The 461,373-nt window shown below is 39.9% G+C and carries 421 protein-coding genes, 50 tRNA genes, 12 rRNA genes, 29 pseudogenes, 1 riboswitch and 2 other annotated features (2 of these 515 cut by a window edge); of the genes and pseudogenes, 137 read left to right on the top strand and 375 right to left on the bottom strand.

What is annotated here, in order from left to right:
- The 19 genes and pseudogenes from AT689_RS04985 to AT689_RS12480 all read right to left on the bottom strand — a co-directional run.
- Nucleotides 1-92: the start of an aminodeoxychorismate/anthranilate synthase component II gene (locus tag AT689_RS04985; protein WP_000601920.1), read on the bottom strand. Its footprint begins 475 nt before the window's first position; the window shows 92 of its 567 coding nt (coding positions 1-92); it begins with the start codon at nucleotides 90-92; its stop codon lies beyond the left edge, outside the window.
- Nucleotides 89-1,450, bottom strand: a complete 1,362-nt coding sequence (trpE, locus tag AT689_RS04980; RefSeq protein WP_000439604.1) for an anthranilate synthase component I — start codon at nucleotides 1,448-1,450, stop codon at nucleotides 89-91. The genes AT689_RS04985 and trpE overlap by 4 nt, the downstream gene beginning before the upstream one ends.
- Before the next feature lie 71 nt (nucleotides 1,451-1,521).
- Nucleotides 1,522-1,747, bottom strand: a binding site (T-box leader).
- Nucleotides 1,748-1,821: 74 nt separating this feature from the next.
- On the bottom strand, nucleotides 1,822-2,010 hold the full coding sequence (locus tag AT689_RS12970; RefSeq protein WP_033684682.1) for a hypothetical protein: 189 nt from the start codon (nucleotides 2,008-2,010) through the stop codon (nucleotides 1,822-1,824).
- A gap of 229 nt (nucleotides 2,011-2,239) precedes the next feature.
- Nucleotides 2,240-2,469: a binding site (T-box leader), on the bottom strand.
- A gap of 211 nt (nucleotides 2,470-2,680) precedes the next feature.
- On the bottom strand, nucleotides 2,681-3,682 hold the full coding sequence (locus tag AT689_RS04965) for a LacI family DNA-binding transcriptional regulator (RefSeq protein WP_000789949.1): 1,002 nt from the start codon (nucleotides 3,680-3,682) through the stop codon (nucleotides 2,681-2,683).
- 107 nt (nucleotides 3,683-3,789) lie between these two features.
- A complete protein-coding gene (locus tag AT689_RS04960) occupies nucleotides 3,790-4,158 on the bottom strand; it encodes a hypothetical protein (protein WP_000656285.1) in 369 nt (122 codons plus the stop codon).
- Nucleotides 4,159-4,253: 95 nt separating this feature from the next.
- Nucleotides 4,254-4,964: an MgtC/SapB family protein gene (locus tag AT689_RS04955; RefSeq protein WP_000127552.1), complete on the bottom strand. Its 711-nt coding sequence runs from the start codon at nucleotides 4,962-4,964 to the stop codon at nucleotides 4,254-4,256.
- A 2-nt stretch (nucleotides 4,965-4,966) separates the two neighbouring features.
- Complete coding sequence (locus AT689_RS04950; protein ID WP_001216185.1) at nucleotides 4,967-6,658, bottom strand: ABC transporter permease; 1,692 nt, start codon at nucleotides 6,656-6,658, stop codon at nucleotides 4,967-4,969.
- Between the two features lie 11 nt (nucleotides 6,659-6,669).
- Complete coding sequence (locus tag AT689_RS04945) at nucleotides 6,670-7,680, bottom strand: ABC transporter ATP-binding protein (RefSeq protein WP_000589142.1); 1,011 nt, start codon at nucleotides 7,678-7,680, stop codon at nucleotides 6,670-6,672.
- A gap of 103 nt (nucleotides 7,681-7,783) precedes the next feature.
- Entirely contained in the window at nucleotides 7,784-8,851 is a 1,068-nt protein-coding gene (locus AT689_RS04940) for an extracellular solute-binding protein (protein WP_000738361.1), read from the bottom strand.
- A 24-nt stretch (nucleotides 8,852-8,875) separates the two neighbouring features.
- The gene (locus AT689_RS04935) at nucleotides 8,876-9,535 is read right to left on the bottom strand and encodes a DUF1868 domain-containing protein (protein WP_000793805.1); all 660 of its coding nucleotides are present in this window, start codon (nucleotides 9,533-9,535) and stop codon (nucleotides 8,876-8,878) included.
- Between the two features lie 163 nt (nucleotides 9,536-9,698).
- Nucleotides 9,699-10,013 (bottom strand): annotated as a pseudogene (locus AT689_RS11620) (GDP-mannose 4,6-dehydratase); the annotation flags it as partial.
- A 235-nt stretch (nucleotides 10,014-10,248) separates the two neighbouring features.
- Nucleotides 10,249-10,545 (bottom strand): hypothetical protein, encoded by a 297-nt coding sequence (locus AT689_RS04930; protein ID WP_000239024.1) that lies wholly within the window; start codon nucleotides 10,543-10,545, stop codon nucleotides 10,249-10,251.
- Nucleotides 10,529-12,688 (bottom strand): multi-ligand-binding adhesin PfbA, encoded by a 2,160-nt coding sequence (gene pfbA, locus AT689_RS04925; RefSeq protein WP_078368591.1) that lies wholly within the window; start codon nucleotides 12,686-12,688, stop codon nucleotides 10,529-10,531. Before pfbA ends, AT689_RS04930 begins: the two co-directional genes overlap by 17 nt.
- A 1,129-nt stretch (nucleotides 12,689-13,817) precedes the next feature.
- A complete protein-coding gene (locus AT689_RS04910; RefSeq protein WP_001134481.1) occupies nucleotides 13,818-15,044 on the bottom strand; it encodes a DegT/DnrJ/EryC1/StrS family aminotransferase in 1,227 nt (408 codons plus the stop codon).
- Between the two features lie 42 nt (nucleotides 15,045-15,086).
- Nucleotides 15,087-15,779: a sugar transferase gene (locus AT689_RS04905; protein ID WP_000922199.1), complete on the bottom strand. Its 693-nt coding sequence runs from the start codon at nucleotides 15,777-15,779 to the stop codon at nucleotides 15,087-15,089.
- 172 nt (nucleotides 15,780-15,951) lie between these two features.
- Nucleotides 15,952-17,703, bottom strand: coding sequence for an ABC transporter ATP-binding protein (locus tag AT689_RS04900; protein ID WP_001180151.1), 1,752 nt, complete (start codon nucleotides 17,701-17,703; stop codon nucleotides 15,952-15,954).
- Nucleotides 17,693-19,438, bottom strand: coding sequence for an ABC transporter ATP-binding protein (locus tag AT689_RS04895; RefSeq protein ID WP_000022559.1), 1,746 nt, complete (start codon nucleotides 19,436-19,438; stop codon nucleotides 17,693-17,695). The genes AT689_RS04900 and AT689_RS04895 overlap by 11 nt, the downstream gene beginning before the upstream one ends.
- Before the next feature lie 205 nt (nucleotides 19,439-19,643).
- Entirely contained in the window at nucleotides 19,644-19,940 is a 297-nt protein-coding gene (locus tag AT689_RS04885; RefSeq protein ID WP_001276342.1) for a DUF421 domain-containing protein, read from the bottom strand.
- Between the two features lie 152 nt (nucleotides 19,941-20,092).
- A pseudogene (locus AT689_RS12480) lies at nucleotides 20,093-20,549 on the bottom strand (DUF3290 family protein).
- A gap of 133 nt (nucleotides 20,550-20,682) precedes the next feature.
- On the opposite strand from AT689_RS12480, the gene AT689_RS04870 reads away from it, so the two are divergent.
- The 5 genes from AT689_RS04870 to AT689_RS04855 all read left to right on the top strand — a co-directional run bounded on the left by AT689_RS04870 (nucleotide 20,683) and on the right by AT689_RS04855 (nucleotide 24,626).
- Nucleotides 20,683-21,510, top strand: coding sequence for an exodeoxyribonuclease III (locus tag AT689_RS04870; protein ID WP_000767472.1), 828 nt, complete (start codon nucleotides 20,683-20,685; stop codon nucleotides 21,508-21,510).
- Nucleotides 21,511-21,521: 11 nt separating this feature from the next.
- Nucleotides 21,522-21,665: a VOC family protein gene (locus AT689_RS11610; RefSeq protein WP_001809023.1), complete on the top strand. Its 144-nt coding sequence runs from the start codon at nucleotides 21,522-21,524 to the stop codon at nucleotides 21,663-21,665.
- Entirely contained in the window at nucleotides 21,665-21,904 is a 240-nt protein-coding gene (locus AT689_RS04865) for a VOC family protein (protein ID WP_001818935.1), read from the top strand. Before AT689_RS11610 ends, AT689_RS04865 begins: the two co-directional genes overlap by 1 nt.
- Nucleotides 21,905-22,287: 383 nt before the next feature.
- A riboswitch (purine riboswitch) is annotated at nucleotides 22,288-22,383 on the top strand.
- Between the two features lie 399 nt (nucleotides 22,384-22,782).
- Nucleotides 22,783-23,364, top strand: coding sequence for a xanthine phosphoribosyltransferase (locus tag AT689_RS04860; protein ID WP_000770405.1), 582 nt, complete (start codon nucleotides 22,783-22,785; stop codon nucleotides 23,362-23,364).
- Entirely contained in the window at nucleotides 23,364-24,626 is a 1,263-nt protein-coding gene (locus AT689_RS04855; protein ID WP_001194502.1) for a nucleobase:cation symporter-2 family protein, read from the top strand. Before AT689_RS04860 ends, AT689_RS04855 begins: the two co-directional genes overlap by 1 nt.
- 86 nt (nucleotides 24,627-24,712) lie before the next feature.
- Here AT689_RS04855 and AT689_RS04850 read toward each other — a convergent pair whose 3' ends face one another.
- The 6 genes from AT689_RS04850 to AT689_RS04825 all read right to left on the bottom strand — a co-directional run bounded on the left by AT689_RS04850 (nucleotide 24,713) and on the right by AT689_RS04825 (nucleotide 30,525).
- On the bottom strand, nucleotides 24,713-25,579 hold the full coding sequence (locus AT689_RS04850) for a type II restriction endonuclease (RefSeq protein WP_000815110.1): 867 nt from the start codon (nucleotides 25,577-25,579) through the stop codon (nucleotides 24,713-24,715).
- Nucleotides 25,566-26,372, bottom strand: coding sequence for a site-specific DNA-methyltransferase (locus tag AT689_RS04845; RefSeq protein ID WP_000794287.1), 807 nt, complete (start codon nucleotides 26,370-26,372; stop codon nucleotides 25,566-25,568). The genes AT689_RS04850 and AT689_RS04845 overlap by 14 nt, the downstream gene beginning before the upstream one ends.
- Nucleotides 26,362-27,216, bottom strand: coding sequence for a DNA adenine methylase (locus tag AT689_RS04840; protein WP_000692848.1), 855 nt, complete (start codon nucleotides 27,214-27,216; stop codon nucleotides 26,362-26,364). The genes AT689_RS04845 and AT689_RS04840 overlap by 11 nt, the downstream gene beginning before the upstream one ends.
- Nucleotides 27,217-27,372: 156 nt before the next feature.
- Complete coding sequence (locus tag AT689_RS04835) at nucleotides 27,373-27,777, bottom strand: PaaI family thioesterase (protein ID WP_000651213.1); 405 nt, start codon at nucleotides 27,775-27,777, stop codon at nucleotides 27,373-27,375.
- 69 nt (nucleotides 27,778-27,846) lie between these two features.
- Complete coding sequence (locus AT689_RS04830; RefSeq protein WP_000176987.1) at nucleotides 27,847-29,328, bottom strand: UDP-glucose--hexose-1-phosphate uridylyltransferase; 1,482 nt, start codon at nucleotides 29,326-29,328, stop codon at nucleotides 27,847-27,849.
- 18 nt (nucleotides 29,329-29,346) lie between these two features.
- The gene (locus AT689_RS04825; protein ID WP_000057003.1) at nucleotides 29,347-30,525 is read right to left on the bottom strand and encodes a galactokinase; all 1,179 of its coding nucleotides are present in this window, start codon (nucleotides 30,523-30,525) and stop codon (nucleotides 29,347-29,349) included.
- A 164-nt stretch (nucleotides 30,526-30,689) separates the two neighbouring features.
- Here AT689_RS04825 and galR point away from each other — a divergent pair, with 164 nt between their 5' ends.
- Nucleotides 30,690-31,697: a DNA-binding transcriptional regulator GalR gene (gene galR / locus AT689_RS04820; protein ID WP_000212522.1), complete on the top strand. Its 1,008-nt coding sequence runs from the start codon at nucleotides 30,690-30,692 to the stop codon at nucleotides 31,695-31,697.
- Nucleotides 31,698-31,743: 46 nt separating this feature from the next.
- Here the strand turns inward: galR and AT689_RS04815 are convergent, their stop codons facing one another.
- The 3 genes from AT689_RS04815 to czcD form a co-directional block, all read right to left on the bottom strand.
- Nucleotides 31,744-32,781: a zinc-binding dehydrogenase gene (locus tag AT689_RS04815; RefSeq protein ID WP_000833745.1), complete on the bottom strand. Its 1,038-nt coding sequence runs from the start codon at nucleotides 32,779-32,781 to the stop codon at nucleotides 31,744-31,746.
- On the bottom strand, nucleotides 32,782-33,135 hold the full coding sequence (gene nmlR, locus AT689_RS04810; RefSeq protein ID WP_001022629.1) for a stress response transcriptional regulator NmlR: 354 nt from the start codon (nucleotides 33,133-33,135) through the stop codon (nucleotides 32,782-32,784).
- A 243-nt stretch (nucleotides 33,136-33,378) separates the two neighbouring features.
- Nucleotides 33,379-34,269: a cation diffusion facilitator family transporter CzcD gene (czcD, locus tag AT689_RS04805; protein WP_000645097.1), complete on the bottom strand. Its 891-nt coding sequence runs from the start codon at nucleotides 34,267-34,269 to the stop codon at nucleotides 33,379-33,381.
- 132 nt (nucleotides 34,270-34,401) lie between these two features.
- Here czcD and sczA point away from each other — a divergent pair, with 132 nt between their 5' ends.
- The gene (gene sczA / locus AT689_RS04800; RefSeq protein ID WP_000181696.1) at nucleotides 34,402-34,938 is read left to right on the top strand and encodes a TetR/AcrR family transcriptional regulator SczA; all 537 of its coding nucleotides are present in this window, start codon (nucleotides 34,402-34,404) and stop codon (nucleotides 34,936-34,938) included.
- 166 nt (nucleotides 34,939-35,104) lie between these two features.
- Here the strand turns inward: sczA and pnuC are convergent, their stop codons facing one another.
- The 7 genes from pnuC to pepA all read right to left on the bottom strand — a co-directional run bounded on the left by pnuC (nucleotide 35,105) and on the right by pepA (nucleotide 41,787).
- The gene (gene pnuC / locus AT689_RS04795; protein WP_000557772.1) at nucleotides 35,105-35,911 is read right to left on the bottom strand and encodes a nicotinamide riboside transporter PnuC; all 807 of its coding nucleotides are present in this window, start codon (nucleotides 35,909-35,911) and stop codon (nucleotides 35,105-35,107) included.
- 344 nt (nucleotides 35,912-36,255) lie between these two features.
- Nucleotides 36,256-37,776 carry an ABC transporter permease/substrate-binding protein gene (locus AT689_RS04790; protein ID WP_000182960.1) on the bottom strand — a complete coding sequence of 507 codons (1,521 nt, stop codon included), beginning with the start codon at nucleotides 37,774-37,776 and terminating at the stop codon, nucleotides 36,256-36,258.
- Nucleotides 37,769-38,497 carry an ATP-binding cassette domain-containing protein gene (locus AT689_RS04785; RefSeq protein WP_000575209.1) on the bottom strand — a complete coding sequence of 243 codons (729 nt, stop codon included), beginning with the start codon at nucleotides 38,495-38,497 and terminating at the stop codon, nucleotides 37,769-37,771. Before AT689_RS04785 ends, AT689_RS04790 begins: the two co-directional genes overlap by 8 nt.
- 14 nt (nucleotides 38,498-38,511) lie before the next feature.
- Nucleotides 38,512-39,276, bottom strand: a complete 765-nt coding sequence (locus AT689_RS04780) for a nuclear transport factor 2 family protein (protein ID WP_000082874.1) — start codon at nucleotides 39,274-39,276, stop codon at nucleotides 38,512-38,514.
- Between the two features lie 3 nt (nucleotides 39,277-39,279).
- Nucleotides 39,280-39,723 (bottom strand): MarR family winged helix-turn-helix transcriptional regulator, encoded by a 444-nt coding sequence (locus AT689_RS04775; protein WP_000655202.1) that lies wholly within the window; start codon nucleotides 39,721-39,723, stop codon nucleotides 39,280-39,282.
- Nucleotides 39,724-40,404: 681 nt separating this feature from the next.
- Nucleotides 40,405-40,701, bottom strand: a complete 297-nt coding sequence (locus AT689_RS04770) for a bacteriocin immunity protein (protein WP_000230151.1) — start codon at nucleotides 40,699-40,701, stop codon at nucleotides 40,405-40,407.
- Between the two features lie 21 nt (nucleotides 40,702-40,722).
- Complete coding sequence (gene pepA / locus AT689_RS04765) at nucleotides 40,723-41,787, bottom strand: glutamyl aminopeptidase (protein ID WP_000209207.1); 1,065 nt, start codon at nucleotides 41,785-41,787, stop codon at nucleotides 40,723-40,725.
- Between the two features lie 400 nt (nucleotides 41,788-42,187).
- Here pepA and galE point away from each other — a divergent pair, with 400 nt between their 5' ends.
- The 6 genes from galE to AT689_RS04735 all read left to right on the top strand — a co-directional run bounded on the left by galE (nucleotide 42,188) and on the right by AT689_RS04735 (nucleotide 47,027).
- Nucleotides 42,188-42,889, top strand: coding sequence for a UDP-glucose 4-epimerase GalE (gene galE, locus AT689_RS04760; RefSeq protein WP_000167817.1), 702 nt, complete (start codon nucleotides 42,188-42,190; stop codon nucleotides 42,887-42,889).
- A 15-nt stretch (nucleotides 42,890-42,904) separates the two neighbouring features.
- The gene (locus AT689_RS13665; RefSeq protein WP_001108391.1) at nucleotides 42,905-43,015 is read left to right on the top strand and encodes a hypothetical protein; all 111 of its coding nucleotides are present in this window, start codon (nucleotides 42,905-42,907) and stop codon (nucleotides 43,013-43,015) included.
- Between the two features lie 296 nt (nucleotides 43,016-43,311).
- Complete coding sequence (locus tag AT689_RS04750) at nucleotides 43,312-44,271, top strand: ABC transporter permease (RefSeq protein ID WP_000777252.1); 960 nt, start codon at nucleotides 43,312-43,314, stop codon at nucleotides 44,269-44,271.
- Nucleotides 44,261-45,217 carry an iron chelate uptake ABC transporter family permease subunit gene (locus AT689_RS04745; protein ID WP_001193669.1) on the top strand — a complete coding sequence of 319 codons (957 nt, stop codon included), beginning with the start codon at nucleotides 44,261-44,263 and terminating at the stop codon, nucleotides 45,215-45,217. The genes AT689_RS04750 and AT689_RS04745 overlap by 11 nt, the downstream gene beginning before the upstream one ends.
- Nucleotides 45,214-45,966: an iron ABC transporter ATP-binding protein gene (locus AT689_RS04740; RefSeq protein WP_000764310.1), complete on the top strand. Its 753-nt coding sequence runs from the start codon at nucleotides 45,214-45,216 to the stop codon at nucleotides 45,964-45,966. The genes AT689_RS04745 and AT689_RS04740 overlap by 4 nt, the downstream gene beginning before the upstream one ends.
- A gap of 95 nt (nucleotides 45,967-46,061) precedes the next feature.
- A complete protein-coding gene (locus AT689_RS04735) occupies nucleotides 46,062-47,027 on the top strand; it encodes a siderophore ABC transporter substrate-binding protein (protein ID WP_000858242.1) in 966 nt (321 codons plus the stop codon).
- A 224-nt stretch (nucleotides 47,028-47,251) separates the two neighbouring features.
- Here the strand turns inward: AT689_RS04735 and yidD are convergent, their stop codons facing one another.
- The 12 genes from yidD to treP form a co-directional block, all read right to left on the bottom strand.
- Complete coding sequence (yidD, locus tag AT689_RS04730) at nucleotides 47,252-47,494, bottom strand: membrane protein insertion efficiency factor YidD (RefSeq protein ID WP_000821640.1); 243 nt, start codon at nucleotides 47,492-47,494, stop codon at nucleotides 47,252-47,254.
- Nucleotides 47,494-48,216: a pseudouridine synthase gene (locus tag AT689_RS04725; protein WP_001222228.1), complete on the bottom strand. Its 723-nt coding sequence runs from the start codon at nucleotides 48,214-48,216 to the stop codon at nucleotides 47,494-47,496. The genes yidD and AT689_RS04725 overlap by 1 nt, the downstream gene beginning before the upstream one ends.
- Nucleotides 48,203-48,772, bottom strand: coding sequence for an SMC-Scp complex subunit ScpB (gene scpB / locus AT689_RS04720; RefSeq protein ID WP_000105314.1), 570 nt, complete (start codon nucleotides 48,770-48,772; stop codon nucleotides 48,203-48,205). The genes AT689_RS04725 and scpB overlap by 14 nt, the downstream gene beginning before the upstream one ends.
- A gap of 18 nt (nucleotides 48,773-48,790) precedes the next feature.
- Nucleotides 48,791-49,519: a segregation/condensation protein A gene (locus AT689_RS04715; protein ID WP_000351904.1), complete on the bottom strand. Its 729-nt coding sequence runs from the start codon at nucleotides 49,517-49,519 to the stop codon at nucleotides 48,791-48,793.
- The gene (gene xerD, locus AT689_RS04710; protein WP_001808689.1) at nucleotides 49,519-50,253 is read right to left on the bottom strand and encodes a site-specific tyrosine recombinase XerD; all 735 of its coding nucleotides are present in this window, start codon (nucleotides 50,251-50,253) and stop codon (nucleotides 49,519-49,521) included. The genes AT689_RS04715 and xerD overlap by 1 nt, the downstream gene beginning before the upstream one ends.
- Nucleotides 50,250-50,711: a cyclic-di-AMP-binding protein CbpB gene (gene cbpB / locus AT689_RS04705; protein WP_000560725.1), complete on the bottom strand. Its 462-nt coding sequence runs from the start codon at nucleotides 50,709-50,711 to the stop codon at nucleotides 50,250-50,252. Before cbpB ends, xerD begins: the two co-directional genes overlap by 4 nt.
- On the bottom strand, nucleotides 50,708-51,229 hold the full coding sequence (locus AT689_RS04700; protein WP_001118962.1) for a metallophosphoesterase: 522 nt from the start codon (nucleotides 51,227-51,229) through the stop codon (nucleotides 50,708-50,710). Before AT689_RS04700 ends, cbpB begins: the two co-directional genes overlap by 4 nt.
- Nucleotides 51,205-52,176: a nucleoside-triphosphate diphosphatase gene (locus AT689_RS04695; protein ID WP_000182413.1), complete on the bottom strand. Its 972-nt coding sequence runs from the start codon at nucleotides 52,174-52,176 to the stop codon at nucleotides 51,205-51,207. The genes AT689_RS04700 and AT689_RS04695 overlap by 25 nt, the downstream gene beginning before the upstream one ends.
- Nucleotides 52,173-52,967: a glutamate racemase gene (gene racE, locus AT689_RS04690; protein WP_000370377.1), complete on the bottom strand. Its 795-nt coding sequence runs from the start codon at nucleotides 52,965-52,967 to the stop codon at nucleotides 52,173-52,175. Before racE ends, AT689_RS04695 begins: the two co-directional genes overlap by 4 nt.
- Nucleotides 52,968-53,173: 206 nt before the next feature.
- On the bottom strand, nucleotides 53,174-53,422 hold the full coding sequence (locus tag AT689_RS04685) for a YneF family protein (RefSeq protein ID WP_000364990.1): 249 nt from the start codon (nucleotides 53,420-53,422) through the stop codon (nucleotides 53,174-53,176).
- Between the two features lie 141 nt (nucleotides 53,423-53,563).
- Nucleotides 53,564-55,189, bottom strand: a complete 1,626-nt coding sequence (treC, locus tag AT689_RS04680) for an alpha,alpha-phosphotrehalase (RefSeq protein ID WP_000171203.1) — start codon at nucleotides 55,187-55,189, stop codon at nucleotides 53,564-53,566.
- Nucleotides 55,190-55,366: 177 nt separating this feature from the next.
- A complete protein-coding gene (gene treP, locus AT689_RS04675) occupies nucleotides 55,367-57,334 on the bottom strand; it encodes a PTS system trehalose-specific EIIBC component (protein WP_000514352.1) in 1,968 nt (655 codons plus the stop codon).
- A gap of 184 nt (nucleotides 57,335-57,518) precedes the next feature.
- On the opposite strand from treP, the gene treR reads away from it, so the two are divergent.
- The gene (treR, locus tag AT689_RS04670; protein WP_000760673.1) at nucleotides 57,519-58,229 is read left to right on the top strand and encodes a trehalose operon repressor; all 711 of its coding nucleotides are present in this window, start codon (nucleotides 57,519-57,521) and stop codon (nucleotides 58,227-58,229) included.
- Nucleotides 58,230-58,261: 32 nt separating this feature from the next.
- Here the strand turns inward: treR and AT689_RS04665 are convergent, their stop codons facing one another.
- The 14 genes and pseudogenes from AT689_RS04665 to AT689_RS04600 form a co-directional block, all read right to left on the bottom strand.
- Nucleotides 58,262-59,065, bottom strand: a complete 804-nt coding sequence (locus AT689_RS04665; protein WP_000157659.1) for an ABC transporter ATP-binding protein — start codon at nucleotides 59,063-59,065, stop codon at nucleotides 58,262-58,264.
- 12 nt (nucleotides 59,066-59,077) lie between these two features.
- Nucleotides 59,078-59,955 (bottom strand): annotated as a pseudogene (locus AT689_RS13410) (ABC transporter permease).
- 44 nt (nucleotides 59,956-59,999) lie between these two features.
- A pseudogene (locus AT689_RS12470) lies at nucleotides 60,000-60,776 on the bottom strand (ABC transporter substrate-binding protein).
- Nucleotides 60,777-61,394: 618 nt separating this feature from the next.
- Nucleotides 61,395-62,321 carry an ATP-binding cassette domain-containing protein gene (locus AT689_RS04650; protein WP_001291295.1) on the bottom strand — a complete coding sequence of 309 codons (927 nt, stop codon included), beginning with the start codon at nucleotides 62,319-62,321 and terminating at the stop codon, nucleotides 61,395-61,397.
- A gap of 10 nt (nucleotides 62,322-62,331) precedes the next feature.
- Complete coding sequence (locus tag AT689_RS04645) at nucleotides 62,332-63,399, bottom strand: ABC transporter ATP-binding protein (protein ID WP_000159554.1); 1,068 nt, start codon at nucleotides 63,397-63,399, stop codon at nucleotides 62,332-62,334.
- A gap of 8 nt (nucleotides 63,400-63,407) precedes the next feature.
- Nucleotides 63,408-64,334, bottom strand: coding sequence for an oligopeptide ABC transporter permease OppC (oppC, locus tag AT689_RS04640; protein WP_000103698.1), 927 nt, complete (start codon nucleotides 64,332-64,334; stop codon nucleotides 63,408-63,410).
- Nucleotides 64,334-65,830: an ABC transporter permease gene (locus tag AT689_RS04635; protein ID WP_000759902.1), complete on the bottom strand. Its 1,497-nt coding sequence runs from the start codon at nucleotides 65,828-65,830 to the stop codon at nucleotides 64,334-64,336. The genes oppC and AT689_RS04635 overlap by 1 nt, the downstream gene beginning before the upstream one ends.
- 66 nt (nucleotides 65,831-65,896) lie before the next feature.
- Entirely contained in the window at nucleotides 65,897-67,876 is a 1,980-nt protein-coding gene (locus tag AT689_RS04630) for a peptide ABC transporter substrate-binding protein (protein ID WP_000742229.1), read from the bottom strand.
- A 686-nt stretch (nucleotides 67,877-68,562) separates the two neighbouring features.
- Complete coding sequence (locus tag AT689_RS04625; protein WP_000835622.1) at nucleotides 68,563-69,756, bottom strand: O-antigen ligase family protein; 1,194 nt, start codon at nucleotides 69,754-69,756, stop codon at nucleotides 68,563-68,565.
- A gap of 137 nt (nucleotides 69,757-69,893) precedes the next feature.
- The gene (gene gtfA / locus AT689_RS04620; protein WP_001122331.1) at nucleotides 69,894-71,336 is read right to left on the bottom strand and encodes a sucrose phosphorylase; all 1,443 of its coding nucleotides are present in this window, start codon (nucleotides 71,334-71,336) and stop codon (nucleotides 69,894-69,896) included.
- Between the two features lie 310 nt (nucleotides 71,337-71,646).
- Nucleotides 71,647-72,480 (bottom strand): carbohydrate ABC transporter permease, encoded by an 834-nt coding sequence (locus tag AT689_RS04615; RefSeq protein WP_000806561.1) that lies wholly within the window; start codon nucleotides 72,478-72,480, stop codon nucleotides 71,647-71,649.
- A 13-nt stretch (nucleotides 72,481-72,493) separates the two neighbouring features.
- Nucleotides 72,494-73,360 carry a carbohydrate ABC transporter permease gene (locus tag AT689_RS04610; protein WP_000757161.1) on the bottom strand — a complete coding sequence of 289 codons (867 nt, stop codon included), beginning with the start codon at nucleotides 73,358-73,360 and terminating at the stop codon, nucleotides 72,494-72,496.
- A 13-nt stretch (nucleotides 73,361-73,373) separates the two neighbouring features.
- Nucleotides 73,374-74,633: an extracellular solute-binding protein gene (locus AT689_RS04605; RefSeq protein WP_000455428.1), complete on the bottom strand. Its 1,260-nt coding sequence runs from the start codon at nucleotides 74,631-74,633 to the stop codon at nucleotides 73,374-73,376.
- A 34-nt stretch (nucleotides 74,634-74,667) separates the two neighbouring features.
- Nucleotides 74,668-76,830, bottom strand: coding sequence for an alpha-galactosidase (locus AT689_RS04600; protein ID WP_000538918.1), 2,163 nt, complete (start codon nucleotides 76,828-76,830; stop codon nucleotides 74,668-74,670).
- Between the two features lie 107 nt (nucleotides 76,831-76,937).
- On the opposite strand from AT689_RS04600, the gene AT689_RS04595 reads away from it, so the two are divergent.
- The 3 genes and pseudogenes from AT689_RS04595 to AT689_RS13405 form a co-directional block, all read left to right on the top strand.
- Nucleotides 76,938-77,798 carry an AraC family transcriptional regulator gene (locus AT689_RS04595; RefSeq protein WP_000959957.1) on the top strand — a complete coding sequence of 287 codons (861 nt, stop codon included), beginning with the start codon at nucleotides 76,938-76,940 and terminating at the stop codon, nucleotides 77,796-77,798.
- A complete protein-coding gene (birA, locus tag AT689_RS04590; protein WP_000844505.1) occupies nucleotides 77,795-78,730 on the top strand; it encodes a bifunctional biotin--[acetyl-CoA-carboxylase] ligase/biotin operon repressor BirA in 936 nt (311 codons plus the stop codon). The genes AT689_RS04595 and birA overlap by 4 nt, the downstream gene beginning before the upstream one ends.
- A gap of 400 nt (nucleotides 78,731-79,130) precedes the next feature.
- Nucleotides 79,131-79,418, top strand: a pseudogene (locus AT689_RS13405) (ISL3 family transposase); the annotation flags it as partial.
- A gap of 133 nt (nucleotides 79,419-79,551) precedes the next feature.
- Here the strand turns inward: AT689_RS13405 and AT689_RS04580 are convergent.
- From AT689_RS04580 to rlmD, 23 genes are all read right to left on the bottom strand, one after another.
- A tRNA-Ser gene (locus tag AT689_RS04580) sits at nucleotides 79,552-79,639 on the bottom strand.
- A 6-nt stretch (nucleotides 79,640-79,645) separates the two neighbouring features.
- Nucleotides 79,646-79,719 (bottom strand) — tRNA-Ile (locus AT689_RS04575).
- 35 nt (nucleotides 79,720-79,754) lie between these two features.
- Nucleotides 79,755-79,825 (bottom strand) — tRNA-Gly (locus AT689_RS04570).
- A 19-nt stretch (nucleotides 79,826-79,844) separates the two neighbouring features.
- Nucleotides 79,845-79,917: transfer RNA gene (locus AT689_RS04565), tRNA-Phe, on the bottom strand.
- Between the two features lie 3 nt (nucleotides 79,918-79,920).
- A tRNA-Met gene (locus AT689_RS04560) sits at nucleotides 79,921-79,994 on the bottom strand.
- A gap of 13 nt (nucleotides 79,995-80,007) precedes the next feature.
- Nucleotides 80,008-80,097, bottom strand: a tRNA-Ser gene (locus AT689_RS04555).
- Nucleotides 80,098-80,107: 10 nt separating this feature from the next.
- Nucleotides 80,108-80,181: transfer RNA gene (locus AT689_RS04550), tRNA-Ile, on the bottom strand.
- Between the two features lie 13 nt (nucleotides 80,182-80,194).
- Nucleotides 80,195-80,268, bottom strand: a tRNA-Met gene (locus tag AT689_RS04545).
- 5 nt (nucleotides 80,269-80,273) lie between these two features.
- Nucleotides 80,274-80,347, bottom strand: a tRNA-Pro gene (locus tag AT689_RS04540).
- 15 nt (nucleotides 80,348-80,362) lie between these two features.
- Nucleotides 80,363-80,436, bottom strand: a tRNA-Arg gene (locus AT689_RS04535).
- A 9-nt stretch (nucleotides 80,437-80,445) separates the two neighbouring features.
- Nucleotides 80,446-80,531, bottom strand: a tRNA-Leu gene (locus tag AT689_RS04530).
- A gap of 7 nt (nucleotides 80,532-80,538) precedes the next feature.
- A tRNA-Gly gene (locus AT689_RS04525) sits at nucleotides 80,539-80,610 on the bottom strand.
- A gap of 22 nt (nucleotides 80,611-80,632) precedes the next feature.
- Nucleotides 80,633-80,705, bottom strand: a tRNA-Thr gene (locus AT689_RS04520).
- Between the two features lie 18 nt (nucleotides 80,706-80,723).
- Nucleotides 80,724-80,805 (bottom strand) — tRNA-Leu (locus tag AT689_RS04515).
- Between the two features lie 5 nt (nucleotides 80,806-80,810).
- A tRNA-Lys gene (locus tag AT689_RS04510) sits at nucleotides 80,811-80,883 on the bottom strand.
- Between the two features lie 24 nt (nucleotides 80,884-80,907).
- Nucleotides 80,908-80,980 (bottom strand) — tRNA-Asp (locus tag AT689_RS04505).
- Between the two features lie 2 nt (nucleotides 80,981-80,982).
- Nucleotides 80,983-81,055 (bottom strand) — tRNA-Val (locus AT689_RS04500).
- A gap of 4 nt (nucleotides 81,056-81,059) precedes the next feature.
- A 5S ribosomal RNA gene (rrf, locus tag AT689_RS04495) occupies nucleotides 81,060-81,175 on the bottom strand.
- Nucleotides 81,176-81,251: 76 nt separating this feature from the next.
- Nucleotides 81,252-84,153: ribosomal RNA gene (locus AT689_RS04490) — 23S ribosomal RNA — on the bottom strand.
- A 124-nt stretch (nucleotides 84,154-84,277) separates the two neighbouring features.
- A tRNA-Ala gene (locus AT689_RS04485) sits at nucleotides 84,278-84,350 on the bottom strand.
- A gap of 51 nt (nucleotides 84,351-84,401) precedes the next feature.
- Nucleotides 84,402-85,947 (bottom strand): 16S ribosomal RNA (locus AT689_RS04480).
- 252 nt (nucleotides 85,948-86,199) lie between these two features.
- A tRNA-Glu gene (locus AT689_RS04475) sits at nucleotides 86,200-86,271 on the bottom strand.
- A 61-nt stretch (nucleotides 86,272-86,332) separates the two neighbouring features.
- Complete coding sequence (gene rlmD, locus AT689_RS04470; RefSeq protein WP_001050309.1) at nucleotides 86,333-87,688, bottom strand: 23S rRNA (uracil(1939)-C(5))-methyltransferase RlmD; 1,356 nt, start codon at nucleotides 87,686-87,688, stop codon at nucleotides 86,333-86,335.
- A 37-nt stretch (nucleotides 87,689-87,725) separates the two neighbouring features.
- Between rlmD and recX the strand changes: the two genes are divergently transcribed.
- Together recX and ntdP are read left to right on the top strand one after the other, a co-directional pair.
- The gene (gene recX, locus AT689_RS04465) at nucleotides 87,726-88,502 is read left to right on the top strand and encodes a recombination regulator RecX (protein WP_000705093.1); all 777 of its coding nucleotides are present in this window, start codon (nucleotides 87,726-87,728) and stop codon (nucleotides 88,500-88,502) included.
- A gap of 88 nt (nucleotides 88,503-88,590) precedes the next feature.
- Nucleotides 88,591-89,124: a nucleoside tri-diphosphate phosphatase gene (ntdP, locus tag AT689_RS04460; RefSeq protein WP_000775321.1), complete on the top strand. Its 534-nt coding sequence runs from the start codon at nucleotides 88,591-88,593 to the stop codon at nucleotides 89,122-89,124.
- Between the two features lie 439 nt (nucleotides 89,125-89,563).
- On the opposite strand, the pseudogene AT689_RS12965 reads toward ntdP, so the two are convergent.
- The 22 genes and pseudogenes from AT689_RS12965 to AT689_RS04355 all read right to left on the bottom strand — a co-directional run bounded on the left by AT689_RS12965 (nucleotide 89,564) and on the right by AT689_RS04355 (nucleotide 104,940).
- Nucleotides 89,564-90,319: pseudogene (locus AT689_RS12965) on the bottom strand (epoxyqueuosine reductase QueH).
- A 137-nt stretch (nucleotides 90,320-90,456) separates the two neighbouring features.
- Nucleotides 90,457-92,079 (bottom strand): chaperonin GroEL, encoded by a 1,623-nt coding sequence (gene groL, locus AT689_RS04450; protein WP_000031573.1) that lies wholly within the window; start codon nucleotides 92,077-92,079, stop codon nucleotides 90,457-90,459.
- A gap of 15 nt (nucleotides 92,080-92,094) precedes the next feature.
- Nucleotides 92,095-92,379 (bottom strand): co-chaperone GroES, encoded by a 285-nt coding sequence (groES, locus tag AT689_RS04445; protein WP_000917330.1) that lies wholly within the window; start codon nucleotides 92,377-92,379, stop codon nucleotides 92,095-92,097.
- A 269-nt stretch (nucleotides 92,380-92,648) separates the two neighbouring features.
- Complete coding sequence (locus AT689_RS04440; RefSeq protein ID WP_000282467.1) at nucleotides 92,649-93,044, bottom strand: single-stranded DNA-binding protein; 396 nt, start codon at nucleotides 93,042-93,044, stop codon at nucleotides 92,649-92,651.
- Between the two features lie 77 nt (nucleotides 93,045-93,121).
- Nucleotides 93,122-93,883: an SDR family oxidoreductase gene (locus tag AT689_RS04435; protein WP_001107757.1), complete on the bottom strand. Its 762-nt coding sequence runs from the start codon at nucleotides 93,881-93,883 to the stop codon at nucleotides 93,122-93,124.
- A gap of 32 nt (nucleotides 93,884-93,915) precedes the next feature.
- On the bottom strand, nucleotides 93,916-94,542 hold the full coding sequence (gene ytpR, locus AT689_RS04430) for a YtpR family tRNA-binding protein (RefSeq protein ID WP_000578316.1): 627 nt from the start codon (nucleotides 94,540-94,542) through the stop codon (nucleotides 93,916-93,918).
- 15 nt (nucleotides 94,543-94,557) lie between these two features.
- A complete protein-coding gene (locus AT689_RS04425; RefSeq protein ID WP_000615767.1) occupies nucleotides 94,558-94,875 on the bottom strand; it encodes a thioredoxin family protein in 318 nt (105 codons plus the stop codon).
- A complete protein-coding gene (locus AT689_RS04420) occupies nucleotides 94,872-95,171 on the bottom strand; it encodes a DUF4651 domain-containing protein (RefSeq protein ID WP_001013974.1) in 300 nt (99 codons plus the stop codon). Before AT689_RS04420 ends, AT689_RS04425 begins: the two co-directional genes overlap by 4 nt.
- Before the next feature lie 197 nt (nucleotides 95,172-95,368).
- On the bottom strand, nucleotides 95,369-95,431 hold the full coding sequence (locus AT689_RS13080) for a hypothetical protein (protein WP_219300018.1): 63 nt from the start codon (nucleotides 95,429-95,431) through the stop codon (nucleotides 95,369-95,371).
- A 24-nt stretch (nucleotides 95,432-95,455) separates the two neighbouring features.
- Nucleotides 95,456-95,647: a cell wall-binding repeat protein gene (locus tag AT689_RS04415; RefSeq protein WP_001843938.1), complete on the bottom strand. Its 192-nt coding sequence runs from the start codon at nucleotides 95,645-95,647 to the stop codon at nucleotides 95,456-95,458.
- A gap of 160 nt (nucleotides 95,648-95,807) precedes the next feature.
- Nucleotides 95,808-96,482, bottom strand: a complete 675-nt coding sequence (locus AT689_RS04410; protein WP_000725748.1) for a LiaF transmembrane domain-containing protein — start codon at nucleotides 96,480-96,482, stop codon at nucleotides 95,808-95,810.
- 5 nt (nucleotides 96,483-96,487) lie between these two features.
- Entirely contained in the window at nucleotides 96,488-96,934 is a 447-nt protein-coding gene (locus AT689_RS04405; RefSeq protein WP_000776589.1) for a LytTR family DNA-binding domain-containing protein, read from the bottom strand.
- Nucleotides 96,935-97,047: 113 nt separating this feature from the next.
- Nucleotides 97,048-97,551 carry a phosphatase PAP2 family protein gene (locus tag AT689_RS04400; RefSeq protein WP_000800942.1) on the bottom strand — a complete coding sequence of 168 codons (504 nt, stop codon included), beginning with the start codon at nucleotides 97,549-97,551 and terminating at the stop codon, nucleotides 97,048-97,050.
- Nucleotides 97,548-97,910: a DUF2200 domain-containing protein gene (locus AT689_RS04395; protein WP_000078805.1), complete on the bottom strand. Its 363-nt coding sequence runs from the start codon at nucleotides 97,908-97,910 to the stop codon at nucleotides 97,548-97,550. The genes AT689_RS04400 and AT689_RS04395 overlap by 4 nt, the downstream gene beginning before the upstream one ends.
- A 65-nt stretch (nucleotides 97,911-97,975) precedes the next feature.
- Nucleotides 97,976-98,959, bottom strand: a complete 984-nt coding sequence (locus AT689_RS04390) for an ABC transporter ATP-binding protein (protein ID WP_223200646.1) — start codon at nucleotides 98,957-98,959, stop codon at nucleotides 97,976-97,978.
- A 54-nt stretch (nucleotides 98,960-99,013) separates the two neighbouring features.
- On the bottom strand, nucleotides 99,014-99,823 hold the full coding sequence (locus AT689_RS11550; protein WP_000601686.1) for an ABC transporter permease: 810 nt from the start codon (nucleotides 99,821-99,823) through the stop codon (nucleotides 99,014-99,016).
- A gap of 16 nt (nucleotides 99,824-99,839) precedes the next feature.
- Nucleotides 99,840-100,311: pseudogene (locus AT689_RS13400) on the bottom strand (MarR family winged helix-turn-helix transcriptional regulator).
- Nucleotides 100,312-100,434: 123 nt separating this feature from the next.
- A pseudogene (locus tag AT689_RS04375) lies at nucleotides 100,435-101,151 on the bottom strand (YebC/PmpR family DNA-binding transcriptional regulator).
- Nucleotides 101,152-102,031: 880 nt separating this feature from the next.
- On the bottom strand, nucleotides 102,032-103,447 hold the full coding sequence (gene ply / locus AT689_RS04370; protein WP_001284361.1) for a cholesterol-dependent cytolysin pneumolysin: 1,416 nt from the start codon (nucleotides 103,445-103,447) through the stop codon (nucleotides 102,032-102,034).
- A 10-nt stretch (nucleotides 103,448-103,457) separates the two neighbouring features.
- The gene (locus AT689_RS04365) at nucleotides 103,458-103,868 is read right to left on the bottom strand and encodes a hypothetical protein (RefSeq protein ID WP_000595758.1); all 411 of its coding nucleotides are present in this window, start codon (nucleotides 103,866-103,868) and stop codon (nucleotides 103,458-103,460) included.
- Entirely contained in the window at nucleotides 103,861-104,469 is a 609-nt protein-coding gene (locus tag AT689_RS04360; RefSeq protein ID WP_000083614.1) for a hypothetical protein, read from the bottom strand. The genes AT689_RS04365 and AT689_RS04360 overlap by 8 nt, the downstream gene beginning before the upstream one ends.
- Nucleotides 104,470-104,481: 12 nt before the next feature.
- Entirely contained in the window at nucleotides 104,482-104,940 is a 459-nt protein-coding gene (locus tag AT689_RS04355; protein ID WP_000186955.1) for a DUF4231 domain-containing protein, read from the bottom strand.
- Between the two features lie 124 nt (nucleotides 104,941-105,064).
- Between AT689_RS04355 and AT689_RS13795 the strand changes: the two genes are divergently transcribed.
- Together AT689_RS13795 and AT689_RS04350 are read left to right on the top strand one after the other, a co-directional pair.
- Nucleotides 105,065-105,196, top strand: coding sequence for a hypothetical protein (locus tag AT689_RS13795; protein WP_001105198.1), 132 nt, complete (start codon nucleotides 105,065-105,067; stop codon nucleotides 105,194-105,196).
- Nucleotides 105,174-105,461 (top strand): annotated as a pseudogene (locus AT689_RS04350) (transposase family protein); the annotation flags it as partial. The gene AT689_RS13795 and the pseudogene AT689_RS04350, both read left to right, overlap by 23 nt.
- Before the next feature lie 740 nt (nucleotides 105,462-106,201).
- Here AT689_RS04350 and AT689_RS04345 read toward each other — a convergent pair.
- From AT689_RS04345 to AT689_RS04265, 17 genes are all read right to left on the bottom strand, one after another.
- On the bottom strand, nucleotides 106,202-106,462 hold the full coding sequence (locus tag AT689_RS04345; RefSeq protein WP_001209202.1) for a hypothetical protein: 261 nt from the start codon (nucleotides 106,460-106,462) through the stop codon (nucleotides 106,202-106,204).
- Nucleotides 106,463-106,520: 58 nt separating this feature from the next.
- Entirely contained in the window at nucleotides 106,521-107,072 is a 552-nt protein-coding gene (locus AT689_RS04340) for a hypothetical protein (RefSeq protein WP_001111265.1), read from the bottom strand.
- Nucleotides 107,062-107,259: a hypothetical protein gene (locus tag AT689_RS04335; RefSeq protein ID WP_000890144.1), complete on the bottom strand. Its 198-nt coding sequence runs from the start codon at nucleotides 107,257-107,259 to the stop codon at nucleotides 107,062-107,064. Before AT689_RS04335 ends, AT689_RS04340 begins: the two co-directional genes overlap by 11 nt.
- Before the next feature lie 3 nt (nucleotides 107,260-107,262).
- Nucleotides 107,263-108,057, bottom strand: coding sequence for a hypothetical protein (locus tag AT689_RS04330; RefSeq protein ID WP_001101196.1), 795 nt, complete (start codon nucleotides 108,055-108,057; stop codon nucleotides 107,263-107,265).
- A 407-nt stretch (nucleotides 108,058-108,464) separates the two neighbouring features.
- Nucleotides 108,465-108,890, bottom strand: coding sequence for a hypothetical protein (locus AT689_RS04325; protein WP_000204067.1), 426 nt, complete (start codon nucleotides 108,888-108,890; stop codon nucleotides 108,465-108,467).
- 100 nt (nucleotides 108,891-108,990) lie between these two features.
- Nucleotides 108,991-109,377 carry an ImmA/IrrE family metallo-endopeptidase gene (locus AT689_RS04320; protein WP_025173807.1) on the bottom strand — a complete coding sequence of 129 codons (387 nt, stop codon included), beginning with the start codon at nucleotides 109,375-109,377 and terminating at the stop codon, nucleotides 108,991-108,993.
- A 45-nt stretch (nucleotides 109,378-109,422) separates the two neighbouring features.
- Nucleotides 109,423-109,629: a hypothetical protein gene (locus AT689_RS04315; RefSeq protein WP_000366085.1), complete on the bottom strand. Its 207-nt coding sequence runs from the start codon at nucleotides 109,627-109,629 to the stop codon at nucleotides 109,423-109,425.
- Nucleotides 109,616-109,777, bottom strand: coding sequence for a helix-turn-helix domain-containing protein (locus AT689_RS04310; protein ID WP_000289348.1), 162 nt, complete (start codon nucleotides 109,775-109,777; stop codon nucleotides 109,616-109,618). Before AT689_RS04310 ends, AT689_RS04315 begins: the two co-directional genes overlap by 14 nt.
- 358 nt (nucleotides 109,778-110,135) lie before the next feature.
- Nucleotides 110,136-111,092, bottom strand: coding sequence for an N-acetylmuramoyl-L-alanine amidase LytA (lytA, locus tag AT689_RS04305; protein WP_000405234.1), 957 nt, complete (start codon nucleotides 111,090-111,092; stop codon nucleotides 110,136-110,138).
- Between the two features lie 375 nt (nucleotides 111,093-111,467).
- Entirely contained in the window at nucleotides 111,468-112,838 is a 1,371-nt protein-coding gene (locus AT689_RS04300) for an MATE family efflux transporter (RefSeq protein ID WP_001036295.1), read from the bottom strand.
- 306 nt (nucleotides 112,839-113,144) lie between these two features.
- Complete coding sequence (recA, locus tag AT689_RS04295; RefSeq protein WP_001085462.1) at nucleotides 113,145-114,311, bottom strand: recombinase RecA; 1,167 nt, start codon at nucleotides 114,309-114,311, stop codon at nucleotides 113,145-113,147.
- 54 nt (nucleotides 114,312-114,365) lie between these two features.
- Nucleotides 114,366-115,622: a competence/damage-inducible protein A gene (locus AT689_RS04290; protein ID WP_000642707.1), complete on the bottom strand. Its 1,257-nt coding sequence runs from the start codon at nucleotides 115,620-115,622 to the stop codon at nucleotides 114,366-114,368.
- An 84-nt stretch (nucleotides 115,623-115,706) separates the two neighbouring features.
- On the bottom strand, nucleotides 115,707-116,723 hold the full coding sequence (gene lytR / locus AT689_RS04285; protein ID WP_000239278.1) for a glycopolymer--peptidoglycan transferase LytR: 1,017 nt from the start codon (nucleotides 116,721-116,723) through the stop codon (nucleotides 115,707-115,709).
- A 7-nt stretch (nucleotides 116,724-116,730) separates the two neighbouring features.
- A complete protein-coding gene (locus AT689_RS04280) occupies nucleotides 116,731-117,249 on the bottom strand; it encodes a GNAT family N-acetyltransferase (protein ID WP_000455536.1) in 519 nt (172 codons plus the stop codon).
- The gene (gene tsaE, locus AT689_RS04275; RefSeq protein WP_000288232.1) at nucleotides 117,239-117,682 is read right to left on the bottom strand and encodes a tRNA (adenosine(37)-N6)-threonylcarbamoyltransferase complex ATPase subunit type 1 TsaE; all 444 of its coding nucleotides are present in this window, start codon (nucleotides 117,680-117,682) and stop codon (nucleotides 117,239-117,241) included. Before tsaE ends, AT689_RS04280 begins: the two co-directional genes overlap by 11 nt.
- 85 nt (nucleotides 117,683-117,767) lie before the next feature.
- Entirely contained in the window at nucleotides 117,768-118,388 is a 621-nt protein-coding gene (locus AT689_RS04270) for a hypothetical protein (RefSeq protein WP_000839908.1), read from the bottom strand.
- Nucleotides 118,389-118,770: 382 nt separating this feature from the next.
- Nucleotides 118,771-119,634 (bottom strand): helix-turn-helix domain-containing protein, encoded by an 864-nt coding sequence (locus AT689_RS04265; protein ID WP_000105296.1) that lies wholly within the window; start codon nucleotides 119,632-119,634, stop codon nucleotides 118,771-118,773.
- A 188-nt stretch (nucleotides 119,635-119,822) separates the two neighbouring features.
- Here AT689_RS04265 and AT689_RS04260 point away from each other — a divergent pair, with 188 nt between their 5' ends.
- From AT689_RS04260 to AT689_RS13660, 5 genes and pseudogenes are all read left to right on the top strand, one after another.
- Nucleotides 119,823-119,993 carry a PhrA family quorum-sensing system peptide gene (locus AT689_RS04260; protein ID WP_000742180.1) on the top strand — a complete coding sequence of 57 codons (171 nt, stop codon included), beginning with the start codon at nucleotides 119,823-119,825 and terminating at the stop codon, nucleotides 119,991-119,993.
- A 314-nt stretch (nucleotides 119,994-120,307) separates the two neighbouring features.
- Nucleotides 120,308-120,604, top strand: a pseudogene (locus AT689_RS04255) (lactococcin 972 family bacteriocin).
- A gap of 102 nt (nucleotides 120,605-120,706) precedes the next feature.
- Nucleotides 120,707-122,722 (top strand): DUF1430 domain-containing protein, encoded by a 2,016-nt coding sequence (locus AT689_RS04250; RefSeq protein ID WP_000732390.1) that lies wholly within the window; start codon nucleotides 120,707-120,709, stop codon nucleotides 122,720-122,722.
- A 1-nt stretch (nucleotide 122,723) separates the two neighbouring features.
- Nucleotides 122,724-123,356, top strand: coding sequence for an ABC transporter ATP-binding protein (locus AT689_RS04245; protein WP_000571420.1), 633 nt, complete (start codon nucleotides 122,724-122,726; stop codon nucleotides 123,354-123,356).
- Nucleotides 123,357-123,496: 140 nt separating this feature from the next.
- Nucleotides 123,497-123,775, top strand: coding sequence for a hypothetical protein (locus AT689_RS13660; protein WP_000712971.1), 279 nt, complete (start codon nucleotides 123,497-123,499; stop codon nucleotides 123,773-123,775).
- Nucleotides 123,776-124,283: 508 nt separating this feature from the next.
- Here the strand turns inward: AT689_RS13660 and ndk are convergent.
- The 3 genes from ndk to rpoB form a co-directional block, all read right to left on the bottom strand.
- Nucleotides 124,284-124,697 carry a nucleoside-diphosphate kinase gene (gene ndk, locus AT689_RS04235; protein WP_000438290.1) on the bottom strand — a complete coding sequence of 138 codons (414 nt, stop codon included), beginning with the start codon at nucleotides 124,695-124,697 and terminating at the stop codon, nucleotides 124,284-124,286.
- 110 nt (nucleotides 124,698-124,807) lie between these two features.
- The gene (gene rpoC, locus AT689_RS04230; protein ID WP_000228788.1) at nucleotides 124,808-128,485 is read right to left on the bottom strand and encodes a DNA-directed RNA polymerase subunit beta'; all 3,678 of its coding nucleotides are present in this window, start codon (nucleotides 128,483-128,485) and stop codon (nucleotides 124,808-124,810) included.
- A 32-nt stretch (nucleotides 128,486-128,517) separates the two neighbouring features.
- Nucleotides 128,518-132,129, bottom strand: a complete 3,612-nt coding sequence (gene rpoB, locus AT689_RS04225; protein WP_000907145.1) for a DNA-directed RNA polymerase subunit beta — start codon at nucleotides 132,127-132,129, stop codon at nucleotides 128,518-128,520.
- A gap of 415 nt (nucleotides 132,130-132,544) precedes the next feature.
- Here rpoB and AT689_RS04220 point away from each other — a divergent pair.
- A tRNA-Cys gene (locus AT689_RS04220) sits at nucleotides 132,545-132,615 on the top strand.
- Between the two features lie 197 nt (nucleotides 132,616-132,812).
- On the opposite strand, the gene AT689_RS04215 is transcribed toward AT689_RS04220, so the two are convergent.
- From AT689_RS04215 to AT689_RS04165, 10 genes are all read right to left on the bottom strand, one after another.
- Nucleotides 132,813-134,144, bottom strand: a complete 1,332-nt coding sequence (locus tag AT689_RS04215) for a hemolysin family protein (RefSeq protein WP_000390039.1) — start codon at nucleotides 134,142-134,144, stop codon at nucleotides 132,813-132,815.
- Nucleotides 134,145-134,434: 290 nt separating this feature from the next.
- Nucleotides 134,435-135,259, bottom strand: a complete 825-nt coding sequence (gene endA, locus AT689_RS04210) for a DNA-entry nuclease EndA (protein WP_001036790.1) — start codon at nucleotides 135,257-135,259, stop codon at nucleotides 134,435-134,437.
- 38 nt (nucleotides 135,260-135,297) lie between these two features.
- A complete protein-coding gene (locus tag AT689_RS04205) occupies nucleotides 135,298-135,486 on the bottom strand; it encodes a DNA-directed RNA polymerase subunit beta (protein WP_001818955.1) in 189 nt (62 codons plus the stop codon).
- Nucleotides 135,479-136,762 (bottom strand): UDP-N-acetylglucosamine 1-carboxyvinyltransferase, encoded by a 1,284-nt coding sequence (gene murA / locus AT689_RS04200; RefSeq protein WP_000358028.1) that lies wholly within the window; start codon nucleotides 136,760-136,762, stop codon nucleotides 135,479-135,481. The genes AT689_RS04205 and murA overlap by 8 nt, the downstream gene beginning before the upstream one ends.
- A 23-nt stretch (nucleotides 136,763-136,785) precedes the next feature.
- Entirely contained in the window at nucleotides 136,786-137,016 is a 231-nt protein-coding gene (locus AT689_RS04195) for a DUF1146 family protein (RefSeq protein WP_000250393.1), read from the bottom strand.
- Nucleotides 137,017-137,073: 57 nt separating this feature from the next.
- Nucleotides 137,074-138,582, bottom strand: a complete 1,509-nt coding sequence (locus tag AT689_RS04190) for a SepM family pheromone-processing serine protease (protein ID WP_001280730.1) — start codon at nucleotides 138,580-138,582, stop codon at nucleotides 137,074-137,076.
- Nucleotides 138,572-139,111, bottom strand: coding sequence for a 16S rRNA (guanine(966)-N(2))-methyltransferase RsmD (gene rsmD / locus AT689_RS04180; protein ID WP_000706967.1), 540 nt, complete (start codon nucleotides 139,109-139,111; stop codon nucleotides 138,572-138,574). The genes AT689_RS04190 and rsmD overlap by 11 nt, the downstream gene beginning before the upstream one ends.
- A gap of 64 nt (nucleotides 139,112-139,175) precedes the next feature.
- Complete coding sequence (gene asnA / locus AT689_RS04175) at nucleotides 139,176-140,168, bottom strand: aspartate--ammonia ligase (protein WP_000747993.1); 993 nt, start codon at nucleotides 140,166-140,168, stop codon at nucleotides 139,176-139,178.
- A 110-nt stretch (nucleotides 140,169-140,278) separates the two neighbouring features.
- Nucleotides 140,279-140,962 carry a Bax inhibitor-1/YccA family protein gene (locus AT689_RS04170; protein ID WP_001016917.1) on the bottom strand — a complete coding sequence of 228 codons (684 nt, stop codon included), beginning with the start codon at nucleotides 140,960-140,962 and terminating at the stop codon, nucleotides 140,279-140,281.
- A 55-nt stretch (nucleotides 140,963-141,017) separates the two neighbouring features.
- Entirely contained in the window at nucleotides 141,018-141,758 is a 741-nt protein-coding gene (locus AT689_RS04165) for a TrmH family RNA methyltransferase (protein WP_000152700.1), read from the bottom strand.
- Between the two features lie 33 nt (nucleotides 141,759-141,791).
- Here AT689_RS04165 and AT689_RS04160 point away from each other — a divergent pair, with 33 nt between their 5' ends.
- Both AT689_RS04160 and yidC read left to right on the top strand, forming a co-directional pair.
- Nucleotides 141,792-142,070, top strand: a complete 279-nt coding sequence (locus tag AT689_RS04160; RefSeq protein ID WP_001174613.1) for an acylphosphatase — start codon at nucleotides 141,792-141,794, stop codon at nucleotides 142,068-142,070.
- 77 nt (nucleotides 142,071-142,147) lie between these two features.
- Nucleotides 142,148-143,074, top strand: a complete 927-nt coding sequence (gene yidC / locus AT689_RS04155) for a membrane protein insertase YidC (RefSeq protein ID WP_000835941.1) — start codon at nucleotides 142,148-142,150, stop codon at nucleotides 143,072-143,074.
- Nucleotides 143,075-143,148: 74 nt separating this feature from the next.
- Here yidC and pflA read toward each other — a convergent pair whose 3' ends face one another.
- The 20 genes and pseudogenes from pflA to AT689_RS04045 form a co-directional block, all read right to left on the bottom strand.
- Nucleotides 143,149-143,943 carry a pyruvate formate-lyase-activating protein gene (pflA, locus tag AT689_RS04150; protein WP_001288288.1) on the bottom strand — a complete coding sequence of 265 codons (795 nt, stop codon included), beginning with the start codon at nucleotides 143,941-143,943 and terminating at the stop codon, nucleotides 143,149-143,151.
- Between the two features lie 125 nt (nucleotides 143,944-144,068).
- On the bottom strand, nucleotides 144,069-145,319 hold the full coding sequence (locus AT689_RS13390; protein WP_000856522.1) for a diaminopimelate decarboxylase: 1,251 nt from the start codon (nucleotides 145,317-145,319) through the stop codon (nucleotides 144,069-144,071).
- A 141-nt stretch (nucleotides 145,320-145,460) separates the two neighbouring features.
- Nucleotides 145,461-146,189, bottom strand: a pseudogene (gene purR, locus AT689_RS13385) (pur operon repressor); the annotation flags it as partial.
- Between the two features lie 290 nt (nucleotides 146,190-146,479).
- A complete protein-coding gene (locus tag AT689_RS04135) occupies nucleotides 146,480-147,421 on the bottom strand; it encodes a 3'-5' exoribonuclease YhaM family protein (protein WP_000703184.1) in 942 nt (313 codons plus the stop codon).
- Nucleotides 147,411-148,667, bottom strand: coding sequence for a DNA recombination protein RmuC (gene rmuC / locus AT689_RS04130; RefSeq protein WP_000444686.1), 1,257 nt, complete (start codon nucleotides 148,665-148,667; stop codon nucleotides 147,411-147,413). The genes AT689_RS04135 and rmuC overlap by 11 nt, the downstream gene beginning before the upstream one ends.
- A 1-nt stretch (nucleotide 148,668) precedes the next feature.
- Nucleotides 148,669-149,331, bottom strand: a complete 663-nt coding sequence (locus AT689_RS04125; RefSeq protein WP_000006129.1) for a thiamine diphosphokinase — start codon at nucleotides 149,329-149,331, stop codon at nucleotides 148,669-148,671.
- Nucleotides 149,294-149,950 (bottom strand): ribulose-phosphate 3-epimerase, encoded by a 657-nt coding sequence (gene rpe, locus AT689_RS04120; protein ID WP_000085004.1) that lies wholly within the window; start codon nucleotides 149,948-149,950, stop codon nucleotides 149,294-149,296. Before rpe ends, AT689_RS04125 begins: the two co-directional genes overlap by 38 nt.
- Nucleotides 149,951-149,960: 10 nt before the next feature.
- Entirely contained in the window at nucleotides 149,961-150,839 is an 879-nt protein-coding gene (gene rsgA / locus AT689_RS04115; protein ID WP_001161968.1) for a ribosome small subunit-dependent GTPase A, read from the bottom strand.
- 592 nt (nucleotides 150,840-151,431) lie between these two features.
- Nucleotides 151,432-152,205 (bottom strand): hypothetical protein, encoded by a 774-nt coding sequence (locus tag AT689_RS04105; protein ID WP_001227792.1) that lies wholly within the window; start codon nucleotides 152,203-152,205, stop codon nucleotides 151,432-151,434.
- A gap of 689 nt (nucleotides 152,206-152,894) precedes the next feature.
- Nucleotides 152,895-153,767, bottom strand: a complete 873-nt coding sequence (gene rsmA, locus AT689_RS04100; RefSeq protein ID WP_001216845.1) for a 16S rRNA (adenine(1518)-N(6)/adenine(1519)-N(6))-dimethyltransferase RsmA — start codon at nucleotides 153,765-153,767, stop codon at nucleotides 152,895-152,897.
- Between the two features lie 250 nt (nucleotides 153,768-154,017).
- Nucleotides 154,018-154,311: pseudogene (locus AT689_RS04095) on the bottom strand (hypothetical protein).
- Nucleotides 154,304-154,945, bottom strand: a complete 642-nt coding sequence (locus AT689_RS04090) for an ABC transporter ATP-binding protein (protein ID WP_000565531.1) — start codon at nucleotides 154,943-154,945, stop codon at nucleotides 154,304-154,306. The pseudogene AT689_RS04095 and the gene AT689_RS04090 overlap by 8 nt, the downstream one beginning before the upstream one ends.
- Nucleotide 154,946: 1 nt before the next feature.
- Nucleotides 154,947-156,976, bottom strand: a pseudogene (locus AT689_RS04080) (bacteriocin-associated integral membrane family protein).
- A 268-nt stretch (nucleotides 156,977-157,244) separates the two neighbouring features.
- Nucleotides 157,245-158,144, bottom strand: coding sequence for a helix-turn-helix transcriptional regulator (locus AT689_RS04075; protein WP_000904849.1), 900 nt, complete (start codon nucleotides 158,142-158,144; stop codon nucleotides 157,245-157,247).
- Nucleotides 158,145-158,215: 71 nt separating this feature from the next.
- Nucleotides 158,216-158,776: a ribonuclease M5 gene (gene rnmV / locus AT689_RS04070; protein ID WP_000660013.1), complete on the bottom strand. Its 561-nt coding sequence runs from the start codon at nucleotides 158,774-158,776 to the stop codon at nucleotides 158,216-158,218.
- The gene (locus AT689_RS04065; protein ID WP_000575636.1) at nucleotides 158,776-159,549 is read right to left on the bottom strand and encodes a TatD family hydrolase; all 774 of its coding nucleotides are present in this window, start codon (nucleotides 159,547-159,549) and stop codon (nucleotides 158,776-158,778) included. The genes rnmV and AT689_RS04065 overlap by 1 nt, the downstream gene beginning before the upstream one ends.
- A 304-nt stretch (nucleotides 159,550-159,853) precedes the next feature.
- Nucleotides 159,854-160,825 (bottom strand): annotated as a pseudogene (locus AT689_RS04060) (DUF1542 domain-containing protein); the annotation flags it as partial.
- 205 nt (nucleotides 160,826-161,030) lie between these two features.
- Entirely contained in the window at nucleotides 161,031-161,165 is a 135-nt protein-coding gene (rpmH, locus tag AT689_RS04055) for a 50S ribosomal protein L34 (RefSeq protein ID WP_000831905.1), read from the bottom strand.
- A gap of 144 nt (nucleotides 161,166-161,309) precedes the next feature.
- The gene (locus AT689_RS04050; protein WP_000666471.1) at nucleotides 161,310-162,524 is read right to left on the bottom strand and encodes a pyridoxal phosphate-dependent aminotransferase; all 1,215 of its coding nucleotides are present in this window, start codon (nucleotides 162,522-162,524) and stop codon (nucleotides 161,310-161,312) included.
- 155 nt (nucleotides 162,525-162,679) lie between these two features.
- Nucleotides 162,680-162,973, bottom strand: coding sequence for a hypothetical protein (locus tag AT689_RS04045; protein WP_000977367.1), 294 nt, complete (start codon nucleotides 162,971-162,973; stop codon nucleotides 162,680-162,682).
- A 161-nt stretch (nucleotides 162,974-163,134) separates the two neighbouring features.
- On the opposite strand from AT689_RS04045, the gene AT689_RS04040 reads away from it, so the two are divergent.
- Entirely contained in the window at nucleotides 163,135-163,587 is a 453-nt protein-coding gene (locus AT689_RS04040) for a universal stress protein (protein WP_000079154.1), read from the top strand.
- 34 nt (nucleotides 163,588-163,621) lie between these two features.
- On the opposite strand, the gene AT689_RS04035 is transcribed toward AT689_RS04040, so the two are convergent.
- Complete coding sequence (locus tag AT689_RS04035) at nucleotides 163,622-165,010, bottom strand: Cof-type HAD-IIB family hydrolase (protein WP_000453139.1); 1,389 nt, start codon at nucleotides 165,008-165,010, stop codon at nucleotides 163,622-163,624.
- 65 nt (nucleotides 165,011-165,075) lie between these two features.
- Here AT689_RS04035 and AT689_RS04030 point away from each other — a divergent pair, with 65 nt between their 5' ends.
- Nucleotides 165,076-166,038 carry an asparaginase gene (locus AT689_RS04030; RefSeq protein ID WP_001124781.1) on the top strand — a complete coding sequence of 321 codons (963 nt, stop codon included), beginning with the start codon at nucleotides 165,076-165,078 and terminating at the stop codon, nucleotides 166,036-166,038.
- On the opposite strand, the gene AT689_RS04025 is transcribed toward AT689_RS04030, so the two are convergent.
- From AT689_RS04025 to pbp2a, 27 genes are all read right to left on the bottom strand, one after another.
- On the bottom strand, nucleotides 166,035-166,406 hold the full coding sequence (locus AT689_RS04025) for a hypothetical protein (protein WP_001092050.1): 372 nt from the start codon (nucleotides 166,404-166,406) through the stop codon (nucleotides 166,035-166,037). The two genes, AT689_RS04030 and AT689_RS04025, sit on opposite strands and share 4 nt — an antisense overlap.
- A gap of 63 nt (nucleotides 166,407-166,469) precedes the next feature.
- Nucleotides 166,470-167,480 (bottom strand): catabolite control protein A, encoded by a 1,011-nt coding sequence (gene ccpA, locus AT689_RS04020; RefSeq protein WP_000990607.1) that lies wholly within the window; start codon nucleotides 167,478-167,480, stop codon nucleotides 166,470-166,472.
- A gap of 424 nt (nucleotides 167,481-167,904) precedes the next feature.
- Nucleotides 167,905-168,504, bottom strand: coding sequence for a response regulator transcription factor (locus AT689_RS04015; RefSeq protein WP_000866729.1), 600 nt, complete (start codon nucleotides 168,502-168,504; stop codon nucleotides 167,905-167,907).
- Between the two features lies 1 nt (nucleotide 168,505).
- On the bottom strand, nucleotides 168,506-169,603 hold the full coding sequence (locus tag AT689_RS04010) for a sensor histidine kinase (protein WP_000893532.1): 1,098 nt from the start codon (nucleotides 169,601-169,603) through the stop codon (nucleotides 168,506-168,508).
- Nucleotides 169,603-170,340 carry an ABC transporter permease gene (locus AT689_RS04005; RefSeq protein WP_000832837.1) on the bottom strand — a complete coding sequence of 246 codons (738 nt, stop codon included), beginning with the start codon at nucleotides 170,338-170,340 and terminating at the stop codon, nucleotides 169,603-169,605. Before AT689_RS04005 ends, AT689_RS04010 begins: the two co-directional genes overlap by 1 nt.
- Nucleotide 170,341: 1 nt before the next feature.
- Complete coding sequence (locus AT689_RS04000) at nucleotides 170,342-171,226, bottom strand: ABC transporter ATP-binding protein (protein WP_000219356.1); 885 nt, start codon at nucleotides 171,224-171,226, stop codon at nucleotides 170,342-170,344.
- Nucleotides 171,213-171,407 carry a hypothetical protein gene (locus AT689_RS03995; RefSeq protein WP_000820179.1) on the bottom strand — a complete coding sequence of 65 codons (195 nt, stop codon included), beginning with the start codon at nucleotides 171,405-171,407 and terminating at the stop codon, nucleotides 171,213-171,215. The genes AT689_RS04000 and AT689_RS03995 overlap by 14 nt, the downstream gene beginning before the upstream one ends.
- The gene (locus AT689_RS03990; RefSeq protein ID WP_000503437.1) at nucleotides 171,404-171,610 is read right to left on the bottom strand and encodes a hypothetical protein; all 207 of its coding nucleotides are present in this window, start codon (nucleotides 171,608-171,610) and stop codon (nucleotides 171,404-171,406) included. The genes AT689_RS03995 and AT689_RS03990 overlap by 4 nt, the downstream gene beginning before the upstream one ends.
- 588 nt (nucleotides 171,611-172,198) lie before the next feature.
- Nucleotides 172,199-172,272 (bottom strand) — tRNA-Pro (locus tag AT689_RS03985).
- Nucleotides 172,273-172,287: 15 nt separating this feature from the next.
- Nucleotides 172,288-172,361: transfer RNA gene (locus AT689_RS03980), tRNA-Arg, on the bottom strand.
- Nucleotides 172,362-172,370: 9 nt separating this feature from the next.
- Nucleotides 172,371-172,456: transfer RNA gene (locus AT689_RS03975), tRNA-Leu, on the bottom strand.
- Between the two features lie 7 nt (nucleotides 172,457-172,463).
- A tRNA-Gly gene (locus AT689_RS03970) sits at nucleotides 172,464-172,535 on the bottom strand.
- Nucleotides 172,536-172,557: 22 nt separating this feature from the next.
- Nucleotides 172,558-172,630 (bottom strand) — tRNA-Thr (locus AT689_RS03965).
- A gap of 18 nt (nucleotides 172,631-172,648) precedes the next feature.
- Nucleotides 172,649-172,730, bottom strand: a tRNA-Leu gene (locus AT689_RS03960).
- A gap of 5 nt (nucleotides 172,731-172,735) precedes the next feature.
- Nucleotides 172,736-172,808 (bottom strand) — tRNA-Lys (locus tag AT689_RS03955).
- Nucleotides 172,809-172,832: 24 nt separating this feature from the next.
- Nucleotides 172,833-172,905, bottom strand: a tRNA-Asp gene (locus AT689_RS03950).
- A gap of 2 nt (nucleotides 172,906-172,907) precedes the next feature.
- Nucleotides 172,908-172,980: transfer RNA gene (locus AT689_RS03945), tRNA-Val, on the bottom strand.
- Between the two features lie 4 nt (nucleotides 172,981-172,984).
- A 5S ribosomal RNA gene (gene rrf / locus AT689_RS03940) occupies nucleotides 172,985-173,100 on the bottom strand.
- A gap of 76 nt (nucleotides 173,101-173,176) precedes the next feature.
- A 23S ribosomal RNA gene (locus AT689_RS03935) occupies nucleotides 173,177-176,078 on the bottom strand.
- A gap of 124 nt (nucleotides 176,079-176,202) precedes the next feature.
- A tRNA-Ala gene (locus AT689_RS03930) sits at nucleotides 176,203-176,275 on the bottom strand.
- Nucleotides 176,276-176,326: 51 nt separating this feature from the next.
- Nucleotides 176,327-177,872, bottom strand: a 16S ribosomal RNA gene (locus AT689_RS03925).
- A gap of 252 nt (nucleotides 177,873-178,124) precedes the next feature.
- Nucleotides 178,125-178,196: transfer RNA gene (locus AT689_RS03920), tRNA-Glu, on the bottom strand.
- A 94-nt stretch (nucleotides 178,197-178,290) separates the two neighbouring features.
- The gene (locus AT689_RS03915; RefSeq protein WP_000588897.1) at nucleotides 178,291-178,770 is read right to left on the bottom strand and encodes a sigma-70 RNA polymerase sigma factor region 4 domain-containing protein; all 480 of its coding nucleotides are present in this window, start codon (nucleotides 178,768-178,770) and stop codon (nucleotides 178,291-178,293) included.
- Nucleotides 178,771-178,891: 121 nt separating this feature from the next.
- Nucleotides 178,892-179,428 carry a transcription termination/antitermination protein NusG gene (gene nusG, locus AT689_RS03910; RefSeq protein WP_000376736.1) on the bottom strand — a complete coding sequence of 179 codons (537 nt, stop codon included), beginning with the start codon at nucleotides 179,426-179,428 and terminating at the stop codon, nucleotides 178,892-178,894.
- Between the two features lie 54 nt (nucleotides 179,429-179,482).
- Nucleotides 179,483-179,659 carry a preprotein translocase subunit SecE gene (secE, locus tag AT689_RS03905; RefSeq protein ID WP_001210991.1) on the bottom strand — a complete coding sequence of 59 codons (177 nt, stop codon included), beginning with the start codon at nucleotides 179,657-179,659 and terminating at the stop codon, nucleotides 179,483-179,485.
- Nucleotides 179,660-179,668: 9 nt separating this feature from the next.
- Nucleotides 179,669-179,821 (bottom strand): 50S ribosomal protein L33, encoded by a 153-nt coding sequence (gene rpmG, locus AT689_RS03900; RefSeq protein WP_001809375.1) that lies wholly within the window; start codon nucleotides 179,819-179,821, stop codon nucleotides 179,669-179,671.
- Nucleotides 179,822-179,873: 52 nt separating this feature from the next.
- Nucleotides 179,874-182,069, bottom strand: coding sequence for a penicillin-binding protein PBP2A (gene pbp2a / locus AT689_RS03895; RefSeq protein WP_000762631.1), 2,196 nt, complete (start codon nucleotides 182,067-182,069; stop codon nucleotides 179,874-179,876).
- Nucleotides 182,070-182,155: 86 nt separating this feature from the next.
- On the opposite strand from pbp2a, the gene AT689_RS03890 reads away from it, so the two are divergent.
- On the top strand, nucleotides 182,156-183,031 hold the full coding sequence (locus tag AT689_RS03890; protein WP_001809376.1) for an RluA family pseudouridine synthase: 876 nt from the start codon (nucleotides 182,156-182,158) through the stop codon (nucleotides 183,029-183,031).
- A 67-nt stretch (nucleotides 183,032-183,098) separates the two neighbouring features.
- Here AT689_RS03890 and gap read toward each other — a convergent pair whose 3' ends face one another.
- The 4 genes and pseudogenes from gap to nadC form a co-directional block, all read right to left on the bottom strand.
- Nucleotides 183,099-184,106 carry a type I glyceraldehyde-3-phosphate dehydrogenase gene (gene gap, locus AT689_RS03885; protein ID WP_000260665.1) on the bottom strand — a complete coding sequence of 336 codons (1,008 nt, stop codon included), beginning with the start codon at nucleotides 184,104-184,106 and terminating at the stop codon, nucleotides 183,099-183,101.
- Between the two features lie 176 nt (nucleotides 184,107-184,282).
- The gene (locus AT689_RS03880) at nucleotides 184,283-185,245 is read right to left on the bottom strand and encodes an ABC transporter permease (protein WP_001057327.1); all 963 of its coding nucleotides are present in this window, start codon (nucleotides 185,243-185,245) and stop codon (nucleotides 184,283-184,285) included.
- Between the two features lie 60 nt (nucleotides 185,246-185,305).
- Nucleotides 185,306-186,153 (bottom strand): annotated as a pseudogene (locus AT689_RS11495) (IS630 family transposase).
- Between the two features lie 130 nt (nucleotides 186,154-186,283).
- A complete protein-coding gene (gene nadC / locus AT689_RS03860; RefSeq protein WP_000022748.1) occupies nucleotides 186,284-187,156 on the bottom strand; it encodes a carboxylating nicotinate-nucleotide diphosphorylase in 873 nt (290 codons plus the stop codon).
- A 235-nt stretch (nucleotides 187,157-187,391) separates the two neighbouring features.
- Between nadC and AT689_RS03855 the strand changes: the two genes are divergently transcribed.
- Nucleotides 187,392-188,702, top strand: a complete 1,311-nt coding sequence (locus tag AT689_RS03855; protein WP_000581530.1) for an SLC13 family permease — start codon at nucleotides 187,392-187,394, stop codon at nucleotides 188,700-188,702.
- Nucleotides 188,703-189,066: 364 nt separating this feature from the next.
- Here the strand turns inward: AT689_RS03855 and AT689_RS03850 are convergent, their stop codons facing one another.
- On the bottom strand, nucleotides 189,067-189,261 hold the full coding sequence (locus AT689_RS03850; RefSeq protein ID WP_000676514.1) for an ATP-binding cassette domain-containing protein: 195 nt from the start codon (nucleotides 189,259-189,261) through the stop codon (nucleotides 189,067-189,069).
- A gap of 458 nt (nucleotides 189,262-189,719) precedes the next feature.
- Nucleotides 189,720-190,448, bottom strand: a complete 729-nt coding sequence (locus AT689_RS03845) for a GntR family transcriptional regulator (RefSeq protein WP_000105270.1) — start codon at nucleotides 190,446-190,448, stop codon at nucleotides 189,720-189,722.
- 157 nt (nucleotides 190,449-190,605) lie between these two features.
- Between AT689_RS03845 and AT689_RS03840 the strand changes: the two genes are divergently transcribed.
- From AT689_RS03840 to AT689_RS03825, 4 genes are read left to right on the top strand one after another with little or no spacing between them, the layout of a single operon-like run.
- Nucleotides 190,606-192,015, top strand: a complete 1,410-nt coding sequence (locus AT689_RS03840; RefSeq protein WP_000728314.1) for a glycoside hydrolase family 1 protein — start codon at nucleotides 190,606-190,608, stop codon at nucleotides 192,013-192,015.
- A 17-nt stretch (nucleotides 192,016-192,032) separates the two neighbouring features.
- The gene (locus AT689_RS03835) at nucleotides 192,033-193,328 is read left to right on the top strand and encodes a PTS sugar transporter subunit IIC (protein ID WP_000798140.1); all 1,296 of its coding nucleotides are present in this window, start codon (nucleotides 192,033-192,035) and stop codon (nucleotides 193,326-193,328) included.
- A 4-nt stretch (nucleotides 193,329-193,332) separates the two neighbouring features.
- The gene (locus tag AT689_RS03830; protein WP_000809626.1) at nucleotides 193,333-193,641 is read left to right on the top strand and encodes a PTS sugar transporter subunit IIB; all 309 of its coding nucleotides are present in this window, start codon (nucleotides 193,333-193,335) and stop codon (nucleotides 193,639-193,641) included.
- Nucleotides 193,638-193,946 carry a PTS lactose/cellobiose transporter subunit IIA gene (locus AT689_RS03825; protein WP_000134124.1) on the top strand — a complete coding sequence of 103 codons (309 nt, stop codon included), beginning with the start codon at nucleotides 193,638-193,640 and terminating at the stop codon, nucleotides 193,944-193,946. Before AT689_RS03830 ends, AT689_RS03825 begins: the two co-directional genes overlap by 4 nt.
- Before the next feature lie 907 nt (nucleotides 193,947-194,853).
- Here the strand turns inward: AT689_RS03825 and adhE are convergent.
- The 33 genes and pseudogenes from adhE to tgt all read right to left on the bottom strand — a co-directional run bounded on the left by adhE (nucleotide 194,854) and on the right by tgt (nucleotide 224,832).
- Nucleotides 194,854-197,505, bottom strand: coding sequence for a bifunctional acetaldehyde-CoA/alcohol dehydrogenase (adhE, locus tag AT689_RS03820; RefSeq protein ID WP_000763961.1), 2,652 nt, complete (start codon nucleotides 197,503-197,505; stop codon nucleotides 194,854-194,856).
- A 299-nt stretch (nucleotides 197,506-197,804) separates the two neighbouring features.
- The gene (locus AT689_RS03815; RefSeq protein ID WP_000429499.1) at nucleotides 197,805-198,215 is read right to left on the bottom strand and encodes an MORN repeat-containing protein; all 411 of its coding nucleotides are present in this window, start codon (nucleotides 198,213-198,215) and stop codon (nucleotides 197,805-197,807) included.
- Nucleotide 198,216: 1 nt separating this feature from the next.
- The gene (locus AT689_RS03810) at nucleotides 198,217-198,645 is read right to left on the bottom strand and encodes a low molecular weight protein-tyrosine-phosphatase (RefSeq protein WP_000737440.1); all 429 of its coding nucleotides are present in this window, start codon (nucleotides 198,643-198,645) and stop codon (nucleotides 198,217-198,219) included.
- Between the two features lie 45 nt (nucleotides 198,646-198,690).
- A complete protein-coding gene (gene yajC / locus AT689_RS03805; RefSeq protein WP_001069051.1) occupies nucleotides 198,691-198,990 on the bottom strand; it encodes a preprotein translocase subunit YajC in 300 nt (99 codons plus the stop codon).
- Nucleotides 198,991-199,106: 116 nt separating this feature from the next.
- Nucleotides 199,107-201,083, bottom strand: a complete 1,977-nt coding sequence (gene tkt, locus AT689_RS03800; protein ID WP_000067860.1) for a transketolase — start codon at nucleotides 201,081-201,083, stop codon at nucleotides 199,107-199,109.
- A 113-nt stretch (nucleotides 201,084-201,196) separates the two neighbouring features.
- The gene (gene ulaG / locus AT689_RS03795) at nucleotides 201,197-202,288 is read right to left on the bottom strand and encodes an L-ascorbate 6-phosphate lactonase (protein ID WP_001134220.1); all 1,092 of its coding nucleotides are present in this window, start codon (nucleotides 202,286-202,288) and stop codon (nucleotides 201,197-201,199) included.
- A gap of 111 nt (nucleotides 202,289-202,399) precedes the next feature.
- On the bottom strand, nucleotides 202,400-204,073 hold the full coding sequence (locus tag AT689_RS03790; RefSeq protein WP_000242098.1) for a BglG family transcription antiterminator: 1,674 nt from the start codon (nucleotides 204,071-204,073) through the stop codon (nucleotides 202,400-202,402).
- A gap of 178 nt (nucleotides 204,074-204,251) precedes the next feature.
- Nucleotides 204,252-204,956 carry an L-ribulose-5-phosphate 4-epimerase gene (locus tag AT689_RS03785; RefSeq protein WP_001077556.1) on the bottom strand — a complete coding sequence of 235 codons (705 nt, stop codon included), beginning with the start codon at nucleotides 204,954-204,956 and terminating at the stop codon, nucleotides 204,252-204,254.
- Between the two features lies 1 nt (nucleotide 204,957).
- On the bottom strand, nucleotides 204,958-205,821 hold the full coding sequence (locus AT689_RS03780) for an L-ribulose-5-phosphate 3-epimerase (RefSeq protein ID WP_000252139.1): 864 nt from the start codon (nucleotides 205,819-205,821) through the stop codon (nucleotides 204,958-204,960).
- A gap of 3 nt (nucleotides 205,822-205,824) precedes the next feature.
- The gene (locus AT689_RS03775; protein WP_000166727.1) at nucleotides 205,825-206,490 is read right to left on the bottom strand and encodes a 3-keto-L-gulonate-6-phosphate decarboxylase UlaD; all 666 of its coding nucleotides are present in this window, start codon (nucleotides 206,488-206,490) and stop codon (nucleotides 205,825-205,827) included.
- Nucleotides 206,491-206,506: 16 nt separating this feature from the next.
- Entirely contained in the window at nucleotides 206,507-206,992 is a 486-nt protein-coding gene (locus AT689_RS03770) for a PTS sugar transporter subunit IIA (RefSeq protein ID WP_001049932.1), read from the bottom strand.
- Nucleotides 206,993-207,068: 76 nt separating this feature from the next.
- Nucleotides 207,069-207,350: a PTS sugar transporter subunit IIB gene (locus AT689_RS03765; RefSeq protein ID WP_000241469.1), complete on the bottom strand. Its 282-nt coding sequence runs from the start codon at nucleotides 207,348-207,350 to the stop codon at nucleotides 207,069-207,071.
- Between the two features lie 22 nt (nucleotides 207,351-207,372).
- On the bottom strand, nucleotides 207,373-208,830 hold the full coding sequence (locus AT689_RS03760) for a PTS ascorbate transporter subunit IIC (protein ID WP_000454432.1): 1,458 nt from the start codon (nucleotides 208,828-208,830) through the stop codon (nucleotides 207,373-207,375).
- 130 nt (nucleotides 208,831-208,960) lie between these two features.
- Nucleotides 208,961-209,584: a hypothetical protein gene (locus AT689_RS03755; protein ID WP_000932635.1), complete on the bottom strand. Its 624-nt coding sequence runs from the start codon at nucleotides 209,582-209,584 to the stop codon at nucleotides 208,961-208,963.
- Nucleotides 209,585-209,613: 29 nt separating this feature from the next.
- Nucleotides 209,614-210,621, bottom strand: coding sequence for an RNA-binding cell elongation regulator Jag/EloR (jag, locus tag AT689_RS03750; protein ID WP_000260016.1), 1,008 nt, complete (start codon nucleotides 210,619-210,621; stop codon nucleotides 209,614-209,616).
- Between the two features lie 18 nt (nucleotides 210,622-210,639).
- Nucleotides 210,640-211,464 carry a membrane protein insertase YidC gene (locus tag AT689_RS03745; RefSeq protein WP_000727904.1) on the bottom strand — a complete coding sequence of 275 codons (825 nt, stop codon included), beginning with the start codon at nucleotides 211,462-211,464 and terminating at the stop codon, nucleotides 210,640-210,642.
- The gene (rnpA, locus tag AT689_RS03740; RefSeq protein ID WP_000739246.1) at nucleotides 211,439-211,810 is read right to left on the bottom strand and encodes a ribonuclease P protein component; all 372 of its coding nucleotides are present in this window, start codon (nucleotides 211,808-211,810) and stop codon (nucleotides 211,439-211,441) included. The genes AT689_RS03745 and rnpA overlap by 26 nt, the downstream gene beginning before the upstream one ends.
- A 16-nt stretch (nucleotides 211,811-211,826) precedes the next feature.
- Nucleotides 211,827-211,958: a hypothetical protein gene (locus AT689_RS13375; protein WP_000768904.1), complete on the bottom strand. Its 132-nt coding sequence runs from the start codon at nucleotides 211,956-211,958 to the stop codon at nucleotides 211,827-211,829.
- A complete protein-coding gene (locus AT689_RS03735) occupies nucleotides 211,959-213,149 on the bottom strand; it encodes an acetate kinase (protein ID WP_000167766.1) in 1,191 nt (396 codons plus the stop codon).
- Between the two features lie 50 nt (nucleotides 213,150-213,199).
- Entirely contained in the window at nucleotides 213,200-214,153 is a 954-nt protein-coding gene (locus tag AT689_RS03730; protein ID WP_000345130.1) for a class I SAM-dependent methyltransferase, read from the bottom strand.
- Between the two features lie 60 nt (nucleotides 214,154-214,213).
- A pseudogene (locus tag AT689_RS12440) lies at nucleotides 214,214-214,808 on the bottom strand (class I SAM-dependent methyltransferase).
- A 136-nt stretch (nucleotides 214,809-214,944) separates the two neighbouring features.
- Complete coding sequence (gene comGG, locus AT689_RS03715; protein WP_000265631.1) at nucleotides 214,945-215,358, bottom strand: competence type IV pilus minor pilin ComGG; 414 nt, start codon at nucleotides 215,356-215,358, stop codon at nucleotides 214,945-214,947.
- Nucleotides 215,336-215,797 carry a competence type IV pilus minor pilin ComGF gene (gene comGF / locus AT689_RS03710; protein ID WP_000250531.1) on the bottom strand — a complete coding sequence of 154 codons (462 nt, stop codon included), beginning with the start codon at nucleotides 215,795-215,797 and terminating at the stop codon, nucleotides 215,336-215,338. The genes comGG and comGF overlap by 23 nt, the downstream gene beginning before the upstream one ends.
- Nucleotides 215,760-216,062 carry a competence type IV pilus minor pilin ComGE gene (gene comGE, locus AT689_RS03705; RefSeq protein WP_000413382.1) on the bottom strand — a complete coding sequence of 101 codons (303 nt, stop codon included), beginning with the start codon at nucleotides 216,060-216,062 and terminating at the stop codon, nucleotides 215,760-215,762. The genes comGF and comGE overlap by 38 nt, the downstream gene beginning before the upstream one ends.
- Nucleotides 216,025-216,429, bottom strand: a complete 405-nt coding sequence (comGD, locus tag AT689_RS03700) for a competence type IV pilus minor pilin ComGD (RefSeq protein ID WP_000588020.1) — start codon at nucleotides 216,427-216,429, stop codon at nucleotides 216,025-216,027. The genes comGE and comGD overlap by 38 nt, the downstream gene beginning before the upstream one ends.
- Nucleotides 216,422-216,748, bottom strand: a complete 327-nt coding sequence (gene comGC / locus AT689_RS03695) for a comG operon protein ComGC (protein ID WP_000738633.1) — start codon at nucleotides 216,746-216,748, stop codon at nucleotides 216,422-216,424. The genes comGD and comGC overlap by 8 nt, the downstream gene beginning before the upstream one ends.
- Nucleotide 216,749: 1 nt before the next feature.
- The gene (gene comGB / locus AT689_RS03690) at nucleotides 216,750-217,766 is read right to left on the bottom strand and encodes a competence type IV pilus assembly protein ComGB (protein ID WP_001844679.1); all 1,017 of its coding nucleotides are present in this window, start codon (nucleotides 217,764-217,766) and stop codon (nucleotides 216,750-216,752) included.
- Nucleotides 217,714-218,655 (bottom strand): competence type IV pilus ATPase ComGA, encoded by a 942-nt coding sequence (comGA, locus tag AT689_RS03685; protein WP_000249571.1) that lies wholly within the window; start codon nucleotides 218,653-218,655, stop codon nucleotides 217,714-217,716. Before comGA ends, comGB begins: the two co-directional genes overlap by 53 nt.
- Nucleotides 218,656-218,730: 75 nt before the next feature.
- Nucleotides 218,731-219,096 carry a DUF1033 family protein gene (locus tag AT689_RS03680; protein ID WP_000286415.1) on the bottom strand — a complete coding sequence of 122 codons (366 nt, stop codon included), beginning with the start codon at nucleotides 219,094-219,096 and terminating at the stop codon, nucleotides 218,731-218,733.
- 150 nt (nucleotides 219,097-219,246) lie between these two features.
- Nucleotides 219,247-220,305 (bottom strand): zinc-dependent alcohol dehydrogenase family protein, encoded by a 1,059-nt coding sequence (locus AT689_RS03675; protein WP_000649471.1) that lies wholly within the window; start codon nucleotides 220,303-220,305, stop codon nucleotides 219,247-219,249.
- 162 nt (nucleotides 220,306-220,467) lie between these two features.
- Nucleotides 220,468-221,619, bottom strand: coding sequence for an N-acetylglucosamine-6-phosphate deacetylase (nagA, locus tag AT689_RS03670; protein ID WP_001134457.1), 1,152 nt, complete (start codon nucleotides 221,617-221,619; stop codon nucleotides 220,468-220,470).
- Between the two features lie 152 nt (nucleotides 221,620-221,771).
- A complete protein-coding gene (locus AT689_RS03665) occupies nucleotides 221,772-223,589 on the bottom strand; it encodes an acyltransferase family protein (protein WP_001220841.1) in 1,818 nt (605 codons plus the stop codon).
- A gap of 100 nt (nucleotides 223,590-223,689) precedes the next feature.
- A complete protein-coding gene (gene tgt / locus AT689_RS03660; RefSeq protein WP_001285255.1) occupies nucleotides 223,690-224,832 on the bottom strand; it encodes a tRNA guanosine(34) transglycosylase Tgt in 1,143 nt (380 codons plus the stop codon).
- Nucleotides 224,833-224,961: 129 nt separating this feature from the next.
- On the opposite strand from tgt, the gene AT689_RS03655 reads away from it, so the two are divergent.
- On the top strand, nucleotides 224,962-225,819 hold the full coding sequence (locus tag AT689_RS03655; RefSeq protein WP_001108852.1) for a DUF975 family protein: 858 nt from the start codon (nucleotides 224,962-224,964) through the stop codon (nucleotides 225,817-225,819).
- Nucleotides 225,820-225,846: 27 nt separating this feature from the next.
- On the opposite strand, the gene pcp is transcribed toward AT689_RS03655, so the two are convergent.
- From pcp to argR, 33 genes are all read right to left on the bottom strand, one after another.
- The gene (gene pcp, locus AT689_RS03650) at nucleotides 225,847-226,491 is read right to left on the bottom strand and encodes a pyroglutamyl-peptidase I (protein WP_000866916.1); all 645 of its coding nucleotides are present in this window, start codon (nucleotides 226,489-226,491) and stop codon (nucleotides 225,847-225,849) included.
- A 106-nt stretch (nucleotides 226,492-226,597) separates the two neighbouring features.
- Nucleotides 226,598-226,966, bottom strand: a complete 369-nt coding sequence (locus tag AT689_RS03645) for a DUF1304 domain-containing protein (protein ID WP_000022865.1) — start codon at nucleotides 226,964-226,966, stop codon at nucleotides 226,598-226,600.
- 10 nt (nucleotides 226,967-226,976) lie between these two features.
- On the bottom strand, nucleotides 226,977-227,402 hold the full coding sequence (locus tag AT689_RS03640; protein ID WP_000570115.1) for a MarR family winged helix-turn-helix transcriptional regulator: 426 nt from the start codon (nucleotides 227,400-227,402) through the stop codon (nucleotides 226,977-226,979).
- A 424-nt stretch (nucleotides 227,403-227,826) separates the two neighbouring features.
- Entirely contained in the window at nucleotides 227,827-228,969 is a 1,143-nt protein-coding gene (locus AT689_RS03635) for a LysM peptidoglycan-binding domain-containing protein (protein WP_000746997.1), read from the bottom strand.
- Nucleotides 228,970-229,134: 165 nt separating this feature from the next.
- Nucleotides 229,135-229,755 carry an HAD family hydrolase gene (locus AT689_RS03630; protein ID WP_001172827.1) on the bottom strand — a complete coding sequence of 207 codons (621 nt, stop codon included), beginning with the start codon at nucleotides 229,753-229,755 and terminating at the stop codon, nucleotides 229,135-229,137.
- A gap of 3 nt (nucleotides 229,756-229,758) precedes the next feature.
- Nucleotides 229,759-231,039 (bottom strand): MATE family efflux transporter, encoded by a 1,281-nt coding sequence (locus AT689_RS03625; protein ID WP_000473956.1) that lies wholly within the window; start codon nucleotides 231,037-231,039, stop codon nucleotides 229,759-229,761.
- Nucleotides 231,040-231,099: 60 nt separating this feature from the next.
- Nucleotides 231,100-232,584, bottom strand: a complete 1,485-nt coding sequence (thrC, locus tag AT689_RS03620) for a threonine synthase (protein WP_000177154.1) — start codon at nucleotides 232,582-232,584, stop codon at nucleotides 231,100-231,102.
- Between the two features lie 75 nt (nucleotides 232,585-232,659).
- Nucleotides 232,660-233,937 (bottom strand): glutamyl-tRNA synthetase, encoded by a 1,278-nt coding sequence (locus AT689_RS03615; protein WP_001277925.1) that lies wholly within the window; start codon nucleotides 233,935-233,937, stop codon nucleotides 232,660-232,662.
- A gap of 106 nt (nucleotides 233,938-234,043) precedes the next feature.
- Nucleotides 234,044-234,127, bottom strand: a tRNA-Leu gene (locus tag AT689_RS03610).
- Nucleotides 234,128-234,136: 9 nt separating this feature from the next.
- Nucleotides 234,137-234,208 (bottom strand) — tRNA-Gln (locus AT689_RS03605).
- A 13-nt stretch (nucleotides 234,209-234,221) separates the two neighbouring features.
- Nucleotides 234,222-234,294, bottom strand: a tRNA-His gene (locus tag AT689_RS03600).
- A gap of 14 nt (nucleotides 234,295-234,308) precedes the next feature.
- Nucleotides 234,309-234,379, bottom strand: a tRNA-Trp gene (locus AT689_RS03595).
- A 4-nt stretch (nucleotides 234,380-234,383) separates the two neighbouring features.
- Nucleotides 234,384-234,464: transfer RNA gene (locus tag AT689_RS03590), tRNA-Tyr, on the bottom strand.
- A 12-nt stretch (nucleotides 234,465-234,476) separates the two neighbouring features.
- A tRNA-Phe gene (locus tag AT689_RS03585) sits at nucleotides 234,477-234,549 on the bottom strand.
- A 3-nt stretch (nucleotides 234,550-234,552) separates the two neighbouring features.
- Nucleotides 234,553-234,626: transfer RNA gene (locus AT689_RS03580), tRNA-Met, on the bottom strand.
- A 13-nt stretch (nucleotides 234,627-234,639) separates the two neighbouring features.
- Nucleotides 234,640-234,729, bottom strand: a tRNA-Ser gene (locus AT689_RS03575).
- Nucleotides 234,730-234,811: 82 nt separating this feature from the next.
- Nucleotides 234,812-234,885 (bottom strand) — tRNA-Ile (locus tag AT689_RS03570).
- Nucleotides 234,886-234,919: 34 nt separating this feature from the next.
- A tRNA-Gly gene (locus tag AT689_RS03565) sits at nucleotides 234,920-234,990 on the bottom strand.
- Nucleotides 234,991-234,995: 5 nt separating this feature from the next.
- A tRNA-Val gene (locus AT689_RS03560) sits at nucleotides 234,996-235,068 on the bottom strand.
- Between the two features lie 4 nt (nucleotides 235,069-235,072).
- Nucleotides 235,073-235,188, bottom strand: a 5S ribosomal RNA gene (rrf, locus tag AT689_RS03555).
- A 76-nt stretch (nucleotides 235,189-235,264) separates the two neighbouring features.
- Nucleotides 235,265-238,166, bottom strand: a 23S ribosomal RNA gene (locus tag AT689_RS03550).
- A 124-nt stretch (nucleotides 238,167-238,290) separates the two neighbouring features.
- A tRNA-Ala gene (locus AT689_RS03545) sits at nucleotides 238,291-238,363 on the bottom strand.
- A 51-nt stretch (nucleotides 238,364-238,414) separates the two neighbouring features.
- A 16S ribosomal RNA gene (locus AT689_RS03540) occupies nucleotides 238,415-239,960 on the bottom strand.
- A 252-nt stretch (nucleotides 239,961-240,212) separates the two neighbouring features.
- Nucleotides 240,213-240,284 (bottom strand) — tRNA-Glu (locus AT689_RS03535).
- Nucleotides 240,285-240,405: 121 nt separating this feature from the next.
- Nucleotides 240,406-240,840 carry a cytidine deaminase family protein gene (locus tag AT689_RS03530; RefSeq protein WP_000355907.1) on the bottom strand — a complete coding sequence of 145 codons (435 nt, stop codon included), beginning with the start codon at nucleotides 240,838-240,840 and terminating at the stop codon, nucleotides 240,406-240,408.
- 13 nt (nucleotides 240,841-240,853) lie between these two features.
- A complete protein-coding gene (gltX, locus tag AT689_RS03525; RefSeq protein WP_000031086.1) occupies nucleotides 240,854-242,314 on the bottom strand; it encodes a glutamate--tRNA ligase in 1,461 nt (486 codons plus the stop codon).
- A 123-nt stretch (nucleotides 242,315-242,437) separates the two neighbouring features.
- The gene (locus AT689_RS03520) at nucleotides 242,438-243,787 is read right to left on the bottom strand and encodes a glucose-6-phosphate isomerase (RefSeq protein ID WP_000018260.1); all 1,350 of its coding nucleotides are present in this window, start codon (nucleotides 243,785-243,787) and stop codon (nucleotides 242,438-242,440) included.
- Complete coding sequence (locus tag AT689_RS03515; protein WP_000400702.1) at nucleotides 243,774-243,953, bottom strand: hypothetical protein; 180 nt, start codon at nucleotides 243,951-243,953, stop codon at nucleotides 243,774-243,776. The genes AT689_RS03520 and AT689_RS03515 overlap by 14 nt, the downstream gene beginning before the upstream one ends.
- A gap of 3 nt (nucleotides 243,954-243,956) precedes the next feature.
- Nucleotides 243,957-244,646 (bottom strand): gamma-glutamyl-gamma-aminobutyrate hydrolase family protein, encoded by a 690-nt coding sequence (locus tag AT689_RS03510; RefSeq protein ID WP_000124772.1) that lies wholly within the window; start codon nucleotides 244,644-244,646, stop codon nucleotides 243,957-243,959.
- A 138-nt stretch (nucleotides 244,647-244,784) separates the two neighbouring features.
- Nucleotides 244,785-246,551, bottom strand: a complete 1,767-nt coding sequence (patB, locus tag AT689_RS03505) for a multidrug efflux ABC transporter subunit PatB (RefSeq protein ID WP_000859864.1) — start codon at nucleotides 246,549-246,551, stop codon at nucleotides 244,785-244,787.
- 649 nt (nucleotides 246,552-247,200) lie between these two features.
- Nucleotides 247,201-248,895, bottom strand: a complete 1,695-nt coding sequence (patA, locus tag AT689_RS03500; protein WP_000908153.1) for a multidrug efflux ABC transporter subunit PatA — start codon at nucleotides 248,893-248,895, stop codon at nucleotides 247,201-247,203.
- A gap of 146 nt (nucleotides 248,896-249,041) precedes the next feature.
- The gene (mutS, locus tag AT689_RS03495; protein ID WP_000963665.1) at nucleotides 249,042-251,576 is read right to left on the bottom strand and encodes a DNA mismatch repair protein MutS; all 2,535 of its coding nucleotides are present in this window, start codon (nucleotides 251,574-251,576) and stop codon (nucleotides 249,042-249,044) included.
- A 50-nt stretch (nucleotides 251,577-251,626) separates the two neighbouring features.
- A complete protein-coding gene (gene argR / locus AT689_RS03490; protein WP_001231472.1) occupies nucleotides 251,627-252,073 on the bottom strand; it encodes an arginine repressor in 447 nt (148 codons plus the stop codon).
- Between the two features lie 135 nt (nucleotides 252,074-252,208).
- Between argR and argS the strand changes: the two genes are divergently transcribed.
- A complete protein-coding gene (argS, locus tag AT689_RS03485; protein ID WP_001092741.1) occupies nucleotides 252,209-253,900 on the top strand; it encodes an arginine--tRNA ligase in 1,692 nt (563 codons plus the stop codon).
- A gap of 314 nt (nucleotides 253,901-254,214) precedes the next feature.
- Here argS and AT689_RS03480 read toward each other — a convergent pair.
- A pseudogene (locus AT689_RS03480) lies at nucleotides 254,215-254,772 on the bottom strand (transposase family protein); the annotation flags it as partial.
- Between AT689_RS03480 and AT689_RS13365 the strand changes: the two are divergent.
- The 9 genes and pseudogenes from AT689_RS13365 to AT689_RS03435 all read left to right on the top strand — a co-directional run.
- Nucleotides 254,758-255,244, top strand: a pseudogene (locus AT689_RS13365) (cupin domain-containing protein). The pseudogenes AT689_RS03480 and AT689_RS13365 sit on opposite strands and share 15 nt — an antisense overlap.
- An 83-nt stretch (nucleotides 255,245-255,327) precedes the next feature.
- Nucleotides 255,328-256,035, top strand: a complete 708-nt coding sequence (locus tag AT689_RS03470) for a response regulator transcription factor (RefSeq protein ID WP_000166475.1) — start codon at nucleotides 255,328-255,330, stop codon at nucleotides 256,033-256,035.
- The gene (pnpS, locus tag AT689_RS03465) at nucleotides 256,036-257,367 is read left to right on the top strand and encodes a two-component system histidine kinase PnpS (RefSeq protein WP_000833268.1); all 1,332 of its coding nucleotides are present in this window, start codon (nucleotides 256,036-256,038) and stop codon (nucleotides 257,365-257,367) included.
- 166 nt (nucleotides 257,368-257,533) lie between these two features.
- A complete protein-coding gene (locus AT689_RS03460; protein ID WP_000669493.1) occupies nucleotides 257,534-258,409 on the top strand; it encodes a substrate-binding domain-containing protein in 876 nt (291 codons plus the stop codon).
- A gap of 117 nt (nucleotides 258,410-258,526) precedes the next feature.
- Entirely contained in the window at nucleotides 258,527-259,390 is an 864-nt protein-coding gene (pstC, locus tag AT689_RS03455) for a phosphate ABC transporter permease subunit PstC (RefSeq protein ID WP_000165887.1), read from the top strand.
- Nucleotides 259,383-260,198, top strand: a complete 816-nt coding sequence (pstA, locus tag AT689_RS03450; RefSeq protein ID WP_000049768.1) for a phosphate ABC transporter permease PstA — start codon at nucleotides 259,383-259,385, stop codon at nucleotides 260,196-260,198. Before pstC ends, pstA begins: the two co-directional genes overlap by 8 nt.
- 1 nt (nucleotide 260,199) lies before the next feature.
- Nucleotides 260,200-260,952, top strand: coding sequence for a phosphate ABC transporter ATP-binding protein PstB (gene pstB, locus AT689_RS03445; RefSeq protein ID WP_000536447.1), 753 nt, complete (start codon nucleotides 260,200-260,202; stop codon nucleotides 260,950-260,952).
- Nucleotides 260,953-260,966: 14 nt separating this feature from the next.
- Nucleotides 260,967-261,617 (top strand): phosphate signaling complex protein PhoU, encoded by a 651-nt coding sequence (phoU, locus tag AT689_RS03440; RefSeq protein WP_001245781.1) that lies wholly within the window; start codon nucleotides 260,967-260,969, stop codon nucleotides 261,615-261,617.
- 40 nt (nucleotides 261,618-261,657) lie between these two features.
- Nucleotides 261,658-262,110, top strand: a pseudogene (locus tag AT689_RS03435) (transposase); the annotation flags it as partial.
- A 114-nt stretch (nucleotides 262,111-262,224) separates the two neighbouring features.
- On the opposite strand, the gene AT689_RS13360 reads toward AT689_RS03435, so the two are convergent.
- Complete coding sequence (locus tag AT689_RS13360; RefSeq protein ID WP_223200643.1) at nucleotides 262,225-262,359, bottom strand: hypothetical protein; 135 nt, start codon at nucleotides 262,357-262,359, stop codon at nucleotides 262,225-262,227.
- Between the two features lie 188 nt (nucleotides 262,360-262,547).
- Nucleotides 262,548-262,706 (bottom strand): annotated as a pseudogene (locus AT689_RS13355) (hypothetical protein); the annotation flags it as partial.
- Between the two features lie 169 nt (nucleotides 262,707-262,875).
- Between AT689_RS13355 and AT689_RS03420 the strand changes: the two are divergent.
- The 3 genes from AT689_RS03420 (at nucleotide 262,876) to AT689_RS03410 (ending at nucleotide 266,160) form a co-directional block, all read left to right on the top strand.
- The gene (locus AT689_RS03420) at nucleotides 262,876-263,892 is read left to right on the top strand and encodes an NAD(P)H-dependent glycerol-3-phosphate dehydrogenase (protein ID WP_000415102.1); all 1,017 of its coding nucleotides are present in this window, start codon (nucleotides 262,876-262,878) and stop codon (nucleotides 263,890-263,892) included.
- Nucleotides 263,893-263,913: 21 nt separating this feature from the next.
- Entirely contained in the window at nucleotides 263,914-264,813 is a 900-nt protein-coding gene (gene galU / locus AT689_RS03415) for a UTP--glucose-1-phosphate uridylyltransferase GalU (protein ID WP_000202225.1), read from the top strand.
- Nucleotides 264,814-265,230: 417 nt separating this feature from the next.
- Nucleotides 265,231-266,160: a hypothetical protein gene (locus tag AT689_RS03410; protein WP_000428157.1), complete on the top strand. Its 930-nt coding sequence runs from the start codon at nucleotides 265,231-265,233 to the stop codon at nucleotides 266,158-266,160.
- 101 nt (nucleotides 266,161-266,261) lie between these two features.
- Here the strand turns inward: AT689_RS03410 and AT689_RS13350 are convergent, their stop codons facing one another.
- The 7 genes from AT689_RS13350 to pbp1b form a co-directional block, all read right to left on the bottom strand.
- A complete protein-coding gene (locus AT689_RS13350; protein ID WP_000693100.1) occupies nucleotides 266,262-266,447 on the bottom strand; it encodes a hypothetical protein in 186 nt (61 codons plus the stop codon).
- Nucleotides 266,448-266,460: 13 nt separating this feature from the next.
- Nucleotides 266,461-267,138, bottom strand: coding sequence for a rhomboid family intramembrane serine protease (locus AT689_RS03400; protein WP_000658498.1), 678 nt, complete (start codon nucleotides 267,136-267,138; stop codon nucleotides 266,461-266,463).
- On the bottom strand, nucleotides 267,122-267,661 hold the full coding sequence (locus AT689_RS03395; RefSeq protein ID WP_000834302.1) for a 5-formyltetrahydrofolate cyclo-ligase: 540 nt from the start codon (nucleotides 267,659-267,661) through the stop codon (nucleotides 267,122-267,124). Before AT689_RS03395 ends, AT689_RS03400 begins: the two co-directional genes overlap by 17 nt.
- Nucleotides 267,662-267,672: 11 nt before the next feature.
- Entirely contained in the window at nucleotides 267,673-268,803 is a 1,131-nt protein-coding gene (locus AT689_RS03390) for an N-acetyldiaminopimelate deacetylase (RefSeq protein ID WP_000885100.1), read from the bottom strand.
- Nucleotides 268,804-268,870: 67 nt separating this feature from the next.
- Nucleotides 268,871-269,569: a 2,3,4,5-tetrahydropyridine-2,6-dicarboxylate N-acetyltransferase gene (gene dapD, locus AT689_RS03385; protein ID WP_000127472.1), complete on the bottom strand. Its 699-nt coding sequence runs from the start codon at nucleotides 269,567-269,569 to the stop codon at nucleotides 268,871-268,873.
- 229 nt (nucleotides 269,570-269,798) lie between these two features.
- Entirely contained in the window at nucleotides 269,799-270,710 is a 912-nt protein-coding gene (locus tag AT689_RS03380; protein ID WP_001820821.1) for a DMT family transporter, read from the bottom strand.
- A 64-nt stretch (nucleotides 270,711-270,774) separates the two neighbouring features.
- On the bottom strand, nucleotides 270,775-273,240 hold the full coding sequence (gene pbp1b, locus AT689_RS03375) for a penicillin-binding protein PBP1B (protein WP_001180975.1): 2,466 nt from the start codon (nucleotides 273,238-273,240) through the stop codon (nucleotides 270,775-270,777).
- Nucleotides 273,241-273,381: 141 nt separating this feature from the next.
- Between pbp1b and tyrS the strand changes: the two genes are divergently transcribed.
- Nucleotides 273,382-274,638 carry a tyrosine--tRNA ligase gene (tyrS, locus tag AT689_RS03370; RefSeq protein WP_000546881.1) on the top strand — a complete coding sequence of 419 codons (1,257 nt, stop codon included), beginning with the start codon at nucleotides 273,382-273,384 and terminating at the stop codon, nucleotides 274,636-274,638.
- 77 nt (nucleotides 274,639-274,715) lie between these two features.
- Here the strand turns inward: tyrS and AT689_RS03365 are convergent, their stop codons facing one another.
- Both AT689_RS03365 and AT689_RS03360 read right to left on the bottom strand, forming a co-directional pair.
- On the bottom strand, nucleotides 274,716-276,779 hold the full coding sequence (locus AT689_RS03365; protein WP_000008803.1) for a heavy metal translocating P-type ATPase: 2,064 nt from the start codon (nucleotides 276,777-276,779) through the stop codon (nucleotides 274,716-274,718).
- 1 nt (nucleotide 276,780) lies between these two features.
- Nucleotides 276,781-277,059: a DUF6110 family protein gene (locus tag AT689_RS03360; protein WP_000910909.1), complete on the bottom strand. Its 279-nt coding sequence runs from the start codon at nucleotides 277,057-277,059 to the stop codon at nucleotides 276,781-276,783.
- A gap of 151 nt (nucleotides 277,060-277,210) precedes the next feature.
- Between AT689_RS03360 and AT689_RS03355 the strand changes: the two genes are divergently transcribed.
- Nucleotides 277,211-278,059 (top strand): putative RNA methyltransferase, encoded by an 849-nt coding sequence (locus AT689_RS03355; RefSeq protein WP_001095511.1) that lies wholly within the window; start codon nucleotides 277,211-277,213, stop codon nucleotides 278,057-278,059.
- A gap of 515 nt (nucleotides 278,060-278,574) precedes the next feature.
- Here the strand turns inward: AT689_RS03355 and AT689_RS13345 are convergent.
- Nucleotides 278,575-278,781, bottom strand: a complete 207-nt coding sequence (locus AT689_RS13345) for a hypothetical protein (protein WP_000915304.1) — start codon at nucleotides 278,779-278,781, stop codon at nucleotides 278,575-278,577.
- Between the two features lie 76 nt (nucleotides 278,782-278,857).
- Here AT689_RS13345 and AT689_RS03340 point away from each other — a divergent pair, with 76 nt between their 5' ends.
- Nucleotides 278,858-279,430 carry a hypothetical protein gene (locus tag AT689_RS03340; protein WP_001037917.1) on the top strand — a complete coding sequence of 191 codons (573 nt, stop codon included), beginning with the start codon at nucleotides 278,858-278,860 and terminating at the stop codon, nucleotides 279,428-279,430.
- A 1,043-nt stretch (nucleotides 279,431-280,473) separates the two neighbouring features.
- On the opposite strand, the gene glgP is transcribed toward AT689_RS03340, so the two are convergent.
- Both glgP and malQ read right to left on the bottom strand, forming a co-directional pair.
- Nucleotides 280,474-282,732: a glycogen/starch/alpha-glucan family phosphorylase gene (gene glgP, locus AT689_RS03335; RefSeq protein ID WP_000950144.1), complete on the bottom strand. Its 2,259-nt coding sequence runs from the start codon at nucleotides 282,730-282,732 to the stop codon at nucleotides 280,474-280,476.
- A 25-nt stretch (nucleotides 282,733-282,757) separates the two neighbouring features.
- The gene (malQ, locus tag AT689_RS03330) at nucleotides 282,758-284,275 is read right to left on the bottom strand and encodes a 4-alpha-glucanotransferase (RefSeq protein WP_000747287.1); all 1,518 of its coding nucleotides are present in this window, start codon (nucleotides 284,273-284,275) and stop codon (nucleotides 282,758-282,760) included.
- Nucleotides 284,276-284,812: 537 nt separating this feature from the next.
- On the opposite strand from malQ, the gene AT689_RS03325 reads away from it, so the two are divergent.
- The 6 genes from AT689_RS03325 (at nucleotide 284,813) to AT689_RS13340 (ending at nucleotide 290,793) form a co-directional block, all read left to right on the top strand.
- Complete coding sequence (locus AT689_RS03325) at nucleotides 284,813-286,066, top strand: maltodextrin ABC transporter substrate-binding protein (RefSeq protein ID WP_282955783.1); 1,254 nt, start codon at nucleotides 284,813-284,815, stop codon at nucleotides 286,064-286,066.
- A 110-nt stretch (nucleotides 286,067-286,176) separates the two neighbouring features.
- Nucleotides 286,177-287,469 carry a carbohydrate ABC transporter permease gene (locus AT689_RS03320; protein ID WP_000414968.1) on the top strand — a complete coding sequence of 431 codons (1,293 nt, stop codon included), beginning with the start codon at nucleotides 286,177-286,179 and terminating at the stop codon, nucleotides 287,467-287,469.
- 1 nt (nucleotide 287,470) lies between these two features.
- Nucleotides 287,471-288,313 carry a sugar ABC transporter permease gene (locus tag AT689_RS03315; RefSeq protein ID WP_001065636.1) on the top strand — a complete coding sequence of 281 codons (843 nt, stop codon included), beginning with the start codon at nucleotides 287,471-287,473 and terminating at the stop codon, nucleotides 288,311-288,313.
- Nucleotides 288,314-288,573: 260 nt separating this feature from the next.
- Nucleotides 288,574-289,374 (top strand): DUF1189 domain-containing protein, encoded by an 801-nt coding sequence (locus AT689_RS03310; protein WP_000938210.1) that lies wholly within the window; start codon nucleotides 288,574-288,576, stop codon nucleotides 289,372-289,374.
- A 9-nt stretch (nucleotides 289,375-289,383) separates the two neighbouring features.
- Nucleotides 289,384-290,370 (top strand): LacI family DNA-binding transcriptional regulator, encoded by a 987-nt coding sequence (locus AT689_RS03305; protein ID WP_001145439.1) that lies wholly within the window; start codon nucleotides 289,384-289,386, stop codon nucleotides 290,368-290,370.
- 141 nt (nucleotides 290,371-290,511) lie between these two features.
- On the top strand, nucleotides 290,512-290,793 hold the full coding sequence (locus AT689_RS13340; RefSeq protein WP_025173809.1) for a hypothetical protein: 282 nt from the start codon (nucleotides 290,512-290,514) through the stop codon (nucleotides 290,791-290,793).
- 3 nt (nucleotides 290,794-290,796) lie between these two features.
- Here the strand turns inward: AT689_RS13340 and AT689_RS03295 are convergent, their stop codons facing one another.
- From AT689_RS03295 to rgg, 12 genes and pseudogenes are all read right to left on the bottom strand, one after another.
- Entirely contained in the window at nucleotides 290,797-291,738 is a 942-nt protein-coding gene (locus AT689_RS03295; protein WP_000814945.1) for a YitT family protein, read from the bottom strand.
- A complete protein-coding gene (gene aspS / locus AT689_RS03290) occupies nucleotides 291,716-293,479 on the bottom strand; it encodes an aspartate--tRNA ligase (RefSeq protein ID WP_000830864.1) in 1,764 nt (587 codons plus the stop codon). The genes AT689_RS03295 and aspS overlap by 23 nt, the downstream gene beginning before the upstream one ends.
- A 118-nt stretch (nucleotides 293,480-293,597) precedes the next feature.
- Entirely contained in the window at nucleotides 293,598-293,789 is a 192-nt protein-coding gene (locus AT689_RS13335) for a hypothetical protein (protein WP_000693524.1), read from the bottom strand.
- A gap of 41 nt (nucleotides 293,790-293,830) precedes the next feature.
- The gene (locus AT689_RS03280) at nucleotides 293,831-294,061 is read right to left on the bottom strand and encodes a hypothetical protein (RefSeq protein WP_000832180.1); all 231 of its coding nucleotides are present in this window, start codon (nucleotides 294,059-294,061) and stop codon (nucleotides 293,831-293,833) included.
- Nucleotides 294,062-294,078: 17 nt separating this feature from the next.
- Entirely contained in the window at nucleotides 294,079-294,720 is a 642-nt protein-coding gene (locus AT689_RS03275; protein WP_000771215.1) for a CPBP family intramembrane glutamic endopeptidase, read from the bottom strand.
- An 11-nt stretch (nucleotides 294,721-294,731) separates the two neighbouring features.
- Complete coding sequence (locus AT689_RS03270) at nucleotides 294,732-295,466, bottom strand: DUF3169 family protein (protein ID WP_000730272.1); 735 nt, start codon at nucleotides 295,464-295,466, stop codon at nucleotides 294,732-294,734.
- A gap of 2 nt (nucleotides 295,467-295,468) precedes the next feature.
- Nucleotides 295,469-295,666 carry a hypothetical protein gene (locus tag AT689_RS03265; protein WP_001046144.1) on the bottom strand — a complete coding sequence of 66 codons (198 nt, stop codon included), beginning with the start codon at nucleotides 295,664-295,666 and terminating at the stop codon, nucleotides 295,469-295,471.
- Nucleotides 295,666-295,872, bottom strand: coding sequence for a helix-turn-helix transcriptional regulator (locus tag AT689_RS03260; protein ID WP_001176227.1), 207 nt, complete (start codon nucleotides 295,870-295,872; stop codon nucleotides 295,666-295,668). The genes AT689_RS03265 and AT689_RS03260 overlap by 1 nt, the downstream gene beginning before the upstream one ends.
- 9 nt (nucleotides 295,873-295,881) lie before the next feature.
- On the bottom strand, nucleotides 295,882-296,346 hold the full coding sequence (locus AT689_RS03255) for a hypothetical protein (RefSeq protein WP_000566059.1): 465 nt from the start codon (nucleotides 296,344-296,346) through the stop codon (nucleotides 295,882-295,884).
- 104 nt (nucleotides 296,347-296,450) lie between these two features.
- The gene (gene hisS, locus AT689_RS03250) at nucleotides 296,451-297,740 is read right to left on the bottom strand and encodes a histidine--tRNA ligase (protein ID WP_000775831.1); all 1,290 of its coding nucleotides are present in this window, start codon (nucleotides 297,738-297,740) and stop codon (nucleotides 296,451-296,453) included.
- Nucleotides 297,741-297,817: 77 nt separating this feature from the next.
- Nucleotides 297,818-299,066: pseudogene (locus AT689_RS03245) on the bottom strand (transporter).
- Between the two features lie 192 nt (nucleotides 299,067-299,258).
- The gene (gene rgg, locus AT689_RS03240) at nucleotides 299,259-300,110 is read right to left on the bottom strand and encodes a quorum-sensing system transcriptional regulator Rgg (protein WP_000434962.1); all 852 of its coding nucleotides are present in this window, start codon (nucleotides 300,108-300,110) and stop codon (nucleotides 299,259-299,261) included.
- A 123-nt stretch (nucleotides 300,111-300,233) separates the two neighbouring features.
- Here rgg and AT689_RS03235 point away from each other — a divergent pair, with 123 nt between their 5' ends.
- Both AT689_RS03235 and AT689_RS13330 read left to right on the top strand, forming a co-directional pair.
- Nucleotides 300,234-300,575, top strand: coding sequence for a metal-sulfur cluster assembly factor (locus tag AT689_RS03235; protein ID WP_001204054.1), 342 nt, complete (start codon nucleotides 300,234-300,236; stop codon nucleotides 300,573-300,575).
- Between the two features lie 63 nt (nucleotides 300,576-300,638).
- Entirely contained in the window at nucleotides 300,639-301,433 is a 795-nt protein-coding gene (locus tag AT689_RS13330) for a hypothetical protein (protein ID WP_079099134.1), read from the top strand.
- 25 nt (nucleotides 301,434-301,458) lie between these two features.
- On the opposite strand, the gene ilvD is transcribed toward AT689_RS13330, so the two are convergent.
- The 6 genes from ilvD to AT689_RS03195 all read right to left on the bottom strand — a co-directional run bounded on the left by ilvD (nucleotide 301,459) and on the right by AT689_RS03195 (nucleotide 308,862).
- Nucleotides 301,459-303,162, bottom strand: coding sequence for a dihydroxy-acid dehydratase (ilvD, locus tag AT689_RS03220; RefSeq protein WP_000137351.1), 1,704 nt, complete (start codon nucleotides 303,160-303,162; stop codon nucleotides 301,459-301,461).
- A gap of 232 nt (nucleotides 303,163-303,394) precedes the next feature.
- On the bottom strand, nucleotides 303,395-304,327 hold the full coding sequence (locus tag AT689_RS03215) for a transketolase family protein (protein ID WP_000986377.1): 933 nt from the start codon (nucleotides 304,325-304,327) through the stop codon (nucleotides 303,395-303,397).
- Nucleotides 304,324-305,181 (bottom strand): transketolase, encoded by an 858-nt coding sequence (locus AT689_RS03210; RefSeq protein ID WP_000603790.1) that lies wholly within the window; start codon nucleotides 305,179-305,181, stop codon nucleotides 304,324-304,326. Before AT689_RS03210 ends, AT689_RS03215 begins: the two co-directional genes overlap by 4 nt.
- 3 nt (nucleotides 305,182-305,184) lie before the next feature.
- Entirely contained in the window at nucleotides 305,185-306,531 is a 1,347-nt protein-coding gene (locus AT689_RS03205; RefSeq protein ID WP_000975299.1) for a PTS ascorbate transporter subunit IIC, read from the bottom strand.
- A gap of 12 nt (nucleotides 306,532-306,543) precedes the next feature.
- Entirely contained in the window at nucleotides 306,544-306,828 is a 285-nt protein-coding gene (locus tag AT689_RS03200; protein WP_000912476.1) for a PTS sugar transporter subunit IIB, read from the bottom strand.
- Nucleotides 306,829-306,831: 3 nt separating this feature from the next.
- The gene (locus AT689_RS03195) at nucleotides 306,832-308,862 is read right to left on the bottom strand and encodes a BglG family transcription antiterminator (RefSeq protein ID WP_000460921.1); all 2,031 of its coding nucleotides are present in this window, start codon (nucleotides 308,860-308,862) and stop codon (nucleotides 306,832-306,834) included.
- 190 nt (nucleotides 308,863-309,052) lie between these two features.
- On the opposite strand from AT689_RS03195, the gene AT689_RS03190 reads away from it, so the two are divergent.
- The 4 genes from AT689_RS03190 to rpmG (AT689_RS03175) all read left to right on the top strand — a co-directional run bounded on the left by AT689_RS03190 (nucleotide 309,053) and on the right by rpmG (AT689_RS03175) (nucleotide 310,762).
- Nucleotides 309,053-310,060, top strand: a complete 1,008-nt coding sequence (locus AT689_RS03190; protein WP_000136824.1) for an SPFH domain-containing protein — start codon at nucleotides 309,053-309,055, stop codon at nucleotides 310,058-310,060.
- Nucleotides 310,061-310,062: 2 nt separating this feature from the next.
- The gene (locus AT689_RS03185; RefSeq protein WP_000796544.1) at nucleotides 310,063-310,263 is read left to right on the top strand and encodes a PTS ascorbate transporter subunit IIC; all 201 of its coding nucleotides are present in this window, start codon (nucleotides 310,063-310,065) and stop codon (nucleotides 310,261-310,263) included.
- A 151-nt stretch (nucleotides 310,264-310,414) separates the two neighbouring features.
- On the top strand, nucleotides 310,415-310,597 hold the full coding sequence (gene rpmF / locus AT689_RS03180; protein WP_000290420.1) for a 50S ribosomal protein L32: 183 nt from the start codon (nucleotides 310,415-310,417) through the stop codon (nucleotides 310,595-310,597).
- A 15-nt stretch (nucleotides 310,598-310,612) separates the two neighbouring features.
- On the top strand, nucleotides 310,613-310,762 hold the full coding sequence (gene rpmG / locus AT689_RS03175) for a 50S ribosomal protein L33 (RefSeq protein WP_001265622.1): 150 nt from the start codon (nucleotides 310,613-310,615) through the stop codon (nucleotides 310,760-310,762).
- 421 nt (nucleotides 310,763-311,183) lie between these two features.
- On the opposite strand, the gene AT689_RS03170 is transcribed toward rpmG (AT689_RS03175), so the two are convergent.
- The 4 genes from AT689_RS03170 to AT689_RS03155 all read right to left on the bottom strand — a co-directional run bounded on the left by AT689_RS03170 (nucleotide 311,184) and on the right by AT689_RS03155 (nucleotide 318,027).
- Complete coding sequence (locus tag AT689_RS03170; RefSeq protein ID WP_000251394.1) at nucleotides 311,184-313,064, bottom strand: beta-N-acetylhexosaminidase; 1,881 nt, start codon at nucleotides 313,062-313,064, stop codon at nucleotides 311,184-311,186.
- Entirely contained in the window at nucleotides 313,058-313,927 is an 870-nt protein-coding gene (locus AT689_RS03165; protein ID WP_000150739.1) for an ROK family protein, read from the bottom strand. Before AT689_RS03165 ends, AT689_RS03170 begins: the two co-directional genes overlap by 7 nt.
- Before the next feature lie 83 nt (nucleotides 313,928-314,010).
- A complete protein-coding gene (locus AT689_RS03160; protein WP_000432756.1) occupies nucleotides 314,011-316,656 on the bottom strand; it encodes an alpha-mannosidase in 2,646 nt (881 codons plus the stop codon).
- A gap of 90 nt (nucleotides 316,657-316,746) precedes the next feature.
- Nucleotides 316,747-318,027 carry a glycoside hydrolase family 125 protein gene (locus tag AT689_RS03155; protein ID WP_000640546.1) on the bottom strand — a complete coding sequence of 427 codons (1,281 nt, stop codon included), beginning with the start codon at nucleotides 318,025-318,027 and terminating at the stop codon, nucleotides 316,747-316,749.
- Nucleotides 318,028-318,197: 170 nt separating this feature from the next.
- Here AT689_RS03155 and AT689_RS03150 point away from each other — a divergent pair, with 170 nt between their 5' ends.
- A complete protein-coding gene (locus AT689_RS03150; protein WP_000803400.1) occupies nucleotides 318,198-320,282 on the top strand; it encodes a GH92 family glycosyl hydrolase in 2,085 nt (694 codons plus the stop codon).
- A 39-nt stretch (nucleotides 320,283-320,321) separates the two neighbouring features.
- Here the strand turns inward: AT689_RS03150 and AT689_RS03145 are convergent, their stop codons facing one another.
- Nucleotides 320,322-322,001: an alpha-L-fucosidase gene (locus AT689_RS03145; RefSeq protein ID WP_000721481.1), complete on the bottom strand. Its 1,680-nt coding sequence runs from the start codon at nucleotides 321,999-322,001 to the stop codon at nucleotides 320,322-320,324.
- A gap of 754 nt (nucleotides 322,002-322,755) precedes the next feature.
- On the opposite strand from AT689_RS03145, the gene arcA reads away from it, so the two are divergent.
- The 5 genes from arcA to AT689_RS03120 all read left to right on the top strand — a co-directional run bounded on the left by arcA (nucleotide 322,756) and on the right by AT689_RS03120 (nucleotide 329,246).
- On the top strand, nucleotides 322,756-323,985 hold the full coding sequence (gene arcA, locus AT689_RS03140) for an arginine deiminase (protein WP_000094616.1): 1,230 nt from the start codon (nucleotides 322,756-322,758) through the stop codon (nucleotides 323,983-323,985).
- Between the two features lie 57 nt (nucleotides 323,986-324,042).
- Nucleotides 324,043-325,059: an ornithine carbamoyltransferase gene (argF, locus tag AT689_RS03135; RefSeq protein ID WP_000185360.1), complete on the top strand. Its 1,017-nt coding sequence runs from the start codon at nucleotides 324,043-324,045 to the stop codon at nucleotides 325,057-325,059.
- Nucleotides 325,060-325,223: 164 nt separating this feature from the next.
- Entirely contained in the window at nucleotides 325,224-326,171 is a 948-nt protein-coding gene (gene arcC / locus AT689_RS03130; protein WP_000013426.1) for a carbamate kinase, read from the top strand.
- 210 nt (nucleotides 326,172-326,381) lie between these two features.
- Nucleotides 326,382-327,893, top strand: coding sequence for a YfcC family protein (locus AT689_RS03125; RefSeq protein WP_001290372.1), 1,512 nt, complete (start codon nucleotides 326,382-326,384; stop codon nucleotides 327,891-327,893).
- A 21-nt stretch (nucleotides 327,894-327,914) separates the two neighbouring features.
- Nucleotides 327,915-329,246: a dipeptidase gene (locus AT689_RS03120; RefSeq protein WP_000686956.1), complete on the top strand. Its 1,332-nt coding sequence runs from the start codon at nucleotides 327,915-327,917 to the stop codon at nucleotides 329,244-329,246.
- A gap of 479 nt (nucleotides 329,247-329,725) precedes the next feature.
- On the opposite strand, the gene AT689_RS03115 is transcribed toward AT689_RS03120, so the two are convergent.
- Nucleotides 329,726-329,941 (bottom strand): ZmpA/ZmpB/ZmpC family metallo-endopeptidase, encoded by a 216-nt coding sequence (locus tag AT689_RS03115; protein ID WP_000501059.1) that lies wholly within the window; start codon nucleotides 329,939-329,941, stop codon nucleotides 329,726-329,728.
- Complete coding sequence (locus tag AT689_RS03110; protein WP_000657758.1) at nucleotides 329,929-330,180, bottom strand: YSIRK-type signal peptide-containing protein; 252 nt, start codon at nucleotides 330,178-330,180, stop codon at nucleotides 329,929-329,931. The genes AT689_RS03115 and AT689_RS03110 overlap by 13 nt, the downstream gene beginning before the upstream one ends.
- A gap of 203 nt (nucleotides 330,181-330,383) precedes the next feature.
- Here AT689_RS03110 and AT689_RS13325 point away from each other — a divergent pair, with 203 nt between their 5' ends.
- Nucleotides 330,384-330,722 (top strand): hypothetical protein, encoded by a 339-nt coding sequence (locus AT689_RS13325; protein ID WP_000693415.1) that lies wholly within the window; start codon nucleotides 330,384-330,386, stop codon nucleotides 330,720-330,722.
- Nucleotides 330,723-330,758: 36 nt separating this feature from the next.
- Here AT689_RS13325 and AT689_RS03100 read toward each other — a convergent pair whose 3' ends face one another.
- The 12 genes from AT689_RS03100 to AT689_RS03045 form a co-directional block, all read right to left on the bottom strand.
- Nucleotides 330,759-331,643: an SPFH domain-containing protein gene (locus AT689_RS03100; RefSeq protein ID WP_001808444.1), complete on the bottom strand. Its 885-nt coding sequence runs from the start codon at nucleotides 331,641-331,643 to the stop codon at nucleotides 330,759-330,761.
- A 144-nt stretch (nucleotides 331,644-331,787) separates the two neighbouring features.
- Nucleotides 331,788-332,939, bottom strand: a complete 1,152-nt coding sequence (locus tag AT689_RS03095; RefSeq protein ID WP_000190409.1) for an iron-containing alcohol dehydrogenase — start codon at nucleotides 332,937-332,939, stop codon at nucleotides 331,788-331,790.
- Between the two features lie 145 nt (nucleotides 332,940-333,084).
- Nucleotides 333,085-334,851, bottom strand: a complete 1,767-nt coding sequence (locus AT689_RS03090; RefSeq protein WP_000614274.1) for an L-fucose isomerase — start codon at nucleotides 334,849-334,851, stop codon at nucleotides 333,085-333,087.
- 12 nt (nucleotides 334,852-334,863) lie between these two features.
- Nucleotides 334,864-335,592: a class II aldolase/adducin family protein gene (locus AT689_RS03085; protein WP_000076093.1), complete on the bottom strand. Its 729-nt coding sequence runs from the start codon at nucleotides 335,590-335,592 to the stop codon at nucleotides 334,864-334,866.
- 14 nt (nucleotides 335,593-335,606) lie between these two features.
- The gene (locus tag AT689_RS03080) at nucleotides 335,607-338,624 is read right to left on the bottom strand and encodes a glycoside hydrolase family 98 domain-containing protein (protein ID WP_001841832.1); all 3,018 of its coding nucleotides are present in this window, start codon (nucleotides 338,622-338,624) and stop codon (nucleotides 335,607-335,609) included.
- 10 nt (nucleotides 338,625-338,634) lie between these two features.
- The gene (locus AT689_RS03075) at nucleotides 338,635-340,851 is read right to left on the bottom strand and encodes an alpha-galactosidase (protein ID WP_000158268.1); all 2,217 of its coding nucleotides are present in this window, start codon (nucleotides 340,849-340,851) and stop codon (nucleotides 338,635-338,637) included.
- 21 nt (nucleotides 340,852-340,872) lie between these two features.
- Nucleotides 340,873-342,744, bottom strand: coding sequence for an alpha-galactosidase (locus AT689_RS03070; protein WP_000687803.1), 1,872 nt, complete (start codon nucleotides 342,742-342,744; stop codon nucleotides 340,873-340,875).
- A gap of 5 nt (nucleotides 342,745-342,749) precedes the next feature.
- A complete protein-coding gene (locus AT689_RS03065; RefSeq protein WP_000683273.1) occupies nucleotides 342,750-344,069 on the bottom strand; it encodes an alpha-L-fucosidase in 1,320 nt (439 codons plus the stop codon).
- Nucleotides 344,066-344,905 (bottom strand): carbohydrate ABC transporter permease, encoded by an 840-nt coding sequence (locus AT689_RS03060; RefSeq protein WP_001812774.1) that lies wholly within the window; start codon nucleotides 344,903-344,905, stop codon nucleotides 344,066-344,068. Before AT689_RS03060 ends, AT689_RS03065 begins: the two co-directional genes overlap by 4 nt.
- Nucleotides 344,906-344,907: 2 nt before the next feature.
- On the bottom strand, nucleotides 344,908-345,837 hold the full coding sequence (locus tag AT689_RS03055; protein ID WP_000057516.1) for a carbohydrate ABC transporter permease: 930 nt from the start codon (nucleotides 345,835-345,837) through the stop codon (nucleotides 344,908-344,910).
- Between the two features lie 86 nt (nucleotides 345,838-345,923).
- Complete coding sequence (locus AT689_RS03050) at nucleotides 345,924-347,216, bottom strand: ABC transporter substrate-binding protein (RefSeq protein WP_001036443.1); 1,293 nt, start codon at nucleotides 347,214-347,216, stop codon at nucleotides 345,924-345,926.
- 28 nt (nucleotides 347,217-347,244) lie between these two features.
- A complete protein-coding gene (locus AT689_RS03045) occupies nucleotides 347,245-348,648 on the bottom strand; it encodes a rhamnulokinase (protein WP_000388545.1) in 1,404 nt (467 codons plus the stop codon).
- 175 nt (nucleotides 348,649-348,823) lie between these two features.
- Here AT689_RS03045 and AT689_RS03040 point away from each other — a divergent pair, with 175 nt between their 5' ends.
- Entirely contained in the window at nucleotides 348,824-349,597 is a 774-nt protein-coding gene (locus AT689_RS03040; RefSeq protein WP_000588555.1) for a DeoR/GlpR family DNA-binding transcription regulator, read from the top strand.
- A 1,119-nt stretch (nucleotides 349,598-350,716) separates the two neighbouring features.
- Here the strand turns inward: AT689_RS03040 and adcA are convergent.
- The 12 genes from adcA to AT689_RS13655 all read right to left on the bottom strand — a co-directional run bounded on the left by adcA (nucleotide 350,717) and on the right by AT689_RS13655 (nucleotide 362,972).
- Complete coding sequence (gene adcA, locus AT689_RS03035; RefSeq protein ID WP_000724085.1) at nucleotides 350,717-352,222, bottom strand: zinc ABC transporter substrate-binding lipoprotein AdcA; 1,506 nt, start codon at nucleotides 352,220-352,222, stop codon at nucleotides 350,717-350,719.
- A 9-nt stretch (nucleotides 352,223-352,231) separates the two neighbouring features.
- A complete protein-coding gene (locus AT689_RS03030) occupies nucleotides 352,232-353,038 on the bottom strand; it encodes a metal ABC transporter permease (protein WP_000950018.1) in 807 nt (268 codons plus the stop codon).
- Entirely contained in the window at nucleotides 353,031-353,735 is a 705-nt protein-coding gene (locus AT689_RS03025; RefSeq protein ID WP_001269488.1) for a metal ABC transporter ATP-binding protein, read from the bottom strand. Before AT689_RS03025 ends, AT689_RS03030 begins: the two co-directional genes overlap by 8 nt.
- On the bottom strand, nucleotides 353,735-354,175 hold the full coding sequence (adcR, locus tag AT689_RS03020; RefSeq protein ID WP_001249319.1) for a zinc-dependent transcriptional regulator AdcR: 441 nt from the start codon (nucleotides 354,173-354,175) through the stop codon (nucleotides 353,735-353,737). The genes AT689_RS03025 and adcR overlap by 1 nt, the downstream gene beginning before the upstream one ends.
- A 154-nt stretch (nucleotides 354,176-354,329) precedes the next feature.
- Nucleotides 354,330-355,598, bottom strand: coding sequence for a D-alanyl-lipoteichoic acid biosynthesis protein DltD (gene dltD / locus AT689_RS03015; protein ID WP_000919860.1), 1,269 nt, complete (start codon nucleotides 355,596-355,598; stop codon nucleotides 354,330-354,332).
- Nucleotides 355,591-355,830, bottom strand: coding sequence for a D-alanine--poly(phosphoribitol) ligase subunit DltC (gene dltC, locus AT689_RS03010; protein WP_000351967.1), 240 nt, complete (start codon nucleotides 355,828-355,830; stop codon nucleotides 355,591-355,593). Before dltC ends, dltD begins: the two co-directional genes overlap by 8 nt.
- Before the next feature lie 13 nt (nucleotides 355,831-355,843).
- Complete coding sequence (gene dltB, locus AT689_RS03005; RefSeq protein WP_000969751.1) at nucleotides 355,844-357,088, bottom strand: D-alanyl-lipoteichoic acid biosynthesis protein DltB; 1,245 nt, start codon at nucleotides 357,086-357,088, stop codon at nucleotides 355,844-355,846.
- The gene (gene dltA, locus AT689_RS03000; protein ID WP_025173805.1) at nucleotides 357,085-358,635 is read right to left on the bottom strand and encodes a D-alanine--poly(phosphoribitol) ligase subunit DltA; all 1,551 of its coding nucleotides are present in this window, start codon (nucleotides 358,633-358,635) and stop codon (nucleotides 357,085-357,087) included. Before dltA ends, dltB begins: the two co-directional genes overlap by 4 nt.
- A 20-nt stretch (nucleotides 358,636-358,655) precedes the next feature.
- Entirely contained in the window at nucleotides 358,656-358,787 is a 132-nt protein-coding gene (locus AT689_RS02995; protein WP_000813667.1) for a teichoic acid D-Ala incorporation-associated protein DltX, read from the bottom strand.
- 313 nt (nucleotides 358,788-359,100) lie between these two features.
- A complete protein-coding gene (locus AT689_RS02990; RefSeq protein ID WP_000071455.1) occupies nucleotides 359,101-360,279 on the bottom strand; it encodes a ryptide export MFS transporter in 1,179 nt (392 codons plus the stop codon).
- Nucleotides 360,280-360,735: 456 nt separating this feature from the next.
- On the bottom strand, nucleotides 360,736-362,013 hold the full coding sequence (gene ltrA / locus AT689_RS02985) for a group II intron reverse transcriptase/maturase (protein WP_000040348.1): 1,278 nt from the start codon (nucleotides 362,011-362,013) through the stop codon (nucleotides 360,736-360,738).
- Nucleotides 362,014-362,774: 761 nt separating this feature from the next.
- Nucleotides 362,775-362,972: a hypothetical protein gene (locus AT689_RS13655; protein WP_000930581.1), complete on the bottom strand. Its 198-nt coding sequence runs from the start codon at nucleotides 362,970-362,972 to the stop codon at nucleotides 362,775-362,777.
- Nucleotides 362,973-363,103: 131 nt separating this feature from the next.
- Between AT689_RS13655 and AT689_RS02975 the strand changes: the two genes are divergently transcribed.
- Nucleotides 363,104-363,712: a hypothetical protein gene (locus AT689_RS02975; RefSeq protein ID WP_001844696.1), complete on the top strand. Its 609-nt coding sequence runs from the start codon at nucleotides 363,104-363,106 to the stop codon at nucleotides 363,710-363,712.
- Between the two features lie 86 nt (nucleotides 363,713-363,798).
- Here the strand turns inward: AT689_RS02975 and AT689_RS13320 are convergent.
- The 5 genes and pseudogenes from AT689_RS13320 to AT689_RS02955 form a co-directional block, all read right to left on the bottom strand.
- A pseudogene (locus AT689_RS13320) lies at nucleotides 363,799-364,009 on the bottom strand (hypothetical protein).
- A 190-nt stretch (nucleotides 364,010-364,199) separates the two neighbouring features.
- Complete coding sequence (locus AT689_RS02970) at nucleotides 364,200-364,904, bottom strand: MIP/aquaporin family protein (protein WP_000980827.1); 705 nt, start codon at nucleotides 364,902-364,904, stop codon at nucleotides 364,200-364,202.
- 69 nt (nucleotides 364,905-364,973) lie between these two features.
- Nucleotides 364,974-366,800, bottom strand: a complete 1,827-nt coding sequence (gene glpO / locus AT689_RS02965) for a type 1 glycerol-3-phosphate oxidase (protein ID WP_000395924.1) — start codon at nucleotides 366,798-366,800, stop codon at nucleotides 364,974-364,976.
- Between the two features lie 41 nt (nucleotides 366,801-366,841).
- Nucleotides 366,842-368,350: a glycerol kinase GlpK gene (gene glpK / locus AT689_RS02960; protein WP_000076782.1), complete on the bottom strand. Its 1,509-nt coding sequence runs from the start codon at nucleotides 368,348-368,350 to the stop codon at nucleotides 366,842-366,844.
- Between the two features lie 158 nt (nucleotides 368,351-368,508).
- The gene (locus tag AT689_RS02955; protein WP_000280548.1) at nucleotides 368,509-369,936 is read right to left on the bottom strand and encodes a helix-turn-helix domain-containing protein; all 1,428 of its coding nucleotides are present in this window, start codon (nucleotides 369,934-369,936) and stop codon (nucleotides 368,509-368,511) included.
- A 164-nt stretch (nucleotides 369,937-370,100) separates the two neighbouring features.
- On the opposite strand from AT689_RS02955, the gene hslO reads away from it, so the two are divergent.
- Nucleotides 370,101-370,973: an Hsp33 family molecular chaperone HslO gene (gene hslO / locus AT689_RS02950; RefSeq protein ID WP_000357845.1), complete on the top strand. Its 873-nt coding sequence runs from the start codon at nucleotides 370,101-370,103 to the stop codon at nucleotides 370,971-370,973.
- Nucleotides 370,960-371,940: a tRNA dihydrouridine synthase DusB gene (dusB, locus tag AT689_RS02945; RefSeq protein WP_001867624.1), complete on the top strand. Its 981-nt coding sequence runs from the start codon at nucleotides 370,960-370,962 to the stop codon at nucleotides 371,938-371,940. Before hslO ends, dusB begins: the two co-directional genes overlap by 14 nt.
- A gap of 229 nt (nucleotides 371,941-372,169) precedes the next feature.
- Here the strand turns inward: dusB and pspC are convergent, their stop codons facing one another.
- From pspC to AT689_RS02850, 18 genes are all read right to left on the bottom strand, one after another.
- A complete protein-coding gene (gene pspC / locus AT689_RS02940) occupies nucleotides 372,170-373,741 on the bottom strand; it encodes a pneumococcal surface protein PspC, choline-binding form (protein WP_000458177.1) in 1,572 nt (523 codons plus the stop codon).
- A 78-nt stretch (nucleotides 373,742-373,819) separates the two neighbouring features.
- A complete protein-coding gene (locus tag AT689_RS02935; protein ID WP_000241918.1) occupies nucleotides 373,820-374,347 on the bottom strand; it encodes an isoprenylcysteine carboxyl methyltransferase family protein in 528 nt (175 codons plus the stop codon).
- Between the two features lie 82 nt (nucleotides 374,348-374,429).
- Nucleotides 374,430-375,761 (bottom strand): two-component system sensor histidine kinase HK06, encoded by a 1,332-nt coding sequence (gene hk06 / locus AT689_RS02930; RefSeq protein ID WP_000594650.1) that lies wholly within the window; start codon nucleotides 375,759-375,761, stop codon nucleotides 374,430-374,432.
- Nucleotides 375,758-376,411, bottom strand: coding sequence for a two-component system response regulator RR06 (rr06, locus tag AT689_RS02925; protein WP_001024075.1), 654 nt, complete (start codon nucleotides 376,409-376,411; stop codon nucleotides 375,758-375,760). The genes hk06 and rr06 overlap by 4 nt, the downstream gene beginning before the upstream one ends.
- Nucleotides 376,412-377,052: 641 nt before the next feature.
- Nucleotides 377,053-379,485, bottom strand: a complete 2,433-nt coding sequence (locus AT689_RS02915) for an ATP-dependent Clp protease ATP-binding subunit (RefSeq protein WP_001109654.1) — start codon at nucleotides 379,483-379,485, stop codon at nucleotides 377,053-377,055.
- Nucleotide 379,486: 1 nt separating this feature from the next.
- Complete coding sequence (locus tag AT689_RS02910; RefSeq protein ID WP_001211273.1) at nucleotides 379,487-379,945, bottom strand: CtsR family transcriptional regulator; 459 nt, start codon at nucleotides 379,943-379,945, stop codon at nucleotides 379,487-379,489.
- Nucleotides 379,946-380,063: 118 nt separating this feature from the next.
- The gene (locus tag AT689_RS02905; RefSeq protein WP_000136224.1) at nucleotides 380,064-380,792 is read right to left on the bottom strand and encodes an ABC transporter ATP-binding protein; all 729 of its coding nucleotides are present in this window, start codon (nucleotides 380,790-380,792) and stop codon (nucleotides 380,064-380,066) included.
- Entirely contained in the window at nucleotides 380,792-381,799 is a 1,008-nt protein-coding gene (locus AT689_RS02900; protein ID WP_000754546.1) for an ABC transporter substrate-binding protein, read from the bottom strand. Before AT689_RS02900 ends, AT689_RS02905 begins: the two co-directional genes overlap by 1 nt.
- 37 nt (nucleotides 381,800-381,836) lie before the next feature.
- Nucleotides 381,837-382,595 carry an ABC transporter permease gene (locus AT689_RS02895; RefSeq protein WP_001245132.1) on the bottom strand — a complete coding sequence of 253 codons (759 nt, stop codon included), beginning with the start codon at nucleotides 382,593-382,595 and terminating at the stop codon, nucleotides 381,837-381,839.
- Nucleotides 382,558-382,848, bottom strand: a complete 291-nt coding sequence (locus AT689_RS02890; RefSeq protein ID WP_000647664.1) for a thiamine-binding protein — start codon at nucleotides 382,846-382,848, stop codon at nucleotides 382,558-382,560. Before AT689_RS02890 ends, AT689_RS02895 begins: the two co-directional genes overlap by 38 nt.
- A gap of 255 nt (nucleotides 382,849-383,103) precedes the next feature.
- Nucleotides 383,104-384,450, bottom strand: a complete 1,347-nt coding sequence (cbpD, locus tag AT689_RS02885) for a choline binding-anchored murein hydrolase CbpD (protein WP_000698574.1) — start codon at nucleotides 384,448-384,450, stop codon at nucleotides 383,104-383,106.
- Nucleotides 384,451-384,538: 88 nt separating this feature from the next.
- On the bottom strand, nucleotides 384,539-384,805 hold the full coding sequence (locus AT689_RS02880) for a Veg family protein (protein ID WP_001278167.1): 267 nt from the start codon (nucleotides 384,803-384,805) through the stop codon (nucleotides 384,539-384,541).
- A 1-nt stretch (nucleotide 384,806) separates the two neighbouring features.
- Nucleotides 384,807-386,159 (bottom strand): replicative DNA helicase, encoded by a 1,353-nt coding sequence (gene dnaB, locus AT689_RS02875; RefSeq protein WP_000852486.1) that lies wholly within the window; start codon nucleotides 386,157-386,159, stop codon nucleotides 384,807-384,809.
- Between the two features lie 43 nt (nucleotides 386,160-386,202).
- Nucleotides 386,203-386,655 carry a 50S ribosomal protein L9 gene (gene rplI, locus AT689_RS02870; protein WP_000864220.1) on the bottom strand — a complete coding sequence of 151 codons (453 nt, stop codon included), beginning with the start codon at nucleotides 386,653-386,655 and terminating at the stop codon, nucleotides 386,203-386,205.
- Entirely contained in the window at nucleotides 386,652-388,625 is a 1,974-nt protein-coding gene (locus AT689_RS02865; protein ID WP_000715109.1) for a DHH family phosphoesterase, read from the bottom strand. The genes rplI and AT689_RS02865 overlap by 4 nt, the downstream gene beginning before the upstream one ends.
- Before the next feature lie 135 nt (nucleotides 388,626-388,760).
- Entirely contained in the window at nucleotides 388,761-389,309 is a 549-nt protein-coding gene (gene hpf / locus AT689_RS02860) for a ribosome hibernation-promoting factor, HPF/YfiA family (RefSeq protein WP_000599104.1), read from the bottom strand.
- A 79-nt stretch (nucleotides 389,310-389,388) separates the two neighbouring features.
- On the bottom strand, nucleotides 389,389-390,051 hold the full coding sequence (locus AT689_RS02855) for a ComF family protein (protein ID WP_000649975.1): 663 nt from the start codon (nucleotides 390,049-390,051) through the stop codon (nucleotides 389,389-389,391).
- A complete protein-coding gene (locus AT689_RS02850) occupies nucleotides 390,048-391,346 on the bottom strand; it encodes a DEAD/DEAH box helicase (protein WP_000867601.1) in 1,299 nt (432 codons plus the stop codon). The genes AT689_RS02855 and AT689_RS02850 overlap by 4 nt, the downstream gene beginning before the upstream one ends.
- A gap of 55 nt (nucleotides 391,347-391,401) precedes the next feature.
- On the opposite strand from AT689_RS02850, the gene AT689_RS02845 reads away from it, so the two are divergent.
- Together AT689_RS02845 and cysK are read left to right on the top strand one after the other, a co-directional pair.
- Complete coding sequence (locus AT689_RS02845; RefSeq protein WP_000395739.1) at nucleotides 391,402-392,037, top strand: YigZ family protein; 636 nt, start codon at nucleotides 391,402-391,404, stop codon at nucleotides 392,035-392,037.
- Nucleotides 392,038-392,321: 284 nt separating this feature from the next.
- Nucleotides 392,322-393,242 carry a cysteine synthase A gene (gene cysK / locus AT689_RS02840; protein ID WP_000029860.1) on the top strand — a complete coding sequence of 307 codons (921 nt, stop codon included), beginning with the start codon at nucleotides 392,322-392,324 and terminating at the stop codon, nucleotides 393,240-393,242.
- Between the two features lie 238 nt (nucleotides 393,243-393,480).
- Here the strand turns inward: cysK and AT689_RS02835 are convergent.
- A pseudogene (locus AT689_RS02835) lies at nucleotides 393,481-393,831 on the bottom strand (IS66 family transposase); the annotation flags it as partial.
- Between AT689_RS02835 and AT689_RS12380 the strand changes: the two are divergent.
- A pseudogene (locus AT689_RS12380) lies at nucleotides 393,831-394,102 on the top strand (transposase); the annotation flags it as partial. The pseudogenes AT689_RS02835 and AT689_RS12380 sit on opposite strands and share 1 nt — an antisense overlap.
- A gap of 190 nt (nucleotides 394,103-394,292) precedes the next feature.
- Here the strand turns inward: AT689_RS12380 and tnpB are convergent.
- The 13 genes from tnpB to yfmF form a co-directional block, all read right to left on the bottom strand.
- Entirely contained in the window at nucleotides 394,293-394,580 is a 288-nt protein-coding gene (gene tnpB / locus AT689_RS02825) for an IS66 family insertion sequence element accessory protein TnpB (RefSeq protein WP_000973412.1), read from the bottom strand.
- 245 nt (nucleotides 394,581-394,825) lie between these two features.
- Nucleotides 394,826-395,866, bottom strand: a complete 1,041-nt coding sequence (gene tsf / locus AT689_RS02820) for a translation elongation factor Ts (RefSeq protein ID WP_000808063.1) — start codon at nucleotides 395,864-395,866, stop codon at nucleotides 394,826-394,828.
- Nucleotides 395,867-395,944: 78 nt separating this feature from the next.
- The gene (gene rpsB / locus AT689_RS02815) at nucleotides 395,945-396,724 is read right to left on the bottom strand and encodes a 30S ribosomal protein S2 (protein WP_000268466.1); all 780 of its coding nucleotides are present in this window, start codon (nucleotides 396,722-396,724) and stop codon (nucleotides 395,945-395,947) included.
- A 223-nt stretch (nucleotides 396,725-396,947) separates the two neighbouring features.
- On the bottom strand, nucleotides 396,948-398,126 hold the full coding sequence (gene pcsB, locus AT689_RS02810) for a peptidoglycan hydrolase PcsB (RefSeq protein ID WP_000727012.1): 1,179 nt from the start codon (nucleotides 398,124-398,126) through the stop codon (nucleotides 396,948-396,950).
- Nucleotides 398,127-398,219: 93 nt separating this feature from the next.
- Nucleotides 398,220-398,714: a rod shape-determining protein MreD gene (mreD, locus tag AT689_RS02805; protein ID WP_001249454.1), complete on the bottom strand. Its 495-nt coding sequence runs from the start codon at nucleotides 398,712-398,714 to the stop codon at nucleotides 398,220-398,222.
- Nucleotides 398,714-399,532, bottom strand: coding sequence for a rod shape-determining protein MreC (mreC, locus tag AT689_RS02800; RefSeq protein WP_001078983.1), 819 nt, complete (start codon nucleotides 399,530-399,532; stop codon nucleotides 398,714-398,716). The genes mreD and mreC overlap by 1 nt, the downstream gene beginning before the upstream one ends.
- Before the next feature lie 58 nt (nucleotides 399,533-399,590).
- The gene (locus tag AT689_RS02795) at nucleotides 399,591-400,385 is read right to left on the bottom strand and encodes an energy-coupling factor transporter transmembrane component T family protein (protein WP_000377893.1); all 795 of its coding nucleotides are present in this window, start codon (nucleotides 400,383-400,385) and stop codon (nucleotides 399,591-399,593) included.
- Nucleotides 400,378-401,217 (bottom strand): energy-coupling factor transporter ATPase, encoded by an 840-nt coding sequence (locus tag AT689_RS02790; protein WP_000510406.1) that lies wholly within the window; start codon nucleotides 401,215-401,217, stop codon nucleotides 400,378-400,380. The genes AT689_RS02795 and AT689_RS02790 overlap by 8 nt, the downstream gene beginning before the upstream one ends.
- On the bottom strand, nucleotides 401,202-402,029 hold the full coding sequence (locus AT689_RS02785) for an energy-coupling factor ABC transporter ATP-binding protein (RefSeq protein WP_000835715.1): 828 nt from the start codon (nucleotides 402,027-402,029) through the stop codon (nucleotides 401,202-401,204). The genes AT689_RS02790 and AT689_RS02785 overlap by 16 nt, the downstream gene beginning before the upstream one ends.
- Entirely contained in the window at nucleotides 402,026-402,571 is a 546-nt protein-coding gene (pgsA, locus tag AT689_RS02780) for a CDP-diacylglycerol--glycerol-3-phosphate 3-phosphatidyltransferase (RefSeq protein ID WP_000712132.1), read from the bottom strand. Before pgsA ends, AT689_RS02785 begins: the two co-directional genes overlap by 4 nt.
- A 10-nt stretch (nucleotides 402,572-402,581) precedes the next feature.
- Nucleotides 402,582-403,403, bottom strand: a complete 822-nt coding sequence (rodZ, locus tag AT689_RS02775; protein WP_001227958.1) for a cytoskeleton protein RodZ — start codon at nucleotides 403,401-403,403, stop codon at nucleotides 402,582-402,584.
- Nucleotides 403,404-403,444: 41 nt separating this feature from the next.
- Entirely contained in the window at nucleotides 403,445-404,728 is a 1,284-nt protein-coding gene (yfmH, locus tag AT689_RS02770) for an EF-P 5-aminopentanol modification-associated protein YfmH (RefSeq protein ID WP_000170194.1), read from the bottom strand.
- Complete coding sequence (gene yfmF / locus AT689_RS02765) at nucleotides 404,725-405,975, bottom strand: EF-P 5-aminopentanol modification-associated protein YfmF (protein ID WP_000424262.1); 1,251 nt, start codon at nucleotides 405,973-405,975, stop codon at nucleotides 404,725-404,727. Before yfmF ends, yfmH begins: the two co-directional genes overlap by 4 nt.
- 158 nt (nucleotides 405,976-406,133) lie before the next feature.
- Between yfmF and yaaA the strand changes: the two genes are divergently transcribed.
- A complete protein-coding gene (gene yaaA, locus AT689_RS02760) occupies nucleotides 406,134-406,502 on the top strand; it encodes a S4 domain-containing protein YaaA (RefSeq protein ID WP_000455903.1) in 369 nt (122 codons plus the stop codon).
- Between the two features lie 2 nt (nucleotides 406,503-406,504).
- Nucleotides 406,505-407,602, top strand: a complete 1,098-nt coding sequence (gene recF, locus AT689_RS02755; RefSeq protein WP_000266657.1) for a DNA replication/repair protein RecF — start codon at nucleotides 406,505-406,507, stop codon at nucleotides 407,600-407,602.
- A gap of 50 nt (nucleotides 407,603-407,652) precedes the next feature.
- Here recF and guaB read toward each other — a convergent pair whose 3' ends face one another.
- Nucleotides 407,653-409,131 carry an IMP dehydrogenase gene (guaB, locus tag AT689_RS02750; protein WP_000073427.1) on the bottom strand — a complete coding sequence of 493 codons (1,479 nt, stop codon included), beginning with the start codon at nucleotides 409,129-409,131 and terminating at the stop codon, nucleotides 407,653-407,655.
- Nucleotides 409,132-409,282: 151 nt separating this feature from the next.
- On the bottom strand, nucleotides 409,283-410,308 hold the full coding sequence (trpS, locus tag AT689_RS02745) for a tryptophan--tRNA ligase (RefSeq protein ID WP_000165444.1): 1,026 nt from the start codon (nucleotides 410,306-410,308) through the stop codon (nucleotides 409,283-409,285).
- A gap of 205 nt (nucleotides 410,309-410,513) precedes the next feature.
- Between trpS and AT689_RS02740 the strand changes: the two genes are divergently transcribed.
- The gene (locus AT689_RS02740; RefSeq protein ID WP_000958770.1) at nucleotides 410,514-412,136 is read left to right on the top strand and encodes an ATP-binding cassette domain-containing protein; all 1,623 of its coding nucleotides are present in this window, start codon (nucleotides 410,514-410,516) and stop codon (nucleotides 412,134-412,136) included.
- A gap of 61 nt (nucleotides 412,137-412,197) precedes the next feature.
- Nucleotides 412,198-414,750, top strand: coding sequence for a YfhO family protein (locus tag AT689_RS02735; RefSeq protein ID WP_000834690.1), 2,553 nt, complete (start codon nucleotides 412,198-412,200; stop codon nucleotides 414,748-414,750).
- A gap of 29 nt (nucleotides 414,751-414,779) precedes the next feature.
- Here the strand turns inward: AT689_RS02735 and AT689_RS13650 are convergent.
- Nucleotides 414,780-416,383 (bottom strand): annotated as a pseudogene (locus tag AT689_RS13650) (YhgE/Pip family protein).
- 178 nt (nucleotides 416,384-416,561) lie between these two features.
- Between AT689_RS13650 and AT689_RS02715 the strand changes: the two are divergent.
- The gene (locus tag AT689_RS02715; RefSeq protein WP_001158266.1) at nucleotides 416,562-417,104 is read left to right on the top strand and encodes a TetR/AcrR family transcriptional regulator; all 543 of its coding nucleotides are present in this window, start codon (nucleotides 416,562-416,564) and stop codon (nucleotides 417,102-417,104) included.
- 40 nt (nucleotides 417,105-417,144) lie between these two features.
- On the opposite strand, the gene AT689_RS02710 is transcribed toward AT689_RS02715, so the two are convergent.
- The 7 genes from AT689_RS02710 to rlmH form a co-directional block, all read right to left on the bottom strand.
- Nucleotides 417,145-417,218, bottom strand: a tRNA-Asn gene (locus AT689_RS02710).
- A 5-nt stretch (nucleotides 417,219-417,223) separates the two neighbouring features.
- Nucleotides 417,224-417,295, bottom strand: a tRNA-Glu gene (locus tag AT689_RS02705).
- A 51-nt stretch (nucleotides 417,296-417,346) separates the two neighbouring features.
- On the bottom strand, nucleotides 417,347-418,099 hold the full coding sequence (comE, locus tag AT689_RS02700) for a competence system response regulator transcription factor ComE (RefSeq protein ID WP_000866065.1): 753 nt from the start codon (nucleotides 418,097-418,099) through the stop codon (nucleotides 417,347-417,349).
- A complete protein-coding gene (gene comD, locus AT689_RS02695) occupies nucleotides 418,096-419,421 on the bottom strand; it encodes a competence system sensor histidine kinase ComD (RefSeq protein WP_000362880.1) in 1,326 nt (441 codons plus the stop codon). The genes comE and comD overlap by 4 nt, the downstream gene beginning before the upstream one ends.
- Nucleotides 419,422-419,441: 20 nt before the next feature.
- Nucleotides 419,442-419,567: a competence-stimulating peptide ComC gene (gene comC, locus AT689_RS02690; RefSeq protein ID WP_000799689.1), complete on the bottom strand. Its 126-nt coding sequence runs from the start codon at nucleotides 419,565-419,567 to the stop codon at nucleotides 419,442-419,444.
- Between the two features lie 164 nt (nucleotides 419,568-419,731).
- Nucleotides 419,732-419,805, bottom strand: a tRNA-Arg gene (locus AT689_RS02685).
- Between the two features lie 43 nt (nucleotides 419,806-419,848).
- Nucleotides 419,849-420,328 carry a 23S rRNA (pseudouridine(1915)-N(3))-methyltransferase RlmH gene (gene rlmH, locus AT689_RS02680; RefSeq protein WP_000695929.1) on the bottom strand — a complete coding sequence of 160 codons (480 nt, stop codon included), beginning with the start codon at nucleotides 420,326-420,328 and terminating at the stop codon, nucleotides 419,849-419,851.
- Nucleotides 420,329-420,510: 182 nt separating this feature from the next.
- On the opposite strand from rlmH, the gene AT689_RS02675 reads away from it, so the two are divergent.
- The 23 genes and pseudogenes from AT689_RS02675 (at nucleotide 420,511) to AT689_RS11415 (ending at nucleotide 443,792) form a co-directional block, all read left to right on the top strand.
- Nucleotides 420,511-421,692, top strand: a complete 1,182-nt coding sequence (locus AT689_RS02675) for a S1C family serine protease (protein ID WP_000681597.1) — start codon at nucleotides 420,511-420,513, stop codon at nucleotides 421,690-421,692.
- Between the two features lie 57 nt (nucleotides 421,693-421,749).
- Complete coding sequence (locus AT689_RS02670) at nucleotides 421,750-422,508, top strand: ParB/RepB/Spo0J family partition protein (RefSeq protein ID WP_000410378.1); 759 nt, start codon at nucleotides 421,750-421,752, stop codon at nucleotides 422,506-422,508.
- A 212-nt stretch (nucleotides 422,509-422,720) separates the two neighbouring features.
- Complete coding sequence (gene dnaA, locus AT689_RS02665) at nucleotides 422,721-424,082, top strand: chromosomal replication initiator protein DnaA (RefSeq protein WP_000660615.1); 1,362 nt, start codon at nucleotides 422,721-422,723, stop codon at nucleotides 424,080-424,082.
- Nucleotides 424,083-424,240: 158 nt separating this feature from the next.
- Nucleotides 424,241-425,377 (top strand): DNA polymerase III subunit beta, encoded by a 1,137-nt coding sequence (gene dnaN / locus AT689_RS02660; protein ID WP_000581157.1) that lies wholly within the window; start codon nucleotides 424,241-424,243, stop codon nucleotides 425,375-425,377.
- Between the two features lie 64 nt (nucleotides 425,378-425,441).
- Entirely contained in the window at nucleotides 425,442-425,636 is a 195-nt protein-coding gene (locus AT689_RS02655; RefSeq protein WP_000285191.1) for a DUF951 domain-containing protein, read from the top strand.
- Nucleotides 425,637-425,719: 83 nt separating this feature from the next.
- Complete coding sequence (gene ychF, locus AT689_RS02650; RefSeq protein ID WP_001218707.1) at nucleotides 425,720-426,835, top strand: redox-regulated ATPase YchF; 1,116 nt, start codon at nucleotides 425,720-425,722, stop codon at nucleotides 426,833-426,835.
- A gap of 70 nt (nucleotides 426,836-426,905) precedes the next feature.
- Complete coding sequence (pth, locus tag AT689_RS02645; protein ID WP_000163932.1) at nucleotides 426,906-427,475, top strand: aminoacyl-tRNA hydrolase; 570 nt, start codon at nucleotides 426,906-426,908, stop codon at nucleotides 427,473-427,475.
- Nucleotides 427,476-430,985, top strand: a complete 3,510-nt coding sequence (gene mfd / locus AT689_RS02640; RefSeq protein ID WP_000258090.1) for a transcription-repair coupling factor — start codon at nucleotides 427,476-427,478, stop codon at nucleotides 430,983-430,985.
- A 57-nt stretch (nucleotides 430,986-431,042) separates the two neighbouring features.
- A complete protein-coding gene (locus tag AT689_RS02635) occupies nucleotides 431,043-431,309 on the top strand; it encodes an RNA-binding S4 domain-containing protein (RefSeq protein WP_001234978.1) in 267 nt (88 codons plus the stop codon).
- Nucleotides 431,302-431,670 carry a septum formation initiator family protein gene (locus tag AT689_RS02630; protein WP_000041909.1) on the top strand — a complete coding sequence of 123 codons (369 nt, stop codon included), beginning with the start codon at nucleotides 431,302-431,304 and terminating at the stop codon, nucleotides 431,668-431,670. Before AT689_RS02635 ends, AT689_RS02630 begins: the two co-directional genes overlap by 8 nt.
- Nucleotides 431,671-431,674: 4 nt before the next feature.
- Nucleotides 431,675-431,797: an SP_0009 family protein gene (locus AT689_RS13315; RefSeq protein ID WP_000429334.1), complete on the top strand. Its 123-nt coding sequence runs from the start codon at nucleotides 431,675-431,677 to the stop codon at nucleotides 431,795-431,797.
- Nucleotides 431,790-433,058 (top strand): serine hydrolase, encoded by a 1,269-nt coding sequence (locus AT689_RS02620; RefSeq protein ID WP_001224756.1) that lies wholly within the window; start codon nucleotides 431,790-431,792, stop codon nucleotides 433,056-433,058. The genes AT689_RS13315 and AT689_RS02620 overlap by 8 nt, the downstream gene beginning before the upstream one ends.
- Nucleotides 433,055-434,332 (top strand): tRNA lysidine(34) synthetase TilS, encoded by a 1,278-nt coding sequence (tilS, locus tag AT689_RS02615; protein ID WP_001208983.1) that lies wholly within the window; start codon nucleotides 433,055-433,057, stop codon nucleotides 434,330-434,332. The genes AT689_RS02620 and tilS overlap by 4 nt, the downstream gene beginning before the upstream one ends.
- Nucleotides 434,333-434,335: 3 nt before the next feature.
- Nucleotides 434,336-434,878 carry a hypoxanthine phosphoribosyltransferase gene (hpt, locus tag AT689_RS02610; protein WP_000892184.1) on the top strand — a complete coding sequence of 181 codons (543 nt, stop codon included), beginning with the start codon at nucleotides 434,336-434,338 and terminating at the stop codon, nucleotides 434,876-434,878.
- 15 nt (nucleotides 434,879-434,893) lie between these two features.
- Complete coding sequence (gene ftsH / locus AT689_RS02605) at nucleotides 434,894-436,852, top strand: ATP-dependent zinc metalloprotease FtsH (protein ID WP_000744537.1); 1,959 nt, start codon at nucleotides 434,894-434,896, stop codon at nucleotides 436,850-436,852.
- A gap of 121 nt (nucleotides 436,853-436,973) precedes the next feature.
- Entirely contained in the window at nucleotides 436,974-437,453 is a 480-nt protein-coding gene (locus AT689_RS02600; protein ID WP_000588897.1) for a sigma-70 RNA polymerase sigma factor region 4 domain-containing protein, read from the top strand.
- A 94-nt stretch (nucleotides 437,454-437,547) separates the two neighbouring features.
- Nucleotides 437,548-437,619, top strand: a tRNA-Glu gene (locus tag AT689_RS02595).
- A gap of 252 nt (nucleotides 437,620-437,871) precedes the next feature.
- A 16S ribosomal RNA gene (locus AT689_RS02590) occupies nucleotides 437,872-439,417 on the top strand.
- A 51-nt stretch (nucleotides 439,418-439,468) separates the two neighbouring features.
- A tRNA-Ala gene (locus AT689_RS02585) sits at nucleotides 439,469-439,541 on the top strand.
- 124 nt (nucleotides 439,542-439,665) lie between these two features.
- Nucleotides 439,666-442,567: ribosomal RNA gene (locus AT689_RS02580) — 23S ribosomal RNA — on the top strand.
- Between the two features lie 76 nt (nucleotides 442,568-442,643).
- Nucleotides 442,644-442,759, top strand: a 5S ribosomal RNA gene (gene rrf / locus AT689_RS02575).
- A gap of 5 nt (nucleotides 442,760-442,764) precedes the next feature.
- Nucleotides 442,765-442,838, top strand: a tRNA-Asn gene (locus AT689_RS02570).
- Between the two features lie 107 nt (nucleotides 442,839-442,945).
- A pseudogene (locus AT689_RS11415) lies at nucleotides 442,946-443,792 on the top strand (IS630 family transposase).
- 34 nt (nucleotides 443,793-443,826) lie between these two features.
- On the opposite strand, the pseudogene AT689_RS11410 reads toward AT689_RS11415, so the two are convergent.
- A pseudogene (locus tag AT689_RS11410) lies at nucleotides 443,827-444,624 on the bottom strand (transposase); the annotation flags it as partial.
- Between the two features lie 264 nt (nucleotides 444,625-444,888).
- On the opposite strand from AT689_RS11410, the gene comW reads away from it, so the two are divergent.
- Nucleotides 444,889-445,125, top strand: coding sequence for a sigma(X)-activator ComW (gene comW, locus AT689_RS02540; protein ID WP_000939546.1), 237 nt, complete (start codon nucleotides 444,889-444,891; stop codon nucleotides 445,123-445,125).
- 230 nt (nucleotides 445,126-445,355) lie between these two features.
- Complete coding sequence (locus AT689_RS02535) at nucleotides 445,356-446,642, top strand: adenylosuccinate synthase (RefSeq protein ID WP_000205044.1); 1,287 nt, start codon at nucleotides 445,356-445,358, stop codon at nucleotides 446,640-446,642.
- A 231-nt stretch (nucleotides 446,643-446,873) separates the two neighbouring features.
- Here AT689_RS02535 and AT689_RS02530 read toward each other — a convergent pair whose 3' ends face one another.
- From AT689_RS02530 to AT689_RS02505, 6 genes and pseudogenes are all read right to left on the bottom strand, one after another.
- Nucleotides 446,874-448,022 carry a tyrosine-type recombinase/integrase gene (locus tag AT689_RS02530; protein ID WP_000876726.1) on the bottom strand — a complete coding sequence of 383 codons (1,149 nt, stop codon included), beginning with the start codon at nucleotides 448,020-448,022 and terminating at the stop codon, nucleotides 446,874-446,876.
- A gap of 174 nt (nucleotides 448,023-448,196) precedes the next feature.
- Nucleotides 448,197-449,009 (bottom strand): HIRAN domain-containing protein, encoded by an 813-nt coding sequence (locus tag AT689_RS02525; RefSeq protein WP_001174227.1) that lies wholly within the window; start codon nucleotides 449,007-449,009, stop codon nucleotides 448,197-448,199.
- Nucleotides 449,010-449,046: 37 nt separating this feature from the next.
- A pseudogene (locus AT689_RS12370) lies at nucleotides 449,047-449,427 on the bottom strand (ImmA/IrrE family metallo-endopeptidase).
- A 12-nt stretch (nucleotides 449,428-449,439) separates the two neighbouring features.
- On the bottom strand, nucleotides 449,440-449,703 hold the full coding sequence (locus AT689_RS02515) for a type II toxin-antitoxin system RelE family toxin (protein ID WP_000285962.1): 264 nt from the start codon (nucleotides 449,701-449,703) through the stop codon (nucleotides 449,440-449,442).
- Nucleotides 449,703-449,936 (bottom strand): hypothetical protein, encoded by a 234-nt coding sequence (locus tag AT689_RS02510; protein WP_000156422.1) that lies wholly within the window; start codon nucleotides 449,934-449,936, stop codon nucleotides 449,703-449,705. The genes AT689_RS02515 and AT689_RS02510 overlap by 1 nt, the downstream gene beginning before the upstream one ends.
- A complete protein-coding gene (locus AT689_RS02505; protein WP_000495824.1) occupies nucleotides 449,936-450,304 on the bottom strand; it encodes a helix-turn-helix domain-containing protein in 369 nt (122 codons plus the stop codon). The genes AT689_RS02510 and AT689_RS02505 overlap by 1 nt, the downstream gene beginning before the upstream one ends.
- Nucleotides 450,305-450,588: 284 nt before the next feature.
- Between AT689_RS02505 and AT689_RS12810 the strand changes: the two genes are divergently transcribed.
- From AT689_RS12810 to AT689_RS12805, 5 genes are read left to right on the top strand one after another with little or no spacing between them, the layout of a single operon-like run.
- The gene (locus AT689_RS12810; RefSeq protein ID WP_001001334.1) at nucleotides 450,589-450,735 is read left to right on the top strand and encodes a hypothetical protein; all 147 of its coding nucleotides are present in this window, start codon (nucleotides 450,589-450,591) and stop codon (nucleotides 450,733-450,735) included.
- Between the two features lie 43 nt (nucleotides 450,736-450,778).
- Complete coding sequence (locus tag AT689_RS02500; RefSeq protein ID WP_000573356.1) at nucleotides 450,779-451,153, top strand: hypothetical protein; 375 nt, start codon at nucleotides 450,779-450,781, stop codon at nucleotides 451,151-451,153.
- Nucleotides 451,146-451,349: a hypothetical protein gene (locus tag AT689_RS02495; protein ID WP_000032100.1), complete on the top strand. Its 204-nt coding sequence runs from the start codon at nucleotides 451,146-451,148 to the stop codon at nucleotides 451,347-451,349. Before AT689_RS02500 ends, AT689_RS02495 begins: the two co-directional genes overlap by 8 nt.
- A 16-nt stretch (nucleotides 451,350-451,365) precedes the next feature.
- Nucleotides 451,366-451,563 (top strand): hypothetical protein, encoded by a 198-nt coding sequence (locus AT689_RS02490; RefSeq protein WP_001057654.1) that lies wholly within the window; start codon nucleotides 451,366-451,368, stop codon nucleotides 451,561-451,563.
- A gap of 10 nt (nucleotides 451,564-451,573) precedes the next feature.
- Nucleotides 451,574-451,735 (top strand): hypothetical protein, encoded by a 162-nt coding sequence (locus tag AT689_RS12805; RefSeq protein WP_001004503.1) that lies wholly within the window; start codon nucleotides 451,574-451,576, stop codon nucleotides 451,733-451,735.
- On the opposite strand, the gene AT689_RS02485 is transcribed toward AT689_RS12805, so the two are convergent.
- On the bottom strand, nucleotides 451,730-452,155 hold the full coding sequence (locus tag AT689_RS02485; protein ID WP_000456433.1) for a hypothetical protein: 426 nt from the start codon (nucleotides 452,153-452,155) through the stop codon (nucleotides 451,730-451,732). The genes AT689_RS12805 and AT689_RS02485 overlap by 6 nt on opposite strands.
- Nucleotides 452,156-452,208: 53 nt before the next feature.
- Between AT689_RS02485 and AT689_RS02480 the strand changes: the two genes are divergently transcribed.
- From AT689_RS02480 to AT689_RS02385, 22 genes and pseudogenes are all read left to right on the top strand, one after another.
- Nucleotides 452,209-452,922, top strand: coding sequence for an ORF6C domain-containing protein (locus AT689_RS02480; RefSeq protein WP_001002346.1), 714 nt, complete (start codon nucleotides 452,209-452,211; stop codon nucleotides 452,920-452,922).
- 12 nt (nucleotides 452,923-452,934) lie between these two features.
- The gene (locus AT689_RS02475; protein ID WP_000370958.1) at nucleotides 452,935-453,192 is read left to right on the top strand and encodes a hypothetical protein; all 258 of its coding nucleotides are present in this window, start codon (nucleotides 452,935-452,937) and stop codon (nucleotides 453,190-453,192) included.
- Between the two features lie 85 nt (nucleotides 453,193-453,277).
- Nucleotides 453,278-453,598, top strand: a complete 321-nt coding sequence (locus tag AT689_RS02470) for a hypothetical protein (protein WP_000462827.1) — start codon at nucleotides 453,278-453,280, stop codon at nucleotides 453,596-453,598.
- A 15-nt stretch (nucleotides 453,599-453,613) separates the two neighbouring features.
- Nucleotides 453,614-453,910: a hypothetical protein gene (locus AT689_RS02465; protein WP_001156934.1), complete on the top strand. Its 297-nt coding sequence runs from the start codon at nucleotides 453,614-453,616 to the stop codon at nucleotides 453,908-453,910.
- Nucleotides 453,903-454,730 carry a phage replisome organizer N-terminal domain-containing protein gene (locus AT689_RS02460; RefSeq protein ID WP_001289767.1) on the top strand — a complete coding sequence of 276 codons (828 nt, stop codon included), beginning with the start codon at nucleotides 453,903-453,905 and terminating at the stop codon, nucleotides 454,728-454,730. The genes AT689_RS02465 and AT689_RS02460 overlap by 8 nt, the downstream gene beginning before the upstream one ends.
- A gap of 139 nt (nucleotides 454,731-454,869) precedes the next feature.
- Nucleotides 454,870-455,640 (top strand): ATP-binding protein, encoded by a 771-nt coding sequence (locus tag AT689_RS02455; protein WP_000228214.1) that lies wholly within the window; start codon nucleotides 454,870-454,872, stop codon nucleotides 455,638-455,640.
- Nucleotides 455,641-455,654: 14 nt separating this feature from the next.
- On the top strand, nucleotides 455,655-455,849 hold the full coding sequence (locus AT689_RS02450) for a hypothetical protein (RefSeq protein ID WP_000470303.1): 195 nt from the start codon (nucleotides 455,655-455,657) through the stop codon (nucleotides 455,847-455,849).
- Entirely contained in the window at nucleotides 455,849-456,076 is a 228-nt protein-coding gene (locus AT689_RS02445; RefSeq protein WP_000891963.1) for a hypothetical protein, read from the top strand. Before AT689_RS02450 ends, AT689_RS02445 begins: the two co-directional genes overlap by 1 nt.
- A gap of 126 nt (nucleotides 456,077-456,202) precedes the next feature.
- Nucleotides 456,203-456,370 (top strand): hypothetical protein, encoded by a 168-nt coding sequence (locus AT689_RS11405; protein WP_000233203.1) that lies wholly within the window; start codon nucleotides 456,203-456,205, stop codon nucleotides 456,368-456,370.
- Nucleotides 456,357-456,566: a hypothetical protein gene (locus tag AT689_RS12800; protein WP_000872730.1), complete on the top strand. Its 210-nt coding sequence runs from the start codon at nucleotides 456,357-456,359 to the stop codon at nucleotides 456,564-456,566. Before AT689_RS11405 ends, AT689_RS12800 begins: the two co-directional genes overlap by 14 nt.
- The gene (locus AT689_RS02435; protein ID WP_000969678.1) at nucleotides 456,538-456,867 is read left to right on the top strand and encodes a hypothetical protein; all 330 of its coding nucleotides are present in this window, start codon (nucleotides 456,538-456,540) and stop codon (nucleotides 456,865-456,867) included. The genes AT689_RS12800 and AT689_RS02435 overlap by 29 nt, the downstream gene beginning before the upstream one ends.
- The gene (locus AT689_RS02430; RefSeq protein ID WP_000772905.1) at nucleotides 456,857-457,282 is read left to right on the top strand and encodes a DUF1642 domain-containing protein; all 426 of its coding nucleotides are present in this window, start codon (nucleotides 456,857-456,859) and stop codon (nucleotides 457,280-457,282) included. Before AT689_RS02435 ends, AT689_RS02430 begins: the two co-directional genes overlap by 11 nt.
- Nucleotides 457,282-457,796: pseudogene (locus AT689_RS02425) on the top strand (class I SAM-dependent methyltransferase). Before AT689_RS02430 ends, AT689_RS02425 begins: the two are co-directional and overlap by 1 nt.
- Nucleotides 457,793-458,182: a YopX family protein gene (locus AT689_RS02420; RefSeq protein ID WP_000612387.1), complete on the top strand. Its 390-nt coding sequence runs from the start codon at nucleotides 457,793-457,795 to the stop codon at nucleotides 458,180-458,182. The pseudogene AT689_RS02425 and the gene AT689_RS02420 overlap by 4 nt, the downstream one beginning before the upstream one ends.
- The gene (locus tag AT689_RS02415) at nucleotides 458,182-458,418 is read left to right on the top strand and encodes a DUF3310 domain-containing protein (RefSeq protein ID WP_001067627.1); all 237 of its coding nucleotides are present in this window, start codon (nucleotides 458,182-458,184) and stop codon (nucleotides 458,416-458,418) included. The genes AT689_RS02420 and AT689_RS02415 overlap by 1 nt, the downstream gene beginning before the upstream one ends.
- Nucleotides 458,415-458,573 (top strand): hypothetical protein, encoded by a 159-nt coding sequence (locus AT689_RS12795; RefSeq protein ID WP_153231720.1) that lies wholly within the window; start codon nucleotides 458,415-458,417, stop codon nucleotides 458,571-458,573. The genes AT689_RS02415 and AT689_RS12795 overlap by 4 nt, the downstream gene beginning before the upstream one ends.
- A gap of 211 nt (nucleotides 458,574-458,784) precedes the next feature.
- Nucleotides 458,785-459,186: a transcriptional activator gene (locus AT689_RS02410; RefSeq protein WP_000736391.1), complete on the top strand. Its 402-nt coding sequence runs from the start codon at nucleotides 458,785-458,787 to the stop codon at nucleotides 459,184-459,186.
- 188 nt (nucleotides 459,187-459,374) lie between these two features.
- Nucleotides 459,375-459,917 (top strand): site-specific integrase, encoded by a 543-nt coding sequence (locus tag AT689_RS02405; protein WP_000397552.1) that lies wholly within the window; start codon nucleotides 459,375-459,377, stop codon nucleotides 459,915-459,917.
- A 163-nt stretch (nucleotides 459,918-460,080) separates the two neighbouring features.
- Nucleotides 460,081-460,272, top strand: coding sequence for a hypothetical protein (locus AT689_RS02400; protein WP_000238198.1), 192 nt, complete (start codon nucleotides 460,081-460,083; stop codon nucleotides 460,270-460,272).
- Nucleotides 460,273-460,391: 119 nt separating this feature from the next.
- The gene (locus AT689_RS02395) at nucleotides 460,392-460,697 is read left to right on the top strand and encodes an endonuclease (RefSeq protein ID WP_025173811.1); all 306 of its coding nucleotides are present in this window, start codon (nucleotides 460,392-460,394) and stop codon (nucleotides 460,695-460,697) included.
- A 144-nt stretch (nucleotides 460,698-460,841) separates the two neighbouring features.
- Nucleotides 460,842-461,234 (top strand): P27 family phage terminase small subunit, encoded by a 393-nt coding sequence (locus AT689_RS02390; RefSeq protein ID WP_001118282.1) that lies wholly within the window; start codon nucleotides 460,842-460,844, stop codon nucleotides 461,232-461,234.
- Nucleotides 461,227-461,373: the start of a terminase large subunit gene (locus tag AT689_RS02385; protein ID WP_000527303.1), read on the top strand. Its footprint extends 1,584 nt past the window's final position; the window shows 147 of its 1,731 coding nt (coding positions 1-147); the start codon lies at nucleotides 461,227-461,229; the stop codon falls past the right edge of the window. Before AT689_RS02390 ends, AT689_RS02385 begins: the two co-directional genes overlap by 8 nt.

The following is a 461,373-nucleotide window of genomic DNA, read 5'->3' as shown; positions in this document are numbered from 1 at the left end:
TCATTTCTCAGAACCTGAACTTCTGCAAAATTCCCAATGTATTGGGCCAAGTTATAGGTAAAAGAATCATAGTTGTCAATCAATAAAATCATGGTCTTAGTTCTCCAATTCTAGTCATAGATTTTGCTTTGTTAATGGTTTCTTGGTATTCGTTTTGGGCGATAGAGTCGTAGACAATCCCTGCCCCAGCCTGCACATAGGCTCTTTGATTTTTGAGAATCATGGTTCGGATGGCGATGGCCAAATCCATATCACCCGTCGCAGACAAGTAGCCGATTGCTCCTGCATATACGCCCCGTTTTTCCGTTTCCAGTTCATAGATGCGTCTCATAGCTCGAATTTTTGGTGCTCCAGAAACGGTTCCAGCAGGAAGCGTTGCTTTCAAGGCATCCATAGCAGTGAGTTCTGCAAGCAAACGTCCCTTGACCACACTGGTCAAATGCATGACGTAGCGGAAGAGCTCCACCTCCATATACTTAGTAACTTGGACACTGGCCGTTTCAGAGATGCGGCCAATATCGTTACGCCCCAAGTCTACCAACATTCGATGTTCTGCTGTTTCCTTCTCATCAGAGAGGAGGTCAGTCGCCAAGGTCTTGTCTTCTTCATCCGTAGCCCCTCTTGGTCGCGTCCCTGCAATCGGATTGGTTGTCACGATGCCATTTTTGACAGAAACCAAACTTTCTGGACTGGCACCGATGATTTGATAATCCCCAAAGTCATAGAAATAAAGGTAATTAGATGGATTGGTCACGCGGAGATTTCTGTAGAAGTCAAATGGATTTCCAGTAACCTCTGCTGAAAAGCGCTGGCTGAGTACGCATTGGAACATATCACCATTACGAATCAAGTCACGAGCTGTTTCCACCATTTCCTCAAACTTCTGAGGAGCGATATGAGGTTTGAAGTCTAACGGAGATAGATCCAAGTCTTCAAATTCATTTGGAGCAGGAATGCGTAATTCCTCAAGCACTTGGTTCAAGGATTTTTCCAAGGCCTCTTGACTGCGCTCACTATAAAGTGCATCCTCTATGACATGTATCTTCTCCTTCTTGTGGTCAAAGACCATATAGCTCTCATAGACAAAGAAATGCATGTCTGGCGTCCCAATTGTATCCTCAGGGATTTGACCAATTTCTTCATAAAGTGAAATCATATCGTAACCCACAAAACCAACGGCTCCACCACCAAAAGGTAGCTCTGAGTGGTGCTGACTCTTATGAATCACTTCATAAAGGAAATCCAAGGGATCCCGATCAATCACTTGACCATTTTGATAGAGAACTCCATTTTCAAACTTAATCTCAAAAATTGGATTATAGGCTAGGATAGAAAAACGAGCTGTTTCCTTGTCTCTCGGAATACTCTCTAAGATAACCTTGTGTTGCCCCTTTAAGCGCATATAAGCCAAGATTGGTGATAAGACATCTCCATGAATGATTCGTTCCATTGTAATTTTCCTTTCAGTTCTAATTCTAGTTCGTAGCGACTGTATGAAAAATCCCCACGCAAAATAACTTGCGTGAGGACGAAATTCGCGGTGCCACCTCAATTATAGGATTTCTCCTATCTCTCATTCCTGTCTCAGATATCTCCTGTAACAGGCTGTGCGATAAAGGGCACTCCCTTGAGAATGATGTTTTCTTCTCTCGTTTCAGATGAACCCAACTTTACAGCTTTCTCTGCTTGTTTTCAGCAACCACAAGCTCTCTGTGAGAGAAAGAACTGTAATTTTTCCATCTATTATTTTTTAGCTTCTAGTAGTCTGCAATCGCAGCTAGGTCCTTGCCTCCACGACCAGAGACATTGATGAAGAGATGTTCATCTCGGTACACCTTTATACTCTTCGAAAAACTCTTCAAACCGCGTCAACGTCGCCTTGCCGTAGGTATGGTTACTGACTTCGTCAGTTCTATCTGCAACCTCAAAACAGTGTTTTGAGCTGACTTCGTCAGTTCTATCCACAACCTCAAAACAGTATTTTGAGCTGACTTCGTCAGTTCTATCCACAACCTCAAAACAGTGTTTTGAGCAACCTGCGGCTAGTTTCCTAGTTTACTCTTTGATTTTCATTGAGTATTACTAGCTTTTTTCGTATTAGTCCAGCCTTTTTGTTTGCTTTTAGTAGTAGGCAAGGAGCTGTAGATAGAACTCAAGTTCATCAAAGCGACTTAAGGCCCTAATAAAAGATAAACCAAACGACGGATAGAAAAAAGCCCACACACAGAATATACTTCCGTGTGAGGGCGTTGGTAACGCGGTGCCACCTCAATTATAAAGGGACTATCCCTTTACATCTCTGCCTTGTTTAACAACAAGCTGCACTGTAAGGTGTGCGCACCGAATTTTCATTGTTTCAAATTCATTTTCAAAATCAGCCCACTTTCACTACTTCCAACCACCTATTCACAACCACCACAGGCTCCCTGAAGATCAAAAATAGTTACTTTTCTGATTTATTGAACTTATTTTAATACTTTGTTTTTTCTTTGTCAAGACTTTTTTACGATTTTTTTGAAAATATCATTCGAATGTGACCATGTCTTCCTTAGATCGAACATGAACATGTCCCACTTGTTAGAAATTGGATCCAACTCAATAGAAACTGAATGGAGGCTAAACAGAACTTATTTTAGAACACTCCATCTTTTCCACTAGGATTTTCAAGAATTAAACAATACTAGAAACTCTGTCTCCTAACAAATTTAGGAGAAACTTCAACAGATGTGACACTTTCCCCTTTAATAATTGCTAAAACACCTTCTATCATTTCTTTAGCCAATTTAACATAATTGGGAGCAATTGTAGACAAAGCTGGAGTATAATACTGAGAAATAGGAATATTATCAAATCCAATGATAGAAATATCATCTGGAATAAGAATTCCTTTCTCATAGCACGCACGAATCAAGCCCTGAACCTTTTCATCTCCTGAAACAAAAATAATGTCCGGATAATTTTGGGTAGTCAAGTGCTGCATTGCATAAGAATAAACTGAATCAATTGTAGATAAGCCATAAATGACTTTTAAATCCATAAAGTAATTTTTATCATTCAGAAAAGAACGCACACCTCTTTCACGATCCTTATTAACATGGGATTCTCCTCCCATAAGCAACCACATATTTTTAAATTTTTCTTCAGTTACAGCTTTCATCATATCATAAGTAGCTTGAAAATTATTATTAGATACATAGACTACTCCAGACGTTTGAGATTCACCGAAAACAAGAAAAGGCATATGGTTCTTCTTTAAATACTGAATTCTGATATCATCTACACTTTCATAAAAAACAATAACACCATCTACTAGGCTACCTGTGCTTGATATAATTGAATTACTAATTGTATCCTCCTCTCCAAAGTACTCAACTATAGCATTAACACCAAATTCTTTACACGTCCGTAACACTTTATCTAACAGCGTATGAAACCAAATTAAAGGAAAAGAGTCGATTTTTTTTACAGAAATCAATATATTTATAGCTTCTTTTTTAGTTAAATTTTTTGCATACGCATTTGGAATATACGACAATTCCTCTATAACTTTTTGAATCGCTTGATAAGTTTCTTCTTTAACATTTACTCCGCCATTAATAACTCGTGAAACTGTTTTTGGAGAAAAACCTGATAAACGTGCAATATCATAAATAGTTACCTTTTTCCCATTTATATTTTTCATTTCAGTCCTCCATTACGAACATTCTAATATTACTATACAATATTTAATTTTTTTTAACAAGAGAATTTAGTAAATTATTTAAGATCCACAAATTCACAAAATTAATTTTACAAATATTCTTTCCCTTCAAAAAAGTTTAAATTGCATTTCACACCTTTATTTTTAAGAATGTTTCCAACTTCACGACAAATAAATTCATATGAGAAAAAACTGCCATGAAATTGTAGATTAACTTTTTCAGTAAAATGTGTAGGATTTATAAAAACATATAATAGCCTGTCAATGTAACATTTTAACATAGAGTTAATTTTTTCTTTAAAGATAACATTTGTTATCAACTCATCAGGAGGTAAATGAAAGGCAAACACCATTTCACAAATATCATAAAAAGAAATAAATTTGTATACTTGTATCAAACAATTATTATCAAAATATTCTATTTTACCTAAATCAAAATTGATTTTATAATCTTTCATAAAAACCTCTGAGCAAAAATCTACTCAAAAATTAGATGATTAAAACATCTAAAAAACAAAAGGACAAAAACATCTGTCCCTTTGTTTACTAAATTTCAGCTAATTTCTTCGACATAAATAACACCTACAATATTAGCAATTTCTTCCATCAGTCGAAGATGTTCAAATCTACCTGATAATTCCAGAGTAATAAATGACGCTATTTTTTTGTCCGGAACATCAAAGTATTCAATTCTGTCAGAATTAACATCTCCAAACGCTGTTCTTGAATCGGTCATTCTGATACCATTTTCTGCACAATAAACCAATACACGATTATAGGCTTCTGTAGATTTAACCACTATATACAATTCAATCATTTTAGAACGATTTTGCAGATATTTTTTTAGTGGTTGGAACATGGATATCACACCCCAAACAGAAATAGCTACTAAAAGAGCTCCCTCATAAAAACCTACTCCAATAGCTAATCCAATTCCTGCCGAAGCCCAAATGCCTGCTGCAGTTGTCAGACCTGTAATTTTCTTTTTATCTGTAATAAGAATCGTTCCAGCGCCTAGAAAACCCACACCTGATATAACTTGAGCTCCTAATCGTGTAGGATCTCCTGTCCCAAATTTATAAGATACGTATTCATTCGTCATCATAATCAAACATGCAGCTAGACAAACAATACTATAAGTTCGGATGCCTGCAGGCTGGGATTTGCTCCCTCTCTCTAAACCAATTATACTACCAATGACTACTGATAAAACAATCCTGACAACTATTTCAATATTTGATAACCCAAGACTAGTGGCTGTCATGATTATTTCCTTACTTTACGCCCCGGTCTTTGTGTGAAGTATAATACCGTTCCAGAAATAATCATCAGAACAATTGTATAAACAAATACCAGAGCTTGTGCATTAGATGTTGCTGTTTCATCACCTGCAGATCGAATCGTAATACCTAATGGTTGAGCTAGGGGATGGTAAAGGAATACAGATAAGTCGAAGTCAGTTAATAAAGAGTTAAAGTTTAAAGCAATAACAGAGAGAACAACCGGTAAAATAAATGGAATGATAACCTTCATCATAGTATAAAAAGGTGAAGCACCCATACTTCTTGCTGCATCTTCCATCTCATCATCAACACTAAATAAAATAGCACGTACCATTCTATAAGAAAATGGGATTTTTACAACTATATATGCAATAAGTAGAATTACCAAACTACCTACCAAAATCTGATTCAAGACAAGAAATTGTGGCTGATTAAAAGTAAATAATAAACTTACTGCTAAAAGTGTACTTGGTAGTAACCAAGGAAGTAGAGCACCATATTCAAATAAGAAATCAAAACGAGATTTATGTTTTCTGACAACACGAGCAAATACAACTGCGAGAATTGTTGCTGTTGTCGCAGCAATAATAGAATAAATAAAGCTGACCAAGAATGGAGAGAATGCCGCACTATTACTAAAGAATAAGCGATAATTTTCTAAAGTAAAGTTTGATAATGTTAAGTTACCTGTTTGAATTGCAACTGGATCTGTAAATGAGTATAATACTATAAAAATTAGTGGAAGCATGAAAACTGTGAACAATCCATATGCTACAATGTGAGCAATGATATTCCAAGGCTTAGACGCAATTTTTTGTTTTTTAAGAGGCGCTTTAGTCTTAGAGATAGAAATATAATTTCCACCTTTTTCTATCTTATTCATGATAGTAAGCAAAATTGTAGTTGCAATACCTAAAATAATTGCAAGTAAGGCAGCTAAATCACGAGAATTCCCCATCCCTGCAAATGTAATAATCATTGGATTTATAGTTTGAAATTCTTTACCACCAACAATCATGGGTGCTGCTACTGCAGATAAACCACTAAGAAAAACCATAATAGTAAGTGCAAATAGAGTTGGAATTAAGGTTGGTAACACTACTTTTCGGAAAACAGTAAATGGTTTTGCTCCCATATTTCGAGCAGCCTCAATAGTGTGATAGTCAACGCTTCGAATTGTATTTGTTAAAAACAATGTATGATTAGCAGTTCCTGAAAATGTCATAATGAATAAGACTGCACCATACCCAATAAACCAGTTAGAGTCTAAAGAAGGGATAACATTTTGTAAAAATTTTGTAATCAATCCATAAGGACCATAGACAAATTTATATCCAGTCGCTAAAACCACTCCTCCATAAATTAAAGAGGTCATATAACCTAATTTTAAAATTTTAGCACCTTTAATATCAAAGTACTCTGTAAATAGAACACAAAGAATACCTACGACATTAACTGTAATAATAAGTGAAAATGCTAACTTAAAACTGTTCATAATACTCTGAAGTGCCCTCTGAGATTTTAGAACACGATGTACAGCATCAAGGGAAAATTCTCCTCCTTTTACAAATACATTCACTACTAGATCAAAGTTTGGATAAATAATAAATGTTACTAAGAACCAGATTAACCCTAAACGAATAAGCCAATCTTTTAAATTTAATTTATGACGCATACTGCACCTCCTTAAAATTGCAGAACGTCTGATGGTGTGATAAATAATTCCACACTTTCTCCGACAGATCTAATAGCAGCCTGACTATCAATACTTGTTACATTAAGAATCTGACTTTCAGAAACTTTTATTGTATAGTGAATTGTAACTCCAGAAAACTCAACATCAATAATTGTCCCTTTTAGAATGAAATCTTGTTCAGTTTCACGATTGAATCGAACTTTCTCTAATCGAATGTATCCTTTTTTATCCTCTAAGAAAACGCTTGTATTTTTCAATAATACTTCGTGGACTGTTTCATCGGTCAAAACATTAATATCTCCAATAAAATCACATACAAATTCAGTTTGAGAATTATGATAAATCTCCACTGGTGTACCGACCTGTTCGATGTATCCATTGTTAAAGACTGCAATTCTATCAGATAAAGTCAAGGCTTCCTCTTGATCATGAGTAACATATAAAGTAGTAATACCTAACTCTTTTTGAAGTCTTTTCAACTCTTTTCTCAAATCTACACGTAATTTTGCGTCAAGGTTTGACAATGGTTCATCTAGACAAAGAATTTTAGGTTCAAGAACCAGAGCACGAGCCAATGCTACCCTTTGTTGTTGACCCCCAGATAATTCTGATACATTACGCTGTAACTGTTGATCAGAGATCTTAATTTTTGCTGCCACTGCTGATACTTTAGCTTTAATAACATCTGGAGCTACCTTCTTAACTTTTAAACCAAATGCAATATTATCAAAAACAGTCATAGTTGGAAATAGCGCATAAGATTGAAATACAATACCAATTCCACGCTTTTCAGGTTCCAAATGAGTGACATCTGTTCCATTAACTTCAATACTTCCTGATGATGGATCTAAAAAACCTACCAATGCTCTCAAAGTAGTTGATTTACCACATCCTGAAGGCCCAAGAAATGTAAAGAATTCCCCTTCATGTATATCTAAATTCAGATTATCAATTGCAACAAAATCACCATATTTAATTTGAATATTATCAAATTTAATCATCTCACTAACTCCCTCTATTACTAAAACCAAAAGCCTCTCTTTATTTCTTCCTTAAATTTAGAAATAATAGAGAGACTTGGACATAAAAAATAACTCTTATTTCTTATTTTACGTATTCTAATTCAGCTTTTTCTACCCATTCATCCAAATGCTTTCCAACAGCTTCCCAGTCAATATTTTGTGGTTTCACTTGATCAACAAATTTTTTCGTATCTTCAGGTAACTCTTTTAGGGCATCTTTATTTGCAGGAATAGATCCAAATTTTTTGCTATATTCTACTTGAATTTCTGATTGACCAAACCAATCAATAAATTCTTTAGCTAACGCTTGTTTTTTACTAGTGCTTAAAACCATAGTTTGTTCAGTTACAAATGGTACACCAATCTCAGGAGTCATAACTTTGAATTCAACATTTTGTTCTTTTTGTCCGACTAACGCTCCAGAACCCCACATCATACCGTATTGGATAGCGTTTTCTTTGTCTAATACTTTAACAACTGTGCTTTCACCTTTTTGTAGTGTATAGGCATTTGCAAAGTATTCTTTTGCAACTTCCCAGCCCTTTTCCGATACTCCTAAATCACCTTTTTCATCAAGATAACGAACTAGAATACTTGCGTAAATGGCGCGTCCAGTCCCACCAGTTAAGCCATAAATGGAATATTGTCCCTTATATTTACTAGCTAACTCTGTCCAGTCTTTTGGCATTTCTTTTGCATCAGGAGCTCCAATCAATACCAAGGGTTGAACAATAACTGGGTTATAATAATTATCTTTATCTGATAAAGATTGATCAATTTTATCTAACCATTTAGGCTTGTACTGTACTAGTAATTTTTGATCTCTAATTTTATTTGAGTCAACAGCACCAATTCCAAATACCATATCTGCAACTGCATTATTCTTCTCAGCAATAACACGGTCTGCTAATTGAGCGCCAGCAATATCAACCATTTTTATATTAAAACCAGCTTCTTTTGCTTTAGCAGTTAACCAATCACCACGACCATTTGAGACTGAGTTCGAATAGATTACTAATTCTTGACTTTTATCAGCTTTTTCTTCAGATGAAGAAGCAGTCGTAGAATTTGAACCTCCAGAGCAAGCAGCAAGTGTAGTAAGAGCAACTCCCGTTGCAAGTACAGTAGACCAAACTTTCATTTTTTTCATGATAAGTTCTCCTTTTTTATTATTTTATTTAAATTTTTCGTGATATGGAACAAATTGTCTCATATCTTCAAATACAGTATAGTCAATACGGTTTACAGTAATAGTTGGAATCTTCTCTAATAAAATTTCAGTTAATTTTGCTCTGACTTTAGTAAACTCTTCTTCCTCCTCTTCGGTTAGAGGAATCCGAAGATACCCAATTGAAATATGGAATTGATATCTATCATGATTAGGGAAACAAACACCTGCTTTTTCTGAGACATAAGTACGAATTTCTTCTAATCTCTTTGCAGAAGCTTCATCTGCAGGTTCAACTAGTATGTTTTGTTTTCCCATTTCAGTTATACACATATGAATTTCTTCATCCAACAATGGAAAAATTTCAAGTTGTTTAGCAAAGTAATCATGTATTTCCTGTAAAGGTGTATCTAGAGGAAGATTACTGCTCCAAAACTCCGTTTCACGATTTTCATGGCACAACAATTCAATTACAGTCATGTGAATAGAATTCCTTGGAGTTAAAGTAAACTTATCGATAAATGGTAATTCTCTATAACGTGATTGAATAATATCAACAACTTCCATCAAATCTTGTTTAGTATAAAGATTTGCTACAACTGTATTCCCAGGGAAATGATTAAATTCCCCATTTTCTTTGAACTTAATTTTTGTTAAGTTTTTCATATAAAGACCTTCTTTTTTATATTTGACATCGGTGTCATTGTGTTTACATTATACAATGAAACCGTTTCCTTTGTCAAGCGCTGTCAAACATTTTTTTTAATTTATCTTTCATTAAAAGGTTAAGTAATTTTTCCAAAATACAGCACTCATATAGACAGTATCATCAATTATAGCCATTGGGATTTTTTGATTGCCAATTCCATGTATCTCTACACATGTCTTCAATCGATTTTGTTGTCCTCCAATTTAATTCCTTATATGCTTTGTCTGCATTTGCATAATAAGTTGCAACGTCTCCTGAACGTCTTGGAACTATTTTATAAGGAATAGGGATCTTATTAACACTTTCAAATGTATTTACAAGTTGTAATACACTAGTGCCTTCTCCCGAGCCTAGGTTATAGATATAAACATCTGTTTTTTCAGATACTTTTTCTAAAGCTTTTATATGTCCTATTGCTAAATCTACTACTTGAATCTTTTATCTCATTTTTCCCTTTTTCAAATAAGTTATCTACTCTATGATCAGTTATTTCCATTTCGTTTACTAACATGACGCAGTCACCTAGCATCATATACTCCAACTTTTTTTCTGAAAGTTTAGCAAATATTGGTAAGCGATAATATAGTATATTGAAACTAGAATAGTACACCTCTACTTCTAAAACATTGTTAGAAATCGATTTGACTGTCCTGATTGATTTGTCCTATTATTATTTCATTTTACTATACTCTGTTAATTCATATGAGTTTAAACCGATTTCATCTTTAACCTCGAGTAAAGCAGTTTCAAATATTTGTTTAAGAGTTTTTGATTCTTTACAATTAACCGACAAACTTTCTGATAAAATATGTACAACTTCTGAGACTGAATAACCTATCTCCTCTTTAGAATTATATAAATCTGTAGCTCCACCAATAATCCAAAAATACTGATTTTGTGAACCTACAATATCCTCATTTTCTACGGAACTTCCTTGTATCGAACAAATTTTATTTATCTTTACCATAATACTTCAACCCTTTTAGTGTCAAAAGTAAACCAATTCCTGTCACTGTTAAGAATAGTTCCATAATCTTGTTCGAACCAGTCTTTGGTAATTTTTGTTTTACATCTACTATTTCTTTAGATTTATTAATATGATTTTCAGTTTCTCTGCCATCTCCAACTATTTTATAGTTTACTTCTTCTGTCTTATTATCTTGTTTATTGTCGATCTTGTCATTCATTTGTCTATTATCTTTACTTGAGTTAAACTCTCCGTTCTTCTGGTTACTATCAATTACATTATTTGAATTAGATTGTTTTTCCTCTTTGTTTTTTTCTTTTTCGTTTTTATCACTTAAATTATTTGTTACAATTTTGTAAAGCCCATTCTCCGTTACAATATTGAAATTACCATCGCTATCACGTATAACAGGTTCTTTCCCATTTGCATTAGATTTGATGAATGATATATACTTACTGGATAAATTATAAAATTGGTTATTTAAAACGGTTATTTTACCCTTTGAATCCTCAATAACAATTCCTTCTTTACCACCGAATATACTATTCTCTGAGACTACTAAATTATCACTAACTCGTAATAATTCAATATTTGGTTGTTCTGTTTCCTTAGAATTATTATTAATTACATTTTTTGTTACAGTAATATCTGATACTTTTCCTAAATATTCTGCACTATCTTTTGCAACTCGTATCACTTTTGTTTTAGGATCGGCAATATTAAATATATTTTCGGCGATAACCACCTGTTTATTTAAATCTAATAGGTCTTTAGTGTTTTTATAGCTATAAGCATTTACTAAAGCTGCTCCGCTTTCTCGATAATGTACACTCTCTCCTTTAACTTTCTTATCAAAGCGATTTCCTTTGATTAATACATCAGTGAATCCTGTAAAACGTACACCTGCATACATCATGTTATCAAAATGATTATTTAAAATTTTAATATTAGAGGGGTTCTGTGTCGACAATGTTTGATAGTGTGTGCCAATTGCTGTTACTAATTCCCCAGATTTATCACTTTTGCCAAAATAGGAATTTTGAATAGTCACATTTTCAGATTTTTTCCCATCATCATTCAAGGCATAAGGAAAACCTTTTCTAGTTAATGGTTCAATCTGAATGCTCTCCTTACTTATGATTTGCCCATCCTTCATCGTTTTGGGTAAGGCTTGCCCAAGAAAACGAGAATTATCAACTAATACATTTTTCGAACCTGCAATTTGAATAGCATGCCCTTGATAACTATCCTTGAATGTTACATTTTTTATAGTTACGTTATTTGAATTCCCAATAGCAAATGCACCTGAAGAATTTATAAGTGGTAGATTTTTTGCTTTAGTTCCTTCTTCATTCAAAGCACCGTTCATATCAATCGTACCACCAGAATAACTAATATCTTCTGTTGGGCCCCATTCTACTTGCGCACCATCATCCGTAAATAAACCTGTCATAAAAACAATGGAAGGGTGATTCTTAATATTTATACCATTTAGAATTGTAGCTTTCTCATTCAATTCTAAGTGTGTATGACTTTTTAAAAAAATAATTTCTTTTACTAAATAAGTTCCTTCAGGAAAATATACATTTCCTCCACCTAGCCCTTGAGCTGCAGCATCTATTGCATCTTGAATTGCTTGTCGATCATCATGAATCCCATCACCTACCGCACCATAATCTTTTACACTTAAAGCAGTATCTTCAAATTCTTTTTTGATAATTCTGTCACTTATAACATCTTCCTTATAACTCTTATTTTCATTAGTAGATGTTACTGTAGATTCAACTGTTCTGTTGTCTAATTGTGAATTGGAACGAATAGTACCATTAGAGCTGATACTATTAACACTTAACGAATTATCTAAACCATTAGTGGTTGAATTAGAGGCAATCATTTCAGCAGAACGATTCTGATTAACAGTTGGTGAATTATCTAAATCATTAGTAATTGCATTAGAAGACTCTTTTGTAGCCATCGGTGAAGAACTAGTAACAACTTCATCCGATAAAATACCTTGGCTTCCCAAAATTGAAATTGCCAATAGTACCGAGCAAGTCCCCACCTTTAATTTACGAATACTGAATACCTCATTAGGAACAAAATATTTCATCAGAACCTCCAATTTTTTTACTATTTTTAACAATTGATTATTACTTTTCTTAAAATAGATAGAATGACACCGCTGTCATTATCTTTATCATATATTTTCCAAATTGAATTGTCAAGGAATAACACAAGAAAATATTAAAATTTATACTCTTCGGAAATCTCTTCAAACTAGGTCAGTGCCGCCTTGCCCTAAGTCTAGGTTACTGACTTGGTCAGTTCTATAGTAGACTGAAACTATAATAGTACACCTCTACTTCTAAAACATTGTTAGAAATCGATTTGACTGTCCCGATCGATTTGTCCTATTCTTATTTCATTTTATTATATCTACAACCTCAAAGCAGGGTTTTGAGCTATCTATGGCCAACTTCCTAGTTTGCTCTTTAGCCTTCCATTCAAAAGTGATGCTATCTTTCTTAGCTTGAATATAAAATATCCCATTTACTATATTTAAATTTGTTGATATGTTGTAAATTATAAATGAAAGAACAAATATCTTGTCATACAAGCATTCGCCAGGGATATTTACATGAATATCGCTCATATGGCGGATTGAAACTAAAACACTACAATATATTTCTTAAATAGACCTTCTATAAAAGCTAGATTTAACCTCGATAAAAATAGATGCAGTGCTTCTAAAATACTGGAATAGGGCATATAGGTAATCGTAGACAAGTGTTTTATAGATTGTCTCGCGGGAGATCTAATGATGTATAGCAAGCATCACTAAACATATAGAATATTTGTATTATTATAATATCAATATGCTATAAATTCTATCATGCAAAAGAATGACTAGAACATGAAAGACAGGCACAAAACTTTGAACAATATTCTGAAAACAAAAAAAGACGCGAGTTTCCACAATCTCACTCATGGAAACTCACGTCTTTCAAAAAATAGGGTGAATTAAAAACTAGAACAAGACACTAGATTTTCTAAATGATGTCTAGTAAGGATTCTAAATGCTACACCAAATTGCTCACATCTTATTTCAAACCACGGGACTCCCACAAGAAAGGAAAATCCTATAAAAATTCTCTCTCTGAGGAGAGAGAGGCCTCAACTACAGGTGTAAACTATTATCAATTGAAAACAACAGTTTTTACACTCAATTAGACTTTTTAGGGACAGGATCACTTTCGCTTGACTGTAGTTTGTCATTTTTTTGATAAAGTTAGCACTTTTTCAGAAACTGTTTTGAAAGTCTCAATGATATAGTCTACTTCTTCATCGCTTAATTTAGTATGAAGAGGGAGGGTAATTTCATTCTCAAAGAAGGCATAGGCCTTAGGATAGTTCGTCATATCAAATCCAAGATTCTTATAGGCTGTCAAGAGAGGAAGCGGTTTGTAGTGAACATTACTTGCAATTCCTGCTTTAGCCAATTCTTGGATGATGAGGTTGCGTTCTTCTAGGCTTGCTCCTTCTACACGGGTGATGTAGAGGTGGCGTGAAGATTCGACAGTTTCAGTCTTGTGTGCCAAAGGATGGATGCGAGAACCTGCAAAACCACTATCATAGCGGTCCACAATATCCTTACGGCGTTGCAACAAACTTGGATAGCGGTCCAATTGTACCAAACCAAGTGAAGCCATGATATCGGTCATGTTGCACTTATAGGCTGGTGTAACGATATCGTATTCCCATGACCCCAGTTGCATCTTGGCAAGAGCATCCTTAGTTTGCCCGTGAAGGGAAAGGATTTGGAATTCCTTGTACATCTCTTCGTCATCAATCACTGGATTGGCTTTCCAAGTCGCACTTCCACCTTCTGCCGTTGTAAAGTTCTTAACGGCATGGAATGAGAAGGAAGTAAAGTCAGCGATAGAACCAGAAGGTTGTCCTTTATAAGTAGATCCCAAAGCGTGGGCACTATCAGAGACAATGACAATACGGTTAAAGGCCTTTTGCCACTTGCTTGAAGCGGTAAAGAAGTCACGTTTTTTCTCCACGACTTGGAACAAACGGTCATAATCGCAAACAATCCCTGCGAGCTCTACTGGGATAATCACCTTAGTTTTCTCAGTGATAGCTTGCTCAAGCAGGTCATAGTCCATCTCAAACGTATCTGCTTGGATATCCACCATGACAGGGGTTGCTCCCACGTGCGTAATGACACTACATGAAGCCGTATAGGTTATGGCTGGAACGATGACTTCATCACCAGGTCCCACTTCAAAAACGCGTAAAATCAACTCCAGAGCGGCTGTCGCAGAGTTGAGACAAACAGTCTTAGGTGTCTGTGTGTAAAGAGACAAGCGGCGCTCCAGTTCTTTTGTTTTAGGACCTGTTGTGATCCAACCAGAACGCAGGGTATCCGCTACTTCAGCAATTTCTGCTTCTGTGATATCAGGCGGTGAAAATGGAATATTGTAATTTGGCATTGATTTGCTCCTTTTATCTGTACTCATTCTCTTATGACTACTTTATTTTAGTACCTTAAACACGGTTTGAAACATGATTTTGATGTCCCCAAAGAAACTAAACTCTCGGAGATAGGCGAGGTTATAGCGCATCTTTTCAGGAAGAACATGCTCCACATAGGCCTGATCAACTGACAGACCTTTCTCTGTCATTTGACTGATGATGGTGTCCTCATCCTTGTAGTTGATGCTGGCTGGAGAGGTAATTCCTGCTTGCAAGAGCAAGGTTGCCATCATTTCAGTGCTATACTGCTCTGTATAACGTGGCACTTCAGGTCGTGTACCGACAAAGGACATCTCACCTTTAAGGACATTGACCAACTGAGGCAGTTCGTCCAAACGGACACGTCGGATGAAATTTCCAACCTTGGTAATACGGCTATCGTTAGCAGAAGTCACCAGATTTCCTTTTTTATCCGCATCCGTCACCATGGTACGGAACTTCCAAATCTTGAACCGACGGTTGTACTGGGTCACACGCTCTTGCTTGTAAATCACTGGCCCCTTGCTATCCAACTTGATCCAAATGCTCAAGATGAGAAAGATGGGAGAGGTCAGAACCAGTAAGACCAAGGCCAAAACCCAGTCCAAGCAACGCTTGAAAATCAGCGAACCCTTCCTTTTAGAGACAAGCTGGTAGTAAGACTCAACCTCGCTTGATTTCATTTCCACAGGCAAGTCTTCCCATTTCAGCATGCTGTTCTCCTTTGTTTTTATTATACTATTTGTCAACACTTTTCATTATACCACAAAATGGAAAAGGCGGTGAAAAAAATCTGTAATTTGAAGGATTTCCTTCTAGTACTCAATGAAAATCAAAGTACAGCTTTGAGATTGCAGATAAAGCTGACATGGTTTAAAGAGATTTTCAAAGAGTATAGGCCATGGCCCCTGCCTGCAAACTATACATCTTGTGATAGGTTCCTCCCAGAGCCAAGAGTTCCTCATGGGTTCCACTCTCGATAATGCGTCCCTTATCCAAGACATAGATGCAGTTGGCGTCTTGAATAGTAGAAAGGCGGTGAGCTATAGCAATAGTTGTTCGGCCCTGTCTCATCTTCGCCAGAGAAGCTTGAACCAAGCTTTCTGTTTCAGAGTCAATATTGGCTGTCGCTTCATCCAAAATCAGGATTTTAGGCTGGCTGGCGACTGTTCTAGCAAAGGCAAGAAGCTGGCGTTGCCCAGTAGAGAAGCTCGAACCACGCTCGGAAACAGGGGAGTCGTACCCCTGAGGAAGTTCTTGAATAAAGGAATCTGCATCCACAAAGGCTGCCGCAGCCTGAACCTGCTCATCACTGATTTCTTGGTACATGGCGATATTGGACTTAATAGTTCCATGATAGAGGAAGGGTTCCTGCAAGACCAAACCGATGTTTTTTCTCAGCTCTTCTTGACTGAAATCCCTGATATCCACATCATCCAAGAGAACTCTCCCTGACTGGAATTCATAAAAGCGCATGAGGACATTGATAATAGACGATTTCCCTGAACCTGTATGACCTACAAAGGCAATGGTTTCACCCTTATTAACAGAGAAAGAAATGTCATCCAGAATCGGATGTTTACCGTCATATGAGAAACACACATGTTCAAAGCGGATATTGCCTTCTTGGACTTTGGCTTGCCCATTTTCTTGAAGAGGTTCATAGGTCCTCTCGTCTACCAGGGCAAAGACACGACCTGCAGAAACCATAGACGTTTGCAGTGTTGAAAAGTTTTGCGTCACCTCAATCAAAGGGTCAAAGAGGCGGTTGATGTACTGGATAAAAGCATACATGGTCCCGGCCGTTATCCCGATAGAAAGACCACGATAGCCAAAATAGGCCATCAAGACAGCATAACCTAGAAGTTTCAACAAACTCATGGCAGGTCTCAAAAAGAGGGCATCCAAGGCTACAGAACGGTTGGCATAGACCAAGTGCTCTTGGTTGATTTCATCAAATTCTGCCTGCAGGCGCTTCTCTTGATTAAAGGCCTGGATTATTCTGATTCCCTCGATGTTTTCAGCCAGCTTGCTATTGATATCTGACAAGAGACTTCTGGTTTTCTCAATGATTTTCACTGATTTTTTCCGATAGAGATTGACCAAAAGGAAAATCAAGGGGAGAAAGAGCAAGACTAATGCTGTCAAACGAAAATCCAATACCAACATGGTATAAAGGGTTGTCAGAAAGATGAAAACTGCTGAGATAAAGCTAGATAAAATCCCAGAAAACATATCACTAATCGTCTCGGTATCGTTGGTCAAACGAGAAACGATAGAACCTGCTGGCGTCTTGTCAAAGTAAGACATGCCCAGTTTCTCCATATTGGCAAAGGCATCCCGACGAATATCCCTAACAATACTGTAAGACACGCGCGCAAAGAGAAGATTGCCGACATACTGAACTACAGTTTGTAGGATGTAGAGACCATAGTAGACCAGCAAAACGGTAACGGCTAGTTGGTTAAGATTGCTGAGATACTGGTCGATAAAGTGGGAAGCCACGAGGGGTATGACACTTTTAATGACCGTCGTCGCTAGGAGAAAACTGAGTGCCAAAAAGGTCAGGAGTCTATAAGGCTTGAGATAAGACATCAAGCGCTTCAATACAGCCCATTGTTCTTGTTTATTCTGCATCTTCTTCTCCTTTCATTTCTAACTGCTGAGACTGGTAGGTTTGGGCATACCAGCCATCCATCGCTAGCAAGTCTTCGTGCCTGCCTCGTTCGATAATTTGACCATTTTGTAGAACTAAAATAAAATCTGCATGGACAACAGCACTGAGGCGATGGGCAGTTATAATGGTTGTCTTGTCCTTTCGCGTCTCCTTGAGGTTGTCGATAATCGCATACTCTGTCTTGGCATCTACGGCGGATAAGGAATCATCCAAAATCAAGATATCAGGGTTTAAAATCATAGCCCGACTCATAGCCAACCGTTGCTTTTGACCACCAGAAAGACTGACTCCTTTTTCACCAATCAGCGTATCAAATCCTTGAGGCATGTCTACAATATCTTGGTAAACTCGGGCTAGCTTAGTAGCTTCCTCAACCTCTGAAAGGGGCAAGTTAGGATTGCCAAAGCGGATATTGTCTAGGATTGAAGTCGCAAAGAGAAACTGGTCCTGAGGAACATAGCCCATGAGACTGCGAAGTTCTGTCAAACGATAGTCCCGAATATCGTGACCGTTTAGATAAATGGCACCCTTATCCACATCGTATTCACGCAAGAGGAGCTTGATTAAGGACGTTTTCCCAGAGCCTGTCTGCCCAACCAAGCCCAGTGTTTGCCCTTTTGCCAAACTAAAGTGAATATCCGTCAGTGTTTCCTCATTTTCAAAAGCAAAGCTGTCAATGGCATACTCCAAACGCCCATTTTCAATACCATCCAGAGGAAACTCAGGGTCTTGTACAGGAGATTCCTGAGACAAAAGATTTTCAATCCGCTGGTAAGAAACCTTCCCTCGCTGAGTAGTATTAAAGAGGAAGCCGATGGCCATAAGAGGCCAGACCAGCATATCCAAATAGCTGATAAAGGTGACTAGATTACCAACTGTAATCTGCCCTTCCTGAACCATCAAGGAGCCAACCAAAAGCGTTAAAACATAGGACGAACCAACAAACAAGAGAACCATAGGGTCAAAGAGACTATCATATTTCATGGTTTGCAGGTTCTTTTGGAAGGTTAATTCATTGACTGCCTGAAAAGACTTCAACTCGTCTGCCTGATAACCGAAAGACTTGGTCACTTTGATACCTGATACGGACTCCTGTACCTTGTTATTGAGTTCAGAAAAAGCAGCTTGGGATTCGCCAAAGGCCTTATGAGTCTTTCTCCCTAGGCGACTAGTCGCATAGGCCATGAAAGGTAGGGGGAGAATGGCAACAAGAGTCATCTGCCATGAGATGCTAAAGAGCATGGTCAACAAAGTCACCAGAGCCGTGATAGAGGCATCCACCGCAGACATGACACCGCCACCTGCTAAACGAGTCAAGGCATTGATATCATTGGTTGCGTGTGCCATCAGATCACCCGTCCGATAGGTTTGATAAAAGGCTGGCGACATTTTTGTGAAATGCTTAAACAAGCGAGACCGCATGATCTGTCCCAAGCAATAAGAGGTCCCAAGGATATACATACGCCACACATAGCGCAAATAGTACATACCAAAGGCTGCAAGTAGCAAGTAAAATAGGCTAAGAAGGAGGTCCTGCTGGGTTAATTGCCCCGATGTGATGGCATCAATGACTCGCCCCATAACCATAGGAGGAATGAGATTGAGAACGGAAACCAAGACCAGGGCCACAATCCCGACTAGATAACGGTGTTTTTCTAACTTGAAAAACCACCAGAGTTTTTGAATAATGGACATAAAATCCCTTTCTGATTGCAAATGGAAACCTGAGGCCAATACTCAATGAAAATCAAAGAGCAAACTAGGAAACTAGCCGCAGGCTGCTCAAAGCACTGCTTTGAGGTTGTAGATAGAACTGACGAAGTCAGTAACCTACATACGGCAAGGCGACGTTGACGCGGTTTGAAGAGATTTTCGAAGAGTACAAGACCCCAGGTTTTTCTTATTCATAAGTTACGACTGTAACAGCACCCTTGTCATATTCAGCAATAAAGATATTGGCTACATTGTCATGCCCTTGTTTGCTGAGGTTATCAAGCAACCACTCTTCGCTACGACCAATCGATTCCAAGACGTCTACTTGAATCACACCGTCAGTCACAACTGGATACTTAGGATTTTCATCTCCCATTTGCACAACGATGAGTTGCCCATTTTGCTCTTGCACAGCTCGTTTGACTTGCTTCATCTGGAAAATCCCTTGGCTACGAAGTTTGAGGGCTACATCCGATGCAGACAAACCAACTGAACGACAGGCTTATGGGTCAATATTCCCATTTTTGATAAGGAGAGTTGGCTTACCATCAATCAAACGTTTCACAAAGTGAACATTGTTGTTGAGCTATTTGAGAGTCAAGATCAGTTTGATTAAAATTTCGATATAATTAAGTGTCATTTGTTCACATCCACCAGTTCAATTGCGTCTGTCTTATACAATTCGACTTTCTCTAACAGGTACTTGTCTGGCTCACTTCCGTTTAGGGCACGATAATAGCGATCTCCCACCTTGATAAGTGCGCCATCTGTGTTTGTGGAAGTATTAACATGGACTTCTGACTTGTCTACTCCCAAATCTTTGGAAACAACCTCGATGAAATGAAGTGAAGTTTGAAATTTATTGTTAGAAACTTGATTGTTTTGATAAGTCGTGATGCTGACCAAAAGCATAGCTAAATAAGGCCAGAGCTGAAATCATGACCAACTCACGAAATCTGGTTCCTTTTTTATCATGGTATGCCTTGAAAGCAAAAAAAACTGTCACAGCTAATAGAACAATCCCAAAGCCAACCATGATACCATTTTGCTGACCGATTTGGCTGAGTACATAGTCATAAGAGTAGAATTTCATGTATTTTCACTCCCTTTCATAAAATCATTCTTAATTATAAACGAAAGAGAGTAATTTTTCAAACCATACGTTGGGGAAATAGATCTTTTTTTGGTATAATAAAATCTATAATCTGAATGAAAAAGGTAACTTTATGAAACTTATCTCATGGAATATTGATTCCCTAAACGCTGCCCTAACTAGTGACTCAGCTCGTGCCAAATTGTCCCAAGAAGTCCTACAAACCTTGGTCGCTGAAAATGCTGATATCATTGCTATCCAAGAAACCAAGCTTTCTGCCAAAGGACCTACAAAGAAACACGTGGAAATTTTAGAAGAACTCTTCCCAGGCTACGAAAACACGTGGCGCTCTTCCCAAGAGCCTGCCCGTAAAGGCTATGCTGGAACCATGTTCCTTTATAAGAAAGAACTTACACCCACTGTCACTTTCCCAGAAATCGGTGCCCCTTCTACCATGGACTTGGAAGGCCGCATCATCACTCTAGAATTTGATGCATTTTTCGTGACCCAAGTTTACACACCAAATGCTGGCGATGGTCTTAAACGCTTGGAAGAACGCCAAGTCTGGGATGTCAAATATGCGGAGTATTTGGCTGAACTAGACAAAGAAAAACCAGTCCTTGCGACCGGTGACTACAACGTAGCCCACAATGAAATCGACCTTGCAAATCCTGCTAGCAACCGCCGTTCACCTGGATTTACTGACGAGGAACGTGCTGGATTTACCAACCTATTGGCAACTGGATTTACTGATACCTTCCGCCATGTTCATGGCGATGTTCCTGAACGCTACACTTGGTGGGCACAACGCAGCAAAACTTCTAAAATCAACAATACAGGCTGGAGAATCGACTACTGGCTCACAAGTAACCGTATCGCTGACAAGGTCACTAAATCTGATATGATTGACTCAGGTGCTCGCCAAGACCATACACCGATTGTCTTGGAAATTGACTTGTAAGGATTTTCTATATGGACTACAATGCGGTCATTCCCGAGTTTCTTGTATCGAATATCGAACAGTCCCGGTCCTTCTACTGTGGTTTACTGGGTTTTAGGATTGAATACCAACGTCCAGAAGAAAACTTTCTCTTTCTCTTGAAGAGTGTCAACTAATGTTAGAGGAGGGAACAAAGGATCAACTAGCTGAACTGACCTACCCCTTTGGTCGTGGAGTCAATCTCTCCTTTGGCATAAAGGATGTTCCAAAACTCTATCAAAAAGTGATGGAGGCAAACTATCCTATTTATCGTCCCTTGACCAAAAGAAAGTTTCGTGTCAGTGATCCCTATATCTATCCTCATAAATTTGCAGTTTTGGATCCAGATGGCTATTTTTTAAGATTTAGCGAGTAGAATAATAAAAATTGGGAAAAGTCTTTAAAAGTTAGAAAAAGGCATATTGTCAGGTGTCTAAAAACTTGATAGTATGTCTTTTATGATGGAAAAATCTTCTAATACTCTTCGAAAATCTCTTCAAGCCACGTCAACGTCGCCTTACCGTAGGTATATAATACTGACTCTGTCAATTCTATCCACAACCTCAAAACAGTGTTTTGAGGTTGTGGATAGCTTCCTAGTTTGCTCTTTGATTTTCATTTAGTATAAATGTTAGCTTACAATGGAGTTTTTGTTCACCCTCTCTTCTGTTTGTTCGTTTTTTAAACCAAAACACTAACAAAATAGTTGATTTCTAAAGTTATTTAGTGTAAAATAAAAACATTGGCTCAAGCCTATTTAAAATTGAATATCGTTTTACTTGTTTATGTCGTGAATTGGCACGACGTTTCTACAAGGTGCCGGAACACCTAACAATAAGTAAGTCAGCAGTGAGATATGGCCGTTTTTGCCATGCCTATTTGGGGGACTTACTTAGAGATTAAGTAGGTCTTTTTTGAATATTTTTAATATTTCCCTTAATTAGTGCGGACGGGAGGTGAAATTATCCTGTGAATAATTTCAGGAATCCAGGGAATTTCATCCCTAATTTTTGAGCCCCTAGCTCTTTCATTTCTAGGCTTAGGCTAAAATAGTTCCCCGAACTATTTTACTCTCAAAAATCCCGTCATAGACAATAACAAGATTATTGTCTATGATACCACTACAACGGGAAATATTTGATAAGACTCGCTTCGCTCGTAATAGTTTTATCAAATATATAGCATTAGCAAAAGGGATCACTATAGAAACATTTAAACAACAAGTAAATTAACTTTTAGACTTTAGGAGGTCTTATGAAATTATTAGAAGAGCGCATCCTCAAGGATGGGCATATCTTGGGTGATAACATCCTCAAGGTAGATTCCTTTTTAACCCACCAAGTTGACTTTAGCTTGATGCGAGAGATTGGTAAGGTTTTTGCGGAAAAATTTGCTGCTGCCGGCATTACCAAGGTCGTAACCATTGAAGCGTCGGGTATTGCCCCAGCCGTTTTTACAGCTGAAGCCTTAAACGTTCCCATGATTTTCGCCAAAAAAGCTAAGAACATCACCATGAACGAAGGCATCTTAACTGCTCAAGTCTACTCCTTTACCAAGCAGGTGACCAGCACCGTTTCTATCGCTGGAAAATTCCTCTCACCAGAGGACAAGGTTTTGATTATCGACGATTTCCTTGCTAATGGCCAAGCTGCTAAAGGCTTGATTCAAATCATCGAACAGGCCGGTGCCACAGTCCAAGCTATCGGTATCGTGATTGAGAAATCCTTCCAAGATGGCCGTGATTTGCTTGAAAAAGCAGGCTACCCTGTCCTATCACTTGCTCGTTTGGATCGTTTTGAAAATGGTCAGGTCGTATTTAAGGAGGCAGATCTCTAATGCAAACTCAAGAAAAACACTCGCAAGCAGCCGTTCTTGGCTTGCAGCACTTACTAGCCATGTACTCAGGATCTATCCTGGTTCCCATCATGATTGCGACAGCCCTTGGCTATTCAGCTGAGCAGTTGACCTACCTGATTTCTACAGATATCTTCATGTGTGGGGTGGCAACCTTCCTCCAACTCCAACTCAACAAATACTTTGGGATTGGACTCCCAGTCGTTCTTGGAGTTGCATTCCAGTCGGTCGCTCCCTTGATTATGATTGGGCAAAGCCATGGTAGTGGCGCTATGTTTGGTGCCCTTATCGCATCTGGGATTTACGTGGTTCTTGTTTCAGGCATCTTCTCAAAAGTGGCCAATCTCTTCCCCTCTATCGTAACAGGATCTGTTATTACCACGATTGGTTTAACCTTGATCCCTGTCGCTATTGGAAATATGGGAAATAACGTTCCAGAGCCAACTGGTCAAAGTCTCTTGCTTTCAGCTATTACTGTTCTGATTATCCTCTTGATCAACATCTTTACCAAAGGATTTATCAAGTCTATCTCTATTTTGATTGGTCTGGTTGTTGGAACTGCCATTGCTGCTACTATGGGCTTGGTGGACTTCTCTCCTGTTGCGGTAGCTCCACTTGTCCATGTCCCAACTCCACTCTACTTTGGGATGCCAACCTTTGAAATCTCATCTATTGTCATGATGTGTATCATCGCAACGGTGTCTATGGTTGAGTCAACTGGTGTTTATCTAGCCTTGTCTGATATCACAAAAGATCCAATCGACAGCACGCGCCTTCGCAACGGTTACCGCGCAGAAGGTTTGGCCGTACTTCTCGGAGGAATCTTTAACACCTTCCCTTACACCGGATTTTCACAAAACGTTGGTTTGGTTAAATTGTCAGGCATCAAAAAACGCCTGCCAATCTACTACGCAGCTGGTTTCCTGGTTCTCCTTGGACTGCTTCCTAAGTTTGGTGCCCTTGCCCAAATCATTCCAAGCTCCGTCCTCGGCGGTGCCATGCTGGTGATGTTTGGTTTTGTATCTATTCAAGGGATGCAAATCCTAGCCCGAGTTGACTTTGCTAACAATGAACACAACTTCCTTATCGCAGCTGTTTCAATCGCTGCAGGTGTCGGTCTCAACAACAGTAATCTCTTTGTCAGCATGCCGACAGCCTTCCAAATGTTCTTCTCAAACGGAATCGTCGTAGCCAGCCTACTCGCCATTGTCCTCAATGCCGTATTAAATCATAAAAAGAAATAAGAAAAAGAGGTGCGAGCCTCTTTTTTGTTTATCACAAATTGATTATAAATACAATCAATCCCAATTCCCATCTAATTGAATTGGACCTATTTCAAATTCTTTAAAATATTATGTTCCAAATCGTTAATATTATATAAGAATGGTAAAATATCAAATGTTTCTCGTAAATTATTCTTAGCCTTATACCAACCTTGTCCATCAGTAATCCACATAAACTCAACATTAGGAATAGCTTTAATTTCTTCAGCAATCATTTTGTAAGATCTAGCCGTCTCATTTAATTTTGAACCACTTCCTGAATAAAAATTAACCTCAATCAGATAAAGCACTTGTTCATTTTTTATGACAAAATCAAAACGTTTCACAGTATTCCCATCATTCGTAATAGCAGATAAATCGACAGAAAAAATTTCCTCTATTTCATTTTGTTCAATCTCTTTAAATAAATTCTCTCCTAAAATATACCCTTCAGCTTCAAGATAACTTTGAACAATATTTTCCATCGCATCTCCAGTCCGATTTTTGCGCCCATTAGTATCCATACCAACCTCAACACCTGTAACGTAGTCAACTAAATTTGATACTAAATGATTTTGCAATAAATCAAATATACCTGATTTTTCCAAAAACATAGTATATTCTTCAATACTATAGTTTCGTTTACTAAAATCAAAATAGAAATCTTTTATCGGATCCTTAACAATAATCGTATCTCTCAAACGTTTAGCAATAAGTAGAGGCACAACTTTCAAAATTTCTGGATAATTTTGATATAAGTCTAAAAAATCCTCTTGTATATTTTTACTACCAATAAGACTATTCATAATATTTAGAGCAACTTTTATACTAGATACATTTTTATAAACCTTGGGAAAATCTGTATAATAAGTCCAGTCAGCTACTGTGTCGGTCATCGTTGACAACCACTCATCAAAATTTCTAGTTTGTTTCATTTTCTGCCTCCAACCTCTTCCTTGCAATTTTTAAATATTCTTTTTCAGCATCGATACCTATAAATCTTCTATCTAACCGCTTCGCAACAACACCCGTAGTGCCACTACCAACAAATGGGTCTAGAATATAGTCACCCTCTTTAGTAGAGGCTAAAATAATGCGTTCTAACAAATACTCTGGTTTTTGAGTTGGATGTTTCCCAGCCCATTTTTCAACTTTCTTTGTTAAAGAACCCGTCCAGACATCTTTCATTTGTTTTCCATCATTCAATTCTTTCATTAAATCATAATTGTAGTAATGACGAGCTTTTTTATCATTTTTTCTGGCCCATAAAATGGTTTCAGTAGAATGGGTAAAATAACGACAAGATAAATTGGGGGCAGGGTTTGTTTTCTGCCAAGTAATATTATTCAGAATTTTAAAACCTTCTTGTTCTAATGCCATTCCAACTGAGTATATGTTGTGCAAACTACCTGAAATCCATACCGTCCCATTAGGCTTCAGAACTTCTTTTGCTAGGCGAATCCATTTACGATTAAACTCATGTTTTTCTTCGAATGAAGAAATTTTATCCCAATCTCCTTTATCAACAGAAACAACTTGTCCCCCAGAATTAGATATTCCACCATTACTTAAAAAATAAGGTGGATCAGCAAAAATCATATCCATACTTTCTGGTTTCATTTTTGATAAGAACTTGAACGTATCTGAATGAACAAGAATCATCTTATTTTTATTGTAGTATGGTTTTGTCATAAGAACACCTCCATACTTATATTCGTTATTTTTCATAATTTGTGACTATAATTTCAGAAATTTTTCCTCGACTTGAAGATTTTGCTCCATTAGTTCGGGTAGCTTCAACATAATGTATATTAAAATCCTTATACAACTCCTCTACTAAAGCACTAGAAGAATTTGATAACATAACATAAGCTCCTGTATCACTCAATCTCTTAAAGGCATCTCTTAATCTTACTTGATCTGCAAAAGAGAATCCCTCATGAGTATAAGACGTAAATGCACTCGTCTCAGACAATGGAATATATGGAGGGTCAAAATACACAAAATCTCCTGTTCGAACATCTACAATTGCCTTTTCAAAATCTCCCACTTTAATTTCTAGTTGATTGTTATTTAGATAAACTGAAATAGCAGATATCAATTCCTCATCAACAATTTTAGGATTCTTATAACGTCCATATGGAACATTAAATTGGTTCTTAGAATTCACACGATATAGACCATTAAAGTTCACTCTCAACATATATAGAATACGTGCAGCTCTTTGTACTTCGGACATCATATCTATTCTTTCATCACGATCTGCAGAACGTAAATCTAAATAATATTCTTTTGAATTATATTCCTGATGAACTTTCAAAATTTCAATCAATTCTTGAGGATTGTCCTTAATTTGTTGATAGCAATTTATTAGTTCAGCGTTAAAATCATTAATAACTGCATCTTTAGGAGCCAAATCAAAAAATAAAGCTCCACCTCCAACAAAAGGTTCGAAATACCTGTTATAGGTTTTAGGCATTAATTCTCTAATAACAGGCAATAATTGTCTTTTACCACCTGTCCATTTCGTGAACGGTTGTAAAGTAACTTTCTTTATTTCTTTTATCTTCATGCTTTTAATTATACCATAGAAATTAAAACACAACTCTTGTATTTTCTACCACATTACTAAATTTTCTATTTTAGAATTAAATCATATCAATATAAAAAAATGAGTAAGGCAAATCTTATAAATTCCAAAATTCACCTCACTCTATTAAATTACTCTTTATATCCTTACCCGTCTTTCCTCAGACCTTTGGCCTGTGACAAACATAGTAAAGGTTGCTTTGCAGACATTTCTGCCCTCTTGATTGGTGATATCCACATCCATCACACAGGTTGTACGACCTTGATGGACACATTCTCCTTTAATGGTCAATACATCGTCGAGTTTTCCTGCCTTAAGGTAGTTGATAGAGGATTGGAGTGTCACCCCATCAAGTCCCAGCGAGATAACCACCAAACCACTGATTTGGTCACATAGTGTGAATAGATAGCCACCATGGGCATTGCCATAGTAGTTGAGCGACGAGTTCACTACTTTGGTCGTCACCACAACGTGACCATCTCTCATTTTTTCAATTTCGTAATTTTCAAAGGCAGATATAGCGTCAAAATGAAAGTCTTTCATCGTTTCCTCCTGATATTTCAAATGACACTATGATACTACTTTTTATAGGACTGTGCAAGGAGAAAGCTCCTAGTCTAGTAAAATTCCGACATGTTCCACAAAGCGCATAAAGGCTGTCTGCCCTTGTTCTGTCTGCTTGTAGACTCCTGCATCCTCAAGTACACGCGCAAAGATAGCACCCACAGAGTCCTTGACGATTGCAAGGGCTTTTTCTTTATCCGTTAGGTCTGGATGTTGGGATTTGAGTTGGTCTGCCCACTCCTGATGATAATCGGCAACTGTAACAGCTTCTCCTACAAGATAGCTAGCGACTTGCTCTACTTCTTCTTTCAGACGTGGTGGCAAGATTGCCAAGCCCATGACCTCAATCAAGCCGATATTTTCCTTCTTGATATGTTGGACATCCTTGTGGGGATGATAGATGCCATCAGGATGCTCTGCTGAAGTCTGATTGTCTCGCAAGACCAAGTCCAACTCAAACTGTCCATCACGCTTACGCGCTATTGGTGTGATGGTGTGATGCGGTGTCCCGTCTGTCTCTGCTAAAATCTGCACACTAGAATCTGAATACTGACGCCATTCCTGGAAAATCTTATAAGCTAAGTTAATCAAATCCTCTTTGGAATCCGAAGTCAAGCGTAGGACAGACATTGGCCACTTGATAATTCCAGCCTTGACCTGCTCAAAACCAGCAAATCGGAAGGTCTTTTGCAAGGGAGCCAATTCCATAGGAAATACGTGACGGCCTCCCTGATAATGATCATGAGTTAGAATAGAGCCCCCCACAATCGGCAGGTCGGCATTAGATCCAGCAAAATATCCTGGAAACTGCTCTACGATAGCCAACAGACGTTCAAAACTCTGACGACTAATGGCCATGGGACGATGCTGGCCATCTAAAAAGATACAATGCTCATTAAAGTAAGCATAGGGCGAATACTGGAAACCCCATTCCTGACCAACCATTTCAAAACGGATAATCCGGTGGTTGCTGCGAGCTGGGTGGTTGACCCGACCATGGTAACCCTCATTCTCTAAACAAAGTTGACACTGAGGATAATTACTAGCTTGCACCAACTTGGCTGCCGCAATCTCTTTCGGATCCTTTTCAGGCTTAGAGAGATTGATGGTAATTTCAAGTTCTCCATAATCAGATGGAACACGATAAGCGATATTTTTAGCAATGGCCTTGAGTTTGATGTAGTCATTTTTCTGACTGAGTTGATAAAAATCCTCTATCGCTTGCTCAGGAGAGTAGGCATAGGCTTCCCAGAAGTCACGATTGACCTGACTCGGACAAGGAGTCACCAAGTCCATCAATTCAGTACCAAGGATTTCACGCGCAGTCTGACTATCCTCAATCGTCTCTAATCGAACGGCTTCCTCAACTAGCTGGTCCTTGAGGTCAATCAATTTATCCAGATTGGTCTCAACTTCCAAAACACCTTCTCCCACTCGTGCCAAAACACGATTGGTCAGGTAGATTCGATCCATTTCCTCAAATGAACTTTCAGAAATGACATGTGTTACAAATTTATCTACTAAGGTCACTATAGAGCCTCCTTTTGACTAGTCAAGGACGCGAGTGCCACCTGCAACTTCAGCGATATAGAAGCTTGGAGCGTATCCAACTACTTCCTCGTAGTGTTTGCCTACAGCTTCCTTAAAGGCCTCAACAGTATCTTTTTGAACCAAGGCAATGGCACAGCCACCAAAACCAGCCCCTGTCATACGAGCACCGAGAACTCCTTCTTGTGCCCAAGCTGTGTGAACAAGAGTATCCAATTCCAAACCAGTTACTTCATAATCACGCTCCAGAGAAACGTGTGACGCATTCATCAAACGACCAAATGTTTCCAAATCACCTGCTTGAAGGGCTGCTTGAGCTTTAAGGGTACGTTGGTTTTCAAGCACAGCATGGCGAGCACGTTTCAAACGATTTTCATCTTTAATCAGATAGCTATATTGGTCAACGGCCCACTCGTCCAATTCACCCAGGGTCTGAATATCCAAGGCAACTTGCAATTCTTCCACTGCTTTTTCACACTCAGCACGACGTTCATTGTATTTAGAGTCCGCCAATTCACGGCGTTTGTTGGTGTTCATGATAACAACGACATTGTCCTTCAAATCAAGTGGCACCAAGTCGTATTCTAAAGTATTGGTATCTAAGTAAATAGCACGTTGGTCAGCCCCCATACCAATAGCAAATTGGTCCATAATGCCAGAATTTACTCCGATAAAGTTATTTTCTGTTTGTTTTCCGATTTTAACCAAATCGAGACGCTCTAGTTTTAAATCAAAGAGATGCTCTGCCACGACTCCTGTCAAGAGCTCCAAGGATGCTGAAGAAGACAAACCAGCACCATTTGGGATATTCCCATAAACATAAAAATCAAAACCTTTGTCAATCACGTGCCCAGCTTCTTGCAAGAAATGAAGGACACCTTTTGGATAATTGGTCCAGTTGTGCTCTTTTTCAAACTTGAGGTCAGCGAGAGGCACTTCGATAATGCCCTTGTCCTCAAAGTTAGCTGAGTAGAAACGCAAGACTTGGTCGTCACGCTTACGAGCTGCACCGTAAGTTCCCAAGGAAATAGCAGCAGGAAAAACGTGCCCACCGTTGTAGTCTGTGTGTTCACCAATCAAATTAATGCGGCCTGGTGAAAAGAAGGTTTGGTCTGCTTCTTGACCAAAAACAGCAAGAAAGTCTTTGCGAAGGACTTCAGTAGTAAGATGTTGTGCCATATGAATTCTCCTTTGACTGTCCGTTAAGCCATCTTAACGTGTAATCGTTTTCTTTCTATTGTATCCAAGGAATTTCCCAAGGTCAATCCTTTTTACTAAAATTTTAGTAAACTATCAGTAAAAAGAAGAAAAATATGATATACTAACCTAATCAAGGAGGATTTATGGCTACCTTAAAAGACATTGCACAGCTAGCCTCTGTCTCTATCGCGACCGTATCCCGCGTCCTCAATCGCGACCAGAGCCTATCTGTTACAGAAGAAACCAGACACCGTATTTTAACCGTTGCTGAAGAGCTGGGCTACACCAAGCACCTCAAGACAGGCGAGTCCCACAAACCCAAGCAAAAGATTGCCATTATCCAATGGGTCAGCGAACAAGGGGAGCTAGACGACCTCTACTACTACCAGATTCGCCTAGGAATAGAAAAAAGAGCCCAAGAGTTGGACTACGATATCTTGCGCTATTTTAATGACCACCCTTTTACCCTAAGCGAGGAAGTGATTGGGATTCTCTGCATCGGAAAGTTTAGTCGAGCTCAGATTTCTGCCTTTGAAGAATACCAAAAGCCTCTTGTATTTCTAGACAGCGATACACTTTCCCTGGGACATACCTGTATTATCACGGATTTTTACACTGCTATGAAACAGGTTGTCGATTATTTCCTCAGTCAAGGGATGGACCGCATCGGGATTCTAACAGGGCTTGAGGAAACAACAGACCAAGAAGAAATCATTCAGGACAAGCGTCTAGAAAACTTCAAAAACTACAGTCAAGCGAGGGGAATCTATCATGATGAACTGGTCTTTCAAGGAAGATTTACTGCCCAGTCTGGCTATGACTTAATGAAGGAGGCCATTCAGAGCTTGGGAGACCAACTTCCGCCAGCATTTTTCGCAGCCAGCGATAGTTTAGCTATCGGTGCCCTCCGTGCCCTCCAAGAAGCTGGAATCAGCCTGCCAGATCGCGTCAGCCTCATTTCATTCAACGACACCAGTCTGACCAAACAGGTCTATCCTCCCCTCTCTAGTATTACAGTTTATACTGAAGAAATGGGGCGAGCAGGTATGGATATTCTTAACAAGGAAGTCCTCCACGGTCGGAAAATCCCTAGCCTGACCATGCTGGGAACCAGACTGACATTAAGAGAAAGTACCCTAAATCAAGAATAGGATAACATAAAAAACGAATAGGAGTTTTAGAACTCCTATTCGTTTTTTATTCGATTACAATCATAGACTTAATGGTCTTACGTTCATCCATATCTTTGTAGGCTTGGTCGATATCTTCCAGTTTATAACTTGAAGTAAAGACGCGACCTGGATTGATATCACCATCAAGGACGGCTTTTAGTAAAAATTGCTTATCGTATGTTGTAGCAGAAGCTGCCCCACCTGCTACAGAGATATTTTGCATAAATGTCGAACCAAGAGCACGATTATTATAGTGTGGGACTCCTACAAAGCCCATACGCCCTCCATTATGAAGAACACCTAGCGCCTGTTCTATAGCAGCCTCCGTACCAACACATTCAAGTGCTGCATCTGCTCCTCCACCGAGGATTTCACGCACCTTGGTAATTCCTTCTTGACCACGTTCTGCAACAACAGCTGTCGCACCTGACTCCATAGCCATCTTTTGACGGTCTTCATGACGGCTCATAAGGATAATTTGTGATGCTCCACGCATCTTAGCCGCGATGACAGCACATTGACCAACAGCCCCATCACCGATAACAACAACCTTGTCCCCTTTTTGAACATTTGCAACACGCGCCGCATGATAGCCTGTCGGCATGACATCTGCAAGAGTCAAAAGGGACTTGAGCATCCCTTCTGTATAGTCAGAAGGTTGACCAGGGATTTTAACCAGCGCCCAGTTTGCATAGTGGAAGCGAATATATTCTGCCTGAAAATCACCCCCCAAATTATTGCCAATATGATTGTCGCAAGAACCGTCAAATCCAGCAAGACAGGCATCACACTCACCACATCCATGTGTAAAAGGGACAATCACAAAATCACCTGGTTTCACCGTCGTAATGGCTTCCCCAGCTTCTTCAACAATCCCAATCGCTTCGTGTCCACTATTTTTGTGTCCAGCTTTCGTTTCTGGATTACGGTACCTCCATAAATCTGAACCACAAACGCACGAACGAACCACACGAATAATCACATCATCCGCTTCTATTATTTGCGGACGTTCAATGCTAGCAAGTCCAACCTGACCTGCCTTTGTATATACTGCTGATTTCATTTAAAATTTTCCTTCCTTATAAAGTTTAATTTTGAGATTTAAACGATTTAAAGCTGTCTGTAGCTGAGACAAGCGCTCCTCTAATTTTTGCTTTTCCTCTTCTAAAATACCAAGCCTCTCCTCTCTCGTTTCATCTCCCTTTTGGTAGAGCGACATATAGTCAACTAAACTATCTACAGAGACACCCGCCGAACGAAAACACTTAATAAATTCCAGCGCTTCGATATCCTGATCTTGAAAATCACGAATCCCAGTAGCAGTACGAGTAATCGGTGGCACAAGACCAACCCGTTCATAATACCGAATCGTATCCGCTGAAATTCCCAACAAATCACTGGCAGATTTAATATTCACACGCTAACCTCCTCTCATTTCATTCACTGAATTCACGCTATTCTAACTCACTTATCTTATTATATAACTTTGAGTTGACTCCAAGTCAAGCATTTTGTATCTAATCGAAAAATTTTTATCATTAACAATCATATATCTGGAGTTTATACAATGCTCTTCTCTTACCAATTTTTGAAATATTTAAATAATAAAGAAATTACTCTATTCCAAATAAGATAGTACCCAAGTATTTTTCACTTTTTTCTAATGTTGATGCTCATAACTCCGTTCCAAGTCACACACCTTTCGCTTATGGGTTTGGTGAGTTTCTAGGTCAGCATCAATTTCAATGGTAATATTTTGAAAACCACAATCTTTTAGGAAATTTCGAATAGACTCTTTACAAGTTTCCATATGTTCCATTTCTTTTAGACAAACATGGACAATGGCATTTTTTTCCAAAGCATCCATAGTCCAGAGATTAAGCTGATTAAGGCTGACCACATTGTCCAATCGCTCCAGGCCACTCTTTACTTGCTTGATATCAAGACCTTCTGGCACAGCATCCAAGAAAATCTTGAGTGTAGACCAAAAACGTGGAAGGGCTTTTGAAAGAATAAAGAAAGAAATGACAAGGGACAAAAGAGGATCTAGGATATACCAGTCCGTAAATCGAAGAACAATCGCCATCAGGATAACAGCTACCCACCCTAGCGTATCTTCCAGAAAATGCAGACTCAGAATAGACTCATTCTTTGTCTTTCCCTTACCAACCACCAGACTCGCTAACAGATTGATAGTAATCGCAATAATTCCTAACCAGAGAATCCCCTCATCATTGACTGGTTGCGGATGCAAAATCTTCGTGACATTTTCCAAAATGACTAGAACAGAGCCCGTTACGAGAATCACAGCTGTTACCAAGGCTCCTAGCAGGCTAAACCGCTTATAGCCCAAGGTGTACTGATTGTCTTCTTCACGATTGGAGATTGTTTCTAAAAAAGCTGATATTCCAATTGCAATCGCATCTCCCAAGTCATGCACAGAGTCAGCAAGAACAGCGCTAGAACCAAATATTCCACCTGCAATAAACTCAACAATGGCATAAGTCAAATTTAAGAAAAAAGCCACCCAAACAGCATATTTTGCCTTCATATTTCTCATTCCTTTGTTATAATAGATTTATGAACACCTTGTTCATTATCATTATCCACTAAAACTCAAAGAAAGGATAGAAGCAAAACGTCAGCTTTATTCAGTTCTGAACAATTTGCCTTAAGTGTCCATATGACTAACATTGACCGCCGTATCAGCAAAACCAAAAAAGCCATCTATCAAGCTTTTATACAACTTTTGAATGCTAAGGGCTACGAGGCCACTACTGTTCAGGATATCATTGATCTCGCAGATGTGGGACGATCCACCTTTTACTGTCACTATGAGAGTAAGGAGCTTCTTCTGGACCAGCTCTGCCGCTACCTCTTCCATCATCTTTTTGAAAGAGAGCAAGCCATTTCAACCGAGGACTACCTCGCCCACCTCTTTCTGCATTTTCATAAAAACCAAGACCATATCACCAGTCTGCTATTTTCCAAAAATGACTACTTCCTCCGTCAACTCCAGAGAGAGCTTGAGCACCACGTCTATTCCGTGCTAGCTGATAATTTAAAAGAAGCCCACCCTAATCTGCCTACTTCTTACCTCCAACACTTGGTCATGTCCAACTTTATCGAGACATTGACCTGGTGGCTCAAAAAAGGTCAAGATTTCACAGACCAGGAAGTTGTCCAATTTTATCTAGACCTTCTCATTCCTAAAAATTGAATATAGAGTAAAGCTTCAGTTGTCTTATTTCTAGGTTACTGAGTTTTTTATCTTTTCAACAACAAAAGAGGACCCGCCGATCCTCTTTTTCATACTATAAATCCTTGATTATCAACTATATCTGTTTTAATCGAAATCTCAAAACAGCACTTTCAAACATCTTTTCCTAGTTAAGTAAATCAGTATTCTGCTTAGCTGCCTTGCTCCATTGATACCAACCAACTAGACTGTTAATAAGATAAATTAGATATTTCCCTTGAATTTGCAGGCTTTCTCCCCACCAGAGATAGATTGAAAAAACATTGGTAGCCGCCCAGAATATCCACTGTTCACGGTAAACAGCTGTCATGAGGATTTGCCCTACCCCATTGGTTGCATCTGTGATTGAATCACGATAGGGACGATTGGCACCAATAGACTGATAAATGAAGCCAAAGGCCAACCACCAAAGCACACTAATGGAAAGATACTTTGTCCAGCCCTTGCCGTCCAGTTTACGCGCGACAAACTCCTGCTTTTCCTTCTTAAACTGTGCCTGATAAATCCAAACTAGAAGTCCAATTGGCTGCATGACTGTGAAGTAAAGTGTCGTCAGCACCTCACCATAAAAGCCTTTCTGTAGGGCCAAAATAAGGTAAATAACAGAGTTAATCAAGCCAAAAAGATAATTACTTGCTCGACCTTCCGATACAAAGATTACACAGATAATCCCTGTCAAGCTACAAATCATCCCAATCCAGTCAACAATACGATGTTCGTAAACCAACTCCAGCCAGAGAGGAAAACTTCCTAAAACCAGCAAATAAATCCACTGGGCAAAACTACGATGGGCAAAGAGGTCATCCCAGATAGCCTTCATAGTTTCTGAAAATCCTAAATCAGCCATAGCCGCAACCATACGACGGTAACCACCTGACATTTCACCTAGGGTTGTTTTGATATTTTCAATTTTCTTTTGCAAATAAGTATGCATCATTTCTCCTTTTGTTTTTAAAGAGCCGTGTCTGGATAGACTTTCGGACGCAACGCTCTATTAGATAATGAACTGCCTATACACAAGATTTCTAACCTTAGTCGACATGAGCTGAAACCTCTTATTTGTTAAGTAGTTCACAAAATATTATACACCTATTTTATGAATAGTCAACTGTCTTTACAGTAAAATTTTAGAAAATCATGAAAATTTTCTCTTTCTTTCCATTTTAAGTGACATTCAGTCATTCTCACATCAAAAAAGCCCAGACGAAATTGTCTGAGCATTCTTTTATCTAGTCGTTTAAGGAAGTTGAATTCAGTATGTTTAAAGTCTCTGTCCCATCATTTCTTCAACAAACCTTGTTCTTGGAGAAACTCCTTGGCTACTTGCTTTGCTGACTTGCCTTCAACACCGACTTGGTAGTTGAGCTGGCTCATCTGGCTTTCTGTAATCTTACCAGCCAATGTATTAAGAACTCTTTCCAACTCTGGGTGTTTCTTGAGAAGAGCTTCTTTCATGAGTGGAGCCCCTTGATAAGGTGGGAAGAGTTGCTTGTCATCTTCCAAGACCTGTAAATCATAACGCTCCAATTCCGCATCAGTCGAATAGGCATCCGTGATTTGAATATCCCCTGACTGAATTGCCTGATAACGAAGAGCTGGCTGCATAGTCGCCACATTGAGATTGAGACCATACATTGATTGCAAGCCCTTATTTCCATCTTCACGGTCGTTAAACTCAAGCGTAAAGCCTGCCTTCAGCTGCCCTTCCACTTTTTTCAAATCCGAAATGGTCTTCAAGCCATATTCTTGAGCAATCTTTTTCGGAACAGCTACAGCATAGGTATTTTGATAAGACATAGGTTTGAGATAGGCTAGATGATCCTGCTTGGCAATGCCATCACGCGCCACTTGATAAACCTGCTCTGGCTCATGACTCACCTTGGGTGATGGTTGAAGCAAACTTTCAGTCACCGTACCGGTAAATTCAGGATAAATGTCAATATCACCTTTTTTCAGAGCTTCATAAAGGAAACTTGTCGTCCCAAAATTCGGTTTAACAGTCGCAGTCATGCTGGTATTTTCTTCAATCAGCAACTTATACATATTAGCCAAAATTTCTGGTTCTGGGCCTATTTTCCCAGCAATAATCAAGTTTTCCTTCTCTTTTTGAGCCAAAAGAGCTGGACTATAAGACAGACCCAGTAATAAAGCCACCAAGGCAAAACCTGAGAAAATCGTCCGTAATTTTGCTTTTTCCATTACTTTTAGTAGGAAGTTAAAGGCGATAGCAAGCACTGCAGAAGAAAGTGCCCCAATCAAAATCAAACTGGCATTATTACGGTCAATTCCCAACAGGATAAAGGAACCCAGTCCCCCTGCTCCAATCAAGGCCGCCAAGGTTGCCGTACCGATAATCAAAACAGCTGCCGTCCGAATCCCAGACATGATAACAGGCATGGCGAGTGGAATTTCAAATTTCTTGAGACGTTCCCATCTGGTCATCCCAAAGGCAATCCCAGCCTCTTGCAGGTTCGGATCAATTCCCTTCAGCCCAGTGATAGTATTTTGCAAAATAGGGAAAATCGCATAAATCACTAGAGCTGTCAAAGCCGGCAAGGTCCCAATTCCCATCAAAGGGATAAAGAGCCCCAACAAGGCCAGAGACGGGATGGTCTGGAAAATACCTGCAATCTGCAAGACCCAGTCGGCCAGCTTCTCATGATAGCGAAGAAAAACAGCCAAGGGAATCGCAAGCAAAATAGCTAGTAACAAGGTCAAAAGTGACAACTGCAAATGTTGAGATAGAGCTGTCAACCAATCACTAAAACGATCCTGAAAAGTTGCAATTAAATTAGTCATGAACACTACCTCCAAACAAGTCTGCTACAAAGTCTGTTGCAGGCGCTTTTAAAATTGTCTCGGGATTCGCTACCTGGCGAATTTCTCCATCCTGCAAGACAGCAATACGGTCCGCCAACTTCAAGGCTTCATCCGTATCATGGGTTACAAAAATCGTTGTCATCCCAAACTCTTTATGCAATTCTTTTGTCAGAACCTGCAACTGTTTTCTCGAAATAGCATCCAAGGCCGAAAAGGGTTCATCCATGAGGAAAATCTTGGGCTGACCAATCATAGCTCGGACAATACCGACCCGTTGCTGTTCTCCACCAGATAATTCACTAGGTAAGCGATGCCCATACTCGGCTACTGGTAAACCAACCTTAGCCAAAAGCTCTTCTGTTTTCTTCGTAATTTCTTCCTTGCTCCACCCCTTCATTTCAGGAATGAGAGCAATATTTTCCGCAACTGTTAGATTTGGAAAAAGAGCAATAGCCTGTAAAACATAACCAGTAGAAAGACGAAGTTCACGCTCATCATAGTCTTTGATGCGCTTCCCATCCATATAAATATTTCCATCAGTTGGTTCCAAAAGACGGTTAATCATCTTGAGCATGGTCGTCTTACCTGACCCAGAAGGCCCTACTAAAACCATAAATTCCCCATCCTCAATCTGTAAGTTGACATCTCTCAAGACATCCTTTTCTGTGTAGCGCAGTGCTACATTTTTGTATTCAATCATTCTTTGTCCTCAATTTAAAACTTCCCTCGATTGGTCAAGTCTTCTACCTTAGGCATGACTTCCTTATTATCCCAATGCTCCACAATTTTCCCGTTCTCTAAACGGAAGATATCGTACTGGGCATAAGCAACGCCATCAATCTGAGTCTGACCATAGCTAACCACATAGTTTCCTTGTCCTAAGAGTTGGAAAACAAAGTCAAAAGTGACACTATATTCAGCCACATAGTTTTTATAAGCAGCACTTCCTTGTCCAATCTCATGATTATGCTGAATCAAATCGTCTGCCACATAATCACTCCACTGCTCTAGCTCCCCATTTTGGAAAATTTCTGTCAAGAAACGGCGAACCAGCTTTTTATTTTCTGCTTTCTTGTCCAAATCCTTGATTTCAAAATCTCCAAAAATTTGATCTAGTTGGTCATTTTCAGGTGTTCGATAGTAGTCAATGACATCCCAATGCTCAACAATACGACCATTCTCATCCGCACGGAAAGTATCCGTCGTCACCCATTGAGCTTCTCCACCATTCAGATATTGATGAACATGAACAAAGACCAGATTGCCATCCTCAATGATGCGGACAATCTTAATCTGACGCTCTGGATGACGCTCAAAGAAATCTGCAAAGAAGGCTGCAAATCCTTCTTTCCCGTCAGGAACACCTGTCGAATGTTGGATATAGGTATCCCCTACAGACTGGGCTTGAGCCTCAGCAACTCGTCCGTCTTGAATGGCATGGATGTATAGGTTGTGAGCATTTTTCACTTGTTGTGACATATTCTAAACCTCATTTCCCTTCTCTTTCAAATTCGCCAAAATTCTTTCTTGAAAACCTTCAAATTGGTGAATTTCTTCCTCTGAAAATCCTTTGTAAAAGATAGTATCCAATTTCTGACTGACACGATGCCCCACTTCTTTCTGGGACTTGCCTAACTCCGTTAAAACTAAATACTTCTTACGCTTGTCTTTTCCACACGGGCTAACAATTACAAGCTTTTGTTCCTCTAGCTTTTTTATCATAGTCGTCAGCGTATTATTCGCAAGCCCAGTCGCAAGCGCGATATCTGTCGCAGTTGCGCAGCCAGTTTCACTATTCCATAAAACCGCTAAAATCTTGCCCTGTTCACCCCTATAAAGAGCCTCAGGATCTTGACTCAGTAACTTTTGAAAAATCCGCCCATTCAACAAACGAATATGATGGGCTAGCAAATGACTATCTTTCATAACACCTCCAATTTATTTCGATGTCGAAATGAATAAAATAATTGTAACACTCATCGTTCTAACTGTCAACTATTTCGATTTGGAAATAATTTTTGATAATTATTCACACCACCATACTCCGGCTCAACTAACTTTTAACGAGAGTTTCTAAATTCCTTCGTCCTCCAGTCTACAAAAGCCTTCCATCCGTACTATCCTATTTTTTATGAGGGGACACATTTTTCCTATCAGATCATTTATTTTAAAGATAGAAGTAAATCATAATTGCTTCCATCTGTTCTTTTATAGTATATTGAAGTTGGACTAGGGCACTGTATCTTCTAAAACATTGATAGAAAGCGATTTGAATTTCCCAATCAATTTGTTCGTATTTATAGCATTTTGAAACTAGAATAGGACGCCATGACTGCTAAAAGATTTCTATAAATTCATTTGATTTTCCTAATCAATTTGTTCATATCTTATTTCATCCCGCTATAATTTCACCTTACCCTATCTTTTTCGTAGCACCCTTCAAACAGCCTATCCCCTACCGTTTGACGATTCCTCACTTAACTCCACTTCCATTACAGAAGTTTCTTCACTACTATGGTCTCGGCTGACTTCTCATGATTCCTTGTTACTACTATTTGAACGCTCACGAGATAGGTCTTATAAAAAATGCTTTGAGCCACAATGGAATCAAAGCATTTTAAAGAGTTCCTCATACATAAGCGCAGAAGTCGCAGTTCCTCTGTACTTGGCTTCTTCTCTTTTGATAAAGCTAGCCAAGTTGAGCAACTCAGGTGCTGGATGTTTGGGATTTAGGAGCAATTCACGATTGACCAGGCCTGAGAGACGAACTGCCTGCAATTGCTCATTTGTAGTAGGCAGTTTTTTAGTAGTCTCTAGGAGAGCAGCAACTAAATCTTCACTCAAATCATGTCGAGCATGATTGTAAAGATCTTTTATAAGGCTTTCTAGGTTTGGTTCTACCATCCCTACCACCTCCCTTATGGTTTAATAATGTTTAATCAAATCAACCGTTGAACGATCCAATTTCTTCACCAAGGCTTGTAAGAAAGCTTGCGCTTCTAGGAAGTCATCCATTGCATAGAGGGTTTGGTGAGAATGGATATAACGAGCGCAGACACCGATAGTTGTTGATGGGACACCACCATTTTTCAGATGAGCTGCACCTGCATCTGTTCCGCCTTTACCACAGTAGTATTGGTACTTGATACCAGCTTCTTCAGCCGTTGTCAAAAGGAAATCCTTCATCCCTGGGAGAAGCAAGTGACCTGGATCATAGAAACGAATCAAGGTTCCATCTCCAATCTTGCCTTGACCACCGTAGACATCACCTGCTGGTGAGCAATCAACTGCGAGGAAGACTTCTGGGTCAAACTTGGTTGTAGAGGTATGAGCGCCACGCAGACCAACTTCTTCTTGGACGTTAGAACCCAGATAGAGTTCATTGCCGAGTTTTTGACCTGATAAAGCTTCAACTAGCTCGCTTACCATGAGGACACCGTAGCGGTTATCCCAAGCTTTTGAGATGATATTTTTTTCATTGGCTGTCAAAATTGCAGAACTATCTGGTACGATGGTATCACCAGGACGGATGCCAAAACTTTCTGCCTCAGCCTTGTCCGCAAAACCACCATCAAAAACGATATCGGCAATGGCTGGCATGGCTGGTCCCCCCTTTCCACGAGTCAAATGCGGAGGAACAGAACCTGAAACCACAGGAATTTCATGACCATCACGAGTCAAGAGTTTGAAACGTTGGCTGCTAACCACCATGGGGTTCCAGCCACCGATTTCTACGACACGGAAGGTACCATCTGGCTTGATTTCGCTGACCATAAAACCAACTTCGTCCATATGAGAAGCGACCAAGACGCGCGGTGCATCCACAGCTTCTGAATGTTTGATACCAAAAATACCACCCAAGCCATCTGTCACCACTTCATCCACATGCGGTGTCAACTTTTCACGAAGATAAGCACGGACAGGCGCTTCATGACCTGAGACTGCAGCAAGTTCTGTTACTTCTTTAATTTTTGAAAATAATGTTGTCATTTCAGTTCCTTCTTTCTTTCATCCATTTTACCACTTTTTATAGGAGAAGGATAGTGGGAAGGTGGATTTCTAAGTTAGTATCTTAGTCCTGCTCTATCTTAGAAAAGGATAGTATTCTCTTGCATGTAGTGCAAAATCTAGTAAACATTCCAAAATTAACTCGAATATTTATTTCCAAACAAAAAAACAATACACCATCAAAGTTGTTTGGATTTTTCATAAAATTTACAGAAAATAGTTGACTTCCCTTTCTTCTTTCTTTAAATATATAGTTGGTTGAGTTTGGAATAGTACGCTGTAGCTGCTAAAACATTTCTAGAAATTAATTTGACTTTCCTAATAGAGTTGTTCATATCTTATTTCAATTTACTATAGTACAAAACTAGAAAAGGAAAAAATTATGACCAAAACAATTCTTGTTACAGGTGAGACTGGCTACATTGGCTCCCATACCGTTAAAGCTCTTTTAAATGCTGGCTATCAGGTGCATGTCCTCGATAATCTCTCCACAGGAAATCGAGCGGCTGTGGATAGTCGTGCTAGCTTTAAAGAACTGGATGTTTATGATGCTAGCGCCTTAAAGGCTTACTTAGAAGAAAATCAGATTGATGCTGTCCTCCATTGTGCAGGTGAAATTGTTGTGAGCGAAAGTATTGAAAATCCAAGTAAATACTTCACTGCCAACGTTGCTGGTATGAACCAAGTTCTCAAAGTCTTATCTGAAGTTGGCATTCAAAAAATCATGTTCTCTTCGACTGCTTCTCTCTATGGAAATAACTGTATTGACAAGCCGGTGACTGAAGATACCCTGCTCGACCCTGTCAACCCTTATGCAGAGACAAAACTGATGGGCGAACGAATGATTTACTGGATGGCCAATCGCTACGACTGGAAATATGTTATTTTCCGTTACTTTAATGCTGCTGGGGCTGAAATGGATGCTTCAAACGGTCTGCGTGTGAAAAATCCAACTCACATCATTCCAAATATCAACAAGACCGCATTGGGACAAAATGATAGCTTAAAAATATTTGGAGATGACTACGATACACGTGACGGTTCATGTATTCGAGATTACATTTATGTCTTGGACCTTGCATAGGCTCATGTTAAAGGAATGAACTACCTATTTCAAGAAGACAGTTCTTCTCAAATCTTTAACTTAGGAACTAAAAAAGGCTATACTATCAAAGAAATCTTTAAAACTGCTGAAGAATTACTAAATTAAAAAATCCCACACGAGATTGTTGCTCGACGTGCTAGTGACCCAGCCAGTGTCCTAGCAGATGCTTCAAAAGCTAAACAATATCTTGATTGGACGGCTAGCTACTCCCTCGAAGATATTATTTTATCAGATTAAGGTAAAAACATTTTAGAATAGGATAACAAAGGAGAAAGTCTTGTTGCTCTCTCCTTGTTGTATTTATTAAATTGTCAGAAATTTTATTGACAGATTAGAAAAATAATGTTACATTTATATCCGCAGATATCTTTCGATACCAAATCTACATGAAAGGACGGGGTATGAAACTTTCTCATTATTTAATTGGCTTACTTCTACTCCTAGTCTTTCTCTCTATTAGCATTGGGACCAGTGATTTTTCATGGGGAAAGCTATTTGATTTCGACCAGCAGACCTGGCTCCTCTTTCAAGAGTCCCGTCTCCCAAGAACTATCAGTATTCTCCTGACTGCCTCTAGTATGAGTATGGCAGGCCTTCTCATGCAGACTATTACCCAAAATCAGTTTGCTGCACCGAGTACAGTTGGAACGACTGAAGCCGCCAAACTGGGAATGGTGCTGAGCCTTTTTGTCTTTCCATCGGCTAGTCTGACCCAAAAGATGCTCTTCGCTTTTGTTTCATCCATCGTATTCACCCTCTTCTTCCTAGCCTTTATGACCATTTTTACTGTAAAGGAAAGGTGGATGTTGCCTCTGATTAGGATCATCTATAGCGGGATTATCGGCTCAGTCACAGAAGTTATCGCCTATCGTTTCAATCTGGTTCAGAGTATGACTGCCTGGACCCAGGGCTCCTTCTCCATGATTCAGACCCATCAGTATGAGTGGCTCTTCTTAGGCCTCATCATCCTGATAACCGTTTGGAAATTATCCCAAACCTTCACCATCATGAATCTGGGGAAAGAAACCAGCGAGAGTTTGGGGATTTCCTACTCCCTACTTGAAAAACTGGCCCTCTTTCTGGTGGCGCTAACGACAAGCGTCACCATGATTACCGTGGGTGGCTTACCATTTCTCGGAGTTATCGTTCCCAATCTTGTTCGCAAGCGCTATGGAGATAATCTAAGTCAAACCAAACTCATGGTCGCACTGGTTGGTGCCAATCTAGTTCTGGCTTGCGATATCCTATCCCGAGTTCTGATTAGGCCCTATGAGTTGTCTGTCAGTCTCTTGCTAGGAATCATCGGTAGTCTCGTCTTTATCCTACTTCTCTGGAGAGGGGGACGAAAAGATGCAGACTAAAAGCAAACATACCAAGCTCTTCTGGATTCTCATTATTCTTGCCATCGGAGCTTGTCTTCTCTACTTTTGGCCCATCACTCACTTGTCAGCCTTTGCTTGGAAGTTGCGTTCCCAAAAGATCATCGTTTATCTCTTGGTAGCCATCGCGACTGGGATTTCGACCATTAGTTTTCAAACCCTGACGGAAAATCGCTTCCTGACGCCTAGTATTTTGGGAATTGAATCCTTCTACGTCCTACTACAAACCCTACTACTGGTTTTTGAAAGCAAGTTTCTTCAACTTGGCAAATCCCCTATCTTAGAATTCCTAGTCTTACTTCTTGTCCAGTCCCTCTTCTTTCTCGCCTTACAAGGTTACTTGAAGACACTGATGAAGCAAGACCTGGTCTTCATCCTGCTGATCTGTCTAGCGCTCAGAAGTCTCTTTCGAAATATCAGCACCTTCCTTCAAGTCCTAATGGATCCAAACGAATACGATAAACTGCAAAATAGTCTTTTTGCCTCCTTTCAACATCTCAACACTTCCATCCTAGCCATCGGTTCTCTGATCATCCTCGCTTTGACAATCTTTTTCTTTCGAAAAGCAGTCGTTCTAGATGTCTTGCACCTGCAAAGAGAAACGGCTCAGATATTGGGACTCGATGTTGAAAAAGAACAGAAAGAACTCCTCTGGGGAATCGTGCTTTTGACCTCAACGGCCACTGCCTTGGTAGGACCTATGGCCTTCTTCGGCTTTATGCTGGCCAACCTCACCTACCTGATTGTCAAAGACTATCAGCACAAGTTACTCTTTATAGTGGCCATTCTGGTTGGATTTATTAGCTTAACCTTGGGGCAAGCCTTGATTGAACGAGTCTTTGCACTGGAAATTCGTATCAGTATGATCATTGAGAGTGTGGGTGGCTTCTTATTCTTTATCTTACTATATAGGAGGTCTCGTCAGTGAAACTGGAAAACATTGACAAATCCATTCAAAAACAGGATATTTTGCAAGGCATTTCGCTTGAAGTCAGTCCTCAAAAACTGACAGCCTTTATTGGTCCAAATGGTGCTGGAAAATCGACTCTCCTCTCCATCATGAGCAGACTAACCAAGAAAGATCGGGGAGTTCTCAGTATCAAAGGACGTGAAATCGAGAGCTGGAATTCGCAAGAACTGGCCCAAGAACTAACCATCCTAAAACAGAAAATCAATTACCAAGCCAAATTGACTGTTGAAGAACTGGTCAGTTTTGGACGTTTTCCCTACAGCCGAGGTCGACTTAGATCAGAAGACTGGGAAAAAATCCGAGAAACTCTGAACTATTTGGAACTGACCAACTTAAAAGACCGCTACATCAATAGCCTGTCAGGGGGGCAACTCCAGCGCGTCTTTATCGCTATGGTACTGGCCCAGGATACGGACTTTATCTTGCTGGACGAACCACTCAACAATCTCGATATCAAGCAAAGCGTCAGCATGATGCAGATTCTTCGACGACTGGTGGAGGAACTCGGCAAGACCATTATCATCGTCCTCCACGATATCAACATGGCCAGTCAGTATGCAGATGAAATTGTCGCCTTCAAGGACGGCCAGGTCTTTAGCAAGGGAAGAACCGATCAAATCATGCAGGCTGACCTGCTCAGTCAACTTTATGAGATTCCCATCACGCTAGCTGATATCAATGACAAAAAGATCTGTATCTATAGCTAGTAACATAAAAGCTCAAGTTAGAGAACCTTCAGTCTCTTAGTCAATAAGATTAAGAGACTCCCTAAATCGTTATCACATTTTAAAAAGGAGAAATTATGAAAACATCCCTTAAACTTTATTTCACTGCCCTAGTGGCCAGCTTCTTGCTCCTACTTGGTGCATGTAGTACAAACTCAAGCACTAGTCAGACAGAGACCAGTAGCTCTGCTCCAACAGAGATAACCATTAAAAGTTCACTGGACGAGGTCAAACTTTCCAAAGTTCCTGAAAAGATTGTGACCTTTGACCTCGGCGCTGCGGATACTATTCGCGCTTTAGGATTTGAAAAAAATATCGTCGGAATGCCTACAAAAACTGTTCCGACTTATCTAAAAGACCTAGTGGGAACTGTCAAAAATGTTGGTTCTATGAAAGAACCTGATTTAGAAGCTATCGCCGCCCTTGAGCCTGATTTGATTATCGCTTCACCACGTACACAAAAATTCGTAGACAAATTCAAAGAAATCGCCCCAACCGTTCTCTTCCAAGCAAGCAAGGACGACTACTGGACTTCTATCAAGGCTAATATCGAATCCTTAGCAAGTGCCTTCGGCGAAACTAGTACACAAAAAGCCAAGGAAGAATTGGCCAAGCTAGACAAGAGCATCCAAGAAGTCGCTACTAAAAATGAAAGCTCTGACAAAAAAGCCCTTGCGATCCTCCTTAATGAAGGAAAAATGGCAGCCTTTGGTGCCAAATCTCGTTTCTCTTTCTTGTACCAAACCTTGAAATTCAAACCAACTGATACAAAATTTGAAGACTCACGCCACGGACAAGAAGTCAGCTTTGAAAGTGTCAAAGAAATCAACCCTGCCATCCTCTTTGTCATCAACCGTACCCTTGCCATCGGTGGGGACAACTCTAGCAACGACGGTGTCCTAGAAAATGCCCTTATCGCTGAAACACCTGCTGCTAAAAATGGTAAGATTATCCAACTAACACCAGACCTCTGGTATCTAAGCGGAGGCGGACTTGAATCAACAAAACTCATGATTGAAGACATACAAAAAGCTTTGAAATAAGCCACTTCAAACTCAATTTAATACTCAATGAAAATCAAAGAGCAAACTAGGAAACTAGCCGCAGGTTGCTCAAAACACTGTTTTGAGGTTGCAGATGAAAGCTGACGCGGTTTGAAGGGATTTTCGAAGAGTATAAAATTTTGACATTCTAAAACGCATCCTATCAAGTTCACTCAAACCTGATAGGATGCGTTTTTATCATTTTGAAATCTATTTACCCCACCTCATTCCCCTTCTTGATTTCGTTTAAGGGAAAAGTGGTCTGGAACGGGGTCCTTACCTGTTTTCGACCAGGGATGACAACGTAAAATCCGAGCCAAGCCCATCAATACCCCCTTAAAACCATGTTTTTCAATAGCCTGAATCATGTAGTTGGAACAAGTCAGCTCAAAGCGACAAGAGGGTGGAAAGACTGGTGAGATAAAACGTTGGTAAAAGCGCACAGGCGCTATTAAAATTCGTTTCATTATTTCTTAGTTACAGCCATGGTGTGTAGTTGGCTGATTTCTTTTTTATTAAGACGACGGGATTCTCCTGGACGGAGTCCTGTCAAGTCTAGGTGTCCGAAACGAGTCCGAGACAACTTATCTACTTGGAGACCAACAGCTTCAAACATCTTTTTAACCTGATGGTTACGCCCTTCATGGATGGTCAACTGCACCACAGAGCGATTTTTGACTGGGTCCACTTTGAGAATTTCATAAACAGCTGGCTTGGTTTTCTTACCATCAATCTCAAGACCACGGGTCAAGGGGCGGAGATTGTCCTTATTGGCCACACCCTTAACACGCGCGACATAAACCTTGTCAATCTCATTACGAGGGTGAATCATCTCGTCTGTAAAGTCCCCATCATTGGTCAAAATCAAGACACCTGATGTATCCCAGTCCAAACGACCCACAGGGTAAATACGCTCTTTGACATTGGGCAAGAGGTCGACAACCGTCTTGCGACCCTTATCATCTGTCACACTGGAAATCACACCGCGTGGTTTGTTAAGCAGATAGTAGACCTTTTCTTCGTTGTAGATAGGTTGACCTTCAACTTCGACCTTGTCGCCTGACTTGATAGTGGTTGCTAGTTCACGCACCACTTGGCCGTTAACCGTCACCAAGCCTTGCTTAATCAGCTCTTCTGCTTTTCTCCTACTGGCCACACCTGCGTGGGCAATATACTTATTGATTCTCATCTTCTTCTATCCTTTCACCAAATAATTGGCTTTCTTGGGCTTGAATCTCAAGCTCATCAATCACTGGTAATTCTTCTAAATGGTTTATCCCCATGTAATCTAGGAAATAATCCGTAGTCACATAGAGGTTGGGGCGCCCCAATACTTCCTTTTTCCCGTCTTCCTTTATCAGGTCAAAAGCCTGCAACTTTGCCAAGGCTCCACTCGAGTTAACTCCACGGATGGCATCAATTTCTATCCGCGTAATCGGCTGTTTGTAGGCAATAATGGACAAGGTCTCAAGGGCAGCCCGAGACAAGCTCTGGTTGATAGGCGCCTTAGAGTATTCCTTCAAAATCTCTGCAAATTGAGACTTGGTCACCAATCTATAAGCACCACTTGTCTCAATCAAAGCCAAACTGGAATCTGGGTCCTTTTCATACTTCTGGGCTAATTTTCCTAAACTCTGCTGGATGCCTGTCGGTGGCAGAGAGAGGAGTTCAGCTAACTGGCGGACCCGAATCCCATCTTCACCCGCTACAAACAAGAGCGCTTCTATTTTTGCTAAAGTACTCATCTTTCCTCTCTATCAAGTCTAGCTTTGAGGCACTTGACTTTCTTCCTTCTTTTCCATGAGATAGATATCTCCAAAACTCTCCTCTTGCACGAGGATCAGCTCCTGGGTTTTGATTAACTCTAGGGTTGCCAAAAAGAGGGTGATGACCTCTTGGACATTCTGGGCTTCCTTGAACAAATCCTGCAAGCGCAATTGATCTCGTCCAATCAAGGACTCTTTCACGATAATCATCATGTCCTCAATCTTATACTCATCCCGCAAGATAGTCGTGTGATTTTGTGCAAACTCCTCTTTTTTCTTGGCTAGGATATTTGAAAAAGCCAAAAAGAGGTCAATGGTCGTCTTGTCATGCACAAGCTCCGCATCTTCGTAAATCAACTCTATCGGCGCTTTGGAATAATACTGGGCCCGTTCTTGGTGCTTGGCTTCCAAGTGCTCACCCAAGAGCTTGAACTTGCGATATTCTTCGATTTGAGAGAGGAGGTCCTGCTCCAGGTCATCCCCCAAGTCTGTCACTTCTGCTACCTTCGGAAGGAGTTTACGACTCTTAATCAGCATGAGCTGACTAGCCATGACCATGTACTCACCCGTCACTTCCAGACGCATGGCCTGCAGGGTTGAAACATAGGCTAGATACTGTTCGATGACTTCCGTAATGGGCACATCGTAGATATCCATCTGGTACTTAGAAACCAGATGCAAGAGCAAGTCCAGGGGGCCTTCAAAATCTTTTAATTTAATATCCATTATCTATATTTTTCTAAGGTCAGGACTGTTTTTAATCCTAATTTTTTTGCAATTTCGTACAAATCGACCTTGTTTTCTATTTGTCTTAGAATAAACTGTTCACGTAAGACTTGAGCTGATAAGGATGGAAAACCTTTCTCCTTGACAAAAGATTCTAACTGACGAAAGGCCCACTGACGAGAATAGGGTTTCTCTCCTCTTTCAAAAAGATAGGTCTGCCCCATCAAGGGTTCCAATTCTGAAAGCAAGGCCGTGGGAATGGTGACAATCCTCTGTTGGGAAGCCTTGCTGATTCGCAACACCTGAAAATCCAGATTGATGTCCGCAACCTTGATGGCTAAAATCTCACTGGGCAAGAGCCCCATTTCTAGGATTAAGAGCGCTAGCAAGCGGCCCTCTGGATGGTCGCTTTCCTGCCAAAAAGAGTCTAGGTATAGAATCTCTGGCTTTTCCGTCTTCTTTTCAGCTTGTTTGGCTAATTCCAAGCGGTAAAAGCTGTCCACCTCTCCTTTTTGATAGAGAAAGTATAGAAATTGGTTACAGGCCGAAATCTTTCGCTTCTGGGCGCTGATTTTTAGATTGGCTAGCTGGGCTTGGTAAATCTTGAGACTGGTCTCAGAAATCCGCTCACCTACCATGTCTAAAAATTGCTCCAAATCATACTTATAGGACTGCTTGGAATTGACAGACAAGCCCTGCTTTTCCTCTAAAAAGGCTGAAATCCTGTCTCTCATTGGCATCGAATCTCATATTCCTTACTAAAGTCATGCAAGAGGGCATTAACGGCCTTGAGGATGGACTTGCGCGTAATAATCCCTTGGAAAATACCCTCTGCATCCACAACCGGTAAGAAGGACTCATCTACTAGCTTGTGCAAGACCTCCGTAATGGTGAAATCAGGCGAAACAACCGCTACGTCCGTTTTTGTCATATGAACGATATCCGTATCCGCCATGATTTCTTGGCTCAAGTCATGCTCCATCTGATAAGCCATAATATCTCTGAGTCCAATCGTCCCAACAAACTGTTTTTCATCTGTCACAACGGGAACACGGGTATAGGTCATCTGACTGAGCAAGAGGGTCGCATGATCCGCATTGTGGGTATCAATCAACACAGCTAGATTTTTAGCAGGGGTCAAAAAAGTTTCCTCCTGCCCCAACAAGAAAGTCTCAAACTCCTTGGCAATCATCGGCTAAACTCCTTGGACAAACCTGGATACACCTCGTGATCTCGTGTCAAAAAGTCCACTTTGAAGTAACTATCATCAATCTCCACACGAGCATAGAGACATTCTCTGATGGTACCTCGTGGTTGACTGATAGAACCTGGATTTAGAAAGAGGATCTTGCCTTCCAACCAAGCACTTGGCACATGCAAGTGACCATAGAGGCAGATAGCGGCCTCTTCCTCCTGAGCCCAGTAGTCCAACTTTTGAAAGTTGAAATTGATGTCAAACAAGTGACCATGAGTTTGGATAATCTTGGTCGAACCAAGCTCAGTCACCAGACGTTCTGGGTAGCCGGCGTAGAAGTCCATGTTCCCTTTAACAACGCGGATGCCCTCCCAAAGTGGAGAATCCGGACGTAGTTCAGAATCGCCGTTATGAAAAACGGCATCGACTTTGCCCACATAGCGATCACGGACTTCTTCCACAATCAAGCTATCGCCATGGGAATCGCTCATTACAATGATGGTTTGCTTTGCCATGATGGAAATACCTCCAAAAGTTTCTTAACGGCTAAGGCACGGTGAGATTGACTATTTTTTTCTTCCAGGGTTAATTCAGCTGATGACTTACCTGTCTCTCCTACAAGGAAGAGGGGATCATAGCCAAAGCCATTTTCACCCTTAGGTTCAAAGTTAATATAACCTGACCAGTCTGCTTCAACAACTAAACTTTCCTTATTTGGGCTGGCTACGACTAGGGTTGTGTGGAACTGAGCCGAGCGGTCCTTGAGTTCAAAGACCATGGCCAATTCGTGCAAGAGTTTGGCATTATTTTCACGGTCAGTTGCTCCCACACCTGCGAAACGAGCTGACCAGACGCCTGGTAAGCCACCAAGGACATCGACTTTGAGACCAGAATCATCTGCCAAAACCATCTTGCCCGTTAATTGAGAAATGGTTTCTGCCTTAAGGCGGGCATTTTCTTCAAAGGTCATACCTGTTTCTGCTACTTCAGGCAGGTCAGGGTAGTCATTAAGATTTTCCACATCGTAGCCTAACTTATCAAAGATAGCTCGGAATTCCTTGGTTTTGCCTTCGTTACGAGTCGCAATCAACAAGGTTTCTCTGACCTTGCTTGTCTCAAAGAAATCATGAACATTGACCCCTTCTTTAGGCAATTCTACATACAAGAGTTGCCCATTTTCAACCAAGAGCAGGGCCCCATGACGTTGAATAACTTCCAAGTTTCGTCCCATTTCTTGATTAAGCATGTCTACCACAAAGGAGAACAAACGGTAGGTAGAACCATAGCGTAAAACAGTAACTGAAAGCGGGAAACCATACTCTTCATCTCCAAATATTTTGGAGAATTCAAACAGAGGAAAATCTGTCTTATAGTCGCTCAAACTGTTAACGCCACCAAAAATACTATAAGACCCAACATACCAATCCTGGTCATCCTTATATTCATAAATTTTATTTGTCATAATTCTACATGCTCCACATAAATCTCTTTTTCCAGCCATTCTTCACCAATTTGTGCAAAACTTTGGCTACTGGCTGTTGTGTAAAAACGGTGATGGAGTGGTCCAGCATCGCGACCACGATTGATTTCAAAATAATTGAGTAAGACTGAGATATCCCGTACGCACTCTGCCCCACTATCGATGAGCTGAACCTTTGGCCCCATGACATTTTGGATAATAGGGCGAAGGAGTGGATAATGAGTACAGCCCAAAATCAGGCTATCCACCTTTCCAACCAAGGGACGCAGGGTTTCATAGACCACCTTCTTGGTAACACTGGTTGACAGGGCACCTGACTCAACCAAGGGAGCAAACTTGGGACAGGCCAAGCTCTCCACCTGTAAGTCGGGATCCAGATCATGGATTTTCTGACGGTATATGTCTGATTGTACCGTCATGGGCGTTCCAATCACTCCGATTTTCCCACCTTGACTGGACTTGATGGCTGCCGAAGCTCCTGGCAAAATTACACCCAAGACAGGAATATCTAGTTGAGCCTTGATTTCTTCCCAGACGACCGCAGTCGCAGTGTTACAAGCAATGACAATCATTTTGACATCCTTGGTCAAGAGAAAGTTGACCAGCTGCCAAGTATATTCACGAATTTGCTCAGCTGGACGGGGGCCATAGGGCGCCCGCGCCGAATCTCCAATATAGACGATTTCTTCATGGGGAAGCTGGCGCATGAGCTCGCGCACAACGGTCAAGCCCCCGACACCCGAATCCAAAAAACCAATTGGTCGATTATCCATACAGTCTTCTTTCTAGTCTTTTTTCTGATTGATCGTTCATTATGATTCCTTGTACTGAACGAACTGACCGACAGCTTGATAGAATGTCAACTACCTCTCTCTTAATCATAATCAAATATCAATAGAATGCAAGGAAAAAGTCTCATCCCTAAACCATAACCAACATAGTGAGAAGTCTGGAACTTTCATCCCAGACTTTTCCTTATTTATTTTTTCTTTTTATTGTTAGCAAGGGCTGCCTTTTGTTGGCGGATGATTTGGTGGTAAACTTGTTGTACCTTAGCTTCGCTTGGTTTTTGACCATTTGCACTCAAAAGAGTACGAACTGCTTCAGCATTCAAACGTGGGTTGTCAGCAAATTCTTTTTCGATTTGCTTACGAACCAAGTACATTCCTCCAAGAGCTCCTCCTAGAAAAGCTAGCACAATCAATACAATTGCTAAAAGTAAATCCATCATTTTTCTCCTGTTTCTTTTTGAGTCCCTTTCATTATACCACAAACTAGCCACCCTGACCAGTTTGTTCTACACTTTCAGGGATGGAATAGACAGCAAAAAGAACCCTGCTTTTCTGAAAAAGAGGTCCCCTTGCTAAGTTTAATTTACATAAATAGCCAGTGTTTGATAGGGTTTTAGTAGAATTTTCTCAGACACTTCTGCATCTTCATAGTTTGAAATCAAAATCTGTCCATTTTGGTAGACTGCTGGCAAGTCGATTTCCACTTCTTTAGCATAAAAGTTATTGAGCACTAGTAACTTTTGATCCTCAAACTGGCGTTCAAAAGCGTAGACTTGTTTGCTATCTTCAAAGGCTGGTTTGTAACTTCCTTCTGAAATGATTGGCATTTCCTTACGCAGTCGAATCAAGTCTTGATAGAAGGTAAAAATCGGACCCTGGATTTCATTTTCTACATTGATGTCTTTATAGGATTTACCAGCTTTCAACCAAGGAGTGCCTGTTGAAAATCCTGCATTTTCCGAAGCATCCCACTGCATGGGAATGCGTGAATTATCACGCGACTTAGCTTGAATAATCTGGAAGGCTTCTTGCTGACTCTTTCCTTCTTCTAGGAGCATCTGATAGGCATTAAGCGATTCGACATCCACGTAATCAGCCATAGAATCATAGTCTGGGTCAATCATCCCGATTTCCTCACCCATGTAGATATAAGGTGTCCCACGTGACAGGTGAATGCTGGCTGCTAGCATGGTGGCTCCTTCCTTGCGGAAGTTTTGAATATCGACAAAACGGTTCAAGGCACGTGGTTGATCGTGATTGTTCCAAAAGAGGGCACTCCAACCGTCTTTATCACTCATTTCCTTACCCCAACTATGGTAAAGACTCTTCAACTCTTCAAAATCAAAAGGAGCCAAGGTCCACTTTTGTCCATCCTTATAGTCCACCTTGAGGTGATGAAAATTAAAGGTCATGGATAATTCCTGACGATCAGGCGACGAATAGAGGACACAGTTTTCCATGGTGGTAGAAGACATTTCCCCAACTGTCATAAAGCTATCGTCAGATCCAAAAGTGGCTTGGTTCATCATACGCAAATAGTTATGAACGATGGGTTTGTCTGTATAAGCTGGCTTCCCTTCATTTTCAGGACAGTCCACTGAAACCTCGTCCTTACCGATCAAATTGATCACATCAAATCGAAAACCTTTGACACCCTTGTCGCGCCAGAAATTAACAACCTTGAAAAGCTCCTTACGGACATTGGGATTGCGCCAGTTAAGGTCAGCCTGGGTCTCATCAAATAGGTGAAGATAGTATTTCCCAGTATCCCCGAAAGGCGCCCATGCAGAACCACCAAACTTAGACTGCCAATCTGTTGGTTGGTCTTGGATGAAGAAAAAGTCTTGATAATACTTATCACCAGCTAGGGCTTTCTGAAACCATTCATGCTCTGTCGAACAATGATTAAGTACCATGTCCAGCATAAAGTCAATCTTGTGCTCTTTACCGACACACACCATTTCCTCAAAATCAGCCATATCACCAAAAAGAGGATCCACTGCCATATAATCTGAAATATCGTAACCATTATCCCGTTGAGGGCTTGGATAGAATGGATTGAGCCAGACCATATCCACACCTAGTTTGGCTAAATAGGGAATTTTTTCGATAATCCCACGGAAATCCCCAATACCGTTTTCAGTGGTGTCTTTGTAAGATTTTGGATAGATTTGATAGACTACTTTTCCTTTATCAAGTGTCATCTGTTTCTCCTTTTCTGATAAAAGGGAGGAAGCAGTCTTCCGTCCCTATTTGTGCTATTTCAATTATACTCAATGAAAATCAAAGAACAAACTAGGAAGCTAGCCACAGGTTGCTCAAAACACTATTTTGAGGTTGCAGATAGAGCTGACGTGGTTTGAAGAGATTTTCGAAGAGTATTAGATTCGTGTAGCGACCATGAGAGATGCTCCAGCTTGGATCGTTGTCGGATAAGTTCCAGCAATAGTCGCTGTATAAGCATCTTGGTTGGTGATGATAACAGGAGTTTCTGTCACCAGACCTGCAGCCTTAATGACATCCATATCAAAACGAATCAGTTGCTGGCCAACTATAACGTGATCTCCTTGGACTACAAGACTTTCAAAACCTTTGCCATCAAGACCTACTGTATCCATACCGATGTGGATGAGCAATTCAACTCCCTCGTCAGAGACAATGCCGATGGCATGCTTGGTAGGGAAAAGAACCGTCACTGTTCCATTAACTGGAGAGGTCAACTCACCTTGGCTTGGTTCAATGACCAGACCTTGCCCCATGACACCTGATGCAAAAACAGGATCCGTCGCTTGACTCAATTCTTTCACTTGGCCAGTTAGTGGGCTGATAATTTCTACCGAAGTAAGTTCTACTGGTTCATGGCTCACAAATTCTGCTTCTTCTTGAGCAACGAATTCTGCCTGCAAGTTCGTATCGCCCTCTGTTTTTGTGAAGAGACCAGCCTTGCGAAAGAAGAAAGTCAAGAGCATTGGAACAACAATCGCAACTAGCATAGTTCCTGCAAATGGCAGCATGTATTGAGGTTGAATAGAGAGAATACCTGGCAAACCACCGATACCAATAGAAGCCGCAGTTACATTAAAAGTAACGGATAACATGCCTGCAAGGGCTGAACCAGTCATCCCAGCAACAAATGGATAAATATATTTTACGTTAACCCCAAAAAGAGCTGGTTCTGTAACACCGAGATAGGCTGAAATGGTTGCAGGAAGTGAAACCTGAGCCTCACGCTCATCATGGCGATGCATGAAATAATAGGCAAACACGGCTGAGCCTTGAGCAATATTAGAAAGAGCAATCATTGGCCATAGGGCAGTGCCACCAGCATCCGCAATCAATTGTGTATCAATGGCATTGGTCATATGGTGCAGACCTGTGATGACAAATGGAGCGTAGAGGGCACCAAAAATTGCACCGAAGAGCCATTTAACTGGACCAGTTAAACCTGCCAAGACAACTGATGAAAGTCCTTGTCCAATTGTCCAACCGATTGGTCCCAAAACAGTATGAGCCAAAATCAAGGCTGGAATCAATGACAAAAAAGGTACAAAAATCATGGAAATGACTTCTGGGATATGTTTGCGCCAGAAAATTTCAAGATAAGACAGACTCAAACCTGCAAGCAAGGCTGGGATAACTTGGGCTTGGTAACCAATACGATTAACAGTAAAATAACCAAAATTCCAAACCCAGTTTGCCGCGATATCAGCTGCTGGCGTTGAAGCAACCGCATAGGCATTGAGCAACTGAGGCGATACCAAACAGATTCCGAGAACAATTCCCAAAATTTGGCTGGTTCCCATCTTACGAGAAACAGACCAAGTAATCCCTACTGGTAAGAACTGGAAGATAGCTTCACCAGGCAACCAGAGGAAGTGATTAACCCCTGCCCAAAACTGAGAGGATTCTGTGATGGTCTTGCCATCCAACATCGACCAATGGACACCTTCCAAGACATTACGGAAACCGAGGATCAATCCTCCGACTATCAAGGCTGGAATAATCGGAGTAAAAATCTCCGCCAGAGTGGTCATAACACCTTGGACCACGTTTTGATTACTCTTAGCTGCAGACTTGGCTGCTTCTTTGGAAACACCCTCAATACCTGAAACGGCTGTAAAATCATTATAAAAGATGGGCACGTCATTTCCAATGATTACCTGAAATTGACCTGCATTTGTAAAAGTTCCTTTAACAGCTGGAATTGACTCGATAGCTTTAACATTAGCCTTCTTATCATCTCTTAAAACAAAGCGCATCCGTGTCGCACAGTGAGTTACGGCAGTCACATTTTCTTTGCCTCCAATTGCCTGAAGCAGATCTTTGGCTTCTTGTTCAAATTTTCCCATTTGATTCTCCTTATACTTGTCAAAGCAAGTTTGATTTGATAAGTATATTGTAAACGATCCCAAACTTGTCTACAACTTGTTTGGTATAAAAAGGGTGTTTTTTTGTAAATTTTCTAGCACTTGTATGGTAAAATAGATACAGGTGTTCATTAAACTAGACTAAAAACCTATTTAAGCAGGCAAAATGAAGAAATACCAACAATTATTTAAGCAAATCCAAGAAACCATTCAAAACGAGACTTACGCTGTCGGAGATTTCCTTCCTAGCGAGCACGACCTTATGGAGCAATATCAAGTGAGTCGTGATACCGTCCGAAAGGCCCTGTCTCTCCTCCAAGAGGAAGGATTGATCAAAAAGATAAGAGGGCAAGGTTCTCAAGTCGTCAAAGAAGAAACCGTCAATTTCCCTGTATCCAACCTAACCAGCTACCAAGAACTAGTTAAAGAACTTGGACTGCGCTCTAAAACCAACGTGGTCAGTCTGGACAAGATTATTATTGATAAAAAATCCTCACTGATAACCGGTTTCCCAGAGTTTCGGATGGTTTGGAAGGTGGTCCGCCAGCGTGTGGTGGATGATCTGGTATCCGTTCTGGATACGGACTATCTGGATATGGAACTCATCCCAAATCTCACTCGCCAAATTGCTGAGCAGTCTATCTATTCTTATATAGAAAATGGCCTCAAACTCCTTATTGATTATGCTCAGAAGGAAATCACCATTGACCACTCAAGCGACCGAGACAAGATTCTCATGGACATTGGCAAAGACCCTTATGTCGTTTCGATTAAATCAAAAGTCTATCTCCAAGACGGGCGCCAATTTCAGTTTACCGAAAGTCGCCATAAGTTAGAAAAATTTAGATTTGTAGATTTTGCAAAACGCAAGAAATAAAAGACTGAGACACCAGATCTCAGCCTTTTTCTTTATCCCAAAACTAATTCATCACTGACCAGACTTTGGCCACTATTTTTCTGGAAGAGATGCATAAGGTCTTCAACTGTCAGATGCTTTTTCTCTTCTCCCTTGACATCCACCACTATCTTGCCTTGATAGAGCATAATGAGACGATTGCCGTACTCAATCGCATGATTCATATCATGGGTAATCATCAAAGTCGTCCACTGATGGTACTCCACAATCTTTTGCGTCAAGTCCATCACCATTTGACTGGTTTTCGGGTCAAGTGCCGCAGTATGTTCATCCAAAAGCAAAAGTTTGAGTTTCACCAGAGCTGCCATGACTAGGGTCAAAGCCTGTCTTTGTCCTCCTGAGAGATATTGAGTATCTACTTTTAAGCGGTTTTCAAGACCAATATTCAACTCCTTCAAGGCCTCTTGGAACTGGATTCTATCCTTCTCCTTCACGCCCCAACCAAGCCCTCTCTTTTGCCCACGTCTCAAGGCAATAGCCATATTCTCCTCAATCGTCAAACGAGAAGCTGTTCCCATCTTAGGATCTTGAAAAACACGGGCAATATCCTTGGCTCTCTTTCTGACACTCAGATGTTTAATGGATTTCCCTGCCAGTAGAAGGTCCCCTTCGTCCACCGATAGATTACCAGCCAAGATATTCATCAAAGTGGATTTTCCTGCTCCATTTCCACCAATCACAGAGATAAAATCTCCCTCTTCAACCTCTAAATCTAATCCTTTGAGGACATGGTTCTCATTGACCGTCCCTGCTTCAAATGTCTTGTGAATATTTTCAAGTGTTAACAAACTTGCCATAACTTTCTCCTCCTATTCATTTCTCAATTTCAGACCACGAATCTTTAATCTCTTTTGCAATGCTGGTGCAAATAAAACCAAAGCGAGCAAGATTGCATTAAAGAGACGTACCAAGTTTTGATCTAGATTTGGAATTTCATAGATATTTAAAATAATCAAACGGTAAACAATAGCACCGATTCCGATGGATAATAAGCGGCCTCCAATGGTCAAGTCGTGTATCAAGACTTCCGAGCTCAAACCAACAACAATGGTTCCTGTCCCAGAAGTCACATCTGAAAATCCATCATTTTGGGCAAACAAGGAACCACATAGGGCAATCAAACCGGTTGAAATCATGTAACCAACAATCTTCATGGTGTTTACATTGACTCCATTGGCCTCACTCATCGGGATATTGTCCCCAGTCGAACGCAAGACCAAACCAATCTCTGTTTTCATCAAAAGGGTCAAAACCAAACAAGTAAGAGACAGACTAAACTAAGTGAGAAAACAGCTCCTTCATTTGTCAGACCCAAGCTCGCCAACTGTTTAAAGACGGTTGCAGAATCTCCCAAGGAAAGATTGGGTACACTGCCCATGATTTTAATATTGATTGAATAGAGCCCTGTCAAGGTCACAATCCCTGTCAAGAGAGCTGGGATTTTCATCTTGGTGTGGAGCATTCCTGATATAAGACCTGCTACCATACCTGCCAGCAAAGCAAGTAAAGTCGCAAGCCAAGGATTTGCCCCTGCCTGTATCTGTGATACAACGATTGCTGCCCCCATAGGAAAGGCTCCCTCAGCAGTCATATCCGCAATATCCAAAATACGGAAAGTCAAGTAGACCCCAATTGCCATAATCGACCACAACAAACCTTCTGATAAACTAGATAACACAAAATTCATCTTAATCCTCCTTATTCCTTGCCTTCTAACTTACTAATATCAATTCACAATGCATCTGCCATTTCTTGATTAGTATGCAATTCCAGTTTTTCAGGCAACTCAACTGCTATATTTTCTGGTTCCTCACCTTTTAAAACACGAATCAGCATGCGAGCTGTCTGTCTTCCCAATTCTTCATAATTGGTTCCGTAGTTATACAAGCCACCAACAGCAATCATTTCTGTTGAACCACCGAATACTGGAACCTTGTGTTTAATAGAAACCTGCTTAACTGTTTCCATGGTTGACGAAATGATATTATCAGTTGGGACAAAAACCATATCCACCTCTGCCATCAAACTCTCTGCTGCCGCCTTGACGTTATTACTGTCCAAGATTGTTTTTTCAACAACGGTAAAGCCTTTTTCTTTCAGAAATCGCTTAGCTTCATCCTTTTAAACAACCGAATTGGGCTCGCTCTGAGTATAGAGGATTCCAATCGTTTTAGCCTTTAGCAACACTTTCTTTATCAAATTGATTTGGGTTGAAATGGCATCTGATGACTGATCGCTTGTCCCAGTTACATTGCCCCCAGGATGTTCTCTTGACTCAACCAACTTGGCACTGACTGGGTCTGTTACAGCTGAAAAGATAACTGGTGTCGTTTGCGTCGTATTGGCCAAGCTCTGAGCAGAAGGCCTTGCGATGGCTAGAACGACATCGCTGGATTCTGCTAGTTGCTGGGAAATCGTTTTTAGATTTCTTTGTTCTCCCTGTGCATTTTGCAAATCAATCTCAATATTTTCCCCCTCAACATAGCCTTGTTTGGCCAGCTCATCCACAAATCCTTCTCTAGTAGCGTCTAAGGACTGGTGGGTAATAAACTGCGAAATACCGATACGAAAGACATCTCTTTTCTTATCTGCCTTCAACTGATGCAAACTGATCAGAGAAGTCAAGAGGATCCCCACTACCAAGAGGGGGCTAGTGATTTTCGAACAACTTTCATAATGAAACTCCTTCTCAGAAAAGATAAAACAAAAAACCGCCTAGATACTATCTAAACGGGTACTTGAAATAACCTAACAAGTTACAACTTAGCTGGTCCATTTAGATATTCATCTATATGGACCACAATCAAAAATCTTAGCCACATAGATACAAACAAATTGCTTGAACTGTTTGCATCCATGGTGACATGTCTACAAACACTATCTAAAGTAGCTAAAGTAAAAGTTTTGATTCATAGTTACGGCTTGTCTCTTATTCATTTCTTTTTCTGCTTTCTTTTTTGATCCTTCCTATCCTACCACCTTTTTCATCACCTGTCAATAATATTTCAAAATTTTTTAAAATTTTTCGAAAATTCTTTCAGGAAGCTTTCAAAGTTTTTCAAATCAGTCCAACAAAAAAGTTTTATAATTCCCATAAAAATTGACATGGAAATTATAAAACCATTATTAGTTTAGTCCTTTTTGATAACGTGCCAATTCGGCTTGGTTCGCCCAAACATAGTGACCTGGACGGATTTCTACCATAGATGGCTTATCAGTCTCATAGTCGTGTTGACTTGGGTCGTAAACCTTCAAGACCTTCTTACGTTCCAAGATTGGATCTGGGATTGGTACCGCTGAAAGCAAGGCTTGAGTATATGGGTGAATTGGATTGTTAAACAATTCTTCTGTTTCTGCAACCTCTACAATAACACCCTTGTAAATAACTGCGATACGATCTGAAATAAAGCGAACAACCGACAAGTCATGGGCGATGAAGAGATAGGTCAGGCCGAGCTCTTTTTGGAATTTTTTGAGCAAGTTCAAGACTTGGGCACGTACAGAAACGTCCAAGGCTGAAATTGGCTCATCTACAATAACAAAGTCTGGTTGCATGACCAAGGCACGGGCAATACCGATACGTTGACGTTGACCGCCTGAGAATTCATGAGGGTAACGAGTCAAGTGCTCAGCAAGAAGACCTACTTCACGGATAATATTTTGAACTTTCTCTTTACGTTCTTCTTCATCCTTAAATAAACGGTGATTGTAAAGACCTTCAGAAATAATATAATCAACAGTCGCACGTTCATTCAAACTTGCGGCAGGGTCTTGGAAAATCATCTGGATTCGACGAATCAATTCCGCAGCTTGTTCACGCGATTTCTTACCATTAATCTTTTGACCATCAAAAATGATATCTCCATTACTTGTATCATTTAGACCGATGATAGCACGACCAATAGTTGTTTTCCCACTACCGGACTCACCTACAAGCGAGAAAGTTTCTCCCTTGTTGATAAAGAAGTTAGCATTTTTAACCGCGACAAACTTCTTACTTCCTTCACCGAAGGAAATTTCTAAATCTTTGATTTCTACTAATTTTTCAGACATTTCCTTCCTCCTAGTCAGCCAGATGGGCAAATCCCATTTTTTCACGAATCTTATCATGGAGATTTGCAATCACAGCTGGTTTTTCTACTTTTGGAGCATCCTCATGAAGAAGCCAAGTTTTAGCCCAATGTGTCTCTGATACTGAGAATTGAGGAGCTTTTTGTTCGAAGTCAATCTGCATTGCGTAGTCAGAACGCAAGGCAAAAGCATCCCCTTTCAGGTCAGTATAAAGTGACGGAGGTGTTCCTGGGATTGAGTAAAGATCCCCTTTATCATCAGCAAGCTGAGGCAAGCTAGACAAGAGACTCCATGTATATGGATGGCGAGGGTCATAGAAGACTTCCTCAACCGTTCCATACTCAACGATTTCTCCTGCATACATAACCGCTACCTTATCCGCAATACTTGCCACCACACCAAGGTCGTGGGTAATAAAGATTGTTGTGAAATGATACTCGTTTTGTAAAGATTTTAGCAAATCAATAATCTGAGCTTGAATAGTTACATCCAAGGCAGTTGTTGGCTCATCACAGATCAAGACATCAGGTCGGCAGGCAAGGGCAATAGCAATAACGATACGTTGACGCATTCCTCCAGAATATTGGAATGGGTATTCATTAAAACGTCTATCTGCGTCTGGAATGCCAACCTTATTCATGTAGTCAATGGCCAATTCTTTCGCTTCTTTAGCTGTTTTTCCTTGGTGTTTTACAATAACTTCTGTAATCTGACTACCAATTGTTTTAATGGGGTCCAAACTAGTCATTGGGTCCTGGAAGATAGTCGCAATCTTAGCACCACGAATTTGTTCCCAATCCTTGTGAGAAGATAAAGCTGTCAAATCCTGACCACGGTAGTCAATACTACCTTGGGCAATGCGACCATTTTCTTCGAGCATACCTGTGAAGGTCTTTGTCAAAACAGATTTACCTGATCCTGACTCACCTACCAAGGCTAATACTTCTCCTTCAACTAGTTCAAGGGAAACGCCGCGAATGGCTGTCAATACTTTGTCACGAACGTCAAATTCCACGACAATATCGCGAGCAGTCAAAATTACATTTTTTTCTTTTGTCATTTCTACTCCTATCTATGTGTACGTGGATCACTAGCATCCGCTAAGTTTTGACCAACTACGAAAAGGGACAAGGATACCAAGACAAGGGTTGTCAATGGAATCCAGAACAAGTAAGCATTGGTTGTTACGTTTTGTGAATAATCCGAAATCAAACGACCCAAACTTGGCACTGTAATCGGTAATCCAAGACCGAAGAAAGACAAGAAGGCTTCGTATGAGATAAAGCTTGGAAGCATTTGAGTCATGGTTGTCACAATAACAGATACCAATTGAGGCATGATATTTTTGGCAACAATCTTCAAGGTTGGTGTTCCCAAAGTACGTGACGCCAAGTTGTATTCCAAGTCACGATAGCGCAAGATTTGCACACGGATCATGAAGGCGATACCAATCCATGTTGTTACGCTCATGGCAAAAATCAGATTCCAGAATCTAGCTCCGATTGAGTAAGTCAAGACAATAACAATCAAAAGAGGTGGGATGTTTGAGATGACGTTGTAAACTTCCATCATGACACGGTCAACTGATTTTGAAATACCCCAAATACCACCGACAAAAACACCGATAACCAAGTTAATCACTGTCGCAATCACAGAAATGAGGATGGAGTTACGAGCTCCGAACCAGACACCGTCAAAGAGCGATTTACCGTTACTGTCAGTACCGAACCAATGCTCCGCATTTGGCTTGATATAACGAATACTAAAGTCGTTTACCTTGCTGACATCATTGAAATCAAACTTAGAAAACATTGGGTAGATGAAACTTATCAAAATGATGGCTACCAAGATTCCCAACATGACTACAGTTGATTTTTTCTTCATAAATTGTTTAAACACTGATTTCCAGTAAGAATATGCTGGCGCATCAATAGTTTCAGAGGCAAAATCGTCACGTTTTACAAACTGAAATTTTTCTTTATCGATTGTAGACATTATTTGCCTCCTTTCTCAGTCAATTTAATACGTGGGTCAATAATAGTCATCCAAATATCTCCCAAAAGACGTGAGAAGATAGAAATACATGTAAAGATGAAGACAAGACCAACGACCATAGAGTTATTAGATGCTTTTACAGAGTCAATCAACATTTTACCCATACCTGGGAAGGCGAAGACTGTTTCAGTAAGGGTTGCACCACCGATAACCCCAATGATGGCACCAGGAATTCCTGAAACCAGCGGAACCATGGCATTTTTAAATATGTGTTTGTTTGAAATTTCTTTTTCAGACAAACCTTTTGCACGAGCGAAACGAACAAAGTCTTGAGATTGCAAGTCAATCATGTAACGACGAATCCAAATGGCTGTACCAGGAGCACCCAACAAACCAAGGATGACTGCTGGTAAAACGTAAGAACGCCAATCTCCAGCTCCCAAGATAGGGAATGAATCTGGAAGGGCAATAGATGATCCAATCAATCGAACGATGTAAACCAAGGCAATCGTTGGAAGAGCAAGCAAGAAGGTCAAAGCCCCTGTTGAGAGGCTATCAATCCAAGTGTTCTTGAAACGAGCCATGGCTGAACCAAGTGGCACGGCAAGAGCATAGGCAAGAACCAAACCAATCAAACCAGTAATAGCAGAGCTGACAATCATAGATGGATATTGGTAATTACTTTCAGTCGCTGTATAAGGATCATCTTTCCCATAGCTAGCTACTTCACGAGAGTCAGCCTGACTAGGTGACTTGTAGGTTCTTGAGTAAATATTTACAGAAGACGTTTTCTTACCTGTTGGGAACTGAACTTGGGCAGTTTTGGTTTGTCCTTGACCTTGAGTAATAACCTGAAGAACTGGTGTATTAGCATAGGTTGGGTAAGAGTCACCTAAATTCAAGTTCACAAAGTTTTGATGAACAAATGGGAACTGACTGTTAAAGTACAAGAGATATTTATGTTTAGTTCCTGAACCGACCAATGACCATCCGATAGCTGGATCATTTTCAAAACGAAGGTAGCGTTTCAAGTCTGGATTTTCAGGGTCTTGGATTTTATTTGTATGGTCAATGTCAATCAAGTTAGCATAGAAGTGAAAAACACGTTCAAAAATTGGAATTTCACGAGTAGCATAGAATTGACCACTTTCAGTAAATTCTCCCAAAGTCCAACCATGACCTAATTGATTGATGTACTTTTCATAAATAGCTTTATTGGTCGCATTTGCTTCTACTGTTACAGAAGAATCCATGCTACTTGCCTTTTCTTGCAACTCTTTAGTATCGTAATACTCAATGTAGCCCATACGCTCAAACACAGTATTTTCATAGTTATCACGTTTATCAGCCGTTGTCGCAATTTTATTATAGTTAGGATCCTGCTTGAAAATCAATTTTCGAGGAACCAAGGTATAGATAATCGTGTAGGTCAAAGTCGTTACTAAGAAAATCGAAACCAATGACCGCAAAACACGCATAAAAATATATTTTTTCATATTATTTCCTTTAAAAATCCCAAAAGAACCTTCTCCTCATGGAGAGAAAGTTCTATTAGAAATTATTTACTTCACATGACTTGCCAATTCTTTTTGAGCTTTCTCATTTGATTCAGCTTTTTCTTTCAACCATTTTTCACGAGCTTTTTCATACTCTTCCTTAGTCACCACTTTATCTTGTAATTTCAAATATTTGAAGTAAACATCTGACCCCTTAGAGCCTGTTTGCGCAGAAGCTCCAGTAAATGGAACAATTCGTGAAAGCACTGGTGCTGCACCAGAAGAAGCCATAGCAGGAATAAAGAGTGAACTATCTGTCAACCATGCTTGAGCCGCTGCATATTTTTCATAACGGACATTCAAGTCGCTTGTCTCTTTGGCAGCTTCATCAACTAATTTATCGTATTCTTTCAAACCAACTTGAACTACTGAAGGGCTATTTGGATTATCAAATCCTAAATATGTTTTTGTAGTTTCACTGCTAGTTGTTTTTAAAATATCCAGGTAAGTAGATGGGTCTTGATAGTCTGGCCCCCATGAAACTCCTCCCGATATATCCCAATCCTCAGATGAAGCATTGGCAGCATAGTAAGTAATATTAAGGAATTCATCACTTGTCATTTGTTGAATATCAACAACGACATTTTCAACACCAAGAACTGTTTCTACAGATTGTTTAAAGGACTGAATACGAGATATGTAGTTTTTTGATGCTTGGTCTACTGGAACGTCCAGATGAATAGGAAACTGAACGCCGTCTGCTTCTAAAGCTTTCTTAGCTTTCGCAAACTCTGCCTTGGCCTTGTCAGCATTGAATAAACCATCCTGCCCATCAGCTAAATTCACACCTTTCCACTCATCACCATAAGCAGGAAGTTGAGCAGCGACTAAATCACCAAAGGTCTTCTCACCAGCTGAAACAAAGTCTGGTTTTACAAATAAATTACGAACTGCTAAAGCTGCTCCATCTTTACCATTGATTTGAGCTGAGTAAGCTGAGCGATCAAGAGCAAAATTCAAGGCTTGACGGAAATCTTTGTTAAGCAATGCCTTCTTAGTAGCTACTTTCTCTGAATCTGTAGTTTTAGAAGTATAGTTGTAACTTTGGCGATCAATATTCACACCCAGACCAGCAATCCCAGAGCCTGATTGTGTGTAATAGATATTGTCCTTGTATTCTTCTGCAACCTTAGAATAGTTGGAGCTGGTAGGGTAAAGACGGGCATAACTATAAGCTCCACTAGTGAAGTTACGCTCTAGCGACTCCTGATCTGATCCATCATAGTAAGCTAGATTGATAGTATCTAGGTGGACATTTTCTTTATCCCAATATTGCTCATTTTTTACAAACTCTACAGAAGATTTTGCAGTCAACCCTTTCAACAAGAATGGACCATTATAAAGCAAGGATGTCGGATCTGTTGGTTTAGCAAAATCGCTTCCTTTTGATGTTTCGAATTCTTCATTCAGAGGCCAGAAAATAGAATAGGTCAACTTAGAGTTCCAGAACGGTTCAGGCTGGTTCAAAGTGTATTGTAACGTATAATCATCAACCGCCTTGACACCAACTGTTGAAAAATCTGTTGAAGTTCCTGATAGATAATCTGCCAAGCCTTTAACCGAATTTTCAGCTAAATACATAGCTTCTGATTTTTTATCTGCTGCGTGTTTTAAACCGTTCACGAAATCTTTAGCCGTCACCTCTGCATATTCTTCTCCATCAGAGGTAAACCATTTAACCCCTTTACGAATCTTATAAGTGTAGGTCAAACCATCCTTAGAGACTTCCCAATCCTCTGCAACTGCAGGAGCAAGATTACCGTAATTATCGTTAGTGAATAAACCATCAATCCCATTTGAAGTCACTACTGTTGTACTATTTTTACTTGAAATCAGGTAGTCCAAGGTTTCTGGGTCTGCTGTATAAACATAGCCATAAGCTTTAGGGGCTGATGAATCAGATGATTTTGAAGAACTGCATGCTGCAAGTACACCTGCTGCTAATAAAACAAGACCTGCTGTAGCAAATACACGATTTTTTTTCATTTTCTACTCCTCTGTTTATGTGAATTATAGATTGACAACCATTATATCACATTATCCATTAAAAATCAAACAAATTTTCAGAATATTTAGGCTTGTTGGCACAAATTTTTCATTTTTTTTTGAATATATGATTCAAATTGTCGTTCGAAGTGTCAAAGACTACAGTGAAAATAGGAAATTTGACGCAGAAACTTTGGAGTTTAGGAAGACATACAGTAAAATGAAATACGGACGAAACAATGTGATTTTGGAATTCAAATTAAATTATAACAATATTGTAGAAGTATCATTCTAGTATTCAAGATTCAGTTTACTATGTCTTTTCACACCAACCTTATTCCGAATTCAATTACTTTTGTGATTTACATATATAGATTAAGACTATCTTTTATACTTTAAAATTTCTCGCTACCTTATCCACTATATGCTCCTCGCTATCACGTTTCTATTCATAGCCTACGATTTCACTATTGCTTTCTCTGACAATTCTTATTTCCTGCGTCAGACTTAAAACGATCTATCCCCAGACCATTTTAATCCGCTACCTCACGATAGTCAGGCTTGGGGAGCGCTATTGTATTCACCGGTAGTGGATCCCTACAGAGGACTTACACCTCAGATGCACGACATGCCCATCGTATAAAAAAATCTCCTACCCAAGGTAGAAGATTTCAAACTTATAAAACTTAATCCGTCATGTCCGATACCAACATTCGATGCTCCAATGGAATACTGCACATAACTAGCAAGAAAATAAAGCCTGACTGAATCCAGAAGAGAGCCAAGTCAAAAATTCCGTGCACAGCAACCACTGTAAGGAAAGATAGATAAAGGCCGATAATCGGACGTTTCCCCGACTCCTGACTCATATCCATCATCAAGCGAACAGGAGCAACAGAAGACAAAACTAATAAAATGGTACCCACAATTCCGTAACTCAGAATCGTATCAATATAAAGACTGTGGGCATGTTCATGATAAGGAGCATGTATCCGAGGATAAGAGTGCATATAGGTCAATGGCCCTTCACCCCAAAAAGGATTTTGCTTAAACAAGGCCATCCCAGCATCCCAGATAGAAATGCGTTCTTCCATAGAAGAGTCTAAAGTACCCATTCGAACTCCCAAATCACTAGAAAAGAGGAAACTCAAACCAATCGCGAAGACCCCAATACTAAGCCAAAAGGCCTTCCAGTTTTTAATAGTCGTAAAGAGATAGATAATTGCTCCAGCGATAATAGCAGGAAAGGCAGTTCGATTTTGAGTAAAGTTCAAACCAAAGAGATTAACAAAGCCTGCAATCACACAGAATACTTTCAACCAATTCAACTTGGTCGTTGTAAACAGATAGAAAGCAATCATAATACAGAAACAACAAATAATTCCATAATAATTAGGATTAAAGAAGGTCACTTCTGCCCGGTTCTGATGCCACACCTGCATATTGGGTGAAAGAAAAGCATAGTTAAATTTCTTCACAATTTGGAAATGTTCTAAACTGGCAAAAGCAGCTGACAAGACACTACCAAACAAGACGAACTGCAAAATCAATCGAAAGAATTTATGGGATAAAATCGACTGATAGTGCAAAAAGAAAATAGTAAATAGAAACATTCCTACTGAAGCCACAAGACCCATCCAATTTTGTGCAAGAATGGATATAACAGTACTATAGCTAAGAAAAAGAAGCAGCATCGGATGCTCCCCCATTTTCTGAAGAATACTTTTCATGTCTCCTGTAAAAATCAAACTGATAATATATAAACAGAGTACAACTACAAAAAGATAAAAGGGTAAAAAGATACTTAGGATAATTCCCAATAAAATCAGCTCTTTACTAGACAACCCCTTCAGCTTTTCAATAAAGCCTATTGATTTCAAAATGAATCCTTTCTCTCCAAATCAGCTGATTCAGATAATAGTAAGCTGTCCTATATTGTACCACTTTTTTAGCAATTTGAAAACAAAGGAAACGTTTTCCAAAATAAAAACCCTATTTTATCCACCATATCAAGGCTTCAAAATGTTACTTCAACTCCATTCTCAATTACCCGATAAGTCTGATTTTGCAAATCAATTTCTGCTACTGCTGTTACGGACTTATCTTTATTTTGACGTTTGATTACAATGCTGTGAGCTGTTGGTGTCTCTATCTCAGTAGTCCCTTCTAGATCAAAGGCTTCTGAACGGTTACGGAAAGAAAATAGATTGAGAAGGGCCTTCACAACAGGTCGTTGCACTTCTTTTGCTATTTCCTCGTTGCTATAGTAATGACGATTAATATTTCGACCTTCTTTAGTTTCTTCTAATAATTTCAAGTCATTCTTGCCTGCTAATAGACCCACATAGTAAACCTGAGGAATACCTGGGGCAAAAGCTTGAATTAGACGAGCGAGAAAATACTTGACATCATCATCTCCAAGCGCTGAATAGTAGGTTGAATTGATTTGGTAGATATCTAAGTTGTTATACTCGGCACTAGAGTACTTACGTTTGACATTGGCTCCAACCTTATAGAGTTCATTTGAAGCATAGTCAATCTCCTCATCGGTCAGGATATCCTTGACATCTACTACTCCAATCCCATCATGGGTATCTAGCGTCGTAAATTGCTTCATCGGGCTCATCTTTAACCACTTAGCCAAACGCTCTGTTCTGGAACTGTAAAGAGTATAAAGTGTCACCATTGGAAGAGCAAAATCATAAACATAGTAATCATGGTCTGCTATTTTAAACTGAATCGAATAGTGTTCATGAATCTCAGGTAAAAGCTCTGTCCCATACTCAGCAGCGATATCTCGAACTTTGTCCAATAAATCCCAAATATCTGGTTCCACAAAGAAATCATTAGTATCCAATTTCTTCACTGCATAAGCAAAGGCATCTAGACGAATCAAATCACACCCATTACTTGCCAAGTGCTGAATGGTCTTACGGATAAATTCCATAGTTACTTCTTTGGTCACATCAAGATCAATCTGCTCCTCACCAAAGGTATTCCACAAATGTTCCACTGAACCATCTTCAAACACAATCTCTTGCTTTGGTGCACGATCCTTACGCTTGTAAATTAAATCTACATCAGACTGTGTCGGACGGTTTTCTGGCCAAAACTTATCCCAGTTTAAAAAGAGAGCTTTAAATTCACTGGCTTCATGTTTTTCTTGATAGTCCTTATAATACTTGGATTGACGAGAAATATGATTAATCATAAAATCAAACATAAGATAATATCTCTCACCTAAACGCTTAACATCCTCCCAATCACCAAAAGCTGAGTCCACTTCGTCGTAGTCAACTGGCGCAAATCCACGATCACCTGTTGATGGGAAAAATGGTAAAAGGTGAACTCCTCCAATAGCATCTCCAAAATGCTCTTCCAAATTATCATATAAGTCTTTAAGATTATTTCCAAGGCTATCAGAATAGGTAATCAACATGGTTTTATTTTGAATTGGCATCATTACTCTCCTTTTTCTAATTGAAGCCAAGTCTCATATGATCTGGCTTCATAAATAAAATTCATTTTAAATCTCTATTTATCATCAAACTCGTACTAATATAGACTGTGATAAACAAAGTACTACTTTCTTGTTTTCTACATAGAATTATCAACAAGCTGAACTCTTCCTCTGTGTCAAAGACTATAGATTCCATGAGCTCTTCTTATACTATTCGAAAATCTCTTCAAACCACGTCAGCTTCACCTTACCGTACTCAAGTACAGCCTGCGGCTAGCTTCCTAGTTTGCTCTTTGATTTTCATTGAGTATTACTTCACTGCCCCGTTGCTCATTCCTGAAATGATATGGCGTTGGAAGAAGAGATAGACAATGGTGATACTGATAATGCCGACCACGTAAGAGGCAAAGCTTGGTCCGTAGTCGTTGAAATATTGGCCTGCGTAGTTGTATTGGAACAAAGGCAGAGTCCACATTTTGGAATCCCGGTTCAAGACAAGGAGTGGCAACATGAAGTCATTCCAGAACCAAAGGGCATTGATGATCATGGTTGTCGCATGCATCGGTTTCATCATTGGGAAGATGATGCGGAAATAGGTTGTAAATTGATTAGCCCCATCGATCTCTGCTGCTTCATCCAGACTTTCTGGAATCGAGATTTTGATATAGCCAACATAGAGAAAGAGGGTCTGTGGAATCGCATAGGTCAAGTAGAGTAAGATCAAACCAAAGGTATTAGCCAAACCGAGTTTACTCATCATAACCGTAATCGGAATCATGATGACTTGGAAAGGTACGAAGATTCCGAGGATTAAGAGGGTATACATGATGGTAAAGGCTTTTCTTTTACTCATATTGCGAGCGATGGAGTAGGCTGCCATAGGGATAAAGATCATTACTGCAAGTAAAGACAAGACAGTGATGACGACAGAGTTCCAATAATAGCCTCCAATCCCATCAGCTAAGAGACGGCTAAAGTTGTCCCATGTGAAGTTGGTTGGAAAGCCAAAGAAATTATCTACAATATCCTTAGTGGGTTTGAAGGAACTAAAGAGGGTAGCAAGGAGCGGCACTAAAATCAGAACCGATCCTAGAATCAATAGAATGTATTTGCCAATCAGGGCTTTTCTTTCATCTTGTTTCATCATGCTTCTCCTCTTAAATTTCAAATTTCTTAGATACTCTCAATTGGATGATCGAAATCACTACAATTAAGAAGAACAAGATTACGGCAATGGCATTGGCATAACCGAATTGGTTGTTTTTAAAGGCATAGTTATAAACCAAGAGCCCAAGTGAGGTTGTGGCATTGTTTGGACCACCACCGGTCATGGCAAAGACTTGGTCAAAGGCAGTCAGCCCACCTTTTAGGGCTAGGATAAAGACCATAGAGACACTTGGTAGCAAGTAAGGCAATTCAATGTTCCAGAAAACTTGCTTGCTAGTCGCACCATCAATCCTTGCTGCCTCTGTAATCTCAGTTGGAATAGATTGCAAACCAGCTAGGAAGATGATGATGGGCATAGCCACCCCTTGCCAAAGAAGGACAAAGACAGCCGCAAAGATTGCTCCCCACTTAGTCCCTAAAAGACTGGTTTGGAGAAATTCAATATGAAGGGCATTCCCAATCGCTGGAAGACCGTAGTTGAAGACTTGCTTGAAGATCAAAGCCACTGTCAAACCAGATAAAACAGCTGGGAAGAAGAACCAAGCACGGAAGAAGGTTTGGCCTTTGATTTTAGAATTCAAGACACGCGCAATGAAGATCCCGAGTGCAATCTCACCAACCACCATGGCAATCGTAATGATTGCGGTAAAGCCAATCGCATTCATGAATTTTGGATCCATGAAGAGGAGCTTAAAATTGTTTAAGCCAACAAATTTGTAGTTATAAGTCAATCCTGTCCAGTTGGTAAAACTGTAAAAGGCTCCTTGAAACATCGGCACATAGAAGAAAATTGCTTGTAACAAGAGGGGGATGACCACAAAAGCCCATGCCCAATATTTTTGTAATACTTTTTTCATAGTCTCTCTACTCCTAATCCACATCCGCTTTCATCGGGTTAAAGAAGGCATTCAAATCATTGACCATGCCTTGTTTATCACCGGTCAAGACATAGTTCATGGTCAAGGTATGGAAGTCTGCTTCACTGGTCCAGTATTGTTGCAACCAGACCAAGTGACGATCCGTAAAGGCATATTCGGTCATACCAGCAAGCGGTGAATCTTCTCCTGCTTGTTTGACCCCTTCGATCGCTGTTGGAGATCCGTCCACATCGTAGTATTTTTGCATGACTTCTGGACGGGTCATATATTCCACAAAGGCATTGGCTTCTTTTGGATGTTTGGTGGTGGCTGAGATAGACCATGCCAAGTCTCCCGCACCAACGGTTAAGCTTTGTCCTTTTTCTTTTCCTGGAATCATGAAGGTCCCAATCTTAAAGTTCGGTTTTTGTTCATTAATCGCTGTGATCGCCCAAGACCCATTTGGTGTCATGAGGACATCCCCACGTGCGAAGGCTCCGATAACATCGGTATAGCCAGCACCTTCCCAGTTCTTTTGCTTAGAGCCATTGATGCGAAGGATGTCCATGACCTTGATATCATCTTTCATAATCGGATCCAACAATTTAATGGCATTTGGTTGAGAATAACGAAGGTATTGATTTGCTTCTTTTCCTCCACCTGTTGCTGTCGCAAAGGCTAATTGATTGTAACCATTGAGTGTCCAAGCATCTGCACCTGCAATTCCAAATGGTGTTTGTCCTTTAGCAACGATATCTTTGACTAACTGTTCAAATTCATCCCAGGTTTCAGGAACCTTCAAGCCCAGTTCTTCGAATTTATCTTTGTTGTAGTAAATTCCATAAGCATTAGCTGTAAAAGGAACGTTGTAAACTTTTTCGTTTACAGCATATTTTTCAGCGTAGCCATTTTTCACGCGTTTCAGGTAGTCTTTGTTGCTCAAATCTTCAAAGACACCTGCTTTTGCCCATTCTTGCAGTTCGATGGACTGTGGGTAAATATTGACCACATCAGGCACATCTCCTGCGAGAACGCGTGTCTTCAATACTTCACCAGCATTTGGTACATTGACGACTTTGACCTTGATCTTAGGGTTTTCCTTCTCAAAATCACGAGTGATTTCTTCCAAGGTTTTGGTCATTTCTTTTTTCTGGTTGAAATACTCGATGGTCACTGTGCCATCCGCAGATTTACCATAGTTGGAGCAAGCGCCGAGCCCAACCAAAGCTAAACCTGTAGTTGCAAGAAGTCCGATTTTTTTATACCATTCCATTAGAAAGCCTCCTTTATAAATTTATACACCCTTATCATAGTCTTCTAAAAATATACTGTCTACTCAAAAAATCTCCTTGGGATAAGATAACAGTTAGGCCCGCATACATTAGTTCTGCACCTGAGTAAACTTCGCCATTTTCCTGTAATTTATATAGTCCCTCTTCATCCAAATCTTTTAATTTTAAAGTTGTTTCCATGGTCTCTACAACAGATAAAACGCGAACGTAGGTTACAATCGTTTGATTTCCGTAATTAAATTGTACAGCTGCTTCATTGGATGCAGTATCAGGATTAATTAGTCTATACTGCTGTCCTAACTGAACTACTGGTCGTAATTCTTTATACAAGTTCACCTGATTAGCAATCGTAGCTTTCTCTTCATCTGATAAATTTGTCAAATCAAGCTCATAGCCCAAATTTCCCATCATTGCTACATGGCCACGTGTTTCTAATGGTGTCATTCGTCCCATCTGATGATTCGGTACTGCTGACACATGAGCCCCCATAGAAATGGTTGGATAGAGATAGGATGAACCGTATTGAATTGGTAAACGTGCAATGGCATCAGTATTATCACTAGCCCAGACTTGTGGGAAATAGCGCATCATACCAAGATCATTTCGTCCACCACCACCAGAGCAGGACTCAAAGAGAATATGGCTGTGCTTCTCTGTCAGATAAGAAACGAGTTCGTAAAGCCCCAGCATGTACTGATGAGATTGCATCTGTGTCTCTAGATAAGTTAATCCATTCCCTAGCTTAGTGATATTGCGGTTCATATCCCATTTAATGTAATCAATATCATGATAAGATAGGAGTTGATCTAAGACACTTTTCAAGTATTCTACTACCTGAGGATTGGCAAGATTAAGTACTAATTGATTCCGAGAATAAGTATGCTCATAGCCAGGAACCTGAATAGCCCAGTCAGGATGTTGACGATACAAATCACTATCTACAGAAATCATTTCGGGTTCTAACCAAAGTCCAAACTGCAAACCTCTTTCATGGATAGCTGAAATCAGACTTTCTAGACTTCCACCCAGTTTTTCCTCATTAACAACCCAATCACCTAAAGCACGATTATCATCAAAACGATTGCCAAACCAACCATCATCTAATACAAAAAGTTCAATGCCAACTTTCTTAGCTTCATCTGCTAACTCTAACAGTTTTTCTCTCTGAAAGTCAAAGTAAGTAGCTTCCCAGTTATTGATTAGAATTGGACGTTCTTTTTTAGAAAATTCACTTAGCATAATGTGCTTCAGTACAAAATTCTGACTTTCATGACTAATACCAGTTAATCCCTGATCTGAATGAGTCACTAAAGCTACCGGTGTTTCAAAGTATTCCTCAGGGGCTAACTTCCAAGAAAAGTTTTCTGGATTAATGCCAATAGCCACCCGAACTTCATTCAATTGATTTTTTTGAACAAAAGCTTCAAAGTTGCCACTATACATTAGTTGAATAGCAAACACATTCCCAGCATCCTCTGTGACTCCTTGTTCGCATAGTAGAAGAGCTGGTGTTTGAGCATGACCAGAAGCACCTCGGTTTGAACTAATCGAAAAGATTCCTTGTTCTACCTGTTGACGTCTAACAGTCTTTTCACGAGCATAAGCACCCTGCAGAGTTACTATTTCGTAATCTGCAGCTGGAAAATCAGCCATAAAAGAAAAATCTTTATGGATGACAACTTCCTGATTACTATTATTATCTAATTTACTGTAGCTAGCAATAGTCGCATCATTATTAAAAGTAGTATAATACAAAGTCAGACTAAGTTGAGCCTTAGAATCTTCTAACATTAAGACAAGAGTCTCTGTATCGTCCATGCTATGTGGAGAAGGTAAGCCCTGTGGACCATTCTGACCTTTTAAAATCTTTGCTTCTACAAATCGAAAGTCTGTTACTTCAGTTACATTATGCTGAACCTGTATGGTTGGTTTCCTAAAATCTCCTAAGCCATGTTGTCCAAAAATTTGACGTTGAGTATCTAAACTAAAGGTTCGATTAGTAGCTGTTGGATTTCCTGAAAAGGCATGGTCTCGTTCATAAACACTATTGGAACCTTTATAGTTCTTAATAGTCTTTCCTAAATGTTTCAAAAGTAAGTAGCCATTTCGATTTTCAATAATCAAACTTAGATTTTTACTCTCAACATAAAATAGATTATTCTCTATCCTAACTCCCATTTACTTCACCTCATCACTTTATTGACTCTATTTTATCACCTGAAATCGCTTTCCAAAATAGAAAAATGTCTCAAGAATATGGTAAAATGTTAGGTAGGAGGTAGCACATGTTAGTTTTTTCAGAATACCAGACTGGAACAATCGACCTTGCCCTAAGCTTTTATGGATATGAGGAATGCACACCTAATTACTCTTTTGGTCCAGCCATTCGTGATACATACGTCCTACATTACATTACTAAAGGACAAGGAAAATTTCATTACAAGGGTAAAATTGTTGATTTAAAAGAAGGAGATTTCTTTCTATTAAAACCAGAGGAACTAACCTTTTATCAAGCAGATAGTAAAGAACCTTGGGCCTACTACTGGTTAGGAATCACTGGAGGGAAAGCCCCTGATTATTTTGCTCTTTCCCAAATTTCTGATCAATCCTATCTCATCCAATCTGAAACTTGTCATACCCAGACTACTGCAAAACTCATCTCAGACATTGTCCGCTTCGCTCAGATTACAAAATCAAGTGAATTAGCTCAACTCCATATCATGGGACAACTTCATGAACTGATGTTTCATCTGGGAACTATTGCTCCCAATCAGAAAAAAAAGAATATTTCATCAACCCACCAACTCTATCTTGAATGCAAACGATTAATTGATAGCCACTATCCTCAATCACTTACAATTCAAGATTTAGCAAAAGAACTATCCGTTCACAGAAGCTACTTATCAAGCGTATTCAAAGAATTTAATACCTTATCACCCAAAGAATACCTACTCTACGTTCGAATGCACCGAGCTAGACAACTTCTCGAAAATACCCAAGAGTCCATCAAGGTAATTGCATACTCGGTAGGTTTTTCAGATCCACTCCATTTTTCGAAAGCTTATAAACAATACTTTAATCAGACTCCAAGTCATACAAGAAAAGAATACTCTCAATACCAACTAGTAAGAAAGGCAACATTATGAAATCCTACCAAGCTGTCTACCAAATCCTATCTAAAGAAACCGACTATATCAGCGGAGAAAAAATCGCAGAAAAACTATCCCTAAGCCGAACAGCAATTTGGAAAGCCATCAAGCGACTAGAACAAGAAGGCATTGAAATTGATAGTATCAAAAATAGAGGATATAAACTGATGAATGGTGACCTTATTCTTCCAGAGATTCTAGAAGAAAATCTTCCAATTAAAGTCAGCTTTAAACCCGAAACAAAATCAACACAACTAGATGCAAAAGAAGCAATTGATTTAGGCCATGAAGCAAATACCCTCTATCTAGCTTCCTATCAAACAGCAGGCCGAGGCCGTTTTCAACGTTCCTTCTACTCACCACAAGGTGGTATTTATATGACACTCCATCTTAAACCAAATCTCCCCTATGACAAATTACCATCCTACACACTACTTGTAGCTGGAGCTGTCTACAAAGCCATTAAGAACCTAACTTTAATAGATGTCGACATAAAATGGGTCAATGATATCTATCTAAACAATCATAAAATTGGAGGAATCCTTACTGAAGCAATGACCTCTGTAGAAACTGGCTTAGTCACAGATATCATTATTGGAGTAGGTATCAATTTCACTATTAAAGACTTCCCTCAGGAATTAAAAGAAAAAGCTGCCAGCTTATTTAAAGCTACAGCTCCTATAACAAGGAATGAATTGATCATAGAAATCTGGCGTGCTTTCTTCGAAACACCAGCAGAAGAGCTATTATACCTATACAAAAAACAGTCATTCATTCTAGGAAAAGAAGTCACTTTCACACTAGAGCAAAAAGACTACAAGGGACTTGCTAAAGACATCTCAGAAAATGGAAAACTTTTAGTTCAATGTGATAACGGAAAAGAAATCTGGCTAAATAGTGGCGAAATTTCTCTCAATAGTTGGAAGTAAAATAACACAATTATAATATAAACGATATAAAAATAACTTCAGATTAGTAATTCAATTAAGTTTTACGGATCTGAAGTTTTATTGTCTCTAAAAACAAAAAAGAGAGTTACAAACTCTCATTAAAACGGGCTCTATAATATTTGTAGTGGGTAAATTCCCTATGGATATTATGGAGCCTATTTTGTGTAGAAAAAAAGTCCCATATGACCTATAATGAAAAGCGACAAAACAACTCATTAGAAAGAATCATATGGAACAATTACATTTTATCACAAAATTACTAGACATTAAAGACCCAAACATCAAGATTCTAGATATCATCAATATGGATACCCACAAAGAAATTATCGCTAAGCTGGATTATGAGGCTCCATCTTGCCCTGATTGTGGAAGTCTAATGAAGAAAAAGGAACCAGAGAAATTTTTCGGACTTATTGAGGACAATCTTAAGCAGGTTCATCCTATTTTTCAGACTGTCTTTAAAATCTTCCTCAAAGATAAAGAAAAGATTGTCAACGCCCTTCAACTACACTATTCTAACGCCAAACTGGAAGCGACCAATAATCTCATCAAACTTATCAAGTGCAATGCCTTTGGTTTTCGAAACTTTGAAAACTTTAAAAAACGGATTTTTATCGCTTTGAACATCAAAAAAGAAAGGACGAAATTTGTCCTTTCTCGAGCTTAGCTTTTCTTCAACCCACTACAGTTGACAAAGAGCCATAAAAATAACTTCAGATTAGTAATTCAATTAAGTTTTACGGATCTGAAGCTTTATTGTCTCTAAAAATAAAAAAGAGAGTTACAAACTCTCATTAAAACGGAGAATAAGGGATTCGAACCCTTGCGCCAGTTACCCGACCTAACGATTTAGCAAACCGTCCTCTTCAGCCTCTTGAGTAATTCTCCAATTAATGGGCACGAGTGGACTCGAACCACCGACCTCACGCTTATCAGGCGTGCGCTCTAACCACCTGAGCTACGCGCCCAAGTTAAAAAACTTGGTAATTTGAACAAAGTTCAAAGCGGGTGACGAGAATCGAACTCGCGACAACAGCTTGGAAGGCTGTAGTTTTACCACTAAACTACACCCGCATAAATACTATCAATAAAATGGCGCGAGACGGAATCGAACCGCCGACACATGGAGCTTCAATCCATTGCTCTACCAACTGAGCTACCGAGCCTTATTGCGGGAGCAGGATTTGAACCTACGACCTTCGGGTTATGAGCCCGACGAGCTACCGAGCTGCTCCATCCCGCGTTAATAATATAAAAGGAGGATGTGGGATTCGAACCCACGCACGCTTTTACACGCCTGACGGTTTTCAAGACCGTTCCCTTCAGCCGGACTTGGGTAATCCTCCAATATTCAAATGGACCTTGTAGGACTTGAACCTACGACCACTCGGTTATGAGCCGAGAGCTCTAACCAGCTGAGCTAAAGGTCCGACAAGATCATTATAGCGGCGAAGGGGATCGAACCCCCGACCTCCCGGGTATGAACCGGACGCTCTAGCCAGCTGAGCTACACCGCCATGAATCGGGAAGACAGGATTCGAACCTGCGACACCTTGGTCCCAAACCAAGTACTCTACCAAGCTGAGCTACTTCCCGAGTTAAATAGAAAAATGCACCCTAGAGGAGTCGAACCTCTAACCGCCTGATTCGTAGTCAGGTACTCTATCCAGTTGAGCTAAGGGTGCTCCATATTATGCCGAGGACCGGAATCGAACCGGTACGATCGTTACCAATCGCAGGATTTTAAGTCCTGTGCGTCTGCCAGTTCCGCCACCCCGGCCTCTCTAAGCGAACGACGGGATTCGAACCCGCGACCCCCACCTTGGCAAGGTGGTGTTCTACCACTGAACTACGTTCGCACTGTTTTCTTCTATCTAAAAATGCCGGCTACATGACTTGAACACGCGACCCTCTGATTACAAATCAGATGCTCTACCAACTGAGCTAAGCCGGCTCATTTGTTATATCTTAATGCGGGTTAAGGGACTTGAACCCCCACGCCGTTAAGCGCCAGATCCTAAATCTGGTGCGTCTGCCAATTCCGCCAAACCCGCATATATGACCCGTACTGGGCTCGAACCAGTGACCCATTGATTAAAAGTCAATTGCTCTACCAACTGAGCTAACGAGTCTAAAATAACTTGCGTTACCTTAAACGGTCCCGACGGGAATCGAACCCGCGATCTTCGCCGTGACAGGGCGACGTGATAACCGCTACACTACGGGACCTTTGGGAGTTAACGGGATCGAACCGCTGACCCTCTGCTTGTAAGGCAGATGCTCTCCCAGCTGAGCTAAACTCCCTAGAGCTAAGCGACTTCCCTATCTCACAGGGGGCAACCCCCAACTACTTCCGGCGTTCTAGGGCTTAACTTCTGTGTTCGGTATGGGTACAGGTGTATCTCCTAGGCTATCGTCACTTAACTCTGAGTAATACCTACTCAAAATTGAATATCTATTCAATTCAAGAAAACCGTTCGCTTTCATATTCTCAGTTACTTTGGATAAGTCCTCGAGCTATTAGTATTAGTCCGCTACATGTGTCGCCACACTTCCACTTCTAACCTATCTACCTGATCATCTCTCAGGGCTCTTACTGATATATAATCATGGGAAATCTCATCTTGAGGTGGGTTTCACACTTAGATGCTTTCAGCGTTTATCCCTTCCCTACATAGCTACCCAGCGATGCCTTTGGCAAGACAACTGGTACACCAGCGGTAAGTCCACTCTGGTCCTCTCGTACTAGGAGCAGATCCTCTCAAATTTCCTACGCCCGCGACGGATAGGGACCGAACTGTCTCACGACGTTCTGAACCCAGCTCGCGTGCCGCTTTAATGGGCGAACAGCCCAACCCTTGGGACCGACTACAGCCCCAGGATGCGACGAGCCGACATCGAGGTGCCAAACCTCCCCGTCGATGTGAACTCTTGGGGGAGATAAGCCTGTTATCCCCAGGGTAGCTTTTATCCGTTGAGCGATGGCCCTTCCATACGGAACCACCGGATCACTAAGCCCGACTTTCGTCCCTGCTCGAGTTGTAGCTCTCGCAGTCAAGCTCCCTTATACCTTTACACTCTGCGAATGATTTCCAACCATTCTGAGGGAACCTTTGGGCGCCTCCGTTACCTTTTAGGAGGCGACCGCCCCAGTCAAACTGCCCGTCAGACACTGTCTCCGATAGGGATCACCTATCTGGGTTAGAGTGGCCATAACACAAGGGTAGTATCCCAACAGCGTCTCCTTCGAAACTGGCGTCCCGATCTCTTAGACTCCTACCTATCCTGTACATGTGGTACAGACACTCAATATCAAACTGCAGTAAAGCTCCATGGGGTCTTTCCGTCCTGTCGCGGGTAACCTGCATCTTCACAGGTACTAAAATTTCACCGAGTCTCTCGTTGAGACAGTGCCCAAATCATTACGCCTTTCGTGCGGGTCGGAACTTACCCGACAAGGAATTTCGCTACCTTAGGACCGTTATAGTTACGGCCGCCGTTTACTGGGGCTTCAATTCATACCTTCGCTTACGCTAAGCACTCCTCTTAACCTTCCAGCACCGGGCAGGCGTCACCCCCTATACATCATCTTACGATTTAGCAGAGAGCTGTGTTTTTGATAAACAGTTGCTTGGGCCTATTCACTGCGGCTGACTTTAAGTCAGCACCCCTTCTCCCGAAGTTACGGGGTCATTTTGCCGAGTTCCTTAACGAGAGTTCTCTCGCTCACCTGAGGCTACTCGCCTCGACTACCTGTGTCGGTTTGCGGTACGGGTAGAGTATGTTTAAACGCTAGAAGCTTTTCTTGGCAGTGTGACGTCACTAACTTCGCTACTAAACTTCGCTCCCCATCACAGCTCAATGTTATAGAATTAAGCATTTGACTCAATTCACACCTCACTGCTTAGACAGACTCTTCCAATCGTCTGCTTTAGTTAGCCTACTGCGTCCCTCCATCACTACATACTCTAGTACAGGAATATCAACCTGTTGTCCATCGGATACACCTTTCGGTCTCTCCTTAGGTCCCGACTAACCCAGGGCGGACGAGCCTTCCCCTGGAAACCTTAGTCTTACGGTGGACAGGATTCTCACCTGTCTTTCGCTACTCATACCGGCATTCTCACTTCTATGCGTTCCAGCACTCCTCACGGTATACCTTCATCACACATAGAACGCTCTCCTACCATACCTATAAAGGTATCCACAGCTTCGGTAAATTGTTTTAGCCCCGGTACATTTTCGGCGCAGGGTCACTCGACTAGTGAGCTATTACGCACTCTTTGAATGAATAGCTGCTTCTAAGCTAACATCCTAGTTGTCTGTGCAACCCCACATCCTTTTCCACTTAACAATTATTTTGGGACCTTAGCTGGTGGTCTGGGCTGTTTCCCTTTCGACTACGGATCTTAGCACTCGCAGTCTGACTGCCGACCATAATTCATTGGCATTCGGAGTTTATCTGAGATTGGTAATCCGGGATGGACCCCTCACCCAAACAGTGCTCTACCTCCAAGAATCTCTAATGTCGACGCTAGCCCTAAAGCTATTTCGGAGAGAACCAGCTATCTCCAAGTTCGTTTGGAATTTCTCCGCTACCCACAAGTCATCCAAGCACTTTTCAACGTGCCCTGGTTCGGTCCTCCAGTGCGTCTTACCGCACCTTCAACCTGCTCATGGGTAGGTCACATGGTTTCGGGTCTACGTCATGATACTAAGGCGCCCTATTCAGACTCGGTTTCCCTACGGCTCCGTCTCTTCAACTTAACCTCGCATCATAACGTAACTCGCCGGTTCATTCTACAAAAGGCACGCTCTCACCCATTAACGGGCTCGAACTTGTTGTAGGCACACGGTTTCAGGTTCTATTTCACTCCCCTCCCGGGGTGCTTTTCACCTTTCCCTCACGGTACTGGTTCACTATCGGTCACTAGGGAGTATTTAGGGTTGGGAGATGGTCCTCCCAGATTCCGACGGGATTTCACGTGTCCCGCCGTACTCAGGATACTGCTAGGTACAAAGACTATTTTAAATACGAGGCTATTACTCTCTTTGGCTGATCTTCCCAAATCATTCTTCTATAATCTTTGAGTCCACATTGCAGTCCTACAACCCCGAAGAGTAAACTCTTCGGTTTGCCCTTCTGCCGTTTCGCTCGCCGCTACTAAGGCAATCGCTTTTGCTTTCTCTTCCTGCAGCTACTTAGATGTTTCAGTTCACTGCGTCTTCCTCCTCACATCCTTAACAGATGTGGGTAACAGGTATTACCTGTTGGGTTCCCCCATTCGGAAATCCATGGATCATCGCTTACTTACAGCTACCCAAGGCATATCGTCGTTTGTCACGTCCTTCGTCGGCTCCTAGTGCCAAGGCATCCACCGTGCGCCCTTATTAACTTAACCTTATTTTCTGACCTTTCAGTCATAAACTCTTATTAATACTACAGCGTTTTCGGTTTATTTTCTTGTTACTATTTGATATAGATATTCAATTTTCAATGTGCATTACTTGGTGATCTCTCACCAATGGAGCCTAGCGGGATCGAACCGCTGACCTCCTGCGTGCAAAGCAGGCGCTCTCCCAGCTGAGCTAAGGCCCCACAAGACCTCTCAAGACTAAACAAGACCAATGCGCAGTTCCTTATCCTTAGAAAGGAGGTGATCCAGCCGCACCTTCCGATACGGCTACCTTGTTACGACTTCACCCCAATCATCTATCCCACCTTAGGCGGCTGGCTCCTTACGGTTACCTCACCGACTTCGGGTGTTACAAACTCTCGTGGTGTGACGGGCGGTGTGTACAAGGCCCGGGAACGTATTCACCGCGGCGTGCTGATCCGCGATTACTAGCGATTCCGACTTCATGTAGGCGAGTTGCAGCCTACAATCCGAACTGAGACTGGCTTTAAGAGATTAGCTTGCCGTCACCGGCTTGCGACTCGTTGTACCAGCCATTGTAGCACGTGTGTAGCCCAGGTCATAAGGGGCATGATGATTTGACGTCATCCCCACCTTCCTCCGGTTTATTACCGGCAGTCTCGCTAGAGTGCCCAACTAAATGATGGCAACTAACAATAGGGGTTGCGCTCGTTGCGGGACTTAACCCAACATCTCACGACACGAGCTGACGACAACCATGCACCACCTGTCACCTCTGTCCCGAAGGAAAACTCTATCTCTAGAGTCGTCAGAGGGATGTCAAGACCTGGTAAGGTTCTTCGCGTTGCTTCGAATTAAACCACATGCTCCACCGCTTGTGCGGGCCCCCGTCAATTCCTTTGAGTTTCAACCTTGCGGTCGTACTCCCCAGGCGGAGTGCTTAATGCGTTAGCTACGGCACTAAACCCCGGAAAGGGTCTAACACCTAGCACTCATCGTTTACAGCGTGGACTACCAGGGTATCTAATCCTGTTTGCTCCCCACGCTTTCGAGCCTCAGCGTCAGTTACAAGCCAGAGAGCCGCTTTCGCCACCGGTGTTCCTCCATATATCTACGCATTTCACCGCTACACATGGAATTCCACTCTCCCCTCTTGCACTCAAGTTAAACAGTTTCCAAAGCCTACTATGGTTAAGCCACAGCCTTTAACTTCAGACTTATCTAACCGCCTGCGCTCGCTTTACGCCCAATAAATCCGGACAACGCTCGGGACCTACGTATTACCGCGGCTGCTGGCACGTAGTTAGCCGTCCCTTTCTGGTAAGATACCGTCACAGTGTGAACTTTCCACTCTCACACTCGTTCTTCTCTTACAACAGAGCTTTACGATCCGAAAACCTTCTTCACTCACGCGGCGTTGCTCGGTCAGACTTCCGTCCATTGCCGAAGATTCCCTACTGCTGCCTCCCGTAGGAGTCTGGGCCGTGTCTCAGTCCCAGTGTGGCCGATCACCCTCTCAGGTCGGCTATGTATCGTCGCCTTGGTGAGCCGTTACCCCACCAACTAGCTAATACAACGCAGGTCCATCTGGTAGTGATGCAAGTGCACCTTTTAAGCAAATGTCATGCAACATCTACTCTTATGCGGTATTAGCTATCGTTTCCAATAGTTATCCCCCGCTACCAGGCAGGTTACCTACGCGTTACTCACCCGTTCGCAACTCATCCAGAGAAGCAAGCTCCTCCTTCAGCGTTCTACTTGCATGTATTAGGCACGCCGCCAGCGTTCGTCCTGAGCCAGGATCAAACTCTCATTAAAAGTTTGAGTTCTCACTCATTTCTGTCACTGACAGATTTATTGTTTTTTTCATTGTTCAGTACTACAACTTATGTTGTAGCGCCCTGCACATTGGTTCGTCTTGTTCAGTTTTCAAAGGTCTTTGTCACTCGCTTCTCTCAAGCGACAACTATATTAGTATATCACAGCCGCTTTCGCTTGTCAACACTTTTTTGAAGATTTTTAAGCTTTTTTAAACTTTTTTTCATCAAGTGTTCCAACCGCAACATACCATAGTCCGTACGGGATTCGAACCCGTGTTACCGCCGTGAAAAGGCGGTGTCTTAACCCCTTGACCAACGGACCTGAGTTGTTATTTTCAACTCTTACTATTATACAGTCTTTTTATGTTTTGTCAACACCTTTTTTAAACTTTTTTTATTAATTTTACAACAGCTTCAGTTCGAGCTGTATGTGGGAACATATCGACCGACTGGATATAATGAAGATCATAGACTTCTACTAAGCGTACCAAATCACGAGCCAAGGTCGAAACATTACAAGAAATATAAACCATTTTTTCTGGTACATAAGTAAGAATAGTATCTAATAACTTATCATCCAGACCTGTACGTGGTGGGTCAACAATCAAAGCATCTGCTCGGTAGCCTTCCTTGTACCAACGAGGAATAATCTCTTCTGCCGTTCCAGCTTCATAATGAGTATTGTCAAATCCCATTCTTTTAGCATTTCGCTTGGCATCTTCAATAGCTTCTGGAATAATATCCATACCTCTGAGTGTTTTTACTTTCTTTGCAAAGGCAAATCCAATCGTTCCAACTCCACAATAAGCGTCAATCAAATGGTCTTCTTTATCAACATCCAGCGCTTTTACTGCTTCGCTATAGAGGACTTCTGTTTGCTCAGGATTTAGTTGATAAAAAGCTCGAGGGGATAGTGAAAATTCATAATTGAGTACACCTTCTTGAATACTCTCTTGCCCCCAGATAATCTCTGTCTTTTCACCATATATCTCACTGGTTTTAGCTGTATTTGTATTAACAGCTACTGTCACAACTTCTGGGAAATCTTTAACCAACTCTTTTACCAATTGAGTTAAATTAAGCTGGCGGTTTGTAACAATAATAATCTGAACCTGTCCGGTCTTTCTCGCGCGTCGGACCATAATAGTACGGACACCTAGAACTTTTCTCTCATCCGTGATTGGAATCTGGTGATAAGTAAGTAATTCTGCTAAGCGATTAGCAATCACTTGGGTTTCCTTATCTTGTACCAGGCAGTCTTTCAACTCTACTAAATAGTGAGAGTTTTGTGCATATAAGCCCGCCTTGACCTGATTTTTAAATTTTCGAGTCTGAAATTGTAACTTAGCTCTGTAATATTTTGGTTCCTGCATTCCAATAGTTGGACGAATTTCATAATTTTCATATCCTGCAGGAGCAAATTTTTTCAGCGCTTGATGAAGTAAGTCCGTCTTGAACTCCAGCTGCTTATCATAATGCAGGTGCATGATTTGGCAGCCTCCGCATTCATTATAAATAGTACAAGATGGCACAATTCGAAATTTAGACTTCTTGTTGACCTTCAGTAATTTTGCTTCAACAAAGTTGCGTCTAATAGAAGTAATCTGACAATAGATATCTTCGCCTTTGAGAGCTCCTGGTACAAAGACTAATGTTTTTTGGTAAAAGCCGATTCCCTCACCGTTAATTCCCATGCGCTTGATTTTTAATGGTATTTTTTGTTTCACTTTCAGATTCATACCCCTATCTTATCACATTTTGAGTTATAATAGAGCTATGAAAATCACAAAACTTGAAAAGAAAAAAAGACTCTATCTGATGGAGCTTGATAATGGCGACAAATGCTATATCACCGAAGATACAATTGTTCGTTTTATGTTATCGAGAGATAAGGTGATAAGCGAAGAGGAATTGAAAGAGATTCAAGACTTTGCTCAATTTTCTTATGGTAAGAATCTGGCCCTCTACCACTTATCCTTTAAAGCACGCACTGAAAAAGAAGTCAGAGAATATCTGAAAAAATACGATATTGATAAAAACATCGTTTCTCAAGTTATTGCTAATCTTAAAGAAGATAAGTGGATTAATGATGGTCAGTACGCTTATGCTATCATCAATGCCAATCAACTTTCAGGAGACAAGGGACCTTATGTACTGACTCAGAAATTAGCACAAAAAGGAATTTCAAAATCTACTATAGAAGAAATCTTGAATGATTTTGATTTTTCGGAAGTTGCTCAACGTGTAGCCAATAAACTATTGAAAAAATATGAGGGAAAACTTCCAGCTCGTGCCCTGCAAGATAAGATTATCCAGAACTTGACTAACAAGGGCTTCTCTTATTTTGATGCTAAAATTGCCTTTGACGAATTGGATAGTCAAGTTGATGAAGAAACGACTCAGGAACTCATCTTCAAGGAACTTGATAAGCAATATACTAAGTATGCCCGAAAGTATGAAGGATACGAACTGAAGCAGCGTTTAACTCAAGTTTTAGCACGAAAGGGCTACGATTTTTCGGATATAGCAAGCGCTCTTAGAGAATATCTTTAATATTTCCAAGTGAAATTCACAGATTTTAGGTAATTTTATGGTACAATAGTAAATGATAAACTTATAAATTGTAGAAAGTTGGTTAGTTATGAAGCTTCCAAAAGAAGGCGACTTTATTACAATTCAAAGTTATAAGCATGATGGGAGTCTCCACCGAACTTGGCGGGACACCATGGTACTAAAAACAACAGAAAACGCCATTATTGGTGTCAACGATCATACACTTGTTACCGAAAGTGATGGTCGTCGTTGGGTCACTCGAGAACCGGCTATTGTTTACTTTCACAAGAAATATTGGTTTAATATCATTGCCATGATTCGTGATAATGGAACTTCTTACTATTGCAATATGGCTAGCCCCTACTATCTGGATGAAGAAGCACTGAAGTATATTGATTACGATTTGGATGTTAAAATTTTTACAGATGGGGAAAAACGTCTCTTGGACGTTGAAGAGTACGAGCGTCACAAACGCAAAATGAATTATTCTGATGACTTGGACTATATTTTAAAAGAACATGTCAAAATTCTTGTTGATTGGATTAACAATGGACGTGGTCCTTTCTCAGAAGCCTATGTAAACATTTGGTACAAGCGCTATGTAGAACTAAAGAATCGGTAAAGTTGTCAAAGGTCAGGAACAAAATCCTGACCTTGTTTTTTTGGTAGTATAAAATAAATTGTGTAAACACAAAAAGGAATAAATCCATTATAGCAGAGTTACAACACATTTCTATAAAGAAATTTATTCCTACGACTCAGTTTGGCATGCTTAACTTCCTAACTCAAAAACAAAGCATCGATTAATTTATCCGTTCTTCTTTTGAAACAGATTTGAACTGATAATTGCTCGTTTTAATTTAAGAAGCTCTTTTGAGCAAAACTTCATTTTTTTAAGAGTCCAACAATTTCTGTCTATCGCTTTTCTACTAGCAAAAAACCTACCTTGAGGCAAGTTTTCATTTATATATCTAATTTCGTAACAGTATAGTAAAATGAAATAAGGACAGTCAAATCGATTTCTAACAATGTTTTAGAAGTAGAGGTGTACTATTCTAGTTTCAATCTACTATAAATTTGATATGAGAATAGTCTTTCTCAACATCCTTATCCAACAAGCATGCTGTGGCGTCCTTCTTAACTTGAACCAGGTCAATATTCTGGGCTTGGGCTGCATAGACGCAGCCACAATAACATTGACGATAGATATCATACTCCTCACACATCTCTACTGAACGTTTGTAGCCTTGATTTTTCTTGAAATCGTTGGGAAGATAGTGGGTCGTGTAAATTTTTTGCACATCGATTCCGATGCTATTGATGGTTTGAGAATTCTTATGAGGACTGATGGTCAAGGCTGAACCAAAGTAGTCAAAGCCCAAGTCCATAGCCACTTGCGCTGTTTTATCCAGTCGGTAGTCAAAACAAACCTTGCAACGGTCGCCACCTTCGGGCTCCTCCTCTAGTCCCCTAACTAGTTTTCGGTATTAATTGGGTTCGTAGGGAGCTTCTAGGTACTGAACCGTATTTCCTGTCCGATCATTAAAATCACTAACAAATTTCTTGATGACATAGACCCGCTTATGGTATTCTACTTTGGGATGGATATTAGAATTGGCAAAATAGATGGTCACATCTGCATACTTGGTCAAATATTCTAGTGTATAGGTACTACAAGGGGCACAGCAAACATGCACGAGAATGGTTGGCCGCTGCTCATTTTTCTCCCATGCTTGTACCATTTTCTGCATGACACGGTCATAATTAATCTTCTGATTGGGGGGCATCTTGCACAGAATTTCTTCTACATCGATCATGTTCTTCTCCTTTTTCTAGTCTTATTTTATCATATAAGTTAGAAGAGCTCAAATCAATTTAGAAGTGAATATTATAAAAAGAAGGGTTAGTCATTCCCTCCTTTTGTGTTTTTTATAAGTTGTTTTCTATAGAAAGCTTACATCATCCCGCCCATCATACTTGGATCCATTGCTGGAGCTGGGGCTACTGGTTCTGGTTTATTGGCTACGACTGCTTCTGTTGTCAAAATCAAGCTGGCTACAGATGCTGCATTTTGTAGGGCTGAACGACTCACTTTAACTGGATCAATGATACCTTGATCAATCATGTTAACCCACTCGCCAGTTGCTGCGTTGAATCCTATACCAAGCTCAGCATTTTTCAAACGATCGATAACGATAGATCCTTCAAATCCTGCATTGTGAGCAATTTGACGAACGGGTTCTTCCAAAGCACGGAGAACAATATTACGTCCTGTTGCTTCATCTCCTGTCAATTCCAAGGTAGCAACAGCTGGAATCACATTTGCAAGAGCTGTTCCACCACCTGCAACAATACCTTCTTCAACAGCTGCACGAGTAGCGTTGAGGGCATCTTCAATGCGGAGTTTCATTTCTTTCAACTCAGTTTCAGTTGCGGCTCCGACCTTAATAACCGCTACACCACCTGACAATTTGGCCAAGCGTTCTTGCAATTTTTCACGGTCAAATTCAGAAGTTGTAGTTTCGATTTGAGACTTGATAACCGCAACACGGTGAGAAATCGCTTCAGGATTTCCTGCACCTTCTACAATAACCGTGCTATCTTTGTCCACGGTCACTCTCGCTGCTTGACCAAGAGCTTCAATTGTCGCATCTTTCAACTCAAGACCAAGGTCTTCTGTGATAACTGTTCCGCCTGTTAAGATGGCGATATCTTCAAGCATGGCTTTGCGACGGTCACCAAAACCAGGTGCCTTGACTGCTACTACGTTGAAGGTTCCACGAATCTTGTTCAAAACAAGAGTTGGAAGAGCCTCGCCATCCACATCATCCGCAATAATCAAGAGTGGACGATTGCTTTGGAGAATGCTTTCCAAAAGTGGCAAGATTTCTTGGATATTGGAAATTTTCTTGTCTGTAATCAAAATGTACGGATTTTCAAGGTCAGCCACCATTTTTTCGCTATCAGTCACCATGTACTGTGAAAGGTAACCACGGTCAAACTGCATTCCTTCTACGACTTCAAGCTCTGTTTCCATACCACGTGACTCTTCGATGGTGATGACACCGTCTTTGCCAACTTTTTCCATTGCTTCAGAGATGTACTCACCAACTTTTTCAGAACGAGAAGATACGGCTGCAACTTGAGCGATAGCTTCTTTATTGGCAACAGGGATGGCGTTGTTTTTCAAAGCTTCAACTGCTGCGGCAACTGCTGTTTCAATCCCACGACGAATACCGATTGGATTTGCACCTGCTGTGACGTTTTTGATTCCTTCACGGACGATTGCTTGGGTCAAAACAGTTGCAGTTGTAGTTCCATCACCTGCGATATCATTGGTTTTTGAAGCCACTTCTGATACCAATTTGGCACCCATATTTTCAAAATGGTCTTCTAATTCAATTTCTTTGGCAATAGTCACACCGTCATTGGTAATCAATGGTGAGCCAAATGATTTTTCAAGAACGACATTGCGACCTTTTGGTCCCAAGGTTACTTTAACAGTGTCTGCAAGGATATCGACACCACGGACCATAGCTGAACGGGCATCTGATGAAAATTTAATTTCTTTTGACATACTTACTTTCTCCTTCTATTCTTCAATGATTGCCAAGATGTTAGCTTCGCCTACGATGATGTACTTTTCATCGCCATCTTTGACATCAAGACCTGCGTGGGCTTCAACTAAGACACGGTCTCCAGTTTTAACACTTGGAGCAACCAAGTCACCGTTCAAGGTACGAACACCTTGTCCAGTAGCCACAACTTGGGCTGTTTTGGTTTTTTCTTGGGCTGAACCTGCGAGAACAAAGCCCCCAACGGTTTGTTCTTTTTCTTCTATTTTTAAGACCACACGGTCCCCTAATGGTTTCAACATCTGATTTCCTCCATAATGAGATAGATATTATTAGCACTCTTTATACCTGAGTGCTAATTCATAGTTCTATTGTATCACTTAGTCAGAAATAATCAAGAAAAAAGTCTGACTTTCTCAAGATAAAAAGCCTGAGACCAACTCAGACTTTTTAATGTTTATACTCAATGAAAATCAAAGAGCAAACTAGGAAGCTAGCCGCAAGCTGCTCAAAGCATTGCTTTGATGTTGTGGATAAAGCTAACGTGGTTTGAAGAGATTTTCGAAGAGTATTAAAATGGCAATTCTTCCTCTTCCAAGACTAAATCTGCCAAATCTTGGCCTGCATTATTTTCACGCATGGCACGTTGAGCACGACTTTCCAAGAGTTGGAATCCTGTTACAAGTACTTCGGTCACGTAGTTCATTTGGCCATTTTTCTCAAAGCGACGGGTACGCAATTCTCCATCAACGGAAATGAGACTACCTTTGGTTGCGTAGCTTGCCAAAGTTTCTGCTAGTCTGCCCCATAGGACCATATTGACAAAATCAGCTTCACGTTCACCGTTTTGGTCTTTGTAACGACGGTTCACAGCGATAGTTGCTCGCGCTACCGACTTGTCATTGTTGGTTTTGTGCAATTCTGGTGTAGACGTTAAACGCCCAATCATGATAACTTTATTATACATATTTTCTTCCTCCTACTTATCTATTCGTAGGAAATCAAAAAAAGTTACAGAAATTTGTAACTTTTCGAGGAAATTTCTTATTTTTTATGAATCATGAAACCTGTCGCCTGTTGATTGGCCATAATGGTCATATCTGTAATCTGAACACGGCGAGGCTGACTGGTCACATAGACTACTGTGTCTGCAATATCCTGAGCTTGCAAGGCTTCTATTCCTTGGTAAACGGACGCAGCTCGCTCTTTATCACCATGAAAACGAACAGTTGAGAAATCTGTTTCGACAATCCCAGGCTGAATGGTTGTCACCTTGATATCCGTTGCGATGGTATCAATTCGCAGTCCATCCGAAAAGGTCTTAACCGCAGCCTTGGTAGCTGAGTAAACAGCGGCACCAGCATAGGCGTAGATTCCTGCGGTTGACCCCATATTGATAATATGACCTTGATTGACTTTTATCATTGCTGGCAAGAAACAGCGAGTAACCGCCATCAGACCTTTAACATTGGTATCCAACATGGTCAACATATCCAACTCCTCATAGTCTTGATAGGGAGCCAAGTCAAGAGCCAGTCCGGCGTTGTTGACCAAGATATCAATCCTCCCTATCGTTTCTAGAATATCAGAGCAAACAGTCTTCACCATGACCATATCCGTCACATCTAGTGGAAAAGTCCAGACGGTTTGATTTGGAAAGCTTACTGCAAACTCCGACTTGAGGATTTCTAATCTGTCTATCCGTCGTCCTGTTAGAACGACATCCTCACCCTGCTCCAGATAAGCACGCGCAATCGCTTCACCGATTCCTGAGGTTGCTCCCGTAATCACTACATTTTTTGCCATCTTATTTCCTTCTATCAGATGCTGACAAGTTCCTAGGCAGTCCAGTGTTTCGCTGGGTCGAACGGTGTTCCGACAACTTGGTCTTCTGATAATTCAAGCACCCCACGTTTTTGCGGAGCATTTGGCAAATGCAATTCACGAGGACTACACATCATCCCAAAACTCTTTTCACCACGAAGTTCGCCTGGGAAAATGAAATTCCCTTTTGGCATCATGGCACCAGGAAGAGCCACAATGGTTTTCAACCCAACACGCGCATTAGGTGCTCCTGCAACGATTTGCACTATCTTGTCACTTGCGACTGCAACTTGGCAGATGTTGAGGTGGTCACTGTCTGGATGAGCTACCATCTCGACAATTTCACCAACAACAAACTTAGGTTCCTTATCATTAACAATTTCTTCTGTAAAACCTTCCGCCTGTAATTCTTGGTTCAAACGAGCGACTTGCTCATCTGATAAAAAGACTTGACCGCGCTCTGCAATTTCAAACAAGCTCGAAACCTCAAAAATGTTCCAAGCTACTGTTTCCCCATTTTCTTTGAGGAAAACACGGGCTACCTTGCCTTTGCGTTCCACATTCAGTTTGGCATCTCCGCTATTTTTCACGATGACCATAAGGACATCACTGACATGTTCTTTGTTATACGTAAAAATCATTGTTTCCTTTTTCTCCTATTTCAATCCTGCTAAAAAATCGTTAATTTGCTCCTTACTTTTACGGTCGCGATTGACAAAACGACCGATTTCCTTGTCCTTTTCTAGAACAACAAGGCTAGGAATTCCGTAAACATCCCAGAGTTTGGCCAAATCCATATACTGATCTCGGTCCATTCGAATAAAGGTGAACTCTGGATTGGTCTCTTCAATCTCTGGTAAGGCAGGATAAATATAACGACAATCGCCACACCAGTCTGCCACAAAAAGGAAGACCTTCTTGCCCGCTTTTTCCACTAAAGATGCTAATTCTTCTAAACTTGCTGGCTGTATCATAAGACTTCCTCCTCATAGACTAGGTCTTCATTTTCATAGACAAAGGTATAATGACGGCCATCCTCAAAAATGACGCCACCAACCAAGCTCTCCAGACTGCTTTCGTAAACTTGAACATAAAGGGTCGCAATTTCCCCCATGTCGGAAAAATGGTCTCGCACAATCTCTGTCAACTCTTCCTGAGTCTTCATGAGCTTACGGTCATCTGCAACTTTTTTCGTAGCAAGAGCAAGGCTTCCGATACCTAGCAGAGCCAAGCCTGCCATCCACATTTTTTTAGCTTTCATACCATTCATTTTAACACAAAAAAGGCTTCAGGACAAATGAGGAAGCAGCAGAAAAGCAAGTAAAAAGCCTCTTCCTTTAAGGAAAAGGACTTCTTATACTAAGAGCAAACTAGAAAGCTAGCCGCAGGCTGCTCAAAACACGGTTTTGAGGTTGTAGATAAGGCGACGTTGACGTGGTTTGAAGAGATTTTCAAAGAGTATTATTCTTATTGCCAGGCACCTAAGTTGCCAACGTAGTAACCATCAGGTGTGTAGGTATTGCGAAGCATCTTACCTGATGAAGCCAGATAATACTACTTGCCATTGTCTTTGACCCAATCATTCGCAATCATGGAACCAGAAGAACTTACATAATACCATTCTCCCTTGTCATAAACCCAAGTACTGACTTTCATGGTTCCTGAGCAATTAAAGGAAAAAAAACTGTCCAATATCATTCGTTTTTTAAAAGCATTCGACACTACATCATCTACGCTGTAGTACATAGATACATCAAACGTAAAAGCCAAAATATCGAAAAATATACAACTTTTAAAGGCAGCATTTCATTTTTTAAAGTCTAACAACCATAGAACTGAAATCAGAGCAAGGCATCAATTTCCTACTCTTAGTACGCCTATTTTGATGGTTGAAGTGAAGATTTTTTTATTTAGCGTAGACAATTTCCAACTTCCCAAAAGCCACATCTCCACGGATAATCAAGGTTTTGCTGGTTGGGGCTACAGGAGCGTCAGCCTTAGCTGCACCAAAGGAGGTTTCTACTTTCAAATCTACACGCCAGTGTTGTGGAACATAGACGGTTGCATTCCCGAAGGCCACTTCAATATTTAAAGTTGCAAAATCACCTAGCATCTCTGCATTATCATAGTAGATTTTAGCATCCCCAAAAGCGACTTCCACTTGGTCATCTACGAGATCTTGATCTTGCTTATAGAAGGTCCCGCTACCAAAAGCGACTTCCTTATCCGTGACGACTGTTTTTTTCCCATTGTACCACCATTTTTTTTCATTCCAGAACTTACTTGAATGCGTCAGATAACCAACACCAAGTACCACCAAGATGCTAGCCCAAATAAGAGAATGATTGGTAACTGGTAACAAGTCATAAGCGTAATTTGCAATGATGAGCGCCAGTAAACCTGTAAAAACTGCCGAAGTGAGATGACGTCTAAGGATGGACTCAATGGACTTATAAGCAAAAAAAACAATACCTAGTAAAGGCCATATTTTACCATCCAAAGAAGGAATTCCAAAATTCCCTTGCAGCAAGATCCAAGCTGCTAAAACCAATAAAACAATACCAAATGCTTTCTTTTTCATGTTTTTTACCTCATGTTTCTTAGATTTTCTTTTAGGAGGGATTGGTAATGCCGTGAGACATGAACCTCCTTGTGCGTCTGATAAAAGGAAATGGTGCCCGTTCCTGAAAAGGACTTGTCCACTGAGTAAATCTGACGGATGTTTGCGATCGTTGACTTGGAAACTCGATTAAAATAGCGAGGCAAGATAGACTCCAACTCATAGAGCTTGAGGCGAACCTCATAAGCTTCCTTCTGGTTATGAGCGTAGATCTTGCTCCCTTCTGTTTCAAAGAAGAGAATTTCTGACAGGTCTAGATAATATTCACCTGTCCCCTTGTAAAAAGTCAACCTCGGAGCCTTTGACTCTTGCAAGAGCCGTTGCAAGTCTGCAATTTCATCTGTCAAAGTGGGGGTCTTGATGACAATTTCAGTCTCCTCTAAATTGCCGTCAATCTCAATTCGTAACTTCATCACATCTCCTTTCTGACTCTACTATATCAAAGCTAAGTTAGGAATACAAGGGCAAAAAAGCAAGTGGTCAATTTGAAGCAGTAAGTGGTTGTAGGACTAGCTTAACTTACATGTCAGAATAGGAAGAAAAGGAATCCCCACACCAAACCACAAGCATAGCCAACCAAGACATCCTTGGGATAATGAACACCCCCTAAAACCCTCACCAACCCCAGCAAAGCTGAAAAGATCAAGCATACTAAGCCAATAGGTAGACTAGCATGCAGACAGGCCATGGAGATGATAGTTGCCGAAAAGACATGGCGACTGGGCATCGACCGTCCCGAACTATCCTTATCAAGAAGGGGACAGATATCCCAAGTTTCATAAGGTCTCGGGTGATTGATTTTCTTACGAAACAGGGACAAGGCCACAAAACCTGATGCAGGAATAAGCACATAAACCCCAACTTGCTGACCAAGTCCTAGTTGCAGGTAAGTGGTGACTAGCAAGATCAGATAGACCAGGGGCATGGCGACTGTCATCAAACGATTGAAACTGCGTAATAGGAATAAAAGAATTGGACGACTAGTTAGTCTGGAGCTGATATTTCGATACCATTCTTGATAATTTTTCATTTATGCTTCTCATACTTTTCTAGAACTTGTTGAGATGTTTTCCCCTTGGCAAGCCAATCCACTAGCTTGTCCAAGCGACGTATTTCCTGCATCAGAGGATCATCAATTTCCTCAATACGGACACCGCAAATCTTCCCTGTAATTGCAATTCGTTCAGGGACATAATATGGTGCTTGTCTAAAAAAATCTCCGTAAGTAACATCCCTATCCAGACAAGCAAGAACATCACTCACTTCATACCCTGTCAACCAACTGGTCACTTGGTGAACTGACTCTGCCTTTCCACCCTTTCGCTCAACTTTTGCAATCAAGGCTAAGTAGACAGCAGCAAATTTCATATTGTATAATTTCTGACTCATACTTCTCTCTTTCTATGTGTACTAGTATAAATAAGAAAAAGAAGGCCGTCAAGCCTTCTTTTGATTTATTCTTCTGCTTCATCTTCTGTAAATTGACTATTGTACAAGTCAGCGTAGAAGCCACCTTGCGCCATCAGTTCCTCATAGTTGCCTTGCTCGATGATATTTCCATCTTTCATGACCAAGATCAAGTCTGCATTTCGGATGGTTGACAAGCGGTGGGCAATGACAAAGGATGTGCGTCCTTCCATCAAACGGTCCATGGCTTTTTGGATCAATTCCTCTGTCCGTGTGTCAACAGAAGAAGTCGCCTCATCCAAAATCAAAAGCGGTGCATCCTTAAGAAGGGCACGAGCAATAGTCAATAGTTGTTTTTGTCCTACAGACAAGGTCACGGTGTCATCCAAGATGGTATCATAGCCATCTGGCAAGGTCATAATAAAGTGGTGAATTCCCACAGCCTTACTAGCTTCCATCATTCGTTCATCACTAATCCCTATTTGATTATAGATGAGATTGTCTCGAATAGTTCCTTCAAAGAGCCAGGTATCCTGCAAGACCATTGAAAAGGCATCATGCACTTCTGAACGCGTCATAGCCTTGGTATCCACACCATCAATGTGAATACTTCCCTTATCAATCTCATAGAATTTCATCAAAAGATTGACAATGGTTGTCTTACCAGTCCCAGTCGGCCCAACAATGGCAACCTTTTGACCAGCATGAGCTGTCGCAGAGAAGTCATAGTCTTGAACATTGACACCGTCCACCAGAATTTCTCCTGCTGACACGTCGTAGAAACGTGGAATCAGATTGACCAGAGTTGATTTACCAGAACCTGTTGACCCAATAAAGGCCACTGTTTGACCAGTTTCTGCTTTAAAGCTAACATGTTCAATAACTGCCTCCGAATTTGCCGCATAGCGGAAGGTCACATCCTTAAACTCGACCTGACCTTTGAAGTTTTCATCAGTCAGCTGCACTTGAACAGGGTTTTGGATAGAAGAATGCAAATATAAAACTTGATTAATCCGCTTAGCAGAGACCATAGTTCGGGGAAGAACGATGAAGAGTGCTCCCATGAGAAGGAAGCCCATGACAACCTACATGGCATAAGACATGAAACTAAAGAGAGGCAGACGCGCTATCGGAGCAGCGTCGTTAATCACATAGGCCCCAATCCAGTAAATCGCCACACTCAAACCACTTGAAATCCCCATCATGATAGGATTCAAAATAGCCATAAGACGGTTGACAAACAAATTCAAACGGGTCAATTCATCATTTACTGCTGCAAATTTTTCATTTTGATAATCCTCTGCATTGTAGGCACGAACGACACGAATACCTGTTAAACTCTCACGAGTGATACTGTTCAGTTTATCTGTCAGCCCCTGAATCAAGGACTGTTTTGGAAAGGCTAGCGTCATCAAAACGGTCGTCATCAGGACGTTGACAATCACTGCCACAAGTACGGCCCAGAGCCAGTATTCTGAATGACCTAAAATCTTCCCAATAGCCCAGATAGCCATAATTGGACCACGCGTTACCACTTGCAAGCCCATAGTAATCAACATTTGAACTTGAGTAATGTCATTGGTAGTACGCGTCAAGAGGCTAGGAATTGAAAATTTCTTAATCTCTGTCTGCGAGTAATCCAAAACTCGGTTAAAAATATCACTTCTCAGCCTACTAATATAAGAAGCCGCCACTCGGGATGCAAAAAATCCAACTGCAACTACGGACAAGAAGGCAAGAAAGGGCATTCCCATCATCATGCTTGCCGGCTGCCACAACTCATCTAAATTAGTTCCTTGACTACCTAGCAAATCCGTAATTTTCGAGATATAGGTCGGCACTTCCAACTCTAGATAGACCGAAAAGCAAGTAAAGAGAATGGCTAGTAAAATCATCCCCCATTCTTTTCTACTAATTCTTTTGGCTAATTTCTTTATTCTCTCCTCCTATTCCCTTGATATTTTGCCTGTAGTTGACCGAGAACTTTCTCAAAAATCAGTAATTCATCTTCATCAATGTCTTCCATCAACTGCTTGTCTATGCGTTCAAAAAAAGCCTTAACCTGTTGCATCTGAGAACGTGCTTTGTCCGTCAGACGAACAAACTTAGCCCGCTTATCAACAGGACTCGCCTCCAATTCCACCAAACCATTTTACACTATACGCTTAACCAGATTACTAGCAACAGACTTGGTAATTTTGAGTTCCTGCTCGATATCTTTAATCAAGACCAAGTCTTGGTTTTTCTCGCGATTATCCCAAAAACGCACAACCTGACCTTGCGGCCCACCCATAAATTCAATGCCGCAACGTTTGGCTTCCTTTTGCACCATCAGGTAAGTTTGATGACCAAAACGCTTAAAGACTAACATCGGTTTATCCATAATCTCCCCCTTCTAAATAAAAATAGTTCTCTGGAGAATAATTAAATTTCTATGAGAACTATTTTCTTGATTAAAAAAATCCCAAGTGATTTTCTCACTTAGGATCATGTTCTATAGGTTAAATTAAAACCCATCTACGTTCGTATAAATCTTTTGGACGTCTTCGTCGTCTTCAAGAACGCTGTAAAGTTTTTCAAAAGTTTCAAGGTCTTCGCCTGACAATTCCACTTCTGACTGAGGAATCATTTCCAATTCAGTCACTTGGAATTCTTCAATACCAGACTCACGGAGGGCAACGATAGCCTTGTGAAGGTCAGTTGGCGCTGTGTAAACTGTGATTGTACCTTCTTGTGCTTCTACGTCATCCACATCCACATCCGCTTCGAGCAATTGCTCAAAGACTGCGTCTGCATCTTCACCTCCAAATACAATAACACCTTTGTTGTCAAAGAGGTAAGAAACAGAACCTGAAGCGCCCATGTTTCCGCCGTTTTTACCAAAGGCTGCACGGACATTGGCTGCTGTACGGTTAACGTTAGAAGTCAAAGTATCCACAATTAGCATAGAGCCATTTGGCCCAAAACCTTCGTAACGTCCTTCTGTAAAGGTTTCGTCTGTGTTTCCTTTGGCTTTATCAATCGCTTTATCGATAACGTGTTTTGGCACTTGGGCTTGTTTAGCACGGTCGATAACGAATTTCAAAGCTGAGTTTCATTCTGGATCTGGATCACCTTTTTTAGCTGCTACATAGATTTCTACACCAAATTTTGCATATACTTTAGAGTTGGCTCCATCTTTAGCCGTTTTCTTGGCTACGATATTGGCCCATTTACGTCCCATTAGGAATCTCCTTTTTTCACATTTTAATCTTTCTTATTATAACACAAGTTTTTTTGATTTTCACTAGAGGAAATGGATTTTATTAGCAAATCAAGCTAGGATAGTACTTTACCTGCTAAGATGGTCTTGCCTTTCTATCTTTATCAACAGACACTCATCCACATTCAAAAAACAAACTAGACCATTATCTGCAAATAGAAAGTTTCAGCCAAGTTTAACAAAGTCAGCTCAAATTACTGTTTGAAGTTTGTAGATATAAGCGGCAAAAACAATCATACTGCACCTTTTGTTGACAGTCTACTCCAGACATATCATAGTTCCAGTAAATACTTTGCAATCCAACAGTTCTTATAGGCGCTATTGTATTCTAAGAAATTAATAGACGAGTTTCTAAGCAAACCTCTAATACTCAATAAAAATCAAAGAGCAAACTAGAAAGCTAGCCGCAGGTTGCTCAAAACACTGTTTTGAGGTTGCGGATAGGGCTGACCTGGTTTGAAGAGATTTTCGAAGAGTATAATTTACGTGTTCCCAAGATGGAGAAGTTAGACTAGTACACTGGCACTTCTAAACCATTGCTAGCAATTGATTTGTTCATATTTAATTTCATTTCTTCCATAAATGGGTATTAGATATAAACAGCAAAATATTTCCGATACGTGTCGTTCTTGAATTTCCAATCATCTAAAACAAGTAAAGGATAATCAATCCCCTGTATATCAAGGAATTGGCTACCCTTTTTACTTTTTTACACATTCTGTTTGATAGATTCATTTTAACATCACGAGCATACTCCAATGGAAATCGCTAGGCAAGAGATAAACTTTCAGATATCCGCAGAGAGATCATCGCCTCTTTTTGTCGCAAGCATTCTCCTCTCCTAGTCATTTTCTACCTTATCTTCTACCTGAGGATAGAGAGTTGTTCCCCAAATAGAAATCGTCCGCTTACGCACTAGTGGCAAATCGGTTTTTTCATAAACCGTACGCCACCATTCCCAGGCAAGCCCGGTACACTCTCTAATTTTGACAGAGAGATTACGAACATTCCCTTTTAAAGGAATACTAGTGGTAAAGTGAGCCGTTAAATCCTGCCCATTTCTGTCCCAAGCCTTAGGAGTCAAGACTTCCTTACCTTGATGATCATAGGATAATTCATTCCAAGTAATATAATATTGGGCAACATAGGCACCACTATGATCCAGCAGTAAATCTCCGTTTCTGTAAGCTGTAACCTTAGTCTCAACATAGTCTGTACTATTTTGAAAGGTCGCAACTACATTGTCACGTAAAAAAGAAGTTGTATAGGAAATCGGCAAGCCTGGATGATCTGCTGTAAAGCGACTGCCTTCTTGAATCAAGTCCTCTACCATATCCACCTTGCCTGTTACAACTCGGGCACCCGAACTTGGGTCGCCCCCTAAAATAACCGCCTTCACTTCTGTATTGTCCAAAATCTGCTTCCACTCTGTCTGAGGAGCTACCTTGACTCCTTTTATCAAAGCTTCAAAAGCAGCCTCTACTTCATCACTCTTACTCGTGGTTTCCAACTTGAGATAGACTTGGCGCCCATAAGCAACACTCGAAATATAGACCAAAGGACGCTCTGCAGAAATTCCTCTCTGTTTTAAATCCTCTACCGTTACAGTATCTTGAAACACATCTCCTGGATTTTTAACAGCGTCTACGCTGACTGTATAATAAATCTGCTTAAAATTAACAATCTGAATCTGCTTTTCGCCTGAATGGACAGAGTTAAAATCAATATCAAGAGAATTCCCTGTCTTTTCAAAGTCAGAACCAAACTTGACCTTGAGTTGTTCCATGCTGTGAGCCGTGATTTTTTCATACTGCATTCTAGCTGGGACATTATTGACCTGACCATAATCCTGATGCCACTTAGCCAACAAATCGTTTACCGCTCCGCGAACACTTGAATTGCTGGGGTCTTCCACTTGGAGAAAGCTATCGCTACTTGCCAAACCAGGCAAATCAATACTATAAGTCATCGGAGCACGATCGACCGCAAGAAGAGTGGGATTATTCTCTAACAAGGTCTCATCCACTACGAGAAGTGCTCCAGGATAGAGGCGACTGTCGTTGGTAGCTGTTACAGAAATATCACTTGTATTTGTCGACAAGCTCCGCTTCTTTCTTTCGATAACAACAAACTCATCGGGTAGCTGATTACCCTCTTTGATGAAACGATTTTCAATACTTTCTCCCTGATGGGTCAAGAGTTTCTTTTTATCGTAATTCATAGCTAGTATAAAGTCATTTACTGCTTTATTTGCCATCTTCTACCTCCTAATAAGTTCCTGGATTGAGTTGCATAAACTCAGACTTGTTCAGCGAAATCAGCCGTGGTTGGACTAAGTAATCCAAAATTTCCTCGTACAATTCTTCTGAGACATTGCGTCGCCGTCTGGCTAGATAAGAAGTCGGAATGACCGTATTATCCAACATAAATACCTTATCTAAGTCAATCAAGGTTGGTCTTGTAAAAGGATTACGAGCTAGATCTGGCTCTTCTATCATAAAGTTCTTGACCAAACGTCTGGTCAAGAGAGCTGGTTTGAAGGTCTGATTTTTAACCAACTCTTTGTTTTTAGTCATGCTGTTGTCAATACAGATATACATATGATTCTTCACAGCCAAATCGCTACTAATAGTCGGAAAAGGCAAATAAAGAGCTACAACATCTCCTCTCTTAATCAAGCAAGAGCACCCCCTTTTCTCCTAATGTAACATAGACAGGATTGACCAAGTCTTCTGATTGACTCAGAATTTCCAAAGTTTGAGTTTGGCGCGCTGTCAATTTAGTAGCATCTTGTCTCTTCAATACAAAATGCTTGTCGCCAATAACCTTGACAATATAATCCTTCTCCAAAGCTGACTGGTAAATCCACATCAGATGTTGTCTGTCCTGAGAACTCAAGAGAGAAGGATTTTCAAGCCTCCCGATAGTCTGATAAAAATCAAAAACAGGAGCTAACTCCTGCCAATCTGATTGGCTAGTTGTCAAGGCTAGAAAAAGGGCTTTGCGAGCTGATACTTCTTGGTTAGCCTTGAGAGTTACTTTCCCCTCCAAGTTTTTTAGAAATCGGGAAACTCCAGAAAGCAAATTTTTCTCTAACTGCGAGAAATAAAAACCTTTCGTTCCCAGACATAAGTCTTTCATGTCGCTTTCTCTAGCAAATAAGAGCTCAAACATTTGATAGTAAAAGAAAAATATCTGGCACTGGGTCGCGCTCATCTTTTCCTTATCGGCTTCTTTTTTTAACCAGAGCAAGGGCGACAGGTAGCTGGATTGAGACATTTCCTCTACCTCCTACTCTTTTTTAACTGGAGCATCTGCACTAGCTGCCACTTCTTTTGACTGGATACTTTCCCACTGGTTAATCTCCTCTGAGATAAGACCTTCGCATGTCTTGACAAATAGGGCAAAAGCCTTGGTCTTTCCTGCATATTTCTCCGTTTGGCATTGATAGAGGAATTTTTCTTTCTCCAGGAGTTGCGCAGTTTTTTGGTAAGAAATCCAATTTTCCTTTGCATTATACAAATTGATAATCCCCTCACACAGCAAGCCGAGACTGGATAAGGCAACCGAAATCAAACGGTAGCGATCACCTGGCATAGGAATAGCACAAAAGACAGCTATGAGGAAACCTGCCACGATTTCTGTTATTTTTAATACCTTATAGCGCCTACGATGTTGAACGCTTTTCTTTAAAAAATGAGCTATCTGTACGTCTAATCGCTCTGTCAGGTACATTTCTTCTGGCGTCATATTCGTAACTCCTTTCATTTACTTTGATAATCATAGTACAACATATTTGAATATCAAAGTATAGTAAAAACTGGACTATAACTTATTAGACTTCCTGCGAAACAAAATATGGTATAGTAGTTCTATGAATTATGAAGCAAGTAAACAATTAACTGATACACGATTTAAGCTCCTTGTTGGTGTTCAGCGTACCACTTTTAAAGAGATGTTAGCTGGATTAAAAACAGCTTATCAAAAAAGTCGGACAAGCTGGTAAAATCTTGGCTGACAGTGGTTATCAAGGGCTCATGAAGATATATCCTCAAGCACAAACTCCACGTAAATCCAGCAAACTCAAGTCGCTAACAGCTGAAGATAAAGCCTGTAACCATGCGCTATCTAAGGAGAGAAGCAAGGTTGAGAACATCTTTGCCAAAGTAAAAACGTTTAAAATGTTTTCAACAACCTATCGAAATCATCGTAAACGCTTCGGATTACGAATGAATTTGAGTGCTGGTATTATCAATCATGAACTAGGATTTTGGTTTCGCAGGAAGTCTATTATATATGCACAGACATATGAAATCTTTTTGAGACAGCAGTTATGATATATTTATCCATTCACAACATCTTCTGTACTAATACTACAATATTGGTACATTTTGATTACACAATCGTTTCAAAAAATATGATGGAAGCCTGAGTATTTTATAGTAATTCCCTTCCTATCAACTAGATCAACCAGTTGAGTGTTGAATGTTGAAACACCCTAGCCTCAGCAAAGGACTATGAGCAGCATTTCCTAGCCAATAGGACGCTCCAAATCACCTATTCTAAATCCATCACTAGCTTGGTCAGTAAGATACAGACTGCAAGGCAAGACTGACGTGGTTGATGAGATTTTGGAAGAGTATTACAATCATAGATTCACCAGTAGACTTGACCGCAGATTTAACTATAGTAGATTGAAACTAGAATAGTACACCTCTGCTTCTAAAACATTGTTAGAAATCGATTTGACTATCCTGATCAATTTGTCCTGTTCTCGTTTCATTTTACTATACTAAAAAACCACCTGAAACAAATCAAGTGACTAGAGGATAAAAACAAAGACTGGGCAAAAAGTTTTGAAAAGCAAAAAACGCATAATATCAGGTCTTGAAAAACCTTGATACTATACGTTTGATTGTGGGAAGATTGACTTCATTTTCTCCTGAAATTGAAGTTTTTTCTAGTTTCCAGATATAGACGAATTCAATATAGCCATCTCGCTACAATTATTTTAACCATCGAGAAAATTTTTCAGAATTTCAAAAATTTCATTTTGATCCAATGAAATGTCATCATTTTGAAGAATAGTTGACTTCACAGGCTCTAATTCTATCACAAAGCGGTGCATGTCTGCTTTTACCGCACTACTTGATGTTATAGCCGATAACTTTTCATCTCCTAGCAAGGAAGCTGTCAAACGGGTAATGTCATTCAAATGCTTTTTAATGGACTTACTTAAACCTTGAGCACCTGTAGCAGAGCGCTCTCTCATATCCAGCCAAGCTTTAGCCTTAAAAATAATTAATACTCAATGAAAATCAAAGAGCAAACTAGGAAGCTAGCTGCAGGCTGCTCAAAACACTGTTTTGAGGCTGTAGATGGAAGCTGACGTGGTTTGAAGAGATTTTCGAAGAGTATAGACCACAATTACTCAATACCGAATACCCCTGAATGGTTTCTTTTTCATGCACCAATATATTATAATAATCTTCATCCAATAATAAGGCTGATAAACTAGCATCTTGGTCAAAATGTAAGGGAATTTCTCGACCGTCCTTCTTTAATGTATATTCTGGTAAGATACTAAATAGTTCAATCATAGAAGGAAACTCAGGATTAGTTGTTGTAAATCGAAAAAGCTGCGCTTTCTCATCTTTCTGACTTCCTTGATACTCTCCCAATTCTAAAAAATGATTCAAGGTAGTATAAAATTCCTTATTTTTTACTTCATCAATGATGACCATATCATAATCTTTTGTTGTGCGACTTTTAAATCCTTGCGAATCCAATACGATAGAGGTAGCAGTTCCCCCAATCAGAACATAATAGTTCTGAAAATCCGCAAACGTTTCTTGAAAAATAACTTTCGTATTAGCTGGCATCATCTTCTCCCAGATACTGTAATATCATATTTTCTAGTGCTTCACTCTCTTCCTCTATACGTGGGTCATCATCATCTTTTAAGGTCAAATAAAGAGAAATCGGATCTACAAATTGTTTATCATGATTATTTTTAAAATCATTCCAAAACTCAGATACAAAAGGACGATATTTCCATATCTCTAGCATCTTTCATTTTAAAACATGCTGAGAAAGTGGCAAGGATAACTGATTGAATTTTCTCTGCCATATGACATAGCTAGTATTTTCATCCGTTTCAGCTAAAAAAGTTGAATGCGACAAAGCATAAGCACCACCATATAGAAGGTTAGAAACAGATTTTATCTGCTTTATATCGCCATCTGGCAATAAAATCCGTTTTTTGATGGGATTAAATAAATATGACACGGATTTTAAGAATAATTCTTTCTTTGACACCGTATATGTGTAAAGCTTATTTTGCTTGTTTAACCAATATAAAGCTTTAAAAGTCCTCAAACACCTATAAATTGTTGAGTTTGGAAGTCCAGTGACTTGTGAAAGCAAATCAACATCTACTACTTTTTGACCTTTTGTCAATAAAAAGGCAATCCACGTTAATTGTTCGCTAGGTGTTAATTCCTTAGGGACTTCAGTATCATTCGCATTCAGTACTAGTCCCAATGGAGGGAAGAAGAGGTTTCCCTTAAAGTCTACAAACGGAACTCTAGCTTGAAGTAATTGCTTTTTTTCACCGTCTGATAACTTCGAAAACACCAAAACAACATCCATATTGGCTTTTTCACCCATAGTGCGAGCCTGAGTAACAAATGAACTCAAACTCCCCCTTCTCTTTTCTTTAATCAATAAAAATGATTCCTTATGAAAAGTCATTTGAGTATACTCAAACCTTTTTACAAAACTGATTGGTAAAGTCAAAGTCAGTTCCTCAATACTGACATCAACATAAAAGGATTGAAAAATTGACATTATCTTTTTGACATTCATGTTTTTTCCTTATTCTATCATTTTTATTATATTTTATCATTCGGTATAATAAAATATAAGTTTTTTGATAAAATAACCAAAAACTACTCTCTATCCCCTCTCACATTACCCTACATATCGTTTGACATGCGACTGATAGTTCAGGAAAACTTCAAGGAGAACTTTTCTCTCATCCACTATGCAGGACTTACTATTTCACTTCTACTCCTATAGGCTCAATTTGACACTTTTCTTTTTCGAATTGCTCATATGCCTCCTGAATAGTGAGTTCGATTTATCCAAATTTATTTTTGTCTATTTTGATGAATACTTCCACGAAGATAGTCTGAAAATGAATTTGCACCAATTTTCCTTCTCTTTTTAAGCATATTATTCCAGATATGATTGCCCTCTTGTTCAGTAATAAATTACGCTTTAAACGCTTCAATCAGTATATCTCCTGTTGTCATATGTTCTAAAGAAAATTCTTCTACATATGATTTAACATCTCTTAGGTTATTACTTCCTAATATCCCATTATGCTTTTTCGCTAAGGAAATAGAAGCCGCTTCTCCCTTACCAATAATCTTGTTACTATCATGATTTCTTGTTAAATCTCTATATAATGCGTATTCTTCAGTTCCAATGTCTATGCTCACAATCTCAGCTGAACCCTTAGCTACCAACTGATCTATCCTAGATTTTAAATGGGGAATTGTAGGTATATTGATTTCATCATACACCTCTTGTGGAATAACAATTTTACCCGAATAGAGCTTTTCTAAAAGATGTTCAGTACCAACCCATAAAAATACTGAAATACAATCTGCATCAATAAATACACGACTAGTCAAACGACAACTCCCCCCTCTTCATATAGCCCATATACAATATCATATCTGAAAGCATCTAGTAACAGTTCCTCATACTTCCCTTGCGAAATTCTGTTATTTTCTAAAAGTTGTTCAGTTGAACTAATATATTATCATAATAACATTTCTTTTTACTTTCTGACAAAGGACGATATAAACTTGTATCATAGCCTAATCTTGAAGCTGTCTCTATAACACTAATATCCATATTTTTAATTTCTTCTGCATCAAGGTATCCATCATTCCTCAATCTATATAACATAGCTTTATGACTGATACCATAAAACTGACCCAATTTTATAATATCTTCTACTTCAAGATGAGTTCTATTGGCATTTTCTCTGATTTCCTCAACCATCCTATACAGTGAAGATGGGAAAATTAAAAAATAAGAAGCAAACTGATCCGCTTTTCTTTCAGTTTCATCTCCTTCACCAATCAAGATAAGACTGACTGAACTCTTCTTCACCTCATCATAATAAAGATGATACAGTTCATGTGCTAAAGAAAATCTTTACCTTCCTAATGACATGTCTGAATTGACTGCAATGAGACTGAACTGAGTTCCTTTATAACAGACTCCGATAATATTCTTTCCGAGTCCATAAAATACCAGCGTCAAATTTTCTATCTTTTGTACCAATTTAAAAATATCTATCGGCGATTCACCATCAGCTCCCAACTTTTTTCTAAGATTTGGAGCTTTATTACTTAAATCCATTCGTGATATTCCTTTCACCTTTTTCCATTTTGGCAATCATGCTTTGATTCAAAGACAAATACTCAGCAATCTTATCTTGAGTAAGATTTGAAGATATTCTAAGTTCTTTTATTCTTTTTCCAACATCACATACATTTATCACATACATTTATCATATTCATACACCTCTCATAAAAAGAATAGCACACTCTTGTCATAATTTTTTAAATAAAAAAATTATGACAAAACAAGGAAGCAATTTATTGATGCTGCTTAAAAATCTAAAATTGATGAGTTCCTATCAAAAATCGTATCTTCAACCTCAAAACAGTACTTAAAGCTATCCGACTCGGTTTACATTGTCAAATTTAGATTTTATTTGAGCATAACTTTCTAGTTTGCTTTCTGATTTTTGTTTAATATAGTAGCAAACATTGAAGGAAATATCTCCACAAAAAAACGCATACTATTAAGCTTTTTCAAGACCTAATAATATGCGCTGTTCTGATTTGAAAGACATTCCATTATTATTTTACTGTAATCAAGCCATCTGGCTCTACTGTGAATTCTGGCTTGTCTGCCAGTGTTCCGTCTGGTTTGAGGTAGTACCAGCCTGTTCCGTCCGCTGACTGGATAAAGGCATTTGATACCATGGCGCCTTCTTTAGCGTCTAAGTAGTACCAAGTGTCCTTGTACTTGACCCAGCCTGTCTTCATGGCACCTTCTTCGTTGAAATAGTACCACTTATCAGCGATTTTCTTCCAGCCTGTAGCCATTTCGCCTGAGTTGTCGAACCAGTACCAGTTGCCGTCTGTGTGCTTCCTCCAGCGGTCTGCAAGCATATAGCCTGAACTGTCAAAGTAGTACCAAGTGCCATTGATTTTCTCAAACTTGTCTTTTGGATAAGAGCCGTCTGAATGTACGTACCAGTAGCCAGTGTCATTCTTCTGCCAGCCTGTTTCAATCGTCAAGCCGTTCTCAATATCATGCTTAAACTGCTCACGGCTAATGCCCCATTTTGCCAAGTAAGGGTATGGATCCACATGGTCTGAGTGGTTGTTTGGTTGGTTATTCGTGCAATACTCGTGCGTTTTAATTCCAGCTAAACTCCCTGTATCAAGCGTTTTCGGCAAACCTGCTTCATCTGCTAGATTGCGTAAGAGTTCGATATAAAGGCGGTAGTCCGTCATGAACTCTTCTTTAGTTGAATGGCTTTCAATCAGTTCAACCGCTGCATAGGTCTCAGCATTCCAACCGCCCCCAACGTCCCAGGCACCATTATCAACAGGTCCTACCTGCATGATGCAACCGTTCCCAACAATGTGCGAGAAAAAACCTAATTCTGGGTCTTTCCGCCAGTGATAATCCGCTTCATTCTGTACGGTTGAATGCGGATTCCCAGTTGAGTGTGCGTGTACTTGCCTATATGGTTGCACGCCGACTTGAGGCAAATCTGTTCTTAATTTACTCACATTAATTTCCATATTCTACTCCTTATCAATTAAAACAACTCATTTTTTACAATCCAAAACCAGAAACTCCTTTATTTCTACCTTACAAAGAAGACAATCTTAGTCACGATTAGGCTTGTAGATAGAACCTCAAAACGCACTATTTTGACACTGTAAATAGGACTGACAAGGTCTGCATTCTATCTACAATAACACCCCAGACTAAAAAGCTTTTCAAAAGTATATTTTTACAGTCTCTATATGTCCTTTTCATAAATACTATACTTTATTATATCATATAAAAGAAGTCAAAAGTCTGTTAAACTATTTTCAACACCAAACTAAAGAAGAGAACACAAGTTTTTTCGATGTTCACTAGAGGAAATGGATTTTATTCAGTAAATCCAACTAGGATTGCACTTTGGTTGCCAAAATTGCCTTTCCTTCTTTTATCAAGGGATGACGGAATAGTGAGAAGTACAGTTGAACTGTCATGGCAACCCAGATAAGAGGTTCACAAAGGATAACACCCTTATATCCTGCCCAAGGAATAATCAAAACCACAAAAACGATTTTTCCGATTAGTTCAATAAAGCTAGAAACTAGAGGAAGGATCTTCTGCCCCAAGCCCTGCAAGCAATTGCGATAAATCAACAAGAGGCTCAAAATGGGATAAAAGGCTGAACTGATTTGCAGATAGAGACTTCCATTTTCTATCAAGTAACCATCTGTCGAACTAGCCAAGAAGGAAATCAAGGCTGGGCTGGCAAAAAAGAGGAAAATACAAACAAAAACTGCCCAGGATATGCTTAAACGACTGCCGATTCGAAGACCTTGAGCAATGCGGTCAGGTCGCTTAGCTCCTAGATTCTGAGAAGCAAAGGTCGTCATTGATGCAGAAATAGCGGTCATAGGAAGAAGGGCAAAGGTCATAATGCGTCGAGCTGCCGTCTGGGCACTAATAATCACTGCACCAAATGTATTAACAGAAGACTGTAAAATCACACTGCCGATAGATACAATTGAACTCATCAAGCCCATAGCCAAACCTTGCTCCAAGAGATCCGCGTACAAGCTTTTGTCCCATTTGAAATGTTTAAACTGTGGCAAGAGTTCTGGCACACTTTTACGAATATAATAAAAGCAGAGAACCGCTGATAAACCTTGTGAAATAATGGTAGCAAGTCCTGCGGATTGAACTCCCAGATGCAATTGCGTAATAAAATAGAGATCCAGAACCACATTAACCAAGGCAGAGAAAATCAGAAATCCCAGGGCTGCTAGACTGTCACCAATAGACCGCAACAAGCCTGCAAAAAGATTATAAGCAAAGCTGACACCTACACAGGTCACAATCATAGAAATATATTGATAAGATTGAAGAAGAATTTCTGCAGGAGTATCTAAGTATTGCAAGAGAGGATACAAGCCAAGAAAGCCCAGTAACATAACTAGAATGCTCAAAAGAGCACCTAAAATCCAGGTGGCTGCTACTGCTTCCTTGATTTTAGTGAAATTCCGAGCCCCATAATAACGAGCAATGACAATCCCCATGCCATTGCCAACACCAAGTGTAAAACCTACAATCAGGTCAAAAATTGCTGTCGTCGCTCCTACTGCAGCCAAGGATTCTTGATCAAGAAATCGTCCAACAATCAAGACATCAGCAGTGTTATAGAGCTGTTGAAAAATATTTGATAGCAAGATTGGAAAGGTGAAGCTTAAGAGCGAGGGAAGAATCGGACTATGTATCAGGTCCACTGTTCGTTTTTTATTCATAAAGCTATTATATCAGCTTTCCAGAGGAGCGACAAGAAACAGCAAACTTATATATAGCGGAATGAAATAAGGAAAGTCAAATCGATTTTTAACAATGTTTTAGAAGTAGATGTGTACTATTCTAGTTTCGATCTATTATAGTTGGTTGAGTTTGGAATAGTACGCTGTAGCTGCTAAAACATTTCTAGAAATTAATTTGACTTTCCTAATAGAGTTGTTCATATCTTATTTCAAGCTACTATATATAATCTAAAAACTTGAATCAAAAATCGAAAAAGTAGCGGATTTCTCCACTGCTTTAACAGCTTATTCTTCAATTTCGATTTCAAGTTCATCGCCTAAGTCAAGCGGAACTTCTTCATTCACTGCTTCTTCTTTCTTTGGCTCATCTTTTTTGTTTTCAGTATCTTGTTCTGAAACTTCTTCTCCATCAATCAAGCCAAATTTAGAACGGACTTGCTTATCAATTTCATCAAAGATTTCTGGGTGCTCTGCCAAGTATTTCTTAGCATTCTCAGAACCTTGCCCAATTTTTTCATCTTTGTAAGAATACCAAGCCCCTGCTTTTTTGATAATATCCAAATCGCTTGCAATCTTCAAAAGCTCACCAGTCTTAGAAATTCCTTCTCCGTACATAATTTCAACTACGGCTTCCTTAAACGGTGGAGCTACCTTATTTTTTACAACCTTAATCTTAGTTTCTTTACCGACATTGGTTTCTTTTTGGTCACCAGTTCCCTTAATTTGTGTATTACCACGAACATCCAAGCGGACTGAAGCATAGAATTTCAAAGCACGTCCGCCCGGTGTTGTTTCTGGATTTCCAAACATCACTCCAACTTTTTCACGCAATTGGTTGATAAAAATGGCAATTGTTTTGGTTTTATTGATAGAGGCGCCAAGTTTACGCATGGCCTGGCTCATCATACGAGCCTGCAAACCAACATGGCTATCTCCGATATCTCCATCAATTTCCGCACGAGGAACAAGGGCAGCAACTGAGTCGACTACGACAAGATCAACTGCACCTGAGTCAATCAATTTTCCCGCAATCTCAAGACCTTGCTCTCCTGAGTCTGGTTGAGACAAGAGCAATTCGTCAATATTGACACCAAGGGCCGCAGCATAAGCTGGATCAAGGGCATGTTCCGCATCGATAAAGGCAGCAATCCCACCTTCTTTTTGCGCTTGTGCAACTGCATGAAGGGCAACCGTTGTCTTACCAGATGACTCTGGGCCATAGATTTCGATGATACGTCCCTTAGGATAACCACCTGAGCCAAGGGCAATGTCAAGAGCTAAAGAACCTGAGCTCATCACTTGCACCTTTTGCTCCGCACGTTCACCCAAACGCATGATTGATCCTTTACCAAAGTCTTTCTCAATCAATTTAAGAGCGTCATTCAAGGCCTTTTCACGTTCTGCCCCAAATTTTTTTGAAATTTCTTCTAATTTTTTTGGTTTTTTCGCCATTCTATTCTCCTACATTCTAATGATCCTCAGACCTATCTACTATTATATCAAAAGTTAGTCACTTAATAAAGCCTTGCGAACTAGGTTAAAGGCATGCATAACCGCAATGTGACGTACATCTGCTCGGCTTCTGCCTCCAATATTAACCTTGATAACCTCAGTTCCTTGATCTTGCGCCAAGCCTATGAAGACTGTCCCAACTGGGTGTCCTTCTAGGCTATCTGGTCCTGCCACTCCAGTCAAACTAATTCCAAAATCAGACTGGGTCTTGCTTCGTGCCTGCTCAGCCATCTTCTGAGCTGTAAATTCAGACACCACACCATGTTCTTCCAAATTCTTGGCAGGAATATCCAACATCCTTGATTTTTCCTCCAAGCTATAGGTCACAAAACCACCCTTAAATATACTTGAAACTCCAGAAAAATTCGCCACGGTAGCTTGGAAAAGACCTGCCGTCAAACTCTCTGCAGCCGCGATGGTTTTCCCTTGCCTTTTCAGTTCTTCTACCACAATGCTGGCTAAACTAGTTTCTTCCCCATAACCATAGCAAAAGTCTCGTAAAGAAATTCCTTCGAAAGTCTGGCAGTCCAAGATTTGATTTTCCAAGATATCCAGCGCTTGATTCGCCTCTTCTTGACTGCTAGCCTTTGTTGACAGACGTAGAGTGACTTCTCCTGTCTTGGCATAAGGGGCCAAGGTAGGATCGATCTGATTATCAATTAAATCAGCCAAAATCGTAACCAGCTGGCTCTCGCCAATCCCAAAGAAACGAAGAACTCGGGAATACAGCTTGCTCCCTGTCATCAACTTGGGTAGAAGTTGGTTTAAGACCATGGGTTTCAATTCACTTGGCGGACCTGGAAGGACGACATAGGTCACTCCGTCTACTTCTAATTTTCCTCCAACAGCCAGTCCTGTTTCGTTTGGCAGTGGAATCGCTCCTTCTACAATTTGAGCTTGTCTTTCGTTATTCGGTGTTCGGGCATAGTCTGGTCGCAGGGCAAAAAAGATATCCAACTTCTCCTGAGCCTGAGGATCAAAGACTAATGCTTTCCCTAAAAATTTAGCTAGGGTTTGTTTGGTTAGGTCGTCCTCAGTTGGCCCCAAACCGCCTGTCAAAATCACCAGACTGCTACGTTGACTGGCAATCTCAAGCAAAGACAAGAGACGAACTTCATTGTCTCCTACAGCCGTCTGAAAATATACATCTACCCCAATCTCAGCTAGTTTTTCCGACAAAAACTGGGCATTGGTGTTGACAATCTGTCCTGTCAAAATCTCTGTTCCAACAGCAATGATTTCTGCTTTCATGTTTCCTCCTACCTATCTATTCGTATTTTTTTGAAAAAATCGCAGGAATTTTCCTACGATTGATTTTTTTATTTGTATCAAAAGTTAATTATCTTCATCACCAACAGGTGCTCTGCCAAATAAATCTTCAAATAAAACCGCATTGGTTTCAAGCTGAGTAACTTCTTCTTGTCCCAAAGAACGTCGGAGTATATTTTGCATTTCCAACATATGTGCTCTCGAAACAATCTGGTAAGAAACACCTTGAAGTATCTCTCCTTCACCCTGCAACTGCTGAGTTTCAATGGTTTTAAATGAATCTTTATAGCCTAGCAAGTTAGGGATACTTTTTGCAGACAAATCAATATTGGTCTGCATATTGTCACTCAAAGCTTTTAGAATCTCTTGATAATGACCAACGCTATTTAAACTGAGAGCTTTTTCCATGACTTTTTGAATAACTTCACGTTGACGTTTTTGACGACCATAATCCCCCTCAGGATCTTGGTAACGCATTCGTGCATAGACTAGGGCTTCTTCTCCCCCAATATGTTGCTCCCCAACACCGATAGAAATAGTATTAAATTCTTCTTGGTCACTGATAGAAATTGGGAAACCTAGGATATTATTGACTGTAATACCTCCTACTGCATCCACTAGTTTTTGCAACCCTCTCATATTGACCATCACATAGCGATCAATATGGATATTCATCATTTTTTGAATGGTTTCTATAGCAAGCTCTGCTCCACCATCTGCATATGCTGAGTTCAGTTTCGCTTCATGAGCCTGACCATTCCCTGATTCAATGCGCGTCAGAATATCCCGCTCTAAACTCATCATTGTTGTTTTTTTCGTTTTAGGATTCACTGTCATCAAGATCATGCTATCACTTCTACCGACCCAAGTTTCAGTTCGTTCAGCATTTCCGGTGTCCACTCCCATTAACAGAATGGTTAGAGGTTCAGTCGCTTCAATAACCTTGGTTTCTTCGCCGATTTTTTTATAGGTTTTAGCTAAGGTTTCTGTCCCTTGTTGATAAATAGTATAAGCAAAAACACCTACTCCTACTACAGTTACAGAAAGTAAAGCTAGCACCATTCCAATAATTTTTTTAACCATATTTCTACTAATCTATCAGTTTACCCATCAAGTAAACATCGATAAATTTCCCTTCTTCTATATATGCCCCACGCTCTTGGCTACCTTCAATGACAAAGCCATGCTTTTGATAAAGATGGACTGCTGCTTGATTACGAGTTTGGACAGTCAGTTGGAGACGACGCAGAATGCCACTTGCTTGTGCCCACTCTATCGCTTCTTCTAGCAACAAACTTCCCAAGCCATTATTCCAATATCTTTTTCCAATCACAATGAAGAGATCTCCAATATGACGGACTCTCTTACGCTGATCAGCTGTAATATTTACAATACCAGCAATTTTGCCATTTAAGAATGCAAGTAAGGTTATCTGATTGTCCGAACTAGCTTGCTTGTTGAGGAATATTTCCATCTCCTCACTAGTCAAGAGAATACCATCTCCGTCTAGGCTGGTAAAGTCTGTCTCCAAACTCACACGATTTAAAAAGGCCACTAATTCAGCTGCATCTTTGGGCTCTGCTTCCCTAATGAGCAATTCATACTCCATATTGAAGCTCCTCTAACAATTTCTCAGCACGCAAACCCTTTGCCTGAAAATTTAAACGGCGTCCATCTGCTTCTTTTAGAATTTCCAATTCTAAATAAGCATCTGGCAAGGCATCTCCTAAGAGATTTCCCCACTCAATAACAGTCACGCCGCCACCAAAGATAAACTCATCCAAGTCGATAGAATCAGCATCTCCTTCAATACGATAAACATCTAGGTGATAAAGTGGAAGTCGACCTTCATACTCTCTCACGATAGTATAGGTGGGACTTTTAATCATTTGAGAAATCTGTAATCCTTTTGCAAGTCCTTTAGTAAAGGTCGTTTTACCTGCACCCAGTTCTCCAGTTAAGATTAAAACATCATTCTTTGCTAATAGATGGCCCAAACGCTCCCCTAAGGCTTGCAACTCTTCTTCATTTTTTGTGTACATACTCTTATTATACCAAAAACTTTTCTTTTGTGTCTATTTTCCTACTGAACTTATCATCATAACATCCATAAAAAACAGGCTTTCTCTAAAAGAAAATGAGCGTAACAATGACCAATACAAGATCTCGGAAAATATGACCATAAAAGGAAACTTCCTTCTTAACCGAATTTGGGACAAGATAGGCTGCAAAAAACAAGCCCAGTCCAATATAAATCAGAAGTGAGACAATGGTCATTGGATTTCTTAAGAAAAGAAGTGTTGCTAAAATAGTCACCAACACTGTCTTTTTTCTGTCTAGCATAGCAAGAAAATCGCGCACGTATTTTTTCAAGGGTAAAAAAATCAGCAAATCTAGCCCAAATAGGAAAAAGAAGGATGGCAATAAAAAGTCAACTAATTCTTGCTGCAGCGTATTTTTGATGAACAAGTTATCTGACAAAACAAGAACAGCTCCTAACAAATTAATTAAGAGTAACATACTGTAAAAAAGCTTCACCGACTTCTTACTGGCTAGGACACTATGGACTTCTTGCTTACGGGTATAAAGATAATTTACTCCAGCACAGATTCCTGAAACGAAAACCATGCTTCCGATGAAAAAAGCTGTACTTTGTTTAAAAGACAAGATGCATTCCTTCCATAGGAAACAGCTACTCAAACTGATTTGAATTAAAGCTAACAAAAATAAGATTCTCATTGATTTCATCTTCTCTCTCCCTTCCTACCAATCATTATACTAGGAGAAAAGAGAGAGCTGTTTCTAATCTTCTCAAATGTCTCTTTAAGACGCTAAACAAACACTAGAGACTAATACTCAATGAAAATCAAAGAGCAAACTAGGTAGCTAGCCACAGGTTGCTCAAAACACTGTTTTGAGATTGCAGATAGAGCTGACGTGGTTTGAAGAGATTTTCGAAGAATATAAATTTGAAATCATGAAAATCCGTCAAACGGGTGGTTGTTTTGTCTCGCACCTCACGGAGCGAGACGGACTCAGAGTCACATAATTATAAGGCTGATAGTATTAATCTAACTATCAGCCTTACAGGTTATTTAACGTTTCAGAAAAACTATAATGTCAAGATTAACTAAACAGTATCTAGTTCCTTCAAATAATTTTCTATCTTCATCAACATTAAAGGATTGTTATAAATCTTACATAACTCTCTTGCTTCTATATAATAATTTTTGACTTGTTCTCTGTCTAGAAATTTGGCTCCAGCATTTCCTACAAGAATAAGTAGAGGAGCCAATTGGTAGCTTGTCTGTCTTTGTTTACAGAGTTCAATCGTTTCAAGAGCTTCTTGGATGGCTTCATTATATTTTTCCTTTGATACTAGGTAGTGAGCGTAGTTGTAACGAACTCTGATGTAGCCAAATAAAAACTCTTGATGGTCCAAATTTTTTGTCTGATACAACTCTATTAAATGAGAGTAGTTTGCCTCATATTCTTGTTCACGACCCACTAAGGAATAGAAATTAGATAGAGTATTCAACGCCTTTAAATAAATCAGAGTATTTGAAGAGACTTTTAATAATATATTTTCCAATGAAGAAATTGCCTCACACTTACTGTCATATTGACAGAAGTCAATAATAGCTTTAATCCATTCAAGGTAAGTTCGGTCTTCTAGTGTTAGAAAAGTACTTCGTTCAATCTCTATTCTATAAATATATTCCAAATCGTCATAATTTCTATCATCTAATAGGCGAGCAGACAATTGCTTGAAATTAGAGAGGTTAGATTTAATTTCAATTTGTTTATTAAAAAAATAATCTAATGGTACTTCAAGTCGTTGAGAGAGTTTGAACAAAAGGTCTGCGGAGGGAATGAAATGCCCTCTCTCAATTTTACTAATCTGGCTTTGTTCACAAATTCCTTCTGCAAGAGTTTGTTGGGAGAGTCTCAACTCTTTTCTTTTCAATCTGAATTTCTCTGCGAGTGTACTCATTAAAGATAATAAACCTTCCTATTTGCTTAATTGCATTATAAAATTTTTAGTTCAAAATAGCAAGTTAAAGGAATAAATAATTCTTTATGGTAATAAACTAAAAAAAGTCAAAAATTACATAAAAATGCTTGACCGAATAATATATATATATTAAAATAAAAACAAGGAAAAAGAAAAGGGTTTCACGAATGAAGAAAAATCGTGGAATTCAAAAATTAGCTATATTAGTATTACTAGGTGTTTTTATGTTTAGTAACACAATTCCTTACCAACAGTTTATTCAGAAGAATAGACAATTGGAGATTCGAGTGCAATCACAAAAGAAGTCCAATGGTCTTGATGTTGGGAAGGCTGATTGATTTCGTATTACTTTAAAATTCAACTATTTAGAGAAAGGTATTCTGATGAGAGCTTGTAACAATACCAGATAGATATAAGAATGGAGATGTTTGATAAAATGCTTTCATAGCTAACCAACTGTTGAAAATTATGAGTTACAAAATCTAAAGTATTTAAGATTGGTTTATAAAATTAGGTCTCTGCCTGTAGAAAGGAACGTGCAGTTAGAAAGGAGGAAAAAATAGGATACTATAATTCAGACTGAGATTTCTAATTAAAATATGTAGTTGCATTTCGCTCATTTTCATAATATTTCATTCAGAGGAGTAATAATATGTTAAAATTTAGAAAAGTAGTTGCATCATCCCTTGCCGTTTTGGCATTTAGTTTGGCTCTTCCTGTTTTGGCAGTTTCTCACCGTGGTGGCGAGTGGACCTAGGGAGGCCATCATGATCCAAATAATTGGGGAGCATTTTCGAATTATTATCATGGTTCACAGTATCACTGGGCCTATGTTGGAAGTAATGGACGTAACAATCAAAAAACAGTTTATGCAGGAGCACGTAGTGCGGCCTATGCGTTTGTTAATACAAATTTTGGGGAGCAAGTTACATTTGATGCGGGATGGTAAAGAATAATTGAAGAAGATTCTTTTATCAATAGTTCAGTAAGCTTGTTAGTTTATAGAGGGCAGGGGTATTTCTGCCCTCTGTTTTAGAATAAGGAATGCACTATGAAAAAATTATTTATACTCATATCCAACCTGCTTGCTAGTTTGTTCTTTGTTTGGGTATTTACCATTTGGACTGATACATATGTCTCCTATTATTACCCCAACGTTGTTGTACATGATTCTTCCCCTGAAACAACTTTTCAGCATGTTGCTACACGCTTGGAAAAACTAGCAGAAGAAACAGATAGCTTTATTGCGATTCAACACCAAGATCCTAACTCAGAAGGTACTACAGTTTTTTCTTATACGACCTTTGGGGACGGAAAGTTGCCTGATGGGCTTCAGGAAAAAAAACTAGAAGATGCTCAAAGTAGTAGTGTTGAAACAAACTATTTTGTATTCGATGGACACCTAGATATTCACTTGCTAAGGGAGGAGCTAAGTCAACTTGGCTTGACTAACATGAACCTGACAATTCCATCTAAACTATCTACGTTAATGGCTATCTTTAGTAACGGATTTCAGTTAATCAGTCTATTGATTTTCATCTTAACCTTTATAGCACTGACTTTAATTAGTCAAATTAGCCAATTACGGTCGTCGGGCATTCGCCTCATTTCAGGAGAGAAACGGTGGTCCATTTTCCTTAGACCAGTTGGTGAGGATTTGAAAGGGATAGCTGTTGGTTTCAGTTTAGCTGGCGTGCTCGCCATTCTTATGCAAAAAATTCTGTCGCTTCCAACGCAATCCCTAATGACCATAGGAGCAGGCTTGCTCAGTTATAATCTCATCTTGTTGTCGATCTCCCTGTTTTTCGCTCAACTCTTCGCAGTTGGGATAAAAAAGATACACCTGATGCAGATTATAAAAGGGCAAGTGCCTGTCAGAGGAATCATTAGTTTGATTTTAATCGGTCAACTATTAGCGATTATTATTGTAACGCTGGGAATAGGGAGTAGCTTAAAGTATTCCCAAGCCTGGCAACAGCATCGGATTGGACAAGAGGCTTGGAGTCAGGAAAGGCAACTGATTACCCTATCAATCAGCCGTGAAGGAACGAGTCCTGGTTTTGATGAACAAGCTCAAAGGAAACTCAGAACTTGGTATCAATTGATGGATCTGGCTGTTTCAGAACAAAAGGCTTTCTTATCTAGACACCAGTTAATTGACCGTACTTTGCAAAATGGCATGGCTTCCTCCAAAAACTTGATAACCTCTACAGAATGGCACGATTACAACCCGAATGGCAATGTCCTTATCGTCACACCGCAATACTTGGAGCGTCAAAACATTCCTGTAGATACAACTATTGAGCAAAAGATGAATCACCTTTATGTAGGGGAGTTTGTCTTATTGCTGCCTGAACACCTCCGTTCAGAGGAAGAACATTATAAATCTGTTTTTGAAGACGACTTAACCAGTCGCATGTCTAGTCAAGATGAACGACAGCAAATGACTGCTACGGTAGGTTATTTAGAATCAGGTCAGGATCGTTTTGTGTATAATACGACCCCTATTTCTTACCAGCAGTTTTTGAAAGATCCAATCATCATTGTTATAACACCCCAATCAACTGGTCCACAGTCCATTTTGTTTTGGATAGACGCAGTACAGAACTACGTTCTCTTTAATCAATTGTCTGATGCCCAGGAGCTTATCCAGAGACAAGGCATTGAAAATTGGGTCTCAGAAATGCAAACAGGTTACCACAACTACATCACATTATTGGATAATATTCAGAGGGAACGTTGGGTAATGCTAGCAGGAGCTGGGCTTGGGATTGCAACTTCAATCTTGTTGTTTAACACTATGAATAGGCTCTACTTTGAAGAATTTAGACGTGCCATTTTTATCAAACGCATTGCAGGTCTCAGGTTCTTAGAAATCCATCGCACTTATCTCTTTGCTCAACTGGGTGTGTTTTTACTGGGATTTGTTGCGAGTGTATTTCTTCAGGTAGAGATAGGAGTTGCTTTCTTAGTCTTGTTACTCTTTACTGGTCTATCTCTTTTACAGTTACATGTCCAAATGCAGAAAGAAAACAAGATGTCCATGCTTGTTTTGAAGGGAGGTTAATATGATTGAACTTAAACAGGTGAGTAAATCTTTTGGAGAACGAGAGTTATTTTCGAATCTTTCAATGACATTTGAGGCTGGAAAAGTCTATGCCTTAATTGGTTCAAGTGGTAGCGGAAAAACAACCTTGATGAACATGATTGGGAAATTAGAACCTTATGATGGGACGATTTTTTACCGAGGTAAAGACTTGGCCAATTATAAATCGAGTGATTTTTTCCGTCACGAATTGGGCTACCTCTTCCAGAACTTTGGCTTAATTGAAAACCAAAGTATTGAAGAAAACCTTAAGCTAGGTCTCATTGGTCAAAAGTTGAGTCGGTCGGAACAGCGGTTGAGGCAGAAGCAGGCTTTAGAACAGGTCGGCCTGACTTATCTTGACCTAGATAAGCGCATCTTTGAGTTATCGGGCGGAGAATCGCAACGGGTTGCCTTGGCAAAAGTTATCTTAAAGAATCCACCCTTTATTCTGGCAGATGAGCCAACAGCTTCAATAGACCCAGCAACTTCTCAGTTGATTATGGAGATTTTGCTATCTCTTCGAGATGATAATAGGCTAATCATTATCGCAACACATAATCCAGCAATTTGGGAGATGGCTGATGAAGTGTTCACGATGGATCGTCTGAAATAAAAATCCTTGTTTTTAATTGCACGATGAGTTACTGAAATATTATCATGAATCAATAATTGGAGTTAATTTAGAATTGTACTTTATTAATATTGAGGTAACTTTTTCTTGATAAAGGAAGAAATAGTGGAGAGGAAGTTAGAATGAAAAAATTCGACAATTATATTGTTGAGAAGCCTTGCGATTCTAATTCAGATAAACTGCAAAAAATCTTAATAATTGAAAATTTGGTAGATGATATTTTGCAATTTCCTCTCAGAATCAATAATAGTGTAGGAGAGATTTTCCTCCTACAACCGTTTCAAAAGAAAACTATCTTTATTCCATGTTATTTTGAGGAAGATATTGTGAAAGTCAAAGATGATGATAAAGTTGAGTGGAATTTGTTAGAATTTCAAAAATTTAGAGCATTTTTGGCTTAGTAATCTGTGTTGAAGGCTCAAAACCTATGGTAAAAAAGTCGCTTTGAAAACGTATTGCCTCCAAAGATTTAGTTAAATAATGATTTAACACAAAAAGAAATTATTGAAGTTCTGGAAAGATGTTGTTTCAGTATTGAGAAAAGGTGGGAAAAACTTGCGATTTTCACAGAGAAAGGAAGAAAAAGTATAGAAATATAGTCAATTGAAACAAGAACAGGACAAAAGAACCTTTTGTGCCATATTTTTCTCCTTTCGCTTTACAATTGGCTTGAACACCTTTATTGTATCGCGTTTGGAGTTTTTTTGGTATAACCTTCGACGCGCACCCGCATAGCGGGTGTTTTTTTGTCTCGCACCTAACGGAGCGAGACGAACTAATAGTCACTTAATCAAAAAACGCACCATATCAAAAACTAAAAAGTTTGATATCATGCGTCATGTCTTAAACTAATTGACTATACTTTCTATTCAAATGAGCTTTTAACCAATTGATTGAGCCAATCCACTCTTAAAACCAAAGAGCAATTTCTCGCTTAGCTGACTCTTCTGAATCTGAACCATGTACAACATTTTGGATAACCTCATTTTCTCCAGCAGCTTTTGCAAAATCACCTCGAATAGTGCCTGGTAAAGCTTCTTCTGGACGAGTTGCACCCATCATGGTCCGCCAAGTTTCGATTACTTTGGGACCAGAAATGACACCCACAAGAACTGGACCTGAAGTCATGAATTCACGAATCGGTGGGTAAAAACTCTGACCAACCAAGTCCTGATAGTGCTGGTCAATCAACTCTTCTGAAACTTGTGAACGAAACTCCAATTTTTCGATTGTAAATCCACGTTGTTCGATGCGCTTTAACACTTCACCCACTAGCCCTCTTTTTACACCATCTGGTTTGATGATAAAGAATGTTTGTTCCATACCCGTCTCCTTTGTCAGCTTCTTTCTTTTATTTTACCACATTTCGTGGAAAAATGGAGAAAGTTTTCAGAATAGAGAATGAGAGAACCCGAGGGTTCTCTCATTCTCTATTATTCTACTGTTTCTTCCACAGTTTCAACGGCAGTATCCACAACTACTTCTGTTGTTTCTTCATTTCCTTCTTCCTCTACTGGAGGATTAAGGTATTCTTCTTCGTTGACAGCATATGGTTCAAGGTTACGGTAACGGGCCATACCAGTACCAGCTGGGATGATCTTACCGATGATAACATTTTCTTTAAGTCCAAGGAGATGGTCTTTCTTACCACGGATAGCTGCGTCAGTAAGGACACGAGTTGTTTCCTGGAAGGAAGCCGCTGACAAGAAACTGTTTGTTTCAAGTGAGGCTTTGGTAATTCCCATAAGGACTGGGCGACCTGTCGCTGGAACTCCACCTGCGATAAGGACATCTTTGTTGGCATCTGTAAAGTCATTGATATCCATGAGGGTACCCATGAGAAGATCTGTATCACCTGGATCCATGACACGGACTTTACGGATCATTTGACGAACCATTACCTCGATGTGTTTGTCACCGATTTCTACCCCTTGGCTACGGTAAACTTTTTGTACTTCACCGAGAAGGTACGTTTCAACTGACAAGACATCACGAACTGCAAGGAGACGTTTTGGTTGGATAGAACCTTCTGTCAGAGCAGCACCACGCGCTACTTGGCCCCCAACTTCGACACGCATACGAGCTGTAAATGGAACGACATATTCACCTTCGCCAGTTTCACCCTTAACAAAGACTTTCTTGGTACGAGTTGATGCATCTTCTTCGATAGCAGTAACTTGTCCTTTAACCTCTGTGATAACCGCTTCCCCTTTAGGATTGCGGGCTTCAAAGATTTCTTGGACACGAGGAAGACCCTGAGTGATATCGGTATTTGAGGCAACCCCACCTGTGTGGAAGGTACGCATTGTAAGCTGTGTACCAGGTTCCCCGATAGATTGGGCAGCAATGGTACCAACTGCTTCACCAACTTCAACCGCATCACCAGTCGCCAAGTTGATACCGTAACAGTGACGGCAGACACCGTGACGAGTGTTACATGTAAATACAGAACGGATAGTCACTTCTTCCACACCAGCATTGACAATTTCACGCGCCTTGTCTTCTGTAATCAATTCATTTGGACCAATAATCACTGCACCAGTTTCTGGATGTTTAACAGTTTTCTTAGTGTAACGACCGTTGAGACGCTCTTCGAGAGACTCGATCATCTCTTTTCCTTCTGCGATAGAACGGATCAAGAGACCACGGTCAGTTCCACAGTCGTCCTCACGGATGATAACGTCTTGGGCAACGTCGACCAAACGACGAGTCAAGTAACCTGAGTCGGCTGTCTTAAGGGCCGTATCGGTCATACCTTTACGAGCACCGTGAGTTGAGAAGAACATTTCCAATACCGACAAACCTTCGCGGAAGTTTGAAAGGATTGGCAATTCCATGATACGTCCATTCGGAGCAGCCATCAGACCACGCATACCGGCAAGCTGTGAGAAGTTTGAGATGTTACCACGGGCTCCAGAGTCCATCATCATAACGATTGGGTTCTTAGGATCTTGGTTAGCAATCAAGCGTTTCTCAAGTTTTTCACGGGCAGCACGCCATTCAGCTGTAACAGCATTGTAACGCTCGTCGTCTGTGATCATACCACGACGGAATTGTTTGGTGATTTGTTCGACACGTTTGTGTGATTCTTCAATGATTTCAGTCTTGTCATCAACGACTGGGATATCGGCAATACCCACTGTCAATCCTGCAAGAGTTGAGTGGTGGTAACCGAGGTTCTTCATGCGGTCAAGTAGGGCAGAAGTTTCTGTCGTACGGAAACGTTTGAAGATTTCAGCGATGATATTTCCAAGGTTTTTCTTCTTGAATGGAGGGTTGAGCTCAAGATTGCTGATAGCTTCCTTGATATCTCCACCAAGTGGCAAGAAGTATTTAGCTGGAACACCTTCTGTCAAGTTGGCATTGTTTGGTTCTTGCAAGTATGGTAGCCCCTCTGGCATGATATCGTTGAAGAGAATTTTACCAACTGTTGTAAGCAAGACCTTATGTCTTTGCTCTTCTGTCCAAGGCTTGTTGAGGCTGTCTGTTGCGATACCAACACGTGAGTGGAGGTGAACATAACCATTGCGGTAAGCCATAACCGCTTCGTCACGGTCTTTGAAGACCATTCCTTCACCTTCGCGACCAGCTTCTTCCATGGTCAAGTAGTAGTTACCCAAAACCATGTCCTGAGATGGAGTAACTACCGGTTTCCCATCTTTCGGGTTCAAGATGTGCTCAGCAGCTAGCATGAGGATACGAGCTTCTGCTTGTGCTTCTTCTGAAAGTGGTACGTGGATGGCCATTTGGTCCCCGTCAAAGTCGGCATTGTAGGCTTCACAGACAAGTGGGTGCAAGCGAAGAGCCTTACCATCAATTAAGACTGGCTCGAAGGCTTGGATACCCAAACGGTGAAGGGTCGGTGCGCGGTTCAAAAGCACTGGGTGTTCTTTAATCACTTCTTCAAGGATATCCCAGATACGCTCATCTCCGCGTTCCACCAAGCGTTTAGCTGCTTTGACGTTTTGCACGATATCACGGGCAACGATTTCACGCATGACAAATGGTTTAAAGAGTTCAATCGCCATTTCACGTGGCACACCACATTGGTACATCTTAAGAGTTGGACCAACGGCGATAACGGAACGTCCTGAGAAGTCAACACGTTTACCGAGCAAGTTTTGACGGAAGCGTCCTTGTTTACCTTTAAGCATGTGGCTCAATGATTTCAATGGACGGCTACCTGGTCCTGTGATTGGACGACCACGACGACCATTGTCAATCAAAGCGTCAACTGCTTCTTGAAGCATACGTTTCTCATTTTGAACGATGATACCTGGTGCATTTAACTCAAGCAAACGAGCCAAACGGTTGTTACGGTTGATAACACGGCGGTAAAGGTCATTCAAGTCAGATGAGGCAAAACGGCCACCATCCAACTGCAACATTGGACGAAGATCTGGTGGGATAACCGGAAGGATGTTAAGAATCATCCATTCAGGTTTGTTTCCAGACTTGTAAAAGGCATCCAAAACATCCAAACGACGGATGGCTTTGACACGTTTTTGTCCAGTAGCTGTTTTCAATTCTTCTTTGAGTTCAGCAATTTCTTTTTCAAGATCTACTTGCTTCAAAAGGTCTTGGATGGCTTCCGCACCCATCTTGGCAACAAATGAACCATAACCATATTCGCGCAAGCGCTCTCGGTATTCGCGCTCTGTCATGATAGACTTGTGCTCAAGTGGTGTATCCTTAGGATCAATCACCACATAAGCCGCAAAGTAGATAACTTCCTCGAGGGCACGAGGGCTCATATCAAGGGTCAAGCCCATACGGCTTGGAATCCCCTTGAAGTACCAGATGTGAGATACAGGAGCTTTCAATTCGATATGTCCCATACGCTCACGACGAACTTTCGTACGCGTTACTTCAACCCCACAGCGGTCACAAACAATTCCTCTGTAACGAATGCGTTTGTACTTACCACAAGCACATTCCCAGTCTTTTGTAGGACCAAAGATCACTTCATCAAAGAGTCCTTCACGTTCTGGTTTCAAGGTACGATAATTGATTGTTTCAGTTTTTTTGACTTCTCCATAAGACCATGAACGGACTTTACTTGGAGAAGCTAGGGTGATTTGCATACTTTTAAAACGATTTACATCAACCACTATTTCTTCCCTTTCTATTCTAAGTGAACTGCTTATTCTTGTTCAGCAGCTTCTTCTGTTGCTTCCGCTTTTGTTGCTTTCTCAGCTTCTTCAGCTTCAAAGGCTGCTTTAGCCTCTTGGGCTGCTTTTTCGCGGGCTTTTTCAAGGTCATCTACGTGGATGACATCTTCGTCCATTCCTTCATCCAAGTCGCGAAGTTCCACTTCTTGGTCATCTTCGTCTAGGACACGCATGTCAAGACCAAGAGATTGCAATTCTTTGACAAGAACTCGGAAGGATTCTGGAACACCTGGTTTTGGAATTGGTTTGCCTTTTGTAATAGCTTCATAGGCTTTCAAACGTCCGTTGATATCGTCCGACTTGTAAGTCAAGATTTCTTGAAGGACATTTGACGCACCGTAGGCTTCAAGAGCCCAAACCTCCATCTCACCGAAACGTTGTCCACCAAACTGAGCCTTACCTCCGAGTGGTTGTTGGGTAACAGTTGAGTATGGTCCGACTGAACGCGCGTGCAATTTATCATCAACCATGTGGTGGAGTTTGATCATGTACATGACTCCGACAGAAACACGGTTATCAAACGGTTCACCAGTACGTCCATCGTAAAGGATCGTTTTGGCATCGCTATCCATACCTGCTTCTTTAACAGTTGACCAAAGATCTTCAGAACTTGCTCCATCAAAGACTGGTGTCGCGATGTGAATACCAAGAGTACGAGCTGCCATACCAAGGTGAAGCTCCATAACCTGACCGATATTCATACGTGATGGTACCCCAAGTGGGTTCAACATGATGTCGACTGGAGTTCCGTCTGGAAGGTAAGGCATGTCTTCTACAGGAACGATACGAGAGACAACCCCTTTGTTTCCGTGACGTCCGGCCATTTTATCTCCGACCTTAATCTTACGTTTTTGAGCGATGTAAACACGAACCAACATGTTAACACCTGATTGCAACTCATCTCCATTTACACGTGTAAAGATCTTAACATCACGAACGACACCATCGGCACCGTGTGGTACACGAAGAGAAGTATCACGCACTTCACGAGACTTGTCTCCAAAGATAGCGTGCAAGAGACGTTCTTCAGCTGAAAGATCTTTCTCACCCTTAGGTGTTACTTTACCTACAAGAATATCACCTTCTTTAACCTCAGCACCAATACGGATAATCCCCATTTCGTCAAGGTCTTTGAGGGCATCTTCACCAACGTTTGGAATTTCGCGAGTGATTTCTTCAGGCCCAAGCTTTGTATCGCGCGTTTCTGATTCGTATTCTTCAAGGTGAACAGATGTGTAGACATCGTCCTTCACCAAGCGTTCGCTCATGATAACGGCATCCTCGAAGTTGTAACCTTCCCAAGTCATGTAGGCAACGATTGGGTTTTGTCCAAGCGCCATTTCTCCATTTTCCATAGAAGGTCCGTCAGCGATGAAATCGCCTTTTTCAACGACATCACCAACTTTTACGAGAGTGCGTTGGTTGTAAGCAGTACCTGAGTTTGAACGACGGAATTTTTGGATGTGGTAAACATCCAATGAACCATCTTCACGACGAACTTCTACCTTGTCAGCATCTGCGTAAGTAACTTTACCATCATACTGAGCAATCACAGCCGCACCAGAATCGTGGGCTGCTTGGTATTCCATACCAGTACCAACGTAAGGTGCCTGAGGATTAATCAATGGCACAGCCTGACGTTGCATATTGGCTCCCATGAGGGCACGGTTGGAGTCATCGTTTTCCAAGAAAGGAATACATGCTGTCGCAACGGCAACTACCTGTTTTGGTGAAACGTCCATGTAGTCAACAATATTAGCTGGATACTCTTGGTTGACCCCTTGGTGACGTCCCATGACAATCTTCTCAGCAAAGGTTCCATCTTCATTCAGACGAGAGTTAGCCTGAGCTACAGTATATTCATCTTCTTCATCAGCTGTCAACCAAACAATTTCGTTCGTGACAACACCTGTTTCACGGTCAACCTTACGGTATGGTGTTTGAACAAAACCATATTTGTTCAAGTGTCCGTAAGATGACAAGTTATTGATCAAACCGATGTTAGGTCCTTCAGGTGTCTCGATTGGACACATACGACCATAGTGAGTGTAGTGCACGTCACGTACTTCATATCCGGCACGGTCACGAGTCAAACCACCAGGTCCTAAGGCTGACAAACGGCGTTTGTGAGACAACTCAGAAAGCGGGTTGTGTTGGTCCATGAACTGTGACAACTGTGATGAACCAAAGAATTCTTTAACTGCAGCTGTTACAGGACGGATATTGATAATTTGTTGTGGTGTCAAGACTTCATTGTCCTGAACAGACATACGTTCACGGACATTACGTTCCATACGAGAAAGTCCCAAACGTACTTGGTTGGCAAGCAATTCACCAACCGCACGGATACGACGATTTCCAAGGTGGTCGATATCATCTACACGGCCAAGTCCTTCAGCCAAGTTGAGGAAGTAGCTCATCTCAGCAAGGATATCTGCAGGAGTCACCGTACGAACCTTGTCATCTGGGTTAGCATTACCAATGATCGTTACGACGCGATCTGGATCAGTTGGAGCAACAACCTTGAATTTTTGAAGAACAACAGGCTCAGTCACAACGGCTGCATCGTTTGGGATGTAGACAATCTTGTTCAAGTCGCCATCCAAATGGCTTTCAATGCTTTCAATCACGCTACGAGTCATAATCGTACCAGCTTCTACCAAGATTTCTCCAGTTTCAGGGTCTACCAATGGCTCTGCAATGGTTTGGTTGAGCAAACGTGTTTTAACATTGAGTTTTTTATTGATTTTGTAACGACCAACTGCTGCCAAGTCATAGCGACGTGGGTCAAAGAAGCGAGCCACAAGCAAGCTACGTGAGCTTTCAGCCGTCTTAGGCTCACCTGGACGAAGGCGTTCGTAAATTTCTTTCAAGGCTTCGTCTGTACGAGAGTCCATTGGATTCTTGTGGATATCTTTTTCAACAGTGTTGCGAACCAATTCGCTGTCACCAAAAATATCAAAGATTTCATCATCACCTGAGAAACCAAGAGCACGAACCAAGGTTGTAAATGGAATCTTACGAGTACGGTCGATACGAGTGTAGGTGATATCTTTTGAGTCGCTTTCAAGTTCCAACCAAGCTCCACGGTTAGGGATAACAGTTGAACCATAGCCCACCTTACCATTTTTGTCTACTTTGTCGTTAAAGTAAACACCTGGTGAGCGGACCAACTGAGAAACGATAATACGTTCACCACCATTGATGATGAAAGTACCCATTTCTGTCATGATTGGGAAATCACCAAAGAAAACTTCTTGGGTCTTGATTTCGCCTGTTTCTTTATTGATCAAGCGGAAGGTTACAAAAATTGGTGCTGAGTAGCTAGCATCGTGAATACGAGCTTCTTCTAGCGTGTATTTTGGTTCCTTGATTTCATATCCAACAAATTCCAACTCCATTGTGTCTGTGAAGTTTGAAATTGGCAATACATCTTCAAACACTTCCTTAAGACCGTGGTCTAGGAAAGCTTTGAATGAGTCAGTTTGAATTTCAATCAAATTTGGTAAGTCAAGAACTTCTTTGATTCTTGAAAAACTACGACGGGTACGATGTTTCCCGTATTGAACGTCATGTCCTGCCAAGATGATTCTCCTTTGTAAATAAGTTCCAAGCCTTGTCAATCAGGCTTTTCTAATCGCCATATGGTTGTAAACCCCTTATCACCGTGTCCTCTTGACGAATTTTCAGAATCTTTAAGCCTCTGTTACAAATGCTCAAAATCTTGAAAAAAAGCACAAAAAGAGCAGCTAAATCTGACTTTTTCAGAAGATTTAACTGCTGTGAGCCTTGTCTGGACAATATTTCAGACAAAACCTACGACAAATGATTACCCATATTATACCCTATTTAGCTAGATTTTTCAAGGGGATTCAGTAGGTTTTTGGTAATTTTTTTCCCATAGAAAACTTGGCATCACATTCGAATCACGCTATGGTACAAAAAACTGAAAAAACTATTGACTGAAAATCATTTTCAAGGTATAATAATAAACGTTAAGGCGGTATAGCCAAGTGGTAAGGCACGGCTCTGCAAAAGCTTGATCGTCGGTTCAAATCCGTCTACCGCCTTCTATAACTTGATTTATCAGGTTTCAAATGAACAGAAAGCCCAATTTGAAGGGCTTTTTTTATTTTCCCTCGAATAAATACGTATAACTTTAAAAACTTTTGGAGCGAGTTTGTGGCAGAGTTCTTTCCATGGCATAATTCCCTTTTGAAATCAATTGAAAAAAGCTTCGTCACGCCTGGTGACAAAAGCCTCTAGTTTATTCTGTTTCTTCTTCTATTTCGACTTCTGTGATTTGGACTTTTACCTTGGTAACACGTCCATTCTTCACTTTATCATTGGTTAAGATAAACTGTTTGTTTTGGCTGACCAATTCATAGCTGAGTTTCTCAGTCGTTGGAATGGTTCCCACTCCTGTCAAATAATAACCAGCGATGGTATCAACGTCATCACTTTCCAGTTCAACATCAAAGTAATTATTGAAATCATTGAGGGTCATAGTTCCTTGAACAATGTAGGTATCCTCGCCAATCTGATGAACATCTATTGCTGCTTTGTCCGTTTCATCATCAATTTCACCAACAATTTCCTCTAAGAGGTCTTCCAAAGTCACCAAACCAGCCATACCACCGTATTCATCCAGCAAGATTGCCATTTGTCTTTGGGTATTTCGCAATTCTTTTAGCAAGTCATCCACAAAAATAGTTTCAGGTACAAAAAGTGGATCTTGTAAAATTCTCTTCCAAACAATATTGTCAAAACCGTCCACAAAGCCTGCCTTAAGGAGACTCTTGGTGTGAATGATTCCAATTACATTGTCCTTATCCCCATCATAAACCGGGATACGAGAATAATTTTGTTTTAAAATACTTTGGATAATGGCTTGACTATCATCCTGAATATCCACCATAAAGGCATCCGTTCGAGGAACCATAACCTCTCGTGCCATCAGTTCATCGAGCGAAAAGACACCTTGTAGCATCTCAATCTCATCAGCATCCAATGTTTCTTCACTATTTGTCAGCATATAGGCAATTTCATCACGGGTCATCTTTTCATCCGCATCATCGAATGACATAGGAGTCAAATGGCTCAAGAAATTGGTCGAAGCAGCTAAAAGCCAAACAAAAGGACTGACTAGTTTTCCGATCCCAATGATAATCGGCGCTGTACGAATTGCCAAGGCATCCTTTAGATTAAGAGCGATTCTCTTAGGATATAATTCCCCAAAAACGATGGAAATATAGGTCAAAAATGCCAAGGATAGAAAAGTTGCCACGGCTTGTGCTGTTTCGCCATTCCCAAGCCAAGAGGCAATCACACGTCCTAGAGTATCAGTTAAACTCGCCCCTGATAAGATTGTAATCAGGGTGATTCCTACCTGAATGGTTGATAAAAAGTGGTTAGGATTTTCTAGTACCTTCAGCAGGCGGATGTAGCGTCTGTCTCCTTCTTCCGCCTTTTGTTCAACTCGGGCACGATTAAGAGAAACCATGGCCATTTCTGTGGCTGAGAAAAAGGCATTTAATACCGTCAAGATAAACAATAAAACAAATTGTAGCAACAAATTCTGACTACTTGGGTCTTCCATAGTTCTTCTCCTAAAATAGTATCTTATCCTTTATTATATCACAAAATTTAATCCAATACATATTATTTTTTTCTTAGCGTAACTTCCATCTCTCTCCCAAAACTGGAAGTTAGTCTAAGACGGATTTCCACTGATTTCACGCGTTTTTCTCATACTAAAAGCTAGGTTGTGGGAAACTGGAAGTTAGTTTTAGAAGTTACTATTTTTTCTTAGTACCTGTTCTAGCCCTGCTTAAACTAGTAAAAAGAACTCCTACATCCATAAGTGACATAGGAGTTTAGGCTTATCTTTTACTGAGTTACAGTTACTTCTCCAGTTCGGTAATCCAGTTGAAGTCCCTTTTGAACATTGGGAACTAGAACATTGAATTCCAATTCTCCATCCGAAGACTTGGCTTCAATCTGTGAAGCTGAGGGAACTAAATCCTCGTTTGAAGCGTAGTAAAGGGTTACACGGTAACGGACACGCTTGTTTTGGTCCAAGGCTTTACGCACCTTGCTTTCATAGTAGTTTTGACCAGTCGAATACTCGGCTTGTGCCTGATTTGCCCAGGCTGTCTGAACAGCAATGTTTTTAGGATTGCTTGTTGAGGCATCAAAACCATCCAAACCACCGATTAAGGCATAGCCTAACAAATGACCTCTATCGACTGCATGGGTATAAGAGCCCTTTAGATTCTTGACCTGATGCCAACCTGGAGGAGTCCAAGAAGTTGAACCATTCCCAGTTTCTTTACGATTCTTATACTGACGAGTGGCCTTAGACAAGAGGGCATTAGCTACGGTTGGAACAGTTTCCTTACCCACTGTCTTTGTTTTATTGTCAGCGTAGGGCTTACTTGAAACCTTGGCATCTAGATTTGTTTTATTACCATTGACGATAAAAGCACCTGAGCCATTCCACTCCAGACTCCCCTTTATTTGACTCTTGACTGCGTCTGTTAAGACACTCTCTGCCAATGCTTGACTAGGAGCTTCAGGCGCTTGTTTTTTCTGACTAAGCTTGGTTTTAGGACTATTAGCTGTCGACTGCATCTGCTTGATATAATAGCTCCCTGTAGACAAAAGCAATAACACTAGCAGTCCGATTAGTGTCTGTCTTGTTTTTTTGTTCATATTTCTCCTTATCTTTAGAAAAAGGCTGGTTCTCCAGCCTAATTTCCTGTAAATTTATGAATCAATTCCTGCCATTTTGCTGGAGACAGGATAGCCCATGAATCTTGACCCTTGCCCAAGATTCCATAACCTACCATTAAACCGATTCCTAGAGCCAGAGTACCTAAAATCAGTACTATGATGACTAAAAGTAAACGCTTGACTACGTAGCTTGATTTCTTATTCATCTTCATCACTTGCCTCAATCCGCTGAATCTTAGCACCTAGCTGCGCCAACTTCTCATGGAAACCGTAGTAACCTCTATCCAAGTGAACCAATTTACCGACCACAGTTTCTCCCTGTGCTACCAAACCTGTCAAAATCAAAGCTGCACTGGCACGAAGGTCAGTTGAAAGAACTTCTGCTCCCTGCAAAGGCTGTCCACCAACAATACGAGCTGTATCACGGATAATCTCAGAATGCAAGCCCATGCGGCGCATCTCTTCTAGGTGTTGGAAACGATTTTCAAAAACTGTCTCCACCATGGTTGATTCGCCTTTTGCAACTGTCATCAAGGCTGTAAATTGAGCCTGCATATCTGTTGGAAATCCTGGGTGGGGCAAGGTTTTCACATGAACAGCTTTTAGATTTTCCAGTTGAGAACGAACACGAATTCCTTCGTCTTCTTCAATTACTTCAACACCCATTTCAAGTAACTTGGCAATCAAGGGACGGTTGTGCTCCCAGACAGCGTCTCGAATCAAGACATCACCACCAGTCATGGCAGCAGCTACCATAAAGGTTCCTGCTTCGATACGGTCCTGGACTACATTGTGAGTCGTACCATGAAGTTTCTCAACACCAGTAATGGTTATAGTCTCTGTACCAGCACCTTTGACCTTGGCTCCCATTTCATTAAGGAGAATGGCTAAGTCAACAATCTCAGGCTCACGCGCAGCATTCTCAATCACTGTCACCCCATCAGCCAGAGTCGCTGCCATCATCAAGTTCTGCGTTGCACCAACACTTGGAAAGTCCATATAGATATGAGCACCATGCAAGCGTTCTGCCTTTGCTTCGATGTAACCAGCTGTCTGACTAATCTTAACCCCCATAGCTTCCAGACCTTTCAAATGAAGATCAATAGGACGGCTACCAATCGTACAACCACCTGGCATGGATACCTTGGCATGACCCACACGGGCAAGGATTGGCCCTAATACAACGATGGAGGCGCGCATCTTACTGACATACTTGTAAGGGGCTTCCTCAGTGATGTCGCCAGTAGCATCCACCTTGACAAGATGAGCTTCCTCATCAAAGTCAACCTTGGCATTCAAACCACCAACTACCTGATTCATAATAAAGACATCCGACAAAATCGGAACATTCTGCAAGACGGTCTTTCCTTCACTTGCTAGAATAGTCGCTGCCAACAAGGGTAAGACTGCATTTTTTGCTCCCTCGATCGTCACGCTTCCTACCAGACGATTATCGCCACCTTGAACCACAATTTTATCCATACTCGTTTCCTTTACTCTTGATTTTATAATAATCCTCTAAGCGCTTCTTGCCACAAATGATACAGGCTAATAAAGAAAGAACTCAGGATGTAGCCTATGACAATGCTAAAAAAGGCTACTAATAAACGAACTTTTCTTGTATTCTCATCTGTCACTTTTAAAACCTTCTCCCATCTAACAAGATCCTTTAAAAGGTAAAAACTCACATAAATAAAGAGCATATGACTACTTAGAGTGAATAATAATTGAACCATTTGACTATTATACCATCTTCTCTGTTTGTGCGCTAGTTTGGAAACTTCACTCAAAAATTAGGGATTGTTTTTCAAGTAATCAATCGCATCTTGTAGGGTTTTAACGGGCACGATTTTCATATCCGTCTTGATTGTTTTAGCCGCTTCTAGGGCTGTTTGGTAGTTGTTTTTCGCGTCCGGATGCGCCTTTTGTTCTTCTTCGCTAACAGGGTTATCAGGAGCAAAGAAAATAGCAGCACCTGCCCTAGCCGAAGCTACAACCTTCTTATCAATACCTCCAATGTCTCCCACATTACCATCGCGGTCAATGGTACCTGTACCGGCAACAATACGACCATTACGAAGATCTGGGTGAGCTATTTGAGTATAGATAGCTAGACTAAACATGAGACCAGCACTTGGGCCGCCAATACCAGCTGTTGAAAAGCTAATTGGGACATTGCTGATTACCTCTGTACGATCAATCAAGCCGATTCCAATTCCATTTTTTCCATTTTCCAAGGTGATAATCTTTCCTTCTGCAGACTTGGTTTGCCCATCCTCTTCATAGGTGACCTTGACGGAGTCCCCTAATTTTTGAGAACTGACGTAATCAATCAAGTCTTTGGAACTATCAAAGGTCTGATCATTGACTGCTGTGACCGTATCAGAGATATTGAGAATCCCTTTAAAGGTTGAATTATCCGTCACATTCAAGACATAAACCCCAAAGTACTTGAGTTCGATATCCTTACCAGCTGTTTTTAGACCTTGATACTTGGCCATATTTTGTGATGTTTGCATGTAGAATTGATTGATTCGCATAAATTCAACATCGGAAGAACCACCTGTAGTCTCCTGAGCACTACGAATATCTGTAAAAGGTGTCAACCAAGCATAAATCATATGAGCTAAAGTGGCATGTTGAACACCAACCGTAACGAATTGATAGGCACCAGCTTCCTTATCTTCTGTGTCATTTACTTTAAGGACTTGGCGAATATCTTCCGAACCACCTGGAACCTCTATATAATAAGGCAAGGGCACTACAAATGCCAAGAAAGTCACAATCAAGGCCGCAATGACGTATAAGGGCCATCTAATCTTTTTTTCATTTCTTATTTCCTCCAAAATACTCTCGGGAACATAGCAGGCAATATCCTGACCAAACTTCAAAAGCTCTCTAACGCCTGATGAACTGATATAGAGATGTTCAGGTCGACTATGTAAATAAATAGTCTCTATATCAGAAGACAGCTGATGATTGTAGTAATCAAAACTGGCTTCATATTGCAAATCCGACGCATTCCTCAAACCACGCACTAGACAAGTAGCACCCAATCTTTTTGCAACATCGACCACCAATTCATCATGAGAAGCCACGACTTCAACATTTTCCAGATGTCCCAAAGCCTTTTCTAGCCCCCGTTTACGATTTTCGATAGGAAGAAATCCTTGTTTGTGGGGATTAAAAAAAATACCGACATAGAGCTTATCAAAGAGTCTGCTCGCCCGTTCAATGATATCCAGATGCCCATTTGTCATCGGATCAAATGAGCCTGTGAATAAGCCAATCTTATCTGACATAGACTGTCACCTTACTAATTCCATAAATCTTTTCCTTCCAGATACCCAGACAGGCAATTTCTTCTGGAAGTTCAACGGCCTTATCCGTCTCGCACACAACCATAACATCTTCAGAAAAAAGCTCTCTCTCAGCCATTTTTTCAATATCTGCTACGATTTGTTCCTTGGTATAGGGAGGGTCTAAGAAAACGAGGTCAAATTCCCCAGATACCTGTTCCAATGCCCTTTCTGCATCCATCTTGAGGAGTTGAAATTTTCCAACTTCCTTGGTCATCTGGATATTTTCAGCCACGATGGTCTGAGCCTTACGGTCTCGCTCCACCAAAACAGCACTGGACATGCCACGCGATACTGCTTCGATAGATAAACCACCACTACCTGCATAAAGGTCCAAGACTCGTCCCCCTTCAAAGTAGGGACCAATCATGTTAAAAATGGCTCCCCTAACCTTATCCGAAGTAGGTCTTGTTGTCTTGCCTTCTAGTGTCTTGAGGGGACGTCTCCCATAGATTCCTGATACGATTTTCATACTGTTTATTATACCAAATTATAGACAAAAAGAGAAAGAAAACCGAACCTTGCGGTTCGATTCTCTACAAAATATTTTCGTAAGTATCGCGGACTTCTTGAGGCCAAACACTTGTTTGCACTTCTCCGATGTGTCTCTTGCGAAGTAGGAACATGGCCATACGAGATTGTCCAATTCCTCCACCGATTGTCAATGGGAATAGGCCATTCAACAAAGACTTGTGCCATTCCAATTCCAAGCGGTCTTCATCACCTGTAATTTCCACCTGACGTCTAAGAGTTTCTTCATCTACACGAATTCCCATAGAAGACAACTCAAAGGCTCCACCTAAAGACTCATTCCAGACAAGAATATCACCATTTAGACCCTTGTAGCCATTCTCAGACTCGCTTGTCCAGTCATCATAGTCTGGTGCACGTCCATCGTGCGGTTTACCATCTGGCAACTCGCCACCGATACCAATCAAAAAGACGGCTCCAAATTCTTTACAAATCGCATTTTCACGTTCTTTCGGTGTCAAGTCTGGGTAGCGTTCTACCAATTCTTCTGTATGGATAAAGGTGATTTGCTTTGGCAAGATAGACTCGATGTCATAGCGAGCTTCAACAGCTAGCTCAGTCAGGCGAATAGCCTTATAAATCTTCTCAACTGTTTCTTTTAGATAAACGATGTTACGCTTACCATTTGGGATAACCTTCTCCCAGTCCCACTGGTCAACATAAACAGAGTGGGTTGCATCCAAGGAATCCTCATCTGGACGAAGGGCTTTCATGTGGACAAAGAGACCCTCTCCTTCACCAAAGCCAAAACGAGCCAAGGTGTGGCGTTTCCATTTAGCAAGTGAGTGCACCACTTCATAAGTAGCATCAGGGATTTGGAGAACCTTGACCGATACTGGATTTTCCACACCAGACAGGTTGTCCTGCATTCCGTCACCGACCTTACTCAAGATAGGACCTTGAACTTCGACAACTTCTAGCTTATCTTTCAAATACTGGGTAAAAGTGTTTTTGACAAAGGAAATTTCTTCTTGTTGATGGATAAAACTTTTCTTCATAGACAACTCCTCAAAAATTTAATAAACGTATTATACACCTATTTCCAAGAAAAGAAAAGAGAAAATTTAAAAAAATCAGTGTCACTCAAAACACTGATTTCATAGACCTTTTAGTCATTGCGACCAAAGATACGTAGAATACTTAGGAAAAGATTGATAAAATCAAGATAGATGCTGAGAGCCATTGACACCACCCAGCCTGTCGCTACACGACCTTGTGATTGTTCATAGGCGAGGCGAATCTTTTGGTTATCCCAAGCAATCAACCCTGAAAAAACCAAAACCATGGCTACGCTAATCATATAATCAAAGAAGCCACTAGCCAAGAAAATATTGACTACCATAGCAATCAGTAAACCAATGAGAGCTGCCATCATTGCTCGACCAATCCCACTCAAGTCTTTCTTGGTAAAGATACCAACTGCCGCCATGACAAAGAAGAGAAGGGCGCTCGATACAAAGGCAGATAAAACTGTACCCGGAGTATAGAAAGCCACCACAAAACTAAGGGTAAAGCCGTTTAAAACGGAGTAAAGTAAAAATACTGGAAGAGCAGCTGGACTATTTCTTGAAGCCATGCTACTGGCAACGAAAACCAAAGCCAACTCCGCAAAAGTAGCAATGGTCAACCAGAGACGCCCCTGCATCAACAAGTAAACCAACTGAGACTGAAAGACCGTCAACATAAGGCCTGATACCAAAGCAGATAGTCCGATTCCCAGACCAACAAAGGCATAAACCTTAGCGTAAAATTGATTGAGACCTGCACGGTCATGTATAATAGTGTGATTCATCCTTTTCTCCTTTTCTGTGAACATCTTTCCTTGATTATAACAAAAAAAGTTAAAATTAGCTTAAATGGAAGATTAAAATACCGGCTGCAACTGCAACATTCAAACTCTCGGCCTGCCCCTTCATGCTAATATGGACCAACTGGTCTGCACTTTCAGCCATAAGGGGACTAATTCCTTGACCCTCATTTCCCATAACTAGTACAAAATTTTCTATAGAAGGCAGTTCTCTGTAATCAACAGAATCTTTAGATAGGGTTGTTGCTAGCACTGGGATAGCTACCTTTTTAGTTTCGTCAAGAAGCGCTGGACTAGTCATCCGGTAAATGGGCAGATGGAAATGACTACCTTGCATGGAACGTAGGGTTTTGAGACTGTAGATGTCTGCCGACTTATCTGAAACAATCACTCCTGTAAAACCTGCTGCATCCGCAGTTCGAATGATAGTTCCTACATTACCGGGATCTTGCACATCTTCCAAAAACAAGAACTTGCCCTGACTCAAATCAGCTTGTCCTACTTCTTCTTTTTGAACCACCGCCACAATTCCCTGTGGAGTCTGAGAATCCGCCAAATCTAGCAAAATATCCTCTGACACCCAGACAGTTTGCGAAAAAGTAGCTAACTGATCTCGATAATTTTCTAGGGCAAAGATTTTCTCAATCGTCACTCCAGCTTGGACAGCTTCTTCAAACAAGTGCCAGCCTTCAATCAAATAGGCAGACTTGCGGTATTTTTTTTGGCGTAATTTCTTGGCATTTTTTACCACAGAATTGGCTTTTGAGGTTATAATAGTCATAGAAATATTATAACACAATCAAAGGGGGTTGGTATGCAAAAGGTTAGAATGATTGCCCAAGGTAGGGTACAGGGAGTCGGCTTTCGTTGGGGTGTTTACAGCTTGGCACTTGAAATTGGTGGCATCACAGGTCGAGTATGGAATAACGACGATGGCACAGTGGAAATCTTAGCCCAAGCAGACTCATCTGCTATCATGGCAAAATTTATCCAAGAAATCCGAAAAGGACCGACACCTTTTTCAAAAGTAAGCTACTTAGATGTCAAACTAAGCAACTTTCCTCCCTACTCTGACTTTAAAATCGCAAATTAGGTCTCCAGAACTATTGTATATTTTGTAAAAAAACAGTAGAATAGAAAGGTATAATTTTTAAAGAAGGAATAAAAACAGTGAAATCTATTAAACGTTTTGCATTCTCGGCTATGGGAGTGGCTATGTTGCTTGTCTTGACTGGCTGTGTCAATGTCGATAAAACCACAGGTCAGCCAACAGGATTTATTTGGAATACGATCGGAGCGCCTATGGCTGAAGCCATCAAGTACTTCGCTACTGATAAAGGTCTAGGCTTTGGTGTCGCTATCATTATCGTAACCATTATCGTACGCTTGATTATCTTACCACTTGGTATCTACCAATCATGGAAGGCAACGCTTCACTCTGAAAAGATGAACGCTCTCAAGCATGTCCTTGAGCCACACCAAACACGTCTCAAAGAAGCAACTACTCAAGAAGAAAAACTCGAAGCCCAACAAGCCCTCTTTGCCGCTCAAAAAGAGCACGGCATCAGCATGTTTGGTGGTGTAGGATGTTTCCCTATCCTCCTTCAAATGCCTTTCTTCTCTGCTATCTACTTTGCTGCCCAACATACTGAAGGGGTTGCTCAAGCAAGCTACCTAGGCATTCCTCTAGGTTCTCCAAGTATGATTTTGGTTGCCTGTGCTGGTGTCCTTTACTATCTTCAATCGCTCCTTTCACTTCACGGAGTAGAAGATGAAATGCAAAGAGAACAAATCAAGAAAATGATTTACATGAGCCCACTCATGATCGTCGTCTTCTCCCTCTTCTCACCAGCTAGTGTCACACTTTACTGGGTTGTCGGTGGTTTCATGATGATTCTCCAACAGTTTATCGTCAACTATATCGTTCGTCCAAAACTTCGCAAAAAAGTCCGTGAAGAACTAGCCAAGAACCCACCAAAAGCAAGTGCTTTCTCTAAACCAAGTGGACGAAAAGACGTTACCCCTGAACAACCAACTGCTATCACAAGCAAGAAAAAACACAAAAATCGCAACGCTGGAAAACAACGTTCGAGATAAGAAGAAAAAGGCTTAGCTGATTTGCTAAGTCTTTTTGCAAATCAAAAGCCCGATGTTTCCATCAGGCTTCTTTTCTATCCATGTACACGTTTCATATAATCTTGATAACTTTCGGTATCCATGAGTTTTTTAGCGTTCTTGACGCGATCTGCTGTTGGTGGTTTGACTCCTTCGAGGGAATATGGAATTCCAAGTTCACGCCACTTGAACTCACCCATGGTGTGATAAGGTAGAATTTCAAACTTATCAACATTTTTGAGGGTCTTGACGAACTTACCAAGTTCAATCAAGTCATCATCTCTGTCTGTCAATCCTGGAACTAGCACGTGGCGAATCCAGACAGGTTTTCCAATATCTGATAGATACTGGGCACAAGCCAAGATATTTTTATTAGTTTGGCTAGTGACAATCTTGTGCTGTTCTTCGTTGATTTCCTTGATATCCAAAAGAACCAAGTCAGTGACAGCCATGAGTTTGTCAAACTTCTCAAGGTAACGTGGTTTATTACGGAAAGGAAGAGCACAGGTATCCAAGGTACAGTGGATTCCTTGTTCCTTAGCCTTGGTGAAGAGAGCAATCAGGAAATCAATCTGCAAGAGAGCTTCTCCTCCACTGACTGTAATCCCACCCTTATTTCCCCAGAAACCACGGTAGCGCAAGGCCTCTGTCAAGACATCATCTACCGTCCGTTCACGTGACTTATTGGACTCCATAGCCCAAGTGTCTGGGTTGTGGCAATACTGGCAACGCATGTGACAGCCCTGCAAAAAGACAATAAAGCGAATACCAGGCCCATCTACTGACCCAAAGCTTTCTGTCGAATGCACCATTCCTGTCACTTGTCCATAATCAATTGTTTCTTCAGACATATCGTTACCTTCCTTGAAAACGTTTTATAGTTTTATTATATCACGACTTGAAGGAAAAACAAGATTTTTGCCTATTTTTTAGAAAGCAATCTGTTTTTCAATTTCATTTTCAATCTATTATCAGATTATTCTTCAAAATCGAAGCCATATAAGGTTGCAAAATAGTCCTCAGGGCGCTCTGCACGGCGGATTTGACGGGCTTTACCTTCTTCGGTATAGAGGATTTCCGCAGAACGTAATTTGGCATTATACTGGTAGCCCATTGAAAATCCGTGGGCACCTGTATCATGAATTACCAGCAAATCACCGATTTCTGTATGAGGCAGTTCGCGATTGACTGCAAATTTATCATTGTTTTCACAGAGTGAACCAACCACATCTACCGCTTCAGCTGGTCCATCTGGATGGGTCACGTTGCTAATATGATGGTAAGCTCCGTACATAGCTGGACGCATGAGGTTGACTGCTGAGGCATCCACACCTAGATAGGTACGGTAGGTTTCCTTCTTATGAGTCACTCTTGTGACTAGAGCACCGTGAGGTGCCAGCATAAAACGACCCAATTCGGTGAAAATCTTGACCTGACCAAGACCTGCTGACGTAAGAACTTCTTCATACACCTTACGAACTCCCTCACCAATCAAGGCGATATCGTTCGGCTCCTGGTCTGGACGATAATTAACACCAATACCGCCAGAAAGATTGATAAAGTCTAGCGAAATGCCCAACTTTTCCTTGATTTCAACAGCCAGTTCAAAGAGCTGACGAGCCAACTCTGGATAATAGAGATGGGTCACGGTATTGGACGCTAGGAAGGAGTGAATCCCAAAAGTCTTGGCTCCTTTTTCCTTCAAGATAGCAAAGGCTTCAAAGAGCTGGTCCTTGGTCATGCCAAACTTAGCCTCCCCAGGATTGTCCATAATGTCTGTCCCCAGTTCAAAAACGCCTCCAGGATTATAACGACAAGAGATGATTTCTGGAATGCCTGCTACTCTCTCCAGATGTTCAATATCTTCAAAGGCATCCAAGTTAATGGTCGCACCCAATTCACGTGCATAGGCGTATTCCTTGTCTGGCGTGTTGTTGGAAGAGAACATAATCTCAGAACCCAGAAAGTCCAGTTTATGGCTCATCAAAAGCTCTACATAACTAGAGCAGTCCACACCACAACCTTCTTCTTGGAGAATTTTCAAAATAGCTGGAGTTGGAGTAGCCTTAACTGCAAAATATTCCTTAAAGCCCTTGTTCCACGAAAAAGCTTGGTTGACGGCTCTTGCCTTCTCACGAATCCCCTTCTCATCATACAAGTGAAAGGGAGTCGGGAACTCGGCAACAATCGCTTCTAACTCTTCTCTATTGATAAATGGTGTTTTCATAAGCTTCCTTCTATTCTGTTTGCAAAGAAAGGCTGGGACAATCGTTCCAACCTTTAGTTCTATCTCTTCTTTATCTTCGTCAAAGATATTGCCAACCTCAACATCGATGGCTTGGTTCTTGACATCAATATTGGTTACCTTCAAGAGTGACTTGTAGTCAAACTGCTTTTCACGTTCTTCTTGGGCATTGTCCGCAAAGACCGCTACACCTGCCAGTTCTGAGTCGAACTCGCGCAAGAGACTAATCATACCATTGACCGTTCCGCCACCTTTCAAGAAGTCATCCACAATCAAGACACGGCTGCCTGCCTTAAGACTACGTTTTGAAAGGAACATTTTCTCGATACGGTCACCACTTGAACCTGAAACATAGTTGACGCTAACAGTTGAACCTTCGGTAATTTTCAGGTCACGGCGCACAATGACAAAAGAGACATTGAGGACATTGGCAACTGCATTTGCAAGTGGCACACCCTTAGTTGCTACGGTCATAACCGCGTCAATTTTTTGGTCCATAAAGCTTTTGGCAATAATACGACCAATATTTTTCAAGATGGCTGGTGTGCTAAGCAAATCAGACAGATAGATATAACCACCTGGCAAGATACGGTCACTTTCTGACAACTTGGTACGCAAGTCTTCAACCATTTCCTTAGCATCCTGACTCGAAATAGACGGTGTGAAGATGACACCTCCGCCAGCCCCAGTCACTGTCTGGATATGACCGATTTCAATTTCCTCAAAGGCGCGTTTGATAATGACGATATCTTCTGAGATGGATGATTTAGCAGACTCATACTTTTCAGCAAAAGTATTGAGACTAGTTAGTTTATAAGGATTATTAATCAAATAGTTGGAAATGACAACCATCCGATCACTTCTTCTTAATTTCATTTCTATTTCCTATTCCATTTTTATTCAAAAAATCAAAAAGCAAACTAGAAAGCTGGTCGCTGGTGGTTCAAAACACTGTTTTGAGATTGTCAATAGAACTGACAAACCCTGTAATATACCTGCATATATACATACGACAAGGCGATACTACCCTAGTTTGAAGAGATTTTCGAAGAGTATTCATTTTTGTCTTTTACTTATTATACCATATTCACATAAAAAAACGAACATTCTTATCCTAAAAAATGCTCATTTTTCTTAAATTATCAATCTAAATCTGGTTTATAGAAGGAACGATTATCCATAGCGAAGATTTTATTGGTCATCTCTCCTTTATCCACCAAAGCCAGAGCTGTTGACATCATCATCATGCTTGCATCCAGATTGTCAATCATATGGATAATCTCTGCCTCCATAATACGTGGACGGACTGGACTTCCATATTCAAGCAAGCCGTGGTGACTGAGGATGACATGACGAAGCAAAACGACTTCTTCCTTGGTATCATCGATGCCGAGTTCCATAACTGTCTTGGTAATTTCGCTATCAATGAGAGCGATATGTCCAAGAAGATTACCTCGCACTGTGTACTCTGTCTGGTCTGGCCCCGTCAACTCGATAACCTTAGCTAAGTCATGCAGCATAATCCCCGCATAGAGCAGGCTCTTATTGAGCTGAGGATAAACTTCGCTAATAGCGTCTGCCAAACGTACCATGGTCGCCGTATGATAAGCCAACCCCGTTTCAAAGGCATGGTGGTTGGTCTTGGCAGCTGGATAGGAGTAGAATTCCTTATCATACTTGGTGTAGAGATTTCGGACAATCCGTTGCCAGACAGGATTTTCAATTTTGAAAATCATTTGCGACATGTAGTCACGAATTTCCTTGACATCAACTGGTGACTTGACCTTGAAATCGGCTGGGTCATTGGGTTCACCAGCTTGAGGCAGGCGGAGAGTAATTTGATTGACTTGAGGGGTATTGTTATAAACTTCTCGGCGTCCTTTCATGTGGACAACCTTACCTGCGGTAAAGGCCTCAATGTTATGAGGTTGGGCATCCCAGAGCTTCCCATCAATCTCGCCACTATCATCTTGGAAGGTAAAGGCTAGGTAGTTTTTCCCAGCTCGAGTTTGCCTCAGGTCAGCTGATTTGATTAGGTAAAAGCCTTCAAATAGCTCATCTTTTTTCATGTGACTAATCTTCATATTCTTCCTCATTTTCTTGAAAATGGAGTAGATCAAGCGCAGGCTCACCTTCTGACAACTCAATGTGACGGAGCGTCCGCTCGATAGCTATGGTACGACGGTTTAATAATTCATCAATATTGCCAGAGGCATGTTGGAGATGTTTTTGTGCCTTGACCAGAATACCACCAAACTTGCCAAACTCGGTCTTGACACTGGCAAGAGTCTTGCTGATATGGTCGGCACTCTTTTGGATATTAAGGGTCTTGAAACCAACTGATAGAGAGTTAAGAAGGGCTGATAGGGTACTTGGTCCTGCAACAATAATCTGTTCTTCCCGTCTCAAATCATCAAAGAAGACCGGATTGCGCACAATCTCTGAATAAAGACCTTCTGTCGGAACAAACAAGATTCCAAAGTTGGTTGTCCGAGGTGGTGCTATGTACTTGTTCCTAATATCCCTAGCAAAGCGCTTGACGCTTGCTAGGAGTGACTTACGACAGCGTTCAATCTCATCCTTGTCACCTGTCTCATAGGCTTCTTCCAAGCGGTAATAATCTGCCAGTGGAAACTTAGAGTCAATTGGCAGATAGACGTATTCTTGGTCGCCTTGTCCGGGTAACTTGATGGCATACTCCACTCGTTCACTAGAGTTTTCAACCGTTGCGTATTCTCGTTCGTACTGGGCAGGTGTCATGATGTCTTCAATAATTTGCCCCAGTTGCAATTCTCCCAGAATCCCTCGCGTCTTGGTTCCAGAGAGAACCTTGTTAAGAGCTCCGACATCACGGGCAACTGTCTGCATTTCTCCAAGGCCACGATTGACAGACTCCAGTTGTTTAGAAACTGTCTCAAAGGAAGCCTGTAAGCGTGTCTGCAAGGTCTTTTCTAGTTTTTCCTCGACCGTCTGGCGCATTTGTTCCAAACGTTGCTCATTTGATTCCTGCAAGGCTTGGAGACGTTGGTCTGTCTTGTCTCTAGTTTGGAGGAGATTATCTGTCATTTCTTGACGGACTTGGGTCAGACCTTGGTGCAATTCAATCCGCACTTCTTGCAAACGGTCGCTGACAACCACTTCCAAATCTTTTTGGTCTAACTGGCTGGCTTGTCTGGCTTGGTCAAAGCGGTAATCCAACTGGTCTGACAAATGATCTGCCTGATCCTCCAAGCTCTTACTTAAGTGTTTCTCCTGCCTATCCTGCCTTTGCCAAATCAGAAAGAGACCAGCTAGATTGGCAATTAATAATAGAATAAGTAAACTTTCCATCCTACCTCCTGTCCTTGCTATGCAGTACGACCACATAACCATCTGGGCAAGTTACCGACACTTCCCTATCTATATATTCGTTAGAAGCGTACACTTTTTTAAAGAAAAAATTTTCCTCTGTCAACTCATACTTGGCTCCAAGAATAGTCAGCTGGCTATCCCGAACTGGCATAAAGGCTAGATAGTCGTAGTCTGAACGAGGTTCTAGCTGACTGATTCCTTCTGGACAATAAGTAATCAAGTTTTGCCCATCCTCAATTTCTATTTGATGCATATAGGGTGCCAACTTAGGATTGCTAGGCAGAAAGACATTGGCCAACATATGGTCAATACGGCCACCCAAGGCACCGAAAATAGTAACCTGAGCCTGAGGATTTTGCTTAAAGATGGTCAAGAGAGCCAATTCCAAATCAGTATCATCTTTTTCTGGCCGGGCTTGGACAAAATACTGGGCACGTTTTTGAATCACCTGTCGCTCTTCTTCCGTCACAGAATCAAAATCTCCGACTGCTAGAGCAAGAGGCAAATCTTCTTCCAAGATCCAGAGCGAGCCTCGATCCACACCAACAAAACCATCAAAGTCCGTCCGATAATGACCGCGGTCTCCGCCTGCAAAAACGGCAACCCTAGTCCAGTTGTTTTCTGAGAGTTTGTACTCGCTCATTGACATCTCCCTTAAAGACATAGGAACCTGCTACAAAAACGGTCGCACCAGCTTCTTTGGATTGAGCAATAGTTTGGTCATCAATCCCACCATCCACTTCAATCTCAAAGTTCAAACCTTTTTCATCACGAAGGGCAACCAGCTCACGAACCTTATCCATGGTTTCTGGCAGAAAGGCTTGACCACCAAATCCAGGGTTAACTGTCATGACTAGGACTTGGTCAACTAGATGAAGCACATGCTTAATCGCTTCAACTGGTGTACCAGGATTGATAACAACTGATGGCTTGACACCGAGTGAACGAATCTTTTGGAGGGCACCATGAATATGAGGCGTTGCTTCCACATGGATACTAATAATATCCGCACCTGCACGCACAAAGTCCTCTAAATGATGCTCAGGGTTTGACACCATCAAGTGGCAGTCGAAAACCATCTTACTATGAGGACGAAGAGCTTCGACCACACCCGCACCAAAACTGATTTGCGGCACAAAATGACCATCCATAATATCGATATGGGCATACTCTGCCCCAGTTGCTTCTAGGCGTTTAATTTCACGTTCAAAGTTGGCATAATCTGCTGCCAGAATTGACGGAGCAATCTTGTATTGAGACATAGGTTTCTCCTTATTTTGGAATTTTTTTGCTGACTTTTTTATAGGTTTCTCTGCGATTTTCAATTTCGCTGAGGAATTGCAGGTAGTTGTCAAAACGGAAGGGTGCAATGGTACCTTCTTCAACTGCTGGCTTGACAGCACAGGACGGCTCATGGGTATGGGTACAAGTACGGAATTTGCAGTCTCGACTGACAGTGGCAATCTCTGGAAAGGCCTGATTGAGGTCTTCAGCCGTTGATACTTCATAATCCAGTGATGAAAAGCCTGGTGTGTCTGCGATTTTACCCCCATTGAGGTTGTAAAAACTAACAGCTCGAGTGGTATGACGCCCGCGACCCAGACTGTCTGAAATTTCTCCCGTTTCAAGATTAAGATCTGGTGCGATTTTATTGAGAAGAGTTGATTTCCCAACACCCGTCTGCCCCATAAAGACCGTAACCTTGCCTGTTAACAAAGGCAGGAGTTCCTCTTTACTGGTCACAAAGTCATATCCGATGTCACCATAGGTCTGCTGGTAAAAATCCAGTTCTCCCCCGTCTTCCAACAAATCCATTTTAGAAATATAGACGATGGGATGAATACCCTTATGCTCCAAAAGAACCAAGAAACGATCCAGCAAATTGCTGTTAAAATCAGGTTCCTTGACAGACATGATTACTACAGCTTGGTCGATATTGACAATAGGCGGACGGACCAGACTGTTTTTCCGTTCGTGAATCTTGAGAATATAGCCTTCTGAATTTTCCTCGGCAGAGAAATCTACCCAGTCCCCAACGTAAGGGGTATGCCCTTTTTTACGGAAATTCCCACGCGCGCGTGTTTGATAGACTTGGCCATCACTCTCTACATAGTAGAACCCAGCCAAGGCTTTAATGATTTGTCCCTGCAAAATAACTCCTTTAAAATTGTTAGTTCCATTATAACAAAAAAAAGCTATTTTAGCTTAGCTTCTCTTTACAATTTCGATAAGTCTATTCTAAAAGAAAAAGATACACTCACGCTTTAGATACCAAGTTTTATACAAAAATAACGAATCTACCTCCTTATATAAAAACAGGCGAACAGAGAGCCTAAAACTCCCTGTTCGCTTTACTTTTTCTGTGTGTAATAGAAAAAACCTAATAAAGCAAGACAAAAAATATGAATATAAACTCCATACATCATGTGGGGAAAGACAGACTCTATAAAATAGCCTGGTAGATAGATGATTGGAAATTGATAGAAATCATAGGTCGTTAGAGATAGTAAACAAAGAACATACATAAATACTGCTACAATTAGAACCCATCCTTGCTTTCGCCATAGAAAAATCATCAATAAGAACAGACAAAGTAGATAGATTGACCAATTTCGCAACATAAATTGAAAACCATAAATCATACTTTCAGTCGTTTCTCCATCAATCACATCAACTACTTTATAGAAAGGTAAACAATAGCTCACTAAAAAAAGAAGGGGACTAATTATTTTTTTCATATTCTCTACCATGGATTATTTTGCAAGTAAGCTGACCATCTATCTCCATATCGAATCAAATTAACAGTATAATTAGTTACTACCCGATTTTCACCTGGTCCAACCTTAGAAAAACCTGTGCTATACTCCCAACTACTTCTTGCACCTGGATGAAACCATTTTTGCTGGGATGAATACCAACCACCTTGTCTAACTTCCACACTTGAAGATTCTATTTCGATATCCCTTTCATGGAAGTCAACTCCTCCACTTATTTTAGTAATATTTTTTTGTACACCTCCATCATAACTCACCCAGTGAACAACAGTATACAATTCCACACTATAAGTACTATCAAACTGACTTTGATGAGTAGTAATGTTTTGAGTATAAGCGTGCACTTTCTGTATACCAAAAATATGGTCTAATATATTCGTTGGTTTAGCAAGCTTATTGTAACCCTCTTCAACAAAAGTAGCCTTCTCTAAATCAGCGGTATAAACAGTTTTTCCTTGTACTACTTGATTGTTTATAGAAGTAATACGGCTATCCACAACAATGGGGGCCACCATATCTCCATCGCTAGTTTCTATTTTAGCTGCCTCTTTCACCTCATATACAACTCGATTTTCTTCAGACTGAATCACTTCTACCCCATTTTTTTCAGGTATAGATAATCTAGTTTGCCCATTAGAAACCGTTATATTTGGACCAATATTCTTCTCATTTGCATAAGTCGCAATAGGAAATCCTGATAGAACCACTGCACACATAAGGCTATTGACTAATTTTTTTCTCATGAATATATCCTTCCCATTTTCAAGAGGAGTAAAAATAGCTAATATAAGATGAACGTTTCCTTATATTTCAGAATAGGATATCTATCTGAAAGCAATTCACACTCCTATAGGTAACTGTTCCAAATCTTGGCTACATATATTTCAATAGTTTGCTACAAAAAACTCCTTTCTAAGTCTATTGAACATGCCCTTATTCACCTACTAATATATCACAAAAATAAATAAATACAAGACTGTTTTTTCTACTAGTTTTATGATAGAATAGTATTGTTAGGGTAAATTTCATATATAAATGTCGAGTGAAAAATCGATGGAGCAGAAATCGGTAGACAAAGACTCGATTTCGTTGGTCCAGCCCCACAAGGCTAATCAGGTATTTCACGAGTTTAAAAATCTAATGAAGTGCCCAATCAACTACTGATTCATTGATTTAATACGAACTATAGTGGATTGAACCTAGAAATAGTACACTAAGGATTCTAAAACGTTTCTAGAAATTAATTTGACTTTCCTAATCTCTTTGTTCATATCTTATTTCAATCTACTATATATACCAAAATGCTGGGACAAAAGTCTTTAAAATCAGAGAAACGCATATTATCAGGTGTTGGAAAACCTTGATAATATGCGTTTTATCATAGAAAGATCTACTTCATTTTTTACTAAAATTAAGTTTTTGTCCCTGCATCTTAGAGTCCTTGCCCTTTAAGTGCATCTGCTAGGCTGGCAAACTCTTCCAAGCTGAGAGCTTCCCCACGCACACTTGGTGACAAGCCTGCTTGGTCCAAAGCCTTGGTCAGCTTGTCCTTGACCTCTTCAGTCTTGCCAAAGTAACCTGTCAAGTTATTCCACAAGGTCTTGCGGCGATGGGTAAAACTAGCCTTGGAAACCTTAAAGAAAAAGTTCTCGTCTTCCACTGCTACAGCTGGCACTGGACGGCGCACCATTTTCAAGATGGCTGAGTCTACATTTGGTGCTGGCACAAAGACTGTACGCGGCACGATAAAGGCAACCTTGGCTGTCATGTAATACTGCACAGCGATAGACAAGCTACCGTAAGCCTTGGTATTTGGTTGAGCCGAGATACGGTCCGCCACTTCTTTTTGCATCATGACCACAAACTCACTAAAAGGAATGCCACTCTCGATTAAGTGCATGAGAATAGGCGTTGTGATGTAGTAAGGCAAATTAGCCACTACCTTGATTGGCAGGTCAGGATTTTTGAAATTCTGGATATGTTGCGCCAAATCGACCTTGAGAATGTCCTCGTTGACTACAGTCACATTGTCAAAATCACGCAAGGTATCTGCCAAAATCGGTACCAAACGATGGTCGATCTCAAAGGCCATAACTTCTGCTGCACGCTCAGCCAAAAACTCGGTCAAGGCACCAATACCTGGCCCGATTTCAATGACATTGACCTGGTCATCAATCTCAGCCGTATCCACGATTTTTTGTAGGATATTGGTATCCGTCAAGAAATTTTGCCCAAAGGACTTTTTAAAGGTAAAACCGTGACGCTCCAGCACTGCCTTGGTCACGCTATAATCTGCAATTCTCATCTATTCTCTTTTCTATTATCTGTTACTACTATTGTAACACATTCCCCTTGTATTTTGGGGGTGAAAATCATACCAAAAAACTATCTTTCCTCATGAAGAAAGATAGTCTTGGAAATCTTTAAAAGTGGCCTTAGCGCTTCTCTCGAAACATACGTTCATACTCTTCGAAAATCTCTTCAAACCACGTCAGCTTCACCTTGCCGTACTCAAGTACAGCCTGCGGCTAGCTTCCTAGTTTGCTCTTTGATTTTCATTGAGTATCAAAAAAATCAGCTTCTTGATAACTTCGATTTTCGGGTAGGGTCAAATCCACATCCTCCTCCACATCATCCACTGTCAGTTCAACCGTTTGAGGTAAATTTTTCAAACGATAATGCTTTTGCCTTTGCCCTTCACTACTAGCAAAATCAAGCAAATAGCCATGCACTCGGATTTGAACCAAAAGGAGATGATTGGTCATATTTTCCATGATGAGGATATCTTATAAACCACCTCTGGCACTAGGATAATCAGATACCCTGCGAATACGGATTTTTTCACACATGAGCAAGTTTCCTCATATCAATGATTTCATCAGCCTTATTCCAGACTAGGGGATTATGGGTCGCAATGATGATAATTCGATTTTCATCTTTCAAATCCACCAAGAGATTCATAACCTCCTCTGAATTTTCAGGATCAAGAGCTGCTGTTGGTTCATCTGCCAAAATCAAGGGTGGATTTTTCAAAATAGTTTTCGCAAGGGCAACTCGTTGGGCCTCTCCCCCAGATAAAGTATAAATTTTTTGTTCTAAATCCAAATACCCTAGATTAACTTTTTCTAAAGCCCCCACTTGCCTTTCCAAACGTTCTACTTTTGAGATTTTCTGACCAACAAAACCCAAATCCAAATTTTCTTTGATTGATTGGTTTTCTAAGAGGCCAAAATTTTGAAAGAGATAGCCCATCTGATCTCGAAAATACTCACGAGTGGGAATGGTTTTTAAATCTTTCCCCTGATAGAGAACCCTTCCTCCATCTATCTTTTCTAGCTTTCCCAAGATATTCAGCAGCGTCGTCTTTCCGCTTCCACTCTTTCCGATTAAGGCATAAACCTTGCCCTTCTCCAGCTTGAGATTCAAACCAGAGAAAATCGCGCGGTCATTAAATTTCTTTTCCAATCCTTGAATATCAATCATCTTATTTTCCTTTCAATACTGCCATGCTACCAGCTTCTTCTTTTTTGTCCTGCCTTACTAAAATCAAGAGGGCGTTAAGCGTAAACAAAGCTACAACTAGAGCGCTAATCAAACCATCTCTTGTCAAAATACTAGATAGGACTAGGCCAAGCAAGAGAACTCCTCCTTGCGCCAGTAAATACTTGCCATGAAGCTCATAGATTGTCATACCAGCAAGACGTTTAATCATAAGCTCCCGTCTGAACTGCTCAAAATAGAGAAGATTCATGGAATCAAATAACAAGATAGCCGTAGACAGGGTCAAAATCGTCCCAATAAGGAGAGAGTAAAACTCTACCCGTTTGTCATTTAGTACCTTGGCAAAAATAGCTGGCTTTTTACCAAGTAAGAAACCTTGTGATACAGACCTTGCTCTTTTAGAGCTGTGATGCTGTCTCCATATCGATCTAGTTTCAAGGCACTATTAGCCGTAGTTCCCCACAACATCCCTGCAACAGGTCTTGTTCCAGTCGCTTGCGGCGTTAGAACTACAATAATCGGATCTTTTAGGTACTGGCGTGTTGTCTTGTACCCATCATTATAGAGGAAACGTTCCTGTCCTGTTTCTGTAAAAGCTAGACTTACCTGTGGGAGGTAGTATTTCTGACTCGTCACTTCTACACTTTCAGATGAAAAGTTTTGCAGGTAATCTGTAAACAATCCTTGGTAGTAGGCAGACTGCTCTCGCAAGCTCTCAGGCAAGATCAGCCCAAACTCTCCCTCAGACAAGTTTTGCATCTTGTCCATAAACTCTGAAGAAACGGTAATCTTTTCTTCTATCAGATAGCGTGGTGAGACATAGATAACATTCCCTGACGGTGTGTAGTCACTGAGACGATTGCCATCTAGGTCCACTTCTGCTCCGTCTGAGAAATTGTCAACATTGCTCATAATATAAAAAGAGTCTGTATTGGCTAACCGTTCTTCAGTAAATGTCTGCCACTCACGATTATCCTTACGCGTTCCTTCTTCATCGGCAAATGCACTAGACCAACCAAAGGATAGACGGTAACGGTCTGAGGACTGGCTCCATTTATTGCTAGCTCTCTCCATTTCCTGCATTTCACGGTAGTGGGGTAGGAGAGCTGTCGCACTCGATCCGACCACCAATACAGCTAAGAGTTGCCCCACCATCATCAATGTCATCATACGTTTGAGAGGGAGTTTCCCTTTCAATAGATCCACCAGACTATTTTCCTGTAAACCAAGTAGATAGACGACACTTAGTAAGGTAGAAATCCCTGCCAGGGTCAATCCATAAAGTAGAAGAGCAATGATGACCAGTTGCACCGTTGCCATAAACAAGACACCTTGATACCAGAGAATCCCCAATCCCAAAAGACTGGATACCAGCACTGAGCAGATAAACTGTCTCACATCTTCTAACACTGGTCTGAGAGCAACTCCAAACAAGCTCTCACCAGCTATTAAGCGAATCCCTGCCTGACGAAGGGATTTGATCCGATAAATCAGGGTCAGACTCATAAAGGTCAGCAGAAAAATAGCTAAACTCAGTAGCACCATAGGGGTGGCCGCCAATAGTAAGACTATCGAAAATGGATCTTCTCCATTCGAAACAAAGCCTTGATAGCCAAGTTCTTTCAAGGTGGTCTGTAAGCTCACTCCATCCAAACTTCCTGACACAATCAAGTAAGACCCTAATAAATCACTCGTTTCTGCACTCTCCTTGGAGGAAATGGTCAGACCTTCTGGAAGCTCTCCCTCACCATAAGTGGCATAGGTAAAGAGTGTTTCTCCAGCTTCATTTGGCTCAACGATTCGACGGGCGATGAGACTATTATGCTCTACCGCCAAGTGACTCAAAACCTCTGTCACCTCTTCGCGACTAGCTACTGGTTGATTTATCATCATTCCTGTCACATCAACAGAAGGATAGTTACCAAATAAAATCTCTTCTCGATGGTCAACGGAAGTTATCACCATATAAAGCGATACCAATACCATTGAAATCAAAATAAATAAACGTTTCATCATTTCCTCCAAAAAGTTACTTGGTCACTTAGTGAGAAGGTGACCACAGTCACTGCGATGTTAAGAAGCTTATTAAGTTCTTTCTACTAGCAACATCTTCAAATACATTATATCCGTTTTTTCAAGAACTATCAAGGACATCAATGTCCTTAAAATCTAACCATTTCGTGTCATTTTTAGCTTATATCTAAAAAAACAGCCCTAAAGACGAACTTTAGAACTGTTTTGATGCGAGAACAAGGACATTTTTGTCACTGATTCACTATGTTTATAAATATTTTTTGACATCCTCTTGCCATTCCTCTGTCAATTTCTTTACTAGAAATTCATCTCCAATTAGCTGCGCAAATGTTTTAGAAGACTGATAAAATGATTCAGCTAAACTAAAATCTCTTTCTTCTCTTAATGCTTGCTTCCACAAAAACATAAATACAAGAGGTTTCTTTTGATAATCTTGAGTTTTATCCATAATTTCTTGTAAACACGATAGATAATCATTAAAACAATCAGTTACTCCTACCTTTTCAAGACAACACATTCCTGAAATAAGAGTATCTCTAATTATAAAGAAGTTTTCTAATTTAGTTACCTTTTTCTGTTCCAAAAGAAAGAGCATTAGCTTTTCGATTTGATTTATAAATTTGGCAAGATCTTTTCTAATGAGCATTTGATAAAAAAACAAACGAATCAACAACATATCATTTGTTGAATAAACTTCTTTTTCTATGATCTGAGGCATATGTTCCTCAAGTATTAACTCTGCATATTCAGGCCTTCTAGTTCTAGAAGTATCCAAACACGCCTGCAATACTTCACATGCTAATTGTTCTTCTTTAGGAAGATTATCAAAGTATGTTTTATAAATCTCTTCCAAACACGCTTCCTTCTTATCGTACTCCTCTTCTTTACCATAGATTGGTTCACGTAAAATCTGGTATTTCAATTCTAAATAAGCAGGAGGAAGAGCTGAAAAATCCGGCATAAGGCTATAAACTGGAACTCCTAGCCGGCGAGCAATATAGTCTAACTTGGGCAAACTCGGTTGCGAAGCTCCACTTTCAATTCGCGACAGTTGACGAACTGTCAGTTCTTGCTCATCTCCACAAAAATCTGGACGACTAATTCCTTTTTCTATCCGAATCTCTTTAATTTTTTGACCAATTAACATCAGACGCCTCCTCTTCTACCTGCTTCGAAAAATACTGTGAAACTTAAAAAATTGTAACGGCTACATCTTTCCTACTCATAAGATTTCATAGCTTCTTCCACTTCTGCCAAAGTAACCCCAAACAACTCTAGGCGTTTGAGGAGTTGCTTGCCGTTGGAATAGCCGATTCGGAGAGTCTCTCCGAGATATTCTCTACGCTTACGGCTGTCTGCCCCTGCTAGAAAACCAAGGCGAATCAAATCGCTACGACTAATGTCAAACTGACTCTCATGTTCAAATTGTTCTGTCACCTGAGCTAGAGCCGTTTTCAGGTCTTCATAGCTGGCATGCTCAATTCCCAGAGAACGCCCCTTGGTCTTGGACTTGGGAACAGCTTCATCTCGCTTGAGAAAGGCATGCTGAACTGTTGGAATGACCGTCATGATCATGCGCCGAATCCGTTCCCCATTAAAATCTGGGTCTGTAAAGACAATGACTCCATGACGTTGGTGCAGGCGCTGAATCCGCTCTATATCCTGATCATTGATGGCAGAACCTCGAGTCTCATAGGTCTCCACATCGAAATAACGCTTGAGATTGACCGTATCATCACGCCCTTCAACCACAATTACTTGGGAAATTTTCTCTTTCATTACTTGCTGTCCAATCCAAAAATGCGTTCTGCATTTGCAGTCGTTGCCGCCGCTAGCTCTTCTGTCGTCATACCACGCAAGTCAGCGATAAAGTCGACCACATAGCGAGTATAGGCTGTTTTATTTTCACGGCCACGCTTGGGTACAGGTGCTAAGTAAGGCGCATCTGTTTCCACCAACATCTTGTCCAAAGGTAACTCTTTAGCTGCTTCTTGGAGGTCAGTTGCCTTCTTGAAAGTCACCACTCCTGAGAAGGAAATGGTCATACCAAGATCCACAAACTTCTCTGCCCACTCAAGCGTCCCTGAAAATGAATGCATGATACCACCACGAGGACCAACGCCCTCACTCTTGATAATCTCATAGGTATCTTCCAGCGCATCACGGGTATGGACAACAAAAGGCAAATCCAAGTTCTTAGATAGCTGAATCTGACGGCGAAAAACCTGCTCCTGCACCTCTTTGGGCGCTGTCATCCAATGGTAGTCTAAGCCAATTTCACCTAAAGCCACAACCTTGGAATGTTTTAACTTATCCAACAAGTAAGCCTCAACTTCCTCTGTATAAGTACCAGCTTCTGTAGGATGCCAACCAATAGTCGCATAGAGCTGCTCATACTCATCTACCAACTCCAAGGCATGCTCAATCGTCGGTTTATCAAAACCAACAATATTCATCTGTGTCACACCCATCTCATCAGCCAAGGCAATTTCTTCTGCCTCACGACCTGCAAATTCTTCTACATTCAAGTGTGTATGTGTATCAAAAATCATCTCTTCTAACCTCGTTTTCTATCTTCTATTATACCAAAAAAGAGGAGGGGCACCTAATTTTTCGGTTTCCCCTCCTCTCTTCAATAAAGAGCTATTCTGCTATCTTTTCTATCCGATATTGCCCATCTCCTATTCCACAGTTAGAGACAGAAGAGATTGGCTACATTGATAGAATATTCCTATTCAGCTAAAGTATGTGATTATCTTGGGTTCTCACTTTTCTCACCCATCACTAGGATTGATGACTTCTCAAAATCCCCCTTATAATCTAACTTTAAGTAGAGAATAGAATTTTCTAGCTGTTCTATTTTCTACGTCTAGTCTTTCTTCCTAGCAAAGCAAAACCACTTGTTGCCACCACTAGACCAAGACTAGCAAGTGCTGCACTTGATGCTGAACCTGTGTTAGGTAATTGTTTGCCAGCAGGTGACTGGTAGGTAACATCTTGCATTGTTCCTGCAGTTGCTTGCGGTGCACTTGTTGTCTTAGGAGCAGCATTAGGAGCCACTGGTCTCTTAGGAACTGCAACCATGGCAATGGCTTGCACTCCAATCGTTTCTGCTTCCTTCACATCTTCCATAGTTTTCGCATTTTCAATCTCTTTGAGAGCTGCTTGTTTTTCTGCTTCCACTCTTGCTAAAAGTTCTGCTTTTTCTTTATCAGAAAGCGGTGCGCCTTTGATTTCATCCTGCTTGTTCTTGGCTGCTTTTTCAATGGCATTTTTAGCTGATTCTTTTTCAGTAGCTAATTGCTTAGAAGCTTGTGATTGAGCTGAGTTTTGTGAACCTGTGTGAACTGGTCCACCTGCCTGGCTACCACCGCCTGCATTCGCATTAGCATCTGATCTTCCAGTATTGCCTCCCTTATCTCCACCTGGTGTAGTTTCTAGCTTATACTCTGGTGTAGCTTCTTGAGTTACAGATTCACCTTTCGCAGATTGTTGAACTGTATCTTTTCCTAGAATCGTCACTACTGAACCATCTGGGAATGTGATTGTTGCTGTACCATCTCCAGCTACATTGATTGTCGCTCCGTCTAATGCTGAACCATTTGCTTGTAAAATAGCAACCTTAACTTTTTCTTCATCTGTTAAATGAGTTATATCTTTTACATCTACTCTTTGAGCAGGTGCTTTAACAGTTGATTTTTCAGCAGTCGGTTTAGTACTATCTTGTGCTTTTGGATCTTGTGCTACCAATTGATTTCCTGGAATTGTAATAGCTGAACCATCTTTAAAGACGATTGTCGCTGTACCATCTCCAGCTACTTCAACTTTATAGTAAAATAAAATAATAACAGGACAAATCGATCAGGACAGTCAAATCGATTTCTAACAATGTTTTAGAAACAGAGGTGTACTATTCTAGTTTCAATCTACTATAACATCGCTTCCGAATCCATTTGCATCTACTGAACTTTTTTACAAAAATAAAAATCAGTAGACTCGAGTTCCTACTGATTTTTGATAGAATTCGTTTGGATTATGCAGCCAAAACTTTGCGTCCTTTACGACGACGAGCTGCCAATACGCGACGACCATTTTTAGTTGACATACGGTTACGGAATCCGTGTTTGCGCGCACGACGAAGTTTACTTGGTTGATAAGTACGTTTCACGATGAATACCTCCTCATAGATTTTGTATTCGTTTAGCCGGCTATAAAGTGATCAGTTACTAAACATACTTTACTATTCTATCTGATTCTTTCACTTTTGTCAATAGCTCTAGGCAAATGTTTCCAGCTTTTTCGAATGCAAGCCCTATCTACGATACTGTTTCAAGAAACGAGTCATCTTTTCTTGGATTTGGGCTAACTCATCAACACGAGGAAGGTAAACGATACGGAAGTGGTCTGGTTCCTGCCAGTTAAAGCCTCGACCATGAACCAAGAGAACCTTTTCCTGCTTCAAGAAATCAAGGACAAACTGCTCATCATCATCGATACGGTACATATTGCGGTCGATTTTTGGGAAGATATAGAGCCCCGCCTTGGGTTTAACGGCAGACAAACCTGGAATATCTTGAATGGCATTATAGATGAAATTTCTTTGCTCGTAGATTCGTCCACCAGGAAGAAGCAATTCATCGACTGATTGGTGACCCCCCAAGGAAGTTTGTACGACTTGTTGGGCCAAAACGTTAGAGCAAAGGCGCATATTGGACAGCATATTGAGCCCTTCGATATAGCCCTTAACATGAGTCTTAGGGCCAGACAAGACCATCCAACCCACACGGAAACCTGCTATGCGGTGGGATTTTGACAGACCATTCATGCTGACACAGAAGACATCTGGTGCCAAGCTCGCCACAGGCGTATGCACATGTCCGTCCATTACCATGCGGTCATAGATTTCATCCGCAAAGATAATCAAATCGTTTTGACGGGCAATCTCAATAATCCCCAGCAAGAGTTCCTTAGGATAAAGGGCTCCAGTTGGGTTATTTGGATTGATAAGGACAATTGCCTTGGTATTGGAAGTGATTTTTGACTTGATATCGTCAATATCTGGGTACCATTCCACAGCTTCATCACAGATATAGTGAACGGCATTTCCTCCAGCTAGGCTGACAGCCGCCGTCCATAGAGGATAGTCTGGCATTGGCACTAAGACCTCATCCCCATTGTCCAAAAGCCCCTGCATGGACATGACAATCAACTCACTGACACCATTTCCAAGGTAAATATCATCAATATCTACGTTTGGGAATTTCTTCAGCTGGCAATACTGCATGATGGCCTTACGGGCTGAGAAAATCCCTTTGGAGTCAGAATAGCCTTCACTATCACGCGCATTCATAATCAAGTCATGAATGACCTCGTCTGGCGCTGTAAAGCCAAATTCTGCTGGATTTCCTGTATTCAGACGTAAAATCTTTTCTCCATTCGCTCGCATCCGCATGGCTTCTTCCAATACAGGACCACGGATATCATAAGCAACATGCTCTAACTTACTAGACTTGTTATATTCTTTCATCTTGTTTCCTCAATTCATCAGGATAGTAACATTATACCACTAGAAAGAGAATGCGACAAGTTTACTGAAATGTGTTACTAGTTTCGTATAGAAGAAAAACCTTGCTAAAGGCGAGGTTAAGAACGTAGAGATAGCAGGTATTTTGCAAAGACACATCACATACCAAAAGATAAACCTAGAAAAAGCAAGCCTAGAAAGGAGTCATAAAGAAGATTAAACATGAGGAAAAGCCCCCATATCATCAAGTAATCCCAACGCCCACTTCGTTTTGCAACTAGAAATAAGATTAGATGGTAGAGTACATGAAAGACTAAAAATCCAATAAAACCTGGATAAATAAGCGGTACCAAACTCTCTAATTGCCAGATCATGATCACTTCTACCAAGACTGAAACTAGGATAATTCCATAATACAGGAAATTTGATTTTTGAAAAGAGTTTTTCATCATTCTCCCTTCCTTCACTTCTTTCCTGCTATCCTTTCTTTTATTTTATCATATATTTATATAGATTTTAAGCCCTAATATTCTTTTGAAAAATACTTTTTTTGCTTTACTTCTATAGTGAAAAGGTTTACAATTATAGTAAGAAAATTTCAGGAGGTTTCATTATGGCACAACGTTACCAAAATATCATGGTCGCAATCGATGGTTCTAAGGAAGCGGACTTGGCTTTTGTCAAGGGAGTTCATTCTGCTCTACGAAACGACGCTAAACTCACCATCGTACATGTCATTGACACACGCGCTCTCCAAAGCGTATCCACCTTTGATGCTGAAGTTTACGAAGAACTCCAAGTCGACGCTGAAAGTCTGATGAAAGAGTACGAAAAACGTGCTAAAGATGCTGGGGTAGCAGATGTTCATATCGTCATTGAAATGGGAAATCCAAAGACCCTGCTAGCACGTACTATTCCAGATGCCGAGGAAGTGGACCTCATCCTCGTTGGCGCAACTGGTCTCAACGCCTTTGAACGCCTCTTAGTCGGCTCTTCATCTGAATACATACTCCGCCATGCTAAGGTCGATTTGCTGGTTGTGAGAGAACAAGAAAAAACCTTATAATCACAAAGAAAAGGAGCCCCTAGCTCCTTTTTGTTTACGATTTATTTCTCTCTTTATGGCGTTCGTAAGCCTTGAGCTGGCGCTGCAGTTCCTTTTTAATAGCAGGTTCTGGAGCATATTTTTCTTCCCAATTATCTGGTTTTAAGATTTTATGGGTCACTGGATCAAAATGAGCCTTGCCATCTGGAAAAATTTTCCCCATATTGGCCTGATGGACAATATCAAAAATACGTTCTGGGTCCACCCCCATCAAGACAAAACTGCCGTAGGTGAAGTAAAGCGTGTCAATCAAGGCATCCACTTGCCCTATCAAATCTTGCTGAGCAGGTGTCTTCTTGGCTACTTTACCTGCTGCCTTATCAAGGGCCTGATGAAGTTGCGATACAGCTTGACCAAAATCTTCTTCAGAAGGACTGGCTGCTCGAACAAACTCCACCAATTCTTCTATTTTAAAACCAGCCCTATGGGTTGCACCCTCTAAATCCCAAGCTCGAGGTTCTTCTTGGGTTCGTTCATCCATCATGTGGTGGAAGGTCTTGACCTTATTGAAATGATAGTCACGGCTGACAAAGACTTTTTCTGAAGACAAAACACCAAAATGTTCCAAGGCCTTGTGGATCCCATCTTGTTGATTGCTAGTGGTAATGTGCTTGGCAGCTTCCTTGACACTGCTACTACCATTTCCCATAGCGACCGACATACCGACGCCAGCCAGCATTTCAAGGTCATTATCTGAGTCACCAAAAGCCATGACTTGGTTGAGGTCAAAGCCATATTCTTTCCCAACTCGGCGAATGCCTTCTAATTTAGAATTTCCCTGATTGATGACATCCGATGCAAAAGGATTGCTACGTGTCAATTTCAAGTCTTCAAAATCAGCTGCCGCCTTCTCAGATTCTTCTGGTGTCATCAGCATCAAAACTTGGTAGATAGGCTGATTCATCAGGTGAAGCAGGTCCTCTTCCTTTTGGGGAACAACCTTGCTGACCATGCGATTAAAAGACTGACTCACCGTCCGAGTTAAAACAGAGGGAACGAAGCGACTAATTCGTTGGGAAAAAGAACCCAGACCAAAGGACATGATTTTAGAACCCAACATGGCATCCTTGGTCCCTAGAGCAATCTCCGTGCCCTCTTTTTTAGCATAGCTAATTAGATGGCGCAAATGTAACTTGGAAATAGGGCTCGTGAACAAGACTCTGTCTTTACTAAAGATATACTGGCCATTATAGGTTACCGCAAAATCCAGATCCAAATCGTCCATCAATTCCTTAACAAAAAAAGGTCCTCGTCCTGTCGCTACGCCAACTAGTACCCCTTGTTCTTTGACAATCTTAATCGCGTCCTTAGTGGATTTCAAAACACTCTTGCGATTGTTGACCAAGGTTCCATCGATATCAAAAAAAACAGCTTTGACTTCCATCCTATTCCAATCTCCCCTTTTGTGATACAATGATTATACCACATTTCAGAAAGAGTTAGTAAATCATGCCTAAGAAAATCCTTGTTTTACATACGGGTGGAACTATTTCCATGCAGGCCGATGCTTCTGGCGCTGTTGTGACGAGTTCAGATAATCCCATGAACCATGTGTCCAACCCACTTGAAGGAATCCAAGTCCACGCCTTGGACTTTTTTAACCTTCCAAGTCCCCATATCAAACCCAAACATATGCTGGTCCTCTACCAGAAAATTAAAGAGGAAGCAGATAACTACGATGGAGTGGTGATCACACACGGAACCGATACTTTAGAGGAAACAGCCTATTTCCTTGATACCATGGAAGTTCCCCATATGCCTATCGTTCTAACAGGAGCCATGCGTAGCTCCAATGAGCTCGGTAGTGATGGTGTTTATAATTACCTAAGTGCTTTACGAGTGGCCAGCGATGACAGGGCTGCTGACAAAGGAGTTTTGGTCGTTATGAACGATGAAATCCACGCTGCCAAGTATGTCACCAAAACACATACGACTAATGTCAGCACCTTCCAGACTCCAACACATGGCCCCCTCGGTCTCATCATGAAACAGGAAATCCTCTACTTCAAAACAACTGAACCTCGTGTTCGCTTTGACCTTGATCACATACAAGGTTTAGTCCCTATCATCTCGGCTTATGCTGGTATGACAGATGAGCTGATTGATATGCTGGATTTAGAACACTTGGACGGTTTGATTATCCAAGCCTTCGGAGCTGGTAATATTCCCAAAGAAACGGCTCAAAAATTAGAAAGCCTTCTGCAAAAAGGAATCCCAGTCGCTCTGGTATCACGATGCTTTAACGGTATTGCCGAGCCTGTTTATGCCTACCAGGGTGGGGGCGTACAGTTGCAAAAAGCAGGCGTTTTCTTTGTTAAAGAACTCAACGCCCAAAAAGCTCGCTTGAAACTCCTCATCGCCCTCAATGCCGGACTAACAGGACAGGCTTTGAAAGACTATATGGAAGGCTAATACTCTTCGAAAATCTCTGCAAACCACGTCAGCGTCGCCTTACCGTATGTATGGTTACTGACTTCGTCAGTTTCATCTACAACCTCAAAAACATGTTTTGAGCTGACTTCGTCAGTTTCATCCACAACCTCAAAAACATGTTTTGAGCTGACTTCGTCAGTTTCATCTGCAACCTCAAAGCAGTGCTTTGAGCTGACTTCGTCAGTTTCATCTGCAACCTCAAAGCAGTGCTTTGAGCTGACTTCGTTAGTTTCATCTACAACCTCAAAAACATGTTTTGAGCTGACTTCGTCAGTTCTATCTACAACCTCAAAACAGTGTGTTGCGCAGCCTTTAACCAGCCGCCTAGTCCGCTCTATGGTATTCATTAAGTCAACATCTCTTGTTTAAGAGCACAAAATCAGGAAATCTTCTCGATTCCCTGATTTTTTCTATTTACGTTTTCGTGTTGAGCTACGTTCTGTCAAACCATGAGGTAAGAGAACTTCACGTTCTTCCAACTCTTCCTTATGCATAATCTTGGTCAACATACGCATACTAATAGCACCAAGGTCATAAAGAGGTTGGGCAATCGTTGTCAAGTTTGGACGGGTAAAGCGTGAGATTTGTGAATCATCACTAGTAATAATTTCAAAATCTTCTGGCACAGAAACACCTTTATCAGCCAAACCGTTCAAGACTCCTGCTGCCAACTCATCACCTGTCACAACTGCTGCAGTTGCATTTGATGAAATCAAACGCTCTGCTAAGGCGTAACCATCATCATAGCTATATTTAGATTCAAATACCAAACCCTCACTATAAGTGATTCCTGCTTTTTTCAAGGTTTCCTTGTAGCCAACTAAACGAACCTTACCATTGATGTCATCCACTAGCGGACCGCTAACGAAAGCAATACGCTCATTTTCTTTAGCAAGGTAACTCACTGCATCAATTGTTGCTTGCTTATAGTCAATATTGACACTTGGCAACTGGTGCTCAACATCGACAGTTCCTGCGAGAACAATCGGAGTACGTGAGCGCGAAAATTCTGAGCGAATTTTATCTGTCAAGTGATAACCCATATAGATAATGCCATCTACCTGCTTTGAAAAGAGGGTATTGACAACAGAAACTTCTTTCTCGTTATCTTCATCGCTATTAGCTAGGACAATATTGTACTTGTACATTTCTGCAATATCATCAATCCCCTTAGCCAAACTCGAAAAATAACCATTGGTAATATTTGGAATCACGACACCGACAGTGGTTGTCTTTTTACTTGCAAGACCACGCGCAACTGCATTTGGACGATAATCCAAACGATCAATTACCTCTAGCACTTTTTTACGGGTATTCTCTTTTACATTTTTATTGCCATTGACCACACGGCTGACCGTCGCCATGGAAACACCTGCTTCACGAGCGACATCATAAATGGTTACTGTATCATCTGCATTCATTCCTTTTCCTGTCCTTTCTATCTCACATATTCTTTTACAAGTAGAGGTGCTGATTGAAGCTCTATATCTACTTACAAAAGTGAAGATGTGAAAATTTCGTTTTCATATTTCTACTTATTCCATTCTATCACTAATTGTAAACACTTTCAAGTGTTTTTTGAAGATTGATTGAAAAAATTTCATAGAAAACCTAGGTTTAGCTCCTTGCTACCACCTTAGACTAAACAAAAAGGAGGAAACTAAGCCCTCCTAAAGTTATAGTAAAATGAAATAAGAACAGGATAAATCGATCAGGACAGTCAAATCGATTTCTAACAATGTTTTAGAAGTAGAGGTGTACTATTCTAGTTTCAATCTACTATAGGTATTGTTCCATTCACTACCGTCAATTTTAGCACATAGTCTTCATGAAAATATTATATCATCATAACCAACCAGATTCTTTTGCGATATTAGCTGCCTCTGTTCGATTACCAGCATCCAGTTTTGAAAGAATATTGGTGACATAGTTTCGAATAGTTCCGTTTGAGAGGTAAAGCTGATCTGCGATTTCTTGGTTGGATAAGCCCCGGGCGATTCCCTTTAAGACAGCAATCTCTTGTTCTGTCAACGGATTGGGACGGGTCATCACCACTTCCATCAATTCAGGCGAATACTCCTTGCGTCCTTCGAGGACGGTGTGCAAGGTTTGCATGAGGTCTGCAATGCTTCGTTCCTTTAATACATAAGCATCCACTCCAGCCTTGACCGCACGTTCAAAATACCCAGCACGCTTGAAGGTCGTCACCACAACCACCTTTGTTTCAAGCCTTTCTGATCGTATCCACTCCAAGACTTCAAGACCTGTCTTAACAGGCATTTCTACGTCAAGGATGGTGATATCTACAGACTCCTTTTCTAATAGTTGGATTGCTTCTTGCCCATTCTTGGCTTGAAGGACAGACTCCACATCTGGTTGAAGCGTGAGCAATTGACACATGGCATCTCGCAACATACTTTGATCTTCTGCGACTAATACTTTCATCTTAGTTTCTCTCCTTATAAGGTAGTCGAACTTGCACTTCCGTTGGATGTTTCTGACTGATTACACTTACTTCTCCTGAAAATGGAAAAACACGATCTCGGACTGTATGGAGCTCATCTCCTTTTAGAAAAGCAAAGCCGCAGCCATCATCACTTACTGTTAAAATGAGTTCCTTCTCTGTCCGTTCTAATTTTAAGTAAGCTTTAGACGCTTTGGCATGTTTGATGATATTGGTCACCAACTCAAGCAAAATCATAGAAGCCATTGACTCCAATTCTTGAGTAAGGCTAGCAGTATCTAGTTGGTTATCCGTTTCCACCTCAATTCCAGCAATTTCTAACATCTTTTTCACAGTCTCTAGTTCGGATGTCAAAGTTCTAGACTTAAGATTTTCCACAATGGTTCGAACTTCACGCATTGATTCTTTGCTAATTTGCTGTATTTCTCTTAATTCCTTTTCCACTTGTGGATAAGCCTGCATTTGAAATAGCTGCAAGGCTAGATCTGTCTTGACACTAAGCATAGCAAAGGTATGTCCCAGACTATCATGCAAATCCTGACCGATACGATTGCGCTCATTTTCTGCTAGCAATAGATTTATCTGGGTATTTTGCTTGACCTGAGCTTCTTTCAAATCCTCGACAAGGCGAATTCGAACCGAGCCCAAAGTCATCAAATCGACAAAAGTAAGAATTACAAGCATATAGACTAGAAACTCAACTTCGATTCTCTGAAAAATCAAAAGTCGCCCCACAACAAGGACTTGAGCAAGGAGAAATGTCCATACATGTAAAGACTTTAAACTACGTACGCCAAAATGATAAATTAAGAGATTGGAAAGGAAAAAGAAAAACCAGATATAATTCCCAGCAACAAAGGCGGTATTCCCAGCTACATAGACCAGCATGAGCCCCCAGAAAAGCCAAGATAGGCGCTGGTTCTTAGTTATTAAAACACCCAAATACGTCACTACAAATAGAATATCAACCAATAAATGCCAAGCAGGAAGCTCCCCAATCACTACAGGTAGGATGGGAAAAAGCATAAAAATCAAACTGGCCCAAAACATATAGTGTATGCTTTTCAGTCTTTCAAGCATTAAGCATTCTCCTTATGACCTTGAAGGTAAATAGTCAAACCAAATAAAACTGCTGAAAAAACAAGTAAATAAACTGTGGCTGATAGATTGATGCCACCCTCGTTTAAGAAGGTCTTGAGCAACTCCATCAATTGATAGGTCGGGAGACACTTACCAACTGCTTGCATCCAGTCTGGAAATAAAGAAATGGGCATCCAGAGTCCGCCTAAAACAGCCAATCCTAGATAAAGAAGATTGCCCACAACAGACATCAGCTGACTAGTTGGTAAGAGAGTCAAGGTCAAGCCAAGTGCTACAAAAGCAATACTCCCCACAATCAGCAAAATCGCAGCTCCAACCCATTTTACTAGAGGCATGTCTACACCTCTTACAAAATGTCCAACTGTAAAAACAACCAGAATTGAGACCAAATAATCAACCAGCATACTTGTTATCTTTGATAGATAATATTCTACCATATTTACAGGGCTATGACGCAATGTTTTCTGCCAGTTGTTCATCTTATCGGTATGTAAAACAGCTGGAAATGAGAGGATAGTTGTCGACATCATGGAAAAGGCAGTCATGGAGATGAGGTAATCACGCATAAAATTCGCGAGTTCACCTGGTGTGTCCTGATAGATACCAGAAAAAAATAAATAGAAAGCCGTCGGCATCCCTACCGACAATAGATAATAGATTAATTGTCGTTTGGTCAATAAAAATTCTATCTTACTAAGTGCTATCCATCGTTTCATCTTAGTTATCTCCCTTCTGCGTCTCTTCAAAGATTGTATTCAACAAACTACGATTATTAACTTCGATTTCTTGCATCCTACATCCTGCTTGAGCTAATAGTTCCCAGAAAGCATCTGCTTCTCGAGTGACTACTTGTAAAGAATCTTGCTTTAGGGTCCAGTTTTCAACCAAATTTGACTGCTCTACGACTTCCTTGTAAGCTATAGGAAGGATAAAGTGCTTTTCTATTTCCTCGCTACGCATAGCTAGAGGCGTCGTATCTCGAATCAACTCTCCCTTATTTAAGAGCAAAATGCGGTCTGCAGTGTGTTCCACTTCCTCAATATAATGGGACGAATAGAGAATGGTGACTCCTTGCGCTTTTAACTCCTGGACAATTTCCCAAAAACGTTGACGAGTTGAGGTATCCATGGACGCAGTAGGCTCATCTAAAAAAACAATCTTTGGTCGCCCAATTAAGGTCAAGACGAAAGAAAAGAGACGCTTTTGACCGCCTGATAATTTTTCTGCCAACTGTTCTTTTTGTTGCTTGACAAACTGCAATAGTTGATCAATTTCCTGATTGCTCAAAGGATTTGGATAGATACGTTGAAAGAAAGCAATCAACTCTTTAACTTTTAATTTCTGAACGATTACATTTTCTTGAGGGAGGTAAGCCCTAGTATAGTCTAACTTAGAACTCGTCACTGGTAAACCTTGAATAGATACTTGACCGCTTGTGACCAGTTTATCTCCAAGCAAACAATCTAAGAGTGTTGTCTTTCCGGCACCATTTGGACCAATTAAGGCAACACATTCACCATCGTTGATTTCAAAGGAGATGTTCCGCAAAATTTCCTTGTCTTTTATTTTCTTACTCAATTTCTCAACTTTAACCACCGTCATGAGACTCTCCTTTCAACCACTCCATTCCCATAGGGAAAACGACGAAAATCATAAATCCAAACTCCAAAGCACCACGAATGAATTGGCAAAGCAAGGCTTGATCAAACCAATCAGTAAACATTTCCACTAACCATACCAAGAGTGACAGGCCGATAAAGAAATAGATGATCCCTCTCTTCATTCTTCAAACTCCTTTTTCACATCTCTGACTAATTTCAAACCTTCTCTAACAAGCCAAGACATGATTCCAAAGCCAGCAAAGACCTTCCAAGGAAAATGGTAGAAATCCTCATCCAATCCCGAAAACATGAGATAGGTCATAACTCCTGCTACTACTAAACTCATTGCAATAATCATTTTATTTCTCATCTCTTCTTCCCCCATTTCATACTACAATTATAGTCTTTTAAAATCAGAGGAGGCAGAAGCTTCTGTCACTAGAAAATATGACAAATGTCATAAAAAATTCTGTTCAAAACAAGCAAGATACATTATACAATAAAACACAATCAGAAAAATCTAAGGCAACTTCCTCAAAAGAGATATCAAACTCAATTCACACCATAATGTAAACTAATACTTATTTAAAATCAAAAAGAGTAGAAATTTTTATCAGACAAACACATATATAGTGTATTGAATCTATAACAGTAGGCCTTAAATACTAAAATATTTCTATAAATTAATTTAACTTTCCTGATAGAGCTGTTCATATCTTATTTCAATTCTCTATATTATACGTTGAACAAAACCCTTCTATTGCTTTCTTAAAAATTTATAAGAGTTATAAAATCTGTTAAATTTCAATGTGTATACCTAAACTACGGTATTTATTGAAAAGACTGGAGACAAAAAGTATACGCTGCCAAAATGAATTACTGAAAATCAAAAAAGAGAGAACCAAACTGATTCCCTCTTAATGTATATAATATCTAGTTTTAAAAATACACACTCACATATCTCTGTAATGAATCGGGAAGACAGGATTCGAACCTGCGACACCTTGGTCCCAAACCAAGTACTCTACCAAGCTGAGCTACTTCCCGAGTTAAATAGAAAAATGCACCCTAGAGGAGTCGAACCTCTAACCGCCTGATTCGTAGTCAGGTACTCTATCCAGTTGAGCTAAGGGTGCTCCATATTATGCCGAGGACCGGAATCGAACCGGTACGATCGTTACCAATCGCAGGATTTTAAGTCCTGTGCGTCTGCCAGTTCCGCCACCCCGGCCTCTCTAAGCGAACGACGGGATTCGAACCCGCGACCCCCACCTTGGCAAGGTGGTGTTCTACCACTGAACTACGTTCGCACTGTTTTCTTCTATCTAAAAATGCCGGCTACATGACTTGAACACGCGACCCTCTGATTACAAATCAGATGCTCTACCAACTGAGCTAAGCCGGCTCATTTGTTATATCTTAATGCGGGTTAAGGGACTTGAACCCCCACGCCGTTAAGCGCCAGATCCTAAATCTGGTGCGTCTGCCAATTCCGCCAAACCCGCATATATGACCCGTACTGGGCTCGAACCAGTGACCCATTGATTAAAAGTCAATTGCTCTACCAACTGAGCTAACGAGTCTAAAATAACTTGCGTTACCTTAAACGGTCCCGACGGGAATCGAACCCGCGATCTTCGCCGTGACAGGGCGACGTGATAACCGCTACACTACGGGACCTTTGGGAGTTAACGGGATCGAACCGCTGACCCTCTGCTTGTAAGGCAGATGCTCTCCCAGCTGAGCTAAACTCCCTAGAGCTAAGCGACTTCCCTATCTCACAGGGGGCAACCCCCAACTACTTCCGGCGTTCTAGGGCTTAACTTCTGTGTTCGGTATGGGTACAGGTGTATCTCCTAGGCTATCGTCACTTAACTCTGAGTAATACCTACTCAAAATTGAATATCTATTCAATTCAAGAAAACCGTTCGCTTTCATATTCTCAGTTACTTTGGATAAGTCCTCGAGCTATTAGTATTAGTCCGCTACATGTGTCGCCACACTTCCACTTCTAACCTATCTACCTGATCATCTCTCAGGGCTCTTACTGATATATAATCATGGGAAATCTCATCTTGAGGTGGGTTTCACACTTAGATGCTTTCAGCGTTTATCCCTTCCCTACATAGCTACCCAGCGATGCCTTTGGCAAGACAACTGGTACACCAGCGGTAAGTCCACTCTGGTCCTCTCGTACTAGGAGCAGATCCTCTCAAATTTCCTACGCCCGCGACGGATAGGGACCGAACTGTCTCACGACGTTCTGAACCCAGCTCGCGTGCCGCTTTAATGGGCGAACAGCCCAACCCTTGGGACCGACTACAGCCCCAGGATGCGACGAGCCGACATCGAGGTGCCAAACCTCCCCGTCGATGTGAACTCTTGGGGGAGATAAGCCTGTTATCCCCAGGGTAGCTTTTATCCGTTGAGCGATGGCCCTTCCATACGGAACCACCGGATCACTAAGCCCGACTTTCGTCCCTGCTCGAGTTGTAGCTCTCGCAGTCAAGCTCCCTTATACCTTTACACTCTGCGAATGATTTCCAACCATTCTGAGGGAACCTTTGGGCGCCTCCGTTACCTTTTAGGAGGCGACCGCCCCAGTCAAACTGCCCGTCAGACACTGTCTCCGATAGGGATCACCTATCTGGGTTAGAGTGGCCATAACACAAGGGTAGTATCCCAACAGCGTCTCCTTCGAAACTGGCGTCCCGATCTCTTAGACTCCTACCTATCCTGTACATGTGGTACAGACACTCAATATCAAACTGCAGTAAAGCTCCATGGGGTCTTTCCGTCCTGTCGCGGGTAACCTGCATCTTCACAGGTACTAAAATTTCACCGAGTCTCTCGTTGAGACAGTGCCCAAATCATTACGCCTTTCGTGCGGGTCGGAACTTACCCGACAAGGAATTTCGCTACCTTAGGACCGTTATAGTTACGGCCGCCGTTTACTGGGGCTTCAATTCATACCTTCGCTTACGCTAAGCACTCCTCTTAACCTTCCAGCACCGGGCAGGCGTCACCCCCTATACATCATCTTACGATTTAGCAGAGAGCTGTGTTTTTGATAAACAGTTGCTTGGGCCTATTCACTGCGGCTGACTTTAAGTCAGCACCCCTTCTCCCGAAGTTACGGGGTCATTTTGCCGAGTTCCTTAACGAGAGTTCTCTCGCTCACCTGAGGCTACTCGCCTCGACTACCTGTGTCGGTTTGCGGTACGGGTAGAGTATGTTTAAACGCTAGAAGCTTTTCTTGGCAGTGTGACGTCACTAACTTCGCTACTAAACTTCGCTCCCCATCACAGCTCAATGTTATAGAATTAAGCATTTGACTCAATTCACACCTCACTGCTTAGACAGACTCTTCCAATCGTCTGCTTTAGTTAGCCTACTGCGTCCCTCCATCACTACATACTCTAGTACAGGAATATCAACCTGTTGTCCATCGGATACACCTTTCGGTCTCTCCTTAGGTCCCGACTAACCCAGGGCGGACGAGCCTTCCCCTGGAAACCTTAGTCTTACGGTGGACAGGATTCTCACCTGTCTTTCGCTACTCATACCGGCATTCTCACTTCTATGCGTTCCAGCACTCCTCACGGTATACCTTCATCACACATAGAACGCTCTCCTACCATACCTATAAAGGTATCCACAGCTTCGGTAAATTGTTTTAGCCCCGGTACATTTTCGGCGCAGGGTCACTCGACTAGTGAGCTATTACGCACTCTTTGAATGAATAGCTGCTTCTAAGCTAACATCCTAGTTGTCTGTGCAACCCCACATCCTTTTCCACTTAACAATTATTTTGGGACCTTAGCTGGTGGTCTGGGCTGTTTCCCTTTCGACTACGGATCTTAGCACTCGCAGTCTGACTGCCGACCATAATTCATTGGCATTCGGAGTTTATCTGAGATTGGTAATCCGGGATGGACCCCTCACCCAAACAGTGCTCTACCTCCAAGAATCTCTAATGTCGACGCTAGCCCTAAAGCTATTTCGGAGAGAACCAGCTATCTCCAAGTTCGTTTGGAATTTCTCCGCTACCCACAAGTCATCCAAGCACTTTTCAACGTGCCCTGGTTCGGTCCTCCAGTGCGTCTTACCGCACCTTCAACCTGCTCATGGGTAGGTCACATGGTTTCGGGTCTACGTCATGATACTAAGGCGCCCTATTCAGACTCGGTTTCCCTACGGCTCCGTCTCTTCAACTTAACCTCGCATCATAACGTAACTCGCCGGTTCATTCTACAAAAGGCACGCTCTCACCCATTAACGGGCTCGAACTTGTTGTAGGCACACGGTTTCAGGTTCTATTTCACTCCCCTCCCGGGGTGCTTTTCACCTTTCCCTCACGGTACTGGTTCACTATCGGTCACTAGGGAGTATTTAGGGTTGGGAGATGGTCCTCCCAGATTCCGACGGGATTTCACGTGTCCCGCCGTACTCAGGATACTGCTAGGTACAAAGACTATTTTAAATACGAGGCTATTACTCTCTTTGGCTGATCTTCCCAAATCATTCTTCTATAATCTTTGAGTCCACATTGCAGTCCTACAACCCCGAAGAGTAAACTCTTCGGTTTGCCCTTCTGCCGTTTCGCTCGCCGCTACTAAGGCAATCGCTTTTGCTTTCTCTTCCTGCAGCTACTTAGATGTTTCAGTTCACTGCGTCTTCCTCCTCACATCCTTAACAGATGTGGGTAACAGGTATTACCTGTTGGGTTCCCCCATTCGGAAATCCATGGATCATCGCTTACTTACAGCTACCCAAGGCATATCGTCGTTTGTCACGTCCTTCGTCGGCTCCTAGTGCCAAGGCATCCACCGTGCGCCCTTATTAACTTAACCTTATTTTCTGACCTTTCAGTCATAAACTCTTATTAATACTACAGCGTTTTCGGTTTATTTTCTTGTTACTATTTGATATAGATATTCAATTTTCAATGTGCATTACTTGGTGATCTCTCACCAATGGAGCCTAGCGGGATCGAACCGCTGACCTCCTGCGTGCAAAGCAGGCGCTCTCCCAGCTGAGCTAAGGCCCCACAAGACCTCTCAAGACTAAACAAGACCAATGCGCAGTTCCTTATCCTTAGAAAGGAGGTGATCCAGCCGCACCTTCCGATACGGCTACCTTGTTACGACTTCACCCCAATCATCTATCCCACCTTAGGCGGCTGGCTCCTTACGGTTACCTCACCGACTTCGGGTGTTACAAACTCTCGTGGTGTGACGGGCGGTGTGTACAAGGCCCGGGAACGTATTCACCGCGGCGTGCTGATCCGCGATTACTAGCGATTCCGACTTCATGTAGGCGAGTTGCAGCCTACAATCCGAACTGAGACTGGCTTTAAGAGATTAGCTTGCCGTCACCGGCTTGCGACTCGTTGTACCAGCCATTGTAGCACGTGTGTAGCCCAGGTCATAAGGGGCATGATGATTTGACGTCATCCCCACCTTCCTCCGGTTTATTACCGGCAGTCTCGCTAGAGTGCCCAACTAAATGATGGCAACTAACAATAGGGGTTGCGCTCGTTGCGGGACTTAACCCAACATCTCACGACACGAGCTGACGACAACCATGCACCACCTGTCACCTCTGTCCCGAAGGAAAACTCTATCTCTAGAGTCGTCAGAGGGATGTCAAGACCTGGTAAGGTTCTTCGCGTTGCTTCGAATTAAACCACATGCTCCACCGCTTGTGCGGGCCCCCGTCAATTCCTTTGAGTTTCAACCTTGCGGTCGTACTCCCCAGGCGGAGTGCTTAATGCGTTAGCTACGGCACTAAACCCCGGAAAGGGTCTAACACCTAGCACTCATCGTTTACAGCGTGGACTACCAGGGTATCTAATCCTGTTTGCTCCCCACGCTTTCGAGCCTCAGCGTCAGTTACAAGCCAGAGAGCCGCTTTCGCCACCGGTGTTCCTCCATATATCTACGCATTTCACCGCTACACATGGAATTCCACTCTCCCCTCTTGCACTCAAGTTAAACAGTTTCCAAAGCCTACTATGGTTAAGCCACAGCCTTTAACTTCAGACTTATCTAACCGCCTGCGCTCGCTTTACGCCCAATAAATCCGGACAACGCTCGGGACCTACGTATTACCGCGGCTGCTGGCACGTAGTTAGCCGTCCCTTTCTGGTAAGATACCGTCACAGTGTGAACTTTCCACTCTCACACTCGTTCTTCTCTTACAACAGAGCTTTACGATCCGAAAACCTTCTTCACTCACGCGGCGTTGCTCGGTCAGACTTCCGTCCATTGCCGAAGATTCCCTACTGCTGCCTCCCGTAGGAGTCTGGGCCGTGTCTCAGTCCCAGTGTGGCCGATCACCCTCTCAGGTCGGCTATGTATCGTCGCCTTGGTGAGCCGTTACCCCACCAACTAGCTAATACAACGCAGGTCCATCTGGTAGTGATGCAAGTGCACCTTTTAAGCAAATGTCATGCAACATCTACTCTTATGCGGTATTAGCTATCGTTTCCAATAGTTATCCCCCGCTACCAGGCAGGTTACCTACGCGTTACTCACCCGTTCGCAACTCATCCAGAGAAGCAAGCTCCTCCTTCAGCGTTCTACTTGCATGTATTAGGCACGCCGCCAGCGTTCGTCCTGAGCCAGGATCAAACTCTCATTAAAAGTTTGAGTTCTCACTCATTTCTGTCACTGACAGATTTATTGTTTTTTTCATTGTTCAGTACTACAACTTATGTTGTAGCGCCCTGCACATTGGTTCGTCTTGTTCAGTTTTCAAAGGTCTTTGTCACTCGCTTCTCTCAAGCGACAACTATATTAGTATATCACAGCCGCTTTCGCTTGTCAACACTTTTTTGAAGATTTTTAAGCTTTTTTAAACTTTTTTTCATCAAGTGTTCCAACCGCAACATACCATAGTCCGTACGGGATTCGAACCCGTGTTACCGCCGTGAAAAGGCGGTGTCTTAACCCCTTGACCAACGGACCTGAGTTGTTATTTTCAACTCTTACTATTATACAGTCTTTTCAAACTTTGTCAACTACTTTTTCTAATTTTTTTCATTTTTTTTTGCATGACTTACTAGTGGGTACGGATAGTAAACTCCTTAAACACAATGCGTAAGTCTCTTAATACTCTTTGACGCCCTCGAAATCGTTCATTGCTTAAGACGCGTTCTAGTTCTTCTTGTTTCTCTTTACTTTGTTTGTTTCTATAATCTCTTAGTGTTTCATGAAAGAGATAATAATCATCTAGCCAGAGACCCCCCTCACTTATACGATGACTGATCTCTCCCACTTCTTCATAGGGTTCTTTATCGTATCTACGCTTCTGACTTTCCTGCTTACGGATATAGTCTAAAATTCGATTTCGAAACTTGGTTTTGAAATATTTCCTTAAACGTGGAATATCGTCTACCAGTCCTTCTTCTCTACTAATCAATTCATGTAAGCAGAGCATGCCTTCTTGGTCCCAATCCGACAATTCCCATAAATGAAGGTAATATTCATTTCTACACTTATAAACAGTCCCTTGGACTTCTTCATACAATTCTTTAATCATAATTTTCCCCTTTCTAGATACAGTCTAACAGATTAGAAAACACATTTGTTCCATTTTCTCCATTCTGTTCCCTTTAGCTCCTAAACTGCACAAAAAAGAGAGGCTCCAGCCTCTCTCAGGATTATAATTCTGCGATTTGGTTTAGGTTTACTTCTGCAACTGTGTCATTACCAAACATAGAGATAATCATTTTCACTTTGTTATTATCAATTTCTGTAATCTTACCAGTGTAGTCTGCAAAAGCACCATCAATAATACGTACAGTTTGACCAATCTCAACATCGAAATCAAATTCTTGAACAGTTTGTCCCATAGATACCAAAATGTCACGAATTTCTTGTTCCAATAATGGAGTTGGTTTTGATCTGTTCCCGTGTGATCCGACAAATCCTGTAACATTTGGTGTGTTTCGAACAACAAACCAAGCTTCATCTGTCATGACCATTTCTACAAGAACATAACCTGGAAAGCGATTTTCTTCTACTTCTTTTCTCTTTCCATTTTTTTCAACTTGCACTGTTTGTGTTGGAATTTCAACGCGTAGAATATTATCCAACATATTGTAGGTTTGTGCACGTTGTAATAGATTTTCTTTCACCTTATTTTCATAACCAGAATAAGTTTGTAAAACAAACCATCCTTTATCAAAACTATCCATGATATTTCCTTTCATAAATAGAAGATTTCTAGTGTAATTAACTCCACTAATCTTCTAAAAAATGTTAATAAATCGAATCAAACCTGAAACAATCAACTGGTCAAAAATGTAAATAATTACTACAAAGAAAGCTGTGTATTCCATGATAGAACGAAAATCTCTCCAGCTTTCCTTGCGAGTTGGCCATGTTGTGTCTTTAAGAAGTCTAAAAATATCTCCAATAAAACGCATCGCTCTCTCCTATCTCGTTTCTCTGTGTGTAGTGTACTTGCCACAATGCTTACAAAATTTATTTACTTCTAGTCGTGTAGGCTTGGGGTTTCCGCTGATCTTGATTGAATAGTTTCTCGAACCACAAACCGCACAAGCTAGGCTTGCTTTTTTTAGTGCCATAACGCCTCCATCTTATCCATTATAACAAGAAAGCTAGGCTTTGACAAGCATCTTAGCGAAATAGATTGACTATCGAATCCCATATTGTTTGAGCCTTTTCCTTAATCTTCGCATCTGAGATAGCCCGGCTAGCCTCATCTACTAGACTTTGCGCACGCCCTCGAATATCAGACAAATTATCATCTGTCTGGCTATTATCATTGGTTTGTACTTGTCTTTTTGTATTGGCTGGTGCAATTCCATTTTGCTTATAAGCATTTTCAACCGTAAAGGTACTTCCTGGCGTATAAGGTAAAATGGTATTGGCAATGTTTCTAAAGACATGAGCTGCACCGTTTGAAGTAGAGCCAGCTAGATAGTGATTTTCATCAGTGGTCGGAAAGCCAAGCCAGTGGCTAATCACTACATCCGGAGTATAACCAATTACCCACTGGTCACTTGTGTACTCCGGATTGAAAACTGCTTCAGTTGTTCCAGTTTTCCCTGCCATGACATAGTCTGCAGGCGATGAACTAATACCGGTACCGTTGGTGAAAGTCCCCAACATCATACTGGTCATCTTGTCAGCTACAGACTTATCAATCACCCGTTTTTGTGAATTTTTATGATTCGCAATAACTTGTCCACTAGCATTTTCAATTCTACTAATAAAATGAGCTTCAGGCATTAAACCTTCATTTGCAAAGGCAGCGTATGCTTGAGCCATTTGAAGAGGGTTGGTTTCAACACCGCTTCCCAAGGCGACACCAAGAACACGGTCGACCTTTTCCATGTTGAGTCCGAATTTTTCGCCTGCCTCAAAAGCCTTGTCGACACCCAAATCATTAACAGTGGCAACAGCAGGTAGATTAAGCGATTCTGCCAAGGCTTGATACATAGGAACTTCTCGACTCGTTTTGATCCCTGCATAGTTATCAACCTTATAGCTGTCATACTGCATGGTATGGTTATCCAACTGCTTATTCAAAGCCCAGCCTGCTTCAACTGCTGGCGTATAAACAACTAAAGGCTTAATTGTAGAACCAGGACTACGCTTTGATTGGGTTGCATAGTTGAAATTCCGGAATCCAGTTTTATCATTGTCAGCAACTTGACCGACAACTCCACGAACTCCCCCTGTTTTCGGTTCGAGAGCTACACTTCCTGATTGAGCAGACGTTCCATCCTCTGCCCTCGGAAATAGCGATGTGTTTTCATAAACAATCTGCATATTTGCTTGGTAGTTTTGGTCCAGCTCTGTGTAAATGCGGTAGCCATTATTGACAATCTCTTCCTCTGTTAGATTATACTTGGAAACAGCTTCATTAACCACCGCATCAAAATAAGAGGGGTAACGGTAATCTGAGATTTTTCCTTCATACTTATCGTGCAATTGCGAAGTCATATCAACTTCAGCAGCTTCGGTTTCTTGGTTTTTATCAATATATCCTGCTGCAACCATATTCTGCAAGACAGTATCGCGCCGATTAGTAGAATATTCTACGGAATTCAAGGGATTATACAGTTCCGGCCCCTTGAGCATCCCTGCCAGAGTCGCAGCTTGATCCAGACTCACTTCTGATGCAGAAACTCCAAAGTATTTCTTACTCGCATCTTCTACACCCCACACACCATTTCCAAAATAAGCGTTGTTAAGGTACATGGTTAGAATTTGCTCCTTACTATATTTTTTGCTTAATTCTAAGGCAAGGAAAAATTCTTTCGCTTTTCTCTCAACAGTTTGATCTTGTGATAAATAGGCGTTTTTAGCCAGCTGTTGGGTAATGGTAGAGCCACCACCTGAACGTCCAGCAGTGACAATAGCCAAGAAGAAACGGCCATAGTTAATCCCGTCATTTTTATAGAAAGAACGGTCTTCTGTCGCAATAACAGCATTCTGCAAGTTTTTACTGATATCAGTCAGCTCAACATAGGTTCCCTTTTGACCAGACAAGGCACCAGCCTCTTTTTCTTCACGATCAAAAATAAGAGTCCGAGTTTTCAAGGCATTTTGCAAATCATTGACATTGGTCGACTTGGCTACAGCAAACAAATAGATTCCAACTAGCAAGCCTGCACTCAAACCTAGTATAAGGATAATCTTTGTTAGATGATAACGACGCCAGAATTTTCGAATCGGACCTACTTGGGCTAATTTTTTTCGATCACTACGAGAGCGACGTAAGATAGTAGAATCAGAGTCCTCTAGTTCACTTGTTTCTTTTTTAAAAAGAGAAAGAAATTTCTCAAATAATTTATCTAATTTCATGCGTTTATTTTATCATCTTCATCATAGGAAGACAAGAATTTAGCTATTTCCTATCCAAATAGGGCTTTTTTTGTTACAATATCTGTATGCAATTCACATTTACATTACCCGCCTCTCTACCTCAAATGACGGTAAAGCAATTACTTGAGGAACAACTCCTCATCCCTAGAAAAATCCGTCATTTTTTGAGAATCAAGAAACATATTTTGATAAATCAAGAAGAAGTCCACTGGAACGAAATCGTAAATCCTGGAGATGTTTGCCAGTTGACTTTTGACGAGGAAGATTATCCCCAAAAGACGATCCCTTGGGGCAACCCAGACTTAGTGCAGGAAGTTTATCAAGATCAACACTTGATTATTGTAAACAAACCAGAGGGTATGAAAACGCATGGTAATCAACCAAACGAAATTGCCCTTCTTAACCATGTTAGTACCTATGTTGGCCAAACCTGCTATGTCGTTCATCGTCTGGACATGGAAACCAGTGGCTTAGTTCTCTTTGCCAAAAATCCTTTTATCCTGCCCATTCTCAATCGCTTATTGGAGAAAAAAGAGATTTCTAGAGAATATTGGGCTCTAGTTGATGGAAATATCAACAGAAAAGAACTTGTTTTCAGAGACAAAATTGGACGTGATCGCCATGATCGTAGAAAAAGAATAGTTGATGCAAAAAATGGGCAATATGCTGAAACGCATGTAAGCAGATTAAAGCAATTCTCAAACAAGACTTCCTTGGCTCATTGCAAGCTAAAGACAGGGCGAACCCATCAGATTCGTGTGCACCTTTTGCATCATAATCTTCCTATCCTGGGAGACCCTCTCTATAATAGTAAATCAAAGACAAGCCGGCTTATGCTTCATGCCTTCCGACTTTCCTTTACCCACCCACTTACTTTAGAGAGGCTAACTTTCACTACCCTTTCAAATACATTTGAAAAAGAATTAAAAAAGAATGGATGATCGTGTCATCCATTTTTCCATATAAAAAAGCAAGACCACAAAGCCTTGCTTTCTATCAACTCAAGAATTATTTAGCAATCTTTGCGAAGTATTCAAGAGTACGAACAAGTTGTGCAGTGTATGACATTTCGTTGTCGTACCATGATACAACTTTAACCAATTGTTTACCGTCAACGTCAAGAACTTTAGTTTGAGTTGCGTCAAACAATGAACCGTAAGACAGACCTACGATATCTGAAGATACGATTGGATCTTCTGTGTAACCGTATGATTCGTTTGAAGCTGCTTTCATAGCTGCGTTCACTTCATCAACAGTAACGTTCTTTTCAAGAACTGCTACCAATTCAGTAACTGATCCAGTTGGAGTTGGAACGCGTTGTGCAGATCCATCAAGTTTACCATTCAATTCTGGGATTACAAGACCGATAGCTTTTGCAGCACCAGTTGAGTTAGGAACGATGTTTGCAGCACCAGCGCGAGCACGGCGAAGGTCACCACCACGGTGTGGTCCGTCAAGGATCATTTGGTCACCAGTGTAAGCGTGGATAGTAGTCATCAATCCTTCAACAACACCAAAGTTGTCTTGAAGAGCTTTAGCCATTGGAGCCAAGCAGTTTGTAGTACATGAAGCACCTGAGATAACTGTTTCAGTACCGTCAAGAACGTCGTGGTTAGTGTTGAATACAACTGTTTTAACGTCGTTTCCACCAGGAGCAGTGATAACAACTTTTTTAGCTCCACCTTTAAGGTGTTTTTCAGCTGCTTCTTTCTTAGCAAAGAAACCAGTAGCTTCAAGAACGATTTCTACACCGTCAGTAGCCCAGTCGATTTGTTCTGGATCACGTTCAGCAGAAACTTTGATGAATTTACCGTTAACTTCAAATCCACCTTCTTTAACTTCAACAGTACCGTCGAAACGACCTTGAGTTGTGTCGTATTTCAACAAGTGTGCAAGCATAACTGGATCTGTAAGGTCGTTGATGCGTGTAACTTCAACACCTTCTACGTTTTGGATACGACGGAAAGCAAGACGACCGATACGTCCGAAACCGTTAATACCAACTTTAACTACCATTAGTGATTTCCTCCTTATGAAAATCATGAAATTTTTATTGTGAAAAGAGTAACTTGAATCACTACAAATCACCTTTCAACAAACCTATTATACAACTATTTGAGTTGAATTGCAAGTATGGCCATTGTTTTTCTATGTGAGTTTCTTTTTAAGACTGTAAATCAAGGAATCCCTTATTATTCATAGCGTAACGATTCTACAGGATCCATTTTACTAATCTTACGCGCCGGGAAGTAGGCTGAGACATAACCAAGTAATAGAGCGAAAACTAGAGTTCCTAAAACAGATAAAAGATTTAATTCAAAAACCTTAGTGATGGATGGGTAAAAGTGACTTACAATCGCATTCGCCAAACTTCCCACCCCTTGTGCAACCAAAAATGCCAGCAGCAAGGCGATGCCTACAATCCAGATAGCCTCGTAAATAAAAATTCCTTTGACATCACGATTCTGATAACCAACTGCTTTCATGACACCTATTTCCTTGGAACGTTGCATGATATTGATGTAAATAATGATACCAATCATAACCGCTGCTACCACAATAGCTTGTGATGAAAGCACAATCAATAATCCCTGAATAACACGAATAAAGGTAATCACAATATCAAGAACTCTCTGTTGAGAAAGCACAGTATACTTCTTATTTTTCTGTAATTCTTCTGTTACTACTTTTGTCTGTGATGGATCTTTGAGTTCCAAGATAAAATAAGATACAGCTTTCGTAAATCCAGCCTCTTTCAAAATCGTTTCCATTTGATGAGACAGCATGAAACTGTTGCTGTCCTCCATGTCATCTTCATCATTGATTACACGTACAATCTTCGTTTGAAATTGAGCAATCTTACTAGTTTCGGCAGCACTTTCTACAATGCTGGCTGAGACTGATTTGCCAATAAGATCATTAGCTGTCAAATTTTTTCCTGTCTGTTCATTCCAATTTTTTAGTAAACTGCTTGGAATCGTTAATCCCTGTTCATTTGTATCAGTATAGAGGGATCCAGCCAACACTTTGTCCGTCTCATGATTACTAACAGAGATACTTGTATCATCATAAAGACTCACTACTTGAGCATAAGAAGGCATCGTTTGACTCAGATCTATTTCTTGCCCATCTATAGTAATATTTGACATGTTCATCCCAAAAGGACTCTCCAAATATTTAATAGCTTCTTTCCCAACTGTATCCGTGATATATAGTCAATTGAAACAAGAGCAGGATAAAAAAGCCTCGTAAAAGGTATTGCAACTTGGTAATACCTTTTTGAGGTGCTTTTTGATATGAGCCCATGTTTTCTCAATAGGATTGTACTCAGGTGAGTAGGGAGGAAGAGGTAACAGTTTATGCCCAAACTCTTCGCATAAAAGTTCTAGCTTCCCCATTCTATGGAATCTTACATTATCCATAATAATAACCGATGGTGTGGTTAATGTTGGTAAGAGAAAATTCTGAAACCAAGCTTCAAAAAAGTCGCTCGTCATCGTCTCTTCGTAAGTCATTGGAGCGATTAATTCACCATTTGTTAGACCTGCAACCAAAGAAATCCTCTGATATCTTCTTCCAGATACTTTGCCTCTTATTAACTGACCTTTTAATGAGCGACCATATTCTCGATAAAAATAAGTATCGAATCCTGTTTCGTCAATCTAAACAGGTGCTAGGTGCTTTAAACTATTAAAATTCTTAAGAAATAAGGCTACTTTTTCTGGGTCTTGTTCATAGTAGGTGTGGTTCTTTTTTTTCGAGTGTAGCCCATAGCTTTGAGCGCATAGTGGATGGTAGTTGGATGACAGCCAAATTCAGAAGCTATTTCAGTCAAATAAGCATCTGGATTGTCAGTAAGATAGTTTTTAAGTCTATCTCTATCAACTTTTCTTGGTTTTGTTCCTTTTACTTGGTGGTTTAGCTCTCCTGTTTTCTCTTTTAGCTTTAACCAGCCATAAATGGTATTACGTGAGATTTGGAAAACGTGTGATGCTTCTGTTATACTACCTGTTCGCTCACAATAAGAGAGAACTTTTTTACGAAAATCTATTGAATATGCCATAAGAAGATTATACCTCATTGTGTACTATTTTTGGTTCATTTTACTATATTTGAAGAGGCGTTTAAACTATCTGACATAAAACTCGTTCTAGAGGAAAGACATCCTTTAAAAAGTTAGTTTATTTTACAACTTAGACATCAAGGTAGGTTAACCCCTTCATGGAAAAATCAAGACTCTTAGCACTATGGGTTAAACTACCACTGGAGACGTAATCAATCGCTAAACCACGAAAACGGCTAATAGTGGTCATATCAATATTTCCAGAACATTCAATCCGAGAACGTCCTGCAATTAGGGTAATGGCCTGTTCAATCTGTTCCAATGACATATTATCCAACATGATAATATCAGCACCCGCCGCCGCAGCTTCTTCGGCAGCAGCAAGGCTTTCCACTTCCACCTCGACCATTTTCACAAAAGGGGCATAGGCACGCGCTTGAGCAATTGCCTTTTGAACACTACCTACTGCCGCAATGTGATTGTCTTTTAGCAGGATAGCATCTGATAAATTAAAGCGATGATTATAGCCACCGCCAACTCTCACGGCATATTTCTCAAAAAGACGTAAATTAGGAGTAGTTTTTCGAGTATCAAATACCTTAATGCAATCATCGCCTAAGGCTTCTACATAAGCAGCTGTCATCGAAGCAATCCCTGATAAATGTTGTAAAAAATTCAAGGCAACGCGTTCACATGTTAAGAGACTTCTCACCGAGCCTATGATTTCTAAAACCAAATCGCCACTAGTCAAACGATCCCCATCCTTAAATTGATGAGGATTCTGGAAGGTCACCTCGGCATCAAATAGGGTAAAAACCCTTTGAAAAACGGTTAGCCCCGCTAAAACACCAGCTTCCTTGGCAAAAAGCGACACCTTGGCTTGGCCATGATGATCAAAAATGGCATTGGTACTGTAATCTTCGGAATGAACATCTTCTCGCAAGGCTGCTTTCAATGTATCATCTATTTGAAAAGGGGTTAAATCAGTTGAAATGATTGACATCACTAGATCCTCTATTTTTAATATCACTTGTAAGCACTAGAGGCAATCACTATGAACTTCCATAGGAAATCACAAGCCTGAATACCTCATTTTTAATTCTAACAAGTGTCAATACAATTGTCAAGACAATTGTATTTTTTTGTGTATAATAGTCAAGTACCAATAGGAAACAGGTGGTCTTTTGAGCGCCAAAATTGCCAACCTATTTCCATATTCTAACTGAAAGGACAATTCAATGATTCATTTAATAATGATTAGCGCCATTGCTCTAGCCATTGGAATTGGTTACCGCACCAAAATCAATATTGGCCTGCTGGCTATTGCTTTTTCTTACCTCATCGCAACCACTCTCATGGGATTAAGCCCCAAAGAACTTCTTCATTTTTGGCCAACCTCACTCTTTTTTACCATTTTTAGCGTCTCTCTCTTTTATAACGTTGCAACAACTAACGGTACTCTTGATGTCTTGGCTCAACACATTCTCTACCGCACACGCACCCATCCTAACGCCCTCTACATGATTTTATACCTGATGGCAACCCTTTTGTCTGCTTTAGGTGCTGGATTTTTCACTACTATGGCCGTTTGCTGTCCTCTAGCGATTACCCTCTGTCAAAAAGCGGACAAACACCCTTTGATTGGAGCTCAAGCCGTCAATTGGGGAGCTTCAGGAGGGGCTAATTTGATAACCAGTAGCTCAGGCATTGTCTTTCAAGGCCTGTTTAAGCAAATGGGATGGGAAGAGCAAGCTTTTTCACTTGGCAATCATATCTTTATCGTCAGCATTATCTACCCACTCATCGTCTTGCTTTTATTATCCTGTTACAGCCACTATAGTAAGGGAAGAACAAACTCATCCTTGACTATTGACCAACCACCACTCCTCAGCAAGGTTCAAAGACAAACCACCTTGCTCATGATCAGCAGCATGGTTTTGGTTTGGCTTTTTCCCTTGTTGCATCTCATTTTCCCAAACATCGCCTGGATAGCTACTTATCAAAAAACATTTGATATTGGCTTTGTCTCAATACTCATGGTCTGCCTCGCCTTAAGGCTCAAATTAGGGAAGCAAGAAGCCATTTTGGCTAAAGTTCCCTGGGCTACAATTATCATGCTCTGCGGCATGAGCTTACTAATGTCTCTAGCGGTCAAGTCAGGTTTAGTCACACTGATAGGGCACCTCATGACAACAACCATTCCTCATTTCTGGTTACCTCTGTTCTTTTGTGTGATAGCCGGAGTGATGTCACTCTTTAGTTCCACCCTATCCGTTGTAGCTCCAGCCCTCTTTCCCATCATTGCTATCATCAGTGCTCAAAATCCTCAGATTGATATTCACTTACTCACAACAGCCACCGTTATTGGCGCTCTATCTACTAATATCTCACCCTTTTCATCAGCTGGTTCTCTCATTCAACTCTCACTCCCCAATATAGAGGAACGCGGTCTTGCCTTCAAAAAGCAAATTATTCTGGGTGTCCCTATCAGCTTAAGTTTGGGACTCTTGACCACCTGGATTCTCATCCTTCTAGCTTCCTTAAGTTAGATTCATTATCTAACTTAAGGGTGGACTTGGTATAATAAAGTAGACACAAAATTAAGTGGAAACGAGGAAAAGTCATTATGCCAAGAAAAACCTTTGATAAAGCCTTCAAACTCTCTGCTGTAAACCTCATCCTGTAAAAATAATTAGTTCAACTTTAAAAATTCATCCCAATAGTCTTTATCGATGGATTCAAGAATATGAAAAATATGACGAAGTGCGTTCCCAGGACATGGGAGCGCACTTCGTCATACTCAATTTGAGATATAGTGAAATGAAATAAGAACAGGACAAATAGATCAGGATAGTCAAATCGATTTCTAACAATATTTTAGAAGTAGATGTGTACTATTCTAGTTTCAATCTACTATAGTAAAGTTGACTTTCCTGTACCATTTTTACCAGTAATTAATGTCACGCCTGAACTCGAAGTATCAAAAGAAATATTATCAAACAATATACGATGATCCACCCTATACGAAATATTTTCTACTTTCATTTTTTCTCCTTTTGAACTAATAGCAAAAGAAACAGTTCTGTTTTCATACTCTTTCCCCTTCATCTATATTATTCGTAATGAAAAATAAAAAATAAAATTTTTTTAAATGATTATGATTCAGAATTTATTTAATATATTAAAAGAAGATATGAACAAATAAATTGGGAGATTGAAATTCATTTCTAGCAATTTTTTAGAAGTCACAGTCTACTATTCTAACCTCAGTATACTATATGTGTTACAAGAAAAGACTCAAAAACTTCTCGTCAGTGTAAGAATGTTTGAAACACTATTTAAAACTAAATAACTATAAGAAGTAGATCAGGTGAACAATTTCAGTACCTACTCTATAAGCTATACGAAGATATTTTTCAACATGATGGATAAAACGATCACTCTTTTAAAGCCATCTTATTTAGAAAAGAGAAACCATTTAAGCATAGATGGGACCTTCTTGCCCTGTTTTAAATTTTTCTTAAACTAGAGTCTGTAAAAGATTGGCTTCATTTTCACATTTTCTCCTAGGAGGAATGTCGTAATGCAAAAGAATTAAATTCAAATAAATCATAGCGATGACGACTAATCGAGTACTCAAACGGAGTTCCGTTATCCAAATAAGCCACTTGTTCTACTTCAAATACCGGTTCCGTTGGAAGGAGCTGCAAGTAATGTTGCTCATTTTCTGAACTAGAAGAAGCTCGCAAGATTTTTGTAGCACTGGCAATATGCAATCCTAACTTTCCTTCAATGTAATTGTAAATCGATTTTTGTAAAATATCTTCAGTAATACCTGGAATAACATCGGTACTCATATAAGTTTGTTCCAGAACATAAGGTTTACCGTCAATAATACGCAGACGGTAAATATTATAAACTGGACTCTGCAAAGCGACCTGTAGTTTTTCTGCTAAAAATTCATTTGCAAATTCTAATTTGAAGTGAATAATCCTCGAGTCAATTGTAGAATGAGCATCTTCAGATATTTTTGTCAGTCCCCGGATATCTCTTTCTGGAACGATTAATTTTCTTTTTGAGCTGCCACGAGAGAGAACAAAGGTTCCCTGCCCACGTTTTCTAAAAATTAAGCCCTCAGAAACTAACAAGTCTAAAGCTTTTTTGATCGTCATTCGACTACAGGCAAACTGTTTAGCTAATGTCATTTCATCAGGCAATTGTTCGTTCATGGTATATTTATTACAAAGAATCTTTTCACGAATCTCATTGTAAATAAATAAATATTTTGTACTCATTTAATCTGGTTCTCTCTATAATATTCTAATAGTAGTATAACAAAGTTCAAGAAATGAGGCAAACACAAGATATGTATCAACAATTTTTAAAAATGTCTAGACAAATTTTAAAATTATGCTATACTTTATGTATAGAATAATAGAAAGGAGGTTGAGCATGAAAAAAAAGTTAGTATTTCCTAATCTGTTTTGGTGGGGAGCTGCTTCTAGCGGACCTCAGACAGAAGGTCAATATGGAAAAGTACATGAAAATGTGATGGACTACTGGTTCAAAACGCATCCAGAAGATTTTTTCGATAATGTCGGACCTCTTGTAGCCAGTAACTTTTTTCATACTTACACCGAAGATTTCCACTTGATGAAGGAAATTGGAGTTAATTCTTTCCGCACTTCCATCCAATGGAGTCGACTCATCAAGAATTTAGAGACAGGTGAGCCTGATCCAAAAGGTATTGCTTTCTACAATGCCATCATTGAAGAAGCTAAAAAGAACCAGATGGATCTTGTGATGAATTTACATCATTTTGATTTACCAGTGGAACTTCTTCAAAAATACGGTGGTTGGGAAAGCAAACATGTAGTGGAGTTATTCGTGAAGTTTGCCAAGACTGCTTTCACATGCTTTGGAGATAAGGTTCATTACTGGACAACTTTCAATGAGCCAATGGTCATTCCAGAAGCAGGATACTTATATGCTTTCCATTATCCAAATCTAAAAGGAAAGGGAAAAGAGGCCGTACAAGTCATCTATAATCTAAACCTTGCTAGTGCAAAAGTGATTCAACTATATCGCTCATTAGGACTTGATGGAAAGATTGGGATTATTTTAAACTTGACACCTGCTTATCCAAGAAGTAATTCTCCAGAAGACTTAGAAGCAAGTCGATTTACAGAAGACTTCTTTAACAAAGTCTTCTTGAATCCAGCTGTTAAAGGAACTTTCCCAGAAAGATTGGTAAAACAGCTAGAGAGAGATGGCGTGTTATGGAGTCATACCGAAAAAGAGCTTCAACTGATGAAATCAAATACGGTTGATTTTCTTGGAGTAAACTACTACCATCCAAAACGTGTTCAAGCACAAGCAAATCCTGAGGAATATCAGACGCCCTGGATGCCAGACCAATACTTCAAAGAGTATGAATGGCCGGAGCGTCGCATGAATCCATATCGTGGTTGGGAAATTTTTCCGAAAGCCATTTATGATATTGCTATGATTGTGAAGGAAGAATATGATAATATTCCATGGTTTATCAGTGAAAACGGAATGGGTGTTGAAAACGAAGCACGGTTTATCGATGAAAATGGAGTTATCGATGACGTGTATCGTATTGAATTTTATGAAGAACATTTAAGATGGCTACATAAAGCCATTGAAGAGGGAAGTCACTGTTTTGGATACCACGCTTGGACCGCATTTGATTGCTGGTCTTGGAATAATGCATATAAGAATCGTTACGGATTTATCTCCGTTGATTTAGAAACGCAAAAGAGAACCATCAAGAGCTCAGGAAGATGGTATCGCAAAGTAAGTGACAATAACGGTTTTGAAGTAGAAATTGAGGAGTAAAGAGAGGAGATATTCAGATGAAAAACTCAAAATTTATAGATCAATTTGCCACCTTTGCTGGTAAACTAGGGAACCAAATTCATTTAAAAACCCTAAGAGATGCATTCGTAACAGTAATGCCATTATATATTTTGGCAGGTTTAATCGTTCTTTTGAACAACACGGTATTTAAGTGGATTTTCCAAGGGGATACATTAACAAAATTCCAATATTGGGGAATAACAATTGCAAACGGTACTTTAAGTATTTCAGGTATGATTATTGCTGTAATGGTTGGTTATTTCTTAGCTAAAAACAGAGATTTCGAAAACCCGTTAGCAGCATCAATGCTATCATTAGTTTCTTTAATTGTGATGATGCCAAATACAGTTTCTGTAGTTCCTGACGGAGCAAAAGATGCGGTAAACATTTCAGGTGTTCTTTCATTCAACAACACAGGTACAGGCGCAATGTTCGCCGGGGTTATCGTAGCGATTATTGCAACAGAATTATTCATTGAATTATCAAACGTTAAAGCTTTACAAATGAACCTTGGTGAAAATATTCCACCAGCTGTTAGTAGATCATTTAGCGTATTACTTCCAGTCATGACCGTCATCTCCTTATTTGGGGTTGTTTCAGCATTATTATTCAATATAACTGGAATGAACTTAATCTCAATCATTACAATCTTTATTCAAGAACCAATTCGTCATATTGGTACAAGCTTAATCGGGGTCATTATTATTTACTCTTTAGGAAATATGTTATGGCTATTTGGTATTCACCAAGCAGTTATTTACAGTGCCATCCTAGAACCATTACTATTAATTAACATTACTGAAAACATCACTGCAGCAAATAATGGACAAGCCATTCCACACATCATCAACTTATCACAAATACAAACATTCGCTTTAATGGGTGGTAGTGGATCTACATTATGTTTATTAATAGCAACATTCTTAGTGAGTCGCAATGCTGTTTCTAAAAACGTGGCTAAATTATCTTTTGGACCTGGTATCTTCAATATCAATGAACCAGTATTATTCGGTTACCCAATCGTTTATAACATTTCATTAGCTATTCCATTTATCACAGTTCCAGTCCTTGGTATTTTAATCAGCTACTTAGCAACAGTTACAGGATTCATGAGTCCTGCATTTATACAAGTTCCTTGGACTACACCAGTATTCTTAAATGCATGGTTAGCAACAGCAGGGGACGTGAGAGCAGTTCTAGTTCAATTCATCATCTTTGCACTTGGAGTTCTTCTATACATTCCATTTATCAAAGTTAATGACAAAGTTGTTGAACAAGAAATGGAAGGTTAAGATTATGAAACAAATTTTATTAGTATGTAATGCGGGAATGTCGACAAGTATGCTTGTTAAAAAAATGCAACAAAGTGCGACTGAACGTGGGATTGAAATTTCTATCCAAGCAAAATCAATGACAGAAGCTAAAAAGAATATCCATGAAGCAGATGTCATTCTAATTGGGCCACAAATTCGTTATGAGTTACTTGCTGTGAAAGAAATTGCAGGAAATACCCCTGTAGATACCATTGATATGCGGGATTACGGAATGATGAATGGAGCAAAAGTTCTGGAACAAGCACTTGCATGGATAGGAGAAATAAGATGACAGAAGAAATGGAATATATCTGTTTTCAGCTCATTGCCAATAGTGGAGCAGCCAAATCATCCTTTATTGAAGCCATCCAACTAGCTAAGGCGGGAAATTTAAAAGAAGCGAAAATTAAAGTTGAAGAAGCGGAAGACTCCTTAGTAGAAGCGCACAAGATTCACTCTAATCTCATACAAAAAGAAGCTACTGGAGAAAAAATAGGATTCTCCTTGCTATTTATGCATGCAGAAGACCAAATGGCTTCAACAGAGATTATTCAGTTGCTATCTAAAGAATTCATCGATCTCTATCAAAATAAATAGGAACACTGTCGTTCCCATCTGTCTTTATTAATGACGGCTACATTGTAGGAACCTCCAAAAGTTGGACAAAATGATTGAAAGGATTGGATCCTGCATTACACAAGATCCAATCCTTTTCTTTTACTCTAGTTTTTATAATGTATTGAATCTAGAATAGTCCACTGCAATTTCTAAAAAATTGCTGGAAATAGATGTTAAGCTCCAATTTATTTGTTTATATCTTATTTCAGTTTACTATACTAGCTTATTATTCTAGTGAAAAATTGAATGAGCCACTATTTATTTAATATGTATGATGAGGGAATGACTCAAAAACTTCTTGTCGATATAAGAATATCTGAGATAGTATTTTAAAACGAAAGGATTATAAAAGCTCATTTCCTTCGCACTTATTTTATAGAGATCTATCATTATACTCTTTAGAAATCAAAAAGCAACACACCTTGTCATCGTTTTCTCGTTTGCTCTTTGATTTTAATTGGGCCTTAGTAAATACTACTCTTAAATTAAACTATAGTGAATTGAAATAAGATGTGAACAACTCTATCAGGAAAGTAAAATTAATTTCTATAAATGTTTTAGCAATTGTTTCGTACTATTTTAGATTCAGTCTACTATACTATATTTTTTATATATTAAAATGAAATAAGAACAGGACAAATCGATCAGGACAGTCAAATCGAATTCTAACAATGTTTTAGAAGCAGAAGTGTACTATTCCAGTTTCAATCTATTATATATTTTGTTTCTATTCTAGTTTTTCAAAAAGGGCAAAAAGGCCTCAATATCATAAAAAGGCATCCTATCAGGTGTTCAAAAACCTTGATAGGATGCCTTTTATCATAGAAAAAGTACTGGATCTTTCCCTCAAATTGAGTTTTTGTCTTGCTTCTAGACTGATAAACAATTATTTACGGCGTCCTGGTCTTTCTTTGTAGCCATAGTATGCATCTTCGATGATTTCTTGCATATGGTCTACCATTGGAAGACGTGGGTTAGCTGGTGAACATTGGTCTTCATAAGCCAGGAAGGCTAATTCACGAGAATGTTCTTTCCATTCTTTTTCGTCAATTCCTTGGTCTCTAAAATTCATTTGGATCCCAATACGTTCACCGAGTTCGTAGACAGCTTTTGCGTAAGATTCAACCCCTTCTTCTGGAGTAGAAGCTGGAAGTCCAAGCATGCGTGCGATATCTTGGTATTTTTCATCTGCACGGTAGTAGTTGTACTTAGGCCATGTTGCTGTCTTAGCTGGACGTGTACCGTTGTAACGGATAACGTATGGAAGCAAGATAGCATTTGTACGACCGTGGATTGTGTGGAATTGCGCACCAATCTTATGGGCCATTGAGTGAGAAATACCTAGGAAGGCATTGGCAAAGGCCATACCAGCGATTGTTGAAGCGTTATGCATTTTCTCACGTGAGTGGAAGTCTGCATTCTTAACTGAGCTTTCGAGATTTTCAAAGACCAATTTAATGGCTTGAAGTGCTAAACCATCAGTGTAGTCACTAGCCATTTGTGATACGTATGCTTCTGTCGCGTGAGTCAATACGTCCATACCAGTATCAGCAGCAACAAATCCTGGAACTGTCAATACCAAAGCAGGATCTACGATTGCCACAGTTGGTGTCAATGAGTAGTCAGCGATTGGGTATTTACGGTTGTTTGCTTTATCAGAGATAACGGCAAATGGTGTTACTTCAGATCCTGTACCAGATGTAGTTGGAATCGCGATGAATTTAGTCTTCTTACCAAGCAATGGGAACTTGAAGGCACGTTTACGGATATCCATGAATTTTTGGACAAGGTCACGGAAGTCCACTTCTGGTTGCTCGTAGAAGAGCCACATTACTTTGGCAGCATCCATTGGAGACCCACCACCGAGTGCGATGATGGTATCTGGTTTGAAGGCACGCATAATCTCAGTACCACGGTTTACAGTTGTGATATCTGGATCCGGTTCTACATCCGCAAAGATTTGGTAAACAACCTTATTGCGACGAAGGTCCAGTTGTTCGATGATACGATCAAGGAAACCAAGCTCTACCATGGCATGGTCAGTAACGATCATGACACGTTCAACGTCACGACATTTTTGAAGGTATTGAATTGAATCACGTTCAAAGTATGTTTTTGAAGGAAGTTTCATCCATTGCATGTTATTTCTCCGTCTTCCGACTTTTTTGATATTCAAGAGGTTAATGGCACTAACGTTATCCCCAACTGAGTTGCGTCCGTAAGAACCACATCCAAGTGTCAATGATGGCAAGAAGGCATTGTAAACGTCCCCGATACCACCAAAAGTAGAAGGTGAGTTACAGATAACACGAATAGCTTTAACAGCTTTACCAAATTCTTTAGTCAATTCTTCGTCAGCTGTGTGGATAGCTGCTGAGTGTCCAAGACCGTTAAATTCAACCATTTGACGAGCCTTAGTAATACCATCTTCACGGCTTTCAGATTTCAAAACTGCAATAACTGGTGACAATTTTTCACGAGTCAATGGCTCATTTTCGCCAACTTCTTTACATTCTGCAGCAAGAATGTTTGTTCCTTCTGGAACTGTAAATCCTGCTTGTTCTGCAATCCAAGTTGCTGGTTTACCAACGATGTCAGCGTTCAATTTTGCACCAGCACAGTTTTTGCTGTTTGCTTTGACGCCGAAGCAGAACTCTTCAAGAAGAGCTTTTTCTTTTTTGTTTACAAAGTAAGTGTGGTAAGATTTGAACTCTGCTACAAATTCATCGTAAATTTCTTTATCAATGATAACTGCTTGTTCAGATGCACAGACCATACCGTTATCAAATGATTTAGACATGACGATATCGTGTGCTGCTTGACGAATGTTTGCTGATTTTTCAACATAAGCTGGAACGTTTCCGGCACCTACCCCAAGAGCTGGTTTACCACATGAGTATGCGGCTTTAACCATGGCATTACCACCTGTTGCAAGGATTGTTGCAATACCTTCGTGGTTCATAAGGGCACTAGTTGCTTCCATAGATGGTTGAGTGATCCACTGTACACAGTTTTCAGGAGCACCAGCTGCGATAGCTGCATCGCGGACGATACGAGCTGCATGAGCAGATGATTCTTGTGCTGATGGATGGAAGGCAAAGACGATTGGGTTACGTGTCTTCAATGAAATCAATGATTTGAAGATTGCTGTTGATGTTGGGTTTGTTGTTGGAGTAATACCACAAACAACACCAACTGGTTCAGCAATAAGAGTCAATCCTGTTACATCGTCTTCTTCGATAACGCCAACTGTCTTAGTGTGGCGCATGTTGTTTACTACGTGTTCACAAGCAAACAAGTTCTTAGTTGCTTTGTCTTCAAATACACCACGTCCTGTTTCTTCAAAGGCATGTAAAGCCAATTCTCCGTGGGCATCCAAAGCTGCTACTGATGCTTTGGCAACGATGTAGTCAACTTGTTCTTGATCCAATTTACGCATTTCTTCAAGGGCAACTAGAGCTTTTTGAACCAACTCATCTACGTGTTTTTCAGCAACGAGTTTCTTTTCCTCTGGTGTCACAGTTTTTTTATCAGCCATATTTTCCTCCATAGCTTTCAAGGAACGATATCCTTTGTTAATTTTTTCACAAGTTTATTATAACGCATTATTTCAACTTTGTAAACAGTTTCATAAACATTTCACAAAGAATTTTTAAACTCTTGTGAAACTTTTCTCATTTTCTTTTCTTATCAAGTTTTATCTTTGAAGTTTGTGAAATTTATTTCAAATATTTTTTATTTCACAAACTTGCTTGGAAGAGGGATTTGGAAAGAAAGGGATTCACAGGTAAGCGCTTACCTTGTGATTCTAATAATACCTCCTTTGATAAGGAGGCTTTATTTTTGTTGAAAAACGCCTTGTTTAAAAGTTCCTTCATAAACGACTTCTTGTTCTGTTGTTAGTTTCCCTTTTCCTTCAGCCTGACCATTTACAAAATCACCTTCGTAGGTCCAGCCTTCTTTAGATTGAAAGGTACCTTTTCCGTTGAAGGCTCCATTGTTGAAGCCACCTGTATATTGGTCTCCATTTTGGAAGGTAATGGTACCTTGGCCATTCATTTTACCACGGACAAGACTGCCATCATAAACAATCGTTCCATTATCGAGTTTTAAGACACCTTTTCCTGGAATATTTAGAAAAAAGACGAGTACAGCACAGAAAACAATGGTAACTACTGCCAAAAGCTCTAAACGTGGACGAGTCAGATAGACACGATACTTTTCGTAAAAATTCGTAAGATTTTCCACCTTAACTCTCCTTTTCTAAACGTTCTAACCAAGCTTGACAGCCCTCTTGAACACGTCGATAGGTTTCTTCAAAATCTCCTGTATACCAAGGGTCTGGAACACTTTCAGATGAAAATGAGTAAATCTTATCTTGACAGTCTACTGGACACATCTGACGTAAGTCAGAAATATTTGAAGCGTCCATTCCGATAATATAATCAAAGGCTTCAAAATCTTCCTTACTAATCTGAAGCGATGTCTTGTTCTTGTCATAAGGAATCTCATACTCTTGAAAAATTCCCTGAGTCCCCTTATGAATCGGATTGCCATGTTCCCAAGAGGAAGTTGCTCGACTTTGGATTTCGTAGTTATCTGTCATTGATTTCATAACAAACTCGGCCATAGGGCTACGGCAAATATTTCCCAGACAGACAAAGACTAATTTTTTCATCCCATTTCCTTTCTTTTATAGAAAACGGGAGTTCGTGATCCCGTCTTATTTTTCAATTGCGCCTTCTAGTGAAGCTGTTTCTTTCAGCGGTAATACTGTCTTGATAGCAGCTAGTTCAAAAGTCAAGTAAACTCCATCTACGTCAAGAACTATTGTTCCCTTCTCCGTATCTACTTCATCGACTGTTCCATAAAGTCCACCGATTGTAATCACTTCATAGCCTTTTTGTAGTTTATTTAAGCTTTCCATACGCTTTTGAGCTTGTTTCTTTTGAGAACGTTGCATAAAGAACATCAAGGCCATCATACCTACAAGCATGATTAAAAAAGTAATATTTGGATTCATTGTTTTCTCCTTTGTCTTTTACATAGGACTACTATATCAAATTTCAGCTACTTTTACAAGATTGTACCTTACTTTTCTGGTAAGAAAAACCAGAGCTTACGCCCTGATTTTTAGGATTATTTCAAATTTCGAACAACTTTTACAAGATTTTCGACAGTAAAGCCATATTCTGCCAATACTTTTGGTGCTGGGGCAGAGGCTCCGAAGGTATCAATACCTAGAACGGCACCATCGAGACCAACATATTTGTACCAGTTTTGACTTGCACCCATTTCGACTGCAACACGACGGCGGACTGCATTTGGAAGAATTTCTTCCTTGTAAGCTGCATCTTGTTTATCAAAGACATCTGTAGATGGCATGCTGACTACGCGGATTTTTTCGCCTTGACTAGCCAATTCTTTAGCAGCTGAGACAGCAAGATTAACCTCTGAACCTGTCGCAATCAAGATGGTATCAAAGTCGGCTGCATTTTCATATACAACATAAGCACCTTTAGCAACCTTGTCGAAGTCTGTTCCATCTTCAACAGTCAAGTTTTGACGTGTCAAGACAAGGGCAGTTGGTGTTTTCTCACTTGTCACTGCAAGGTACCAAGCTGCTTGCGTTTCACGCGCATCTGCTGGACGGAAAACATTTAGATTTGGCATAGCACGAAGACCTGCTAAATGCTCAACTGGTTCGTGAGTCGGACCATCTTCCCCAACTGCGATTGAATCATGGGTAAAGACATAAGTCACAGGAAGTCCTTGTAAGGCTGACAAGCGGACAGCTGCCTTCACATAGTCAGAGAAGACGAAGAAAGTTCCACCGTATACACGAAGTCCACCATGAAGGGCCATCCCGTTCAAGATTGTTCCCATTGCAAATTCACGAACACCAAACTGAATGTTACGATTCAAGCGATTGGTATCGTCTTGAAGTCCATCCGTCTTGATATAAGTCATGTTTGAGTGAGCAAGGTCAGCTGATCCACCTAGGAAGGTTGGTAATTTAGCTGCCACAACATTCAAGGCATCTTGACTTGAATTACGAGTTGCTTGAGAAAAACCATTTTCTAAAGCTGGGAAGTCTGCTGGAGTCACTTCGACTGGATCACGTCCGTCGATGATGGCTTCTACTTCTGCAGCCAGTTCTGGATGAGCTTCTTTATAATCTGCAACTAATTTAGTCCAAGCTTGATAAGCTGATGCGCCACGGTCTGCAACATGTTCTTTGAAATCAGCATATACTTGTTCTGGAATTTCAAATGGTTCGTAGTCCCAACCGAGGGCTTGACGAGTTGATGCAGTTTCATCTGCTCCAAGAGGGGCGCCGTGTACAGCATTAGTTCCTTGTTTGTTTGGAGAACCGTATCCAATAACCGTCTTCACTTCAATCAAAGATGGCTTGCCTGAAGCTTTTGCTGTTTCGATAGCAGCATGGATGGCTTCCAAGTCTGTTCCATTTTCAACCAAGGCAGTATGCCAACCGTAGGCATTGTAACGGTCACGAACACTTTCTGTAAAGGAATCCTTTGTCTCACCATCCAAGTTGATATCATTTGAATCATAAAGAACAACCAACTTATCAAGTTTTTGCAAACCTGCGTATGAAGCTGCCTCGCTTGAGACACCTTCCATCAAGTCTCCGTCTCCACAGATAACGTAAGTATAGTGGTCAAAGATATTGTAGCCTTCACGGTTATATTTGGCTGCCAAGAAACGTTCTGCTTGGGCAAAACCAGTAGCAGTTGAAATCCCTTGCCCTAGAGGACCTGTCGTAGCATCAATCCCTGCCGTATGACCAAATTCTGGGTGACCTGGTGTTTTTGAACCCCATTGACGGAAACTCTTAATCTCATCCATGCTGACATCTTCAAAACCAGAAAGGTGAAGAAGAGCATAAAGGAGCATTGAACCATGACCTGCTGAAAGAATAAAGCGGTCGCGGTTAATCCAGTTTGGTTGAGCTGGATTGATATGAAGTTGTTTTGTAAAGAGGCTGTAAGCCATCGGAGCCGCTCCCATAACCACACCTGGATGACCTGAGTTGGCTTTATTAATGGCGTCAATACCTAGAAAACGAATTGCATTAACAGATAGATTTGACATAGAATTTCCTTTCTATTTGAGGTGATTATTGAATCACACATTCTATTTTACTATTATATGAAAATTATCCGTATCATGCAACATACGGATAACCTCCAAAGAATATTTTTATATTATAGCAAAGCTTTAAATTGAATGTTAGAGTCTTGTTCAAAACAATCATCAAAACCACGTGGATGATGGTATTCTACTAAGTGTTGATCTTGAGGATAAGTGTACTTACCGCCAACTTCCCAGATAAATGGATGGAAATCGTATTGCAAGCGATCTTTTCGCATTTTCCAAAGTTCTAGAATCTCATTAGTAGAAGCCATGAAGTTAGACCAGATATCATAGTGAACTGGGATAATGACTTTGGTACGCAGATTTTCTGCCATACGAAGAAGGTCGATAGATGTCATTTTGTCTTGGATACCTACCGGATTTTCACCATAGTTATTCAAAGCAACATCAATTTTAAAGTCTTTACCATGTTTTGCAAAATAGTTTGAGAAGTGAGAATCTGCACCATGATAGATGGTTCCACCTGGTGTTTCAAAGATATAGTTAACAGCCTTTTGAGCCATTTCTTCATCTGTAACAGCCAAGCCAGCAAGTTCACCGCCTGTCTCATCAGCACCGTTCACTGGGAGAGTTACCAAGCAAGTACGGTCAAATGATTCTACTGCATGAATCTTCATATCTTTTAATTCGATAGTGTCACCTGGTTTAACAACGATGATACGTTCTTTTGGAACACCCCATCCTTCCCAGATTCGTCCACAGTGGTAAGGACCGATAAACTTAACATGCTCTAACTTAGGATTGTTGAGAATTGCTGCAGCTGTGTATGGGTCGATATGATCACTGTGGAAGTGTGAAACTAAGTAATAGTCTAGTTCGTTGATAGCAAATGGATCGATAACCATTGGCTGAACACGCAAGTTTGGTTGCAACTTACGAACACCTGCCATATTTGCCATTTGGTGCCCACGAACCATATCTTTCACTTTTTTGGTTGATTTTCCACGGTTTGACCAAAGGTCCATGACAACGTTAGCACCAGCTGGTGTCTTAATCCAAGTACCACAGTTGCCTAGCCACCACATGGCAAAGTTGCCTTCAGGTACGACTTCTTCTTCGATTTCTTCGTTCAACCATGTTCCCCACTCTGGGAAAGTGGCTAAAATCCATGACTCTCTTGTAATTTCTTTGACGTTTGGCATATGTTGCCTCCTTTGGATATAATTGTTATCTTTGAGATTAGTATACCACCCTTCAAAACACTAAAAAAGACCAAGAAAAACACAGGTTTGTGTTCATCATTGGACTGTCCTTCAAATATCTTCCAAAAAAGCTTGAACTACTATTTCTTGATTTATAAGTGTTTGAACCTCTTCTTGGAACTTACTAGCCAACTTGCTATCTACAATATAAGACGAAATAAGACTAGAAAGATTTTCACTGAAACTTTTGCTCTTATTACGAAATATATTGTGTTTAAGATAGTCTAGCATTTTCAAAATATCTTCTGCTTCAAGGATAGGATTAACCCTTAAAATCGGAAATCTGCTATCCAAATCATCATTAGTAGTAATCACTACATCAACTTGTGCAATATCTTCCACACTCTTAAATTGTTCTGTTGTAAATACAGTGTCAATTTGCTCATTTGGAAAATAAAGTTTGCATTGTTTCAGCAAAAGTCTCGAAACCGCAACACCTTCATCACAAACGAGATAAACTTTTTTCATATTTTTTTGAGACGATGGTGTATATTTTAAAAATCCTCCAATATGAATCGTCAAATAGGCAATATCATCGTCTGTTAGCCGAATAAACCATGCTCCTTCTAAAATTTCCGCAGATTTTCTAGTGACTAAAAATAATTCTCCATACTTGGATCGAATTTGTTTTGTTAGAGGATTTTTAGAAAAAATACCGTAAGTCTTTCTAAATAACAAGGCTTTACAGTGGATCATCAAATTTCGTAACAAATCATCCTTGTTCTCAATCTCCATTCGGATTTGTGATTCAAAATACCAGATAAATTCTTCTAAAGCAAGTTTTAATTGCCGAAAATCATCACTTTCTGCATGAATATCCAAATCTTTACGATAGGAGAGGAGGAGAACAGCTACAAGAGAAACTTCAAGTCCTGACAAAGAAATTTCAAACTTTTGAAACAACCGTTCTCCTAATTTCTTAGACACCTGATACTCTATTCTTTTTCTTATCAAAGAAAATTCTTTCTCTATATCCTGATGTCTTTCTTGATACTGTTCAACATTATGACAGCTTAACAGCAAATAAGGTAGAACCTGCAACATAAAAGTTATTTCATGATGGTTTATTTTCTTCCCTAAATCTTGTTCAACTAAAGGAACCTGTTCCTTAAAAAATTGGTTCATTTCAACAGAAAGCAAACACTCATCATCTAACCTCTCTTTCATCTTATCTTCTAAAATAGATACAAAAGTGGCATTTTCTTCCATAAAAATATGATATAGAAGCGATTGAAGATACTGAATTTTATTAAGAGGGTGGGCATGAAGGTGGTATCCCTGTGACTTGCTCACTTGCAAGATCACCTGATATTGTTCCAAAGTTAGTTGATAACGAATACTATTCAAATCATTGAGAACAGTATTCCTAGATACCTCTGTTAACTCTATCAATTTTTCAATCGTAATACGTTCTTTAGAAATACCTATCCATAGTAACATTATCATCATACGTTCATGCGCACTCATGATATAATCGTACGAATCTACTTCCGATAATAGTTTACAACAAGCATCTCTCTGCTCTTCCGTTAAGTGAATACCAATTCGTGGAATACTAATGATGTGAAGCGCCTCGTCACCCAGAGCAGCATTGATTTTGTCAATGTGATAATAAATTTTCCTTCTTGACTCTTTCAAATCTTTCGAAATCGCCATAATCGTTTTGGACGTTTCTTGATCCATCAAATATTGAAGCAAATCACAACTTGCCTTATCCAGTACCATATTAAAAAATCCCCCAAATCTATTGATATCACAGCAATTCTTTTTATTTTACCATATATATATCAAGCGCTATTTCTAAAAAATCTTTTAAAATTACTTCAATTCCAACTTTACTCTCAATAAAAATCAAATGTAAAAAGAGGAGCTAAATTTATCTTTTTCTCCTCCTTCATCGTTCTTACTTTTGACCATAATAAGCATTTGGTCCATGTTTACGTTGGTAGTGTTTTTCTAGTATGTACTGGGGAGCAGGTCCAACTCTTGGATTGATTTGTTCTGTAAAGCGATTCATCTTTGATACTTCCTCTAGTACGACAGAGTGATAAACAGCATTCTCTGGATTTTTGCCCCAGGTGAATGGACCGTGATTGCGTACAACAATTCCTGGTACTTCAACCGGGTTAAGTCCGCGATGTTCAAACTCTTCTACGATAACCAGGCCAGTATCTTTTTCATAGGCCACTTCTACTTCGTCCTTGGTCAAACTACGGGCGCAAGGGATTGAACCGTAGAAATAATCTGCATGGGTTGTTCCGTAGAAAGGAATATCACGACCTGCCTGAGCCCAACCAACAGCTTCTGTCGAATGGGTGTGAACCACACTACCAATTTCTGACCAAGCCTTATATAATTGCACATGAGTTGGGAGGTCGGAAGATGGTCTTAAATCCCCTTCTAGGATCTTACCATCTAGATCAGTCACTACCATGTTTTCAGGTGTCAATTCGTCATAATCCACGCCTGATGGTTTGATAACAATGACACCGAGTTCGCGATTAACTTCAGATACATTCCCCCAGGTAAATTTGACAAGTCCATGTTTTGGCAATGATTGATTGGCATCACAGACTCGTTTACGCATAGCATTGATTACTTGATTCATCTTACATCAAACCTGCTTTCTTAATGAGTGGATAGAGAAAAGCTTGCGCCTCTTGAACGGCTGCGCGTGTTTCTTCTACTGTTTCACAATTTTCAGACCACATTTCGATTAGGAAAGGTCCATTATAATTGGTTTCCTTTAAAATATCGAAAGCTTCTTCCCATTTGACACAACCTTGCCCGAAAGGTACATCTCGGAACTGGCCCTTTGAACTTTCTGTCACTGCATAAGTATCCTTGAGATGGAGAGCTGCGATGGCATGATGACCAAGATAAAACTCACTATAGATATCATTATGCCATGCAGACACATTACCAATATCTGGATATACAAAGAGGAAGGGAGAGTCAATCTCTTTTTCTATAGCCAAATATTTTTCGATGCTACTGATGAAAGGATCATCCATAATTTCAATAGCAAGTACCACCTGAGCTTCTTCAGCCCAGTCACAGGCTTTTCTCAAATTTTTGATAAAACGTTGGCGTGTCTGGGGTGACTTTTCCTCATAGTAAACATCGTAACCAGCTAATTGAATCGTACGAACTCCCAAGTCTTGAGCTAATTCGATACATTTTTTCATGAGTTCTAGAGATTTTTCCTCTAGAACTGGATCTTTTGAACCCAATGGGTAGCGACGATGGCCTGAAAAACAGATAGAAGGAATACGAACACCAGTTTCATAGATTGCTTTGACAACTTCCAAGCGTTCTTCCTTACTCCAGTCAAGTCTTGCTAAACGCTCGTCACGTTCGTCAATAGACATCTCGACAAAATCAAAGCCTAACTCCTTGGCAAAATTTAAACGTTCTAGCCAAGTAAAGTGTGTTGGGGTTGCCTTTTCATAAATTCCAATTGGACGTACCATGATTTACCCCCAAATTCGTTTGATTTCATCCTTGAAGGCACGCGCTGCTCCTGCTGGATCCGCAGCCTCTGTAATTCCACGACCTGCGATAAAGGTAAAGACATCAACACCTTCAAAGAGTTTGAGAGTATCTACATCTAGACCACCTGTTACAGATACACGGAAGCCCATGTCAATGAGTTTTTTAACCTTATTAAGGTCTTTTTCACCCCAAGTTTCACCAGCAAGAAGAGCATCACGAGATTGGTGATAAATAGCTTGTGAGATACCTGCATCTAGCCAAAGCTGAGCTTGTTCAAAAGTCCAATCGCCATAAAGCTCGATCTGGATTTCGCCTCGTTCTCCTCGTTCAGTCTTGATAGCCTTTAGAGCTGCTTCCATAGTAGGGATGGTTGCACAACAGATACAAGTCATCCAGTCTGCTCCACGAACCGCATTATTTTTAGCAACTGTTCCACCAGCATCAGCACATTTTGTGTCTGCCACAATAATCTTATCTGGGAAAAGGCTACGCAAGACTTCAGCCAGTTCACTTCCAACTTGAAGCAAGCAAACAGTTCCAGCTTCGATAATATCTACTTCCTGACCAACAGAAACAGCTGCTTTAATCGCTCCTTGCAAGTCTGAATGGTCTAATGCAACTTGTAAATTAGGTATTCTTTTTGTCATTTCTTTATTCCTCTTTCTAACTTTCCAAATCCAATCCTTCGAGATAAGGGCTATCCTTAGATTCTTCAATCATAGCCAAGACATCTTCTTTAGTCTGGCAAGCCTGTAAACGTGCAATAGAATCTTCTAATTCAAACAGGGCAATAATTTGTGGAATGGCTACACTTGTGTGAATTTTTGAACTTGTTGCTGCTAGTGCCAACAAAACAGATACCTCTTTCCCATCTGAAAATACAACAGGATTTTGTAAGGTAATCAATGAAAAGGCATCACTTTGCACACCAGCTTCAGGTCTAGCGTGGGGCATAGCCATACCTGGCATCAAGATATAGTAAGGCCCATACTCTTCAGTCGATTCAATGATAGCATCGTAATACTCTGGCAAAATTGCCCCACTTTCAATTAGGGGATCTACTGCTACCTTGACTGCTTCTTTCCAATTGTTAGCCTCTAAACCTAGTCGGATCGAGTCATTGTCAATTAAAGCTTGTTTTAAATTCATATCTGCCTCCTTTATTTAAAGAGGGAGAAGGACAGAAACGATAACTCTCAGTTTCTGTCCAGCCCCCTCCAACCTTTTACTGTAGTGCTTGACTGAGTTTTTCGGTGATTTCTTTATCATCCATCAAGTTATCAAGACCAATTAACTTCCCATTAGTTCGCCCTTCCAATTCTTGAATCAAATGAAGAGAAGCGATTACGATGTCATATCCTACTGCTAAACCTTTAGCTTCACCGACACTGCATGAATTGACTGTAAAATCTGTTTGATTAAGCTTACGGAGAGCATTTTCAACCTTCATCTTGATAACCATTGATGAACCCATTCCATTTCCGCACGCTGCTAATACTTTAACCATTTTATTTCTCCTTTTCTAGATACTAAGCTTCTTCTTGAACTTCACCGTTGTAATATTTCTCTTTATCTTTTGCTTTGGCAAATTGAAGTTGAGGAATAACAAGCAAGAAGAGACACACAAGTACATAACCAACAATACCAAGGTATTTGAAGATATATCCAAATCCAAGCCATGGGAATTCAAAGTCGATATTTCCATGGTAGCCACCATAAGATGCCAAATCGAGAAGGGCCACACAAAGAGCTCCTAGAGCAACTTGAAGGACACCTGATATAAAGGAAAGGATAACAGCCGCTTTCCATCCGCCGCGTTTATCAGCGTAGACCGCAATGGCTGCATTGTCAAAGAACACTGGTACAAATCCTGTAATAATAAGAATCGGATTTTTAAAGACGATGAGCAAGACAATTGTAATCAATTGACCAATCAAACCAAAGGTAAATCCTGACAAGACAGCATTTGGAGAACCAAATCCATAAGAAGCTGCAACGTCAACCGCTGGGAATGAACCTGGCAACAATTTGTTTGAAATACCTTGGAAGGCGTTTGTCAACTCAGATACGAACATTCGGACACCTTGCATCAAAACGAACAAGTAAACTGAGAAGGTAAAGGCTGTTTGGATAATGTACATAAAGAAATCTTGTTTAGCAGGATTGAATAGAGTTCCTGAAGTGATGACTTCTTTATTAGACATAATGTCTGGACCCAAGATTAAAAGAATGGCTCCGAAGAATACGAGCATCAAGGTAGCAGATGCAACAACTGTATCGTGGAAGATTGAGAGGAACTTAGGTAATTTAAGATTGTCTAAACTTTCTTCTTTCTTACCAAAGCGTCCTGCTACTTTATCTACAAACCAGATTGCAAATTGCTGTTGGTGACCAATCGCAAATCCGCCACCACCAGTCAAGCGTTGAGTTGCCTCAACAGTCATATTTGAACTAACTGCCCAGTAAAGTCCACAGATGATACCAATCGCTGCTGTACCGTAAGCATTGCGCAATTGTGGTACTAAGAATAGAACCATAAGAGATACTGTTGCAGCTTGTTGTACCATGATGTGACCAGTAATAAAGAGGGTTCTTACCTTCGTAATCTTTCGAAGAGCTACGAGCAAGATATTTATTCCAAAACCAATCAATAGAGCTGTAGTTGCAGTTCCAACAAAATCTGGAAACTCTGCTGCAATTTTGTTGTTTGCTGCAGCAAGTCCAAAGTAAGGGTCGATAACCGCTGCACCAATTTGGAATTTGTAGTTAAGAGCTGCTAAGATTGGACGAAAGGTTGTAACCAAACCACCAGCACCCACGTTAAGCAACATATACCCTACTGTTGCTTTAACAAACCCTGAAAAAACGTCATGGGCAGGTTTTTTCAAAAGTGCATATCCTATCAACACCAATAAACCTACGAAAAATGCGGGATTCTGCAAAATATTGCTAGAAAACCAATTTAGAACACTTGAAACGACTTCCATAATTGTTCTCCTTTTGAATTGTTTTTGTAAGTTTATTATATAATGCGAAAGCGCAAACAAAAAGACCAAGAATTACACAGCGGACTGTTCACTCTTGGACTGTATGATTTATGATGTTTTACAAATTATCTTATTTTCTCGTAGCTAGATAATAGGGAAGAATTTTAGAATAAGACTTCAATAAGCCTTCTACGATTTCTTCTTCAGACGAATTTTCTGTCATAGGAACATCTACCTTCACTAAAACTTTTCGAACTTCTTGACTTCTCACCTTCTCGCGTAAAGTACGACGCTTTTCTTCATTCGCCTCCCACCGTTGACTTTGACCATTAGAGTAGGTTAGATAATAAATCCCTTTAACGGTTGGAATGTCTAAAACTTTGGCCTGCTTGCCCAGTGTTTGCTCATCCTTCTTACGTTCGATGAAACTGACTTCCAAAGAAATTCCAAAGTCAGTAGATGTCCCATACAAACGTAAGGCCATCATAGGTTCTGTCACTTGTCCGTCTCTCTGTAGATAAACCCAAAAATGTGGTCTCAAACGCTGGGCCTGATTCATCCACTGGCTAGTCTGTTGGAGTTGCCATTCTGGATGGCTTGCTTGAAAGGCTTTGGCCAGTTCTGTAAAAGCCTTTCGGGCCTCTTGTCCTTTGTGGCGGAATGCCAGCATCTTCTCTCGCTCTGCTCCCGCTTTATCAGGATTACGGTACTGCAAACCAGCAAAGTCTAAATAGTCTCTTATCTTATTCAACATCAGTTTAACCTCCTCTAACTAGCAAAAAATCAGGATAAACCTGATTTTACGTATTCTGTATCTACAACAACATAGCGATTTGGCTCATCACCTTCAGAGTAACTAGTCACGCCATCCATACGTGAAATAATACGATGGATAATCTTGCGTTCGCTATTTGACATTGGATCTGTTTTATGACTGCGCCCTTCTTCCAAAACACGAGTCGCCAATTTTTGCGCATAGGTCTGCAAGACTTCTGCACGGTGTTCGACATAATCATTGACATTGATTGTAACGTAGAAGGTTCTGGAATAGCGGTTGTAAAGATAATTTTGAGCCAACAGTTGCAAGGCCTTCAAGACTTTACCATGGTAGCCGATAATACGACCTGGTTCGTTGGTGTCAATTTGTAGATTGATGCTACGACGGTTATAATCATTTGAAAGTGTAGCTTCAACATCCATGTCATCCACAATCGCTTGAACATAGGCAGTCACATCCGTAGCCACCTGGGCAATATCATAACTTTGCTCGACCTTCAAGCCCATCTCTTTCAAGTCTTGATTTTCAGTTTGATCTTGCTCAGTTTCAAGGTCATCAGCGCCTGCTTCTTCCCTCATCGCTTCCTCGATTTGAAGTTCATTTAAAATCTCAATGTGACCAGTTTCTTCTAAGATAGTGCTGGCATGTCTTTCATGTTTTAAGATTTCAGCCTTGACTTCATCAGAAATACCTTGACCTTCTTCCTCTATTTTTTTAATAGCATCAACCACATGACCAAGGTCAACGGTTTCTTCACTAACCGTCTTCACAGGCTCGTTCAAATCATTGATTTTTTTCGGAACGCCTTTTACTACCTGTTGATTTGCTTTGACAACAGTCGTTTCACTAATCGCTTCAATATCCACTTGGGCTGGTTTTTTACCAAATAGACCAAGAAAGCCTTTTTTCTCCCTAGAAATGACTTTGATATGAGCCTTCATTCTTGGAATATCTAATTCTTTCAATCCTTTCTGGATTGCTTCTTCAACAGTTGAACCTGTAAATACTACCATTACCAGATTCCTCCTTATTTATTTCGTTTTCTGAGCCTTTTTCTTGGCTTTTCTTTTTCTATTTTCCAAATCTTTTTGTGCCTGTACTACGGCCTCGCGCTCTGCGATAATCTTGAATGGATTATTCAAGAAATAGGTTTGCAAGACTTGATAAGCATTAGACACTGTCCAGTATAGGGCGACTCCACCTGGCGCATAAACTGCAAAGATAAAAATCAAGACTGGAATCCCATACATCATCGCAGTCGTAGCGCCATTTCGCTCAGACAAAGCTTTGTTGGACAACCAAGTACTTAAAAAGGTGAATACTGCTGCTAAAATCGGAAGAACAAGGGTTGTATCCACACTACCAAGGTTAATCCATAAGAAATGACCTGTCTTTAAAAAGTCAACTCTTGATAGGGCTTGGAACAGGGCCAAAATAACCGGCATCTGAATCAAAATCGGCCAAAGAGAGTCTGACTGTCTGACACCCATTTCTTTAAATACTTTACGCATTTCCTGCTCTAGTTTGGTTCTGCTTTCCATATCTCGACCTGGATATTGTTCTCGAAGCGCCTTAATGCGTGGCTGAGCTTCCTGCATTTTCCTAGAAGCCACCATTTGCACCTGAAAGACTGGCAAGAGGACTGTACGAATCAAGACCGTAAAGAGAATAATCCCCACTCCGATACTAATATCAAACGATAAAAAGCGAATGATTTCCGCAAAGAAGTAAACCAATTTACTCCAAAAATCAGCCGATTCGGCTGTAATATCGCTAGTTACCCCATTAGTCGCACAGGCTGTCATGATTAACAGAGACAGTCCTAGCAAACTAGTCAACTTTAGTTTCTTTTTCACTCCCATTTCCTTCCCGGTAAATCTTTGATAATTTTAATACATGGAGTAGATTTTTCTCCATCTCTGCGTATCCCAAGGTTTCGACTCCTTTTCGAGCAATGACAACAAAGTCGACATCTTCTACCAGACTCCCTTTTGCATTCTGGATAATATGCCGAATCCGTCGCTTAATTTGATTTCTAGTGACGGCATTCCCCAGTTTTTTGCTAACTGATAGACCTACTCGAAAATGGTTTTTCTGGTTTTCTAATTGGTAGACCACAAATTTGCGATTAGCAAAACTTGTCCCCTCCTTGAAAATCGCCTTAAAATCTTTCTCTCTTTTTACACGAAAGTTTTTCTTCAAAACTCAACTCCATCTATTAAATTACTACTATTATACCATATTTTTCAAAAAAGCCAATCATAGCAAGGTTTTGGACAATTTCATCAGAAAAAGAAGCTGGAAAAATAACTTTCCCAACTCCTTGTATTGAATATTTTTTTAGTTTCACTTATTTTTTCAAGCGTTCAACGTCACGGGCAATGACTAATTCTTCATCTGTTGGAATAACCAAGACACGGATTTTAGCTGCCTCTGTTGAGATGTCTCCTGTAACGCCAAAGACATTCTTTTCATCATCAACATCACAACCAAACCACGAAATCCCTGAGATTACATCACGACGGAAACTCTCTGCATTTTCACCGACACCTGCTGTGAAAACAATGGCATCTGCTCCATTTAGCACTGCAAGGTACTGACCGATATGTTTTTGGATACGGTCAACATACATTTCATAAGCCAAGCTAGCCTCGTGATTCCCTTCTGCTACAGCTGCTTCTATATCGCGCATATCGCTAGAATTAGCAGAAACTCCCAAAAGACCTGATTCACGGTTAAGAACACGACTGATATCTTCTGGTGTGTTAAAATCCTCTGTATATTGCATTAAATAAGGAATGATAGCTGGATCAATATCCCCTGTACGCGTTCCCATCATAATACCACCAAGAGGAGTGAACCCCATAGAAGTGTCTACAGATTTGCCGGCTTTCACAGCTGTAATTGAGCCTCCGTTACCAATATGACAGGTAATTAACTTCAAGTCTTCTAATGGACGTCCCAAGAGTTTTGCAGCTTCTCCTGCTACAAACTGGTGACTTGTACCATGAGCACCGTATTTACGAACCTTGTTTTCTGTGTAATATTTTGTTGGTAGAGGGTAGCGATAAGCTTTCTCTGGCATACTTGTGTGGAAGGAAGTATCAAAAACAACTACACTGGTAATGTCTGGCAACAATTCCTTGAAGGCACGAACACCTGCTGCATTTGCCGGGTTGTGTAGAGGAGCCAACAAACTCAACTCTTCAACTTTTTCTAAAACATCTCCCTCAACAACTGTTGATTCTTTGAAATATTCTCCACCAGCAACAACACGATGTCCAACACCTGTAATCTCGTCATAAGCCTTGATAATATCGAAACGAATCAAGTCATCCAATAAAATTTTAACAGCTTGTGTATGATTTTCAATATCCAAAATTTGTTGTTCAGAACGGCCGTCAAATTTTACAGTTGAAATTGAATCTTTCAAACCGATACGTTCAATCAAACCTTTCGCCAATACTTTTTCTTCTGGCATTAAGTATAATTGCCATTTCAAACTTGAACTTCCTGCATTGATTGCAATTGTTTTTGTCATAACATGATACCCCTTTTTAAGCGTTTTCAACTATTATAACAAAATCTATTTTATATTTCAGTACCTTGAGTCCATTTTTGAAAATTTTCTTTAAATTTCATTAAAACACTTGCATCTTGCAAGCTAGCAAGTGGATAAACAAAAGGCTCTACTGCTATTTCACTTTTCTTCTGTAGGATAAAAATAGTCTTAGATTGTTTAGCATTAGCAAAGAGATTTTCAGGTAAACTAATCATAGCAACCAGACTTGCCTCCTCTTTCAACCAGACTTTCAACAAATTACTTTGAGGACTGGTCAACAAATCACTCGGAGCTAGAAAAATAGCGTATCCGTCTGACTTGAGGTACTTAAGTCCTTGTTCCATGAGCAAGTGATGGGCGTAAGTATGTTCTTGACTAGAAGCAACTTGATGGCGCGACGCAACGGCATCATCAGGATAATAGCCAACAGGCAAGTCGCTGATGACCACATCACTTTCTTTGAGCATTTGTGGACGAACGGCATCTCCTTGGACAAAGCCAGCCTGCAAACCAATTACATCTGCCATGCTAGCTGCCAAATCAATCAGCAAATCATCCACTTCCATTCCCAAATAATCCACCTTTTTAGTAAGCGAGGTCAAGAAAGTAGCGCCCAAAATTCCCATCCCAGAACCCATTTCGAGGATAGTAATTTCCTCCTCTTTAAACAGCTCTTCCACAATAAACACCAAAAGTAAAGCAATAGCATCCGGTGTAAACTGGTGATTGGCCTGCAAGGGTTCTGTTTGCCCAGCCTTCATCAAGAGAAACTGGTAGGTCTTGAGCCATTCTTCTTTGCGTAGTGCTAAACGCTTAAGGGCCTGATTGTTGTCTTTGACCTGGTTTAGCTCAGTTTCACCATCCAGATAGATGCTGTTTTGCTCCACCAAGGCGTCATAAAAGTTGGTCGCCAAATCACTTTGGATGACTTGGACATTCTCTAGTAAATAGGTATAAGCTTGTTCAATTTTTTCAAAATCCATATTCCTATCTTATCAAATTTCCCTTCTTTTTTCCATCCTTATAGAAAAATCACTCCCTGACTAGGCGAGTGATTTTTGGGCTACTATTAAAAAGAATTCTGAGTGATTTCCTTGAAACAAGTCTTCAGCGCTATAGAGAATCTGACTATGCACAGATGAAAAACCATGCTCAATTAGCTTGTTTTCCAGTTCAGCTAAATCAAATCCATGATGATTAGCTTCTGTCTTGGTAAAATCAGCAATGATGAGTTTCCCATCTTACTTCAAATGTTGATGAAACAGTGAGAGAGCCGCATCCAAATCAGGCATATGATGAAGAACCCGACTAACAGCAAGGCAATCAAACTCTTTCTCCAAGGGATTTTTCGGTAAATCTTGCTCCAAAAACTGGATATTCTTGATTGCTTGCTGCTCCACTTTCAAACGAGCTTGCTCCAACATTTTCTCAGAAATGTCTACAAGAGTGACTGACTTAGCCTGCTTGGCTAGGGGCTAGGGGCAAGGCTAATAGACCCGTGTCACCACCGAAATCTAAAATTTCTTTGTCTGATAGAAGATCAATCTGTTTCTCGGCTGCTTGACATACCAAGTTTGCGAGGAAGATATTTTTAGGGGAATCGAAAGTTTCTGCTTTGTGGTTAAAATCATGTTTCATATCTTTAATTTAGCACAAAGTATAGTAAACTGAAATAAGATATAAACAAATGAATTGGAGCTTAACATCCATTTCCAGCAATTTTCTAGAAACTATAGTGGACTATTCTTGATTCAACGCATTATAGTTGAATTGACTAGGAATTCTCTTTCTTTTCAGGCTTCTCTTCTGATTTTTTCTTCTCCACTTTTTCGCTTGAATCGGTCGCTACCTCTTCCTTTTTATCTCTTTTCTCTTCTTTGATTTTGACTGAAGGAAACAGAAACTCATATTGGCTCTTAGACGTACGAACAGTCGTCACCAAGCTTGTTTTCTTGTTTTGATAGCTTACCTGACCTAGATTAAAGACCTGTTCCCCACTTTCTTGCTCGGCTTTATCCTTGGTTCGTTTAGCCATGGCAAAAGCAACCAATTTTTCTTTATTCAAAGCATAGTCTTGATAGTGGGCGACTTGTCGGTTCAAGTAAAATTGCAACAAAAGACTAAAGATAGCTGCCATGGTGACTGCATAGAGGAGAACACCTGCCTTAACTTTCTTCTTTTTCCACACGATAGATGAACTCCCTTTCTAAGCCTTTTTGAAACTGGAAACGAAAATGAACCAGTTGATTGTCCTCTGTAATCTGAGCTGATTTGAGGCCATAAACCATAGGCTGATACCCCCGTCCACTAGCATCGGTTTTACGAAAATCGTCTGACTTTGACTTACCGATGGCGATGTCCTTGCCATCTTGCTTCATGTATAGGCGATTGCCTTCTACTTTTTCGAACTGCGAACGGTCTAATTCTACCTCAAGTTGGTCCACAAACAAGAGCCACTCCTTTTGCTCGCTTTGTTGCTGGTAGCGAACTTCTGAAATGAGGAGCTGACTCATAGCTTGAAAAAGGAGTAATCCCCCACTGATGACAATGAGGGCAAGCAGGGATTCTAACAAGGTAAAAGCCTTGACCTTATGGCTCTTTGATTGCCAACAACTGTTCTGAACCATGGTAGACCTCCAATCCTTTTTCACTAGAAAATACCTGAATCTCAACTCCGTTGATGCTTACCTGATTTTGCCCCGTCTGCAAGGCCATCTTAGCTACCCTCAAGACTTCTTCCTTTTGCAAGATTTTTGCTTCCTCTTGCCTATTTTTTTGAATTTGTCCCAAAAGGAGGGTCGCAATGCTGGCAAAGATAGCTAGAGCGACTACTGCTTCCAGTAAAATCACTGCCCTAATTTTTTGTTTCCTTAATGCGTTTAATTTTTCCATTTCCTAGATATAATTGATAGCGAATCGCTCCTTTACTGGTCTGAAATTCAACCTTAGCCAGGGACGAATTGCCCCCAGCACGGTCAAATGTAATACTTTGGCCTGATGGGACCTGAATTCCTTTAGGGACTGGCAACTTTTGACTGCCATTGCTAATCGTCTGCCCATCTAAGTTCAGACTAGTCTTTTGCTGACTGGCTACACTGCGTTTTTGGGTTTCCCGATAGAGTTCTTCAAATTCCATAAAGAAAATCTGTTCCTCTACTGCCGCAAAAGTGGACTGAACAGAGCCGGACAAGCCCAAGGCAAGGATACTCACAAGACCCAAAACCAAGAGACTTTCCAGCATGGTAAAGGCCTTAATCATTGACTTTACGATTTGCTCCTACATTTTTATCATTGTATTCTTTATAAGCTTTAACCTGTTCTTCCGTGATTCGCCCATCGTCTTTTAACTTGCTTAGGCTAGCATCTTCATTCTTTTCCAAGCTATAAAGTTCTGCCTGGCTTTCCACCACCTTAACAACAGCTGCTTTTCCTTTGTCATTGACTGCTTCTTTTTGCTTGGTCAGATTAGGTACAAAGAGCAAGAAAAGCACGCTGATAATCAGCAAGACCACCAACATCTCCACCAATGTAAAAGCTTTAACCTTAGCTTTTTTCAAGAATGTCATCATTTTTTTCATTTTAAAAATTTACCTCCATATTTTGATACATGGGCATGAGCATTGCCGCATAAAGTAAAACGATAATCAGTGCCACAAAGATAAAAACCAGTGGCTGCACCAAATTCATGGTGCGGTTGACTCGGGTAAAAAAGGCTTCCCAAGTTTTTTCAGCATAGATTTCCAACTCACTACCCAGCTTGGACTTAACTTCCCCATACTCTATGATGAGACTCAATTCCTTCCTAAAGAAAGGATAGGTTCCTATCGTCTGAGAAAATTCACGGCCATTTTTCAGGGTTTGAGCCAGATCTTGACCGATTTCTTTAAAGAGCTGGGAACCTTGTTCCTGCATCATTTGAAAAATCTGCGTCAACTCCATTCCCTGTGAAATCATATTCCCCCATTCACGTGCATAATAGGCTGTCAAATAGGTCTGCACAAAGATTCCAATAAAGGGAAGGCGTGCTAAGATAGAAAAGACATTCATCTTAGAACTTCTTTTATAAAAAGTTAGTGCTAAAAGGGCAAGCACGGAAACAAGCCCTGCCATGCCTAGAAAAATTTGGGGCAGATTACCGATAATTCGGGTGGCAATATTGCTACTATCCAGTTGTGGGAGCAGGTAATTCCGTAGCCCCAGCATGATTAAGAGAAGAAAAAACAGCAAAATCAAGGGATAGGTCGCTACTTCAATCAATTTTTTCTTGACCTTGGCCAGATTGTCCAGATATTCTTCTATCTTTCCCAAACTCAGGTGGAGATTGCCATGAACTTCAGCTAGGGATAACTGAGTGACAATAGCACTTGAACATCCCAAACTTTCCATCATTTCTGAGAATGATTTCCCCTGAGACAAGCCCACACGCATCTGGATCACACACTGCTTGTCCAACAAAGCACTCCTATCTAAAAAGGAGATAGTCTCCACCAGATGAAAACCGCTAGAAAAGAGATTGTTAAATAGGGTGATGATATTTTTTTGCTTAGCTGTAGCTAATTTTTTCCGTCTCAGCCTGAAGACTTGTGATATGTCCATCTTTAAGAAGCTGGTCAATTTGCTCATTCCACTTGGCTGCTTGGTGTTCTTGATAATCTCTGTTTGCAAAGTCAACGATTCCTCCTCCCCCGATTAATCTCTGGTAGCAGACTCCTTGCAGAACAACTGCCAATTCTTCTTCACTCACACCCAACTCCAGCAGACGCTCATAAACACCTCGGATACTCTTGGCGTGAATGGTTGAAAAGACTGTCGCACCTGTCAAACTAGCTCTGACCACTGCACGCGCCGTCTCGCTGTCACGAATTTCTCCGATAATCAAGAGATCTGGTCGATGACGCAAGGAAAGTTTGATTAGATTTTCATAGGTTAGGCCGATTGCTTCGTTCAACTGCAACTGAAGCATGTCGTCCTGCTTGATTTCGACAGGATCTTCGATGGACATAACTTGCTGTCCTTTAAAGAGTGACTTGGACAATTCATGCATCAAGGTCGTCTTACCACTCCCAACCGGGCCAGCAAAAAGATAGAGTCCCCGTTGCCTGTACTGCTTGCCTAATTCTTCAATATCCTGAAACCAAAAATGCAAGTCCTGCTCCTCATCGTGCAACAAACGGATAACCAAACTCTCATGTCCCCGATAATCGCCTACAGTAGATAAACGTAGAGACGCCATCTTCTGGTCATAGGCATAATCACAGGAACCCAGTTGACTACGTCTTTTTTCTCCCACATTCATACCCGCCACAAACTTAAAGTGACTGATAACGGCTGCAAACTTTTCAAAATCATAGCTACCAATTTTACAGCGCTCGTCTCCTACCCTCATATGAAGCTCATAGGCGTCTAACTTAGGGACAAAATAAATATCCTGCGTCCCTTTTTTCCGAGCTGAACGAATGATTTCTTGTGCAATTTCTTGAACCATACTTACCTCCTCACCTATACTATTCGCAAAGCGTTAGAAAAATAAAAAAAGCAACTCCAAAAAAGTTACTTTTCTCTATTTTAATTTCATACGGCAAGAACGATTCCTTTCCTGACTGGTTTGTTTTTCATAGCCTGAGCGTAGTTTTTCGTCTGGGATAACCTGCTCATCCTGCAAAAGAGCCAAAGAATGGTATTGTTGTAAATACTCATCACATTCATCACACCAGCGTTGGTCTTCCGGGTCCCAAAAAATGGTCATCAAGTCGCTTCTACTTTTATAAAGAGGGGATTCTTGTTCCAATCTAAACCAGCAAGTTTTGTAGTATTTGAGAGCATCATAATACTGGTCAAATTTTCTACTTGCTACAATATCTTCTTCCCAACCTTCTAAGAACCACCACGGTTCAAAATCTCCGTACATTTCTATAACACGATACATATTCATTCATTCCTTTGTACCGTATATTATAACCAATTCCGCCAGACAAGGAAAGAAATATGCTCATTTCTTAATTTTTTGATAAAAAATCCAGCCATCTGATGGATGACTGAATTTCTATTTGCTTATGTACAAAAATATTTTTACTACTTAGGCTTCTGAGATATCGTTTTCGATAATGACCTTAATGGCATGGTGGTCTGCTGCCTTACTGAAGACTTCGTAGGCTTTTTCAATTTCACTGAGTTTGAAATAGTGAGTTACCAATTTTTCCGGTTCAATCTTATGACTTTCAAGTGCTTTCAACAATTGTGGAGTCGTATTTGTAGATACCAAACCAGTTGTTACATTGATGTTGCGAATCCAAAGTTTATCTAAATCGAATTCAACTGGTTTACCATGCACACCACAGTTGGCAACCGTTCCGTCTACACCGATAATCTTTTGACAGAAATCAAATGTTTCAGGAATCCCTACAGCTTCGATAGCGACATCCACACCACGACCATCTGTCAAATCATAAATTTCTTTAATGGCTTTTTTAGGGTCTGAAGAATTAACCTTATGAGTCGCACCGAATGATAGGGCAGTTTCCAAGCGGTTATCGTCTAGGTCTACCATAATCAATTTAGCTGGTGAATAGAATTGGGCTGTTAAAAGAGCAGCCAATCCAACTGGACCTGAACCAATAATGGCTACGCTGCAACCAGGTTCTACTTTCCCTTTTAAGACACCAATTTCATATCCAGTAGGCAGAATGTCTGACAGCATAACCAAAGCTTCATCTGACAAGTCTTCTGGAGTATGGTAAAGAGTATTATCTGCATGAGGGACACGTAGATATTCAGCCTGCATACCATCAATCAAGTGACCGAAAATCCAGCCCCCTTCGTCTTCACAGTGGGCATAAATTCCTTTTTTACAGTAGTAGCATTTACCACAGGCACAGACGCAAGAAATCAAGACCTTGTCACCTTTTTTGAAGTTGGAAACTCCTTCCCCAACTTCTTCAACAATCCCAATCCCTTCGTGGCCAAGAATGGTACCACTTTGGCAAGTAGGAACATCCCCTTTGATAATATGGAGGTCTGTTCCACAAATAGTGGTTTTTACAATACGCACAATAGCGTCTGTTGGCTTGCGAATAACTGGTTTGTCTACATCAACAAAAGAAGCAAGTCCTGGTTTAACATAAGTATAGGCTTTCATAAAGCACTCCTCCGTTTTTTTATTTGTAATATTTATAGTTCAATTGTAAGCATTTTTCTTTGTTTCTTCAAGCTTTTTTTGTGATTTTTTTAACTTTTTATTTACCAGTAAAGTACCCTGTATAAAAAAGCAGAAGTTAGTCTCTAACTTCTGCCTTCTCTCTTATGCTTGATAACGTTTCACGCCATCTAGGTAGGTTGCTACCAATTCCAAATCTTTATCTAATACGATGAAGTCAGCGTCGTAGCCTTCACGGATTTGGCCACAGACGTCATCGATGTGAACGGATTTAGCTGGGTTGAAGCTGGCCATCATGACTGCTTCATGCGGATTCGCAATTCCCCATTCGACCACATTCTTCAAACCATCTTTGAGTTTGAGGATAGAACCTGCCAAGTTACCTGTCGATTTGAGGCGTGCAGTTCCATTTGCAACGACAACTGGGAATTCTCCCAACATATAATCTCCGTCTTCCAATCCCCCAGCTGTCATACAGTCTGTGATAAGAGCGATGTTTTCTGTTCCTTTTTGTTTGATAAGAATTTCGCAAGCCTTTGGATCTACGTGGTGACCATCACAGATCAACTCTGCATAGGTATGTGGCAATTGGTACATGGCTCCAACCATACCCAATTCACGGTGAGTCAACCCACGCATTCCATTGTAGGCATGCACCCAAACACTCGCTCCAGCATCGACTGCTTTTTTGGCTTCATCAAAAGTCGCGTTTGAATGTCCAAGAGCAACCGTCACACCTTCGCCCGTAACTGTACGAACAAAGTCTTCCACCCCATCACGTTCTGGTGCAAGGGCAATTTTATTAAGCAAGCCATTTGCCGCTTTTTGCCAAGAATGAAACTCCTCAACACCCGGGTCTCTCATATAAGTTGGATTTTGTGCCCCCTTAAAAGTTTCTGTGAAATATGGACCTTCATAATAAATCCCACGAATCTTAGCACCTGTTGCTTCTTTATAATGGTTTCCAAGATTTTCAGTGACTGCAAGCAATTGCTCATAAGTGGCTGTTAAAGTTGTGGGTAAGAAACTGGTAACACCGGTACTAAGAAGTCCTTCACTCATAGTATGCAATGTACCTTCAATGTTGTTGTCCATCACATCTACACCTGCATATCCATGAATATGAGTATCCACAAGACCTGGGGCAATGCTATAACCTGTATAGTCAATCACCTCAGCCCCTTCAGGAATCTGCTCTACATGTTTTCCAAACTTGCCGTCCACAAGTTCCAAGTAACCACCTCGACGAACTCCGTGTGGGTAGAAAAACTGATCCGCTTTAATATAGTTAGGCATAATGTTAACCTCCTTAAAAGATTGATTCTACAATTTATTATGTCAATTACATTATAAACCTTTCTTTTTTATTTGTAAATGGTATAGACCTATTTTTTGGAGATATTTTAAAAGAGCTGGATTTCTCCAACTCTTCTCTTTTTTAATACAAGTTATTTTGATTTAACCGGCTTGTCTTGAGCTGTCTGCAAAGCTGTGGCAATCGTATCTGCATACAATTTTGCTCCTGCTTCGATAGTGCTACTCTCACTCCCGAAATGAACCTGGTCTGTTCCAGCCCAAATTTCTGGATGCTCTTTCGCAACTTGATTCCAATCTGCTATCGTAATGTAAGGTGTCTTCTCTGCCAATTCTCTCATATAGGCAGCAGCCTTCTCAACGATGGCATAGGTCTCTTTTGTCTTATCACCCTCATAAGGAGTCACCAAAATCATATGGTGTCCCTTAGGAAGATTTTTCACGATACTGTCCCAGTCATCCTTGTAATTCTCAGGATTATTTACCCCAGTCGCAATGACCACCGTCTTAGGTAAAAATTTATTCTGGCTATTATTTAGCATGATTTCATTTGCGGTCTTGGTTGTTACGCTGACCTGCGCGTTAATCTGTGCTCCAGGAAGAGCTGTCTGTAGTGCTGTATTTGCCCTTAAAGCCACTGAGTCACCAATTAACATAGTGCCATCAGCAATTCCCAAACTGTTTGCATCTGCCCGTTCTGCCATCACCTTGGTCTGGCCAATATTTGTTGCAGCTTGCTTCAAGCCATTGACAGTCAAGTCTGTCTCAAACGCTCCCACTTGTGGTGCCAACAAGGTCACCATGCAGACAATGAAGGTCAAGATTCCTGTACCTGCTGCAAGAATTGCGTGAATATAAGGCAGGGGACGAAGAGTTTGTAAAATAGGTGTGTTCTTGCCTGCAATCCAAGGTTCCAATACATAAAATGACAGACTGGCAAAGCCATAAGAACAAATCAGAGTCAGTAATACAGCAAGAAGATTTGATGTCAACTGTGAGAAAATGATATAGAAAGGCCAATGGAAAAGATAAACCGCATAGCTAGTATCCGCTAAAAAGCTGATAATCTTCGGCTCCTGTATATGATGTGTCTTTTCATGTAAGACACGCGCCGCCAGAATCATGGCAAGAGCTGCAAGACTGGCAAGCAAGAAGCCGATAAGATAGGCAAAAAGATAAGTGAATTTGACAAAGAAAGTCAAAAGAACTAGGAAACCAAAGCCTCCTCCAAAAACTACTAAAGTCTTTCGTAAATCCCAGATTTTATCCAACTGCTTGACGAGGGAAGTCGTCTGACGAACGCCTACAATAGTTGCTAACATACTTCCCAAAAAGAATGGATAGACATGAGTTAAACTGGAGAAATAAACAGAGGAATAAGAGGTCACTAGAAAACTACCAATAAACATGGAGAAGAAACTGATCAAGAAGGCAGTAGCAGATAAGAGAAAGATCATCCCCTTCAACTGACCATTTGATTTAGCTTGTTTGGATAAGAACCAAACTGCCAATCCCCAAAGAATATAGTAGTGAACCTCAACTGCCAAACTCCAATTATGAACAAACAAATGAGGAATGAACTGAGATTCATAACTCCCACCTGTTAAGAGTTCATAGAAGTTGGTCATAAAGCCTAAGACGCCCGCAATCTGGCCACCAATTCCAGCAACATAGTCTTGGCGAACCAAGAAAGTAAAAGGCATGGTCACCAAGACCATCAAAACCACAGGTGGCACAATCCGATAAAAGCGTCTTCTAAAAAATCCTATCAAATCAATCTCATTGTTCTTAGAAAATTCTTCAATGAGTAGAGCTGTAATCAGGAAACCTGAAAATGTGAAAAAGACATCTACCCCGAAAAATCCTCCAGGAAAGATCGTCTGAAAGAAGTGATACAAGAGTACCAAAAGTAAACCTATAATCCTAATCAAGGAAAACCATTTAATGCGCATACGAGTTTATTCTTCCTTTCATTGTACACTTTATTCTATCAAAAAAAGAAGAAAAATCCTAAGAGAAAACTTAGGATTTTTAGCTTATATCAATTCCATTTTAGAAATTACGTCCTGACTTATTATAGCCATATTTTTCCACAAAATACTTACGGAATTCCAAGAGATTGTCATCCATGATGGCTTGTCGCACTTGCTTCATCAGGTTAAGCAAGAAGTAAAGATTGTGGTAGCTAGTCAAGCGGATACCAAAGGTTTCATCAGCCTTGAGCAGGTGACGAAGGTAAGCGCGTGTATAGTTATTACATGTGTAGCAATCACACTCAGGATCCAGTGGCGTAAAGTCCTCAGCAAACTGGGCATTTTTCACAACCAAACGTCCTTGACTGGTCATACAAGTCCCGTTACGAGCAATTCGAGTCGGTAAGACACAGTCAAACATATCCACCCCACGAATGACCCCATCGATCAAGCTATCTGGCGCTCCCACACCCATCAGATAACGAGGTTTATTTTCAGGCAGCAGTTGAGTTGTAAAGTCCAAGACCGCATTCATCTCTTCATGGGTTTCTCCCACTGCCAAACCACCGATAGAGTAGCCTGAGAAATCCATGCTGACAAGATCGTGAGCTGATTGGCGGCGAAGGTCTTCAAATCCTGCACCTTGCACAATTCCAAACAAACCTTGGTCATGTGGACGACGGTGAGCCTTCAAACCACGCTCAGCCCAACGGCTGGTACGCTCGATCGATTTCTTAACGTAGTCATAAGGTTGATAAAACTGAGGACATTCATCAAAGGACATCATGATGTCTGAACCCAGATTATTCTGAATAGAGATGGCTTTTTCTGGGGATAGGAGCATCTTAGAACCATTTAGATGATTTTTAAAGGTTACTCCTTCTTCTGTGATATTACGGCTATCTGCTAAAGAATAAACCTGAAAACCACCACTATCTGTCAAGATAGGCTGGTCCCAATTCATGAACTTGTGGAGACCACCAGCGCGTGCAATGAGTTCATCTCCAGGGCGAAGCCAGAGATGATAGGTGTTTGATAGGATAATTCCCGAACCCATCTCCTTCAATTCTTCAGGTGACTGAGTTTTGACAGTGGCTTGTGTCCCAACTGGCATAAACATAGGTGTCGGAAAGGTACCGTGGGGAGTGATGATTTCTCCTAGACGAGCTCCTGTGTGTTTTTCTTTCTTAATCAAACGATATTTGATTGGTGAATCTGACATTTTTTACCTCCGAAGCTGGGAAAGACAGTCCCAGTTCATACAGTGTGCCCAAGGACACACTGTATGATTTTATCAAAAAAAGTAGGAACTGTCACGAACTATGTATAAGAACTATGGTATAATAAGAGAATGAACTATCCAAAAATTGATTTAAAAACAATTCGTCAGGAGTCAAAACATTTTCAGGCTGACACCCCCCGTCTCTTTCTCCTCTATATCCTTCCCAGTATGCTGGTCATCTTATCTGGTTTTCTTAATCCCTTATCTCGGATCCACGGGACTGTTTTAGAACAGCCATTTTTCAGCATACTTGGCCAAATACTTCAAACCTACCTCTTTCCTCTACTAGTCTCCTTTATCGGGACTATTCTTTTGACCAGTTCCGTCTATGCAACACTGACACTCATGAAAGATTCTAAAACGGAGCCATCTGTAAAAAACAGCCTAGCTCTCTTTGATGAGGAGCGCTTTTCTCAAACCTTTTTGACCCTACTTCTCAAACGTTTCTATCTCTTTTTATGGAGTATCCCTAATTTACTTGGGATTTACCTCCTCTTTTATAGTAGCTTTTTAGCCAAAAAATTCGTCACCCTACATCCTGAGTTTCCAAATCTAGATCTCTCATCAGTTGAAACCGAGCGTTTCCTCATGGTCTTTGGACTCTACTTTCTTGCAAGTCTCATCTTGATCATTGTAGGAAATATCCTCTATATTCCACAGTATTATGCCTATTCACAGGTGGAATTTCTTCTCTGTTATAGTCTAGACCTAGGACAGGTCCCACCAAGACGAATCCTAAAAACTAGCCGTTCCTTTATGAAGGGCTACAAGTTCCAGCACTTTGTCCTAGATTTACAGCTTCTTCCTTGGTACTTCCTCAATTGGATTACCTTTGGCATTGCTAGTTTTTCACTCCTACCTTATATCCAATGCACTAAAATTATGTTTTACCGAGCAGTATTGGCTCGAAAACGTCCAAAAGCTTGAAGGTTTTTCCCCTCAAGCTTTTTTCTATCAATGAGTTTCTCCGCCTACCAACTTGAGTTCCTGATCTCCATGTTCTATCATAGCGCCGATTGCTGCTTCTATCCCTCGCCGAATATCCACTAAACTCATAGTTGGAGTAGTCGGTCTGTTCACCACCTGTTCCATCATATAAGGAATATGCATAAAACCTGCCTTAACATATGGAAATTTCTTTTCTACCAAATAGAGAGCCTGATACATCAAATGGCTGCAGACAAAAGTCCCTGCCGTATTGGAAACAGAGGCCGGTAAGCCCTCTTTTTTTATAGCTTGAACCATCGCTTTAATCGGCAAACTACTAAAGTAGGCCGAAGCACCATCTGGGCGAATGGGACGGTCAATCGGTTGATTATCTTCGTTATCAGAAATGCGTGCATCGTCTTGATTAATGGCCACTCGTTCAGGTGTCACACTAGTTCTTCCACCAGCTTGCCCAATACAAAGGACAAAGTCAGGTTGATAACGATTCATCTCTTCTTCCAATACTTGAGCAGATTTGTGAAAAACTGTCGGCACCTCTAGCCAACGGACCTCAGCACCATGGATTTCAGCTGGTAAACCTTTAATGGCCTCCAAAGTTGGATTGCCCTTTTCCCCTCCAAAGGGCTCAAAACCTGTCACTAATACTTTCATTTCTAACTCCTCAAAACCAATTCAATGAGACTTTTTTCTTAAAAACAAGTATAACATATTTCCCTTATTCTGGATTAAAAAGGATTAGCGAGATTAAAATCGACCTTCAAGTGTATTTAAAGAGTAAAATACTAATCAAGGCCAAAATAGCTGATCCACCTTGCTTCAAAATAATTTTTTTATCCGCTGTTAAAGAGCCGTAAGTCGCAGCACCAATCACAAATAAGACAAAAATAGTCACAATTTCTAAATTCTGTGAGAAATAAATGCCATACCAGAGAAAGACTCCTAGCAGAGCCTTATAAATCCCTTGATTTTTGAACAATGAACTTACTGACGGATGAGCCAATTCTTCCTTTTCCATATTAAATACACGACTAGTCGCATCTGATCGCGTAGCAATACTTTCCAAATAAAAAATGTAAAAATGCTCCAAAGCAACGATCGTTGTTAAAATAATTGTAATAATTGACATCTATTTCTCCTTAAATTTCTATATTTTCAATACCCAAAACCAATTTATTTAATAAACGGCTGAGTTCTGTTCTCTCAAACTCTGTTAAGATACTTTCCATCTCTTCCTTAACCTTGATATGTTGCAGAGGGGGATTCACCACTAACTGCTCCTTGGCATACTTCGCAGCCTCTACCAACACTTCCCGCTGATTTTCAGGATTACGATGACGCTCCACCAAACCTTCCGTTTCCAAAATCTTGAAATGCCGTGTCAAAGCAGCCTGATCAATTTTCAAACGCTCCTGAACCGCCATTTGGTTACAAGGAGAATGCTCCAGCAAAAACAGTAAAATCTGATACCGTGTCAAACTAATCCCAAGCCTTTTTTCAAACAATTGCGTACTCGCTTGCTCAGACAAGCGGAGTTGATACAGTAAATCTTGAATCTCTATCATTTCTTCCTCCTATCCATTGACTTATCAATAGTTGACCAATCAATTATAATATAAAGTATAGTGAAATGAAATAAGAGCAGGACAAATCGATCAGGACAGTCAAATCGATTTCTAACAATGTTTTAGAAGCAGTTGTGTACTATTCTAGTTTCAATCTACTATAAAATAGATTGCAAGAATGTTGCTTAGATTATTACAAGATGATAACTTTCCATTTTCCATTCAAATTGATACTCAATGAAAATCAAAAAGCAAACTAGGAAGCTAGTCGCAGGTTGCTCAAAGCACAGCTTTGAGGTTTCAGATAAAACTGACGTGGTTTGAAGAGATTTTCGAAGAGTATGACAAAGAAAAAGCGAACGAGAATCGCTTCCCATCACGAAAGCTAGATCTCATTCGTCAAAATGATGTTACCAAGTCGGGTTTATCCATTCATTGAAACGTGAACGTGATCATAGTGATTTTCTGTCACACTACCACGGTCTGGCATTGGGTTCCAAGTGTTAGCTGGCCCATATTTGCTATCGAATGGAGCATAGAAACGTTGTTTCCAGATGATGTAACTAATGCCACGGCTGGCCATGTTTTGAATAGCATATTCCGCAATCTTATCCCCTAATTCTGAACGTTCTGGTACCATAAAGTCGATAGCCAAACCTTTTCCGTGATCTCCACTGTCTCCTGGACGATAACCGCTAAAGGATGTAATGCCAAACAAGTTAGCAATTTCTTCTTTAAAGGCAGCTGTTTGTGGTTGAAGACCTGCATTTTCAGATTTTGCTACTGCAAGTCCAGCATAATCGGGCGCAGCTGGAGCCTCGTAAGTTGTTGAAATTATTTTCGTCTCTTCTGGTTGATAAGTAGAAACTGCTGCTGTAGCTCCATTTGATGATGCTACTTCTTTTGCTTCTGAACTTGTTGTAGTTGCTTCCACTGCTGATGCAGCTTGAGGGCTTGCTTGTGTTTCCTGCTTCTCAGCTGGAGTCGTTCCCTGAGGAGCTTCTTCTGCAACTGCACTGCTTGTTTCGGCCGTTTGCTCCTCTGGGACAGAAGTGCCCGTAGATGGTGCCACTTCTTCAGAAGCAATCACTGTCTTTGTAACTTCTGAACTTGATGCTACTTCTTTTGGAGCTTCTGCAATTGGTTGAGAAAGGTCTGCAACCTGAACAGTTTGATCATCAACGGTCACTTGATTAGTGGTCAAATCTGCTGTCGCAGTTGTCACTTCTTCACTAGAGTCTGCTCGAGGTGTTTGGATTTCAACTTCTGTTACTTCTTCTGCTTCATTGACAGTCGTTGTCAAAACAGTTTCTGGGAAAATCAAGTCCATATTAGTGATTTTGTTCAGATTCGCAAGCACTGTGACATCTACACCCAAGGCTTCTGCAATGGTGCTCAAAGTATCACCATACTGTACGGTATAACTTGTTTTGTTGTCCGTTTTAGTCAAATCGTTTTGGATTTGCTCAACACTACGTGCAGTCCAAAGAACTTCTTCTGCTTGAGTTGCCAATACTGGGGCAAATGACAAGGCTACTGTTGACGCTAATAACATTCTTTTCTTCATTCCTTCAAATTCCTTTCAAATGAGTACCTGTCTATCATAACACAAAAAATGTAGAAAAAAAGCCCTCTCGGGCCTATTTAACAGAACTGTCTATTCCTTGTAACAAACTAGATTACTTGAAATAGTTTGTTAGGTCTCTGTCACAAAACTGACACAATCTTTTTATCACTTAGTCTCAAAAATACGGGAAATATCTGCTAACGCTTGAATCCTGTGATTCCCTTCATAAGTAGACTCTAAAAAGTTGATACTTTGAATCCCACTATTCTGGGCAAATTCCACATCCAGAGTCCGATCCCCTATATAATAAGTATTATCAGAATTCAACTGATACTTATCTAGCAGATAGGTAGCCGCTTCTGGACTTGGCTTCCGCACAAAGCCACTCTGACTGGTTAAAATCTCTGTAAAATAGGATTCCACCCCCAAGTCCTTGAGAATGGTAAAAGCGTTGTTCCCCTTATGAGTATATATAAACTGCTGAATTCCTGATTCGTCTGCCCAAGCTAGCACCTCACGCGCACCTGGCATCAAAACTACCTGAGCATTCTTCTCAGCCAGACTCTGGGCACGCACCTGATTTAGCACCTCAACATCCAGATTTCTATCTTCTGCCACCCGCACAAGCAAATTTTGCACCGAATACTTGAAGATAAACTCTCTCACCTTCTCCTTATCATAAGGAATAGAAAACTGAGCAAAAGTCTCCTCAATCCCTGATAAAATCGCTTCGTAAGAGTCCAATAAAGTCCCGTCTAAATCCCAAATAAAAGCTGTTTTTTGCATTTCCTATCCTTTCAAGCTCATATAGCGCTGGTAACGATAGCGTAGAAATAACCAGCGAAAACCATTATCCAAGAGAGACCCTGCCCAAATACCAGGCAAGCCCCAACCAAGCACAATCCCCATCAGATATCCTGTCCCAATGCGGATACACCACATGCCTATACTTGTCGCATAAAAAGGGAGGCGTGCATTTCCTAATCCCTGCCAGACTGCCGTATAGATGACTGTTCCTGTCGTCATAGGGGTACCAAGTAGTGAAAACAGTGTCACTAGAACACTAGCCTCCACCGCTAGAGAATCAGTCGTATAGAGATGAGTTAATGGTACACCCAAGACATATATACTAAAGGACAGGGGCAACATGAGGAACAGAGAAAGCCAAAAGGTTTGTTTACTCAAACTAGCAACTCTTTTCCAATCATCCTCTCCAACTGCTCGGGCCAACAGCATGACCGTTGCCGTAGCGACACCAAAGGCAGGCATATAGTTAAACTGGGTCAAGACTTCTCCGATTGCATTCCCAGCAACTGCCTCCGTCCCAAAAGAAACGACCAAGGCAATGATCACTACATCTCCAGCTCTCATCATAAGTCGCTCTCCAGCTGCTGGTAAAGCCAAGGTCAACAGTTCCTTATCTAAACCAAAAGTTAGCTTCCCATAAGGCAGTTTTAATTGTGACCACAAAATCACAAGACCAACCAAACGAGACAGAATTGTCCCCCAAGCAACACCAGCTATCCCCATATCCAGAACAAAAATAGCTAGACTTGAAAAAAGAATATTCAAGGCATTGGATAAAAAACTAACATAGAGAGGCAGACGTGGATTATGCGTTGCACGAATCAAGGCTCCCAAACTAGTCATTAAACCTAAGAGAACAATCGATCCGCCTACCAAAGATAGATACAGTCCACCACTCTCAGCTACATCCCTCTCCGTCCCCAAAAGTCCTATCATCTCTTTCCCAGCGAAGATGGACAAAAATCCTAAAAGGAAACTTAATAGTAAGGTAATCTTCAACGCCTCAGTCACATGATAGGCCAACTTCGACTGGTCTTTCTGCCCTATGCTTTTTGAAATAACACTGGAAATAGCAGCTCCCAGAGCGATGAAAATCGCCTGATAAATGGTGATAATATTACCAGCTACTGAAACCCCTGAAATAGCTATCAATCCTAAATGAGCAACCAAATAACTGTCCACCATTCCCATTAGCATCTGCAAAAAGTTTTCACCCATAGCTGGCAATGCAATATTAAGAATGTCTTTATTTTTCTTAAACAATCTCTCCTCCTGATGAAAAGAAACTCAGTTGGTTTCCCAACCGAGTTTGCTCCCTCTGTCTTAAAGTCCTAAATAAGCCTCAACCGCTGCTTGCATGTCAGCAGCTGCCACTGTTGTCTTGTGACGAATTGGAGCTATTTCAAGCCCATCAACTGCTGGTGGCACTGCAACGCCTGAGATTTCATGTAATTGAGCCAAGGCTTCAAAGTCTGTCAAACCTGCTTTTCCAGTTACAGCTTCTACTGCAACTACTGGGAACTTGTATGGACTAGCTGTTGAAGCAATCACTGTCTTAGTTACATCTCCAGTAACCGCTTGGTATTTTCTATAAACTGCTGAGGCAACCGCCGTATGTGGATCCTCAATATAAGAATCTGACTCATAAACACGCTTGATTTCTGCCGCTGTTTCTTCCTCAGTCGCATATTCAGCTGCAAAGAGGTCCAAAATCTCTGCATCAAAGTCTGTCAACTTATATTGTCCTTGCGTGTTCAAGGCATTCATAAGTTCAGCTGTCTTTTCAGCATTATTTCCCAAAAGATGGAAAATCAAGCGCTCCAAGTTTGAAGATACCAAGATATCCATAGATGGGCTGGTTGTTACCTTAAACTCACGTTTTTTGTCATAGACACGTGTTTTAAAGAAGTCTGTCAAGACATTATTGTCATTTGAAGCACAGATTAGCTTGCCAACTGGTAGGCCGATTTGTTTGGCATAAAAGGCAGCCAAGATATTTCCAAAGTTTCCTGTTGGTACTGTGAAGTTAACCTTTTCACCAGCTACAATTTCACCAGTCTTAACCAATTGAGCGTAAGCATAAACATAATAAACAATTTGTGGCACCAGACGACCAATGTTCATAGAGTTAGCTGATGAAAATTGCAACTTGTTGGTAGTCAATTTTTCACGAAGAGCCACGTCGTTAAACATGTGCTTCACATTTGTTTGCGCATCGTCAAAATTACCATCAATAGCAATAACATGAGTATTGTCACCATTCTGAGTGGTCATTTGCAACTCTTGTACCTTGCTGACACCACCCTTTGGATAAAAGACGATAATCTCAGTACCAGGCACATCCGCAAACCCCGCCATAGCAGCTTTCCCCGTGTCACCAGATGTCGCTGTCAAGATAACAATCTTGTTCTCCAAACCATGTTTCTTAGCAGCAGTCGTCATAAAGTATGGCAAAATAGACAAGGCCATATCCTTAAAGGCAATCGTTGAACCATGGAAAAGTTCCAAATTGTATTGCCCATCTAATTTCACTAATGGTGCAATAGCTGGAGTATCAAATTTGCTATCGTAGGCATTGTTGATACAGTAGTCCAACTCCTCAGCTGTAAAGTCATCTAAAAATGCTGACAAAACTAGCTTAGCAACTTCCTGGTAAGAAGCATCTTTCAATTTGTCAAAGTCCAAATCTACCTTTGGATAAGTAACCGGTGTAAACAAACCGCCGTCCGTCGCCAAACCTTGCAAAATTGCTTGGCTGGCAGTTACTGTATTGTTGGCATCACGCGTTGATTGATAAACTAATGTCATTACTCTCTATCCTTTATCTATAGTCTCGTCCATTATATCATGATTTTTCAGAAAATTCTCCCTTTATAAGAGAAATTATAGGCTCAATTCTTCTCTCAAAGGCTGTAAATAGGTCATTTCTTCCTTATTTCTCACCACTAGTCCCTCCTCAGCTAGTAGGAGTAAGTCTTTGGAAAATTCAATAATCGTAGTTTCTTCCTCATCTGTAAGATTTTTCTTAGAAAATTGTCTCCTTAAAGACTTGTAATCATAACCAAATACTTTAAAGAAAGGTGCTGTTTCTAAGTAAGCTTCTAACTTGTCTAAATTAACCAATAATCCCAAGTGAAAAGCTGCAGAAGCAAAAGTCCTATCAAGTGGCTGTGTACACACACTACGAAACTCAACTGTTCCTCGAGTCGTTAAATCTTGGTACTGGTAACTACGATGAGTTTCAAAATCCTTCTCTTGGGGGTAAATAATAACCTCATCCCCATTCAGAGCAAATGCTTGGATTTCGGACGTAGCCAAATAGTCCCCAGCCTGAATAGGATAAAAATAATAGGTCTGCCCATCACGTTCCGCAGTAAAAATCGCAGAATGATTTAGATAGTCAAAAAAATCAGCTTCATCATTAAGGAGTCTAGCATTGACCCCAACATTCTCTGGATAGATACCATGCATAGATTCTTCCCAGAAAATATCCCTTGAAATTTTCGTATCCCAATCCGCACCCGAAAATTCAGAGTTTGCAAATAAATAAGCCTTAGCCGCTTCAATTTGAGTAAAAGCATTAATCACCCGTAAGTAGTTGGTTTTTGAAATATCCAGCTGAACCTGGCTCCCACAGATAAAAGTACCATATTCAGGGAAATGATGTAAATCTGATTTAATAATATTTCTACTCAAATTCAAATAATCCATCAACATCTGATAGCGTGGATAAGCCACTGGACAATTCTCATTTTTATCCCAGTTGGGATGGATACCACAGCCAACAATAGCATGATTTGATTCAGCTAACTTTCTCTGAATTACATTCATATAATTATTGAAACGATTTTCGACCTCTTGAATCGTTTCAGCCTTACCAAATGCAAACTCAATCGTTGTATAGGAAACTTCAAATAAAATAGCATCCTGACTTATCGGATCTACTAACTGGATCAGATTGCCAAAATCATCTACCTTTGCTACGGTGAGATCCAAAGTAGAAACTAAATAATGAAATAGATCCTTTATAACTTCAACATCTGTAGCATCCCCTTCTAAACTTGCAACAGGATACTCCAACTCAATTCCGACAAACAATTCAGGATTTTCTTTAATATTTTTCAAATACCGATGTTTTAATAAATCGATAGAACAAGACATACTACCCTACACTTTCTTAATCTAAATAAAATTTGAATAACTATAATTATACCAAAAATAATATAAAAAAGGAACGAAGAATAACAACGTTCCTAACACTATACTATACCGGCGGCCGGGGTCGAACCGGCACGTCCTTGCGGACACTGGATTTTGAGTCCAGCGCGTCTGCCAATTCCGCCACGCCGGCAAATAGTAACTGGGGTAGCTGGATTCGAACCAACGCATGAGGGAGTCAAAGTCCCTTGCCTTACCGCTTGGCTATACCCCAATAATATAAAATAGGCGAGTGATGGGGATCGAACCCACGCATGCCAGAGCCACAATCTGGTGTGTTAACCACTTCACCACACCCGCCATAATTCTATTAACACGGGCAGTAGGAATTGAACCCACACTGAAGGTTTTGGAGACCTTAGTTCTACCTTTAAACTATGCCCGTAAAATGGAAGGGGAGGGATTCGAACCCCCGAACCCGAAGGAGCGGATTTACAGTCCGCCGCGTTTAGCCTCTTCGCTACCCTTCCAAAATATATAAATGGCGCGAGACGGAATCGAACCGCCGACACATGGAGCTTCAATCCATTGCTCTACCAACTGAGCTACCGAGCCTTATTGCGGGAGCAGGATTTGAACCTACGACCTTCGGGTTATGAGCCCGACGAGCTACCGAGCTGCTCCATCCCGCGTTAATAATATAAAAGGAGGATGTGGGATTCGAACCCACGCACGCTTTTACACGCCTGACGGTTTTCAAGACCGTTCCCTTCAGCCGGACTTGGGTAATCCTCCAAAATAGTTTATACGGGAACAAGCCCGTGTCCTCTTAGTGAACAGATAATATTCCAATCCCCTAGTAATGGACTAAACACTATGGGCACGAGTGGACTCGAACCACCGACCTCACGCTTATCAGGCGTGCGCTCTAACCACCTGAGCTACGCGCCCAAGTCAAAAACTTGGTACAAAGAACAAAGTTCAAAGCGGGTGACGAGAATCGAACTCGCGACAACAGCTTGGAAGGCTGTAGTTTTACCACTAAACTACACCCGCTAAAATGGGAGTTAACGGGATCGAACCGCTGACCCTCTGCTTGTAAGGCAGATGCTCTCCCAGCTGAGCTAAACTCCCTAGAGCTAAGCGACTTCCCTATCTCACAGGGGGCAACCCCCAACTACTTCCGGCGTTCTAGGGCTTAACTTCTGTGTTCGGTATGGGTACAGGTGTATCTCCTAGGCTATCGTCACTTAACTCTGAGTAATACCTACTCAAAATTGAATATCTATTCAATTCAAGAAAACCGTTCGCTTTCATATTCTCAGTTACTTTGGATAAGTCCTCGAGCTATTAGTATTAGTCCGCTACATGTGTCGCCACACTTCCACTTCTAACCTATCTACCTGATCATCTCTCAGGGCTCTTACTGATATATAATCATGGGAAATCTCATCTTGAGGTGGGTTTCACACTTAGATGCTTTCAGCGTTTATCCCTTCCCTACATAGCTACCCAGCGATGCCTTTGGCAAGACAACTGGTACACCAGCGGTAAGTCCACTCTGGTCCTCTCGTACTAGGAGCAGATCCTCTCAAATTTCCTACGCCCGCGACGGATAGGGACCGAACTGTCTCACGACGTTCTGAACCCAGCTCGCGTGCCGCTTTAATGGGCGAACAGCCCAACCCTTGGGACCGACTACAGCCCCAGGATGCGACGAGCCGACATCGAGGTGCCAAACCTCCCCGTCGATGTGAACTCTTGGGGGAGATAAGCCTGTTATCCCCAGGGTAGCTTTTATCCGTTGAGCGATGGCCCTTCCATACGGAACCACCGGATCACTAAGCCCGACTTTCGTCCCTGCTCGAGTTGTAGCTCTCGCAGTCAAGCTCCCTTATACCTTTACACTCTGCGAATGATTTCCAACCATTCTGAGGGAACCTTTGGGCGCCTCCGTTACCTTTTAGGAGGCGACCGCCCCAGTCAAACTGCCCGTCAGACACTGTCTCCGATAGGGATCACCTATCTGGGTTAGAGTGGCCATAACACAAGGGTAGTATCCCAACAGCGTCTCCTTCGAAACTGGCGTCCCGATCTCTTAGACTCCTACCTATCCTGTACATGTGGTACAGACACTCAATATCAAACTGCAGTAAAGCTCCATGGGGTCTTTCCGTCCTGTCGCGGGTAACCTGCATCTTCACAGGTACTAAAATTTCACCGAGTCTCTCGTTGAGACAGTGCCCAAATCATTACGCCTTTCGTGCGGGTCGGAACTTACCCGACAAGGAATTTCGCTACCTTAGGACCGTTATAGTTACGGCCGCCGTTTACTGGGGCTTCAATTCATACCTTCGCTTACGCTAAGCACTCCTCTTAACCTTCCAGCACCGGGCAGGCGTCACCCCCTATACATCATCTTACGATTTAGCAGAGAGCTGTGTTTTTGATAAACAGTTGCTTGGGCCTATTCACTGCGGCTGACTTTAAGTCAGCACCCCTTCTCCCGAAGTTACGGGGTCATTTTGCCGAGTTCCTTAACGAGAGTTCTCTCGCTCACCTGAGGCTACTCGCCTCGACTACCTGTGTCGGTTTGCGGTACGGGTAGAGTATGTTTAAACGCTAGAAGCTTTTCTTGGCAGTGTGACGTCACTAACTTCGCTACTAAACTTCGCTCCCCATCACAGCTCAATGTTATAGAATTAAGCATTTGACTCAATTCACACCTCACTGCTTAGACAGACTCTTCCAATCGTCTGCTTTAGTTAGCCTACTGCGTCCCTCCATCACTACATACTCTAGTACAGGAATATCAACCTGTTGTCCATCGGATACACCTTTCGGTCTCTCCTTAGGTCCCGACTAACCCAGGGCGGACGAGCCTTCCCCTGGAAACCTTAGTCTTACGGTGGACAGGATTCTCACCTGTCTTTCGCTACTCATACCGGCATTCTCACTTCTATGCGTTCCAGCACTCCTCACGGTATACCTTCATCACACATAGAACGCTCTCCTACCATACCTATAAAGGTATCCACAGCTTCGGTAAATTGTTTTAGCCCCGGTACATTTTCGGCGCAGGGTCACTCGACTAGTGAGCTATTACGCACTCTTTGAATGAATAGCTGCTTCTAAGCTAACATCCTAGTTGTCTGTGCAACCCCACATCCTTTTCCACTTAACAATTATTTTGGGACCTTAGCTGGTGGTCTGGGCTGTTTCCCTTTCGACTACGGATCTTAGCACTCGCAGTCTGACTGCCGACCATAATTCATTGGCATTCGGAGTTTATCTGAGATTGGTAATCCGGGATGGACCCCTCACCCAAACAGTGCTCTACCTCCAAGAATCTCTAATGTCGACGCTAGCCCTAAAGCTATTTCGGAGAGAACCAGCTATCTCCAAGTTCGTTTGGAATTTCTCCGCTACCCACAAGTCATCCAAGCACTTTTCAACGTGCCCTGGTTCGGTCCTCCAGTGCGTCTTACCGCACCTTCAACCTGCTCATGGGTAGGTCACATGGTTTCGGGTCTACGTCATGATACTAAGGCGCCCTATTCAGACTCGGTTTCCCTACGGCTCCGTCTCTTCAACTTAACCTCGCATCATAACGTAACTCGCCGGTTCATTCTACAAAAGGCACGCTCTCACCCATTAACGGGCTCGAACTTGTTGTAGGCACACGGTTTCAGGTTCTATTTCACTCCCCTCCCGGGGTGCTTTTCACCTTTCCCTCACGGTACTGGTTCACTATCGGTCACTAGGGAGTATTTAGGGTTGGGAGATGGTCCTCCCAGATTCCGACGGGATTTCACGTGTCCCGCCGTACTCAGGATACTGCTAGGTACAAAGACTATTTTAAATACGAGGCTATTACTCTCTTTGGCTGATCTTCCCAAATCATTCTTCTATAATCTTTGAGTCCACATTGCAGTCCTACAACCCCGAAGAGTAAACTCTTCGGTTTGCCCTTCTGCCGTTTCGCTCGCCGCTACTAAGGCAATCGCTTTTGCTTTCTCTTCCTGCAGCTACTTAGATGTTTCAGTTCACTGCGTCTTCCTCCTCACATCCTTAACAGATGTGGGTAACAGGTATTACCTGTTGGGTTCCCCCATTCGGAAATCCATGGATCATCGCTTACTTACAGCTACCCAAGGCATATCGTCGTTTGTCACGTCCTTCGTCGGCTCCTAGTGCCAAGGCATCCACCGTGCGCCCTTATTAACTTAACCTTATTTTCTGACCTTTCAGTCATAAACTCTTATTAATACTACAGCGTTTTCGGTTTATTTTCTTGTTACTATTTGATATAGATATTCAATTTTCAATGTGCATTACTTGGTGATCTCTCACCAATGGAGCCTAGCGGGATCGAACCGCTGACCTCCTGCGTGCAAAGCAGGCGCTCTCCCAGCTGAGCTAAGGCCCCACAAGACCTCTCAAGACTAAACAAGACCAATGCGCAGTTCCTTATCCTTAGAAAGGAGGTGATCCAGCCGCACCTTCCGATACGGCTACCTTGTTACGACTTCACCCCAATCATCTATCCCACCTTAGGCGGCTGGCTCCTTACGGTTACCTCACCGACTTCGGGTGTTACAAACTCTCGTGGTGTGACGGGCGGTGTGTACAAGGCCCGGGAACGTATTCACCGCGGCGTGCTGATCCGCGATTACTAGCGATTCCGACTTCATGTAGGCGAGTTGCAGCCTACAATCCGAACTGAGACTGGCTTTAAGAGATTAGCTTGCCGTCACCGGCTTGCGACTCGTTGTACCAGCCATTGTAGCACGTGTGTAGCCCAGGTCATAAGGGGCATGATGATTTGACGTCATCCCCACCTTCCTCCGGTTTATTACCGGCAGTCTCGCTAGAGTGCCCAACTAAATGATGGCAACTAACAATAGGGGTTGCGCTCGTTGCGGGACTTAACCCAACATCTCACGACACGAGCTGACGACAACCATGCACCACCTGTCACCTCTGTCCCGAAGGAAAACTCTATCTCTAGAGTCGTCAGAGGGATGTCAAGACCTGGTAAGGTTCTTCGCGTTGCTTCGAATTAAACCACATGCTCCACCGCTTGTGCGGGCCCCCGTCAATTCCTTTGAGTTTCAACCTTGCGGTCGTACTCCCCAGGCGGAGTGCTTAATGCGTTAGCTACGGCACTAAACCCCGGAAAGGGTCTAACACCTAGCACTCATCGTTTACAGCGTGGACTACCAGGGTATCTAATCCTGTTTGCTCCCCACGCTTTCGAGCCTCAGCGTCAGTTACAAGCCAGAGAGCCGCTTTCGCCACCGGTGTTCCTCCATATATCTACGCATTTCACCGCTACACATGGAATTCCACTCTCCCCTCTTGCACTCAAGTTAAACAGTTTCCAAAGCCTACTATGGTTAAGCCACAGCCTTTAACTTCAGACTTATCTAACCGCCTGCGCTCGCTTTACGCCCAATAAATCCGGACAACGCTCGGGACCTACGTATTACCGCGGCTGCTGGCACGTAGTTAGCCGTCCCTTTCTGGTAAGATACCGTCACAGTGTGAACTTTCCACTCTCACACTCGTTCTTCTCTTACAACAGAGCTTTACGATCCGAAAACCTTCTTCACTCACGCGGCGTTGCTCGGTCAGACTTCCGTCCATTGCCGAAGATTCCCTACTGCTGCCTCCCGTAGGAGTCTGGGCCGTGTCTCAGTCCCAGTGTGGCCGATCACCCTCTCAGGTCGGCTATGTATCGTCGCCTTGGTGAGCCGTTACCCCACCAACTAGCTAATACAACGCAGGTCCATCTGGTAGTGATGCAAGTGCACCTTTTAAGCAAATGTCATGCAACATCTACTCTTATGCGGTATTAGCTATCGTTTCCAATAGTTATCCCCCGCTACCAGGCAGGTTACCTACGCGTTACTCACCCGTTCGCAACTCATCCAGAGAAGCAAGCTCCTCCTTCAGCGTTCTACTTGCATGTATTAGGCACGCCGCCAGCGTTCGTCCTGAGCCAGGATCAAACTCTCATTAAAAGTTTGAGTTCTCACTCATTTCTGTCACTGACAGATTTATTGTTTTTTTCATTGTTCAGTACTACAACTTATGTTGTAGCGCCCTGCACATTGGTTCGTCTTGTTCAGTTTTCAAAGGTCTTTGTCACTCGCTTCTCTCAAGCGACAACTATATTAGTATATCACAGCCACTTTCACTTGTCAACACTTTTTTGAAGATTTTTAAGCTTTTTTAAACTTTTTTTCATCAAGTGTTCCAACCGCAACATACCATAGTCCGTACGGGATTCGAACCCGTGTTACCGCCGTGAAAAGGCGGTGTCTTAACCCCTTGACCAACGGACCTGAGTTGTTATTTTCAACTCTTACTATTATACAGTCTTTTCAAACTTTGTCAACTACTTTTTCTAATTTTTTTTTATTTTTTCAACTTATAGTAAAAAGAGCCAAAATTATACTGACTCTTCTATCGCTCATTAAACTTAGAAGCACGTTCTTCTCCCCACCAATAAGGGATTAGTTCTGCGACTTTAACTGTTTTTCTTATATTATAGTCCATCATGAATTCTGCATCTTTATTTTCAGCATTAAGCTCTAAAAGGAATTCTCTACAAGCACCGCAAGGCATGGCTGAACTTCCACCATAAGGTGGTTTGTCTCGAAAGGCTAATACTTTCTTAACCTTAGTTTGTCCTGAAAATTGGTACATATTGAAGAGGGCCGCCCGTTCTGCGCAGAGATGGAAAACACCACAGGTTCCCTCCATACAGAATCCTGTAAATATTTGTCCATCTTCTGCTTCTACTGCAGCTACAACATGATTGGCATAAACAAAGTCTGATACTTCATGTGGATTGTATAGTTTCTGTGCTTCTTCGTACATCTTTTCCCAGATGTCCATTATTGTATCCTCTTTATTTAGAGATTTCTTTTAGCATGTTTTCGATATGCTGAATTGATTTTTCACGTCCAAGCAAGAAAATTGTATCTGGTAATTCTGGCCCATGCATTTCGCCTGAAACTGCGATACGAATAGGCATGAAAAGATTTTTCCCTTTAATACCTGTTTCTTTTTGAACTGCTTTAATTTGTGGGAAGATATTTTCTGTCACAAATTTATCATCTGTCATCGCTTCAAGTTTTGCTTTGAATGCTTCAAGAACTGTTGGAACTGTTTCACCCGTCATGACTTCGCGCTCTGCTTCTGTCAATTCTGGGAAATCTGAGAAGAAAAGATCTGTCAATGGGATAATCTCATCTACTGATTTCATTTGTGGTTTATAGAGCTCAACTAATTTTTCAGCCTTGTCAGTCAAACGGCCTGCTTCCTCTAAGAATGGTTTTGCCATTTCAAAGATGGTTTCAAGGTCTGCATTCTTGATATAATCATTGCTCATCCAGTCTAGTTTTTTCTGATCAAAGGCTGCTGGTGACTTGCTGAGGCGGTTTTCATCAAAAAGTTTAATGAGTTCTTCACGAGAGAAAATCTCATCTTCACCACCTGGGTTCCAACCAAGAAGAGCAATAAAGTTAAAGACTGCTTCTGGAAGGTAACCTTTCTTTCGGTAATCTTCGATAAATTGAAGTGTATTAGTATCACGTTTAGATAACTTCTTACCAGTCTCAGAGTTGATAATCAAGGTCATGTGACCGAACTCTGGAGCTTCCCAACCAAGAGATTCATAGACCATAAGCTGTTTTGGTGTATTAGCAATATGGTCATCTCCACGGATAACATGAGAGATTTGCATATCGTGGTCATCGATGGCAACGGCAAAGTTGTAAGTTGGGTAACCGTCTTTCTTTTGGATAACCCAGTCACCACCGATATTGCCACCTTCAAATTCGATATCGCCTTTGACCATATCATGCCACTTGTAGATACCTGACTCATTGACAGCCAAACGAACAGTTGGGATGATCCCTGCTGCTTCACGTTCTGCGATGTAAGCTGCTTTTTCTTCTTCACTCATACCAAGGTATTCATTGATGTAGCGTGGTGTTTCGCCAGCTACTTCTTGGCGTTCGCGTTCAGCTGCCAACTCTTCTTCTGTAACGTAAGATTTATAGGCTTTTCCTTCAGCTAATAGTTGGTCAATGTATTTTTGATACAAGTCTAAACGCTCAGACTGGCGATAATTCTCATGTGATTCTGGACTTTCATCCCAATCCATGCCTAACCAGCGAAGGTTTTCAAGTTGTGAACGTTCACCATCCTCGACATGGCGTTTACGGTCAGTATCTTCGATACGGATGAGAAATGTTCCACCATGATGGCGCGCATACAAGTAATTAAACAATGCTGTACGAGCATTTCCGATGTGTAGTAGTCCTGTTGGACTTGGTGCGTAACGTACGCGGATATCTTTTGACATAGTTTCTCCTATTATCTAGGCATCTGCCTTTTTGCTTTCTATATTATATCACAAGTCTTGACTGAGTCCAATTTCTATGGATAAAGAGAGTAAAAAGAGTGGGTAAACCACTCTTTTCTTCTATTATAGACGTGCGTTAAGTTCTTTGCTCAATTCTTCAAATCCTGGTTTTCCAAGAAGGGCAAACATGTTACGTTTATAAGCTTCAACACCTGGTTGGTCAAATGGGTTGATAGCATTCAAGTAACCTGAAAGGGCAATTGCCAATTCGAAGAAGTAGATAGTGTAACCAAGAGTGAAAGCGTCTTGCTCTGGAAGAGTCACATACATGTTTGGTACATCACCATCTGTGTGGGCAAGAAGAACACCGTCAGTTGCTTTTTTGTTTACAAAGTCAACGTCTTTTCCTTGAAGGTAACCAAGTCCGTCAAGGTCTTCTTCCAAAGTAGGAATAAGCACGTTTTTACGAGGTTTGTCAACACGGACAACTGTTTCAAACATGATACGAGTTCCTTCTTGGATAAATTGACCAAGTGAGTGCAAGTCAGTTGAGAAGTTGGCTGAAGTTGGGTAGATACCTTTTTGGTCTTTTCCTTCTGATTCACCAGCCAATTGTTTCCACCATTCTGAGAAGTATTGAAGTGATGGCTCATAGTTTACCAAGATCTCAGTTGCATAGCCTTTACGATAAAGGATGTTACGAACAGCTGCGTATTGGTAAGCTTCGTTTTCAGAGATTTTGTCTGAAGTGTAGTCTTTGCGAGCTGCATTCGCACCTTCCATAAGAGCTTTGATGTCAGCTCCTGATGCTGCGATTGGAAGCAAACCAACGGCTGTCAATACTGAGAAGCGTCCACCGATATCATCTGGAACAACAAATGTTTCCCAACCGTTAGCGTCTGCTTCAACCTTAACAGCACCCTTTTGGCGGTCAGTTGTTGCATAGATACGTTTGTTAGCTTCTTCTTGACCGTATTTCTTAACCAAGAGTTCTTTAAAGACACGGAAAGCAATCGCTGGTTCAGTTGTTGTACCTGATTTAGAAATTACGTTTACTGAGAAGTCTTTGTCTGCAACATACTCTACCAAGTCAGCAAGGTAAGTAGATGAGATTGAGTTTCCTGCGTAAAGGATTTGTGGAGCTTTGCGTTCTTCTTTTGTTTGCAAGTTAGCAAAATGGTGATTCAAGAAGTCGATTGCTGCTTTTGCACCAAGGTAAGATCCACCAATACCGATCACAACCAAAACATCGCTGTCTGACTTGATTTGCTCAGCAGCTTTCAAGATGCGGTCAAATTCTTCGCGGTCGTATTTTTCAGGAAGGTCCAACCATCCCAAGAAGTCGCTACCAGCACCAGTTCCTTTACGGATCAATTCATCTGCTGCTGTTACTTGTGATTGCATGTATTCCACTTCATGTGGTGCAACAAATTTGTCTAAAACTTTTGAATAATCAAATTTAATATGTGACATGTTCTTCCTCCAATATTTCTTCTTTTCTATCATAACGCTTACCTTCGTTTTTTTCAAGTTTTTTTGTCGAATTTCTCCAATTTTTATCAGAATTCAAACGTTTGCGTAAAATACCACATTCTAAAAATTTTGAAAAAATAAAAGAAAGAACGACCAGATGTTCCAATCGTTACAGTTCATTCAATAAATACTCAAATAATTCTAAATTGCCATCTTCTTCATTAACCAGAAACTCTGGATGCCACTGTAAACCGATAATGCGGTGCTCGTCGATAGACTCAATCGCTTCAATAGTTTGGTCTCTTGAATCAATAGCAGTTACACGGAAATTGGGTGCCAAATCTTTAATGCTTTGACGATGGACTGAATTGACCTGACTTTCTTTCCCAAATAGCTTAGCCACCACGCTTCCTTCTACTGTCTCAATAGAGTGAGATGTCCCGAAAGGTAGTCCTTGCCAGTGACCTTCGATTTCTTGATTGAGGGTTCCACCAAAGGCAACATTGACAAGTTGGACACCGCGACAGATTGCCATAATTGGTTTATTCTGACGAAGCGCTTCCTTCAAGAGTGCCAATTCAAATTCGTCACGGACCAGATTGTAATCATCGCTCTCGACGGTCTTTTTCTCTCCATAAAACTGAGGATGAACATTTTGGCCTCCTGTCAAAATGAGTTTGTCAATCATTTCCACATAATCACGTACAACTGACTCATCACCAACAGGAATGACTAAAGGGAGACCACCGACTTGACGAATGATCTCTGCGAATCTACAAGATACAGATGAATGAATGATTTTGCCTTCTGCGTCTACGGGACATAGATTTGCAGTAACTCCTACAACCGTTCTAGCCATGATGCCTCTCCTTTCGAATGCTAACGATAGTCCTATCATATCACTCAAAATGACTTTCGTCTAATATGTTTTTTTTAAGGCTGTGATAAACATTTTTTATGGACAAGAAAAAGCTGCCCACATAGGACAACTTCTTTCTTATTCGAAAACAAATTGATTGTGATAGAGTTCTGAATAAAAGCCACCTAGCTTCAAAAGTTCATGGTGGTTACCACGTTCAATGACTTCTCCATCTTTAAGGACAATAATCTGATCTGCATTGAGAATGGTTTTCAAGCGGTGGGCAATGACGAAACTAGTTCTACCTGCTACAACCACCTCCATGGCATGCTGAATCTTGCTTTCTGTCACCGTATCTACGTTTGAAGTTGCTTCATCGAGAATGAGAACTTCTGGATCTGTCATCAGGGTTCGAGCGATTGAAATCAATTGCTTCTGCCCTGTTGAAAAGATGCTCTGGTCATCATCAATAAGAGTATCGTACTTATCAGGCAAACTTTCGATATAGTCGTGAATGTGGGTTGCTTTTGCTGCTACCTCAACCATTTCCTGACTAGCATCTGGCACACCAAATCGGATATTGTCTCGAATCGTTCCGCTAAACAAGACCGAATCTTGCAATACAATTCCCACCTTGCTTCTAAGACTATCTAAGTCATAGCCACGAATGTCTTTACCATCAAAATAAATACCACCAGCATCAACATCATAAAAGCGATTGATGAGGTTCATAATAGTCGTTTTTCCTGAACCTGTCGGCCCAACAACTGCTGTCATCTGGCCTTTAGGGGCAGAAATGCTGACATCTTTCAAAATAGGTTTATCAGGCAAGTATGAAAAATCGATATGACTGATTTCAACACTTTCTTGCAACTTAGTGAAGGTTGGAGCCTTTTCAGGTCGGATTTCCTCCTCTGCATCAAACATTTCCTGAATTCGTTCAGCTCCAGTAAAGGCCAACTGAAGGCTTCCCCAACTCGCTGCAACTTGGATAATAGGCTGGTAGTACTGCTGTGAAAATTGTGCAAACATAACAATCAAACCTAGGGCTGTACTTGTTTCAATAGACTTATCATTCAAAAGTACAGCCGAACCAGCAAAGATGACGATGGCTGTATTAATCAGGCTCATCCCATTCATGACAGGGAAAAGAATTCCTGAGAACATTCTTCCTTTAAAGGTTGCCTTGCGCACGCGCTCATTTTGTTCAAGAAATCCTGCCATCATATCCTCTTGAATTCCTTGCACAATCACGGCTTTTTGGCCTGAGATGCTCTCATCCATATAGGCGTTGAGCTTCCCTACCTCTTTCTGCTGGAGGTTGGTGTATTTGCGTGCCATTTTCACGATGAAAATCAGCATAAGGAAAGCCAATGGGGTGCTGGCAATGGTGATGAGAGCCAGCGTCACATTTCTCGAAAACATGACAAGAATCAGACCAATGTATAAAACAATATTGCTCATGACCTGAATCAAGCTTTCGTTAAAGGCTTGGAGGATATTATCCAAATCACTGGTAAAATGAGACAGGATATCGCCATCTTGTCGACGGTCAAAGAAAGAAACCGTCAACTGAGCAAGCTTACCAAAGAGACCTTTGCGCATCTCGTTGGTCGATTCTGCAATCACGCGCGTCATGAGACACATGTATATTACACTAGAGATAAATAGAACCAAAACCAGCAGGCCAAGATTGACCATGATTCCTGATAGGCTTTGCCATACAAGTTCTGGATTGCCATTTTGATAAGCTTGAACTAAATTGGCTAGCTGCGTCACCGCTTGTCCAGAAAAGACTGGAAAGAGGGCTTGGGCAAAAGTCGCCAGAACAATCATCAGGATGACAACTACAAATGAGAACTTGTAGACCTTAAAATAATGCCAAAAAAATTGAACTGTCTTCATTTTACTCCTCCTTATATTATATTTAGCGCAGTTAGCTACTGCCAAAGCCCAAGTGGTATACTTGGAATAAGCCGCTGTGGATTAGTTCATTTCCTCCAATCGCTTGACGATTTCCGAAAGGATCTAACCACAGCTTTTTGTTTTAATTGGTAATGAGTTTGATAACGCATAGACGTTTTATCTCGTGTAATGAAAACATCAAACATTACAAGAGGCTCATTGACAAGCTTTCGCTGGACTGGATTCTTCTATTTATCAGTCAGATCAGATTGATTTAGCAGGAAGAATGGTCAAACGGAGTTCCCCTCATCTGCGGTAGGTACTCATACAAGCTGCCAAAGCATGCCCTCGCTTTTCGCCTGCTTTTAAGGCCTATCTTAAGACTAAATTAGAACAAGGAAAACATTACAATGTAGCCATCATCCACCTTGCAAAAAAACTTATCCGAACCCTGTTTTATATCCTAAAAAAAGAGCTGCCATTTGACGAACAAAAAGTGATGTAATTTCTGAAATTAACACAGGATTACCTTTGAAAAAATGGACTTTTTCAAGGGCCTTTTGCCGTGCTCTAAAATCATCGCCAAATCATCAAATTGAAATAAGAAATAGTTTAGATAAAACTATTGACTTTTCTTATAGTTTGTCTTTCATTTCTGTGTTTCATAGATTTCACGGTAAACGGCATTGTTGGCAACCAAGTCTGCATGCGTGCCTTGACCAATCAATCGTCCTTGATTTAGAACCAAGATCTTGTCTGCATGGACAACCGAGCTAATTTTTTGAGCAATAATAATGGTTGTCGTCCCCTTCAAGTCCTTATTCAAAGCTTCTTGCACCAAGCGCTCTGATTTGGCATCCAAGGCTGAGGTCGAATCATCAAAAATCAGAATACGTGGATTGCTGACAATCCCACGCGCAATCGACATCCTTTGTTTTTGTCCACCAGAGAAATTGGTTCCCCGTTCTTCAACTGGACTTTCAAAGGTTTTCTCCATACGATGAATGAATTCACTAGCCTGGGCAATATTGGCTGCGCGCTCCATTTCAAATAGAGTAGCATTTCCCTTCCCCTGTCTCAAGTTATCTGCAATCGTTCCACTAAAAAGAATGGCACGTTGGAGAACGATGGAAACTGTTTTACGCAGGGTTCCTTCACTCACTTCTCGAATATCCTTACCTCCGATTTTGATAGCCCCTTCCTGTGGATCAAAGAGACGTGGAATCAATTGAGCCAAGGTTGACTTTCCTGCACCAGTCGCTCCAACTACACCAACCATTTGACCAGGTTCAATAGTAAAGCTCACATCTTTCAGCATCGGTTCCTTGTCCATTGGATAGGTAAAGGTCACATTTTCAAAGCTAAGGCTTCCAACCAACTCTTCATCTGGGATATCCTTGAAGGTCATAGCTGGCTCTGCGTCAAGAATTTTTCGAATACGACGCATGGAAATCATGGCACGGCTGACAGAATTTCCCAAAAATCCAACCATAACAATGGTAAAGATAATCTGGCTTAGGTAATTAACAAAAGAAGCGATGGAACCAACAACAGACGGATCCGACTGAACCATTCCCGCGACCAGCCAAATAGAGAGGAAGACCGCCCCGTAACCAACCAACATCATAAAGGGTTCCACTACTGAAAAGGCATAACCAATGTAAAGGTTTTGACCAAGAAGCTCGTCTGAGACCTCTGTAAACTTAGCAAATTGCTCTTTTTCTTGGACAAAGGACTTGACCACACGAACGCCACGTAAATTTTCCTTGGCAATGGCATTGATGCGCTCAAGAAGGGTTTGAAACTTGGCAAAACGAGGCCCCATCATTCCCATCATGACAGCAGTCAAACCAAAAATCAAGACTACCATGAGAACAATCACCCACCACAGAGAAGGTAAGGTTTGAACCGCTAGGATAAACGAACCGATGAACAAGAGGGGAAGTCTGAAAAGAATCTGGAAGGTCATCATGACAACGTTCTGAATCTGGTTGATATCATTTGTCATTCGAACGACTAGATTTCCCGCATTAAATTGTTCAATATCAGCATAAGAAAAGGTTTGAATTTTACGGAAGGCATCCTCCCGAAGGTCGGATGAAACTCCTTGGGCAATATAGGCTGCGAGGACAACATTGAGTCCACCAGCAACTAGACCGACTACGGCCACACCAATCAACCAAGCCCCGATACTATAAATAGCTTCATATTTCCCAGTAAGGAGGGCGCCTAAGACTTCCTGCAGATAACGCGGTTGCAGAAGTGAACTAGCAACCATCAAGCCTGTCATCAGGAGCGAAGCCAGGGCCTGCCACTTGTAGGTTTTTATTTTCTGAATCAGCATACTTTCTCCTTAAAAAATAGACAAAAGGGAGCGACAATGCGTCAGCTCCTTTTCATTCTGTTTGTGTGATGTTATTCTAGCAAAAAAGTGGAGAATTGTCAAAGAAGTCTCCTTGATACAGCTAGATTAACTAGTGAGTCTTGGTTTTATAGTTTCTGTTTTAACTCTACTAAGACATTCATAACCTGCATAGGTGTCATATTATACACATCCAGTTTAGCTAATTCTGCTAGGATAGGATGCTCTTCTGCCCTATCAAAGAGTGAAATCTGTTCAGTGACAGCACTAGTTTGTCTCATGGGAGGAGGACTCTCTGTTCCTTGATTCTCTAGCTGAGTCAAAATCTTATCCGCCCTTGCTAAAAGGTCTGCTGGCAAGCCAGCAATCTTGGCAACATGGATACCGTAGGATTTATCAGCTGGTCCCGGTTCAATCTTGTGAAGGAAGGTAACCTGCCCATCCTGCTCCAGAGTTGCCACGTGGACATTGACCAAGTGTTGTAAACTAGACTCCAGACTAGTCAACTCATGGTAGTGGGTCGCAAAGAGGGTCTTAGCTCCGATGTGCTCATGGATATATTCGATGATGGACTGAGCAAGAGCCATCCCGTCATAAGTTGCAGTTCCACGTCCCAATTCATCAAAGAGAATGAGAGAGTTCTTGGTCGCATGCGAAATGGCATTATTGGCCTCCATCATCTCCACCATAAAGGTTGACTGACCCGAAACCAAGTCATCTGCTGCTCCGATACGGGTAAAAATCGCATCAAAAATCGGTAAATGGGCGCTTTCAGCAGGAACATAGGAACCCAGCTGGGCCATAACCGCCGTCATGGCTAACTGACGCATATAGGTAGACTTCCCACTCATGTTTGGTCCTGTAACCAGTTGAATACTGGTATCTTCTGCCATCTGAATCGTATTTGGAATATAGGTCTGAGCCCCCATAACCTTTTCAACGACAGCATGGCGCCCTTTCCGGATATCAATTTGTGAATCGTCACCAAACTCAGGTCGAATCAAATGCTGGGTTTCAGCCACAACCGCCAGACTCTGTAAGACATCAACCGTCGCAATTCCTTGGGCTAGAGCTTGTAAACGCTGGATGTACTTGCCGACCTCTTCACGAATGCGCATAAATATTTCGTATTCGAGGTTGGCTGACTTCTCACGCGCCTCAAGCATATCTCCCTCGATACGGGCTAATTCTTCGGTTCCAAAGCGTTCTGAGTTTTTCAGCGTCGCCTTGCGGAAAAAGTGGGCTGGCACATTTCCTAGTTGCGAATTGGTCACATGAAAATAGTAGCCATCCTTTTTATTGTAGTCAATCTTGAGCGTGCTGATACCAGAGTTTTCTCGCTCCTTAGCCTCAATCTCAGCAATCCAGCTAGTCCCTTCTCTGAGAACGCAACGATACTTGTCTAAAGTCTCATCAAATCCAGTCCGGATAATTCCCCCATCTGTAATCACATGAGGAGCTTCAGGAGCAATCGCTGCGCTAATCAAACTCTCCAACTCAGGGATTGCATCCAGTTGTGCAATGAGATAGGCTAGAGCAGGTTGCTCCATCCCTTCTAAAATCGCACGAATCCGTGGCACACTAGACAAGGTAGTCGCCAACTGCAAGAGATCCTTTGGATTGGTTTTGCCAAAAGAAACACGACTAGCCAAGCGCTCAATGTCATAAACACCCTTGAGACTGTCTGTCAAGTCACTACGCTCAAAGAAATGGTCGAGAAAGACCTGCACCACTTCTTGACGTTGGACGATTCGTTCCTTATCAATCAAGGGGCGATGAATCCAAGAACGCAAGAGACGCATCCCCATAGCCGTTTTGGTTTCATCCAAAAGCCAGAAAAGACTGCCTTGTTTCTTACCTGAGCGAGCATTCTCAACCAAATCCAGACTAGCCTTGGTCGCATAATCCATCTGCAAGAAATCCTTAATTTCGTAGCGGATAACAGGTTTGAGGTGGTTCAATTCCCTCATCTGAGTCCGATGAACATACTGGAGCAGCTTACTAGATGCCGTTTGCTCCACCGTTGCCAATCGCAAATCCAATAAATGAAGGTCTTCAAAGCTTTCTTTTTCATAAGAGAGTACCAGATTCATCTGGCGGCTGAGGATTTGTTCTTCTTCCTCAGACAAGTCATAACCCAACACCACTTCTCGAGCCTTGAGGTTACGGATTTCCCCACAAACCAGCGTGAAATCCAAAAGACCTGTCACATAAAAGTCACCCGTCACCAAATCCATATAAGCTAGGCCAAATTGATTGCCTTCGCGGTCTATGGCAACCAAAAAATTATTCTGACTGTCCGGCTTACTGCTATCGACCACTGTCCCTGGCGTAATGACCTGAACAACCTCTCGTTTAACAACCCCAACTGCTTGTTTAGGATCTTCCATCTGCTCTGCGATAGCCACCTTATAACCCTGCTCAATCAAGACATCGATATACTGTTGGGCAGAATGATAGGGAACACCCGCCATAGGGATCGGATTGTCGGCATTCTTGTTGCGACTCGTTAAGGAAATTTCCAGAATCTGCGCAGCATTGACCGCATCCTCATAAAATAATTCATAAAAATCACCCATCCGAAAGAGCAAAAAAGCATCTGGATATTGCTTTTTAATATCCACATACTGTTGCATGCCGGGTGATAGCTTTTCTATCGCCATTTTCTGTCTCTCCTTTTCAAAAATAAGTCTTGAGAGCAACTCCCAAGACCTTACTTATCTTTCATCAAATCTAGCAAACGATCTTCCATGAGTTTGGCAACGTGCTGATCTCGACAAATAACCAATAAGGTATTGGCACCAGCAACTGTTCCTAAAATCCATTCATCCTTGTTTACATCTACAATATTTGCCAAAACAGAGGCTTCTCCCAATTTGGTATGAAGCACCAAGGTAAACTCTGCTCTTGCAACACCTTCTAAATGATGAGACAAAAATTCCACCAAATCAATCTTTTCTGTCTCATTTACTAGTACATAATACACCATATCATTTTTCTTGACCTTGGTCAAGCCGATTTCGCGCAAATCACGAGACAAGGTTGTCTGCGTCACACAAACATTGTGCGCCTCCAACCGATCTTGAATTTCTTTTTGTGTACTTAATTTCTCCTCAGTAATCATTTTTTTTATTAACTGATGACGATCTCTTTTTCTCATAAAATCCTCTTGCGTGCATATTTATAACTATATTTATAACCATATTATACCAAAAAAACAGGAGATTTCAAAAATTTTTTCTTCTTTCTTTAAAATTGTGATAAAATAGTAGAAAAGTCCAAAAAGGAGCTCTTAATGAATACAAAAGAATTGATTGCTAGCGAATTATCTAGCATCATTGATAGCCTGGACCAAGAGGCTGTTTTAAAGTTACTGGAAACCCCTAAAAACTCAGAAATGGGAGACATTGCTTTCCCTGCCTTTTCTCTTGCAAAAGTCGAACGTAAAGCACCACAAATGATTGCGGCTGAACTGGCTGAAAAAATGAACAGCCAAGCCTTTGAAAAAGTTGTCGCAACAGGACCTTACGTTAACTTTTTCCTTGATAAATCTGCCATTTCTGCTCAAGTATTGCAAGCTGTTACCACTGAAAAAGAACACTATGCTGACCAAAATATTGGCAAACAAGAAAATGTTGTTATCGACATGTCTAGTCCGAATATCGCTAAACCATTTTCTATTGGCCACCTGCGTTCAACTGTTATCGGAGATAGCTTGTCACATATTTTCCAAAAAATCGGTTATCAAACGGTCAAGGTCAACCATTTGGGAGACTGGGGTAAACAATTTGGGATGTTGATTGTTGCCTACAAAAAATGGGGCGACGAAGAAGCTGTAAAAGCTCATCCAATCGATGAACTCCTTAAACTCTATGTCCGCATCAACGCTGAAGCTGAAAATGACCCTAGCTTGGATGAAGAAGCGCGCGAATGGTTCCGTAAACTTGAAAATGGAGATGAGGAAGCTCTCGCTCTTTGGCAATGGTTCCGCGATGAAAGTTTAGTGGAATTTAACCGCCTTTACAATGAATTGAAGGTTGAATTTGACAGCTATAACGGAGAAGCCTTCTACAATGATAAGATGGATGCAGTTGTAGACATTCTTTCTGAAAAAGGACTACTTCTTGAATCAGAAGGTGCCCAAGTTGTGAATCTTGAGAAATATGGAATTGAACATCCAGCCCTCATCAAGAAGTCTGATGGTGCAACTCTCTATATCACACGTGACTTGGCTGCAGCCCTCTACCGTAAAAATGAATACCAATTTGCTAAATCTATCTACGTCGTTGGTCAAGAGCAATCTGCCCACTTTAAACAACTCAAAGCTGTCTTGCAAGAGATGGGCTACGATTGGAGTGACGACATTACCCACGTTCCTTTTGGTCTGGTTACAAAAGAAGGGAAGAAGCTCTCTACTCGTAAAGGGAATGTCATCTTGCTAGAGCCTACTGTTGCAGAGGCTGTTAGCCGTGCCAAGGTCCAAATCGAGGCTAAAAATCCTGAACTAGAAAACAAAGACCAAGTAGCACATGCTGTTGGGGTTGGAGCCATTAAATTCTATGACCTCAAAACTGACCGTACAAATGGATACGACTTCGACCTAGAAGCTATGGTATCCTTCGAGGGTGAAACTGGACCTTACGTTCAATATGCCTACGCTCGTATCCAATCTATCTTACGCAAAGCCGATTTCAAACCAGAAACAGCTGGCAACTATAGCTTGAATGATACTGAAAGCTGGGAAATCATTAAACTCATTCAAGACTTCCCACGTATTATCAACCGTGCGGCAGATAACTTTGAACCTTCTATCATTGCTAAATTTGCAATTAGCCTGGCTCAATCCTTTAACAAATACTATGCACATACACGTATCTTGGATGAAAGCCCAGAACGCGACAGCCGTCTAGCCCTCAGCTACGCAACCGCAGTCGTTCTCAAAGAAGCCCTTCGCTTGCTTGGAGTAGAAGCGCCAGAGAAGATGTAAATCGCCAAAGTTACTTGATTGCAAAGCAATCTAAGTAACTAACGCCAAATCCTATTCGGACTTTGGCTAGGCGCTTCACTAGTTTTAGGACATAAATATGATCGATTTATGTCCTAAAACGTCGTAATCTTAAAGTTATTGGAACTAAAGTTCCTAATTGTTAGACGCTAGCCGCTTATATGCGAACTAGCTAACTGCTTCACTAGTCATGACCCCTAAATATAATCGATTTAGAGGCCATGACGTCGTAACCAGAGACACTTGCCTAAACGCTTCACTAATTCACCTAACCAAATAATAGACTTCCTGCAAAACTAGAATCCTAGTTCATGATTGATAATACCAGCAATCAAATTCATTCGTAATCCGAAGCGTTTACGATGATTTCGATAGGTTGTTGAAAACATTTTAAACGTTTTTACTTTGGCAAAGATGTTCTCGACCTTGCTTCTCTCCTTGGATAGCGCATGGTTATAGGCTTTATCTTCAACTGTTAGTGGCTTGAGTTTGCTGGATTTACGTGGAGTTTGTGCTTGAGGATATATCTTCATGAGCCCTTGATAACCACTGTCAGCCAAGATTTTACCAGCTTGTCCGATATTTCTGCGACTCATTTTGAACAACTTCATATCATGACAATAGTTCACAGCGATATCCAAAGAAACAATTCTCCCTTGACTTGTGACAATCGCTTGAGCCTTCATAGCGTGGCATTTTTTTTACCAGAATAATTCGCTAATTCTTTTTTTAGGGCGATTGATTTGTACTTCCGTCGCATCAATCATTACCGTGTCCTCAGAACTGAGAGGAGTTCTTGAAATCGTAAAACCACTTTGAACAAGAGTTACTTCAACCCATTGGCTCCGACGGATAAAGAAGACTTGATAAGAACTCTAGAGTTAGCTCCCCATGTTGAAGGTGGCTATTTTAGACAAACAAAAAAAGCTTCAGACACTATAAACCTTGCTGGTAAGGGAAGGGCGCTTTATACCAGTATTTATTTCTTATTAAGAAGAAACGAATCCTTCACATTTTCACCGATTGACAGCAGATGAAATCTGGTATTTTCATGCAGGATCCCCACTTACTGTTCACATGATTACAGCAGATGGTCACTACGAAGTAGTCACTTTAGGCCTGGACATATCCAAAGGGCAACAACTTCACTACTGTGTTCCTAAGGGCACTATTTGGGGATCAACAGTTGATAAGGATGATGCTCTGGTTTCTTGTCTTGTTGCTCCTGGTTTTGAATTTGAGGATTTTGAATTATTTGAAAGGGTAGATCTACTGGCGACCTATCCAGAGCACAAGGAGATGATTGAGCGTTTGACCAGATACTAGTCTTGATAAGCAAATTTAATCTGATTTAGCAATGTTAGGATTTCTGATAATTGTGTTATAATGTTACCAATAGGAGATAATAGATGACAAAACAAGTCTTATTAGTGGATGATGAAGAACACATTCTGAAATTGCTTGACTACCATTTAAGTAAGGAAGGCTTTTCTACTCAATTGGTAACAAATGGACGGAAGGCCTTAGCTTTGGCAGAAACAGAACCCTTTGATTTTATCTTGCTTGATATCATGTTACCACAATTAGATGGCATGGAAGTTTGTAAGCGGCTGAGAGCCAAAGGCGTCAAAACTCCAATTATGATGGTTTCTGCGAAAAGTGATGAATTTGATAAGGTTTTGGCCTTGGAATTAGGGGCTGATGACTACCTGACCAAGCCTTTTAGCCCTAGAGAATTGCTGGCGCGTGTCAAGGCTGTCCTCAGGCGAACTAAAGGAGAACAAGAAGGAGATGATTCAGATAATATCGCTGACGATTCTTGGCTATTTGGGACCTTGAAAGTATACCCTGAGCGTCATGAAGTCTACAAGGCGAATAAGTTACTGAGTTTGACCCCAAAAGAATTTGAACTCTTGCTCTATCTTATGAAACATCCCAACATGACACTGACTAGAGAGCGTCTTTTGGAACGTATCTGGGGGTATGACTTTGGGCAGGAAACACGTTTGGTGGACGTTCATATTGGTAAGTTGAGGGAAAAAATTGAAGACAATCCTAAAGCCCCTCAATTTATTCGAACCATTCGGGGTTATGGTTATAAGTTCAAGGAGTTATAGATGAAACGCTACCTTCAATTTTGGCTAGTCAATCTAAGTGTTAGCCTCATTCTGATTGCAGGGATGGCATTAACTTGGATCAGTAAAGGCATCGGTCTCTTTCTTCTAGCCCTTTCTTTGGGACTAGGTGGCTACTGGCTCTTTTGCCTTTGGAAATGGGAAGTTGCTTTTGAGACCTTGCACCAACCTCTCTTGACCAGTAGTGAATACTTTTTAGAAAAAGGGCAAGAAGACTTAAAGTCTTTGGCTCAGTATGTGTCTGGCCTAAAAACCAAAGTCTCCCAACAGGATCAGCAATACAAGGACCTAGCCGAAACAATGGAGGTTCTTCTGTCGCACCTAACCATGGGGACGTTTTTAGTTTCCGCTCAAGGTCAGATGTTATTATCCAGTCGCTCTCTGCCTCATTATTTTCCCGATGTGGACGGCGACATAAGTTCACTTGATGACCTCAAACGGATGGATATTCGGAATTTAGTTCACCAAGCCTTTGATCAAAAAACAAGGTTAAAACAAGAAGTAAGTGGGTTTCATGAGGGTGACTTGATTTTAGAAGTGACAGCAGTTCCCGTTTTTAGCCCCACCCAATCTGTGGAAGCTGTGCTCGTCTTGCTATATGATTTAACAACGATTAGAACTTATGAAAAGTTAAATTTAGCCTTTGTCTCAAATGCCTCCCATGAATTGAGGACACCAGTTACTTCGATTAAGGGCTTTGCTGAAACCATTAAGGGGATGTCAGCTGAAGAAGAAGCGCTCAAGGATGACTTTCTAGACATTATTTACAAAGAAAGCTTGCGTCTTGAGCATATTGTTGAGCATCTTCTTACCTTATCTAAGGCTCAACAAATGCCTATACAATGGACGACCCTTTCTTTGGCAGAATTTGTACAGGATTTGACTCAAAGCTTGCAACCTCAGCTCAAGAAGAAGGATTTACAGCTAAAGGTGCAGGTGCCAGATGATGTCACCCTCGTATCAGATAGTCAATTACTTTCCCAAATCTTACTCAATCTTTTATCCAATGCCATCCGTTACACTGAACAAGGGGGAAAAATTGAGGTCAAGACCCAAAAGGGGAACGAAGGCATTAAGATTTCTGTATCAGATACAGGGATTGGTATTAGTCAATTAGAGCAGGATCGTATTTTTGAACGTTTTTACCGAGTTAATAAAGGTCGAAGCAGACAAACTGGTGGCACTGGTCTTGGCCTTGCCATTGTCAAAGAACTCAGTCAATTATTAGGTGGCCAAGTCACGGTGACAAGTCAGCTTGGCAGAGGCAGTTGCTTCACGATTTTTCTTCCTAACCAATCTTTCGCACAGGACTAATAATTTTTAAAGCTATTTTTAGGAGCAGCCATTTTTCAAAAGTGGCTTTTTTTGATTCTTTACACAATCTTTACATGAATCAGGGATAAACCTTTACAAAGACTTGTTAGACTATAAATGTAGTAAGCCTACACAAGAAAAATACATAGAGATAAAGGTGATTATTATGAAATTCAAAAAAATGCTTACTCTTGCAGCCATTGGCTTATCAGGATTTGGGCTTGTTGCCTGTGGCAATCAGTCAGCTGCTTCCAAACAGTCAGCTTCAGGAACGATTGAGGTGATTTCACGAGAAAATGGCTCTGGAACACGGGGTGCCTTCACAGAAATCACAGGGATTCTCAAAAAAGACGGTGATAAAAAAATTGACAACACTGCCAAAACAGCTGTGATTCAAAATAGTACAGAAGGTGTTCTCTCAGCAGTTCAAGGGAATGCTAATGCTATCGGCTACATCTCCTTGGGATCTTTAACAAAATCTGTCAAGGCTTTAGAGATTGATGGTGTCAAGGCTAGTCGAGACACAGTTTTAGATGGTGAATACCCTCTTCAACGTCCCTTCAACATTGTTTGGTCTTCTAATCTTTCCAAGCTAGGTCAAGATTTTATCAGCTTTATCCACTCCAAACAAGGTCAACAAGTGGTCACAGATAATAAATTTATTGAAGCTAAAACCGAAACCACAGAATATACAAGCCAACACTTATCAGGCAAGTTGTCTGTTGTAGGTTCCACTTCAGTATCTTCTTTAATGGAAAAATTAGCAGAAGCTTATAAAAAAGAAAATCCAGAAGTTACGATTGATATTACCTCTAATGGGTCTTCAGCAGGTATTACCGCTGTTAAGGAGAAAACCGCTGATATTGGTATGGTTTCTAGGGAATTAACTCCTGAAGAAGGTAAGAGTCTCACCCATGATGCTATTGCTTTAGACGGTATTGCTGTTGTGGTCAATAATGACAATAAGGCAAGCCAAGTCAGTATGGCTGAACTTGCAGACGTTTTTAGTGGCAAATTAACCACCTGGGACAAGATTAAATAAAATGTTTGCTCCATAAATCTCTAAAGAGATGCAGACGTTTCATCGTACAATAAGATAAAGAAGGCAAGTAGGGAGGTGTCGTATCTCCCTTACTTTCTTCACTAGAAAGGACAAGATGTGACAAAACAAGCCTTCAAAGAAGCAGTTTTTAGGGCAATTTTTTTCATGAGTGCAACAGTAGCTGTTGTAGCTATTTTGCTAATCTGTTTCTTTATTTTTAGTAATGGCTTACCTTTCATAGCTAACTACGGCTTTGCCCGTTTTTTATTAGGCAGTGATTGGTCGCCAACGAACATTCCGGCAAGCTATGGTATTTTACCAATGATCGTTGGTTCCTTATTAATTACCTTAGGAGCGATTGTGATTGGGGTGCCAACAGGCATCTTGACATCGGTGTTTATGGTTTATTATTGTCCAAAGCCCGTCTATGGCTTCTTAAAATCAGCTATCAACTTGATGGCAGCCATTCCATCTATTGTTTATGGTTTTTTCGGCCTACAATTATTGGTGCCTTGGATTAGAAGCTTTTTAGGAAATGGCATGAGTGTCCTAACCGCTTCGTTACTATTAGGAATAATGATTTTGCCAACCATTATCAGTTTGTCAGAATCTGCTATCCGAACAGTTCCCAAAACGTATTATTCTGGTAGCTTGGCTCTAGGAGCTAGTCATGAACGGAGTATTTTTAGTGTCATCTTGCCAGCTGCGAGATCTGGTATTTTATCAGCAGTTATTTTAGGAATCGGTCGCGCAGTAGGTGAAACCATGGCAGTTATTTTGGTGGCAGGCAACCAGCCGATTATTCCAAGTGGACTCTTTTCAGGAACCAGAACCTTAACAACCAATATTGTTCTGGAAATGGCTTACGCATCAGGTCAGCATAGGGAAGCCCTTATTGCAACCTCAGCAGTTCTCTTTTTCCTTATTCTCTTGATTAATGCCTACTTTGCCTACTTGAAAGGAAAATCATCTTATGAGTAAATACCTGCTAAAACTTCTCGTTTATTGTTTTTCAGCTTTAACCTTTGGCTCTCTCTTTTTAATCATTGGTTTTATCCTCATCAAAGGCTTACCTCATCTAAGTCTATCCCTCTTTTCTTGGACTTATACTTCTGAGAACATTTCCCTTATGCCAGCGATTATTTCCACCGTTATTCTGGTCTTTGGTGCTCTTCTTTTAGCCTTGCCCATAGGGATTTTTGCTGGTTTTTATCTTGTGGAATATACAAAAAAAGATTCCCTTTGTGTTAAAATCATGCGATTGGCCTCAGATACCTTGTCTGGGATTCCTTCCATTGTTTTTGGTCTGTTTGGCATGCTCTTCTTTGTAGTCTTCTTAGGTTTTCAATACTCTCTGTTATCAGGAATCTTAACCTCAGTTATCATGGTGTTGCCAGTCATTATTCGCTCAACAGAAGAAGCCCTTTTATCTGTTAGTGATAGCATGCGTCAAGCAAGTTATGGACTTGGGGCAGGTAAGTTACGGACTGTTTTTAGAATTGTTCTACCAGTTGCCATGCCAGGTATTTTAGCTGGAGTGATACTAGCTATTGGCCGTATCGTTGGTGAAACAGCTGCCCTCATGTATACATTAGGTACCTCTACCAATACGCCAAGTAGTCTCATGTCTTCAGGCCGTTCTCTAGCCCTACATATGTATATGCTGTCAAGTGAGGGGCTACATGTCAATGAAGCCTATGCTACCGGCGTGATTTTAATTATTACTGTTTTAATGATAAATACTCTATCAAGCTTATTATCTCGGAAACTTGTGAAAGGAGCTTCCTAGTATGGGAACATTTTCAGTCAGACACCTAGACTTATTTTACGGGGATTTTCAAGCCTTAAAAAATATTTCGATTCAATTACCAGAAAGACAGATTACTGCCTTGATAGGCCCATCTGGTTGTGGCAAATCAACTTTTCTAAAAACCCTTAATCGGATGAACGATTTGGTTCCTTCTTGCCATATTGAAGGCCAAGTCCTCTTAGATGAGCAAGATATTTATAGTAGCAAATTCAACCTTAATCAGCTACGCAAGCGTGTAGGGATGGTTTTTCAACAGCCTAATCCCTTTGCCATGTCTATCTATGATAACGTGGCTTATGGCCCAAGGACACATGGTATTCGAGACAAAAAACAATTAGATGCCTTAGTGGAAAAATCTTTAAAAGGGGCAGCCATTTGGGACGAAGTCAAAGATAATCTTAAAAAGAGTGCCATGTCCTTATCAGGCGGTCAGCAGCAACGCCTTTGCATTGCGCGAGCTTTAGCAGTAGAACCTGATGTTCTGTTAATGGATGAGCCGACTTCAGCCTTAGACCCTATCTCCACTTTAAAAATTGAAGACCTCATTCAGCAACTAAAAAAGGATTATACGATTATCATTGTTACCCATAACATGCAACAAGCTTCACGTATTTCAGATAAAACTGCTTTTTTCTTAACAGGAGAAATTTGCGAATTTGGAGATACCGTTGACGTGTTTACCAATCCAAAAGATCAGCGCACAGAAGACTATATTTCAGGACGGTTCGGATAAGGAAGGAAAAACCTATGAGAAATCAATTTGACTTAGAATTGCATGAATTAGAACAATCCTTTTTAGGACTAGGGCAACTTGTCCTTGAAACAGCTTCAAAAGCCTTACTGGCCTTAGCCTCCAAAGACAAGGAGATGGCAGAGCTAATTATCAATAAGGATCATGCTATCAACCAAGGTCAAAGCGCTATCGAATTGACCTGTGCCCGTTTGTTGGCCTTGCAGCAGCCACAAGTGTCTGACCTTCGATTTGTAATTAGCATCATGTCTTCTTGTTCAGACCTTGAACGTATGGGAGACCATATGGCAGGCATTGCCAAAGCTGTTTTGCAACTAAAAGAAAATCAACTAGCCCCTGACGAAGAACAGTTACACCAAATGGGTAAATTATCCCTCAGCATGCTAGCCGATTTATTGGTTGCCTTTCCTTTGCACCAAGCCTCAAAAGCTATTAGTATTGCTCAAAAAGATGAACAGATTGACCAATATTATTATGCCTTATCAAAGGAAATCATTGGACTTATGAAAGACCAAGAAACCTCAATTCCCAATGGAACTCAATACCTTTATATCATAGGGCATCTGGAACGCTTCGCTGATTACATTGCTAACATTTGTGAACGCCTAGTCTACCTAGAAACAGGAGAACTAGTGGATTTGAATTAATTCAACTAATCCTTAAAAGAGAAGAGTACGATTAAGTGCTCTTTTTTATGGTTGTAAAAAAGTTCATTTGACCAATTTAAGCAGTGTAGATAGTGAGGAGCTGTTTCAATTCTATCGTGAACGAGGGAATGCTGAAAACTTTATCAAAGAAAGGAAAGCAGGATTCTTTGGGGATAAGACAGATAGTTCGACCATGATTAAGAATGAAGTACGTATGATGATGGGCTGTCTGGCTTATAATCTCTACCTCTTTTTAAAGCAGCTAGCTGGTGATGAAGTAAAGGCCTTGACTATCAAGCGTTTTCGACGTCTCTTCCTTCATATTGCCGGAAAATATGTCTCTACTGCTAGACGACATATTCTCAAATTCTCAAGTCTATACGCCTATTCAAAACAGTTTCAAGCCTTATTTGATACAATCTGCCAGATAAATCTGATACTCCCTGTTCCATATAGAGCTAGAGGGCAGGGGAAAACATGCCTAACAGAATAAGTCACCTTATTTTAAAAATCGAGCATCAAACCAAGGGAGGAGTCTGCCCTTTTTTAGGAAAAAATCAAGACAAATCTCCTCAATTATGTCTCGAACATCAGAAATTAAGCAAAATCACCAGAAGGACAGTATTTCAACTAGCTTTTCTGGTAATTTTTGAACTGTGTAGTTCGTTAGTGCCAGATATGAATAATTTGGGATGATAAATCTTTCTTCCTCAGGTAGCCTATCATAATACTCTTCAAAAATCTTATCAAAACACTCTCTTTCTTTTGGGCGATAGTTTCATCTTCGTATGTAGGAGTCCTCATCAAGAAATACTTCAATTCTAGGTATTCCTTATCCAACTCTATATAACTTGGCATCAACTTGTAATCTTCAACCCCCAAACGTTCAGCGATATATTTTAACTTTGTTAGTGTTGGTCTGGATTCTCCATTTTCAATTCTAATTAATTGACGGATACTTAATTCAGACTCATCACCACAAAATTCTGAACGACTGATTTTTTTAGCCAAACGTAATCTTTTAATTTTTTCGCCAAACTCTCGCAACCTACAAGAACCTCCTGAGTTGTTTACCTCTATTATAAGCATATACTGAATCAAACTATCTATCAGATTTCTTCTCACTTTAACTAAAGACTAAGAGTTTATCCCTTCGTCTCGGTTTTTGTGTATTTTTCCACCATACCCCAGTAATGCAAGTGCAAAATCCCCTAGAATATGATAGAATAAGAGAAAGAACTCTATCAAGGAGGAAATCATGGAAAAACAAACCGTCGCCGTCTTGGGGCCTGGTTCTTGGGGAACCGCCCTTTCACAAGTCTTAAATGACAATGGACACGAGGTACGTATTTGGGGAAATCTTCCCGAGCAAATCAATGAAATTAATACACACCATACTAATAAGCACTACTTTAAAGATGTCGTTCTAGACGAAAATATCATTGCCTACACCGACTTAGCAGAAACATTGAAAGATGTGGATGCGATTTTGTTTGTTGTCCCAACAAAAGTGACACGACTTGTTGCCCAGCAAGTTGCACAAACCTTGGACCATAAGGTTATCATCATGCACGCATCAAAGGGATTAGAACCTGATAGCCATAAACGATTATCAACCATTCTTGAAGAAGAAATTCCTGAACATCTCCGTAGTGATATCGTCGTTGTTTCAGGGCCTAGTCATGCAGAAGAGACCATTGTGCGTGACCTAACTTTAATAACTGCTGCTTCTAAAGATTTACAAACAGCTCAATACGTTCAGGAGCTATTTAGTAATCACTACTTCCGACTTTATACCAATACGGATGTTATCGGGGTTGAAACTGCTGGTGCTCTTAAAAATATTATTGCTGTCGGTGCTGGAGCTTTACATGGTCTTGGATTTGGTGATAATGCTAAGGCAGCCATCATCGCTCGAGGTTTAGCAGAAATCACCCGCCTAGGGGTAGCACTCGGGGCCAGTCCATTGACCTATAGCGGCTTATCTGGTGTGGGAGATTTGATCGTAACGGGAACTTCCATCCACTCTCGTAACTGGAGAGCTGGAGATGCTCTCGGACGAGGAGAATCCCTAGCTGATATAGAAGCTAATATGGGCATGGTAATCGAAGGAATTTCAACGACTCGAGCAGCCTATGAACTAGCCCAAGAACTTGGAGTCTATATGCCCATTACACAGGCTATTTACCAAGTTATTTATCACGGAACCAATATCAAAGATGCCATTTATGACATCATGAACAATGAATTTAAAGCAGAAAATGAGTGGTCTTAACCCTCTATAGAAAGGATTTTTATGACATCAAAAGTTAGAAAGGCAGTCATCCCTGCTGCTGGACTAGGAACTCGATTTTTACCAGCAACCAAGGCCCTTGCCAAAGAAATGTTGCCAATCGTAGACAAACCAACTATCCAGTTTATCGTGGAAGAAGCTCTCAAATCAGGTATTGAAGATATTCTAGTTGTCACTGGTAAATCAAAACGTTCTATTGAGGACCACTTTGATTCAAACTTCGAATTGGAATATAACCTCAAAGAAAAAGGGAAAACAGATCTTTTGAAGCTAGTTGATGAAACAACTGGCATGCGTCTGCATTTTATCCGCCAAACTCATCCACGCGGTCTCGGAGATGCTGTTTTGCAAGCCAAGGCTTTCGTCGGAAATGAACCTTTTGTCGTTATGCTTGGTGATGACTTGATGGATATCACAGACGAAAAGGCTGTTCCACTTACCAAACAACTCATGGATGACTACGAGCGTACCCACGCGTCTACTATCGCTGTCATGCCAGTCCCTCATGACGAAGTATCTGCTTACGGGGTTATTGCTCCGCAAGGCGAAGGAAAAGATGGTCTTTACAGTGTTGAAACCTTTGTTGAAAAACCAGCTCCAGAGGACGCTCCTAGCGACCTTGCTATTATCGGACGCTACCTCCTCACGCCTGAAATTTTTGAGATTCTCGAAAAGCAAGCTCCAGGTGCAGGAAATGAAATTCAGCTGACAGATGCAATCGACACCCTCAATAAAACACAACGTGTATTTGCTCGTGAGTTCAAAGGGGCTCGTTACGATGTCGGAGACAAGTTTGGCTTCATGAAAACATCCATCGACTACGCCCTCAAACATCCACAAGTCAAAGATGATTTGAAGAATTACCTCATCCAACTTGGAAAAGAATTGACTGAGAAGGAATAACAAAATCATTTATATAAAGATTAGCCACACATAAATTAAGTAAATTCTCTACTTGAATCTACCTATTTAATAAAAACTAATGAAAACGCTATACTTGTATTTGTTTTTTCATTAAAATAAGAGTAGAATAAATTAGTATAGTAAAACAAAAAAGCACCGAATCGGTGCGCACTTTTTCAAGTTGTGTACGGACAAAGCCTTATTTTAACTTTGCTATGTTGTTTCTAATGGTTCCAAAATAATAAATAATTTTAAATTTGACTTAACTGTTGGAGTAGTCATGGTTAAATTAAATCAACCGAGCCGAACATAAGTTGTTTAATTTTGTGGAAGCTATTAATAAAAATATAATAAGGGAGAAAGATAGGTGTAATTTTAATTTTAAAGTAATTGCGGACACTATCAAAGTAAAAGATTATGGAGAACAAATTTGTAGAATTTATCGAAAACAATAAAAAAGTAATCATTTCATCAGTTGCAGTTGGTGTTGTATTGATATTAGGGTTTGGATGGTATTCATATAACCAACAACAAGCAGAACAACAAGCAAAAATTGTACAATTAGAAAAAGATAGCAAATCAGACAAAGAACAAGTTGATAAACTATTTGAATCATTTGATGCATCTTCAGATGAATCTATTTCTAAATTAAAAGAACTATCTGAAACTTCACTTAAAACCGATGCAGGTAAAGACTATCTTAATAACAAAGTCAAAGAATCATCTAAAGCAATTGTAGATTTTCATTTGCAAAAAGGTTTGGCTTATGATGTTAAAGATTCTGATGAGAAGTTTAAAGATAAAGCAACTCTTGAAACAAATGTGAAAGAAATTACAAAACAAATTGATTTTATCAAAAAAGTTGATGAAACTTTTAAACAAGAGAATTTGGAAGAAACTCTTAAATCTCTAAATGATCTTGTTGATAAATATCAAAAACAAATCGAACTTTTGAAGAAAGAAGAAGAAAAAGCTGCTGAAAAAGCAAAGGAATCTTCTAGTCAAAGTAATTCTTCTGGTAGTGCTTCTAATGAGTCTTATAATGGATCTTCCAATTCAAATGTAGATTATAGTTCATCTGAACAAACTAATGGATATTCAAATAATTATGGCGGTCAAGATTATTCTGGTTCTGGAGATAGTTCAACAAATGGTGGATCATCGGAACAATATTCATCTAGCAATTCAAACATCGGAGCAAATGGTGTCTACAGATATAAAGGCACTGATGCTAACGGCTATCAAAGATACTACTACAAAGATCATAATAATGGAGATGTGTATGATGATGATGGGAATTATCTTGGGAACTTTGGTGGTGGCATTGCAGAACCTCCACAACGCTAATAACTATTTTAGAGCTGTGTTGTTTCGAATGGTTCCAAAACACATTAAAAGCTACTCATTTTTTAAGTAGCTTTTTTCTTATTCAAGTTTACATATTATACTCAATGAAAATCAAATTCAAACCACGTCAGCGTCGCCTTACCGTAGGTATGGTTACTGACTTCGTCAGTTTCATCTACAACCTCAAAACCATGTTTTGAGCTGACTTCGTCAGTTCTATCTACAACCTCAAAGCAGTGCTTTGAGCAACCTGCGGCTAGCTTCCTAGTTTGCTCTTTGATTTTCATTGAGTATTAGTCGTCACATTCCCATTCCCTTGTAGAAAAGCAAAATGGCGAGTCCTACGAACAAGACTACCGCTCCTAATCTCTGGCTGGTATTATACATCCGTTTTTCTCCTCTAACTGGAAAGATAACTGCTAGAAATGCGCCACCAACTGCACCACCGATATGGCCTGCTAGGCTGATTCCTGGAATCAGAACACTTCCAATAATGTTAACCACAAAAAGGGTCAGATAGGATTGCCCTAGCTGTTGGATATAAGGATTGCGAGTTGCATAGCGAAGAACAATAATCGCGGCAAATAGCCCATAAAGAGAGGTAGAGGCGCCTGCTGCTAAGGATTTAGGACTAAATACAAAAACAAAGAGATTGCCCATCATTCCTGATAAGAGATAGAGAAAAAAGAACTGCTTAGAGCCGAAAATCTCCTCTACCTGCCTTCCAAGATAATAAAGTGAAAGCATATTAACAATGAAATGTTCCCACCCAATATGAACAAAAATGGCAGACAAGAGACGCCAAACCTGCTCGGGAAAGAGGCGAATAGCTGGCCCATACATGGCTCCAAATCGAAATAATGTATCTGCCCTGTCAAAGTTTCCGCCTGCAGTGACCAACATTAGTAAAAATACCAAGGCCGTCACTAAGAGGAAGAAACTCGTCACAGGGTAACGTCTATCAAAGATTTCCTTCATCAATTAATACCTCCTGAACAGGAATATCATGGTTTTCAGGTATAAAGTCCTGAATTTGACAAGGATATATCGTACTCAAAGTACGACCAGAAAAATATTCCAGATAGCGGTCATAATAGCCTCCACCGTATCCTATCCGATATCCTTTCGTCGTAAAAGCCAGACCAGGAACATGAATCAAATCAATCTGAGATGCATCCACCACTTCCAAATCTCCCTGTGGCTCCAGTAAGGCAAAGGAAGTTTTTACCAACTGTTGCGGATCATAGACCACAAACTCCATGCGCCCCTTGGGATAAGTTTTGGGTATTAAAACCTTCTTGCCGTCCTTCAGCGCCTGCTCAATCAGTTCCCGCGTTTGAAACTCATGAGAAAAAGAGAGGTAGGTTGCGATGACCTTGGCTTCTTGATAAAAGGGGTGTTGTAAAATTCGCTCGGTTAAAGCTTGGTCTATAGCCTGTTTTTGCTCTTGAGATATAGCCTTCATTTCATGCAAGACTTGCTTGCGTAATTCCGATTTCATAGACAAGCCCTCTATTCTGCTGCCTTCTTTTTCAGGAAACTAGACACCGCAGCCACCCCAATAGCTAAGACTTCTTCCTTAGGACTCATTTGAGGGTGATGAAGAGCGTAGGGACTATCGATACCTAGCCAAAACATCACGCCATCAACCTTTGAAAGGAGATAACCAAAGTCCTCGCCTGTCATAGCAGGTTCGATATCAATCAACTCGATTCCGTCTTTTTCGTCAAAGAAGTCCATCAGTTCACGCGCCAAGGCTGGATTGTTCTCAACAGGTAGGTATCCACCTTGTTTGAGTTCCACTTCGACTTCCATATCAAAGGCAGCTGCAACCCCTTCTGCAACTGTTTTTACCCTCTTTTGCACCAAGAGACTCATGTCCTGTGTCAAAGCCCGAATAGTTCCATGTAAAAAAGCTGTGTCTGTGATGACATTGTTGGTGGTTCCAGCTTGAAAAACGCCGAAGGTCACCACTGCTCCCTCGATTGGGTTGACATTGCGGCTAACAACTGACTGCACTTGGGTCACAAAGTAACTAGCCGCCACCAAGGCGTCATTGGCTTCATGAGGAAAAGCCGCGTGGCCACCTTTACCTTTGAAACGGATCTTCACCTCGCAAGTTCCTGCAAAGAGTGTATGAGTATTAGTCGCAATCTGGCCGACTTTCAAATCTGGACGGACATGGAGGCCATAAAATTGATCTGGCAACCAATCTCCAAAAGCACCAGCCTCATACATGAGCATACCACCAGCTTCATTTTCTTCAGCAGGCTGAAATAGAAAGAGCAGATTATTTTTAGGTTGCTCCTCAAGGGCGCGCTCAAGACAGCCTAAGGCAATGGTCATATGAAAATCATGGCCACAGGCATGCATGCGACCTTGGTGTTGAGAAGCAAAAGGTAGACCTGTTTGTTCGACGATAGGCAGGCCATCAATATCTGTCCGCCAACCAATGGTTCGCTCCGGCTGACTTCCCTGCAGGTAGACCAAAATCCCTGTCCGCCAAGTACGAATTTGAACAAAATCCTTGCCCGTAGTCAATTTCTCAATCACATCCAGCAAATAAGCCTGAGTCTTGAACTCCTCCAAGCCAATCTCTGGAATCTGGTGTAAATCTCGTCTAGTCTGAATCAAATCTAACATCTATCTGTCCTCCGATATAGCAGAAAGAGGCTGGAAAAAGGGTTCCGCCTCTTTTTTACTTTTACAATTACAAGGTACGAAGCGCATCCTCTAGCGCTGTTTTTTGTTGAGTTTGGGCATCAATTTCTTTGATAATACGAGCTGGAACACCTGCTACTACCACGTTTTCTGGGACATCTTGGGTAACAATAGCTCCTGCTGCGACAACTGAACCACTACCGATTTGGACTCCTTCGATAACCACTGCATTAGCCCCGATGAGAACATTGTCTCCGACACGGACTGGTTCAGCACTAGCTGGCTCAATCACACCTGCCAAAACTGCACCTGCACCAACGTGGCTATTTTTTCCAACGATGGCACGACCACCAAGGATGGCACCCATGTCAATCATGGTTCCAGCACCGATTTCAGCACCGATATTGATAACAGCTCCCATCATGATAACAACATTGTCACCAATTTCCACCTGGTCACGGATAATAGCACCTGGCTCGATACGAGCGTTGATAGCACGCTTATCTAGCAAAGGAACTGCAGAATTACGAGCATCTTGCTCGACAACATAATCTTGATTTTCTACTAAACCTTCAAGAAGCGGAGCCACGTCCTTCCAATCCCCGAATAGGACATTCCCTAGTTTGACAACAGAGCTAGGCACAGCAGTTGCGAGTTGCCCCTCAAAGGTTACTTTGACACTGGTTTTCTTTTCAGCATTGGCGATAAATTGGATAATTTCTTGAGCGTTCATTTTTGTAGCAGTCATAGGTGCCTCCTGGTTCGTTATAATGATACCTATTCTACCAAAAAAGGCCTCAAATTTGAAACCTTTTTGTCTGTTTTTAGGTATGATTTTTTAGGGATGTGAGATAAAACGTGCTGTCGGTAAAAGCAAGCCCCTACCGATACAACCTAAAAACACTCTTCACAACTATCTCCCCGTGTTTTATTGACTATTCTAGTATAGCACACTTTTAGAATTAAGAAAAGACTTTTTATCTACTTTCTTTCGCTTCTTCTATAGACAAAAATATCATGGGTAAAATAATCAAGGCTATAGCTAGAAGGAAGGACCAATCCACTACTAATCCTAAGAACAAAACACTCAAGAGAGCAGAAGAGAGAGGTTCACTGGCACTGATAACGGAAACCACCAAAGGAGAAACCAAGGACACAGCCTTCATGGAAATGAAAAAAGCAAAAGCCGTTCCAAAGAAAGCGATAATGAGGCAAATCAAGATACTCCAAATATCAAGAGTAAAGGAAAGCTGATAAACCGGCGAGAGGACATTGCTAAACAAACCTGCCAAAATCATCCCCCACCCAACCGTAGGAACAAAACCATAACGCTTAGCAAAAGGTTGGGGCAAGATAACATTAAACATAACACCCATGGCACTCAGCAAACCTGTTATAAGAGCTAGCGGCGTCATGGATAACTGAGAGAGATCTCCCTTTGTCGCCATCAAGCAAACACCCAGCATGGCAACCAAAACATAGAAAACAGCGCTTTTTGACGCTCGTTTTTGATAAACCAAGCGATTGTAAAAGAGGATAAAGACAGGGCTAATAAACTGTAAAATAGTTGCTGTCGTAGCATTTGAGTATTCTACACAGAGATAGAAAAAATACTGAACTGAAAAAATCCCCAAAATAGCATAGGCTAAAAAGGGCAGGTAATTTTTCTTGTCTCGCCAAATATCTAGCACTTGCGATTTTAATTGTATTGCAGACCAAATAAGTACAAGACTCCCTGCCAGTGTCAAACGCATAGAGGTAATCCAGCCCGAAGACACCTGATAATGAGTAAAGAAGTACTCTCCTAAAATTCCACAGATTCCCCATATTAAGCCGGATAGGAGCGAATAAATTTTTCCGTTAACAATCTTTTTCTGATACTGATTCATACCCTTATTGTAACACGAAAGGAAAAAAGTGGCAATCCATTGATTGGCCACTTCATTTAGAGAATTATCGTCTCGCCCTTGAAGAAGAAGGTCGTGTAGTACTTGAGTTACTGCTATCGCTAGAACTACTACTTGAACTGCTGGAGCTGGATGGAGTTGGTAGACTCCCCACAATACTAGACCAAGCATTCTGATAATCCGCATCACTTCCGCCAATAGCAAAGCGATAACTTGTCGCTGGCGCTCCTGACTTATTAGCCCAATAGCTGGTAACAGTCGAACCTGTGACCTCTACCTCTTTTCCTTCAACAGAAACCTTCCCTGGTTTTTGACCTGTTGATTTCAAGACTTCCGATTTCACTACACTAGGATCTAAAGCAAAGCGCTCGTTCCCCCAAATGCTTGGGGAAGCTTGCTGAATCGCATTTACCAGATGAGCCATGTAATTAGAGTTATTAGAATAACCTGCTCTACGTGACAATGAATGATTATCATCATGCCCAATCCAGCCACCTAGGGTTAATCTAGGTGTCGAAAGCATGAGCCACATATTTTCGTCTTGGTTGGTTGTACCAGTCTTCCCAATCCAATCTGCATTAGCCAGAGTAGGATTTAAAGAAGTCAGGTTAGACTTGAAGGTTGTTGTCACACGAGAAGATAGAACTTCTCGTAGCAATCCCTGCATAATCGTCGCAGTAGCTTTTGAATAGACTTGAACCGGTTTATCCTGATACTCATACACCACTCTACCATCTGCTGCTTCAATCTTTGAAATCACATGCTTCTGATGATAAACTCCATTATTAGCTAAGGTCTGATAGCCATTGGTATGCTGGGCAACTGTGACTTCAATACCACCACCCATTGGCAAGCTCTCAATACCGTACTCAGGAATCTCGTAACCCATCTTTTCCATATAACCCTTGACATCAACACCATTTTCACGGAGCATACGATAGGTCCAGTAAGCAGGGATATTCCATGAATAGTTCAGAGCTTCTCCCAAGGTCATCATCCCTGTTCCCTTGCTATTAGCATACATAATCGGATTGCCATTAGCAAAGTTTGTTGGATAGTTAGATAGAATCGTTTCACTTCCCATCAAGCCCTGGTCAATAGCAATACCGTAGGCCAGCAAGGGCTTGGTAGTAGAAGCTGGCGAACGTTTGGTATCAAAGGCATGATTATTTTGATTTTCTTGATAATTACGACCACCTACAAAGCCTAGAATAGCACCTGTTTGGTTGTCCATCAAGACATTCCCTACTTCTACACGACCTGTTCCATCGTCTAAAAGATAGCCATAATCAGCAACCGCACTTTGCATGGCAGAATGAATTTTCTGATCTATGGTAGTAGTAATCTTATAACCACCATTTTCAATTTCCTTGGCTGCCAAATCTCGATAAAACTTCTGAGTTGCCTCATTTTTCAACTCCTTAGCGGAGACATTGTCTCTCTGAGCTAGATAATCATACATACGTTCTTGAGCTTCTGCCAAAGTTGTAAAGTATAAATAGTCTCGTGAAATTCCTGTAACCGTGCCCGATGGTAAAAAGTCCTGTTTAAGGTCATAATCCTTGTACTGAGAATACTCGTCTTTGCTTAATGCACCTGTACGATACATACTGTAAAGAACTGCCTTAGCCCGTCTTAAGCCAATTTCTAGGTCTTCATCACTCTTCAACTCCCCAGTATTTTCATAAGGAGAGTAAGTAATGGGACTCTGTGGAAGTCCTGCTAAAAATGCTGCTTGAGGAACAGTCAACTGACTGGCATCTACACCGAAAATTCCCTCAGCTGCTTGCCGAGCCCCTGCAATATTCTGTCCCTTATTATTTCGGCCAAAGGGAGCCACATTGAGATAGGTCGTTAAAATCTCATCTTTATTCATGGCGCGTTCCAAGGCAAGAGCATCCACAATCTCTGCCGCCTTACGAGCCAAGGTCGGCGCATCCCCAACCACCTGCTGTTTAATTAGTTGCTGGGTCAAGGTTGAACCCCCACTAGAGGAACCCAAACCTACAAATTTCCCCAAGGTCGCACGAATCACCGCCTTGGGTACTACACCCTTATGTTCTTTAAAGTGTTCATCTTCTGTCGCAATGATAGCCTTCTTCAGATTTTCCGAAATTTGCTCAGATGAGATAGAAGTGCGCAACAAATCACTCTCTATGGAAGCAATCACCGTCCCGTCCGAATAGGTAATCTCTGAAATAGAAGAGATGTCCTTGACCTGATTCACCAATTCTTCTGTCTGAGGCACCCGAACCTTGTCAAATAAGGCCACTCCGTACCCCAAAGCAATCCCAACTCCCAACATTCCTCCTAGAAAACCGAGTACAAAGAGTAAGTTAAATAAGGCTTTTATACTCAGTAAAATAGCTGGGAAAATGGCTGACTTATCTAAGGTTTTAGATTTTTTGGTACTTGAACCTTTCTTGCCAGGTCTAGCTGATTTTTTATTTTTTTGTTTTTGCTGGAAAAATTCCAGCATTTTTCGTTTTAATTCATTTAATTGATTTTGCATGGATTTCCTCACTCTATCTATTATACCACAAAAGGGAAATTTTCAATAAAATAGCCACTTTCTTCCCTATTCTGCTAGGCTATTGCCCAAGTTTGTGATACAATAGGTAGAAACAATAATTTTAAAAAGGAGAAAAGACACATGCACATTTTTGATGAGCTAAAAGAGCGTGGTTTGATATTTCAAACGACTGATGAAGAAGCTTTGCGTAAAGCCCTAGAAGAAGGTCAAGTTTCTTATTATACTGGCTACGATCCAACTGCTGACAGCCTTCACCTAGGCCACCTTGTCGCAATCTTGACAAGTCGTCGCTTGCAACTAGCAGGTCACAAACCTTATGCGCTCGTTGGCGGTGCTACAGGTCTCATCGGAGATCCGTCCTTCAAAGATGCTGAACGTAGTCTCCAAACAAAAGACACAGTAGATGGCTGGGTCAAGTCTATCCAAGGACAACTTTCTCGTTTTCTTGACTTTGAAAATGGCGAAAACAAGGCTGTCATGGTCAACAACTACGACTGGTTTGGCAGCATCAGCTTCATTGACTTCCTCCGTGACATTGGAAAATACTTCACGGTCAACTACATGATGAGTAAGGAATCTGTTAAAAAACGGATCGAAACAGGAATTTCTTACACTGAGTTCGCTTACCAAATCATGCAAGGGTACGACTTCTTCGTCCTTAACCAAGACCATAATGTCACTCTTCAAATCGGTGGTTCTGACCAGTGGGGAAATATGACAGCTGGTACCGAATTGCTTCGTCGTAAGGCGGACAAGACTGGTCACGTTATCACTGTTCCACTAATCACAGATGCAACTGGTAAAAAATTTGGTAAATCAGAAGGAAATGCCGTCTGGCTCAATCCCGAAAAGACTTCTCCATACGAAATGTACCAATTCTGGATGAACGTGATGGACGCTGACGCTGTTCGCTTCTTAAAAATCTTTACTTTCTTGTCACTTGATGAGATTGAAGATATTCGTAAACAATTTGAAGCAGCGCCACACGAACGCTTGGCTCAAAAAGTCTTGGCTCGTGAAGTTGTTACACTTGTTCACGGAGAAGAAGCCTACAAAGAAGCACTTAACATCACTGAGCAACTCTTTGCAGGAAACATCAAAAACCTTTCTGTCAAAGAGCTCAAACAAGGACTTCGTGGTGTGCCAAACTACCAAGTACAGGCAGACGAACACAACAATATCGTGGAACTGCTCGTCTCATCTGGTATAGTTAACTCAAAACGCCAAGCCCGTGAAGACGTCCAAAACGGAGCCATCTACGTAAACGGCGACCGCATCCAAGACCTTGACTATGTCTTGAGTGACGCTGATAAGTTAGAGAATGAACTGACTGTTATCCGTCGTGGGAAGAAGAAATACTTTGTATTGACTTACTAAACTATTCAACATTTATCTATAAACAAAGGAGTTAACCTCGAGAAAGGTAACTCCTTTTTGCTGTTAATAACTCTCATCTATCTATTTTTAATAGACAGGCTACGCAGGACAATGCGCAAGGTTGTTAGATTATGTAAGATAGAGAGATTTGAAGGACTGAGCCAATTAAATAAGCCAAAGCCAATCAAACTACTATTTACGACAACGGTATCTTGAATATTTTTCTTGATGAGTGTTTGCAAAGATGATGATAACGAATCCAACTCTTGGAAGAAATCCAAACGATTATCTAACAATAAGATATCACTCATCTGCTTAGAAATATCTGCACTCTCATTCATCACCACACCGATATCTGATAGAGTTAAAGCCGCTGAGTCATTCAATCCATCTCCAACCATCAAAATAGTGTGACCTGCTTTCTGCAGTTTCTCTACTAACTCAAATTTCCCATCAGGTTTCAAGTCTGTATAGACCTGATCAAAGGGCAAATCTTTGACTAATTCCTCTGTCCTAATCAAGGTGTCTCCTGTTGCCAGAATCAATTTTTTCCCCTGTGCCTTAAGTTTATCCAAGGCTGTTTTTGCTTCTTTTCTCAAAGGAGTATGAATGCAGAACATTCCAATCAATTCATTTTGATAAGCCAAGAATAAGAGATTGTAGTGACTCTTGTACTCTTCAATTAAAGCATTTTGTTCTGAACTGATATGAATCTGCTCATCCTGCATCAAGACATAATTCCCAATAAGAACTGGTTGGCCATCTATATGAGATTTGATCCCCTTGCTTGCGATATATTGGAGTTTCCCATGCATTTCCTCATGTTCAATTCCCTCTATCTCAGCTTGCTTGACGATGGCATTAGCAATAGGATGATAAATGTGTTCCTCAAGACAGGCACTGATTCTGAGAATATCTTCCTCACTATAGTCTCCAAAAGGTAACACCTTTTCAACTATAGGATAACTAGTTGTGATTGTTCCTGTCTTATCAAACAAGAAAGTATCAACTTCCAGATATTTCTCCAGAACATCTCCATCCTTAATCACCATTTCACGGTTCAACCCTTCCTTGATAACTGTCAAATAAGCTACAGGAGTAGAGATTTTCAAAGCGCAGGAGAAATCGACCAATAGGAAAGAAATAGCCTTAGAAAAAGAACCTGTCAATAGGTAAGTCAGCCCAGCCCCCAAGAAATTATATTTGACGACTTTATCCGCCATCTTGATGAAATAGCGTTGTTTCGTTTTCTTGTTTTCTTCAGATTTCTTCATCAACTTAATCAGCTGTAAAATACGGCTGTTCATCTGATTATCTGTTACACGAATGCGTAACTCTCCAGTTTCTAATACTGTATTTGCACAAACCAAATCAGACTCTCTTTTTTCAACTGGAAAACTCTCTCCTGTCAAGGAACTTTCGTTGACCATACCTAAACCTGAAACTACTTGTCCATCAAACAGAATTTCATTTCCTTGAGATAAGATCAAGACATCTCCTATTTGAACATCGGAACTCTTGATACTAACAACCGTATCGCCCTGTACTAGGAATACATCGCTCTCTTTTGCAAGAAGACTCTGTTCTAAATCTGTTGCAGTTTTTTTCAAGGACCATTGATCTAAATGATTCCCCAAATCAAGCATAAACATGATATTGCTAGCTGTCTTGGATTGGTTCATAAACAAAGACAATAAAATAGCCGAACAGTCCAAGACTTCCATCGTTAGTTCCTTACGCGCTAGTGTTTGATAGGCTTCTCTAATATAACCCAAAGCCTGATAACAAGTCCATATATAGCGAATAGGATACGGCACAAAACTACGAAAAAGTACACGCTTAACCGCTGCACCTGAAACAATAGAATAAGCACTCTCTTCTCTACGAATGGGAAGAGTCATCAACTCAGAAACTTTCCCTTTATCAATTCTTTTTAAAAAGGCTTCTGCATTATCTAATACAGAAAAGCCTTCTTTTATGCGTAGAGTAAAGTGCTGTTGATCCATGTAAAACTGGATAGACTCAATCCCCTTTTCATCTCTCGCCAAGGAACGAAGATAGTCTTGAATATCCAAGGTAAGTGAAAAAGAAGATGATAGTCGGATATGTTGGTATCCTCTATGTAGCACTTTAAAAGACATATTATTCACCTATAAGGCTATCTAATTGCTCTTCTTTTTTCTCTTGCTCGTACAAATATTTGGCATCTTGCAAGACATCGTCTCCATGTTGCTTCACAACAGAAACAGATGCATCTAGCTCGTCTTTCAACTTGTAAGCCTTAGCCAAAGCTTTAGAATAACCTTTTTTAGCTTCCTTACTTGCTAAGATTTTCAAACCAAGGGTACCAAATGCGACACCACCCAAAAATAATGAAGATTTTTTCGCAACTTTTGCAACGGTTAATACTTCTTTTAACATACTTATTTCCTCCTTATCATTATTATATAGCAATTTAGATATAAAAGCAATTTCATTCTATAAATTGGAGAATTAGTTTTATTTCTACTGAATCTCCCATCTACTTATTCCTAAAGTTGCTTTCATTTGCCTCTTTTGATACACTTAAACTATGAATACAAATCTCAAGCCCAAACTTCAGCGTTTTGCTTCTGCGACTGCCTTTGCCTGTCCTATCTGTCAAGAAAATCTGACTCTGTTAGAGACTAATTTCAAGTGCTGCAACCGTCATTCTTTTGACTTGGCGAAATTTGGCTATGTCAATCTAGCACCTCAAATCAAGCAATCTGCTAACTATGACAAGGAAAATTTTCAAAACCGTCAACAAATCCTAGAAGCCGGCTTTTACCAAGCTATCTTAGATGCTGTATCTGACTTGCTTGCAAGCTCAAAAACTACCACAACAATTTTGGATATCGGTTGTGGTGAAGGATTCTATTCTCGCAAACTACAAGAAAGTCACTCTGAAAAAACTTTCTATGCCTTTGACATCTCCAAAGATTCAGTCCAAATCGCTGCTAAAAGTGAACCCAACTGGGCAGTCAATTGGTTCGTTGGCGACTTGGCACGACTTCCTATAAAAGACGCTAACATGGATATTCTGCTTGATATCTTCTCACCTGCCAACTATGGAGAATTTCGTCGCGTTTTATCCAAAGACGGTATCTTGATAAAGGTTATCCCAACTGAAAATCACCTCAAAGAAATCCGTCAAAGAGTACAGGACCAGCTGACAAACAAGGAGTATTCTAACCAAGATATCAAGGAGCATTTCCAGGAACACTTTACCATCCTATCTAGTCAAACTGCCTCTCTGACTAAGACTATCACAGCAGAACAACTCCAAGCCCTACTCAGTATGACTCCTCTCCTCTTTCACGTTGACCAGAGCAAAATTGACTGGAGCAAACTGACAGAGATTACCATCGAAGCAGAGATTTTGGTTGGGAAAGCATTCTAATACTCTTCAAACCACGTCAACGTCGCCTTGCCGTACGTATGGTTACTGACTTCGTCAGTTTCATCTACAACCTCAAAACCATGTTTTGAGCTGACTTCGTCAGTTTTATCTGCAACCTCAAAGCTGTACTTTGAGCAACCTACGGCTAGTTTACTCTTTGATTTTCATTGAGTATAAACTAGACTTCGCAAAAGTAGAAAACTTACCGAAAATCTTCAATATGACAAAAACGTATAAGAACAGGTACACAAACCTTAATCTTATGCGTTTTGTTATAGTTTCCATACACATTAAGGGGAAATAGTTGAAATCAGTTCTCTTAATAACCATTGAATACCATATACTACATTTACCCCAAATATGATATAGGCCGTATAAATCAAGTATTTCGATTTTTCCCGCCTCAAAGAATAGATCTTATACAAAATAAATAAATTTAAAATAATAAATAATAGAGACAAAATCTTCCTCCAAAATCAATCCTAAAAGTACACAGTCAAGCATAGCTCTAATCTTTATTTTCGATTCGATATAACAAACTTATCAATGAATAGTAAGTGATATAAGGCCAGTACCAGACCCCAAACGCTACCACGAAAAGAGAATTCTTGATGATTGAGAGTAAACAAATCATGGTTACCAATATAGAGGCAGGTCAAAATAACAAATAAAATCCAAAATAAATCCGTCCATTTATATTTTGAAAAATATTTTTTTAACATAATAGCATATTTTTTTGACTATAATAACAGTATATGATAAAATGTAAGCAGATACAAATAAAAAGGAGAAAAGCTCATGAACAAATTAATGAAATTTATTTCGGTTTTTTTGACGTCAATTGTGTTAATTGTATCAGCGATTCCAAGTGTTTCAGCTGTATACGCTTCTGAACAAGTATCACAAATTGAAACAAATATGGAACTTCAACCTGTCACTTCTCTAACAGAAGAACAAATCAATACACTTGCAAACGAAATCCAATCTTTTCATCCAGACGTCTCACAACAATGGATCAAAGAAGTAATTAACCGACAATTACAAGGCGATTATACAATCCCACCTACATACTCTCCATTTAGAGCAGCTTGGCAAGGTATTACAGTTAATCAAATGGGTGCTCTATTAGATACTGCAATAGCTTTAGCATTAGGAGGAACTACTGCAGGCCTTGCAAATCTAATTAAAGTAAAAGGAAAACATGCAGCAAAAAGTGCTATTCGTTCAGCAATTTCTAGATATCTAGTTAGTTGGTTTGTAAATGATGTTGCTTTAGAATTCGCTATGAATTTATTATCATCGGGGACTTATTTAGCACAATTATGGGATAAAAATGATGCCATTCCTAACAACGGAAGGATTAACTTTTAATCATGAGATATACAATAAAATTAATTGGGTATAACGTATTTTCGTTGTTTATATTCTTTATCTTATCAATGTTGTTTAAAGTTCCCTTTAGGTGGTGGATCAGCATTGCAATGACGACTTCGTCGTACATTGTATATAATTACTTAAAGAAAAAGAGAGAAAAGGAATGATCTTATACCAGATCATTCCTTTTCTGCTTTCTGTAAATCCCTCGGAGTGTGTTTGGCGCTTTGATACGAAGTGTCAAAGCTGTATAAACGTTACTATTTCCAAAAAAGTAACAGAAAATTCCTGCTTTGTAGGACTGCTTTGGGTGAGTAATAAACATGTCGACTCACCCTATCTCCTGATGGCGAAAAGAATTTAGCAATGGTGCAAGTTGTTCTGAACTCGAGAAAAAACATGCCGAAATCGAAGAAAAGCGTGCAGAACTTGAAGCGAAGAAGCAAGAAATGTTGAAGCGCTTGGATAAATAGAATTTAGAAAACAGAAAAAACTAAAAAGAATGTAGGGTTTATTTCCCTACATTCTTAAAATAACTTAGTACATAAATGACAATGCTGCCACTGCCGTCAATATTGCAAAAACTATTTTCCAAATTTTTTTATTTTTTCCAAAAATCTTATCAGGTAACAAGCTTATTACAAGAAAGGTAATAAACAACACCAATTTAAGTGTGTATATCATAAAAACACCTTCTTTCCTACAATTATATTATAATACTTTATGTAAGCGAATACAAGAGGTATGAGGTAATCAACTACGAAAAAATATAAGGCTGAGGACAGTAAAAACCAGCATTTAAAGCCTTCACTGTATCTAGGATTTCCCTATTTTTAGACAAGATTGACCCAAATCTACATCATTAAAAAAGCGAATTTCAATCGAAACTCGCTTTTTTACAAGATGTATTAGTATAAATTTGTATCTTATACTCAATGAAAATCAAAGAGCAAACTAGGAAGCTAGCCGCAGGTTGCTCAAAGCACCGCTTTGAGGTTGCAGATAAAGCTGACGTGGTTTGAAGAGATTTTCGAAGAGTATTAGTTCAAGTGCCAGATGTCTTCGTTATACTGAGCGATTGTACGGTCAGATGAGAAGAATCCTGCTTTAGAAATGTTAACGATGACTTTATCCAACCATGCGTCACGGTCTTCGTAGTCAGCAAGCATTTGCTCTTTGACTTTGATGTAGTCTTCCAAGTCAAGAAGAGTCATGAACCAGTCTTTGTTGATCAATTCATTGTAAAGACGTTCCAAGCGCTCTTTGTTTCCAGCTGCAAGAACTGCATCACTAACGATGAAGTCAACCAATGGTTTGATAGCTTCACGAGCGTAGAATTCGCTTGATTTGTAAGCTGCTTTTGCGTAAAGGTCGATAACAGTTTCTGAATCTTCACCGAAGATGTAGATGTTTTCTTCTCCAACCAACTCAGCGATTTCCACGTTAGCACCGTCCATAGTACCAAGTGTCAAAGCTCCGTTCAACATGAATTTCATGTTACCAGTACCTGAAGCTTCTTTAGAAGCAAGTGAGATTTGTTCTGAGATATCACATGCTGGGATAAGGAAGCTTGCTGCGGTAACGTTGTAGTTTTCAACCATAACTACTTGCAAGTGTGGAGCTACTGCTGGATCGTTAGCAATAACTTCTGACATGCAAAGGATCAAGTGAATGATATCTTGAGCGATTGTGTAGGCTGGAGCTGCTTTACCACCAAAGAAGATTGTGATTGGACGAGCAGGGATGTTACCAGCTTTGATGTCAAGGTATTTGTGGATCACGTACAAAGCGTTCATTTGTTGGCGTTTGTACTCGTGAAGACGTTTGATTTGGATATCAAAGATAGAATTTGGATTGATTTCCACACCTTGGTGTTCTTTCAAGTGACGAGCCAATTTACGTTTGTTGTGAGCCTTGATGCTTTCCAATTTTTCTTTGACAGCTGCTTTGTCTTCATAAGACAACAGTTTTTCAAGCTCATCTGCTTCATGGTGCCAACCATCTCCAAGAATCTCATCCAAGTAGTGAGACAATCTTGGGTTAGCATGCATAAGCCAACGACGGAAAGTGATACCGTTTGTTTTGTTGTTGAACTTTTCTGGGTAAAGGTCGTAGAAGGCTTTCAACTCAGAATTTTTCAAGATTTCAGTATGGAGTGCTGCAACCCCGTTAACACTGTATCCGTAGTGGATATCCATGTGAGCCATGTGAACACGTCCGCTCTCATCGATGATTTGAACAGCTGGATCTTTGTACTCTGCCTTCACACGACGGTCCAATTCTTCGATGATTGGTACCAAGTGAGGAACCACTTCTTGCAAGAATTCAAGAGGCCATTTTTCAAGCGCTTCAGCAAGGATTGTGTGGTTAGTGTAGGCAGTCATACTACGAACAATTGAGATTGCTTCGTCAAGCTCGATACCACGTGCAGTCAAAAGACGAATCAATTCAGGAATCACCATTGATGGGTGAGTATCGTTGATTTGGACAACTGCGTAGTCAGCAAGGTCATGCAAGTTGCTTCCTTTTTCGATTGCTTCGTCGATGATCAATTGCGCACCGTTTGAAACCATGAAGTATTGTTGGAAGATACGGAGCAATTCACCTTGACGGTCACTATCATCTGGGTAAAGGAAGAGAGTCAAGTTGCGAGCGATATCTGTCTTGTCAAAGTTGATACCATCTTTAATAATAGAAGAATCAACTGAATCCAAGTCAAACAAACGCAAGCGGTTTTTAGTCGCTGTTTCATAACCAGTAACATCAATATCGTAAAGAGTTGATGTCAAAGTAAAGTCTGCAAATGGTACTTTGTAGCTACGGCTTGAGCGAACCAACCAGTTTTGCTCTGTCAACCATGCATTTGGAATTGTTTCTTGTTGGTTGTTTTTAAGAACTTGTTGGAAAAGACCAAAGTGGTAGTTAAGACCAACACCGTCACCATTCAAACCAAGAGTAGCAATTGAGTCGATAAAGCAGGCAGCCAAACGTCCCAAACCACCATTACCAAGAGATGGTTCCAATTCAACTTCTTCAACTTCGATCAAGTCTTTACCTGCAGCTGCAAGTTCTTTTTTAACATCGTCGTAAAGACCAAGGTTAATCAAGTTGTTTGACAAGAGTTTACCAATCAAGAACTCAGCTGAGATGTAGTAAACTTTTTTCTTACCAGTGTTGACTGGTTTTTGGCTGCTTGCAAGCTTGCTGTAGTTAAGAAGAGCAAGGTAAAGCTCTTCATTGCTACATTCTGCAATGGTTTTATTGTAACGATTTTGTACAAATTCTTGTAGTGATAACATGTTTAGTTGTCTCCTGATTATTGTCTTATTTCTTTAAATCTACCAAATTTTCATTAATTCGGCGATAAATTGTTGTCAAGTCAAGCAAACCTTCCTCGACAGCTGGTGTCAATTGATCTTCAGTCATACGCCAAGACCAGTTTCCACCAAGGGTAGATGGGAAGTTCATACGAGCTGCCTCATCCAATTCTAGTAAATCTTGCATAGTTGCAATTGCCATAAAGCTAACTGATGAAAATACTGTACGAAGCATAGCGTGTACCACTGTTTCGTATTCTTTACGGTTCGTGTAACGAGCCATGTACTCACGAGTCGCATCATCAATCTCATTACGGTACCAACCAAGAACCGTATTGTTATCGTGTGTTCCTGTGTACATAACTGAGTTAGCAGGTGCCAAGTGTGGGCTATCAATGCTTTCGTCTTCTGGGTTGAAGGCAAATTGAAGAATCTTCATTCCTGGGAAGCCAGTACGTTCACGCAATTCGATCACTTCATCTGTCATGAAGCCAAGGTCTTCTGCGATGATGTTTAGCTCACCAAGGTCTTCCTTAACGGCTGCAAAAAGTTTGTAGCCTGGACCTTTCACCCACTCACCAGGTGCTGCTGTATCGGAACCAGCAGGGATTTCCCAGTAAGATTCGAAGCCACGGAAGTGGTCGATACGAACGATATCGTAGATTTTGAAGCTTTCACGCAAGCGTTCAATCCACCATTTGTAGCCGTCTTTGTCCATTGCTTCCCAGTCATAGATTGGATTACCCCAAAGCTGACCAGTTACAGAAAACTCATCTGGTGGGCATCCTGCGATACAAGTAGCCTTACCATTGACATCTGTTTTGAAGAGATGTGGATTTGCCCACATATCACTTGAATCTTCCGCTACGTAGATTGGCATGTCCCCAACAATTTCGATGTGGTTGTCGTTAGCGTAAGCTTTCAATTTCAACCATTGTTGGAAGAAGAAGTATTGAGTCACACGGTGGTAAACCAACTTGTCTGCCAATTGCTCACGATAGCTTTCAAGTGCTGAAGCTTTACGAGCACGAGCATCTGCATCTGGCCATTCAGTCCAAGCAAGATTGTCAAAATGCTCTTTGATAGCCATATACTCAGCAAAGAGCTCAAGCCATGATTGGTTGTCTTGAGCAAATTTCTCAAAATCTTTAACATCTCCGACTTCAAAGAAACGTTTCACCGCTTTTTCTAAAAGAGGACGACGTGCATAGTAGATTTTAGCATAGTCAACTTCAGACGCATCGCTACCAAAGTCAACTCCTTCAAGGTCACTTGCTTCCAACAAACCTTGCTCCACCAAGATATCTAAATCGATAAAATGAGTGTTTCCTGCGAAGGCTGAGAAAGATTGGTAAGGAGAATCCCCGTAACTAGTTGCTCCTAATGGAAGGATTTGCCAGTAACGTTGTTTTGTACGGACCAAGAAATCAACGAAGTCGTAAGCACTTTGACCAAATGATCCGATTCCGTAAGCTCCTGGAAGAGAAGAGATGTGCATCAACACACCACTTTGACGTTTTTTCATAATAGCACCTCGTGTGTTAAAATAATGGAACGTTGCGTATTTTGCAGACGCAAACGTTTGCGTTACTTATAAGTATACTCCTTTTCAAGCATAATTGCAAGCGTTTTTAAAAAACTTTTTTGATTATTTTTAAGGAGACTAACTCATTTTAGCAAAGATAACTTAAAACTATCTAATCCTAAAGTTTGACTCTCACGAGACAGTCTACAAAGTACAAAACCTCCTTAGGGAGCTTGAATTTATATGCAACAAAGCACAAACGTCTATAGAAAATAGATAGGGATTAGAAACAGGGAGGTAGCCCCTCCTGATTTCCCTCTTTAGACAGATTCCATATATTTTTATTAAAAATACTGTATTCTTATCTATTTCATACTTTTCTTCTATTAAAATGCAAAATTATGCTATCAAATCAAGCTTAAAAATTTTTTAAAATTTTTACAAAAAATACTTGCGACCGTTTTCTATTTGTGCTATACTAAGCTCATAAAGGAAAACGTTTGCGTTTCCTTATCAATAAAACTTGCTAGCTTGCTTTTGGTAGCTTGCGGAAGCAAAACTGCTACACTTGCTAGCTTGCTTTTGGTAGCTTGCGGAAGCAAAACTGCTGATAAGCCTGCTGATTCTGGTTCATCTGAAGTCAAAGAACTCACTGTATATGTAGACGAGGGATATAAGAGCTATATTGAAGAGGTTGCTAAAGCTTATGAAAAAGAAGCTGGAGTAAAAGTCACTCTTAAAACTGGTGATGCTCTAGGAGGTCTTGATAAACTTTCTCTTGACAACCAATCTGGTAATGTCCCTGATGTTATGATGGCTCCATACGACCGTGTAGGTAGCCTTGGTTCTGACGGACAACTTTCAGAAGTGAAATTGAGCGATGGTGCTAAAACAGACGACACAACTAAATCTCTTGTAACAGCTGCTAATGGTAAAGTTTACGGTGCTCCTGCCGTTATCGAGTCACTTGTTATGTACTACAACAAAGACTTGGTGAAAGATGCTCCAAAAACATTTGCTGACTTGGAAAACCTTGCTAAAGATAGCAAATACGCATTCGCTGGTGAAGATGGTAAAACTACTGCCTTCCTAGCTGACTGGACAAACTTCTACTATACATATGGACTTCTTGCCGGTAACGGTGCTTACGTCTTTGGCCAAAACGGTAAAGACGCTAAAGACATCGGTCTTGCAAACGACGGTTCTATCGCAGGTATCAACTACGCTAAATCTTGGTACGAAAAATGGCCTAAAGGTATGCAAGATACAGAAGGTGCTGGAAACTTAATCCAAACTCAATTCCAAGAAGGTAAAACAGCTGCTATCATCGACGGACCTTGGAAAGCTCAAGCCTTTAAAGATGCTAAAGTAAACTACGGAGTTGCAACTATCCCAACTCTTCCAAATGGAAAAGAATATGCTGCATTCGGTGGTGGTAAAGCTTGGGTCATTCCTCAAGCCGTTAAGAACCTTGAAGCTTCTCAAAAATTTGTAGACTTCCTTGTTGCAACTGAACAACAAAAAGTATTATATGATAAGACTAACGAAATCCCAGCTAATACTGAGGCTCGTTCATACGCTGAAGGTAAAAACGATGAGTTGACAACAGCTGTTATCAAACAGTTCAAGAACACTCAACCACTGCCAAACATCTCTCAAATGTCTGCAGTTTGGGATCCAGCGAAAAATATGCTCTTTGATGCTGTAAGTGGTCAAAAAGATGCTAAAACAGCTGCTAACGATGCTGTAACATTGATCAAAGAAACAATCAAACAAAAATTTGGTGAATAAAAAATTTGTTCAAGGGGGGTGGAAATCAAATCCCCCTTTGAATTTATCAATAGAGACACAAATAATTTAGCTTTCTTATAAAAAAGTAGTATCCTATGAAAGGAGTTAATATGGAAAAGCAACAACCTAGTAAAGCAGCCCTGCTGTCTATCATTCCTGGGTTAGGACAGATTTACAATAAACAAAAAGCCAAAGGTTTTATCTTCCTTGGTGTAACCATCGTATTTGTCCTTTACTTCCTAGCACTTGCAACCCCTGAATTGAGCAACCTCATCACTCTTGGTGACAAACCAGGTCGTGATAATTCCCTCTTTATGCTGATTCGTGGTGCCTTCCATCTAATCTTTGTAATCGTTTATGTACTCTTTTATTTCTCAAATATCAAAGATGCACATACGATTGCAAAACGCATTAACAATGGAATTCCAGTTCCACGCACACTCAAAGACATGATCAAAGGGATTTATGAAAATGGCTTCCCTTACCTCTTGATCATTCCATCTTATGTTGCCATGACCTTCGCGATTATCTTCCCAGTTATCGTAACCTTGATGATCGCCTTTACCAACTACGACTTCCAACACTTGCCACCAAACAAGTTGTTGGACTGGGTTGGTTTGACCAACTTTACAAACATTTGGAGCTTGAGTACCTTCCGTTCTGCCTTTGGTTCTGTTCTTTCTTGGACTATCATTTGGGCTTTGGCAGCTTCTACTTTACAAATCGTAATTGGTATCTTCACAGCTATCATTGCCAACCAACCATTTATCAAAGGAAAACGTATCTTTGGTGTTATTTTCCTTCTTCCTTGGGCTGTCCCAGCCTTCATCACTATCTTGACATTCTCAAACATGTTTAACGATAGTGTCGGTGCTATCAACACTCAAGTATTGCCAATCTTGGCTAAATTCCTTCCTTTTCTTGATGGAGCTCTTATTCCTTGGAAAACAGACCCAACTTGGACTAAGATTGCCTTGATTATGATGCAAGGTTGGCTCGGATTCCCATACATCTACGTTTTGACTTTGGGTATCTTGCAATCTATTCCTAACGACCTTTACGAAGCAGCTTATATTGACGGTGCCAACGCTTGGCAAAAATTCCGCAACATCACTTTCCCAATGATTTTGGCTGTTGCGGCACCTACTTTGATTAGCCAATACACCTTCAACTTTAACAACTTCTCTATCATGTACCTCTTCAATGGTGGAGGACCTGGTAGTGTCGGAGGTGGAGCTGGTTCAACCGATATCTTGATCTCATGGATCTACCGTTTGACAACAGGTACATCTCCTCAATACTCAATGGCGGCAGCTGTTACCTTGATTATCTCTATCATTGTCATCTCAATCTCTATGATCGCATTCAAGAAACTACACGCATTTGATATGGAGGACGTCTAAGATGAATAACTCAATTAAACTCAAACGTAGACTGACTCAAAGCCTTACTTACCTTTACCTGATTGGTCTATCAATTGTAATTATCTATCCACTGTTGATTACCATTATGTCAGCCTTTAAAGCAGGTAACGTCTCAGCCTTTAAACTAGATACTAATATCGACCTCAATTTTGATAACTTTAAAGGCCTCTTCACTGAAACCTTGTACGGTACTTGGTACCTCAACACTTTGATTATCGCCTTAATTACCATGGCTGTTCAAACAAGTATCATCGTACTTGCTGGTTATGCTTACAGCCGTTACAACTTCTTGGCTCGTAAACAAAGTTTGGTCTTCTTCTTGATCATCCAAATGGTGCCAACTATGGCCGCTTTGACAGCCTTCTTCGTTATGGCGCTTATGTTGAACGCCCTTAACCACAACTGGTTCCTCATCTTCCTCTACGTTGGTGGTGGTATCCCGATGAATGCTTGGCTCATGAAAGGCTACTTCGATACAGTGCCAATGTCTTTAGACGAATCTGCAAAACTAGACGGTGCAGGACACTTCCGCCGCTTCTGGCAAATTGTTCTTCCACTTGTTCGCCCAATGGTTGCCGTACAAGCTCTCTGGGCCTTCATGGGACCTTTCGGGGACTACATCCTCTCTAGTTTCTTGCTTCGTGAGAAAGAATACTTTACTGTTGCCGTAGGTCTCCAAACCTTCGTTAACAATGCGAAAAACTTGAAGATTGCCTACTTCTCAGCAGGTGCTATCCTCATCGCCCTTCCAATCTGTATTCTCTTCTTCTTCCTACAAAAGAACTTTGTTTCAGGACTTACAAGTGGTGGCGACAAGGGATAATTTATCCCCGCCACCCTTTTTCATTTTATACTCTTCGAAAATCTCTTCAAACCACGTCAGCTTTATCTCCAACCTCAAAGTTGTGCTTTGAGCAACCTGCAGCTAGCTTCCTGGTTTGCACTTTGATTTTCATTGACTATTAGCGATTGTCACTGTAAATAATATCCTTGTAGCAAGCAATTTTTCTCCTAGACTTGAAATAAAGCGCATTTCTCTATATAATAATACTTATATAGAAAACACCTTTTAGAAAGATACCTATGCTTCCATATCCATTTTCCTTTTTTTCAAGTATTTTGGGGTTTCGTAAGCCCCTGTCCAAACGTTTCGGGCTCAACTGGTTTCAACTTCTCTTTACCAGTATCTTCCTTATCAGCTTGTCTATGGTACCCATTGCTATCCAAAACAGCTCCCAGGAGACCTATCCGCTAGAAACTTTTATCGATAATGTCTATGAACCTCTGACAAATGAGGTTGTCCAGGATCTCTCTGAACATGCTACAATTGTCGATGGCACATTAACTTATACTGGAACAGTTAGTCAAGCCTCTTCTGTTGTGATTGGTCCAAGTCAAATCAAGGAATTACCTAAGAACTTGCAACTGCATTTCGATACAAATGAGCTAGTCATCAGCAAGGAAAGCAAGGAACTGACCCGCATCTCTTACCGAGCCATTCAGACTGAGAGTTTCAAAAGCAAAGACAGCTTGACCCAAGCAATTTCTAAAGACTGGTACCAACAAAATCGTGTCTATATCAGCCTCTTCCTAGTTCTCGGTGCGAGCTTCCTCTTTGGTTTGAATTTCTTTATCGTCTCTCTAGGAGCTAGTCTTCTCCTTTATATCACTAAGAAATCACGCCTCTTTTCATTTAGAACCTTTAAAGAGTGCTATCACTTTATCTTGAACTGTTTAGGATTGCCGACTCTGATTACACTTATTTTGGGATTATTTGGCCAAAATATGACAACCCTGATTACTGTACAAAATATTCTTTTTGTTCTGTATCTGGTCACTATCTTTTATAAAACACATTTCCGTGATCCAAATTACCATAAATAGGAGATTTTTATGCCCGTTACGATTAAAGACGTGGCCAAGGCTGCTGGTGTTTCGCCTTCAACCGTAACCCGTGTTATTCAAAATAAATCAACCATTAGCGACGAAACAAAAAAACGCGTTCGCAAAGCTATGAAGGAACTCAACTACCACCCAAACCTCAACGCTCGTAGCTTGGTAAGCAGCTATACTCAGGTTATCGGATTAGTTCTTCCTGATGACTCAGACGCCTTCTACCAGAATCCTTTCTTTCCATCGGTTCTACGTGGCATCTCTCAAGTCGCATCTGAAAACCACTATGCCATTCAGATAGCAACAGGGAAAGATGAGAAGGAGCGTCTCAACGCTATTTCACAAATGGTCTACGGCAAGCGTGTAGATGGGCTAATCTTTCTCTATGCCCAAGAAGAAGACCCTCTCGTAAAACTCGTCGCAGAAGAACAGTTCCCCTTCCTTATCTTAGGTAAATCTCTATCTCCTTTCATCCCACTTGTCGACAACGACAATGTTCAAGCTGGTTTTGATGCGACTGAATATTTCATCAAAAAAGGCTGCAAACGCATTGCCTTTATCGGAGGAAGTAAAAAGCTCTTCGTGACCAAAGACCGTTTAACAGGCTATGAACAGGCGCTTAAACATTACAAACTTACCACTGACAACAATCGCATCTACTTTGCCGACGAGTTTCTGGAAGAAAAGGGCTATAAATTTAGCAAGCGATTATTCAAGCACGATCCACAAATTGATGCTATCATCACAACCGATAGCCTCCTAGCTGAAGGTGTTTGTAACTATATTGCCAAACACCAGCTGGATGTCCCTGTTCTCAGCTTTGACTCGGTTAATCCCAAGCTCAACTTGGCAGCCTATGTCGATATCAATAGTTTAGAGCTTGGTCGTGTTTCCCTTGAAACTATTCTCCAGATTATTAATGATAATAAAAACAATAAACAAATTTGTTACCGTCAATTGATCGCCCACAAAATTATCGAAAAATAAGAGACTGGACAAAAAGTCGTTAAAAGCAAAAACGCATACTATCAGGTATTGAAAAAACTTGATACTATGCGTTTTAATGTGGGAAGATTTACTTCCTTTTCTACTGAAATTGAGTCTTTTCCCAAGATCTTTTTATACTCAATGAAAATCAAAGTGCAAACTAGGAAGCTAGCCGCAGGTTGCTCAAAACACTGTTTTGAGGTTGTGGATAGAACTGACGAAGTCAACTCAAAACATGGTTTTGAGGTTGTAGATGAAACTGACGGAGTCAGCTCAAAACATGGTTTTGAGGTTGTAGATGAAACTGACGGAGTCAGCTCAAAACATGGTTTTGAGGTTGTAGATGAAACTGACGGAGTCAGTAACCATATATACGGTAAGGCGACGCTGACGTGGTTTGAAGAGATTTTCGAAGAGTATTAATCACTAATTATCTATCTCAACAAATCTTCCTAGAATATGAACATTTTCCGAGACAGAGACAAAGGAGCTTGGATCCACTTGTGTCATAATCTGTTTAAATTCATTAAACTCTGCACGTGTAATGACAGTGATTAAAACTGCCTTTCTCTCGTGATTATAGGTTCCTTCTGCATCATGGATCATGGTTGCTCCGCGGTGCAATTTTTTATGGATTTTTTCAATTACCTTCTCTGGATGATTTGTCACAATCATGGCCTGCATACGCTTTTGCTTAGTAAAGACTGCGTCTGTCACACGACTAGAGACAAAGATGGTAATCATAGAATAAAGAGCGTATTTCCAACCAAAGGTCAAACCTGCTATCAGCATGATAGTTCCATTTACCAAGAAAGAAATACTACCGACATTCTTACCCGTTTTCTTGCGAATAGTCAGGCTGACGATATCCGTCCCACCACTGGAGATATTGTTTCGAAGAGCAAAACCAATCCCCAAACCCATAACAACACCCCCAAAAAGGGCATTGATAATGGGATCCTCCGTCAAGGTTGCCACAGGGACAAACTGGATAAAGAAGGAACTCATAGATACCGTGATAAAGGTAAAGACGGTGAACTTATGGCCAATCTGATACCAAGCTAAGACCATCAAAGGGAAGTTAATGGCGTAGAAGCTTAGCGAAATCGGAATATGAAAACCAAACCAGTGATTACTCAAGGCAGAGATAATCTGTGCCAGACCTGTTGCACCACTCGAATACACATGCCCTGGTTGGAAAAAGAAATTAACTGCTACTGCTGATAAAAAACCATAGACCAGAGAGGCCGAAATCTTCTCATCATACTTTTCTCGAGAGATACTTTGTAAGACACGTAAAATTTTTATCTGATAAGCAAAGCGGCGCAGATAATAGCGCCACCGCTTAATTCGTTTTGTTTGTTTCATCTTCTTCTACTTGTAAGCTGAGTTCCTCTAGTTGTTTGAGAGCGACTGTTGATGGAGCTTGTGTCATTGGGTCAGTTGCCTTGTTGTTCTTAGGAAAGGCAATGACTTCACGGATATTTTCTTCTCCAGCAAGCAACATGACAAAACGGTCAAGCCCGATAGCCAAACCACCGTGTGGTGGGAAACCATAGTCCATGGCTTCAAGAAGGAAACCAAACTGGTCATTGGCTTCTTCAGCTGAGAAACCAAGAGCCTTGAACATGCGTTCTTGAAGGTCTTTTTGGTTGATACGAAGGCTACCACCACCAAGCTCATAACCGTTCAAGACGATATCGTAAGCAATGGCACGAACCTTAGCCAAATCACCTTCTAATTCGTGAGCAGTTTCTTCCTGTGGAAGGGTGAAAGGATGGTGGGCGCTCATGTAGCGGCCTTCTTCTTCAGACCATTCAAACATCGGCCAGTCAACCACCCAAAGGAAGTTGAACTTATCATTATCAATCAAGCCAAGCTCTTTAGCAATACGTCCACGAAGGGCACCCAGTGTTGCATTAGCCACTTCAAGCGTATCCGCCACAAAGAGAACCAAGTCCTTATCTTCAAGAGCAAGCGCTGTTGTCAATTCTTCTTGGATACCAGTCAAGAACTTGGCAACTGGTCCGTTTAATTCTCCATCAACCACCTTGACCCAAGCAAGACCTTTGGCACCATACTGTTTGGCTACTTCCGTCATCTTGTCGATGTCTTTACGTGAATAGTTGTCCGCAGCTCCTTTGACCACAATCGCTTTTACAGCAGGTGCTTCTGAAAAGACTTTAAAGTCTACACCTTTGACCACTTCTGTCAAGTCCTGAAGCAACATGTCAAAACGAGTATCTGGCTTGTCAGAACCGTAAAGAGCCATAGCATCATCGTATTTCATACGAGGGAACGGTAGCGTTACTTCGATGCCTTTTGTTTCCTTCATCACGCGCGCGATCAAGCCTTCTGTAATATCTTGGATTTCTTGCTCAGTAAGGAAGGACGTTTCCAAGTCGACCTGAGTAAATTCAGGCTGGCGGTCTCCACGCAAGTCTTCGTCACGGAAACATTTAACGATTTGGTAGTAACGGTCAAAACCAGCATTCATCAAGAGCTGTTTCGTGATTTGTGGACTTTGAGGAAGAGCGTAAAAATGCCCCTTATTAACACGAGACGGCACTAAATAATCACGCGCCCCTTCAGGCGTTGACTTAGAAAGGAATGGTGTCTCCACGTCGATAAACTCCAACTCATCCAAGTAGTTGCGGATAGAGTGGGTCACCTTGGCACGAAGTTTAAGATTTTCCAACATTTCTGGACGACGAAGGTCAAGGTAACGGTAACGCAAACGTGTATCGTCATTTGCCTCAATGCCATCCTTAATCTCAAATGGTGTTGTCTTAGCTATGTTAAGCACAATAAGAGCTGTCACGTTTAACTCAACTGCACCAGTTGGCAACTTATCATTGGCTTGCTCACGCGCAGCGACCTGACCAGTCACCTCAATAACAAATTCGCTACGAAGGCTTTCAGCTGTTGCCATAACCTCTGCAGATACTTTTTCAGGGTTGATAACCAACTGCATGATTCCTTCACGGTCACGAAGATCGATAAAGATCAAACCACCAAGGTCACGACGACGGCCAACCCATCCTTTCAAGGTTATTTCTTGTCCGATGTGTTCCTCACGAACACGACCAGCATACATACTACGTTTCATTATTTCTCTCCTCTTTTATTCTGTTACTATTTTACCATAAAAGCGCAGGCTCTTCATGAAAATCATCAGAAAAGTTTGCCAGTCTTTAAAAGTCAAGTGAAAGCCCTAAAAATTAGCGCTAATGCTCTTCGAAAATCTCTTCAAACCACGTCAGCGTCGCCTTACCGTATGTATGGTTACTGACTTCGTCAGTTTCATCTACAATCTCAAAACCATGTTTTGAGCTGACTTCGTCAGTTTCATCCACAACCTCAAAACAGTGTTTTGAGCAACCTGCGGTTAGCTTCCTAGTTTGCTCTTTGATTTTCATTGAGTATAATACAAAAATCCGATGAACTTCACCGGACTCTTTTATTTTGAATTTTTGCCTGCTTTACGCTTTTCAGCGATTTCGGCTGCCTTTCGAGGCAAGACAATTTCCGTTATGTAAGCCGTCCCAAAACGCAGTACACCTGCAATAGGAGCAAAGACAACTGCTAGATAGTTATAGAAGAAATCGCCTTTGAAGGCATAAGCTAGCGCTCCAATGATGAAAAATAGAACGACTGCCTGAATCACTGCTAATAAAATTACTCGTTTCATGTGACCTCCTGACTCTATTATAGCATGAGAATCATCAAAAAGCCGACTAAATTATTCAAAGCGTGAAGAGAAATACTGTAGACCAGACCTTTTCTGCTAATGTAAGCCAAACCCAAACTAAAACCAAGGCTAAAATAGACAAAAAATTGTTGCACATCACCTGGAAAATGAATCAAGGCAAATAGAAGACTAGATACCAGAAGAAAAATCAGGGTTCGTTTACTATTGTCCTGCTTAGGAAAGAGATAGCGTGCTAACATCCCTCTAAAAACAATCTCTTCCGTCAAAGGAGCAAAAATAACCACAGCAAAGAATGAGAAAAGTGATTGAGACAAGGTCAAGTCTGTCGCTATTTGTTGATTTACTGAAGGATCATCTGGCAAGAAAAATTGAACGACCAGAGATAAGAACCAAACCAAGGCAGGAAGCCAAATAAATCGGTTAAAGCCGCTCTTCTCAATATAAACAGGAGCTTTCTGATACCATTTGTAAATGCCGTACACATATACTCCAGCCAAGACCACATAGAGTAGAGTAACAGCATAGGGTGAAGCGCCTAAAGCAAGCGACGCAGTCGCGAGCCCCTGAATAAAGCCATAGATAAAGAAAAAGGATAGAAGGGCTAGAAGAAACCAGCCAAGGTTTTTAAGTAGTTTCATAGATAACTCCTTTATTTGAAATAACGTTTTACCATAGGTAACTGCATCACATTGATATAAACATGGATGGCTCCTACAAGCAAGAAAGCTAGTAACTGAATCTCTCCTGTCAAGAAAGAAATGATAATAAGAAAAATATATAAGGCTGGTAAGACATATTGGTGTAATTGGAATAAAATTCGAAAACTCTGTTCCAAATTAGCCTGACGCTCCCCTTCATCATAAGAATTTATATAGTTCAAGACATCCTTTGGTGTAGCGAAAAATTCCAAATCAAACTGACGAACAATCGCAATGGTTTTAAAAAGAGATTTTTGAGCGACTAAGAATACCACAAAGAGTAAGAAAGAAAGGAAAAATGTTTGAGGGTTTGTATGCAATATAATCACCTCACTTAATGAAATAAAAATAGCCAATGGAATCGCTACACCTGTAATATTAAAAGCAATGGTTCCAAACTCAAGATTCCGATACATTTGCACATAATAGGTTTCATTCAGATCGTCATCCATTTCCTCTTGATACAAGGAATGAAATTTTCTGCTTTTCTTTAAGAAATTGAAAGTCAAAAACATACTAATGAAACCTATCAGTAAACAAATAGCTGATATCCATGGCATCAAGGCTTTTACATCTAAAATAATTTCGTGGGATTCGACACGTGCCTTAAACATCCCTACAAACATGCCCAAGACCCCCCCAAAGACAATAGACATCAAAAATAACAATCTACGTTTCTTTTTCATATTCATTCTCCTTTTTCACTTGCTAGATTTTTGGATTTCTTTTCAATCCATTCAATTACTGGGATGAGAGCAAAGTAGACCCAAACAAATTGGTCGCTTTGATAGGGATTAAACCAGCTTAGGTCCATCCCAATCAGTAGAAATACGCTGACTAATAAAGCTATGACCACTACATAATAAATCACTTTATACTTGTTCATCACTCGTCCTCCTCCAAACGAAATACCGATTCGACTGTTTCGTTGAAAATTTGAGATATTTTCAGGGCAATGATAATGGATGGGGTGTACTCATCCCGTTCTAGTAGGCTAATGGTCTGTCTGGAAACCCCTGCCAGTTTGGCTAGGTCGGTTTGATTGAGACCATCGCGAGCTCGAAGCTCTTTTAGACGATTTTTTAGTTGCACGTTACACACCTACTCTCCGTCAAATTCAACGGTTTGGATATCTTCAATACGTTGCAACTTGAATTTTTCTTTTCCCGTATTATCTACACGTCGTAGCTTTACCCATTCCTCATCAACATCCACAACTTCCCAGTTATCTGGCCCAATATACACTCCCGTTATAATTGGTTTCTTTCCAATCATTTCTTGCAATAATCTCGACATTTCTGCGTTTCCTTTCTCTTTTCGCTCAAGTTTTTTGATTTTATTCTCTAGTTTCTTGATTTTTTTAGAATTATTAGAATAAAAGAAAATAATAAATAGTATAAATACTAGTACCCACATCATAGCTCCTTTCTTCTTTTCTCTTAACTTGCTTACATTGTAACACATCTTTTTCTTTTTGACAAGTATAGCTGTCAAAAAGTTTATGATTTTTGTCATTTTGCAAAAGAAAAAGGTCAGGAGTAAGTTCCTGACCACTTTATCTATCATTAATACTCTTCTAAAATCTCTTCAAACCACGTCAGTTTCATCTACAACCTCAAAACCATGTTTTGAGCAACCTGCGGCTAGCTTCCTAGTTTGCTCTTTGATTTTCATTGAGTATAAAATCCTAGTTTTTCAAAGATTTCTGAGAAGTTTTGGCTGATTGTCTCAAGTGACACTTGCACTTCTTCTCGGGTTTGGTTGTTCTTGACTGTCACTTGTCTGCTTTCGACTTCGCTCTCTCCTAGGGTGATGAGGGTCTTAGCCGCAAAGACATCGGCTGACTTGAACTGAGCTTTGAGCTTACGGTTGAGGTAATCACGCTCTGCTTTGAAACCTTGTTGGCGAAGAGCTTGGACTAGTTCTAGGGCTTTGACATTTGCTCCATCACCCAAGACTGCGATATAGACATCTAGGGCATTTTCGATAGGGAGGGCCACGCCTTGTTTTTCAAGGATGAGAAGCAGGCGCTCTACACCAAGCCCAAAACCAAATCCAGCAGTTTCAGGGCCTCCAAAGTAAGCAACCAAACCATCGTAGCGACCACCCGCACAGACTGTCAAGTCATTGCCCTCAATCTCTGTGATAAACTCGAAAATGGTGTGGTTGTAGTAGTCCAGACCACGCACCATATTGGTATCGATGATGTAATCTACTCCAAGATTTTCCAACATCTGACTCACAGCATCAAAATGAGTTTGGCTTTCTTCATCAAGAAAGTCCAAGATAGACGGCGCATTCTCTACTGCCACCTTGTCTTCTTTTTCCTTAGAGTCCAAGACACGAAGAGGATTTTCCTCCAAGCGACGTTGGCTATCCTTAGACAAGGTCTCCTTGAGCGGTGTCAAATAGTCAATCAAGGCTTGGCGGTAGGCTGCACGGCTCTCAGGATTTCCAAGAGTGTTGAGGTGCAATTTGACACCTTGAATACCGATTTCCTTCAAAAAATGGGCTGCCATAACGATTGTTTCCACATCGGTAGCTGGATTGCTAGAACCAAAACACTCAACACCAATCTGGTGGAATTGGCGCAAGCGCCCTGCCTGTGGACGCTCATAACGGAACATAGGTCCCATGTAGTAGAACTTGCTTGGCTTTTGCACTTCTGGGGCGAAGAGTTTATTTTCCACATAGGCACGGACAACGGGCGCAGTTCCTTCTGGACGGAGGGTAATATGGCGGTCACCCTTGTCATAGAAATCGTACATTTCCTTGGTTACAATATCTGTTGTATCTCCGACAGAGCGGCTGATAACCTCGTAATGCTCGAAAATAGGCGTACGCACTTCTGCGTAGTTGTAGCGCTTGAAAATTTCACGGGCAAAGCCCTCAACGTACTGCCACTTAGCAGACTCAGCAGGTAAAATATCCTGCGTTCCTTTTGGTTTTTGTAATTTCATAGGGAATCCTCTTTAAACTTAATAGTCTTATTTTACCATAAATAGAGGGATTAAAACAGTAAGAAAAAAATTAGGATTTAGATATCATTTTTGAGATTAAGAATTGTCAAAAAAAATAGCTAGCAAGGAAAGACCAACAAATAGCATCCAAGTCAACTGTATATTCCATACGGCTACTAGTGAAAAACAAGCTGTTCCCACAGGTATGGATAAGGTAAACAATAGACCTAAAAAATTACTAGTACGAGCTAGAACCTCTGGAGCTAGATTTTTCATGAGCATGGCACTAATCTTTGGTTGAACTTTACCAGACACATACAGAGTAAAGAAGAGAAATAGCAAACCAAGCACGACTTGATTGAATAAATTAGCCAAACCAACTAGACTAAGCCCTACGGTCGCCCACATCATCAATCTAGGCAAGGACTGCTTCCCAAAATAATCATTGCCCGTAAGGCTACTGATGATGACTGCTACTAAAACACAGAATTGATTGATAAATAGTGCCTCTGTATAAGAAAAATTCAAGAGAGAATGGCTCAAAAAGAAGATATTATAAATTCCACCCAAAGCGCCACCCAAGGAATTAATAAGCAAGACAGCAAAGAGCATAAAACCAAAGTTTTTCTGTCCACTTTTAAGAAAAACGAGACGTAAATTTCGGTAAATTGTTAGGAACTGGTCTTTGATAGAAAGCTTCTCATTTTTTAAGTTTTCACCATCAGCAGATGACATTGACAGGCTCAATTTGCTTTTTCCTAAAAAGAGGATAGTGGCTGATACTAGGAAAAAGCAGGCATTGATTCCCGCAACGAGAGAAAAATTGTTGACCGATAGAGCTAAGAGCCAGACTCCGAAAGCTTGACCACCAATAGCTGAAATATAGGTGATGAACTGTGAAAAAGAATAAGCCTCCATCAGATCATCTTCAGCTACTTTTTCCTTAATAAGAGGCATACGCAGGCCACCTGCAAAATCACTGATGATATCACTAATGACATTGATCAAACACAGGCTAGAAAAGGCAAAGAGACTAGCTTGCTGAACAACTAGGGCTGCTAGAAAAAATAGAACCGCCTGAAACAAACCGCTATAGACCATCCATTTGACCTTGTCCCTCGTGTAATCTGCCCGAATCCCTGCAAAAACTGTAAAGAGGGTCGGAAGAATCATGACAATATTCGCCATAGCAACAGCAAAAGATGCTTGTGACAAGGTCGATGCATAGACGATAAAGACCAGGTTGAAAATCGAAGCACCAAAAGCATTGAAGAAGCGTGATAAAGTCAAAATTCTATAAGCTGGATTTCTAAACAATAGTTTCATAGATAATCTCCCTTCTTGTTCGAACCTCTATATGAAGTATGACTATAGTATAGCACTTAGAAATTTGAGAGGGAGAACTCTTGAATATATGCAACAAATAAAATGAGCAAAAAGAAACGATAGAACTTTTGTAATGACCTGAGAGAGGGCAATAGTTCTATCGCTTCAAATTTTTTCTTGGTTTGCAGATATTCAACATTCGGTCGTATTTCTATAGTATTCGGCAGATTTATTACAGCCAAGCATCTCAAAAATACGGACAGCATCCTCCATCTTTTTCTGGCCTTCCTTGACTCTACCTTGCTTGCTATCAAGGAGACCTTCTGCCCACAGATAAACAATTCGGAAATAGGTCTCATTTTCCTTGTAGAAATGCTCTTCGATAACACGTTTAAAATAATAGGCATTGGTAAATTCTTCACACTCAATACTAGCTAAAAAGCCGTTCAATAGTATAGTATGAAAAAGGTTTCGATTGCCAGACATTTCCATTAGAAAATCAGATTTACGTACCATTTCTCGTACATATCTAGTAAAAAGAGAAACAGATAAAAATGGAGAACTGACTGAAAATAAATTGAGTTCATAGATTCCCCAGATCTCGGTAGAAAACAAATAATCATGAAGGACTTTTCCTTCCTCTGCTGTTAAGTCTACCCTTTCATCTATGCTCTTCATATAAGACTTGATAATAATGGCATTTAGAATATGTTTCTGTTTGTTGTGAGAATGGGCATGCTTTTGATACTCCCTGCGATATAAGTCCTCAAGAGGTGCTATATTCTTTGGTTCCAAGACATCTGTAATTTCTTTTCTCAACTCAGAATCTGTATCATACTGGAAACCTCTCGCCAGAAAGAGGATCTCCTCCACACTGGCAGATATATTTTCCAGAGCAAATAGAAACTTTTCCACCGAAAGCTCACTCTGACCTGTTTCAAAACGGGACAACATAGACGGCGAAAATTGTCCTCCGGTTGCTTGTCTCAGTGAGATATTTCTTGACTCTCGTAATTGTCTAAAGACTTTTCCAATCTGCTCCATAGACTTCCCCTTGATTCCGTATTTTCTTCATTTTATCATATTTTTCAGAAAATTCATCAAAAGCTTGCCAAATTGTCAGAATTATGAGAAAATAGAGGATATTTATCACATGGAGGGACTGCTATGAGAGACGATATCAAAATCAATGACCGTGCTTTGGCCTTGCAAGACCAAATTATCGAAAAACTAGAGAAAGTTTTTGATACAGATGTGGAATTGGATGTTTACAATCTAGGTCTGATTTATGAAATCAATCTGGATGAAACGGGGCTCTGCAAGATTGTCATGACCTTCACCGATACTGCCTGTGATTGCGCCGAAAGCCTGCCTATTGAAATTGTGGCAGGTCTGAAACAAATCGAGGGTATCAAAGATATCAAGGTTGAAGTTACCTGGTCGCCTGCTTGGAAAATCACACGAATCAGTCGCTATGGCCGTATTGCCCTTGGACTACCACCTCGTTAAGCAGGCCAATCACTTTTAAAGATGAAAAAAGCAAGCCGAAAATGGCTTGCTTTTTGATACTCAATGAAAATCAAAGGGCAAACTAGAAAACTAGCCGCAGGTTGCTCAAAACACTGTTTTGAGGTTGTGGATAGAACTGACGAAGTCAGCTCAAAACACTGTTTTGAGGTTGTGGATAGAACTGACGAAGTCAGCTCAAAACACTGTTTTGAGGTTGTGGATAGAACTGACGAAGTCAGCTCAAAACACTGTTTTGAGGTTGTGGATAGAACTGACGAAGTCAGCTCAAAACACTGTTTTGAGGTTGTGGATAGAACTGACGAAGTCAGCTCAAAACACTGTTTTGAGGTTGTGGATAGAACTGACGAAGTCAGCTCAAAACACTGTTTTGAGGTTGTGGATAGAACTGACGAAGTCAGCTCAAAACACTGTTTTGAGGTTGTGGATAGAACTGACGAAGTCAGCTCAAAACACTGTTTTGAGGTTGTGGATAGAACTGACGAAGTCAGCTCAAAACACTGTTTTGAGGTTGTAGATAGAACTGACGAAGTCAGCTCAAAACACTGTTTTGAGGTTGTAGATAGAACTGACGAAGTCAGCTCAAAACACTGTTTTGAGGTTGTGGATAGAACTGACGAAGTCAGCTCAAAACACTGTTTTGAGGTTGTAGATAGAACTGACGAAGTCAGCTCAAAACACTGTTTTGAGGTTGTAGATAGAACTGACGAAGTCAGCTCAAAACACTGTTTTGAGGTTGTAGATAGAACTGACGAAGTCAGCTCAAAACACTGTTTTGAGGTTGTAGATAGAACTGACGAAGTCAGTAACCATACCTACGGCAAGGCGACGTTGACGTGATTTGAAGAGATTTTCGAGTATGAGTTTATTTTTTACCTGACTTGTCCATATTCCAGAAGTCTGTCACGGCTCCGCGTGAAGCAGATGATACGATGTGGGCATATTTACCGAGGACACCACGGCTGTAAAGTGGTGGCAAGGTTGTTTCTGCCTTGCGTTTTTCAAGTTCTTCTTCGGATACGGCCATGGAAATTTCTTTGGTATCTTGGTCAACCGTAACGATATCGCCGGTACGGAGATAGGCAATTGGTCCACCATCCTGAGCTTCAGGAGCGATATGTCCAACAACCAGACCATAAGTACCACCAGAGAAACGTCCGTCCGTCAAGAGGGCCACCTTATCTCCCTGACCTTTACCAACAATCATTGAAGAAAGTGACAGCATCTCAGGCATACCAGGACCACCTTTAGGTCCAACAAAACGAACAACGACTACATCGCCATCAACGATTTCATCTGTCAGAACGGCCTGAATCGCATCTTCTTCTGAGTCAAAGACCTTAGCTGGCCCAACGTGACGACGCACTTTAACACCTGATACCTTGGCAACTGCACCGTCAGGAGCAAGGTTCCCGTTCAAGATGATAAGCGGACCATCCGCACGTTTTGGATTTTCAAGTGGCATGATAACTTTTTGGCCTGGAGTCAAGTCTGCAAAGTCAGCCAAGTTTTCAGCTACAGTCTTACCAGTACATGTGATGCGATCTCCGTGAAGGAAACCATTTGCCAACAAGTACTTCATAACCGCAGGGACACCACCGACTTCGTAGAGGTCTTGGAAGACATACTGACCAGATGGTTTCAAGTCGGCCAAGTGAGGCACACGTTCTTGAATCGTATTGAAGTCCTCAAGTGACAAGTCAACATTTGCGGCATGGGCAATGGCGAGCAAGTGAAGAGTGGCGTTTGTAGAACCACCGAGAGCCATCGTTACAGTGATAGCATCTTCAAAGGCTTCACGAGTCAAGATATCTGATGGTTTGAGACCAAGTTCCAACATCTTAACAACAGCACGTCCTGCTGCTTCGATATCTTCTTTCTTATCAGCTGATTCAGCTGGGTGAGAGGATGACCCTGGCAAACTCATCCCTAGAACTTCGATAGCAGTTGCCATGGTATTAGCAGTATACATACCACCACAACCACCAGGGCCAGGGCAGGCATTACATTCAAGACGTTTCACGTCCTCAGCTGTCATGTCACCGTGGTTCCATTTTCCGATACCTTCAAAGACAGAAACCAAGTCGATATCTTTACCATCAAGATTTCCCGGTGCAATAGTTCCACCATAGGCGAAAATGGCTGGGATATCCATGTTGGCAATAGCAATCATAGATCCAGGCATGTTCTTGTCACAGCCACCGATAGCGACAAAGGCATCGACGTTGTGACCACTCATAGCCGCCTCGATGGAGTCCGCGATAATGTCACGAGATGTTAGAGAGAAACGCATACCAGGCGTTCCCATAGCGATCCCGTCTGCTACGGTAATGGTTCCAAACTGTACAGGCCAAGCGCCTGCAGATTTGACACCTTCTTTAGCCAGTTTCCCGAAATCATGCAAGTGAATGTTACATGGTGTATTTTCTGCCCAAGTCGAAATCACTCCCACAATCGGTGTTTCAAAGTCCTTATCTGTCATACCAGTCGCACGAAGCATAGCACGGTTAGGTGATTTAACCATGCTGTCATAAATGCTACTGCGGTGACGTTTATCTAATTCAGTCATCTTATCCCTCCCATTTCAGTTTTTACTATTATAGCACAATTTAAAGGCAATGAACAGAATAAAATTCTTGAATTTTCAGAAAATTCTATACGCATGTGAAATATTTAAAATTAAAAACAACAAAGCGGATTAGTGCACTTTCTGATGACCAGAATATGCTTTTTAATCCGCTTTCTTTAAATAACGTACTGTAATTTTTACAGAAATTCTTTCAAATAAGTGTATTTAACATCTATCTTGCATTATAAATTTCTAGAACCTTCTCTTTTATATTCGATTCACTCAAACCATACTCATTAAGAAGATAATCCATTTTCCCTACTTGACCAAATCTTTCTTGAACACCCATCCGATGAATTTTTGTTATTCCATCATCAGAGAATAATTCACATACAGCACTGCCAATTCCACCTATCTGATTGTGGTTTTCTACAGTAAATATAGTTTTTCCACTTAACATTGTTTTTATCTGTTCTGGTATCGGTTTGATTCTAAATAAATCTATCACACCTACTGAATAACCTAATTTAGACAGTTCATCTGCAACTCGAATACTTGGAGCAACCATTATGCCAGAAGCAACGATTACAACATCTTCACCATGCCTTAACTCAATGTAGCCTTTAGAAAAATCTTCTCCACCTTGATACACAGGAACTGGAGCTTTTCTAATTGTTCGAATATATTTTAGTCCTTTTAAGTCTAATGTCTGGTTCAATATTTCACGAAATTGGATATCATCAGTTGCTTCAAAAATGATCGATTTAGGAATTAAACGTAACAATCCAATTTCTTCAAATGGCATATGTGTCCCACCATTCATTTCTGCAGTTACTCCTGCATCTGATCCAATCACAGTGGCATCCAATTGTGCGTATCCAAGAGAAATAAATAATTGATCAAATACTCTTCGTGAAGCAAAAGGACCAAATGTATGAAGATAAGGTCTAAACCCCTGAATAGACAAGCCTGCTGCAAGGCCGACCATTTCTGCTTCCATAATCCCAACATTCACATAACGGTCTCCAAAGTCCTTTTCAAGATTATGAGTAGCCATCGAACTTGACAAATCGGCTTCTAAGACTACTATATCAGAATCACTTTGATTAGCCTCTAAAAGGAAGTCTCTATATACATGCCGTAATTCTTTCGTACTTCTCATCATTCTGTTTCCTCCAATTCCTGACTTAATCTTTCTACAACTGAAGTTAACATTTGTTTCTCCTCTACAGTAGGGCGAAGATGATGATTGGATTTCATTTCTTCCAGCTCTTGAACCCCTTGACCTTTAATAGTATCTAATACAATGCACTTAGGTGATGAATTATTTGACTGTTTTAATTGGACAATCCCTTCATAAATTTCTCTAATATCTGAACCTTTGACCCTAATGGATTCAAATCCAAATGCTGAAAATTTTTCTACGAAATCACCTGAATTACAAATATCCTTTGTAAAACCATCTAATTGTTTTTTGTTATCATCAACAAATACAATTAAGTTGGATAACTGTTGATGAGAAGCAAACTGTATAGCCTCCCAACATTGTCCCTCATTTAACTCACCATCTCCAACAATAGCGTAAGTATAAAAGGGACTCTTTCTTATTCTCTGACCATATGCAAGTCCAGTTGCAACACTAATTCCTTGTCCTAAAGAGCCCGTTGTCATATCTATGCCTGGCGTTAGATTTCTATCAGGATGAGACGGTAATTTGGTTCCATTTGTATTTAAAGAATATAAGAATTCTTTGTCAAAGAAACCATTCAAATAGAGTGTACTGTATAGAGCTGGTCCTCCATGACCTTTTGATAATATGAAATAATCTCTATCTCGTGCTGCAAATATTTCTGGAGTCATTGGCATTATTTCACCATAAAGCACTGCTAACACTTCTACGATAGACAAACTTCCTCCGTAATGTCCGAATCCAAGATGATTCAATGTTCTAAGAGTATTTAATCGGATGTTAGTCGCAAATTTTCTTAACCCATCTTCTCTATTTTTACTTAAAATCATCCCTTATTCCTCCTTTGCAGATGGCTTTTTAATAAAGGATACTCCAAACATAACTGCTAAAATAAGAACAAGACCAATCACAATGCCTGCTTGTGAGCCAAATTGATTTAACATTCCTAAAATAATTCCTGATAGACCAAAATCTGCATCTGAGAAAGTTGATCCTTGGAAACCAAGTCCTCCCAAAACTGGCATTAAAAAGACTGGAAGAAAACTGATTAAAATACCTTGTAAAAATGCTCCAATAGTGGCTCCACGAACACCACCAGATGCATTCCCAATGACACCTGCAGTCGCTCCACAGAAGAAATGAGGCACAACGCCTGGTAAGATAACAACCGTTCCTGAAGCAATCATAATTGCCATACTTACTAAACCACCAACAAAACTAGAGATAAATCCAATTAGAACTGCATTGGGTGCATAAGTATAAACAATCGGACAATCCAAAGCAGGTTTTGAATTAGGTACAAGACGCTCTGAAATACCTTTAAAGGCTGGAACAATTTCGCCCAAAATAAGGCGAACACCTGCTAAAATAACAAATACCCCTGCTGCAAATTGACCTGCTAATTGTAAAGCATAAACTAGACCACTTGTACCACTACTGATTTCTTTTTCTATATATTCTGACCCTGCAAAGATAGCTACAATAATGTAAATAACTGCCATGGATAAAGTGATACTAACAGTACTATCACGTAAAAAAGCTAAACTCTTTGGAAATTTAATGTCCTCTGTTGATTTTGATTTGTCACCGATAAGGCTACCAGTAAAACCACTCAACCAATATCCCAAAGAACTGAAATGACCTAAAGCTACCTTGTCATTTCCAGTTAATTGAACCATATATTTTTGCACAAATGCTGGGGAAATACTCATAATAATACCGAGTGCTAATCCTCCTAGTAAGATAAGAGGCAAGCTAGTAAAGCCAGCAACTGATAAAATGACCGCAATCATACATGCCATATATAGAGTGTGGTGCCCTGTTAAAAAAATATATTTAAATCGAGTAAAACGAGCGATTAAGATATTGAACACCATGCCTGCAAACATAATCATTGCAGTAGCTGAGCCATATGTTGTTAAAGCTACAGCTACAATTGCTTCATTATTCGGCACAACGCCAGATAAATGAAAAGCATGCTCAAACATGGTACCAAATGGATTTAAAGAATTTTGTACAATTCCTGCACCACCAGATACAACTAAGAAACCAACAAAGGTCTTAATTCCACCTTTAATAATATCAGGTAATTTCTTCTTCTGAAGAACTAATCCTAAAATTGCAATTAAAGCTACTAAAATAGCTGGTGTACTAACAATATCCAATATGAACTTCATCATGACGCTAGCCTCCTATATAAGTCCTTTTTCTTCACAAAGTTTAGTAATTAATTCTCGTAGTTCATCCATATCAATAATACTATTTAAGATACGAACATCTCCAAGATGACTAGCTGAATCAGCTAGATCACGACCAACAATCCAAATATCAGCTGCATTTGGATCTGCTCCACCTAAATCATAATGTTCAACTTCTACATCCGAAACATTCAAATCACTCAATACAGATTCAATATTCATCTGTACCATAAAACTTGAACCTAATCCTGAACCACAAGCTGTACCAATTTTTAACATTATCTAATCCTCCTGTTTAATTATCATTTTAATGTCATCATAGTTTTTTGATGATATTAAAGTTTGAACATGATTTTTATCTCTTAAAATTGTTGTTAAATGTGACAAAGCCTTTAAATGACTCTCATTATCAATGGCTGCAATACAAATCAACAATCTTACCTCTTGTTCTGGATTATCCAATAAATAAATCGGTTCTTCCAAAACTAACATTGACATTCCTATTTCATTCACACCTTCATCTGGCCGAGCGTGAGGAATTGCTACTCCCTTCCCTAAATTAATAAAAGGTCCAAACTCTTCTACTTTTTGAATCATTGCCTCAGGGTAGTTCTCAGTTATCTTATCTTGATCCAAAAGCGGTTTAGCTGCTAAACGAATCGCCTCCTTCCATCCTAATTTTTGCGAACTAACCTGATAGGTTTCTTTGGTAATAAGTTGTTCTAGCACTGGTACAATTTCCTTTCTATCATTTTTTTGATAAAGATAATTCTTTAACGCCAATCTTAATTCCAATTCTTGTGTAATAATTCCATATCTTTTGACAATATTCAGGATTTGTTCAATCTCAAAATCTCCATACTCTAAATTCGGAAAATCTTTTAACACTAGTTCTACTAGTTGTATTGCTTGCTCTTCAGTCATCATAACCGAAACTAGATAATTTGGCTTTTCTGTCTCCACCTTTATGGTAGAAAAAACCATATCATAGTCACTACTAGCTTTCACCTGTAAATCATCAATCTTTGAGGTTCCTATAAACTCAATTTGAGGAAATAATGCTAATAGATTCTCTTTTAACATCAATGAAGAACTAACACCATTAGGACAAATGATTGCTGCTTTATAGCATTTTTGAGGCAAAGTATCTGCTTTCTTTAAATAACCTCCGAAATGGATAACAAAATATGCTGTTTCACTATCAGGTATGGGATTGTCAATAGCGTCCATCAAGGGCATCAAAGAATCTTTGACTAATTCAAATAAATCAGGATAATGTTCTTTAACATGCAATACATATTCATTTGAACTAGGTAGGCCGAACTTTAATCTATAGTAAGCCGGTATAAGGTGGCGGCGAAGATTTTCTCTCAATCCTTCCCTTTGTTTAAAATGTAACAAAGAAATATCTTCCATTCTACTTATAATAGCCTCTGTTAATTGATTAAAGTAAACCGGAGCAACATCTACTTCACCTTCAAAGCAACTTGATAATAAAACTGTGATATAGCGATAATCATCCTCAGAAAACACCGTATCTATAATTCCCAAATCAACCACTGTATCCAATAAAATAGTGGTTATATCTTGAATAACAGGAGATACTAATGTCTCTGAAAGACATACTCTTTCAACATCCCTTTGATACCTACACAGAATGAATACTAAACCGAAAAGGCAAACTTTTAATTGATTAACAATAGGTACTAGCTGTAGCTTCTCATAATAATCTTTAACTACCTGATTTATCAAATCATAAGTTAATGAATACCCCCAACTGGATAAAACATAATCCAAACCCCAAATCCCTATGGAGGATTCCAGCAACTCACTAACCATTTGAAAAGCTAAGCGGTGCTTATTCCACTCTGAACCGTGTAAAGTATAACCTTTTGCTCTACTGTACCCTAGCTCCAAATCATTATCTAACATAATCTTTCTTAATGATTGAATATCAGATAAGGTTGTATTCTTACTTACTTTCAAAAAGTCTTGGTAATGATTATTCGATATAAAATCTAATCGGCAAAAAGTGTAAAGATAGATTAAAGCTAAGCGAGTCGACTTTGGTAAAACCAATTCATCCGACTTAATAATATCTGTCAAAGACTGCTTCGTACGATTTGATAAACTATAGCGACCTTGCTTTTTATCCAGCACTATCCCTTTATTAGCTAGATAAGGCACTAAATAATCTATTCCTTCTTTGACTTCCTTTATAGGTAAGCTCACCTTAACAGATAATTCATATAATGATAGCTCACAATGATCCATCAAAGTCATCAAAATAACTAGTGCTCTATAATCAAACATTTCTCTTCCTTTCTAACTACAATTATAGTGTAAAAGTTATAAGAATAAAAGAGTATTTGAGCACAATATAATCTCACCTTTTAAAAGAAATTATTGGGCTGAAAGTTTTTAGTGATTATTTTCAACTTTCTATTGACTTTTAAAAACAAAGTGATATCATTTAGATATCAAATAATGGGAGGTCATTCTTATGACTGAAAAACTAATCAATTCAAAACCAAATGGTGTATTCGCATTGATTCTCATTGAGTTGACAATCGTACTTGGTATCTTTATATTTATAATGGGTGTTGGTTCGGAAAACATTTTTGGAATTATTATCGGACCTTTACTAATCGTAATTGCAGGTCTAGCTCATGCTGGTTTAAAAGTTGTCAAACCTCAGGAAGCTCTGGTTCTGACACTCTTTGGTAATTATACAGGTACCATCAAAGAACCTGGTTTTTACTTTGTCAATCCCTTCAGCGTAGCAGTCAACCCTGCAAACCACACTCGACTTGGACAAAGTGGTGATGTTAGCACAAAATCTCCTTTTTTAGGAGCTAAATCATCAAATGACAATGATGTAAATCTTGAAATTGGCAAGAAACACATTTCCCTCAAAGTCATGACCTTGAGCAATTCTCGTCAAAAAATCAATGATTGCTTAGGAAACCCTGTAGAAATCGGTATCGCGGTAACTTGGAGAGTTGTCGATACCGCTAAGGCAGTCTTCAACGTTGATAACTACAAAGAATATCTTTCATTGCAATGTGATAGCGCCCTCCGTAATATTGTCCGCATCTATCCTTACGATGTGTCTCCTAATGTGGATACTACGGGTGACGGGCAAGCAGATGAAGGTAGTCTCCGTGGCTCTAGCGAAATTGTTGCTAACCGTATTCGTGAGGAAATTCAAAGTCGCGTAGAAGATGCTGGCTTGGAAATCCTTGAAGCACGTATCACTTACCTAGCTTATGCTCCAGAAATTGCTGCCGTTATGCTTCAACGCCAACAAGCATCTGCCATTATTGATGCACGGAAGATGATTGTAGATGGTGCTGTAGGAATGGTTGAAATGGCACTAGAACGGCTCAATGAAGGGGAATTGGTAGAACTTGACGAAGAACGAAAAGCTGCCATGGTTTCAAATCTCCTTGTCGTTCTTTGTGGCAATCATGATGCACAACCAATTGTCAACACAGGAAGTCTTTACTAAAGATGGCTGAAGCTAAAAAAAAGCAGATCCCCCTTCGACTCTCAACAAAGTTATACGCTGCACTCGCATCATGGGCAGAAGACGACTTTCGTTCAGTCAATGGGCAAATCGAATATCTCCTCACAGAGTGTGTCAAGCAACGGAAGAAAGACGGAAAATACGTATCAGAAACCATTGACGAACCATTTGAGATTGATATTTAACACCTTCTCCTGTCTGCCGTGTCGGATAGGAGAATTTTTTCATCTTTTTTTGTCAAGTAACTTTACTTTACAAAAAAAATGTGTTATCCTAGTATGGTTGATGAAAATCAGTAGATTGAATCGAATATAAATACCTAAAGGAGAAATCAAAATGGCAGTACCTGCACGTCGCACTTCAAAATCGAAGAAAAACAAACGTCGTACACACTACAAAGTAACAGCTCCATCTGTAAACTTTGACGAAACTACTGGAGATTACTCACGTTCTCACCGTGTATCACTTAAAGGATACTACAAAGGACGTAAAATCGCTAAAGCTGCATCAGCTGAATAATAGAAGGGAGATACCATGCGCGTAAATATTACACTTGAACACAAAGAATCTGGTGAACGCTTGTACCTTACTTCTAAAAACAAACGTAACACTCCAGACCGCCTTCAATTGAAGAAATACTCACCAAAACTTCGCAAACACGTTGTGTTTACAGAAGTTAAGTAAGCATTCAATACGAATCAATACAGAAGAAAAACGCTTGATCAGCGTTTTTTCTTTTTGTTAATTTCACTATATTGCAAGGGAAATCATTCGAATGACTACATTATTGATAATATTTGTTAAGCCATCAAAAGTAATTAACATTTCATAGCGAGTAATCCTATTTAAACTCGTCCCACTATCTATTTCTTCTTATCTCTGTGTTATAATCCCGACTTTATCATAAGTTTGTCTAACTGTAGCATTTGAAACCAGATAATTCTTCTGTTTCACGCGAAACACCCTGCGCCAAGCAAGGTGTTCTTGTTTTTATACTCAATGAAAATCAAAGAGCAAACTAGGAAGCTAGCTGCAGGCTGCTCAAAACACTGTTTTGAGGTTGTAGATGGAAGCTGACGTGGTTTGAAGAGATTTTCGAAGAGTATTAAGTCGTATAAATCATCGAAGCTGTCGCAATGGTATGCCACTGGTTAGCTGTAGTTGCTGCGAAATCCTTGTCTGCGTAGAAGTCAGTAAATGGTAGGATTTCAACTTCCAGCTCGTCGATGCGGTCAAGCTGGCCAGCCAGATAAACCTCGATACGGCTTTCTGCTCGTTTGATGCGTTGCAAGAGTCCGCCCATACGGATGTCAACTGTATCCAAACCAAAGACCTTGTTTTCTTTCAGCCATTGGTGACTAAAGAGGGCATGGAAGTCTTCAATTTGGCTTCTAAGTTCTGGTAATTCTTGTCTGGCGATTTGTTGTAAACTTTCTTTATCATCCGCTTGGTAGGCCTGACGAATGCGTCGTCCCACATCTACTTTGCTACTTAAAATAGCATTCAACTGGGCCTGAGTTTCAAAGAGATAAGCATAGTTTCCAGCTTTTTCTTTAATGTTAGCAAGCGTCTCAGCAGCCTGAGCGAAGTGTGGCTTGTCCTGTTCAGGTGTCATGTGTCGGTCAAGTATCGGACAGAGAACATCCTGATAAAAGACATAGCGGTTGGGATTGATGCCACTGAGATTACCTGGTAGGTCTGGTAAGAGGTTGGCAAGATCAATCTGCATAAAATCCTCAACCGTTAGACCAGTATTGGTCTTGAAATGCGCAGACAAACTATCTAGGTCATTGCGATAGCTGAGTTCTGCCCAGATTTGCAAGCTTGGTAGGATAGAGAACTGGGCAGTTTCACCACCATTGTCTCCCCAACCCGTTACGATGACTTCTTTAATCTGATTGGCACGGCAGGCTTTATCAGCCTCGATAGCCACTAGACGGCTAAAATGGTTGTGAGGTGTAAAGCCAATCCACTTCCAAGCTCCCCCTGCAAATGCAAGGTCATGGCTAATCTTGTGATGATTGCGGAAATTACGGTTGTATTTTTCCTCGCTATCCTGATAATAATCCCAGTAAACCAGAGTCACACGGTCTTTGAGACGGTCTAGGTAGACACGAGTTTCCTCTGGAATTTCCACATCACGGTCGTACTGGCCATCCGCTGACATGAGTTTGAAGAACATATCACTCCACATCTGGCAGTGGAAACCATATTTGTCAGCAATATCCAGCACGCGCTCCAAGTGTTGGCACATGAGGAGACTACGATCCACAACACCGTTCAAAATCAGGTAGCGTCCCAAACCAACCAAGTGGGCTTCGTCCATCCCGATATTGACCTTGCGAGTCTTCAGTTTAGACAACGTGGCAAACATGCCATCAATCAGGTCATAAACCTTTTCTTCGCCAATGAGAAGAATGTCCTCTACATCACGGAGCTCCTGCACTTCCTTGACACCCCATTTGACAAAGGCCGACAAGTGGGCCAAGGTCTGGATGCATGGTACAAAGGTCATGTCAAACTGTTGGGCATAGGCTTCGATTTCCTGCAACTCCTCTGCTGAATAAGCTCCACGGAAATAGCCAAAGTAAGGCTGCCCTTCAATCTGGTAAGTGTCTTCCATGTAAAGCTCAAAGGTTGAGTAGCCCATGAGAGCCAAGACCTCAATCATCTGCTTGGCAGAAGCCACATTCAGCACCGCATTTCGAGAACAGTCAACCATGTAAGCCAAATCTTCGTAAGCTGCTTGTTCCTCAATCTCTACTTTATCAGCTTCTGCTAGAACTGTTACCAACAAGGATAAGGCACGATAAAGTTGGTGAGGTTTGCGGTAGGTCAATTGATAGTGACCTTCCTCACCCTCGATAGAGATAGAGGCTTGGTCAGACTGAGTGACAGCCACTTCCACATCTGGTAGAGAAATGTGACCTTTTAAAACCTCAATAGCTTGCGTTTGTTTGGGACTAAGTCCTGTAAATCTTACCATTGCTTTTCCTCCTGTAGCCAGTTGACAAGAGCACCGTAGAGATTGGCATCTGCGTGATAGGTGCAGGCCTGGATAACTGGTGCGACCGTGTATTCTTCGTAGGTATCGACAAAGTTATCAACAGCCTTCTTGACATCTTGGATAAAATCTGGATTTTGACTGATAGAGCCACCCAGACTGATGACATCTGGATCGATGAGATACTGGATATTGAGCAAGCCTTGCGCCAGATTGCGGTTCATGCGCTCAATGGCTTCTTGACAAAGAGCATTACCAGCTGCGGCCTCTTGGTAAATCTTGCGACCGTCCCAATCAGTATGACCAGATTTTTCAATCACGTATCGTACCATATTCCCAGTTGATGCTAGTTGCGACCAGTTATTAAGTTTTTCAGCAGGGGCAAGGGTTGTCATGTAGCCAAATTCTCCACCCAGACCGTGGCGACCTCGATGAAGTCTACCATTGATAATCATGGCTCCGCCAATCCCTGTCCCAATCACGACACAGGCTGCATTTTCAAGCTCTGGATGAGCTAGTAGTTCACTGAGTCCAACGCAGTTGGCATCATTTTCTAAATGGACAGGTAGCTGATAAGAGCTAAGCGCCTCATACCAAGAAAAGCCATGGATGTAGGGCACCGCACTGAAGCCATCAATCACACCTGTCTCTTGATTGACCGCACCTGGAACGCTCATAGCAATCCCACTGTAATCCTGTTCTGACAAGCGTTGATCTAGCCACGCTAGTAAATCCTCCAAGTTTTCAGGCGTTGAAATACTTGTCTTATACAGTATTTTCCCATCAGGAGTCAGACTGGCAAACTTAATCCCAGTCCCTCCGATATCAATCGTTGCAATGGTCATTGTTTTTACCATAAAAAGGGGCGAATCAGCAGTTAGTTCTTACTTTTTCGCCCCTCCTTTCTTTTGATGTTTACTTTTTGAAATTAAATTTCTTCTTTTTTGATGAATTCTGTACGAATCTCTTGTGGATCCAATGGTCCTGAATGAACTGGATATGGTCGCTCAAGTAAGTCAAGAATGGTTTGTTGATGTTCTGATATGCGCACATTTTCTTGACTCATATTATAGTAACGGAAGACATAGCCTTCTTCATTTTCCGCCACTTTAAAGGCTGTTGGACAAACTTGCGGTATGCTGAGAACAGAATGGCTCAAGAGGCTACCAGTCGCAACCACGCTTCCTTCCTGTCTAGCAAGCTGAAGGCTGGTAAACGGTGTCTGCAAGGCTTTGGCACGACGGAAAGCTGAAAAGCGTTCTTGGGCTTGGTGGCATTCAAGTGCAAACTCGACTTCAAACTCACGCAAGCATTGTGCTTCTGGCGTTGGGAAGTAGCCCCAGTCACCTAGCTCACCTGATGCACGCAAAATGGTCACGGCAATGGTGTTATCCCCAAGGATTTCGTATTCATTCAATCCCTTATTGGATACAGTCACCCCTTTTTCATCGTCATACAGACTGACAAAAGCTTGTTGGTGTTGAGGATTTTCAGGATTTTCCCATGAAGCAGCTGGTTTGTTTGGTCGTGTCACCACCTCATAGATACTTTCAGAATCATTGCTTGGACGCGTGTTATGAGTCTTGACCAAGAGACGGATACGGTGATCCTTGGCAGTGTTAGTAAAGCGAGTCTTGAAGCGGATTTGTGGATTGTCAACGAAGACAGTCAACTCAGTTTCCAGAGGAATGTTTGTCAATTCTTCTGACCGTCCAGCCTCACGCTTCATAAACTCGATGATACCTTGTTGCTCTTCTTCTAGCTTTTCATCCGCACTGACAGGCACGGTCAATTCATGTTTGAGCAAGATTTTAGCATAGCGATCTGTGTTTTCCAAGACCTCGTGGCCCTTAAGCTCTGCAAAGATTGGCTCTGTTCCTTTTGGTTGGAAATAGATATACTCGTTTCCGATGTCCCCACGGTCTTCGAAGCGGATAAAGTCTTCATAGGCTTCGTGAGTTGTCTTGTCATATACTGTGATGTTGTCATCCACACTCACCGTTACGAATGGTGTATCAATCACTCCGTTTTGGTAAATACCCTCACGGTGTTCTTGTTTTCCTTCCAGCAATTGGAAGGTTGTCCAAGAAAGCGGCGCTAGGTGAACTGGAATGGTCACGCGCACTTGTCGAGCAATACGAGCTTGGCGGAACTTGTCTTTTGGTAAATCGTACTCAAAATTAGCTCCGAGGTCTTCGATTGTAGCCTCTACAGGATGACCATCCAAGTCCTCCACACGGTAACTTGGCAAGATAAGAGCAGCCATCTTTTTGTAGCCTTCTGTTGGGTGCAATTCCTTGAAATCACAAGTCGCCACATCAATCACTGTGCTGACAGTATCGACCTTATCATGCAAGCCTGTGTTAATGACAGTAAAGAGATAGTCACTTTGAGCCTTATCCGTAGCAATTTTACCCTTCCACTCGTTGAGCAAATTACTTTTAACAAAGTTTCCTACTTGGTTGACCTTGGCAAAACGCGTTTCCATCTCGCGGTGAACTTCGTCCACGCTACAGCCACAGATACTATCATGTGGCGCATTCTGCAAAAGTGTTTTCCAAGCATAGGTCAACTGGTCCTTGTGGTTGTGTCCACCAGTGATAATAGTCAAGGGTTCTACCACTTGCTCTAGGAGGTTGCTATTTTCTTGGAAGGCTTGTTTTAGGTAAATGCGGGATGAAGAAGTGTTGGCAAGTGTGTACCAGCCATCTGTTTCCTGACTGGTCAACTCGCCTGTAACAGTTGATAAGTGTTCAGGAAGCGCACCTTCTACAGCTTGAACATATTCATCAAAAGAACTATGAACAAAGATTACATCTGGGAAGAGTTCATTTGCCACACGAATGGCTTCGCTCAGATTTTTCTGTACAGGCTGGTGGTCACAGCCGTTCATCATCAACCATTGGTTGGTCGAAGCGTAGGCACGCACATCTGACAATTTTTGTTTCCAGAAGGTCAAGGCCTCATCTTTGTCAACTGGGATTTCATTCCCATTACTGTACCAGTTAGCAAAGAGAATACCTAAAACACGACTACCATCCACACCCTGCCAGTACATTTCTGAAAACTGGGATGTAAACTGCTCATCTTCAAGGACTTGGTTGTCAAATCCAATCGGCTTCACACCACGACCAAAGGCCGCCACGTGAATGCCTGATTTTTGAAGAATTTGAGGCGCTTGTCCCATATTTCCAAAGGTATCTGGAAAGTAGCCAATCTGGGTTGATTTACCCCATTTGGCAGCTTCTTGTTGACCAATCAAGGTATTGCGGACATTGGCTTCACTGGAGATCAAGTAGTCATCCTGCAAGATGTAAAAGGGACCAATTTTAAGTTTGCCCTCGTCAATGTAGCGTTGGACCTTGTCGCGATTTTCAGGGCGAATTTGTAAGTAGTCATCAAGGACAATAGTTTGTCCATCCAAGTGGAAACTCTTGAACTCAGGGTCATTTTCAAAGAGATCAAAGAGATTGTCAAACAATTCCACCAACTGCATACGATGGCTTTCAAAAGGCAAGTACCACTCACGGTCCCAGTGACTATGTGAGATAATATGTACAACAACATTTTCCATGAAGTAAAACCTCATTCTAAATTTAAATTTTAACGTTTTAAATGTAAACTTGTGATTCTGATAAGAATCGGTTGAGCTAAAGCGAGCCCCTTAGCGAATATCCAAGTAATCCAAGACCAACTCACAGAACATCATGTTAGCCCAGGAGAACCATTCACGAGAGTAGAGGGTCGGATCATCTACGTGGAAGCTTTCGTGCATGACACCTGTACCACCATCGCAGGCAACCAGCTGATCCAGCAAGAATTTTTTCTCTGCCTTATCTCTTGTTGTCAAGCCTTGGATAGAAAGGGCGATTGGCCAGATATAGCGATAGAAGGTATGAGAACTGCCGAGACCGCTTGCGTATTCTCCTTGGTAGAAATATGGATTTTCAGGGCTCAGAATGGTACGGCGAGTAGCTTGATACACTTCATCATCGACCGAACAGTAGCCCAGATAGGGCGCAGCTAGTAGACTTGGTACGTTTGGATCATCCATAATGCTGGCATTTCCTAGGCCATCCACTTCAAAGGCATAAATCTTTTCACCCTTACTGTTGGTGGTGTAAGCGTAGTTTTCGATTCCTTCTTGGATTTCATCCTGAAGACGCTTGGCATCAGCAATAACACTCTGGCTATCAGCTAGGTTTAATGCTGCGAAGATTTCTTGCACATAACCCAAGACTACTACAGCAAACATATTTGACGGAATCAAGTAACTATACTGACAGCAGTCATCGCTCGGACGAAAGGCTGACCAAGTCATTCCTGTCACTGCAAAATCAGGTCCAAAGCCATCATTTACCAAGGTGTCTTCCTTGCGGTCCGTATCTCGGACAAAACGATAAGGAGAGTTCTTGTGATCTTGTTCTACCGTCCACAGATGAAGAATTTCCTTAGTCGCTGCGACAAAAGTCTCATCAAACTGACTAGTCTCGCCAGTTTCTTTCCAGAGGAGATAAGACAACTGCAAAGGATAGCAAAGCGAGTCCACCTCATACTTGCGTTCCCAAATCCAGCCATTAAGGTCGGTGTGGTCGGTCTCGTGGTGCCCCTTCCAGTTTTCCTCTATGTTGAAGGAATTGGCATAAGGATCCTTGAGTACCAAGGTCATCTGACGCTTGACCAAACCTGCAATGGTCTGACGCAGGAGGGAATCTCTTTTAGCCACATGCAGGTAGGGTCTGAGTTGGGCTGTCGAATCCCGAAGCCACATAGCAGGAATATCCCCAGTCAAGACAAAAGTTGAACCATCTTCTAAGATTTCAACCGTATTGTCCAAGGTATCGGTGTAGCAACGCTCGAAAACATCCACCCACTCTGGATGGTCCTTAGCCCGCTCTGCTACTTCATCTAGCCATTCTCTAACAATTTCTTTCGAATAAATCATCGTGCAATTTCCTCTTTCAAACAAGTTTCATGTTCAGTATATAGCTTTTGAGACAGAAAATACATACACAAATGATAGTCATTTTTCTACAAAATAGTTATTTTTGAAACTCCTTTTCTAAAGGCCCTCTTTTTCTGATATAATGTAGAAAAACAGCTAAAGGAAAGACTATGAAACCACTACTTGAAACCATCGATACCCGCTTTGGTACTGCTAGCAAGCATGCCTTCTCTCGGGGAAATACCCTGCCATACACAGGCGTGCCTTTTGGGATGAATTATTTTGTGCCCCAGACCAGTGACCAGGATGGATCTTGGTTTTTTGATCCGCATCTGCCTATCTTTCAGGGGATTCGATTAACTCACCAGCCCAGTCCTTGGATTGGGGACTACTCTTGGCTCCTTCTGACACCTGTCACCAGTCAACTGGGTGGAGACAGCCTCTTTCACCGCCAGTCTTCTTATGATATAGATAAAGCTTGCTTCCAGCCTCACTATTTGAAGCTCTTTTCCCTGCGCTATCAAATTGAAACCCAGCTCACACCGACTTGCTATGGTGCTTCTATTCGTTTGAAGCAAAAGCAAGGCAAAGCCCTCTCCCTCTATCTTCACGCAGCAGATGAACTAACAGTTGAGCAGGTAGATAAGCGGACTCTGGCTCTCAGACAAGAAGGGAAAACAGAGACCAATAAAAATCCACTGATGCTCTTCACTGCCCTGCAAATGAACACGGATATTCTTGCTATCAGCCAAGAAGCTGGAGACTGGCGAATTGACTTAGCAAGTAGTCAAACCGAGATGCAACTAGCCACTTCTTTCATCTCTCCTTCTCAAGCTCTAATCAATCTACCTCAAGAAGATTTTGATAGCTGTAAAACAAGTGCCCAAGCGGATTGGGAAAATCTCCTCCATCGTTTTGACATTATAGAGACAGGAGAGGCTGACCGAACCTTCTTTGACCACTGCCTCTACAGACTCTTCCTCTTCCCACAGACTTTTTATGAGGTTGATGAGTCAGGGCAAGCCATCCACATGGATCTGGCTACTGGTACTGTCAAGCCTGGTGTCCTCTTTAGCAACAATGGTTTCTGGGATACCTTCCGCACCACCTTCCCCCTCTTTGCCCTTATCATACCGGAGCACTATCAACGCTTTTTAGAAGGTTTCCTCAATAGCTACCGCGATACTGGTTTCCTTCCAAAATGGCTGGCTCCAGATGAACGGGGTATGATGCCTGGTACACTTTTAGACGGTATTATCGCAGATAGCGCCTGCAAGGACATGGCCCCTGACCTAGAAGGAGAACTCTTCCAAGCCATGCTCGAAACAGCCAGCAAAGCCGACCCTCTCGGAATCAATGGCCGCCACGGACTAGCCCAATACCAAGAACTAGGTTACCTCTCTACCGACCACCACGAAAGTGTTAGCCATACTCTAGACTATGCCTATAGTGACTTTTGTATCGCTAGCTGTGCCAAAAAACTAGAGAACATAGAAATCGCTGAAACCTACAAGGCTGCTTCACAAAATTACCGCCAGCTATTTGACGCTGAGACAGGTTACATGCGAGCACGAGACAATCAAGGAAACTTTCACCCTGACTTCTCTCCTTATAGTTGGGGGCGAGACTACGCTGAATGCTCTGCCATTCAAGCTACTTTAGGCGTTCTCCACGACATCCCTGGCTTAATCCAACTGATGGGTGGAAAAGAAACCTTTAGCAACTATCTTTTGAAAGCTTGTCAAGATGCTCCCCTCTTTGAAACAACAGGCTATGGTTACGAAATTCACGAAATGAGCGAGATGGCTACTGCTCCTTTTGGACAAATAGCCATTTCCAACCAGCCTAGTTTCCACATTCCTTATCTCTTCCGCTACAGCGATTACCCTGACTACACTGCCCTTCTTATCAAGACGCTCCGTCAGAAAGCTTTTCACCCAAGTTGGGAAGCCTATCCTGGAGATGAAGACAATGGTAGTCTCTCTGCTTGGTACATCTGGTCAGCTCTCGGATTTTATCCAACCTGTCCAGGAAAACCAAGCTATGACCTCGGAATCCCTCTCTTTGACCATCTACGAGTCTACCTCGCTAAAGAAGATAAATGGCTGGATATCCATACTAAACAAAACCACAACCATTTTAACTTTGTCAAAGAATGCCGACTGGACAAAACACTCGTATCAACTATTCAACACCAAGACCTCTTAAAAGCTGAACAACTAACTTTCACCCTCAGCTGGTTACCAAGTCACTAATAACCAAAAGAACCTTTGCATCGCGCAAAGGTTCTTCTTTTATGAAACTTGGACTTGAAGTTGATCCACAAGCTGACCATCCACCGTTAGGTTCAGATAGAAATCCAAGGTTTTATCTCCTGCGAAATACAGGGTTGGTAGATGCAAATCTTTTTTGCTTTCCCCTGCTTGGAATTGAAGGACTTGAATCTCATCCTGATAGGCGACACCATGGACACCTGTCCCCGGTTGAATCGAAATCTTAGCTTCTAAAGGACCACTACATTCTCTGCGCTTAACTGTAAAATAGGCATTTTCTCCCTTTGCCACAGCTAGGCTTTTTTCTGCAAATGCTAGTTCCTGAACAACTTCTTTTTTTGATAATCCAGGAGTTTTATAAAGGGAAATCTTGGTCAACAAAGGCAAAGCCTGTGATTCTGTAATGACTACACGTATCTTCTGTGCCTCAACAACTGCTCCTCGTAAGAGACGTTTGTAACCAACAGTATGACCCGAACCAAACTCCTGCCAGACACCATCCACCTCTACTTGCACATGAAAAGCAGCGATTCGTTGCCCTAGCTTCAAATCTTCTCTTAACTCAATTACATCAAAAGTTTTAGGAGAACCTAAGTCGAGTTCTAACTGGATGGGCAAGTCTGCATCGCTTGCCCAAGAGCTGGTCTCAAGGCCGTCTGTCAAATGGCGACAAGCAAAGTCTGCGGAAAGAGCTGGACCAGATACCTCAGCTCCCAGAGCCAAATCTTCTTTATAGAGCTCATTGCGATAGGTCGCAAATTCATAAAGTCGTTCAATATCCTTTGCATCAAAGAGCCCAGCTTGATTCGGCGGAATATTAAGCAAGAGTGGAGTTCCTCGCCCTACTGAGTGAAAGTAGATTTCGACCAACTCCTCGAGAGACTTAGGATCCTGATCCTCATGGTAGAACCAGCCTGGACGGATGGAAACATCTGCCTCTCCGATTGAAAAAATCGTGCCCGAGGGATCCCCGTGCTGAAGATAGTTCAGCTCTGCTTCTGTTCCTAGTTTATCAGGATTCACCTTTTGCCACAGTGGATCACCTGCATACCCTCGTTCATTGCCAATCCAGCGGATACTGGTGCCTTCTGTTGAAAAAATCAAGCAATCGCCCTGCAGGTCACGAATGGTTTCAAACCATTTTTCAAATTCATAATTAACCTTTTGCGCGCCCTCTCCTCTGGCACCATCCATCCAAACCTCAGCGAACTTACCAGCATTCCCATAGTTAGGATTTGATAAGATTTCCTTCAACTGAGCCAGATAATAGGCATTGTAGTCCGCTTCTCGGTCCACATGATAGAGGGGACTATGGGCATCCCACGGTGACAGGTAGACCCCCATATCCATATCAAACTCTGTGGCAGCTTGGGATACTTCAAGGAGCAAGTCGCCCTTTCCTCTCCTCCAAGGACTGACCTTAACCGAATAATCTGTGTGAGCTGTCGGATAAAGGACAAAGCCATCGTGGTGCTTGACCACCAAAATCAACTTTTTGAAGCCCGTTTCCTTGAGCACACGAACCCACTCACGCGCATCCAACTGACTCGGGTTAAAGCGCTCAGGATCCTCCTGTCCAGTCCCCCATTCTTGGTCATAAAAGGTATTAGGACCGAAGTGGATAAAAGCTGCTAGTTCATCTCCCAGATAAGCTAGCTGAGTCTGACTTGGTAACGGTCCATGCGGTTTGATTTTCTTCATCGTTATATATCTCCTTCTTTTGCAACTTCTCTTGTTCACAAGGTTATCCACAGGTTGTGGATAATAAACCATGATCTAACAGCCAGCTCTTTCCAACTCCAACTGGTAGGCTCAGGATTTTTCTCCTCAATGTTCCCTCTTCAAACAGCTCTGTCATATGGTTCTGCTAACACCTCTCAGAATGCTACTCTCCATAATTATTCTCAGGCTTCTTTCAGGTCATTGTGTGAAGACCATTCACTATCCAGACTTTTCCACAGATTGTGAATAAGTGATTATTCTAAACTATCACCTCGTCGACTATAACAAAAAATAAAAAGAGGGTCAATAAGATAATTATCTCTTCCTAAATACTCAGAAAAGATTCTATAATTTGTACAATTGAACAAGAAATGCTTCTCCAAAATCTATCTTCAAAAGAATGTTGCATCTTTTTATCCTTTCACACAAACATTTCTCTTTATACAGATCCAAGTGATAACCAGATGATAATTGGACACTTTTTGGTCATTTGTATATTTTTTGAAAAATTTTTTAAAAAAATTTTATATCCTTTTTATAGAAGTTTATGCATTTGTATCTATGTATACTATCCTATGTTATGTATAATAACATAAAATTGTGCTAAACATCATAATTTATATTATTTTCCGAGAAATTATAGCCATTGACATTACCTAGGAATTGCGTTATAACATACATGTAAGCGGTACCCAAAATGGTGCCAAGTCAAAATTTTTAAGGAGGAAAATACATGTCTTCACATCCAATTCAGGTCTTCTCAGAAATTGGGAAACTGAAAAAAGTTATGTTGCACCGTCCAGGCAAGGAGTTAGAAAACTTGTTGCCGGACTATCTTGAAAGGCTTCTTTTTGATGATATTCCTTTCTTGGAAGATGCTCAAAAAGAACATGATGCATTTGCCCAAGCTCTTCGCGATGAAGGAATTGAGGTTCTCTACCTAGAACAACTCGCTGCTGAATCATTGACCTCTCCAGAAATCCGCGATCAATTTATCGAGGAATACTTAGACGAAGCCAACATCCGTGATCGTCAAACCAAGGTTGCTATTCGTGAATTACTTCACGGCATCAAGGACAACCAAGAATTGGTTGAAAAAACAATGGCTGGGATTCAAAAAGTTGAATTGCCAGAAATTCCTGACGAAGCTAAAGATCTAACTGACTTAGTTGAATCAGATTATCCATTTGCAATTGACCCGATGCCAAACCTCTATTTCACTCGCGACCCATTTGCAACAATTGGAAACGCCGTATCGCTTAACCACATGTTTGCAGACACTCGTAACCGTGAAACACTCTACGGTAAGTATATCTTCAAATACCACCCAATCTATGGCGGAAAAGTGGATTTGGTCTACAACCGTGAAGAAGATACGCGTATCGAAGGTGGAGACGAGCTAGTTCTTTCTAAAGACGTCCTTGCAGTAGGTATCTCTCAACGTACAGACGCAGCTTCTATCGAAAAACTTTTGGTCAACATCTTCAAGAAAAATGTTGGCTTCAAGAAAGTTTTGGCCTTTGAATTTGCTAACAACCGTAAATTCATGCACTTGGATACTGTCTTCACTATGGTAGACTATGACAAGTTCACTATTCACCCAGAAATCGAAGGCGACCTTCACGTTTACTCAGTTACTTACGAAAACGAAAAACTTAAAATCGTTGAAGAGAAAGGTGACTTAGCTGAACTTCTTGCTCAAAACCTTGGTGTAGAAAAAGTTCATTTGATTCGTTGCGGTGGTGGCAATATCGTAGCAGCTGCGCGTGAACAATGGAACGACGGTTCTAACACTTTGACCATCGCACCTGGTGTGGTAGTTGTTTATGACCGCAATACCGTGACCAATAAGATTTTGGAAGAATACGGGCTTCGCTTGATTAAGATTCGCGGAAGTGAATTGGTTCGGGGCCGTGGTGGACCTCGTTGTATGTCTATGCCATTTGAACGTGAAGAAGTGTAATCGCTGTTCGGTATTCGTCAATAGAAAATGTAAAAAATAGAAAGAGGAAATAATAAAATGACAAATTCAGTATTCCAAGGACGCAGCTTCTTAGCAGAAAAAGACTTTACCCGTGCAGAGTTAGAATACCTTATTGGTCTTTCAGCTCACTTGAAAGATTTGAAAAAACGCAATATTCAACACCACTACCTTGCTGGCAAGAATATCGCTCTCCTATTTGAAAAAACATCTACTCGTACTCGTGCAGCCTTTACAACTGCGGCTATCGACCTTGGTGCTCACCCAGAATACCTCGGAGCAAATGATATTCAGTTGGGTAAAAAAGAATCTACTGAAGATACTGCTAAAGTATTGGGACGTATGTTTGACGGGATTGAATTCCGCGGATTCAGCCAACGTATGGTTGAAGAATTGGCAGAATTCTCAGGCGTTCCAGTATGGAACGGTCTAACTGACGAATGGCACCCAACTCAAATGCTCGCTGACTACTTGACTGTTCAAGAAAACTTCGGTCGCTTGGAAGGCTTGACATTGGTATACTGTGGTGATGGACGTAACAACGTTGCCAACAGCTTGCTCGTAACAGGTGCTATCCTTGGTGCCAATGTTCACATCTTCTCACCAAAAGAACTCTTCCCAGAAAAAGAAATCGTTGAATTGGCAGAAGGATTTGCTAAAGAAAGTGGCGCACATGTTCTCATCACTGAAGATGCTGATGAAGCAGTTAAAGATGCAGACGTTCTTTACACAGACGTTTGGGTATCAATGGGTGAAGAAGACAAATTCGCAGAACGTGTAGCTCTTCTTAAACCTTACCAAGTCAATATGGACTTAGTTAAAAAAGCAGGCAATGAAAACTTGATCTTCCTACACTGCTTGCCAGCATTCCACGATACTCACACTGTTTATGGTAAAGACGTTGCTGAAAAATTTGGTGTAGAAGAAATGGAAGTAACAGACGAAGTCTTCCGCAGCAAGTACGCTCGCCACTTCGATCAAGCAGAAAACCGTATGCACACTATCAAAGCTGTTATGGCTGCTACACTTGGTAACCTTTATATTCCTAAAGTATAATTTTAGATAATAAACCGTCTACCAACAGCTATGAGGGCTGCGACTAATAGCTTTAGTCCGGTCCTCTTTTATGTAATGGTAATCTATTATTTCTTATAAAATATGTGAAAAATCATTAAATTGAAATCTAAACGCATTCTATTGAGTGTGATAAAGGAGAATTTATGGCAAATCGTAAAATTGTAGTAGCTTTGGGAGGAAATGCGATTCTTTCTTCTGACCCATCAGCAAAGGCTCAACAAGAAGCTTTAGTTGAAACAGCTAAGCATCTTGTAAAATTGATTAAAAATGGAGATGATCTGATTATCACTCACGGTAATGGACCTCAAGTTGGGAATCTCTTGCTCCAACATTTGGCATCAGACTCTGAAAAGAACCCTGCCTTCCCACTCGACTCACTTGTCGCTATGACAGAAGGTAGCATCGGTTTCTGGTTGAAAAATGCTTTGCAAAATGCTCTCTTGGATGAAGGCATCGAAAAAAATGTTGCCTCTGTTGTAACGCAAGTTGTCGTAGATAAAAATGATCCAGCTTTTGTTAATTTGAGTAAACCAATCGGTCCTTTCTATTCAGAAGAAGAAGCAAAAGCAGAAGCCGAAAAGAGCGGAGCGACTTTCAAGGAAGATGCTGGCCGTGGCTGGCGTAAGGTCGTTGCCTCACCAAAACCTGTTGACATCAAAGAAATTGAAACCATCCGTACTCTTTTAAATAGTGGTCAAGTCGTCGTAGCTGCAGGTGGTGGCGGTATTCCCGTCGTCAAAGAAAACAATGGACATTTGACTGGTGTCGAAGCGGTTATTGATAAAGACTTCGCTTCCCAACGTTTGGCAGAATTGGTTGAGGCAGACCTCTTCATCGTTTTGACAGGTGTAGATTATGTATTTGTTAACTACAACAAGCCAAACCAGGAAAAATTGGAACATGTGAATGTTGCCCAGCTGGAAGAATATATCAAACAAGATCAGTTTGCACCAGGTAGCATGCTTCCAAAAGTAGAAGCAGCTATCGCTTTTGTCAATGGTCGTCCAGAAGGAAAAGCAGTTATTACTTCCCTTGAAAATCTAGGCGCCTTGATTGAATCTGAAAGCGGAACAATTATTGAAAAAGGATAAGTTGTTTTACTAATAAGATGTATTCTATTTCTAGTATCTTTATATCAAATTAGAAATTATTCTTGAAAACATGTACAATATTTCAAAAGATATTAGTTTTTTAGACTTTAATATGGTAAAACAAATATAAATAGAAAGCGTTTTCTTGAATGTTTATTTAAGAAAGTAGTTGGTTTTTTACACTTTGTTAGACATCAGGAGGAAAAACAAATGAGTGAAAAAGCTAAAAAAGGGTTTAAGATGCCTTCATCTTACACCGTATTATTGATAATCATTGCTATTATGGCAGTGCTAACTTGGTTTATCCCTGCGGGGGCCTTTATAGAAGGTATTTACGAGGCTCAGCCTCAAAATCCACAAGGGATTTGGGATGTCCTCATGGCACCGATTCGGGCTATGCTAGGTACTCATCCAGAGGAAGGTTCGCTCATTAAAGAAACGAGCGCAGCGATTGATGTAGCCTTCTTCATCCTTATGGTTGGTGGTTTCCTTGGCATTGTCAACAAAACTGGTGCTCTTGACGTAGGGATTGCCTCTATCGTGAAGAAGTATAAGGGCCGCGAAAAAATGTTAATTTTGGTACTGATGCCTTTGTTTGCCCTCGGTGGTACAACTTATGGTATGGGGGAAGAAACAATGGCCTTCTATCCACTCCTTGTGCCAGTTATGATGGCCGTTGGTTTTGATAGCCTGACTGGTGTTGCAATTATTTTGCTCGGTTCTCAAATCGGCTGTTTGGCATCTACTCTGAATCCATTTGCGACAGGTATTGCTTCAGCGACTGCGGGAGTTGGTACAGGGGACGGTATCGTACTTCGTCTGATCTTCTGGGTTACCTTGACTGCTCTTAGTACTTGGTTTGTTTACCGTTATGCGGATAAGATTCAAAAAGATCCGACTAAGTCACTGGTTTATAGTACTCGCAAAGAAGATTTGAAACACTTTAACGTAGAAGAATCTTCATCTGTAGAATCTACACTTAGCAGCAAACAAAAATCAGTTCTCTTCTTATTTGTGTTGACATTCATCTTGATGGTATTGAGCTTCATTCCATGGACAGACCTTGGCGTTACCATTTTTGATGACTTTAATGCTTGGTTGACTGGTCTTCCAGTTATTGGTAATATTGTCGGTTCATCTACTTCTGCACTAGGTACTTGGTACTTCCCAGAAGGCGCAATGCTCTTTGCCTTTATGGGTATCCTGATTGGTGTTATTTATGGTCTTAAAGAAGATAAGATTATCTCTTCCTTCATGAATGGTGCTGCTGACTTGCTCAGTGTTGCCTTGATCGTAGCGATTGCTCGTGGTATTCAAGTTATCATGAACGACGGTATGATTACCGATACAATCCTCAACTGGGGTAAAGAAGGCTTGAGCGGTCTATCTTCACAAGTCTTTATCGTTGTAACTTATATCTTCTATCTACCTATGTCATTCTTGATCCCATCTTCATCTGGTCTTGCCAGCGCAACTATGGGTATCATGGCTCCACTTGGAGAATTTGTAAATGTCCGTCCTAGCTTGATTATCACTGCTTACCAATCTGCTTCAGGTGTCTTGAACTTGATTGCACCAACATCTGGTATTGTGATGGGAGCTCTTGCACTTGGACGTATCAACATTGGTACTTGGTGGAAATTCATGGGCAAACTCGTAGTCGCTATTATTGTAGTGACCATCGCCCTTCTTCTCCTTGGAACCTTCCTTCCATTCCTATAAAATAGTGAGTGAGGTGATTCCATGAAAATAGATATAACAAATCAAGTTAAAGATGAATTTCTTATATCATTAAAAACCTTGATTTCCTATCCTTCAGTACTCAATGAAGGAGAAAATGGAACACCTTTTGGACAAGCAATCCAAGATGTCCTAGAAAAAACTTTAGAGATTTGTCGAGACATAGGTTTCACTACCTATCTTGACCCTAAAGGTTATTACGGATATGCAGAAATCGGTCAGGGAGCAGAGCTTCTGGCCATTCTCTGTCATTTGGATGTTGTTCCATCAGGTGATGAAGCAGATTGGCAGACACCGCCATTTGAAGCAACTATCAAAGACGGCTGGGTATTCGGACGTGGTGTCCAAGATGATAAAGGCCCTTCGCTCGCAGCTCTCTATGCAGTAAAAAGCTTGCTGGACCAAGGTATTCAGTTCAAAAAGCGCGTACGCTTTATCTTTGGTACCGATGAGGAAACCCTCTGGCGCTGCATGGCACGCTACAATACCATCGAAGAACAGGCCAGTATGGGCTTTGCACCTGACTCATCTTTTCCTCTGACCTATGCTGAAAAAGGGCTTCTACAGGTCAAACTTCATGGCCCTGGATCGGATCAACTAGAGTTTGAAGTAGGAGGCGCCTTTAACGTTGTACCAGACAAGGCCAACTACCAAGGTCTCCTCTATGAACAGGTTTGTAACGGTCTCAAAGAAGCTGGTTATGATTACCAAACCACTGAACAAACCGTAACGGTTCTCGGAGTGCCAAAGCATGCTAAGGATGCTAGTCAAGGTATCAATGCTGTCATCCGACTAGCTACCATTCTTGCTCCTCTCCAAGAACACCCTGCTCTCAGTTTTCTTGTAACACAAGCAGGTCAAGACGGCACAGGAAGACAAATCTTTGGTGATATAGCAGATGAACCTTCTGGTCACCTATCCTTTAATGTCGCAGGTCTCATGATCAATCATGAACGTTCTGAAATCCGTATTGACATTCGGACTCCTGTCTTAGCTGACAAGGAAGAACTAGTAGAGTTGCTTACAAGATGTGCACAAAACTACCAACTCCGCTACGAAGAGTTTGACTATCTAGCGCCTCTATACGTCGCAAAAGACAGTAAACTCGTTAGCACACTGATGCAAATCTACCAAGAAAAGACTGGCGATAACAGTCCTGCTATTTCATCCGGTGGTGCCACTTTTGCTCGCACCATGCCAAATTGTGTAGCCTTCGGCGCCTTATTCCCAGGAGCGAAGCAGACAGAACATCAGGCAAATGAATGTGCCGTTCTAGAAGATTTGTACCGTGCTATGGATATTTATGCCGAAGCCGTCTATCGACTTGCAACTTAATCAGGCAACTGTTTCTACAAAAAAAAATCGACCGATTAATGAACTGCACCCCAAAAGTTAGACAGAATAAATCTAACTTTTGGGGTGTTTTATTATGAAATTGAATTATGAAGATAAAGTTCAGATCTATGAACTAAGAAAGTAAGAACAAAGCTTCAAACAGCTTTCAAAAAGATTTATGTGGATGTTTCTGGTTTAAAGTCATCTGAATCTTTGAGATGAGCTTTATAAATCGCTTTTTTCAGTTTTTGCACTGGTATTTCGATAAACTCAAACTTTTTAGCCGTTGTATTGCCTGATTTTATAGTATGTTGAAACTAGAATAGTACACCTCTACTTCTAAAACATTTTTAGAAATCGATTTGACTGTCCTGATTGATTTGTCCTGTTCTTATTTCATTTTATTATATTTGAGCCACTTCATCTTTAACGGCTTTATTCATAAGCTCTTGTAATTTTTCTTTACTATCAATTACTTCTTATTTTCCGTTGTAATTTATTGTAATAGGTTTTAACTTACCTAATTTCTCGACACGCTCATTAATTTGATCTTTTTTGAAGGCTGCATATGTTTTTCCTAAGATTTTTTCGAAAATATATTTATCAGATAGCGGTTTGCCTTCTTCTTCAGCTTGGTTTTTGTATTGATTTGAAACATAAGGAACAAATCCTTCATAGTAACCTAATGCTCCCATAAGTTCAAAAGCTTGTTTTCTAATTCAAACCATTGCAACTCAGATTTCAGCTTTTCAGATAAATCCTGCTCATCCAAATAATGACTTGAAATTAGTGCTGAACTCGTTTCTGTAGCCTGTACAGGCTGAGCACCCATACCAGCAAAAAATAAACTCGTTCCTAGCAAGACCGAACAAGCTCCTATTGCATATTTCCTCAAAGAAAAACGCTGCTTTCTCTCAAATTGAAATTCTTTCATCCCATCTCCCATCATTCATTATTACTGTATATTTTGTATATCAGAAATAGTTTGTATTCACAAATCTTTCTAGTTATTCCCTTATCATTCCTAATTAAGGGAGATAACATACAATAATTTTTAGTTAAATGTATATCGATGTTTTTTGTTTTTCTTAATAAACGCAATACAAAAAGAGCCTGTTACCAAGCTCTTTGTACTCAATGAAAATCAAAGAGCAAACTAGGAAACTAGCCACAGGTTGCTCAAAACACCGTTTTGAGGTAGTAGATAAGACTGACGAAGTCAGCTCAAAACACCGTTTTGAGGTTGTGGATAGAACTGACGAAGTCAGCTCAAAACACTGTTTTGAGGTTGCAGATAGAACTGACGAAGTCAGCTCAAAACACTGTTTTGAGGTTGCAGATAGAACTGACGAAGTCAGCTCAAAACACTGTTTTGAGGTTGCAGATAGAACTGACGAAGTCAGCTCAAAACACTGTTTTGAGGTTGCAGATAGAACTGACGAAGTCAGTAACATCTATACGGCAAGGCGACGCTGACGTGGTTTGAAGAGATTTTCGAAGAGTATTAGTCTATTATTTCTTCTCAGCGCGAAGGGCTGACAAGATTTGTGTACGGATATCATCCACACCATTTGGCGTATTTGGTAAAAAGATAGTTTGATTTCCTTTAGAGGCAAAGGTATTCAAGGTATCCAAATACTGGTTGGTCAAGAGGATAGACATGATTTGTTCTTCTGTCATGCCAACATTGGCTTCCTTGAGTTCGGTGATAGACTCTGCCAATCCATCCACAATCGCCTTACGTTGTTGGGCAATCCCCACACCATGAAGGCGGTCTTTTTCTGCTTCGGCTTCAGCTGCAGTGACAATTTTAATCTTGTCAGCTTCCGCCAATTCTTGTGCTGCGACCCGCTTACGTTGCGCCGCATTGATTTCATTCATGGATTGCTTAACTTCTGCATCCGGTTCGACCTTGGTAATCAAGGTTTTCACGATAATGTAGCCGTAAGTGGTCATTTCTTCTGCTACTTGGTGTTGAACCTCAAGGGCAATCTCATCTTTTTTCTCAAACAATTCATCCAAGGTTAATTTTGGAACAGAAGAGCGAAGAGCATCTTCGATATAAGATTTAATCTGAGATTCTGGACGTATGAGTTTATAGTAAGCATCTGTCACGCTCTGCTCGTTGACACGGTACTGAGTCGCTACATTCATCATAACGAACACATTGTCCTTGGTCTTAGTCTCAACCACAATATCACTTTGCAACAAGCGCAACTGAATCCGTGCTGCAATCGAGTCAATCCCAAAAGGCAAGCGAATATGAATACCGCTATTAGCAACCTTTTGGTATTTCCCAAAGCGTTCAATAATCGCCACCGACTGCTGACGAACCACATAAACTGTACTCAGTGTGACTATCACCAATAGGAGCACACAAACAATCAGAAAAATCATGAAAAATATTGCCATAATGGAACCTCCACAAGTATTTTTCTAGTATTATAGCACATTTAAAGAAGGCTGTGCCGTTTTTACTGCGATTTTTCCTGAAATGTCAATAATTAGAGGTGAATTGTCCTATTGTCGTCCAATCTCTTGCTAAAATAACTCTTTATAAAAGGCAATCGTTTCTTCTAAGGTTGGCATAAATGGATTTCCTGGTGCGCAGGCATCAATCAAGGCATTCTTAGAAAGGTATTCAAAGTCGAAATCTTTTTCTTCAATACCAAGTTCAGTCAGTTTCTTAGGAATACCTACTGTCTCAGAAAGCTTCTCAATCTCAGCAATCGCATAATCGGCACATTCTTGATCTGATTTACCTTCTACATGAAGTCCCAAGGCTTTGGCAACATTGCGGAAAGCTTCTGGTACACGTTTAGCATTTTCACGTTCTATAACTGGTAGCAACATGGCACAGCAAACACCATGTGGCAAATTATATACTGCACCGAGTTGGTGAGCCATTGAGTGAACATAGCCAAGACCAGCATTATTAAAGCTCATACCACCAAGGAAGATGGCATTGACCATACCTTCACGCGCTTCAATATCATGTCCGTTTGCTACAGCACGAGGAAGATATTCCTTGATAAGCTCAATAGCACCAATAGACAGTTTCTTGGTTACATCATAAGCACCAGGTGTTACCAAAGCTTCAACAGCGTGAGTCAGAGCATCCATACCAGTAGCAGCAGTCAAGGCTTGAGGTTTTGAAATCATCAATTCAGGGTCATTAACAGAAATCAAGGCAAGGCTATTCTTGTCAACCATTACCATCTTAACCTTGCGTTCTTCATCAGTAATCACATAGTTAATGGTAATTTCTGCAGAAGTTCCTGCCGTTGTATTGATAGCCACAACTGGCAAGCCTTTTTTAGCAGACTTATGAAGCCCTTCATAATCCTGTGGTTTTCCACCATTTATAGCCATGATAGAAATACAACTAGCTGCATCCTGTGGAGAACCCCCGCCAAGACTGATGATAAAGTCACAGCCATGTTCTTGCAAAGCAGCTACCCCATCTGTGACATTTTTACAAGTAGGGTTTGGCTCTACATCGCTAAAGATGACATATTCGATTCCTTCTGTATCCAGTGGTTTTAAAACCTTAGGCAAAATATCACTGCCTTCGATGTACTTATCTGTAACCAAAAGTGCCTTTTTATAGCCAAGTTCCTTGATATAAGGACCCACTTCATTTACAACACCTTTACCAATAAGGTTGACTGCCGGAACATAAAATGTAGCCATATAATTTTCCTCCTGCGCCTCCGCGCTATCTATTTAACATCATTATATTACTTTTTGTATTCGTTTTCAATTATTTGTGAATTGTTTAACAAATCTTTTTAAAAGGATAGGAGGGACGTAAGTTCACCTCCTATATAAACAAGTTTTATTTATGTAGTGGTCCCAACAACTGACATGCACGATAGTCTGCTGATTCTAGATCTTCTGTTCCAAATAAGGACCAATTTTTAGGTCTAAAGATATCTTCCTCAGGTACATTATGCATATTGACAGGAATTCTCAACATAGAAGCCAAGGTAATCAAGTCTGCTCCAATGTGTCCATATGTTATGGCTCCATGATTAGCTCCCCAATTATTCATGACGTCATAGACAGACTTGAAAGCACCTTTTCCTGTCAAACGTGGAGCAAACCAAGTAGTTGGCCATCCTGGATCTGTACGATTATCTAAAGTATGGTGAACATCTTCAGGAAGTTCAAGTGTGTAACCTTCTGCAATTTGTAGCACTGGACCAACCCCTTTTAGAAGATTGAGACGTACCATTGTTACTGGCATATCCCCCTTCGTCAAGAAACGAGTTGAGAATCCTCCTCCACGGAAGTATTCGCGGTTTGCTGGTGGGAAGTCTGTATTTTCAAGCATAGCCTGCACTTCACTTTCTTCCAACTCCCAGAATGGTTTCATAACAGGTTTGCCATCTCGAGTAGCTTGACCTGTACCATCCAATGTACAAGAACCAGAATTGATTAGATGTAAGAAGCCAGCTGCAGCACGACCCTCTAAAGTATGTCCCGTTACACGTTTAACAGCCTCTGGGCTCCAATAAGTACGCACATCAGCAAAGATTTGTGGAGTATTTGTTAATAGATAATTAAAGAGCATAGACACACCATTTAGTGAATCATTCTCTGTCGCAAATACAAATGGTTTTCGAATACCATTCCAGTCAAACTGAGTATTGAGGAAAGTTTCCATAAAGTCCCCATTTGGGAAATGGTCTGTCCACTGACGTTGACCTTGGAAACCAGCTACTAAAGCATGGTGACCAACTGCTTCTTCCTCAAAACCAAGTTCAGCAAGTCTTGGGTTACCAACCATTAAGTCACGTCCAATCATGAACATCTTAATAACAAATTCCCATTGTCTATCTTTTTCTTCACGGCTTAAAACAAGGTCTTCACGGTTATGGTCGAATCCTTCTTTTACGTTTTCTTTCACCCATTTGAGCGCACGTTCGAACTCTTCAGGGTCGTAAATACCACGGTCCATACGGCGTGTGAACTCCGTCATATCTACCGATTCATTTCGCATTCCTAAGTATTCTTGGAAGAAATCTGAATTTACAATAGAACCGCCAATCCCCATCGAAACACTACCCATTGATAGATAAGCAGTGTCTCTCATCAAGCCAGTTGCAAGAGCTGCACGCGCATAACGTAAAAGTTTTTCTTTGACATCTTCTGGAATAGCTGTATCACTAGCTTCCTGGACGTCTCTACCATAAATCCCAAAGGCTGGAATCCCTTTTTGAGCATGTGAAGCTAGTACAGCTGCAAGATAGACAGCTCCTGGGCGTTCTGTCCCATTAAATCCCCAAATAGCATGAGGAATATCTGGAGACATATCCATAGTTTCACTACCATAACACCAGCATGGTGTAACTGTAATTGTTGCGCAAACATTTGACTTTTTAAACAACTCATGGGAAGTCGCAGCCTCTGGAACACGACCAATGGTAGATGGAGAAATCACGCATTCCACAGGTTCCCCATCTGGATATTTCAATGTGCTTGAAATCAAATCTGCCACACTTTTAGCCATGTTCATTGTTTGCACTTCAAGTGATTCGCGTACACCTTGACGACGACCATCAATAGTCGGACGAATACCAATACGTGGATGTTGAATCATACTATTTTCCTCTTATTTTTCTGTTTCTTTCATACTACCATCTCCATTATATTTACGGTAGCCTGGGTGACGACCTGTAACCTTATAATTTTCTCGCATTGAGAATAGACGTTCTAAAGTCGGACGAGCAATTTCTTGCTCCTCAATGCCCTTTGTAGAAAGTAACATTCTTCCGTGGAAGGTTGTCTTTGCGACTAATTCTAAAGTTTCCATACGGTAGTATGCTGTAATTACATCGCTTCCGACAGTCAGAGCTCCATGATTTTCTAATAGCATGACATCATGATCGGGCAGATAAGGTGTAATTGCTTCTGGCACTTCCATTGTAGACGGAACTCCAAATGGCGTTATAGGAATTGCCCCTACCACAATCGCGCTCTCAATTAGTGAATAAGTATCTAAAGGAATGTGTGCAAGAGCAAATCCTGTTGCAATCGGTGGATGCGCGTGAACAACTGAACGGACATCCTCACGTTCTTCGTAGCACCGAATGTGCATTTTAATTTCACTAGAAGGACAGTAATCACCTTCTGCTTCTAAAATCTCTCCTTTAAGATTTAACTTCACCAGCTTTTCTGGTGTAATAAAACTTTTGCTGATACCAGTAGGTGTTGCAAGAATGGTATCCTCATCTAATCGAACAGATACATTCCCATCGTTAGCAGCAACCCAACCAAGTTGCCACATCTTATGACAAACATCACAAATCTGTTCACGAATTAATTTTTCATCTTGAGACATAAACTCACTCCTTTCTAAAAATGAAGTTCGAATTCAAGATTTCCGTTACTGTTAATGGTAATAGTAACCATATGATTTTTCTGATCAAAATTGAGAGATGGCTGATCATAGGAATTATTTGTTCCTGATAATGAATGAATAGTAGGAAGTTTATCTATACCTCTTAATACTATCTTTGTAACCCTTTTCTCTCCAAACTGAGTATCTTTGATATAATGTTCTTCAATCCACTTAATCGCACCTTTCTTGGTCAATTGTGGTAGTTTCTTTGCCTGATTTGCATCTTGAGCATTAGACCATAGTGAATCTTTATTTGTTCTAAAATTATTTAAATTCACTTTCAATCCATTACTTATTCTCTCAAAAATACCATAGGTATGAGGTTCAAATTCAACATCCATTTCTAAAGAATTAAATTTTAATTTCCCAGTCTGTTTAACATTCTCATTTACCTTGTAATTATAGACAAACCATCTATTATCTAATTTCTGAGCAAAGATATCTCCTTCATAATTCATAGGATACAGCTTATTTAAGTATTCTTTTCTAGCCTGAGTAGAGCTAAATTCCGGAGAAGTGATTTCCTTAATCTGAATACGGCTACCAGAAACAGACTCTTTCAATTTATCTGTTTTTAAAACACCTGGAATAGCTGGAATAACATTATAACGACCAGTCATGTATAATGGAGTTTGTTCTCTATCAGTATTTACGTTTACAAAGAACTTACCATTTCCTTTATTTGAATAGTCTCCATGTATGAATACTTTTGTATCCTCAAGTACCTTTTCTTTGGATGGTGCTGGATGCGCTATTACATATCTAAAAAATTCTTTTATTACTTCGCTAAAGAGTAAGCTTTCTTTATTATTTACACCATAGGTATAAGCTGGGTGTTCAAAATTATAAACTACACCTCCATTAAGGTAAACCCCTAAAGCTTCTTCTCCTAGCATAGACTCTGGTTCAGTCAACCATTGTCTATCTCCTTGACTTTTTCCGATATTACCACTTGCAAACAGTTTCCATTTACCTGTCTCATACCACTTCCAAGTATCCATCAAACCACCCCATTGATAAGTATGATTTGAAAGCCAAAGTCCCTTCATATAACTTTCTGTAGTTGAATCATTTCCCTCAGCAGCAGGTGTATTTTTGAACATGAAAATAAGGTTCTTCCAGTACTTATCAACAGATTTCTGAAATGCTATCTTACCGTTTTTTCCAAATGCTTTTTCTATTGCAGAACCATTATTTTGTTCAGCCCATATAAAATATCCTCCATTTTTAGCTGATACTTTTAAGTAATCTGCCGCCTTATTTTCAATATCATTTGCCCAAATCCAATAATTCTCTGTACTGAAAATACCATGCAAATTTGGATATTTTTGATACATTTTATCAATCCAGCTGGTACTTAACCAATGTGCCGAAGTATAATAAGGCATATTACCAGCAGTGTAAACCGTCAGAATAACTGGAATTGGTTCATTTTTTCCAGTCTTAGGATTTACATATTTCGCTGCTTCTTCTAACATATGTTCATAAAAATCTCTAGCAGCTCCATCTCTTTTAGGAAGATCATCTGGATGTAACTGTATAACAGTATATGGTTTTAAGTCATCTGGTATATTCTCCCACTTACCTGTTAATGTATCTCCTCCCCAAAAAGTATATTTCCCTTGGTTAAACTCTTCTCCGTTAGCATATAAAGGCATCATAAGTAACGGATGTTCATTATTAATTTCACGACGTTTATCAACTTCTGACCAATCATTAGGATTCTTAAATTTACCATTTGCCATAAACAAGGCTCCACCTAAAACCAATTCGTCAGCCCATGTATGTTTCCCTGAATATGATTTAAGTTCTATTGTCTGTGTATCTTTGGGAATTTCAACATCAACCAGAAATGCCGATGTATCATACTTAATTCCTTTTGGATATTTTGAATCTGATGAGTAAATGACTTTACCATCCGCAACAACTTCAAATTTTTGAATATCTGCGTAATCTGAATTTAAATGATTGGCGCTCCTATCAATTCCGACATAGGAAATAAATCTTGTAACATTAGCACCCGAAACATCATATTTTATACTAGACGGGTTGCTTGCTACAGTTCCCAATCCCTTATTAAATTCGACTTCCTTACCGTCAATTAGTAATTTTATTTTATTATTAGACCCGTTATTACCAGGTGTAAACGGTTTATCTTTCTGAACTGTTTTTGATTTATCGTCATCACCATGAGTAGCATCAACCCATTCTAAATCAGAAAGATATACTCCTCCATTAATTCCTTTATTAAGAAGATCTGGAGTTATAGTTTGAGTACTAACAGTTTTAATAAGTTTAGCATCAGCAAATACAACCTCATCACCCCATGTATGTTCTCCTGCGAATGATTTTAAGGATATTTTTTTAGCGTTTTGTGGAATTGTCACACTAATAAATTGTGCCTGGGTATTATATCTGAATCCTTCTGGATTAGTTACACTACTAGAATAGACAACCTTTCCATCAATTTCTATTTCTATTCTATCCACTACTGCATGGTCTGATCTAGAACTATTAGCACTTTGATCAATTCCTATATAAGTTTCAAATTTTTCAAACCCTTGACCGCTGATATCATAGCTGATTACTGATGGAGAATCTGCGACTGTTCCTATTCCTTTATCAAAATATTTAACTTTATCATCAGAAGTGAGCAATGAAATCTTAGTATGCTCTCCTTTATTTCCTGTTGTAAATGGAGCATCTTTTTGTACTGTTTTTGTTTTATCTATATCACCATGAGTTGCAGAAGACCAATCCATATCTGAAAGATATGTCATCTCTTTATCAATTTCTTTATCTTTAGTAATAAGTTTTTCTAAGTTATTCCCTGTTACTCTAGCAGTTTCAGTACTAGCTCTGTTATTAGAATTACTTTGAACTACATCTGCATAAACCAAATTACTTCCTAAAAAACTTGTTAAAACAGCCGTAGCTATTAAAATCTGTTTTGCTATTTTTTTACTTTCCATTTTTATTTCCTCAATATTTACATACAACTTCTTCAATAACAAATAATTTTGTAAGATATTCTGGAACACAAAGTGCTAAATTACTTAAACTGACTTTTATTCCAGCATTCATTAATTCATCTCCATAAAAGAACTCATCAAATCTAGAGACGGAATAGCATTTATCTTTATCTAAACCACTAAAATAAACTCTTGTATAACCTGGATTCAACTTACTATTCAATTGAGCATACAATAAAATCGATTGGCATTTATCTTTTGAAACAACTTGCCAACTAGCAGAATCACAACTAAAAGGACTGTTTATCCTATAGAAATCCCCATATTGAAACAATGAACGATATTTTTTATAAAACTGAATTTGTTCTCTCACTTGTTCTTTTTCTTCTACCGACAATCTCGTAACATCTAATTCATAACCGAAAGAACTAAAATAAGCTACATTTGTCCTAGTGTCCAAACTCGTTTGTCTTCCACTTTGTTCATTTGGAGAAATAGAAACATGGGCTGTCATCATTGATGGAGAATATCCATAAGAAGTTCCATGCTGAATTTTCAATCTTTCTATCGGGTCCGTATCATCACTCGTCCACGCTTGCGGTGCATAATACATAAGTCCTAAATCAAAACGTCCACCACCTGAAGAACAAGATTCAAATAGAACTGAAGGGAACTTAGTTATTAAACGATCTAATAACTGATAAAGACCTAAGATATATCGATGACCAAATTCCATCTGCTGTTCAGAATCAAGTTCAATACTATAAATATCTGTTATATGACGATTCATATCCCATTTGATATAATCCAGATTTGTTTTGATTATGATTTTAGAAATAGAATCAAAAAGGTAATCAACAACTTCCTGTCTCGTCAAATCCAACACATATTGATTTCTTCCTACTGACTTCTCTCTGTCTAACAAATGGATAGTCCAATCGGCATGATTCTTGTACAAATCACTATCAATAGAAATCATTTCAGGCTCAAACCACAAACCAAATTGTAAACCTATTTTGTGAATTTCATCTGCAAGAAATCCAATACCTTCAGGAAGGCGACTTCTATCTGTTACCCAATCACCCAGAGAACTTTTGTCATCTTTCCTATGACCAAACCAACCATCATCCAGTACAAATAATTCTATCCCTAAATCTTTAGCAGCCTTTGCTAAATCTAAAATTTTTTCTGTACTCAAGTCAAAATAAAATGTTTCCCAACTATTGAGTATTATAGGACGACTAGCTTGAGAAAAATTAGGATTAACTAAATGATGTCGATAAAAATCTGATAGTTGTTGGCTCATCTGATTCATCCCTTGATCAGAATAGATCACAATTGCTTCTGGTGTCACAAAACTTTCGGCAGGATTTAATAAAAAACGAAATTCTACTGGATTTATTCCTACCGTTACTCTAGCGGTGTCAAAATGGTCAACTTCAATCATATTTTGAAAATTTCCAGAATAGATAAAGTTAAAACCATAAACCTCACCACTATGCTCTGTAGTTTCCCTCCTTGATAGCATAAAGAAAGGATTTTGCTGAGGACTTGATGAGTATCTCAAGCTATCTATTGCTTGAATACCTGGTCTAAGCGAAGTTCTATATAACTGACGTTCCCTCAGCCATGCTCCAGAAAATTGAATAAAGTCATATTGACTATCAGGTAGATCTAGCTGTAAGCTCATTGCTTTCAAAAGAGTCAACTTATTATTGCTATTATTTAAAAATTCCGTATTTCTAACTAAGACATTGTATTCCGGAAAAATTGTGTAATTTAGTCTAACAGTTAAATCTAATATGGAATCTGTTAAAATAATCGTTAATGTTTCCGCACACTGACCAATATCATCAAATGTTGAAGGTAGAGAGTTAAGACGATTTTTCCCTTTTTCAAGTTCAAAACCTTGATATTTTAGTGTCGTTATCCTACTACCATTCATTCCTTGAACTTGAAAGGCTGGATGCCGAAAATCTCCTTTCCCATATGAAGAATATTCATTTTGTATCATAGACTGTTGAATATCCTCAAATTCTTCAGAAAAAGATACTTCAAATCCTCTTTTTTCATAGGCCATCAATTGGTTATAATTTTCCTTGACATGAATCCTTTTCCCAAAATGTAGATGTTGAAGTTCCCCATTTTCTAAAATTCTAAAAATATAACTACTATCTTTCATTGCCAAATGAAAAACGGTCTCGTCCTTATTAATATAAATCGTCATCTCTACCTCACAATTTTTTCTTTACTTCTTCAGTATCACGATAGAGTACGGTGCCAATTCTATCTCATCTTCTTGAATAGTAAAATCTCCAATTACTCTGGTAAAATTCTCTATCGAAAGATTCTCTATTTTTATTTTTTGTTTAATCTGAGCAGGATTTCTCAGAGAGAGAATTTCAGTAGAAGTCTTCTGATTGTGACACTTATAACCATAAATTTCAAATTTTTCAGGACTTCCTCCTATTTTTTTACTATATTTTAGTGTTTGATAATTCTCCTCTATCCATTTGACGGCACGAGCATTGGCTTTCCAGCGTTCTTCATCAAACATATCAAAAGAATAGTGAAACTCCCAAAAAGCATTCCCTCTTGTTGAAATAAATAATAGATAAGCTTCAAAATCTGGTATTGATGCAAACATTTGATGATCCATGTACCAGGTATTTGCACTGACAGCATAGATTGGTTCATGATTATAAAGCGACCACATAGGTAACTGTATCTCACGTTTTTCCAAAAATTCTTGATACTGAATATCTCGGTAAGTTATCATACGATTGATATCATTACCTGCATTCTCTGTAAAGCCTACATCTTGAGATATTTGAATCCATAAACTATTGACCCACTGTAAAAACCATGGACTAGGATTTACATAAGAAGTCAAGTTTAACCAACAATCTTTTCCTCCTCTCTCCTTTCTTAGATCTATCAACAGTTGAATTAAGAACTCATAAACCACTGTCATGGTATACATACCGTGCGGTCCACTCTTATCAGGTTTGTCAGGTTGAAGTAACCAGCCATCAATTTTCCAATAGCTGATATCGAATTCTTTTTGATATTCCAACATCCTTTTCTTCATTTGATTGAGATAGTTAAAATCAGCCACGTTTACATCATTTGAAATCAAATTTTTAGATCCAATATTTAACTCTGGATGTGCTTCTAACCAATCACTCATAATGATTTCTGTCCCATTATAACCACCTCGGGGACCAATCCACAATCCTAGGCTTGAACCAAATCCATTTACAAGATGTTTAATATTTCTCAAACCATTTGGGAATTTATGATTGAATTCCCAAACTGATTGATAGTTTGTCCAACCATCATCAACAACATAAGCATCTAAATGAACTCCATGATTTTCAAATCCATCTCGAATCTCAGAAAAACTTTTTAAAATACCTTCCTCTGTAATATCGGTCATATGGTCATACCAGGAATTATACTGTTTACGGAAATAACTAGGTTGAGCTATTCCTTCAACATATTCAAAAAATGCCTCTTGAATCTCTTCTTTTTTATAAGAACATGCTCCCCCAATAATACAAGACCACAAACTCTTTTCTTGATTTACAACAGTTCCCAAGTAATATCTTGATACATAGTGTCTACCATCTACCTTGTTTTCAGACATTGGAAATTCCATTCCTAAGAATAAAGAATTCGCATAAACAGGTTGTCCCAATTCTACATAATAACCGGAAAAATTCGCCATTTCCTTAATACAATCTTGTCTTTTCGGATAGAAAATATTGTCTTCTGTTTCAAACTCAAAACTCTCTACCTCTACAGATTTAATAACCTCAGTAGATGATTCTAAAACTAATTGCTTCGAAAGAACATCATCCCTCGATTCAAAGATTAAACGTAAACGAATGGAAGGACAAACAAAAGAAACCTGAATTCGCGTATCTCCCTCTTCCCTAACGATTGCTGAAAAATGATTTGAAGAAAGTCTTATACCATTCTCCAATGTAATGGTAAATTCTTCTTTCGAAACATTTTTTATCATTACTCCTGCCCGTTTGTTTACGATATCAGTAGTATAAAATCGACCATCTCCCCAAAAGAAATTACGTCTTACATTTTTATTTTCAATTTTCATATAAACTACTCTCTCAACTCAATTTTGATTACGCTATCAATCAAGTCTGGTAATGGATAGGTAAAATGTGGAACTTCTCCAAACTGTGCAAAACAAATTCCTTTGTAGGCATTGGTCGTCCAGCTTTCTGAAATTTTCACCTCACTTCCATCATGAAGAAAGCTCATTCTTTTTACGTTTTCTTTACTAATACCAAGAAGAGCTAAAGGACCTATAGGTTGTTCAAATACATGAGCATAAACCGTATTTCCATTACGAGTATAGTATCCCCAATCTGGTTTTGGTAAATTTTCATCTCCACTACATCCATAAATTGCCTCACCATTTCGAGACATCCATCGATGAAAATTATCTAATATTTTCTTACTTGAATCATTAATTCTTCCCAAAGCATCTGGGCCTACATTAAGAATCATATTTCCGTTTTTACTAACACATTCCACTAACTTTCTTATCAAAGTTTGACTAGACTTATATAGATAATCTGTAGGATTATAAGCCCAATTGTTATTCATAGTTAGACAAAGTTCCCAAGGAACAGGTTCACCTTTAAAGTTTCGAATACCTTCGTGAGGAACAATTTGCTCTGGACTAACAAAATCTCCAGCGTAAGAGGTAATTTCATCTGTAACGATACTTCCGAATCCTTCACCTGATGTTTCTAATCTATTATCTACGATAACGTTTGGCTGATAATGACGAACCATGTCTATTAATTTTGAAGCTCCCCATTTTTCACCCACCATGTCTTCATAAGAATAATCAAACCATAATATGTCAATCTGACCATAACCAGTTACAATTTCTTTAACTTGATTGTGCAAATACTCCAAATAACTGTCAAAGTTAATTTTCTCATCTCGATAGGCTTCATTTCCTCTCATTGGATGATTTAGATCAGCATATTTAGGGAAATCAGGATGGTGCCAGTCAATCAAACTAAAATATAAGCCTACTTTTAAACCTTCAGCTCGAACAGCATCTACAAATTCTTTAACTAAATCTCTACCTGCAGGTGTATTTGTTGCTTTATAATCTGTAAATTTTGAATCAAACAAACAAAACCCATCATGATGTTTAGCCGTTAAAACCATATACTTCATCCCTGCAGCTTTTGCTTGTTTAGCCCATTCTCTAGGGTTATATTCCTTAGGATCAAAAGCTCGAAAATATGGTTCATAATCTTCAATAGGTAATTTCTGATGACTACGAATCCATTCCCCTTTTCCTGGAATAGAATATAACCCCCAATGAATGAACATCCCAAATCTTGCTTCTCTAAACCACTGAGTTCTACTATTGATAGTTTCAAGTGTATGTTTCATCCTTTTACTGCTCCTCCTCCTAAAGCTTCAATGAAGTATTTACTTGTAAATGCGAATAGAATGATTGGTGGTAATACGATTACAACAATAGCTGAAAATAGACCATTATAATTAGTATTAAAACTTGTAGTAAATTGACCTAGTAATGCTGGTACTGTTAATTCATTTTTATCAATCACCAACATAGATGCCCAATAATATTCATTCCAGTTATTAATAAAGGCAAGTACTGCTGCTGTTAAAATTCCTGGTCTAGCAATTGGCAACATCACTTTCCAAAAAGTTTGAGCATATGTCGCACCATCAATCTCTGCTGCCTCCTCCAATTCTTTTGGAATAATTTCAAAATAGTTCTTTATAATAAAGAAACTCATAGCAATTCCACTACAAGAGTAGACCAGAATTAGAGCAACTGGGGTATTATAAATCCCCAACTCATTTACTAATCTATAAACTGGAAAAGTCATAGCTGTTGCTGGAATAAATAGAGTAGAATACAGCATAGAAGTCACCAACTTCTTCCCTCTAAATTCCATCCTAGCAATAACATATGAAGACATGGAGATCATAACAATGCTAATAATAACTGATATAGACACTACTTTAAAGCTATTCCAAAAGTAAGTAAAAACATGAAGTTTTGTAAAAACATTTATATAACCTTCAAGAGTAAAGTCAGTCGGTAAACTAATACCTGGATTTTTCATAGGATCTGCTTTTAATGATGATAAAAAAATCCACGCAATAGGGAAAATAGAAATTAAAATGGTAAGGAGCATATAACCATATATAAGAACTTTGCCTTTTTTACTAATACCATTTATATGTGTATTCATAATCATTTCCCACCTTTCAGTCTTTTTCTTTCTCTGAATAAAATATTAATACAAACGATAATCAACATTCCACCTAAGATTTGTATAACTCCAATTGTATTTGCACGAGCATACTGAGTTCGTGAGCTAGCCACTGCTAATTCTCGAATAACAAAACTGATACTTTTTGTTCCTGCAGCACCATTTGTCAAAAAGAATACTTCGTTATAGAGCAAAAATCCTGAAGTTGCTGCCATAATTGAAACAGTTTTAATTGTCCCCTTAATCATCGGAATCGTAATATACCACTCTTTCCTCCAACCAGTAATATTGTCTAAAATAGCAGCTTCTTGAACTTCTTCTGGAATAGCAAAAATTTGCCCAAGAATCATAATGGTTGATGCTCCTGCAAAGAAGATATAAGCGCCAGTCATAGCTACTATATTTAATCCTGGAGTCAACAGTACTGAATCTTTAAACGATGGATTAAATAGATGAATAATTTGGTTAACAACACCATAGTTTGGATTATAGATTTGAAGAAAAATCAAGCCCATAGCAGCACTAGAAATGATACTTGGTACAATATAAAGATTCCTAGATATCTTCCAGCCTTTTAATTTCTTAGATAATGTAATTGCAACAGATACAGCTAAAGGAACTTGAATAATAACACCAATTACAGCCCAACGAACAGAATTAATTAGAGCTTCTGTAAAAAATGGGTATTCTTTAAAAACATACCTATAATTTTCAAATAATTTATCAAATCCAAGAAACTCAGGGGTGTTTAAATTTGTATAATCCCATTTAGCAAATGAAGTTAAAAAGATTGTTACTACAGAATAAAAATAAAATAGAAAGAAACAAATCAACGTTGGCAAAAGAAATAAAAAGATAAATCGTCTTTTTTGATTCTTCCTATTTTGTAGGCTCATAATTTTTTGTGCCATAAACAAACTCCTTTTTTCAACTATATAAGTAAAATCAAGCTCAGTTGGCAGTGCCAACTGAGCTTCGTTTTCACTCCCTAAAACAATTAACCAATCAATGATTTCAACACATCTTGAGTAGATTTTACTTTTTGATCAACATCTACATTTTCAGCAGCACTTTCTGTCAATGCATTGATAATAGCTGTGTGTACATCGCCACCCCAAACATCACTTACAGTTGGAACAACTGCTTTTGCATTCTTAACTTGAGTGATTGCTTGTCCTAAAATTTTAGTAGTAGCTTCTGAACTCTTTTCTGAAAGTTCTTTTACATTTACATTTTCATTAGAAGGATTTGCTCCTACTTTTTCAAAAATTACTTTTTGTACATCATCGCTAGTCATATATTTCAAAAACTCAAGAGCTAGTTTTTGTTTAGCTTCAGACATCTTACTTGAGATAGTGATACCACCTCCAGAAGAACTAATTGCTACACCTGCAGGATAGATTCCAGGTGCAAGACTTGGGTTCTTAGACATCTCACCAGAAGCCCACACACCATTAAAGAATACTGCAGATTTACCTTCTTGGAAATCTTTGGAATAAGCATTGGCATCGCCACCAGCATTCTTAGAACCATTAGCTTGAATTTCTTTCATAACCATTTTCAAAGCATCTGCAAATTCTTTAGATTCAATTCCTTCTTTTGTTAATGGTTTATCTAATAATTTACGTCCATTTTCTGTGGTTCCTAATACTGTATTAAACAAGCGAATAGATGGTTCTCCAGCACCAAATGCATACACTCCATCTTGTTTTCTAATGCTTGCCATTGCCTGAGTGAAATCATCCCAAGTATTCCACTGCTCAGGTGTCTTAGCACCCGCTTTTGCAAATATGTCCTTGTTGTACCACAAACCCATTGTAAATAACTGTTCGTGAACTGTATAAATTTTTCCATCTTTTTGGTTTTGCTTATAGTTCAAACCAACATTTTTTTCAAGCTTATTTGAATCGATATATGGTTTCAAATCTAAAACAAGTTTTTGTTCAATCGCAGCTAATGATACTGCATTACCTGCTAGGTCAATCACATCAGGAAATTCACCACTAGCAACCTTGTTATTCATTATATCCTTCAAATCACCATTTACAGGAGTTGGTTTAAATTCTACACCACTATCTTTATGTTCTTCTGCAAATTTATCATATAAATCTCGCATAGTCTTCGCTACAGGCCATTCATCTTCACTATGATGATACCCATGATAAAATTCTAATACTTCTTTACCAGAAGAACTTCCACCGCTTGCATCCTTAGATGTTCCACAAGCTGCTAAACCAAAGGTAGCTACTAACCCGATAACAGCGCATTTCAAAAGACTTTTTTTGTTCATGACAAAACCTCCGTTTTTTTATTTTTGTTTATGATAGCTGAGGATAATAATATTTTGTATCAGCAATATTTGTCATAATATCCTTTAACTCTGTATCCTCGTTTATTTTACCTTGACTCAATAGCTGCACAACAATATTCCCCACAGCTGTACCCTCAGTCGAACCTGTAAGAACCTCTTTACCAGTTCTATCAGCAATCATTTGGTTAAAGTAACTGGCTCTAGCACCTCCTCCAATCACATATATCCTCTTATAAACCTTATGAGTTAGTTCTTCTAGTAACTCTATCGCTTTCCTATACGTTTCAGCTAGGCTTTCATAAACAATCTTAAATAGTTGTCCATCTGTCCACTCTCTAGTTTCATGATGATAAGCTAGATATTCTGTCAAAGTCTTGTGCATATCAGATTCTGTTGCAAATTCAGTTGATTCAGTATCAATCAGAGGAAGATTTTCTTTTTCTTTCTCCACCATTGTCCTAATATCATCAAAAGAATAGGCTTTCCCTCTTCGTTCAAATGAACGTCTTAGTTCCTCTATGATCCACAACCCTGTACAATTCTTCAGAAATGTAATCACTCCATCTTTACCGACTTCATTTGTAAATCCATAACTGAAGGATTCGGTAGTAAGAATCGGTGAAGTAAGTTCCACTCCAACCAAAGACCAAGTACCTGATGAAATAAATAAACTACCTTCTGTCTTAGGTACTGAGACAATCGCGCTTGCTGTATCATGACTACAAACATTCACAACAGGAATATCGCCTAAACCATACTCCTCTTTTATCCTTCCAAGAACATTTCCCTCTGAAACAATTTCAGGAAGTAAAGATGAATCCAATTCAAATAGTTTTAAGATATTCTGATTCCAATTTTGACTCCTAGGATCAAATAATTGAGTTGTTGAAGCAATGCTTTTTTCTGTAGCAAACTTACCTGTCAAGAGATAATTAAACAAATCTGGCATTAAAAGAATCTTATTGGTCTTATAGAAAGAGTCAGGAGATTCTTGACGTGCCTTAAAGAGTTGAAACAAGGTATTTATCTCCATAATCTGATTTCCTGTCTCTGAATACAGTTTTTCTAATTCAGTCATTTCAGATATTTCCTTTAACACTCCCTTTGTTCTTTCATCACGATAATGAACAGGTTGTGATAACAGCTTACCTTCATTATCAATCAGTCCAAAATCAACTCCCCATGTGTCAATACCGATAGATAAAATCTTGTAACTAGTATTAGCCAAGCGGATACTTTCAAGAATTTTAGCTAGTAGAAAGTCAATATCCCAAGATAAATGCCCTTTTACTCTAATAGGTAGATTAGAAAAGCGATTTATTTCTTCCATTACTAGTTTATTTTCAGAAAGGTAACCAACGATTGCTCTTCCAGAAGTCGCACCTAAATCTATTGCTAAAACCGCTTCCATTTTTCTTCTCTCTTCGTCCTTGATTAAGTTTATTATAATCCCCACATTTTATTTTTTCAATATATGAACGCTTACTTGGATAATGTTCAAATGTTAACCCAATATTCATAAAAATAATTCAAATTCCTCCAATTTGTGCTATAATATAGTTGAAATGATAAATTAGGAGGAGCTTATGATAAAAGATGAACGTGTACTTGAATTGATTGAAATTATTAAAAAGAAAAAAAGAATTGCCGTAAAAGAGCTGGCAGAAATCACTTTCTCCAGCACAAGTACCTTACGTCGTGATTTAATTTTCTTAGAAAATCAAGGTCTTATCAAAAGAAAGCACGGATACGTGACCCTGTCCTCTATGAACACAATTGAACTTTCTCATCAAATACGGGAAGGAGAAAGTACTAGGCAAAAAAGACTAATCGCTAGTCTCGCTAAAGACTTTATTCGGTCAGGTATGTGTGTTTATCTGGATTCCAGTACGACTGTCTACGAACTTTGTCCCTATCTTTCTGAACTTGATAATTTGATTATTTTTACAAATGGTTTACATACTGCACAAACCCTATCTGAAACTGTTAAAGATAGCTCCAAAATCTTTATCACATCTGGCGAGGTCAAACATCAATCCTGTTCCGTGGTCAATTACGATAAGGAAAATTCTTTATTAGATCATTTTAATATCGATTTAGCATTTTGTTCAGCAAGAGGTATTGATGACCAATATGTTTATGAAGCTTCTCTCAGCCAAGCTATTTCAAAAAAGAATATTATTGACAAAGCCCATGAAACCATCTTACTGATTGATAGCTCTAAATTTTACAAGACTGGATTTTTTAAAATTAATCCCCTATCCAAATACACAACCTTTATTTCTGACACCGTGCCAGATCAAAAATTATTAGACGCAGTCGAATTATTTGATGGAGAATGGGTTTCTGATATTCAATGAAAATCAAATAGGAAGCTAGTCTCAGCTTGCTCAAAGTACAGATTTGAAAACTGATCAAGTCAAGTCCCCCATGGACACGGCAAGACGAAGCTGACATGATGTGAAGAGATTTTCGAAGAGTATTCGTTCTGTCTGCTGACTGATTTACAAATATTCACCACATGACATTATTTTCTTAGCAATTCTAAAAACAGAGGCTGGACAAAAACTCAATTTCAGGAGAAAATGGAGTAAACCTTCCCACAATAAAACGCATAGTATCAAGTTTTTGCACACCTGATATTATGCGTTTTTCTGATTTTAAAGACTTTGTCGCCTAGACCCTATATTTCAAGAATTAAGTGACCTTGATGATCTAAATATATTGTGGTATACTATTTTTGTCATCGGTTACCGATTACGTTCCTATGGGTTCGTGAGAGGAGGTGAAACTAATGAGCCTTATCATAGAGCTCGCTCTTACTATTATAGCGGATGTTATAGCTGGAATTATCTTGTATTTCGTCTGCAGATGGCTAGATAGTAAGGAGTAGACCGAGTGACTAGCCTATAAACACCCGTTAAATCGCTAAGATACGTCAAAAAAGCCCTTAACTACGGCCATAGTTAGGGGCTTTGGTGTTCTAATGAACCTTATCAATTAACTACATTTTAGCATATAATCTACAATAGTTCAAGCATTAAGTGAGGTTGATGATCTAAATTTAGTGTGGTATACTATTTTTGTCATCGGTTACCGATTACGTTCCTATGGGTTCGTGAGAGGAGGTGAAACTAATGAGCCTTATACCAGAGCTTGCTCTTACTATTATAGCAGATGTTATAGCTGGAATTATCTTGTATTTCGTCTGCAAATGGCTAGATGGTAAGAAGTAGACCGACTGACTAGCCTATAAACACCCGTTAAATCGCTAAGATACGTCAAAAAAGCCCTTAACTATGGCACTAGTTAGGGGCTTTGGTGTTCTAATGAACCTTATACACTAACTACATTCTAGCATATAAGCCCAGATATTTCAAGAGTTTTATTTATTGTTTAAAGTTCTGAAAGGTCTATAATGAAGTTAGCCATCTAGTATCAAAAAACCGACTAGCTCTTATGAACTAGTCGATTTCTCATCAATGCGCCAACATTTCTTGGGCGATTTCTTGGCCAGATAGGTTATCTGGGTAGTAGGTTGGCCAGTTGTCCATTTCTTCAAAGAGGGCTTCTTGGCTTGTGCCTCCAAAGAAGATATGGAAATGTTCTGCCTTAACTGGGGCAACATTGTGGTCACTAAACTGAACATACTTGAATTGTCCAGCGTCAGCATCTGTGGCTTCAAAGAGGAAACGCACGCCACGATTGCCTTTCTTGTAAGTCAAAATTTTCTTACCGACATACTTGTAAGTGTATTTCTTGCTTTGTCCACCTTGAACAAATTCCATAGTATTATCAGTAATGTTAATCTTAGTCACATCTGTCTGATAGCCTTTTGTATAGTAAGCCTTGTACTCAGCCTGGGTCATCTTACCAGTCAACTTAGCCTTGTAGTCAAAGACTTGGTCAAACGTGCCGTCTTCAAGGAAAGGATAAACTGATTGCCAGTTACCTGCATAGTCACTCAAGGTGCGGTCCTTGACAGCTGCATCCTCGAAGTAACCATTTTGGACTGTCTTGGTATCCTCTGCCTTTTCAGGTTCGATTGCTGGGCCTTCTTGGTCTGTTGTTTGTTTCAAAGCCTTGAGGTTTTTCTCCATCACGGAAATGTAGTTTTCTCCAGCCTTGGTGTCCTCTTCTGTCAGACTTTCTAAAGGATTGAGGACATCAGTTTTGACACCTGCTTCTTTTGAAAGTGTGTTAGCAAGGGCTTGTGAGGCATTTTCTTCAAAATAGATATAGGCGATTTTATTTTTCTTGACATACTCTGTCAATTCTGCCAAGCGAGCAGCTGATGGCTCTGCATCTGGAGAAAGTCCTGAGATTGCGACTTGTTTGAGTCCATAGTCCAAGGCAAGATAGTTAAAGGCTGCGTGTTGAGTCACAAAGCTCTTTTGTTTTGCTTGAGACAAGCCTTCTGCGTAAGCCTTATCCAAGGCTTGCAATTTTTCGATATAGGCAGCTGCATTCTTCTCAAAGGTCTCTTTTTTATCAGGATAATCTGCTGACAAGCTGTCGCGGATGTGCTCTACTAGTTTAATGGCACGAACTGGTGATAACCAAACATGGGGGTCAAACTCATGGTGATGACCTTCTTCTCCATGGTCATGGTCTCCCTCTTCTTCCTTGCCACCTGGCAAGAGCAACATATCGCCTGTCGCCTTGATGGTTTTCACTTTTTTCTTATCCAAGGTATCTAGCAATTTAGGTACCCATGTTTCCATGTTTTCATTTTCATAAACGAAGGTATCTGCATCTTGGATTTTGGCAACTGCCTTGGCAGATGGTTCGTATTCATGAGGTTCTGTCCCAGCACCGATTAGGAGTTCTACATTAGCCGTATCTCCTGCGACTTGCTTGGTAAATTCATAGACAGGGTAAAAGGTTGTCACGATATTGAGTTTACCATCTGCCTGTTTTTGATTGGAACAAGCCACTAAAAACAAGGCACATAGACTGGCTAGTAATAAGCTAATTTTTTTCACGTTCGTCTCCTATTTGATAAAACGTCTTACTAAACTGATTAGTATAAAGACAGTTACAAAAATAATGGTAATACTTGCACTTGCAGGTGTTTCTGCATAGTAGGAAATGTAAAGTCCTGCTACCATTCCCAAAAAGCCAATCGCACTGGCAAGCAGCATAACCGATTTAAAGTTTTTCCCCAGACGCAGGGCAATACTAGCTGGCAAGACCATAATGGTCGATACCAGAAGAGCTCCTGCTGCAGGAATCATAAGGGCAATAGCCACCCCTGTCACCATGTTAAAAAGAATGGACATGGTACGAACTGGCAAGCCATCCACAAAGGCCGTATCTTCGTCAAAAGTTAAGATATACATAGGACGAAGAAAGAGAAAGGTCAAAATCAAAACAACCGCCGCAATGACAAAGAGGGAAATGACCTGTTCTTCACTGATAGTCACGATCGAACCAAAGAGATATTGGTCCAAACTCATTGAACTCGAGCTTTTACCCTTGCTCATGACAATCAGAGAAACAGCCAGACCTGTTGACATGAGGATAGCTGTCCCGATTTCCATAAAGCTCTTGTAAACCGTACGGAGATACTCCAGAAAGACCGCCGCAATCAAGACAATGGCAATAGTAGAAACAGTTGGAGAAATCCCCAAAACCAGACCAAAGGCTACACCTGAAAGTGAGACGTGGCTAAGGGTATCACTCATCAAACTCTGACGACGCAAGATGAGGAAGGTTCCCAATACCGGTGAGAAAAGACTCATAGCAATAACCGCCAAAAAGGCGCGTTGTATAAAGTCGTAAGATAATAAACTAAGCATGGCCCACCTCCTGGCCATTCTCATGAACGTTGAAACAACGCCATGGCGAGTCTTGGTTACGGACTAGATGAATATTGCGATCCGCATAATCCTTAACTTCTTCAGGGTCATGGGTAATCATCAAAACAGCCTTGCCATGATGATGGGCGCTGTGGTGCATGAGTTCGTAAAATTCATTTTTACTTCCTGCATCCATCCCCGTTGTTGGCTCGTCTAGGATAAACACATCAGGGTCAGAAGCAAACATACGCGCAATCACCGCTCGCTGCTTTTGTCCCCCAGATAGAGACCCCAAGCGTTTGTCTCGATGTTCCCACATGCCAACTGAGTCCAGACTGGCCTTGATATGCTCCTCATCATGAGCATTCAAACGACGGAACCAGCCTTTTCTCGGATAGCGACCCGACTTGACAAATTCATAGACCGTACTTGGAAAACCAGCATTAAAACTGGCAATTTGTTGAGGAAGATAGGCTATTCTCAATTTCTTACCTTGCGTATTTGTCTTTGAAATAGCCACCTTTCCAATGCGTGGTTGCAGAATTCCAAGACTAGCCTTGATGAGCGTCGTCTTAGCCGCTCCATTTTCCCCAGTCAAGGTAACAAATTCCCCACTATCAACACTATAATTGATATGTTCAAGAACAGGCTCCTTATCATAATAGAAGGACAAATCCTCTACCGTAATATATCTCATTATTTGATTTCTCCTACTAAAGCAGTCAAAAACCGCTGAATCACTTTTTGTTCATTTGGAGTAAACTGAGTCGCCACTTGTTCATAGGTTAAAAGTGTATGCTCATGGTGATGGTGGTGCTCCTCAGCGATTGGACGAGCCAAGTCAGTCAACTGATAAAAAATCACACGCGCATCTTTAGAATCTTTAGATGTTTCCAACATCCCTTCCTTGACCAAAGACTTAATGGCCTTGGTAACTGCCGCCTGACTGACATTGAGACGACGGGCCAATTCTGAATTTGTTAAAGATTCCTCTGACAAGAGCATAAGGATATGCTCCTGAGTATTGGTCAGGGCCACCTCGCTAGTGCAATGACCTATTAGGATTTCATGCTGATTTTCCGCCTGCAAAATCACCTCATTCAAAAAAGCATTGATATCCTTTGCTAGCTGTCTCATATCTGACTCCTTTCCTTTTAGACTTCTCTTTTTTAAGAGAAAAATACTATTCTTTGACATTTTGTTTACCAGTTAATTATATCACAAGCAAAAAAAGAGTCAAGAAAAAACGTGAAAACTAGTTTCATTCTTGAACTCTTCTATATTATATTATCTATTGAAATTCTTTGACATCTCCATCATAAGTCGCCCAATCTTTGCTGAAAAAGCGCTCATTCAGATGGTAAGTCGGAGCTGGTGTGGGATTGGATAGGAAAGGATCAACTGCCTTGTCAAAAGCCAACCAACCCAACCAACCAAGGTGAATGGTGTCCTTCATAAAGAAAGGCTCCCCGCCGTCCTTAGAAAAATCTGCTATATTGGTAAAACCTTGACTTTCTAACTGGTAGCGAATCTTCTGCACCGTTTGTTGGTACATATCCTCTCGTAGACCAGCATAGTCCATCCATTTTTTATTAACAGGTGGAATGATAAAAATCGGGTTTACCTTAGATTTAGAAAACTGTGTTAAAACCAACTGCAAGTCATTATACTCTGGCGACTTGAGATAGGTAAAGCTTTTCTGAGAATCCTTTAATTTCTTCAAATCCTTCTTGATCTGCTCATTATAGAAATAATTTTCCATTCCCATCTCATTATTGGAAGTATTTTTTTCAGCATCTGCTTTGACAACATCTTCTATTGCTTGATAAGAAAACTGGTCTGGCAAGATTTTTAAATACTTAGCTACATGCTTATCGTAGTTAACATAGCCTCTAACCGAAAACTGACCAAAAAAGGAGGCTTGGCGTTCATTAAAACGAGCCAATAATTCAATCATTTCATTGTCTGCTGTCGACAATTCTCCTTTACTTGCCAACTTCTGAACCAGGTCCTTCATAGCTACGTTTGGGAACTGTTGCAGTAAGCGAGTCGCTGCATATTGACTAGCCTGATCCCCAGATTGATGTTTCAGAAAACTAGTCAACTGGTCTCCATTAAAATACTGCTGGAAGGCTGCTGGATCATAGCCATTTTTACTGAACCACTGAGGTGAGATAACATACACAATTTGTTTATTCTCCAGCTGTGGTAACATCTGTTGCATTCCAAAATATTGGTTAAGCGATGCAGCTCCCCCCTGTCCTAAAAGATAAGGACGGTAGGAACGATTGTATTTCTCAGCTAATACCGCAGGATGAGCACCGTCAAAACGAAGCCATTCACTAGAGCCAAAGAAGGGAACAAAACGCACATTTGGATCAGATAGTGCTCTGACTTTTTGACTTCGCTCCTTAAAACTATCGATAGTAGTAGCCACTGCTGAACGCTTTTCAGCTCCTAGATTATGATGCATCTCAGTAGGATAAAAGAAAATGAGCAGAAAAACCAACAAACCAGCGATCAAGACCGGTCCGAAGATCATCCATAAGCGTTTAAGCATTTTGTAGCTCCACAATACCAGCTATGATTTTATTAGCTGTATTCCAGTCGTCACGACCAAACTCTGTTACAGGGACACGAATGTCAAAACGGTTCTCAATCTCCACAATCAACTCAACCGTTCCCATACTATCCAAGACACCTGCATCAAAAAGATCTTCATCCATCATGTCAGAAACATCTTCCATAAACAACTCATCAATAATTTCAATAACTTCTGATTTGATATCCATATTTTATTTCCTTTTATTTTTTAAACCATAGATTATTCAAGAATCCAGAAAAGATTAAGAATGACAACATGACAACATGGAAAGTGATAACCATGCCAAGCAACTGAATCCAGCGATTCTCAGGTAGGGCAGCCTTCCCTGCTTTTTTCCGTTCCTTATTGAGCGTTTTTTTCTTGCGAACCCAGGCATCATTGATGACCAAGCCTAGTCCATGAAAGAGTCCATAGGCGATATAGTACCAGGTCACACCATGCCAAAATCCCATAATCAGCATATTTACAATGTAGGCCATACTTGAGGTTACATTACGATTTTTAAAGACTTTCTTTCTGGTTAACACCATCACCATTCGCATAAAGACAAAGTCACGGAACCAGAAGGACAGACTCATATGCCAGCGATTCCAAAACTCCTTTAAATCCCTTGATAAAAAGGGCTTGTTAAAGTTGATAGGGCTACGGATTCCCATCAAGTTTGAGATGGCCAAAGCAAACATAGAATAACCTGCAAAGTCAAAGAAGAGCTCCAGACCAAAAGTATACATAACTGCCAAGGCATAGAGATTAAAGAAGCCACCTGACTGCAAGGCTAAATTCTTCAGAGGAGGTAGTAAGGTCTCTCCTAAAACATGAGCTAGGATAAACTTATACAAAAAGCCCCACATGATATAGCGGACAGATTCATCCAGCATATCCATCAACTCATCTCGCTCAGGAATAGCCTGATAATTTTCATTAAATCGCTTAAAGCGATCGATTGGACCACTCGAGAAAGTTGGCATGAAGAGAAGGAAACGGAGGAATTCCCAGAGGGTAAAATCCTTAATCACTCCATCTCTCAGCTCGATGACAATTCCAACCGAACGAAAGGTAAGGTAAGAAATTCCCAAGAACCCAAGCAAAGACTGCGTTCCATTGATAGCTGGTTGCACCTTGACAAAGATAATCGGAAGTAGGGACAGAAAACTAACTAAGTAGAAGACCCACTTGCCATCCTTGCTTTTTCGATAATGCTTGTAGAAAAGCAGGAGCAATATTTCCCAGCAAAGGTAAATACCCAAGGCAGCTAGTTGATTGGTCTTTCCACCCACCAACATGGTGACAATAAAGAAGAGACTTACCAACACTTCATACCAGGCAAAACGTTTCTTGAAAAAGAGACCTATAAAGATGGGCAAGGTTGCAGCAATCACATAAACAAAATACTGAGGATTGCCATATGGCTCTAAATGAGGAAGCTGTTGAAAAAACTCCATCATCTCTTATTCACCTCGTTAATCAATCCTTTGATGTCAATCTTTCCATTTGGAGTCAGTGGCAAACTGTCTCGGTAAAGGAATTTAGATGGCATCATGTAGGACATCATGATGTCTGTCAGGTCTTCCTTGATGGCCTTGGTAATATCGATATCTCGCTCAAACTGCTCACGAACACCGTCTTTTAAGATGACATAAGCCAATAGATTTTGTACCTTGTGGTCCTTGTTATAGCGCGGTACTGCGACAGCAGATTCGATAAAGCGAGACTTGTTGAGGTTTTGAGAGACATCTTCTAACTCAATGCGGTAACCGTTAAACTTAATCTGGAAGTCCATGCGTCCGCCGTAGAGAAGCAAGCCCTCATCTGTCATAGTTCCCACATCGCCTGTGTGATAGGCTGGCAGACCTTCAAACTCAAAGAAGGCTTCTGCTGTTTTTTCAGGATTGTTCATATAACCTTTTGAAACAGCTGGCCCAGAAACAATGATTTCTCCCTGTTCGCCATTTGGCAGTTTATTTCCTTCCTCGTCAATGATAAAGGTTGGAGAATCAGCCTTGGTATAGCCGATTGGTAGGCGTTTGAAAGTCGCTAACATCTCGTCTGTCACGGCAACTGCTGACAGAGCTACTGTCGCTTCTGTTGGGCCGTAAGCATTGATGATACGGGCATTTGGGAAACGCTCGCGCAGTTTTTGAGCTGTTTTGACCGTCAATTCTTCACCATCAAAGTAGAAATGCGTGATTCCAGGCATTTTCTCACTGTTGAAGTATTCAGACAACATGGCCATATCTGCAAAGGATGGTGTTGATGTCCAGATAGCGATTGGCAATGAAAAGATAGCCGCAAAGAGTTGCTTAAAGTCCTGAGTGATGACTGAAGGAAGAGTGAAAAGCGTACCACCAAGTGCCAAGGTCGGTGCCCAATACATGACAGACAAGTCAAAAGAATAAGGTGGCTGTGCCAGCATTTGCGGACGACTCGGTGTCGCAAATTCCTTATCCGTAATCATCCAGTTTGTAAAGCTGAGGAGATTATCATGTGAAATCTGCACTCCCTTAGGCTTACCAGTCGTACCAGAAGTAAAGATAATGTAGTAATTATCATCTCCCTTGACTGGATGCGTGATTTCATAGTTATTCCCTTGGGCAAAGGCTTCTTGAACCTGAGCTAGATTTATCATTGGTGTAGAAACCTGCTCCAAGGGAAAGGCTGAAATGGCAATAATCAAGCTTGGCTCTGCTACTTCTAAAATAGCTGAAACTCGCTCCAAGGCCGAATGGCTATCAATTGGAATGTAGGCATGACCTGACTTAGTCAGCGCTACAAAGGTTGCCAACATTTCATATTCTTGGCCACCAAAAACAACCACAGGAGACTTCTCAGGCAAGCCTAGTTGGTCAATGACTGCAGCCAAACTATCCGAATCAGCCTTTAAATCGCCATAAGTGTGTTCCTGCCCCAAAACATTATAGACAGGATAGCTAGGCTGTGTCTGAGCAAAATGCTCAATGGTTTCAATCATATCTGCTATTGGTTTATTTGACACAATAGGGATTCTCCTTCAAGTTAAAATTCATTATAGATAAAGCTTCCTTGACCCTGACCAAGATAGCTAAAGAAGTAAAGCAGCCCTAGAAAGATAAGAAAATACAAGGCTGTCCGACCAAGAAAGAGGTACAATTCTTTTCTCTGTTTCATCAAGAAAAACCATTCATTTCTGTAATTTTTCGCTAAAATAAGAGTGATTCTTACTAGCTTATTTTTCTACCATTGTACCACTTTATATAGTATCTTTTCAATTGTTTACCGTATGTTTCCAATAGATTTCAGCTTATTTTAAGGATTATACAGTTTTTCTATGTATATTTTCAAATAGAGTGATCCTGCTTCAAAACTCCATTTCAGGAGACAATGAAGTAAATCTTCCCATAATAAAACACACAATATCAAGTTTTTTCAACACCTGATACTATGCGCTTTTCTGATTTTTAAAGACTTTTTAACCACTCTCTCATTTAAAATAATCTCGTCTGATATAAATTAAAATAGCTTCTATCATCAGACAAATGGCTGATAGCCAAAAACTGATGCTAATACCAAAACTCTCAGTAATATAGCTCATTAGCAAAACAAATACTGAAAATGCTAATGTAGAAATCACTTCAAGAACGGAATAGACATTAACTAAATGATTTTCCTCTACTGTTTCCTGAAGAAATACACTTTCAGGAACTTCTTTTAGTTGCGATAACATACCAACTAAAGCTGAAAATAATAAAAACATCTGTGCGTTTGGAAAATATAGAATAGTCAGTGTCACTATTGCCATAGCTACAAGAGGAAAAAGAATACTTTCCCATTTAGCAGCAAGGAACTTTTCAGATAGCCTAAAAGCAATTAAGCCACTAATTATAATACCAATAGAGTATGCTGTATTAGAATATCCCCAGTAACTTTCCGTTTTATTTAATAACTCCGTTACAAAAACAAGTATAATGGAAGAAACCCAAATCGTATTTGAAAAAGTTTCCAATAAATTTGCTGATACAAAAAATCTTAATCTAGGATTTCTAGCAACTAACTTCCAACCTTTGAGCAAAATTTCAAGATTAGTTTCTGACTCTAACACCTCCACTTCAGCGTTAGGAAGAAATAACATCAGAAAGCTAGAAATGATATACAAGACTAAAATGATAAACGTGGTAGGTAACAGACCAATTGTTGCAAACAAGAGTCCACCTAATCCCCAACCTATCAATTGAACAGCTTCACCAGTCATTGATAAGGCTGAATTAGCCTTACCCAAATCGGTCGCATAGCGTGGCACAATAGCATAGGAAACGGGTGCTGCAAAACCATCTAGTATGGAAATTGCAACAACAAATAGATAGGTCACCAAAGGCGCTACGGATTGCATTACGGTAAACATTCCTACCAGTATCGCCAATAATATAGTCTTTCCAAATTGAAATAAAGATAAAACCCTATTTAGCGCTAACCTTTTAGTAACCAACGGAACTAAAAGACTCGCAACAAAAGAGGATATTCCTATTAAGATAGGAACTAGTGATGTGGCAATTACTGATTTTGAAATAATGTATATGTTAGCAATGATTGTTACTCTAAAGAAAATATCTGCTAAATTTGCAAATAATTGAGAGACTAACAACTTGACAAATGAATTAGACATGTAGCGCTCCCCCTTTAGTTACAAACTTTGGAATTAAATTTGATTTTTAATATTTTAGCATAAAATAGCAGAAAACAAAAGTGAGGTTTTTTACATGAAAAAACAAAAACTATTGCCTTTATTATTCCTAATTTTAGGAGGAATTATGATTATCGTTGTTGGCTAGTACTAAGAAGTTAGTTAGTTAGTAGAATAATTACATCTTCAATCGAAAAAGAGACTGGGAAAAAGTCTTAAAAATCAGAAAAACGCTCAAATCCTTTGGCGCTCTAAGCTTTTCTAATGATAGATTTTAGATAGTCAAAAAAATATCTGAAAAGTTCCCAGATCGTCGTCTCAGCATCAAAAATACGTGAAATTTGCATAATTAAAATAAATTTCAGGGGAGTTAATCGAGTAGGGGATAATCTCTAGCCCCTCTCACACCACCGTACATGCCGTTCGGCATACGGCGGTTCAACTAACTTTTAACGCATGTCGTTCAAGGTAATAATCCAAACACGAAACCAGTCCACGTTTTTCAAGGACTGGTTTTGATATAGCACGTTTAAGTACCGACTTCTGAGCTACTAATTGATAATGGTCGCCCCAGCCAGATACCTTATCTGCTATCCATTTAGGAACTCCTAACTTAAGCAATCCCCATAGTCGTCTCGATTTCTTCTTCCATTGCTTCCAGATAATCACTCGTAGGCGAGTACGCAAGCGCTCATCTATGCTAGCGACTATGCGCTTCATATTTCCCAGCGAGAAATAGTTTATCCATCCTCGAATAGACAAATTCAGTTGCTCAATACGTCTTGTTAAGTCTATACTCCATTTCCTCTGTGTTAGTTTCTTCAATTTAAGCTTAAATCTCCGAACACTATCTTGATGGGGACGACTTTTCCAACCATCTGATGATTTCCAGAACCCAAAACCTAAGTATTTCAGCTCTCTTGGTCTGGTAATCTTAGCCTTGGTCATATTTACTTTCAAACCTAGTCGCTTCTCAATAAAACGACTGGCTGAATACATCACACGCTTAGCGGCTGCCTCGCTTCCGACCGTAATCACACAATCATCTGCGTAGCGCACAAATCGAAGTCCCCTCTTTTCTAATTCCTTGTCCAATTCATTAAGCATGACATTGGATAAGAGAGGAGATAAATTTCCTCCCTGTGGCGTGCCAACTAGCGTTTTATGACGCTGACCATTAATGATAACACCTGAATGAAGATACTTACGAATCAGGGATTCCGTATCTCCGTCTTCGATAATGTTATGTACCAAGGACATCAATCTATCTTGAGGAACCGTATCGAAAAATTTCTCTAGGTCTATATCCACTATCCACTCATAGCCGTCATTTAAGTACTCTAAGAACTTCATGATGGCTTTTTCACATGACCTATTTGGTCTGAAGCCATAACTCGTATCTGAGAAATGGGGTTCACAAATGGGGCTAATAACTTGGACAATGGCCTGTTGAATCATTCTATCCATAACTGTTGGAATTCCTAGTTGACGGATACCTCCGTTTGGTTTAGGAATCTCAACTCTAAGAACTGGTTGAGGCTTATATTTTCTCTGTTTTATCAGTTCCTTAGTCAAGCGCCAGTTTTGTCTGAGATAATTATCCATCTCTTCGATAGTCATTCCATCAATCCCAGCTGAGCCTTTATTGGATTTTACTTGATTGTAGGCTTCCAGCATATTTTCGCGTGATAATATCTTATCTAGCAATTTTGACATGTGCGTATTCCTTTCTTGTTTTGGTGCCTGAGGGACATCTTATATTGGTGAACCTTCATCTAGTCATTACGTGTCAAAGTCCAGTTCTATCAGACCACTCATTTTACAGACACAAGTGAAGTAGGATTACTTCGATCTGTCGTTTTCTCTTTCTAGCGACAGACCTCAAACAGTCTCTCCCCAGACTGTTTGAGTATTCACCCCTTCGCTCCACTTCCATTACGGAAGTTTCCTCACTACTATGGGCTCGGCTGACTTCTCATGATTCGTTGTTACTACGCTTTCAGCGCTCATGAAACCTCACGGGATAAGTCGTACATCTTTCCTCGTTTATACAAGATATGAGGACGTTAAAAGGTTACAGTGAAAATAGGAAATCTGACGCAGAGTCTTTAGACTCTAGAAAGATTTATCTTTTTCACACAAACCTTAGTCCGAATTCAATTACTCTCGTGATTTACACATATAGGTTACGACTACCTTTTTGGACTTTAGAGTTTGAAGCCTCCTTATCCGCTATATACGCCTTGCTATCACGTTCCTGTTCGTAGAGCCACGATTTCGCTATCTCTTCCTCTCCCCGCTACCTCACGATAGTCAGGCTTGGGAATCGCTTTTGGGTTCACCGGTAGCAAGTGCCCACGGAGGACTTGCACCTCAGATATACGACATGCCCGTCGTACTACAAAAAAACGACGATTTAAATCGTCGTTTTACTAAAATAAATATGCATTTTTTTTTTTTTTTGAAAATACGTCTATTTATTTTTTATTGTTTTTTATTGTAGAGCAGACCCAAGCGAATGAACATAGGTTGTAAAAAGCAAATGAAAAAACTGCGAGGATAATAGCTTCTGTGTCTAAATAACCCATTTCGAGACCTCTTTTCAACAACAACAAGCCTGTAGTTTCGATAACGATCAAACATAAAAATATATAAAAAATTTTCGCATTAAGCATATTGTTACCGCTTTCTTTTTATTTGGTTTTATTGTATAATAAAAGTTGAAAAAAATCAAAAATACAAAGGAGTTTCCGTTATGTCTAAGATGTTTAAATGCATGTGTTTGCTAGTTATGTCTGTTTTCTGTATGTCTAGCATTTCCCCGTCGCTTGTTGTTTTTGCTGATGATAGCTTATCGGCAAACTCTAAAGTTGTATCTGGTGAGGCTCAGTTTGAGAATGGCTCATCAGTGCGGTTCGGAGATACGCAAGTAAATATTTTAAGCGATGAAGTTCTTGAGGTTGTCAATCCAGATGGAAGTGTAGACACTATTGAACGACGTGCTGACGGCGTCTATATCAATGGGGCATTTTATATGGCTTATCAAAAGAATGAAATCGACCTAAATATATCTTTTAGATCATACGATCCTAATGTTTGGAATTACGTCAACACAATACATGGGAATAAACAAGCTAACACATTCGCTAACTTCATGACTGGTGCTGGAATCAGTTATATGATTGGTAGGATAGGTGCTTTATTGGGGGGTCCATGGGGTGCAATAATTGGTGGAGCATATTTTGGTATACAAGCTTATCAGTCTTACTTGGATTCACAAAGCCCATATCCATACTACATAACAAGTACTTATATCCATGTTGCTCAAAGAAAATGGAAGTTTATCACTGAATACTATAGAAACTCAAACTATACTGGGTATGTAAAAACCGTAACAACCTACGTGAATTTCTAAAATATAAACCCTGCCTAGATATAAAGGCAGGGTTTATATTTTAGTTAATTGCTCAAGTAATTTGTAAGCATAATACTTGCGAAACTCTATTTGTTCAAGCGGTTCAAAAGCTCTTGTTTTTTATCCTCAAGCTCAGCTCTCCTTTGCTCGATTTCTTCACGTTTTTGGGCGATTTCTGCTTGCGCCTCGGGAGTTTCCAAAGTGCCTTGTGACTTGTGACTTGTGAAATTCTACTAGCATATCAACGATTTTTGGGTCTAATTCGTTGACATAATCAGGATTTGACCATTTCGGCACGTTGCTTGCAGGTGCTTGCTTTTTGCCGCCTTTTTTGGGCGTTTTGGCTTGTTGTTCAGCTTTCTGACTGTAGTTGACCTCGTGGAATTTTCGTGCTTGATATGATGCATTTTATTATGAGAAGATTTACTTCATTTTTTGCTGAAATTGGGCTCTTGCCCAAGCTCTATCAACATAATTGTTTTCTAGATTAGAAAAGTGAGAATACAAGCACGGCCAAGGCTGCTCCGATAACAGGGCCTACAACAGGAATCCAAGCGTAAGACCAGTCTCCGTCTCCCTTGTTTGGAATTGGCAAGATGCTGTGCATGATACGAGGTCCAAGGTCACGAGCTGGGTTCAAGGCATAACCTGTTGTCCCACCTAGTGATAGACCGATACCGACAATCAAAGTTCCCACTGCAAAGGTTCCGATACCTGCCTGAAAATCGTAAAGACCCAAAGCAAAGATTGTCAACACCAAAACAAAGGTTCCAAGGATTTCGCTAATCAAGTTTGATACAGTATCCTTGATGGCTGGTCCAGTACTGAAGGTTGCCAGGATATTGCCTGCATTTTCTTCTGCCTCATAGTGAGGTTTGAATTGCAACCAAACCAAAATCTGACCCAGCATGGCCCCTGCGAACTGGGCTAAGATATAAGGCAAAACGGAAGCCCAAGGCAAACCACCTTTTAAGGCCACACCGATGGTCACAGCTGGGTTTAAATGAGCTGGACTGAGCTTGCCAGATACAAAGACTGCAACCGCAACTGCAATCCCCCAACCCATAGTAATCACAATCCAACCTGAGCTATTGCTCTTGGTTTTAGGAAGAACCACACCTGCAACAACACCATTTCCTAGAAGAATCAGGATTAAAGTCCCTAGAAATTCTCCAAATAATTCATTCATCATCTTTCTGTCTCCATTAAAAAGAAGGGACGGGCGACAAGGAATGCTGCCCTCCACCTCTTTTATTTTTTCTTAATTTTTTAATTCTGCTAAATCGTTGTTAGCGAGAGCTGCTTCGACATCAGCACGGTAAGTTGCTTTTTCTTCTTCTGTCCAGTCATAGAATCGTCCCATTTCATCCAAAACTGGCTCAACGATGCTATCCAAGCTATCACGCATAAAGAGCATATGGTTGGTACGACGAAGAAGGAAGTCAACTGGGCTAAGAGCCAACTCGTTGCGCATTGCATAGTGAAGGGACAAAGTATCTGCCAAGCTGAGTCCTGGCGCTTGTTCCAAGCTGTGAGCAAGTGCAAAGACTTTCGGTGCATTTGAACCGTAAAGATTTGCCAGATAGTGAGCTTCCTTGCTATCCAAACCACGTGATACTCCAAGTTGCGCAAAGGCTTCGATTTCTGAATCCACATTTGCTGGGTTCAATTCTCCACCTGAAACAGGGTAAGTTTTAGAATTGATCAATTTAAAGCTACGGTCAAATTCTGCTTTGAGGATGTCAACCACGCGCTCCATAGCTCCTTCAGCCATCTTACGGTAGTCTGTGATTTTACCGCCAGCAAGAGTCAAAAGACCATTGTCATCACGGTCCAAGCTAGACCCACGAGAAACTGCAGATGGATCCAAATATTTCTCAGATGTGCTACTTTCAAGCTTGCTGACAGCAGACTCAACATCTTCACGTGTTTTTTCTTTGGAGAGATAAGATTCAACAGTCGCAATCAAGTTGTCAAAGCTTTCATCACTGATGGTACCGTTATTTCCACCATTATAGTCAGAGGCACTGTTCCCTGCAATCAATGGACGAAGACCTGCCCAGCTGCTTTCGATATCATCAATGGTGATGTTGGATTCTGGAAAGCGGTTGTTGACAATGCCAAGTAGATAATCTACATCTTCTTGAGTTACTTTTGGATGCTCCAAATCACCTGTGTAGTCTGTATCAGTTGTACCAAAGTAAGTCTTGTTTTCACGTGGGAGAACAAAGACCATACGACCGTCACCCAAACCTGTGTCAAAGTAAACTGGCTGTGAAACCTTGATTTTGCTTGAATCCACTACCAAGTGAACTCCCTTAGTTGGGCGCATTTGTGAGAATTGCGTTCCCTTATTAGACAAATTACGTACTTTATCACTCCAAGGACCTGTTGTATTAATAACCAGACGGGCCTTGATTTCAAATACTTGGTCTGTCAAGAGATCACGAGCTACAACACCTGTAATCTTGCCACTTTCGTCAAAGAGGAAGCCTTCTGCCTTCACGTGGTTGGCAATGAGGGCACCGTCTTGGTTGGCACGTTTGATGTTTTCAATCACGAGACGCGCATCGTTGTTACGGAAGTCAAGATACACTCCACCTCCTACCAAGCCTTCCTTCTTCAAGTTTGGCTGGCGTTCCAAGACTTGATCCTTGCTCAAAACCTTGTTCGCAGTTGGTGTGTTGCTCACACCTGCTAAAAGGTCGTACAAGTCCATGGCTACTTTAAGACGGAAGAGGCTAAAGGTTGCTCCATCTTCATCGTAAACTGGTAAGAGCATTGGATCTGGTTTTGGAATGTGTGGAGCGATTTGTTGAACCACTGCACGTTCAGAAACCGTATCTGAGACCACCTCTACGTCAAATTGTTTGAGGTAACGAAGTCCTCCGTGAACCAATTTTGTTGAACGACTAGATGTTCCTTCTGCAAAGTCTTGCATTTCAATCAAACCAGTCTCAAGACCGCTAGCTGCCGCCTGCAAGGCTACACCAGCTCCTGTGATTCCTCCACCGATAATCAAGAGGTCCAGGGTGCGTTCCTGCATTTTTTTAATTGACAATTCACGTGTTTTCTTTGAAAATTCCATATTTACACACTTTCTAAATAAATCGCTTTATTCTGCCAGTATTAGTCGTCTACTTCCGCAAAGACTTGAGTTGCTTTCACAGCCTTCTTCCAGCCCTTGTAGAGTTGTTCCTTGCGAGATTCGTTCATAGATGGCTCAAAGAGTTCTCCTGTCTCGTTCAAGAGTTTCAACTCGTCCAAGTCTTTCCAGTACCCTACTGACAAACCTGCTAGGAAGGCCGCTCCTAGAGCTGTTGTTTCCAAGTTTTTAGCACGTGCAATGTCAATGCCTAAAATATCCGCCTGGAACTGCATGAGGAAGTTGTTCATGGCTGCACCACCATCCACCTTCAGTACTTGAATGGCGGTCTGAGTATCCATTTGCATGGTGTCGATGATGTCACGCACTTGATAAGCAATAGATTGCAAAGTCGCCTTGATAAAGTCTTCTTTGCTTGTTCCACGAGTCAAACTAAAGACGGAACCACGAGCATTTTGGTTCCAGTATGGAGCGCCTAGACCTGTAAAGGCTGGAACGACATAAACTTCATCGTTGTTGTGAGAATCACGAGCGTATTTTTCAGATTCTGGTGAATTTTCAACCATGCGAAGACCGTCACGAAGCCACTGAATAGCACTTCCTGCGATGAAGATAGAACCTTCCAAGGCATAATAAACCTTACCGTTGATTCCGTAACCAATGGTTGTCAAGAGGTTGTTTTCAGACAACTGCATCTCTTCCCCAGTATTCATGATGATGAAAGAGCCTGTTCCATAAGTATTCTTAACCATACCTGAATCAAAAGCCAACTGTCCAAAGAGGTCTGCTTGTTGGTCCCCAGCCATACCTGAGATTGGCACCTCTCCACCGTAGAAATGGAATGGAGCTGTCTTGCCGTAGATTTCGGAGTTAGAACGAACTTCTGGAAGTATAGCCTTCGGAATGTTAAGGATTTCCAAAATCTCATCATCCCATTTGAGTTCTTTAATGTTATAAAGCATGGTACGAGCTGCATTTGAGTAGTCAGTCACGTGAGCCGCACCGTCAGTCAATTTCCAAACCAACCAAGTATCGATAGTACCAAAGAGCAATTCCCCTTTTTCTGCTCGCTCTTGAGCACCTTCTACATGATCCAAAATCCAACGAACCTTGGTAGCAGAGAAGTAAGCATCAATAATCAAACCAGTCTTTTCATGGAATTTTTCCACATAACCTTGGCTTTTTAGTTGCTCAGCCAAAGGTGCTGTCTGGCGTGACTGCCAAACGATAGCATTGTAGATAGGAAGTCCTGTTTTCTTATCCCAGACAACCGTTGTTTCACGTTGGTTGGTAATCCCGATTGCCTCGATTTGATTTGGCTTGACACCACTTTCGATGAAAGCACCCGCAATAACTGACTGAACAGAGTTCCAAATTTCATTGGCATTGTGCTCAACCCAACCTGCTTGAGGGAAAATCTGGGTAAACTCTTTTTGACTCGAGCTAACCTTTTCCCCTTTTTTGTTGAAAATGATGGCACGAGAACTTGTAGTTCCCTGGTCAATGGCCATGATGTATTTTTCTTGTGACATGTACTGTCCTCCTGATAAAGATCTTTAGGTGTTTCCTCTTTACACTTACTAGTATACAAAATAAAGCGCTTTCTTGTTTATCAACTTTTTTTAATTTTTAAAAAAATGTGAGGAGATTGTGTGAATTTCACAAAAAAGACCTGGATTAACCAAGCCTTTTAAGTGAATAATAACTGACGAATCCCTGCCAAATCTTCCATATCCAAGTCATTTTTTAAATAATAGACTGGTGTCTGTTCCTTCTTATGAATAGGGTTATTGGTAACCAGCAAATCATAATGCCGACTAGGGTCATAAGCTTCAATGGTAATAAAACGATTGTATTCCAAATACCGTTTCAAAATGGCTGCCATCCTTGAAAAGACAAGAAAACCAGATGTCAAATCCAGACCAATCCGCATATGCTGGCCACCGTTTTCAGCCATATATTCGATTAACTGGAGCCATTCCCAGAGAATCTTCTTATCTAAATCTGTCCCCTGTTGAAAAGCAGGTAGAGCATGAAAAATCTCCTCTGCTGTCTCTTTAAAATCATGTTCCATCAGTAAATATGGATGACGATTCTCTAACTGGTACTTGTAGCGATCCTGTAAAATATAGCCCTTATAGAGATAGACTTGAGCACAAAGCTGACTGAGTTCATAGGTGACATGGTCCTCTGTATAATCCCCCAATAGTTCCTCCTTCTTCATTTCTTGAATCAATTGCGTCAGTAAATCTGCCAACTGCCCTCCAAAACCAAGAATATACTCCATAGTATGAAGAGGAAGAATGCGATGAGATAGGAGAAAAGAGAAGAATATCATCATCTCACCATCCTCAACTCCTAGTGGAATATGTTGCCCAGCAAAAAAGGACGGAACCTTTCTCAGCAAACGAAGATAGAAGATATTGTCAAAATACCCTCGCATTTTCTCTTCTATAACTTGAAACTGACAAGCATTGACCCGAAGACGTTGTTGACTGATGTGAGCCCAGAGAACCAAGTCCAATTTCTGCCCCGCAGACAAACTTGCACCGCAGATTTCCTCTAAATTGGCAATCTCCTGTTTTCTCTCTGGTTTCTGCATGTGACCTTCCCATTCCTGACTCGACCAGACCTTTCGGAAAAGACAGAAATAGAAATAGCGAATCTGATGCTCTGGACCTCGCCAACGTCCATTTTGGATGGATAAATCAAATTCTGACAAAATCTGATTTAAACCAGCCAAGTGACGACCAAGCGTAGCCTCGCTAATCACTAATTCTTGAGCCAGCTGATGGGCTAAAAACTGTTGGTGGTAGAGAAGATAAACCAAAATCTGGTATTTAACAGCACTCTCCAAAAACAAGCTCCGAATATCTCTCCCCTTGGTAGCTGCACCGATAGACAGACGCAGATTTTCATCTTCTGAGTGAATAGTCAGTTCTAAGCCACTATCCAAAGCCTTGTCATTGAGCAGGGTGACATATTTGGTTAGGGTTGCTTTTGAAAATCCTGTTTCTTCCATTACAGCCTTGACGGTCGTCTGAGACTCTTGTAATAGAAAGGAAAGGATTGAAAATTGACCACACTCGGCTTTCTCCATCAAATCTCCTAAATACATTTGTTATCCCTTTCATTTTCTACCTTAAGCATAGCATAAATCTTACAAATGCTAAAATAATCTGTTTCTCTTTTTATTTTCATGCTGATTTCCTGGTCCATTATCCTGAAAATCAGTAAACACACGGCTCCCCCTTTGGGCATTTTTATGCTAAAATAGTAGCTATGGATAAAATTATTAAAACTATATCAGAAAGCGGAGCCTTTCGTGCTTTTGTCCTTGATAGCACTGAAACCGTCCGCACTGCTCAAGAAAAACATCAAACCCAAGCTAGCTCAACTGTAGCGCTTGGTCGAACTCTTATCGCCAGCCAGATTCTCGCAGCCAATGAAAAAGGAAATACCAAACTTACAGTTAAGGTGTTGGGATCTAGCTCTCTAGGTGCTATTATCACCGTCGCTGATACCAAGGGGAACGTCAAAGGCTATGTTCAAAATCCTGGTGTTGACATCAAAAAGACTGCGACTGGTGAAGTCCTAGTCGGACCTTTTGTTGGAAATGGTCAATTCCTCGTTATCACAGACTACGGTACTGGAAATCCTTACAACTCTATAACTCCCCTCATCTCTGGAGAAATCGGTGAAGACCTTGCCTTTTACCTTACTGAAAGCCAACAAACGCCTTCAGCGGTCGGCCTCAATGTCCTTTTGGACGAGGAAGACAAGGTCAAGATTGCAGGTGGTTTCCTAGTTCAAGTCTTGCCAGGAGCCAAGAAAGAAGAGATTGCTCGCTTTGAAAAACGCATCCAAGAAATGCCAGCTATCTCTACTCTTCTCGAAAGCGACGACCATATCGAAGCCCTCCTCAAGGCTATCTACGGGGACGAAGCCTACAAGCGTCTTTCTGAAGAAGAAATCCGTTTCCAATGTGACTGTAGCCATGAACGCTTTATGAACGCTCTTGCCAGCCTTCCAAGCTCAGACTTACAGGAAATGAAAGAGGAAGACCACGGGGTAGAAATCACTTGTCAATTCTGCCAAACTACTTACAACTTTGATGAAAAGGACCTGGAGGAACTCATTCGTGACAAATCTTAATACACCTTTTATGATTGGCAATGTTGAGATTCCCAATCGTACCGTTTTAGCGCCTATGGCTGGCGTGACCAACTCAGCCTTTCGTACCATCGCAAAAGAGCTCGGAGCTGGACTCGTTGTAATGGAAATGGTCTCTGACAAGGGAATCCAATACAACAACGAAAAAACCCTGCACATGCTTCATATCGATGAGGGCGAAAACCCTGTCTCTATCCAACTTTTTGGTAGCGATGAAGACAGCCTAGCACGCGCAGCAGAATTTATCCAAGAAAACACTAAGACCGATATCGTCGATATCAACATGGGCTGCCCTGTCAACAAAATCGTGAAGAACGAAGCTGGTGCTACGTGGCTCAAGGATCCTGACAAGATCTACTCTATCATCAACAAGGTCCAGTCTGTCCTTGATATCCCACTTACTGTCAAAATGCGTACCGGCTGGGCGGACCCATCTCTGGCAGTAGAAAATGCCCTCGCTGCTGAGGCTGCAGGTGTTTCTGCCCTCGCCATGCATGGCCGTACCCGTGAACAAATGTATACTGGCCACGCAGACCTTGAGACCCTTTACAAGGTTGCCCAAGCTCTAACCAAGATTCCATTCATCGCCAACGGTGATATCCGTACTGTCCAAGAAGCCAAGCAACGCATCGAAGAAGTTGGTGCTGACGCAGTCATGATTGGCCGAGCTGCCATGGGAAATCCTTACCTCTTCAACCAAATCAACCATTACTTTGAAACAGGAGAAATCCTACCTGATTTGACCTTTGAAGACAAGATGAAGATCGCCTACGAACACTTGAAACGATTGATTAACCTCAAAGGAGAAAACGTCGCAGTTCGTGAATTCCGCGGCCTCGCTCCTCACTACCTCCGTGGAACATCTGGCGCTGCCAAACTCCGTGGAGCCATTTCGCAAGCTAGCACCCTGGCAGAGATTGAAGCCCTCTTGCAATTGGAGAAGGCTTAATAGTTTAAAACCCGTAACTCTCTTAAAGAGCCTCTTGAATGCCGCCATTCTTTCCTCATCAAAAAAACTCCGTAGTCTCTAGCGCTATAAATCCGGCTAGAGATTACAGAGTTATTTTTTAATCTAAACTTCCTACAAGGGTATATTATCTACTGAAAGGATATGGTATTTGTAGGGAATACTTTAAAGAGTTCTTACAGGAAGTCAGTATTAACTAGTTATATTAGGTTTAGTTTACCCATTCACCATTGGCATTGACTCCATAGCCATCTACAGTTGTGTTGACTGCAAGGGCACCTGAGCCATTGACATAGTACCATTTATCTGATACTTTGAACCATTGGCTTGCTTTCATAGCACCTGATGCTTCAAGATAGTACCAGGTATCTCCATCTTTCACCCAACCTGTCGCCATATCACCATTAGCGTTTAGGTAGTACCATGAGCCATTGTATTGGAGCCATCCTGTCGCCATATCACCATTAGCGTTTAGGTAGTACCATGAGCCATTGTATTGGAGCCATCCTGTCGCCATATCACCATTAGCGTTTAGGTAGTACCATGAACCATTGTATTGGAGCCATCCTGTCGCCATTGAACCATTAGCGTTTAGGTAGTACCATGAACCATTGTTTTGGAGCCATCCTGTTGCCATTGAACCATTAGCGTTTAGATAGTACCATGAACCATTGTTTTGGAGCCATCCTGTCGCCATAGCGCCATTGCTGTTGAGGTAGTACCATGAGCCATTGTTTTGGAGCCATCCTGTCGCCATTGAACCATCAGTATTGTAGAAGTACCACATACCGTTTTCTTGTTTCCAGCCTGTTTTTGGAGTAGATGGTTGTGCTGGTTTTTCAGTTTTTGGCGGTTGCTGTTGAGTCAAGCGATTATATTCTTCTTCTGATCTACGAGCATAGTCTTCTTCAGCTTGTTGTTCAGCTGGTTTTTCTTTAACTTTATCTTCTTCTGCTGCTTTTCGTTTAGCTTCTTCTTCTGCTTTTTTACGATCTGTCTTGATTTTTTCTAACCTTGTAGCCTCAGTTTCTTCACTCTCAACTTTCGCTTTTGCTTGCTTAACTTTTTCCTCGTTTCGAGGTTCCTTAGCTTCCTCTTTTACTAGTTCAAGCTCCGCTTTTTTAACTTCCACATCGGACTCAGCAATTTCAAGTTCAAGCGTTTTGTAAGTAATGGTTGGGTAGTTACGGTAATCTTCTTCTTTTTGATCCTTGGCTTTCTTCTTAGCTTCTTCAACCTTCTTCTCAGCTTCTGCTACCTTTTTTTCTAGTTCTGTCGGCTTGTTTGGCTTCGCTGTATCTGAAGCTTCCGGTTTAGTGGAAGAGCCTGAACTTGACGAAGAAGATGGGGCCTTTTTATATTTAGACACAGCTTCATCTAGTTTTGATCGACTTGTTGTAATAAGTCCCTGTATTTCGGTTTTTGAGGTTGATTGAACTATTTTATTCAAATACTCGTTCTTAATCTCTTGCAACTTGTTAACTAGATCTACAGTATCTTTATGTCTATCTCTCTCTAATTTTGTATAGATCTCACTCACTTTTTTTTCTTTATATTCACTGACCGCTGTCTTTGCCTTATCTCGTTCTATATTGATTTCTCCTTGTTCTGTCTGACTTTTATTTGCCATATTAGAAAAAGTGGCTGCTTGGGTACTTCCCTCGTTCTCTGTCGCATGAACCACACTCCCCATAACAAGACTGGCAACTACTACACTAGCTACTCCAATACTAAATTTACGAATTGAATAATGTACTTTTCTTTCGCTTTTTGATGCAAACATGTTTATTTCCTTCTATATTTTTTCTTTAACCTTACTATATCACTTCAATATGAACTGTATATAAATCGAATTTTGTATTTATCTCTTTATGCTTCCATTTGGGATTATAACTTCATGTAATAGCTTTTCCTCTTCAGCTATTCGTCGATACAAAATAACTGCATAAACTGGAAAAACTAAAACAAAAGTCACATAAGCATGACTCAACAAGGTCAAGCCAATCAACTCAGGAAGAATATTTAAAAAGTAATTAGGATGTTTTACTGTCCTAAACAAGATATGATCTACATATTTGTGATTATTGACAAGCATAAGCTTCACTGTCCAAATATCTCCCAACAAGTGAATCACCAACATCAACATCAGCATAGAAAAAATAAGCAAGACCAAACCAACCATACCCATGCCATCAAAAATTGTCTTGTGCACCATTGCCTCAACCAAGCAAGAGAGATAAAAAACAATATGAGCCATAGTTAATCGTTTTGTATTCTCAACTCCAAATTCTTTCCCGCCATTGCTAAGGATTCGTTTCTCATTCTCTATCGAACGCTTTAAAAAAATCAATCGAATAAAGAATGTTACTAAAATAATCGCTAATACCATATTAGTATCCTTTCTTTTATCTATGCAAAGAATAACACACTTATGTTAACCCTATATGAACTTTAATAAAAAACTAATCTGTCTACAAGCTAATCTTAAATTCCATACCGTGTTCATAAGGGAGAAAACTATAGTCCATTTGATAGCTTTCTAAAATATTATTCACAATGTAAAGACCCAAACCGGAACTTTCATCCTTATCTGTCACGATTTGAGAATGATAGAATATATCAAATAAATGTTCTAGTTCTTGGTCACTTAGAGGCGCACATGTATTTTTGATAGAGAGATAGCCATCTTGCTCGGATATGATTACGCGCCCATTTTTATCTGAATATTTAATTGCATTACTAATCAAGTTTGTCAAAACCTTATCCAATGCCCTAAGACTCATGACGACCCTGGTAGCATCTGTCAATTGATTTTCAATTGTAACACCTATTGAATGAGCTAATTCTTGATAACGTGATAAAATATCTACTAAAACTGGCTTAACAGTCAAGGTCTCACGACACTCTGTCCACTCTTGGAATTTAGAAGACTCCAGTACTTCTTCTAATAAGTGGCTCATCTGGTCAATCTTATTTATACTCTTTGCAATATATTTTGGATGATCTTTGTAATCTCCAATATTATGCTGCATATTCTCTAGGATAATTCTAAGACTGGCTAAAGGGGTTTTCAACTCATGTGATGCTCCACGGACAAAGGAAACCTTTTGATTTTGCAATTTTACAATTTGCTCATTACGACTTTCCAACTCATGAATAACCTTCAACAAGTGCTCATACATACCATTAATCTGTTTTCCAACTTCACCAACTTCATCTTTCCTACTTTCATCAAAACGAATATTGTCATCCAAATCTTGCATTTTACTAGTCACTTCTGAAATGTAAAAAAGAGGATTGAGCAAGCGTTTAGTATAAAAATAAGAAAAAACAAAGGAAAAAGCAATTGTAACCAAAAATGTATATGGGAGATACAAAAGCAAAATATTCTTTGCTTCTTTGTAGATATCCACCCCGTGAACAAATTGCACTGTTACCTGTTTACCATCTGCTGTACTAACAGACATATCTAACATCACGATATAATTTGATAGCTTTCCATCTTTAATATCCAAGTCATGCACAAGAGGGAGCCGCTTATCTACAATATCTCTTTTAAGGTGAGCAGATATGGTCAAGGACTTTGAATAAGACTGGAGTAAGCTTGGAATTTCATCAGATGTCTTAGTCTTTAAATACTCCGTAAACACTCTTGCGCTCTCATTAAACTTTTCCCCCTCCAGTTGAATATAATAAAAAGGAAAGGTCAAATAAATAGCTATATGAATGACTAGACCAACACCACCTAGAATTGCAAAACTTCTTAAAAAAGACTTGGTTAATAATTTAGGATTTTTTATCATAAGCTAATCTTATACCCAACATTTTTCACAGTCACGATACAATCTAAAGCTAATTTTTTGCGAAGAGTACGAATATAGACATCAACGACCCTATCACAAGGTAAATCAGCTACATCTTTTGAAATTTCTTCCAATATCTGCTCTCTACTTAAAACTTGATTTTTATGCTGAATCAAACACTTTAGTACCAGTAATTCCTTTGGTTTGAGATCAATTTCTTCATTTTTATAATGTGCTTTGTAAGAGGTAAAATCCACTGTTACATCCTGATATCGCCAAATATCCTCTATGACGTAGTAACGTCTGATAAGCGCCTTAATACGCTTGACAAGCAGTACCAAAGAAAAAGGTTTTGTCACATGATCATCAGCATAGAGATCAAATACCTGTGACTGAGTAGTTTCATCTCCCAGAGCACTCAAGACGATGACAGGAATATCGTGCTTTTGATTGATTTCTTTTAACACTTCAAAACCACTCTTCCTAGGCATCATTAAATCCAGTACCATGAGATGGATAGGGAGATCTTGAAATTTTTCCAAGACCTCTTGTCCATCCTTAGCCATAATGACATGATAACCCTCTTCTGTCAGAAATGCTGCAATTCCTTCTCTAATCATTTCCTCGTCATCTGCAACTAAAATGTTCATCTCTCTCCCTTTCTACTACCAGAACTCCATACATCTATTTCCTGTATGCTATTTGAAAATTTCCTACCAGCCTATCATCTATGATAATGGAATGGATTTCATTTATCCGCTACTTTTTGTCAACAACAACGTCAATACAAGAAAATCATTCATCTTGCAGCTTATACTCTTCGAAAATCTCTTCAAACCACGTCAGCTCTATCTACAATCTAAAAACAGTGTTTTGAGCAACCTGTGGCTAGCTGCCTAGTTTGTTCTTTGATTTTCATTGAATATTAGTTTGATTTTTCAAATACCAGCTAGAACGGATTTGACATGCAAAAAAGAAACAGGTCTCTTTTGAAAGAATAAAAATTTCAGATAAGACTGCTCTTTTTCTACTACACACGCTCTAAGACAAATACGACGGAGGGTAATAAACATATGAATTTTGTGTTGAATGGTGAAAACCACGGATCGTTTAGAAGCTATAGGTTTTAGTTTCATACTCTTCGAAAATCTCTTCAAACCACGTCAGCTCTATCTGCAACCTCAAACCAGTGTTTTGAGCAACCTGCGGCTAGCTGCCTAGTTTGCTCTTTGATTTTCATTGAGTTTCACTCCACTGTGACTTATGGTCAGATGCTGATACTTTTATTCTTTTATGCAATATCAAATTTTAACTGGCCTGCTTTGACACCAATCTTAAGTGTGCTGCCTGCCACTAAATCTCCCTTAAGAAGAAGTTCTGCCAACTTGTCCTCCACTTCTGTTTGCAGGGTTCTGCGAAGTGGGCGAGCTCCCATCTCTGGGTCATATCCTTGATTTGCTAACAATTTCAGAGCTGAAGCTTGTAATTTCAAGTCAATGCCTTTTTCAGCCAAACTTGCCACTAAAGGCTTGACCATAATCTTCACCACTTCCTGCATATGGTCACTAGATAGGCTATGGAAGACCACCTTCTCATCAATACGGTTGATGAATTCCGGTCTATAAGCTTTTTTCAGTTCTTCAAACATGCGTTTTTCCATATTTTCCTGGTCAAAACGAATATCCTTAGCCCCAAAACCAACAGTCTTATCATCACGAAGGGCAGTCGCACCTAGGTTCGATGTCATAATGATAATGGTATTTGAAAAATCGACCTTGCGTCCCTTGCTATCTGTCAAAACACCGTCATCCAGAACTTGCAAGAGAACATTAAAGATATCTGGGTGGGCCTTCTCTACCTCATCAAAGAGGAGAACGGAATAGGGTTTATTGCGAACCTTCTCTGTCAACTCTCCACCTTCTTCGTAACCCACATAGCCTGGAGGAGCTCCATTTAGACGGCTGGCTGCGAATTTCTCCATATACTCACTCATATCAAAGCGGATAAGGGCTGATTCGTCATCAAAGAGAACTTCTGCCAAAGCCTTGGCCAACTCGGTCTTACCGACACCTGTGGGTCCTAGGAACATAAAGGAACCGATCGGACGCTTGTGACTGCGAATTCCTGACTGATTACGGCGAATCGCACGACTAATGCTTGAAACAGCTTGATCTTGACCGATGACACGTTTATGGAGTTCTGCTTCAAGATTTAGATACTTCTTAGCATCCGTTTGAGTCAGTTTTTGAACTGGGATTCCTGACAAGCGACTCAAGGTGGTCAAAATATCAGACTCTGTCACCAAGTCTTTGTAGACAGGTACTTCCTCTTCTTTTGCGATTAGCTGGGCTGCCTGTTTCCACTTGCCATCCATCAGGGCCTTATCAGCTGGACTCAAATCTGAATCGTCTGCTTTTACATACTTTACCTTATTTTGCACTGTTGCTGCTGCTTCGTCCAAGAGGTCGATAGCAGAGTCTGGCAAGTGACGACTGGTTAAATAACGATGAGCCATCTTAACCGCTGTTTCAACCGCTTCATCTGTGATTTGTACACGGTGATGTTTCTCATAAGTCGCCTTCAAACCTTGTAAAATAGTCATACTATCTGCCACACTTGGTTCTTCAATCGTCACTTTAGCGAAACGACGAGAAAGAGCCGCATCTTTTTCGATATGTTTTTGATATTCTTCCTGAGTGGTGGCACCAACCGTTCTCAAAGTTCCACGCGCCAAGGCTGGTTTCAAGATATTGGCCGCATCCAGAGTCGAATCAATCCCGCTACCAGAACCCATGATGGTGTGGAGTTCATCGATAAAGAGGATGACTTGGCCATCTTCTTCAATATCCTTGATGATATTATTCATGCGTTCTTCAAAGTCACCACGGAAGCGTGTCCCTGCAACGACATTCATCAAATCAAGTTCTAACACGCGCATCTTAGCCATTTCCGCAGGCACGTCACCACTAGCAATACGCTGAGCAAGACCAAGCGCCAGAGCTGTTTTCCCGACACCAGCATCCCCAACCAAGACAGGGTTGTTCTTAGTCTTCCGGCTCAAGATTTGAATCATACGTGAGATTTCCTTGTCCCGACCGATGACTGGTTCTAACTTGCCAGAACACGCTTGCTCTGTCAAATCATGCGTATAGTCCTCGAGACCACCACTAGGAGTCTGCGGCATGCCCATCATATTGGCCATAGAATTTTGCTTGTCAGCTACTGTACGATGGCGTTGGCGTAAAGCCTTGAGATCTTCACGAGTCCAGCCTGCCCGTTCTTCTAAATTTCGACGAAGAGCAGCAATCTTGACCTGATCTTTCTTGTCTTCATAAGAAAAACCAGCCCTCTCCAAGATACGAGTCGCCAAGGCATTGCCATCATGCAAAATCGCATAGAGGACGTGCTCTGTCCCTAGCACCTTAGCATGGACCACTGACGCTACATACTCTGCTTCGTCAAAAAGAATCTGCAAACGACGGGAGAACGGCAATTCCGTAAAAGTTTCATCCTGGCTATAGTCCGTTTCAGTCAGTTCCAAAGCCACCTCTTCTAAACGGTCCAGCTCATACGGATAATCATTTAAAGTTGCCCCTGCTACACTATAACTGTGATTAGACATGGCAATCAACAAGTGCCAAGACTCTAGATAACGAGCTCCAAAATGTCCAGCAACCATGTAGGCACTTTCGATACATTCATTCAATGCTTTTGAATAGTTCATCTTACTTCCCTTTTCTATCTACCTCTTGTATGATCTGACGTAGCATGTTTGCTCGAACAACTGGAGCTTCTTCTCCTAAAACGCGATCCAAAGCTACTGATTCTAGCAAATTCATCTCCTGCTTGGTCATCAATTCCTGCTCAACCAAAAGCTGGAGAATATCCTCATAAATTTCTTGACTGACTCGCTCACCAATCGAGTAAAGCAGCTCCCGGAGCATTTCATGATGACTAGAAAACTCAATTCGTCCTATACGAATGTAGCCTCCACCACCACGCTTACTTTCAACCAAGTAGCCTCTACTTTCCGTAAAGCGTGTCTTGATCACGTAGTTAATCTGACTAGGAACAACCTGAAAGGTATCTGCCAACTGACTCCGTTGCAACTCCACGATACCAGATTGATCTAAAATCGCCTTGATGTAGGCCTCAATATGATCCGATGTATTTTTAAATCTCATAACAAACCCACCTCTCTCTTTAAACCTTGACCTTGTTTGACTATTATACCGAAATTTTCTCATTTTTAAAAGAAAAAGGGCGCTGGTAAAGGATAATCTTCACCAACTCCCTATTTTTCTACTTATCTAAGCCTAATTCTGCCAAGATTTGACGTTTGTAGGCAATCTTTTGGACTTCCTTGTCCTCATCTTCAGACCAATCTAGTTTAATTTCTGAAACAATCTGCCCAGGGCGATTTTTCAAGATATAGATGCGGTCGCTGAGATTGAGGGCCTCCTCAATACTATGCGTGATGATCAGGGTTGTTAGCTGCAACTGCTTGTGAATCTCAAGATACCAAGCGTGGAGTTCCATCTTTGTCATCTCATCCAAGGCGCTAAAGGCCTCATCTAAGAGAAAGAGCTTGTGCCCAAAAAGGTAGGTCCGGAGTAAGGCTACACGCTGGCGCATCCCACCGCTAAGTTCATGAGGATACTTGTCTCTTACAGCTGTCAGCTGGAAGGTCGCAAGAATTTTATCCGCTCGGGAAATAGCTTCTGCCTTATCCACCTTTTGAATCAAGAGGGGCAGAATGATATTTCCAAGCACCGTCTTGTGCTCCAAGAGCAGATCCTTTTGCAACATATAACTCACGCGCCCCTTGGGATTTTCTTCACCATCAAGGACAATTCTCCCTGACTGAACTTCTAAAATCCCAGCGATTAGATTAAAGAGGGTGGTCTTTCCAACACCACTTGGGCCTAGGATGGAAACCACTTCGCCTGAAGTCACCTGTAGGTTGATATCCTCTAAAATCCTCTCCTGACCATAGGCATAACTGACGTGCTCTAGTCTAATTTCTGTCATTATTTCACAAATTCGTTGGTGAAGCCTTTGTCTGTCAAGTCTTCTTTAAGGATACCATTTTCTTTATCCCATTTATAGAAAGCATTCCAGCGAGCTGCGTCAAATTGACCCCATTTTTCCTTGTCGCTTGCGTATTCTTTTGACAAGTATTTTTGAGATTCGATGACAAAGTCACGTTTTTCCTTGAGTTCAGGTGCATTCTTGATGAGAATATCTGCAGCTTCTTCTGGATGTTCCATGGCATATTGGTAGCCTTTTTTGATGGCTTGGATGACTTTGCGAGCTTCTTCTTTGTTATCTTTCAGATAGTCGTTGTTTGCGATGATAACTGGTGAATAGTAGTCAAACTCCTTGACATAGTCTTTCAAGTACATGAAGTTAGCATCTACACCTTGAGATTTAGCAAGGATACCATCCCAACCGTAGTAAATCCAAGCAGTATCAAAGACGCCATTGGCAATCGGTGTGATTGAGTTTGAGTCGTTATTTGGTACTTTTTCAACCTTCTCAAAGTCTCCACCTTGAGATTCTACCAAGGTTTTCAACATAGCAAGTTCAGTTGGGTCATTCCATGTCCCATATTTCTTACCAACCAAGTCTTTTGGACTGCTTACATTATCAGATTTACGAGAGATGATTCCTGATGTATTGTGTTCAACAATAGCTGCAACGGCAGTGATTCCTGCTCCTTTTTCCAATTTCTTAGCCATGTAGTCTTGGAAATACACTGCAAATGGTGCCTTTCCGTTGATAACCAAGTCAGAAGAACTTTCTTCTGGTGGCAATTTCAAATCAACATCCACTCCAGCTTCTTTGAAATAACCTTTTTCCTTGGCAACATAAAGCCCTGTGTGGTTGGTATTTGGTGTCCAGTCTAGGATAAAGTCAACCTTCTTAAGTTCTGCCTCTTTGTTGTCTTTAGAAGCAGTTCCTTGACCACAGGCCACAAGCACAACAGCTACAAGAGCTGTTACAAGCGTTAAAAACACTTTCCATGTTTTCTTCATTTTGATTTCCTCTTTTCTTTTTCAAAAACGCTCTATTTTAAGTACGTTTCCATTTAATCACATATTTTTCACTGATATCGACCAGCTTCATACCCAAAAGACTGATAATCGACACCAGAATAATAATGGCAAACATGGTATCATACTGAAACAGTTTTTTAGACTGAATCATATAAACACCAAGACCTTCAAAACCTCCCAACCACTCAGATACCACAGTTGTGATAAAGGCGTAGGAGACACTGACCCTCAGACCTGCATAAAAGTAAGGCAGGCTAACCGGGATTTTAAAATGCCACAGGATTTGCCAAGGGTTTGCTCGCATCAGACTAAACAAAGTCAGCATATCCTTGTCACAATGCCTAAAACCGTCCAAAATACTAACGATGATGGGAAAGGTTGTTGTTAAGATAATCAAGACAATCTTGGGCAAAATCCCATAACCCAGCCACAAGACCAGGATAGGAGCTATGGCAATGGTCGGAATGGTCTGAATGACCACCATCATAGGGTAAATCAGGTCATTGAGCCAAGTCAAACTATCCATGAGCACAGCCATAAGACAGGCAATCAAAACTCCCAAAATCAGCCCCAGTAAAGCCACTCTCAAGGTCGCCCAGCTATGGTGCCAGAGAAATTCTCTGTCACGAACAAAGGGCTGGAGAATTTCAAGAGGTGTCGGCAGGATAAACTTGGGGAGAAGTTTAAGAAAACCTGCTAACTGCCAGATTGACAATACTCCGAGAAAGCCCAATAGACTAATGTGTCGTCTCAGTATACTTTTCAAGTTTCTCATCAATACTTAAAATCTCTCCTACATTTATTTTGACATTGGCAAAGACATTGTCTGCCTCCTGCACTGCCACTTCCAGCGCTTCTTTTAGAATGCGCATAAGCTCATCAAACTCCCCTTCCAAGACCGTTTCAAATGGTGTCACTACCATCGTCACTTCTTGAGTTTGCAGATAAGCAATGACCTGATCAATAACAGCTATCCGATCAATCCCCTGTGCTAGGGGTAAAACTTGCAAGGCAATGCTTGCTTTCATAAGAACCTCCTCTTCTCGTTTTCCTTTTAAAAAAAAGAAAAACCTTTACCATACATGGAAAAGGTGCAAAATTAGACTAAGTATCGTTCCCTCCGCTGGCATTACCCAGATCAGGTGCGGTCGAAGTTTAACACTTCCTCTCAGACTGTACACAGACTCCCATATATTATATGTATATATGATAGCGCAAAATAAGAAAAATGTCAAGGAAACTGCTTACAGAAAAGAGCAGGAAATTTCTCCTACTCCAATTTTCTATACTCGTTCTCCATCACTGTTTACTCTGTAGCCATCCACCGTCGTATTAATAGCTAAGGCGCCTGAAGAGTAAGAATAATACCACTTACCAGAGACCTGGTACCAGCCTGTTTTCATTGCCCCTGAACTACCCAGATAATACCACGAGCCATTCTCCTTTAACCATCCTGTCTGCATTTCACCAGATAATTTCAAATAATACCAGCTAGAACCGTCTTTCAGCCATCCTGTTGATTTAGAACCATTTGATTTGAAATGATACCAACTACCATTTATTTTCTTCCAACCGACAGTTGAACTATTATTGGATCCATAGCTAGAGATATTTCCTGATTGATTCTGATAATTTTGTGAAGAAGTCACTCCCTCTAGCTGTATATAGCGACGACTTCCGTTATAAGCCGTATAACTCAACCACTTATAGCCGTCTTTTTCAAGTATCTGATCATAATGAACCTTCTCTCCAGGATAATAGTAATCAATCACAGTTGCACTAACTAGGGGTTCAGTTTTAATAGCAGACTTGATCTTAAAATAATGAGTTCCTCCTGTTGAAGAAAGAACAGAATTACCTAGAGGATTTTTATTCACAGCCTCCAATTGAACATAACGATAGCTTCCATTATAGGCAGTATAACTCAACCACTTATAGCCGTCTTTTTCAAGTATCTGATCATAATGAACCTTCTCCCCAGGATAATAGTAATCAATCACAGTTGCACTAACTAGGGGTTCAGTTTTAATAGCAGACTTGGTCTTAAAATAATGAGTTCCGCCTGTTGAAGCTGAGGATTGACTATTCCCAACACTGCCACTATCCAAATCTTTAAAATGAATAAATCCTGTCATCGTGTTTGCTTTTATAACTCGTTTATTATAGGATTCTGTATAACCATAGTTATATTCCTCAATCTCAATCTGATCTCCCATTACATTTGACACCCAGGCAACATGACCATAAGTTCCTGCAGTAGACCAAGTAATGGAACCAATCGTCGGTGTATTATCTACACGATAACCTTCCCGACGAGCACGATGTCCCCATTCATTCGCATTTCCATAAGCTGCCGGAATTTCAAAACCATTGACATTACTCAAACGAAAGGCTACAAAAGAAGTACACTGACGAGAATACATGCGCCACTGATCAATCTCCTGGCTCCCATTTTTATAATAAGCAGGATAATCATCCCCACGCGCAATCGATCCATTTCCTCTGGAATAGGCATAGACACTATCACCAGCTGCTAGCATCAATCCTACTACTAAAAAAGGAACAAGCTTTTTAACTGACATCTTCAAGTAATAACTTGTTCCTCTTGCTATAAACGGTAAAATTTTCATTCTTCCTCCTTAAAAAATAATATAAAGCGATGATTGCCTTCACCTAAATTATTCGGAGAAAAAAGAAAAAGTGAGAAAATTTCTCACTTTAGTCAAGATAATGAATCAAATTCTTTTCTGTAAGAATATCTGAGTAAGTAAAGGATTCAACGTAAACATTAACTTGTTTATCTCCTTCCACATCCCCAAACTCCACAATAAATAGGGATGGATAAACTTCAATTAGCTTACCCAATCTATTTTTTTGGCGCTTACGACCATTCTCCAAAGTCATTTCTACGACTTGTCCCTCATGTGCCTTGATTTCTTCTTTGATTTTTTTCATCTTGGCTACATCTGTAAATGCATCTGACATCTTATGCCTCCCTCTTTGAGATACTTGAAAATTTATTGTATTCTTTTTGGAAAATCAATTCCACTGTTCCACGAGCTCCACTACGGTTTTTCTCGATAATAACTTCCACCTTATTATTTGGGATACCCTCCTCTTCTTCACCACCACGTTCATAGTAGTCATCGCGATAGAGAAAAGCTACGATATCAGCGTCCTGCTCAATAGACCCAGATTCACGAATATCAGACAAGACCGGTCTCTTGTCCTGACGTTGTTCTACACCACGAGAAAGCTGACTCAGAGCGATTACTGGAACCTTCAATTCCTTGGCTAGTATTTTCAACTGACGAGAAATTTCAGAAACTTCTTGTTGACGATTTTCTCGACCAGTTCCCGTGATAAGTTGCAAATAGTCTATCAAAATCAAACCAAGATTTCCAGTTTCTTGAGCCAATTTACGAGAACGAGAACGAATCTCTGTAATCCGAATACCTGGCGTATCATCGATATAGATACTGGCGTTAGCTAGATTACCCTGAGCAATAGTATATTTTTGCCACTCCTCATCTGTCAATTGCCCTGTACGGATAGAATGTGACTCCACCAAGCCTTCTGCAGCTAACATACGGTCTACCAAGCTTTCCGCACCCATTTCGAGTGAAAAAATAGCAACCGTTTTGTCCAACTTAGTCCCAATATTCTGAGCGATATTCAAGGCAAATGCTGTCTTACCAACTGCTGGACGAGCTGCTAAGATAATCAACTCCTCCTCATGAAGTCCTGTTGTCATATGATCCAAATCACGATAACCTGTCGCAATACCTGTAATATCGGTCGTTTGTTGCGAGCGAGCTTCCAGATTTCCAAAGTTGAGATTCAACACATCTCGAATGTTCTTAAACCCGCTTCGATTTGCATTTTCACTGACATCAATCAACCCTTTTTCTGCCTGAGCAATAATTTCATCAGCTGGTTGTGACGCTTCGTAAGCTTGGTTGACAGACTCTGTCAACTTGGCAATTAAACGACGTAGCATTGCTTTTTCTGCAACAATCTTAGCATAATACTCCGCATTAGCAGAAGTTGGCACAGAATTAACAATCTCAACCAAGTAAGACAAGCCACCAATATTCTGTAAATCACCTTGATTATCAAGGATAGTACGAACCGTTGTTGCATCTATGGCATCACCACGATCGGATAAATCGACCATGGCTTGGAAAATCAAACGATGGGCATACTTAAAAAAGTCCCGAGACTCAATGTATTCTCGCACAAAAACAAGTTTACTCTCATCAATAAAGATAGCCCCTAAAACGGATTGCTCAGCTAAGATATCTTGAGGTTGTACTCGTAACTCTTCTACTTCTGCCATCAGACTTCCCTTCCTTTTACAATCTTGTCAAGAAGGTGTAAACTTATCCTTCTTTCACACGAAGATTGATTACACTTGTGATATCTTGATAGATTTTCACTGGCACATCAATCAAACCAACCGCTCGAATCGGAGCTTGTACTTGAATATGACGTTTATCAATCTTAATTCCAAATTGCTTTTGCAATTCTTCTGCAATCTTCTTATTGGTAATAGAACCAAAGGTACGACCATCTGGACCAACTTTTTCAACAAATTCTACAACAGTTTCTTCTGCTTCAAGTTGTGCTTTAATTGCTTTTCCTTCTGCAATCATCTCAGCGTGAGCTTTTTCTTCCGATTTTTGTTTACCACGAAGTTCACCTACAGCTTGAGCAGTCGCTTCTTTGGCTAGATTCTTTTTGATAAGAAAGTTTTGCGCATACCCTGTTGGTACTTCCTTAATTTCGCCTTTTTTACCTTTTCCTTTAACATCTGCTAAAAAGATTACTTTCATTCTTCTTTCTCCTTTTCCTTTATTTCATTTAATACAATTTCTGTCAGTTTTTCACCTGCTTCTGACAAGGTTACATCTTTAATTTGAGCTGCTGCCAAATTAAAGTGGCCTCCACCGCCTAACTCTTCCATAATCCGTTGTACATTCAGTTTACTACGACTTCGAGCTGAGATAGAGATAAATCCTTGTGTATTCTTCGCAAGAACAAAACTCGCTTCAATACCTGACATGGCTAACATGGCATCTGCTGCCTTACTAATAACAACTGTATCATAGCATTTCGTGTCCTTAGCCTCTGCTATTAGTACATCTGAACCTAATTTACACCCCTGTAAAATAAGTTCATTAACCTCACGATATTCTTCAAAATCTGTCGCAGCAATTTCCTGGATAGCAATACTATCACTTCCGCGCGTTCTGAGATAGCTAGCAACATCAAATGTCCGACTAGTTACTCGCGAGGTGAAATTTTTAGTATCCAACATCATACCAGCCATCAAAACACTTGCTTGCATACGACTCAAACGATTTTTCTTAGAATTCTGGAACTGAATCAATTCCGTTACCAACTCACTGGCACTACTTGCACCACTTTCGATATAAGTAATGACTGCATTATCTGGAAAATCCTGATCCCTTCTATGGTGGTCAATAACAATGGTTTGGGTAAATAAATCATAAAATTCTTTTGATAATGTTAAGGCTGTCTTTGAATGGTCTACAAGAATCAACAAAGAACGATTGGTCACCATCCCCATTGCATCCTTAACAGACAACAACTTCGTAACTCCTTCTTTTTCTATGAATGAAACAGCTCGTTCAATATCTGGAGACATTTGTTCTTCATCATAAAGAGCATAGCTATTTTCAATCACATTGCTGGCGAACAACTGCATACCTACAGCAGAGCCCAAAGCATCCATGTCTAAATTTTTGTGACCGACTACAAAAACCTGATCTACACTCCGAATCTTATCTGAAATAGCTGTCATCATAGCGCGCGTACGAGTCCGTGTACGCTTGATTGAAGCAGCAGACCCACCACCAAAATAAACTGGATTTTTCGTTTCGTCGTTTTCCTTAACAACCACCTGGTCGCCACCACGTACTTCAGCCAAGTTCAAATTGAGCAAAGCAACTTTCCCTATCTCATCATGATTTCCATCGCCATAAGAAAATCCCATACTTAAAGTCAAGGGCAACTGTCTCTGTTTCGACTCTTCTCTGAAAGCATCAATAACAGAAAATTTATCATTCATCAAGCCCTCAAGCACCGTGTAGTCAGTAAATAGATAAAATCGATCCATACTTACCCGACGAGAAAACATCATGTATTTTTCTGAAAACTCTGATATAAAATTAGCTACAAAACTATTGATTTGACTAATATCTGACTCAGAAGTTGCATCCTCCAAATCATCATAATTATCCACAGAGACAATCCCAATCACTGGTCGACTTGTTACCAATTCATCTGTTATGGCTTGTTCCCTGGATACATCTACAAAATACAAAACACCGGAAGAAGCATCCATATGAACAGCATAACGCTTCTCACCAAGCTTGGCATAAGTAGACGGATTTCCTACTGAAGCCTTGATAATCGTTTGAACAGCTTCTAAATCAAAATCACCATCTTCCTTGGTCAAAATCAATTCAGCATAGGGATTAAACCACTCAACCTCTCCAGAAGATAAATTCAATTTCATAACACCTACAGGCATCTGTTCCAATAGAGCTGTCAAACTTTCTTCCGCTTGGTGGTTTACATACTGTATCTGTTCTACATCACTCCTTGTATAATGCACTCTCAGTTTCTTAAATAAAAAAACATAGCCTCCTACAAAAAGAAACAAAATTAAAACCGTCAACAGATTATTATTAACAAAAATAATGAAAGTGGATAAGACTCCAAACGCAATCAATCCTACTAGAATAGGAAAAATTGGACTTACATAAAATTTTTTCATTCAAAACCTCTTGGCACCCATTATACCATAATACCCCTCAAAAAGCGACTTTTTAAAAGTGTAATCAGTAATTCTATCAATTATAAGAAAAAGGTAGTTTACAATTCAGTAAACCTACCTTTACACATATTGAAATTAAGATTCTTTAACCTCTAACAAACCAATTTCGCCATCCTCACGACGATAAATCACATTGGTTGTCTGATCTTCAACATCCACATAGATAAAGAAATCATGCCCCAATAAATCCATTTGTAGAATTGCTTCTTCCAAATCCATTGGTTTTAAATCAATTTGTTTTGAACGAACAACTTTAGACTGGACAATATTTGAATCTTCCACCAAAGCATCTGTAAATAATTGACCAGTTGCTACCTTATTTTTATTTTTACGCTCGATTTTTGTTTTATTTTTACGAATCTGACGTTCAATTTTATCAGTTACAAGGTCAATTGAACCATACATATCTTGAGATACATCTTCTGCGCGGAGAGTAATAGATCCAAGCGGAATCGTTACTTCCACTTTAGCCGTTTTTTCACGATAAACTTTTAAGTTAATTCGGGCATCCAACTCTTGTTCTGGTTGGAAGTACTTTTCGATCTTTTCGAGTTTAGAAACTACATAATCACGAATTGCTTCTGTTACTTCTAGGTTTTCACCACGGATACTATATTTAATCATATGAGTACCTTCTTTCTAAACATTTTTGTTTTTATGATTTTATTATAACGCTTTCATTCTATTTTTGCAAATTTTTTCCTCATCTTACAAGGGAAAATGTTTTTACATCCTTAGCACCGGCTTCTTCCAACAGTTTCTTAACACGATTTATAGTTGCTCCTGTAGTATAGATATCATCTATAAGTAGGATTTTTTTAGGAATAGTGACTCCACTTTTAATAAAGAAAGGAAGTTCTGTCCCCAAGCGCTCTGAACGATTTTTAGAAGAACTGGCTCTCTCTTCTCTTTTCTCTAATAAATCTAGATACTCAAAGCCTGCTACCTCTACCAAGCCCTCAACCTGATTAAATCCTCTATTAGCATATCTATCAGGACTTAGGGGAATTACAACAAATTGATACTCTTTGTACTTTTTCAACTCCTCACTTAAAAATGAAGCGAAAACTTTTCTTAACAGGAAGTCTCCATCAAACTTATACCGACTGAAAAAATCCTTCATAGCTTGATTGTAAGTAAAAATCGCTCTATGACTGACTCCAACTCCTTCTTTACACCAAAGTTGACAATCTTGACACTTTGTTGACAACTCTGTTTTCATACAATTTGGACAGTTCTCTTCCCCAATTCTTTCAAAAGTAGAATCACAGTCTGAACAAAGACAAGAGTCATCATTCCTCAGAAGTAAGAGACTACTAAAAGTTAAAACAGTCTTCATAGTCTGCCCACATAACAAGCACTTCATAGACCAGCCTCCTTATTCATCATCTGAATTTCCTTAATCGCCTTCTTGATTGAAGCATTTAACCCATCATGGAAGAAAAGCAAATCTCCTGTCGGTCTATCCATGCTTCGTCCAACTCGTCCACCAATCTGAATCAAACTAGACTTGGTAAACAAACGATGATTGGCCTCTACTACGAAAACATCCACACAAGGGAAGGTAACTCCACGCTCCAAGATTGTCGTACTGATAAGTATTGTCAGTTCTCCATCTCGAAAAGCTTGTACTTGCTCTAATCGATCCTCTGTTACAGAAGATACAAAGCCAATTTTCTCATTTGGAAATTGCTCCTGTAAGATTTCTGCTAACTGCTCCCCTTTCTTAATTTCTGAAGCAAAAATGAGTAACGGATAAGCTGTCTTTCTCTGCTTCTCAATATAGGACTTTAACTTTGGTGACAAACGATTCTTGTCTAAGTAGCGATTAAAATCCGATAACCAAATTGGTTTTGGAATAATCAACGGATTTCCATGAAACCGTCTCGGTAAATTCAGTCTTTTTAGTTCTCCTAAACGGACCTTTTTATCTAACTCATTGGTCGAAGTCGCTGTTAAAAAGATTCTCAATCCATTCTCCTTTACACTATTCTTGACAGCGTGGTAAAGCATGGGATTATCAACATAAGGAAAAGCATCTACTTCATCCACTATCAGCAAATCAAAAGCTTGATAAAACTTCAATAACTGATGGGTTGTTGCAACAACTAGTGGTGTTCGAAAATAAGGTTCCGATTCTCCATGTAGCAAAGCTATTCCGCAAGAAAAATCCTGTTGCAGGCGCTTGTACAGCTCCAAACAAACATCTATGCGAGGACTAGCCAAACACACTGCACCACCCGCATTGATCACTTTAGCCACTACTTGATAAATCATTTCTGTCTTTCCAGCTCCTGTTACCGCATGAACTAAGGTTGGCTTTTGCTTGTCTACTGCTTGAAGCAGTCCCTCTGACACCTTCTCTTGAAAAGGAGTTAATTGGCCGCGCCATTTGAGAACATCTTGCTTCGGAAAATCCTCCTGCGGAAAATAGTATAAAGTTTGATCACTTCTGACTCGCTTCATCAGCAAGCACTCTCGACAATAGTAAGCACCGATGGGCAAATACCATTCTTCTAGAATAGTACTATTACAACGTTGACAGAAAAGTTTCCCCTTCTCCTTTCTCATTGCTGGAAGTTTCTCCGCCAACTGACGTTCTTCTTCTGTTAATTCATTCTCAGTAAATAAACGACCGAGATAATCTAAATTTACTTTCATACTTCTTTATTCGTAAAAACTAGCACTTTAGATGATTTTTTAGTACAATTAAATCATGGAATTTAGGACAATTAAAGAGGACGGCCAAGTCCAAGAAGAAATCAAAAAATCTCGCTTTATCTGCCATGCCAAGCGTGTTTATAGCGAAGAAGAGGCTCGTGACTTCATTACTGCCATCAAAAAAGAACACTACAAAGCGACACATAACTGCTCTGCCTTTATTATTGGAGAACGTAGTGAAATTAAACGTACAAGTGATGATGGTGAGCCTAGTGGTACTGCTGGTGTTCCCATGCTTGGGGTACTAGAAAATCACAATCTCACCAATGTCTGTGTGGTCGTGACACGCTACTTTGGTGGTATTAAACTAGGCGCTGGAGGACTAATTCGTGCTTACGCCGGCAGTGTCGCCTTAGCTGTCAAAGAAATTGGTATTATTGAAATAAAAGAACAGGCTGGCATTGCTATTCAAATGTCTTATGCTCAGTACCAAGAGTACAGTAACTTCCTTAAAGAACATGATCTCATGGAGCTGGATACAAACTTTACAGATCAAGTCGATACGATGATTTATGTTGATAAAGAAGAAAAAGAAACTATTAAAGCTGCACTTGTGGAGTTTTTTAATGGAAAAGTCACTTTAACTGACCAAGGTTTACGAGAGGTTGAAGTTCCTGTAAACTTAGTGTAAACAATGAATAATACAGCGTTTCGTTGACATTCTCACAACTACTTTAGCGAGCAAAATAAAAAGATGCGTACCAAAATATACTAGAAAATGAAGCAATTCAAACGAAACCTGATATCGTTTTCCTTCACACCTATTTACTAGAATTAACTGAACGCAATCACTTGAAAATTAATGACTTTGATCTATGATATATAGAAATCCTATCGCTTCGATAGGATTTCTATATTTTACAAATGGTATGGATAGCGTTATACTAAAGATATCTTATACAAAGAGGTATTCATATGTCTATTTATAACAACATTACTGAATTAATCGGTCAAACACCGATTGTTAAACTTAACAACATCGTGCCAGAAGGTGCTGCAGACGTCTATATAAAGCTTGAAGCATTTAATCCTGGTTCATCTGTAAAAGACCGTATTGCCCTTAGCATGATTGAAAAAGCTGAACAAGATGGTATTCTGAAACTTGGTTCTACTATTGTTGAAGCAACAAGTGGAAACACCGGTATTGGACTTTCATGGGTAGGTGCTGCTAAAGGGTATAAAGTCGTCATCGTTATGCCTGAAACTATGAGTGTAGAACGACGTAAAATTATCCAAGCTTATGGTGCTGAACTCGTCCTAACTCCTGGTAGCGAGGGAATGAAAGGTGCTATTGCTAAGGCTCAAGAAATCGCTGCTGAACGTGATGGTTTCCTTCCTCTTCAATTTGACAATCCAGCTAATCCAGAAGTACACGAAAGAACAACAGGAGCTGAGATACTAGCTGCTTTCGGTAAAGATGGATTAGATGCCTTTGTTGCTGGAGTAGGTACTGGTGGAACGATTTCTGGTGTTTCTCATGCACTCAAATCAGAAAATTCTAACATTCAAGTTTTTGCAGTAGAAGCAGATGAATCTGCTATTCTATCTGGTGAAAAACCTGGTCCTCACAAAATTCAAGGTATCTCAGCTGGATTTATTCCTGATACACTTGATACTAAAGCCTATGATGGTATCGTTCGTGTAACATCAGATGACGCTCTTGCACTCGGACGTGAAATTGGTGGAAAAGAAGGCTTCCTTGTAGGGATTTCCTCAGCTGCAGCTATCTACGGAGCCATCGAGGTTGCCAAAAAATTAGGTACAGGTAAAAAAGTCCTTGCCCTAGCACCAGATAACGGTGAACGTTATCTCTCTACAGCACTTTATGAATTGTAACCGTCCAATAACGAAGTCTATTGAAAAATCTCCAGACTAGAGAACTCACGGATAGTTCCTAATCTGGAGATTTCTTATTTGCACTTTTCTTGTACAACTTTAGTCCATGGTAAATAGGCCTCTAAAACCTCTTTGTTTACGAGAGTTTCCACGTTTGGAAGACATTCTAGAAGATAGGATAGATATTTCTCACTATTTATAATGGATTGAAATAAGATATGAACAAATCGATTAGGACATGATGGTAAAGCGTAATCCCTTGTTTCTCAGCTTTCCCAGACAAAAAAGTCCAATAGTAAGTCAGCTGACTATCACTCTCTAGCACCCTATAAGAAGTTTCATCCGCATGAAGTAAGGGCTGAGTCAATAGTCTCTCTCGCAAGAGGTTATAAAGGGGCTCCAAATAGTATTGACTCGTCTTGATATGCCGATTAGAGATTTCCTTACGTGTGATTGGTAAACCCATCCTAGCCCAATCTTCTTCTTGGCGATAATTGGGTACCTTCAGATTAAACTTCTGATGGATGATGTGAGCGATAATAGAAGCTGAGCCAAAGCTATGCGCTAAAGGGGCTTTAGGAATAGGAGCATCCAGATGATTATTTTTTACTCGTTATGGACAATGCTATATGGCATAAATCAAGTACCTTAAAGATTCCGACTAATATTGGTTTTACCTTTATTCCTCCATACACACCAGAGATGAACCCATTGAACAAGTGTGGAAAGAGATTCGTAAACGTGGATTTAAGAATAAAGCCTTTCGAACTTTGGAAGATGTCATACAAGGACTAGAGAAGGAGGTGATAAAGTCCATCGTTAATCGGAGACGGACTAGAATGCTTTTTGAAAGCAGATGAGTGTAAAAAGAAAGTCCTCATTTCAATAGAAATCACGACTTTCTGATGGATTTATAGTAAAATGAAATAAGAACAGGACAAATCGATCAGGACAGTCAAATCGATTTCTAACAATGTTTTAGAAGCAGAGGTGTACTATTCTAGTTTCAATCTACTATATTTTTGGAGTGATAGAAAAGCCCTTCATAAGCTAGTCTACTTGTTCAGGTGCGAGAGCTTTGACATCCTTTTCTGTACTTAGCCAAGTCAGTTTTCCGTTCTCAAAGCGTTTATATAGTAGCCAAAATCCTTGACCATCCCAGTAAAGGACTTTAAAGCGGTCTTTACGTCCACCACAAAAGAGAAAGACTTGACCGGAGAAAGAATCCAATTCAAAGTGGGTTTTAACTACATAGGCTAATGAGTCTATTCCCTGCCTCATATCTGTCTTGCCACAAACAATGTGAACTTGACCTAAATCACTTAGTTGAATCATCATAGTACAATACCTTTCCTCCGATAATTATTTTTTATCTAGTATACTGGAAGTTGGGGAATTAGGATAGATACCTTGTTATGACGCGCTTACTATGAATTTGAAGTATAGTCTCCTAAATGCACTTAGCCCTTATTATAGGGCTTTTTGTTTTAATTATTCTAATCGAGTGAGACTGGGGGAAAAACAATTTCAGGAAAAATATAAGCCCTATACAAAAAAGGAAGCAAATTGCTTCCTTTCTATTATTAGTTATTCAAGGCTGCTGCCATTGTAGCTGCAACTTCAGCTTCGAAGTCGTTTGCAGCTTTCTCGATACCTTCACCAACTTCAAAGCGAGCAAACTCAACTACCGAAGCGTTAACTGATTCAAGGTATGCTTCAACTGTCTTGCTGTCATCCATGATGTAAACTTGTGCAAGAAGTGTGTAAGCTTGGTCAACTTTAGTATTATCAAGCATGAAGCGATCCATTTTACCTGGGATAATTTTGTCCCAGATTTTTTCTGGTTTGCCTTCTGCAGCCAATTCAGCTTTGATGTCAGCTTCAGCTTGAGCAATAACATCATCAGTTAATTGAGCTTTTGATCCATACTTCAAGTGTGGAAGAGCTGGTTTATTAACCATTGCACGGCTTTCGTTGTCTTGGTCGATAACGTGATTCAATTGTGCCAACTCATCTTTAACGAATTGCTCATCCAATTCTTTGTAAGAAAGAACTGTTGGTTTCATCGCTGCGATGTGCATTGACAATTGTTTAGCAAGTGCTTCGTCTCCACCTTCAACAACTGAAATAACACCGATACGTCCACCGTTATGTTGGTATGCTCCAAAGTGTTGTGCGTCTGTTTTTTCAATCAATGCAAAGCGACGGAATGAGATTTTCTCTCCGATAGTTGCTGTTGCAGATACGTATGCAGCTTCAAGAGTTTCACCTGAAGGCATTATCAAAGCAAGAGCTTCTTCATTATTAGCAGGTTTTCCTTCAGCAATGACTTTAGCTGTAGTATTTACCAATTCAACGAATTGAGCGTTTTTTGCAACGAAGTCAGTTTCAGCGTTTACTTCAATAACTGCTGCAACATTACCGTTAACATAAACACCAGTCAAACCTTCTGCAGCAACACGGTCAGCTTTCTTAGCTGCCTTAGCCATACCTTTTTCACGAAGCAATTCAATCGCTTTTTCGATGTCACCGTCTGTTTCTACAAGCGCTTTTTTAGCGTCCATAACACCGGCACCAGATTTTTCACGCAACTCTTTTACAAGTTTAGCTGTAATTTCTGCCATTTTAATTCTCCTATATTTTTTGAAAATAGGAGAGCCGGGCTAAGCCCCGCCCTCCTAGGTAATTACTATTTGTATAAATTAAGCGTTGTCACCTTCTACAACTTCAACGATTTCTTCAATTGAATCTGCTTGAGTTTCTGAAGCTGCAAATTCTGCTTCAACTGCTACTGCATCCTCACCTTGACGTCCTTCGATAATAGCGTCAGCCAATTTAGCTGTGATCAATTTAACAGCACGGATAGCGTCATCGTTAGCTGGGATGATTACATCGATATCATCTGGATCAGTATTGGTGTCAACCATCGCTACAACTGGGATTCCCAATTTTTTAGCTTCTTTAACAGCGATTTGCTCTTTATGTGGGTCAACTACGTACATCACATCTGGGATACGAGGCATATCTTCGATACCGCCCAAGAATTTTTCAAGACGCGCACGTTGTTTGTTAAGAAGTGCAACTTCTTTCTTAGGAAGAACTTCGAAAGTTCCATCTTCTTCCATACGTTTAATTTCTTTCAAACGAGCGATACGTTTTTGGATTGTTCCCCAGTTTGTAAGAGTTCCACCCAACCAACGGTGGTTGATGAAGTATTGACCTGAACGTACTGCTTCTTCAGCAACTGCATCAGCTGCTTGTTTCTTAGTACCAACGAACAATACAACTGCATCGTTAGCTGCTGCATCACGCATGAAGTCGTATGCTTGGTCAGCGTATTTTACAGTTTGTTGCAAGTCGATAACGTGGATTCCGTTACGTTCAGTAAAGATGTACTTAGCCATCTTAGGATTCCAGCGACGAGTTTGGTGACCAAAGTGTACACCAGCCTCAAGAAGTTGTTTCATTGAAATTACTGCCATGAGTATTTCTCCTTTTTGTTTTTTTCCTCTTCTTGACTTCAACTCGCAAAACGACCCAAGGGCAACTGCTTCACAATTCATCAAGAATGAGTATTATCGTTCACACGACAATTTTCATTCTACCATACTTTTCCAATATTTTCAAGCTATTTTGATATAATTTTTAATAGGGATTGTCACGGTAAAACCTGAAAAGAGGGCTCTATTCGAGTCCCTCTGTAAATTAATCTGCATAAATATATGTAACAAAACCTTCAGAAGTTGTTGTTGGATTGAACCATCCACGGTGATTTCCAATTGTACGATTACCTGCATAATTTGATTCTGATACTTGGATACGTGTTGTTGATTCAACAGCTGTAACAACCGCTACGTGACCATATCCACCATCATTCCAACATGCAATTGCTCCAACTTGAGGTGTTGAACCTGTACGGAAACCTGCTGCTGCTGCACTTGTAGCCCACTGTGCTCCATTACCCCAGTAGTCTCCAGCCCAAGGTGCCAATGTTTTTACTCCCCATGTACATTCTCCAATTGGATAACTTGAAGCGTTTGTACTGTATGTTGGACGAACTTTTGCACGGACAGGTGCTGCTGCAGATTCAGATACTGCTTGCACTTGAGCTGTTAAGTTAGTGTTTGCTGAAGCAAGTACTGATTGTTGTTGGCTAGCTCGTTTTTCTTTATAAGCTGCTTCTGCTACCGCAGCTGCACGAGCCTCTGCCTCAGCTGCTGCTTTTTGCTCTAATAGACTTGCTTTTTCCCCTTCAGCTGTCGCTTTCTCAGCAGCAAGACTTAATTCAGCAGCTTTTAGTTCTGCCTGTTTCGTAGTCAATGCTTGAGCATCATCAGCCAATTTTTGTTGATTAGCAATTACAGTATTGATAGCATCATTATTTGCTACTTGTTTTTCAGAAATAGCTTTTTTATCTGCCTTTTGTTGTTCTAACATTTTGTTGTTTGCAGATACGATTTCACTCATTGCAGCAACACGTGAAATAGCTTCTGTAATTGATTTTGAGTTTACAATGGTATTGATATAGCTAGTTACGGCTCCATTTGTTTGAGCACTACGAGCTTGTTTTTCCAACGATTGGTTACGAGAAACAATGTTTTTAGAAAGTTCTGTAATCTCACCCTCGAGTTTCTTAGATTCTGCTTGTAATCTATCATTTTCAGCTTGCAAGTTAGACTGCTCAGCTTGAATAGCTGATACTTGCTCCTGAATTTGGTCAACTTGTTTTTGGGCTTCTTGTTGTTGTGCTGTTAAGTTACTAATTTTATTATCTTGAGCAGCAATTTTGTCATCAGTCGTTTCTGCATGCGCAGTTGTTAAAACAGCTACTTGAGAAACCATTACTGTACTTAATAAAAGTGACGCTAAGATTTTTTTCTTCATATTACGTAGATACTCCTTCTTTTAAAGACAATACTAGTATACCAAAAAAAGGCCTAATAAATATTACGCCTTTGTTACATTTATATGTCGTTCTTATAGATAATATTTTTCAAAAATAAATTGAAAAACAGTAATCCATAAAAAATTTAAAATCATCGTCGGTACCAAGCTATAGACTATAAAAATCGACATGCTATCTACTGTCAACCCTACCATAAAAGCCAAAAGATAACTACCCATTTCAAACAGGAATGTCAGCACAATCATAGCTAGCATTCTTGTCCAACGATTCAACAAAATAACACTATTCAATTTATGAAGGAAGGCTCCCAATAAGATAAATAAGAGAGTTGTAATCCCTATTAGATGGAAAAAGTAAACATCATAAACCAAGCCTATAACAAAACAATAGACTAGGTAGAGATACTCTGATACTTCTATCGTCTCAAATAAGAGAAATAGAAAAAGAAAATGACTAGCCAAATGTACATGGGGGAAAAATGAGCCCAGAAGCTGGCTAATATGGGCGTCAATTAGAACAAAGAAAGGAAGCAATAAAAATACTCCAACTCGCTTCAACTGTCTCATTATGAATTCCCCACTAATTCTATCACATCTACATTATGAGTATCTGCACTCAATTTAACAGTTACTTCTCGTGTCAAATAGTCTGTACTATGCGTTGTGGCAACCACTTCACCAACAGGAATATCAGCAACGTTAAAGTTTCCTAATCCACCAGTAGTCACCTTATCTCCCGCACTAATATCGCTATTACTATTTAATTGGCTAATTTTAAGAACGTCATTTTCCTTGTCATAGCCAATAATAATTCCATAAATTGTAGTAGAGCCATGTTGAATTTTAACAGAAATCTTATCAGCATTTTCCGTATTTGTCAGAAGGTTGACTATAGTAGAGTTCTCCTCTACTTTTGAAACACTCCCAATCAAGCCACCATTTGCAATAGCTAACATGTTCTCAGAAGCACCTTTTGATCTACCTGCATCTAAGGTCAACTCCTGCTTCCAAGATACCGGAGAACGCATAATAACATCTGCTGCTAAAGTCTTTGTGGCTTGCAATTTAGACTTCATATCAAGCAATTGGCGCAGTTGTTCATTTTCTGTCTTTAAACTTTCCACCTCATTTGATTTAACTTCTAATTGGTAAAGCTGTTTCTTCAAACTTTCATTTTCATTATATGTTCGTGTCAAATGAGCCAAATCTGATTTGACAGAATCAAACCACTGAAAAGGTTTTTGTACAACTCTATCAACCAATGAGATTCCATCTCCTAATTTTGTCACAATTGTACTTGAATAAGTCGTCGCTAAGAGAGCTGACACAAGCAGAACAGTGACAAAAACAATAATGACATATTTTGATTTTTTAAAACGGTTCATATCCCTACCTTTATATCAAAAACTGTTACAGTAACTTTTTATCAATTCCTGAAAGCTACTAAGATTTTAAGAAAAATAAACAACAACCAAGTACGAGAATAACAAGAATGGTCAGCGTATCCTTTAGAGTCCATTTCAATTGTCGGTATTGACTTCTGCCTTTTCCACCCTGATAGCCACGCGCTTCCATAGCGATAGCCAAGGAATCTGCACGTTTTAAACTTGTCGCAAAAAGAGGAATCAAAATGGGAATCATCGCCTTTACTTTTTGAACGATGCTTCCTTCTCCAAAATCCACTCCACGAGCTTTCTGTGCATTCATAATCCGAGTCGTATCATCCATCAAGGTTGGGACAAAACGCAAACTCATAGACAGCATCAATCCAATTTCATGAACTGGAACTTTCACACGCTTTAAAGGTGCTAATAAAGCTTCGACAGCTGATGCCAAACTTAAAGGCATGGTTGTTAAGGTTAACAAAGTTGAAAAGAAAATAATCAATACAAAGCGACAAAAAATAATCCCAGCTTGTTGCAAAGCATAATCCGTGATTCTCACAAACGAAAACTCAAATAAAACATTCCCATTAGAAATGAAAAATAGTTGAAAAATAGTTGTGAAGGCAATCAAGAAAAACATAGACTTCAAGCCCTGAATAAAAAATGAAAGAGATACTCCTGACAAGGCAATAAATATCCCTGTCGCTATAAAAAGAATCAGATTCGTCAAGGGGTTATTAGCCCAAAACACAATCAAAATCAGTAGCATCATAGCAAGCAATTTGCTACGTGGATCCAATCGGTGAACAATCGAATCCCCTGGGATATAACGCCCCAAAATCATACTATCCATTTAGCGACTCCTTGAACTCCTCTATCTTAATCGGTAATCGTTTAAATGACACGCCTCTATCAGCCAATCGTTTACAAAAGGCCGTAATTTTAGGTACTCCCAACTGAACTTCTTCCATAAAAACAACGTCTTGAAAGACATCACTTGGTTTGCCCCCCTTTACTAAACGTCCCTTTTCCATTACATAGACTTGATTAGCATATTCAGCAACATCATCCATCAAATGCGTTACCAAGACGATGGTCATCCCTGACTGGTGGAGTTTTTTGAACAGGGTCATCAACTCTTTTCTCCCTAGAGGATCTAGACCAGCTGTTGGCTCATCTAAGACTAATATAGATGGCTCCATGGCAAGTATGCCTGCAATGGCAACACGTCTCATTTGTCCCCCTGACAGCTCAAACGGACTACGATCAAAAAGTGATTCATCAATTCCAACCAGAGCCAGTTTCTCACGCGCAGTCTTCACAGCATCTTCTTCAGAAACTCCAAAATTTTGCGGTCCAAAAGCAACGTCCTTCAAAACCGTTTCTTCAAAAATCTGATTTTCAGCAAACTGAAATACCAAGCCAACCTGTTTTCTAATTTGACGAATATCTTTATTTTTAGAAGTCGAGGTGATTAAGGTATCAAAAACCCTCACACTCCCTTGACTTGGCACCAATAAACCATTTAAGAGTTGTAAAATAGTTGATTTACCACTACCTGTGTGCCCAATTAAAGCTGTATAAGAGCCATCTTCAATCGTCAAAGAAACATCCGACAAAGCTGCTGAAGCTAAGGGAGTACCTTCTTGATATATAAAATTCACATTTTCTAGAGCAATTCCCATAGCTTATCCTCTAGCTCACTTTCTGTCAAATAATTTTCAGGTAAATCATAGCCATTCTGGCTCAAAGATTTTTTTAATTGATTAGCAAAAGGATCGTCTAATCCAATTTGATCTAAATCATTTCGAGAGAAAAGCTCCCTTGGACTACTAGTTGATTCAATTTCCCCTTTTTTCATGACCAATACGCGATCACTCATGGCGACTTCTTCCAAATCATGGGTAATAGAAATGACCGTCATATCATAGTCTTTTCGAATTCCTTTTACTGTCCCAATAAGTTCTCTACGCCCCTCAGGATCCAACATACTCGTTGCTTCATCTAAGATTAAAATAGCTGGTCTTAGGGCTACAACACCTGCAATGGCCACACGTTGCTTTTGGCCACCTGATAGACGCGCTGGCTCTCTCTTTTTAAAGTCCAACATGCCAACTAAAGCCAGAGCTTCTTCCACTCTCTTTTTCATTTCTTGACGAGAAAGTCCCTGATTTTCCAAACCAAAAGCAACATCATCTTCAACAGTCGCTCCAACAAATTGATTGTCTGGATTTTGAAAAACCATACCGATTTGACGACGTATATTCCAAACATTTTCCTCAGTCAAACGTTGGCCATCAATTACAATCTCTCCGGATTCTGCTTCCAGTAAGCCATCAATTAATCGAACCGTCGTTGATTTACCACTACCATTATGCCCTACAATCGAAAGCCATTCTCCACGTTTCACGTGAAACGTAATATCCTTCACATCGTAGTAGTTCTGATTTTCTTTATAGCGAAAAGAAAGATTTTTTACATCAATTATTGATTTCATTTCGAACCAAATGTCCCTTTAAATACATAGGCACTACCCTTGAAATAGTCATAGCCAGAGTAGATAGTGAAAAATAAGGCTACATAAAGTAGAACTTGACCAAGCAAAGTCCAATGTAATAGCAAGAAAATAATAGCAAACATCTGACTAAAAGTTTTAATTTTTCCAGGCATTGCTGCTGCTAAAATTGTTCCACCAGTTTCAACCAATAAAAGCCTTAAACCTGTCACAGCTAACTCACGACAGATAATCACTGCAACAATCCAAGCCGGAGCCATACCTAACTCAATCAACATAATAAAAGCCGACATAACTAGTAACTTATCCGCCATAGGATCTGCAAATTTACCAAAATTACTGACCACATTCCATTTACGAGCTAAATATCCATCTAAATAGTCGGTAATACTGGCAACAGCAAAGATAATAGCTGCAACTATATGACTCTCTATCGAATTTCCTATCGTTAAAATAAAGATAAAAATAGGTATAAAGAGAATTCGACCTATTGTTAAGAGATTGGGAATTTGTTCTTTTTTCATTCGTTTTTCCTTAATTTTTAGTAAAGGTTACAGTGATTTGTCCAGTCTGAGCTGTTAATTTCGATAAATCAACAGTCTGATTATCTACTGTCAAATCAACACCTTTTACAACACCTAACGTAATTGTTACAGGACTTTTAGTTGCAACTGTTGCTTCTGCACTTTTCTTCTTTGGCGATAAGGTTACACCGCCCTCAAGTTCGCTTTCTGAAACACTGACCCAACTTGTAACATCTGAAACTGCCAATTGCAATTTAACTGTTTCCTTACTTGTCTTATAAGCGATTTCTACATGATTTCCTTCGCCTGATACACTTATAGCTGATTCTATACTAGAAGAACTACTACTTGAGGAGTGGGGAACAGAGCTAGTTGAACTTGTTGATTGAACCACACTGTAATTAGAAAGAGAAGGCTCCTCTGGTTGAGTTTGAATATAGTTCCAAACATAATAAGTCACAAAAATTAAAATCGATAAAGCAAAAAGGATAAAATAAAATAAAGGTAAAAATGATGTTTTTTTCTTCTTTTTCTTACTTGAACGTCTACGACCTGTCAACTCATCTTCATCAACATCTACTTCCTCATAAGTAATCATACTCCCAGAATCATAAGCATCCAAAACAATTTGGTCATCTAACTCAACAGCCCATGCATATTTTTTCAAGAAAGAACGCGTGTAAAAAGGACTTGGAAGTTGATCGAAATCGTCTGCTTCCATTGCTTCCAACATATCTAACTGGATTTCTGTCTTTTTCTGCAATTCATCTAAACTCAATCCCTGATTGATTCTAGCTAATCGTAAAACCTCTCCAATTGTTTTTTTTCTCATACTTGTCATCCCTTCTTTCTAGTGTCTATTATGATAGGTTACTACGATGGGAATATTGTAAAATCAACTATGTCACCATCATCTATTAAATGATGTCCAGCATCAAGGACATCCTCTAAAGTAATTTCCTGTAAAATTTTCGGCAAATCAAAAATTGTCTCACCATTTTCAAAAGCATCATATTGCGTTGCAATAAATTCAAGAGAGTTCATGCTACTGAAAAATTCGCCAAACATCTCTCTTTTGATAATATCTAAATGTTCCTCTGTAATATCTAAATCCTTTGTAAAATTACGAATAGCCTTCCTAAATTGATGAGACAAAGCAACTGGCTCTTTCGTATCTATTGTCAACATGACAAAATGAAAGCGACTTGTTATTTCAACTTCCAGAGATAAGGACGCATCAATTTTACCTGATTCATAACATTTTTGAAAACGATCCGAAGTCCAACCAAACATCATTGCAAACAATAATTTTAATAAAATATGATGTCGATAGCAATCCGCTTCAGAAACTTCTCGCTTACCTCTAACTCCAATCGCTAGTTTGGGAGAAGATACTTCCATTCTCATACTATCTGTTGGCTTTACAGGCTGTAAAAACAACTTTTCTCTTGCTACTTCCTGAAAATCTGAATCTTTCAGTTCTTTGCTTTCAAAATAGTCCTGTACTCGCTCCACATCAAAATTACCAACTAAAAACAGAGACATGTTTACAGGTTTGTAAAACTTTGTAAAATTTTCTTGCAAATTAGTTAGATTGATTTGGGAAATGGACTCCTCACTTCCAACTATATCAGTTGCTAAAGGTGTACCAGGATACAAATTCGCTAAAGTTGAAAAGAATAAACACGAATCTGGATCATCTTGGTACATTTCTCGTTCTTGCTGAATAATATCCTGCTCTGTCAGAATGGAAGCTTCAGTAAAGTGTGCTGATGTTACCAATTCATCAAGTAAATCTAAATTTTCTAAAAAATAATCCGTTGCTGAAAAAAGATAGTTTGTTTTTGTAAAGCTTGTAAAGGCATTACTATCTGCACCTAGACTCGTAAAAGCCGACATCAAATCACTAGAATCTTCTCTCTCAAATAATTTATGTTCAAGAAAATGAGCAATTCCTCCAGGATATTGTTTTACATATCCGTCAACTTCTGTGACAAACGTATCTACCGAACCAAACTGTACAGTGACACTCCCGTAAACCTCTTTAAATTCCTTTTTAGGCAAAAGAGCAACTGTCAATCCGTTGGCCAAACGAGTTCGATAAACCTTTTCTTTTACAGCTGGATAGTATTTTTCTTCAAAAACAACCTTTGTCATTCTATTCCTTCCATAAAGTAAATCGCTTGTAGTTTCACATTATTAGCTACTCTACAAATAGCATCTTTGTCAATTTGTTCAAGCTCTGCAATCCAACTTTTAAAGTCTGCTGAAGATTTTCCAAATAAGGCATTTTGATAAGCACGTTCAATCAATGAAGATTGATTATCTTGAGAAAGTAACAACGACCAACGAATCATTTCCTTGGTCTGATTTAACTCAAACTCTGTAAAATAACCTTTTTTTAAATCAAGCAGTTGATTATTCATCATTTTACGAGCCTGGTTACGATTTTCTCGATTGATACCAGCATACATCCTCAAGAATCCACTAAATAAATCAAGCTCACTTGAAATGGTATAAGCTAATCCAGCATTTTCACGGACATTTGTAAAGAGCTTAGAGTGAGCAAATCCACCAAGTAAACCATTCATTACAATCATGGGTAAATGTTGCTCATCACCATATTTAGAACGGTAATGATAACCTAATTCCAAAATGGATTGTCCCACATTTTTCCGAACCATACCTTCCTGAAGGATATTAGAATAAGGTTGACAATACTGAACCTTCACATCTCCTTTTCGACCTTTAAAGCCAAATGATTCTAATACATTTTGAATTTCAACCTCATTAAAATCACCTAGGAAAAAGAAATCTATTCGATCATTGGCTAAAAATTCTTGGAAACAAGAATAAGAACTTTGTGGAGTTTCAGCTAAAATACGATTTCGTAAATCACTATATTCCAATTGAAGACGTTCATCATGAAAAAACAATTTATCCAATTCTTTATGTGCAAAATAAAAAGAATCATCCATATCAGCTGCTAAACTTGCTAGCAATTGTTTTTTCTCAATTTCAAATAAGGCCGGATCAAACCCATTATCAACTACTGCGGGTGAAAAAAGAGTTTCTTTTACAAGTTCCAAAATCTGAGAGGTTAGCACGTTTTTCCTACTTAAAAACTCATCACGAACATAGGTAAATGTCAATTCTATAATGTGGCTTTGCCCTCTTCTGAAACAATTGGTTGACATATCTGTACCGTATAGACTGGCCAAGTGTCTCCTCAAATCTTGAGAAGTGGGGTACATCTGATTAGCAGTCTCTAGCATACTTGCACTCAACATGTGACCTGCAATCGTATCAAGGGATAATGGAGCGGTAAAACGCACGGTAATTTTGTTTGTTTTAAACTTTTTTGATTGGATAAAATGTGTTGAAATTCCATGCACTAACTCCATGATTTACCTCCTTATATACAGACTTCTATTATATCACGAAAACCTGAAATTTTCTTGTTCCCTGTAACACTTTTGAAATAAAAATCGCTTACATTTCTCGCTGTCTCTCTCACTATTTTTAGGAAAATATGGTATAATACCAAAGATTGAGGTGAATTATGGAATACAAATTATTTGAAGAATTTATTACCCTCCAAGCACTACTCAAAGAACTTGGAATTACACATAGCGGAGGAGCTATTAAATCATTTCTCTCTGAACATTCTGTTTACTTTAATAGGGAATTAGAGAGTCGTCGTGGAAAAAAACTTCGTATTGGCGATAAAGTTGACATCCCTGACATGAACATTGACATCTTGTTGACACAACCTACTTCTGAAGAACAAGATGAATACCAAGCTGATAAAGTTGAAAAAGAACGGATCGCTAAACTTGTCAAAAAGATGAATAAGGGAGTTAAAAAAGACAAATCGAAACCTGCTTCATCACCTAAAAGCCAACAAGCTCCACGATTCCCTGGTAGATAATCATGTGGCTACAACATCTATCTCTCAAGACTTTTCGTAATTACAAAGAAACGAAAATAGACTTTAATCCTAAATTGAATGTCTTTTTGGGACGTAATGCACAAGGAAAAACAAACATGTTAGAGGCTATCTATTTTTTAGCCTTAACGCGTAGTCATCGAACTCGAACAGATAAAAATCTCATTCATTTTGATGAGGAACAACTTCATCTTTCAGGTCTCGTTCAGAAAAAAACTGGATCCATTCCCCTAGAAATCGAACTAACACAAAAAGGCCGTGTAACAAAAGTTAATCACTTAAAACAGGCACGCCTTTCAGATTATGTAGGACACATGAATGTTGTCTTATTTGCTCCTGAAGATTTACAACTAATTAAAGGAGCACCTTCGATTCGACGAAAATTCATTGATATGGAACTTGGGCAAATTAAGCCAATCTATTTATCTGACTTAACCAATTATAACCACATCCTAAAGCAAAGAAACACTTACCTAAAATCAGCTCAAAAAATAGATGAAACATTCCTTTCTGTGTTAGATGATCAGCTAGTTGATTATGGATGTCGTGTAATGAATCACCGCTTAGATTTCATAAAAAAACTAGAATCATTTGGGCGTAAGAAACATTTTGAACTCTCTAATCAGATCGAAGAGTTGTCAATATTCTATCAATCTTCTGTCAATATAACTGACAAACAAAACTTATCCGAATCTTTCAAAATTGCTTTAGAAAAAAGTAGATCCAGAGATTTATTTAAAAAGAATACTGGTGTCGGTCCTCATCGAGATGACATTTCTTTTTATATAAATGGGATGGATGCTAGTTTCGGAAGCCAAGGTCAACATCGTAGTCTCGTCCTCTCGATAAAATTAGCAGAAATCGAATTAATGGAAAGCATTACCACAGAATCTCCTATATTACTGCTTGACGATGTGATGAGTGAACTTGACAACACTAGACAGTTAAAATTATTAGAAACGATTTCTCAATCAATCCAAACCTTTATCACAACAACAAGCTTAGACCATCTTCAAAATCTGCCAGAAAATCTAAGTATCTTCACTATTCAGGATGGTAAAGCTTCTGTAAATGGAAATTGACAACATTGTAAAAGAACTCCTGTTTTCACTGGAGTTCTTTTCATTGTTTTTTACATAGAATACTTTGGTGCCTCATTAGTAATTTGCACATCATGAGGATGGCTTTCTTTCAAACCAGCACCAGACATTTCAATAAATTGAGCATTATCGTGTAGTTCTTTAAGGTTAGCTGCACCACAGTAACCCATACCAGAGCGAATACCACCAATCATTTGGAAAACAATATCAGCTGCCGCTCCTTTATAAGCAACACGACCTTCAATTCCTTCTGGAACGAGCTTGTTTGCTTCATTGACAGAACCTTGGAAATAACGGTCGCTTGAACCTTTCTTCATAGCAGCAATTGATCCCATACCACGGTAAGTCTTGAATTTACGTCCTTGGAAGATTTCAGTTTCGCCTGGAGCTTCATCAGTTCCAGCAAACATAGATCCAAGCATAACAGCATTTCCACCTGCAGCAAGTGCTTTTACAATATCTCCAGAATACTTGATCCCACCGTCAGCAATAATCGTTTTACCATATTCGCGCGCAACAGCTGCAGCATCGTAGATAGCTGTTACTTGCGGAACACCAACACCAGCAATCACACGAGTAGTACAGATAGAACCTGGTCCAATACCAACCTTAACAACGTCTACACCCGCTTCATAAAGGGCACGTGCACCTTCAGCAGTAGCAATATTTCCAGCAATCAAAGTCCGATCTGGGAAATGAGCACGAATCTCGGCAATTTTACGCAAGACACCTGCAGAATGACCATGTGCAGTATCAATAACAATCGCATCCGCTCCTGCCTCAAAAAGAGCCTCTGCACGTTCAAATGTATCTGAAGTAACACCTACTGCACCTGCAACTAGAAGACGACCAAATTCATCTTTAGCCGCATTTGGAAACTCAATAACTTTTTCAATATCTTTGATAGTGATCAAACCAGAAAGACTGCCTTCTTCATCGACCAACGGAAGTTTTTCAATACGATGCTCTTGAAGAATACTCTCAGCCGTTGCAAGATCCGTACCCACAGGAGCAGTAACAAGATTTTCACTAGTCATATGGTTTGAAATTGGTTGATTATAATCTGAAATAAAACGAAGATCTCGGTTTGTCAAAATACCAACCAATTTACGATTTTCAAGTGTTTCAACAACTGGAACACCACTGATGCGGTAACGACCCATAAGCTCATCTGCTTCAGCAATTGTATGTTCAGGCGTCAAGAAGAACGGATCAATAATAACTCCATTTTCAGAACGTTTTACCTTACGAACCTCGTCTGCTTGTTGAGCAATTGACATGTTTTTATGGATAACTCCGAGACCACCTGCACGAGCAATAGCAATGGCCATTTGACTCTCTGTAACTGTGTCCATGGCAGCGGTAATAATTGGGATATTTAAAGTCAAATTATCTGCCAATTTAGTTGTTAAATCTGCATCGTTAGGCAACACATGACTTTCAGCTGGAATAAGCAATACATCATCAAAGGTAAAACCTTTTTTCAAAAATTTAGTGTCCCAATTAGACATTCGAAGTTTCCTCTTTTCTTTCTTTTTGAGCTTGACTCTTTTTATATTGTATCTATCATACCATTCTATAAAAATTTGTCAAATGTTACAGGGGTAAATAAAAAACTATCTTTTCTTCGAGATAGAAATGATAGTTTCTTGTAAAATAAACTTAGTTAAAGTAATGAAGTCCCATTGCCCCTTTTACCTCAGATAGGGTTTGACCCGCAACTTCACGCGCTCTTTCACTACCTTTTTGAATCATATTATAAACTTCTCCCATATCCTTAGCAAATTCAATACGGCGCTCACGAATAGGACCCAGTTCACGTTCTAATATTTCAAGTAGATAACGCTTGGTCTTCACATCACCAAGACCACCTCGTTGATAACGTTCTTTCATATCAGCAATTTCTTGAGCATCTTCTGGACGACCAAAAACATCTAGATAATGGAAAACCATATTTCCCTCAATCTTACCTGGATCCTCAACGCGGATATGATCTGGATCTGTATACATACTCATTACTTTTTTACGCAAAGTATCCGCATCATCAGCTAAATAAATACCATTATTTAGTGATTTAGACATTTTAGCATTTCCATCTAAACCAGGCAAACGCCCTGCTCTCTCATTTTCTGGATAAATACCTTCCGGCTCTACCAAGACATCACAGTTATATGCATTGTTAAAAGAACGAACAATTTCACGAGTTTGCTCAATCATTGGTTTCTGATCTGTCCCAACAGGAACATAATTAGCCTTGAAAGCTGTGATATCAGCTGCTTGAGCGATTGGATAGACCAAGAATCCTGTCGGAATGCTTTCTCCAAATCCTTTCTGAGAAATCTCTGTCTTGACTGTTGGATTTCGCTCCAAACGTGCTAACGAAACTAGATTCATATAATACATAGACAACTCAGCCAACTCTGGAATCTGGCTTTGAATAAAAATAGTTGACTTATTTGGATCCAATCCAACTGCAAGATAATCCAAAGCCACATTTCCGATAGACTCTACAATGGTTTGAGGATCTTTGGCATGATCTGTCAAGGCTTGTTGGTCAGCCAAGAACACAAACATATCATACTTATCCTCTTCCTGTAATAATACTCGATTTTTGAGACTTCCAACATAATGTCCAATATGCAATTTTCCTGTTGGACGGTCTCCTGTTAAAATAATGGGTTTAGTCATTTTGTTCTCCTTCGATATAGTCCTTTCAATTATAGCATTTTTTTAATGAAATAACCGTAATTTATCAAAATAAATCAGCCTTGCTTTTTACAGATTTGTGTAAAGGATACTGTAAATATAATTTACACAAAATTGACAAATAAAAATTTGAATATTTCTGTATTTTCTAGTAGAATAAATATATTACACATATAGGAGAAAAATATTGCTTACAGTATCTGATGTTTCACTACGTTTTAGTGATCGCAAACTTTTTGATGATGTCAATATCAAATTTACAGAAGGAAATACTTACGGATTAATCGGTGCTAATGGTGCCGGAAAATCAACCTTTTTAAAAATTTTAGCTGGAGATATCGAACCTACTACTGGTCACATCTCTCTTGGTCCAGATGAACGTCTCTCTGTTCTTCGTCAAAATCACTTTGACTACGAAGATGAACGTGCCATTGATGTCGTTATCATGGGAAATGAAAAACTTTATAGCATCATGAAAGAGAAAGATGCTATCTACATGAAGGAAGATTTCTCAGACGAGGACGGGGTTCGTGCTGCCGAACTCGAAGGAGAGTTTGCCGAACTTGGAGGTTGGGAAGCAGAGAGTGAAGCCTCTCAACTACTTCAAAACCTAAACATTCCAGAAGAATTACACTACCAAAACATGAGCGAATTGGCCAACGGTGAAAAAGTAAAGGTTCTCCTCGCCAAAGCACTTTTTGGTAAACCAGATGTTCTTCTCTTGGACGAGCCTACTAACGGTTTGGATATCCAATCGATTACTTGGTTAGAAGACTTCTTGATTGACTTTGATAACACAGTTATCGTAGTATCCCACGACCGTCACTTCTTAAACAAAGTTTGTACTCACATGGCCGACCTTGACTTTGGAAAAATCAAACTCTATGTCGGAAACTACGACTTCTGGAAGGAATCTTCTGAGCTTGCTGCTAAATTGCTAGCAGACCGTAATGCTAAAGCAGAAGAAAAAATTAAACAATTGCAAGAATTCGTTGCTCGTTTCTCTGCCAATGCTTCTAAGTCAAGGCAGGCAACATCACGTAAGAAAATGCTTGATAAGATTGAGCTAGAAGAGATTGTACCATCTAGTCGTAAATATCCATTTATCAACTTTAAAGCGGAACGTGAGATTGGTAATGATCTCTTGACAGTAGAAAATCTAACTGTAAAGATTGATGGTGAAACTATCTTGGATAATATTAGTTTCATCTTGCGTCCAGATGATAAGACAGCACTTATTGGACAAAATGATATTCAAACGACTGCATTAATTCGTGCAATCATGGGAGATATTGACTATGAAGGAACTGTCAAGTGGGGAGTTACAACTAGTCAATCTTACCTACCAAAAGATAACTCAGCTGATTTTGCAGGAGGAGAATCAATTCTTGACTGGTTGCGTCAATTCGCAAGTAAAGAAGAAGATGACAATACTTTCCTACGTGGCTTCCTCGGCCGTATGCTCTTCTCTGGAGATGAAGTTAACAAACCTGTAAATGTCTTGTCAGGGGGAGAAAAAGTTCGTGTCATGCTTTCAAAACTCATGCTCTTAAAATCAAATGTCCTTGTACTTGATGATCCAACAAATCACTTGGACTTGGAATCTATCTCAAGCTTGAATGATGGATTGAAAAACTTTAAAGAATCAATCATCTTTGCTAGCCATGACCACGAATTTATTCAAACTTTGGCTAACCATATCATTGTCTTATCTAAAAATGGCGTCATTGACCGTATCGATGAAACCTACGATGAATTCCTAGAAAATGCAGAAGTACAAGCAAAAGTTAAAGAACTTTGGAAAGACTAAATAAAACTTCAAAACTCAGTTGGGTTAACCAACTGAGTTTTCTATCATTCTACGAGGTAACATGAAATCATTTTTAAAAACATATCGAACCTATTTTATTTCTCTCATCATTCCTGTAGTGATTATGTCTGGAGTATATCTATCTCAAGGTATCTACTGGAATAGCGACAACTCTCCTCTATTAGGAGATGGCTTTCATCAATACGTTATTTTTGATGTAGCCTTACGAAATATCCTACATGGAAATAGTAGTCTGTTTTACACCTTTACAAGTGGTCTAGGGCTAAACTTCTATGCCCTATCTAGTTATTACTTGGGTAGTTTTCTCGCGCCTCTAGTTTACTTTTTTGATCTAACGAACATGCCAGATGCTGTCTATCTGACCACTCTCTTAAAATTTGGATTGATTGGTCTGTCAACCTTTTTTAGTTTGAATAAATTGTTTCAATCTATCCCTCAGACTTTAAAACTAGCCTTATCTACTTCCTATGCTCTGATGAGTTTCACTGTCAGTCAATTAGAGATAAAAACCTGGCTAGATGTTTTTATCTTGATTCCTTTAATTATAACTGGTTTACATCTACTGATAACTGAAAAGAAACTCCTATTGTACTTTACAAGTCTGTCAATCTTATTTATTCAAAATTATTATTTTGGATATATGACAGTATTGTTTCTTATTTTCTGGTATCTCTGTCAAATTTCGTGGGACTTTAAGACTCGAAAATCATCTGTTCTTGATTTCATAGTTATCTCCTTTTTAGCTGGTATGGCTAGTTTGATTATGACTCTTCCCACTCTATTTGATTTACAGACACATGGGGAAAAATTGACTGAAGTTACAAAGTTTCAAACTGAAAGTAGCTGGTATCTTGATCTCTTTGCTAAGCAATTCATTGGTTCCTTTGACACAACAAAGTATGGGGCCATCCCAATGATTTTTGTTGGACTATTTCCCTTTATTTTGACCATTTTATTTTTTACGCTGAAATCTATTAAGTTTCACGTGAAACTCATATATGTAATATTCTTTGCATTTCTAATTGCAAGCTTTTACATAGAAGCTCTTGACTTATTTTGGCAAGGCATGCATACTCCAAACATGTTTTTACATCGCTATGCTTGGATTTTCTCTACCTTGTTAATTTACACAGCAGCAGAAGTCTTAAAGCGTCTGAAAGAACTTAAAGTCTGGAATTTTTTAGTTTCGCTTTTTCTTGTAGTAGCAGGATTTTTAGCTACCATCTATCTAAAATCGCATTATTCTTTTTTAACAGATTTGAATATTCTGCTTACTCTTGAATTTTTGGTTGTCTATTCTCTTTTACTCCTTGCAGTTATCAAAAAGTTTATATCTGTGAATCTATTTGCCATTCTAATCTCTTTATTTATACTGGTTGAAATGAGTTTAAATGCTTCATCTCAAATGGACGGAATTGCTAAGGAATGGGGATTTGCTTCTCGAAGTGCTTATAGTCGAGATATCCTAGCTATGGAATCTTTCTCAACATATATTGGAAATCAATTTACTCGTACTGAAAAACTACAAACTCAGACAGGAAATGACAGTATGAAATTCAACTACAATGGAATCTCTCAATTTTCATCTGTTCGAAATCGTTCATCAAGCTCTACTTTAGATAAACTTGGTTTTAAATCCTCTGGGACTAATCTCAATCTCCGATATGCAAATAATAGTATTTTGGCTGATAGTTTATTTGGTATCCAGTACAATATCTCAGACAGTCCTATTGATAAGTATGGCTTTAAAGATATCTATCAAAAAGATAATCTTACCCTATATGAAAATCAATACTCTCTTCCGATTGCAGTTGCTAGTCAATCTGTTTACAATGATGTCAAGTTCAATGAACATACCTTGGATAATCAGGCCTCATTTTTAAATCAACTTGCTAACGTCAATTTTGATTATTTTTCTCCAATACCTTATGAAAAAACAGAAAAAATAGAAAATACTAATGATTTGATTAGTGTCACAAGTTCTTCAAATGAAGATGCAGCAATCCAGTATCAAATTGAAGTTCCAGAAAACAGCCAAGTTTATCTCTCTTTCATAAACCTTCACTTTTCTAACGATAAACAAAAGAAGGTTGACATCCTTGTAAATGGTGAAAAAAAGACTTTTACAACTGATAATGTCTTCTCCTTCTTTAATCTAGGATATACTAAAGAGAAAAAAACTTTCAATATCAATGTTAGTTTCCCTGGAAATTCACAAGTATCATTTGAATCTCCTACCTTCTATCGTTTAGATACCAAAACTTTCACCGAGGCAATTCAAAAAATTAAAGAACAACCTGTCACAGTATCAACTTCTAAAAACAAGGTTTTTGCTACATATGATGTCCAACAAGATACATCTATTTTCTTCACCATTCCTTATGACAAAGGTTGGTCTGCCTACCAAGATGGTAAGAAAATAGAAATTAAACAAGCTCAAACTGGATTTATGAAAGTTGACATTCCCAAGGGGAAAGGAACTATTACACTTTCCTTCATTCCCAATGGTTTTATTACTGGAGCAATCTGTTCCTTTACTTCTCTCTTACTATTTGGAATCTATAATCACAGACGAAAGTCATCTAAGGCATAAAAAATCGACCAGTTAATCGGTCGATTTTTTTAATCTTCTTCCATTTTCTTATGTTGATAGGCTAGCATACCTAAACCAGTAAATAGAGCTAGTATGACAGCTAGGAAAATGACTTGTTGATAGAGATTGTTTGTCGTAATCCCGAAACTGAATAGCTCATTGGTAACCAGGGATTAATAGATCTAAAGAAATCATTTGTCAAAGCAAGTGGATAAGTACCTGCACTTGATGCTAACTGTAGTAAAAGCAAAATAAGTGAGAAAAAAGCTCCTATACGGCTATTCCACGTTGCTAAAGTGGTCACCATAGACATGAATACTAAACTTGTTAGGATGATGAGAATAAATATTCTCATCTCATGATTAGCAGTTAAACCAATAAGCTGAACTCCTCCATATACCAAAATTCCTGCCAAAACAGCTATAATACCATTTATTTCAGCTCAAGATTTCAACCAAGCCCAACGGCTCTCTGGATGACGTCCTGAAGGCAATTTCGCAAATATCATATTTGTTGATATTGCTGCAAAAAAAAGAGCAACTGATATCATATAAGGAGCTATTGCGATTCCATTTACAGGAACTTGATCATTGTCTGTTTTTGAAAGATTGAGTGGATTTGACAAAATCTCTGCATTTTTAGATTCTGTTGATACTGATTTGAGTTGATCACTAGCATTACCTAGTCCTTGTCCTAAAGAAGCAAGTCCTGTCTGTAAATCTTCCAATCCAGAAGTTAACTTTGTTCCACCTTCTGCTAGTTTCCTAGATCCATCTGCCAATTTATTAGCTCTATTCTCTAATGGAGAAGCACCTGAAAGTAACTGACTGGATTTGTCTGCTAATTGCCCAGATCCTGATTGTAATTAACCAACTCCTGCTGTCAATCTAGAAGATTTTTGTGTCAAGGTGTTTGAGCCTGAAACTAGTTTATCCAAACTACCTGTCAAGGTGGCATTTTTTTCACTTAGTTGACTTGCGCCCTGAGAAACTTTATCAACACCTGTAGTATATGCGTTTACACCTGATGCAATCGACTGACTGGCAGGAACTAATTTGCTAGTAACATCTCCTTGTATCTCTGTTAATCCACTTGACAATCCTATCAAAGAAGTAGAAGTAATAGGTGATACTTGATTAGATTGATTTTTTAAAGTCGAAAGATTAGAAGATTGATTTTGTAAGTTTTCTAAACTTCCCTGTAAATCTTGTACTAAAGCTACAATTGACTGAGCCGATTGAATACTATCAGTTGAATTTTGAGATACAGAATCACTTATCTCAGTTTGTTGCTCACTTGTCAATGATTGATAAGCTGCTGTCGATTGAATATTGGATAATGTAGTTGTTTTTTCAGATAAATCACTTGGTAAAGTCACTACCATATAGTAATCGCCATCTTCCAATCCCTTCTTTCCTTCCTCTTCATCTACAAAATGAAAATCCAAGGTTTTATTTTCTTTTAAATTGGACACCATGTCTTTTCCTATTGCCATAGTATTACCATTATAGGAAGCCTCTTTATCATTATTTACAACTGCCACAGGTAAGTCAGACAATTGCCCATATGGATCCCACATTGATGACAAAAATATGATATTGTACAGATCTGGAATAAGAGAAATCCCGATCATGACAATAATAAAGGTTGGTTTTTTTTAAATTGCTTTCCATTCTTTAAACTTAGTTTCTCCTTTTTTAAACATATTGTCTAAAATTTTGATATAATAGATTATACATTAAAAAATCTAAATTACAAGATAAAAAATCTATTTTTAGACATATAGTCTAATTTGTTTACAAGGAGGAAATATGCAAGAAAGTAACAAACGCTTAAAAACAAAGCGAACTATTGAAAATGCTATGGTACAATTACTGATGGAACAGCCATTTGATAAAATTTCTACTGTCAAATTAGTAGAAAAAGCCGGAATTAGTCGTTCCAGCTTCTATACTCACTATAAGGATAAGTATGATATGATTGAGCACTATCAAAGCAAGCTATTCCATACATTTGAATATATTTTTCAAAAACATGCTCATCACAAAAGAGACGCTATTTTAGAAGTTTTTGAATATCTAGAGTCAGAACCACTTCTGGCTGCCCTTCTTTCTGAAAATGGGACTAAAGAAATCCAAAATTTCTTACGAAATAAACTTCATATCATGCTTAGTACAGATTTACAAAAGCGATTTATGCAACTGAATCTAAATACCACCGAATTAGAATATAGTAGCATCTATCTAACTCATGCACTTTTTGGTGTCTGCCAAACTTGGATTGCACATGGAAAAAAAGAAAGTTCTCAAGAAATAACAGACTTCCTTATGAAAATGCTTGGTGATACAAATTGATACAAAAAGAGGAACACAGCTGTGTTCCCTTTTATCTATACTCCGCCAGTAGGACTCGAACCTACGACATCATGATTAACAGTCATGCGCTACTACCAACTGAGCTATGGCGGATAAAATAGTCCGTACGGGATTCGAACCCGTGTTACCGCCGTGAAAAGGCGGTGTCTTAACCCCTTGACCAACGGACCTTCTATCTGTAGCAGATATAACCATTATATCAATTTCTTGCTAATTGTCAATCACTTTTGAGATTTTTTCTCTAAAATATCTTTTAATTTTCTAATTTTTAATCTTGAAATAGGACAACGATGGTCTTCATAGAAAACAATTTCTAAGTTTTTTCGATCAATTTCTCTGATATTGCCTATATTTACCAAAAATGACTTGTGAGGAGAATAAAATCGCTGAGTATGTTTGTCCTTTTCCTGAATATCTGTCATGGTACCATAAAACTCTTTTGCAAAATTCTTACCAATAATGCGCAATTTATGAGATACCCCTGTTGTTTCAATATACAAAATATCATGGTAAGGAATTTTTAAATCATTTCCCTTGTAATTGTAGTCGAAATAATCTACAACATCTTCATTTTCAAGTAACATACTCTTCGTGTAGAAGATATTTTGCTCAATTCTCTTCTTAAACATCTCATCATTGATATCCTTATCAACAAAATCTAGGGCTGATACCTGGTATTTATATGTTAGAGTCGCAAACTCTGATCGACTAGTGATAAAGACGATAATAGCGTAAGGATTGTAATGACGAATGAGCTGAGCCACTTCAAATCCCTTTTTCTCAATTCCATGAATATCGATATCTAGGAAATAAAGCTGATTTACTTCATCATTTTCAATGTATTCTTCAAATTCACGGACTTTTCCCGTTGTCTTGTATGATATTGGAATATTCGATTCTTTCGAAATTTCATCCAATATTCTCTCTAGTCTCACTTGATGTTCAATAACATCTTCTAAAATTAAAACTTTCATTCAAATTCCCTCTTAAATCTAATGATTTGTCTAAATGTACTGCCTTCCATCTCTGTTTCTAAAATAATATTGTTGTACTTATCTAGTAGTTCTTTCACATTATTTAATCCGACTCCGCGATTTCTTCCCTTAGTGGAGAATCCTAAGGCAAATAGATCTCCTGAAGGAGTCATCGTCATTTTACATGAATTCTGAATCACAATAACTGTTTCAGTTTCCATCTTAATAACTGCTACTTCCATCTGCTTTTTATAGCTATCAGCCGATCCTTCGACAGCATTATTCAATAAAACGCTCATGATACGAACCAAATCCAATAGTTCAATTGGAAGCTTGGTAATCGTATCTTTTACTTCCAGTGTAAACTCTACACCATTATTTCGAGCATAGACAATTGACTGAGCAACCAAACTTCGTAAAGCTGAGTCTTCTATGTTGTTCAAATCAAAGTAAGTGTACTTATCTGAACGCAATTTATGATTTGCTTTGACTAAAACTTCATTGTAAATTCTGTCAATTTCCTGTAAATTACCACTGTCAATTGCCATCTGCATGCTGACAAGCATTCCAGCATAATCATGTCGAAAACCACGGATTTCATTATACAGACCAACAATTTCATCTGTGTAATTCTGTAAATGTTTCTGTTCAAATTTCTTCTGCTTCAAAGCAATCTCTTTCTCCATTTGAACTTTATGAGAATTCATTGCAAAGAAGGTCAAAAGGAGAGAGATAAAGACAATAGATGACAAAATACTTCCAAAACTATTCAAATGTTTAATCGTACTTACCATATCTGAAACGAAAGATACAATATGTAGCAATAGTAAAGCAAAAAATACTTTTTTCAAGAAAGGATAAAGGTAGTCCTCATCAAAATAGGCTAGTTCCAAATGGAAATAGTAAATGATTTTTAATGTAACAAAATAGGTTAACACCGTCACAACGAAAAAGAATGGGAAATGATATTGTAAAACAAAATTATCTCCTGTTATAGAGGAGAAAGTTACGGACAGAAAGTTATGAGTGCTCTCATATAAAAGAGATAGTAGTAAACTTAGGAATAGTCCTCTATCCCTCTCATACTGTTTCATCCATCGAAAATAGGAATATAATCCCAAAGGAAATAAAAATCTTTCAATCCCTAACCCATCTAAATATAGAATATATAAGGGAAAATCAAATACTATTTCTGTTAGTAATGTATAAGCACCAAAAACGAATAATTCTTTTCTATTTATTTGACCTTTACAAATAAAATGGTAACTGTGACTAATAATTAAAAAATGAACAATAACCGTCCCAAATCCAAATAAATCCATTACTCTTTCCCCTTATTTCATTACTTTTTTCTTTGTAAAATAAAATCACGGAAGAATTTTGACAACCTCATCTCCCCACCTTTAATCTTTTGTAAGTCTTTTTCCTTCAAAGCTACAAACTGTTCCAATTTAACTGTGTTTTTCATAATAAAATCTCCTAAAATGTTTTTTCTTGTAAGCTAACTTACAAAAACCATTATACAAAATGGAATTTCGTTTTAGATAAAATTCTCTCAACTGTCATTTTTTTCTCCCAAAGTGTACTTTTTTAAGAAAAAAGCCGGGAAAATTCCCAGCTTTGCTATTATATTGATCCCAGCAGGATTCGAACCTGCGACCGTTCGCTTAGAAGGCGAATGCTCTATCCAGCTGAGCTATGAGACCTAATACAATTATTCTACCAAAAATTCAATTAAAAGTCAATTTTCTATTTATGGTAGGGGAATCCCTGCTGAATCGTAAAAGCGCGATAGATTTGTTCAACAAGAACTAGTCTCATTAACTGATGGGGTAAGGTTAGGCGACCAAAACTGACAGAAAGATTGGCTCTATTTTTTACAGATGATGACAATCCTAAACTTCCCCCAATAATAAAAGTAAGAGTAGAAAATCCTTTTATAGAAGTTTCTTCTAACTGCTTACTAAATTCTTCTGAGAAGAAAGTTTTCCCTTCAATGGCTAACACAATAACGAAATCACGGTCAGCAATTTTTGATAAAATTCTCTGACCTTCTATTTCTAAAATCTTTTGATTTTCTGATTCACTGGCCTTATCTGGTGTTTTTTCATCTGATAACTCAATCATTTCAAACTTAGCAAATCTAGAAATTCGTTTTGAATACTCTGCGATACCATCTTTTAAATACTTTTCTTTCAGTTTCCCAACTGTTACAACTTTAATTTTCATGACTCTATTCTAACATATTCTCTATTTTTTCACATCTTATTCACAAAATAAAAAATAGATTTCAATTAAGAAAATCACAATTTCAAAAGAGTTATCCACAGTTTGTGTAAAACTTTTGTGTTTAAGTTATAATTAAGCTAGTCAGTTTATACTTTCAGTAATTCAAACATATGGAGGCAAATATGAAACATCTAAAAACATTTTACAAAAAATGGTTTCAATTATTAGTCGTTATCGTCATTAGCTTTTTTAGTGGAGCCTTGGGTAGTTTTTCAATAACTCAACTAACTCAAAAAAGTAGTGTAAACAACTCTAACAACAATAGTACTATTACACAAACTGCCTATAAGAACGAAAATTCAACAACACAGGCTGTTAACAAAGTAAAAGATGCTGTTGTTTCTGTTATTACTTATTCGGCAAACAGACAAAATAGCGTATTTGGCAATGATGATACTGACACAGATTCTCAGCGAATCTCTAGTGAAGGATCTGGAGTTATTTATAAAAAGAATGATAAAGAAGCTTACATCGTCACCAACAATCACGTTATAAATGGCGCCAGCAAAGTAGATATTCGATTGTCAGATGGGACTAAAGTACCTGGAGAAATTGTCGGAGCTGACACTTTCTCTGATATTGCTGTCGTCAAAATCTCTTCAGAAAAAGTGACAACAGTAGCTGAGTTTGGTGATTCTAGTAAGTTAACTGTAGGAGAAACTGCTATTGCCATCGGTAGCCCGTTAGGTTCTGAATATGCAAATACTGTCACTCAAGGTATCGTATCCAGTCTCAATAGAAATGTATCCTTAAAATCGGAAGATGGACAAGCTATTTCTACAAAAGCCATCCAAACTGATACTGCTATTAACCCAGGTAACTCTGGCGGCCCACTGATCAATATTCAAGGGCAGGTTATCGGAATTACCTCAAGTAAAATTGCTACAAATGGAGGAACATCTGTAGAAGGTCTTGGTTTCGCAATTCCTGCAAATGATGCTATCAATATTATTGAACAGTTAGAAAAAAACGGAAAAGTGACGCGTCCAGCTTTGGGAATCCAGATGGTTAATTTATCTAATGTGAGTACAAGCGACATCAGAAGACTCAATATTCCAAGTAATGTTACATCTGGTGTAATTGTTCGTTCGGTACAAAGTAATATGCCTGCCAATGGTCACCTTGAAAAATACGATGTAATTACAAAAGTAGATGACAAAGAGATTGCTTCATCAACAGACTTACAAAGTGCTCTTTACAACCATTCTATCGGAGACACCATTAAGATAACCTACTATCGTAACGGGAAAGAAGAAACTACCTCTATCAAACTTAACAAGAGTTCAGGTGATTTAGAATCTTAATTGACATCTATGTAAAGAAAGCTTTACATAAGAGAAAAGATGTGTTAGTGTAGAATCATGGAAAAATTTGAAATGATTTCTATCACAGATATACAAAAAAATCCCTATCAACCCCGAAAAGAATTTGATAGAGAAAAACTAGATGAACTAGCACAGTCTATCAAAGAAAATGGGGTCATTCAACCGATTATTGTTCGTCAATCTCCTGTTATTGGTTATGAAATCCTTGCAGGAGAGAGACGCTATCGGGCTTCACTTTTAGCTGGTCTACGGTCTATCCCAGCTGTTGTTAAACAGATTTCAGACCAAGAGATGATGGTCCAGTCCATTATTGAAAATTTACAGAGAGAAAATTTAAACCCAATAGAAGAAGCACGCGCCTATGAATCTCTCGTAGAGAAAGGATTCACCCATGCTGAAATTGCAGATAAGATGGGCAAGTCTCGTCCATATATCAGCAACTCCATTCGTTTACTTTCCTTGCCAGAACAGATTCTTTCAGAAGTAGAAAATGGCAAACTATCACAAGCCCATGCGCGTTCCCTAGTTGGGTTAAATAAGGAACAACAAGACTATTTCTTTCAACGGATTATAGAAGAAGATATTTCTGTAAGGAAATTAGAAGCTCTTCTGACAGAGAAAAAACAAAAGAAACAGCAAAAAACTAATCATTTCATACAAAATGAAGAAAAACAGTTAAGAAAACTACTCGGATTAGATGTAGAAATTAAACTATCTAAAAAAGACAGTGGAAAAATCATTATTTCTTTTTCAAATCAAGAAGAATATAGTAGAATTATCAACAGCCTGAAATAAGGCTGTTCTTTTATTTTTTTATCTCACAAGGTTATCCACTATGTTTTTCGATAAAAAGCTTAATAAATCAATAATTTCTTCTTTTATCCCCAACCTGTGGATAAAGTTTGGTAACATTGTGGATTATTTTTCACAGCTTGTGGAAAATTCTTGCTATCTATGGTAAAATATCTCTAGTATTAAACTTTTAAATAGTAAAGGAGGAGAAAGGATTGAAAGAAAAACAATTTTGGAATCGTATATTAGAATTTGCACAAGAAAGACTGACTCGATCCATGTATGATTTCTATGCTATTCAAGCTGAACTTATCAAGGTAGAGGAAAATGTTGCCACTATATTTCTACCTCGCTCTGAAATGGAAATGGTCTGGGAAAAACAACTAAAAGATATTATTGTAGTAGCTGGTTTTGAAATTTATGACGCTGAAATAACTCCCCACTATATTTTCACCAAACCTCAAGATACGACTAGCTCACAAGTTGAAGAAGCTACAAATTTAACTCTTTATGACTATAGTCCAAAGTTAGTATCTATTCCTTATTCAGATACGGGATTAAAAGAAAAGTATACCTTTGATAACTTTATTCAAGGGGATGGAAATGTTTGGGCTGTATCAGCCGCTTTAGCTGTCTCTGAAGATTTGGCTCTGACCTATAACCCTCTTTTTATCTATGGAGGACCAGGCCTTGGTAAGACTCACTTATTAAACGCTATTGGAAATGAAATTCTAAAAAATATTCCTAATGCGCGTGTTAAATATATCCCTGCCGAAAGCTTTATTAATGACTTTCTTGATCACCTAAGACTTGGGGAAATGGAAAAGTTTAAAAAGACCTATCGTAGTCTTGATCTTTTGTTAATCGATGATATCCAGTCACTCAGCGGAAAAAAAGTCGCAACTCAGGAAGAATTTTTCAATACCTTTAACGCCCTTCATGACAAGCAAAAACAGATTGTCCTAACGAGTGATCGTAGTCCAAAACATCTAGAAGGGCTCGAGGAGAGGCTTGTCACGCGTTTTAGTTGGGGATTGACACAAACTATCACACCCCCTGACTTTGAAACACGTATTGCCATTTTACAAAGTAAAACGGAACATTTAGGCTACAATTTCCAAAGTGATACTCTAGAATACCTAGCTGGGCAATTTGATTCAAATGTTCGAGATCTTGAGGGAGCCATCAACGACATCACTTTAATTGCCAGAGTAAAAAAAATCAAGGATATCACTATTGATATTGCTGCAGAAGCCATTAGAGCCCGCAAACAAGATGTTAGCCAAATGCTCGTCATCCCAATTGATAAAATCCAAACTGAAGTTGGTAACTTTTATGGTGTTAGTATCAAAGAAATGAAGGGAAGTAGACGCCTTCAAAATATTGTTTTGGCCCGTCAAGTAGCCATGTATTTATCTAGAGAACTAACAGATAATAGTCTTCCAAAAATTGGGAAGGAATTTGGGGGAAAAGATCATACCACAGTCATTCATGCCCATGCCAAAATAAAATCTTTGATTGATCAAGACGATAATTTACGTTTAGAAATTGAATCAATCAAAAAGAAAATCAAATAATTTGTGGATAACTTTTAGTTTTTTATCTTTTTTATCCACATTTTTTAAACAAGCTAAAAAACTTGATAGGACTTGTTTAAAGGCTGTTTTCCACAGATTTCACAGACTCTATTATTACTATTATCTTTCTAATACTAAAAATAAATAAAGGAGAATCCATGATTCATTTTTCAATTAATAAAAATTTATTTCTACAAGCATTAAATACTACTAAGAGAGCTATTAGTTCTAAAAATGCCATTCCTATTTTATCAACAGTAAAAATTGACGTGACCAATGAAGGTATTACTTTAATTGGTTCAAATGGTCAAATTTCAATTGAAAATTTTATTTCTCAAAAAAATGAAGATGCTGGTTTGTTGATTACTTCTTTAGGTTCGATCCTTCTTGAAGCTTCTTTCTTTATCAATGTAGTATCTAGTTTACCTGATGTAACTCTTGATTTTAAAGAAATTGAACAAAATCAAATTGTTTTAACCAGTGGCAAATCAGAAATTACCCTAAAAGGAAAAGATAGCGAACAATATCCACGAATCCAAGAAATTTCAGCAAGCACTCCTTTAATACTTGAAACAAAATTACTCAAGAAAATTATTAATGAAACAGCCTTTGCTGCAAGTACACAAGAGAGTCGTCCGATTTTAACAGGTGTCCACTTCGTATTGAGTCAACACAAAGAGTTAAAAACAGTTGCAACAGACTCTCATCGCCTAAGCCAGAAAAAATTGACTCTTGAAAAAAATAGTGATGATTTTGATGTCGTAATTCCTAGCCGTTCTCTACGCGAATTTTCAGCGGTATTTACAGATGATATCGAAACTGTAGAGATTTTCTTTGCCAATAACCAAATCCTCTTTAGAAGCGAAAATATTAGCTTCTATACTCGTCTCCTAGAAGGAAACTATCCTGATACAGATCGCTTGATTCCAACAGACTTTAACACTACTATTACTTTTAATGTGGTAAACTTACGCCAGTCAATGGAGCGTGCCCGTCTTTTATCAAGTGCGACTCAAAATGGTACTGTGAAACTTGAAATTAAGGATGGGGTTGTTAGCGCCCATGTTCACTCTCCAGAAGTTGGTAAAGTAAACGAAGAAATCGATACTGATCAGGTTACTGGTGAAGATTTGACCATTAGTTTCAACCCAACTTACTTGATTGATTCTCTTAAAGCTTTAAATAGCGAAAAGGTGACCATTAGCTTTATCTCAGCTGTTCGTCCATTTACTCTTGTGCCAGCAGATACTGACGAAGACTTCATGCAGCTCATTACACCAGTTCGTACAAATTAAGTGAAAGAGGTTGAGCCTGGCTCGCCTCTTTTATGATATAATCGAAAAAGAAAAGGAGAGTAGTATGTATCAAGTTGGAAATTTTGTTGAGATGAAAAAACCACACGCTTGTACAATCAAGTCGACTGGTAAAAAGGCTAATCGTTGGGAAATTACACGTGTAGGAGCAGATATCAAAATAAAATGCAGTAATTGTGAGCATGTTGTCATGATGGGGCGATATGATTTTGAGCGAAAAATGAATAAAATTATTGACTGAGAACCCTTAGTTAGAGGGTTAGCACTTTATCCCTTTTTGTGTTATAATATTAGGGATTGAAATGAAAACGGAGAATGAGAAATATGGCTTTGACAGCAGGTATCGTTGGTTTGCCAAACGTTGGTAAATCAACACTATTTAATGCAATTACAAAAGCAGGAGCAGAGGCAGCAAACTACCCATTTGCGACGATTGATCCAAATGTTGGAATGGTGGAAGTTCCAGATGAACGCCTACAAAAACTAACTGAAATGATAACTCCTAAAAAGACAGTTCCCACAACATTTGAATTTACAGATATTGCAGGGATTGTAAAAGGAGCTTCAAAAGGAGAGGGGCTAGGGAATAAATTCTTGGCCAATATTCGTGAAGTAGATGCGATTGTTCACGTAGTTCGTGCTTTTGATGATGAAAATGTGATGCGCGAGCAAGGACGTGAAGACGCCTTTGTAGATCCGCTTGCAGATATTGATACCATTAATCTGGAATTGATTCTTGCTGACTTAGAATCAGTGAACAAACGATATGCGCGTGTAGAAAAGATGGCACGTACGCAAAAAGATAAAGAATCAGTAGCAGAATTCAATGTTCTTCAAAAGATTAAACCAGTCCTAGAAGATGGGAAATCAGCTCGTACCATTGAATTTACAGATGAGGAACAAAAGGTTGTCAAAGGTCTTTTCCTTTTGACGACTAAACCAGTTCTTTATGTAGCTAATGTGGATGAGGATGTGGTTTCGGAACCTGACTCTATCGACTATGTCAAACAAATTCGTGAATTTGCAGCGACAGAAAATGCTGAAGTAGTCGTTATTTCTGCGCGTGCTGAGGAAGAAATTTCTGAATTGGATGATGAAGATAAAAAAGAGTTTCTTGAAGCCATTGGTTTGACAGAATCAGGTGTAGATAAGTTGACGCGTGCAGCTTACCACTTGCTTGGATTGGGAACTTACTTCACAGCTGGTGAAAAAGAAGTTCGCGCTTGGACTTTCAAACGTGGTATGAAGGCTCCTCAAGCAGCTGGTATTATCCACTCAGACTTTGAAAAAGGCTTTATTCGTGCAGTAACCATGTCATATGAAGATCTAGTGAAATACGGATCTGAAAAGGCCGTAAAAGAAGCTGGACGCTTGCGTGAAGAAGGAAAAGAATATATCGTTCAAGATGGCGATATCATGGAATTCCGCTTTAATGTCTAAAAATTAATAAATGGTGTCAATTAGGTTGGAAAAAAATTCCAACCCTTTTGGCTTTTGAAAGGAAAAATAAATGACCAAATTACTTGTAGGCTTGGGAAATCCAGGGGATAAATATTTTGAAACAAAACACAATGTTGGTTTTATGTTGATTGATCAACTAGCGAAGAAACAGAATGTCACTTTTACACACGATAAGATATTTCAAGCTGACCTAGCATCCTTTTTCCTAAATGGAGAAAAAATTTATCTGGTTAAACCAACGACCTTTATGAATGAAAGTGGAAAAGCAGTTCATGCTTTATTAACTTACTATGGTTTGGATATTGACGATTTACTTATCATTTACGATGATCTTGACATGGAAGTTGGGAAAATTCGTTTAAGAGCAAAAGGCTCAGCAGGTGGTCATAATGGTATCAAGTCTATTATTCAACATATAGGAACTCAGGTCTTTAACCGTGTTAAGATTGGAATTGGAAGACCTAAAAATGGTATGTCAGTTGTTCATCATGTTTTGAGTAAGTTTGACAGGGATGATTATATCGGTATTTTACAGTCTGTTGACAAAGTTGACGATTCTGTAAACTACTATTTACAAGAGAAAAATTTTGAGAAAACAATGCAGAGGTATAACGGATAAATGGTGACCTTATTAGATTTATTCTCAGAAAATGATCAGATTAAAAAATGGCATCAAAATTTAACAGATAAGAAAAGACAACTAATACTTGGTTTATCAACATCTACTAAGGCTCTTGCAATTGCAAGCAGTTTAGAAAAAGAAGATAGGATTGTGTTATTGACGTCAACTTATGGAGAAGCAGAAGGACTTGTTAGTGATCTTATTTCTATCTTGGGTGAGGAACTCGTCTATCCATTTTTGGTAGATGATGCTCCTATGGTGGAGTTTTTGATGTCTTCACAGGAAAAAATTATTTCACGGGTTGAAGCCTTGCGTTTTTTGACTGATTCATCTAAGAAAGGGATTTTAGTTTGTAATATCGCAGCAAGTCGATTGATTTTACCGTCTCCCAATGCATTCAAAGATAGTATTGTAAAAATCTCAGTTGGTGAAGAATATGCTCAACACGCGTTTATCCATCAGTTAAAGGAAAATGGCTATCGAAAAGTTACTCAAGTACAAACTCAGGGTGAATTTAGTCTTCGAGGAGATATTTTAGATATTTTTGAAATATCCCAGTTAGAACCTTGTCGAATTGAGTTTTTTGGTGATGAAATTGATGGTATCAGGTCATTTGAAGTAGAAACACAATTATCGAAAGAAAATAAGACAGAACTCACTATCTTTCCAGCTAGTGATATGCTTTTGAGAGAAAAGGATTATCAACGAGGACAGTCAGCTTTAGAAAAACAAATTTCAAAAACTTTATCACCTATTTTGAAATCATACCTAGAAGAAATTCTTTCAAGTTTTCATCAAAAGCAAAGTCATGCAGATTCTCGGAAGTTTTTATCTTTGTGCTATGATAAGACATGGACTGTCTTTGATTATATTGAAAAAGATACTCCAATATTCTTTGATGATTATCAAAAATTGATGAATCAGTATGAAGTCTTTGAAAGAGAATTAGCGCAGTACTTTACAGAAGAATTACAGAATAGTAAAGCATTTTCTGATATGCAGTATTTTTCTGATATTGAACAAATCTATAAAAAACAAAGTCCAGTGACCTTTTTCTCTAATCTTCAAAAGGGTTTAGGAAATCTCAAATTTGACAAAATTTATCAATTCAATCAATATCCTATGCAGGAATTTTTCAATCAGTTTTCTTTTCTAAAAGAAGAAATTGAACGATATAAAAAAATGGATTACACCATTATTCTGCAGTCTAGCAATTCAATGGGAAGTAAAACATTGGAGGATATGTTAGAGGAATATCAGATTAAATTGGATTCTAGAGATAAGACAAGTATCTGTAAAGAATCTGTAAACTTAATAGAAGGTAATCTCAGACATGGTTTTCATTTTGTAGATGAAAAGATTTTATTGATAACTGAACATGAGATTTTTCAAAAGAAATTAAAGCGTCGTTTTCGAAGACAACATGTTTCAAATGCAGAGAGATTAAAAGATTACAATGAACTTGAAAAAGGGGACTATGTTGTCCATCATATCCATGGGATTGGTCAATATCTAGGAATTGAAACCATTGAAATCAAGGGAATTCATCGTGATTATGTCAGTGTCCAATACCAAAATGGTGATCAAATTTCTATTCCCGTGGAACAGATTCATCTACTGTCCAAATATATTTCAAGTGATGGTAAAGCTCCAAAACTCAATAAATTAAATGACGGTCATTTTAAAAAGGCCAAGCAAAAGGTTAAGAACCAGGTAGAGGATATAGCTGATGATTTAATCAAACTCTACTCTGAACGTAGTCAGTTGAAGGGTTTTGCTTTCTCAGCTGATGATGATGATCAAGATGCCTTTGATGATGCTTTCCCTTATGTTGAAACGGATGACCAACTTCGTAGTATTGAGGAAATCAAGAGGGATATGCAGGCTTCTCAGCCAATGGATAGACTTTTAGTTGGGGATGTTGGTTTTGGAAAGACTGAAGTTGCTATGCGTGCAGCCTTTAAAGCAGTCAATGATCACAAACAGGTTGTCATTCTAGTTCCGACGACGGTTTTAGCGCAACAGCACTATACGAATTTTAAGGAACGATTCCAAAATTTTGCAGTTAATGTTGATGTGTTGAGTCGCTTTAGAAGTAAAAAAGAGCAGACTGCAACACTTGAAAAATTGAAAAACGGTCAAGTCGATATTTTGATTGGAACACATCGTGTTTTGTCAAAAGATGTTGTGTTTGCTGATTTGGGCTTGATGATTATTGATGAGGAACAGCGATTTGGTGTCAAGCATAAGGAAACTTTGAAAGAACTGAAGAAACAAGTGGATGTCCTAACCTTGACCGCTACGCCAATCCCTCGTACCCTCCATATGTCTATGCTGGGAATCAGAGATTTGTCTGTTATTGAAACTCCGCCGACTAATCGCTATCCTGTTCAGACCTATGTTTTGGAAAAGAATGATAGTGTCATTCGTGATGCTGTCTTGCGTGAAATGGAGCGTGGAGGTCAAGTTTATTATCTTTACAACAAAGTTGATACAATTGTTCAGAAGGTTTCAGAATTACAGGAGTTGATTCCAGAGGCTTCGATTGGATATGTTCATGGTCGAATGAGTGAAGTCCAGTTGGAAAATACTCTATTAGACTTTATTGAGGGACAATACGATATCTTGGTGACGACTACTATTATTGAGACAGGGGTGGACATTCCAAATGCTAATACTTTATTTATTGAAAATGCGGACCATATGGGCTTGTCAACCTTATATCAGTTAAGAGGAAGAGTCGGTCGTAGTAATCGTATTGCTTATGCTTATCTCATGTATCGTCCAGAAAAATCAATCAGTGAAGTCTCTGAAAAGAGATTAGAAGCGATTAAAGGATTTACAGAATTGGGCTCTGGCTTTAAGATTGCAATGCGAGATCTTTCGATTCGTGGAGCAGGAAATCTTTTAGGAAAATCCCAGTCTGGTTTCATTGATTCTGTTGGTTTTGAATTGTATTCGCAGTTATTAGAGGAAGCTATTGCTAAACGAAACGGTAATGCTAACGCTAACACAAGAACCAAAGGGAATGCTGAGTTGATTTTGCAAATTGATGCCTATCTTCCTGATACTTATATTTCTGATCAACGACATAAGATTGAAATTTACAAGAAAATTCGTCAAATTGACAACCGTGTCAATTATGAAGAGTTACAAGAGGAGTTGATAGACCGTTTTGGAGAATACCCAGATGTAGTAGCCTATCTTTTAGAGATTGGTTTGGTTAAATCATACTTGGACAAGGTCTTTGTTCAACGTGTGGAAAGAAAAGATAATAAAATTACAATTCAATTTGAAAAAGTCACTCAACGATTGTTTTTAGCTCAAGATTATTTTAAAGCTTTATCCGTAACGAACTTAAAAGCAGGCATCGCTGAGAATAAGGGATTAATGGAGCTTGTATTTGATGTCCAAAATAAGAAAGATTATGAAATTTTAGAAGGTCTGCTGATTTTTGGAGAAAGTTTATTAGAGATAAAAGAGTCTAAGGAAGAAAATTCCATTTGATATTTTTCTTCTATAAAATAGATAAAAATGGTACAATAATAAATTGAGGTAATAAGGATGAGATTAGATAAATATTTAAAAGTATCGCGAATTATCAAGCGTCGTACAGTCGCAAAGGAAGTAGCAGATAAAGGTAGAATCAAGGTTAATGGAATCTTGGCCAAAAGTTCAACGGACTTGAAAGTTAATGACCAAGTTGAAATTCGCTTTGGCAATAAGTTGCTGCTTGTAAAAGTACTAGAGATGAAAGATAGTACAAAAAAAGAAGATGCAGCAGGAATGTATGAAATTATCAGTGAAACACGGGTAGAAGAAAATGTCTAAAAATATTGTACAATTGAATAATTCTTTTATTCAAAATGAATACCAACGTCGTCGCTACCTGATGAAAGAACGACAAAAACGGAATCGTTTTATGGGAGGGGTATTGATTTTGATTATGCTATTATTTATCTTGCCAACTTTTAATTTAGCGCAGAGTTATCAGCAATTACTCCAAAGACGTCAGCAATTAGCAGACTTGCAAACTCAGTATCAAACTTTGAGTGATGAAAAGGATAAGGAGACAGCATTTGCTACCAAGTTGAAAGATGAAGATTATGCTGCCAAATATACACGAGCGAAGTACTATTATTCTAAGTCGAGGGAAAAAGTTTATACGATTCCTGACTTGCTTCAAAGGTGATAAAATGGAAAATTTATTAGACGTAATAGAGCAATTTTTGAGTTTGTCAGATGAAAAGCTGGAAGAATTGGCTGATAAAAATCAATTATTGCGTTTACAAGAAGAAAAGGAAAGGAAGAATGCGTAAATTCTTAATTATTTTGTTGCTACCAAGTTTTTTGACCATTTCAAAAGTCGTTAGCACAGAAAAAGAAGTCGTCTATACTTCGAAAGAAATTTATTACCTTTCACAATCTGACTTTGGTATTTATTTTAGAGAAAAATTAAGTTCTCCCATGGTTTATGGAGAGGTTCCTGTTTATGCGAATGAAGATTTAGTAGTGGAATCTGGGAAATTGACTCCCAAAACAAGTTTTCAAATAACCGAGTGGCGCTTAAATAAACAAGGAATTCCAGTATTTAAGCTATCAAATCATCAATTTATAGCTGCGGACAAACGATTTTTATATGATCAATCAGAGGTAACTCCAACAATAAAAAAAGCATGGTTAGAATCTGACTTTAAACTGTACAATAGTCCTTATGATTTAAAAGAAGTGAAATCATCCTTATCAGCTTATTCGCAAGTATCAATCGACAAGACCATGTTTGTAGAAGGAAGAGAATTTCTACATATTGATCAGGCTGGATGGGTAGCTAAAGAATCAACTTCTGAAGAAGATAATCGGATGAGTAAAGTTCAAGAAATGTTATCTGAAAAATATCAGAAAGATTCTTTCTCTATTTATGTTAAGCAACTGACTACTGGAAAAGAAGCTGGTATCAATCAAGATGAAAAGATGTATGCAGCCAGCGTTTTGAAACTCTCTTATCTCTATTATACGCAAGAAAAAATAAATGAGGGTCTTTATCAGTTAGATACGACTGTAAAATACGTATCTGCAGTCAATGATTTTCCAGGTTCTTATAAACCAGAGGGAAGTGGTAGTCTTCCTAAAAAAGAAGATAATAAAGAATATTCTTTAAAGGATTTAATTACGAAAGTATCAAAAGAATCTGATAATGTAGCTCATAATCTATTGGGATATTACATTTCAAACCAATCTGATGCCACATTCAAATCCAAGATGTCTGCCATTATGGGAGATGATTGGGATCCAAAAGAAAAATTGATTTCTTCTAAGATGGCCGGGAAGTTTATGGAAGCTATTTATAATCAAAATGGATTTGTGTTAGAGTCTTTGACTAAAACAGATTTTGATAGTCAGCGAATTGCCAAAGGTGTTTCTGTTAAAGTAGCTCATAAAATTGGAGATGCGGATGAATTTAAGCATGATACGGGTGTTGTCTATGCAGATTCTCCATTTATTCTTTCTATTTTCACTAAGAATTCTGATTATGATACGATTTCTAAGATAGCCAAGGATGTTTATGAGGTTCTAAAATGAGGGAACCAGATTTTTTAAATCATTTTCTCAAGAAGGGATATTTCAAAAAGCATGCTAAGGCGGTTCTAGCTCTTTCTGGTGGATTAGATTCCATGTTTCTATTTAAGGTATTGTCTACTTATCAAAAAGAGTTAGAGATTGAATTGATTCTAGCTCATGTGAATCATAAGCAGAGAATTGAATCAGATTGGGAAGAAAAGGAATTAAGGAAGTTGGCTGCTGAAGCAGAGCTTCCTATTTATATCAGCAATTTTTCAGGAGAATTTTCAGAAGCGCGTGCACGAAATTTTCGTTATGATTTTTTTCAAGAGGTCATGAAAAAGACAGGTGCGACAGCTTTAGTCACTGCCCACCATGCTGATGATCAGGTGGAAACGATTTTGATGCGCTTGATTCGAGGAACTCGCTTGCGCTATCTATCAGGAATTAAGGAGAAGCAAGTAGTCGGAGAGATAGAAATCATTCGTCCCTTCTTGCATTTTCAGAAAAAAGACTTTCCATCAATTTTTCACTTTGAAGATACATCAAATCAGGAGAATCATTATTTTCGAAATCGTATTCGAAACTCTTACTTACCAGAATTGGAAAAAGAAAATCCTCGATTTAGGGATGCAATCTTAGGCATTGGCAATGAAATTTTAGATTATGATTTGGCAATAGCTGAATTATCTAACAATATTAATGTGGAAGATTTACAGCAGTTATTTTCTTACTCTGAGTCTACACAAAGAGTTTTACTTCAAACTTATCTGAATCGTTTTCCAGATTTGAATCTTACAAAAGCTCAGTTTGCTGAAGTTCAGCAGATTTTAAAATCTAAAAGCCAGTATCGTCATCCGATTAAAAATGGCTATGAATTGATAAAAGAGTACCAACAGTTTCAGATTTGTAAAATCAGTCCGCAGGCTGATGAAGAGGAAGATGAACTTGTGTTACACTATCAAAATCAGGTAGCTTATCAAGGATATTTATTTTCCTTTGGACTTCCATTAGAAGGTGAATCAATTCAACAAATACCTGTTTCACGTGAAACATCCATACACATTCGTCATCGAAAAACAGGAGATGTTTTGATTCAAAATGGGCATAGAAAAAAACTCAGACGTTTATTTATTGATTTGAAAATCCCTATGGAAAAGAGAAACTCTGCTCTTATTATTGAGCAATTTGGTGAAATTGTCTCAATTTTGGGAATTGCGACCAATAATTTGAGTAAAAAAACGAAAAATGATATAATGAACACTGTACTTTATATAGAAAAAATAGATAGGTAAAAAATGTTAGAAAACGATATTAAAAAAGTCCTCGTTTCACACGATGAAATTACAGAAGCAGCTAAAAAACTAGGTGCTCAATTAACTAAAGACTATGCAGGAAAAAATCCAATCTTAGTTGGGATTTTAAAAGGATCTATTCCTTTTATGGCTGAATTGGTCAAACATATTGATACACATATTGAAATGGACTTCATGATGGTTTCTAGCTACCATGGTGGAACAGCAAGTAGTGGTGTTATCAATATTAAACAAGATGTGACTCAAGATATCAAAGGAAGACATGTTCTATTTGTAGAAGATATCATTGATACAGGTCAAACTTTGAAGAATTTGCGAGATATGTTTAAAGCAAGAGAAGCAGCTTCTGTTAAAATTGCAACCTTGTTGGATAAACCAGAAGGACGTGTTGTAGAAATTGAGGCAGACTATACCTGCTTTACTATCCCAAATGAGTTTGTAGTAGGTTATGGTTTAGACTACAAAGAAAATTATCGTAATCTTCCTTATATTGGAGTATTGAAAGAGGAAGTGTATTCAAATTAGAAAGAATAATCTTTAATGAAAAAACAAAATAATGGTTTAATTAAAAATCCTTTTCTATGGTTATTATTTATCTTTTTCCTTGTGACAGGATTCCAGTATTTCTATTCTGGGAATAACTCAGGAGGAAGTCAGCAAATCAACTATACTGAGTTGGTACAAGAAATTACCGATGGTAATGTAAAAGAATTAACTTACCAACCAAATGGTAGTGTTATCGAAGTTTCTGGTGTCTATAAAAATCCTAAAACAAGTAAAGAAGAAACAGGTATTCAGTTTTTCACGCCATCTGTTACTAAGGTAGAGAAATTTACCAGCACTATTCTTCCTGCAGATACTACCGTATCAGAATTGCAAAAACTTGCTACTGACCATAAAGCAGAAGTAACTGTTAAGCATGAAAGTTCAAGTGGTATATGGATTAATCTACTCGTATCCATTGTGCCATTTGGAATTCTATTCTTCTTCCTATTCTCTATGATGGGAAATATGGGAGGAGGCAATGGCCGTAATCCAATGAGTTTTGGACGTAGTAAGGCTAAAGCAGCAAATAAAGAAGATATTAAAGTAAGATTTTCAGATGTTGCTGGAGCTGAGGAAGAAAAACAAGAACTAGTTGAAGTTGTTGAGTTCTTAAAAGATCCAAAACGATTCACAAAACTTGGAGCCCGTATTCCAGCAGGTGTTCTTTTGGAGGGACCTCCGGGGACAGGTAAAACTTTGCTTGCTAAGGCAGTCGCTGGAGAAGCAGGTGTTCCATTCTTTAGTATCTCAGGTTCTGACTTTGTAGAAATGTTTGTCGGAGTTGGAGCTAGTCGTGTTCGCTCTCTTTTTGAGGATGCCAAAAAAGCAGCACCAGCTATCATCTTTATCGATGAAATTGATGCTGTTGGACGTCAACGTGGAGTCGGTCTCGGCGGAGGTAATGACGAACGTGAACAAACCTTGAACCAACTTTTGATTGAGATGGATGGTTTTGAGGGAAATGAAGGGATTATCGTCATCGCTGCGACAAACCGTTCAGATGTACTTGATCCTGCCCTTTTGCGTCCAGGACGTTTTGATAGAAAAGTATTGGTTGGTCGTCCTGATGTTAAAGGTCGTGAAGCAATCTTGAAAGTTCACGCTAAGAACAAGCCTTTAGCAGAAGATGTTGATTTGAAATTAGTGGCTCAACAAACTCCAGGCTTTGTTGGTGCTGATTTAGAGAATGTCTTGAATGAAGCAGCTTTAGTTGCTGCTCGTCGCAATAAATCGATAATTGATGCTTCAGATATTGATGAAGCAGAAGATAGAGTTATTGCTGGACCTTCTAAGAAAGATAAGACAGTTTCACAAAAAGAACGAGAATTGGTTGCTTACCATGAGGCAGGACATACCATTGTTGGTCTAGTCTTGTCGAATGCTCGCGTTGTCCATAAGGTTACAATTGTACCACGCGGCCGTGCAGGCGGATACATGATTGCACTTCCTAAAGAGGATCAAATGCTTCTATCTAAAGAAGATATGAAAGAGCAATTGGCTGGCTTAATGGGTGGACGTGTAGCTGAAGAAATTATCTTTAATGTCCAAACTACAGGAGCTTCAAACGACTTTGAACAAGCGACACAAATGGCGCGTGCAATGGTTACAGAGTACGGTATGAGTGAAAAACTTGGCCCAGTACAATATGAAGGAAACCATGCTATGTTTGGTGCACAGAGTCCTCAAAAATCAATTTCAGAACAAACAGCTTATGAAATTGATGAAGAGGTTCGTTCATTATTAAATGAGGCACGAAATAAAGCTGCTGAAATTATTCAGTCAAATCGTGAAATTCACAAGTTAATTGCAGAAGCATTATTGAAATACGAAACATTGGATAGTACACAAATTAAAGCTCTTTACGAAACAGGAAAGATGCCTGAAGCAGTAGAAGAGGAATCTCATGCACTATCCTATGATGAAGTAAAGTCAAAAATGAATGACGAAAAATAACCCTGAGAGAGGCTGGAGCCTCTCTTTTTTGTGCAGTTTAGGAGCTAAAGGGAACAGAATGGAGAAAATGGAACAAATGTGTTTTCTAATCTGTTAGACTGTATCTAGAAAGGGGAAAATTATGATTAAAGAATTGTATGAAGAAGTCCAAGGGACTGTTTATAAGTGTAGAAATGAATATTACCTTCATTTATGGGAATTGTCGGATTGGGACCAAGAAGGCATGCTCTGCTTACATGAATTGATTAGTAGAGAAGAAGGACTGGTAGACGATATTCCACGTTTAAGGAAATATTTCAAAACCAAGTTTCGAAATCGAATTTTAGACTATATCCGTAAGCAGGAAAGTCAGAAGCGTAGATACGATAAAGAACCCTATGAAGAAGTGGGAGAGATCAGTCATCGTATAAGTGAGGGGGGTCTCTGGCTAGATGATTATTATCTCTTTCATGAAACACTAAGAGATTATAGAAACAAACAAAGTAAAGAGAAACAAGAAGAACTAGAACGCGTCTTAAGCAATGAACGATTTCGAGGGCGTCAAAGAGTATTAAGAGACTTACGCATTGTGTTTAAGGAGTTTACTATCCGTACCCACTAGTAAGTCATGCAAAAAAAAATGAAAAAAATTAGAAAAAGTAGTTGACAAAGTTTGAAAAGACTGTATAATAGTAAGAGTTGAAAATAACAACTCAGGTCCGTTGGTCAAGGGGTTAAGACACCGCCTTTTCACGGCGGTAACACGGGTTCGAATCCCGTACGGACTATGGTATGTTGCGGTTGGAACACTTGATGAAAAAAAGTTTAAAAAAGCTTAAAAATCTTCAAAAAAGTGTTGACAAGCGAAAGCGGCTGTGATATACTAATATAGTTGTCGCTTGAGAGAAGCGAGTGACAAAGACCTTTGAAAACTGAACAAGACGAACCAATGTGCAGGGCGCTACAACATAAGTTGTAGTACTGAACAATGAAAAAAACAATAAATCTGTCAGTGACAGAAATGAGTGAGAACTCAAACTTTTAATGAGAGTTTGATCCTGGCTCAGGACGAACGCTGGCGGCGTGCCTAATACATGCAAGTAGAACGCTGAAGGAGGAGCTTGCTTCTCTGGATGAGTTGCGAACGGGTGAGTAACGCGTAGGTAACCTGCCTGGTAGCGGGGGATAACTATTGGAAACGATAGCTAATACCGCATAAGAGTAGATGTTGCATGACATTTGCTTAAAAGGTGCACTTGCATCACTACCAGATGGACCTGCGTTGTATTAGCTAGTTGGTGGGGTAACGGCTCACCAAGGCGACGATACATAGCCGACCTGAGAGGGTGATCGGCCACACTGGGACTGAGACACGGCCCAGACTCCTACGGGAGGCAGCAGTAGGGAATCTTCGGCAATGGACGGAAGTCTGACCGAGCAACGCCGCGTGAGTGAAGAAGGTTTTCGGATCGTAAAGCTCTGTTGTAAGAGAAGAACGAGTGTGAGAGTGGAAAGTTCACACTGTGACGGTATCTTACCAGAAAGGGACGGCTAACTACGTGCCAGCAGCCGCGGTAATACGTAGGTCCCGAGCGTTGTCCGGATTTATTGGGCGTAAAGCGAGCGCAGGCGGTTAGATAAGTCTGAAGTTAAAGGCTGTGGCTTAACCATAGTAGGCTTTGGAAACTGTTTAACTTGAGTGCAAGAGGGGAGAGTGGAATTCCATGTGTAGCGGTGAAATGCGTAGATATATGGAGGAACACCGGTGGCGAAAGCGGCTCTCTGGCTTGTAACTGACGCTGAGGCTCGAAAGCGTGGGGAGCAAACAGGATTAGATACCCTGGTAGTCCACGCTGTAAACGATGAGTGCTAGGTGTTAGACCCTTTCCGGGGTTTAGTGCCGTAGCTAACGCATTAAGCACTCCGCCTGGGGAGTACGACCGCAAGGTTGAAACTCAAAGGAATTGACGGGGGCCCGCACAAGCGGTGGAGCATGTGGTTTAATTCGAAGCAACGCGAAGAACCTTACCAGGTCTTGACATCCCTCTGACGACTCTAGAGATAGAGTTTTCCTTCGGGACAGAGGTGACAGGTGGTGCATGGTTGTCGTCAGCTCGTGTCGTGAGATGTTGGGTTAAGTCCCGCAACGAGCGCAACCCCTATTGTTAGTTGCCATCATTTAGTTGGGCACTCTAGCGAGACTGCCGGTAATAAACCGGAGGAAGGTGGGGATGACGTCAAATCATCATGCCCCTTATGACCTGGGCTACACACGTGCTACAATGGCTGGTACAACGAGTCGCAAGCCGGTGACGGCAAGCTAATCTCTTAAAGCCAGTCTCAGTTCGGATTGTAGGCTGCAACTCGCCTACATGAAGTCGGAATCGCTAGTAATCGCGGATCAGCACGCCGCGGTGAATACGTTCCCGGGCCTTGTACACACCGCCCGTCACACCACGAGAGTTTGTAACACCCGAAGTCGGTGAGGTAACCGTAAGGAGCCAGCCGCCTAAGGTGGGATAGATGATTGGGGTGAAGTCGTAACAAGGTAGCCGTATCGGAAGGTGCGGCTGGATCACCTCCTTTCTAAGGATAAGGAACTGCGCATTGGTCTTGTTTAGTCTTGAGAGGTCTTGTGGGGCCTTAGCTCAGCTGGGAGAGCGCCTGCTTTGCACGCAGGAGGTCAGCGGTTCGATCCCGCTAGGCTCCATTGGTGAGAGATCACCAAGTAATGCACATTGAAAATTGAATATCTATATCAAATAGTAACAAGAAAATAAACCGAAAACGCTGTAGTATTAATAAGAGTTTATGACTGAAAGGTCAGAAAATAAGGTTAAGTTAATAAGGGCGCACGGTGGATGCCTTGGCACTAGGAGCCGACGAAGGACGTGACAAACGACGATATGCCTTGGGTAGCTGTAAGTAAGCGATGATCCATGGATTTCCGAATGGGGGAACCCAACAGGTAATACCTGTTACCCACATCTGTTAAGGATGTGAGGAGGAAGACGCAGTGAACTGAAACATCTAAGTAGCTGCAGGAAGAGAAAGCAAAAGCGATTGCCTTAGTAGCGGCGAGCGAAACGGCAGAAGGGCAAACCGAAGAGTTTACTCTTCGGGGTTGTAGGACTGCAATGTGGACTCAAAGATTATAGAAGAATGATTTGGGAAGATCAGCCAAAGAGAGTAATAGCCTCGTATTTAAAATAGTCTTTGTACCTAGCAGTATCCTGAGTACGGCGGGACACGTGAAATCCCGTCGGAATCTGGGAGGACCATCTCCCAACCCTAAATACTCCCTAGTGACCGATAGTGAACCAGTACCGTGAGGGAAAGGTGAAAAGCACCCCGGGAGGGGAGTGAAATAGAACCTGAAACCGTGTGCCTACAACAAGTTCGAGCCCGTTAATGGGTGAGAGCGTGCCTTTTGTAGAATGAACCGGCGAGTTACGTTATGATGCGAGGTTAAGTTGAAGAGACGGAGCCGTAGGGAAACCGAGTCTGAATAGGGCGCCTTAGTATCATGACGTAGACCCGAAACCATGTGACCTACCCATGAGCAGGTTGAAGGTGCGGTAAGACGCACTGGAGGACCGAACCAGGGCACGTTGAAAAGTGCTTGGATGACTTGTGGGTAGCGGAGAAATTCCAAACGAACTTGGAGATAGCTGGTTCTCTCCGAAATAGCTTTAGGGCTAGCGTCGACATTAGAGATTCTTGGAGGTAGAGCACTGTTTGGGTGAGGGGTCCATCCCGGATTACCAATCTCAGATAAACTCCGAATGCCAATGAATTATGGTCGGCAGTCAGACTGCGAGTGCTAAGATCCGTAGTCGAAAGGGAAACAGCCCAGACCACCAGCTAAGGTCCCAAAATAATTGTTAAGTGGAAAAGGATGTGGGGTTGCACAGACAACTAGGATGTTAGCTTAGAAGCAGCTATTCATTCAAAGAGTGCGTAATAGCTCACTAGTCGAGTGACCCTGCGCCGAAAATGTACCGGGGCTAAAACAATTTACCGAAGCTGTGGATACCTTTATAGGTATGGTAGGAGAGCGTTCTATGTGTGATGAAGGTATACCGTGAGGAGTGCTGGAACGCATAGAAGTGAGAATGCCGGTATGAGTAGCGAAAGACAGGTGAGAATCCTGTCCACCGTAAGACTAAGGTTTCCAGGGGAAGGCTCGTCCGCCCTGGGTTAGTCGGGACCTAAGGAGAGACCGAAAGGTGTATCCGATGGACAACAGGTTGATATTCCTGTACTAGAGTATGTAGTGATGGAGGGACGCAGTAGGCTAACTAAAGCAGACGATTGGAAGAGTCTGTCTAAGCAGTGAGGTGTGAATTGAGTCAAATGCTTAATTCTATAACATTGAGCTGTGATGGGGAGCGAAGTTTAGTAGCGAAGTTAGTGACGTCACACTGCCAAGAAAAGCTTCTAGCGTTTAAACATACTCTACCCGTACCGCAAACCGACACAGGTAGTCGAGGCGAGTAGCCTCAGGTGAGCGAGAGAACTCTCGTTAAGGAACTCGGCAAAATGACCCCGTAACTTCGGGAGAAGGGGTGCTGACTTAAAGTCAGCCGCAGTGAATAGGCCCAAGCAACTGTTTATCAAAAACACAGCTCTCTGCTAAATCGTAAGATGATGTATAGGGGGTGACGCCTGCCCGGTGCTGGAAGGTTAAGAGGAGTGCTTAGCGTAAGCGAAGGTATGAATTGAAGCCCCAGTAAACGGCGGCCGTAACTATAACGGTCCTAAGGTAGCGAAATTCCTTGTCGGGTAAGTTCCGACCCGCACGAAAGGCGTAATGATTTGGGCACTGTCTCAACGAGAGACTCGGTGAAATTTTAGTACCTGTGAAGATGCAGGTTACCCGCGACAGGACGGAAAGACCCCATGGAGCTTTACTGCAGTTTGATATTGAGTGTCTGTACCACATGTACAGGATAGGTAGGAGTCTAAGAGATCGGGACGCCAGTTTCGAAGGAGACGCTGTTGGGATACTACCCTTGTGTTATGGCCACTCTAACCCAGATAGGTGATCCCTATCGGAGACAGTGTCTGACGGGCAGTTTGACTGGGGCGGTCGCCTCCTAAAAGGTAACGGAGGCGCCCAAAGGTTCCCTCAGAATGGTTGGAAATCATTCGCAGAGTGTAAAGGTATAAGGGAGCTTGACTGCGAGAGCTACAACTCGAGCAGGGACGAAAGTCGGGCTTAGTGATCCGGTGGTTCCGTATGGAAGGGCCATCGCTCAACGGATAAAAGCTACCCTGGGGATAACAGGCTTATCTCCCCCAAGAGTTCACATCGACGGGGAGGTTTGGCACCTCGATGTCGGCTCGTCGCATCCTGGGGCTGTAGTCGGTCCCAAGGGTTGGGCTGTTCGCCCATTAAAGCGGCACGCGAGCTGGGTTCAGAACGTCGTGAGACAGTTCGGTCCCTATCCGTCGCGGGCGTAGGAAATTTGAGAGGATCTGCTCCTAGTACGAGAGGACCAGAGTGGACTTACCGCTGGTGTACCAGTTGTCTTGCCAAAGGCATCGCTGGGTAGCTATGTAGGGAAGGGATAAACGCTGAAAGCATCTAAGTGTGAAACCCACCTCAAGATGAGATTTCCCATGATTATATATCAGTAAGAGCCCTGAGAGATGATCAGGTAGATAGGTTAGAAGTGGAAGTGTGGCGACACATGTAGCGGACTAATACTAATAGCTCGAGGACTTATCCAAAGTAACTGAGAATATGAAAGCGAATGGTTTTCTTGAATTGAATAGATATTCAATTTTGAGTAGGTATTACTCAGAGTTAAGTGACGATAGCCTAGGAGATACACCTGTACCCATACCGAACACAGAAGTTAAGCCCTAGAACGCCGGAAGTAGTTGGGGGTTGCCCCCTGTGAGATAGGGAAGTCGCTTAGCTTTAATCCGCCATAGCTCAGTTGGTAGTAGCGCATGACTGTTAATCATGATGTCGTAGGTTCGAGTCCTACTGGCGGAGTAATTTAGTTAAGAGGTTTAGACCTCTTTTTTGTTATGTAATAATAATCTATTTCGTGTTATAGTAAAATGAACCAAAAATAGTACACAATGTGGTATAATCTTTTTATGGCATATTCAATAGATTTTCGTAAAAAAGTTCTCTCTTATTGTGAGCGAACAGGTAGTATAACAGAAGCGTCACACGTTTTCCAAATCTCACGTAATACCATTTATGGCTGGTTAAAGCTAAAAGAGAAAACGGGAGAGCTAAACCACCAAGTAAAAGGAACAAAACCAAGAAAAGTTGATAGAGATAGACTTAAAAACTATCTTACTGACAATCCAGACGCTTATTTGACTGAAATAGCTTCTGAATTTGGCTGTCATCCAACTACCATCCACTATGCGCTCAAAGCTATGGGCTACACTCGAAAAAAAGAACCACACCTACTATGAACAAGACCCAGAAAAAGTAGCCTTATTTCTTAAGAATTTTAATAGATTAAAGCACCTAGCACCTGTTTAGATTGACGAAACAGGATTCGATACTTATTTTTATCGAGAATATGGTCGCTCATTAAAAGGTCAGTTAAGAAGAGGCAAAGTATCTGGAAGAAGATATCAGAGGATTTCTTTGGTTGCAGGTCTAACAAATGGTGAGTTAATCGCTCCAATGACTTACGAAGAGACGATGACGAGCGACTTTTTTGAAGCTTGGTTTCAGAAGTTTCTCTTACCAACATTAACCACACCATCGGTTATTATTATGGATAATGCAAGATTCCATAGAATGGGGAAGTTAGAACTTTTATGCGAAGAGTTTGGGCATAAACTTTTACCTCTTCCTCCCTACTCACCTGAGTACAATCCTATTGAGAAAACATGGGCTCATATCAAAAAGCACCTCAAAAAGGTATTACCAAGTTGCAATACCTTTTACGAGGCTTTTTTATCCTGCTCTTGTTTCAATTGACTATATTAGAGGCGAGACATTTTTCGGTTCTTTGTCAACTGTAGTGGGTTGAAGAAAGCGAAGATCTAGAAAGGACAAATTTCGTCCTTTCTTTTTTGAAGTTTTCAAAGTTCCTAAAACCAAAGGCATTGTGCTTGATAAGTTTGATGAGATTATTGGTGGCTTCCAGTTTGGCGTTGGAATAAGGTAATTGAAGGGCGTTGACGATTTTCTCTTTATCTTTGAGGAAGGTTTTAAACAGAGTCTGAAAAAGAGGTGGAAAAGCAAGAGCTGATAGAGATTATAGTGGTGTTTCAAGTCTTCGGAATAGCTCAAAAGTTTATCTAGAATTTCTTTATTAGTCAAGTGCATACGAAAAGTAGGGCGATAAAATCGTTTATCACTCAGTTTCTGACTATCTTGTTGAATGAGCTTTCAGTATCGCTTGATAGCCTTGTATTCATGGGATTTCGGATGATGGCTTGTGTTCTGCTCTCAAGAACAGTTATGATATTGAGCTTATCAAAGTCTTGAGCAATAAAGCTCATTTCCATCTCCCGATTGAAACAGTCACTCCCCGGACTGTTTCAACGTCCTAGGACATAATCTCAGGAAGACGCGAAAAATCATGCTCAAAGTGAAAATCATTGTTCTTGCGAATGACAGTTGAAGTTGAAATAGACAACTGATGATCAATGTCGGTCATAGAAGTCTTTTTAATTAGCTTCTGAGCAATCTTTTGGTTGATGATACAAGGAATTTGATGATTCTTCTTGACGATAGAAGTTTCAGCGACCATCATTTTTGAACAGTGATAGCACTTAAAACGGCCTTTTCTAAGAAGAATTCTAGTTTGAATTTTTTATACTAGAAAATCAGAACCATAATACCTATATAAAAATATTATAGTTCTAATAGGATTTACCCAAAAGTTTTAAGGCGGTCTTTTTAGAACTTTAATCGTTTGAAATTTAGGTAGCAAATTTGTTTCTATTTTGTCAACTTTTCCTATTTTTATCTTGTTGAGGCTGGTATTTTAACAATTCAGGAATTGATAGTGAATGTGTAAAATTTTTTGTTAGAATAAGTTTATAAAAAAGAAAAGGAGTATTTGATTATGTTACAAAAAATTTATGAGCAGATGGCTAATTTCTATGATAGTATTGAAGAAGAGTATGGTCCTACATTTGGTGATAATTTTGACTGGGAACATGTTCATTTTAAATTTTTAATTTATTATTTAGTGAGATATGGCATTGGTTGTCGTAGGGATTTTATCGTTTACCATTATCGTGTTGCTTATCGTTTGTATCTTGAAAAATTGGTAATGAATCGGGGTTTTATTTCTTGTTGAGGTAATTTTAGTAAATTTCCGAACTAATTTACTCTTTTATGGAAAGATAATAGTAAATAGCTAGTAATTTTTCTAAATCATTTTTTAATAGTTGGAAATAGCAAATCTTTCTATTGTTTCTTCTTGATAAAAAGGCGATTTTTTATTATAATAAATTGTAAGATATAATTGCAGGTGAGAGTCCTGCCATGTATGTGAGAAAGGAAGAGCCTGAGGGCTCAGACAAAATTATGACTTCAGTTGTTGTTGTAGGTACCCAATGGGGTGATGAAGGTAAAGGGAAGATTACAGACTTCCTTTCAGCGAATGCAGAAGTGATTGCACGTTACCAAGGTGGTGATAATGCTGGTCACACGATTGTGATTGACGGTAAGAAATTTAAGTTGCACTTGATTCCATCTGGGATTTTCTTCCCTGAAAAAATATCTGTCATTGGGAATGGTATGGTTGTAAATCCTAAATCTCTTGTAAAAGAGTTGAGCTATCTTCATGAGGAAGGTGTAACAACTGATAACTTACGTATTTCTGATCGTGCGCATGTTATTTTGCCTTATCATATCGAGTTGGATCGCTTGCAAGAAGAAGCTAAGGGCGACAATAAGATTGGTACGACAATTAAGGGAATTGGTCCAGCTTATATGGACAAGGCTGCTCGTGTTGGAATTCGTATTGCAGATCTTTTAGATAAAGATATTTTCCGTGAGCGTTTAGAACGTAACCTTGCTGAAAAGAATCGTCTTTTTGAAAAATTGTATGACAGTAAAGCGATTGTTTTCGATGATATTTTTGAAGAATATTACGAATATGGTCAACAAATCAAGAAATACGTGATAGATACATCTGTTATCTTGAATGATGCGCTTGATAATGGCAAACGTGTGCTTTTTGAAGGTGCACAAGGTGTTATGCTAGATATCGACCAAGGTACTTATCCATTTGTTACGTCATCAAACCCTGTAGCTGGTGGTGTGACAATTGGTTCTGGTGTCGGTCCAAGCAAGATTGACAAGGTTGTAGGTGTATGTAAAGCTTATACGAGTCGTGTAGGAGATGGTCCTTTCCCAACTGAGTTGTTTGATGAAGTGGGAGAACGTATCCGTGAAGTGGGTCATGAATATGGTACAACAACTGGTCGTCCACGTCGTGTAGGTTGGTTTGACTCAGTTGTGATGCGTCATAGCCGTCGTGTTTCTGGTATTACTAACCTTTCTTTGAACTCTATTGATGTTTTGAGCGGTTTGGATACTGTGAAAATCTGTGTGGCCTATGATCTTGACGGTCAACGTATTGACTACTATCCAGCTAGTCTTGAGCAATTGAAACGTTGCAAGCCTATCTATGAAGAGTTGCCAGGTTGGTCAGAAGATATTACCGGAGTTCGCAATTTGGAAGATCTTCCTGAGAATGCGCGTAACTATGTTCGTCGTGTGAGTGAATTGGTTGGCGTTCGTATTTCTACTTTCTCAGTAGGTCCTGGTCGTGAACAAACAAATATTTTAGAAAGTGTTTGGTCCTAAGAGATTTTTAAGATTTGTTTAAGATAGGTCGGGTATACTATAGACAGTTACAAGAAGACCTCCTAACTTGTTGTAACAAATATCCTAAACTTTTCTTTTTCATAATAATCTCCCTTAACTCCACCCAATCAGGTGGAGTTTTTTAGCTCTATTTCAGGCTTTTGGGGACTATTCTAAAAATAATTTTTCGATATTTTTCGGATTTTGGTCGGGGAATTGGCGGGGACTTTTTTAGCGAATATGACTAAGAAATAGGTCTGTTGTCGCTTCAGCAAGTTCGTCCTCTACTTGATTGTAACGATCCGTCATATAAACCTTTGTATGCCCCAGCGCCTGGCTTAATTGTTCAAGCGGAACCCCTGCAATAATGCTTTGAGTCGTGAAGAAGTGGCGCATCATGTGAGGTGTTACATGCAATCCTGTTGCTTCATTCACTAGATTGAAGTTTCTATTTAGCTGATTTGGATTGATGAGACCACCTTTCTCGTTGATAGTTATATAATCCTTGTGCTGTTCCTTGATAATTCCTAACTTTCGCTTAATCTTAGAAGCTTCAGCTATCAGATAATAGATCAGGTCTGTTCCGATATCATCAAGGCAGACATATCGCTCTGAATCCTTCGTTTTAAGCCCTCCTTTCCCTTTTAAGGTCTGGTTGCTTCGACTGTCTCTAAGATGCAGTATAGCCCGTCCGCTGTCGTTCTGAGTGATGTCCATTGGACGCAATCCAAAGACTTCTCCTCTTCTCAATCCAAAAATTGTCAGATAGGTCAGAGCGTAGAATTGTTTTGGCATAATCTCTTCTGCCTTTGCTATCCAAGTCTTGAACTCTTTGAGAGTCACTTTCTTGTTTGCAGCAGGGATATCACTCTGGCCGATGAAAACACCTTTCAAGCGATTTGAGAGCAGATTTCCATTTTTGACGGCATCATTCAGCAATGCCATGAAGCTGGAATTGAGGGTTTGAACAGTGTATCTGGTATGGTTCTGCAACTTTTCAGCGATAAATAGTTCATACTCATTTCTATCCAAATTTTTAAGCAGGATAGAACCAAACTTTGCCTTGATATGGTTCTTATAGAGATTGTCATTGAGGTAGTAGGAAGTGTCATTCCAGCGCCCTGTTGACAATCTCTTTTCAGAATAGATATCCCAATATTGATCAAGCGTTAGATTCGTATTGATACCTAATTCTTGTTCTTGGATTTGTTGCTCAAGCTCTACCAAGGCTGCACGAGCTTGAGGGAGAGTTGTGAAACCACTTTTACTTTTTTCTCTTTTTTTACCTCGGAAGAAAAAAGAACGTCTGACATAGTAACGCTTGCCTTTAGCAGTCTCATAGTAATAGATATTTGGGTATTTTGTTTTATTATATTTCATTGTATTCTCCTTGTTTATCGGCTTCTGGACAAGGTCTAAACATTGAGAATATTGACATCACCCCTTTCATGGTGTAAAATAGGGTATAGAAAAGAGGCCTTTTTAATGGCTGATTTTTTATAAGGGTAAGCTTCACAATCAAACTTTGGCGAGGGCGATTGTGGGGCTTTTTTTTTATTTTCTGAATAGTTTGTATAGTTTATACAAACTCCAAGCTGTCAAAGGGACTGCAAGGAATGGAGCGATTGGAATACCAACAACTCCAAAAAAGACTAAGAAAAGATACAGTGCTGAAAATATGATTTTATTGGCAGGAAGTTTTTTCTTAGGAGATGTTTCTGAAAGATTAATCTCGTTTACTATATCAGCGACACTGTCACTAACAATATTTTGTTCAATATGTTCAGTTTCAGTTGTTTTAGTTTCAATAGCTTCAGTTTCCGTAACTTCTTTATTGGAAATGTTATCATCAATTATCTCAGATGATTCGCTCTGAATTACTTCTTTTTGTGAAGAATCAACAATGGTAAGGTAAATTTCAAAACCAACATCCAAATCATTATTTGTGACAACTTTTTCTTCATACTCGTCCCATTCTTTATATGGGCCACCTTTTATCTCTCCCTCTATTACAAAGTTATATTTTTTATTATCAAAATATTTTCGTATTGTTTTAGCAATGGTTGCAGGAACATATCCTACATGATTATCAAATATCAAAACTTTTATAGCATTAGGATCATATCTATTATCTACTTCTGGAACGAGCTCAATATTGAAAAAGTCTAAATCTTGATATTTGAAAACTTTCAGACCATATTCTTCAAGTTCTTCTCTAAGTTCCTTAGTTGATAAATTGCTATAGTACTTTGCATATTCTGGGATTCCGTTATCTTCAGCAATCATATTGCAAGCTTCTTTTACTGCTTTTTTATATTTTGTCACTCCAGCGACTCTGAATAATATTTTTTCAACAGTCTTTTGCATATATTTCCCCTCTATATAAATATCTTCAATGCAATTTTTAATTTACTAATGCCAAGTACTCTTCCTTGACCATGACTTCATTAGTCATAGTTTTTAGATTGTAGTAAGACATGAATTTGAGGTAATCAAACTCTGTGGGGTCGTCTAAGCTTTCTAGTGCGTCTTTCACGAGATGATGGATCATATTCCTATCAGCTTCGTTTTCACAGCGTAGGCGAGCGTTTTGGTACTCTGAGCGTGTATGGTCTTTGTGTCCGAGTTAGTGTAGGGCGACTTGGATTTGTTGTTCAGGAGCTAAGTTGTGGTCAATAGCGAGTACGTTTGTGTCTGGATTGTAGAAACCGCTACTGTGCCAGTTTGAACCGTCGAAGAGACAAAGCTCTACTTGATATTCTTCGCAGAGTTTAGCGAGTATCATAGTTCTCCTTCGTTATTTATAAACATCTCTGCGGTGGGCGATTTCCACGGCTAGGACGACTAGTTTATCGTCTTGGATATCACAGATGATGCGGTAATTCTCTACTCTGTATCGCCAGTAACCTGCAAGGTTGGCTTTTAGTGCTTTTCCGTGTTGTCGTGGATTGGTCGTGTTTTCAATGTTTTTAGCAAGCCAGGATAGGATTTGTTTTCTGGTTGGGGTATCTAGTTTTTTAAGTTGCTTGAGAGCTTTTTTATCAATATCTAGCCGATACATTAAGCAATATCCTCTCGAGATAGTCCTAGTTCATCCAAGACCTCATCCATGGTATAAGTAGCTGGGTCGGCTAAATACTCCATATAGGCTTGGTCGGCTGCTCGTGCGTCTTCGATATCTTCCATGAGTACCATGAAGTCGTCAAAATCCATGGTTGTTGTGTCGATACCGTGTTTGGTTAGGTAGTCCGTGATGTAGGAGTTTTTTTCTGTGAAATTGATCGTGATAGTCATTAGCGTTCTCCTTTGCTTTTGAAGTGGGCGGATAGAACGGATGTGATGAAGTCGATATCATCTTCATTTAGTGGTTTTCCGTCAAATAACATGGTGTTGGCTGCTGCTTTGCGTAAGTCTATGATTTGTCCATTTACTTGAGCAAATTCATCACTTCCAGCGATAGCAGGATTATCTGTCCGTCCGAGTAGGTAGTCAGCACTTACATTAAAATAATCAGCTATTTCTTTTAAAACTTTTGAACTAGGATTACTTCTTTTTAATCGATATAAAGTATTAGTTCCATAACCAAGTTTTTCTTCTAAAATATTTATAGAAATCCCCTGTTTATCAGCTAATTCTTTTATTTTATCGAATGCTACAAACATTAATTTTTCAACCTTTCTAAGCAAACGAAAAATAATTTTAAAATATTTGTAGAAAATAGTTGACTTATTTAGTCAAATGTTTTAAAATAATATTCGTAAGCTAAAGAGTTAGCGAACTAGACAACTAAAAAATAAAGCCTTACAAAACTGATTGGCGTCCGTTTACTGTAGGTAAAACTTACTTTTAGTAGGTCTTTTCTCTATGTTTTTATTTTAAAACATTTGACTAGAGTTGTCAAGAAGTTCGCTAACTTTTTAGATAATTTTTTAAAAGGAGGTCAGGGATGAACGAAGAAGACCTGAAAGAATTATTGGAACTCTTAGCGACAGATTATGGGCGAGGGTATCTAGATGGAGTAGTTGGGGGACTTTCAATGCTTTTGAAAATTTCAAAAGAAGCAGAGAAATATAGAAAGGAAAAATATGAGTAAAGCAAAATTATTAGTCACATAAAGTAGGTAAACGAGGTAGGAAATGATAGAAACACTGGAAATAAAAATAAACAAAAAGACATACTTCATATCTGCAAGGGCAGATGTTCCAGTCAGGTATAAAGTTATGTTTGGCAGAAATCTCTTCGATGACTTTTCGAAAATAAAAAACAATAAAGATGAAACTCTATCACTTTGTCTATTATTTTGTATGACAGACAAATCGTCAGAAGAATTCTGTAAATTTTTTATTGAAAATAATTCATATATAACAAGTAGACATCACTATGAGGCAATAAGATTATTTGAAAAACATTTTATCTTTAAGCCCGTAACATATTCACTAGAGGACATAGTTCAAATCCTAACAATATATCTAGAAAATACTAAAACACAGATTGGAGGAAAAAATGAGTAAAGAACTAAAAATAATTAAGGCTAAAATTAAAACTCGTTTGATTGAGTTGGATATGACTCAAGTCGAATTGGCAAAACAAGTATCTGTAGCATCATCAGTTATTTCAGAGTTGCTGAAGTATGGAAAAGGAAGTGATTATGTGAAAGAAAAAGTCGTAGATATTTTGGGTATTGAAAACCCTTGGGAAAATAGTTAGAGCATGAGGAAATAGTATGAACAACGCAGCGCAAAAAGTAACACGGATTGACAAAGATGCCTGGGAGATTGCTACGGAGCTGGCGAACGAGTACGGCGTATCTATTTGTCACATCATCAGCGAGAGCGTCCGCTACTGTGCAGAGAATGCCGAATTTAAGGAGATGGACGTTGTCGTTAAACGATTGGTAGTCGGCAGTAAGGTGCTGGAGTAGGAGGGTGGAGATGAATGAACTAGTATGGTTTTACTTTGTTGTCATAATCAATCTTATCATTGGTTTTGCTACATACTACGCTAGCAAAAGAGATAGAGAAAAGCGCATCAACGGGTTTAAAAAAATACAAGATGATGAGCTTGAAAGAGTTAGAAATAAATTTAATTTATGATTTTTTAGAAGTCTTTTGAATAAATCTTTTATTTAAGTTTTGTTTGCTATTGCTTGCTTTATTAGCTATTTTTAAAGCTTTGTCAAAATCAACCTCGCCTGTAAAAACTTTGTAGGTAAGATCATTCATCTTCATAGACTTGTCGGTTTCAGTATCAAGCTGAGATACCTTCTCAAGTTCTTGCAACCGTAATTCATGAGCTTGTTTGATTTTTTCAAGTTCAAAGGCATGTTGCTGTTTTAGAGTATCTATCTGATGATGAAATTCTCTTTCGAGTTTTTCAACAGTATGTGAATGTTCTTTGGCTTGTTTTTCAATCTCAGCTTTATTGTTAGCTTTTGATGCGACATATGACCATAACCCTGATATTATTGCAAGAATAATACTAATCACAGGTTGAATAAGAGCTTGATATTCCATAAGATTTCTCCAATCGTTTTATTTTAATTATACCAAATTTAGAAAGGAACTTTATGAACGAAATTTTTAATTTTCACGGGCAGGAAGTCCGTACTTTGATCATTGATGACGAACCTTGGTTCGTTGGGAAAGATGTTGCAGACATCCTAGGATATAGCAAGGCTAGAAATGCGATTGCTCTTCATGTTGATGAAGATGACGCCCTAAAACAGGGCCTCACAGATAATTTAGGAAGGGTTCAAGAAACTATCATCATCAACGAATCTGGCCTCTACTCTCTTATCTTATCCAGCAAGTTGCCTCAGGCTAAAGAGTTTAAGCGCTGGGTGACATCAGAGGTTTTGCCAGCTATTCGCAAGCAGGGCGGTTTCATTCGCGAGGACTTGGACGAGGATGCCTTTATCGCTCTGTTTACTGGCCAGAAGAAATTACGTGAGCAACAGGCGACCATGCTGGAAGATATTGACTATCTCAAGAGTGAGCAACCGATTCACCCAAGCTATGCTAAATCGCTCCTGAAGAAGCGTAAGGCTCGGGTCGTGGTTTGCTTAGGTGGCATTGATAGTCCGGCTTATGCGGATAAGACTTTCGCTCAGTCAGTCTTTAGACAAGCTGAGATTGACTTTAAAGACCACTTCAACATTAATCGCTATGACTTGCTACCGAAAAAATTCGCAGATGCAGCCTTGGCCTATTGGATGACTTGGGAGCCAAGCACCAATACCAAGATGAAAATCATGAAATTGAACTCATTTGACGAAGGGTAGGAGGGGAAGAAGATGGACAATGTTCTACTTTCACTGTCTGAATGGATTAAATCCATTATCAAGGACACAATCACAAGGCTAGTCGAAATAGAAAAAGATAGTGACCACTATCCAGAGCTGATGGATGTGAACACTACCTGTGATTTTCTAGGAATTAAGTATGCCACCTTTTCAGATAATTATCGTTACTTAAAGGGATTTCCAAAGGAATTACCTGGTAAGAAATGGTCAAAAAGAGCCATCAAAGAATGGCTCTCTAATCAAATATAATAACTTTACTAAAAGGCTTCTGGACAAGGTCTTAGCAAAATTATTTGACTATATTATAGCACAAAAAGAGGATAAGGAGATAAAAATGTTTGAACCACCGATTTTAGACCAGCTGATGGGGGTTGGAGCCTTACTGCTTGGATTTGCAGGGGCTTGCCGTCATATCAAATTGCAGGAACAACGCAAGGAAGAAGAAAGACGAGAAGAGCAAGAATTTGCGTCTATGATTATCCAAGTGCGTAATCATGCATATGAACGTGGTAGAGAGGACAAATGGCAAGAAATTCGCAAGAATATTCGCAGAGAGTTCAAAGGATTCACATATGACAACGAACCGCCTGTAGGCTTGCGTCCTGAGCCGTTAGCTTTGCCAGAACCTAAACAGTCTGCAATCAGATTTTTGTAATGAGGAGGTCAGGAAATGCAAGAATTGATTGAATCGCTGGATAACCTGATTATGATTGTTAAAGAACTGGAAGGAAGGGAATCAACTTCAAGACATTTTATTACGATATGGGAAAACGATTATAAAAATCTATTACGAGTCAAAGAATACCTAACCGACTATGAAAAACTAGCAAAGGACTATCGTTATATGACCCTTAAAAATAAGCTGCTAAAGATTGAAAAAATGGAGCTGGAAGGCAGGTACATCTATGAAGATATGCGGATGAAGTATCGTGCCAATCGCAGGAAGTGGGGTGCTCGGTATGTCTGAAATCAAGTGGATAAAAATCAAAACGGATATTTTTGACGATGAAAAGATGTGTCTAATTGATGCCTCGCCTGATCGTGATGCAATTATTGTAATCTGGATCAAACTTATAACACTAGCAGGCAAATTGAATACAAAAGGCGTACTAACCATTTCTAAAAACATTGTATACACCGATGAAATGCTTGCACAAACGTTCCACCGTCCGTTGAATACAGTTCGTATGGCTCTTGAAGTTTTTGAAAAGTTTGGAATGGTTGAAAAAATCGATGGAGTGATAATGTTACCCAATTGGGAGAAACATCAGAACATTGACGGCATGGAAAAAATAAAAGAGCAAAATCGAAATAGAGCAGCACGTCACCGACAAAAACAGAAATTACTTGCACAGAACAACGAAAGTAACGTTACTGATAACGTTATGGATAACGTTACAGTAACGCATGGTAACGCACTAGATAAAGAATTAGATAAAGATATAGAGATAAATAATAATAAGGTGATGATTAGTTCCAGCCTTTCTGAAAATTTGAAAAATAGCGGAATCCATCTAACTGATAAGTCACATCAACAGTTACTTGATTATGTGGGACTTGATGGAATGAGTTTCGATATGTTGAACCGTGCAGTCGAGAAAACTTCCGGATCACACAAACCTAGTTTCAATTACCTAATAGCCATTCTTGAAAGTTGGAAAAAGAAAGGCTTCACATCGATTGAGCAGGTGGATGAGGACGACCGTAAATATAAAGAGGGTAAGAAGTCAAGACAACAAAACGATAAAACATCGGAACAGGAGGTAAGGGACGAATGGGGATTTTAGAACTAATTGAGCAGTTCGAGATTGACTATTATCCGTTAAGCTACGAGAAGAAAACTCTTTTAGCAGACCAACCAATTCATCCAGTGGTTGCCTGCTTGTCTGAAATGGCTAGCTGGCATGAATGCGGAGGTCGGCTAGTATGGTAGACAATGTGTTTGAGGAAATCGCCTTATCTTATCGTAGGAATACAGAACAACAAGAAGAGTTCTGCGAAAAGCATAACATCCCTTTGATAAAGATATTGAGGACCGAGAGTGTTGTATGTCGCATGTGTGAATCTGAGCGGATTCATGAAGAAAATCAGGAAAGAGTGAATGAACTGGCTAATGCTGAGAATGAGCGAGAGAGGAAATACTATCTTGAAAAGTTCTCTCTTTATGATGAAATTTTGAAAAATGCTACTTTGGACAATTTTGAAACACCAACCGAAAAAGAAGCGGAAAAGCTAGCTTTTGCAAAGAGGATTTGTCGTGAGTGGTCTGAGGGTGCTAGGAACAACATTGTACTTCAGGGAGAAGCTGGAACTGGTAAGAGTCATTTGGCTTTTGCTATGGTTAAGGCTCTATCTGAGTACACGAAAGAGATTGCTATTTTTATTAACGTAACTGACTTGCTGATGAAGATTAAAGCTGATTTTAGTCAGGAAGAGTTTCTGGTCAATAAAATTGCTAGTGCTAAGTTCTTGGTTTTGGATGATTTAGGAATGGAAAAAGATAGCGAATGGTCATTTACTATTCTCTACAATATCTTGAATAAGCGTTCAAACACAATCATTACCACAAATTTGATTTCTGCCGATATTCAAAAAAGATATGGCAGACCTTTCATGTCCAGACTAATGAAGGGTGTAGATAAAGACCATTTGATGGTTTTCAATGATTTGACAAACAAGCGAAAGCAATATTTTTAGAATAGGGGTGGCTGATGTTTATTTTAAAGCATGGGACAAGAGAGGATAAGCCGTTTCTAAGGTCTGCAATTATCAGTGTGACTGGCTTGGATATTTCGTGTTCTGAGGAGAAGAAAGCCATGCGGTTTATTTCTCGGGCGGCAGCCTTACAGGTTAGCAAGGCATTGAGAGGTTCCTTTGGGAACTTCTACCCTGTCGAGGTGGAGTGATGTTAGAGCTTTATTTCGTCTACAACGGGCACTGTAAGTTTTTCCTTGGGAGGTTTGACAATGTCGATGATCTCATTGAGCAGATGGAAGACCATCAGTGGGCTTTCTCAGCTATCACTCATCCAAGGTTTCAGAAGCACATTGGTCAGCGGACGACACGATTTGACTACGGTTCTAAGGATTGTTACTATTTAGCGACTTTTTCAGGAGGAGAAAAAAATGATTGAACTTATTAAAGAATTTGGAATGGCTATTCTGTGGTTATTTCTTGGCTATTTAGTCGGGGAACGTGCAGCAAGAAAGGAAAAGAAAGATGATCAATAACGTTACATTTTTAGTGGGAGGTAAGAAACATGGTTGGAGTAACCTATCAGGAAATTCATCTCTTTGTTGAATTTTTGAAAGAGCAGTACGGGCAAGGTCGTCCAGACTATATTGAAGCCCTGAACGACTTAGACGGTCTGGTGGAAGTCTCCTACAGAGAAGCTATTGAAAGATTTTTAGAAGATGAAGTACGATAAACAGGCTGAGATTGACGGACTGAAACGCACGATCGAGCAAAACGAAGAGAAGATAATCGAGTATTCGAAGCCGTGCGATGCACGCAAGAGACGGATTAGAGCGCTGGAGCGCGATTTGTTGAGGAAAAAGAATAAAGAATTAAGACGGAAAGCGGAGGAGTTGGAATATGATGGAAGAGTTAAAGCAAAAAGTTAATGAAGTATACAACTGGACGGTAGAAGACGGGAAGCCGCAACCTCCCAAGCAAGATTTACCACAAGCGGTGAAAGACCGGGCGGACTATTTTTGGGAAATGGCAGAAGATGGTATGACGTTTATGGGAGCGATGGAATGCATCTTCGCTGATGAAAAGCCTACAGACTATGATTTGGGAGCTACTAAGGGTTGGTTGCCAAAATCTAAGGAGTTTGATGATTGGGTTGGCTATTCGCCAAGCATGTCTCAGTTAGTTATTGCAGTTTATTTGATTTACAGAGGAAGCGAAGATGAAACTTAATGAATTGATTAAGAAATATAAAAAACTTGAGGGTGTATGGAATGCTGAAGGAGCAGAACTAGTTCGTCAAATTTTTCTGCAAGACTTGGAACAACTAGATAAACCGCAACCAGTCAAAGTTCCGCAGTGTGTGGCGGAATATATAGAATTTAAAAAGAAAAACAATTTTCATGTTTACGGTCTTGCTTGGCTTAACGGCTACGAGGTCGAAAAAGAGAAGCGGTATTTTGTTAAGATTAAAGGGAATATTAAAGAAAATATGTTGGTTTATGGAGAACTTTTGAAAAGGTATTTCTTTACAAAAAGCTTTAGTTTAGACGATGTTATATATTCCCACACTCGTAAAGAACTAGAAGCCGCAAACTTCGGCTGGGTGTTTGATTGCCCAGGTATTGAGATTGAGGAGGTGGAATAATGGGAGATATACGAATACTAGACGCTTGTTGTGGCAGTCGTATGTTTTGGTTTGATAAAAATGAGAGTCATACAACTTTCATGGACATCAGACAAGAAAAATTTGAAATACATGGAAAAAGGTAAACGTAAACCCTGACGTTGTCGGAGATTTTCGTGATATGCCATTCGATGGTGAAACATTTAATCTAGTAGTATTTGATCCGCCACATTTGAAATGGGCAGGTCAAAACTCAATTATGCGATCACAATATGGCCAGCTGGATAAAGTTACCTGGTCGGAAGATTTAGCCAAGGGTTTTGAAGAATGTATGAGAGTTCTAAAAGTTGGAGGTACTCTAGTTTTTAAATGGTCTGATTGTCAAATCAACGTTAAAGAAGTTCTTAAATCTGTACCTTTTAAACCATTGTTTGGACAACAAAGAGGTACTACGCATTGGATGACGTTTATGAAATTTGAGAAGGTCACAGAGAGAAAGGACGGCACGTTTGTAAAAGAGGAGGATTTGGCATGATACCGAAATTTAGAGTGTGGCATCATGAATTAGGTAGACTGATGTCAGTCAAATGTATGTTTTTTCAGGATAGCGAGATTGAAGAATTTGAGTTAAACGATGCTTTAATGAATGATTACATTACAGCTTATCCTGATGAAATCGAACTCATGCAATCAACAGGACTCAAAGACAAGAACGGCAAGGAGGTATTCATCGGTGACATCGTTAAATGTACAAGAGGATGTCTCCATGAAGTATATTTAGAAAAAGAATACGGTGGTACATTCATAGGTGGAATGCCTGCTGTATACCTAAAAGGACTTGGAGATGGATATGCGTGGACGGAATATGAGGAAATCATCGGCAACATCTACGAAAATCCAGAGCTTTTGGAGGATAAATAATGAACCCAGAAATAATTGACAATATAAACAAACCAAGCCACTACCAAGGTGCAAACGGTCTTGAGGCTATCGATGTTGTGCATAACTTCGTTGGGAGCCTTTCCGGAGCGTCTGCTTTCTTTTGGGGCAACGCAATCAAGTATATGTTACGGTTTCAAAAGAAAAATGGTCTGGAAGACCTGAAGAAAGCTAGAAAGAATCTTGACTGGCTGATTGAGGAGATGGAGCATGAGTGAATACGCATTGTATGAAGGCGACACCTTTATTACCATGGGGACGCTTGCGGAAATCAGCAAAGAAACAGGAATTGCTGAACGGTGCAAGTATTTCAGAGTTTGCCATCGAAGATATCTGTACGTTTTTTGGGATTGAGATCCAAGAAAGGAAATAAAAGTCAATGAACAAAAGAATTAAGAAGAAGATAGCTAAACGGCAGATACAAGAAAAGCAAGAAGAATTATACAAACAACTACGGAAATTAAGTTCTGAAGAAATTGAAGCTATAACTAAAATGATTAATCAGGCAGTTTCTAATATTCGCAAGGCTTTCTCTCAGATATTTGATAACTTGTTTACATTTTTGAAAAACTTGGAGGTGGAAATTGAAAAAATTGAGCGACGAAGAACTCAAAACGTTAGACAGAGAACTTTTCAAATTTCAAAACATTCAACGCACAATAGACTTAAGAAGGCTAGAATTAGAAACCAGAAACCCAGATGCTCAAAGTGGGCCAACTGTAGGAATAAGCAAACCTACCGAAACTATCGCAATCAGAATCGCAGATGATCCGACTTTAAAATTTCTTGAAGGATTTAAAGGGATTATTAACAAACTCTTAAGCAATCTAGTCGAGGAGGACAAAGAAATTTTCAATCTACGCTGGAGATACCCTCAACTGAGATGGGAAGAAATAGCAGAACAGAAATTCATGAGCAAAGCTACAATCTATCGACGTAGAAGGATTATCTTAGAACAGTACGCTATAATGAAAGGTGAGTTGTAAATAAGATTGAGACAAAAGACATCTTGAAGTCTCACAAAAAAAGGGCTATTATGATAGCATGAACTTCTGAAAACAAAAACACAAATCACATGTTGGAGTTATCCTATTTTTACAGAAAAGTTGTTTAACAGAGGAACATCATGAGTCAGCAACCAGCTGGCTTTTTGTTTTGTAGAAAGGAGGCAGTTATGGAATTTGTATCACCGATAAAAGACAATGATAATATTCAAGCTATGAAAGATTATCTCAGAGAATGGAATGAGATGTATTATATGCTATTCATCACAGGCCTGAATACTGGCTTACGAGTCGGAGATATACTTACCTTGAAAGTTAAAGATGTTCAAGGTTGGCACATCAAACTGAGAGAACGGAAGACTGGCAAGCAGATAACAAGACGGATGACAAAAGAACTCAAGAAAGAAATGAGGAGATATGTTGAAGGCAAACCATTTCATCATTTCTTATTCAAGAGTAGGCAAGGTCAGAATAAAGCGATCACTCGTGAGCGAGCCTATCAAATCATACATGAAGCAGCTGAAGAACTTGGCATTGATAATGTTGGCACACATACAATGCGCAAGACATTCGGCTATAAATATTACAACAAGACAAAGGACGTAGGAACATTACAGAAAATGTTCAATCACTCATCACCTGCAATCACCCTGAGATACATAGGGATAGAGCAAGCAGAGCTTGATGACGCACTACGGAACTTTGTCATTTAATTTTTTAGATATTACTTTCACATAATGAGTTAAGCATAAACTGAAAAAATGAAAGTCTTCAAAACCTATGATTAGTAAGGGTTTGAGATTTAGAGTGAGTTTAACAAAATATAAGATATGTGAAAGTGAGGGATAAAATTGGTATAGTTACAAGAGGTGAAAAATGGTAAAAGAATACCGTGATGATTTTCTTGGAGAAAAGGCCTTCGAGAAATTAAATAAAGATATTGATGCCAATCCTGAAGTTGGCTTTGAAATTGTTGGATATACTCAAACAGCATTTGTAAATGGAATGCATATACCGTTAACAGCCATACTAGTAAAATGGAATAATTTTTTTAAAGAATCAGAATGAGACAAAAGACATCTTGAAGTCTCACAAAAAAAGGTTTATTATGGTAGCATAGATTTCTTGTATGAGGAGGGGATAGGTCAAAGGCCTATCCCTTTTAGCATTGAGAAAGGAGGTTTGAGATGTATAACAAACCTATCAGACCATCCTTGAAATCTAAGAAGTGGGAGAAGTTCCGTGATAGGATAATGCGTAAGCATGATTATCTTTGCCAAGAAAGTTTGCGTTACGGAATTTCTGTTCAAGCAGAAATGGTACATCATATCTTTCCTGTGTCTGAATATCCTGAGCTTGAATTTGTTGAATGGAATTGCTTGCCATTGACGAATAAGAAACATAATACGTTTCATGATAGAGTGAACGATAGAGTAATCAACCAAGGATTGTATTGGCAGAAAAAAAGAATTTTTAAATTTTTTCAAAAATGAAAAATGAAAATTTTTAATCCCCCCCTCTTTTTGAAAAATCATTTTGGCCAGTAGGGTACTGGTGAAGGGAACTTTTTCCAAGTCGGGGGCCTTCAAACAAAAAGGGGGTAAAAACTAAGCGATTTTGACGAAAGGAGGTAGTTTTTGGCTAAACCAATTACAGCAAAGTCGATTAAGTCAAAAGTGGTCAAGCAGATGAAAGACTTGGGAACTTATCGTAAAGAGTTCGAAATGATCATTGACATTTTTGCAGGTATGTTATACCAGTATCAGAAACTTGCTCAAGATTATGCTGATATGGGTTATCCAGTAACAGACACCTACGTCAATAAGGCTGGTGCTGAAAATGAGCGCAAAGTTCCAATCTTGACAGCGATGGAAATTTTGAGGAAAGATATACTCAGCTACTCTAATCAGTTGATGATGAATCCTAAGTCGCTCGGTGAGGTAGTAGAACAAGAGGGTGAGTCAGTTCTTACTGAGGTACTGAAGTTCAAGAACGAAATCAAGAAGAAGCGAGTGACTGGCAATGGGTAATCTTGATAAAGCTAAAAAATACGCTCAACACGTCTTAACTCACCGAGAAGAACATTGCGAAGAAAACATCCTTGCTGCTGAACGTTTTTTCCGTGATTTAGAAAATCCAACCTTTGAGATGGATGAGGATATGGTGGAT

The sequence above is a fragment of the Streptococcus pneumoniae genome, assembly GCF_001457635.1.
In the GTDB taxonomy this organism is placed as follows: Bacteria; Bacillota; Bacilli; order Lactobacillales; family Streptococcaceae; genus Streptococcus; species Streptococcus pneumoniae.
This window is presented reverse-complemented; position numbering and strand designations above follow the sequence as displayed.

Excerpts from the sequence above, each read along its gene's own strand:
- trpE (WP_000439604.1), bottom strand. The coding sequence starts at position 1,450 with ATGGAACGAATCATTCATGGAGATGTCTTATCACCAATCTTGGCTTAT.
- AT689_RS04965 (WP_000789949.1), bottom strand. The coding sequence starts at position 3,682 with ATGAAAAATATAAATGGGAAAAAGGTAACTATTTATGATATTGCACGT.
- AT689_RS04960 (WP_000656285.1), bottom strand. The coding sequence starts at position 4,158 with ATGAAAGATTATAAAATCAATTTTGATTTAGGTAAAATAGAATATTTT.
- AT689_RS04955 (WP_000127552.1), bottom strand. The coding sequence starts at position 4,964 with ATGACAGCCACTAGTCTTGGGTTATCAAATATTGAAATAGTTGTCAGG.
- AT689_RS04950 (WP_001216185.1), bottom strand. The coding sequence starts at position 6,658 with ATGCGTCATAAATTAAATTTAAAAGATTGGCTTATTCGTTTAGGGTTA.
- AT689_RS04945 (WP_000589142.1), bottom strand. The coding sequence starts at position 7,680 with ATGATTAAATTTGATAATATTCAAATTAAATATGGTGATTTTGTTGCA.
- AT689_RS04940 (WP_000738361.1), bottom strand. The coding sequence starts at position 8,851 with ATGAAAAAAATGAAAGTTTGGTCTACTGTACTTGCAACGGGAGTTGCT.
- AT689_RS04935 (WP_000793805.1), bottom strand. The coding sequence starts at position 9,535 with ATGAAAAACTTAACAAAAATTAAGTTCAAAGAAAATGGGGAATTTAAT.
- AT689_RS04930 (WP_000239024.1), bottom strand. The coding sequence starts at position 10,545 with ATGGTAAAGATAAATAAAATTTGTTCGATACAAGGAAGTTCCGTAGAA.
- AT689_RS04910 (WP_001134481.1), bottom strand. The coding sequence starts at position 15,044 with ATGCCAAATTACAATATTCCATTTTCACCGCCTGATATCACAGAAGCA.
- AT689_RS04905 (WP_000922199.1), bottom strand. The coding sequence starts at position 15,779 with ATGCTGAAATGGGAAGACTTGCCTGTGGAAATGAAATCAAGCGAGGTT.
- AT689_RS04900 (WP_001180151.1), bottom strand. The coding sequence starts at position 17,703 with ATGCAGAATAAACAAGAACAATGGGCTGTATTGAAGCGCTTGATGTCT.
- AT689_RS04895 (WP_000022559.1), bottom strand. The coding sequence starts at position 19,438 with ATGTCCATTATTCAAAAACTCTGGTGGTTTTTCAAGTTAGAAAAACAC.
- AT689_RS04870 (WP_000767472.1), top strand. The coding sequence starts at position 20,683 with ATGAAACTTATCTCATGGAATATTGATTCCCTAAACGCTGCCCTAACT.
- AT689_RS11610 (WP_001809023.1), top strand. The coding sequence starts at position 21,522 with ATGGACTACAATGCGGTCATTCCCGAGTTTCTTGTATCGAATATCGAA.
- AT689_RS04865 (WP_001818935.1), top strand. The coding sequence starts at position 21,665 with ATGTTAGAGGAGGGAACAAAGGATCAACTAGCTGAACTGACCTACCCC.
- AT689_RS04860 (WP_000770405.1), top strand. The coding sequence starts at position 22,783 with ATGAAATTATTAGAAGAGCGCATCCTCAAGGATGGGCATATCTTGGGT.
- AT689_RS04855 (WP_001194502.1), top strand. The coding sequence starts at position 23,364 with ATGCAAACTCAAGAAAAACACTCGCAAGCAGCCGTTCTTGGCTTGCAG.
- AT689_RS04850 (WP_000815110.1), bottom strand. The coding sequence starts at position 25,579 with ATGAAACAAACTAGAAATTTTGATGAGTGGTTGTCAACGATGACCGAC.
- AT689_RS04845 (WP_000794287.1), bottom strand. The coding sequence starts at position 26,372 with ATGAAAAATAACGAATATAAGTATGGAGGTGTTCTTATGACAAAACCA.
- AT689_RS04840 (WP_000692848.1), bottom strand. The coding sequence starts at position 27,216 with ATGAAGATAAAAGAAATAAAGAAAGTTACTTTACAACCGTTCACGAAA.
- AT689_RS04835 (WP_000651213.1), bottom strand. The coding sequence starts at position 27,777 with ATGAAAGACTTTCATTTTGACGCTATATCTGCCTTTGAAAATTACGAA.
- AT689_RS04825 (WP_000057003.1), bottom strand. The coding sequence starts at position 30,525 with ATGGCACAACATCTTACTACTGAAGTCCTTCGCAAAGACTTTCTTGCT.
- galR (WP_000212522.1), top strand. The coding sequence starts at position 30,690 with ATGGCTACCTTAAAAGACATTGCACAGCTAGCCTCTGTCTCTATCGCG.
- AT689_RS04815 (WP_000833745.1), bottom strand. The coding sequence starts at position 32,781 with ATGAAATCAGCAGTATATACAAAGGCAGGTCAGGTTGGACTTGCTAGC.
- czcD (WP_000645097.1), bottom strand. The coding sequence starts at position 34,269 with ATGAAGGCAAAATATGCTGTTTGGGTGGCTTTTTTCTTAAATTTGACT.
- sczA (WP_000181696.1), top strand. The coding sequence starts at position 34,402 with ATGACTAACATTGACCGCCGTATCAGCAAAACCAAAAAAGCCATCTAT.
- pnuC (WP_000557772.1), bottom strand. The coding sequence starts at position 35,911 with ATGCATACTTATTTGCAAAAGAAAATTGAAAATATCAAAACAACCCTA.
- AT689_RS04790 (WP_000182960.1), bottom strand. The coding sequence starts at position 37,776 with ATGACTAATTTAATTGCAACTTTTCAGGATCGTTTTAGTGATTGGTTG.
- AT689_RS04785 (WP_000575209.1), bottom strand. The coding sequence starts at position 38,497 with ATGATTGAATACAAAAATGTAGCACTGCGCTACACAGAAAAGGATGTC.
- AT689_RS04780 (WP_000082874.1), bottom strand. The coding sequence starts at position 39,276 with ATGTCACAACAAGTGAAAAATGCTCACAACCTATACATCCATGCCATT.
- AT689_RS04775 (WP_000655202.1), bottom strand. The coding sequence starts at position 39,723 with ATGAAAGATAGTCATTTGCTAGCCCATCATATTCGTTTGTTGAATGGG.
- AT689_RS04770 (WP_000230151.1), bottom strand. The coding sequence starts at position 40,701 with ATGGTAGAACCAAACCTAGAAAGCCTTATAAAAGATCTTTACAATCAT.
- pepA (WP_000209207.1), bottom strand. The coding sequence starts at position 41,787 with ATGACAACATTATTTTCAAAAATTAAAGAAGTAACAGAACTTGCTGCA.
- galE (WP_000167817.1), top strand. The coding sequence starts at position 42,188 with ATGACCAAAACAATTCTTGTTACAGGTGAGACTGGCTACATTGGCTCC.
- AT689_RS13665 (WP_001108391.1), top strand. The coding sequence starts at position 42,905 with ATGAACTACCTATTTCAAGAAGACAGTTCTTCTCAAATCTTTAACTTA.
- AT689_RS04750 (WP_000777252.1), top strand. The coding sequence starts at position 43,312 with ATGAAACTTTCTCATTATTTAATTGGCTTACTTCTACTCCTAGTCTTT.
- AT689_RS04745 (WP_001193669.1), top strand. The coding sequence starts at position 44,261 with ATGCAGACTAAAAGCAAACATACCAAGCTCTTCTGGATTCTCATTATT.
- AT689_RS04735 (WP_000858242.1), top strand. The coding sequence starts at position 46,062 with ATGAAAACATCCCTTAAACTTTATTTCACTGCCCTAGTGGCCAGCTTC.
- yidD (WP_000821640.1), bottom strand. The coding sequence starts at position 47,494 with ATGAAACGAATTTTAATAGCGCCTGTGCGCTTTTACCAACGTTTTATC.
- AT689_RS04725 (WP_001222228.1), bottom strand. The coding sequence starts at position 48,216 with ATGAGAATCAATAAGTATATTGCCCACGCAGGTGTGGCCAGTAGGAGA.
- scpB (WP_000105314.1), bottom strand. The coding sequence starts at position 48,772 with ATGAGTACTTTAGCAAAAATAGAAGCGCTCTTGTTTGTAGCGGGTGAA.
- AT689_RS04715 (WP_000351904.1), bottom strand. The coding sequence starts at position 49,519 with ATGGATATTAAATTAAAAGATTTTGAAGGCCCCCTGGACTTGCTCTTG.
- xerD (WP_001808689.1), bottom strand. The coding sequence starts at position 50,253 with ATGAGAGACAGGATTTCAGCCTTTTTAGAGGAAAAGCAGGGCTTGTCT.
- cbpB (WP_000560725.1), bottom strand. The coding sequence starts at position 50,711 with ATGATTGCCAAGGAGTTTGAGACTTTCTTGTTGGGGCAGGAGGAAACT.
- AT689_RS04700 (WP_001118962.1), bottom strand. The coding sequence starts at position 51,229 with ATGGCAAAGCAAACCATCATTGTAATGAGCGATTCCCATGGCGATAGC.
- AT689_RS04695 (WP_000182413.1), bottom strand. The coding sequence starts at position 52,176 with ATGACAAATAAAATTTATGAATATAAGGATGACCAGGATTGGTATGTT.
- racE (WP_000370377.1), bottom strand. The coding sequence starts at position 52,967 with ATGGATAATCGACCAATTGGTTTTTTGGATTCGGGTGTCGGGGGCTTG.
- AT689_RS04685 (WP_000364990.1), bottom strand. The coding sequence starts at position 53,422 with ATGGATTTACTTTTAGCAATTGTATTGATTGTGCTAGCTTTTCTAGGA.
- treC (WP_000171203.1), bottom strand. The coding sequence starts at position 55,189 with ATGACACTTGATAAAGGAAAAGTAGTCTATCAAATCTATCCAAAATCT.
- treP (WP_000514352.1), bottom strand. The coding sequence starts at position 57,334 with ATGGGAAAATTTGAACAAGAAGCCAAAGATCTGCTTCAGGCAATTGGA.
- treR (WP_000760673.1), top strand. The coding sequence starts at position 57,519 with ATGAAGAAATACCAACAATTATTTAAGCAAATCCAAGAAACCATTCAA.
- AT689_RS04665 (WP_000157659.1), bottom strand. The coding sequence starts at position 59,065 with ATGGCAAGTTTGTTAACACTTGAAAATATTCACAAGACATTTGAAGCA.
- AT689_RS04650 (WP_001291295.1), bottom strand. The coding sequence starts at position 62,321 with ATGTCTGAAAAATTAGTAGAAATCAAAGATTTAGAAATTTCCTTCGGT.
- AT689_RS04645 (WP_000159554.1), bottom strand. The coding sequence starts at position 63,399 with ATGACAAAAGAAAAAAATGTAATTTTGACTGCTCGCGATATTGTCGTG.
- oppC (WP_000103698.1), bottom strand. The coding sequence starts at position 64,334 with ATGTCTACAATCGATAAAGAAAAATTTCAGTTTGTAAAACGTGACGAT.
- AT689_RS04635 (WP_000759902.1), bottom strand. The coding sequence starts at position 65,830 with ATGAAAAAATATATTTTTATGCGTGTTTTGCGGTCATTGGTTTCGATT.
- AT689_RS04630 (WP_000742229.1), bottom strand. The coding sequence starts at position 67,876 with ATGAAAAAAAATCGTGTATTTGCTACAGCAGGTCTTGTTTTATTAGCA.
- gtfA (WP_001122331.1), bottom strand. The coding sequence starts at position 71,336 with ATGCCAATTCAAAATAAAACCATGTTGATTACCTATTCTGATAGCCTT.
- AT689_RS04615 (WP_000806561.1), bottom strand. The coding sequence starts at position 72,480 with ATGAAACAAGATGAAAGAAAAGCCCTGATTGGCAAATACATTCTATTG.
- AT689_RS04610 (WP_000757161.1), bottom strand. The coding sequence starts at position 73,360 with ATGAAAAAAGTATTACAAAAATATTGGGCATGGGCTTTTGTGGTCATC.
- AT689_RS04605 (WP_000455428.1), bottom strand. The coding sequence starts at position 74,633 with ATGGAATGGTATAAAAAAATCGGACTTCTTGCAACTACAGGTTTAGCT.
- AT689_RS04600 (WP_000538918.1), bottom strand. The coding sequence starts at position 76,830 with ATGGGAGTTAGGATAGAGAATAATCTATTTTATGTTGAGAGTAAAAAT.
- AT689_RS04595 (WP_000959957.1), top strand. The coding sequence starts at position 76,938 with ATGTTAGTTTTTTCAGAATACCAGACTGGAACAATCGACCTTGCCCTA.
- birA (WP_000844505.1), top strand. The coding sequence starts at position 77,795 with ATGAAATCCTACCAAGCTGTCTACCAAATCCTATCTAAAGAAACCGAC.
- rlmD (WP_001050309.1), bottom strand. The coding sequence starts at position 87,688 with ATGAATCTGAAAGTGAAACAAAAAATACCATTAAAAATCAAGCGCATG.
- recX (WP_000705093.1), top strand. The coding sequence starts at position 87,726 with ATGAAAATCACAAAACTTGAAAAGAAAAAAAGACTCTATCTGATGGAG.
- ntdP (WP_000775321.1), top strand. The coding sequence starts at position 88,591 with ATGAAGCTTCCAAAAGAAGGCGACTTTATTACAATTCAAAGTTATAAG.
- groL (WP_000031573.1), bottom strand. The coding sequence starts at position 92,079 with ATGTCAAAAGAAATTAAATTTTCATCAGATGCCCGTTCAGCTATGGTC.
- groES (WP_000917330.1), bottom strand. The coding sequence starts at position 92,379 with ATGTTGAAACCATTAGGGGACCGTGTGGTCTTAAAAATAGAAGAAAAA.
- AT689_RS04440 (WP_000282467.1), bottom strand. The coding sequence starts at position 93,044 with ATGTATAATAAAGTTATCATGATTGGGCGTTTAACGTCTACACCAGAA.
- AT689_RS04435 (WP_001107757.1), bottom strand. The coding sequence starts at position 93,883 with ATGGCAAAAAATGTAGTGATTACGGGAGCAACCTCAGGAATCGGTGAA.
- ytpR (WP_000578316.1), bottom strand. The coding sequence starts at position 94,542 with ATGATTTTTACGTATAACAAAGAACATGTCAGTGATGTCCTTATGGTC.
- AT689_RS04425 (WP_000615767.1), bottom strand. The coding sequence starts at position 94,875 with ATGATACAGCCAGCAAGTTTAGAAGAATTAGCATCTTTAGTGGAAAAA.
- AT689_RS04420 (WP_001013974.1), bottom strand. The coding sequence starts at position 95,171 with ATGAATGGTATGAAAGCTAAAAAAATGTGGATGGCAGGCTTGGCTCTG.
- AT689_RS04415 (WP_001843938.1), bottom strand. The coding sequence starts at position 95,647 with ATGTACTACAGCGTAGATGATGTAGTGTCGAATGCTTTTAAAAAACGA.
- AT689_RS04410 (WP_000725748.1), bottom strand. The coding sequence starts at position 96,482 with ATGAAAAAGAAAGCATTTGGTATTGTTTTATTGGTTTTAGCAGCTTGG.
- AT689_RS04405 (WP_000776589.1), bottom strand. The coding sequence starts at position 96,934 with ATGAAGTTACGAATTGAGATTGACGGCAATTTAGAGGAGACTGAAATT.
- AT689_RS04400 (WP_000800942.1), bottom strand. The coding sequence starts at position 97,551 with ATGAAAAATTATCAAGAATGGTATCGAAATATCAGCTCCAGACTAACT.
- AT689_RS04395 (WP_000078805.1), bottom strand. The coding sequence starts at position 97,910 with ATGAGTCAGAAATTATACAATATGAAATTTGCTGCTGTCTACTTAGCC.
- AT689_RS04390 (WP_223200646.1), bottom strand. The coding sequence starts at position 98,959 with ATGGTCTCTGCTAAGCGGATTAATCAAGTTTTATATTTGCATTCTTCT.
- AT689_RS11550 (WP_000601686.1), bottom strand. The coding sequence starts at position 99,823 with ATGATTTTACTAGCCATTCTCTTTACTTGCTTTTCGGTCTATCTAGAG.
- ply (WP_001284361.1), bottom strand. The coding sequence starts at position 103,447 with ATGGCAAATAAAGCAGTAAATGACTTTATACTAGCTATGAATTACGAT.
- AT689_RS04360 (WP_000083614.1), bottom strand. The coding sequence starts at position 104,469 with ATGTCTCAATCCAGCTACCTGTCGCCCTTGCTCTGGTTAAAAAAAGAA.
- AT689_RS04355 (WP_000186955.1), bottom strand. The coding sequence starts at position 104,940 with ATGACGCCAGAAGAAATGTACCTGACAGAGCGATTAGACGTACAGATA.
- AT689_RS13795 (WP_001105198.1), top strand. The coding sequence starts at position 105,065 with ATGAATTATGAAGCAAGTAAACAATTAACTGATACACGATTTAAGCTC.
- AT689_RS04345 (WP_001209202.1), bottom strand. The coding sequence starts at position 106,462 with ATGAGAGAGCGCTCTGCTACAGGTGCTCAAGGTTTAAGTAAGTCCATT.
- AT689_RS04340 (WP_001111265.1), bottom strand. The coding sequence starts at position 107,072 with ATGCCAGCTAATACGAAAGTTATTTTTCAAGAAACGTTTGCGGATTTT.
- AT689_RS04335 (WP_000890144.1), bottom strand. The coding sequence starts at position 107,259 with ATGCTAGAGATATGGAAATATCGTCCTTTTGTATCTGAGTTTTGGAAT.
- AT689_RS04330 (WP_001101196.1), bottom strand. The coding sequence starts at position 108,057 with ATGAATGTCAAAAAGATAATGTCAATTTTTCAATCCTTTTATGTTGAT.
- AT689_RS04315 (WP_000366085.1), bottom strand. The coding sequence starts at position 109,629 with ATGGATTTAAGTAATAAAGCTCCAAATCTTAGAAAAAAGTTGGGAGCT.
- AT689_RS04310 (WP_000289348.1), bottom strand. The coding sequence starts at position 109,777 with ATGTATGTGATAAATGTATGTGATGTTGGAAAAAGAATAAAAGAACTT.
- lytA (WP_000405234.1), bottom strand. The coding sequence starts at position 111,092 with ATGGAAATTAATGTGAGTAAATTAAGAACAGATTTGCCTCAAGTCGGC.
- AT689_RS04300 (WP_001036295.1), bottom strand. The coding sequence starts at position 112,838 with ATGAATAAAAAACGAACAGTGGACCTGATACATAGTCCGATTCTTCCC.
- recA (WP_001085462.1), bottom strand. The coding sequence starts at position 114,311 with ATGGCGAAAAAACCAAAAAAATTAGAAGAAATTTCAAAAAAATTTGGG.
- AT689_RS04290 (WP_000642707.1), bottom strand. The coding sequence starts at position 115,622 with ATGAAAGCAGAAATCATTGCTGTTGGAACAGAGATTTTGACAGGACAG.
- lytR (WP_000239278.1), bottom strand. The coding sequence starts at position 116,723 with ATGGTTAAAAAAATTATTGGAATGGTGCTAGCTTTACTTTCTGTAACT.
- AT689_RS04280 (WP_000455536.1), bottom strand. The coding sequence starts at position 117,249 with ATGGAGTATGAATTGCTCATTAGGGAAGCAGAGCCCAAAGATGCAGCT.
- tsaE (WP_000288232.1), bottom strand. The coding sequence starts at position 117,682 with ATGTACACAAAAAATGAAGAAGAGTTGCAAGCCTTAGGGGAGCGTTTG.
- AT689_RS04270 (WP_000839908.1), bottom strand. The coding sequence starts at position 118,388 with ATGAAATCAATGAGAATCTTATTTTTGTTAGCTTTAATTCAAATCAGT.
- AT689_RS04265 (WP_000105296.1), bottom strand. The coding sequence starts at position 119,634 with ATGAGTACACTCGCAGAGAAATTCAGATTGAAAAGAAAAGAGTTGAGA.
- AT689_RS04260 (WP_000742180.1), top strand. The coding sequence starts at position 119,823 with ATGAAGAAAAATCGTGGAATTCAAAAATTAGCTATATTAGTATTACTA.
- AT689_RS04250 (WP_000732390.1), top strand. The coding sequence starts at position 120,707 with ATGAAAAAATTATTTATACTCATATCCAACCTGCTTGCTAGTTTGTTC.
- AT689_RS04245 (WP_000571420.1), top strand. The coding sequence starts at position 122,724 with ATGATTGAACTTAAACAGGTGAGTAAATCTTTTGGAGAACGAGAGTTA.
- AT689_RS13660 (WP_000712971.1), top strand. The coding sequence starts at position 123,497 with ATGAAAAAATTCGACAATTATATTGTTGAGAAGCCTTGCGATTCTAAT.
- ndk (WP_000438290.1), bottom strand. The coding sequence starts at position 124,697 with ATGGAACAAACATTCTTTATCATCAAACCAGATGGTGTAAAAAGAGGG.
- AT689_RS04215 (WP_000390039.1), bottom strand. The coding sequence starts at position 134,144 with ATGGAAGACCCAAGTAGTCAGAATTTGTTGCTACAATTTGTTTTATTG.
- endA (WP_001036790.1), bottom strand. The coding sequence starts at position 135,259 with ATGAACAAAAAAACAAGACAGACACTAATCGGACTGCTAGTGTTATTG.
- AT689_RS04205 (WP_001818955.1), bottom strand. The coding sequence starts at position 135,486 with ATGAATAAGAAATCAAGCTACGTAGTCAAGCGTTTACTTTTAGTCATC.
- murA (WP_000358028.1), bottom strand. The coding sequence starts at position 136,762 with ATGGATAAAATTGTGGTTCAAGGTGGCGATAATCGTCTGGTAGGAAGC.
- AT689_RS04195 (WP_000250393.1), bottom strand. The coding sequence starts at position 137,016 with ATGGTTCAATTATTATTCACTCTAAGTAGTCATATGCTCTTTATTTAT.
- AT689_RS04190 (WP_001280730.1), bottom strand. The coding sequence starts at position 138,582 with ATGTCAGATAAGATTGGCTTATTCACAGGCTCATTTGATCCGATGACA.
- rsmD (WP_000706967.1), bottom strand. The coding sequence starts at position 139,111 with ATGAAAATCGTATCAGGAATCTATGGGAGACGTCCCCTCAAGACACTA.
- asnA (WP_000747993.1), bottom strand. The coding sequence starts at position 140,168 with ATGAAGAAAAGTTTTATCCATCAACAAGAAGAAATTTCCTTTGTCAAA.
- AT689_RS04170 (WP_001016917.1), bottom strand. The coding sequence starts at position 140,962 with ATGAATCACACTATTATACATGACCGTGCAGGTCTCAATCAATTTTAC.
- AT689_RS04165 (WP_000152700.1), bottom strand. The coding sequence starts at position 141,758 with ATGACTATTATAACCTCAAAAGCCAATTCTGTGGTAAAAAATGCCAAG.
- AT689_RS04160 (WP_001174613.1), top strand. The coding sequence starts at position 141,792 with ATGCAAAAGGTTAGAATGATTGCCCAAGGTAGGGTACAGGGAGTCGGC.
- pflA (WP_001288288.1), bottom strand. The coding sequence starts at position 143,943 with ATGTCTGAAGAAACAATTGATTATGGACAAGTGACAGGAATGGTGCAT.
- AT689_RS13390 (WP_000856522.1), bottom strand. The coding sequence starts at position 145,319 with ATGAAAACACCATTTATCAATAGAGAAGAGTTAGAAGCGATTGTTGCC.
- AT689_RS04135 (WP_000703184.1), bottom strand. The coding sequence starts at position 147,421 with ATGAAGATTAGTCACATGAAAAAAGATGAGCTATTTGAAGGCTTTTAC.
- rmuC (WP_000444686.1), bottom strand. The coding sequence starts at position 148,667 with ATGGAAAGTTTACTTATTCTATTATTAATTGCCAATCTAGCTGGTCTC.
- AT689_RS04125 (WP_000006129.1), bottom strand. The coding sequence starts at position 149,331 with ATGAGCGAGTACAAACTCTCAGAAAACAACTGGACTAGGGTTGCCGTT.
- rpe (WP_000085004.1), bottom strand. The coding sequence starts at position 149,950 with ATGTCTCAATACAAGATTGCTCCGTCAATTCTGGCAGCAGATTATGCC.
- AT689_RS04105 (WP_001227792.1), bottom strand. The coding sequence starts at position 152,205 with ATGAGAAAAAAATTAGTCAATAGCCTTATGTGTGCAGTGGTTCTATCA.
- rsmA (WP_001216845.1), bottom strand. The coding sequence starts at position 153,767 with ATGAGAATTGCAGATTATAGCGTGACCAAGGCAGTGCTGGAGCGTCAC.
- AT689_RS04090 (WP_000565531.1), bottom strand. The coding sequence starts at position 154,945 with ATGATTGATATTCAAGGATTGGAAAAGAAATTTAATGACCGCGCGATT.
- AT689_RS04075 (WP_000904849.1), bottom strand. The coding sequence starts at position 158,144 with ATGTTAATTGGTCAAAAAATTAAAGAGATTCGGATAGAAAAAGGAATT.
- rnmV (WP_000660013.1), bottom strand. The coding sequence starts at position 158,776 with ATGAAAGAGAAAATTTCCCAAGTAATTGTGGTTGAAGGGCGTGATGAT.
- AT689_RS04065 (WP_000575636.1), bottom strand. The coding sequence starts at position 159,549 with ATGATTTTTGATACACATACACACTTGAATGTAGAAGAATTTGCAGGT.
- AT689_RS04050 (WP_000666471.1), bottom strand. The coding sequence starts at position 162,524 with ATGAAAGAATATAACAAGTCTAGTAAGTTAGAGCATGTTGCTTATGAT.
- AT689_RS04045 (WP_000977367.1), bottom strand. The coding sequence starts at position 162,973 with ATGATGAAAAACTCTTTTCAAAAATCAAATTTCCTGTATTATGGAATT.
- AT689_RS04040 (WP_000079154.1), top strand. The coding sequence starts at position 163,135 with ATGGCACAACGTTACCAAAATATCATGGTCGCAATCGATGGTTCTAAG.
- AT689_RS04035 (WP_000453139.1), bottom strand. The coding sequence starts at position 165,010 with ATGGAAGTCAAAGCTGTTTTTTTTGATATCGATGGAACCTTGGTCAAC.
- AT689_RS04030 (WP_001124781.1), top strand. The coding sequence starts at position 165,076 with ATGCCTAAGAAAATCCTTGTTTTACATACGGGTGGAACTATTTCCATG.
- AT689_RS04025 (WP_001092050.1), bottom strand. The coding sequence starts at position 166,406 with ATGAATACCATAGAGCGGACTAGGCGGCTGGTTAAAGGCTGCGCAACA.
- ccpA (WP_000990607.1), bottom strand. The coding sequence starts at position 167,480 with ATGAATGCAGATGATACAGTAACCATTTATGATGTCGCTCGTGAAGCA.
- AT689_RS04015 (WP_000866729.1), bottom strand. The coding sequence starts at position 168,504 with ATGAAAGTATTAGTCGCAGAAGATCAAAGTATGTTGCGAGATGCCATG.
- AT689_RS04010 (WP_000893532.1), bottom strand. The coding sequence starts at position 169,603 with ATGCTTGAAAGACTGAAAAGCATACACTATATGTTTTGGGCCAGTTTG.
- AT689_RS04005 (WP_000832837.1), bottom strand. The coding sequence starts at position 170,340 with ATGAAACGATGGATAGCACTTAGTAAGATAGAATTTTTATTGACCAAA.
- AT689_RS04000 (WP_000219356.1), bottom strand. The coding sequence starts at position 171,226 with ATGACGGTGGTTAAAGTTGAGAAATTGAGTAAGAAAATAAAAGACAAG.
- AT689_RS03995 (WP_000820179.1), bottom strand. The coding sequence starts at position 171,407 with ATGAAGAGAGGGATCATCTATTTCTTTATCGGCCTGTCACTCTTGGTA.
- AT689_RS03990 (WP_000503437.1), bottom strand. The coding sequence starts at position 171,610 with ATGGGGGAAGAAGAGATGAGAAATAAAATGATTATTGCAATGAGTTTA.
- AT689_RS03915 (WP_000588897.1), bottom strand. The coding sequence starts at position 178,770 with ATGATTAAAGAATTGTATGAAGAAGTCCAAGGGACTGTTTATAAGTGT.
- nusG (WP_000376736.1), bottom strand. The coding sequence starts at position 179,428 with ATGGATAGTTTTGATAAAGGATGGTTTGTTTTACAAACTTATTCTGGT.
- secE (WP_001210991.1), bottom strand. The coding sequence starts at position 179,659 with ATGCGTTTTATTGGAGATATTTTTAGACTTCTTAAAGACACAACATGG.
- rpmG (WP_001809375.1), bottom strand. The coding sequence starts at position 179,821 with ATGGCACTAAAAAAAGCAAGCCTAGCTTGTGCGGTTTGTGGTTCGAGA.
- pbp2a (WP_000762631.1), bottom strand. The coding sequence starts at position 182,069 with ATGAAATTAGATAAATTATTTGAGAAATTTCTTTCTCTTTTTAAAAAA.
- AT689_RS03890 (WP_001809376.1), top strand. The coding sequence starts at position 182,156 with ATGCAATTCACATTTACATTACCCGCCTCTCTACCTCAAATGACGGTA.
- gap (WP_000260665.1), bottom strand. The coding sequence starts at position 184,106 with ATGGTAGTTAAAGTTGGTATTAACGGTTTCGGACGTATCGGTCGTCTT.
- AT689_RS03880 (WP_001057327.1), bottom strand. The coding sequence starts at position 185,245 with ATGAACATGTCAAATATTACTATAGATGGGCAAGAAATAGATCTGAGT.
- nadC (WP_000022748.1), bottom strand. The coding sequence starts at position 187,156 with ATGTCAATCATTTCAACTGATTTAACCCCTTTTCAAATAGATGATACA.
- AT689_RS03855 (WP_000581530.1), top strand. The coding sequence starts at position 187,392 with ATGATTCATTTAATAATGATTAGCGCCATTGCTCTAGCCATTGGAATT.
- AT689_RS03850 (WP_000676514.1), bottom strand. The coding sequence starts at position 189,261 with ATGAAGGGGAAAGAGTATGAAAACAGAACTGTTTCTTTTGCTATTAGT.
- AT689_RS03845 (WP_000105270.1), bottom strand. The coding sequence starts at position 190,448 with ATGAGTACAAAATATTTATTTATTTACAATGAGATTCGTGAAAAGATT.
- AT689_RS03840 (WP_000728314.1), top strand. The coding sequence starts at position 190,606 with ATGAAAAAAAAGTTAGTATTTCCTAATCTGTTTTGGTGGGGAGCTGCT.
- AT689_RS03835 (WP_000798140.1), top strand. The coding sequence starts at position 192,033 with ATGAAAAACTCAAAATTTATAGATCAATTTGCCACCTTTGCTGGTAAA.
- AT689_RS03830 (WP_000809626.1), top strand. The coding sequence starts at position 193,333 with ATGAAACAAATTTTATTAGTATGTAATGCGGGAATGTCGACAAGTATG.
- AT689_RS03825 (WP_000134124.1), top strand. The coding sequence starts at position 193,638 with ATGACAGAAGAAATGGAATATATCTGTTTTCAGCTCATTGCCAATAGT.
- adhE (WP_000763961.1), bottom strand. The coding sequence starts at position 197,505 with ATGGCTGATAAAAAAACTGTGACACCAGAGGAAAAGAAACTCGTTGCT.
- AT689_RS03810 (WP_000737440.1), bottom strand. The coding sequence starts at position 198,645 with ATGAAAAAATTAGTCTTTGTCTGTCTGGGAAATATTTGCCGTAGCCCT.
- yajC (WP_001069051.1), bottom strand. The coding sequence starts at position 198,990 with ATGAATCCAAATATTACTTTTTTAATCATGCTTGTAGGTATGATGGCC.
- tkt (WP_000067860.1), bottom strand. The coding sequence starts at position 201,083 with ATGTCAAATCTATCTGTTAATGCAATTCGTTTTCTAGGTATTGACGCC.
- ulaG (WP_001134220.1), bottom strand. The coding sequence starts at position 202,288 with ATGCCAAACGTCAAAGAAATTACAAGAGAGTCATGGATTTTAGCCACT.
- AT689_RS03790 (WP_000242098.1), bottom strand. The coding sequence starts at position 204,073 with ATGGTACTGGATAAGGCAAGTTGTGATTTGCTTCAATATTTGATGGAT.
- AT689_RS03785 (WP_001077556.1), bottom strand. The coding sequence starts at position 204,956 with ATGAATCAAGTAATCAATGCTATGCGTAAACGAGTCTGTGATGCCAAT.
- AT689_RS03780 (WP_000252139.1), bottom strand. The coding sequence starts at position 205,821 with ATGGTACGTCCAATTGGAATTTATGAAAAGGCAACCCCAACACACTTT.
- AT689_RS03775 (WP_000166727.1), bottom strand. The coding sequence starts at position 206,490 with ATGACAAAAAGAATACCTAATTTACAAGTTGCATTAGACCATTCAGAC.
- AT689_RS03770 (WP_001049932.1), bottom strand. The coding sequence starts at position 206,992 with ATGAATTTAAAACAAGCTTTAATTGACAATGACTCGATCCGACTAGGT.
- AT689_RS03765 (WP_000241469.1), bottom strand. The coding sequence starts at position 207,350 with ATGGTTAAAGTATTAGCAGCGTGCGGAAATGGAATGGGTTCATCAATG.
- AT689_RS03760 (WP_000454432.1), bottom strand. The coding sequence starts at position 208,830 with ATGGAAGTCGTTTCAAGTGTTCTAAATTGGTTTTCTAGCAATATTTTG.
- AT689_RS03755 (WP_000932635.1), bottom strand. The coding sequence starts at position 209,584 with ATGTTGAATAAGATAAGAGACTATTTAGACTTTGCTGGTTTGCAGTAC.
- jag (WP_000260016.1), bottom strand. The coding sequence starts at position 210,621 with ATGGTAGTATTTACAGGTTCAACTGTTGAAGAAGCAATCCAGAAAGGA.
- AT689_RS03735 (WP_000167766.1), bottom strand. The coding sequence starts at position 213,149 with ATGACAAAAACAATTGCAATCAATGCAGGAAGTTCAAGTTTGAAATGG.
- AT689_RS03730 (WP_000345130.1), bottom strand. The coding sequence starts at position 214,153 with ATGGATTTTGAAAAAATTGAACAAGCTTATACCTATTTACTAGAGAAT.
- comGF (WP_000250531.1), bottom strand. The coding sequence starts at position 215,797 with ATGGTTCAGAACAGTTGTTGGCAATCAAAGAGCCATAAGGTCAAGGCT.
- comGE (WP_000413382.1), bottom strand. The coding sequence starts at position 216,062 with ATGGAAAAATTAAACGCATTAAGGAAACAAAAAATTAGGGCAGTGATT.
- comGD (WP_000588020.1), bottom strand. The coding sequence starts at position 216,429 with ATGATTAAGGCCTTTACCATGCTGGAAAGTCTCTTGGTTTTGGGTCTT.
- comGC (WP_000738633.1), bottom strand. The coding sequence starts at position 216,748 with ATGAAAAAAATGATGACATTCTTGAAAAAAGCTAAGGTTAAAGCTTTT.
- comGB (WP_001844679.1), bottom strand. The coding sequence starts at position 217,766 with ATGGACATATCACAAGTCTTCAGGCTGAGACGGAAAAAATTAGCTACA.
- comGA (WP_000249571.1), bottom strand. The coding sequence starts at position 218,655 with ATGGTTCAAGAAATTGCACAAGAAATCATTCGTTCAGCTCGGAAAAAA.
- AT689_RS03680 (WP_000286415.1), bottom strand. The coding sequence starts at position 219,096 with ATGTATCGTGTTATAGAAATGTACGGAGATTTTGAACCGTGGTGGTTC.
- AT689_RS03675 (WP_000649471.1), bottom strand. The coding sequence starts at position 220,305 with ATGAAAGCCTATACTTATGTTAAACCAGGACTTGCTTCTTTTGTTGAT.
- nagA (WP_001134457.1), bottom strand. The coding sequence starts at position 221,619 with ATGCCTAACTATATTAAAGCGGATCAGTTTTTCTACCCACACGGAGTT.
- AT689_RS03665 (WP_001220841.1), bottom strand. The coding sequence starts at position 223,589 with ATGCGCATTAAATGGTTTTCCTTGATTAGGATTATAGGTTTACTTTTG.
- tgt (WP_001285255.1), bottom strand. The coding sequence starts at position 224,832 with ATGTCAGATTCACCAATCAAATATCGTTTGATTAAGAAAGAAAAACAC.
- AT689_RS03655 (WP_001108852.1), top strand. The coding sequence starts at position 224,962 with ATGAACTATCCAAAAATTGATTTAAAAACAATTCGTCAGGAGTCAAAA.
- pcp (WP_000866916.1), bottom strand. The coding sequence starts at position 226,491 with ATGAAAGTATTAGTGACAGGTTTTGAGCCCTTTGGAGGGGAAAAGGGC.
- AT689_RS03645 (WP_000022865.1), bottom strand. The coding sequence starts at position 226,966 with ATGTCAATTATTACAATTATTTTAACAACGATCGTTGCTTTGGAGCAT.
- AT689_RS03640 (WP_000570115.1), bottom strand. The coding sequence starts at position 227,402 with ATGATAGAGATTCAAGATTTACTGTATCAACTCCGCTTGTCTGAGCAA.
- AT689_RS03635 (WP_000746997.1), bottom strand. The coding sequence starts at position 228,969 with ATGAAGAAAAGAATGTTATTAGCGTCAACAGTAGCCTTGTCATTTGCC.
- AT689_RS03630 (WP_001172827.1), bottom strand. The coding sequence starts at position 229,755 with ATGCAAAAAACAGCTTTTATTTGGGATTTAGACGGGACTTTATTGGAC.
- thrC (WP_000177154.1), bottom strand. The coding sequence starts at position 232,584 with ATGACATTAGTTTATCAATCAACGCGTGATGCCAACAATACAGTAACT.
- AT689_RS03615 (WP_001277925.1), bottom strand. The coding sequence starts at position 233,937 with ATGTCTTGTTCTATCGATTTATTAAAACATCGGTATTTGAAAAATATT.
- AT689_RS03530 (WP_000355907.1), bottom strand. The coding sequence starts at position 240,840 with ATGGACATCTGGGAAAAGATGTACGAAGAAGCACAGAAACTATACAAT.
- gltX (WP_000031086.1), bottom strand. The coding sequence starts at position 242,314 with ATGTCAAAAGATATCCGCGTACGTTACGCACCAAGTCCAACAGGACTA.
- AT689_RS03520 (WP_000018260.1), bottom strand. The coding sequence starts at position 243,787 with ATGTCACATATTAAATTTGATTATTCAAAAGTTTTAGACAAATTTGTT.
- AT689_RS03510 (WP_000124772.1), bottom strand. The coding sequence starts at position 244,646 with ATGGCTAGAACGGTTGTAGGAGTTACTGCAAATCTATGTCCCGTAGAC.
- patB (WP_000859864.1), bottom strand. The coding sequence starts at position 246,551 with ATGAAGACAGTTCAATTTTTTTGGCATTATTTTAAGGTCTACAAGTTC.
- patA (WP_000908153.1), bottom strand. The coding sequence starts at position 248,895 with ATGCTGATTCAGAAAATAAAAACCTACAAGTGGCAGGCCCTGGCTTCG.
- mutS (WP_000963665.1), bottom strand. The coding sequence starts at position 251,576 with ATGGCGATAGAAAAGCTATCACCCGGCATGCAACAGTATGTGGATATT.
- argR (WP_001231472.1), bottom strand. The coding sequence starts at position 252,073 with ATGAGAAAAAGAGATCGTCATCAGTTAATAAAAAAAATGATTACTGAG.
- argS (WP_001092741.1), top strand. The coding sequence starts at position 252,209 with ATGAATACAAAAGAATTGATTGCTAGCGAATTATCTAGCATCATTGAT.
- AT689_RS03470 (WP_000166475.1), top strand. The coding sequence starts at position 255,328 with ATGACAAAACAAGTCTTATTAGTGGATGATGAAGAACACATTCTGAAA.
- pnpS (WP_000833268.1), top strand. The coding sequence starts at position 256,036 with ATGAAACGCTACCTTCAATTTTGGCTAGTCAATCTAAGTGTTAGCCTC.
- AT689_RS03460 (WP_000669493.1), top strand. The coding sequence starts at position 257,534 with ATGAAATTCAAAAAAATGCTTACTCTTGCAGCCATTGGCTTATCAGGA.
- pstA (WP_000049768.1), top strand. The coding sequence starts at position 259,383 with ATGAGTAAATACCTGCTAAAACTTCTCGTTTATTGTTTTTCAGCTTTA.
- pstB (WP_000536447.1), top strand. The coding sequence starts at position 260,200 with ATGGGAACATTTTCAGTCAGACACCTAGACTTATTTTACGGGGATTTT.
- phoU (WP_001245781.1), top strand. The coding sequence starts at position 260,967 with ATGAGAAATCAATTTGACTTAGAATTGCATGAATTAGAACAATCCTTT.
- AT689_RS03420 (WP_000415102.1), top strand. The coding sequence starts at position 262,876 with ATGGAAAAACAAACCGTCGCCGTCTTGGGGCCTGGTTCTTGGGGAACC.
- galU (WP_000202225.1), top strand. The coding sequence starts at position 263,914 with ATGACATCAAAAGTTAGAAAGGCAGTCATCCCTGCTGCTGGACTAGGA.
- AT689_RS03410 (WP_000428157.1), top strand. The coding sequence starts at position 265,231 with ATGGAGAACAAATTTGTAGAATTTATCGAAAACAATAAAAAAGTAATC.
- AT689_RS13350 (WP_000693100.1), bottom strand. The coding sequence starts at position 266,447 with ATGAAAATCAAAGAGCAAACTAGGAAGCTAGCCGCAGGTTGCTCAAAG.
- AT689_RS03400 (WP_000658498.1), bottom strand. The coding sequence starts at position 267,138 with ATGAAGGAAATCTTTGATAGACGTTACCCTGTGACGAGTTTCTTCCTC.
- AT689_RS03395 (WP_000834302.1), bottom strand. The coding sequence starts at position 267,661 with ATGAAATCGGAATTACGCAAGCAAGTCTTGCATGAAATGAAGGCTATA.
- AT689_RS03390 (WP_000885100.1), bottom strand. The coding sequence starts at position 268,803 with ATGTTAGATTTGATTCAGACTAGACGAGATTTACACCAGATTCCAGAG.
- dapD (WP_000127472.1), bottom strand. The coding sequence starts at position 269,569 with ATGACTGCTACAAAAATGAACGCTCAAGAAATTATCCAATTTATCGCC.
- AT689_RS03380 (WP_001820821.1), bottom strand. The coding sequence starts at position 270,710 with ATGAATCAGTATCAGAAAAAGATTGTTAACGGAAAAATTTATTCGCTC.
- pbp1b (WP_001180975.1), bottom strand. The coding sequence starts at position 273,240 with ATGCAAAATCAATTAAATGAATTAAAACGAAAAATGCTGGAATTTTTC.
- tyrS (WP_000546881.1), top strand. The coding sequence starts at position 273,382 with ATGCACATTTTTGATGAGCTAAAAGAGCGTGGTTTGATATTTCAAACG.
- AT689_RS03365 (WP_000008803.1), bottom strand. The coding sequence starts at position 276,779 with ATGTCTTTTAAAGTGCTACATAGAGGATACCAACATATCCGACTATCA.
- AT689_RS03360 (WP_000910909.1), bottom strand. The coding sequence starts at position 277,059 with ATGTTAAAAGAAGTATTAACCGTTGCAAAAGTTGCGAAAAAATCTTCA.
- AT689_RS03355 (WP_001095511.1), top strand. The coding sequence starts at position 277,211 with ATGAATACAAATCTCAAGCCCAAACTTCAGCGTTTTGCTTCTGCGACT.
- AT689_RS13345 (WP_000915304.1), bottom strand. The coding sequence starts at position 278,781 with ATGTTAAAAAAATATTTTTCAAAATATAAATGGACGGATTTATTTTGG.
- AT689_RS03340 (WP_001037917.1), top strand. The coding sequence starts at position 278,858 with ATGAACAAATTAATGAAATTTATTTCGGTTTTTTTGACGTCAATTGTG.
- glgP (WP_000950144.1), bottom strand. The coding sequence starts at position 282,732 with ATGTTATCACTACAAGAATTTGTACAAAATCGTTACAATAAAACCATT.
- malQ (WP_000747287.1), bottom strand. The coding sequence starts at position 284,275 with ATGAAAAAACGTCAAAGTGGTGTGTTGATGCACATCTCTTCTCTTCCA.
- AT689_RS03320 (WP_000414968.1), top strand. The coding sequence starts at position 286,177 with ATGGAAAAGCAACAACCTAGTAAAGCAGCCCTGCTGTCTATCATTCCT.
- AT689_RS03315 (WP_001065636.1), top strand. The coding sequence starts at position 287,471 with ATGAATAACTCAATTAAACTCAAACGTAGACTGACTCAAAGCCTTACT.
- AT689_RS03310 (WP_000938210.1), top strand. The coding sequence starts at position 288,574 with ATGCTTCCATATCCATTTTCCTTTTTTTCAAGTATTTTGGGGTTTCGT.
- AT689_RS03305 (WP_001145439.1), top strand. The coding sequence starts at position 289,384 with ATGCCCGTTACGATTAAAGACGTGGCCAAGGCTGCTGGTGTTTCGCCT.
- AT689_RS13340 (WP_025173809.1), top strand. The coding sequence starts at position 290,512 with ATGAAAATCAAAGTGCAAACTAGGAAGCTAGCCGCAGGTTGCTCAAAA.
- AT689_RS03295 (WP_000814945.1), bottom strand. The coding sequence starts at position 291,738 with ATGAAACAAACAAAACGAATTAAGCGGTGGCGCTATTATCTGCGCCGC.
- aspS (WP_000830864.1), bottom strand. The coding sequence starts at position 293,479 with ATGAAACGTAGTATGTATGCTGGTCGTGTTCGTGAGGAACACATCGGA.
- AT689_RS13335 (WP_000693524.1), bottom strand. The coding sequence starts at position 293,789 with ATGAAAATCAAAGAGCAAACTAGGAAGCTAACCGCAGGTTGCTCAAAA.
- AT689_RS03280 (WP_000832180.1), bottom strand. The coding sequence starts at position 294,061 with ATGAAACGAGTAATTTTATTAGCAGTGATTCAGGCAGTCGTTCTATTT.
- AT689_RS03275 (WP_000771215.1), bottom strand. The coding sequence starts at position 294,720 with ATGAAACTACTTAAAAACCTTGGCTGGTTTCTTCTAGCCCTTCTATCC.
- AT689_RS03270 (WP_000730272.1), bottom strand. The coding sequence starts at position 295,466 with ATGAAAAAGAAACGTAGATTGTTATTTTTGATGTCTATTGTCTTTGGG.
- AT689_RS03265 (WP_001046144.1), bottom strand. The coding sequence starts at position 295,666 with ATGAACAAGTATAAAGTGATTTATTATGTAGTGGTCATAGCTTTATTA.
- AT689_RS03255 (WP_000566059.1), bottom strand. The coding sequence starts at position 296,346 with ATGATAGATAAAGTGGTCAGGAACTTACTCCTGACCTTTTTCTTTTGC.
- hisS (WP_000775831.1), bottom strand. The coding sequence starts at position 297,740 with ATGAAATTACAAAAACCAAAAGGAACGCAGGATATTTTACCTGCTGAG.
- rgg (WP_000434962.1), bottom strand. The coding sequence starts at position 300,110 with ATGGAGCAGATTGGAAAAGTCTTTAGACAATTACGAGAGTCAAGAAAT.
- AT689_RS03235 (WP_001204054.1), top strand. The coding sequence starts at position 300,234 with ATGAGAGACGATATCAAAATCAATGACCGTGCTTTGGCCTTGCAAGAC.
- AT689_RS13330 (WP_079099134.1), top strand. The coding sequence starts at position 300,639 with ATGAAAATCAAAGGGCAAACTAGAAAACTAGCCGCAGGTTGCTCAAAA.
- ilvD (WP_000137351.1), bottom strand. The coding sequence starts at position 303,162 with ATGACTGAATTAGATAAACGTCACCGCAGTAGCATTTATGACAGCATG.
- AT689_RS03215 (WP_000986377.1), bottom strand. The coding sequence starts at position 304,327 with ATGATGAGAAGTACGAAAGAATTACGGCATGTATATAGAGACTTCCTT.
- AT689_RS03210 (WP_000603790.1), bottom strand. The coding sequence starts at position 305,181 with ATGATTTTAAGTAAAAATAGAGAAGATGGGTTAAGAAAATTTGCGACT.
- AT689_RS03205 (WP_000975299.1), bottom strand. The coding sequence starts at position 306,531 with ATGATGAAGTTCATATTGGATATTGTTAGTACACCAGCTATTTTAGTA.
- AT689_RS03200 (WP_000912476.1), bottom strand. The coding sequence starts at position 306,828 with ATGTTAAAAATTGGTACAGCTTGTGGTTCAGGATTAGGTTCAAGTTTT.
- AT689_RS03195 (WP_000460921.1), bottom strand. The coding sequence starts at position 308,862 with ATGTTTGATTATAGAGCACTAGTTATTTTGATGACTTTGATGGATCAT.
- AT689_RS03190 (WP_000136824.1), top strand. The coding sequence starts at position 309,053 with ATGACTGAAAAACTAATCAATTCAAAACCAAATGGTGTATTCGCATTG.
- AT689_RS03185 (WP_000796544.1), top strand. The coding sequence starts at position 310,063 with ATGGCTGAAGCTAAAAAAAAGCAGATCCCCCTTCGACTCTCAACAAAG.
- rpmF (WP_000290420.1), top strand. The coding sequence starts at position 310,415 with ATGGCAGTACCTGCACGTCGCACTTCAAAATCGAAGAAAAACAAACGT.
- rpmG (WP_001265622.1), top strand. The coding sequence starts at position 310,613 with ATGCGCGTAAATATTACACTTGAACACAAAGAATCTGGTGAACGCTTG.
- AT689_RS03170 (WP_000251394.1), bottom strand. The coding sequence starts at position 313,064 with ATGGTAAGATTTACAGGACTTAGTCCCAAACAAACGCAAGCTATTGAG.
- AT689_RS03165 (WP_000150739.1), bottom strand. The coding sequence starts at position 313,927 with ATGACCATTGCAACGATTGATATCGGAGGGACTGGGATTAAGTTTGCC.
- AT689_RS03160 (WP_000432756.1), bottom strand. The coding sequence starts at position 316,656 with ATGGAAAATGTTGTTGTACATATTATCTCACATAGTCACTGGGACCGT.
- AT689_RS03155 (WP_000640546.1), bottom strand. The coding sequence starts at position 318,027 with ATGATTTATTCGAAAGAAATTGTTAGAGAATGGCTAGATGAAGTAGCA.
- AT689_RS03150 (WP_000803400.1), top strand. The coding sequence starts at position 318,198 with ATGAAACCACTACTTGAAACCATCGATACCCGCTTTGGTACTGCTAGC.
- AT689_RS03145 (WP_000721481.1), bottom strand. The coding sequence starts at position 322,001 with ATGAAGAAAATCAAACCGCATGGACCGTTACCAAGTCAGACTCAGCTA.
- arcA (WP_000094616.1), top strand. The coding sequence starts at position 322,756 with ATGTCTTCACATCCAATTCAGGTCTTCTCAGAAATTGGGAAACTGAAA.
- argF (WP_000185360.1), top strand. The coding sequence starts at position 324,043 with ATGACAAATTCAGTATTCCAAGGACGCAGCTTCTTAGCAGAAAAAGAC.
- arcC (WP_000013426.1), top strand. The coding sequence starts at position 325,224 with ATGGCAAATCGTAAAATTGTAGTAGCTTTGGGAGGAAATGCGATTCTT.
- AT689_RS03125 (WP_001290372.1), top strand. The coding sequence starts at position 326,382 with ATGAGTGAAAAAGCTAAAAAAGGGTTTAAGATGCCTTCATCTTACACC.
- AT689_RS03120 (WP_000686956.1), top strand. The coding sequence starts at position 327,915 with ATGAAAATAGATATAACAAATCAAGTTAAAGATGAATTTCTTATATCA.
- AT689_RS03115 (WP_000501059.1), bottom strand. The coding sequence starts at position 329,941 with ATGGGAGCATTAGGTTACTATGAAGGATTTGTTCCTTATGTTTCAAAT.
- AT689_RS03110 (WP_000657758.1), bottom strand. The coding sequence starts at position 330,180 with ATGAAAGAATTTCAATTTGAGAGAAAGCAGCGTTTTTCTTTGAGGAAA.
- AT689_RS13325 (WP_000693415.1), top strand. The coding sequence starts at position 330,384 with ATGAAAATCAAAGAGCAAACTAGGAAACTAGCCACAGGTTGCTCAAAA.
- AT689_RS03100 (WP_001808444.1), bottom strand. The coding sequence starts at position 331,643 with ATGATTTTTCTGATTGTTTGTGTGCTCCTATTGGTGATAGTCACACTG.
- AT689_RS03095 (WP_000190409.1), bottom strand. The coding sequence starts at position 332,939 with ATGGCTACATTTTATGTTCCGGCAGTCAACCTTATTGGTAAAGGTGTT.
- AT689_RS03090 (WP_000614274.1), bottom strand. The coding sequence starts at position 334,851 with ATGATTCAACATCCACGTATTGGTATTCGTCCGACTATTGATGGTCGT.
- AT689_RS03085 (WP_000076093.1), bottom strand. The coding sequence starts at position 335,592 with ATGTCTCAAGATGAAAAATTAATTCGTGAACAGATTTGTGATGTTTGT.
- AT689_RS03080 (WP_001841832.1), bottom strand. The coding sequence starts at position 338,624 with ATGGAAAGTAAAAAAATAGCAAAACAGATTTTAATAGCTACGGCTGTT.
- AT689_RS03075 (WP_000158268.1), bottom strand. The coding sequence starts at position 340,851 with ATGACGATTTATATTAATAAGGACGAGACCGTTTTTCATTTGGCAATG.
- AT689_RS03070 (WP_000687803.1), bottom strand. The coding sequence starts at position 342,744 with ATGAAAATTGAAAATAAAAATGTAAGACGTAATTTCTTTTGGGGAGAT.
- AT689_RS03065 (WP_000683273.1), bottom strand. The coding sequence starts at position 344,069 with ATGAAACATACACTTGAAACTATCAATAGTAGAACTCAGTGGTTTAGA.
- AT689_RS03060 (WP_001812774.1), bottom strand. The coding sequence starts at position 344,905 with ATGAATACACATATAAATGGTATTAGTAAAAAAGGCAAAGTTCTTATA.
- AT689_RS03055 (WP_000057516.1), bottom strand. The coding sequence starts at position 345,837 with ATGGCACAAAAAATTATGAGCCTACAAAATAGGAAGAATCAAAAAAGA.
- AT689_RS03050 (WP_001036443.1), bottom strand. The coding sequence starts at position 347,216 with ATGAACAAAAAAAGTCTTTTGAAATGCGCTGTTATCGGGTTAGTAGCT.
- AT689_RS03045 (WP_000388545.1), bottom strand. The coding sequence starts at position 348,648 with ATGGAAGCGGTTTTAGCAATAGATTTAGGTGCGACTTCTGGAAGAGCA.
- AT689_RS03040 (WP_000588555.1), top strand. The coding sequence starts at position 348,824 with ATGATAAAAGATGAACGTGTACTTGAATTGATTGAAATTATTAAAAAG.
- AT689_RS03030 (WP_000950018.1), bottom strand. The coding sequence starts at position 353,038 with ATGCTTAGTTTATTATCTTACGACTTTATACAACGCGCCTTTTTGGCG.
- AT689_RS03025 (WP_001269488.1), bottom strand. The coding sequence starts at position 353,735 with ATGAGATATATTACGGTAGAGGATTTGTCCTTCTATTATGATAAGGAG.
- adcR (WP_001249319.1), bottom strand. The coding sequence starts at position 354,175 with ATGAGACAGCTAGCAAAGGATATCAATGCTTTTTTGAATGAGGTGATT.
- dltD (WP_000919860.1), bottom strand. The coding sequence starts at position 355,598 with ATGCTTAAACGCTTATGGATGATCTTCGGACCGGTCTTGATCGCTGGT.
- dltC (WP_000351967.1), bottom strand. The coding sequence starts at position 355,830 with ATGGATATCAAATCAGAAGTTATTGAAATTATTGATGAGTTGTTTATG.
- dltB (WP_000969751.1), bottom strand. The coding sequence starts at position 357,088 with ATGATGGAGTTTTTTCAACAGCTTCCTCATTTAGAGCCATATGGCAAT.
- AT689_RS02995 (WP_000813667.1), bottom strand. The coding sequence starts at position 358,787 with ATGAAACAGAGAAAAGAATTGTACCTCTTTCTTGGTCGGACAGCCTTG.
- AT689_RS02990 (WP_000071455.1), bottom strand. The coding sequence starts at position 360,279 with ATGTCTAATTCATTTGTCAAGTTGTTAGTCTCTCAATTATTTGCAAAT.
- ltrA (WP_000040348.1), bottom strand. The coding sequence starts at position 362,013 with ATGTCAAAATTGCTAGATAAGATATTATCACGCGAAAATATGCTGGAA.
- AT689_RS13655 (WP_000930581.1), bottom strand. The coding sequence starts at position 362,972 with ATGCTTAATGCGAAAATTTTTTATATATTTTTATGTTTGATCGTTATC.
- AT689_RS02975 (WP_001844696.1), top strand. The coding sequence starts at position 363,104 with ATGTCTAGCATTTCCCCGTCGCTTGTTGTTTTTGCTGATGATAGCTTA.
- AT689_RS02970 (WP_000980827.1), bottom strand. The coding sequence starts at position 364,904 with ATGATGAATGAATTATTTGGAGAATTTCTAGGGACTTTAATCCTGATT.
- glpO (WP_000395924.1), bottom strand. The coding sequence starts at position 366,800 with ATGGAATTTTCAAAGAAAACACGTGAATTGTCAATTAAAAAAATGCAG.
- glpK (WP_000076782.1), bottom strand. The coding sequence starts at position 368,350 with ATGTCACAAGAAAAATACATCATGGCCATTGACCAGGGAACTACAAGT.
- AT689_RS02955 (WP_000280548.1), bottom strand. The coding sequence starts at position 369,936 with ATGTATTTAGGAGATTTGATGGAGAAAGCCGAGTGTGGTCAATTTTCA.
- hslO (WP_000357845.1), top strand. The coding sequence starts at position 370,101 with ATGGATAAAATTATTAAAACTATATCAGAAAGCGGAGCCTTTCGTGCT.
- pspC (WP_000458177.1), bottom strand. The coding sequence starts at position 373,741 with ATGTTTGCATCAAAAAGCGAAAGAAAAGTACATTATTCAATTCGTAAA.
- AT689_RS02935 (WP_000241918.1), bottom strand. The coding sequence starts at position 374,347 with ATGGTATTAGCGATTATTTTAGTAACATTCTTTATTCGATTGATTTTT.
- hk06 (WP_000594650.1), bottom strand. The coding sequence starts at position 375,761 with ATGATAAAAAATCCTAAATTATTAACCAAGTCTTTTTTAAGAAGTTTT.
- rr06 (WP_001024075.1), bottom strand. The coding sequence starts at position 376,411 with ATGAACATTTTAGTTGCAGATGACGAGGAAATGATTAGAGAAGGAATT.
- AT689_RS02915 (WP_001109654.1), bottom strand. The coding sequence starts at position 379,485 with ATGAACTATTCAAAAGCATTGAATGAATGTATCGAAAGTGCCTACATG.
- AT689_RS02910 (WP_001211273.1), bottom strand. The coding sequence starts at position 379,945 with ATGAGATTTAAAAATACATCGGATCATATTGAGGCCTACATCAAGGCG.
- AT689_RS02905 (WP_000136224.1), bottom strand. The coding sequence starts at position 380,792 with ATGACAGAAATTAGACTAGAGCACGTCAGTTATGCCTATGGTCAGGAG.
- AT689_RS02900 (WP_000754546.1), bottom strand. The coding sequence starts at position 381,799 with ATGAAGAAAACATGGAAAGTGTTTTTAACGCTTGTAACAGCTCTTGTA.
- AT689_RS02895 (WP_001245132.1), bottom strand. The coding sequence starts at position 382,595 with ATGAGAAACTTGAAAAGTATACTGAGACGACACATTAGTCTATTGGGC.
- AT689_RS02890 (WP_000647664.1), bottom strand. The coding sequence starts at position 382,848 with ATGAAAGCAAGCATTGCCTTGCAAGTTTTACCCCTAGCACAGGGGATT.
- cbpD (WP_000698574.1), bottom strand. The coding sequence starts at position 384,450 with ATGAAAATTTTACCGTTTATAGCAAGAGGAACAAGTTATTACTTGAAG.
- AT689_RS02880 (WP_001278167.1), bottom strand. The coding sequence starts at position 384,805 with ATGTCAGATGCATTTACAGATGTAGCCAAGATGAAAAAAATCAAAGAA.
- dnaB (WP_000852486.1), bottom strand. The coding sequence starts at position 386,159 with ATGGCAGAAGTAGAAGAGTTACGAGTACAACCTCAAGATATCTTAGCT.
- rplI (WP_000864220.1), bottom strand. The coding sequence starts at position 386,655 with ATGAAAGTAATCTTTTTAGCAGATGTTAAAGGAAAAGGTAAAAAAGGC.
- AT689_RS02865 (WP_000715109.1), bottom strand. The coding sequence starts at position 388,625 with ATGAAAAAATTTTATGTAAGTCCAATTTTTCCTATTCTAGTAGGATTG.
- hpf (WP_000599104.1), bottom strand. The coding sequence starts at position 389,309 with ATGATTAAATATAGTATCCGTGGTGAAAACCTAGAAGTAACAGAAGCA.
- AT689_RS02855 (WP_000649975.1), bottom strand. The coding sequence starts at position 390,051 with ATGAAGTGCTTGTTATGTGGGCAGACTATGAAGACTGTTTTAACTTTT.
- AT689_RS02850 (WP_000867601.1), bottom strand. The coding sequence starts at position 391,346 with ATGAAAGTAAATTTAGATTATCTCGGTCGTTTATTTACTGAGAATGAA.
- AT689_RS02845 (WP_000395739.1), top strand. The coding sequence starts at position 391,402 with ATGGAATTTAGGACAATTAAAGAGGACGGCCAAGTCCAAGAAGAAATC.
- cysK (WP_000029860.1), top strand. The coding sequence starts at position 392,322 with ATGTCTATTTATAACAACATTACTGAATTAATCGGTCAAACACCGATT.
- tnpB (WP_000973412.1), bottom strand. The coding sequence starts at position 394,580 with ATGATGATTCAACTAAGTGATTTAGGTCAAGTTCACATTGTTTGTGGC.
- tsf (WP_000808063.1), bottom strand. The coding sequence starts at position 395,866 with ATGGCAGAAATTACAGCTAAACTTGTAAAAGAGTTGCGTGAAAAATCT.
- rpsB (WP_000268466.1), bottom strand. The coding sequence starts at position 396,724 with ATGGCAGTAATTTCAATGAAACAACTTCTTGAGGCTGGTGTACACTTT.
- pcsB (WP_000727012.1), bottom strand. The coding sequence starts at position 398,126 with ATGAAGAAAAAAATCTTAGCGTCACTTTTATTAAGTACAGTAATGGTT.
- mreD (WP_001249454.1), bottom strand. The coding sequence starts at position 398,714 with ATGAGACAGTTGAAGCGAGTTGGAGTATTTTTATTGCTTCCTTTCTTT.
- mreC (WP_001078983.1), bottom strand. The coding sequence starts at position 399,532 with ATGAACCGTTTTAAAAAATCAAAATATGTCATTATTGTTTTTGTCACT.
- AT689_RS02795 (WP_000377893.1), bottom strand. The coding sequence starts at position 400,385 with ATGGATAGTATGATTTTGGGGCGTTATATCCCAGGGGATTCGATTGTT.
- AT689_RS02790 (WP_000510406.1), bottom strand. The coding sequence starts at position 401,217 with ATGGGAATTGCTCTAGAAAATGTGAATTTTATATATCAAGAAGGTACT.
- AT689_RS02785 (WP_000835715.1), bottom strand. The coding sequence starts at position 402,029 with ATGAAATCAATAATTGATGTAAAAAATCTTTCTTTTCGCTATAAAGAA.
- pgsA (WP_000712132.1), bottom strand. The coding sequence starts at position 402,571 with ATGAAAAAAGAACAAATTCCCAATCTCTTAACAATAGGTCGAATTCTC.
- rodZ (WP_001227958.1), bottom strand. The coding sequence starts at position 403,403 with ATGAGAAAAAAAACAATTGGAGAGGTTTTACGATTAGCTAGAATCAAT.
- yfmH (WP_000170194.1), bottom strand. The coding sequence starts at position 404,728 with ATGACAAAGGTTGTTTTTGAAGAAAAATACTATCCAGCTGTAAAAGAA.
- yfmF (WP_000424262.1), bottom strand. The coding sequence starts at position 405,975 with ATGGAGTTAGTGCATGGAATTTCAACACATTTTATCCAATCAAAAAAG.
- yaaA (WP_000455903.1), top strand. The coding sequence starts at position 406,134 with ATGGAATACAAATTATTTGAAGAATTTATTACCCTCCAAGCACTACTC.
- recF (WP_000266657.1), top strand. The coding sequence starts at position 406,505 with ATGTGGCTACAACATCTATCTCTCAAGACTTTTCGTAATTACAAAGAA.
- guaB (WP_000073427.1), bottom strand. The coding sequence starts at position 409,131 with ATGTCTAATTGGGACACTAAATTTTTGAAAAAAGGTTTTACCTTTGAT.
- trpS (WP_000165444.1), bottom strand. The coding sequence starts at position 410,308 with ATGACTAAACCCATTATTTTAACAGGAGACCGTCCAACAGGAAAATTG.
- AT689_RS02735 (WP_000834690.1), top strand. The coding sequence starts at position 412,198 with ATGAAATCATTTTTAAAAACATATCGAACCTATTTTATTTCTCTCATC.
- AT689_RS02715 (WP_001158266.1), top strand. The coding sequence starts at position 416,562 with ATGCAAGAAAGTAACAAACGCTTAAAAACAAAGCGAACTATTGAAAAT.
- comE (WP_000866065.1), bottom strand. The coding sequence starts at position 418,099 with ATGAAAGTTTTAATTTTAGAAGATGTTATTGAACATCAAGTGAGACTA.
- comD (WP_000362880.1), bottom strand. The coding sequence starts at position 419,421 with ATGGATTTATTTGGATTTGGGACGGTTATTGTTCATTTTTTAATTATT.
- comC (WP_000799689.1), bottom strand. The coding sequence starts at position 419,567 with ATGAAAAACACAGTTAAATTGGAACAGTTTGTAGCTTTGAAGGAAAAA.
- rlmH (WP_000695929.1), bottom strand. The coding sequence starts at position 420,328 with ATGAAAATTAAAGTTGTAACAGTTGGGAAACTGAAAGAAAAGTATTTA.
- AT689_RS02675 (WP_000681597.1), top strand. The coding sequence starts at position 420,511 with ATGAAACATCTAAAAACATTTTACAAAAAATGGTTTCAATTATTAGTC.
- AT689_RS02670 (WP_000410378.1), top strand. The coding sequence starts at position 421,750 with ATGGAAAAATTTGAAATGATTTCTATCACAGATATACAAAAAAATCCC.
- dnaN (WP_000581157.1), top strand. The coding sequence starts at position 424,241 with ATGATTCATTTTTCAATTAATAAAAATTTATTTCTACAAGCATTAAAT.
- AT689_RS02655 (WP_000285191.1), top strand. The coding sequence starts at position 425,442 with ATGTATCAAGTTGGAAATTTTGTTGAGATGAAAAAACCACACGCTTGT.
- ychF (WP_001218707.1), top strand. The coding sequence starts at position 425,720 with ATGGCTTTGACAGCAGGTATCGTTGGTTTGCCAAACGTTGGTAAATCA.
- pth (WP_000163932.1), top strand. The coding sequence starts at position 426,906 with ATGACCAAATTACTTGTAGGCTTGGGAAATCCAGGGGATAAATATTTT.
- mfd (WP_000258090.1), top strand. The coding sequence starts at position 427,476 with ATGGTGACCTTATTAGATTTATTCTCAGAAAATGATCAGATTAAAAAA.
- AT689_RS02635 (WP_001234978.1), top strand. The coding sequence starts at position 431,043 with ATGAGATTAGATAAATATTTAAAAGTATCGCGAATTATCAAGCGTCGT.
- AT689_RS02630 (WP_000041909.1), top strand. The coding sequence starts at position 431,302 with ATGTCTAAAAATATTGTACAATTGAATAATTCTTTTATTCAAAATGAA.
- AT689_RS13315 (WP_000429334.1), top strand. The coding sequence starts at position 431,675 with ATGGAAAATTTATTAGACGTAATAGAGCAATTTTTGAGTTTGTCAGAT.
- AT689_RS02620 (WP_001224756.1), top strand. The coding sequence starts at position 431,790 with ATGCGTAAATTCTTAATTATTTTGTTGCTACCAAGTTTTTTGACCATT.
- tilS (WP_001208983.1), top strand. The coding sequence starts at position 433,055 with ATGAGGGAACCAGATTTTTTAAATCATTTTCTCAAGAAGGGATATTTC.
- hpt (WP_000892184.1), top strand. The coding sequence starts at position 434,336 with ATGTTAGAAAACGATATTAAAAAAGTCCTCGTTTCACACGATGAAATT.
- ftsH (WP_000744537.1), top strand. The coding sequence starts at position 434,894 with ATGAAAAAACAAAATAATGGTTTAATTAAAAATCCTTTTCTATGGTTA.
- AT689_RS02600 (WP_000588897.1), top strand. The coding sequence starts at position 436,974 with ATGATTAAAGAATTGTATGAAGAAGTCCAAGGGACTGTTTATAAGTGT.
- comW (WP_000939546.1), top strand. The coding sequence starts at position 444,889 with ATGTTACAAAAAATTTATGAGCAGATGGCTAATTTCTATGATAGTATT.
- AT689_RS02535 (WP_000205044.1), top strand. The coding sequence starts at position 445,356 with ATGACTTCAGTTGTTGTTGTAGGTACCCAATGGGGTGATGAAGGTAAA.
- AT689_RS02530 (WP_000876726.1), bottom strand. The coding sequence starts at position 448,022 with ATGAAATATAATAAAACAAAATACCCAAATATCTATTACTATGAGACT.
- AT689_RS02525 (WP_001174227.1), bottom strand. The coding sequence starts at position 449,009 with ATGCAAAAGACTGTTGAAAAAATATTATTCAGAGTCGCTGGAGTGACA.
- AT689_RS02515 (WP_000285962.1), bottom strand. The coding sequence starts at position 449,703 with ATGTATCGGCTAGATATTGATAAAAAAGCTCTCAAGCAACTTAAAAAA.
- AT689_RS02510 (WP_000156422.1), bottom strand. The coding sequence starts at position 449,936 with ATGACTATCACGATCAATTTCACAGAAAAAAACTCCTACATCACGGAC.
- AT689_RS02505 (WP_000495824.1), bottom strand. The coding sequence starts at position 450,304 with ATGTTTGTAGCATTCGATAAAATAAAAGAATTAGCTGATAAACAGGGG.
- AT689_RS12810 (WP_001001334.1), top strand. The coding sequence starts at position 450,589 with ATGAACGAAGAAGACCTGAAAGAATTATTGGAACTCTTAGCGACAGAT.
- AT689_RS02500 (WP_000573356.1), top strand. The coding sequence starts at position 450,779 with ATGATAGAAACACTGGAAATAAAAATAAACAAAAAGACATACTTCATA.
- AT689_RS02495 (WP_000032100.1), top strand. The coding sequence starts at position 451,146 with ATGAGTAAAGAACTAAAAATAATTAAGGCTAAAATTAAAACTCGTTTG.
- AT689_RS02490 (WP_001057654.1), top strand. The coding sequence starts at position 451,366 with ATGAACAACGCAGCGCAAAAAGTAACACGGATTGACAAAGATGCCTGG.
- AT689_RS12805 (WP_001004503.1), top strand. The coding sequence starts at position 451,574 with ATGAATGAACTAGTATGGTTTTACTTTGTTGTCATAATCAATCTTATC.
- AT689_RS02485 (WP_000456433.1), bottom strand. The coding sequence starts at position 452,155 with ATGGAATATCAAGCTCTTATTCAACCTGTGATTAGTATTATTCTTGCA.
- AT689_RS02480 (WP_001002346.1), top strand. The coding sequence starts at position 452,209 with ATGAACGAAATTTTTAATTTTCACGGGCAGGAAGTCCGTACTTTGATC.
- AT689_RS02475 (WP_000370958.1), top strand. The coding sequence starts at position 452,935 with ATGGACAATGTTCTACTTTCACTGTCTGAATGGATTAAATCCATTATC.
- AT689_RS02470 (WP_000462827.1), top strand. The coding sequence starts at position 453,278 with ATGTTTGAACCACCGATTTTAGACCAGCTGATGGGGGTTGGAGCCTTA.
- AT689_RS02465 (WP_001156934.1), top strand. The coding sequence starts at position 453,614 with ATGCAAGAATTGATTGAATCGCTGGATAACCTGATTATGATTGTTAAA.
- AT689_RS02460 (WP_001289767.1), top strand. The coding sequence starts at position 453,903 with ATGTCTGAAATCAAGTGGATAAAAATCAAAACGGATATTTTTGACGAT.
- AT689_RS02455 (WP_000228214.1), top strand. The coding sequence starts at position 454,870 with ATGGTAGACAATGTGTTTGAGGAAATCGCCTTATCTTATCGTAGGAAT.
- AT689_RS02450 (WP_000470303.1), top strand. The coding sequence starts at position 455,655 with ATGTTTATTTTAAAGCATGGGACAAGAGAGGATAAGCCGTTTCTAAGG.
- AT689_RS02445 (WP_000891963.1), top strand. The coding sequence starts at position 455,849 with ATGTTAGAGCTTTATTTCGTCTACAACGGGCACTGTAAGTTTTTCCTT.
- AT689_RS11405 (WP_000233203.1), top strand. The coding sequence starts at position 456,203 with ATGGTTGGAGTAACCTATCAGGAAATTCATCTCTTTGTTGAATTTTTG.
- AT689_RS12800 (WP_000872730.1), top strand. The coding sequence starts at position 456,357 with ATGAAGTACGATAAACAGGCTGAGATTGACGGACTGAAACGCACGATC.
- AT689_RS02435 (WP_000969678.1), top strand. The coding sequence starts at position 456,538 with ATGATGGAAGAGTTAAAGCAAAAAGTTAATGAAGTATACAACTGGACG.
- AT689_RS02430 (WP_000772905.1), top strand. The coding sequence starts at position 456,857 with ATGAAACTTAATGAATTGATTAAGAAATATAAAAAACTTGAGGGTGTA.
- AT689_RS02420 (WP_000612387.1), top strand. The coding sequence starts at position 457,793 with ATGATACCGAAATTTAGAGTGTGGCATCATGAATTAGGTAGACTGATG.
- AT689_RS02415 (WP_001067627.1), top strand. The coding sequence starts at position 458,182 with ATGAACCCAGAAATAATTGACAATATAAACAAACCAAGCCACTACCAA.
- AT689_RS02405 (WP_000397552.1), top strand. The coding sequence starts at position 459,375 with ATGGAATTTGTATCACCGATAAAAGACAATGATAATATTCAAGCTATG.
- AT689_RS02400 (WP_000238198.1), top strand. The coding sequence starts at position 460,081 with ATGGTAAAAGAATACCGTGATGATTTTCTTGGAGAAAAGGCCTTCGAG.
- AT689_RS02395 (WP_025173811.1), top strand. The coding sequence starts at position 460,392 with ATGTATAACAAACCTATCAGACCATCCTTGAAATCTAAGAAGTGGGAG.